The sequence below is a fragment of the Pelomonas caseinilytica genome, assembly GCF_021353235.1.
GTDB classification, from domain to species: domain Bacteria; phylum Pseudomonadota; class Gammaproteobacteria; order Burkholderiales; family Burkholderiaceae_C; genus Pelomonas; species Pelomonas caseinilytica.
Genome location: NZ_JAJTWT010000003.1, coordinates 278,063 through 729,072, shown reverse-complemented (window position 1 = coordinate 729,072; position 451,010 = coordinate 278,063). Strand labels below are relative to the sequence as shown.

The 451,010-nt window shown below is 70.4% G+C and carries 384 protein-coding genes, 3 tRNA genes, 1 other RNA gene, 2 pseudogenes, 1 CRISPR repeat array and 1 riboswitch (2 of these 392 running past the window's edge); of the genes and pseudogenes, 179 read left to right on the top strand and 211 right to left on the bottom strand.

Annotated features, from left to right (window positions below; all coding sequences use genetic code 11):
• The 7 genes from bglB to LXT12_RS10525 form a co-directional block, all read left to right on the top strand.
• Window positions 1–846 carry the 3' portion of a beta-galactosidase BglB gene (bglB, locus tag LXT12_RS10555; protein ID WP_233391761.1) on the top strand. Its footprint begins 318 nt before the window's first position, so only the last 846 of its 1,164 coding nucleotides appear in the window; the start codon falls outside the window, past its left edge; it ends in the stop codon at window positions 844–846.
• A 666-nt stretch (window positions 847–1,512) separates the two neighbouring features.
• A complete protein-coding gene (locus LXT12_RS10550) occupies window positions 1,513–3,174 on the top strand; it encodes an MFS transporter (protein WP_233391759.1) in 1,662 nt (553 codons plus the stop codon).
• Complete coding sequence (locus LXT12_RS10545) at window positions 3,171–5,912, top strand: exo-rhamnogalacturonan lyase family protein (RefSeq protein ID WP_233391758.1); 2,742 nt, start codon at window positions 3,171–3,173, stop codon at window positions 5,910–5,912. Before LXT12_RS10550 ends, LXT12_RS10545 begins: the two co-directional genes overlap by 4 nt.
• A 64-nt stretch (window positions 5,913–5,976) precedes the next feature.
• Window positions 5,977–7,200 (top strand): rhamnogalacturonan acetylesterase, encoded by a 1,224-nt coding sequence (locus LXT12_RS10540; RefSeq protein WP_233391756.1) that lies wholly within the window; start codon window positions 5,977–5,979, stop codon window positions 7,198–7,200.
• Window positions 7,201–7,204: 4 nt separating this feature from the next.
• A complete protein-coding gene (locus LXT12_RS10535; RefSeq protein WP_233391755.1) occupies window positions 7,205–8,434 on the top strand; it encodes a serine hydrolase domain-containing protein in 1,230 nt (409 codons plus the stop codon).
• A gap of 142 nt (window positions 8,435–8,576) precedes the next feature.
• Window positions 8,577–10,406: a rhamnogalacturonan lyase B N-terminal domain-containing protein gene (locus tag LXT12_RS10530; protein WP_233391753.1), complete on the top strand. Its 1,830-nt coding sequence runs from the start codon at window positions 8,577–8,579 to the stop codon at window positions 10,404–10,406.
• Between the two features lie 11 nt (window positions 10,407–10,417).
• Window positions 10,418–11,092: a PEP-CTERM sorting domain-containing protein gene (locus LXT12_RS10525; RefSeq protein ID WP_233391751.1), complete on the top strand. Its 675-nt coding sequence runs from the start codon at window positions 10,418–10,420 to the stop codon at window positions 11,090–11,092.
• Window positions 11,093–11,785: 693 nt separating this feature from the next.
• On the opposite strand, the gene LXT12_RS10520 is transcribed toward LXT12_RS10525, so the two are convergent.
• Entirely contained in the window at window positions 11,786–13,174 is a 1,389-nt protein-coding gene (locus tag LXT12_RS10520) for an FGGY-family carbohydrate kinase (protein ID WP_233391750.1), read from the bottom strand.
• On the bottom strand, window positions 13,171–14,058 hold the full coding sequence (locus LXT12_RS10515) for a DeoR/GlpR family DNA-binding transcription regulator (protein ID WP_233391749.1): 888 nt from the start codon (window positions 14,056–14,058) through the stop codon (window positions 13,171–13,173). Before LXT12_RS10515 ends, LXT12_RS10520 begins: the two co-directional genes overlap by 4 nt.
• Before the next feature lie 408 nt (window positions 14,059–14,466).
• On the opposite strand from LXT12_RS10515, the gene LXT12_RS10510 reads away from it, so the two are divergent.
• The 7 genes from LXT12_RS10510 (at window position 14,467) to LXT12_RS10480 (ending at window position 22,284) form a co-directional block, all read left to right on the top strand.
• Complete coding sequence (locus LXT12_RS10510) at window positions 14,467–16,575, top strand: bifunctional rhamnulose-1-phosphate aldolase/short-chain dehydrogenase (RefSeq protein WP_233391748.1); 2,109 nt, start codon at window positions 14,467–14,469, stop codon at window positions 16,573–16,575.
• Window positions 16,576–16,606: 31 nt separating this feature from the next.
• Complete coding sequence (rhaI, locus tag LXT12_RS10505; RefSeq protein WP_233391745.1) at window positions 16,607–17,902, top strand: L-rhamnose catabolism isomerase; 1,296 nt, start codon at window positions 16,607–16,609, stop codon at window positions 17,900–17,902.
• A gap of 151 nt (window positions 17,903–18,053) precedes the next feature.
• On the top strand, window positions 18,054–19,424 hold the full coding sequence (locus LXT12_RS10500; protein WP_233391744.1) for a glycoside hydrolase family 28 protein: 1,371 nt from the start codon (window positions 18,054–18,056) through the stop codon (window positions 19,422–19,424).
• 25 nt (window positions 19,425–19,449) lie between these two features.
• Window positions 19,450–19,773, top strand: coding sequence for an L-rhamnose mutarotase (locus LXT12_RS10495; protein WP_233391743.1), 324 nt, complete (start codon window positions 19,450–19,452; stop codon window positions 19,771–19,773).
• Entirely contained in the window at window positions 19,737–20,492 is a 756-nt protein-coding gene (locus LXT12_RS10490) for a DUF6250 domain-containing protein (protein ID WP_233391742.1), read from the top strand. The genes LXT12_RS10495 and LXT12_RS10490 overlap by 37 nt, the downstream gene beginning before the upstream one ends.
• A complete protein-coding gene (locus LXT12_RS10485) occupies window positions 20,483–21,508 on the top strand; it encodes a glycoside hydrolase family 43 protein (protein WP_233391740.1) in 1,026 nt (341 codons plus the stop codon). The genes LXT12_RS10490 and LXT12_RS10485 overlap by 10 nt, the downstream gene beginning before the upstream one ends.
• Window positions 21,505–22,284: an alpha/beta hydrolase family protein gene (locus LXT12_RS10480; RefSeq protein ID WP_233391738.1), complete on the top strand. Its 780-nt coding sequence runs from the start codon at window positions 21,505–21,507 to the stop codon at window positions 22,282–22,284. The genes LXT12_RS10485 and LXT12_RS10480 overlap by 4 nt, the downstream gene beginning before the upstream one ends.
• 8 nt (window positions 22,285–22,292) lie before the next feature.
• On the opposite strand, the gene LXT12_RS10475 is transcribed toward LXT12_RS10480, so the two are convergent.
• The 6 genes from LXT12_RS10475 to LXT12_RS10450 form a co-directional block, all read right to left on the bottom strand.
• Window positions 22,293–23,282, bottom strand: a complete 990-nt coding sequence (locus LXT12_RS10475) for a family 43 glycosylhydrolase (protein ID WP_233391737.1) — start codon at window positions 23,280–23,282, stop codon at window positions 22,293–22,295.
• Window positions 23,283–23,313: 31 nt separating this feature from the next.
• Window positions 23,314–25,716 (bottom strand): glycosyl hydrolase 115 family protein, encoded by a 2,403-nt coding sequence (locus LXT12_RS10470; RefSeq protein ID WP_233391735.1) that lies wholly within the window; start codon window positions 25,714–25,716, stop codon window positions 23,314–23,316.
• The gene (locus LXT12_RS10465; protein WP_233391733.1) at window positions 25,716–25,883 is read right to left on the bottom strand and encodes a hypothetical protein; all 168 of its coding nucleotides are present in this window, start codon (window positions 25,881–25,883) and stop codon (window positions 25,716–25,718) included. The genes LXT12_RS10470 and LXT12_RS10465 overlap by 1 nt, the downstream gene beginning before the upstream one ends.
• Window positions 25,880–27,721, bottom strand: a complete 1,842-nt coding sequence (locus tag LXT12_RS10460) for a rhamnogalacturonan lyase (protein WP_233391731.1) — start codon at window positions 27,719–27,721, stop codon at window positions 25,880–25,882. Before LXT12_RS10460 ends, LXT12_RS10465 begins: the two co-directional genes overlap by 4 nt.
• An 89-nt stretch (window positions 27,722–27,810) precedes the next feature.
• Complete coding sequence (locus LXT12_RS10455; RefSeq protein WP_233391730.1) at window positions 27,811–31,044, bottom strand: TonB-dependent receptor; 3,234 nt, start codon at window positions 31,042–31,044, stop codon at window positions 27,811–27,813.
• A gap of 378 nt (window positions 31,045–31,422) precedes the next feature.
• Window positions 31,423–32,775, bottom strand: a complete 1,353-nt coding sequence (locus LXT12_RS10450; RefSeq protein WP_233391728.1) for a TolB-like translocation protein — start codon at window positions 32,773–32,775, stop codon at window positions 31,423–31,425.
• Window positions 32,776–32,897: 122 nt separating this feature from the next.
• Here LXT12_RS10450 and LXT12_RS10445 point away from each other — a divergent pair, with 122 nt between their 5' ends.
• The 7 genes from LXT12_RS10445 (at window position 32,898) to miaB (ending at window position 37,653) form a co-directional block, all read left to right on the top strand.
• On the top strand, window positions 32,898–34,559 hold the full coding sequence (locus LXT12_RS10445) for a rhamnogalacturonan acetylesterase (RefSeq protein ID WP_233391726.1): 1,662 nt from the start codon (window positions 32,898–32,900) through the stop codon (window positions 34,557–34,559).
• Window positions 34,560–34,613: 54 nt separating this feature from the next.
• Window positions 34,614–34,690: transfer RNA gene (locus LXT12_RS10440), tRNA-Met, on the top strand.
• 332 nt (window positions 34,691–35,022) lie between these two features.
• Window positions 35,023–35,358 carry a type II toxin-antitoxin system RelE/ParE family toxin gene (locus LXT12_RS10435; protein ID WP_233391724.1) on the top strand — a complete coding sequence of 112 codons (336 nt, stop codon included), beginning with the start codon at window positions 35,023–35,025 and terminating at the stop codon, window positions 35,356–35,358.
• A gap of 9 nt (window positions 35,359–35,367) precedes the next feature.
• A complete protein-coding gene (locus LXT12_RS10430; RefSeq protein WP_233391722.1) occupies window positions 35,368–35,658 on the top strand; it encodes a helix-turn-helix domain-containing protein in 291 nt (96 codons plus the stop codon).
• Window positions 35,659–35,754: 96 nt separating this feature from the next.
• Window positions 35,755–35,825 (top strand) — tRNA-Ser (locus LXT12_RS10425).
• Window positions 35,826–35,917: 92 nt separating this feature from the next.
• Complete coding sequence (locus tag LXT12_RS10420) at window positions 35,918–36,295, top strand: hypothetical protein (RefSeq protein ID WP_233391719.1); 378 nt, start codon at window positions 35,918–35,920, stop codon at window positions 36,293–36,295.
• Window positions 36,292–37,653, top strand: a complete 1,362-nt coding sequence (gene miaB / locus LXT12_RS10415) for a tRNA (N6-isopentenyl adenosine(37)-C2)-methylthiotransferase MiaB (RefSeq protein WP_233391717.1) — start codon at window positions 36,292–36,294, stop codon at window positions 37,651–37,653. Before LXT12_RS10420 ends, miaB begins: the two co-directional genes overlap by 4 nt.
• On the opposite strand, the gene LXT12_RS10410 is transcribed toward miaB, so the two are convergent.
• Entirely contained in the window at window positions 37,643–37,918 is a 276-nt protein-coding gene (locus LXT12_RS10410) for a hypothetical protein (protein ID WP_233391715.1), read from the bottom strand. The two genes, miaB and LXT12_RS10410, sit on opposite strands and share 11 nt — an antisense overlap.
• 65 nt (window positions 37,919–37,983) lie before the next feature.
• Between LXT12_RS10410 and hemA the strand changes: the two genes are divergently transcribed.
• The 6 genes from hemA (at window position 37,984) to LXT12_RS10380 (ending at window position 43,023) form a co-directional block, all read left to right on the top strand.
• Window positions 37,984–39,246, top strand: a complete 1,263-nt coding sequence (gene hemA, locus LXT12_RS10405) for a glutamyl-tRNA reductase (protein ID WP_233391713.1) — start codon at window positions 37,984–37,986, stop codon at window positions 39,244–39,246.
• A 67-nt stretch (window positions 39,247–39,313) separates the two neighbouring features.
• Window positions 39,314–40,399, top strand: coding sequence for a peptide chain release factor 1 (gene prfA, locus LXT12_RS10400; RefSeq protein ID WP_233391712.1), 1,086 nt, complete (start codon window positions 39,314–39,316; stop codon window positions 40,397–40,399).
• A complete protein-coding gene (gene prmC / locus LXT12_RS10395) occupies window positions 40,396–41,199 on the top strand; it encodes a peptide chain release factor N(5)-glutamine methyltransferase (protein ID WP_233391711.1) in 804 nt (267 codons plus the stop codon). The genes prfA and prmC overlap by 4 nt, the downstream gene beginning before the upstream one ends.
• 134 nt (window positions 41,200–41,333) lie before the next feature.
• A complete protein-coding gene (locus LXT12_RS10390) occupies window positions 41,334–41,906 on the top strand; it encodes a hypothetical protein (RefSeq protein ID WP_233391710.1) in 573 nt (190 codons plus the stop codon).
• Window positions 41,907–42,012: 106 nt separating this feature from the next.
• A complete protein-coding gene (gene grxD / locus LXT12_RS10385) occupies window positions 42,013–42,327 on the top strand; it encodes a Grx4 family monothiol glutaredoxin (protein WP_233391708.1) in 315 nt (104 codons plus the stop codon).
• A 132-nt stretch (window positions 42,328–42,459) separates the two neighbouring features.
• Window positions 42,460–43,023 (top strand): UbiX family flavin prenyltransferase, encoded by a 564-nt coding sequence (locus LXT12_RS10380; RefSeq protein WP_233391707.1) that lies wholly within the window; start codon window positions 42,460–42,462, stop codon window positions 43,021–43,023.
• Window positions 43,024–43,036: 13 nt separating this feature from the next.
• On the opposite strand, the gene LXT12_RS10375 is transcribed toward LXT12_RS10380, so the two are convergent.
• Window positions 43,037–43,639: a lytic transglycosylase domain-containing protein gene (locus LXT12_RS10375; protein ID WP_233391706.1), complete on the bottom strand. Its 603-nt coding sequence runs from the start codon at window positions 43,637–43,639 to the stop codon at window positions 43,037–43,039.
• Window positions 43,636–45,381: a proline--tRNA ligase gene (locus LXT12_RS10370; protein WP_233391705.1), complete on the bottom strand. Its 1,746-nt coding sequence runs from the start codon at window positions 45,379–45,381 to the stop codon at window positions 43,636–43,638. The genes LXT12_RS10375 and LXT12_RS10370 overlap by 4 nt, the downstream gene beginning before the upstream one ends.
• Before the next feature lie 144 nt (window positions 45,382–45,525).
• On the opposite strand from LXT12_RS10370, the gene LXT12_RS10365 reads away from it, so the two are divergent.
• The gene (locus LXT12_RS10365; protein ID WP_233391704.1) at window positions 45,526–46,119 is read left to right on the top strand and encodes an RNA pyrophosphohydrolase; all 594 of its coding nucleotides are present in this window, start codon (window positions 45,526–45,528) and stop codon (window positions 46,117–46,119) included.
• Window positions 46,120–46,129: 10 nt separating this feature from the next.
• On the opposite strand, the gene proB is transcribed toward LXT12_RS10365, so the two are convergent.
• From proB to rplU, 4 genes are all read right to left on the bottom strand, one after another.
• The gene (gene proB / locus LXT12_RS10360; RefSeq protein WP_233391702.1) at window positions 46,130–47,245 is read right to left on the bottom strand and encodes a glutamate 5-kinase; all 1,116 of its coding nucleotides are present in this window, start codon (window positions 47,243–47,245) and stop codon (window positions 46,130–46,132) included.
• Window positions 47,242–48,306: a GTPase ObgE gene (gene obgE / locus LXT12_RS10355; RefSeq protein ID WP_233391701.1), complete on the bottom strand. Its 1,065-nt coding sequence runs from the start codon at window positions 48,304–48,306 to the stop codon at window positions 47,242–47,244. Before obgE ends, proB begins: the two co-directional genes overlap by 4 nt.
• A gap of 138 nt (window positions 48,307–48,444) precedes the next feature.
• Window positions 48,445–48,708, bottom strand: coding sequence for a 50S ribosomal protein L27 (gene rpmA / locus LXT12_RS10350; RefSeq protein ID WP_233391698.1), 264 nt, complete (start codon window positions 48,706–48,708; stop codon window positions 48,445–48,447).
• A 35-nt stretch (window positions 48,709–48,743) separates the two neighbouring features.
• Window positions 48,744–49,055 (bottom strand): 50S ribosomal protein L21, encoded by a 312-nt coding sequence (gene rplU, locus LXT12_RS10345; protein ID WP_233391814.1) that lies wholly within the window; start codon window positions 49,053–49,055, stop codon window positions 48,744–48,746.
• A gap of 343 nt (window positions 49,056–49,398) precedes the next feature.
• Here rplU and LXT12_RS10340 point away from each other — a divergent pair, with 343 nt between their 5' ends.
• From LXT12_RS10340 to LXT12_RS10305, 8 genes are all read left to right on the top strand, one after another.
• Entirely contained in the window at window positions 49,399–50,328 is a 930-nt protein-coding gene (locus tag LXT12_RS10340; RefSeq protein ID WP_233391696.1) for a polyprenyl synthetase family protein, read from the top strand.
• 34 nt (window positions 50,329–50,362) lie between these two features.
• Window positions 50,363–50,439, top strand: a tRNA-Pro gene (locus LXT12_RS10335).
• Window positions 50,440–50,673: 234 nt separating this feature from the next.
• Window positions 50,674–52,341, top strand: coding sequence for a type IV-A pilus assembly ATPase PilB (pilB, locus tag LXT12_RS10330; protein ID WP_233391813.1), 1,668 nt, complete (start codon window positions 50,674–50,676; stop codon window positions 52,339–52,341).
• Window positions 52,342–52,360: 19 nt separating this feature from the next.
• Window positions 52,361–53,584, top strand: coding sequence for a type II secretion system F family protein (locus LXT12_RS10325; RefSeq protein ID WP_233391694.1), 1,224 nt, complete (start codon window positions 52,361–52,363; stop codon window positions 53,582–53,584).
• Between the two features lie 65 nt (window positions 53,585–53,649).
• On the top strand, window positions 53,650–54,588 hold the full coding sequence (locus LXT12_RS10320) for a prepilin peptidase (protein WP_233391693.1): 939 nt from the start codon (window positions 53,650–53,652) through the stop codon (window positions 54,586–54,588).
• Between the two features lie 8 nt (window positions 54,589–54,596).
• Window positions 54,597–55,202 carry a dephospho-CoA kinase gene (gene coaE / locus LXT12_RS10315; RefSeq protein ID WP_233391691.1) on the top strand — a complete coding sequence of 202 codons (606 nt, stop codon included), beginning with the start codon at window positions 54,597–54,599 and terminating at the stop codon, window positions 55,200–55,202.
• 16 nt (window positions 55,203–55,218) lie between these two features.
• A complete protein-coding gene (zapD, locus tag LXT12_RS10310; RefSeq protein WP_233391689.1) occupies window positions 55,219–55,974 on the top strand; it encodes a cell division protein ZapD in 756 nt (251 codons plus the stop codon).
• A complete protein-coding gene (locus LXT12_RS10305; protein ID WP_233391687.1) occupies window positions 55,971–56,189 on the top strand; it encodes a DNA gyrase inhibitor YacG in 219 nt (72 codons plus the stop codon). Before zapD ends, LXT12_RS10305 begins: the two co-directional genes overlap by 4 nt.
• On the opposite strand, the gene LXT12_RS10300 is transcribed toward LXT12_RS10305, so the two are convergent.
• The 3 genes from LXT12_RS10300 to tal are packed head-to-tail and all read right to left on the bottom strand — an operon-like array spanning window position 56,179 to window position 59,362.
• Window positions 56,179–56,799, bottom strand: a complete 621-nt coding sequence (locus LXT12_RS10300; protein ID WP_233391685.1) for an HAD family hydrolase — start codon at window positions 56,797–56,799, stop codon at window positions 56,179–56,181. The genes LXT12_RS10305 and LXT12_RS10300 overlap by 11 nt on opposite strands.
• The gene (pgi, locus tag LXT12_RS10295) at window positions 56,796–58,418 is read right to left on the bottom strand and encodes a glucose-6-phosphate isomerase (protein WP_233391684.1); all 1,623 of its coding nucleotides are present in this window, start codon (window positions 58,416–58,418) and stop codon (window positions 56,796–56,798) included. Before pgi ends, LXT12_RS10300 begins: the two co-directional genes overlap by 4 nt.
• A gap of 2 nt (window positions 58,419–58,420) precedes the next feature.
• Window positions 58,421–59,362 (bottom strand): transaldolase, encoded by a 942-nt coding sequence (gene tal, locus LXT12_RS10290; RefSeq protein WP_233391683.1) that lies wholly within the window; start codon window positions 59,360–59,362, stop codon window positions 58,421–58,423.
• Between the two features lie 117 nt (window positions 59,363–59,479).
• On the opposite strand from tal, the gene zwf reads away from it, so the two are divergent.
• Window positions 59,480–60,925: a glucose-6-phosphate dehydrogenase gene (gene zwf, locus LXT12_RS10285; RefSeq protein WP_233391682.1), complete on the top strand. Its 1,446-nt coding sequence runs from the start codon at window positions 59,480–59,482 to the stop codon at window positions 60,923–60,925.
• Between the two features lie 61 nt (window positions 60,926–60,986).
• Window positions 60,987–61,847, top strand: a complete 861-nt coding sequence (locus tag LXT12_RS10280) for a MurR/RpiR family transcriptional regulator (RefSeq protein ID WP_233391811.1) — start codon at window positions 60,987–60,989, stop codon at window positions 61,845–61,847.
• Between the two features lie 6 nt (window positions 61,848–61,853).
• On the opposite strand, the gene LXT12_RS10275 is transcribed toward LXT12_RS10280, so the two are convergent.
• The 6 genes from LXT12_RS10275 to LXT12_RS10250 form a co-directional block, all read right to left on the bottom strand.
• On the bottom strand, window positions 61,854–62,159 hold the full coding sequence (locus LXT12_RS10275; protein ID WP_233391681.1) for an STAS domain-containing protein: 306 nt from the start codon (window positions 62,157–62,159) through the stop codon (window positions 61,854–61,856).
• Window positions 62,160–62,161: 2 nt separating this feature from the next.
• Complete coding sequence (locus tag LXT12_RS10270; RefSeq protein WP_233391680.1) at window positions 62,162–62,806, bottom strand: MlaC/ttg2D family ABC transporter substrate-binding protein; 645 nt, start codon at window positions 62,804–62,806, stop codon at window positions 62,162–62,164.
• Window positions 62,807–62,874: 68 nt separating this feature from the next.
• Window positions 62,875–63,702: an MlaA family lipoprotein gene (locus LXT12_RS10265; protein WP_233391679.1), complete on the bottom strand. Its 828-nt coding sequence runs from the start codon at window positions 63,700–63,702 to the stop codon at window positions 62,875–62,877.
• Window positions 63,699–64,193, bottom strand: coding sequence for an outer membrane lipid asymmetry maintenance protein MlaD (mlaD, locus tag LXT12_RS10260; RefSeq protein ID WP_233391678.1), 495 nt, complete (start codon window positions 64,191–64,193; stop codon window positions 63,699–63,701). The genes LXT12_RS10265 and mlaD overlap by 4 nt, the downstream gene beginning before the upstream one ends.
• A 19-nt stretch (window positions 64,194–64,212) precedes the next feature.
• Entirely contained in the window at window positions 64,213–64,992 is a 780-nt protein-coding gene (gene mlaE / locus LXT12_RS10255) for a lipid asymmetry maintenance ABC transporter permease subunit MlaE (RefSeq protein WP_233391677.1), read from the bottom strand.
• Window positions 64,989–65,840 carry an ABC transporter ATP-binding protein gene (locus LXT12_RS10250; RefSeq protein WP_233391675.1) on the bottom strand — a complete coding sequence of 284 codons (852 nt, stop codon included), beginning with the start codon at window positions 65,838–65,840 and terminating at the stop codon, window positions 64,989–64,991. Before LXT12_RS10250 ends, mlaE begins: the two co-directional genes overlap by 4 nt.
• Before the next feature lie 269 nt (window positions 65,841–66,109).
• On the opposite strand from LXT12_RS10250, the gene LXT12_RS10245 reads away from it, so the two are divergent.
• Genes LXT12_RS10245 through LXT12_RS10220 form a run of 6 tightly spaced genes read left to right on the top strand, consistent with a single transcriptional unit; the run spans window position 66,110 to window position 73,171 of the window.
• On the top strand, window positions 66,110–66,568 hold the full coding sequence (locus LXT12_RS10245) for a type IV pilin protein (RefSeq protein ID WP_233391673.1): 459 nt from the start codon (window positions 66,110–66,112) through the stop codon (window positions 66,566–66,568).
• Window positions 66,562–67,158, top strand: a complete 597-nt coding sequence (locus LXT12_RS10240) for a GspH/FimT family pseudopilin (RefSeq protein WP_233391671.1) — start codon at window positions 66,562–66,564, stop codon at window positions 67,156–67,158. Before LXT12_RS10245 ends, LXT12_RS10240 begins: the two co-directional genes overlap by 7 nt.
• 11 nt (window positions 67,159–67,169) lie before the next feature.
• Window positions 67,170–67,562 (top strand): type IV pilus modification PilV family protein, encoded by a 393-nt coding sequence (locus LXT12_RS10235; protein WP_233391670.1) that lies wholly within the window; start codon window positions 67,170–67,172, stop codon window positions 67,560–67,562.
• The gene (locus LXT12_RS10230) at window positions 67,562–68,725 is read left to right on the top strand and encodes a PilW family protein (protein ID WP_233391668.1); all 1,164 of its coding nucleotides are present in this window, start codon (window positions 67,562–67,564) and stop codon (window positions 68,723–68,725) included. Before LXT12_RS10235 ends, LXT12_RS10230 begins: the two co-directional genes overlap by 1 nt.
• A gap of 5 nt (window positions 68,726–68,730) precedes the next feature.
• Window positions 68,731–69,333 carry a pilus assembly PilX family protein gene (locus LXT12_RS10225; protein WP_233391666.1) on the top strand — a complete coding sequence of 201 codons (603 nt, stop codon included), beginning with the start codon at window positions 68,731–68,733 and terminating at the stop codon, window positions 69,331–69,333.
• 31 nt (window positions 69,334–69,364) lie between these two features.
• Window positions 69,365–73,171, top strand: coding sequence for a pilus assembly protein (locus LXT12_RS10220; protein WP_233391664.1), 3,807 nt, complete (start codon window positions 69,365–69,367; stop codon window positions 73,169–73,171).
• Window positions 73,172–73,235: 64 nt separating this feature from the next.
• Here the strand turns inward: LXT12_RS10220 and LXT12_RS10215 are convergent, their stop codons facing one another.
• From LXT12_RS10215 to LXT12_RS10160, 12 genes are all read right to left on the bottom strand, one after another.
• Window positions 73,236–74,711 carry a glutamate synthase subunit beta gene (locus tag LXT12_RS10215; protein ID WP_233391663.1) on the bottom strand — a complete coding sequence of 492 codons (1,476 nt, stop codon included), beginning with the start codon at window positions 74,709–74,711 and terminating at the stop codon, window positions 73,236–73,238.
• A gap of 11 nt (window positions 74,712–74,722) precedes the next feature.
• A complete protein-coding gene (locus LXT12_RS10210; RefSeq protein ID WP_233391661.1) occupies window positions 74,723–79,480 on the bottom strand; it encodes a glutamate synthase-related protein in 4,758 nt (1,585 codons plus the stop codon).
• Window positions 79,481–79,617: 137 nt separating this feature from the next.
• Complete coding sequence (locus LXT12_RS10205; protein WP_233391659.1) at window positions 79,618–80,319, bottom strand: REP-associated tyrosine transposase; 702 nt, start codon at window positions 80,317–80,319, stop codon at window positions 79,618–79,620.
• A 66-nt stretch (window positions 80,320–80,385) separates the two neighbouring features.
• Window positions 80,386–81,576, bottom strand: coding sequence for a deoxyguanosinetriphosphate triphosphohydrolase (locus LXT12_RS10200; protein WP_419964767.1), 1,191 nt, complete (start codon window positions 81,574–81,576; stop codon window positions 80,386–80,388).
• Window positions 81,521–82,615: a 3-dehydroquinate synthase gene (aroB, locus tag LXT12_RS10195; RefSeq protein ID WP_233391655.1), complete on the bottom strand. Its 1,095-nt coding sequence runs from the start codon at window positions 82,613–82,615 to the stop codon at window positions 81,521–81,523. Before aroB ends, LXT12_RS10200 begins: the two co-directional genes overlap by 56 nt.
• Window positions 82,616–82,677: 62 nt before the next feature.
• A complete protein-coding gene (locus LXT12_RS10190; RefSeq protein WP_233391653.1) occupies window positions 82,678–83,238 on the bottom strand; it encodes a shikimate kinase in 561 nt (186 codons plus the stop codon).
• Between the two features lies 1 nt (window position 83,239).
• Window positions 83,240–86,686, bottom strand: coding sequence for a beta strand repeat-containing protein (locus LXT12_RS10185; RefSeq protein WP_233391651.1), 3,447 nt, complete (start codon window positions 86,684–86,686; stop codon window positions 83,240–83,242).
• A 37-nt stretch (window positions 86,687–86,723) separates the two neighbouring features.
• The gene (locus tag LXT12_RS10180) at window positions 86,724–88,919 is read right to left on the bottom strand and encodes a type IV pilus secretin PilQ (RefSeq protein WP_419964766.1); all 2,196 of its coding nucleotides are present in this window, start codon (window positions 88,917–88,919) and stop codon (window positions 86,724–86,726) included.
• Window positions 88,916–89,437: a pilus assembly protein PilP gene (locus LXT12_RS10175; RefSeq protein WP_233391649.1), complete on the bottom strand. Its 522-nt coding sequence runs from the start codon at window positions 89,435–89,437 to the stop codon at window positions 88,916–88,918. Before LXT12_RS10175 ends, LXT12_RS10180 begins: the two co-directional genes overlap by 4 nt.
• Complete coding sequence (locus tag LXT12_RS10170; protein WP_233391648.1) at window positions 89,434–90,114, bottom strand: type IV pilus inner membrane component PilO; 681 nt, start codon at window positions 90,112–90,114, stop codon at window positions 89,434–89,436. Before LXT12_RS10170 ends, LXT12_RS10175 begins: the two co-directional genes overlap by 4 nt.
• Before the next feature lie 6 nt (window positions 90,115–90,120).
• Entirely contained in the window at window positions 90,121–90,723 is a 603-nt protein-coding gene (locus LXT12_RS10165; RefSeq protein ID WP_233391646.1) for a PilN domain-containing protein, read from the bottom strand.
• A complete protein-coding gene (locus LXT12_RS10160) occupies window positions 90,720–91,799 on the bottom strand; it encodes a pilus assembly protein PilM (protein ID WP_233391644.1) in 1,080 nt (359 codons plus the stop codon). The genes LXT12_RS10165 and LXT12_RS10160 overlap by 4 nt, the downstream gene beginning before the upstream one ends.
• Window positions 91,800–92,083: 284 nt before the next feature.
• Between LXT12_RS10160 and LXT12_RS10155 the strand changes: the two genes are divergently transcribed.
• Window positions 92,084–94,477, top strand: coding sequence for a penicillin-binding protein 1A (locus LXT12_RS10155; protein ID WP_233391642.1), 2,394 nt, complete (start codon window positions 92,084–92,086; stop codon window positions 94,475–94,477).
• A gap of 6 nt (window positions 94,478–94,483) precedes the next feature.
• On the opposite strand, the gene cyaY is transcribed toward LXT12_RS10155, so the two are convergent.
• Window positions 94,484–94,816 carry an iron donor protein CyaY gene (gene cyaY / locus LXT12_RS10150; RefSeq protein WP_233391640.1) on the bottom strand — a complete coding sequence of 111 codons (333 nt, stop codon included), beginning with the start codon at window positions 94,814–94,816 and terminating at the stop codon, window positions 94,484–94,486.
• An 11-nt stretch (window positions 94,817–94,827) separates the two neighbouring features.
• Between cyaY and lptM the strand changes: the two genes are divergently transcribed.
• Window positions 94,828–94,989, top strand: a complete 162-nt coding sequence (lptM, locus tag LXT12_RS10145; RefSeq protein WP_233391638.1) for an LPS translocon maturation chaperone LptM — start codon at window positions 94,828–94,830, stop codon at window positions 94,987–94,989.
• A gap of 3 nt (window positions 94,990–94,992) precedes the next feature.
• Here lptM and LXT12_RS10140 read toward each other — a convergent pair whose 3' ends face one another.
• The 6 genes from LXT12_RS10140 to LXT12_RS10115 form a co-directional block, all read right to left on the bottom strand.
• Entirely contained in the window at window positions 94,993–95,991 is a 999-nt protein-coding gene (locus tag LXT12_RS10140) for an ABC transporter ATP-binding protein (protein WP_233391636.1), read from the bottom strand.
• Window positions 95,988–96,968 (bottom strand): ABC transporter ATP-binding protein, encoded by a 981-nt coding sequence (locus LXT12_RS10135; protein WP_233391634.1) that lies wholly within the window; start codon window positions 96,966–96,968, stop codon window positions 95,988–95,990. The genes LXT12_RS10140 and LXT12_RS10135 overlap by 4 nt, the downstream gene beginning before the upstream one ends.
• The gene (locus tag LXT12_RS10130; protein ID WP_233391631.1) at window positions 96,965–97,909 is read right to left on the bottom strand and encodes an ABC transporter permease; all 945 of its coding nucleotides are present in this window, start codon (window positions 97,907–97,909) and stop codon (window positions 96,965–96,967) included. The genes LXT12_RS10135 and LXT12_RS10130 overlap by 4 nt, the downstream gene beginning before the upstream one ends.
• Window positions 97,910–97,919: 10 nt before the next feature.
• The gene (locus LXT12_RS10125) at window positions 97,920–98,897 is read right to left on the bottom strand and encodes an ABC transporter permease (RefSeq protein WP_233391629.1); all 978 of its coding nucleotides are present in this window, start codon (window positions 98,895–98,897) and stop codon (window positions 97,920–97,922) included.
• 177 nt (window positions 98,898–99,074) lie between these two features.
• Entirely contained in the window at window positions 99,075–100,148 is a 1,074-nt protein-coding gene (locus LXT12_RS10120) for a porin (RefSeq protein ID WP_233391627.1), read from the bottom strand.
• A 187-nt stretch (window positions 100,149–100,335) separates the two neighbouring features.
• On the bottom strand, window positions 100,336–101,361 hold the full coding sequence (locus LXT12_RS10115; protein WP_233391626.1) for a porin: 1,026 nt from the start codon (window positions 101,359–101,361) through the stop codon (window positions 100,336–100,338).
• 198 nt (window positions 101,362–101,559) lie between these two features.
• Between LXT12_RS10115 and coq7 the strand changes: the two genes are divergently transcribed.
• Complete coding sequence (gene coq7, locus LXT12_RS10110) at window positions 101,560–102,219, top strand: 2-polyprenyl-3-methyl-6-methoxy-1,4-benzoquinone monooxygenase (protein WP_255763533.1); 660 nt, start codon at window positions 101,560–101,562, stop codon at window positions 102,217–102,219.
• Here coq7 and LXT12_RS10105 read toward each other — a convergent pair whose 3' ends face one another.
• A complete protein-coding gene (locus LXT12_RS10105; RefSeq protein ID WP_233391624.1) occupies window positions 102,220–102,651 on the bottom strand; it encodes an OsmC family protein in 432 nt (143 codons plus the stop codon).
• A gap of 445 nt (window positions 102,652–103,096) precedes the next feature.
• Between LXT12_RS10105 and ilvA the strand changes: the two genes are divergently transcribed.
• Both ilvA and LXT12_RS10095 read left to right on the top strand, forming a co-directional pair.
• Window positions 103,097–104,617 (top strand): threonine ammonia-lyase, biosynthetic, encoded by a 1,521-nt coding sequence (gene ilvA, locus LXT12_RS10100; protein ID WP_233391807.1) that lies wholly within the window; start codon window positions 103,097–103,099, stop codon window positions 104,615–104,617.
• A gap of 32 nt (window positions 104,618–104,649) precedes the next feature.
• Window positions 104,650–105,723: a nicotinate-nucleotide--dimethylbenzimidazole phosphoribosyltransferase gene (locus LXT12_RS10095; RefSeq protein WP_233391623.1), complete on the top strand. Its 1,074-nt coding sequence runs from the start codon at window positions 104,650–104,652 to the stop codon at window positions 105,721–105,723.
• Here LXT12_RS10095 and LXT12_RS10090 read toward each other — a convergent pair.
• A complete protein-coding gene (locus LXT12_RS10090) occupies window positions 105,720–106,349 on the bottom strand; it encodes a type II secretion system protein N (protein WP_233391622.1) in 630 nt (209 codons plus the stop codon). The two genes, LXT12_RS10095 and LXT12_RS10090, sit on opposite strands and share 4 nt — an antisense overlap.
• A 53-nt stretch (window positions 106,350–106,402) precedes the next feature.
• On the opposite strand from LXT12_RS10090, the gene gspG reads away from it, so the two are divergent.
• From gspG to gspF, 11 genes are all read left to right on the top strand, one after another.
• Complete coding sequence (gene gspG, locus LXT12_RS10085) at window positions 106,403–106,825, top strand: type II secretion system major pseudopilin GspG (protein WP_233391621.1); 423 nt, start codon at window positions 106,403–106,405, stop codon at window positions 106,823–106,825.
• A gap of 7 nt (window positions 106,826–106,832) precedes the next feature.
• Window positions 106,833–107,294 carry a pilus assembly FimT family protein gene (locus LXT12_RS10080; protein WP_233391620.1) on the top strand — a complete coding sequence of 154 codons (462 nt, stop codon included), beginning with the start codon at window positions 106,833–106,835 and terminating at the stop codon, window positions 107,292–107,294.
• Entirely contained in the window at window positions 107,291–107,650 is a 360-nt protein-coding gene (gene gspI, locus LXT12_RS10075; RefSeq protein ID WP_233391618.1) for a type II secretion system minor pseudopilin GspI, read from the top strand. The genes LXT12_RS10080 and gspI overlap by 4 nt, the downstream gene beginning before the upstream one ends.
• Window positions 107,650–108,288, top strand: coding sequence for a PulJ/GspJ family protein (locus tag LXT12_RS10070; RefSeq protein WP_233391616.1), 639 nt, complete (start codon window positions 107,650–107,652; stop codon window positions 108,286–108,288). The genes gspI and LXT12_RS10070 overlap by 1 nt, the downstream gene beginning before the upstream one ends.
• Window positions 108,285–109,280 carry a type II secretion system minor pseudopilin GspK gene (gene gspK, locus LXT12_RS10065; RefSeq protein ID WP_233391614.1) on the top strand — a complete coding sequence of 332 codons (996 nt, stop codon included), beginning with the start codon at window positions 108,285–108,287 and terminating at the stop codon, window positions 109,278–109,280. The genes LXT12_RS10070 and gspK overlap by 4 nt, the downstream gene beginning before the upstream one ends.
• A 94-nt stretch (window positions 109,281–109,374) precedes the next feature.
• A complete protein-coding gene (gene gspL / locus LXT12_RS10060) occupies window positions 109,375–110,616 on the top strand; it encodes a type II secretion system protein GspL (RefSeq protein ID WP_233391612.1) in 1,242 nt (413 codons plus the stop codon).
• Complete coding sequence (gspM, locus tag LXT12_RS10055) at window positions 110,616–111,143, top strand: type II secretion system protein GspM (RefSeq protein ID WP_233391611.1); 528 nt, start codon at window positions 110,616–110,618, stop codon at window positions 111,141–111,143. Before gspL ends, gspM begins: the two co-directional genes overlap by 1 nt.
• A complete protein-coding gene (gspN, locus tag LXT12_RS10050; RefSeq protein WP_233391608.1) occupies window positions 111,143–112,039 on the top strand; it encodes a type II secretion system protein N in 897 nt (298 codons plus the stop codon). The genes gspM and gspN overlap by 1 nt, the downstream gene beginning before the upstream one ends.
• Window positions 112,040–112,041: 2 nt before the next feature.
• Window positions 112,042–114,261: a type II secretion system secretin GspD gene (gene gspD / locus LXT12_RS10045; RefSeq protein ID WP_233391607.1), complete on the top strand. Its 2,220-nt coding sequence runs from the start codon at window positions 112,042–112,044 to the stop codon at window positions 114,259–114,261.
• An 11-nt stretch (window positions 114,262–114,272) separates the two neighbouring features.
• On the top strand, window positions 114,273–115,697 hold the full coding sequence (gspE, locus tag LXT12_RS10040) for a type II secretion system ATPase GspE (RefSeq protein ID WP_233391604.1): 1,425 nt from the start codon (window positions 114,273–114,275) through the stop codon (window positions 115,695–115,697).
• A 134-nt stretch (window positions 115,698–115,831) separates the two neighbouring features.
• Entirely contained in the window at window positions 115,832–117,043 is a 1,212-nt protein-coding gene (gene gspF / locus LXT12_RS10035) for a type II secretion system inner membrane protein GspF (protein ID WP_233391603.1), read from the top strand.
• A gap of 130 nt (window positions 117,044–117,173) precedes the next feature.
• Here gspF and LXT12_RS10030 read toward each other — a convergent pair whose 3' ends face one another.
• On the bottom strand, window positions 117,174–118,736 hold the full coding sequence (locus LXT12_RS10030; RefSeq protein WP_233391601.1) for a methyl-accepting chemotaxis protein: 1,563 nt from the start codon (window positions 118,734–118,736) through the stop codon (window positions 117,174–117,176).
• A gap of 224 nt (window positions 118,737–118,960) precedes the next feature.
• Between LXT12_RS10030 and LXT12_RS10025 the strand changes: the two genes are divergently transcribed.
• Window positions 118,961–119,950 (top strand): AAA family ATPase, encoded by a 990-nt coding sequence (locus LXT12_RS10025; protein ID WP_233391600.1) that lies wholly within the window; start codon window positions 118,961–118,963, stop codon window positions 119,948–119,950.
• 19 nt (window positions 119,951–119,969) lie between these two features.
• Window positions 119,970–120,863: a 5'-nucleotidase gene (locus LXT12_RS10020; RefSeq protein WP_233391599.1), complete on the top strand. Its 894-nt coding sequence runs from the start codon at window positions 119,970–119,972 to the stop codon at window positions 120,861–120,863.
• Between the two features lie 14 nt (window positions 120,864–120,877).
• Here the strand turns inward: LXT12_RS10020 and LXT12_RS10015 are convergent, their stop codons facing one another.
• The gene (locus tag LXT12_RS10015; protein WP_233391598.1) at window positions 120,878–121,648 is read right to left on the bottom strand and encodes a PEP-CTERM sorting domain-containing protein; all 771 of its coding nucleotides are present in this window, start codon (window positions 121,646–121,648) and stop codon (window positions 120,878–120,880) included.
• A 252-nt stretch (window positions 121,649–121,900) separates the two neighbouring features.
• On the opposite strand from LXT12_RS10015, the gene LXT12_RS10010 reads away from it, so the two are divergent.
• On the top strand, window positions 121,901–125,257 hold the full coding sequence (locus LXT12_RS10010) for a S41 family peptidase (protein ID WP_233391596.1): 3,357 nt from the start codon (window positions 121,901–121,903) through the stop codon (window positions 125,255–125,257).
• Here the strand turns inward: LXT12_RS10010 and LXT12_RS10005 are convergent.
• The 5 genes from LXT12_RS10005 to LXT12_RS09985 form a co-directional block, all read right to left on the bottom strand.
• On the bottom strand, window positions 125,233–128,382 hold the full coding sequence (locus LXT12_RS10005) for an efflux RND transporter permease subunit (protein ID WP_233391594.1): 3,150 nt from the start codon (window positions 128,380–128,382) through the stop codon (window positions 125,233–125,235). The two genes, LXT12_RS10010 and LXT12_RS10005, sit on opposite strands and share 25 nt — an antisense overlap.
• Window positions 128,379–129,647 (bottom strand): efflux RND transporter periplasmic adaptor subunit, encoded by a 1,269-nt coding sequence (locus LXT12_RS10000; protein WP_233391592.1) that lies wholly within the window; start codon window positions 129,645–129,647, stop codon window positions 128,379–128,381. Before LXT12_RS10000 ends, LXT12_RS10005 begins: the two co-directional genes overlap by 4 nt.
• Window positions 129,644–130,879, bottom strand: a complete 1,236-nt coding sequence (locus tag LXT12_RS09995; RefSeq protein ID WP_233391590.1) for a TolC family protein — start codon at window positions 130,877–130,879, stop codon at window positions 129,644–129,646. The genes LXT12_RS10000 and LXT12_RS09995 overlap by 4 nt, the downstream gene beginning before the upstream one ends.
• A gap of 73 nt (window positions 130,880–130,952) precedes the next feature.
• Window positions 130,953–131,336, bottom strand: coding sequence for a hypothetical protein (locus LXT12_RS09990; RefSeq protein ID WP_233391816.1), 384 nt, complete (start codon window positions 131,334–131,336; stop codon window positions 130,953–130,955).
• 119 nt (window positions 131,337–131,455) lie between these two features.
• Window positions 131,456–133,990 carry an ATP-binding protein gene (locus LXT12_RS09985; RefSeq protein WP_233391588.1) on the bottom strand — a complete coding sequence of 845 codons (2,535 nt, stop codon included), beginning with the start codon at window positions 133,988–133,990 and terminating at the stop codon, window positions 131,456–131,458.
• 214 nt (window positions 133,991–134,204) lie between these two features.
• On the opposite strand from LXT12_RS09985, the gene LXT12_RS09980 reads away from it, so the two are divergent.
• From LXT12_RS09980 to LXT12_RS09970, 3 genes are read left to right on the top strand one after another with little or no spacing between them, the layout of a single operon-like run.
• Window positions 134,205–134,975, top strand: coding sequence for a hypothetical protein (locus tag LXT12_RS09980; RefSeq protein WP_233391586.1), 771 nt, complete (start codon window positions 134,205–134,207; stop codon window positions 134,973–134,975).
• A gap of 22 nt (window positions 134,976–134,997) precedes the next feature.
• Window positions 134,998–135,648 carry a hypothetical protein gene (locus LXT12_RS09975; protein WP_233391584.1) on the top strand — a complete coding sequence of 217 codons (651 nt, stop codon included), beginning with the start codon at window positions 134,998–135,000 and terminating at the stop codon, window positions 135,646–135,648.
• Window positions 135,645–136,133 carry a globin family protein gene (locus tag LXT12_RS09970; RefSeq protein ID WP_233391582.1) on the top strand — a complete coding sequence of 163 codons (489 nt, stop codon included), beginning with the start codon at window positions 135,645–135,647 and terminating at the stop codon, window positions 136,131–136,133. Before LXT12_RS09975 ends, LXT12_RS09970 begins: the two co-directional genes overlap by 4 nt.
• Here the strand turns inward: LXT12_RS09970 and LXT12_RS09965 are convergent.
• Window positions 136,090–138,447 (bottom strand): TonB-dependent receptor plug domain-containing protein, encoded by a 2,358-nt coding sequence (locus tag LXT12_RS09965; protein ID WP_233391580.1) that lies wholly within the window; start codon window positions 138,445–138,447, stop codon window positions 136,090–136,092. The genes LXT12_RS09970 and LXT12_RS09965 overlap by 44 nt on opposite strands.
• A 406-nt stretch (window positions 138,448–138,853) precedes the next feature.
• On the opposite strand from LXT12_RS09965, the gene LXT12_RS09960 reads away from it, so the two are divergent.
• Window positions 138,854–139,558 carry an N-acyl amino acid synthase FeeM domain-containing protein gene (locus LXT12_RS09960; protein WP_233391578.1) on the top strand — a complete coding sequence of 235 codons (705 nt, stop codon included), beginning with the start codon at window positions 138,854–138,856 and terminating at the stop codon, window positions 139,556–139,558.
• Between the two features lie 31 nt (window positions 139,559–139,589).
• Window positions 139,590–140,168, top strand: a complete 579-nt coding sequence (locus LXT12_RS09955; RefSeq protein ID WP_233391576.1) for a DNA-3-methyladenine glycosylase — start codon at window positions 139,590–139,592, stop codon at window positions 140,166–140,168.
• On the opposite strand, the gene tyrS is transcribed toward LXT12_RS09955, so the two are convergent.
• The gene (tyrS, locus tag LXT12_RS09950; RefSeq protein ID WP_233391574.1) at window positions 140,161–141,387 is read right to left on the bottom strand and encodes a tyrosine--tRNA ligase; all 1,227 of its coding nucleotides are present in this window, start codon (window positions 141,385–141,387) and stop codon (window positions 140,161–140,163) included. The two genes, LXT12_RS09955 and tyrS, sit on opposite strands and share 8 nt — an antisense overlap.
• Window positions 141,388–141,621: 234 nt before the next feature.
• Between tyrS and LXT12_RS27035 the strand changes: the two genes are divergently transcribed.
• Together LXT12_RS27035 and LXT12_RS09940 are read left to right on the top strand one after the other, a co-directional pair.
• Window positions 141,622–143,010, top strand: a complete 1,389-nt coding sequence (locus LXT12_RS27035) for a peptidoglycan DD-metalloendopeptidase family protein (RefSeq protein ID WP_233391572.1) — start codon at window positions 141,622–141,624, stop codon at window positions 143,008–143,010.
• A 4-nt stretch (window positions 143,011–143,014) separates the two neighbouring features.
• A complete protein-coding gene (locus LXT12_RS09940; RefSeq protein ID WP_349255014.1) occupies window positions 143,015–144,109 on the top strand; it encodes an anhydro-N-acetylmuramic acid kinase in 1,095 nt (364 codons plus the stop codon).
• Window positions 144,110–144,117: 8 nt separating this feature from the next.
• Here the strand turns inward: LXT12_RS09940 and mdtD are convergent, their stop codons facing one another.
• The 4 genes from mdtD to rplM form a co-directional block, all read right to left on the bottom strand.
• Window positions 144,118–145,563, bottom strand: a complete 1,446-nt coding sequence (gene mdtD, locus LXT12_RS09935) for a multidrug transporter subunit MdtD (RefSeq protein WP_233391570.1) — start codon at window positions 145,561–145,563, stop codon at window positions 144,118–144,120.
• A gap of 58 nt (window positions 145,564–145,621) precedes the next feature.
• Entirely contained in the window at window positions 145,622–145,984 is a 363-nt protein-coding gene (erpA, locus tag LXT12_RS09930; protein ID WP_233391569.1) for an iron-sulfur cluster insertion protein ErpA, read from the bottom strand.
• 132 nt (window positions 145,985–146,116) lie between these two features.
• The gene (gene rpsI / locus LXT12_RS09925) at window positions 146,117–146,509 is read right to left on the bottom strand and encodes a 30S ribosomal protein S9 (protein ID WP_233391568.1); all 393 of its coding nucleotides are present in this window, start codon (window positions 146,507–146,509) and stop codon (window positions 146,117–146,119) included.
• Window positions 146,510–146,518: 9 nt separating this feature from the next.
• A complete protein-coding gene (gene rplM, locus LXT12_RS09920; protein WP_233391566.1) occupies window positions 146,519–146,947 on the bottom strand; it encodes a 50S ribosomal protein L13 in 429 nt (142 codons plus the stop codon).
• A gap of 233 nt (window positions 146,948–147,180) precedes the next feature.
• Here rplM and LXT12_RS09915 point away from each other — a divergent pair, with 233 nt between their 5' ends.
• From LXT12_RS09915 to LXT12_RS09905, 3 genes are all read left to right on the top strand, one after another.
• Window positions 147,181–148,005, top strand: coding sequence for a GNAT family N-acetyltransferase (locus tag LXT12_RS09915; protein ID WP_233391565.1), 825 nt, complete (start codon window positions 147,181–147,183; stop codon window positions 148,003–148,005).
• Between the two features lie 150 nt (window positions 148,006–148,155).
• Window positions 148,156–149,019 carry a DUF2726 domain-containing protein gene (locus tag LXT12_RS09910; RefSeq protein ID WP_233391563.1) on the top strand — a complete coding sequence of 288 codons (864 nt, stop codon included), beginning with the start codon at window positions 148,156–148,158 and terminating at the stop codon, window positions 149,017–149,019.
• A gap of 33 nt (window positions 149,020–149,052) precedes the next feature.
• Entirely contained in the window at window positions 149,053–150,099 is a 1,047-nt protein-coding gene (locus LXT12_RS09905; RefSeq protein ID WP_233391561.1) for a serine/threonine protein kinase, read from the top strand.
• Window positions 150,100–150,106: 7 nt separating this feature from the next.
• On the opposite strand, the gene LXT12_RS09900 is transcribed toward LXT12_RS09905, so the two are convergent.
• Window positions 150,107–150,490: a YciI family protein gene (locus tag LXT12_RS09900; protein WP_233391559.1), complete on the bottom strand. Its 384-nt coding sequence runs from the start codon at window positions 150,488–150,490 to the stop codon at window positions 150,107–150,109.
• Window positions 150,491–150,650: 160 nt separating this feature from the next.
• On the opposite strand from LXT12_RS09900, the gene LXT12_RS09895 reads away from it, so the two are divergent.
• The 7 genes from LXT12_RS09895 to cas7c all read left to right on the top strand — a co-directional run bounded on the left by LXT12_RS09895 (window position 150,651) and on the right by cas7c (window position 161,828).
• Complete coding sequence (locus tag LXT12_RS09895) at window positions 150,651–151,535, top strand: recombinase RecA (RefSeq protein ID WP_233391558.1); 885 nt, start codon at window positions 150,651–150,653, stop codon at window positions 151,533–151,535.
• Window positions 151,504–152,799 carry a DNA polymerase Y subunit UmuC family protein gene (locus tag LXT12_RS09890; RefSeq protein WP_233391557.1) on the top strand — a complete coding sequence of 432 codons (1,296 nt, stop codon included), beginning with the start codon at window positions 151,504–151,506 and terminating at the stop codon, window positions 152,797–152,799. The genes LXT12_RS09895 and LXT12_RS09890 overlap by 32 nt, the downstream gene beginning before the upstream one ends.
• Entirely contained in the window at window positions 152,796–156,053 is a 3,258-nt protein-coding gene (locus LXT12_RS09885) for an error-prone DNA polymerase (protein WP_233391556.1), read from the top strand. Before LXT12_RS09890 ends, LXT12_RS09885 begins: the two co-directional genes overlap by 4 nt.
• 98 nt (window positions 156,054–156,151) lie before the next feature.
• Window positions 156,152–158,449, top strand: a complete 2,298-nt coding sequence (locus LXT12_RS09880) for a CRISPR-associated endonuclease Cas3'' (RefSeq protein ID WP_233391553.1) — start codon at window positions 156,152–156,154, stop codon at window positions 158,447–158,449.
• A 45-nt stretch (window positions 158,450–158,494) separates the two neighbouring features.
• Entirely contained in the window at window positions 158,495–159,145 is a 651-nt protein-coding gene (gene cas5c, locus LXT12_RS09875) for a type I-C CRISPR-associated protein Cas5c (RefSeq protein ID WP_233391551.1), read from the top strand.
• Complete coding sequence (gene cas8c / locus LXT12_RS09870; protein WP_233391549.1) at window positions 159,142–160,917, top strand: type I-C CRISPR-associated protein Cas8c/Csd1; 1,776 nt, start codon at window positions 159,142–159,144, stop codon at window positions 160,915–160,917. Before cas5c ends, cas8c begins: the two co-directional genes overlap by 4 nt.
• 2 nt (window positions 160,918–160,919) lie before the next feature.
• Complete coding sequence (gene cas7c, locus LXT12_RS09865) at window positions 160,920–161,828, top strand: type I-C CRISPR-associated protein Cas7/Csd2 (RefSeq protein WP_233391547.1); 909 nt, start codon at window positions 160,920–160,922, stop codon at window positions 161,826–161,828.
• A gap of 26 nt (window positions 161,829–161,854) precedes the next feature.
• Here the strand turns inward: cas7c and LXT12_RS09860 are convergent, their stop codons facing one another.
• Both LXT12_RS09860 and LXT12_RS09855 read right to left on the bottom strand, forming a co-directional pair.
• Window positions 161,855–162,148 (bottom strand): type II toxin-antitoxin system RelE/ParE family toxin, encoded by a 294-nt coding sequence (locus LXT12_RS09860; protein WP_233391545.1) that lies wholly within the window; start codon window positions 162,146–162,148, stop codon window positions 161,855–161,857.
• Window positions 162,149–162,156: 8 nt separating this feature from the next.
• Entirely contained in the window at window positions 162,157–162,390 is a 234-nt protein-coding gene (locus LXT12_RS09855) for an addiction module protein (RefSeq protein WP_233391543.1), read from the bottom strand.
• A gap of 67 nt (window positions 162,391–162,457) precedes the next feature.
• Between LXT12_RS09855 and cas4 the strand changes: the two genes are divergently transcribed.
• The 11 genes and pseudogenes from cas4 (at window position 162,458) to LXT12_RS09800 (ending at window position 174,417) form a co-directional block, all read left to right on the top strand.
• Window positions 162,458–163,105, top strand: a complete 648-nt coding sequence (cas4, locus tag LXT12_RS09850) for a CRISPR-associated protein Cas4 (RefSeq protein WP_233391541.1) — start codon at window positions 162,458–162,460, stop codon at window positions 163,103–163,105.
• Between the two features lie 8 nt (window positions 163,106–163,113).
• Window positions 163,114–164,163 carry a type I-C CRISPR-associated endonuclease Cas1c gene (gene cas1c / locus LXT12_RS09845; RefSeq protein WP_233391539.1) on the top strand — a complete coding sequence of 350 codons (1,050 nt, stop codon included), beginning with the start codon at window positions 163,114–163,116 and terminating at the stop codon, window positions 164,161–164,163.
• 7 nt (window positions 164,164–164,170) lie between these two features.
• Window positions 164,171–164,461 carry a CRISPR-associated endonuclease Cas2 gene (gene cas2 / locus LXT12_RS09840; RefSeq protein ID WP_233391538.1) on the top strand — a complete coding sequence of 97 codons (291 nt, stop codon included), beginning with the start codon at window positions 164,171–164,173 and terminating at the stop codon, window positions 164,459–164,461.
• A 189-nt stretch (window positions 164,462–164,650) separates the two neighbouring features.
• Window positions 164,651–167,682: a CRISPR direct-repeat array (repeat unit 37 nt; unit sequence GCACCGCCCGCCTTCATCGGCGGGCGCGGATTGAAAC).
• A 226-nt stretch (window positions 167,683–167,908) separates the two neighbouring features.
• The gene (gene msrP / locus LXT12_RS09835) at window positions 167,909–168,886 is read left to right on the top strand and encodes a protein-methionine-sulfoxide reductase catalytic subunit MsrP (protein ID WP_233391536.1); all 978 of its coding nucleotides are present in this window, start codon (window positions 167,909–167,911) and stop codon (window positions 168,884–168,886) included.
• Entirely contained in the window at window positions 168,886–169,503 is a 618-nt protein-coding gene (locus LXT12_RS09830; RefSeq protein WP_233391534.1) for a protein-methionine-sulfoxide reductase heme-binding subunit MsrQ, read from the top strand. The genes msrP and LXT12_RS09830 overlap by 1 nt, the downstream gene beginning before the upstream one ends.
• Window positions 169,504–169,537: 34 nt before the next feature.
• Window positions 169,538–170,071: pseudogene (locus LXT12_RS09825) on the top strand (NAD(P)/FAD-dependent oxidoreductase); the annotation flags it as partial.
• A 330-nt stretch (window positions 170,072–170,401) separates the two neighbouring features.
• Window positions 170,402–170,785, top strand: coding sequence for a dihydroneopterin aldolase (locus LXT12_RS09820; protein ID WP_233391803.1), 384 nt, complete (start codon window positions 170,402–170,404; stop codon window positions 170,783–170,785).
• 5 nt (window positions 170,786–170,790) lie between these two features.
• Entirely contained in the window at window positions 170,791–171,723 is a 933-nt protein-coding gene (ttcA, locus tag LXT12_RS09815) for a tRNA 2-thiocytidine(32) synthetase TtcA (RefSeq protein WP_233391533.1), read from the top strand.
• A gap of 62 nt (window positions 171,724–171,785) precedes the next feature.
• The gene (locus LXT12_RS09810; RefSeq protein ID WP_233391531.1) at window positions 171,786–172,406 is read left to right on the top strand and encodes a DUF4136 domain-containing protein; all 621 of its coding nucleotides are present in this window, start codon (window positions 171,786–171,788) and stop codon (window positions 172,404–172,406) included.
• A gap of 84 nt (window positions 172,407–172,490) precedes the next feature.
• A complete protein-coding gene (glmU, locus tag LXT12_RS09805) occupies window positions 172,491–173,873 on the top strand; it encodes a bifunctional UDP-N-acetylglucosamine diphosphorylase/glucosamine-1-phosphate N-acetyltransferase GlmU (protein ID WP_233391529.1) in 1,383 nt (460 codons plus the stop codon).
• Between the two features lie 115 nt (window positions 173,874–173,988).
• The gene (locus tag LXT12_RS09800; RefSeq protein ID WP_233391527.1) at window positions 173,989–174,417 is read left to right on the top strand and encodes a hypothetical protein; all 429 of its coding nucleotides are present in this window, start codon (window positions 173,989–173,991) and stop codon (window positions 174,415–174,417) included.
• 66 nt (window positions 174,418–174,483) lie between these two features.
• Here LXT12_RS09800 and LXT12_RS09795 read toward each other — a convergent pair whose 3' ends face one another.
• On the bottom strand, window positions 174,484–175,809 hold the full coding sequence (locus LXT12_RS09795; RefSeq protein WP_233391525.1) for a BON domain-containing protein: 1,326 nt from the start codon (window positions 175,807–175,809) through the stop codon (window positions 174,484–174,486).
• 147 nt (window positions 175,810–175,956) lie between these two features.
• Window positions 175,957–176,802, bottom strand: coding sequence for a phytanoyl-CoA dioxygenase family protein (locus LXT12_RS09790; protein ID WP_233391523.1), 846 nt, complete (start codon window positions 176,800–176,802; stop codon window positions 175,957–175,959).
• An 85-nt stretch (window positions 176,803–176,887) separates the two neighbouring features.
• Here LXT12_RS09790 and LXT12_RS09785 point away from each other — a divergent pair, with 85 nt between their 5' ends.
• Window positions 176,888–177,418, top strand: a complete 531-nt coding sequence (locus LXT12_RS09785) for an SRPBCC family protein (protein WP_233391521.1) — start codon at window positions 176,888–176,890, stop codon at window positions 177,416–177,418.
• A gap of 7 nt (window positions 177,419–177,425) precedes the next feature.
• Here the strand turns inward: LXT12_RS09785 and LXT12_RS09780 are convergent, their stop codons facing one another.
• From LXT12_RS09780 to LXT12_RS09770, 3 genes are all read right to left on the bottom strand, one after another.
• Window positions 177,426–178,097 carry a hypothetical protein gene (locus tag LXT12_RS09780; protein WP_233391519.1) on the bottom strand — a complete coding sequence of 224 codons (672 nt, stop codon included), beginning with the start codon at window positions 178,095–178,097 and terminating at the stop codon, window positions 177,426–177,428.
• 149 nt (window positions 178,098–178,246) lie between these two features.
• Window positions 178,247–178,771, bottom strand: a complete 525-nt coding sequence (locus tag LXT12_RS09775; RefSeq protein ID WP_233391517.1) for a helix-turn-helix transcriptional regulator — start codon at window positions 178,769–178,771, stop codon at window positions 178,247–178,249.
• A gap of 17 nt (window positions 178,772–178,788) precedes the next feature.
• Window positions 178,789–179,727, bottom strand: coding sequence for a hypothetical protein (locus LXT12_RS09770; RefSeq protein WP_233391516.1), 939 nt, complete (start codon window positions 179,725–179,727; stop codon window positions 178,789–178,791).
• A gap of 88 nt (window positions 179,728–179,815) precedes the next feature.
• Between LXT12_RS09770 and LXT12_RS09765 the strand changes: the two genes are divergently transcribed.
• Window positions 179,816–180,205 (top strand): VOC family protein, encoded by a 390-nt coding sequence (locus LXT12_RS09765; protein WP_233391514.1) that lies wholly within the window; start codon window positions 179,816–179,818, stop codon window positions 180,203–180,205.
• 3 nt (window positions 180,206–180,208) lie between these two features.
• Here LXT12_RS09765 and LXT12_RS09760 read toward each other — a convergent pair whose 3' ends face one another.
• Window positions 180,209–182,458, bottom strand: a complete 2,250-nt coding sequence (locus LXT12_RS09760) for a penicillin-binding protein 1A (protein ID WP_233391512.1) — start codon at window positions 182,456–182,458, stop codon at window positions 180,209–180,211.
• A gap of 188 nt (window positions 182,459–182,646) precedes the next feature.
• Between LXT12_RS09760 and LXT12_RS09755 the strand changes: the two genes are divergently transcribed.
• The 4 genes from LXT12_RS09755 to LXT12_RS09740 are packed head-to-tail and all read left to right on the top strand — an operon-like array spanning window position 182,647 to window position 185,901.
• Window positions 182,647–183,030 (top strand): hypothetical protein, encoded by a 384-nt coding sequence (locus LXT12_RS09755; RefSeq protein WP_233391510.1) that lies wholly within the window; start codon window positions 182,647–182,649, stop codon window positions 183,028–183,030.
• 11 nt (window positions 183,031–183,041) lie between these two features.
• Entirely contained in the window at window positions 183,042–184,118 is a 1,077-nt protein-coding gene (locus LXT12_RS09750) for a sensor histidine kinase (protein WP_233391508.1), read from the top strand.
• Entirely contained in the window at window positions 184,115–185,164 is a 1,050-nt protein-coding gene (locus LXT12_RS09745) for a LytS family sensor histidine kinase (protein ID WP_233391506.1), read from the top strand. The genes LXT12_RS09750 and LXT12_RS09745 overlap by 4 nt, the downstream gene beginning before the upstream one ends.
• Entirely contained in the window at window positions 185,161–185,901 is a 741-nt protein-coding gene (locus LXT12_RS09740) for a LytR/AlgR family response regulator transcription factor (protein ID WP_233391504.1), read from the top strand. Before LXT12_RS09745 ends, LXT12_RS09740 begins: the two co-directional genes overlap by 4 nt.
• Here the strand turns inward: LXT12_RS09740 and LXT12_RS09735 are convergent.
• The 4 genes from LXT12_RS09735 to LXT12_RS09720 form a co-directional block, all read right to left on the bottom strand.
• Complete coding sequence (locus tag LXT12_RS09735; RefSeq protein ID WP_233391502.1) at window positions 185,888–186,580, bottom strand: ABC transporter ATP-binding protein; 693 nt, start codon at window positions 186,578–186,580, stop codon at window positions 185,888–185,890. The two genes, LXT12_RS09740 and LXT12_RS09735, sit on opposite strands and share 14 nt — an antisense overlap.
• A gap of 201 nt (window positions 186,581–186,781) precedes the next feature.
• A complete protein-coding gene (locus LXT12_RS09730) occupies window positions 186,782–188,008 on the bottom strand; it encodes an ABC transporter permease (protein ID WP_233391500.1) in 1,227 nt (408 codons plus the stop codon).
• Complete coding sequence (locus tag LXT12_RS09725) at window positions 188,005–189,204, bottom strand: efflux RND transporter periplasmic adaptor subunit (RefSeq protein WP_233391498.1); 1,200 nt, start codon at window positions 189,202–189,204, stop codon at window positions 188,005–188,007. The genes LXT12_RS09730 and LXT12_RS09725 overlap by 4 nt, the downstream gene beginning before the upstream one ends.
• 87 nt (window positions 189,205–189,291) lie before the next feature.
• Complete coding sequence (locus LXT12_RS09720) at window positions 189,292–190,137, bottom strand: transposase (protein ID WP_233391496.1); 846 nt, start codon at window positions 190,135–190,137, stop codon at window positions 189,292–189,294.
• A gap of 45 nt (window positions 190,138–190,182) precedes the next feature.
• Between LXT12_RS09720 and LXT12_RS09715 the strand changes: the two genes are divergently transcribed.
• The 3 genes from LXT12_RS09715 to LXT12_RS09705 are packed head-to-tail and all read left to right on the top strand — an operon-like array spanning window position 190,183 to window position 191,419.
• Window positions 190,183–190,422: a hypothetical protein gene (locus LXT12_RS09715; protein ID WP_233391494.1), complete on the top strand. Its 240-nt coding sequence runs from the start codon at window positions 190,183–190,185 to the stop codon at window positions 190,420–190,422.
• A 17-nt stretch (window positions 190,423–190,439) separates the two neighbouring features.
• Window positions 190,440–191,054 (top strand): UPF0149 family protein, encoded by a 615-nt coding sequence (locus LXT12_RS09710; RefSeq protein WP_233391493.1) that lies wholly within the window; start codon window positions 190,440–190,442, stop codon window positions 191,052–191,054.
• Between the two features lie 53 nt (window positions 191,055–191,107).
• Entirely contained in the window at window positions 191,108–191,419 is a 312-nt protein-coding gene (locus tag LXT12_RS09705; RefSeq protein WP_233391492.1) for a hypothetical protein, read from the top strand.
• A 219-nt stretch (window positions 191,420–191,638) separates the two neighbouring features.
• Here the strand turns inward: LXT12_RS09705 and LXT12_RS09700 are convergent, their stop codons facing one another.
• Window positions 191,639–193,420, bottom strand: coding sequence for an ABCB family ABC transporter ATP-binding protein/permease (locus tag LXT12_RS09700; protein ID WP_233391491.1), 1,782 nt, complete (start codon window positions 193,418–193,420; stop codon window positions 191,639–191,641).
• A gap of 71 nt (window positions 193,421–193,491) precedes the next feature.
• Here LXT12_RS09700 and LXT12_RS09695 point away from each other — a divergent pair, with 71 nt between their 5' ends.
• On the top strand, window positions 193,492–193,896 hold the full coding sequence (locus tag LXT12_RS09695; RefSeq protein WP_233391489.1) for an acyl-CoA thioesterase: 405 nt from the start codon (window positions 193,492–193,494) through the stop codon (window positions 193,894–193,896).
• Here LXT12_RS09695 and LXT12_RS09690 read toward each other — a convergent pair.
• Entirely contained in the window at window positions 193,886–195,706 is a 1,821-nt protein-coding gene (locus LXT12_RS09690) for a rhamnogalacturonan lyase B N-terminal domain-containing protein (RefSeq protein ID WP_233391487.1), read from the bottom strand. The two genes, LXT12_RS09695 and LXT12_RS09690, sit on opposite strands and share 11 nt — an antisense overlap.
• A gap of 100 nt (window positions 195,707–195,806) precedes the next feature.
• Entirely contained in the window at window positions 195,807–196,541 is a 735-nt protein-coding gene (locus LXT12_RS09685; RefSeq protein ID WP_233391486.1) for an SGNH/GDSL hydrolase family protein, read from the bottom strand.
• Between the two features lie 133 nt (window positions 196,542–196,674).
• Between LXT12_RS09685 and LXT12_RS09680 the strand changes: the two genes are divergently transcribed.
• On the top strand, window positions 196,675–196,836 hold the full coding sequence (locus LXT12_RS09680) for a DUF1328 domain-containing protein (protein WP_233391484.1): 162 nt from the start codon (window positions 196,675–196,677) through the stop codon (window positions 196,834–196,836).
• Window positions 196,837–196,841: 5 nt separating this feature from the next.
• Here the strand turns inward: LXT12_RS09680 and LXT12_RS09675 are convergent, their stop codons facing one another.
• The 8 genes from LXT12_RS09675 to LXT12_RS09640 form a co-directional block, all read right to left on the bottom strand.
• Window positions 196,842–197,606 carry an enoyl-CoA hydratase gene (locus LXT12_RS09675; RefSeq protein ID WP_233391482.1) on the bottom strand — a complete coding sequence of 255 codons (765 nt, stop codon included), beginning with the start codon at window positions 197,604–197,606 and terminating at the stop codon, window positions 196,842–196,844.
• Between the two features lie 171 nt (window positions 197,607–197,777).
• Window positions 197,778–198,311, bottom strand: coding sequence for a DUF1569 domain-containing protein (locus LXT12_RS09670; protein WP_233391479.1), 534 nt, complete (start codon window positions 198,309–198,311; stop codon window positions 197,778–197,780).
• A 4-nt stretch (window positions 198,312–198,315) separates the two neighbouring features.
• The gene (locus tag LXT12_RS09665) at window positions 198,316–199,530 is read right to left on the bottom strand and encodes an acetyl-CoA C-acyltransferase (protein WP_233391477.1); all 1,215 of its coding nucleotides are present in this window, start codon (window positions 199,528–199,530) and stop codon (window positions 198,316–198,318) included.
• 38 nt (window positions 199,531–199,568) lie between these two features.
• The gene (locus LXT12_RS09660; protein ID WP_419964765.1) at window positions 199,569–200,060 is read right to left on the bottom strand and encodes a DUF4442 domain-containing protein; all 492 of its coding nucleotides are present in this window, start codon (window positions 200,058–200,060) and stop codon (window positions 199,569–199,571) included.
• 11 nt (window positions 200,061–200,071) lie between these two features.
• A complete protein-coding gene (locus LXT12_RS09655) occupies window positions 200,072–202,468 on the bottom strand; it encodes a 3-hydroxyacyl-CoA dehydrogenase NAD-binding domain-containing protein (RefSeq protein WP_233391476.1) in 2,397 nt (798 codons plus the stop codon).
• 29 nt (window positions 202,469–202,497) lie between these two features.
• The gene (locus tag LXT12_RS09650; RefSeq protein ID WP_233391473.1) at window positions 202,498–202,923 is read right to left on the bottom strand and encodes a DUF2147 domain-containing protein; all 426 of its coding nucleotides are present in this window, start codon (window positions 202,921–202,923) and stop codon (window positions 202,498–202,500) included.
• 32 nt (window positions 202,924–202,955) lie between these two features.
• A complete protein-coding gene (locus tag LXT12_RS09645; RefSeq protein WP_233391471.1) occupies window positions 202,956–204,746 on the bottom strand; it encodes an acyl-CoA dehydrogenase C-terminal domain-containing protein in 1,791 nt (596 codons plus the stop codon).
• Window positions 204,747–204,785: 39 nt separating this feature from the next.
• Window positions 204,786–205,499, bottom strand: coding sequence for a TetR/AcrR family transcriptional regulator (locus tag LXT12_RS09640; RefSeq protein WP_233391799.1), 714 nt, complete (start codon window positions 205,497–205,499; stop codon window positions 204,786–204,788).
• A 473-nt stretch (window positions 205,500–205,972) separates the two neighbouring features.
• Here LXT12_RS09640 and LXT12_RS09635 point away from each other — a divergent pair, with 473 nt between their 5' ends.
• From LXT12_RS09635 to LXT12_RS09615, 5 genes are all read left to right on the top strand, one after another.
• The gene (locus LXT12_RS09635; RefSeq protein ID WP_233391470.1) at window positions 205,973–206,530 is read left to right on the top strand and encodes an HNH endonuclease; all 558 of its coding nucleotides are present in this window, start codon (window positions 205,973–205,975) and stop codon (window positions 206,528–206,530) included.
• 84 nt (window positions 206,531–206,614) lie between these two features.
• Window positions 206,615–207,106 (top strand): outer membrane lipoprotein, encoded by a 492-nt coding sequence (locus tag LXT12_RS09630; RefSeq protein ID WP_233391467.1) that lies wholly within the window; start codon window positions 206,615–206,617, stop codon window positions 207,104–207,106.
• Between the two features lie 61 nt (window positions 207,107–207,167).
• A complete protein-coding gene (locus tag LXT12_RS09625) occupies window positions 207,168–207,656 on the top strand; it encodes a hypothetical protein (RefSeq protein ID WP_233391466.1) in 489 nt (162 codons plus the stop codon).
• A 99-nt stretch (window positions 207,657–207,755) separates the two neighbouring features.
• Entirely contained in the window at window positions 207,756–208,220 is a 465-nt protein-coding gene (locus LXT12_RS09620) for a DUF1203 domain-containing protein (protein ID WP_233391464.1), read from the top strand.
• Between the two features lie 92 nt (window positions 208,221–208,312).
• Window positions 208,313–208,894 (top strand): hypothetical protein, encoded by a 582-nt coding sequence (locus tag LXT12_RS09615; RefSeq protein ID WP_233391462.1) that lies wholly within the window; start codon window positions 208,313–208,315, stop codon window positions 208,892–208,894.
• Here the strand turns inward: LXT12_RS09615 and LXT12_RS09610 are convergent, their stop codons facing one another.
• From LXT12_RS09610 to LXT12_RS09595, 4 genes are all read right to left on the bottom strand, one after another.
• Window positions 208,895–209,671, bottom strand: coding sequence for a nitrilase-related carbon-nitrogen hydrolase (locus tag LXT12_RS09610; RefSeq protein ID WP_233391461.1), 777 nt, complete (start codon window positions 209,669–209,671; stop codon window positions 208,895–208,897).
• Window positions 209,668–210,903, bottom strand: coding sequence for a saccharopine dehydrogenase family protein (locus tag LXT12_RS09605; protein WP_233391459.1), 1,236 nt, complete (start codon window positions 210,901–210,903; stop codon window positions 209,668–209,670). Before LXT12_RS09605 ends, LXT12_RS09610 begins: the two co-directional genes overlap by 4 nt.
• The gene (locus LXT12_RS09600) at window positions 210,900–211,445 is read right to left on the bottom strand and encodes a GNAT family N-acetyltransferase (RefSeq protein WP_233391457.1); all 546 of its coding nucleotides are present in this window, start codon (window positions 211,443–211,445) and stop codon (window positions 210,900–210,902) included. Before LXT12_RS09600 ends, LXT12_RS09605 begins: the two co-directional genes overlap by 4 nt.
• Window positions 211,446–211,636: 191 nt before the next feature.
• Complete coding sequence (locus tag LXT12_RS09595; protein WP_233391455.1) at window positions 211,637–213,631, bottom strand: SDR family oxidoreductase; 1,995 nt, start codon at window positions 213,629–213,631, stop codon at window positions 211,637–211,639.
• A 183-nt stretch (window positions 213,632–213,814) separates the two neighbouring features.
• Here LXT12_RS09595 and LXT12_RS09590 point away from each other — a divergent pair, with 183 nt between their 5' ends.
• Together LXT12_RS09590 and LXT12_RS09585 are read left to right on the top strand one after the other, a co-directional pair.
• Complete coding sequence (locus LXT12_RS09590; RefSeq protein WP_233391453.1) at window positions 213,815–214,549, top strand: phasin family protein; 735 nt, start codon at window positions 213,815–213,817, stop codon at window positions 214,547–214,549.
• A gap of 77 nt (window positions 214,550–214,626) precedes the next feature.
• Window positions 214,627–215,874, top strand: a complete 1,248-nt coding sequence (locus LXT12_RS09585; RefSeq protein ID WP_233391452.1) for a patatin-like phospholipase family protein — start codon at window positions 214,627–214,629, stop codon at window positions 215,872–215,874.
• Here the strand turns inward: LXT12_RS09585 and ubiM are convergent, their stop codons facing one another.
• From ubiM to dusB, 19 genes are all read right to left on the bottom strand, one after another.
• A complete protein-coding gene (gene ubiM / locus LXT12_RS09580; RefSeq protein WP_233391451.1) occupies window positions 215,875–217,032 on the bottom strand; it encodes a 5-demethoxyubiquinol-8 5-hydroxylase UbiM in 1,158 nt (385 codons plus the stop codon).
• A gap of 48 nt (window positions 217,033–217,080) precedes the next feature.
• Window positions 217,081–218,886, bottom strand: coding sequence for an ABC transporter ATP-binding protein (locus LXT12_RS09575; protein ID WP_233391450.1), 1,806 nt, complete (start codon window positions 218,884–218,886; stop codon window positions 217,081–217,083).
• Window positions 218,883–220,670, bottom strand: coding sequence for an ABC transporter ATP-binding protein (locus LXT12_RS09570; protein WP_233391449.1), 1,788 nt, complete (start codon window positions 220,668–220,670; stop codon window positions 218,883–218,885). The genes LXT12_RS09575 and LXT12_RS09570 overlap by 4 nt, the downstream gene beginning before the upstream one ends.
• A gap of 124 nt (window positions 220,671–220,794) precedes the next feature.
• The gene (locus LXT12_RS09565) at window positions 220,795–221,013 is read right to left on the bottom strand and encodes a type II toxin-antitoxin system RelE/ParE family toxin (protein WP_233391447.1); all 219 of its coding nucleotides are present in this window, start codon (window positions 221,011–221,013) and stop codon (window positions 220,795–220,797) included.
• Complete coding sequence (locus LXT12_RS09560) at window positions 221,010–221,234, bottom strand: addiction module protein (protein ID WP_233391445.1); 225 nt, start codon at window positions 221,232–221,234, stop codon at window positions 221,010–221,012. The genes LXT12_RS09565 and LXT12_RS09560 overlap by 4 nt, the downstream gene beginning before the upstream one ends.
• A 31-nt stretch (window positions 221,235–221,265) precedes the next feature.
• On the bottom strand, window positions 221,266–222,672 hold the full coding sequence (locus LXT12_RS09555; protein ID WP_233391444.1) for a sodium:solute symporter: 1,407 nt from the start codon (window positions 222,670–222,672) through the stop codon (window positions 221,266–221,268).
• 112 nt (window positions 222,673–222,784) lie between these two features.
• Window positions 222,785–225,220, bottom strand: a complete 2,436-nt coding sequence (locus tag LXT12_RS09550; protein ID WP_233391443.1) for a CehA/McbA family metallohydrolase — start codon at window positions 225,218–225,220, stop codon at window positions 222,785–222,787.
• Window positions 225,221–225,263: 43 nt separating this feature from the next.
• On the bottom strand, window positions 225,264–225,977 hold the full coding sequence (locus LXT12_RS09545) for a PEP-CTERM sorting domain-containing protein (protein ID WP_233391442.1): 714 nt from the start codon (window positions 225,975–225,977) through the stop codon (window positions 225,264–225,266).
• Between the two features lie 317 nt (window positions 225,978–226,294).
• Window positions 226,295–226,843, bottom strand: a complete 549-nt coding sequence (gene ruvC / locus LXT12_RS09540) for a crossover junction endodeoxyribonuclease RuvC (RefSeq protein ID WP_233391439.1) — start codon at window positions 226,841–226,843, stop codon at window positions 226,295–226,297.
• Window positions 226,840–227,841: a phosphatidate cytidylyltransferase gene (locus LXT12_RS09535; RefSeq protein ID WP_233391437.1), complete on the bottom strand. Its 1,002-nt coding sequence runs from the start codon at window positions 227,839–227,841 to the stop codon at window positions 226,840–226,842. The genes ruvC and LXT12_RS09535 overlap by 4 nt, the downstream gene beginning before the upstream one ends.
• Complete coding sequence (locus tag LXT12_RS09530) at window positions 227,841–228,491, bottom strand: lysophospholipid acyltransferase family protein (protein WP_233391435.1); 651 nt, start codon at window positions 228,489–228,491, stop codon at window positions 227,841–227,843. Before LXT12_RS09530 ends, LXT12_RS09535 begins: the two co-directional genes overlap by 1 nt.
• Before the next feature lie 43 nt (window positions 228,492–228,534).
• Window positions 228,535–229,413: a tetratricopeptide repeat protein gene (locus tag LXT12_RS09525; RefSeq protein WP_233391433.1), complete on the bottom strand. Its 879-nt coding sequence runs from the start codon at window positions 229,411–229,413 to the stop codon at window positions 228,535–228,537.
• A gap of 136 nt (window positions 229,414–229,549) precedes the next feature.
• Window positions 229,550–229,873 (bottom strand): antibiotic biosynthesis monooxygenase family protein, encoded by a 324-nt coding sequence (locus tag LXT12_RS09520; protein WP_233391431.1) that lies wholly within the window; start codon window positions 229,871–229,873, stop codon window positions 229,550–229,552.
• A 2-nt stretch (window positions 229,874–229,875) separates the two neighbouring features.
• The gene (locus LXT12_RS09515) at window positions 229,876–231,486 is read right to left on the bottom strand and encodes a GMC family oxidoreductase (protein WP_233391430.1); all 1,611 of its coding nucleotides are present in this window, start codon (window positions 231,484–231,486) and stop codon (window positions 229,876–229,878) included.
• Entirely contained in the window at window positions 231,486–231,989 is a 504-nt protein-coding gene (locus LXT12_RS09510) for a hypothetical protein (RefSeq protein ID WP_233391428.1), read from the bottom strand. The genes LXT12_RS09515 and LXT12_RS09510 overlap by 1 nt, the downstream gene beginning before the upstream one ends.
• A complete protein-coding gene (locus tag LXT12_RS09505; RefSeq protein WP_233391426.1) occupies window positions 231,989–233,398 on the bottom strand; it encodes a coniferyl aldehyde dehydrogenase in 1,410 nt (469 codons plus the stop codon). Before LXT12_RS09505 ends, LXT12_RS09510 begins: the two co-directional genes overlap by 1 nt.
• 487 nt (window positions 233,399–233,885) lie before the next feature.
• Window positions 233,886–235,463 carry a bifunctional phosphoribosylaminoimidazolecarboxamide formyltransferase/IMP cyclohydrolase gene (gene purH / locus LXT12_RS09500; protein WP_233391424.1) on the bottom strand — a complete coding sequence of 526 codons (1,578 nt, stop codon included), beginning with the start codon at window positions 235,461–235,463 and terminating at the stop codon, window positions 233,886–233,888.
• A gap of 5 nt (window positions 235,464–235,468) precedes the next feature.
• Entirely contained in the window at window positions 235,469–235,723 is a 255-nt protein-coding gene (locus tag LXT12_RS09495; protein ID WP_233391421.1) for a helix-turn-helix domain-containing protein, read from the bottom strand.
• A gap of 12 nt (window positions 235,724–235,735) precedes the next feature.
• Window positions 235,736–236,788, bottom strand: coding sequence for a tRNA dihydrouridine synthase DusB (dusB, locus tag LXT12_RS09490; protein ID WP_233391420.1), 1,053 nt, complete (start codon window positions 236,786–236,788; stop codon window positions 235,736–235,738).
• A 68-nt stretch (window positions 236,789–236,856) separates the two neighbouring features.
• On the opposite strand from dusB, the gene LXT12_RS09485 reads away from it, so the two are divergent.
• Window positions 236,857–237,354, top strand: a complete 498-nt coding sequence (locus LXT12_RS09485) for a YqaA family protein (protein WP_233391419.1) — start codon at window positions 236,857–236,859, stop codon at window positions 237,352–237,354.
• On the top strand, window positions 237,351–238,841 hold the full coding sequence (locus tag LXT12_RS09480; RefSeq protein ID WP_233391418.1) for a carboxypeptidase M32: 1,491 nt from the start codon (window positions 237,351–237,353) through the stop codon (window positions 238,839–238,841). The genes LXT12_RS09485 and LXT12_RS09480 overlap by 4 nt, the downstream gene beginning before the upstream one ends.
• A 266-nt stretch (window positions 238,842–239,107) precedes the next feature.
• Here the strand turns inward: LXT12_RS09480 and LXT12_RS09475 are convergent, their stop codons facing one another.
• The 6 genes from LXT12_RS09475 to LXT12_RS09450 form a co-directional block, all read right to left on the bottom strand.
• The gene (locus tag LXT12_RS09475; RefSeq protein ID WP_233391416.1) at window positions 239,108–239,293 is read right to left on the bottom strand and encodes a hypothetical protein; all 186 of its coding nucleotides are present in this window, start codon (window positions 239,291–239,293) and stop codon (window positions 239,108–239,110) included.
• Window positions 239,293–239,535, bottom strand: coding sequence for a hypothetical protein (locus LXT12_RS09470; protein WP_233391414.1), 243 nt, complete (start codon window positions 239,533–239,535; stop codon window positions 239,293–239,295). Before LXT12_RS09470 ends, LXT12_RS09475 begins: the two co-directional genes overlap by 1 nt.
• Window positions 239,532–240,242 (bottom strand): nucleotidyltransferase family protein, encoded by a 711-nt coding sequence (locus tag LXT12_RS09465; RefSeq protein ID WP_233391413.1) that lies wholly within the window; start codon window positions 240,240–240,242, stop codon window positions 239,532–239,534. The genes LXT12_RS09470 and LXT12_RS09465 overlap by 4 nt, the downstream gene beginning before the upstream one ends.
• Before the next feature lie 6 nt (window positions 240,243–240,248).
• Window positions 240,249–241,184 carry a UDP-3-O-acyl-N-acetylglucosamine deacetylase gene (gene lpxC / locus LXT12_RS09460; protein ID WP_233391412.1) on the bottom strand — a complete coding sequence of 312 codons (936 nt, stop codon included), beginning with the start codon at window positions 241,182–241,184 and terminating at the stop codon, window positions 240,249–240,251.
• Window positions 241,185–241,202: 18 nt separating this feature from the next.
• Window positions 241,203–243,164 carry a sensor histidine kinase gene (locus tag LXT12_RS09455; RefSeq protein ID WP_233391411.1) on the bottom strand — a complete coding sequence of 654 codons (1,962 nt, stop codon included), beginning with the start codon at window positions 243,162–243,164 and terminating at the stop codon, window positions 241,203–241,205.
• Between the two features lie 86 nt (window positions 243,165–243,250).
• Entirely contained in the window at window positions 243,251–243,811 is a 561-nt protein-coding gene (locus LXT12_RS09450; RefSeq protein ID WP_233391409.1) for a TetR/AcrR family transcriptional regulator, read from the bottom strand.
• Window positions 243,812–243,986: 175 nt separating this feature from the next.
• On the opposite strand from LXT12_RS09450, the gene LXT12_RS09445 reads away from it, so the two are divergent.
• Both LXT12_RS09445 and LXT12_RS09440 read left to right on the top strand, forming a co-directional pair.
• Window positions 243,987–244,796 (top strand): alpha/beta fold hydrolase, encoded by an 810-nt coding sequence (locus LXT12_RS09445; protein ID WP_233391407.1) that lies wholly within the window; start codon window positions 243,987–243,989, stop codon window positions 244,794–244,796.
• Window positions 244,793–245,977, top strand: coding sequence for a Bcr/CflA family efflux MFS transporter (locus tag LXT12_RS09440; RefSeq protein ID WP_233391405.1), 1,185 nt, complete (start codon window positions 244,793–244,795; stop codon window positions 245,975–245,977). Before LXT12_RS09445 ends, LXT12_RS09440 begins: the two co-directional genes overlap by 4 nt.
• A gap of 66 nt (window positions 245,978–246,043) precedes the next feature.
• Here the strand turns inward: LXT12_RS09440 and ftsZ are convergent, their stop codons facing one another.
• From ftsZ to mraZ, 15 genes are all read right to left on the bottom strand, one after another.
• Window positions 246,044–247,282, bottom strand: coding sequence for a cell division protein FtsZ (gene ftsZ, locus LXT12_RS09435; RefSeq protein ID WP_233391403.1), 1,239 nt, complete (start codon window positions 247,280–247,282; stop codon window positions 246,044–246,046).
• 83 nt (window positions 247,283–247,365) lie between these two features.
• Window positions 247,366–248,595: a cell division protein FtsA gene (gene ftsA / locus LXT12_RS09430; RefSeq protein ID WP_233391401.1), complete on the bottom strand. Its 1,230-nt coding sequence runs from the start codon at window positions 248,593–248,595 to the stop codon at window positions 247,366–247,368.
• Between the two features lie 8 nt (window positions 248,596–248,603).
• Window positions 248,604–249,422 (bottom strand): cell division protein FtsQ/DivIB, encoded by an 819-nt coding sequence (locus LXT12_RS09425; RefSeq protein WP_233391398.1) that lies wholly within the window; start codon window positions 249,420–249,422, stop codon window positions 248,604–248,606.
• Window positions 249,423–249,432: 10 nt separating this feature from the next.
• The gene (locus LXT12_RS09420) at window positions 249,433–250,410 is read right to left on the bottom strand and encodes a D-alanine--D-alanine ligase (protein WP_233391396.1); all 978 of its coding nucleotides are present in this window, start codon (window positions 250,408–250,410) and stop codon (window positions 249,433–249,435) included.
• Window positions 250,407–251,798, bottom strand: a complete 1,392-nt coding sequence (murC, locus tag LXT12_RS09415; RefSeq protein WP_233391392.1) for a UDP-N-acetylmuramate--L-alanine ligase — start codon at window positions 251,796–251,798, stop codon at window positions 250,407–250,409. The genes LXT12_RS09420 and murC overlap by 4 nt, the downstream gene beginning before the upstream one ends.
• A 153-nt stretch (window positions 251,799–251,951) precedes the next feature.
• A complete protein-coding gene (gene murG, locus LXT12_RS09410) occupies window positions 251,952–253,034 on the bottom strand; it encodes an undecaprenyldiphospho-muramoylpentapeptide beta-N-acetylglucosaminyltransferase (RefSeq protein ID WP_233391390.1) in 1,083 nt (360 codons plus the stop codon).
• A 112-nt stretch (window positions 253,035–253,146) separates the two neighbouring features.
• Entirely contained in the window at window positions 253,147–254,391 is a 1,245-nt protein-coding gene (gene ftsW / locus LXT12_RS09405; protein ID WP_419964764.1) for a putative lipid II flippase FtsW, read from the bottom strand.
• Complete coding sequence (locus LXT12_RS09400) at window positions 254,388–256,118, bottom strand: Mur ligase family protein (RefSeq protein ID WP_233391388.1); 1,731 nt, start codon at window positions 256,116–256,118, stop codon at window positions 254,388–254,390. The genes ftsW and LXT12_RS09400 overlap by 4 nt, the downstream gene beginning before the upstream one ends.
• 4 nt (window positions 256,119–256,122) lie before the next feature.
• The gene (mraY, locus tag LXT12_RS09395) at window positions 256,123–257,301 is read right to left on the bottom strand and encodes a phospho-N-acetylmuramoyl-pentapeptide-transferase (protein ID WP_233391387.1); all 1,179 of its coding nucleotides are present in this window, start codon (window positions 257,299–257,301) and stop codon (window positions 256,123–256,125) included.
• Window positions 257,291–258,682: a UDP-N-acetylmuramoyl-tripeptide--D-alanyl-D-alanine ligase gene (locus tag LXT12_RS09390; RefSeq protein ID WP_233391386.1), complete on the bottom strand. Its 1,392-nt coding sequence runs from the start codon at window positions 258,680–258,682 to the stop codon at window positions 257,291–257,293. Before LXT12_RS09390 ends, mraY begins: the two co-directional genes overlap by 11 nt.
• Window positions 258,679–260,148: a UDP-N-acetylmuramoyl-L-alanyl-D-glutamate--2,6-diaminopimelate ligase gene (locus tag LXT12_RS09385; RefSeq protein ID WP_233391385.1), complete on the bottom strand. Its 1,470-nt coding sequence runs from the start codon at window positions 260,146–260,148 to the stop codon at window positions 258,679–258,681. Before LXT12_RS09385 ends, LXT12_RS09390 begins: the two co-directional genes overlap by 4 nt.
• Window positions 260,149–260,300: 152 nt before the next feature.
• Window positions 260,301–262,088 carry a peptidoglycan D,D-transpeptidase FtsI family protein gene (locus LXT12_RS09380; protein WP_233391384.1) on the bottom strand — a complete coding sequence of 596 codons (1,788 nt, stop codon included), beginning with the start codon at window positions 262,086–262,088 and terminating at the stop codon, window positions 260,301–260,303.
• Between the two features lie 73 nt (window positions 262,089–262,161).
• Window positions 262,162–262,425 carry a cell division protein FtsL gene (gene ftsL, locus LXT12_RS09375; protein ID WP_233391383.1) on the bottom strand — a complete coding sequence of 88 codons (264 nt, stop codon included), beginning with the start codon at window positions 262,423–262,425 and terminating at the stop codon, window positions 262,162–262,164.
• A 4-nt stretch (window positions 262,426–262,429) separates the two neighbouring features.
• Window positions 262,430–263,380 (bottom strand): 16S rRNA (cytosine(1402)-N(4))-methyltransferase RsmH, encoded by a 951-nt coding sequence (rsmH, locus tag LXT12_RS09370; protein WP_233391380.1) that lies wholly within the window; start codon window positions 263,378–263,380, stop codon window positions 262,430–262,432.
• 11 nt (window positions 263,381–263,391) lie between these two features.
• A complete protein-coding gene (mraZ, locus tag LXT12_RS09365) occupies window positions 263,392–263,823 on the bottom strand; it encodes a division/cell wall cluster transcriptional repressor MraZ (protein WP_233391796.1) in 432 nt (143 codons plus the stop codon).
• Window positions 263,824–264,256: 433 nt separating this feature from the next.
• Between mraZ and LXT12_RS09360 the strand changes: the two genes are divergently transcribed.
• Complete coding sequence (locus LXT12_RS09360) at window positions 264,257–266,005, top strand: DUF418 domain-containing protein (RefSeq protein ID WP_233391378.1); 1,749 nt, start codon at window positions 264,257–264,259, stop codon at window positions 266,003–266,005.
• 10 nt (window positions 266,006–266,015) lie between these two features.
• On the opposite strand, the gene LXT12_RS09355 is transcribed toward LXT12_RS09360, so the two are convergent.
• Window positions 266,016–268,484 (bottom strand): penicillin acylase family protein, encoded by a 2,469-nt coding sequence (locus LXT12_RS09355; RefSeq protein ID WP_233391377.1) that lies wholly within the window; start codon window positions 268,482–268,484, stop codon window positions 266,016–266,018.
• A gap of 210 nt (window positions 268,485–268,694) precedes the next feature.
• On the opposite strand from LXT12_RS09355, the gene LXT12_RS26915 reads away from it, so the two are divergent.
• The 3 genes from LXT12_RS26915 to LXT12_RS09335 all read left to right on the top strand — a co-directional run bounded on the left by LXT12_RS26915 (window position 268,695) and on the right by LXT12_RS09335 (window position 273,284).
• On the top strand, window positions 268,695–270,251 hold the full coding sequence (locus LXT12_RS26915) for a methyl-accepting chemotaxis protein (protein WP_304622761.1): 1,557 nt from the start codon (window positions 268,695–268,697) through the stop codon (window positions 270,249–270,251).
• A 23-nt stretch (window positions 270,252–270,274) separates the two neighbouring features.
• A complete protein-coding gene (locus tag LXT12_RS09340; RefSeq protein WP_233391376.1) occupies window positions 270,275–270,862 on the top strand; it encodes a chalcone isomerase family protein in 588 nt (195 codons plus the stop codon).
• A 94-nt stretch (window positions 270,863–270,956) separates the two neighbouring features.
• A complete protein-coding gene (locus tag LXT12_RS09335; protein ID WP_233391374.1) occupies window positions 270,957–273,284 on the top strand; it encodes a response regulator in 2,328 nt (775 codons plus the stop codon).
• 13 nt (window positions 273,285–273,297) lie between these two features.
• Here LXT12_RS09335 and LXT12_RS09330 read toward each other — a convergent pair whose 3' ends face one another.
• From LXT12_RS09330 to rnpB, 3 genes are all read right to left on the bottom strand, one after another.
• Window positions 273,298–274,230: a carbonic anhydrase gene (locus LXT12_RS09330; protein WP_233391372.1), complete on the bottom strand. Its 933-nt coding sequence runs from the start codon at window positions 274,228–274,230 to the stop codon at window positions 273,298–273,300.
• A gap of 24 nt (window positions 274,231–274,254) precedes the next feature.
• A complete protein-coding gene (locus LXT12_RS09325) occupies window positions 274,255–275,469 on the bottom strand; it encodes a multidrug effflux MFS transporter (RefSeq protein WP_233391370.1) in 1,215 nt (404 codons plus the stop codon).
• An 86-nt stretch (window positions 275,470–275,555) separates the two neighbouring features.
• Window positions 275,556–276,001, bottom strand: an RNA gene (rnpB, locus tag LXT12_RS09320) — RNase P RNA component class A.
• A gap of 71 nt (window positions 276,002–276,072) precedes the next feature.
• Here rnpB and LXT12_RS09315 point away from each other — a divergent pair.
• Both LXT12_RS09315 and cysK read left to right on the top strand, forming a co-directional pair.
• A complete protein-coding gene (locus LXT12_RS09315; protein ID WP_233391368.1) occupies window positions 276,073–277,143 on the top strand; it encodes a flavodoxin family protein in 1,071 nt (356 codons plus the stop codon).
• A 52-nt stretch (window positions 277,144–277,195) separates the two neighbouring features.
• A complete protein-coding gene (cysK, locus tag LXT12_RS09310; RefSeq protein WP_233391366.1) occupies window positions 277,196–278,113 on the top strand; it encodes a cysteine synthase A in 918 nt (305 codons plus the stop codon).
• A gap of 6 nt (window positions 278,114–278,119) precedes the next feature.
• On the opposite strand, the gene LXT12_RS09305 is transcribed toward cysK, so the two are convergent.
• From LXT12_RS09305 to pyrC, 5 genes are read right to left on the bottom strand one after another with little or no spacing between them, the layout of a single operon-like run.
• Entirely contained in the window at window positions 278,120–279,154 is a 1,035-nt protein-coding gene (locus tag LXT12_RS09305; protein ID WP_233391364.1) for an FHA domain-containing protein, read from the bottom strand.
• A complete protein-coding gene (locus LXT12_RS09300) occupies window positions 279,151–280,527 on the bottom strand; it encodes a S1 family peptidase (protein ID WP_233391362.1) in 1,377 nt (458 codons plus the stop codon). Before LXT12_RS09300 ends, LXT12_RS09305 begins: the two co-directional genes overlap by 4 nt.
• Complete coding sequence (locus LXT12_RS09295) at window positions 280,524–281,225, bottom strand: DUF3025 domain-containing protein (protein WP_233391361.1); 702 nt, start codon at window positions 281,223–281,225, stop codon at window positions 280,524–280,526. Before LXT12_RS09295 ends, LXT12_RS09300 begins: the two co-directional genes overlap by 4 nt.
• Window positions 281,222–282,244 carry an NYN domain-containing protein gene (locus LXT12_RS09290; RefSeq protein WP_233391359.1) on the bottom strand — a complete coding sequence of 341 codons (1,023 nt, stop codon included), beginning with the start codon at window positions 282,242–282,244 and terminating at the stop codon, window positions 281,222–281,224. Before LXT12_RS09290 ends, LXT12_RS09295 begins: the two co-directional genes overlap by 4 nt.
• Window positions 282,241–283,293 carry a dihydroorotase gene (gene pyrC / locus LXT12_RS09285; RefSeq protein ID WP_233391357.1) on the bottom strand — a complete coding sequence of 351 codons (1,053 nt, stop codon included), beginning with the start codon at window positions 283,291–283,293 and terminating at the stop codon, window positions 282,241–282,243. The genes LXT12_RS09290 and pyrC overlap by 4 nt, the downstream gene beginning before the upstream one ends.
• Window positions 283,294–283,376: 83 nt before the next feature.
• Between pyrC and LXT12_RS09280 the strand changes: the two genes are divergently transcribed.
• From LXT12_RS09280 to LXT12_RS09265, 4 genes are read left to right on the top strand one after another with little or no spacing between them, the layout of a single operon-like run.
• Entirely contained in the window at window positions 283,377–284,501 is a 1,125-nt protein-coding gene (locus LXT12_RS09280) for a hypothetical protein (protein WP_233391354.1), read from the top strand.
• Entirely contained in the window at window positions 284,501–286,159 is a 1,659-nt protein-coding gene (locus LXT12_RS09275; RefSeq protein ID WP_233391353.1) for a substrate-binding and vWA domain-containing protein, read from the top strand. The genes LXT12_RS09280 and LXT12_RS09275 overlap by 1 nt, the downstream gene beginning before the upstream one ends.
• The gene (locus LXT12_RS09270) at window positions 286,156–286,809 is read left to right on the top strand and encodes a hypothetical protein (protein WP_233391351.1); all 654 of its coding nucleotides are present in this window, start codon (window positions 286,156–286,158) and stop codon (window positions 286,807–286,809) included. Before LXT12_RS09275 ends, LXT12_RS09270 begins: the two co-directional genes overlap by 4 nt.
• Window positions 286,806–288,002 carry a toxic anion resistance protein gene (locus tag LXT12_RS09265; protein WP_233391349.1) on the top strand — a complete coding sequence of 399 codons (1,197 nt, stop codon included), beginning with the start codon at window positions 286,806–286,808 and terminating at the stop codon, window positions 288,000–288,002. Before LXT12_RS09270 ends, LXT12_RS09265 begins: the two co-directional genes overlap by 4 nt.
• 19 nt (window positions 288,003–288,021) lie before the next feature.
• On the opposite strand, the gene LXT12_RS09260 is transcribed toward LXT12_RS09265, so the two are convergent.
• Window positions 288,022–288,942, bottom strand: coding sequence for a LysR family transcriptional regulator (locus tag LXT12_RS09260; RefSeq protein ID WP_233391347.1), 921 nt, complete (start codon window positions 288,940–288,942; stop codon window positions 288,022–288,024).
• A gap of 93 nt (window positions 288,943–289,035) precedes the next feature.
• On the opposite strand from LXT12_RS09260, the gene LXT12_RS09255 reads away from it, so the two are divergent.
• Window positions 289,036–289,794, top strand: coding sequence for an SDR family NAD(P)-dependent oxidoreductase (locus LXT12_RS09255; RefSeq protein ID WP_233391345.1), 759 nt, complete (start codon window positions 289,036–289,038; stop codon window positions 289,792–289,794).
• 55 nt (window positions 289,795–289,849) lie between these two features.
• Here LXT12_RS09255 and LXT12_RS09250 read toward each other — a convergent pair whose 3' ends face one another.
• From LXT12_RS09250 to LXT12_RS09230, 5 genes are all read right to left on the bottom strand, one after another.
• A complete protein-coding gene (locus LXT12_RS09250; protein WP_233391344.1) occupies window positions 289,850–290,584 on the bottom strand; it encodes an amino acid ABC transporter ATP-binding protein in 735 nt (244 codons plus the stop codon).
• Window positions 290,585–290,593: 9 nt separating this feature from the next.
• Entirely contained in the window at window positions 290,594–291,259 is a 666-nt protein-coding gene (locus LXT12_RS09245; protein ID WP_233391343.1) for an amino acid ABC transporter permease, read from the bottom strand.
• Entirely contained in the window at window positions 291,259–292,002 is a 744-nt protein-coding gene (locus LXT12_RS09240; RefSeq protein ID WP_233391342.1) for an amino acid ABC transporter permease, read from the bottom strand. The genes LXT12_RS09245 and LXT12_RS09240 overlap by 1 nt, the downstream gene beginning before the upstream one ends.
• An 87-nt stretch (window positions 292,003–292,089) precedes the next feature.
• On the bottom strand, window positions 292,090–292,977 hold the full coding sequence (locus LXT12_RS09235; protein ID WP_233391341.1) for an amino acid ABC transporter substrate-binding protein: 888 nt from the start codon (window positions 292,975–292,977) through the stop codon (window positions 292,090–292,092).
• Between the two features lie 109 nt (window positions 292,978–293,086).
• Window positions 293,087–294,004: a LysR substrate-binding domain-containing protein gene (locus LXT12_RS09230; protein WP_233391340.1), complete on the bottom strand. Its 918-nt coding sequence runs from the start codon at window positions 294,002–294,004 to the stop codon at window positions 293,087–293,089.
• Window positions 294,005–294,162: 158 nt separating this feature from the next.
• On the opposite strand from LXT12_RS09230, the gene LXT12_RS09225 reads away from it, so the two are divergent.
• The 3 genes from LXT12_RS09225 (at window position 294,163) to groL (ending at window position 297,077) form a co-directional block, all read left to right on the top strand.
• On the top strand, window positions 294,163–294,840 hold the full coding sequence (locus LXT12_RS09225; protein ID WP_233391338.1) for a PEP-CTERM sorting domain-containing protein: 678 nt from the start codon (window positions 294,163–294,165) through the stop codon (window positions 294,838–294,840).
• Window positions 294,841–295,079: 239 nt separating this feature from the next.
• Window positions 295,080–295,370: a co-chaperone GroES gene (gene groES / locus LXT12_RS09220; RefSeq protein ID WP_056874394.1), complete on the top strand. Its 291-nt coding sequence runs from the start codon at window positions 295,080–295,082 to the stop codon at window positions 295,368–295,370.
• 57 nt (window positions 295,371–295,427) lie between these two features.
• A complete protein-coding gene (gene groL / locus LXT12_RS09215) occupies window positions 295,428–297,077 on the top strand; it encodes a chaperonin GroEL (protein WP_233391337.1) in 1,650 nt (549 codons plus the stop codon).
• A 104-nt stretch (window positions 297,078–297,181) separates the two neighbouring features.
• Here the strand turns inward: groL and LXT12_RS09210 are convergent, their stop codons facing one another.
• Window positions 297,182–297,976 (bottom strand): MipA/OmpV family protein, encoded by a 795-nt coding sequence (locus LXT12_RS09210; protein ID WP_233391335.1) that lies wholly within the window; start codon window positions 297,974–297,976, stop codon window positions 297,182–297,184.
• Between the two features lie 112 nt (window positions 297,977–298,088).
• Between LXT12_RS09210 and LXT12_RS27125 the strand changes: the two are divergent.
• A pseudogene (locus LXT12_RS27125) lies at window positions 298,089–298,757 on the top strand (DUF1631 family protein); the annotation flags it as partial.
• 9 nt (window positions 298,758–298,766) lie between these two features.
• Entirely contained in the window at window positions 298,767–300,227 is a 1,461-nt protein-coding gene (locus LXT12_RS09205) for a DUF1631 family protein (protein ID WP_419964769.1), read from the top strand.
• Between the two features lie 16 nt (window positions 300,228–300,243).
• On the opposite strand, the gene yihA is transcribed toward LXT12_RS09205, so the two are convergent.
• A complete protein-coding gene (gene yihA / locus LXT12_RS09200) occupies window positions 300,244–300,927 on the bottom strand; it encodes a ribosome biogenesis GTP-binding protein YihA/YsxC (RefSeq protein WP_233391330.1) in 684 nt (227 codons plus the stop codon).
• 70 nt (window positions 300,928–300,997) lie between these two features.
• On the opposite strand from yihA, the gene LXT12_RS09195 reads away from it, so the two are divergent.
• From LXT12_RS09195 to ccsB, 3 genes are all read left to right on the top strand, one after another.
• On the top strand, window positions 300,998–301,618 hold the full coding sequence (locus tag LXT12_RS09195) for a c-type cytochrome (protein WP_233391329.1): 621 nt from the start codon (window positions 300,998–301,000) through the stop codon (window positions 301,616–301,618).
• A gap of 75 nt (window positions 301,619–301,693) precedes the next feature.
• Complete coding sequence (locus tag LXT12_RS09190; protein ID WP_233391328.1) at window positions 301,694–303,763, top strand: cytochrome c biogenesis protein ResB; 2,070 nt, start codon at window positions 301,694–301,696, stop codon at window positions 303,761–303,763.
• Entirely contained in the window at window positions 303,760–305,109 is a 1,350-nt protein-coding gene (gene ccsB, locus LXT12_RS09185) for a c-type cytochrome biogenesis protein CcsB (protein WP_233391327.1), read from the top strand. Before LXT12_RS09190 ends, ccsB begins: the two co-directional genes overlap by 4 nt.
• 12 nt (window positions 305,110–305,121) lie before the next feature.
• Here ccsB and LXT12_RS09180 read toward each other — a convergent pair whose 3' ends face one another.
• Window positions 305,122–306,138, bottom strand: a complete 1,017-nt coding sequence (locus tag LXT12_RS09180; RefSeq protein ID WP_233391326.1) for a sensor domain-containing diguanylate cyclase — start codon at window positions 306,136–306,138, stop codon at window positions 305,122–305,124.
• 110 nt (window positions 306,139–306,248) lie between these two features.
• The gene (locus LXT12_RS09175) at window positions 306,249–306,725 is read right to left on the bottom strand and encodes an Lrp/AsnC family transcriptional regulator (protein WP_233391325.1); all 477 of its coding nucleotides are present in this window, start codon (window positions 306,723–306,725) and stop codon (window positions 306,249–306,251) included.
• 108 nt (window positions 306,726–306,833) lie between these two features.
• On the opposite strand from LXT12_RS09175, the gene LXT12_RS09170 reads away from it, so the two are divergent.
• A complete protein-coding gene (locus LXT12_RS09170) occupies window positions 306,834–310,376 on the top strand; it encodes an indolepyruvate ferredoxin oxidoreductase family protein (RefSeq protein ID WP_233391324.1) in 3,543 nt (1,180 codons plus the stop codon).
• 12 nt (window positions 310,377–310,388) lie between these two features.
• Here LXT12_RS09170 and LXT12_RS09165 read toward each other — a convergent pair whose 3' ends face one another.
• A complete protein-coding gene (locus LXT12_RS09165) occupies window positions 310,389–310,934 on the bottom strand; it encodes a DinB family protein (protein WP_233391323.1) in 546 nt (181 codons plus the stop codon).
• Window positions 310,935–311,092: 158 nt separating this feature from the next.
• Here LXT12_RS09165 and LXT12_RS09160 point away from each other — a divergent pair, with 158 nt between their 5' ends.
• Both LXT12_RS09160 and LXT12_RS09155 read left to right on the top strand, forming a co-directional pair.
• Window positions 311,093–313,456 carry a sensor domain-containing diguanylate cyclase gene (locus LXT12_RS09160; protein WP_233391322.1) on the top strand — a complete coding sequence of 788 codons (2,364 nt, stop codon included), beginning with the start codon at window positions 311,093–311,095 and terminating at the stop codon, window positions 313,454–313,456.
• Between the two features lie 94 nt (window positions 313,457–313,550).
• Window positions 313,551–314,678 carry an ABC transporter substrate-binding protein gene (locus LXT12_RS09155; RefSeq protein WP_233391321.1) on the top strand — a complete coding sequence of 376 codons (1,128 nt, stop codon included), beginning with the start codon at window positions 313,551–313,553 and terminating at the stop codon, window positions 314,676–314,678.
• Window positions 314,679–314,723: 45 nt separating this feature from the next.
• On the opposite strand, the gene LXT12_RS09150 is transcribed toward LXT12_RS09155, so the two are convergent.
• A complete protein-coding gene (locus LXT12_RS09150; protein WP_233391320.1) occupies window positions 314,724–315,167 on the bottom strand; it encodes an Lrp/AsnC family transcriptional regulator in 444 nt (147 codons plus the stop codon).
• 84 nt (window positions 315,168–315,251) lie between these two features.
• Here LXT12_RS09150 and LXT12_RS09145 point away from each other — a divergent pair, with 84 nt between their 5' ends.
• Together LXT12_RS09145 and LXT12_RS09140 are read left to right on the top strand one after the other, a co-directional pair.
• On the top strand, window positions 315,252–315,863 hold the full coding sequence (locus LXT12_RS09145; RefSeq protein WP_233391319.1) for a LysE family translocator: 612 nt from the start codon (window positions 315,252–315,254) through the stop codon (window positions 315,861–315,863).
• Window positions 315,864–315,977: 114 nt separating this feature from the next.
• The gene (locus LXT12_RS09140) at window positions 315,978–318,527 is read left to right on the top strand and encodes a S8 family peptidase (RefSeq protein WP_233391318.1); all 2,550 of its coding nucleotides are present in this window, start codon (window positions 315,978–315,980) and stop codon (window positions 318,525–318,527) included.
• 170 nt (window positions 318,528–318,697) lie between these two features.
• On the opposite strand, the gene LXT12_RS09135 is transcribed toward LXT12_RS09140, so the two are convergent.
• From LXT12_RS09135 to LXT12_RS09100, 8 genes are all read right to left on the bottom strand, one after another.
• A complete protein-coding gene (locus tag LXT12_RS09135; RefSeq protein ID WP_233391317.1) occupies window positions 318,698–319,501 on the bottom strand; it encodes an ABC transporter ATP-binding protein in 804 nt (267 codons plus the stop codon).
• A gap of 132 nt (window positions 319,502–319,633) precedes the next feature.
• Window positions 319,634–320,542 (bottom strand): nitrate ABC transporter permease, encoded by a 909-nt coding sequence (ntrB, locus tag LXT12_RS09130; RefSeq protein WP_233391316.1) that lies wholly within the window; start codon window positions 320,540–320,542, stop codon window positions 319,634–319,636.
• Between the two features lie 2 nt (window positions 320,543–320,544).
• On the bottom strand, window positions 320,545–321,792 hold the full coding sequence (locus LXT12_RS09125; protein WP_233391313.1) for a CmpA/NrtA family ABC transporter substrate-binding protein: 1,248 nt from the start codon (window positions 321,790–321,792) through the stop codon (window positions 320,545–320,547).
• A gap of 331 nt (window positions 321,793–322,123) precedes the next feature.
• Window positions 322,124–322,744: an ANTAR domain-containing response regulator gene (locus LXT12_RS09120; RefSeq protein ID WP_233391312.1), complete on the bottom strand. Its 621-nt coding sequence runs from the start codon at window positions 322,742–322,744 to the stop codon at window positions 322,124–322,126.
• 27 nt (window positions 322,745–322,771) lie between these two features.
• Complete coding sequence (locus LXT12_RS09115) at window positions 322,772–323,764, bottom strand: SRPBCC family protein (protein ID WP_233391310.1); 993 nt, start codon at window positions 323,762–323,764, stop codon at window positions 322,772–322,774.
• 66 nt (window positions 323,765–323,830) lie between these two features.
• The gene (locus LXT12_RS09110; protein WP_233391309.1) at window positions 323,831–325,114 is read right to left on the bottom strand and encodes a TRAP transporter large permease; all 1,284 of its coding nucleotides are present in this window, start codon (window positions 325,112–325,114) and stop codon (window positions 323,831–323,833) included.
• A complete protein-coding gene (locus LXT12_RS09105; RefSeq protein ID WP_233391308.1) occupies window positions 325,111–325,731 on the bottom strand; it encodes a TRAP transporter small permease in 621 nt (206 codons plus the stop codon). The genes LXT12_RS09110 and LXT12_RS09105 overlap by 4 nt, the downstream gene beginning before the upstream one ends.
• Window positions 325,732–325,857: 126 nt before the next feature.
• Window positions 325,858–326,874 carry a TRAP transporter substrate-binding protein gene (locus LXT12_RS09100; protein WP_233391307.1) on the bottom strand — a complete coding sequence of 339 codons (1,017 nt, stop codon included), beginning with the start codon at window positions 326,872–326,874 and terminating at the stop codon, window positions 325,858–325,860.
• Between the two features lie 110 nt (window positions 326,875–326,984).
• Between LXT12_RS09100 and LXT12_RS09095 the strand changes: the two genes are divergently transcribed.
• From LXT12_RS09095 to LXT12_RS09085, 3 genes are all read left to right on the top strand, one after another.
• Window positions 326,985–328,892 (top strand): sensor histidine kinase, encoded by a 1,908-nt coding sequence (locus tag LXT12_RS09095; protein WP_233391306.1) that lies wholly within the window; start codon window positions 326,985–326,987, stop codon window positions 328,890–328,892.
• Window positions 328,885–329,490 carry a response regulator transcription factor gene (locus tag LXT12_RS09090; protein WP_233391304.1) on the top strand — a complete coding sequence of 202 codons (606 nt, stop codon included), beginning with the start codon at window positions 328,885–328,887 and terminating at the stop codon, window positions 329,488–329,490. Before LXT12_RS09095 ends, LXT12_RS09090 begins: the two co-directional genes overlap by 8 nt.
• Before the next feature lie 108 nt (window positions 329,491–329,598).
• The gene (locus LXT12_RS09085; RefSeq protein ID WP_233391302.1) at window positions 329,599–330,195 is read left to right on the top strand and encodes a hypothetical protein; all 597 of its coding nucleotides are present in this window, start codon (window positions 329,599–329,601) and stop codon (window positions 330,193–330,195) included.
• On the opposite strand, the gene LXT12_RS09080 is transcribed toward LXT12_RS09085, so the two are convergent.
• On the bottom strand, window positions 330,192–330,809 hold the full coding sequence (locus LXT12_RS09080; protein WP_233391300.1) for a hypothetical protein: 618 nt from the start codon (window positions 330,807–330,809) through the stop codon (window positions 330,192–330,194). The genes LXT12_RS09085 and LXT12_RS09080 overlap by 4 nt on opposite strands.
• Before the next feature lie 193 nt (window positions 330,810–331,002).
• Here LXT12_RS09080 and LXT12_RS09075 point away from each other — a divergent pair, with 193 nt between their 5' ends.
• Window positions 331,003–331,350 (top strand): hypothetical protein, encoded by a 348-nt coding sequence (locus tag LXT12_RS09075; protein WP_233391298.1) that lies wholly within the window; start codon window positions 331,003–331,005, stop codon window positions 331,348–331,350.
• Between the two features lie 82 nt (window positions 331,351–331,432).
• Here the strand turns inward: LXT12_RS09075 and LXT12_RS09070 are convergent, their stop codons facing one another.
• A complete protein-coding gene (locus tag LXT12_RS09070; protein ID WP_233391297.1) occupies window positions 331,433–332,416 on the bottom strand; it encodes a serine hydrolase domain-containing protein in 984 nt (327 codons plus the stop codon).
• A 165-nt stretch (window positions 332,417–332,581) separates the two neighbouring features.
• On the opposite strand from LXT12_RS09070, the gene LXT12_RS09065 reads away from it, so the two are divergent.
• Both LXT12_RS09065 and LXT12_RS09060 read left to right on the top strand, forming a co-directional pair.
• A complete protein-coding gene (locus LXT12_RS09065) occupies window positions 332,582–333,292 on the top strand; it encodes a response regulator (protein ID WP_233391296.1) in 711 nt (236 codons plus the stop codon).
• A complete protein-coding gene (locus LXT12_RS09060) occupies window positions 333,289–334,590 on the top strand; it encodes an ATP-binding protein (protein ID WP_233391295.1) in 1,302 nt (433 codons plus the stop codon). Before LXT12_RS09065 ends, LXT12_RS09060 begins: the two co-directional genes overlap by 4 nt.
• A gap of 9 nt (window positions 334,591–334,599) precedes the next feature.
• On the opposite strand, the gene LXT12_RS26910 is transcribed toward LXT12_RS09060, so the two are convergent.
• The 11 genes from LXT12_RS26910 to LXT12_RS09005 form a co-directional block, all read right to left on the bottom strand.
• On the bottom strand, window positions 334,600–336,429 hold the full coding sequence (locus LXT12_RS26910) for a S53 family peptidase (protein ID WP_304622760.1): 1,830 nt from the start codon (window positions 336,427–336,429) through the stop codon (window positions 334,600–334,602).
• Between the two features lie 51 nt (window positions 336,430–336,480).
• Window positions 336,481–336,567, bottom strand: a riboswitch (cyclic di-GMP riboswitch).
• 107 nt (window positions 336,568–336,674) lie between these two features.
• Complete coding sequence (locus LXT12_RS09050) at window positions 336,675–338,756, bottom strand: ATP-binding protein (protein ID WP_233391294.1); 2,082 nt, start codon at window positions 338,754–338,756, stop codon at window positions 336,675–336,677.
• A complete protein-coding gene (locus LXT12_RS09045) occupies window positions 338,753–339,316 on the bottom strand; it encodes a response regulator (RefSeq protein ID WP_233391293.1) in 564 nt (187 codons plus the stop codon). Before LXT12_RS09045 ends, LXT12_RS09050 begins: the two co-directional genes overlap by 4 nt.
• Window positions 339,317–339,332: 16 nt before the next feature.
• Entirely contained in the window at window positions 339,333–340,649 is a 1,317-nt protein-coding gene (nosR, locus tag LXT12_RS09040; RefSeq protein ID WP_233391292.1) for a response regulator c-di-GMP phosphodiesterase, NosR family, read from the bottom strand.
• Window positions 340,650–340,816: 167 nt separating this feature from the next.
• Window positions 340,817–343,021, bottom strand: coding sequence for a molybdopterin-dependent oxidoreductase (locus LXT12_RS09035; protein ID WP_233391291.1), 2,205 nt, complete (start codon window positions 343,019–343,021; stop codon window positions 340,817–340,819).
• A 93-nt stretch (window positions 343,022–343,114) separates the two neighbouring features.
• Window positions 343,115–343,726: an NAD(P)H-dependent oxidoreductase gene (locus LXT12_RS09030; RefSeq protein WP_233391289.1), complete on the bottom strand. Its 612-nt coding sequence runs from the start codon at window positions 343,724–343,726 to the stop codon at window positions 343,115–343,117.
• Between the two features lie 765 nt (window positions 343,727–344,491).
• On the bottom strand, window positions 344,492–345,256 hold the full coding sequence (locus LXT12_RS09025; protein WP_233391287.1) for a LytR/AlgR family response regulator transcription factor: 765 nt from the start codon (window positions 345,254–345,256) through the stop codon (window positions 344,492–344,494).
• Window positions 345,253–346,356 (bottom strand): histidine kinase, encoded by a 1,104-nt coding sequence (locus LXT12_RS09020; RefSeq protein WP_233391284.1) that lies wholly within the window; start codon window positions 346,354–346,356, stop codon window positions 345,253–345,255. Before LXT12_RS09020 ends, LXT12_RS09025 begins: the two co-directional genes overlap by 4 nt.
• On the bottom strand, window positions 346,353–347,450 hold the full coding sequence (locus LXT12_RS09015) for a sensor histidine kinase (RefSeq protein WP_233391282.1): 1,098 nt from the start codon (window positions 347,448–347,450) through the stop codon (window positions 346,353–346,355). Before LXT12_RS09015 ends, LXT12_RS09020 begins: the two co-directional genes overlap by 4 nt.
• A gap of 55 nt (window positions 347,451–347,505) precedes the next feature.
• Complete coding sequence (locus LXT12_RS09010; protein ID WP_327572249.1) at window positions 347,506–347,892, bottom strand: PilZ domain-containing protein; 387 nt, start codon at window positions 347,890–347,892, stop codon at window positions 347,506–347,508.
• A gap of 40 nt (window positions 347,893–347,932) precedes the next feature.
• Complete coding sequence (locus LXT12_RS09005; protein ID WP_233391280.1) at window positions 347,933–348,367, bottom strand: hypothetical protein; 435 nt, start codon at window positions 348,365–348,367, stop codon at window positions 347,933–347,935.
• Window positions 348,368–348,461: 94 nt separating this feature from the next.
• Here LXT12_RS09005 and LXT12_RS09000 point away from each other — a divergent pair, with 94 nt between their 5' ends.
• Both LXT12_RS09000 and LXT12_RS08995 read left to right on the top strand, forming a co-directional pair.
• Entirely contained in the window at window positions 348,462–349,031 is a 570-nt protein-coding gene (locus LXT12_RS09000; RefSeq protein WP_233391278.1) for a DUF1134 domain-containing protein, read from the top strand.
• Window positions 349,032–349,197: 166 nt separating this feature from the next.
• On the top strand, window positions 349,198–353,217 hold the full coding sequence (locus LXT12_RS08995; protein WP_233391277.1) for an LAGLIDADG family homing endonuclease: 4,020 nt from the start codon (window positions 349,198–349,200) through the stop codon (window positions 353,215–353,217).
• Between the two features lie 76 nt (window positions 353,218–353,293).
• On the opposite strand, the gene LXT12_RS08990 is transcribed toward LXT12_RS08995, so the two are convergent.
• The 3 genes from LXT12_RS08990 to LXT12_RS08980 form a co-directional block, all read right to left on the bottom strand.
• Complete coding sequence (locus LXT12_RS08990) at window positions 353,294–354,358, bottom strand: substrate-binding domain-containing protein (RefSeq protein ID WP_233391274.1); 1,065 nt, start codon at window positions 354,356–354,358, stop codon at window positions 353,294–353,296.
• Window positions 354,359–354,621: 263 nt separating this feature from the next.
• Window positions 354,622–354,975 carry an H-NS histone family protein gene (locus LXT12_RS08985; RefSeq protein ID WP_233391272.1) on the bottom strand — a complete coding sequence of 118 codons (354 nt, stop codon included), beginning with the start codon at window positions 354,973–354,975 and terminating at the stop codon, window positions 354,622–354,624.
• A 91-nt stretch (window positions 354,976–355,066) separates the two neighbouring features.
• Window positions 355,067–356,536, bottom strand: coding sequence for a peptide MFS transporter (locus LXT12_RS08980; RefSeq protein ID WP_233391270.1), 1,470 nt, complete (start codon window positions 356,534–356,536; stop codon window positions 355,067–355,069).
• Between the two features lie 112 nt (window positions 356,537–356,648).
• Here LXT12_RS08980 and LXT12_RS08975 point away from each other — a divergent pair, with 112 nt between their 5' ends.
• On the top strand, window positions 356,649–359,840 hold the full coding sequence (locus LXT12_RS08975; RefSeq protein WP_233391269.1) for an acetyl-CoA carboxylase family protein: 3,192 nt from the start codon (window positions 356,649–356,651) through the stop codon (window positions 359,838–359,840).
• A gap of 16 nt (window positions 359,841–359,856) precedes the next feature.
• Here the strand turns inward: LXT12_RS08975 and cfa are convergent, their stop codons facing one another.
• From cfa to LXT12_RS08960, 3 genes are all read right to left on the bottom strand, one after another.
• A complete protein-coding gene (gene cfa, locus LXT12_RS08970; protein ID WP_233391267.1) occupies window positions 359,857–361,050 on the bottom strand; it encodes a cyclopropane fatty acyl phospholipid synthase in 1,194 nt (397 codons plus the stop codon).
• Between the two features lie 107 nt (window positions 361,051–361,157).
• Complete coding sequence (locus LXT12_RS08965; RefSeq protein WP_233391794.1) at window positions 361,158–362,102, bottom strand: 4-hydroxyproline epimerase; 945 nt, start codon at window positions 362,100–362,102, stop codon at window positions 361,158–361,160.
• Entirely contained in the window at window positions 362,102–363,016 is a 915-nt protein-coding gene (locus tag LXT12_RS08960; protein WP_233391264.1) for a dihydrodipicolinate synthase family protein, read from the bottom strand. The genes LXT12_RS08965 and LXT12_RS08960 overlap by 1 nt, the downstream gene beginning before the upstream one ends.
• A 239-nt stretch (window positions 363,017–363,255) precedes the next feature.
• Here LXT12_RS08960 and LXT12_RS08955 point away from each other — a divergent pair, with 239 nt between their 5' ends.
• A complete protein-coding gene (locus LXT12_RS08955) occupies window positions 363,256–363,831 on the top strand; it encodes a hypothetical protein (RefSeq protein ID WP_233391262.1) in 576 nt (191 codons plus the stop codon).
• A gap of 31 nt (window positions 363,832–363,862) precedes the next feature.
• The gene (locus LXT12_RS08950) at window positions 363,863–364,357 is read left to right on the top strand and encodes a 3'-5' exonuclease (RefSeq protein WP_233391260.1); all 495 of its coding nucleotides are present in this window, start codon (window positions 363,863–363,865) and stop codon (window positions 364,355–364,357) included.
• Between the two features lie 344 nt (window positions 364,358–364,701).
• Here the strand turns inward: LXT12_RS08950 and LXT12_RS08945 are convergent, their stop codons facing one another.
• From LXT12_RS08945 to LXT12_RS08930, 4 genes are read right to left on the bottom strand one after another with little or no spacing between them, the layout of a single operon-like run.
• On the bottom strand, window positions 364,702–366,210 hold the full coding sequence (locus LXT12_RS08945; RefSeq protein WP_233391258.1) for a malonate--CoA ligase: 1,509 nt from the start codon (window positions 366,208–366,210) through the stop codon (window positions 364,702–364,704).
• A 19-nt stretch (window positions 366,211–366,229) separates the two neighbouring features.
• The gene (locus LXT12_RS08940; protein ID WP_233391255.1) at window positions 366,230–368,221 is read right to left on the bottom strand and encodes a hybrid sensor histidine kinase/response regulator; all 1,992 of its coding nucleotides are present in this window, start codon (window positions 368,219–368,221) and stop codon (window positions 366,230–366,232) included.
• Between the two features lie 53 nt (window positions 368,222–368,274).
• Window positions 368,275–368,706, bottom strand: a complete 432-nt coding sequence (locus LXT12_RS08935; RefSeq protein WP_233391253.1) for a globin family protein — start codon at window positions 368,704–368,706, stop codon at window positions 368,275–368,277.
• Between the two features lie 55 nt (window positions 368,707–368,761).
• A complete protein-coding gene (locus LXT12_RS08930; protein ID WP_233391252.1) occupies window positions 368,762–368,959 on the bottom strand; it encodes a hypothetical protein in 198 nt (65 codons plus the stop codon).
• A 132-nt stretch (window positions 368,960–369,091) separates the two neighbouring features.
• Between LXT12_RS08930 and LXT12_RS08925 the strand changes: the two genes are divergently transcribed.
• On the top strand, window positions 369,092–369,811 hold the full coding sequence (locus LXT12_RS08925; RefSeq protein ID WP_233391251.1) for a response regulator: 720 nt from the start codon (window positions 369,092–369,094) through the stop codon (window positions 369,809–369,811).
• A 17-nt stretch (window positions 369,812–369,828) separates the two neighbouring features.
• On the opposite strand, the gene LXT12_RS08920 is transcribed toward LXT12_RS08925, so the two are convergent.
• On the bottom strand, window positions 369,829–370,338 hold the full coding sequence (locus tag LXT12_RS08920; RefSeq protein ID WP_233391250.1) for a response regulator: 510 nt from the start codon (window positions 370,336–370,338) through the stop codon (window positions 369,829–369,831).
• A 224-nt stretch (window positions 370,339–370,562) separates the two neighbouring features.
• On the opposite strand from LXT12_RS08920, the gene uvrA reads away from it, so the two are divergent.
• Window positions 370,563–376,190: an excinuclease ABC subunit UvrA gene (gene uvrA / locus LXT12_RS08915; protein WP_233391248.1), complete on the top strand. Its 5,628-nt coding sequence runs from the start codon at window positions 370,563–370,565 to the stop codon at window positions 376,188–376,190.
• Window positions 376,191–376,296: 106 nt separating this feature from the next.
• Here uvrA and LXT12_RS08910 read toward each other — a convergent pair whose 3' ends face one another.
• Together LXT12_RS08910 and pdxR are read right to left on the bottom strand one after the other, a co-directional pair.
• On the bottom strand, window positions 376,297–377,097 hold the full coding sequence (locus tag LXT12_RS08910; RefSeq protein WP_233391246.1) for an MBL fold metallo-hydrolase: 801 nt from the start codon (window positions 377,095–377,097) through the stop codon (window positions 376,297–376,299).
• Between the two features lie 73 nt (window positions 377,098–377,170).
• Entirely contained in the window at window positions 377,171–378,616 is a 1,446-nt protein-coding gene (gene pdxR / locus LXT12_RS08905) for a MocR-like pyridoxine biosynthesis transcription factor PdxR (protein ID WP_233391245.1), read from the bottom strand.
• A gap of 75 nt (window positions 378,617–378,691) precedes the next feature.
• On the opposite strand from pdxR, the gene LXT12_RS08900 reads away from it, so the two are divergent.
• A complete protein-coding gene (locus tag LXT12_RS08900) occupies window positions 378,692–379,189 on the top strand; it encodes a cupin domain-containing protein (RefSeq protein ID WP_233391243.1) in 498 nt (165 codons plus the stop codon).
• Here the strand turns inward: LXT12_RS08900 and LXT12_RS08895 are convergent.
• The 12 genes from LXT12_RS08895 to LXT12_RS08845 form a co-directional block, all read right to left on the bottom strand.
• The gene (locus LXT12_RS08895; RefSeq protein ID WP_233391241.1) at window positions 379,186–380,325 is read right to left on the bottom strand and encodes an ATP-binding protein; all 1,140 of its coding nucleotides are present in this window, start codon (window positions 380,323–380,325) and stop codon (window positions 379,186–379,188) included. The genes LXT12_RS08900 and LXT12_RS08895 overlap by 4 nt on opposite strands.
• Complete coding sequence (locus LXT12_RS08890) at window positions 380,319–381,032, bottom strand: response regulator transcription factor (RefSeq protein ID WP_327572620.1); 714 nt, start codon at window positions 381,030–381,032, stop codon at window positions 380,319–380,321. Before LXT12_RS08890 ends, LXT12_RS08895 begins: the two co-directional genes overlap by 7 nt.
• Entirely contained in the window at window positions 381,029–381,907 is an 879-nt protein-coding gene (locus LXT12_RS08885; protein WP_233391239.1) for a dioxygenase family protein, read from the bottom strand. The genes LXT12_RS08890 and LXT12_RS08885 overlap by 4 nt, the downstream gene beginning before the upstream one ends.
• Window positions 381,908–382,695: 788 nt before the next feature.
• A complete protein-coding gene (locus LXT12_RS27030; RefSeq protein WP_233391237.1) occupies window positions 382,696–383,616 on the bottom strand; it encodes a transglutaminase family protein in 921 nt (306 codons plus the stop codon).
• Window positions 383,613–386,342 carry a circularly permuted type 2 ATP-grasp protein gene (locus LXT12_RS08875; protein ID WP_233391235.1) on the bottom strand — a complete coding sequence of 910 codons (2,730 nt, stop codon included), beginning with the start codon at window positions 386,340–386,342 and terminating at the stop codon, window positions 383,613–383,615. Before LXT12_RS08875 ends, LXT12_RS27030 begins: the two co-directional genes overlap by 4 nt.
• Window positions 386,343–386,450: 108 nt before the next feature.
• Window positions 386,451–387,314 carry an alpha/beta fold hydrolase gene (locus LXT12_RS08870; RefSeq protein ID WP_233391233.1) on the bottom strand — a complete coding sequence of 288 codons (864 nt, stop codon included), beginning with the start codon at window positions 387,312–387,314 and terminating at the stop codon, window positions 386,451–386,453.
• A gap of 23 nt (window positions 387,315–387,337) precedes the next feature.
• Complete coding sequence (locus LXT12_RS08865) at window positions 387,338–390,766, bottom strand: transglutaminase family protein (protein ID WP_233391231.1); 3,429 nt, start codon at window positions 390,764–390,766, stop codon at window positions 387,338–387,340.
• 692 nt (window positions 390,767–391,458) lie between these two features.
• The gene (locus tag LXT12_RS08860) at window positions 391,459–392,403 is read right to left on the bottom strand and encodes an alpha-E domain-containing protein (RefSeq protein ID WP_233391229.1); all 945 of its coding nucleotides are present in this window, start codon (window positions 392,401–392,403) and stop codon (window positions 391,459–391,461) included.
• Window positions 392,393–392,551, bottom strand: coding sequence for an alpha-E domain-containing protein (locus tag LXT12_RS27120; protein WP_414708829.1), 159 nt, complete (start codon window positions 392,549–392,551; stop codon window positions 392,393–392,395). Before LXT12_RS27120 ends, LXT12_RS08860 begins: the two co-directional genes overlap by 11 nt.
• Before the next feature lie 13 nt (window positions 392,552–392,564).
• Window positions 392,565–393,998 (bottom strand): circularly permuted type 2 ATP-grasp protein, encoded by a 1,434-nt coding sequence (locus LXT12_RS08855; protein WP_233391228.1) that lies wholly within the window; start codon window positions 393,996–393,998, stop codon window positions 392,565–392,567.
• 147 nt (window positions 393,999–394,145) lie between these two features.
• The gene (locus tag LXT12_RS08850) at window positions 394,146–396,140 is read right to left on the bottom strand and encodes a TonB-dependent receptor (protein ID WP_233391226.1); all 1,995 of its coding nucleotides are present in this window, start codon (window positions 396,138–396,140) and stop codon (window positions 394,146–394,148) included.
• A 67-nt stretch (window positions 396,141–396,207) separates the two neighbouring features.
• Entirely contained in the window at window positions 396,208–396,477 is a 270-nt protein-coding gene (locus LXT12_RS08845) for a DUF2946 family protein (RefSeq protein ID WP_233391225.1), read from the bottom strand.
• Between the two features lie 94 nt (window positions 396,478–396,571).
• Here LXT12_RS08845 and LXT12_RS08840 point away from each other — a divergent pair, with 94 nt between their 5' ends.
• Both LXT12_RS08840 and LXT12_RS08835 read left to right on the top strand, forming a co-directional pair.
• A complete protein-coding gene (locus tag LXT12_RS08840) occupies window positions 396,572–397,762 on the top strand; it encodes a M20 aminoacylase family protein (RefSeq protein WP_233391223.1) in 1,191 nt (396 codons plus the stop codon).
• A 96-nt stretch (window positions 397,763–397,858) separates the two neighbouring features.
• The gene (locus LXT12_RS08835) at window positions 397,859–398,401 is read left to right on the top strand and encodes a DUF1415 domain-containing protein (RefSeq protein ID WP_233391221.1); all 543 of its coding nucleotides are present in this window, start codon (window positions 397,859–397,861) and stop codon (window positions 398,399–398,401) included.
• A gap of 7 nt (window positions 398,402–398,408) precedes the next feature.
• On the opposite strand, the gene LXT12_RS08830 is transcribed toward LXT12_RS08835, so the two are convergent.
• Entirely contained in the window at window positions 398,409–398,822 is a 414-nt protein-coding gene (locus tag LXT12_RS08830) for a hypothetical protein (RefSeq protein ID WP_233391220.1), read from the bottom strand.
• Between the two features lie 123 nt (window positions 398,823–398,945).
• Here LXT12_RS08830 and LXT12_RS08825 point away from each other — a divergent pair, with 123 nt between their 5' ends.
• A complete protein-coding gene (locus tag LXT12_RS08825) occupies window positions 398,946–399,635 on the top strand; it encodes a response regulator transcription factor (RefSeq protein WP_233391219.1) in 690 nt (229 codons plus the stop codon).
• Here the strand turns inward: LXT12_RS08825 and LXT12_RS08820 are convergent.
• Both LXT12_RS08820 and LXT12_RS08815 read right to left on the bottom strand, forming a co-directional pair.
• Window positions 399,632–401,326 (bottom strand): sensor domain-containing diguanylate cyclase, encoded by a 1,695-nt coding sequence (locus tag LXT12_RS08820; protein WP_233391217.1) that lies wholly within the window; start codon window positions 401,324–401,326, stop codon window positions 399,632–399,634. The two genes, LXT12_RS08825 and LXT12_RS08820, sit on opposite strands and share 4 nt — an antisense overlap.
• Window positions 401,327–401,431: 105 nt before the next feature.
• On the bottom strand, window positions 401,432–403,822 hold the full coding sequence (locus tag LXT12_RS08815; RefSeq protein WP_233391216.1) for a PAS domain S-box protein: 2,391 nt from the start codon (window positions 403,820–403,822) through the stop codon (window positions 401,432–401,434).
• Window positions 403,823–403,887: 65 nt separating this feature from the next.
• On the opposite strand from LXT12_RS08815, the gene LXT12_RS08810 reads away from it, so the two are divergent.
• Together LXT12_RS08810 and LXT12_RS08805 are read left to right on the top strand one after the other, a co-directional pair.
• Window positions 403,888–404,427: an ECF-type sigma factor gene (locus LXT12_RS08810; RefSeq protein WP_233391215.1), complete on the top strand. Its 540-nt coding sequence runs from the start codon at window positions 403,888–403,890 to the stop codon at window positions 404,425–404,427.
• A gap of 186 nt (window positions 404,428–404,613) precedes the next feature.
• On the top strand, window positions 404,614–407,478 hold the full coding sequence (locus tag LXT12_RS08805; protein ID WP_233391214.1) for a serine/threonine-protein kinase: 2,865 nt from the start codon (window positions 404,614–404,616) through the stop codon (window positions 407,476–407,478).
• Between the two features lie 724 nt (window positions 407,479–408,202).
• On the opposite strand, the gene LXT12_RS08800 is transcribed toward LXT12_RS08805, so the two are convergent.
• A complete protein-coding gene (locus LXT12_RS08800; protein ID WP_233391212.1) occupies window positions 408,203–409,459 on the bottom strand; it encodes an ANTAR domain-containing response regulator in 1,257 nt (418 codons plus the stop codon).
• A 194-nt stretch (window positions 409,460–409,653) separates the two neighbouring features.
• Between LXT12_RS08800 and LXT12_RS08795 the strand changes: the two genes are divergently transcribed.
• Window positions 409,654–410,931, top strand: a complete 1,278-nt coding sequence (locus LXT12_RS08795; RefSeq protein WP_233391209.1) for an MFS transporter — start codon at window positions 409,654–409,656, stop codon at window positions 410,929–410,931.
• Between the two features lie 178 nt (window positions 410,932–411,109).
• Here LXT12_RS08795 and LXT12_RS08790 read toward each other — a convergent pair whose 3' ends face one another.
• On the bottom strand, window positions 411,110–412,855 hold the full coding sequence (locus tag LXT12_RS08790) for a bifunctional protein-serine/threonine kinase/phosphatase (RefSeq protein ID WP_233391208.1): 1,746 nt from the start codon (window positions 412,853–412,855) through the stop codon (window positions 411,110–411,112).
• A 326-nt stretch (window positions 412,856–413,181) separates the two neighbouring features.
• Here LXT12_RS08790 and nirB point away from each other — a divergent pair, with 326 nt between their 5' ends.
• The 5 genes from nirB to cobA are packed head-to-tail and all read left to right on the top strand — an operon-like array spanning window position 413,182 to window position 420,362.
• Complete coding sequence (gene nirB, locus LXT12_RS08785; RefSeq protein WP_233391207.1) at window positions 413,182–415,632, top strand: nitrite reductase large subunit NirB; 2,451 nt, start codon at window positions 413,182–413,184, stop codon at window positions 415,630–415,632.
• A complete protein-coding gene (locus LXT12_RS08780; RefSeq protein WP_233391205.1) occupies window positions 415,632–416,423 on the top strand; it encodes a type IV pili methyl-accepting chemotaxis transducer N-terminal domain-containing protein in 792 nt (263 codons plus the stop codon). The genes nirB and LXT12_RS08780 overlap by 1 nt, the downstream gene beginning before the upstream one ends.
• Before the next feature lie 5 nt (window positions 416,424–416,428).
• Complete coding sequence (gene nirD, locus LXT12_RS08775) at window positions 416,429–416,812, top strand: nitrite reductase small subunit NirD (protein ID WP_233391792.1); 384 nt, start codon at window positions 416,429–416,431, stop codon at window positions 416,810–416,812.
• 29 nt (window positions 416,813–416,841) lie between these two features.
• A complete protein-coding gene (locus LXT12_RS08770; protein ID WP_233391203.1) occupies window positions 416,842–419,586 on the top strand; it encodes a nitrate reductase in 2,745 nt (914 codons plus the stop codon).
• Window positions 419,583–420,362, top strand: a complete 780-nt coding sequence (gene cobA, locus LXT12_RS08765) for a uroporphyrinogen-III C-methyltransferase (RefSeq protein ID WP_233391202.1) — start codon at window positions 419,583–419,585, stop codon at window positions 420,360–420,362. The genes LXT12_RS08770 and cobA overlap by 4 nt, the downstream gene beginning before the upstream one ends.
• A gap of 264 nt (window positions 420,363–420,626) precedes the next feature.
• Here the strand turns inward: cobA and LXT12_RS26905 are convergent, their stop codons facing one another.
• Window positions 420,627–422,177: a methyl-accepting chemotaxis protein gene (locus tag LXT12_RS26905; RefSeq protein ID WP_304622759.1), complete on the bottom strand. Its 1,551-nt coding sequence runs from the start codon at window positions 422,175–422,177 to the stop codon at window positions 420,627–420,629.
• A 115-nt stretch (window positions 422,178–422,292) separates the two neighbouring features.
• On the opposite strand from LXT12_RS26905, the gene LXT12_RS08750 reads away from it, so the two are divergent.
• Window positions 422,293–423,057 (top strand): type III pantothenate kinase, encoded by a 765-nt coding sequence (locus LXT12_RS08750; RefSeq protein WP_233391200.1) that lies wholly within the window; start codon window positions 422,293–422,295, stop codon window positions 423,055–423,057.
• A gap of 19 nt (window positions 423,058–423,076) precedes the next feature.
• On the opposite strand, the gene LXT12_RS08745 is transcribed toward LXT12_RS08750, so the two are convergent.
• Entirely contained in the window at window positions 423,077–423,535 is a 459-nt protein-coding gene (locus LXT12_RS08745; protein ID WP_233391198.1) for a hypothetical protein, read from the bottom strand.
• 63 nt (window positions 423,536–423,598) lie between these two features.
• On the opposite strand from LXT12_RS08745, the gene LXT12_RS08740 reads away from it, so the two are divergent.
• Together LXT12_RS08740 and LXT12_RS08735 are read left to right on the top strand one after the other, a co-directional pair.
• Window positions 423,599–424,582, top strand: a complete 984-nt coding sequence (locus LXT12_RS08740; protein ID WP_233391196.1) for an ABC transporter substrate binding protein — start codon at window positions 423,599–423,601, stop codon at window positions 424,580–424,582.
• The gene (locus LXT12_RS08735) at window positions 424,579–426,900 is read left to right on the top strand and encodes a hybrid sensor histidine kinase/response regulator (RefSeq protein WP_233391195.1); all 2,322 of its coding nucleotides are present in this window, start codon (window positions 424,579–424,581) and stop codon (window positions 426,898–426,900) included. The genes LXT12_RS08740 and LXT12_RS08735 overlap by 4 nt, the downstream gene beginning before the upstream one ends.
• On the opposite strand, the gene LXT12_RS08730 is transcribed toward LXT12_RS08735, so the two are convergent.
• Window positions 426,846–427,595 (bottom strand): response regulator, encoded by a 750-nt coding sequence (locus LXT12_RS08730; RefSeq protein ID WP_233391194.1) that lies wholly within the window; start codon window positions 427,593–427,595, stop codon window positions 426,846–426,848. The genes LXT12_RS08735 and LXT12_RS08730 overlap by 55 nt on opposite strands.
• Window positions 427,596–427,763: 168 nt before the next feature.
• On the opposite strand from LXT12_RS08730, the gene LXT12_RS08725 reads away from it, so the two are divergent.
• Window positions 427,764–428,396: a helix-turn-helix transcriptional regulator gene (locus LXT12_RS08725; RefSeq protein ID WP_233391193.1), complete on the top strand. Its 633-nt coding sequence runs from the start codon at window positions 427,764–427,766 to the stop codon at window positions 428,394–428,396.
• Window positions 428,397–428,402: 6 nt separating this feature from the next.
• Here LXT12_RS08725 and LXT12_RS08720 read toward each other — a convergent pair whose 3' ends face one another.
• From LXT12_RS08720 to LXT12_RS08695, 7 genes are all read right to left on the bottom strand, one after another.
• Window positions 428,403–429,194 (bottom strand): potassium channel family protein, encoded by a 792-nt coding sequence (locus LXT12_RS08720; RefSeq protein ID WP_233391192.1) that lies wholly within the window; start codon window positions 429,192–429,194, stop codon window positions 428,403–428,405.
• A gap of 44 nt (window positions 429,195–429,238) precedes the next feature.
• Window positions 429,239–430,564, bottom strand: coding sequence for an ATP-dependent protease ATPase subunit HslU (hslU, locus tag LXT12_RS08715; protein ID WP_233391190.1), 1,326 nt, complete (start codon window positions 430,562–430,564; stop codon window positions 429,239–429,241).
• A gap of 82 nt (window positions 430,565–430,646) precedes the next feature.
• Complete coding sequence (hslV, locus tag LXT12_RS08710; protein ID WP_233391187.1) at window positions 430,647–431,216, bottom strand: ATP-dependent protease subunit HslV; 570 nt, start codon at window positions 431,214–431,216, stop codon at window positions 430,647–430,649.
• A 38-nt stretch (window positions 431,217–431,254) separates the two neighbouring features.
• Window positions 431,255–433,006, bottom strand: coding sequence for a hypothetical protein (locus LXT12_RS08705; protein WP_233391185.1), 1,752 nt, complete (start codon window positions 433,004–433,006; stop codon window positions 431,255–431,257).
• A gap of 16 nt (window positions 433,007–433,022) precedes the next feature.
• Window positions 433,023–433,148, bottom strand: a complete 126-nt coding sequence (locus LXT12_RS26710; RefSeq protein WP_255763529.1) for a hypothetical protein — start codon at window positions 433,146–433,148, stop codon at window positions 433,023–433,025.
• A gap of 11 nt (window positions 433,149–433,159) precedes the next feature.
• Entirely contained in the window at window positions 433,160–433,828 is a 669-nt protein-coding gene (dksA, locus tag LXT12_RS08700; protein ID WP_233391183.1) for an RNA polymerase-binding protein DksA, read from the bottom strand.
• Window positions 433,829–433,984: 156 nt separating this feature from the next.
• A complete protein-coding gene (locus tag LXT12_RS08695) occupies window positions 433,985–435,052 on the bottom strand; it encodes a CobW family GTP-binding protein (protein WP_233391181.1) in 1,068 nt (355 codons plus the stop codon).
• A gap of 195 nt (window positions 435,053–435,247) precedes the next feature.
• Between LXT12_RS08695 and LXT12_RS08690 the strand changes: the two genes are divergently transcribed.
• From LXT12_RS08690 to LXT12_RS08660, 7 genes are read left to right on the top strand one after another with little or no spacing between them, the layout of a single operon-like run.
• On the top strand, window positions 435,248–436,048 hold the full coding sequence (locus LXT12_RS08690) for an HlyC/CorC family transporter (RefSeq protein ID WP_419964763.1): 801 nt from the start codon (window positions 435,248–435,250) through the stop codon (window positions 436,046–436,048).
• Window positions 436,045–437,487, top strand: a complete 1,443-nt coding sequence (gene lnt, locus LXT12_RS08685) for an apolipoprotein N-acyltransferase (RefSeq protein ID WP_233391178.1) — start codon at window positions 436,045–436,047, stop codon at window positions 437,485–437,487. The genes LXT12_RS08690 and lnt overlap by 4 nt, the downstream gene beginning before the upstream one ends.
• A gap of 29 nt (window positions 437,488–437,516) precedes the next feature.
• Window positions 437,517–438,443 (top strand): glycine--tRNA ligase subunit alpha, encoded by a 927-nt coding sequence (gene glyQ, locus LXT12_RS08680; protein WP_233391175.1) that lies wholly within the window; start codon window positions 437,517–437,519, stop codon window positions 438,441–438,443.
• A gap of 3 nt (window positions 438,444–438,446) precedes the next feature.
• On the top strand, window positions 438,447–440,594 hold the full coding sequence (gene glyS / locus LXT12_RS08675; RefSeq protein ID WP_233391173.1) for a glycine--tRNA ligase subunit beta: 2,148 nt from the start codon (window positions 438,447–438,449) through the stop codon (window positions 440,592–440,594).
• Between the two features lie 4 nt (window positions 440,595–440,598).
• On the top strand, window positions 440,599–441,249 hold the full coding sequence (gene gmhB / locus LXT12_RS08670) for a D-glycero-beta-D-manno-heptose 1,7-bisphosphate 7-phosphatase (protein ID WP_233391171.1): 651 nt from the start codon (window positions 440,599–440,601) through the stop codon (window positions 441,247–441,249).
• Complete coding sequence (locus LXT12_RS08665; RefSeq protein ID WP_233391169.1) at window positions 441,249–442,049, top strand: lysophospholipid acyltransferase family protein; 801 nt, start codon at window positions 441,249–441,251, stop codon at window positions 442,047–442,049. Before gmhB ends, LXT12_RS08665 begins: the two co-directional genes overlap by 1 nt.
• A gap of 2 nt (window positions 442,050–442,051) precedes the next feature.
• Window positions 442,052–442,861, top strand: a complete 810-nt coding sequence (locus tag LXT12_RS08660) for a M48 family metallopeptidase (protein ID WP_233391166.1) — start codon at window positions 442,052–442,054, stop codon at window positions 442,859–442,861.
• Window positions 442,862–443,089: 228 nt separating this feature from the next.
• Here the strand turns inward: LXT12_RS08660 and LXT12_RS08655 are convergent, their stop codons facing one another.
• Window positions 443,090–444,172, bottom strand: a complete 1,083-nt coding sequence (locus LXT12_RS08655; protein WP_233391164.1) for an MBL fold metallo-hydrolase — start codon at window positions 444,170–444,172, stop codon at window positions 443,090–443,092.
• 50 nt (window positions 444,173–444,222) lie between these two features.
• Here LXT12_RS08655 and LXT12_RS08650 point away from each other — a divergent pair, with 50 nt between their 5' ends.
• The 3 genes from LXT12_RS08650 to LXT12_RS08640 all read left to right on the top strand — a co-directional run bounded on the left by LXT12_RS08650 (window position 444,223) and on the right by LXT12_RS08640 (window position 446,678).
• The gene (locus LXT12_RS08650) at window positions 444,223–444,636 is read left to right on the top strand and encodes a MerR family transcriptional regulator (protein WP_233391163.1); all 414 of its coding nucleotides are present in this window, start codon (window positions 444,223–444,225) and stop codon (window positions 444,634–444,636) included.
• Window positions 444,637–444,765: 129 nt separating this feature from the next.
• Window positions 444,766–445,536, top strand: a complete 771-nt coding sequence (locus LXT12_RS26705) for a TonB family protein (protein WP_255763527.1) — start codon at window positions 444,766–444,768, stop codon at window positions 445,534–445,536.
• 131 nt (window positions 445,537–445,667) lie between these two features.
• Window positions 445,668–446,678: an SGNH/GDSL hydrolase family protein gene (locus tag LXT12_RS08640; protein ID WP_233391162.1), complete on the top strand. Its 1,011-nt coding sequence runs from the start codon at window positions 445,668–445,670 to the stop codon at window positions 446,676–446,678.
• On the opposite strand, the gene LXT12_RS08635 is transcribed toward LXT12_RS08640, so the two are convergent.
• Window positions 446,640–447,554, bottom strand: a complete 915-nt coding sequence (locus LXT12_RS08635; RefSeq protein ID WP_233391160.1) for a LysR family transcriptional regulator — start codon at window positions 447,552–447,554, stop codon at window positions 446,640–446,642. The genes LXT12_RS08640 and LXT12_RS08635 overlap by 39 nt on opposite strands.
• A 119-nt stretch (window positions 447,555–447,673) precedes the next feature.
• Between LXT12_RS08635 and LXT12_RS08630 the strand changes: the two genes are divergently transcribed.
• The 3 genes from LXT12_RS08630 to LXT12_RS08620 all read left to right on the top strand — a co-directional run bounded on the left by LXT12_RS08630 (window position 447,674) and on the right by LXT12_RS08620 (window position 450,253).
• A complete protein-coding gene (locus LXT12_RS08630) occupies window positions 447,674–448,288 on the top strand; it encodes an FMN-dependent NADH-azoreductase (RefSeq protein WP_233391157.1) in 615 nt (204 codons plus the stop codon).
• Between the two features lie 12 nt (window positions 448,289–448,300).
• Complete coding sequence (locus LXT12_RS08625; protein ID WP_233391156.1) at window positions 448,301–449,179, top strand: pirin family protein; 879 nt, start codon at window positions 448,301–448,303, stop codon at window positions 449,177–449,179.
• 174 nt (window positions 449,180–449,353) lie between these two features.
• Window positions 449,354–450,253 (top strand): LysR family transcriptional regulator, encoded by a 900-nt coding sequence (locus LXT12_RS08620; protein WP_233391154.1) that lies wholly within the window; start codon window positions 449,354–449,356, stop codon window positions 450,251–450,253.
• On the opposite strand, the gene LXT12_RS08615 is transcribed toward LXT12_RS08620, so the two are convergent.
• A protein-coding gene (locus LXT12_RS08615; RefSeq protein ID WP_233391153.1) for a pyridoxamine 5'-phosphate oxidase family protein crosses the window boundary here: on the bottom strand, window positions 450,250–451,010 show its 3' portion. It continues 169 nt past the right edge of the window; the window shows 761 of its 930 coding nt (coding positions 170–930); its start codon lies off the right edge, out of view — the gene reads right to left on this strand; its stop codon occupies window positions 450,250–450,252. The two genes, LXT12_RS08620 and LXT12_RS08615, sit on opposite strands and share 4 nt — an antisense overlap.

Sequence of the window (451,010 nt, the reverse complement as noted above, 5' to 3'; positions counted from 1 at the left end):
GCCGAAGGCATGCCCAGCCGCAACATCAACACGGTGGCGCCCTTCCTGACGCTGGCCTGCCTGTTCGAGCGCACGGGCGAGCGCCGCTACCTGCCCTACATCGACCGTTGGGCGGAATGGGTCTACCACGACCTGCCGCGCACCGAGGAAGGCGGTTTCCAGCACATCGTCTACAACAGCGTCAACCACCAGCAGCTGTGGGACGACACGCTGATGATGTCGGTGCTGCCTCTGGCCAAGTTCGGCCTGCTGCTGAACCGCCCGCATTACGTCGAGGAGGCCAAGCGCCAGTTCCTGGTGCACATCAAGTACCTGGCCGACCGCAGGACGGGCCTGTGGTTCCACGGCTGGACCTTCGAGGGGCGCCACAACTTCGCCAACGCCTTGTGGGCGCGGGGCAATTCCTGGGTCACCATCGTCATCCCCGAATTCATCGAGCTGCTGAACCTGCCCGAGGGCGATGCCTTCCGGCAGTTCCTCGTCTCGACGCTGGAAGCCCAGGTCAAGGCCCTCGCCGGCTGCCAGTCACCGTCGGGTTTGTGGCCGACGCTGCTGGACGACCCCACCTCCTACGACGAAGCCGCGGCCTCGGCCGGCTTCGCCTACGGCATCCTGAAGGCGGTCCGCAAGGGCTATCTGCCGCGCGAGTACGAAGCGGTCGGCTTGAAGGCGGCGCTGGCGGTGCGCAGCAAGATCAACGAGGCCGGCGAGCTGACGCAGGTGAGCTTCGGCACGCCGGTGTTCAACACGCTGCAGGAATACAAGGACGTCCCGCTCACCTCCATGCCCTTCGGGCAGGCGATGGCGCTGCTGGCGATGGGCGAGCTGCTGGTGCGGTTCATCTGACGCTGACGTTTCTTGCGCTATGCGTTGCGGTGTCTTGCTGGGAAGGCCCAGCCGGGAGTTCGCCCCGGCGGGCGACCTACTTTCTGGCCCGCCAGAAAGTAGGCAAAGAACGGCCCCTGCAAAACCGCCCACCCGCGATGCGGGTGGGTGCCCTGCGATGCTCGAACTCCGAGGCTCGCGCCGAACTCGCTTCATTCGCTGCGCTCACTGCGCTCAGACAACGGCGCGAAGTCAGAGCTTGAAGCGCGCTGCGCGCGCGCCTCGGAGTTCTGCGCTTCTCGGCGGTTTAGAAGGGGAGAGCCCAAACAGCCGAAACAGCCAACAGCCAAACGCCGCATCCCTTCGGTCGCGGCTGTTCCTTCACTCCCCCTTTGAGCCCGCCGAGGAGCGCAGCACCTTGAGGCCGCGTGCGCAGCACGCTTCAACATCTGACTCCGCGCAACTGTCTGAGCGGAGCGTAGCGAAGCGAGTTTTGCGCGGGGCCTCGAGGTGCGAGCACCGCAGGGAACCCCGCCGCGCAGCGGCGGGGCGGGCGGTTCGGGGGCGGTTTCTTTGCCTACTTTCTTGGGCGCCCAAGAAAGTAGGTCGCCCGCCGGGGCGAATTCCCGGCATGGGCCTCACGCGCCAAGACAAAGCCACCACAAGACAGAGACAAGCGCCCAACGCATGACCTCCAAGAACCTTCACCCGGCGGCCAAAGAGCCCACCTGGATCAACTACTGGGGCTGGGGCAGCGGCGACATGCTCGGTGCCGGCGCCCAGGCCGTCATCACCGGCTGGCTGTTCTATTTCTTCACCACCTTCTGCGGCCTCAGCGCCATCGAGGCCGGCCTCATCCTCGGCCTGCCCAGGCTGCTGGAGGCCATCACCTGCCCGCTGATCGGCTACGTGTCCGACAACCTGCGCCACACCTGGGTGGGCCGCCGCATCGGCCGGCGCAAGCTCTTCCTGCTCATCACCATCCCGCTGCTGCCCAGCTTCGCGCTGGTCTTCCGCACCGGCCACGGCTTCGCCTACTACCTGCTCGCCTTCGTCTTCTTCGAGCTGCTCTACACCATGTTCCTCATCCCCTGGGAAACACTGGCGGCCGAGATGACCAAGGACTACAAGGCCAAGGCCAGGTTCGCGGGGGCCCGCATGATCGTGGCGCAGAGCTCGGCCATCCTGGCCTCCTACCTGCCCACGCTGCTGATCAGCCGCTTCGGCGGCAAGGACTCGCCCGACACCTTCTTCTGGATGGCAGCCATCTTCGGCGTCATCTTCTCGGTCGTCGTCACCCTCGTCGTGCTCACGACCTGGGAGCGACCGTACGGCACGCGTGAACAGGCCGTCATGTCGCAGACCTACGGCGGCGTGGCGCTCAGCGCCGTGCTGATGATCCCGGTCAAGATGTTCCGCGACCTGTTCTCCACGCTGAAGATCCGCGCCTTCCGCCAGCACCTGGCCATCTACCTCGGCGGCTACCTCTCGCAGGACATCTTCAACACCGCCTTTCCGATCTTCGTGGCCACGGTGCTCATGGGCGCCACCCTCGTGATCTCGCAGCTGATGACGGTGATGTACGTGGCCCAGCTGGTCTCGGTCATGGTCGCCATCCAGATCGTCATCCGCACCGGCCCCGTGCTGGCCTACCGACTCGCCGTCGCGCTGTTCGGTGCAGCGTTGCTGCTCTACCTCGGCTTCTACCTGGTGCGGCCCCAGGGCTTCGAACAGGGCTTCAAGGCCCTCGGCCCCAACCTCTTCGCGGCACTGGACCCCACGCGCCCGGGCTTCTCCCTCGGCCTGGCCGGCTGGCTCTTCCTGCCCATCGTCCTGGCCGGCCTGGGCCGGGGCACGCTCAACTTCGTGCCCTGGTCGGTCTACAACTACCTGCCGGACATCGACGAGGCCGTCACCGGCCAGCGCCGCGAAGGCATCTTCGCCGGTGTGATGACGCTGGTGCGCAAGATGGCACAGAGCGCGGCCATCGTGGCCAGCGGCTGGATCATCGACCTGGGCGGCTACGTCTCGCCCATCGGCCGGCCCGGCGAGGCCGTCGTGCAAAGCCCCACGGCCATCCAGACCATCACCGCGCTGATGATCGGCGGCCCCCTGCTGATGATGGCGTTCGGCCTGCTGGCCTCGTGGCGCTTCCGGCTCAATGCCGGCACGCACGCGGTGCTGGTGCACGAGGTCGAGCGGCTGCGCGGCGGCGCCACCGAGGCCGAGACCGACGCCAGCCGCCGCATCGTCGAAGCGCTGACCGGCTGGCCCTACAGCCGCCTGTGGGGACGCGGCAGCTCCGCCCCCCAATCCGAACTTCCTCCCATCCAGCACGCCCGCCCATGACCGACTTCAGCCGCCGCGACTTCTTCAAGACCGCCGCGCTGCCCGTGGGCGGCCTGGGCGGCCTGGCCGGCCCCGCGAGCGCCGCCGCGCCCGCGACCTCACCTCCCGCCACGCCGGCCGAGCCGGTGCCGGCCCCGGGCGCGCTGCGCTGGCTGGACGGCGCCGCGCCCGGGCTGATGCTGGGCGCGACGCTGGGCCTGCCCTGGCCGCGCGGTGAGTTGAAGAAGGATCAGGACTTCCACGCACTGGACGCCCAGGGCCGGCCGCTGCCGCTGCAGACCTGGCCCCTGGCCTGGTGGCCCGACGGGTCGCTGAAATGGACGGCCCACGCCCTGCCCGCCGGCGTCGACGCCGGCGCCGCGCCCCGCATCCTGCCGGGCCGGGGCGAGGCCGCCACGGGCCTGCGCGTCACCGTGCGTGAGGCAAGCGAGTACGTCGAAGTCGACACCGGCGTCATCCGCGCCCGGCTGCCGCGCCGCGGCACCCAGCTCGTGAGCGGCATCGAACGCGACGGCCGCGAGATCCTGCGCGCGGCGACCCTGGTCGCCCAGGCCGACGACAAGCCCGATGCCGGCCAGTGCCCCGTCACCCAGACCCGCTTCGACAGCCGCATCGACACGCTCGTCGTCGAGCAGGCCGGGCCGGTGCGCGCCGTCGTCAAGGTCGATGGCCGGCACCGCAGCGCGGCCGGGCGCGAATGGCTGCCCTTCAGCGTGCGCTTCTACTTCTACGCCGGCGCCGAATCGCTGCGCGTGATGCACAGCTTCGTGTTCGACGGCGACGAGCAGAAGGATTTCCTGCGTGGCATCGGCCTGCGCTTCGAGGTGCCGCTGCGCGACGCCCTGCACGACCGCCACGTGCGCTTCGCCGGCGAAGCCGGCGGACTCTGGGCCGAGGGCGTGCGCAACCTCACCGGCCTGCGCCGCGACCCCGGCGCCGCGGTGCGCGAGGCCCAGCTCGCCGGCCGCGCCACGCCGCCGCTGGCGCAGTGGAGCAAGCCGGTGCGGGACCTGCACCACCGCATCCCCGCCTGGGGCGACTACACGCTGAGCCAGCTCGGCGCCGACGGCTTCGAGATCCGCAAGCGCACCCAGGCCGGCCATGGCTGGATTCCCGCCGCCTTCGGCCGGCGGGCGCCCGGCAGCGGCTACATCGGCGGCGCCAGCGGCGGCGTGGCCTTCGGCCTGCGCGACTTCTGGCAGCGCCACCCGACCCAGCTCGACATCCGCGGCGCCATCGGCGAGACGGCCGAGGTCACCGTCTGGATGCACTCGCCGCAGGCCCCGGCGATGGACTTGCGCTTCTATCACGACGGCCTGGGCATGGAGACCCACGAGCAGGAGCTCGAAGGCCTGGAGATGACCTACGAGGACTACGAGAAGGGCTGGGGCACGCCGGTCGGCATCGCGCGCAGCAGCGAGATCACGCTGTGGGCCCTGCCCGCCACGCCCAGCCGCGAACGCCTCGTGCAGATGGCGGCTGCCGTGCAGTCGCCGCCGCAGCTGGCCGCCCATCCGGCGCGTTATCTGCAGGCCGGCGTCTTCGGCCGGCTGTGGAGCCTGCCCGACCGCTCCACGCCCGCGCGCCGCAGGATCGAGGACAAGCTGGACTTCCTCTTCGACTTCTACAGGAACGAGGTCGAGCAGCGCCACTGGTACGGCTTCTGGGACTACGGCGACATCCGCCACACCTACGACGCCGACCGCCACGAATGGCGCTACGACGTCGGCGGCTTCGCCTGGGACAACTCCGAGCTCTCGCCCGACCTCTGGCTCTGGTACGCCTGGCTGCGCAGCGGCCGTGCCGACATCTTCCGCTTCGCCGAGGCCATGGTGCGCCACACCAGCGAGGTCGACATCTACCACCTCGGGCGCTTCCAGGGCCTGGGCTCGCGCCACAACGTGCAGCACTGGGGCTGCAGCGCCAAACAGGCACGCATCTCCACCTCGGCCTACCGGCGCTTCTACTACTACCTGACGGCCGACGAGCGCACCGGCGACATCATGCGCGAGGTGCTGAGCGCCGACGCCAAGATGGACGAGGTCGACCCGGTGCGCAAGATCGCCGGCCGCGTGGACAAAGGCCCCTGGCCGGCGCGCATCGGCTTCGGCACCGACTGGGGCTCCATCGTCGCCAACGTGCTGACCGAGTGGGAGCGCACCGGCGACCCGCGCTGGCGCGACAAGCTCGTGCGCGGCATGAAAGGCATCGCCGCCATGCCGCACGGCTTCTTCACCGGCAGCGGCGGCTATGAGCCCACGGGGCCGAACGAAGGCGCCTTCCACAACGTCAGCGGCGACAGGATCAGCGCCAGCCACCTGAGCGCCGTCTTCGGCCTGGTGGAGATGATGGCCGAGCTGGTGGAGCTGATCGACCTGCCTGAGTTCAAGCAGGCCTGGCTGCAGTACTGCGAGCTGTACAACGCGCCACGGGAAGAGCAGGTGCGGGTTCTCGGCAAGCCCCATGGCGGCAGCCCGGTGCTCAGCGTCGGCCACTCGCGCCTGAGCGCGTATGCCGCGAAGCACAAGCAGGACCCGGCCCTGGCCCGCCGCGCCTGGCGCGAGTTCTGGGCCGACGACCCGCGCGGCGCCAAGACGCTGAAGACCTCGCGCATCACCGGCCCGCTGGCCCTCAACCCGGTGGACGAGGCGCCGTGGATCAGCACCAACGACACGGCCCAGTGGGGCCTGGCGGCCATCCAGAACCTGGCGCTGATCGGCGATCAGCTCACCGACTGACATGCCCGCAATGAATCCAGCTACCGCGGCACCGAGGCACACAGGCATGCGGCTCCTGGCGATCATGGTTTTCTCTGCGCCTCTGTGGCTCTGTGGCTGTGTTTCGCCGCTGCAAGCCAGCCAAGCCCTGCAGTTCGACCTCGCCACCGAACCCATCTACACGCGTGAGCGGGGCCATGGCTTCGAGCCCGGCGCGCCGCGCAACGCGGCGGGCCAGCCGGCCTTCTTCTCGGTCGACCTGCCGGAGGGCAACTACCGCATCACCGCCACGCTCGGCGGCACGCAAGCCAGCGACACGACGATCAAGGCCGAGCTGCGCCGGCTGATGCTGGACGGTGTGCGCCTGCCGGCCGGTGCGAGCGAGCAGCGCAGCTTCGTCGTCAACGTGCGCACGGCGCGCATCCCGGCCGTGCCGGGCGTGGAGGGCGGCGAGGTCAGGCTCAAGTCGCCGCGCGAGACGGTCGAGGAGGCCTGGGCCTGGGACGGCCGCCTCACCCTCGAGATCGACGGCCCCCGCCCCGCCCTGCGCCGCCTCGTCATCGAGCCGGTACGCCTGCCCACCGTCTTCCTGCTGGGCGACTCGACGGTGGCCGACCAGTCGCAGGAGCCGTATGCGAGCTGGGGCCAGATGCTGACCGCCCTGTTCAAGCCGACGGTCGCCGTGGCCAACCATGCCGAATCGGGCGAGACGCTGCGCGACTCGCTCGCGCGCCGGCGGCTGGACAAGATCCTGTCGGCCCTGCAGCCGGGCGACACGGTGCTGATCCAGTTCGGCCATAACGACCAGAAGCAGCAGAAGGACGGCAGCGGCAACGCCGCCACCTACCAGGCCGAGCTGCGCACCCATGCCGAGCGCATCCTGGCGCGCGGCGGCGTGCCCGTCATCGTCTCGTCCATGGAGAGGCGCAACTTCGACGCCCAGGGGCGCCTGCTGCCCAGCCTGACCGAATACGCCGACGCCGCCCGCACGGTCGCCGCGCAGATGAAGCTCGCCTTCATCGACCTGAACGCGATGAGCCGGCAGTTCTACGCCGCCCTCGGCCCGGAGCGCTCCCAGGCCGCCCACCCCGTGAACAACGGGCGGCTGGACAACACCCACCACGACAACTACGGCGCCATGCAGTTGGCGCGCCTGGTCGCCCTCGGCCTGAGGCAAGCCGGCGTGCCCGTCGCCGCGCAACTGCGCGATGACCTCGGCGCCATCGAGCCAGGCAGCCCGCAGGCGCCGGAGCAGTCCGGCATTGCCGCCAGCCCTGGCTTCACCCACCAACGCCCGCTGGGCGACTGAGCCGATGAGAACCTTCCTTGCCGCCGTGGCGCTCGCCTGCGCCGCCCTGACCCAGGCCGCCGCCGCGCCGCCCGAACCCGCCCTCGTTGCCGGCTTCTCCACCGAACGCCTCCATCGGCTGGACGCGGCCATCGACGAGCAGATCCGGCAGCAGCAGCTCGCCGGCGCCGTCATGGTGGTGGCGCGCGACGGCCGGCCGGTCGTCTTCAAGGCCTACGGCCAGCGCGACATCGAGAACGGCAAGCCGATGCGCACCGACACCATCTTCCGCATCGCCTCCATGACCAAGGCGCTGACGACGGTGGCGGCGATGATGCTCTACGAGGAGGGCCGCTTCCTGCTGAAGGAGCCGGTGTCGCGCTACCTGCCGGCCTTCGCCAACCTGCGGGTGGCCTTGGCCGGCGGCGGCACCGAGAAACTGCGCCGGCCGCTGACCATCCACGACCTGCTGACCCACACCGCCGGCATGAGCTACGGCGCCGGGCCGGCCAGCGCCGACTACGCCAAGGCGGGGCTGATCGACTGGTACCTCGTCGGCAACGACGAGACCCTGGCGCAGTGGGCCGACCGCTTCGCCGCCCTGCCCCTGCAGGGCCAGCCGGGCGAGGCCTTCACCTACGGCTTCGCGACCGACGTGCTCGGCCGCCTCGTCGAGGTGGTCTCCGGCCAGCCCCTGGACCGCTTCATCCGGGAGCGCATCACCGGCCCGCTGCGCATGCCGGACACGAGCTTCTTCCTGCCCGCCGACAAGGTGGACCGGCTGGCCAACGTCTACGGCCTGGAGAACGGCCGCCTGAAGCTGATGGAGACGCCGTCGCGCAGCGACTTCGTCGACGGGCCGCGCAAGCTGCTGTCCGGCGGCGCCGGCATGCTGTCGACGGCCGGCGACTACACCCGCTTTCTGCAGATGCTGCTGAACAAGGGCGAGCTCGACGGCGTGCGCCTGCTGGCCCCCAAGACGGTGGAGTTGATGACGGCCGACCACCTCGGCAACAGGTCCGGCGGCGATGCCGACGGCTTCGGCCTGGGCTTCTGGGTCAACGTGCGCATGGGCGGGTTCAGGGAGCTGGGCAGCGAGGGCGCCTTCGGCTGGGGCAGCGCCTACTTCCCCCAGTACACGGTCGATCCCAAGGAACGCCTCGTCATCCTCTTCATGACGCAGCTCCGGCCCGCAGGCAACTCGACCCTGCACCTGCGCGTGCGCAACCTCGCCTACCAGGCCCTGCTGCGCTGACGCGTCCGCGCGCCCTGCGGCGCGGCCCGTGCCAAACGCTCAGCGGGTTGAGTACACGCGAGGAAGTCCTCTGCCTAGAGTCCGCCCCGGCCCCCCGGCGAACGCCGCAGGCCGTGAACAACGACACAAGACAGGAGACTTCATGACCACGAGCTTCTCGCGCCCGCCCTGGGCACGCTGGCTGGCCGCGGGCGTGCTCGCTGCCGCCGCGCCCGCCGCGATGGCCGCCTTCAGCATCACCACGGTCTTCGACGGCGGCAACGCCGCCAAGCCGCAGTACATCGTCGACACCGATGCCGGCCTGGTGTTCAAGGTGAGGGCCTACGACAACGGCTCCAGCACCACCTCCGCGGGCGACATCTCCAGCCTCGTCTACAAGGGTGTGGAATACGCCGACCCGGCACGCGGCACGCAGCTGAACTCGGGCGCCGACTGGCTCTACACCAACGTCAGCGCGGTGGCCGTCAAGGCCGAGCTCGTCGCCGCCGACGGCACGTCCACCCCGGCCGCCACCACCAACGGCGGCGTCGTCAACGGCAGCGACTACATCAAGATCACGCTGACCAGCACCAGCACCAAGGGCGGCGTGCTGACGCACTACTACCTCGTCAGGCGCGGCCAGCCCCACATCCACATGGGCACCCACTTCACGGAGGAGCCCGACGTGCACGGCCTGGTGCGCTTCATCGCCCGCGTGCCCATCGGCAAGCTGCCCAGCGGCGGCCCGGCCGGGACGGCCGGCGGCCTGGTGAGCTACAACGGCGCCAGCTACTGGGCCGAGGACCTGCGCGGCAACAGCGGTGCCATCGAGTCGGGCGACGTGTTCGGCTTCACGGCCCCCGACCCGCGTGCCGGCGAGTCGCGCTCCAAGCACTACTCCAACCGCCGCCTGAAGGACTGGCAGATCCTCGGCGGCACCGGCCCCGGCGTCGGCCTCTGGTTCTGGCGCGACAACCATGAGGGCGACTCCGGCGGCCCGTTCTACCGCAGCCTGCTGCAGCAGATCACCGACACCACCAACGAGCTGACCTACATGGTCAACTACGGAGAGGCCCAGACTGAGGCCTTCCGCCTGGGCATCCTGAACACCTACATCCTGATGTTCACCGACGGCTCGCTGCCGGCCGTCAGGCCCGACACCAGCTGGTACGGCGTCATGGGCCTGGTGGGTTATGTGCCGCCGGCGGGACGCGGCGCCGTCACCGCGGCCGGCCTCACGGGCCGTGTCGCCGGCGTGCCCTACACGGTGGGCTTCGCGAACGCCCGGGCGCAGTACTGGACCGACGCCGACCCGGTGGACGGCCACTTCACCGCCGAGGGCATGCTGCCCGGCAGCTACACCATGACCGTCTACAAGGGCGAGCTCGCGGTGCAGACCCTGCCGGTCACCGTCACGGCCAACGCGACCTATGCGCTCAACCCCGTGGCCATCACGGCCGACCCGGCCGCCACGCCGGCGATCTGGCGCATCGGCCAGTGGGACGGCACGCCCCAGGAGTTCATCAACGGCGACAAGCTGACCTTCATGCATCCGGGCGACGTGCGCATGGCGTCGTGGAACGTCGGCCCCTACGTGATCGGCACCTCCACCCCGGCCACGGGCTGGCCGGCCTACCAGTGGAAGGACGTCAACAACGGCCTGCAGGTGCGCTTCACCCTGAGGCGCGGTCAGAACACCGCGCCGCTGCGGCTGCGCGTGGGCCTGACGGCCGACTACAACGGCGCCCGCCCGCAGGTGACGGTCAACAGCTGGACCTCCGCCATCCCGGCCGCGCCGCCCAAGGTGTCGCGCAACCTGACCGTGGGCACCTACCGCGGCGTGAACCGCACCTATGCCTTCGACATCCCCGCCTCCCAGCTGGTCGTCGGCACCAACACGCTGACCATCAACACCGTCAGCGGCACCGCCGGCACCCGCTTCCTGAGCCCCGGCATGTCCTTCGACGCCATCGACCTGGTGGCCGTGCCATGAAAGCCCTCGCCATGAACAAGACTCTCCTGGCCGCCCTGCTGGGCGCCCTGCCCGCCGCGCCGGCGCTGGCCTCCATCGTGCAGACCACCGGCGCCGGCAGCGCCACGCCTGCCGCGGCCCATTTGGTCTATGCCGCCGACTTCGAGGCCAACACCGCCCTGGCCAATCCCTGGTCGGAAGGCGGCCTGGTGTTCAGCCACACCGGCATCGCCAACGACAACGGCGGCTGCGGCTACGCCGGCGAGTTCTGCGTCGACCTGGCCGCCGGCGAGAGCTACAGCCAGGCCTTCTCGGGCAACTATTTCGCCACGGCCGGCATGAACGCCTACCTATCCATCCGCACGGCGGCGCGCGACTTGAACGGCATCGAGTTCGCCGTCGATTCGGGCTATGCCAGCATCAACCTGATGTGGCAGACCTGGCTGGACGGCGCGTTGACGGGCAACGGCCGCATCTCGCTCGGCACGGGCGGCGTGGGCGACGTGCTCGGGCTGAGCGACGCCCTGGGTTTCGACGAGGTGAGGCTCTATGCCTTCGACAGCGCCAGCGACACCAGCGGCTACAGCGTGCCGGCCATCGACAGCGTCCGGGCTTTCGCGCTGCCGGAGCCGGGGTCGTTGGCCTTGGTCTCGCTGGCGGGGGTGGGGTTGGGGGTGGTGAGGAGGAGGCGGCGGATCGCTGGGTGATCGGACGAGCGGCGGTTGGTTGCTCTTGCTCGGAGCCTGCTTGACTCGGTGCACTGTGCCGGGAGTTCGCCCCGGCGGGCGACCTACTTTCTGGCCCGCCAGAAAGTAGGCAAAGAGCGGCCCCTGCAAAACCGCCCCTGCGCTGCGCTTCGGGGTTCCCTGCGATGCTCGAAGCCCGGGGCCGCGCCCAACTCGCTTCGTTCACTGCGTTCACTACGCTCAGACAAGGGGCGCGAAGTCAGTTGTTGAAGCGTGCTTCGCACGCGCCCCGGGCTTCTGCGCTTCTCGGCGGTTTAGAAGGGGAGACCCCAAACAGCCGAAACAGCCAACAGCCAAACGCCGCGTCCCTGCGGTCGCGGCTGTTCCTTCATTCCCCCTTTGAGCCCGCCGAGGAGCGCAGCACCTTGAGGCCGCGCGCGCAGCGCGCTTCAACAACTGACTCCGCGCAACTGTCTGAGCGCAGCGTAGCGAAGCGAGTTTTGCGCGGGGCCTCGAGGTGCGAGCACCGCAGGGAACCCCGCAGCGCAGCGGCGGGGCGGGCGGTTCGGGGGCGACTTTTTGCCTACTTTTTGGTCGCCCAAAAAGTAGGTCGCCCGCCGGGGCGAATTCCCGGCATGGGCCTTCGCAACAAGATGCTGCAAGCAAGAGCAAAAGCAACCCGCCCCAGCAAGCGCCCCCGCTTGCAGCCCCCGATCAGCCCGCCCCCACCCTCCCCCGCCAAGCCTCCCGATAAGCCCGCCACCCCGCCGAATCGAAGGCCGCCGCCACCTCGCCAGGCGAAGCGGTGTGCGGCTCGCCCCAGCGTGCGAGCAGCCAGCCGCCGCAGGTCGTGCCGCTGGCATCGTCGGACACGACGACGACGCGGCCCTCCCGCAACCCGGCGAGCAAGCGGCCGAACCAGGGGTTGGCCGTGAATGCGCCTTCGACGACGACCGGCGAGTCTTCGGCGCCCAGGGCCGACAGGCCGTGGTCAGCCATCAGCACGACGTAAAGCGTCGCCAGTGCCGCACGTTCGGCGGCCGTGACGGGCGGGGGCCCGTCGATGCGCCCTGCGCGGCCGGCGAAAGGGCCGCCCGTCTCGGCGAAACAGGGCAGCGCCAGCGTCTGGCGGGCGATCACCGCCTCGAGTTCGGCGGCCCCGAACGGCGCCGGCGCGGGCCCGGCGATCGCGGCGAACTCGCGCCCGCCCATGAACCGCAGGCAGGGCACCGGCTCGCCGAAGACGTTGCAGTTAGCCAGCATGTCCTGCGCCTCCACCAGCGGCAGGGTCGCCGAGCCCAGGGCCGCGGCAATGACCCAGGTGCCGGTGGACAGCACCGTGCAGGGGCCGCTGTGTTGCGGCGCCTGCAGATGGCGCAGCAGCGAGGCATTGCTGTCGTGGATGCCGCAGACGACCTCGCAATCCCGCGGCAACCCGGTGCGGTCGGCCAGTTCGGCGCGCAGCGGCCCCAGGCGCGCCCAGGCGTCGCGGCGCGGCGGGAAGAGGGCCTGCCAGCCCCGGCGTTCCACCAGCGTCGACCAGCTCCGCTGGCGCGGCCGCCACAGGTCGGTGTGGCAGCCCAGCGAGGTGATCTCGCTGGCCGCCACGCCGCTGAGCCGCCAGGCCCAGTACTGCGGGTAGGTCAGCACGTGGCGGGCGCGCGCGAACTCGGCCGGGAAGCGCGCCTGCAGCCAGTCGAGCTGGCGGCCGAGGTTGAGGCCGGCGGGCAGCTCCGGCGAGCCGGTCTCCTCGAAGGGCGGCCGCATGGCCTGGTAACGCGCCAGGTCAGTGGCATCGCCGGGCACATGCTCATAGTCGAGCACGGGCAGCACCAGGCCGGCGTCGTCGACCAGCGCCGCGGTCGCGCCGTGGGTGACCGGCACGAGGGTGCCGATGGGCGCCTGCGCGGCGAACTCGCGCAACTGCGCGAGCATCCACTCCCACAGCCGCTGCGTGTCATGGTGCGGGTAGGGTCCGTCGCGGCGCACCGTGTTGGGCGTGCGCACCTCGGCCTGCGTCCGGCCGGCGGCGTCGATCAGCGTGAGCTTGGCGTTGGTCTTGCCGATGTCCAGGACGACGGTGGCCCGCGTCCTGGCGCTCAAGAGTTCAGCCCCGCATGCGCGTGACGATGGAAGGCGCTCGCATCCAGCACGCCGGCATAGTCATGCGAGCTCAGGGCCGAGGCCTCCATCGTCCGTGGGTCCAGTGCTTCGGGCTCGACGGTGATGACGCGCACGCCGTAGTGCTCCAGCAGCTGCACGGCGCTGTCGGAGGCGCCGGTGTCGGTGATGACGGTGGAGACCCGGTTGAGCCCGCACAGCACCAGCCCGGCCTTGCGCGCGAACTTGGAGCTGTCCACCAGCACGACCAGTTCCTCGGCCTGGCCGATCAACCGCTTCTCGGCCTGGATCAGCAGCGGGTCGGCCTCCATCAGCCCGAGGATGGACAGGCCGTAGACGCCCATGAACATCTTGGCGGCGTAGTGGTGCTGGGCCACGTCGTTCTCGAAGGGGCTGAGGATGACGTTCTGCTCGCGGTAGATCTTGCCGCCCGGCAGGATGACCTCGTTGTCGCTGGTCAGCAGCAGGCGTTCGGCCATCAGGAAGGAGTTGGTCAGGATCTTCAGCTGTTTCTCGACGAGAAACTCCGCCATCATGAAGGTGGTGGTGCCGCCGTTGATGATGATGGTTTCGCCGTTATTGCACATGGAACTGGCATAACGGGCGATGGCACGTTTCTCGGCGGCGTGCTGCTGGATATTCGTCTGGAACTTCTCGCTGGACAGCGTATAGGATTTTTTCTTCTGCTCCAGCCTTTGGGCGCCGCCGCGCGTGCGCGTCAGCTGGTTTTTGGCGGCCAACCAGGAAATATCCCGGCGTACCGTGGCGGCGGAGGCCGACAACCATTCCATCAATTGCTGCACGCTGGCGTGCTCGCGCTCGTCCAGCAGTTTGAGCAGACGCTTGTGACGCTTGTGATTGATCATGAGCAATACCTTTGTCGGGCGCCGACCCGAACCCGGTGGCGACCGTTGTCTCGTCGTTATATCGCCCGGCCTTCGTTCGCGTTCGCGACGGGCGGGCGTCTCTTGGCTTGCCGGAACCGCGTCCCCTCGCGCTCAGAACCGCTCAAGACATGGGTGAAACGCTGTTCCAAGTGCAGACTACGACAATCGAATGACAGGGTCAATCACGAAACGCTCACGGACTTGAGCGTTTCGTGAGCGCCCCCGCACCGGTCCGCGCTTTCGATCATCCTTTTGATTTACTGCGCCGCTCCTGACCGTGCCGCCATGTTTCGGCCCACACTGCGCCCCGCTTACCCGCAAGGAGCGGGCTTACGGACCGCATGGCGCGGTGCCGTCGACGACGACGTACTGGACACAGGCAAGCTGATGACTGCAATTTCCCACTCCCCCGCGCAGAACGCCATCGTTTCCAAATGGGACGACACCGCGGCGGCCCATATGAGCGAACCCGAACTGCTGCTGTATCGCTCGAATCTGCTCGGCTCGGATTTGCGCGTCACCAATTTCGGCGGCGGCAATACCTCGGCCAAGGTGAAGATGAAGGATTACCTGACCGGCGAGGAGGTCGAGGTGCTGTGGGTGAAGGGCTCGGGCGGCGATCTCGGCAGCATCAAGCTGGATGGGTTTTCGACCCTCTACATGAGCAAGCTGCAGGCGCTGAAGTCGCGCTACCGCGGCCTGGCGCATGAAGACGAGATGGTCGACTACCTGCCGCACTGCACCTACAACCTCAATCCGCGCGCCGCGAGTATCGACACGCCGCTGCACGCCTATATCCCGAAGGCGCATGTCGACCACATGCACCCCGATGCCATCATCGCCATCGCCGCCTGCGCGGACAGCCGCCGCCTGACCGAGGTCATCTTCGGCGGCCAGCTCGGCTGGCTGCCCTGGCAGCGCCCGGGCTATGACCTGGGGCTGAAGCTGGAGGCCCTGGCCACGGCCCAGCCGCAGCTCAAGGGCATCATCCTGGAGGGCCACGGCCTCTTCACCTGGGGCGACACGGCCAAGTCCTGCTACGAGACGACGCTGGCGATGATCCGCCTGGCCGAGCAGTGGCTCGCCGAGAACGTCAGGCAACCGGTGTTCGGCGGCGCGCGGACGGGCGTGCTCGCGGCCGAGGCGCGCGCCGACATCGCCGCCCGCCTGATGCCCGCCCTGCGCGGCCGCATCGGCCAGGCGGAGCGCAAGCTGGGCCACTTCGACGACAGCGCCGCGGTGCTGGAGTTCGTCTGCAGCCGTGACCTGCCGGCCCTGGCCGCCCTGGGCACCTCCTGCCCCGACCACTTCCTGCGCACCAAGATCCGCCCCCTGGTGCTGGACTTCGACCCCGCCAGGCCCGACGTCGATGCCCTGCTGGCCGGCCTGGACGGCGCGCTCGAGGCCTACCGCGCCGATTACGCGGCCTACTACGAGCGCTGCAAGCGACCGAACAGCCCGGCCATGCGCGACCCCAACCCCGTCATCTACCTGATCCCGGGCGTGGGCATGCTGTCCTTCGCCAAGGACAAGGCCACGGCGCGCATCGCCGCCGAGTTCTACGTCAACGCCATCAACGTGATGCGCGGCGCCAATGGCGTGGACACCTACGTCGGCCTGCCGGAGCAGGAGGCCTTCGACATCGAGTACTGGCTGCTCGAGGAAGCCAAGCTGCAGCGCATGCCCAAGCCCAAGAGCCTGGCCGGCCGCGTGGCCCTGGTGACGGGCGGCGCCGGCGGCATCGGCCAGGCGGTGGCGCGCCAGCTGCTGGCCGAAGGCGCCTGCGTGATGCTGACCGACATCGACGGCGCAGCCCTCGAAGAGGCGCGCCAGTCGCTGCTCAAGGTGGCCGGCAAGGACAACGTGGCCGCCGCGCAGGGCGACATCACGTCCGAGGCCCAGGTCGAGGCGCTGCTGGCCGCCACGTCGCTGCGCTTCGGCGGCCTGGACATCCTCGTGTCCAACGCCGGCATCGCCTCGGCCGCGCCGCTGGAGGACACGACGCTGGAGATCTGGAACCGCAACCAGAACATCCTCGTGACCGGCTATTTCCTCGTCAGCCGCGGCGCCTTCAGGCTGATGAAGCAGCAGAAGATCGGCGGCAGCATGGTGTTCGTCGCCAGCAAGAACGGCCTCGTGGCCTCGGCCGGCGCATCGGCCTACTGCACCGCCAAGGCCGCCGAGATCCACCTGGCCCGCTGCATCGCGCTGGAGGGAGCCGCCGTCGGCGTGCGCGTCAACGTCGTCAACCCCGACGCCGTCATCCGCGGCTCCCGCATCTGGGACGGCAAGTGGAAGGAAGAGCGCGCCGCCTCCAACAAGATCGAGACCGACGACATCGAGGAGTTCTACCGCCAGCGCAGCATGCTCAAGCTCAGCGTGCTGCCCGAGGACATCGCCGAGGCGGTGTACTTCCTGGCCAGCGACAAGTCCGGCAAGAGCACGGGCAACGTGCTGAACGTCGACGCCGGCAACGCCGCCGCCTTCACCCGCTGACGTCGCAAACTAGCGGCCCCAGGAGACAAACATGGATCACATCATCGACGCCGGCCAAGTCGAACAACACAACGCCGCCCGGCGCGCCGCGCTGCAGGCCGACTACGACGCCCTCGGCGGCATGCTGTCCCGCCGCGGCGTGGACATCGAGGCCCTGACGGCCAAGGCCCAGACCTTCGCCGTGGCCGTGCCCAGCTGGGGCGTGGGCACCGGCGGCACGCGCTTCGCCCGCTTCCCCGGCCGGGGCGAGCCGCGCGACGTGACGGAGAAGCTGCAGGACTGCGCCGTCATCCACCAGCTCACGCGCGCCACGCCCACCGTGTCGCTGCACTTCCCCTGGGACCGGCCGGCCGACCCCAAGGCCCTGCGCGAGCAGGCCGACGCGCTGGGCCTGGGCTTCGACGCCGTCAACTCCAACACCTTCCAGGACCAGCCCGGCCAGGCCCACACCTACAAATTCGGCAGCCTGACCGCGCAAAGCCAGGCCGCGCGCGAGCAGGCCGTGGCGCACAACATCGACTGCATCGAGCTGGGCAAGACCCTCGGGTCCAGGGGCCTGACGGTGTGGGTGGGCGACGGCGCCAACTTCCCCGGCCAACACAACCTGCGCGGCGCGCTGGAGCGCTACATCGACAGCGCCCGGGCCATCTACGCCGCCCTGCCGGCCGACTGGCTGATGTACATCGAGCACAAGCTGTTCGAGCCGGCCTTCTACTGCTCCACCATCGCCGACTGGGGCACCAGCTTCGCCGTGGCTCAGTTGCTCGGCGACAAGGCCAAGTGCCTGGTGGACCTGGGCCACCATGCGCCCAACACCAACATCGAGATGATCGTGGCCCGGCTGGCGCAGTTCGGCAAGCTCGGCGGCTTCCATTTCAACGACAGCAAGTACGGCGACGACGACCTGGACTCGGGCTCCATCGACCCCTTCCAGCTCTTCCTCGTCTTCAACGAACTGGCCGATGCGGCCCTGCGCGATGGCGCGGCCTTCAAGCCGGCCTACATGCTCGACCAGTCGCACAACGTCACCGACCCCATCGAGAGCCTGATGAGCAGCGCCGTCGAGGTGCAGCGCGCCTTCGTGCAGGCGGCCCTCGTGGACCGCGCGGCCCTGGCCGGCCATCAGGAGGCCAACGACGCGCTGCAGGCCGCGCAGACGCTCAAGCACGCCTTCCGCACCGACGTGAGTCCCATCCTCGCGATGGCCAGGCTGCGCTCCGGCGGCGCCATCGATCCAGTCGCCGCCTACCGCGCCAGCGGCTGGCGCGAGCAGGCGGCCGTGAAGCGCCCGCCCAAGGCCGGCGCCTCCGGCAGCGGCATCGTTTGAACATGGTGCCCCTCGTCCAAGGCGTAGCTTGGCCGGTCCCCCGAGGGGACGGCAATGCGCGCGGCATGGAGCCGCAAGCGCATCGCCAAGGCGGGCCGGCTTGGGAGCGGCCCGGCGCTCGGCCCGCGGAATCACCACGCCCGGAACCACTGTGACCCTGGATGCGCGCAGCTTCGGCGCCCGGGGCGATGGCCTCACGCTGAACACGCAGGCCCTGCAGGCCGCCATCGACGCGGCAGCCCTGCAAGGCGCCGAGCTGCAACTGCCGGCCGGCACCTACCTCACCGGCGCCCTCTTCCTGAAGAGCGGCATGACGCTGCGCCTGGACGGCGGCGCCACGCTGCTCGGCTCGCGCGAGCTGGCCCACTACCCCCTGCTGCCCACCCGTGTCGCCGGCATCGAGATGCGCTGGCCGGCAGCCCTCGTGAACGTCTACGGCGAGCAGGACGTCGGCCTCGTCGGCGAAGGCTGCATCGACGGCGATGGCCAGGTCTTCTGGGACGCCTACTGGCGGCTGCGCGCCGCCTACGAGCCCCGCGGCCTGCGCTGGGCGTCCGACTACGACGCCCAGCGGCCCCGCCTCGTGCAGGTGTTCGAGTCGGCCCGCGTGCGACTCGGCGGCGGGCTGCTGCTGCGCCGCTCCGGCTTCTGGACGCTGCACGTCTGCTACAGCCAGGACGTGGCCATCGACGACCTCACCATCCGCAACAACGACGGGGCGCGCGGCCCGTCCACCGACGGCATCGACATCGATTCGTCGCGCCGCGTCAGCGTCCGGCACGCCGACATCGCCGTCAACGACGATGCCCTCGTGCTCAAGGCTGGGCGCGACGCCGACGGCCTGCGCGTGGCGCGGGCGAGCGAAGACATCGACATCCAGGACTGCGTCGTGCGCGAGGGCGCCGCGGGCATCACCTTCGGCAGCGAGACCTCCGGGGGCTTTCGCCGCGTGCGCGTGCGCGGCCTGCAGGTGCAGCGAGGCGTGCCGGTGGGGGTGCTGTTCAAGTCGGCCCCCACGCGCGGCGGCCGCATCGAGGACATCCACCTCAGCGACATCACGCTCACCGACGTGCCCACCGTCCTGCGCGTGACGATGAACTGGAACCCCGGCTACAGCCGCGCCCTGCTGCCGCCCGCCGAAGCAGCGGACGCCCCGCGCCACTGGCAGGTGCTGGCCACGCCCGTCCCGCCCGACCTCGGCCACACCGAAGTGAGCGGCGTGCGCATCGACGGGCTGCGGGCCCGCGGTGCGCACGCAGCCTTCGAGGTGGACGCGACGCCCGAGGCCCCGTTGCGCGGCTTCCGCTTCAACGGCCTCGACATCCAGGCCCGGCGCGGCGGCCATGTGCACGACGTGCAGGCCTGGCGCTTCACGCGCAGCCGGCTGCAGCTGGACGCCCCCATCGCCCTCGGCCCGGGCTGCGAACTGGCGGGGCTGGACCGCGAGCACTGGGTCGCCGACCCGGCGCTCAAGCGGCGCGACGTGTCGGCCCACAGCCTCGCCGAGCAGGACCTGCTTTGACCGACAAGACCCGGAGACAGCCCCCATGAGCGACGAGATCCTCGCCTTCAAGATGCAGCTCAAGCCCGGCGCAGTGGCCGAGTACCGGCAACGCCACGACGACCTCTGGCCGGAGCTGGCCGAAGCGCTGCGCGGCGCCGGCATCCACGACTACTCCATCTTCCTCGACGAGGACACGCTCAGCCTCTTCGCCGTGCTCAAGCGCAAGCCCGGCTACCCGTTCGACGCGCTGCCCCTGCGGCCCGTCATGCGCCGCTGGTGGGACTACATGGCCCCGCTGATGGAAGTGGAGCCCGACAACAAGCCGCGCCAATGGCCCCTGCCCTCCGTCTTCCACTTTGCGGGCTGATCGCGGCCTGGCCGCTCTGGGCCCTGGCCTGGTGCGAGCCGCCACGGCAGCTGGCCCGCATCGCCGGCGATGACTTCACCGCCGGGCTCGGCCACTGGCGGCTGGAGGCCGAAGACCCGCGCGCCGTCGCGACCGCAACGGCGGGCGTGCTCGACATCGCCACGCCGGCCGGGCTGTCGCTGTGGTGGCGCGAGCCGCTGGCCGGCGACTACGCCATCCGCTTCACGGCCGAGGCCCTGCCCGCCCCCGAGACCGCCGGCCCGCATGCCGGCCGCCTGAGCGACCTGAACATGTTCTGGAACGCCGAGGAGGCCGACGGCGGCCCGCCTCGGCCGCGGCCGGGTGGCTTCGGCAGCTACGACAGCCTGGCCACCTACTACGTCGGCTTCGGCGCCAACGCCAACACGACCACGCGGCTGCGGCTGTACGACGGGCGCGAACGGCACATCCTGGCGGGCTTCGCGGACATGCCGCTGCGCGAGCCGGGCGAGCAGCCCATGGCCCCGCTCACCCGGCTGCGGGCCGGGCAGGTGCTGGCCATCGAGATCGTGTCGCGCCGGCCCACGGCGGCCGATCCCGTCCATCTGCGCTGGCAGGCCGACGGCCGCACCGTCTTCATGCGTGCCGATGCGCAGCCGCGCCTGCAAGGCTGGTTCGCACTGCGCACCACCGCGAGCCGGCTGCAGGTCCGCGATTTCGAGATCCTCCAATGCCGATGATGCTGATGACGTTGACGCGGGGCCTGGCCGCCCTGCTGCTCGCGCTGCTGGCCGGCTCCGGCCTGGCCGAAGCCCCGTGGCCCAACCCGCTGATCCCGCAGCGGGCCGACCCGCACGTCATGCGCCACACGGATGGCTGGGTCTACCTGATGGCCACCGTGCCCGAGTACGACCGGCTGGAGCTGCGCCGCGCGCGCACCGTGGCGGGCCTGGCAGCGGCCGAGCCCCGCGTGCTGTGGCGGCGCCACGAGCAAGGGCCCATGAGCCGCCACGTCTGGGCACCCGAGCTCCACTTCATCGACGGCCGCTGGTTCATCTACTTCAGTGCCGGCGAGGCCGCCGAGCCCTGGAAGATCCGCCTCTGGGTGCTCGAGAACACCTCGCCCGATCCGATGCAGGGCGCCTGGGTGGAGCGCGGCCAGATCAGGACGGCCTGGGACAGCTTCACGCTCGACGCCACGGTGTTCGAGCACCGCGGCCAGCGCTACATGGCCTGGGCGCAGACGGACCCGGCCGCCGGCAGCCACAGCACCGACATCTACCTCTCGCGCATGGCCAGCCCGACCCGGCTCGAAGGCCCACAGGTGCGGCTCTCGCGCCCCGAGTACGCGTGGGAGCAGGTGCGCCACCGCGTCAACGAGGCGCCGGCCGTGCTCGTGCGCGGCGGGCGGGTGTTCATGAGCTATTCGGCCGCCGGCACCGGCGCGGAGTACTGCCTCGGCCTGCTCTGGGCCGAGGCAGGCGCCGACCTGATGGACCCCGCCAGCTGGCACAAGTCGCCCGGCCCCGTGTTCACGAGCAGCGCCGAGCGCGGCATCTACGGCCCCGGCCACAACAGCTTCCTCACCGAGCCCGACGGCACGGTGCTCAACGTCTACCACGCCCGCAACTACCGCGACATCGCCGGCGACCCGCTCAAGGACACCGGCCGCACCACGCGCGTGCAGCCCCTGGGCTTCACCGCCGACGGCATGCCCGACTTCGGCCGGCCGCTGCCGGAAACGACGCCGCCATGACCCTCATCCCGCTCAGCCCCGGCGCGCCCAACGTCTTCGACGGCGAGGCGCCCGACCGCATCTGCCGCCAGCCCACCCGCGCCGAACTCCACGCCCACCTCGCCCCCACCCCGGCGCGAGGCCGCGCCCTCGTCTTCGCCGGCGGCGGCTACCTGCAGCTCATGCACGACAAGGAAGGCAGCGAGGTGGCCGCGTGGCTGAACACGCTCGGCCTGGATGCCTACGTGCTGGTCCACCGCCTGCCGGGCCAGGCGGGCCAGCCCGCCGACATCGCGCTGCAGGACGGCCTCCTCGCCCTGGACCACCTCGCGGCGCTGCCGCCGCTGCCTCTGCTGCACGTCGGCCTGTCCTCGGGCGGACATCTGGCCGGCGTCATGGCCTGCCAGCGCGACTGCGCGGGCGCCGTCATCGCCTACGCGCCCCTCAACGCCAACCACCGCGACCACAAGGCCCCCGCCGGCAAGCCCGACTACCTGCCGCCCGAGAAGCAGGCCTTCTACGACGCCTGGCCCATCGGCATCGCGAGCGAGCCGCACGGCCTGCCGCGCTGCCCGGTCTTCCTGGCCTATGCCCTGCACGACCCGGTCGTGCCGGTCGACCATGCGCTCAACCTGCTCAAGGCCGCCCAGGTCCACGGCCTGGACGTCGAGGCCCATGTCTTCCCGCAGGCCGAGCACGGCTTCGCGCTGCGCGGCCTCGCTGGCACGCATGGCCAATGGCCGTCCCTGGCCGCCCGCTGGCTGGAGCGGTGCCTCGGGGGGCCGGCGGGCGGTTAGGGTGCGGACTACCTTGTCACGCCTGCCGCAGTGCCAGGTGCTGCCCGCCCCGAAAAATCGCCCACGCCCGCGTTCGTCCGCTCGATCTTGCGGATCGTTCCGTCCTCGTTGAAGTGCAGGTACTCCGCCGCCACATGCCGCTGCTTCTTCGCGCAGGCCGCGCCGGGCACGTCCAGCCAGCGGTGATAGAACAGGATCCACTGGCTCCTGTACTGCACGATGGAGTGGTGGTTGTTGCCGCCCTCGGCGTCCATGATGACGCCCTGGTACTTCCACGGCCCCTTGGGCGAGGTGGCCGTGTAGTAGGTCAGGATGCGGTTGCGCTCGGGCATCGTGAAGTAGTACAGGCCATTGCGCTTGAACACCCACGGGCCTTCCATCGGTGGCTCGTAGCCGCCCATGTCCATCTTCTGCAGCTCGCCCTTGATGGAGCGCATGTCGTCGGCCATCTCGGCCACGAGGTAGTTCACGCCCGAGGTGCGGCTGTAGAGATAGGCGCGGCCGTCGTCGTCGATGAAGAGCGCGGGATCGTTGGCATAGGGCTTGCGCCACAGCGGCGCGCCGATCATGTCCTTGAAGGGGCCGGCAGGGTTGTCGCTCTCGGCGATGCCGATGCCCATCCACTTGGTGCTGTTCCTGGGGTTCTGGCGGTCCTTCACGCCGGTGCCGGCCGGGAAGACGAGGTAGTACCTGCCGTTCTTGTAGGCCGCGTCGGGCGCCCAGGCGTAGTCGTCGGCCCACTTGAGGTCCTTCACGGCCAGCACGGCGCCGTGGCTGGTCCAGTTGACGAGGTCGGTGGACGAGAAGGCGTACCAGTCCTTCATGTGGAAGTCGGCCTGGCATTCCTCGTCGTGCGAGGTGTAGAGCCACATCTTGCCGTCGGGCCAGACGTGGCCGGAGGGGTCGGCGGTGCGCAGGTCCTTGCCCAGGTTCAGCGGGTTCTGCGCCTGGGCCGAAGTGGCAAGCAGTGCGGCAAGCATGAGGGAAACGAGCTTCATGGTTGAGGCTGGAATGGCTTGATCGGGGGTTTCAGGGGCGACAGGGTCCGGGCTGCAGGTCGGCACCGTCGAACATCAGTTCGGGCTGGCCTGCAACGAGGCGCAGCGGGCCCGCGCGGAGGGCGGGCAGCGTGAGTGTCGCCGTCAAGCGGTTGGCCAGCACGCCCTGGGCCCAGGCGGCGTCCTGGGCGCCGCGCGGCCAGGCGAGGGCATGGGCCTGTCCGTCGACGAGCAATTCGGCGCGCCAGGGCTGGCCCGCCTCGCGCGGGTAGCTGGGCAGCACGTGGACGCGCAGGCAGTGGGGATCGACGCTGGCGTCGGCGGCCAGTTCGAGCGTGGCGCCGGGCTGGGCGGCGCTCAGCACACCGTCGCCGCGGCCCAGGCCGGGAACCCGGCGCCAACCCTCGGCGGCGCCGATGCGCAGCCGCGGTGCGACGACTTCGGCGGATGCAGGCGGGGCGAGGTCGGCCGCCGCCGTGGCGAGGTCGCGCAGCGCATCCGGCGCGCTGCCGCCCAGCCCCGGCGCGGGCAGCAGCGGAGCCTGCTGCCGGTAGCTGGTCCACAGCCCATCGGCCGGCTCCTCGGCCAGGATGCCGGCCCAGCGGCCGGCGTTATAGCGCGCGGTCAGGGCCTTGAGCCGCTGGTCGGCGCGCACGGCCTGGGCGGCGATGGCACGGGCGGCAGCCGGGTCACGCTCCAGCGTCGCGGCGTAGCGCTCCAGCGCGAAGAAGCGTTCGTTGGCCAGGGCCGAGGCCCGCAGCGGGTATTCGACGAGCTGGAAGAAGCCGTCGCGCTGCGCCGGCGCCATGCGCGGCCGGACCGCGTCGAGCCGCGCGAGCAGGCCGGCGAAGCGGCCCAGGCGCTGCGCGACCTCGCCCGGCGCGAGGCCGCTGCGCTTCACGCGCTCGCCGGGCAGGTGGTACTGCAGATGCTCGGGCCGGCGCTCGAAGTTGACGCGGTAGTAGCCATCCCAGAGGTCGGCGACTTCTTCGACACCGAACAGCCGCTGCGCCAGTTCGCGCAGATAGCCGCCCTGTCCCTGCGCCCGCACGGCGGCCGGGTTCCAGGCCAGGTCGAACCAGTGGCTGAGGTTGACCTCGTGCGGCTTGATGTCACCCGCGTTGGCCATCCACAGCCGCTGCGCGCCGGCGTCGAAGGCGCGGCCCATCTCCTCGGCGACGAGGGCCGGCGGCGTCGTGCTCAGCCACAGGTAGGACAGCGGCGCGCCGAGGTAGCTCAGGTGGTAGTAGACGCCCGAGCCGCCCGAACGCTTCGCCTGAGCGGCGTCGGGGAGCTGGCGGAGATAGCCGAAGTTGTCGTCGGGCCAGACCAGGGTCACGTCGTCGGGCAGCGCCAACCCGGGCAGCAGCGGCAGCACCTCCTTGTAGGGCACGAAGACCTGCGGCGCGCTCGCCGGGTCGCCCACGTGCTGGCGGATCAGCTCGCGCTGGTCGGCCAGCAGCCGGTTCATCAGGGCCTGCTTCTCGGCCGCGGTGCCGCCGCCCTGCATGCCGCTGTCGTGGATGCCGCGCATGCCCAGGGTGTAGAGGTTCTCGTAGCGGCCATGGGTCTTCAGCCGCTCGGCCCAGTAGTCGCGCACCAGCTCCGGATGGGTGCCGTAGTTGTACTGCTCGTGCGGCGCCCTCCACTCCGACACGTTGTTGCGCAGCATGGGCTCGGCGTGGGACGACCCCATGACGATGCCGTAGCGCTGGGCGAGTTCCGCGTTGCGCGGGTCGGCGTTGAAGGCGCCGGAGACCGGGTGCATGGCCGGCCACAGCGTGTTGGCCTTCAGGCGCAGCAGCAGGCGGAAGACCTGCTCGTAGGTGCGCGGGCCGATGGTGCCCGCCTCGGGCTCGAAGGTGCGTGCGGCCCAGGGCTGCAGGCCCCAGTCCTCGTCGTTGATGAAGAGGCCGCGGTACTTCACCGCCGGTCCGTCGTGCAGCGAGCCGCTGACGTGCAGAGGGCCGCGCCTGAGCGGCGCCATGTCGGCCCACCAGACCCAGGGCGACACGCCCAGGGCCCGGCTCAGCGTGTAGACGCCGTAGGCCGTGCCGCGGTGGTCGGCGCCGACGATGACGAGGGCCTGCTTCACGCCAGGCCTGGGGTTGCGCAGCACCGCGATCTCGAAGCACTCCCAGCAGCCCTTGAGCCTGCCGAGGTCCAGGCCCGAGGCGTCGATGAGGGGATGGCGGCCGGCGGTGCCGACCCAGATCTGCACCGGTCCCTTGGCGGCGGTGCGCAAGCCCAGCCGTTTCAGGTCGGCGGCGAGATCCCTGGCGACGAAAGCCTCGAGCGGGTCGGCATCCGGCGCCGCGACGATGACGGCGCCGTCGAGCGGCAGACTGCCCGGCGCGGCCTTGACGCCGACGGTCAGCCCCGCATGCGCTGCAACGGCCAGCGCGCACAGCCAGGCGAGCAGCAGCACCCGCATCACCGCGACCTGAAGGCCGCCCGCAAATGCGGCGGCGGCAACGGCGCGCTGCGGCGGGTGGTGTCGGCCGCACCGTCAAGCACGGGATCGGGGGAGAGCGGCCGGGGCGCGGGCTCGACGCTTGCGCAGGCGGCGATCGCCGCCTGCAGCAAGGCAAGGGATTTCACGGCGCGACGATGGCCGCCGGCGTCGGCGGCTTCATGCCGTGGCCGAGATGGAAGCCGGGGTGCGGCGGCTGGTTGTAGCCGGCGTTTTGCGCGGCCACCTGCACGCGGTACTGCGGGTCGTGCATCAGCGTGACCAGGCGGTAAGGCGTCGGGTGGGGCGTGCTGAAGACGAGCAGGGCAGTGCTGTCTTGGTTGCGCCAGACGACCTCCTCGCGCCAGTCGCCGAAGAGGTCGGCCGACAGCACGGGCGTGGCCTTGGTGCCGTTGTTGGCGGCAGCGCCGAAAGGCTTGCCGTCGAGCAGCTTCTCGAACCGGAAGGCGGCCGGGTTCCATTTCTCGATGGCGGTGCCGTCCAGGGATTCACGCAGCAGGTCGCCGTCCCACCAGACCGCGAAGTTCATGCGCTCGGGATGGCGCTCGCTGATGAGCTTGCCGGATGCGCTCATCAGCCCGCCGACGGCGCCCCAGCATTCCTCGCCGGGGTAGGCCGGGTCGATGTCCATGCAGACGCCGCGGCCGACGTCGTGGTTCTGGCCCGGCAGGCTCCACAGCACCCTGCCGGTCGCCGCGTCGTGCATCTCCAGGCCGTGGGCGCCGTAGCAGCGCGGCGTCTCGTGGACCATGAAGACCTGCTGGCCCTCGCGCGAGGGGTCGAGGTGGCCGACGTGCAGGGCGTCGCCGTGGCACAGGCCGGCGCTGTAGAGCAGCCGGCCGTCGCTGCCGATGGTGGCGGCGCCGTAGACGATGTCGTCGCGGCCGTCGCCGTCCACGTCGGCCACGGAGAACCAGTGCGCGCCCTGCCCGGCCGCGGGCCGGCTGGCGGCGTCGCGGTCGCTGTCGAACACCCAGCGCTGGGTCAGCCGCCCGCCGCGCCAGTCCCAGGCCGCCAGCACGGCGCGGGTGTAGTAGCCGCGCGAGAACACGGCGCTGGGCCGCTGGCCGTCGAGGTAGGCCACGCCGGCCAGGAAGCGGTCGACGCGGTTGCCGTAGGCATCGCCCCAGGCGGCCACGTTGCCGCGGGCGGGCACGTAGGGCGCGGTCGCGAGGGCGGCGCCCGTGCGGCCGTCGAAGACGGTCAGGAACTCGGGGCCGGCCAGCACATAGCCGGCCCCGTTGCGGTGGTCGGCCCCGGCGTCGCCGATGGGCTTGCCGGTGCCGTCGACCGTGCCGTCAGCGGTCTTCATCATCACTTCGGCGCGGCCGTCGCCGTCGAAGTCGTAGGCGAGGAAGCTGGTGTAGTGGGCACCGGCGCGGATGTTGCGGCCCAGGTCGATGCGCCACAGCCGCGTGCCGTCGAGCCGGTAGGCGTCCAGCAGCGTGGGGCCGGTGTAGCCGCGCTGTGAGTTGTCGTGGGCATTGGTGGGCTGCCACTTGACGATGAGTTCGTACCGGCCGTCGCCGTCGAGGTCGGCGGCCGAGCCGTCGTTGGCCTCGTAGGTGTAGGCCACGCCGTCGGGCGTGACGCCGCCGGCGGGCTTTTGCAGCGGCAGGCGCAGATAAGGCTGGGCCCAGGGCGAGACGGCCGCCTCGGCCGGCAGCTCGCGGCCGGCAACGACGGCGCTCACGGTGTAGAGGCTGTCCGCGCGGCCCTGGCCGTCGGTGAAGCTGGTGAGTGCCTGCGGTTGGGGCGTCAGCCGCCTGCCGTCGCGGTAGACGTTGAAGCGCACGGCGGCCGGCTCGGTGCCCAGCAGCCGCCAGCTCAGGAAGACGCCCTCGCCGGCCCGCATCGCGACCAGGCCGCGGTCCAGCCTTTCCATCGCCTTGGGCTGGGCCTGGGCGGCGCCGGCCGCCATGGCGAGTGCGGCTAGGGCGCTCAGCAGAGGTCGCAGGAGGTTCATCGGCAACTCACGAAAAAAAGACGGCCCCGACGGGGCCGGCACGCGCAAGCCTGCGCAACAGGGGCGGTCGGCCCGCCCCCGGAGACAGCTCAGAACTTGTAGCCCATGGTCACGTAGTAGCGGCGGCCCGACCAGGCCAGCTCGTTGGGCCGGCTCAGGTCGCCGGCGTAGGTGAGCTCGGCCTGGTTGGTCAGGTTCTTGCCCTCCAGCGACACCGTGAAGTTGGGCGTGAAGCGCAGCTGCAGCTTGGCATCGAGGTAGGCGGTCTTGTCGCGGAAGTTGGGGTTGCCCGTCACGTCGTTGCCGCCGGTGTAGTACTTGTCGCGGAAGTGGTAGGCCAGGCGCGCGTTGACCATGCCCTGGTCGTACCACAGGCCGACGTTGTAGGCGTTCTTGGACATGCCCGGATACGGCAGGATGGAGTTGTCCAGCGGGTTGATCAACTCCTTGCCGGCGCGGTACTTGAAGTCCATGAAGGTGTAGTTCAGGTCCACGCCGAAGCCGCTCAGCCAGCCTGGCAGGAAGGTCAGCGCCTTGCGCGCGGCCAGCTCCACGCCCTGGGTGATGGCGCCCTCGCCGTTGGCCCACATGGTCACGTCGTAGAGGTGGCCGTCGCCGTAGAAGTCGATGGCGGGGAAGATGACCCGGGCCGGCAGCACATAGGACTTGATGTCGTTGCGGAACAGGCCGACGCTGAACTGGTCGCCCTTGTTGGGGTAGTACTCGACGCTCAGGTCGTACTTGGTCGCGCGGTAGGGCTTGAGGCCGGGGTTGCCGGCGGTGCAGTCGTCTACGCCGTCGCCGCCGTGCGCGGTGTCGGTGCCCTGGCCGAGGGTGCAGGTCACGTTGGGCGCGATCTGCGACAGGTTGGGCCGGGCCATGACCTTGCCCCAGCCGCCGCGCACCACGAGGTTGCCGTCCAGCGCCGTCGTCGAGATGTTGAAGCTCGGCAGCACGTCGCTGTAGGTCTTGTCCAGGGTCAGGATGTCGGTGGCGTTGCCCGACACGTCGAACTTGGACGTGCTGGGGTTCCAGACGGCGATCTTCTGGTTGTTGGTGCCGGTGGCCTTGACGTGGGTGCGGGCGTAGCGCGCGCCGAAGTTGCCCTCGATGGGGAAGCCCAGCAGTTCGGTGTCGTAGTCCAGCCGCAGGTAGCCGGCATTGACGTTCTCGCGGATGTCGAAGGCCGGCAGCTGCGGATAGGTCTTGCCGTCGGCGGCCGGCGAGTTGTAGATGTGGTCGAAGTTGAAGAGGCTGGTGTCGAAGGACTGGGTCGCGACGTCGTAGTTGGGCGAGAGCCAGCCCGACGGATAACCCGACACGCCGCCGTAGCCCGAGAAGAAGCCGCTGCCGCCGGTGGGCTGCAGCACGGCCTGGGCCAGCGAGGCCATCGTGGCCTTGCCGACGTACTTGGTGTAGTTGGAGGGGTTGGCGTAGAGGTTGGTGGTGGCCGGCGCGATGGCCGGGGCCTGGCGGTCGTAGACGATGGCGCCGTTGACGTTGCCGGCCATGGTGACGATGTCGTCCGCGGTGGACGTCGTCGCGCCGTTGCTGACGACGCGCTGGCCGCCGCCGTACTGCTTGGAGTGCTTGGTCGTCGTCTGGCCGCCGAACCACAGGCGGCTGAGCATCGGGATCTCGGTGATGGCGCGCTGGAAGTCCAGCTTGCCGGTGTTCTCCGAATCGTTGGTGATGCTGGGGCGGAACTGGATGTCGGCGCGGTAGTAGGAGCTGGGGTCCGCCGGGTCGTAGCCCGCCGGGAACGTGAAGTGGGGCAGGTGCTGGTCGTCCAGCGCGACCTTGAGCCCGGGCGCGCTCATGGCCAGCGAGATGTTGTTGGTCAGGTTCTCGTAGTCGGCCTTGGAGGCGCCGGCCATGCCTTCGATGAGCCAGAGGTCGTCGCGGTAGCGGGCGCCGGTGCGCAGGTAGCGGGAGTTGATGTCGAGCTTGAAGTCGCGCGCCGAGGTGCTGAAGGCGTTGTAGCCGCCCAGCGGGCCGGTGCTGTTGGACTCGCTGTACATGCAGTCGCCGACGGTGTAGCCGGTGACCACGTGGTTGTCGAAGGTCATTCCGGCCGGCGTCGCGCTGGTGGACACGGCGCCGCAGCTGCCCGCCGTCTTGATGGTGCCGTCGGCGTTGTAGACCGGGGCCTTGCCGCCAGCGGCCGTGGCCAGGCGCTGGTGGGCGGCGTTCAGCGACGTCGAGTTGTTGGCGTTGTTGCCGAAGCTGGTGCCGTAGTTGCGGTCGTTCAGGCGCTGGTTCTGGTTGTTGGCCTCGTAGCTGATCTCGGCGTCGAAGTGGCTCGAGAACTTGTACTGCGCCGTCAGCTCGGCGGAGGAGCGCTTGTGGTCGCGCGTCCAGATGCCCACGCGCGGCGTGTTGGGCGCGTAGTCGTACCACTGCTGCTGGCATGCCGTCTTGCTGGCGCCGGTCAGGACGTTGCAGCCGGCCTGTGTGGTGACGGCCGCGGCCGCCGGGTCCAGGCTGATGCGGGTCTTGTCGGCGGAGTTGTCCCAGTCGCGCAGATAGGTCCAGCCGGTGTTGCGGGCGAAGTCGCCGCGGGTGTAGACGCGGTCGTAGACGATGTTGGCCATCAGGCCGAGCTTGCCGTCGAGGAACTTGTCGGCGGCCAGCACCGACAGGCGCGGCTGCACGCCGCCGCGCAGCGAGGCCGACTCGCCCGCCAGGCTCAGGGCCAGCGTGGGCTTGGTGAAGTCCAGCGGCTTGCGGGTGTTGATGCGCACGGTGCCGCCGACGCCGCCTTCGGTCACGTTGGGCAGCACGCCCTTGACGACGTCGATGGAGGCGATCAGCTCCGAGGCCAGCTCGCGCAGCTCGGCACCGCGGCCGCCGGTGCCGCTGGTGTTGAGCACCGACATGCCGTTGATCTCGACGCGGTTCAGGTCGGGCTCGACGCCGCGGATGGAGACCTGCGAGCCCTCGCCGAACTCACGCGACAGCTGCACGCCGGTGATGCGGGACAGCGCCTCGCCGACGTTCTTGTCGGGGAACTGGTCGATGTCCTCGGCGACGATGCTGTCCTGCACCGTCGAGGCGTTGCGCTTGCGGTCGATGGCGCTCTGGATGGAGCGGCGGATGCCGGTGACGATCACCGTCTCCAGCTGGTTGCCGCCCTTGGCTTCGGACTTGGCGGCCTCCGCCTTGGCGGCGGGAGCCGATGCGGCTGCAGCAGGCGCGGCGGGCGCCTGCTGGGCCTGGACCTGGGCCGAGGCGGCCAGCGTGGCCAGGGCGGCCGAAACCGCCAACGCCAGCGGCGACCCACGCAGCACCGGTGCCCCAGCTTGAATACTTTTCAGCAGCATTTTATTTGTCTCCAGAATATCGACCGGGAAGAGCAGAAACGGCTCGTTTCTTATTTGCCGGGAGACAGTCTAGGGGCCTGATTCACCTCAGGTTCACAAGCCAGCAAAGAATCACGGGCTTGATCAGTTGAACTCCGCGAAAACCCTTGGACGGCTCGTGTTTCGATCAAGTGCCTGATCGAACCCTGGCCTGGAAGATATCGCCAGGGGTTGCCGATGGCGGCTTTGGCTATCGGGCCGCCACGCTGCAGCGCAGCAGGGAGCGCGCGCCAGGAAAACATCGAGCACCGGCCTGGAATCAACCTCGGCCGGCGCCGGACCGAATATCCATATTCGGCCCGGAATACCGGCACGCAAATAACGGTGGATTCAATATATTCAAGGCCGGCGGTCCAGCCAGGCCTGCGGCACCGGCACGATGCAGATATTCATCTCGCGGCCGTCGGCGGCCAGCATGGCGGATTGAATCTCGATCTTGCGGCCGTCGGGGCTGAAGGTGGGGTGCACGTGGTCGCGCGCCGTCGCCTTGTGGCCGGTGGTCAGCAACATCATCTCGTGCGTGCGGCGGTCGATCAGGTAGAGGCTGCGGCTGAAGTCGTCGCCCACCGCGAAGCGCCCGTCCGGCGAGCCATGCACATGCCACAGGCCACTGCCCGAGGGCGTCTGTCCCACGAGGCTCACCTCCCGGCTGCGCAGGTTGACGATGGCCAGGCCGGTAGGCTTCTCGCGCGTGCCGGCATCGCCCCAGGCGGCGTCCTGGCCGGGGTTGGCGCCCTCCACGCCGGTGCCGGCGGCGCGGCCGGGGTCGGCGACGCCGGGGATGGCGCGGTGGCCCATCAGCGCGAAGGCCACCTCGTCCTTGCCGATGACGGCCTCGTGCGTGACCCATTCGTAGGGCGCCTCGGGATAGAGGGGCCGCAGGCCGCTGCCGTCGCCGCGCACCGTCCAGGTCCGTTGCGGCGACTTGCCGCCCGTCTCCCAGCTGAAGACGAGCTCGCCGGGGTTCCAGAGGTTGGACTGGATGTGGCCGATCTGGAAGGGCACGGAGACGACGTGGCGGATCTCGCCCGTCTTCACGTTGATCTTGCCGATGGCGTGCGGGCCCGCCCCCATGCCGCGGGGGCCGAAGGGCGGCTCGATCTTGGTGCCGGCAGGCAGGTGCGCCGCGGCGTAGGCCTTGCCGGTGATGCGGAAGCAGAACCACTGGCCGTCGGCGTCCAGCGCGTTGTCGCCCACGGCCTCCAGTTCCGGCGGCAGCACGCCGATGACGCGCTGGTAGCTGGCGGCCGGCTTCATGCGGCCGGCCTGGCTGTCGGCGAAGACGCGGTCCAGGTCCACCTCGATGGCCTGCATGGCCTTGGGCGCCCCGCCCTTGTCCGGCCGCAGGAAGTACAGGCGATTGCCCCCGGACTGGGCGAGGTTGAGCATGCCGTCGTAGCCGCCCTCGGTGACCTGCACGATGTCGCCGCTGGCCTCGTTGACCGCCATGGCCTCGCCCTTGACGCGCGCGGAGCGGAACACCAGCCACTGGCCATCGGCCGTCCACTGCGGGTGGCTGGGGTAGATCTTGGAGTCGCCGTGCGGCTGGGTGGTCAGGAAAGTCAGCGGCGTGCCGGTGACAGGGTCGGCCACGACGCGCTTCTCCGACGGGAAGCGGCGGCCGATCTGGGCCTGGGCCGGCACCACGGCCACGATCAGGGCAAGCAGGAGGAAGGTCTGGCGAAGCAGCATGGCGGGCACCGGTAGCGGGGTGGCCGCGACTCTAGGAGACCTCGCCCGGCGCGCCCTGGCCGCCCGCCAATCGCTCAAGAACTTGCGCCGTCCCGGCCCGCCGTGCTCCTAGCATCCGCGCCATGAATCGCGCCCTCACCCGCCGCAGCGTCGCCGCCGTGCTCTCGCTGCTGGCCGTCGCCGCCGCGCAGGCCCAGCCCTTCACCGCCAGCACCGATCCCGCCCGCGCCCAGGTGACCCTGCCCGAGCCGGCCCGGCCCGAGCTGCCATCCATCATCCTCATCGGCGACTCCACGGTGCGCAACGGCCATGACGACGGCCAAGGCAAGGGCGCCGACGGGCAGTGGGGTTGGGGCCGTCCGATCGCGGACTACTTCGACGCGAACCGGGTCAACCTCGTCAACCGCGCCGTGGGCGGCCTGTCCAGCCGCACCTACCGCACCAGCGGCCACTGGGCGCGCACCCAGGCCTTCATCAAGAAGGGCGACTGGGTGCTGATGCAGTTCGGCCACAACGACGCCAGCCCCGTCAACGACGCCAGCCGCGCCCGCGGCGTGCTGCGCGGCACCGGCCCCGAGAGCGAGGAGATCGACAACCTGCTCACCGGCCAGCACGAGACGGTCTACACCTACGGCGGCTACCTGCGCGGCTACATCGCCGAGATCCGCGCGGCCGGCGCCACGCCGGTGGTGTGCTCGCCGGTGATCCGCAAGCGGTGGGAAGCCGACGGCCTGAAGGTGCAGCGAGCCGGCGCCAACTACGCCGCCTGGGCCGCTGAAGTGGCGCGTCAGGAAGGCGTGGCCTTCATCGACCTCAACGAATGGGGCGCGCGGCGCTACGAGGCGCTCGGCAAGGCGGCCGTGGACGGACTCTTCCCGCGCGGCACACCCGAGGAGACGGTGCACACCAACCTGGCCGGCGCCACCTTGAACGCCCAGCTCGTCGTCGCCGGCCTGATCCAGGCCAAGGTGCTGCCCGATGCCTTCTACACGCGCCGCTTCACGCCGGACGGCGCGGACGACCGGCCCGTAGCCGACGCCCGCAAGGTCAAGGTCGAAGCGCCGCGCGACCCTGCCCTGCCCAGCCTCGTGCTGATCGGCGACTCCACGGTGCGCAGCGGCGGCCAGAACGGCGCCTGGGGCTGGGGCGAGCGCCTGGCCGCCTTCTTCGACATCCGCCGCATCAACATCGTCAACGACGCCATCGGCGGGCGTAGCAGCCGCACCTTCTTCACCGAGGGCCGCTGGGCCGCGGTGCTGCAGCAGCTCAAGCCGGGCGACACGCTGCTGATCCAGTTCGGCCACAACGACGGCGCCCGCATCGGCGACCCCGCCGGCAAGAACCGCGGCTCGGTGCCGGGCATCGGCGACGACACGGTGGAGGACACCCGCCCTGACGGCAGCAAGGAAACGGTGCAGAGCTTCGGCTGGTACCTCAAGCGCTACATCGCCGACGCGCGCGTCAAGGGCGTCAGCGTCGTCGTGCTGTCGCCCATCCCGCACAAGGACCGCTGGCAGGCCGGCCAACCCCGCGACTTCGAGAACTACGCGGCCTGGGGCGAGCAGGCCGCGCGCGAGAACGGCGCCCAGTTCATCGACCTCACGATGTTCGTGACCGAGGCCTACCGCGCCGTCGGAGCCGCCCAGGTGGACGGTTACTTCGCCGACGCCCGCACCCACACCAACGACGCGGGGGCCGTCTTCAACGCCACCCAGGTCGTGCGGGGCCTGAAGCAGCTGCCCGGCCAGCCGCTGCAGTCCTATCTGCGCGAGCCCGCGCTGTAAAACGCGGGCAGGTCTTGCGCAGCCTCGAAAACTTCGCTTAGAATGGCCGGCTCAGGCGCTTTAGCTCAGCCGGTTAGAGCGACGGAATCATAATCCGCAGGTCCGGGGTTCGAATCCCTGAAGCGCCACCAAACAAAGTCTTTTTGCATCAAGCAATTGGACTAGAAGAGAGCCCGCCGAGTGCGGGCTCTTTCGCTTTCAGCGTCAACCAAGTGTCAACGGCGAAGCTCCAGTGTGGTCGTGCCTGCTGTGGACACGTCGACCGTCTCGAAGCCCTGCCCTTGCAGCAGCGCTTTCATTCGGGCTGATGGCTTGCGGCATCTCGCATAGATGTGTTCGGACCGCACGCCCGGTAACAGTTTGGTCACCCCGAGCTGCTCGCAGCCAACGGGCTCGATGCTGAACAAGCTCGTACCGTTCAGGTGATCTTGCGCGAACGTATCTAATTTGGTACATTCCCGGGATGGGTGAGCCGATCCTTACCGTCGCTTTCTACCGCGCAGATTCAGGCAGTGAACCTGTCCGCGACTGGCTTCGTGAACTCACGGTCGAGGATCGAAAGGCCATTGGCACCGACATCAAGACGGTCCAGTACGGATGGCCCTTGGGCATGCCGTTGGTCCGCAAGATGGAACCTGGTTTGTGGGAAGTTCGCTGTGACATCGCCGATGGCATTGCCCGCGTCCTTTTCACCGTGAGGGACGGTCAGATGGTTCTGTTGCACGGCTTTGTCAAGAAAGCCCAAAAGACCCCCGACAACGAGTTGAAGACAGCCAGGAACCGGCTCAAGAAGCTGTAGGAGAGCACCATGACCAAGCACATTGGTAGCAACTTTGACGACTTCCTCAAAGAGGAAGGCATGCACGAGGAAGTGACCGCCGCTGCCGTGAAGCGGGTAATCGCGTGGCAGTTCGCCCAAGCGATGAAGGCTCAGAAGGTCAGCAAGACCGAGATGGCAGCACGGATGCACACCAGTCGGATGGTGGTGAATCGGCTCCTGGACGAAAGCGACACCAGCGTGACCCTTGCGACGCTTGCTCGCGCCAGTGTTGCGCTGGGCACGCCTCTACGTTTCGAGCTTGGGGCCGGAGCAGCCTGAATTCAGGTTGTCAACGTAGTGTCAACGGCATCGCGGTGTACCCACCTACGGGACTGGGCGCATCGCGTCTAAGCCGTTGATATAGCGGTACAATGTGGCGCAATGCGGTGCTTCGGGACGGAATCATAATCCGCAGGTCCGGGGTTCGAATCCCTGAAGCGCCACCAAAATCCGAACGGCCCGAGCACTCCTCGGGCCGTTTGTCTTTGCGCCGGCCCGTCGTGCGCCGGTCTTCATCCGCAGCCACTGGACACATACCATGTACCGCTGTGCACTTTCGCTGGCCTTGGCGGCCAGTTGCGTCGTCGCCCAGGCGCAAACCCACCGCTTCTTCCCCGCCACCGCGCTGCGCGGCGAACTCGTCGTGACGCAGTTCCCCGACGTGCAGCTCAACGGCCAGCCGGCCCGCCTGGCGCCCGGCGCCCGCGTGAAGAACGAGGACAACCTGTGGGTGCCGCCGGCGGGCCTCACAGGGCAGAAGCTCCTCGTGCACTACACGGTCGAGAGCAGTGGGCTCATCATGGACGTCTGGGTGCTCAACGCCGCCGAGCGCGAGAACAAGCTCTGGCCGCGCACGCCGGCCGAGTCGGCGAGCTGGCAGTTCAACCCGGGCAACCAGACCTGGAGCAAGCCATGAGCGGCGCCGAGACCACGGGCAAGAAGGTCTACATCAAGACCTTCGGCTGCCAGATGAACGAGTACGACTCGGACAAGATGGCCGACGTGCTCGAGGCCGCCAAGGGCTACACGCCCACCGACGACCCCGAGCAGGCCGACCTGATCCTCTTCAACACCTGCTCGGTGCGCGAGAAGGCGCAGGAGAAGGTGTTCAGCGACCTCGGTCGCGTGAAGCACCTCAAGGCCAAGGGCGTGATGATCGGCGTGGGCGGCTGCGTGGCCAGCCAGGAGGGGGCGGCCATCATCGAGCGCGCGCCCTACGTGGACGTCGTCTTCGGCCCGCAGACCCTGCACCGCCTGCCGCAGATGCTGGAGGCCCGCCGCGAGCAGCGCCGCCCGCAGGTGGACATCTCCTTCCCCGAGATCGAGAAGTTCGACCACCTGCCGCCGGCCAAGGTCGAGGGCGCGTCGGCCTTCGTGTCCATCATGGAAGGCTGCTCCAAGTACTGCAGCTACTGCGTGGTGCCCTACACCCGCGGCGAAGAGGTCTCGCGGCCCTTCGACGACGTGCTGACCGAGATCGCCGGCCTGGCCGACCAGGGCGTCATGGAGATCAACCTGCTGGGCCAGAACGTCAATGCCTACCGCGGCAGGATGGGCGACACGACCGAGCACGCCGACCTCGCCCTGCTGCTGGAGTACGTGGCCGAGATCCCCGGCATCCGCCGGCTGCGCTTCACCACCAGCCACCCCAACGAGTTCAGCCCGCGCCTGATCGAGGCCTACGGCAAGGTGCCGCAGCTCGTGAACCACCTGCACCTGCCCGTGCAGCACGGCAGCGACCGCATCCTGATGGCCATGAAGCGCGGCTACACGGCGCTGGAGTTCAAGAGCATCGTGCGCAAGCTGCGCGCCGTCCGCCCGGACCTGCGACTGGCCAGCGACTTCATCGTCGGGTTCCCCGGCGAGACCGAGGACGACCACGCCAAGCTGATGAAGCTGGTGCACGACGTCGGCTTCGACGCCAGCTTCAGCTTCATCTTCAGCCCGCGCCCCGGCACGCCGGCCGCGGCGCTGGAGGACACGACGCCTTACGAGACCAAGGTGAAGCGCCTGCAGGAACTGCAGGGCGCCATCGAGGCGCATGCGCTGACGATCTCGCAGGGCATGGTCGGGCGGGTCGAGAAGGTGCTGGTCACCGGCACTTCCCGCAAGGACGCGACGGAGCTGATGGGGCGCACGGAATGCAACCGCATCGTGAACTTCCAGGGCGCCCCACGGCTGATGAACCAGCTCGTCGATGTGCGCATCACGACGGCGTTCGCCCACTCGCTGCGTGGCGAGGTGGTGACGGCGGAAGAGGTGCTCAGCGCCTGAAGCTGAGCAGCCACCACTGGGGCAGCGCCACGCCGGCCAGCAGCAGGGCATAGCCGGCCATCTTGCCGTCGCGCCCCAGCAGGGCCAGTGCCGCGACGAGGGCCAGGCTGCCGCCCGCGCCGCCCCAGGTCCACAGCCGCCGCCAGGCCAGCGACCTGGTTTCCCGTCGCCACAGCCCCTTGATCGCCAGCGCGAGCAGCGCCGCCAGGCCCCACGCGGGGGCGAACAGATTGGCGAGATGCCAGAAAGCGTCCAAAGGGCTCATTCGGTGGGTCGCGGATTGATCGGCGTCAGCGGCGGGAAAAGCGGCGAATCCTACAATTCGCCTCCATGTCGGTCTTCACTCTCGGCCTGAACCACCACACCGCCCCGCTGGATCTGCGCGGCCGGTTCGCGTTCACGCTGGAGCAGATCGCCCCCTCGCTCACCGGCCTGCGCCAGAAGCTGCCCGGCGCGCCGGAGGCGGCCATCCTGTCCACCTGCAACCGCACCGAGGTCTACATGGCCGCTCCGCCCGCGCAGGTGCAGCCGGCCATCGCCTGGCTGGCCCAGACGGGCGGTGTGGAAGCCGGTGCCCTGCGCGAGCACGCCTACGTCATGCAGGGCAGCGCCGCGGCGCGGCACGCCTTCCGCGTCGCCAGCGGGCTGGACTCGATGGTGCTCGGCGAGCCCCAGATCCTCGGCCAGATGAAGCAGGCCGTGCGTGAAGCCGAGGCGGCCGGGGCGCTGGGCACGACGCTGCACCAGCTCTTCCAGCGCAGCTTCTCGGTCGCCAAGGAGGTGCGCAGCTCCACCGAGATCGGCGCCCACTCCATCAGCATGGCGGCGGCGGCCGTGCGCCTGGCCGGCCAGCTCTTCGAGGACCTGGCGCGCACGCGCGTCCTCTTCGTCGGCGCTGGCGAGATGATCGAGCTGACCGCGACTCACTTCGCGGCCCGCACGCCCAGCCACATGGCCGTGGCCAACCGCACGCTGGAGCGCGGCGAAAAGCTCGCCACGCATTTCGGCGCCGAAGCCATGCGCCTGTCCGAACTGCCCGAGCGCCTGCACGAGTTCGACATCGTCGTCTCCTGCACGGCCTCCAGCCTGCCCCTGATCGGCCTGGGCGCCGTGGAACGCGCGCTGAAGAAGCGTCGTCACCGCCCGATGTTCATGGTGGACCTGGCCGTGCCGCGCGACATCGAACCCGAAGTCGCCCAGCTGGACGACGTCTACCTCTACACCGTCGACGAGCTGGCCGTGCAGGTGCAGACCGCCGGCGAGAAGCGCCAGGCCGCCGTGGCCCAGGCCGAAGCCATCGTCGAGACCGGCGTGCAGAGCTTCATGCACTGGCTGGACCAGCGCCACACGGTGCCCCTCATCCAGGCCCTGCACGCCCAGGCCGACGACTGGCGCGCCCTCGAGATCGCCCGCGCCCGCAAGCTGCTGGCCAAGGGGGCCAACGTCGACGAGGTGCTGGACGCCCTGTCCAAGGGCCTGACACAGAAGCTGCTGCACGGCACGCTGGCCGAACTGCATGCCAGCGACGGCGAGCAGCGCCTGCAGCTCGCGCAGACCGTCTCCCGGCTCTTCCTGCGCGGCAGGCAGTCTTAGCGGCGCTCTCCTGCCCGCCGCCCGGCGCGCAAGCTGCGCCGCCTCACTGCCTTCTCCCGATCTCGCCATGAAAGACTCGCTGCGCCAGCAGTTCGAACGCCTCGGCTTCCGCCTCGCCGAGCTGGACGCCCTCCTCGCCGACGGCAGCATCGCCGCCGACATGAAGCGTTATCGCGCGCTGACGAAGGAGCAGGCCGAGGTGTCGGGCCTGGTCGAGCGCTACCGCCGCTACCAGCGTCACGAGGCTGACCTGGGCGCCGCGCGCGAGATGCTGGCCGACCCCGAGATGGCCGAGATGGCGCGCGAGGAAATCGCCGCCAACGAGGCCGCCCTCGCTGCACTGGACCAGGAGCTGCAGTTGGCCCTCGTCCCCAAGGACCCCGACGACGACCGCAACGCCTTCCTCGAGATCCGGGCCGGCACGGGCGGCGACGAGTCGGCCCTGTTCGCCGGCGACCTGGCCCGCATGTACCTGCGCTACGCCGACAGCCAGGGCTGGCGCAGCGAGGTGATGAGCGAGAACGCCTCCGACCTCGGCGGCTACAAGGAGCTGGTCGTGCGCATCGAGGGCAGCGGCGCCTACGGCCGGCTCAAGTTCGAGAGCGGCGGCCACCGCGTGCAGCGCGTGCCGGCGACCGAATCGCAGGGCCGCATCCACACCAGTGCCTGCACGGTGGCCGTGCTGCCCGAGCCCGACGAGGCCGAGGAGATCACGCTCAACCCGGCCGACCTGCGCATCGACACCTTCCGCGCCAGCGGTGCCGGTGGCCAGCACATCAACAAGACCGACTCGGCCATCCGCATCACGCACATCCCCACCGGCCTGGTCGCGGAATGCCAGGACGACCGCAGCCAGCACCGCAACAAGGCCAAGGCCATGGCGGTGCTGCAGGCCAGGCTGCGCGACAAGGAGCGCGTCGAGCGCGAGGCCAAGGAGGCCGCGACGCGCAAGGGCCTGATCGGCAGCGGCGACCGCAGCGACCGCATCCGCACCTACAACTTTCCCCAGGGCCGGTTGACCGACCACCGCATCAACCTGACGCTCTACAAGCTCGGGCAGATCATGGACGGCGACCTGGGCGACGTCATCCAGGGCCTGCAGGCGGCCCAGGCCGCCGAGCAGCTCGCGCAGCTCGAGGAAGGCCGGGCGTGACGGTCGACGAGGCCCTGGCCCTGGCGCGCCGGCTCGGTGTCGAGCGCGGCGACGCCCAGGCCCTGATCGCCCACCTTGCCGGGCGGGACCGCACCTGGCTGATCACCCACGGCGACGCCCCCGTGCCGGGCGCCGAAGCGGCCCTGCAACGCCTGGCCGACGGCGAGCCCCTGGCCCACTTGACCGGCTGTCAGCCCTTCCACGGCCTGAACCTGCGGGTCACGCCGGCCACCCTCATCCCTCGGCCCGACACCGAGGTCGTGGTGGACTGGGCGCTCGAGCTGCTGGCCGGCTTGCCCGGCCGGCCGGCCGTCGCCGACCTGGGTACCGGCAGCGGCGCGATCGCGCTCGCCATCAAGGCCGCCTGCGGGCGAGCCACCGTCTGCGCCGTCGATCTCAGCGCGCCGGCGTTGGAGGTCGCCCACGCCAACGGCGAGGCCCTGGGCCTGGAGGTGGACTGGCGGCAGGGCAACTGGTTCGAGCCGCTGGCCGGCCGGCACTTCGACCTCATCGTCAGCAATCCGCCCTACATCGCGGGCGACGACCCGCACCTGCCGGCCCTGCGCCACGAGCCGCTCACCGCGCTGACGCCAGGGGGCGACGGCCTGGCCGACCTGCGCACGCTGATCGATGCGGCGCCGCAACATCTGCCGCCCGGCGGCTGGCTGCTGCTGGAGCACGGCTGGGACCAGGCCGAGGCGGTCGCGCGGCAGTTGTCCGGCCGGGGCTTCGGGGAGGTCGCGCTGCGGCGCGACCTGGGCGGGCGTGCGCGCGCCAGCGGCGGGCGCTGGCCCGGCTGAAGGCTGGATTGCCGGGCGGCGAACGTCCGCCACGTTTGCGTGATGTTTTGCCCCCAGTTCTTCATGCACGGAAACCCGCAGCCGGCGTAGTATCGAATCCCGGTGCAAGCGGTTGCACCGCGCAGGAGACGATCATGGCCCGCCTCGCCAGCGCTGCAGTACTGAGCCTCTCTGCCCTCTTCACCCTGTCGGCCTGGGCGGACGACACCGGCCATCCGCGCTGGCAGGCGCGATTGCAGCTGAGCAGCGTCGACACCGGCACCGACAGCAAGCCCCATCTCGGCGGCTCCCGCATCCTCAGCGCCAACCTGCTGGGCGACTACTACCTCACCAGTTCCGGCTTCGCCAGCCTGCGCGGCGGCCTGCGCGCCACCGGCGGCCTGATGCTCGGCCCCTTGTCGATGTCGCAGAGCAGCGGCGGCCTGGCCCTCGGCAGCGGCCCGCTGTCGGCCGGCCGGCGCAGCTTCGCGCTGAGCGGCCCCGACACCTATTCCCTGGAGCCCAGCTCCAACCTCTCCTACGTGGGCCTGGGCTATACCGGCCGCCTGCGGGGCAGCGGCCTGGCCTTCAGCGCCGACTTCGGCCTGATGTCGGGCAATGTCGGCAGCCTGCGCCTGGGCCGCAGCAGCGCGCAGGGCTTCGAGGACGCGATGCGCGACCTCCGCTTCAAGCCCCTGCTGCAGCTGGGCCTGGCCTACAGCTACTGATCTCCCGTGCCGGGCAAGGCCCGTCTCCACGCAGGGAGATGGCCGCGCCGGCCCGGGGGGGCTCCGGGATAATCACGGTTTTGACACGACAACTCCGAGATTCCCCATGAGCGACGTTCAGCAGCGCATTGACGACCTGGTCAAGTCCAACCGCGTCATGCTCTTCATGAAGGGCACGGCCCAGTTCCCGATGTGCGGCTTCTCCGGCCGCGCCATCCAGATCCTGAAGGCGGCCGGCGCCACCGACCTCAAGACCTTCAACGTGCTGGAGGACGAAGAGGTGCGCCAGGGCATCAAGGAGTACGCGAACTGGCCCACCATCCCACAGCTCTACATCAATGGCGAGTTCGTTGGCGGCTCGGACATCATGATGGAGATGTACGAATCGGGCGAACTGCAGCAGGCACTGGCTGGCGCGTAATCGCGCCCCCCTGCTCGCTTCGCGCGCGGCCCCTCAAGGGAACGCTGCCCGTGGCCCGGCAAAGCCGGTTCCACGGCAGTCACCTGGTCAGGCACTGTGCCGCCAGGTGCCGGCCTTCAAAGGTTCGATGACATGACGCAACGGTTGGTAGTGGGACTGACGGGCGCGACCGGCGCGGCCTATGCGCTGCGCCTGCTGCGCCGCGCACGGGAACTCGGCGTCGAGACGCACCTGGTGGCGACGCCAGCGGGCATCCTCAACGCCCACCACGAACTCGGCCTGGACCGATCGGCCCTGGAAGCCGAGGCCACGCAGGCGCATGCCCCGGGCGACGTGGGCGCCTGCATCGCCAGCGGCAGCTTCGCCACCGCGGCCATGGTCGTCGCGCCGTGTTCGATGAAGTCGCTCGCCGCCATCGCCCACGGCCTGGGCGACAACCTGCTGACGCGCGCGGCCGACGTGACGCTCAAGGAACGCCGTCGCCTCGTCCTGATGGTGCGGGAAACCCCGCTCAACCTCGCCCACCTGCGCAACATGGTGGCGGTGACGGAGATGGGCGGCATCTGCTTCCCGCCGCTGCCGGCCTTCTACCACCGCCCGAGCAGCATCGACGAGATGGTGGCCGAGACGGTCGAGCGCGTGCTCGAGCTGGCCGGCGTGGCCGAGGCCCGGCCCAAGGCCTGGACCGGCCTCTGAGGCACCACGCGGATCACTTCTCCCCAGGCAGCAGCCACTGCCGCCGCGCGGCGAACACGGCGTTCGGATACTCCGGCCGGCCGCGGCTTCCGTTGTAGCGCCCCAGCGCCAGGAAGAGGTCGCCCTTCTCGACATCGAGGTAGTGGCGCAGGATGACGCAGCCGAAGCGCAGGTTGCTCTGCATGTGGAAGAGGCGCGAGGCGTCGCCGTCGCCGATGGCGCGGGTCCAGAAGGGCATGACCTGCATGTAGCCGCGCGCGCCGGCGGTGCTGATGGCGTACTTGCGAAAACCGCTCTCGACCTGGATGAGCCCGAGCACGAGGCTGGGTTCGAGGCCGGCCCGCTTGGCTTCGTACCAGACCGTCTCCAGGAACTCGACGCGGATCTGCGTCTCCGTCTTGCGGTTCTTGAGCCGCTCGCTCATCGTGCCCAGCCAGCGCAGATAGGCCTCGCGCAAGGCGGGGTCGTCGAAGCGTGGGCGCGGCGGTGCCGACTGCGCGATGGAAGCGCTGAGCGCCGAACGGACGGCGTCCGCCAGCGGCTCTTCCACCTGGGCGCCGGCCCGCGCCACGAGGGGCGCGGCCAGCAGGCCGGACAGCGCGAGGCGTCGCCTCAAAGCTTGAGCAGGCCCTTCAGGTGCCCCACCACGTCGCCCACCGGCAGCTTGGCGGCGGCCTCGTCGCGGCGGCCCTGGTATTCCACCTGGCCGTCCTTGAGCCCGCGGTCGGAGAGCACGACGCGATGCGGCACGCCGATCAGCTCCCAGTCCGCGAACATGGCACCGGGACGCTCGCCGCGGTCGTCCAGCAGCACGTCCACGCCGAGCGCCTTGAGCGCGCCATACAGCGTCTCGGCAGCCACCTTGACCTCGTCGCTGCGGTCCATGCCGATGGGGCAAAGCACCACGGTGAACGGAGCGATGGCGTCCGGCCAGATGATGCCGCGGGCGTCGTGGTTCTGCTCAATGGCGGCGCCCAGGATGCGCGTGACGCCGATGCCGTAGCAGCCCATCTCCAGCAGCTTGGGCTTGCCGTTCTCGTCCAGGAAGGTGGCGTTCATCGCCGCCGAGTACCGGGTGCCGAGGTAGAACACATGGCCGACCTCGATGCCGCGCTGGATGGCGAGCAGGCCCTGGCCGTCCGGCGAAGGGTCGCCCGCGACGACGTTGCGGATGTCGGCGACGAGGTCGGGCTCGGGGAGGTCGCGGCCCCAGTTCACGCCGGTCAGGTGGAAGTCGGCCTCGTTGGCGCCGCAGACGAAGTCGCTCATCACGGCCACGGTGCGGTCGGCGACGATCTTCACCGGCTGCTTCAAGCCGATGGGCCCGAGGTAGCCGGGCTTGCAGCCGAAGTGCTCCTCAATCTCGCCGACGGTGGCGAAGCGGAAGCCGCCCTTGAGGCCGTCGACCTTGCCGGCCTTCACTTCGTTGAGTTCGTGGTCGCCGCGCACGAGCAGCAGCCAGACCTGGGTCTTGGCCACCACGCCGCGGGCATCCTGTTCGTCGGTGGCCAGCACCAGGGACTTGACCGTCTGCGACAGCGGCAGGCCCAGGAGCTGGGCCACGTCCTCACAGGTGCTCTTGCCGGGCGTCGGCGTCTTGGCCAGGGGCTGCAAGGCCTCGCCGCGCGACGGCAGCAAGGCGACGGCCTCGGCCAGCTCGATGTTGGCGGCGTAGTCGCTGGTCGGGCAGTAGACGATGGCGTCCTCGCCCGTCTCGGCGATGACCTGGAACTCGTGGGAGCGGTCGCCGCCGATGGCGCCGGTATCGGCCGCGACGGCGCGGTACTGCAGGCCCAGGCGATCGAAGATCTTGCAGTAGGCCTGGTACATGTTGTCGTAGCTGCGGCCCGCGGCCTCCACGTCACGGTCGAAGGAGTAGGCGTCCTTCATCGTGAACTCGCGCCCACGCATCACGCCGAAGCGCGGCCGGCGCTCGTCGCGGAACTTGGTCTGGATGTGATAGAAGTTCTTCGGCAGCTGACGGTAGGAACGCAGTTCCTGGCGCGCGATGTCGGTGATGACTTCCTCGCTGGTCGGCTGCACGATGAAGTCGCGGCCATGGCGGTCCTTCACCCGCAGCAGCTCCGGGCCCATCTTGTCGAAGCGGCCGGTTTCCTGCCACAGCTCGGCCGGCTGGATGACGGGCATCAGGCACTCGACGGCGCCGGCCGCGTCCATCTCCTCCCGGATGATCTTTTCGACCTTGCGGATGACGCGCAACCCCATCGGCATGTAGTTGTATATGCCGGCGCCCAGGCGCTTGATCATGCCGGCGCGCATCATCAGCTTGTGGCTGACGACCTCGGCGTCGGCGGGGGCTTCCTTCAGCGTGGAGACGAAGAACTGGGTGGCTTTCATGGGGGAGCGGATGAGAAAACGAAGGCCGGGTGAAAACCCGGCCGAATTCGCGGCAAAACCTGACAAATCTTCGGGTTAGCGAGGACCGTATCGCAATCGCGGCCCGATGCAATAATCGAACCAACTAGAGATTCGAGGTTGATTATGCTCGACCGTGAAGGCTTCCGCCCCAACGTCGGCATCATCCTGCTCAACCAGCGCAACGAGGTGTTCTGGGGCAAACGCATCCGGACACACTCCTGGCAGTTCCCGCAAGGGGGCATCAAGCACGGTGAGACGCCCGAGCAGGCGATGTACCGAGAGCTCCACGAGGAAGTGGGACTCACCCCCGAGCATGTGCGCATCATCGCCCGCACGCGCGACTGGCTGCGCTACGAGGTGCCCGAGCACTTCATCCGGCGCGATGCGCGTGGGCACTACCGCGGGCAGAAACAGATCTGGTTCCTGCTGCAGATGATGGGGCGCGACTGCGACATGAACCTGCGCGCCACCGACCATCCGGAGTTCGACGCCTGGCGCTGGAACGAGTACTGGGTGCCGCTGGATGCCGTCATCGAGTTCAAGCGCGGCGTCTACGAGATGGCGCTGACGGAGCTGGCGCGCTACCTGCCGCGCATCAACCACCACAACCGCTACCTGCGCGCCGGCATGCGCCCCGCGCACCGGGAACGGCACAGCGGGCCCATGCCGCTGGAGTCCACGGTCGCGGCGCCACCGGAAGGCGACGCCAAGGAATGACCGGCGGCTCCTAGCGGAGCACCAGGTTGTCGCGGTGGATGAGTTCCGGCTCGGCGGCATAACCGAGCAAGCCCTCGAACTCCGACGAGGGCCTGCGGGCGATCAGCCGCGCCTCCGCCCCCGAGTAGTTGGCCAGGCCGCGCGCCAGTTCGGTGCCGTCCGGCGAGAGCACGGCGATGACGTCGCCCCGGTGGAAGTCGCCCTGCACCTCGGTGACGCCGATGGGAAGAAGGCTCTTGCCCTCGCCGCGCAGCTTGAGCACCGCGCCGGCATCGACCTTGACGGCTCCGCGCATCTGCAGGTGATCGACCATCCACTGCTTGCGCGCCTGCAGCTTGGGCGTGGCTGCACGCAAGGCCGTGCCGATGGCCTCGCCGCGCGCCAGGCGAAGCAGCACGTCGGGCTCGCGGCCCCAGGCGATGACCGTGCCGGCGCCGCTGCCGGCCGCGCGCTTGGCCGCCAGGATCTTGGTGATCATGCCGCCGCGGCCGATGCTGGAACCCGCTCCGCCCGCCATGCGCTCCAGTTCCGGATCGCCGGCTTGGGCCGAGTCGATGAAGCGGGCCGCAGGGTCCTTGCGCGGATCGGCGGAATACAGGCCGCGCTGATCCGTCAGGATGACCAGGGCATCGGCTTCGACGAGGTTGGCGACGAGCGCACCGAGGGTGTCGTTGTCGCCGAACTTGATCTCGTCGTTGACGACGGTGTCGTTCTCGTTGATGACCGGCAGCACGCGATGCGCCAGCAGCGTCAGTAGCGTGGAGCGCGCGTTCAGGTAGCGTTCGCGGTCGGCCAGGTCGGCGTGCGTCAACAGCACCTGGGCGCTATGCATGCCTTGGGCACTGAGCTGACTCTCGTACATCTGCGCCAGGCCCATCTGGCCGACGGCCGCCGCCGCCTGCAATTCGTGTAGTTCCTTGGGCCGCGTCGTCCAGCCCAGGCGCTTCATGCCTTCCGCAATGGCGCCGCTGGAGACCATCACGAGTTCGCGTCCTTCGGCCGCAAGCGCGGCCAACTGCCGGCTCCAGTTGGCGATGGCCTCGGCATCGACGCCACGCCCCTCGTTGGTGACGAGGCTGGAACCGACCTTGACGACGATGCGGCGGGCGCTGGACAGCAGACTCATTCGGCGGGATCGGGCGTATCGAAGCGGATGTCGGGTTCGACGACGGCACGCTGCTCCGCGGCAACGTGGTCGTAAATGGCGTGGACCAGGGGCTGGCAGCCTTCCCGGGTCAGCGCGGAGATCTCGAAGACCGGGCCTTTCCAGCGGTAGCGCTTGATGAAGTCCTTGACGCGCGCGGCGCGCTCTTCCTCCGGCACCATGTCGAGCTTGTTCAGCACCAGCCAGCGCGGCTTGGCGTGCAACTCGGGGTCGTACTTCTTGAGCTCGGCGACGATGGCCTTGGCCTCCTTGACCGGGTCCACTTCGGGGTCGAAGGGCGCAAGATCGACGACGTGCAGCAGCAGTCGCGTACGCTGCAGATGGCGCAGGAACTGGTGGCCCAGGCCGGCCCCTTCCGCTGCACCCTCGATGAGGCCGGGGATGTCGGCCACGACGAAGCTCTTCTCCGGCCCGACACGCACGACGCCGAGGTTGGGATGCAGGGTCGTGAAGGGGTAGTCGGCGATCTTGGGCTTGGCGTTGGAGATGGCCGTGATGAGCGTCGACTTGCCGGCGTTGGGCTGGCCGAGGAGGCCGACGTCGGCGAGCACGCGCAATTCCAGGCGCAGCTTCCTGGCCTCGCCGGGCCAGCCCGGCGTCTTCTGCCGCGGCGCGCGGTTGGTGGAGGTCTTGAAGTGCAGGTTGCCGAAGCCGCCGTCGCCGCCCTTGGCCAGCAGGATGCGCTGGCCCGGCTCCAGCAGCTCGCCGATCACCGTCTCCGTCTCGAGATCGGTGATGACCGTGCCGATGGGCATGCGCAGGACGATGTCGTCAGCAGCCGCGCCGAAGCAGTCGGAGCCGCGGCCGGCCTCGCCATTGCGAGCCTCGTGGCGGCGCGCGTAGCGGTAGTCGATCAGCGTGTTGAGATTGCGATCGGCTTCGGCCCAGACGCTGCCGCCCTTGCCGCCGTCGCCGCCGTCGGGTCCGCCGAAGGGAATGAACTTTTCGCGGCGAAAGCTCGCGCAGCCGGCGCCGCCATTGCCGGCGGCGACATCGATGGTGGCTTCGTCAACGAATTTCATGGCGGGCGGGCCATCGTAATGGCTGGGTAGGGCCGGATGCGCCGTGTTGTGGCGCCTCAGGCTTCAGAAATGACAAAGCCCCGGGATGGCCGGGGCTTGGCTGGCCGGGCGATCAAATCGCCCGCAGGGGCTGGCGCCTCAGGCGGCCAGGGGCGTGACCACCACGGTCGCGCGGTTGCTCGCGCCCTTGGTGGTGAAGCTGACGTGGCCGTCCACCAGGGCGAACAGCGTGTGGTCCTTGCCCATGCCGACGTTGGTGCCGGCGTGGAAACGGGTGCCGCGCTGGCGCACGATGATCGAGCCCGCGGAGATCAGTTCGCCGCCGTAGGCCTTGACGCCCAGCATCTTGGGCTTGGAGTCACGGCCGTTCCGGGTGGAACCGCCGCCTTTTTTCTGTGCCATGAGTTAGCTCCTCGAAAGTGGCGTAAGCGGCTGGATCAGCCGTTGACCGCGCTGATTTCCAGCTCGGTGAAGTTCTGGCGATGGCCCTGGCTCTTCTTGTAGTGCTTGCGGCGACGCAGCTTGAAGATACGGACCTTGTCGTGCTTGCCGTGGCTCACGACCTTGGCGCTGACGGTGGCGCCGGCGACCAGCGGAGCGCCGATCTTCAGCTCGCTGCCGTTGCCGACGGCCAGCACCTGGTCCAGGGTGACCTCGGCGCCGACTTCCGCGTCGAGCAGCTCGACCTTGATCTTTTCACCGGCAGCAACCTTGTACTGCTTGCCGCCGGTTTTAATGACCGCGTACATACTCATCCTTCCGCACCGGGTGGGTGCATTCACCCGGCTGCGCGGCATGGCCGCCCCAGACCGGGCCTTTTTGTCGATTTTTGGTGTCTCCCGCATGCCGCCCGCCATGGACGCACGAAATGCAAAGAGCCCGCGAGTATACCCTGAGCTTTTTCTGCTTGGCAATGCCTCCAGGCCCTGGCGCCTAACGAACCAGAAGGCTGGCACCGCCCACGACGAGGGCGGCGGCGGCGCCCTGCTTCCTATAATCCTTCGATTACTAGCTTGAGAGACCAGAGTGCGCGTCGAGTCAACCTCGTCCCCATCCCAAGTTGCCGAGGCTCTCGCCGTACTGGCCGATGAAATGGCCCAGGTCGACGCCGTCATCGCCCAGCGCCTGAGCTCAGACGTCGCCCTCATCGACCAGATTGCACATTACATCGTGCGCGCGGGCGGCAAGCGCATGCGCCCCAAGCTCGTGCTGTTGTTCGCCAACGCCCTGGGCTTTGACAGCTCTGCCCGCTTCGAACTGGCGGCGGTCGTCGAGTTCATCCACACGGCCACGCTGCTGCACGACGACGTGGTCGATGAATCGTCGCTGCGCCGCGGCAAGCCCACGGCCAACGCCCTCTTCGGCAATGCCGCCAGCGTGCTGGTGGGCGACTTCCTCTACTCGCGAGCCTTCCAGATGATGGTCTCGGTGGATCGGATGCGTGTGCTGGAGGTGCTGGCCGAGGCGACCAACGTCATCGCCGAAGGCGAGGTCCTGCAACTGATGAACATGCACGATCCCGACATCAGCGTCGAGAGCTACCTGCGTGTCATCCGCTTCAAGACGGCCAAGCTCTTCGAGGCGAGCGCCCGGCTCGGCGCCGTGCTGGCCGACGCGCCGGCTGACGTCGAAGAAGCCTGCGCCGCCTATGGCCGCGCCCTCGGCACGGCCTTCCAGCTCATCGACGACGTGCTCGACTACGAAGGCGACACGCACGAACTCGGCAAGAACATCGGCGATGACCTGCGTGAAGGCAAGACCACGCTGCCGCTGCTGATCGCGATGGAACGCGCCACGCCGGAACAGCGGGCGCTGCTGCGCCACGCGATTGAGGAAGGCGAGCTGGACAAGCTGCAGGACATCGTCGCCATCGTGCGCTCGACCGGCGCGCTCGAATCCACCCGCGAAGCGGCCCGCGCCGAAGCCAGGCAGGCCAGCGAATGCCTTCAGCAGCTTCCTCGCAACAAGTGGACGGAATCTCTGCTAGAATTCGCAATTCAGTCGGTTGAGCGGCATTCCTGAATAGGCGCCGCGCAACGGGCGGTCGAAAGACAATCGGGGTGTAGCTTAGCCTGGTAGAGCGCTACGTTCGGGACGTAGAGGCCGGAGGTTCGAATCCTCTCACCCCGACCAAGTCTTTCCCTCGGGACGAGGACACGACTGCCGGCAACGACACAGTCAGGCCTAACGCCGACGCAGTTGCGGCAGAGCCGAAATCCTTCACCAAACCTCGTAGATCCGCTCGCTTCTGGCGTTGTCGGCCACTGGCACAATCGCCGAACGTCCGATCTTTGCGTCTTTGACGCCCTAGCAGTGGAAACCACGCTCGCCGAGCCGCACCAGTCTGCCCTCTCCGGGGTCGCGCGCATGCTGGTGCATGCCGGCAAGCTGCAAGCCAAGGCCGCCGAGGATCTCGTCAAACAGGCGCGCGAGAAGAAGATCAGCTTCGTCAACGCCGTGATCGCCAGCGGCCAGGTGTCGCCCTTCGATCTGGCCCACACACTGTCCAGCGCCCTCGCGCTGCCGCTGCTGGACTTGTCGGCGATGGACGTCCAGCGCATGCCGCAGAACGTCATCGACGCCAAGCTGCAGCAGCAATACCAGGTCGTCGCGCTGTCGCGCCGGGGGAACCGGCTCTTCGTCGGCGGGGCCGACCCGACCGACCTGGAGGTCATCGAGCGCATCAAGTTCGCGACCCAGCTGCAACCCGAGTGGGTCATCGTCGAACACGACAAGCTCTCGAAGATGCTGGTGAGCGCCGGCGCCAGCGCGGCCGAAACGCTCGAGTCCATCGCAGGGGGCGACTTCGACTTCGACATCGCCGAGGAAGACGCCACACCCCAGCAGGAGTCGGCCGAGCTGGCCGACGTCGAGGACGCGCCGGTCGTGCGCTTCCTGCAGAAGATGCTGGTGGACGCCATCAACCTGCGCGCCTCCGACCTGCATTTCGAGCCCTACGAATTCCACTACCGCGTGCGCTTCCGCGTGGACGGCGAACTGCGCGAGATCACCCAGCCGCCCATCGCCATCAAGGACAAGCTGTCCTCGCGCATCAAGGTCATCTCCCGGCTGGACATCGCCGAGCGCCGCGTGCCGCAGGACGGCCGCATGAAGCTGAAGTTCGGCTCCAAGTCCATCGACTTCCGCGTCAGCACCCTGCCCACGCTGTTCGGCGAAAAGATCGTCATCCGTATCCTGGACTCGTCTTCCGCCAAGCTCGGTATCGACGCCCTGGGCTACGAGAAGATCGAAAAGGAGCGCCTGCTGGCGGCCATCACCCGGCCTTACGGTATGGTGCTGGTGACCGGTCCGACCGGCTCAGGCAAGACGGTGTCGCTCTACACCTGCCTGAACATCCTCAACCAGCCTGGAGTCAACATCTCCACCGTGGAGGATCCGGCCGAAATCAACCTGCCGGGCATCAACCAGGTCAACGTCAACGACAAGGCAGGCCTGACCTTCTCCGCCGCCCTGAAATCCTTCCTCCGCCAGGATCCGGACATCATCATGGTCGGCGAGATCCGCGACCTGGAGACGGCCGACATCGCCATCAAGGCGGCCCAGACGGGCCACCTGGTCATGTCGACCCTGCACACCAACGACGCGCCCAAGACGCTGACCCGGCTGCTGAACATGGGCGTGGCGCCCTTCAACATCGCCTCCAGCGTGCTGCTGATCACGGCGCAGCGCCTGGTACGACGCCTGTGCGAGAACTGCAAGCAGCCCGCCGACTATCCCCGCGAGGCTTTGATCAAAGCGGGCTTCGCCGAGGAAGACTTCGACGGCAGCTGGAAGCCTTACCGCGCCGTCGGTTGCAGCAATTGCACGAATGGTTACCGTGGTCGCGTGGGGCTTTACCAAGTGATGCCCATCACCGAGGACATCCAGCGCATCATCCTGGCCGAGGGAACGGCGATGGACATCGCCGAGCAAGCCAAGAAGGAAGGCGTGCGCGACCTGCGCCAGTCCGGCCTGGTCAAGGTGCGCGCCGGCGTGACGACGCTGGAAGAAGTGCTGTCCGCCACCAACGAATAATCAGTCTCGAGGAGAGCGCATGGCCACTGCCGCCGCCGCAGCAAAACCCGCCAAGGACTTCGTCTTCGAATGGGAAGGCAAGGACCGTAACGGCAAGATCGTCAAGGGTGAATTGCGCGCCGGCGGCGAGGCGATGGTGAGCGCGACCCTGCGCCGCCAGGGCATTCTCGTCAACAAGGTCAAGAAACGTCGCACCAGCGGCGGCAGCTCGATCAAGCAGAAGGACATCGCGGTCTTCACACGCCAGCTGGCGACGATGATGCGCGCCGGCGTGCCGCTGCTGCAATCCTTCGATATCGTCGCGCGCGGCGCCACCAATCCCCGCCTGACCAAGCTCCTCAACGACATCCGCCAGGACGTGGAGACCGGCACCAGCCTGTCGGCAGCCTTTCGCAAGCACCCGATGTACTTCGACGCCCTCTACTGCAACCTCGTCGAGGCGGGCGAAGCGGGCGGCATCCTGGAGGCCCTGCTCGATCGCCTGGCGGTCTACCAGGAGAAGACCGTCGCGATCAAGAACAAGATCAAGTCGGCGCTGACCTATCCGATCGCCGTGATGGTCGTGGCCTTCATCGTCGTCGCGGTCATCATGATCTTCGTCATTCCGGCCTTCAAGGAGGTGTTCACCTCGTTCGGCGCCGATCTGCCGGCGCCCACGCTGATCGTCATCGCGATGTCGGAGTTCTTCGTCAAATGGTGGTGGGCCATCTTCGGCTCGCTGGGCGGCGGCATCTACTTCTTCCTGCAGAGCTGGAAGCGCTCGGAGAAGATGCAAAAGCGCATGGACCGCCTGCTGCTGAAGATCCCCGTCTTCGGCGACCTCATGTACAAGTCCGCCGTCGCGCGCTGGACGCGGACGCTGTCGACGATGTTCGCCGCCGGCGTGCCCCTCGTCGAAGCCCTCGACTCGGTGGGCGGGGCTTCGGGCAATGCCGTGTTCGCCGAGGCGACCGAGCAGATCCAGCGCGACGTCTCCACCGGCTCGGCGCTGACCACCTCCATGCAGACGACAGGCATCTTCCCCACGATGGTGCTGCAGATGGCGTCCATCGGCGAGGAGTCCGGCTCCCTGGACCACATGCTGGCCAAGGCCGCCGAGTTCTACGAGGACGAGGTGGACGAAGCGGTCAAGGCCCTGTCGAGTCTGATGGAGCCGTTCATCATCGTCATCCTGGGGAGCTTGATCGGGGGCATCGTCGTGTCGATGTACCTGCCGATCTTCAAGATTGGCGCCGTGGTCTGAGTCCGTGCAGCGTCACCAACGAATGCGGGTAGATTGCTGCCGCTCCCATTCACCTCGCCGCCACCATGCCCCTTGATTCCATCGACTGGTCCGTTTGGCTCTCGCCCTGGATCCTCGGCCTCCTCGGCCTGTGCATCGGCAGTTTCCTGAACGTCGTCATCCACCGGCTGCCGTTGATGCTGGAACGCCAGTGGCTGCATGAATCGGCCGCGCAACTGACCGACGCCGCCGCCATGGCTCGCGTCGCCGGAGTGCCGCAAGGCGACGCCGACAAGCTGGCCAAGGCCGTCGACGACTATGGGACGCGGATCGAGGCCCTGCCCCCCTTCACGCTGTCGCGCCCGCGCTCGCGCTGCCCTCACTGCGGGCATCAGTTGCGCTGGCACGAGAACCTGCCGCTGATCGGATGGCTGCGCCTGGGCGGCAAATGCGCGTCGTGCAAGGCGCCCATCTCCAAGCGCTATCCGCTCATCGAACTCGTCACGGGCCTGGCGTTCGCAGCCCTGGCCTGGCGCTTCGGGCCGCATCCGACCACCCTGCTCTGGTGCGGCTTCGTGGCCGCGCTGATCGCGCTGGCGATGATCGACTGGGACACCACGCTGCTGCCCGACGCCATCAACCAGCCGCTGCTCTGGTGCGGCCTCGTCGCCGCGCTGATGGGCTGGACCCTGCCTCTCGACAAGGCCGTCATCGGCGCGGTGGCCGGCTATCTGTCGCTGTGGTCCATCTACTGGCTGTTCAAGCTGGCCACCGGCAAGGAAGGCATGGGCTTCGGCGACTTCAAGCTCCTCGCCGCCCTCGGCGCCTGGCTCGGCTGGCAGATGATCCTGCCCATCGTCCTCGGCGCATCGGCCATCGGCGCCGTCGTCGGCATCGCGCTGAAGATGAGCGCCGGCCTGCGCGAAGGCCGCTACGTTCCCTTCGGTCCCTTCCTGGCCGGCGGTGGCCTCGTCGTCCTGTTTGCCGGCCAGCAGACCGTCCTCGGCTGGCTCGGCTGGGCCTGAAGGCGCCGATGCGCATAGGCCTCACCGGCGGCATCGGCAGCGGCAAGAGCACGGTGGCCGGCTTTCTCCGCGAGGCGGGAGCCGCCATCGTCGACACCGATGCGATCTCCCGTGGGCTGACCCTCTCCGACGGTGCCGCCATGCCGGCCATTGCCCGGGAGTTCGGTGCCGACTTCGTCGCCACCGAAGGCGCACTGGATCGCGACCGCATGCGCGCGCTTGTCTTCTCCGACGCCGCAGCCAAGCGCCGGCTCGAGGCCATCCTGCATCCCTTGATCACCGCGGAGGCCCTGAGGCAAGCGGACGCGGCGACGGCCCCCCTCGTGGTGTTCGACGTGCCGCTGCTGGTCGAGTCCGGCCGCTGGCGCGCGCGTGTCGCGCGGGTGCTGGTGGTGGATTGCTCGGCCGACACCCAATGCCAGCGCGTGCTGCAGCGCCCCGGCTGGACGCCCGAGCGGGTCCGCGGCGCCATGGCGGCGCAGGCCTCCCGCGAGGCGCGCCGCGCCGCTGCCGATGCCGTCCTCGTGAACGATGGCATCGCCCTTGTCACGCTCAGAAACGAGGTCATGAGCCTGGCCGCGCGCTGGGGCTGTGAAACAATCACGTCGCCCTGACTGAAGTCTGCCGCCCGTGGTCCTGTACGAGTACCCGTTCAACGAGAGCATCCGCACGATGCTCCGCCTCGAACACCTGTTCGACCGCCTCGGCGCCCTGATGGAGCGCGACACCGCGCTGGATCACCACTTCGCCCTGGTCACGCTGTTCGAGATCCTCGACGTGGCCTCGCGGGCCGACCTCAAGAGCGATCTGCTCAAGGAGCTCGAGAAGCACAAGGCCCAGTTCAACGCCTACCGTGGCAGCCCCGGCGTGGACGAGGCACGGCTCGACGAAGTCGTCGCCCGCATCGACGGCGCCTTCCAGCGCCTGAATGCACTCAACGGCAAGACGGGCGCGGCCCTGGCCAGCAACGAGTGGCTGATGAGCATCCGCAGCCGCATCAGCATCCCCGGCGGCACCTGCGAATTCGACCTGCCCGCCTACTACAACTGGCAGCAGTTGCTGCCGGTGCGCCGCCGCAAGGACCTCATGGGCTGGGCGCAATCGCTGATGCCCATGGCTGAAGCGCTTCAAGTCCTGCTGGGCCTGTTGCGGGATTCCGGCGCACCGCACAAGGTGGCGGCCGTGGCCGGTCAATTCCAGCAGAGCCTGCCGGCCGGCCGCGTCTACCAATTGCTGCGCATGCGCATCGACCCCAGCCTCGGGCTCATCCCCGAGATTTCCGGCCACCGCCTGATGGTGTCCATCCGGTTGATGCGTCAGGACGAGGAAGGCCGGCTCAAGCTGGCCACCGAGGACGCCAGCTTCGAACTGACCCTGTGCGCATGACGGCCGACGCCAAGCCCAAGGCGCGCATCGTCCGCTGCCCGCAGTGCGGCGGCGACAGCGTCTTCGCCCCGAGCAACAAGTGGCGCCCTTTCTGCAGCGAGCGCTGCCGCCAGATCGACCTCGGCGCCTGGGCGAGCGAAGCCTTTCGCGTGCCCGCCCAGCCGCCCCAGGACCCCGACGAGCCGGGGTCTGGCGGCGAGCACCTCATGCACTGAGCAGGCGCCTGGAGACGAACTCGCGCCGCGCACTGGCGGCATCGGTGAAGAGGAAGGCCTGCCAGTCGCGGGACAGCGCCGCGTCGACGTTTGCGGGATGGTCATCCAGGAAGAGCAGTTCCTCGGGCAGCGCACCGAAGTGCTTCTCCGCCATCTCGAAGATCTCGGCGCCAGGCTTGATCTGCTTGACCCGCCCCGAGAACAGGCCCGACTCGAACCACTCGGTCAGCGGGTAGGCGCTGCTGAGATGGTCTGCGTAAGGCTCGGGCATGTTGGACAGAAAGTGCAGGGTATGCCCGGCGGCCCGGAGGTCGCGGATCAGCACCACCGTGGCCGGGATGGCCATCAGCTCGTCGGGCACGGCCTTCACCACCGCCTCGACCTCGCCGCGCGGCCAGCCGGTGCGCGCCGAAATGCGGCGCACCACTTCGTCCGCGCCGATGAGGCCCTGGTCGAACAGGCCCCAGTCGCCGCCATAGTTCTGGAAGAACTGCGCGGCGGTCTGGGCGCCTTGCTCCAGCGTCTCGACGCGGTGCGGCCAGATGCGGGCCAGGAAGCTGGCCGGATGCCAGCGGAACACGACGCCGCCGAAGTCGAAGACGATCCTCATGCCGCCACCAGCCGATTCAGCAGGCCGGCGGTCGAACCATCCAGCCCGGCAACGTCGCCGGACTCCAGGCGCGGCAGCAGCTGGTTGCACAGCGCCTTGCCCAGCTCCACGCCCCATTGGTCGAAGCTGTTGATGCCCCATAGCGCGCCGGTGACGAAGACGCGGTGCTCGTAGAGTGCGATCAGGGCGCCGAGCGAACGCGGCGTCAGCGCGTCCAGCACCAGCGTCGTGCTCGGGCGGTTGCCGGGAAAGCTGCGATGCCGGGCCAGCACCTCGCGGTCCAGCGTCTGGGACGCCGTCGGTGCGTTCTCGGCCAGGGCCTCGGCGGAGGTCTTGCCCTGCATCAGCGCCTGGCTCTGGGCCAGGCAGTTGGCCAAGAGCTTGCGATGCTGGTCGGCCAGCTTCACGGCCAGCTCACCGCTCGCGCCGTGGTTGGGCCGCTTGACGGCGATGAACTCCACCGGGATCACATCCGTGCCCTGGTGCAGCATCTGGAAGTAGGCATGCTGGCCGTTGGTTCCGGCCTCGCCCCAGACGACGGGCGAGGTGCCGATGGACAAGGCATGCCCGTCGAGGTCCACGCCCTTGCCGTTGCTCTCCATCTCCAACTGCTGGAGGTAGGCCGGCAGTCTGCGCAGGCCCTGGTGGTAGGGCGCGACGCTGCGGCTGGTGAAGCCATGGAAGTTGCGGTACCAGACATCCAGCAGCCCCAGCAGTACGGGCAGGTTGCGCTCCAGCGGCATCGACGCGAAATGCTGGTCCATGGCATGGGCGCCGGCCAGCAGAGCCCGGAAGTGCTCCGCCCCCACGGCGATGGCGATGGGCAGGCCGATGACCGACCAGAGCGAATAGCGCCCGCCCACCCAGTCCCAGAAGCCGAAGGCGGTGTCGATGCCGAAGGCGGCTGCCGCAGCCGTGTTGCTGCTCGTCGCCACGAAATGGCGAGCGACGTCGGTCCCGCCCTGGGCCAGGAACCAGGCCTTGGCCGCCTGGGCGTTGGCCAGGGTCTCCTGCGTCGTGAAGGTCTTGGAGGCGACGACGAAGAGCGTCCGCCTCGCGTCGAGGCCGGCGAGCACGGGCGCCAGGTCGTGGCCGTCCACGTTGGAGACGAAATGCAGGCGCAGGTCGCGGCGGCCGTAGGCCTGCAAGGCCTGCACCACCATGGCCGGACCGAGGTCGCTGCCACCGATGCCGACGTGCACGACATCGCGGATCTCACCGCGGTCGCCCCGGCGCACGCCTTCCGCAAAGGCCAGCATGGCATCGAGCGAGGCCTGCACCTCGGCGTTGAAAGGCGCCCCGCTGCCGGCCGGCGCCCGCAAGGCCGTGTGGAGCACCGCCCGCCCCTCGGTCGTGTTGACCGGGTCGCCGCGCAGCAGCGCGTCGCGCTTGGCCTCGATGCCGCAGTCGCGTGCCAGCTTGAGCAGCAGGGCCAGCGTCGGCGCGTCGATGCGGTTCTTGGACAGGTCGGCAAAGACCTCCGGCGCCTCGAAGGACAGCCTGCCGAAGCGGCCGCCATCAGCCGCGAAGGCCTCGCGGACATCGAAGCCGCGACCATCCGCGGCGAAGTGGGCCTGCAGCTCGGCCCAGGCGGGGGACTGGTCGCAGCGCTTGGCCATGGTCAGCAGGCTTCGATGAGCTTGTCGAGCTTGCCGGCGTCGACGGCGAACAGGCGGATGCCCTCGGCCAGCTTCTCGGTGGCCATGGCGTCTTCGTTGAGCGCAAACCGGAAGCCCGCTTCGTCGTAGTGCACCACGGGCATGGGCTGCACGCGGGCCGGGTCCAGCACACGCGCCAGCGTCGCGTCGCTGGCCTGCAGCTGAGCCAGCAGGTCGGGGCTGATGGTCAGCAAGTCGCAACCCGACAGCGCCTGGATCTGGCCGATGTTGCGGAAGCTCGCGCCCATGACCTCGGTCTTGATGCCGTGTTGCTTGAAGTAGGCGTAGATCTGGCTCACCGACTTGACGCCCGGGTCGTTGACGCCGGCCATGGCGGTCTCGTCCCAGTTCGCACCCGCCGACTTCTTGTACCAGTCGTAGATGCGGCCCACGAACGGCGAGATCAGCTGCACCTTGGCATCGGCGCAGGCCACTGCCTGGCAGAAGGCGAACAGCAGCGTCAGGTTGCAGCGGATGCCTTCGCGCTCCAGCTCGGCCGCGGCCTGGATACCTTCCCACGTCGACGCCAGCTTGATCAGCACGCGCTCGCGCGGGACGCCGGCCGCTTCGTACAAGGCAATGATTCGTCGAGCCCGCGCCAGGCTGGCGGCCTTGTCGAAGGACAGGCGGGCGTCCACCTCCGTGGACACGCGGCCGGGCACGACCTTCAGGATCTCCAGCCCGAAGCGCACGAGGACGTGGTCGACGATCTCGTCCAACGGCTGGCCGCGATGCGCCTCGACGGTCGCCTTCAGCAGCGGCGCATAGTCCGGCGACTGAACGGCCTTGAGGATGAGCGAGGGATTGGTCGTCGCATCGCGCGGCGCGAACTGCGCAAGCTGCAGGAAGTTGCCCGTGTCGGCAACGACGGTGGTGAAGGCTTTGAGCTGGTCGAGCTGATTCATGACTGGCAAGCCGGATTGACCGGGCGAAGAAACTGCTGCATAGTATTTCACGAAACTTAGTTACACAACGGTTAGCGCCCCGCCCAGCGAGGCGGCGCTGGCCTGGAGACTCCGCAGATGTCCTTCGATCTCGTGTTCTTTGGCGGCACCGGCGACCTGACGTGGCGCAAGCTGATGCCCGCGCTCTTCCAGGCCTTCCGCCATGGCAAGCTGCCCGCCGGGGGCCGCATTCTCGCCGTCGCGCGTGACGAACAGTCCGACGAGCGCTACCGCGAATGGTTGAAGGAACGTTTCCGCGAGGTGGAGGCCGGCAAGCGACCCAGCGACGAAGAGTTCGAGCGCTTCGCCGCGCTTCTGCACTACCGCCGCATGGACCTGTCCCAGCCCGAGCATTACCAGGGCCTGAAGGACTGGCTCGACGCGCGCAATGCCGACACGGTGGTGCTCTACCTGGCCACCAGCCCGCATCTCTTCACCGGGATCTGCCAGCAGCTCGGCGCCGTCGGCCTGAACCATGACAAGGTGCGCGTCGTGCTCGAGAAGCCCCTGGGCCACGACCTGGCGAGCGCCCAGGAGATCAACCGCATGGTGCGGTCGGTCTTCCACGAGCGCCAGGCCTTCCGGATCGATCACTACCTCGGCAAGCCTTCGGTGCAGAACCTCATGGCCCTGCGCTTCGGCAACGCCCTGTTCGAGCCGCTGTGGCGGCGCGAGAGCATCGCCAACATCCAGATCACGCTGGCCGAGCAACTCGGCGTGGGCACGCGCGGCGCCTTCTACGACGGCACCGGCGCGCTGCGCGACATGATCCAGAACCACGCGCTGCAGCTGCTGACCATGATCGCCATGGAGCCGCCCGCCAGCAACGACGCCGACGCCATCCGCGACGAAAAGCTCAAGGTGCTGCGGGCGCTCAAGCCCTTCACGCCCGAATCGGTGAGCCGGGACGTCGTGCGCGGCCAGTACCGCGCTGGCATGTGCGGCGGCCACCCGGTGCCGGGGTATCTCGAAGAGGTCAAGGTGCCGGCGGACAGCAGCTGCGAAACCTTCGTCGCGCTGCGCACCGAGGTGCAGAACTGGCGCTGGGCCGGCGTGCCCTTCTACCTGCGTACCGGCAAGCGCCTCGCCGCGCGGGACGCGCAGATCGTCGTCAACTTCCGCCCCGTGCCGCACCAGATCTTCCCCGGTGCCAGCCTGCCCAACCGGCTGGTGATCAAGCTGCAGCCGGAAGACGGCCTGGAGCTTCAACTGCTGGCACAGAAGGGCACCGGCCACGGCGAGCAGTTGACGCCGGTGTCGCTGGACCTGGACTTCGACAAGGCCTTCGCGACGCAACGCGTGGGCGCCTACGAGCGCCTGTTGCTGGAAGCCATTGCCGGCCGCCTGAACCTCTTCGTGCGCAGTGACGAGCAGGAACAGGCCTGGCGCTGGGTCGAGCCCATCCTGGACGCCTGGGAGAACGACAACAACGGCCCCCGCCCCTACGCCGCCGGCTCCTGGGGCCCGGCCGCCGCGTCGGCCCTGGTCGCGCGCGACGGCTTCGCCTGGGCGGAAGAACAATGAAGGTCCTGCCGAAGGACCCGAGCCGCCTCGCGGGCGGCACTCAGGGAGACCTCTCGTGAGCATCCTCGAACGAGTCAAGGCGGCCCTGCCCGCCCTGCCGCCGGCCGAACAGCGCGTGGCCAAGCTGCTGCTGGCGGACGCACGCAGCTTCGCCAGCCTGCCGGTCAGCGAACTGGCCGACCGCTCGCACGTCAGCAAGCCCACGGTGGTGCGCTTCTGCCGCAGCGTGGGCTACGACGGCCTGGCCGACTTCAAGCTCAAGCTCGCGGGCAGTGTCAACGAGGGCGTGCCCTTCGTTCACCGTGCCGTGGATGAGGACGACAAGCCAGCCGACATCATCGTCAAGGTGGTCGACAACGCGGTCGCGGCTCTGCTGCACTACCGCAACGACGCCGCCAGCCACGCCTTCGAGCGCGCCATCGACACCCTGGCCGACTCGGCCCGCCACGGCAAGCGCATCGAGTTCTACGGCGTCGGCAACTCCGGCATCGTGGCCCAGGACGCCCAGCACAAGTTCTTCCGCCTCGGCGTGAACACGGTGGCCACGAGCGACGGCCACGTGCAGTTGATGAGCGCGACGATGCTGCAACCCGGCGACTGCGCCGTCATCATCAGCAACTCGGGCCGCAGCCGCGACCTGCTGGACGCGGCCGAGATCGCCCGCAAGAAGGGCGCGACCATCATCATCATCACGGCCAGCGCTTCACCCCTCGCGCAGATGGCGCTGGGCCCAGGCCAGATCCTGCTGGCCGTGGACCACCCCGAGGACTTCGACCGCTACAGCCCCATGGTGTCGCGGCTGCTGCACCTCATCGCGGTCGACATCCTGACGACCGGCGTGGCGCTCAAGCTGGGCCAGCAGCTGCGGCCCATGCTGCAAGAGATCAAGAAGAACCTGCGCGCCAAGCGCTACGCAGGCTGACGGCCTTCAGGCCGGCGCCGCCGGCCAGAGCAGTTCGGCCACGCCATAGACGCGGGCCAGCTCCCGCAGCTTGTCGGGCGCATCGTTGAGCTTGAGCGTCACGCCCTGCTCGGTGCACTGGCGGGCAGCCGACAGCAGCAGGCTCAGGGCCGAGGAATCGAAGTCGGTGAGCTCCGCGGCCGACAGCCGCACCTCACGGCCCGCCGCGGCCAGCACCTGGGCCGCCTCGGCGCGCAAGGCGGGCGACATTTGCGCCCAGGCGCCGCGGGCGCCGTCCATGCGCAGCCGGGAGGGCAGCTTCAGGCCGCTCAAGATCAGCCCTTGGCCGGCGCCGGGGCGCTGGCGGCCTTGGCGTTCTTGTCGGCCAGGCTCTTGATCAGGCCGTCGATGCCGTTGGCGCCGATTTCCTGGGCAAAGCTGTTGCGGTATTGGTCCGCCAGCCAGATGCCCAGGACATTGACGTCGTAGATTTTCCATTCGGCACCGGCCTTCTCGAGGCGGTAGTCCAGCTGGATAGGATCGCCCTTGCCGCGGATCTCGGTGCGCACGACGACTTCGGTGTCGGTCGGCTGGGCGCGCAAGGGCTTGAGGCCGATGGTCTGGTCCTTGACCTGCGTGAGAGCGCCGGCATAGGTGCGTACGAGCAGCGTCTTGAACTCGGACTGCAGCTTGTTCTGCTGCTCGGGCGTGGCCTGGCGCCAGAAGCGACCGACGGCAGAGGCCGTCATGCGCTGGAAGTTGACATGGGGCATCACCTTGTTGTCGACCAAGGCGATGATCTTGTTGACGTTGCCGGCCTGGATGTCCTTGTCGGCCTTCAGGGCCTCGATGGTCTCCAGCGAGAGCTGGCGGATCAACTGGTCGGGCGCGCTGGCGTCGGCCGCGTGGGCGGCATGCACCAGGCCGAGGCCCAGGGTGGCCACGGCGAGCAATCGGCGCAGGGATTTCAGCAGGGTCATGGTGTCGCTTTCTGGAAACGGGACCGCCGCTTAACGCGCCGGCCCGGGTTTTGGTTGGCCGCCCCGGTTCAACGCGCCGCAGCGGAGGCCGCCGAGGCCGGTTCGGCTGGCGCCGATGCGGCAGCCTCGGGTGCGGAGGCACCGCTGCCAGGCACCAGCAGCTCGACCTCGTCGTCATCGTCGAAGCTGCCACGCCGCTGCAGGTAGGCGTCGCGGTAGAAGGTGTACTTGTCCAGTGCAATGCCCTCCAGCATCTCGCCCGCACGCAGGAAATTGGCCCGGGTGTTGACGAGGTTCAGCGCGGTAATGGCCACCTTCTTGCGACCATCGTCGAACACGACGGCCGGAGAGGCCTGCCAGTCGACCGGCAACGCAATGGAATCGCGCACCGACGACGGCCCGAACACCGGCCAGACGACGTAGGCGCCGGTGCCCATGCCCCACTTGCCAAGCGTCTTGCCGAAGTCCTGACTGTTCTTCTCGAGCCCGGCCTCGGTGGCGACGTCCAGCAGCCCGACGAGGCCGAAGGTCGAATTGACGGCAAACCGCATGCCCTGCTCCAGGCCCGCCTTGAAGCGGCCTTGAAGCATCAGGTTCACGGCCGACCAAGCGTCGCCGATATTGCCGAAGAAATTGCCGATGCCGGTACGCACGGGCGATGGCACGACCTCCGAATAGGCCGTGGCCACCGGCTTCAACACGTTCTCGTCGAGCTTCTCGTTGAAGGCGAAGACCTTGCGGTTCCAGGACTCCCACGGATCGAGCTTCTGGCCCTTGGAGCCCATCACCTTGTCGACGGCGCCCTGCAGCTTCTGGCCCACGCCATGCATGGTCTGGCAGCCGCCCAGGCCCAGCACCAACGCCAGCAGCGCCATCCAGCGAATCAGGCGACTCACGGCTTGCCTCCCGAGGCCGGAGCGGCGCTGCTGCCCATGTCGGCCGCCTTGCTGTTGATGAACTGGCCGATGAGGTTCTCCAGCACCACAGCGCTCTGGGTCTGCTTGATGACGTCGCCGCTGGCGAGGTTCTTCTCGTCGGCGCCCGGCTCCAGGCCGATGTACTGCTCGCCAAGCAGGCCCGAAGTCAGGATCTTGGCCGAGCTGTCCTTGGGGAACTGGGTGGCCTTGTTCAGGTTGATGACCACCCTGGCCTGGAAGGTCTTGTCGTCGAAGCTGATCGACTCCACCCGCCCGATGACCACACCGGCGCTCTTGACCGCCGCATTGGGCTTCAGGCCGCCGATGTTGTCGAACCGGGCCGACACCTGGTAGGTGGCGTCGAAATTGAGGCTGAGCAGATTCCCGGCCTTCAACGCGAGGAAGAGCAGCGCCGCGCCGCCGAGCAGCACGAAGAACCCCACCCAGGCGTCATGTCGAGAGGCTTGCATGTGTACTCCCTGACTCCATTCAAATCGAAAACATCATCGCGGTCAGCATGAAGTCCAGGCCGAGCACGGCCAGGGACGACAGCACGACGGTGCGCGTGGTGGCGGCCGACACGCCCTCAGGCGTGGGGCTGCAGGTGTAGCCCTGCAGCAGGGCCACGAAGGTCACCGTCACGCCGAAGACCAGGCTCTTCACCACGCCGTTGCCGACGTCGGCGAAGACCTCCACGCCCCCCTGCATCTGCGACCAGAAGGCCCCGGAATCGATGCCGATCAACGGCACCGCCACCAGCCAGCCGCCGATGATGCCGACCGCCGAGAAGACTGCCGCAAGTAAGGGCATGGCGATGAAGCCGCCCCAGAAGCGCGGCGCCAGCACGCGCTGCACCGGGTCCACGGCCATCATTTCCATCGCCGTCAGCTGCTCGCCGGCCTTCATCAGGCCGATCTCCGCCGTGAGGGATGTACCGGCGCGGCCTGCGAAGAGCAGCGCCGTGACGACCGGACCCAGTTCACGCACCAGGCTCAAGGCCACCAGCAGGCCCACCGCCTCGGCCGAGCCGTAGCGTTGCAGCGTGTAGTAGCCCTGCAGCGCCAGGACGAAGCCGACGAACAGCCCCGACACGCCGATGATGGACAGCGAGCGGTTGCCCAGATAGAAGACCTGCTCGCGCACGAGGACGAAGCGCACCAGGGCTTGCGGCGAGCGGGCAAGCAGCGCGAGGAAGAGGCGCGCCGACGCCCCGACGTCGGTCAGGGCCAGCCTGACGCTGGCGCCGATGCGCGTGGCCAGGGCGATCATCGGGCCACCCCGAAATCCTCGGCCACCGGCCGCGCCGGCTGATGGAAATGCACCGGGCCATCCGCCTCGGCGCCGACGAACTGCCGCACCAGCGGATCGTCGCTGTGCCGCAACTCATCCGGCGTGCCCTGGGCCACCACGCGGCCGTTGGCGATCATGGCGACCTCGTCGGCGATCTCGAAAGTCTCGTGCAGGTCGTGCGAGACGATGACGCTGGTCAGGCCCAAGGCATCGTTGAGGTCGCGGATCAGCCGGGCCGCCACGCCCAGGGAGATGGGGTCGAGGCCGGCGAAAGGCTCGTCGTAAAGCACCAGGTCGGGGTCCAGCGCGATGGCCCGCGCCAACGCCACGCGGCGGGCCATGCCGCCCGAGACCTCGCTGGGCATCAGGTCTCGCGCGCCGCGCAGGCCGACGGCGTTCAGCTTCATGAGCACCAGGTCGCGGATCATCGCCTCGGGCAGGTCGGTGTGCTCGCGCAGCGGGAAGGCGACGTTCTCGAACACGGTGAGGTCGGTGAACAGTGCGCCGAACTGGAACAGCATGCCCATGCGCCGGCGCACGGCGTACAGGTCCTTGAGGTTCAGCGGGGCGATGTCCTGCCCGTCGAAGAGGACCTCGCCGGTGATGGGGCGGATCTGCCGGCCGAGCAGGCGCAACACCGTCGTCTTGCCGCCGCCGGACGTGCCGATCAGCGCCAGCACCTTGCCCCGTTCGAGCTTGAGGTTGACGCCGTCCAGGATCACGCGGTCGCCGTAGCCGCAGCTGACGTTGCGCAGTTCGATCAGGGGTACGGTGGAAGTGGGGTTCACGCAGTCAGGCGGAGCCGGGGCGGAAAAGAAGGGCGCCATGATAGGGGAAACACGGAGAGGGCCGCGCAGCCGGGGTAGTTCGCCCGTCCGACGGCCTCGGATGGCTCGCGCGCCTCGCCATGCGCCGCGTGGTTACGCCTGGTTGCGGCCACCTACGATTGGACACGCGGAGATGCCGCTTGATGTGTGCGCCAGTTCACGAATCGACACCCGCCGACGACCAGCGTTCGCGCCGTCACGACAGGCGGTTATCCGGGCCAGGCGCCCGACACCAAAATACCCGGCATCTGCTCTAGGAAAACGTCGCCATGCCCCGTCAAGCCCGACCTGTCCCCGCCCGAGGCTTCACGCTCATCGAGGTGATGATCACCGTCGCCATCATCGCCATCCTGGCTGCCGTGGCAGTCCCGCAGTACACGAGTTATGTGACGCGCAGCCGGCTTGCCGACGCGAGCACCGGCTTGGCCACCATGCGGGCGCAGATGGAGCGCTACTACCAGGACAACCGCACCTATGCCGACAGCGGCACCTTCGTGTCGCCCTGCAACAACGCCACCACGTCGGCTCGGACTTTCGGCAGCTTCCTCATCGGCTGCACCAAAGCTACAGACAAGGAATTCGTCCTCGAGGCGGTCGGCAGCGGCCCGGTCAGCGGCTTCAAGTACACGATCAACCAGCAGGACGTGCGCGCGACAACGGCGGTGCCGTCCGGCTGGGGCAGCACCTGCACCAGCAAGTGGATCATGAAGAAGGGCGAATCATGCTGAACGCCCCGGACCGCGGTTTCAGCCTCGTCGAGCTGCTGGTCGCGGTCAGCGTGCTGGCCGTGCTGATGGCCATGGCGGTCCCGAACTTCACGACCTGGATCCGCAATGCACGCGTGCGCACCGTGGCGGAGGCCCTTCAGGCCAGCATCCGGCTGGCCCAGGCCGAGGCGCAGCGGCGCAACCAGTCGGTCGTGCTGTTTCGCACCAGCAGCAAGGAATGCTTGACCACCTCGACGGCCGATGCTGCAGGCATGCAGTGGCAGATCCGCTCGGTACCCAACCCGCTGATGACGGACGACGTGCCTGAAGCCATTCAGTGCGGCGTGCTGACGGACGTCTCGACGGGCGTCAAGATTTCAACGTCGACGCAGGCGGCAGCCCTGTGTTTCGCAGGCGATGGCCGGCAGACGACGCTGACCAATCCGGCGGCCATCGGTCAGGACTGCACCGCGAATGCCATCACCTTCCGCGTCGAGCCGACGACCGGCGGCGCCGAGAACCGTCCCTTGCAACTGGACGTCTCGCTGTCGGGCGCCGTGCGCATGTGCGATCCGGGCAAGGCCAAGAGCGCGCCGGATGGCTGCAGATGAGGAGATCCGTGGTGAAGCACGCCAAGACAACGCCGGCCCGCGGCTTCTCGCTCATCGAGATGCTGGTGGGCGTCCTGATCATCTCGTTCGGGCTGCTGGGTCTGCTCACTTTGCAGGCCAGGGCCTTGCAGGCCTCCGTCACGACCGAGGATGCGCAGCGGGCAGCGTTGCTGGCCAACGAGATGGCCGCCTTGATGATCAACGCCAACACGGTGAACGTGGACGATGCGACCGTGGTGAAGCCCTGGGCCGCCCGCGCCGCCGACCCCGCCAGCGGCGGCATGCCAAGCGGCAACGGCACGGTGGTCGTCAACGGCAATACCGCGCGCATCACCCTGACCTGGAAGCCCACCGGCAGCGCCACCGACAGCTATCGTTATGCCACCGACGTGGTGATCCCGTGATGAAAGCGCCTACAGGTCACAACAGCGGCTTCTCCCTGCCCGAGCTGATGGTGGCGGTGGTCATCGGCCTCGTGCTGACGCTGACGATCTCCACCATGGTCGCCCGCCAGGAGGCCGTGCGCCGCGGCGTCACCTCCGGCAACGACCTGACCAGCAATGCGGCCTATGCGTCCTATCTGCTGGACCAAGAACTGCGCAGTGCCGGAGCAGGCTTCAGCCAGGCCGTCGGCAGCAACTACAGCTGCACGCTGCTGGTCTCTCGCGACAACGCGCAGTTGCTGCCGTCGCCCACCGCGTTTCCCGCCCCCTTCGCTGCCATTCCGCAGAATCCCGTACTGGCACCGCTGATCGTCCATGCTGGCGCCGGGGCCGGCGGATCGGACGTGATCGCCGTGGCCACCGGCAATTCGGGATTGGCCGAAACCGCGATGCAGGTGGTGCCGGGAACGGCCGCTGCCGGCCAGGTGAGGTTGCCCAACACGCTGGGCATGCGCGGGGGCGACCTGGTGCTGGTGTCGCAGCCGCAAGCCGCCCCGCCCGTCAACTGCATGCTCGAGCAAGTGGGGCCGGGGTTCGCCGGCGGAGCCGCCGAAGTGCTCACCTTCGGGGGGCGGTATGCGGCCGATGTGATCAATGGCGTCGCACTGGCGGGCTATGCCGTCGGCAACACGACCATCTCGGCGCTGGGCAATGTGACCGGCAACAATCCCCGGCTGCAGCTGCTGGGCATCGACGACAACAACCGGCTCATGGCCTATGACCTGCTGCAGTTGACGGCAGGCACCCAGGCGCTTGTCGAGGGTGTCGTCGACATGCGGGTGCGCTACGGCGTCGCGGCGCTGCCGCTGGCCCCCGTGCCAGCCAACCGGACGGTCGCCAACTGGGTGGCGCCCACGGCCAACGGCTACACAGCGGCTGCGCTCAGTGCCGGTACTGCGGCGGCGCAGACGAATCTGCAGTCCATCCTGGCGGTGCGCGTGGGCCTGGTGCTGCGCAGCGACCAGGCCGAGAAGAGCGATGTCACCACGCCGAAGCTCACGCTGTTCGGCGACCTGCCGGCGGCCTTGCAGTACACCTACACCGTCCCCGCCGGCACGACGACCCAGCGCTACCGCACCGTGGAGTTCACCGTGCCGTTGCGCAATGTCCGCTACTCCCGTTAGCCGCCATGAAACACCACTGCGCCCCATCTCCGCACCGGCGCCAGCAGCGCGGCATCGTCCTGGTCTTCGCCCTCATCACGCTGGTCATCCTCATGATCGGTGCGGTGGCCATTTCGCGCTCCGTGAGCAGCAGCCAGTTCACGCTGGGCAACATCGGCTTCAAGCGCGACCTCACCAACCAGGGCGAGCGGGCGATTCAATTGGCCATGCAGGCCGTGCGCGCTGGCGGCGCGCTGTCCACCGAAGCCGCCCGCAATGCCGATATGAAGTCGGCCAACTACAGCGCCACCCTGCTGCCCACCAATGCCCAGGGCATCCCGACCGCGTTGCTGAATGACGCCGCCTTCGCGGCCGTCGGCAGCGCACCCGACATCTCCGTGGATGTAATGCGCGTCAAGATCCGCTACGTGATCGACCGCATGGCGACGACCGCGGGGCCTTGCACGCCCAGCACCTGCACCATGGCCAACCAACAGGTCTTCGGTGGGGCATCGAACGAGGCGCCCAAGCCGTCCCCGCCCGCGCAGGCGATCTTCCGCATGACGCTGAAAGTGACCGGCCCGCGCAACACGGTGTCGTTCTTCCAGTCCACGTTCACCACCAATTGAGACACCGCCCCAAGGCGCGTCGAGGTCAATCATGAACGCAGTCCGCATTGCCAGCGCTCGCAGCGTGGTCGCAGCCCTCAGCCTGCTGTCGATCGCAGCCACGACGACAGCCCAGGTCCGCCTGGCCGACCAGCCGGTGTTTTCCGCCGTCAACGTGCCGGGCAACCTGGCGCTGGCACTGTCCGTCGAGTTCCCGACCGCCAACAGCGTCGCCCATCCGCGAGGCACCTATTCGGCCGCCAACACCTACATCGGCTACTTCGATCCACAGAAGTGCTATGCCTACCGCTACACCGACGGCATCAGCACCGACAACTACTTCTATCCGGTGGCCAAGGCGCCAAATCGCACCTGCACCGGTCAGTGGAGCGGCAACTACCTGAACTGGGCGTCGATGCAGACCATCGACCCGTTCCGCTGGGCGCTGACGGGTGGCTACCGGGTCACCGACACGACGACACTGACGGTGCTCGAGAAAGCCTGGGCCACCAATCAGGGCGGCACCAACAATTTCCCCGACAGCAGCGTCTCGGGCAACGCCACGGTGTCCGGCGCCACGCCCTTCTCGAACGCGGCCGGCATCGCCACGCGCATCGCGGCGCTGGGCAACAAGATGCGCTTCATGACGTCGGCGACGACCACGCCGGCCCCCAACTACGGCAACGCGGCCACGGCCTACAACCCCGGCGCGAACTACCAACACGACAAGCTCTACGAGATCTTCATCCGCGTCAAGGTCTGCGATACCTCGCTCGGCCTGGACGCCATGGAGAGCAACTGCACGCTCTATCCCAACGGCAACTACAAGCCGACCGGGCTGATGCAGCAGTACGCCGACAAGATCCGCTACAGCGCCTTCGGCTACCTCAACGACAGCCGCATCTCCAACAACGTCGTCACGCGCGACGGTGGCGTGTTGAGGGCCAAGCAGAAGTTCATCGGCCCCTCGATGCCTGTGCCGGGCGGCCTGCCGGTGGCGAATTCGAAGGCCGAGTGGGACGCCTCCACGGGCGTGATGCTGTCCAACCCCGACACCGCCGACGCCACCGCCTTCGGCGTGACGGTCAACAACAGCGGGGTGATGAACTATCTCAACAAGTTCGGGGAGATCAACCCCAGCGCCACCAGCACCTACAAGACCTACGACCCGGTGGGTGAGCTGTACTACGCGGCGCAGCGATATCTGCGCAACAAGGGCAATGTGGCAGCCTGGACCGCGCCAGGCAACGCCGATGCGGCCACCCTGGCGACCTGGGCCGATGGATTTCCCGTCATCACGAACTGGGACGACCCGATCCAGTATTCCTGCCAGCGCAACTTCATCCTCGGCATCGGCGACGTCAACACCCATGCCGACCGCAACCTGCCCGGCGCCACTGGCGCATCGGAGCCTGCGAAGCCCGCGGAGGTCAGCAACGACACAACCATGAATACCGTCGACTGGACCAACCGCGTCGGCGTCCTGCAGGGCCTGGGTACCTCGCTCGGTACCGTCCAGGGCTATAACGGCTGCTGCACCAACAACGGCGCGCTGATGGCCGGCCTGGCCTACTGGGCCAACATCAGCGATATCCGCCCGGACTGGCCCGGCACCCAGACCATCCAGACCTATTGGCTGGACGTGCTGGAATACGGCGCCTTCAAGGCCAACAACCAGTTCTACCTGGCAGCCAAGTTCGGCGGCTTCAAGGTGCCCGACAACTACTCGGACTCGACCGCGACCGCCGACCAGTTCAAGAAGGACGCCTCGACCAAGAGCTGGTGGTACACCACCACGGACACCGTGCCCAATGGCGATCCGAGGCCGGACAACTACTACACCGCCGCCCGTGCGGACCAGATGGTGGCGGGCCTCACCAAAACCTTCTCCAGCATCGCCTCCCAGCTGAGCGCCTATTCGACGTCCTTCGTCACTTCGGTGCCCCAGATCGCCACGCTCGGCGTTTCGTCCTATGCGGCCAAGTACGACGCCAAGACCTGGACGGGCGACGTGGTGGCCAGCCTGGCCACGATCAACACGGACACCGGCAAGCCCAACCTGGACACGCGCTGGAACTTCTCCGACAAGCTGGCTGTCCAGGCGGCCGGCACCGGCTGGGACGGCGGGCGCAACATCGTCACCTACAACACCTCGACACGCGCCGGCGTGCCGCTGCGCAGCACCAGCATCTCGTCGACACAGCTGTCGCTGCTGAACACCGACTACGTCACCGGCGACGATTCGGTGAACTATCTCAACTACCTCCGCGGCGACCGCACGAACGAACGCTCCTCGACGGCGAGCAACTCCACCCGCGCCTACCGCGACCGAGCGACCCTGGTCGGCGACATCGTCAATGCCAAGGTTCGGCCGGTCGGGCCGCCTTCGGCGCCCTACTCGGCCGTGAGCAACCCTGGCTACGACAGCTTCAAGACCACCTATGCCAGCCGCACCCCGATGGTGTATGCCGGCACGAACACCGGCATGCTGCACGCCATCGACGGCAACCTGACAGGCACCACGGCGGGCCGTGAGGTCTTCGCCTATGTGCCAGGCACGCTCTTCAACGGTCCGACGTCGACGCCCAACGTCAACGGGCTGGCCTCGGTCGGCAAGCCCGACTTCACCCACCACTTCCTGGTGGACGCGACACCGATGGCCGTGGACGTCGACCTGGGCCGCACCGCCGGCGGCAGCGGCACGGACTGGCGCACGCTGCTGGTGGGAGGGCTGGGCAAGGGGGGCAAGGCCATCTACGCACTGGACGTCACCAACCCCGCCTCCGTCACCAACGAGGCAACCGCGGCGCAGAAGGTGCTGTGGGAATTCACCGACGCGGACCTGGGCTACACCTACGCTCAACCGGTCGTGGTGCGGACACGCAAGTACGGCTGGGTCGTCGTGGCCGCTTCGGGCTACAACAACAGCAACGGCCGCGGCTACTTCTTCTTCATCAACCCGCGTACCGGGGCGCTGCTGGAGAAGGTCGCCGTCGACTGCGACACCTGCTCGGCGAGCAACCAGATGGGCCTGGCCCACCTCAATGCCTTCATCATCGACCTCAGCGAAGGCGTTGCCGATGCCATCTACGGCGGCGACCTGATGGGCAACCTGTGGCGGCTGGACGTGACCGGTTCGTCCGGCTACCCGGCACCGCTCAAGCTGGCCACGCTGACGGGCTCGGACGGCAATGCGCTGCCCATCACCAGCAAGCCACTGCCCGTGGTGCAACCTGGCACCAACCGGCGTTACATCACCGTCGGCACGGGCCGCCTGTTGGACTCCAGCGACCTGAACAGCTCCCAGGCGCAGCGCTTCTTCGCCATCCTGGATGGCACCAACGCCTTCTTCAGCACGGCGGCCGACCTGCCCTCGGGGCTCAGCTTCCCGTTCACCGTGACGAACATGCGCCAGCTGACCGACCTGAGCACCAAGATCACGCTGGATCTGCGCACCCAGGTGGGCTGGTATCTGGACCTGGGCGTCTCGGCGGGCGGGCCTGGCTGGCGCGTGCTGTCGGATCCCGTGTCCTACTACGGCATCGTGTCGTTCGCGGCCACGGCGCCCAGCTCAGGCGACGCCTGCTCGCCCAACGGCAACAGCCGTGTCTTCGCCATCGACCTGGGCTCGGGGTCCTGCGCGCTCAAGGGCGCCAGCTCGTCGTGCTACGTCAGCCCGCCCGATGGCGTCGTCGTCGACGTGCAGATCATTGCCGACCCGCCGACCGGCAGCGACCCCACCAAGGTTCGCGTCGTCTACGGCGACGACAAGGGACGGACTGGCGGCCAGGAAGTGACGCCGCCCGGAGCCATCGGCCTGCAGCGCCTGAACTGGCGCGAGATCGTCATCCGGAACTGAGGCTTCAGAGCCCCCAAAAGACGAAAGCCGCCCGAGGGCGGCTTTCGTCGTTCAGGCAGCGTGATCAGCGCGGCAGGCAGCTCGCCCCCATCAGGTATTCGTCCACCGCCTTGGCGGCCTGGCGGCCTTCGCGGATGGCCCAGACGACGAGGCTCTGGCCGCGGCGCATGTCGCCGGCCGCGAAGACCTTGTCGACGTTGGTGCGGTAGGCGTTCGCGCCCTCGGTCGAGGCCTTGCCGTTGCCACGCGCGTCCTTGTCCACGCCGAAGGCCTCGAGCACCGACGCCACCGGCGACACGAAGCCCATGGCCAGCAGGGCCAGGTCGGCCTTCAAGATCTGCTCGCTGCCTTCGATCTCGGTCATCTTGCCGCCCTGCCATTGCAGTCGCACGGTCTTGACGCCGGTGAGCTTGCCCTTCTCGCCGATGAACTCCTTGGTGGCGATGGCGAACTCGCGATCGCAGCCCTCCTCGTGGCTGGACGAGGTGCGCAGCTTGATGGGCCAGTAGGGCCAGGTCAGCGGCCGGTCTTCCACTTCGGGCGGCTGGGGCAGCAGCTCGAACTGCGTCACGCTCTTGGCGCCATGGCGGTTGCTTGTGCCCACGCAGTCGCTGCCGGTGTCGCCGCCGCCGATGACGATGACGTGCTTGCCGTCGGCGCGCAATTGGGCCTTGAGCTTGTCGCCCGCGTTCACCTTGTTCTGCTGCGGCAGGAACTCCATCGCGAAGTGCACGCCGGAGAGTTCCCGGCCCGGCACGGGCAGGTCGCGCGACTGCTCGGCGCCGCCGGTCAGCACCACGGCATCGAACTGCGCCTTCAACTCGTCGGCCGAGATGGTCTCCTTGGCCCAGTTGGTGACCTTGCTGCCCTCGGGCATCGCACCAACGAGCACGCCGGTGCGGAACTCGACACCCTCGGCCTTCATCTGCTCGACACGGCGGTCGATGTGGGACTTCTCCATCTTGAAGTCCGGGATGCCATAACGCAGCAGGCCGCCGACACGGTCGTTCTTCTCGAACACCGTGACGCTGTGGCCCGCGCGCGCCAGTTGCTGGGCGGCGGCCAGGCCCGCGGGGCCGGAGCCGACGACGGCGACGGTCTTGCCGGTCTTGGCCTTGGGCGGCTGCGGGAGCACCCAGCCTTCGGCCCAGGCGCGGTCGATGATGGCGTGCTCGATGGACTTGATGCCCACCGCGTCATCGTTGACGTTCAGCGTGCAGGCCGCCTCGCAGGGTGCGGGGCAGATGCGGCCCGTGAACTCGGGGAAGTTGTTGGTGCTGTGCAGTACCGTGATGGCCTGCTTCCAGTCCTCGGGACGGCCCTTGTAAACCAGGTCATTGAAGTCCGGGATGATGTTGTTGACCGGGCAGCCGTTGTTGCAGAACGGCGTGCCGCAGTCCATGCAGCGCGCGCCCTGCTGCTTGGCCTGCTCGACGTTCAGCCCGATGACGAATTCCTTGTAGTTCTTGACGCGAGCGGCGACGGGCTCGTAGCCCTCTTCCAGACGCTCGTACTCCATGAAGCCGGTGACTTTTCCCACGGCGATGCTCCTCAGACTTTCGCGGCCTCAGGCGCCTTGGCCTGGGCGATGGTTTGTGCGGCTTCCTTGGCGGCGTTGAGCTCGCCCAGCGCGCGGCGGTATTCGTTCGGGAACACCTTGACGAACTTGGTGCGCGACTCGGCCCAGTGGTCGAGGATGTCGCGGGCGCGCTGGCTGCCGGTCCAGCGGTGGTGGTCCTCCAGCAGCCGCTTGAGGATGGCCTCGTCGGTCTGGGGCTCGCGGTCGGTGCCGTCGACGGCCTTGGTGCGGTGCCAGATGGCCTTGTCGACGCTGGTTTCCTGCTCGTGCGCCGGCAGCAGCTTCTCCAGCGAGACCATGCTGGTGTTGCAACGCTTGGCGAAGTGGCCGTCCTCGTCATAGACGTAGGCGATGCCGCCGCTCATGCCCGCCGCGAAGTTGCGGCCGGTCTTGCCCAGCACGGCGACGGTGCCGCCGGTCATGTACTCGCAACCATGGTCGCCCGTGCCCTCGACGACGGCCGTCGCGCCCGACAGGCGCACGGCGAAGCGCTCGCCAGCCACACCGCGGAAGAAGGCCTCGCCGCGGGTCGCGCCGTAAAGCGCCGTATTGCCGACGATGATGTTCTTGGTGGCGTCGCCGCGGAAGTCGATGCTCGGGCGCACGACGACGCGTCCGCCGGACAGGCCCTTGCCGGTGTAGTCGTTCGCGTCACCGATCAGGTAGAACGTGATGCCTTGCGCCAGGAAGGCGCCGAAGCTCTGGCCGCCCGTGCCTTCCATCTGGATGAAGACGGTGTGGTCCGGCAGGCCCTCGGGCTTGCGGCGGATCAGTTCACCCGACAGGCGCGCACCGACCGAACGGCGCACGTTGGTCACCTCCTGCATGAACTGCACCTTCTCGCCCTTCTCGAAGGCCGGCAGGCACTTCTCGATGAGCTTGACGTCCAGGGCACGCTCCAGGCCGTGGTCCTGCACGTCGTTGTGGATGCGCGAGACATCGGCCGGAACGCTCGGGCGGTGGAAGATGCGGGAGAAGTCCAGGCCCTTGGCCTTCCAGTGGCTGATGGCCTTCTTGGTGTCCAGCCAGTCAGAGCGACCGATGAGTTCGTCGAACTTGCGCACGCCCAGCTGGGCCATGATCTGGCGCGCCTCTTCCGCGACGAAGAAGAAGTAGTTGACGACGTGCTCGGGGCGGCCGGTGAACTTCTTGCGCAGCACCGGGTCCTGCGTGGCCACACCCACCGGGCAGGTGTTGAGGTGGCACTTGCGCATCATGATGCAGCCCTCGGCCACCAGCGGCGCGGTCGCGAAGCCGAACTCGTCGGCGCCCAGCAGCGCGCCGATGACGACGTCGCGGCCGGTCTTCATCTGGCCGTCGGCCTGCACGCGCACGCGGCCTCGCAGGCGGTTGAGCACCAGCGTCTGCTGCGCCTCGGCCAGGCCCAGCTCCCAGGGCGTGCCGCAGTGCTTGATGGACGACCAGGGCGAGGCGCCCGTGCCGCCGTCGTGGCCGGCGATGACGATGTGGTCGGCCTTGCACTTGGCGACACCGGTGGCCACCGTGCCCACGCCCACCTCGGACACCAGCTTGACCGAGACGTCCGCCCTGGGGTTGACGTTCTTCAGGTCGTGGATGAGCTGGGCGAGGTCTTCGATGGAGTAGATGTCGTGGTGAGGCGGCGGGCTGATGAGGCCCACGCCCGGCACGGAGTGGCGCAGGAAGCCGATGTACTCGCTGACCTTGCCGCCGGGCAACTGGCCACCTTCGCCGGGCTTGGCGCCCTGGGCCATCTTGATCTGGATCTGGTCGGCGCTGACGAGGTATTCGGTGGTCACCCCGAAGCGGCCCGAAGCCACCTGCTTGATCTTGGAGCGCAGGCTGTCGCCGTCCTGCAGCTCGTAATCGGCCGCCATGATCTTGTGGCCGAGCACGTCGCCGACCTTGCTGCCGCCGGTGATCTTGATGCCCTTGAGCTCGTTGCGGTAGCGGGCCGGGTCTTCACCGCCCTCGCCCGTGTTGCTCTTGCCGCCGATGCGGTTCATGGCCACGGCCAGCGTCGCATGCGCCTCGGTGGAGATGGAACCCAGCGACATGGCGCCGGTGGCGAAGCGCTTGACGATCTCGGAGGCCGGCTCGACCTCCTCCAGCGGCACCGCCTTGGACGGGTCGAACTTGAACTCGAACAGGCCGCGCAGCGTCATGTGCCGCTTGCTCTGGTCGTTGATGATCTGGGCGTATTCCTTGTAGGTCTCGAACTTGCCGCTGCGCGAGCTGTGCTGCAGCTTGGCGATGGCGTCGGGCGTCCACATGTGCTCTTCGCCACGGCTGCGCCAGGCGTATTCGCCGCCGGCGTCCAGCATGTTCTCGAGGACGGGGTCGTCACCGAAGGCGGCCTCGTGCATGCGGATGGCTTCTTCCGCCACCTCGAACACGCCGATGCCACCGACCTGCGTGGCCGTGCCGCGGAAGTACTTCTCGACGAAGTCGGCCTTCAGGCCGATGGCTTCGAAGATTTGCGCGCCGCAGTAGGACATGTAAGTCGAGATGCCCATCTTGGACATGATCTTGGACAGGCCCTTGCCCACCGCCTTGATGTAGTTGTAGCGGGCCTGCTCGGCGGTGAGCTTGGCGGGCAGCTCATCGCTCATGGCCTCCAGCGTCTCGAGGGCCAGGTAGGGGTGGACGGCCTCGGCGCCATAACCGGCCAGCACGGCGAAGTGGTGCACCTCGCGGGCGGTGCCGGTCTCGACGACCAGGCCAGCCGTCGTGCGCAGGCCCTCGCGCACCAGGTGGTGATGCACGGCAGACAGCGCCAGCAGCGCCGGGATGGCGATGCGGTCGCGGCCGAGATGGCGGTCCGTGATGATGAGGATGTTGTGGCCGGTCTTGATCGCGTCCACGGCCGAGGCGCACAGGGAGGCCAGTTGGGCCTCGACGCCGGCACGGCCCCACTCGCGCGGGTAGGTGATGTCGAGCTCGCTGGGCTTGAACTTGCCGTTGGTGGGCGCCTCGATGCCACGCAGGCGGGCCATGTCGTCGAAGTCCAGGATGGGCTGGCTGACCTCCAGGCGCATCGGCGGGTTGACGGCGTTGATGTCCAGCAGGTTGGGCTTCGGGCCGATGAAGCTGTTCAGCGACATCACGATGTTCTCGCGGATCGGGTCGATCGGCGGGTTCGTGACCTGGGCGAAGAGCTGCTTGAAGTAGTTGTAGAGCGGCTTGTTCTTGCTGGACAGGACCGCCAGCGGCGAGTCGTTGCCCATGGAGCCGATGCCCTCCTCGGCGTTGGCCGCCATCGGGGCGAGCAGGAACTTGATGTCCTCCTGGGTCGTGCCGAAAGCCTGCTGGCGGTCGAGCAGCGAGGTGGCGAAGCCCGGCCGGGCGGCCTCGGGGACGGCAATGTCGTCCAGCTTGACGCGGACGTTCTCGATCCACTGGCGGTAGGGGCGGGCGTTGGCGAACTGGTTCTTCAGTTCTTCGTCATCGACGATGCGGCCCTGCTCCAGGTCGATGAGGAACATCTTGCCGGGCTGCAGGCGCCACTTCTTGACGATCTTGCTCTCGGGGATGGGCAGCACCCCGGACTCCGACGCCATGACGACGAGGTCGTCGTCCGTGATGCAGTAGCGGGCCGGGCGCAGGCCGTTGCGGTCGAGGGCGGCGCAGACCTGGCGGCCGTCGGTGAAAGCCATGGCGGCGGGGCCGTCCCAGGGCTCCATCATCGCAGCGTGGTACTCGTAGAAGGCGCGGCGGCGCTCGTCCATGCCCTCGTGCTGCTCCCAGGCCTCCGGGATCATCATCATGGCGGCGTGGGCGAGCGGGTAGCCGGCCATCGTCAGCAACTCGATGGCGTTGTCGAAGGTAGCCGTGTCGGACTGGTGCTCGAAGCTGATCGGGTAGAGCTTCTTCAGGTCGTCACCCAGCACCGGCGACTTCATCACGCCTTCGCGGGCGCGCATCCAGTTGAAGTTGCCCTTGACCGTGTTGATCTCGCCGTTGTGGCAGACCATGCGGTAGGGGTGGGCCAGGGGCCACTCGGGGAAAGTGTTGGTGGAGAAGCGCTGGTGCACCAGGGCGATGGCCGAGACGACCCGCGGGTCGGCCAGGTCCTTGTAGTACTTGCCGACCTGGTCGGCCAGCAGCAGGCCCTTGTAGATGACGGTGCGGCAGCTCATCGACGGCACGTAGTACTCGCGGCTGTGCGTGAGCTTGAGCGCCTGGATGGCGCTGGAGGCCGTCTTGCGGATGACGTAGAGCTTTCGCTCCAGGGCGTCGGGCACGATGATGTCCGGGCCGCGGCCGATGAAGATCTGGCGGATCACCGGCTCCTTCTCGCGCACGGTGGGCGACATGGGCATGTCGCGGTCCACCGGCACGTCGCGCCAGCCCAGCAGCACCTGGCCCTCGGCCTTGACCGCCCGCGCCAGTTCCTGCTCACAGGCCAGGCGGGAGGCATGCTCCTTCGGCAGGAAGATCATGCCGACACCGTATTCGCCGGGAGGCGGCAGGCTGATGCCCTGCTTGGCCATCTCCTCGCGGTAGTACTCGTCCGGAATCTGGATGAGGATGCCCGCGCCGTCGCCCATCAACTTGTCAGCGCCCACGGCACCGCGGTGATCCAGGTTCTCGAGGATCTTCAGGCCCTGCTCGACGATGGAGTGCGCCTTCTGGCCCTTGATGTGCGCCACGAAGCCGAGGCCGCACGCGTCCTTCTCGTTGGCCGCCCGGTAAAGGCCCTGCTCGGCCAGCTCTTGAATTTCCGACTGAATCTGCGCGGCGTGGCTCATGGCGCCCTCCTGGAACTCGACAGACCTGGAGGGTACTGCACCGCAACAAATGCGGCAACTTCATTAATATGGGGTCAGAGTCGAATTATTCCATTCAACAGACCGACTCCAAAGTAAATGGGGCCATAGTCAAACGTCTATGAAGGCGGCGATGACGGCTTGCACGGCCGCCCCCGGGGCCGCCGCACCACCACCTTGGCGTGCTCGGCGGACAAGGGCTGCAGGAAACTCTCGCTTCCCACCGGCCGCCCTCGAAGTGCCGAGTCCGTGAACTGAGCCTGTTCAGACGAGGGCACGCCCTGTGCGAGGAACTCACGGTAGGCATGCTCGCGCTCGAAGGGCGTGTTGCCGAGAGACCAATACATGGGGTGTTCGATGACGACGGGGCTGCGCGTCAGGCCGAGGTGGTGTGCGGCACTCGACCACGGCCATTCCGAGGCCTCGGCGCACAGTCCCGCTCGCACGGGATTGAGCTCGATGTAGCGCATGCAGGCCAGCAGGTGGCGCTCACCTTCGATCAGGCCCGCCCGGAAGCGCCCTTCCCACAAGGTGCCGCTGCGGCCATGGCGAGCATTGAACCAGCCGACATAGCGCCGGCCGAGCGATTGCATCATGCGGCTGAGGGCCTCAGGGGTCGGGGGCGTGGCCAGCAAATGCAGGTGGTTGTCCATGAGCACGTAGGCATGGACGGCCACGCCATACTGCGCGGCGACCTCCCTCAGCGTGGCGAGCAGGTGCTCTCGGTCGAGGTCGCTATAGAAGATGGCCTGGCGGTTGTTGCCGCGCAGGATGACGTGATGAGGCTGGTCCGGGAGGATCAACCGGGGCAAGCGGGCCATGGAGGGTACTCGTAGCAAGCGCCGGACGCGGGCGCCAGCCGAGGATAATCGACTCCGACCCCAATTTCAGAACAGGGATCGGCCCGTCAATCTTTGATGTTCCCGGATGGCGAATCGGTCAGTCATGCCGGCGATGTAGTCGGCGCAGGCCCGCTCGCGGTCCGGGCGGTCGGCGAAGTCGGCGGGCATCTGGGCGGCGTCGGCCGTGTAGGCGGCGAAGAGATCGCGCAGTACCTGTTCGGCCCGGGCACGCGTGGACTGCACCTGCGGATGCCGGTAGAGATTGGCGAACAGGAAGCGCTTCAGCGCCGTGCTCCTGGCGCGCATTTCGGGGCTGAAGCACAGCAGAGGCTTGGCCGCGTGTCGCACGGCGTCCGCATCCGCGGGGCGGGCCTCCGCCAGGGCGGCGCTCGTCGCGTCGATGATGTCGTAGACCTGGGCGGACAACATCCGGCGGATCGTCTCGAACAGCAGCCGCTTGCCGGCCAGCCCCGGGTGGGCGTCGCGGGCGGATTGCCAGTGTTCGCGCACCAGGTCCACTTCAAGCAATTGCTCCAGCTCGATGAGCCCCGAGCGGACGCCATCGTCCACGTCGTGGGCGTTGTAGGCCACCTCGTCGGCGAGGTTGCAGAGCTGGGCCTCGAGGCTGGGTTGCCCGCCGTGGATGAAGCGTGTCGCGATCCCGCCCGGCTCGATCGCCTCGATGACGACCGCGTGGCGACGCGAACAGTGCTTGAGGATGCCCTCGCGGGTTTCGAAGCAGAGGTTGAGGCCGTCAAAGTCCGGGTAGCGCTGCTCCAGGTGGTCGACGACGCGCAGGGACTGCAGGTTGTGCTCGAAGCCGCCGTGCTCATGCATGCAGTCGTCCAGCACGTCCTGGCCCGCATGGCCGAAGGGCGTGTGCCCCAGGTCGTGGGCCAAGGCGATCGCCTCGACCAGGTCCTCGTCCAGCCCGAGGCTGCGGGCGATGGAGCGGCCGAGCTGGGCCACCTCCAGAGAATGCGTGAGCCGCGTGCGGAACAGGTCGCCCTCGTGGTTGAGGAAGACCTGGGTCTTGTAGACCAGGCGGCGGAAGGCCGTGCTGTGGATGATGCGGTCGCGGTCGCGCTGGAACTCGCTGCGGGTCGGGGCCGGCGGCTCGGGCAACCGGCGCCCGCGGCTGCGCGCGGGGTCCGACGCAGGGGCCGCGCGCGCCGCCACTTCAAGCCGCCCCGTGAGCCGCGAGCGTCTCGGCGATGCGGGCGTCGGGCACGGCATGCAGGCCTGCACGACCCAGCCCCTCGATCAGCACGAAGCGGATGGCGCCCGCCTCGGCTTTCTTGTCCACGCGCATCAGCGTCAGGTACCGCTCGATGCCCAGCTTCGGCGGCGCCGTCGGCAGGCCGGCCCGTTCGACGAGCGCCCGTAGCCGCTCGACGAAGCCGTCAGGCACCAGGCCCGAGCGCCTCGACAGGTCAGCGGCCAGCACCATGCCGCAGGCCACCGCTTCGCCGTGCAGCCACTTGCCATAGCCCATCCCGGACTCGATGGCATGGCCGATGGTGTGGCCGAAATTCAGGATGGCCCTGAGGCCCTGCTCCTTTTCGTCCTGGCCGACGACCTCGGCCTTGATCTCGCAACTGCGCCGCACCGCGTAGCCCAGCACCGCCTTGTCGCGCGCGAGCAGGGCATCGAGGTTGTCCTCGATCCAGCACAGGAAGCCCGCATCGGCGATGGGCCCGTACTTGATGACCTCGGCCAGGCCGGCGCGCAGCTCGCGGTCGGGCAGGCTGTCCAGCGTGTCGAGGTCGGCGATGACGCGCTCGGGCTGGTAGAAGGCGCCGAGCATGTTCTTGCCCAGCGGGTGGTTGATGGCCGTCTTGCCACCGACCGACGAGTCGACCTGGGCCAGCAATGTGGTCGGTACCTGGACGAACGGGACGCCGCGCATGTAGACGGCCGCAGCGAAGCCGGTCATGTCGCCGATGACGCCGCCGCCCAGGGCGAACAGCACGGTCTTGCGGTCCAGCGCCTGGCCGAGCAGGTGGTCGAAGATGCGATTCAGGCTGGCCCAGTCCTTGTGCGCCTCGCCATCGGGCAGCACGACGATGTCGACGCGGGCATAGACGCTGCGCAGGCGCTCGCGCAGGCGCTCGGCGTACAGCGGCGCAACCGTCTCGTTGCTGACGATGACGGCCGCAGCCGCCTTGGGCAAGCCTTGCCAGCTGGCGGGCTCGTCCAGCAGGCCTGAGCCGATGCGGATGTCGTAGGCGCGATCGTCGGGGAGAGGGATGCGGACGGTGTCGGTGGCGGGCATGCGGCCAAGTGTAAGAGCCCGCCCCTTCGCGCACCGGCAAGCCGCCCTGCGGCGTCCGGCCTTCAGACCGGCTCGGCTCCCACGGTCGCGACCACCCGCGTCGGGTCGAGCAAGCCGGCCAGCTCCAGCTGCATCAGAGCCATGTTCACGAGGGCATGGACCGACGGTCGTGCGCTCTCGAGCACATAGTGGGCGCAGCGCCTGTAGAGCGGGTCACGCTGATGGTGGAGCTCGCGCAGCCGGGCCAGCGGATCTTTCACCTGGAGCAGCGGCCGCGTCGTGTCGTGCTTCAGCCGCCTGAAGAGGTCCTCGGGCGTGGAGCGCAGGTAGAGCACGGTGGCGTTCGAGTGCAGGAGGTCCCGATTGCGATCGCGCAGGACGGCTCCGCCGCCGGTGGCCAGCACGCAGTCGCCCGGCCGCGTCACCAGTTCGGCGATGACCTCGGTCTCCAGGTCGCGGAAGGCGTCCTCGCCATGCCGCTCGAAGAACTGCTTGATGCTGCCGCCGATTCGCGCCTCGATCTCGTGATCGGAATCGACAAAAGGCACGCCGATCTGGCGTGCCAGTTGTTTGCCGACGGTGGACTTGCCACCGCCCGGCATGCCGACAAGAGCGAGCTTCACATTAGGGGCAAGTCCTCTTCACCGTGAACGAGTAGGACGTCCCCGTCCCACGCGGAGTGGTGAACGTGACGGTGACCGTGCCGACGGTGGCCGTATCAAACGTGTAGCCGATGCCAACCAGGTTGGCCTGGCTCGTGTTCGGCACCGGCGTGCCACCCGCCATGGCCACCGAGAAACCCGTCGTTGGCGTGGTTGCCGTGACCACGGTTCCAGCCGGCATCGGATTGAGGCGCGGCAGCACGATGTAGTTGTTGGCATCGCTGTAGTCGATGGGCAAGGTCAGGCCCGACTTCAGCAGCCCGGGGTTCGAGTCCGCAGCAAGCAAGGTGAAGCTTCCGCTGCCGCCTGCATTGCAAATGGTGTCACCGCTCGCCACCTGGTAGTTGGTGACCTGGGCCGTAGTCGGCCCCGTCTGCATGGGCAGCGTACCGTTCGCGTACACGACGCGCACGTCGCCTCCCGGCCAGAGCGGCCGGGCCGTGGACCGAGACAGCACCGTCTCGACTGCTCGCCGCACATAGATCTGGCCTGACCCCGTCCACTTGCCGTCGCAGGTACCCGGCACGCTGGGCGTGTAGGCCGTCAGCCCGAAGATGGCCACCGTCGTCGGAGGCACACAGGCCGAATTGGTGTTGCCGGCCAAATTGACGCCGATGAACTCGTCGAAGGCGCTGTCGTAGCTGCCGTCGTAATTGCGGTCCTTGAAGATGTTGCCCAGGTCCTGGAACTCTTCGCCGGCGTCGTAGATGTTGTTGCCGTTCTTGTCGATGAAGGACTCTTCGCCGAGCGCATAGGCGACGACGGTGACGCGACCGTCGACGGGCTTGGGCTGCGCCGACGCGAAGTTGGAAGTCGCCTGGGAGATGCCGTTGGTCTGCGAAATCTGCTTGCTCGACTCGATCTGGCCCCCTTCGGTGACGAAGTTGATCGTCGTCCCCACCGGCACCGGGTTGCCGCTGCGGTCGGCAGCGATCAACGTATAGGTGTTGGGCACGTTGTCGATGTCGTAGCCCTCGATGTTGATCGTCTGCTGCGACATCGAGAAGTTGAGCTGGGACGGCAGGCCGATACCGACGCTCAGGTTGCTCGACACGGTGGCGATGGTGTCGCCGCTGAGCTTGGCATGGACGCGCACTGGCGTCGGCTGCGTACCGGAGTTGACGCGGACGGACACCCGGCCCAGCGCGTTCGACGTCTGCGTGAACGGGTTGGCCGACGGCGGGTCGACCGATTCGACGCTACGGCCCTCCATCGTCACGCCGCCCGCACCGGTCTGCAGGCGCAATTCGACCACCTTGTTCGGCAGCGGATTCCCAGCCGCGTCACGCACTTCGAAGGTCACGATGGACGACTCGGTAAAGCCGGAGCCCTTCAGGAAGATCTGCTCCGGTGTGGCCGAGATGAAGGCCAGGCTGACTGCAGCAGGAGCCGCGATGGGCAGGGTGAGCTGCTTGGCCGTGGACGTGCCGTCGATGACGACCTGCAGCAGGTCTGAGGGCTGGATGGCGCCACAGCCGTTGTCGCGATACTGCAGCGTCACGGTGTTGCTCGTCGCAGAGACACTGGCCGGAGAGACCGTCGCCTTGCCCGCGGCGGCACAGGAGGACGAGATGCTCAGCTTGACCGGCGAGTCGACGGCGGCGCCCGTCAGCGTCAACGTCAGGCTGTCCTGACCGTAGGCGGAGATCGAGGCCGGGCCAGTGAAGCTGACGATCGTGGCGTTGGTGGCCTGAACCTGGAAGCCCTGGCTGGCGGACAGCGTGCTGCCGGCGTACTGCACCGTGGCCGTCACCTCGTCGGCACCGGCGGAGGCCGACGTCGCCGGCGACAGCAAGGCGACGGCCTTGCCGTTCGCATCGGTCAGTGCCGTGCCGACGTTGGTCCTGCCCAGGCCGCGGACGACCGCGAAACTCACCACCTGGCCGGGGACCGGCTGGCCGCGTGCGTCGGTCAACGTCGCCGTGACGGTTGCCGGCACGGCGGCACTCACGGAAGTGGAGGACAGCCCCAGTTGCAGCACCGGCGTCCCCGGCGATGTGGCGCTGACCACCTGCACCGGCTTGCTGTCCGTCGCAGTGATCCCGGCAACGGTCACGCTGGCCTTGACGACATCGGCGCCGTTCGAAGATGAGGTGGCTTGCGTCACGTGGACGGTGGCGACACCGCTGGTGTCCGTGACTGCCGTTGCCGCATCGAATTTGACGAGGCCGAACTGCGAGCTGAACTGCACGACCTGGCTGGCCGCCGGATTGCCGCCGACATCGCGCACCAGCACGTTGACGGTCGAGGATGTGGTCGTGCTGTCGATCTTGGAAGTGCTGAGCGTCATGGTCGCCGTCGGCGACTCTCCGACGATCTGCACGATGACGTTGCTCGCGAGGAACTGGCCGGCGTAATTGGCCGTCACGCGCAGCGTGTCGGTCGACGAACTCGCGCCCGCCGAAGCACCCAAATTCAGCGTGCTGCGGACGATGCCATTGGTGTCCGTCGGGCCGCTGTCGGGCGACGGCGTCACATTGATGATGGACGACGGCGAGAAGGTCACGACCTGATTGGCGACCGGATTGCCGGAAGCGTCGCGCAACGTCGCCGTCACCTGCGGCGCCGGCTGCGACAGACGCAACGTGACCTGCGCGGGACTGACCGTCAGCGTCGGGAGCGCATTGGTCACCGTGAAGGCCTGCTGGGCGCTGACTGTCACCGCGCCGATGGTGGCGAATGCAGTCACATAGTCTGCACCCGTCACGCCGGAGGCACTTGCCTTCAGGGTTGCAGTAGCCTGGCCATTGGCGTCCGTCCGCACGGTGGCCACGGACAGATCCGCGAGGTTGCCCCGGCCCGTGGACAGGCTGACCACGACATCAGACATGGCGACCCCGGCGGCCGACTTCAGCTGCACCGTCACGTTGGCACCGACGGCCGGCGTGATCTGCGTGGTGGACAGCGCCACGGTCAGGGCCGGCCCGCTGGTCGTGCCCGTGGGCGATGGCGTGACGACCGAGATCTGGGCTGTCTTGGTGATGGAGCCGCTGGCGGCCGTCACGGTGATGGTGCGCTTGGACTGGTCCGAGCCGATGCGGACCGAGCCGGTCACGACGCCGGAGGTGTCCGTCTTGCTGGCACTGGCCGAGACCAGGGCATTGGAGTCCACCGAGATGGAGACCGGCACGTTGGCGATGGTGTTGCGATTGGCGTCGACCGCGTAGACGGTGACGAGGACGGAGCCGGTGCCATCGGTGGGCAGGGTCGAACCGCTGAGCGTCACGACCAGATCGGACGCGGTCGGCGTGGTGCCGCCACCGGTGCCACCACTGCCGCCTCCCGGAAAGACCGAATCACCGGCGCTGCCACCACCGCCGCCGCAGGCAGACAGAAAGGCGGCCATTCCCAGCCCCAGCACAGCCTGGCCAAGACGGCGCCAGCCCTGCGTGACGATGGATTGCAACATGCTCGAACTCCTGAAATCTCTGAATGCTTCTGGGCGATCAACGCACCGTGGCCCGCTCGCTGACGACCTTGGGCGTCAGGAAGATCAAGAGCTCGGTCTTTGAGGTGGTGCGCGTCTTGTTCTTGAACAGGTTGCCCAGGAAGGGTACATCGCCCAGCACAGGCACCTTGTTGACGGTCTCGCCCTCGTCCTGGGTGTAGATGCCACCGATCACGACGGTGCCACCGTTCTCGACGAGCACCTGCGTCTGGGCGTGCTTGGTGTTGATGGCATAGCCCTGGGGCGTCAGCGTGCCGCGGCTGTCCTTGTTGACGTCCACGTTCAAGATGACGCTGCCTTCGGGGGTGATCTGCGGCGTCACCTCGAGCTTGAGGTTGGCCTTGCGGAAGGCGATGGACGTCGCGCCGCTGGCCGTGGCCACCTGATAGGGCAGTTCCTCGCCCTGCTCGATGACGGCCTTGACCTGGTCGGCCGTGATGATGCGCGGGCTGGAGACCACCTTGCCCTTGCCGTCGGACTCGAGCGCCGAGAGCTCCAGGTTCAGGAAGCGGTTGGCCGTGGCGCTGAAGAGCGACAGCGCGATGGTGGTCGCCACGCCGTTGCTGAAGGCGTCGGACGAGGTGTTGGCCGGCAGGTTGACGAACTGCGTGTTGTTGTAGTTCGTGGCGACGCCCTGGTTGGTCTGGGAGCCGACGCCGTTGTAGTTGCCGCCCACGGTGACGTAGTTGCCGCCGCCGACGCTGTAGCCCGGAATGCCGCCTTGCTGGCCGCGCAGGTCGTTGGCACCGAGCTTGACGCCGAGCGACCGGCCGAACTTGTCGTTGGCTTCGACGATGCGCGCCTCGATCAGCACCTGGCGGACCGGCACGTCGATCTTGGCGATCATGGCCTGGATTTCCTCGAGCTTGCTCGGGATGTCCGACACGAAGAGCTGGTTGGTGCGCGGCTCATAGATGACGCTGCCGCGCGGCGACAGGATGCGCGTGCCACTGCTCGACCCGCTGCTGCCGCCACTGCTTCCACCGCTGCCGCTGCCGCTGCTGCCGCCGATGGCCTGGCCGGTCAGGCCCTTGGCGATGTCCTCGGCCTTGACGTAATTGAGCTGGAAGGACTGGGTGCGCACCGGCTCGAGCTGGGCGATGGCGGCCTTGGACTCGAGGTCGAGCTTTTCCTTGGCGGCAAGTTCTTCCTTGGGCGCGATCCAGAGCACGTTGCCCGACTTCTTCAAGCCCAGCCCCTTGGCCTGCATGATGATGTCCAGGGCCTGGTCCCAGGGCACGTCCTTCAGGCGCAGCGTGACATTGCCGGTCACGGTGTCGCTGGTGACGACGTTGAAGTTGGTGAAGTCGGCAATGACCTGCAACAGGGCGCGGACTTCGATGTTCTGGAAGTTCAACGACAGCTTGTCGCCCGCATAGCCGGGGCCTTGCGTCAGCTTGTTGGGATCGACCTTCTGCGGGCGCACCTCCAGCACGAACTGGTTGTCGCTCTGGTAGGCGCTGTGCTCCCAGTTGCCCTTGGGCTCGACCGTCATGCGGACGCGGTCGCCGGTTTGCGTCGTCGTGATCATCTGCACCGGCGTGCCGAAGTCGGCCACGTCGATCTTGCGGCGCAGGTTCTCGGGCAGGCTGGACCGCAGGAACTCGACCACCAGGCCCTGGCCCTGCTGCTGGATGTCCACACCGACTTGGGTGCTCGGCAGATTGACGATGATGCGGCCGGCACCATCGGCCCCGCGGCGGAAGTCGATGTCACGCAGGGGCTGGGGCGCCGTGTTGAGGCTTTGTGCGAAATGCACCGGCTCCCCCGCCGTCTGTGCAACCGGCGCTGCCGAATTCAGCACCAGCACCAGGGCGCTGCCCTCCAGCTTCGCACTGTAGGTCGAAGCCTGGCGCAGGTTGAGGACCACGCGCGCACGATCACCGGCCTGGGCCACATTGGCCGAGCGCAGATTGCCCTGGTTGATCTCCACCTGGTTGCGGCCGATGCCGTTGACCACGCCCGGGAGGTCGATGGCGATGCGCGGCGGCGTCTGGATGGTGAAGCCCGTGGGGACGGCGGGCAGCGGTTCGCTCAATTCGATGCGCACGACGTCGACCCCGGCCTGCTGGCTGGAGTTGATCGCGCGTATCTGCGTCTGTGCCCAGGCCGCTGGCGCGGCCAGCCACGCGAGTGCCATTCCCAGCAACCAGCCACGGCCCATCGGCTTGCTCTCCTGCAATGTCCTGTTCATCGTCCCTTCTCCTGTAGCTGGAGGGTACTGGTGCGTTCAATCCACTCGCCCGCAGCGTCCTGGACGACTTCTCGCAACGTGATCTCGGTCTCGCTGATCTTGGTGATGCGGCCGAAGTTCTGGCCGAGGTAGTCCCCGGCCTTGACCTGGTAGAGCAGGCTGTCGACGCGCAGCAGCGCATAGCGCCGCCCTTCGCGCGTCAGGCTGCCGACCATGTTCATGTTGTCCAGCGGGTAGGCCTCCAGCGGCTCCTTGCGGCGGTTGATCTCCGCCGTCAGCAGCGAGTTGGGCTGAGCCGCCTCCTGCTTGATGGCGACGCTGAGCTTCTGCGTGCTGAAGGGGTCGACACCGGTGCCGGCCTCGTAGGGCTGGGGCAGGAATTTCTTGGGCGGCAGCAATGGCGTGACGCTGGGCTTGGCCTCGCGCCGCTGCTGTTCCATCCACTGGCGCAGTTCGTCCATGTCGCTGCCGCAGCCGGCCAGGGCCAGGGCTGCCAGGGGGATGCACAGCCGCTTCATTTCTTGGCTCCCGCAGCCTTGTTGGCGGCCTTGCGCTGCTCGGCCACCTCGGTCGCATCGAGGTAGCGGTAGGTGCGCGCGGTCGCTTCCATGCTCAAGGGGCTGTTGGGGGCGCTCGGTGCCACCACCACGAGGTTGTGCAGGGTGACGATGCGCGAGAGGTTGGCGACGTCGGCCGCGAAGGCGCCGATGTCGTGATAGCGGCCCGAAACCTTCAACGAGATGGGCAGCTCGGCGTAGTAGTCCTTGACCAGCACCTGGCCCGGGCGGAAAAGCTCGAACTGCAGGCCGCGGCCCACGCCCGCGCTGCTGATGTCGGACAACAGCGAGTCGATCTCGGCCTTGCCAGGCAGTTGCTTCTCGAGCTGGGTCACGTACTCCTCGACCTGGCTCTTCTGCTTGCGCAGCTCGGGCAGGTTGACGGCTTGGGCGAGCTTGTTCTTGTAGTCCTGGCGCAGCTGGGGTTCGCGATTGCGCTCGGCATCCAGGCCGTCCTGCACGTCGGACAACACCAGGAAGTAGCCGGCGACGACGACGCCCAGCATCACGGCAAGCCCCGCGGCGATCTTGGGCGCCAGCGGCCACTGGCCCGGCTCCTTGGGATTGAGGCCCTGGAACTGGGCGGAGAACTCCGCGAACCAGGCGTTCAGGTCGATCTTGGGCATGGAAGTGGCCATCGTCGATCAGCCCTTCTTCGGGGCCGAGGCACCCGCTGCGGCGTCGCGGGGCGGCGCCTTGATCGATACCTTCATGGAGAACTCCAGCAGCCGGCGCTGGTCCCGCGTGTTGGTGCTGACGTTGGCGAGCTTGACCTCGATGAGGTCGGGCTTTTCCAGCCACTCCGAGGTACGCGACACGTTGCGCAGGAACTCGGACACGCGCTCGTTGGTCTGGGCGATGCCGTTGACCGTAACGACCTTGTCGGCCTGACGGATGGCGGTCAGGTAGATGCCTTCGGGGGCAAGGCGCGCAAGGTCGTTGAGCAATTGCACCGGCGTGTTGCGGTCGGTCTGCAGATCCTCGACCGCGCGCTGGCGCGACTTCAGGGACTCGATCTCCGCCTTCAGGTTGGCGATGTCCTTGATCTGACTCTCGAGGCGGGAAATCTCGGCCTGGATGTACTGGTTGTGCGCCTGCTGCTCCGTGGTCAGGAACTGCAGCAGCAGGTAGGCCGCCACGACGAGGCCGGCCCCCGCCAGGCCCGCCAGGCCCAGGCCGGCGAAGAAGGCCGCCTTGCGTCGCTTGCGCCTCTCCTCTCGGTAAGGCAGCAGGTTGATCAGGATCACTGGAAGAACCTCCGCATCGCGAGGCCGCAGGCCGTGAGGTAGGACGGCGCCTCACGGCGCAGCTTGGACTCGCGCACGGCAGCACCCATGGCCATGTTCTCGAACGGGTTGACCACCATGCAGGCGAAGCCGGTCAGGTCGGTCACGCGCTCCTTGAGCCCGGGCAGCGTGGCAGTGCCGCCCGCCAGCATCACGTAGTGCACCTTGTGGTGCGGCGTGCTCGTGAAGAAGTACTGCAGGGCGCGGCCGATTTCCTGCGACAGGCTGTCGACGAAGGGGTTCAGCACGCTGGCCTCGTAGTCCTCCGGCAGCTCGTTGGCGAGCTTCTTCTGCTCGGCCTCCTCGAAGGAAAAGCCGTACTGGCGCGAAATCAGCTGGGTCAGCTGCGAGCCGCCGAAGGACTGGTCCCGGTCGTACAGCAGTTCGTCGTCACGCAGGACCTTGAGGCTGGTGGTGTCGGCGCCGATCTCGAACAGCGCGACAAGGGCGTCCTTGCCTTCGTTGGGCAAAGCCGCCACCAGCCGGCCCATGGCCATGCGTGATGCGTGCGATTCGATGTCGAGCACCACCGGCTTGAGCCCCGCGGCTTCGGCCAGGCCCTGACGGTCCTGCACCCGGTCCTTGCGGGAAGCAGCGATCAGCACCTCGACGTCGCCCACCGACGTGGGACTCGGGCCGATGACGCAGAAGTCGAGGCTCACCTCGTCCAGCGAGAACGGGATGTACTGGTTGGCCTCGGCCTCGACCTGGAGTTCGAGCTCTTCCTCGCGCAGGCCGGCGGGCAGCATGATCTTCTTGGTGATGACGGCCGACTGCGGCATGGCGAGGGCGGCGTCGCGGGTCTTGCTGCCACTGCGGGCCACGACGCGGCGCACGGCATCGGCCACTTCGTCGAACTTCTCGATCTGGCCGTCAGCGATCCAGCCCTTCTCGAAGGGCTCGCTGGCGAAACGCTCCAGTACGAATTCGCCGGTCTTGGTCTGACTGAGTTCCACCAGCTTGACGCTGGAGGAACTGATATCCAGGCCAATCAGGGGGGGGTGCTTGCGACCCAAAAGTGCGTCAAGTATTCCCATGCCCTTTGTTCCCGACACTTGAGTTACGTGTCGGACTATTAATAAGTTACTTGAATGCTAGCAGCAAAGCCGTTGACGCCGAACGCAATTTCGGCCCGAGCTGGTAACGCCACGTTGCTAAACATACACGAATCAACGCATCTGCAAGCTCCTGAAAAACACAGGGGAAGCGGTCGTTTGGCACGATGTTTGGCAGGCCGGTTCGTATACAGGAAGGGCGGGGAAGCGCTTCCTATAATCCGCCGCCTCCTCCCCACGCGTCCCGAGGGCGCGCACGCCGGCACATGAACGACAAGCCCCGATCCGCTGCGTCCAGCCCTTCGCCCGCAGCTCCTGCCGGCCCTGCATCCCGTTCGCGCACGCTCCCGTCCCGCCTGGGTCATCTGGCGCTGTGGGCCGTGGGCCTGCTTGCCGGTGGCATCGCCGCCGCAGCCCTGCTGCTGGGCCTGGGCCTCGCCCTCGCCTATCCCCACCTGCCCGACATCAGCGGACTGACCGACTACCGTCCCAAGCTGCCGATGCGCGTGCTGTCGAGCGACGGCGTGCTGCTGGGCGAGTTCGGCGAGGAGCGCCGCAGCTACCTACCCATCCAGCAGATCCCCAAGGTCATGCAGGAGGCAGTGCTGGCCATCGAGGACGCGCGCTTCTACCAGCACGGTGGCGTGGACTACCTCGGCGTCATCCGCGCGGGCCTGGCCAACGTCAGCGAGTCGCGCAGCCAGGGGGCGTCCACCATCACGATGCAGGTGGCGCGCAACTTCTATCTCTCCACCGAGAAGACCTTCACCCGCAAGATCTACGAGATCCTGCTGGCCCTCAAGATCGAGGCGGCCCTGCCCAAGGAGAAGATCCTCGAGATCTACATGAACCAGATCTTCCTGGGGCACCGGGCGCATGGCTTCGCCGCGGCCAGCGAGGTCTACTTCGGCAAGACCCTGGACAAGATCACCGTCGCCGAGGCCGCCATGCTCGCCGGCCTGCCCAAGGCGCCGTCGGCCTACAACCCCATCAACAATCCCAAGCGGGCCACCATCCGGCAGCAGTACATCATCGAGCGGATGTACGAGACGGGCTACATCACCGAGGAGCAGCGCGACGAGGCCAAGGCCGAGAAGCTGCGCATCCGGCCGGTGAGCGAATCGGCCTCGCATGCGGAGTTCGTGGCCGAAGCGGCCCGGCAGCTCATCTTCAACCAGTACGGCGACGAGGCCTACACCCGCGGCCTGAACGTCTACCTGACGCTCAACAGCACCGAGCAGAACAGTGCCTACCGCGCCCTGCGCCGTGGCATCCTCGACTATGAGAAGCGCCAGGTCTACCGGGGTCCCGAGGCCTATGCCGACCTGCCCGGTGACGCCAAGGAGCTGGATGCCCGCATTGCCGAGGCCCTGGGCGACCATCCCGCCAACGACGAGCTGCTCGCGGCCGTCGTGCTGGAGGCGGACCCGAAGAAGGTAACGGCCGTGCTGCAAAGCGGCGAATCCATCACCATCACCGGCGACGGCCTGCGCCCGGCAACCTCCGGCCTGTCGGAAAAGGGCAACCCCAAGACGCGCATCCGGCGCGGCGCCGTCATCCGCGTGGTCAAGGGCCAGAAGCAGAAAGACGGCAACGAGTGGACCATCACCCAGTTGCCCGAGGTCGAAGGCGCCTTCGTCTCCATGGACCCGAGCAACGGCCAGGTGCACGCCATGGTGGGGGGGTTCGACTACAACAAGAACAAGTTCAACCACGTGACCCAGGCCTGGCGCCAGCCCGGCTCCAGCTTCAAGCCCTTCATCTACTCCGCCGCGCTGGAGAAGGGCTTCACGCCGGCCACCATCGTCAACGACGCGCCGCTGTTCTTCGACGCCGGCACCACCGGCAGCCAGCCCTGGGAACCGAAGAACTATGACGGCAAGTTCGAAGGCCCGATGCCGCTGCGCACCGCGCTGGCCAAGTCCAAGAACATGGTGTCCATCCGCGTGCTGCACTCCATTGGCGTGAAGTACGCGCAGGACTGGATCACGCGCTTCGGCTTCGAGGCGGAGAAGCACCCCGCCTACCTGACCATGGCCCTGGGCGCAGGCTCGGTCACGCCCATGCAGATGGCCCAGGGCTATGCCGTGTTCGCCAACGGCGGCTACCGCGTCAACCCGCACCTCATCGCCCGCATCACCGACAGCAATGGCCGGTTGCTCTACGAAGCCGCGCCTGTTGCGCTGACCGACGACGCACGCGCCATCGAGCCGCGCAACGCCTTCATGATGAGCAGCCTGCTGCAGGAGGTCACCCGCAGCGGTACCGCCGCCAAGGCCCAGGCGACGCTCAAGCGCCCCGACATCTACGGCAAGACCGGCACCACCAACGACTCCATGGACGCCTGGTTCGCCGGCTACCAGAAGGAGCTGGTCGCCATCGTCTGGATCGGTTATGACCAGCCGCGCAAGCTGGGCGACCGCGAGACCGGCGGCGGTCTGAGCCTGCCGGTGTGGATCGAGTACATGCAGTACGCGCTGAAGAACAAGCCGGTGGACGAGATCACGCCGCCGGAGGGCGTGGTCAACGTCAACGGCGAGTGGTTCTACGAGGAATACTCGAGCGGCAGCGGCGTGCGCGAACTGTCCAACGAGCCCAACGTCCCTGGAGCGGCGACCGAGGACGAGAAGAAGTCGATCCTCGACCTCTTCAAGCGCTGAAGCTCGTCAGGCGCTGAAGCTCAGCGCCTGGCCCGCCTGCTCGCTGGCACAGCGGGACAGACGCGCGCAGAACTCCTGGCCCTCGCGGTCCACCCATTGCGCGCCGTCCCACTTGAAGTGGTAGCCGCCGGCACGCGCCGCCAGCCAGATTTCCTGCAGCGGCGGCTGGGTGTTGACGACGATCTTGCTGCCGCCCGGCAGGCTGAGTTCCAGCAGGCCGCCGGTGCGGTGGCTGTCGATGTCGACCACGTCGTCCTCGAGCCAGGCGTCGATCTGGGCCTCGATGCGCGAGAGCAGCGCATGAGCCTTGGCGTGATAGTCAGCGTCGGACAGGGACATAAACTGGGCGGATGAAGAAGACTGCCGCCAGTGTAGGTGGGTGGGTAGCCACCCTGTCGATCGTCCTTACCGCCCTCGCGGGTTGTGGCCAGAAGGGGCCGCTGACGCTGCCGTCGAGCGCCACCGCGGCGTCGGCGCCGGCCTCGGCGCCCATCGTCGCACCCCGGCCCTGACGGTCAGTCCGAGCGGCCTTCCTCCACCGCGTGGCAAGCCACGCGCACGCCGCGGATCTCCAGCAGAGCCGGCCGCTCAGCCTTGCAGCGGGCATTGGCCAGCGGACAGCGCGGGTGGAAGCTGCAGCCGCTGGGCGGGTTCAGCGGATTCGGCACCTCGCCCTGCACCGGCGTGCGAGCCCGGCCCGTCATGTGGATGTCGGGAATGGCATCCAGCAGCATGCGGGTGTAGGGGTGGCTGGGCCGCGAGAACAGCGTGGCCTTGTTGGCCACTTCCACCAGCCGACCGAGGTACATGACGCCGATTTCGTCGGCCATGTGGCGCACCACGGCGAGGTTGTGGGAGATGAAGAGATAGGTCAGCCCCTGGCGGCGCTGCAGGTCCTTCATCAGGTTGAGGACCTGGGCCTGCACCGACACGTCCAGGGCCGAGGTCGGCTCGTCGCAGACCAGGAACTCCGGCTCGGTGGCCAGGGCGCGCGCGATCGAGATGCGCTGGCGCTGGCCGCCCGAGAACTGGTGGGGGAACTTCTCGGCGTCCGCGGCGTTCAAGCCAACGGACGACAGCAACTCGCCGACGCGCCTGTGGGCCTCGCCGTCTGTCTTGACGAGGCCGTGCTCGCGCAGCGGCTCGGCCACGATGTCCAGCACCTTCCAGCGCGGGTTCAACGAGGCATACGGATCCTGGAAGATCATCTGCAGGCGTCGCCGCAGCGAAGCCGCGCCCGAACCGGCCAGCGTCGTGGCGACGTCCACGCCGTCGAAGCGCACCGCGCCGCGCGAGGCGCCGTACAGCCCCACCAGCAAGCGTGCCACCGTGCTCTTGCCGCAGCCGCTCTCGCCGACGAGGGCGAGCGTGGTGCCGCGCTCGATGGCGAAGGACACGCCGTCGACTGCATGCACGAAGGCCCGCGGCTTGCGCTCGATCACGCGGTTCAGCCAGGGCGGGGACACGTCGAAGACCTTGGCAAGGTCTTGGACCTCGACGAGAGGCGAGCTCACGGCTGCACCTCCTGGCCGACGGGCCGCCAGCAGGCAGCTCGGGTCGCCCCGACCTCGGCCAGCTCGGGCCGGTCCGCGCGGCAGCGCTCGGCAACGCGCGGGCAGCGCGGGTGGAAGGCGCAGCCGCTGGGAATGGCCGTGAGCCGCGGCATCGCGCCGTCGATCTGCAGCAGGCGTTCTCGGTCCTCGTCCATGGCCGGGATGGAGCCCATCAGGCCGGCCGTGTAGGGATGGGCCGGGCGGTGTATGACCTCGCCCACCGGCCCGATCTCGGCGATGCGGCCGGCATACATCACGGCGACACGGTCGCAGGTTTCGGCGATGACGCCCATGTCGTGGGTGACCAGCATGACGGCCGCGCCCTGCTCGTGGCACACCTTCTTCAGCAGGGCGATGATCTGGGCCTGGATGGACACGTCCAGGGCCGTCGTCGGCTCATCGGCGACGATGAGCTTGGGGTCAGCAGCCAGCGCCAGGGCGATGACGACGCGCTGGCGCATGCCGCCCGAGAACTGGTGCGGATAGTGGTCGATGCGGGCCTCGGGCGCCGGGATGCCGGTGGAGGCGAGCAGTTCGATCGCGCGGACGCGCGCCTGGGCGGCGGTCAGCGGCAGGTGGGTGACGATGGTCTCGACGATTTGCTGGCCCACGGTGTAGAGCGGGTTCAACGAAGTCAGCGGGTCCTGGAAGACGGCGCCGATCTCGCGGCCGCGCACGCGGCGCATCTGCTCATAGGGCAGGTTGTCGATGCGCCGCCCGGCCAGGCGGATCTCGCCGGCCGCGATCCGCCCTGGCGGCTCCAGCAGGCCGATGATGGCGGCACCGGTCAACGACTTGCCCGCGCCCGACTCGCCGACGACACCGAGGATCTCGCCCGGCGCGATCGCGAAGGAAACGTCGTCCAGCGCCAGCAGCGTGCCGCGCCGGCCAGGGAACTCCACCCGCAGGTGATTGACTTCGAGCAACGGAGCAGTCATCGCAGTCGAGGGTTGAGCGCGTCGCGCAGCCAGTCGCCCAGCAGGTTCACGCTGAGCGTGATCAGGACCAGGGTGAGGCTGGGCCAGGCGGTGATCCACCACTCGCCCGAGAACAGGTAGTCGTTGCCATTGCGGATCAGCGTGCCCAGCGACGGGCTGGTCGCCGGCACGCCGACGCCGAGGAAGGACAGGGTCGCCTCGGTGATGATGGCCGAGGCGATCTGGATGGTGGCCAGCACCAGCACCGGCCCGAGCACGTTGGGCAGGACGTGGCGGCCCATGATGCGCAGCGGCCCGACGCCGATGACGCGTGCGGCCTGGACGTACTCCTTGTGGCGCTCGACCAGCGTCGAGCCGCGCACCGTGCGTGCGTACTGCACCCATCCGGTCAGCGCGATGGCGAGCACCAGCACGACGAAGGCCAGCGCATCGGGCGCCTGCGGAAAGAGGCTGCGGCCGATGCCGCTGATCATCAGCGCGACGAGGATGGACGGGAAGGACAGCATCACGTCGCAGACCCGCATGACGAAGGCATCGGTGCGCCCGCCGACGAAGCCTGCCAGCAGGCCCAGGCTGACGCCGATCGCCATGGACAGCAGGACCGAGGCGATGCCCACGAGCAGGGAGATGCGCGCGCCGTACATGAGCGCGGAAAGGATGTCGCGGCCCTGGCCGTCGGTACCGAGCAGATAACGCGTCTCGCCCCCCTCGACCCAGGCGGGCGGCTTGAGCGAATCCATCAGCTCCAGCGTGGCGAGATCGAAAGGGTTGTGCGGCGCGATGACCTCGGCGAACAGTGCGCAGACGAGGCAGACGACGGCGATGACGGCAGCCGCCACGGCCACCGGCGATGTGCGGAAGGAATGCCAGACGTCGCCATCGAAGAACCCGCGCAGGGCGGACGACGAGGCGGTCGGGGACGAAGGAGCGTCGGCGGCCATGGATGCGATTTCAGTGGGCCTTGCCCTCGACGCGCAACCGCGGGTCGACGGCGAAATACAGCAGGTCCACCGCGAGGTTGATGACGACGAAGATCAAAGAGATCAGGCAGAGGTAGGCCGCCATGACGGGAATGTCGGCGAACTGCACCGCCTGGATGAAGAGCAGCCCCATGCCGGGCCACTGGAACACCTGCTCGGTGATGATGGCGAAGGCGATCAACGAGCCCAGTTGCAGGCCCGTGATGGTGATGACCGGGACGAGGGTGTTCTTCAGGGCGTGGCCGAAATAGACGCTGCGGTCGGTCAGGCCCCGCGCGCGAGCGAAGCGGATGTAGTCCGCGCGCAGCACCTCCAGCATCTCGGCGCGCACCAGCCGCATGATGAGGGTGAGCTGGAAGGCCGACAGCGTGAACGCCGGCAGGATGAGGTGCAGCAGGCCGTCGCGGGTCAGCAGGCCGGTCGTCCATGCCCCGAGGCTCACCACCTCGCCTCGGCCGAAGCTCGGCAGCCATTTCAGCTCGACGGCGAAGACCCAGATCAGGACGATGCCGATGACGAAATTCGGCAGGCTGACGCCGAAGAGGGTGCCCGTCATCAGCAACTGCGCCGTGGCGCGGCCGCGCCTGAGCGCGGCGTAGACACCGAGCGGGATGCCCAGCCCGAGGGCGATCAGGCCAGCGACGACGGCCAGTTCCAGCGTCGCCGGCAGGCGCTCGACGATGAGGGTGGACACCTTGCGGCCCTGCTTGAGGCTGATGCCGAACTCCCCCTGCGCGGCGTTGGCCGCGAAACGGGCGAACTGCACGGGGAAGGGCTGGTCCAGGCCCAGATCCTTGCGCAGGGCGACGCGCTGGTCCTCGGTCGCATCCTGGCCCAGGAGGTTGTTGACCGGGTCGCCGACATACTGGAACAGCATGAAGGCGATGAAGGCCACCGACAGCATGACGACGAGGGCCTGGACCAGGCGGCGAAGGATGAAGACCAGCATGAAGGCTTGAGGACAAGCACGACCTGTTCCCGATGTCGTGCGAAGGCGCGATCATGGCCGAAGCCGCAAGCCCCGAGCCGCCAGGGAAAGCACCTAGCCTGGAGGACCAACGAAAACGGGCCGCTGACAGCGGCCCGTTCGGGTGTTGCGATCGCGAGGCTGGTGCCTCGCGCTGCATCAGAAGCGGTGACGCAGGCCCACCATGGTGCCACCGCGCTTGGTGGCGCCATTGGAGAAGGCGACGGCACCGGTGTACTTGGTGTAGTCGGCCTCGACGTAGGCATCGGTGCGCTTGGAGAAGGCGTAGTCCGCCACGACGGCGAAATGGTCAGCCTTGCTCTTGGTGTTGGCCAGGGCCACGGCGTAGTGCGTCTGCTCGGCGCGCCAGTATTCGGCACCCAGGTTCAGCTGGGGCGTCAGCTGGTAGGTCAGGCCGCCCATGATCATGTCGCGCTTCTTGACGTCGTTGGCCGCGGCGTTCAGGACGGCGATGCTGTTGTAGCCCTTGATCAGGCCACTGGTGAAGGCCGCGCCCAGTTGGCCGCCCTGGTCGAACTTGTTCTGGCCCCAGGACAGGTTCACGTAGAGCGGGCCGCTGGTGTAGGAGCCGCCGATCGTGGTCGCCTTGACCTTCTTGCCCAGCAGGTCGGTCACCTGCAGGTAGGCACCGCCCAAGCCGATGGTGCCGTCGTTGTAGCGCAGCAGGCCACCGACCGACTTGTCGGCAGCGCCGGTGCCTTCACCGGCGGAGACCTGGAGTTCGCCGTAGAAATTGCCGACCTGACCGAGGTACTTGACCATGTTGCTCTGGCGGGCACCGGCGGACAGACCGATTTCGGGCTTGAACGCCTCGATGTAGGGCGAGTAGCGGAAGGAGGCGTAGGTCGACGTATAGACGTCGAACAGGATGTTGTACTGGCGACCCAGGCGGATCTGGCCGAAATCATTGGATTGCAGGCCCACCCAGGCCTGGCGCCAGAACTCGGCTGCGGCGATCGTGCCGGTGTCTGAATTCAGGCGGTGCTCCAGATTGGCCAGGGCCTTGAGGCCGCCGCCCATGTCTTCGGTGATGTTGACGCCCAGGCGGCTCTCAGACATGCCACCAGGGACCAGTTGCTTCTGCGCTCCATTGTTGTTGGAAACGTAGCGCACCGCGGCGTCCACGATGCCGTACAGGGTCACGCTGGACTGGGCCCAGGCGGAAGAAGTGCAAGCGGCCAGTGCGGCCATGGCCAGAACTGCTTTTTTCATCGACTTTGTCTCCTGCTTAGAAATGTGAACCGGTTCATTCTCAGCGAAGGGGCATGCCATAACGCGAGCGCTGTTGTGGAATTTCCACAGCAATTCCCCTGTCCCGGATGAGACAAATCAAGCGCCCAAAGAAAAAGCCGCCCGAAGGCGGCTTGGCTGATTCGCAGCGGCCCACGGCCGCAGGAGATCAGAAGCTGTGACGGATGCCGACGTCGAAGCCGCTGGACTTCTGGCCGCCGGCCGTCGCGGCAGGAGCGCCGGAGACCGTGTACTTGGCGCCGCCCTTGTTGTCGATCTGGGCGAAGGTCGTGTACAGCGCGGTGCGCTTGGACAGGCTGTAGATGTAGCCGATCGCGAAGAGCTTGGCATCGCCCACGCCGGCCGTGGCTTCAGCCGCGGTGTTGGCCTTGGCATCGGTGTAGGACGTCTGCAGGGCGCCGGGGCCAAGGTTCCAGGTCAGGGCCGCGGTGATGGCCTTGATTTCCTTGTCGCCAGCCTTGGTGACCGTGTACATCAGGGCGGGCTTGATGCCGCTGAAATCATACGAACCAGCGATGCTCTGGACCTTGTACTTGGTGCCCACGCCGGTGCTGGAGAAAGCGCCGGACACGTGGATCGGGCCGTTCTTGTAGCCCAGGCGCACGTCCTGCATCTTGTTGGCGTTGTTGCCCTCGCCAGCAGCGACGTCGGCGGCGCCATAGAAACCGCCCAGGTTCTTGGGGGTCTCGTAGCTCACCATGTTGTCGGCGCGCGAGAAGGTGCCGGCACCCGTGCCCAGCGCGTTGCTGAAGACCTTGGTGATGTCGCCCAGGCCGGTGGCCGAGTACGGGTCGAAGTCTTCGATGTGCAGCTTGGTCGCGGTCTTGTAGCGACCCAGGCGGACTTCACCGAAATCGCCCATCAGGCTGACGGTCGAGCGGCGCTGCCAGAAGGCGGTGCTGCCGGTAGAGGTGCCGCCGGCACCGGTATCGGTACCGACTTCGGACTCGAGCCAGAAGCCAGCCTTCAGGCCACCGCCGAGGTCTTCCACGCCACGAACGCCGAAACGGCTGGTGTTCAGGCCGCTGGAATCCAGCTTCTTCTGCTTGAGGTCGCCGGTTTTGACGTACTTCATGTCGGCATCGATGATGCCGAACAGGGTGACCGAGGATTGCGCGACGGCGGCGCCGCCAGTCAGGCTGAGGACGGCCAGGGCAATCAGAGCTTTCTTCATTCGATACTCCTAGGTATTCATCCGAGCCGCCGACCGAACTGGGCACCGCGGCTCACCTCCTTCTTCGGAAGTGGGCGTATTCCACTACAGGTTGGGACCCCTGGGGAATTCACGGATATGAAATTATGTGTTGCCGTTGCTGAACCACAACGACATGCCGAATGTCACGGTTTCTTCACGGCAATACAGCTTAACTGAATGCATCAAACAGAAACCTCAGCGCATCTTCTCCAGCTCGATTTCCGCGACCGCTGCCTGGCTGCGCTCGACCAGGGGCTTAGGACCGTGTTTGCTCCCGCCCGAGCCGGACGCCCCTCGCCGGCAGCCGGCACCGCGGGCGAACTCGACCCCGCCCAGGCCCGGGAAGCCGGCGCGCTGATGCGGGTGAACCACGTCGGCGAGATCTGCGCGCAGGCCCTTTACCAGTCGCAGGCCCTCTTCAGCCGCAGCGGCAGCCTGCGCCGGCACTTCGAGGAGGCGGCCAGCGAGGAACTCGACCACCTCGCCTGGACGGCGGAGCGCGTGGCGCAATTGGGCACCCACACCAGCCATCTGGCACCGTTGTGGTGGGCGGGCGCCTTCGCGTGGGGCAGCCTGGCCGGACTGGCGGGCGACGACTGGAGCCTGGGATTCGTCGTCGAGACCGAACGGCAGGTCGAGGCCCATCTGGCCTCCCACCTCGACCGCCTGCCGGCCGACGACGCCGCGTCCCGCGCCATCGTCGACCAGATGAAGCGCGAGGAGGCGGCTCACGCCGACGCGGCGCTGGCGGCCGGCGCGCGACCACTCCCGGCGCCGGTCCAGGGCCTGATGCGCCTGGCGGCCAAGGTCATGACGACCGTGGCCCACCACGTCTGATCAGGCCTCGACGACCTCGAAGGAGGTGCTGATGGCCGAGGTCTTGGCCAGCATGGCCGTCGCCGAACAATACTTTTCGTGCGACAGGGCGACGGCTCGCTCGACGATCTCGGGCTTGAGCCCCTTGCCGCTGACGACGAAATGGAAATGGATGGCGGTGAAGACCTTGGGGTCGCTGGAAGCGCGCTCCGCCTTCAACGAGACCTTGCAACCGCGCACGTCGTGGCGGCCGCGCTTGAGGATGAGCACGACGTCGTAAGCGGTGCAGCCGCCGGTGCCCGCCAGCACGGTCTCCATCGGCCGCGGCGCCAGGTTGCGGCCACCACCGTCGGGTGCACCGTCCATGGACAGCACGTGACCGCTGCCCGTCTCGGCGACGAAGCTCATGCCGCTCGGGCCCTCCGGGCCCAGCCAACTGACAGTGCATTCCATGTTTTTTCTAGAGCGCAAGCTCCAATTCGTTCACGAAAAATATTGCAGCGCAGCATAACTCGGCGCTACACTGACACCCAAGCGAAAACGTTTTCGCACCGATTGTCTCCTCCACCGCCTCCATGGTGGATTCAACCCGAGCTTGAAAGAGCTCGGGTTTTTTTTGTCGTTCGTTTTGGCGACGCCTCGCTGCGCGAGACGTTGCGGCGCTGAAGCGCCGCAGGCCTGCGGCCCATTGCCAAAACGCCCGTCCGCGCCGCGAGCGGCGCGAGGCCTGTCCTTCAGCTGCTCTGAACGCCTCGTTGCGCGACGCCAGTCCGCTTCCATCCAATGAGCGTGAAGCCGTCTCTTATCATGCGGCGCCGCAACAAGATCCCATGGAGACTCGATGAGCGCCCCCTCGCGCCGCCGTGCGCCAGCCGCTTCCAAGGCGCCCACCCCGGCCATGCTGCCGCCCGGCAGCAGCTATCTGCAGCGCATCCTGAACGCCCGGGTCTACGAGGTGGCGCGCGAGACCGACCTGACCCACGCCGCCAAGCTGTCGCGGCGCCTCGGCAACAAGGTCTGGCTCAAGCGCGAGGATGAGCAGGACGTCTTCAGCTTCAAGCTGCGCGGGGCCTACAACAAGATGGCCCACCTCAGCCCCGAGCAGCGCGCGGCGGGCGTCATCTGCGCCTCGGCGGGCAACCATGCCCAGGGCGTCGCGTTGTCGGCCAAGAAGCTGGGCTGCCGCGCCGTCATCGTCATGCCGCTCACGACGCCCCAGGTCAAGGTGGATGCGGTGCGCAGCCTCGGCGGCGAGGTCGTCCTGTTCGGCGAGAGCTTCACCGATGCCTACGGCCACGCGCTGGAACTCGAGAAGGCCCAGGGCCTGACCTTCGTCCATCCCTTCGACGACCCCGACGTCATCGCCGGCCAGGGCACCATTGCCATGGAACTGCTGCGTCAGCATCCCGGCCCCATCGACGCCATCTTCGTCGCCATCGGCGGCGGTGGCCTCATCTCGGGCGTTGCGGCCTACGTCAAGGCGCTGCGGCCTGAGATCAAGATCATCGGCGTGCAGACGACCGACTCCGACGCCATGCTGCGCTCCGTCAAGGCGGGCAAGCGGGTCACACTCAGTGACGTCGGGCTGTTCGCGGATGGCACCGCGGTCAAGCTCGTGGGCGAGGAGACCTTCCGAATCGCCCGCGAACTGGTGGACGACTTCGTCGTCGTCGACACCGATGCCGTCTGCGCGGCGATCAAGGACGTGTTCGAGGACACGCGCTCCATCCTCGAGCCCTCCGGCGCGATGAGCGTCGCTGCCGTCAAGCAGTACGCCGCCAGCACGGGCGCCAAGGGCCAGACCCTGGTGGCCATCACCTGCGGCGCCAACATGAACTTCGACCGCCTGCGCTTCGTCGCCGAGCGCGCCGAGGTCGGCGAGCACCGCGAGGCGCTCTTCGCCGTCACCATCCCCGAGGCGCGCGGCAGCTTCAAGCGCTTCTGCGAATTGCTGGGCCCGCGCAGCGTCACCGAGTTCAACTACCGCATCGCCGACGCCAACGTCGCCCACATCTTCGTCGGCGTCGCCACGACCAAGCCCGACGACGCCGCCAGGCTCGCCCGCACCTTCACCAAGGCCGGCTTCGAGACCCTGGACCTGACCGACAACGAGATGGCCAAGCAGCACATCCGCCACATGGTCGGCGGGCGCAGCGAACTGGCGCGCGACGAGCGGCTGTACCGCTTCGTCTTCCCCGAGCGGCCGGGGGCGTTGATGAAATTCCTGTCCAGCATGCACCCGGACTGGAACATCAGCCTCTTCCACTACCGCAACCAGGGCGCCGACTACGGCCGCATCCTCGTGGGCATCCAGGTGCCTCGTGGCGCCGCGGCGGCGCTGCGCGAGTTCCTCGGCAGCCTGAACTATCCCTTCGAGGACGAAACCGCCAACCCGGCCTATCGCTTGTTCCTCGGTTGAGTTGAAATCGGGGTCCGCACGCCGCCTGAGCCATGACCGTTGCCCAACAGTCGCTGATCTCCCCCACCGCCAACCCGGAGCTGGAAAAGGCCCTGCGTGACCGCGTGGACCGGCGCTCGGCCATTGCCGGCGGCCTCGGCGAGCTGGAACCCCTGGCCGTGCGCCTGGGCCTGGTGCAGAACAGCCTGACGCCGCGCTTCCGCGACCCCGTCCTCGCCCTGTTCGCGGCCGACCATGGTCTGGTCGTCGACGGCGTCGGCGCCCAATGGGGTCGGGCCACCAAGGATCAGGTGCAGATGGCCCTGCACGCCCAACTGCCGGTGTCCGTCTTCGCCCGGCTGCAGGGGCTGCACCTCACCGTGGTGGACTGCGGCGTGGCCGAAAACCTGCCGCCGCACGCACGGCTGCTGGCTCGCAAGGTCGCCCACGGCACCCGCAACGCCCGCACCGCCCAGGCCATGAGCCTGGAACAGGCCCACGCCGGCGTGCGCGTGGGGATGGAGATCGCCGACAACCTGCCCGGCAACGTGCTGGCCTGCGCCGGCATGGGCCAGGGCTCGGCCGAATGCGCGTCCCTCATCCTGTCGCGCCTGGCCGAGCAGTCGGTGCGCGACTTCGTCGTCTCCGGCCCCACCATGCGCCAGGACGACCTCGTCCACCTGCTGGACGTGTTGCACGGCGCCCTGGCCCGCCACCGCGACGCCAAGGAGCCCATGGACCTGCTGGCGGCCTTCGGCGGGCATGAGATCGCCGTCATGGTCGGCGCCATGCTGGTGGCCGCCAGCAAGCGCAGCCTCATCATCGTGGACGGCATCGCCGCCTGCGCGGCCCTGAAGCTCGCCTCGCTGATCTGCGCGCCCGTCACCGACTACGCGGTCTTTTGCCGCAGCCACGTGCACCGGGGCCTGGACGAAGCCCTCGCCCTCTTCCACGCCTCCGCGCTGCTGGAACTGGGCATGGACAGCGCCGACGGCACCGGTGCGGCCCTGGCCTGGCCCATGATCCGCGCCGCCGCGGCCCTGCTGACCGACCTCCACGAGGTCGCCGAGGCGCGGCTGTCGATGCGGCCCGGCGCGGGTGTCTCTCCGCCGACCGCAGACTCCTAACGCTCCTGCGGCGCGCCGCCGGGGGCCGACGCGGCCAGCGGCACGCCGTAAGGCACGCCATGGGCCGGCGGCGGTGCCACCTGGTCCGCCGACGGCGGCGGGACGGCGGCGGACATCGTGGTGACCGTGCCCGGCGGGTTGCCACCCAGCACCACGGGCGAAGGCGAGGCCGCCGGCAGCGAGCCGGTCGCCGGCGCGGCCGGCGGGCTGATCTGCAGGACCTGGCTGGGCGCCTGGCCGGCGCGGCCGAGGCTGGCCGTGCGGGCTTCCACGCGCAGCAGCCGCAGTTCGCCGTCGACGACGGCGCCCACGCGCACCGTGCGCGCCACCCCGTCCACCTCGATCAGCGCGACCCCCTCGCCGGCCTGCGCCGCGCGCGGGTTCTTGGGCGCCACGACGCCCAGCAGGCGCAGCCGCGTCGAAGGCGCCGCCTCCGGCTCAGCCGCCGCCTGCGGCGGCGTGACACCCAGCAGCCGGCCCAGGTCGACCTGGGCCGCACGTGCCTCGCCCACGGGCAGCACCGAGGCCGGCATGGGCAGCGGCCGGGCCAGCAGTTGCAGGCCCCAGTAGGCCACCGAGCCGCCCAACAGCAGCCACACCGTCAATGCCATCAATCGCGCAAGCATGGCCCATTATGATGGCCCGCTCACCGCAGCTACCGCGCCTCCCCGCTCCCGCCATGCGCCGTTCCTCCATCGCCCGCGGCTTCACGCTGATCGAACTGCTGGTCGTGCTCGTCATCATCGGCGTGCTCGCCGCCCTGGTCGTGCCCAATGTGCTCGACCGCGCCGAGGACGCCCGCGTCACCGCCGCCCGCACCGACGTCAACAACCTGATGCAGGCGCTCAAGATCTACAAGCTCGACAACCAGCGCTTCCCCAGCGCCGAGCAGGGGCTGGATGCCCTCGTGCACAAGCCCACGGTCGGCACGCCGCCGCCCAACTGGAAGCCCTACCTCGACAAGCTGCCCAACGATCCCTGGGGCCACCCCTACCAATACGCCAACCCGGGCGTGAAGGGCGAGGTCGATGTCTACAGCTTCGGTGCCGATGGCCGCCCCGGTGGCGAGGGCCGTGACGCCGACGTCGGTTCCTGGCAGTAAGCCCGCCGTGCCCCGCGGGCGCAGCGGCCGTCACCTCGGCTTCACGCTGATCGAGCTGCTCGTCGTGGTGGCCCTCATCGCCATCACCAGCGCCACCATCTCGCTGGCGCTGCGCGATCCCACCGAGGTGCAGCTGCAGCGCGAGGCCCAGCGCCTGGCCGCCCTGCTGGAGACGGCACGTGCCGAGAGCCGCGCCTCGGGCCTGGCCGTGCACTGGATTCCCAAGGGCCTCAAGAGCGAGGACGACTTCCGCTTCGAGGGCCTGCCCCCCAGCCTGCGCCTGCCCACGCGCTGGCTGGGCGACCCGGTGGCCGTGCAGATCGAGAACGCCAGCGCGGCCAACCCCGGGCTGGTGCTCGGGCCCGAACCCATCATCCCGGCCCAGCGCCTGGTCCTGCAATTGGGCAGCCAGCGCCTGGTGCTGGGCACCGACGGCCTGGGTGCTTTCGACGTCGTGACCGCGCCATGAAGCGGCAGCGGGGCTTCACGCTCATCGAGGTGCTGGTCGCCCTCGTCATCGTCGCCATCGCGCTGGGCGCCGGCATCAAGGCGGCGGGCGCCCTGACCAACAACGCCGAGCGCCTGGCCGAGGTCAGCGCCGCCCAGTGGTGTGCCGAGAACCTGCTGACCGAGCTGCGCCTGACCCAGCAGTTCCCCGACATCGGCGAATCGCCCTTCTCCTGCGAGCAGCTCGGCCGCAGCTACGCCGGCAAGCTCAGGGTCGGCCCCACGCCCAACCCGCTGTTCCGCCGGGTCGACGCCGACATCGCCAACGAGCAAGGCCAGCCGGTGCTGACCCTGTCGACCATCATGGGCAAGTTTTGATGCGCGCCGCCGCTCGACGCCCGTCCGGCTTCACCCTCGTCGAGGTCCTCGTCGCCCTGGTCATCATGGCGACGATGGCGGCCATGGCCTGGAAGGGCATCGACGCCCTCACCCGCAGCCGCGAGATCGCCCAGCAGCGGCTGGCCCAGACGGCACGGCTGCAGACCGTGCTGGCGCAGTGGGAAGTGGACCTGCGCGCCGTGCAGGACAGCCACAGCACCGTGGCGCCGGTGGCCTTCGACGGCGGCAACCTCGTGCTGACGCGCCAAGCCACCGGTGGCCTGCAGGTCGTCGTCTGGAGCCTGCGCGAGGGCAGCCTCTGGCGATGGGAGAGCCCGGCCCAGCGCACGGTGCAGGACCTGTCCGACCAGCGCCAGCGCGGCCTGCAGCAGCTCGCCGAGCGCAACCCGGCCCTGCGCACCTTCGACGGGCTGGCCGGCTGGCAGCTCTACTGCTTCTGGGGCAATGCATGGAGCAACTGCCAGTCCACCGGCGGCTCGGGCCAGTCCGACGCAGGGCCGGTCAACCCCAAGGGCAGCCTGCAGCCGCCGTCGGGCCTGCGCATCGCGCTGCAGTTCGCTGAAGGCAGCGGCCTGGCCGGCACCCTCACCCGCGAGCTCGAGGTGACCGTCCGATGAGCCCGCGCCGCACGCAACGGGGCGCCGCGCTGCTGACGGCGATGATCATCGTCACGCTGATCGCGAGCCTGGCCGCCGGCATGGTCTGGCAGCAGTACCGCGCCGTGCAGATCGAGGCCGCCGACCGCGCCCGCGCGCAGAGCGCCTGGATCCTGCAAGGCGCGCTGGACTGGGCCCGCCTCATCCTGCAGGAAGACGCCAGGCAGAACCGCAGCAAGGCCGTCGACCACCTCGGCGAACCCTGGGCGGTGCCCCTGGCCGAGGCGCGGCTGTCCACCTTCCTCGCCACCGACCGCACCGCCGCCACCGACGACGAGGGGCCCGACGCCTTCCTCTCGGGCACCATCGAGGACGCCCAGGCCCGCTACAACCTGCGCGCCCTCGTCGGCGGCACGCAGGTGCCGGCGCTGGAGCAGCGCGTGCTGGAGCGGCTGTGCAGCCAGGTCAACGCCCCGCCGGGCACGGCCGCGGTCATCATCACCGGGCTGCGGGCCGCCTTCCCGGCACCGGCCAGCGGCGCGAGCGCCCCGGCCAGCGCCCCCGCCACCCTCAGCGAAAGCGGCCCGCTGCAGCCCGCCGGGCTGGACCAGCTCGCCTGGCTCGGGCTCGACGCCGACACGCTCAAGCGGCTGGAACCCTATGTCGTGCTGCTGCCCAAGGCCACGCCGGTCAACCTCAACACCGCGCCGCGCGAGGTCATCGCCGCCCTCTTCGACGGCGTCGACCTCGCCTCGGCCGAACGCCTGGTCCAGTCGCGCAAGGCCAAGCCCCTGCAGAACACCGGCGACGCCGCGCCCTTCCTGCCGCCCAATACCGAGATCGGCACCGGCCGGGCCTCGGTGGACTCCTCCTTCTTCATCGTCACCGGGCGGCTGCGCCTGGACGAGCGCCAGCTGCAGCAGCGCTCGCTGATCGAGCGCCAGGGCCTGAACATGGTCGTGCTGGCCCGCGAGCGCATCAACCAGCTGCTGGACCGTGGGGCCACGCCCTGATGTCCATCCGGCAACACAACTTCACCGCCCGCCGCGGGCCGCCGCCGAGAGCACCGCGGCCCCCTCCTAGAATGCGCCGCGCCCAAACCACCTCATGAGTACGCTGCTGCTCTTCCTCCCGCCACGGACGCGCCTGCGCGCGCCGGGCCACGCCGCGCCGGCTCCCGAGCCGCGCGCCGGCGCCGCACGCGAGTACGACTTCGCCTTGACGCCCGACGGGCGCCAGATCGTCCGCGAGGGGCGCGAGCCCGCCAGCCGGCTGCCGCAGGCCGATGCCGTCGTCGCCGTCGTGGCCGAATCCGACGTCAGCTGGCGCCGCGTCGAGCTGCCGCGCGCCGGCCGCCAGATGCGCGCCGCCCTGGCCGGCAAGCTGGAGGAATCGCTGCTCGACGAGCCCGAGGCCCTGCACTTCGCGCTGGAACCCGACGCCGCCGGCGGCGAGACGGCCTGGGTCGCCATCACCTCCCGGCCCTGGTTGGCCGAGCATCTCGCCGAGCTCGATGCCGCGCACGTCTTCGTCGACCGCGTGGCCCCGCTGGCCTGGCCCGACGAAACGCCGCGCGGCCATTTCTTCGAGTCCGGCAACGACGGCATCGCCCTGCGCTGGAGCCACGCGGACGGCGTGGCCACCCTGCCGCTGGACGGCGGGCTGGCGCGCCAGTTCTTCGCCCCCGGCCTCGTCCATGCGGCGCAATGGACGGCCACCCCGCCCGTCGCCACCAGCGCCGAACGCTGGCTGGGCGCGGCCGTCACCGTCCAGACACCGGCCCAGCGCGCCCTGGCCGTCGTCGACAACGCCTGGAACCTGCGCCAGTTCGAGCTCGCCCCGCGGGCCCGCGGCGTGCGCGCCCTGCGCCTGGTCAGCCGTGCGCTGATGCGCAAGGCCTGGCAGCCCGTGCGCATCGGCCTGGCCGCCCTGCTGGCGGTGCAACTGATCGGCATGAACCTCTGGGCCTGGCATCAGAACCGCGAGGTCGCGGCCCGCCGCGAGGCCATCACCGCGACGCTCACCGGCGCCTTCCCGCAGGTGCGCGCCATCCTCGACGCGCCAGTCCAGATGCAAAAGCAGCTCGACCTGCTGCGCGCCAGCGCCGGCGCCGTCGGCGAGCAGGACCTGGAAGCCCTGCTCGGCGCCGCGGCCAGCGCCTGGCCCGCCGACCGGCCGCCGACCGACGCCCTGGCCTTCGAGCCCGGCCGGTTGACGCTGCCGTCCCAGGGCTGGAGCCCGCCGCAGATCGACAACTTCCGCTCCCAGCTGCAAAGCGACGGCTGGCAGCTCGACGCCAGCGAAGGCAAGCTGACCATCAGCCGCGCCAACGGACGAGGACGCAGCTGATGGCCCTGATCGACACCCGCCCCGCCGGCAACGGCATCGCGGCGCAAGTCGCCCGTGCGCGCGCCCAGGCCGCCGCCCGGTGGCAGGCCCTCGGCGAGCGCGAGCGCCTGGCTGCGGCCTCGGTCGGCATCGCCCTCGGCCTGTTGCTGGCCTGGAGCCTGCTGGTGGCGCCCGCCTGGCGCACGCTGCACACGGCACCGGCCGAACTGGAGCGGCTGGACGTGCAACTGCAGCAGATGCAGGCCCAGGCCCAGGAAGCCCGGCTGCTGAGCGCCGCGCCGGCCGTGCCGCCCGCCCAGGCCCAGGCGGCCCTGACCGCCTCCATCCAGCATCTCGGCCCCGCCGCGCGACTGAACCTGGCCGGCGACCGCGCCACTGTCACCCTCGACGGCATCGCGCCGGAGCAACTGCAGGCCTGGCTCGGCGAAGTGCGCTCCGCCGCCCGCGCCCGCCCCGTCGAGGCCCAGCTGACGCGCGGCCCCAAGGGCTATTCGGGCAGCCTCGTGCTCGCCCTGGGAGGCGCGTGATGGCCTGGCCTCGCAAGCGCATCGCCGCCGCGCCGCAGACGACGGTGCAGGAGTCGGTTTTCGGTGGCGCGCCGGGCGCCCGGCCGGTGCGCCACGGCGTGACGCGCCGCTGGAGCGTGGCCGGCGCCGTGCTCGGCGTGCTCGTCGCCCTGGTGGCCTTCGCACCCGCGAGCTGGCTGGCACGGGCACTGGCCTCGGCCACCGGCGAGCACCTGCTCATCGTCGACAGCCGCGGCAGCATCTGGAACGGTTCCGGCGTGCTCGTGCTCACCGGCGGCCCGGGCGCCCGCGACGCCGCCTCCCTGCCCGGCCGCCTGCACTGGCGGATGAGCCCGAAGTTCCAGGGCTGGGGCCTGGGCCTGCAGCTCGCCGCGCGCCAGGACTGCTGCATCAACGGCGAACTGCTGATCGGCATCCGGCCGGGCTTCGGGCGGATGCAGCTCAGCGTCGACAACCACGCCGACTGGCTGGCGCGGCTGCCTGCCGCCGTGCTGTCCGGCCTGGGCACGCCCTGGAACACCCTTCAGCTCGGCGGCTCGCTGCGCATGTCGGCGCGCGAACTGCAGTTCGAATCGGTGCAGGGCCGCTGGCGCCAATCCGGCCAGCTCGACCTGGACCTGGTCAACCTGTCCTCGCGCGTGTCCACGGTCGCGCCGCTGGGAAGCTACCGGCTCAGCGTCGCGGCCGATGCCGGCAATCCTGGCGTCAGCACCGTGCGCCTGACCACGCTGGAGGGCGCCCTGCAGCTGTCCGGCGCGGGCACGCTCGTGCCCGGTGGCAAGAGCCGCTTCGTCGGCGAGGCCGGCGCCGCGCCGGGTCGCGAAGACGCGCTGAGCAACCTGCTGAGCATCATCGGGCGCCGCCAAGGGGCGCGCTCCATCCTGACGATCGGATGATCATGAATCTCCCACGCACCGCCATCGCCCTTGCCGCCGCCGCGCTGCTGGCCGCGGGCACCACGCAGGCCCAGCCGGACAACGCCACCGTGCAGCGCGGACGCCCGCATTCCGGGGCGGGGCCGGCCGTGCGGGCCAGCTCGCCCGTCACGCTGAACTTCGTCAACGCCGACATCGAGGCCGTCACCCGCGCCATCGGCGTGATGCTCAACCGCCAGATCATCATCGACCCGCGCGTCAAGGGTACGGTCACCGTCTACAGCGAACAGCCGGTGTCGGTGGCCGAGGCCTACCGCAACTACCTGGCGGCGCTGCGCGGCCTGGGCTTCACGGTGGTCGAGTCCTCGGGCTTCCTGAAGGTGCTGCCCGAGCCCGATGCCAAGCTGCAGGCCGGCTCGGTGGCGGTGGAGACCAGCAGTGCGCGCGGCGACCAGATCCTCACGCAGATATTCCGCATCCAGCACGAGAACGCGAACAACCTCGTGGCCGTGCTGCGCCCGTTGATCAGCCCCAACAACACCATCAACGCCAACCCGGGCAACAACAGCCTGGTCATCACCGACTACGCCGACAACCTGCAGCGCATCGCCAAGATCATCGCGGCCATGGACACGCCGGGCACGAGCGACATCGAGATCGTGCCGCTCAAGCATGCCGTCGCCGCCGACCTCGCGCCGCTGGTGCAGCGCCTGGCCGATGGCGGGCAGGCGGCCGGTGCCGCCGTGCCGGGCCAGAACAGCAGCGCCGTCAACGTGCTGGTCGACCCGCGCTCCAACGGCCTCATCCTGCGCGCCAGCAACCCCACGCGCCTGGCCGCCGTGCGCTCCATGGTCGACAAGCTCGACCAGCCCAGCCCCGACGGCGGCAACAACATCCACGTCGTCTACCTGAAGAACGCCGACGCCGCCAAGCTCGCCACCGTGCTGCGCGCGGCCTTCGGCGCGGGCTCGTCGTCCAGCGCCGGCGGCAGCAGCTCCACCTCGGGCACCGGCAGCCTCTCGGGCGCCACCGGCGGCAGCAGCTTCGGCGGCGCGGGCACGACCCTGGGCAACACTGGCGGCGGCACCGGCACGACGACCGGCACCGGCTCGACCGCCGCCACCTCGCCGTTGAGCGCCTCCGCGGGGCCGTCCACGGGCGGCTTCGTGCAGGCCGACCCGTCGACCAACTCCCTCATCATCACCGCCGCCGAGCCCCTGTACCGCCAGGTGCGCGCCATCATCGAGCAGCTCGACGCGCGCCGGGCCCAGGTCTACGTCGAGTCCCTCATCGTCAAGATCGACAACACCAAGGCCGGCCAGTTCGGCGTGCAGTGGCAGAACCTGTTCGGCAACAAGGGCGACTCGACCATCACCGGCGCCGGCACCAACTTCGGCACCGGCCTGGCCAACATCATCAACGCCACCGGCGCGGTGGCCGGCGGCACCTCGGGCGTGCAAAGCGCGCTGAGCAGCAGCTCGGCCCCGACCGGCCTGAACGTCGGCCTGCTGAAGAAGTTCGGCAGCATCTACACGCTGGGCGCCGTGGCCAACTTCTTCGAGAGCCAGAGCGGCGCCAACGTGCTCTCCACGCCCAACCTCGTGTCGCTGGACAACGAGGAGGCGCGCATCGTCATCGGCCAGAACGTGCCCTTCGTGACCGGCTCCTATGCCAACACCGGATCCAGCACCGGCGGCACGGTCAACCCCTTCCAGACCGTCGACCGCAAGGACGTCGGCCTGACGCTCAAGATCAAGAGCCAGATCGGCGAGGGCGGCACCATCCGCATGCAGGTCTACCAGGAGAACTCCAACGTCGTGCCCGGCAGCAACGGCACCCAGGGCCCGACGCTGGACAAGAGCGCGGTGGAGACCAGCGTCGTCGTCGACGACGGGGACATCATCGTGCTCGGCGGCCTCATGAAGGACGAGTACACCGACGGCGACGACGGCGTGCCCGGCCTGTCCAAGATCCCGGTCCTCGGCAACCTCTTCAGCAGCAAGAACCGCAAGCGCGTGAAGACCAATCTGATGGTCTTCCTGCGGCCCGTGGTGCTGCGCACGGCCGAAGGTGCCAGCCAGTTGACGCTGGACCGCTACGAAAGCATCCGCGCCGTGCAGCAGGGCAGCCAGCCGCAGCAGAACCTGCTGCTGCCCGACACGGGTGCGCCGGTGCTGCCCGAGCCCAAGACGGCGCCGCCGAACAAGGCGCTGCCGCAACCCTCGCTGCAGCAGACGCAGTAATCGAACCGCCCATGGCCGCCAACCGCCACCCCCTGCCCTACGCCTTCGCCAAGGCGAACTGCGTGCTGCTCGAAGACGACGGCAGCACGCTGACGCTGTGGGCCTCGCCCGAGGTGGGCTGGGCCACGCTGTCGGAGGTGCAGCGCCAGTACGTCGTCGACCGCCTGGAGGCCGAACCCGCCGCCGCCCTGACGGAGCGCATCAATGCGGCCTACGCAGGCAGCGAGAGCAGCGCGGCCGTCGTCGTCGGCGAGGTCGAAAGCGCCGTGGACCTGTCGCGCATGATGCAGGACCTTCCCGCCGTGGAAGACCTGCTCGAGGCCGCCAACGACGCGCCCATCATCCGCATGCTCAACGCCCTGCTGACGCAGGCCGCCAAGGACGGTGCGAGCGACATCCACATCGAGCCCTACGAGCGCGCCTCGTCGGTGCGCTTTCGCGTCGACGGCACGCTGCGCGAGGTGGTGCAGCCCAACCGCGCCCTGCATGCCGCGCTGATCTCGCGGCTGAAGATCATGGCCGAGCTCGACATCGCCGAGAAGCGCCTGCCCCAGGACGGCCGCATCTCGCTGCGCATCGGCGGCCGCGCCATCGACGTGCGCGTGTCCACCCTGCCCAGCGCCCACGGCGAGCGCGCCGTGCTGCGCCTGCTCGACAAGACCGAATCCAAGTTCACCCTCGAGGGCCTGGGCATGGCCGGCGACGTGCTTGCCGCCTTCAAGCGCCTGGTCAACCAGCCGCACGGCATCGTCCTCGTCACCGGCCCGACCGGCTCGGGCAAGACGACCTCGCTCTACGCCTCGCTGCAGACCATCGACACCGGCACCACCAACGTGCTGACCGTCGAGGACCCCATCGAGTACGAGCTGCCCGGCATCGGCCAGACCCAGGTCAACGGCAAGATCGACCTGACCTTCGCCAAGGCCCTGCGCGCCATCCTGCGCCAGGACCCCGACGTCATCATGATCGGCGAGATCCGCGACTACGAGACCGCGCAGATCGCCATCCAGGCCTCCCTCACCGGCCACCTCGTGCTCGCCACGCTGCACACCAACGACGCGCCCAGCGCCGTCACGCGGCTGACCGACATGGGCGTGGAGCCTTTCCTGCTGTCGAGCTCGCTGCTCGGCGTGCTCGCCCAGCGCCTGGTGCGCCGCTTGTGCCCCGTGTGCAAACGCGCCGACGAACACGGCCGCTGGCACCCGGTCGGCTGCGACGCCTGCGGCCACACCGGCTACAAGGGCCGCACCGGCGTCTACGAACTGATGGTGGCCGACGACGCCGTGCGCAGCCTCATCCACAACCGCGCGCCCGAGAGCCAGCTCCAGGCCGCCGCCGTGGCCAATGGCCTGCGCTCCATGCGCGAGGACGGCGAGCGGCTGATCACCGCCGGTGTGACCTCGCTCGAAGAAGTCCTCCGCGTGACTCGCGAATGAAGCCCCTCGCCCAAGGAGTACCTTGGCCGGTCCCCCGAGGGGACGGCGATGCTTGCGGCGTTGAGCCGCAAGCACATCGCCGGAGCGGGCCGGCTTGGGAGCGGCCCGGCGCTCGGCCCGCGGAGTGCCTCTGAATGCCCGCCTACAAGTACGAAGCCCTCAGCGCCTCCGGCCGCCAGAGCAGCGGCCTGATCGAGGCCGACAACCCGCGTGCCGCCCGCGCGGCCGTGCGGGCCCTGGGCCTGACGCCGCTGTCCATCGCCACCGTGCAGCAGCACGGCGCACAGGAGGGCAGCCGCTTCACGCGCCGCGTCTTCGGCACCACGGCCCTGGCGGTGTGGACGCGCCAGCTCGCCGGCCTCGTCGGCTCCGGCCTGCCCATCGAACGGGCCCTCACCGCCTTGGCCGACGAGAGCGAGGACCACCGCCAGCGCGAGCTCATCAGCCAGCTCAAGGCCGAAGTCAACGCCGGCTCGGCCTTCGCTCGCGCCCTGGCCACGGCGCCCCGCGAATTCGACGAGGTCTACCGTGGGGTGGTGGCCGCAGGCGAGCAGAGCGGCGCCCTGGGCCAGGTGCTGGAGAAGCTCGCCGACGACCTGGAGGAACGCCAGGACCTCAAGGCCAAGCTCGTTGGCGCCATGGCCTATCCGGCCATCGTCTCCGTCATCTCGGTGTTCATCGTCATCTTCCTGGTCACCTACGTGGTGCCGCAGATCGCCACCGTCTTCACCAGCTCCAAGCGCGCCCTGCCCGGCCTGACCGTGGCGATGCTCGCGGTGAGCGACTTCGTCCGCCACTGGGGCTGGGCCCTGCTCGCGGCCCTCGTGGCCGGCGGCGTGGCGCTGCGCTACGCGCTGAAGGCGCCGGCCTTCCGGCTGCGCTTCGACGCCGGCATCCTCGCCCTGCCCCTGCTCGGTCGCCTGGCCCGCGGCTACAACGCGGCCCGCTTCGCCGGCACCCTGGCCATGCTGGCCGGCGCGGGCGTGCCCATCCTCAAGGCCTTGCAGGCGGCGGCCGAGACCCTGTCCAACCGCGCCATGCAGGCCGACGCGCTGGACGCCCTCGTCCAGGTGCGCGAAGGCGCGCCGCTGGGCTCGGCCCTGGCCGGCAAGAAGCGCTTCCCCGGCATCCTGGCCATGTTCGCGCGCCTGGGCGAGCAGACCGGCCAGCTGCCCGAGATGCTGGGCCGCGCGGCGCGCCAGCTCGGCGTGGAGGTGACCCGCCGCTCCATGGCCGCGGCGTCGCTGCTGGAGCCGCTGCTCATCGTCGCCATGGGCGCCGTGGTGCTGGTGATCGTGCTGGCGGTGTTGCTGCCCATCATCCAGCTCAATACCTGGGTGAAATAGACCACCCCCTACCGCAGCGAAGCTGCGGCCCCCTCAAGGGGGCACCGCCGATGGACCGGCAGAGCCGGATCCATGGCGGTCGCTGGAGGGGGTGCGGCGCTGCGCGCGCACCGGGTGCGTGGGCTGCCGCTCAGTTCAACCGGAACGTCGCCACGACGCTGCTGAGCCGGGCGGCCTGTTCCTTCAGGCTTTCGGCGGCGGCGGTGGATTCCTCGACGAGGGCGGCGTTCTGCTGGGTCATGCGATCGAGGTCGGCGACGGCCTGATTGATCTGGCCGATGCCCTGGCTCTGCTCGTGCGAGGCCGTGCTGATCTCGCCGACGATGTCGGTCACGCGCTGCACGCTGGCAACGATTTCCGTCATGGTGCTGCCGGCGTCGCCGACGAGGCGGGCGCCGGCCTCGACGCGGTCCACGCTCGCGCCGATCAGGGTCTTGATCTCCCGGGCCGCCTCGGCGCTGCGCTGCGCCAGCGTGCGCACCTCGCCGGCCACCACCGCGAAGCCCCGGCCCTGCTCGCCCGCACGCGCCGCCTCGACGGCCGCGTTCAGGGCCAGGATGTTGGTCTGGAAGGCGATGCCGTCGATGGTGCCGATGATGTCGCTGATCTTCTGGCTGGAGGCGTGGATCTCGTTCATGGTGCTGACGACCTGCGCCACGACGTCGCCGCCCCGGCGTGCCACGTGGGCGGCGGAGCTGGTGAGCTGGTTGGCCTGGGCCGCCGAGTCGGCGCTGTGGCGCACGGTGCTGGTCAGCTCCTCCATGGCGCTGGCCGTCTCCTCCAGGTTGGAGGCCGTCTGCTCGGTGCGGGCGCTCAGGTCGACGTTGCCGGTGGCGATCTCCGTGCTGGCCGTGGAGATGTTGTCGACGACGCCACGCACCTCCTGCAGCGCACGCCGCAGCGCCTCGCGCATGGCGTCGATGGCTCGCAGCAGGTGGCCGGTCTCGTCGTCGCGGTAGTGGCGCTGCGCCTCGCCGGTCAGGTCCATGTCGGCGATGGCGCGGGCGGCATGCTCCGCCTCGCGCAGCGGGCCGGTGATGCTGCGGGTCAGCAGCAGGCTGAGCACGGCGCCCGTGCCCACGGCCAGCAGCGTGCAGCCGACCAGCAGCCAGATGGTGCGCGAGCGCAGCGCCTCGACCTTCTGGGCCGACGCGTCCAGCTGCTGGCGCTGGCGCTGCACGAGGTTGCCGACGCCGTCGAGGTAGACCTTGGAGGCCGGCTCGAAGCGCTCGGAGAACAGCCGGGCCGCGCCCTCGACATCGCCCGCCTTCTTGGCCTTGCTGACCTCCTCGCGCGCCGAGAGGTAGGCCTTGCGCATCTCGCCGATGCGCGCGAGCAGCTCGCGCTCCTCCGGCGTGTCCAGGGCCGACTCGATGAGCTTCTGCAGCTCGTTGGTCTCCTTGATGGAGGCGGCCGTGAAGGGCGCGAAATACTCGATCAGCGAGGCGTCGCTGCTCTTGGCGATGGCCGCGGCACGCTGCACGCCGGAGGTGGTGTGGCGCATCCAGTCCGACGCGGCGCGCTCCACCTTGAGGCTGCGCTGCTGCATGGCGTCCATCTCGTCGCCGAGGGCGCGCAGCTGCCACACGCCGACGACGCTGCTGAACAGCGACAGGCCCAGGATGCAGGACAGCACCAGCGCGAGCCGGCGGCCGATGGAGCCCTGGCGGGCGATGCTGGAGTTGGATGACATGCGGGCCCCCTTCGCGCCGCCGGCGCCTACCGCCTGCGGCAAAGCCGCGCATATTCCCCGCGCTGCCTGGGGGAAGCCAGCGCGGTCATCGGGTGTGGGCCGGCCGCGCGAACTGCTTCACGAAAAGCCTGTCGCGGCCACGCACCGCTGCCGCATGCGTGGTTTCTCCAGGTCCACGGCGGGCGAGGTTTTTGCTTGAATAGGCACTCGCAAGGAGCCGCGGCATGAGCAGTAACGCCATTACCTGTGTCACCCCACGCATCCCCGTCGCGCGCATGCGCAACATCTACCACGTCGAGGAAGTCACGCGGCGGCTGGACAAGCTCCCGCCCAAGGAGCACGAGTCGCTGCGTGCCACCTACGAGCGCATGATCGAGAAGGGCGAGGAGCGCTTCCAGGTCAAGCCCTCCGGGCTGCCGGCCATGAAGGCCCTCTACGACGAGCTGCCCAACTTCCACGAAGTGCTCGACGACGTGCGCCGCCAGATCGCCCTGTGCAACGACAGCAGCGACGCCCTGGAGATCACGCCGCTGCTGCTGCTCGGCCCGCCCGGCGTCGGCAAGACCCACTTCGCCCGCCAGCTCGCCGATCTGCTGGGCACCGGCATGGGCTTCGTGTCCATGAGCTCGCTCACGGCGGGCTGGGTGCTGTCTGGGGCGTCCAGCCAATGGAAGGGCGCGCGGGCCGGCAAGGTCTTCGAGGCCCTGGTCGAGGGCGACTACGCCAACCCCGTCATGGTCGTCGACGAGATCGACAAGGCGGGCGGCGAGGCCGCCTACGACCCCCTCGGCTCGCTGTACAGCCTGCTCGAGCACGATACGGCCAGTGCCTTCATCGACGAATTCGCCGAGGTGGCGGTCGACGCCAGCCAGGTGATCTGGGTGGCCACGGCCAACGATGCCCGCACCATCCCCGACCCCATCCTGAACCGCGTCAACGTCTACGAGGTCCAGGCCCCCGACTTCGAGGCCGCGCGCGCCATCGCGCTGCGGCTGTACCAGAAGTTGCGCGCCTCGCACGACTGGGGGCGGCGCTTCGACGAGCAGCCCGGCGACGCCGTGCTCGACCGCATGGCCGAGCTGGCGCCGCGCGAGATGCGCCGGGCGTGGATGACCGCCTTCGGCAATGCCCGCCTCGCCCAACGCGAGGCCCTGCTCTGCGAGGACCTGCCCAGCGGCGGCTCCAGGAAGGGCCGCATGGGCTTCGTGCAGTGACAGGGTTCAGAATGCGGGCATGCCCGCCACCCTGAACGGCCAGCTCGTCGTCGCCATCTCGTCGCGTGCCCTCTTCGATTTCGAGGCCGAGAACGAGGTCTTCGAAGCCGGCGATGACCGCGCCTACATGGCGCTGCAGCAGCGCCTGGTCGACGAACCGGCACGGCCGGGCGTCGCCTTTTCCCTCGTCCAGAAGCTGCTCGCCTTCAATGCCGGCGGGCCGCCCCAGGTCGAGGTTGTCGTGCTCTCGCGCAACGACCCGATCTCGGGCATGCGGGTCTTCCGCTCGGCGCGGCATTACGGGCTGGCCATCGAGCGCGGCGTGTTCACCCGCGGCGCTTCACCGTGGCGTTATCTGCGGCCCTTGTCGGCCCAGCTCTTCCTCTCGGCCAACGAGGCCGACGTGCGCCAGGCGCTGGCGGCCGGCGTGGCCGCGGCCCGCGTGATGCCCCAGGCGGCCCGGGCCTCGGCAGCCCACCCGCGCGAGCTGCGCATCGCCTTCGACGGCGACGCGGTGCTGTTCTCCGACGAAGCCGAGCAGGTCTACCAGCGCGACGGCCTGGCCGCCTTTCGCGAGCACGAAAGCAGCCGCGCCCACCTGCCGCTGCCGGCCGGCCCCTTCAAACCGGTGCTCGCGGCCCTGCACCGCCTGCAGCAGTCGCCCGGCGGCGGCATGCGGGTGCGCACGGCCCTCGTCACGGCCCGCAGCGCGCCCGCGCACGAGCGCGCCATCCGCACGCTGATGGACTGGCAGGTCGACGTCGACGAGGCCATGTTCCTCGGTGGCCTCGCCAAGGGTGAGTTCCTGCGCGAGTTCGAGCCGGACTTCTTCTTCGACGACCAAGCGGGTCATGTCGAAAGCGCGGCCGCCCACGTGCCCGCGGGGCAGGTGGCGGCCGGCGTGGCGGCCTGAGGCGGTCGCCCGGCTCAGCCGCGGCGGCGCCGCGCGACGAAGCTCACCACGCCCAGGCCTGCCAGCAGCAGGGCGTAGGACTCGGGCTCCGGCACCGCGGCCGTCACGCTGAGGCTGACGTTGTCGATGGCCAGGCCATGGTCGGCGCCGGCGTCGTTGACGTCGTTCCAGCGCACCCACAGCGTCGAGCCCGCGGCCCAGTCGGTGGCGATGGTGCCGCCGAGGCCGGCGGACTTGCCCGCCACGTTGCCGTTCACGGCTGCGGCGGTCGCGGCGTTGACGAGGGAGTTCACGTCGAAGGCCGAGCCGGCCGACTGCCACGTGCCGACACTGGCGAAGCTGGTGCCGAAGCCGTACTGCACCGTCAGCTTCTGCGTGGTGGTGTTGCCGCCATTGCGCCACTGTTCGCCGTCGAAGTTCAGCGTGAAGCTGCTCAGCGCGTGGCCGCTGTCGTTGGTGAAGGCCACCGCCAGCGTCGGATTGGCCACCGTGCCGCTGGCAACGCTGCCGAGCGCGCGCTCGCCGCCGGCCAGGCCGAAGCTGTAGACGCCGCCGGCGTTGTCGGTGCCGGTGCCGGCACGGTAGGTGGTCAGTGCGGTCGTGCCGTTGAAGAGGCTCCAGCCAGCCAGGGTCGAGTCGTTCGCCCAGGCATTGGCCGTGCCGCTGCCGGCGAGGCTGTCGAAGCTCTGGCTGTAGGTGAAGGCGGTGCTGGTGACCGACACGGTAGCCTGTGCGGACATTGCCGAAAGCAGGGCGGCCGAGGCGATCAGGAGCTTGGTGGTCATGCGCGTATCTCCGGGGTCACGTTGGGGGTCGGGGCCGACTTTCACTAACCCGTCAACTTTGGTCAACGCGGGCAACCCACCCTCCCCCGCGAACCCGGGGGCCGCCTCACCATTCAGGGCCGCAGCTGCACCGGCATGCGGCGCTTCGCGCACCACGGCAGCGCCGGCACCGCCGCGGCGCCGCGCGATGTGACGAATCGGCCGACATCCCCCTCAGCTCCACAATCGCGCCTCCTGCGAGGAGAGCCCTTCATGTCCCGATTCCGTTTCGCCGCGCTCGCGGCCATCCTCGGTGCCACGAGCGCCTGGGCCGGCACCAGCGGCTTCTACCGCCAGCCGGCCCTGCACGGCGACCAGGTCTATCTCGTCGCCGAAGGCGACCTGTGGCGGGTCGGCTCGCAAGGCGGCGAGGCCCAGCGGCTGACCACCCACGCCGGCCAGGAGACCCAGCCCGCCGTCTCACCCGATGGCCGCTGGCTGGCCTTCACCGCCCAGTACGACGGCGGCACCGAGCTCTACCTGATGCCGGCCGCCGGCGGCGTGCCGCGGCGCCTGACCTGGGAAGGTGGCGGCATGCGGGTCTGGGGCTTCGCCGCCACGGGCGAGATCCTCTACACCGGCCTCGACGCCCGCCCCGGCGTCCAGCTCTTCGCCCTGGACCCGGCCACCGGCGCGCGCCGCCAGCTGCCCGTCGGCCAGGCCAGCGATGCCGCCCTGAGCGCCGACGGCAAGACCCTGTACTTCACCCGCAGCGGCCTGCGCAGCGACAACGCCCGCCAGTACCGCGGCGGCGCCATCGCGCGGCTGTGGTCGCTGGACCTGGGCAGCCAGGCCGAAGCCCGGCCCTTCGTGGCCGAGGGCGCCAACGACCGCCGTCCCCTGCCCTACCGCGTGGGCGGCGAGGAGCGCATCGCCTTCCTGTCGGACCGCGACGGCAGCGTCAACCTCTGGTCGGTCAACGCCCGCGGCATGGACCTGCGCCAGCACACCCGCCACGCCGGGTGGGACATCCGCCATGCCTCCATCGACGGCACGCGCGTCGTCTACGCCCTCGGCGCCGACCTCTACCTCATCGACCTGGCGGAGACCGGCGCGGCGCCGCGCAAGCTCGACATCAGCCTGGGCGGCGACTTCGACCAGCAACGCCAGCGCTGGATCAAGAAGCCGCAGGACTTCCTGACCGACACGGCCTTCGCCCCCAACGGCGAGCGGGCCCTCATCGCCGCGCGCGGCCATCTCGCCACGCAGGGCGTCGCCGCCCTGCGCCGTGCGGAGCTGCCCCAGCCGGCCGACGGCCGCTGCCGCAAGGGTGCATTCAGCGCCGACAGCAAGAGCGTCTTCGCCGTCTGCGACTTCAGCGGCGAGACCGAGGTCTGGCGCTTCGCGGCCAATGGCGGCGGCCTGCCGGAACGCGTCACGAGCGGCGCCGACACCCAGCGCCGCGACCTGCTGCCCTCGCCCGACGGCCGCTGGCTGGCCCACACCGACAAGGAAGGCCGCATCTGGCTGACCGACCTCAAGGCTCCCGCGGGCCGCAACACCCGCCAGGTCGCCCAGGGCCACGCCGAGGACCCGCCCCGCCTGGAGGCCTGGAGCCCCGACGGCCAGGCCCTGGCCTGGACGCTGGCGCTGCGCCAGCCCGACCGCAGCCAGCTGCAGCTCTACAGCCTGGCCGACGGCCGCACCCACACCCTCACCACCGACCGCTACGACAGCGAGGGCGCGGCCTTCAGCCCCGACGGGCACTGGCTCTACTACGCCTCCAAGCGCAACTTCGCGACGACCGGCGGCGGCAGCCCCTGGGGCGACCGCAACACCGGCCCCTTCTTCGCCTTCCGCAGCAAGCTCTACGCCCTGGCCCTGCAGCCGGGCCTACGCTCGCCTTTCGCGCCCAAGGACGAACTGGAGACCGCCTCCGACAAGAAGGCCGACGAACAGCGCGCCGAGGACCGCAAGGCCACCGACAAGCATCCCGAAGAACGCAAGCCCGACGACAAGGACAAGAAACCCCCGGCCGACAAGAAGGCCAGGCCTGCCATCGCCTGGGAGGGACTGACCCAGCGCTTGATCGAACTGCCGGTGCCGGGCGGCAATTACCGTGCGCTGCGGGTGGACGGCAAGCGGCTGTGGTTCCTCGACGAAGACCTGGAGCGCAAGACCCACCTCAAGTCCATCGCCATTGACAACCAGGGCGGCCCGGCCGAGATCCTGTCCGGCGACGTGCGCAGCTACGACCTCAGCGCCGACGGCAAGAAGCTCATGGTGGTGCGCAACCAGGGCCAGGGCGCGCCGGAGGTGCTCATCGTCGAGACGGCGCCCAAGCTCCCGAACGACCTGTCCAAGCTGACCGTGCGCTGGAGCGACTGGCAGATCGCCACCCAGCCGCGCGCCGAGTGGCGGCAGATGTTCGCCGATGCCTGGCGCATGCACCGCGACCACTTCTACGACGCCGCCATGCACGGCGTCGACTGGACGGCCGTGCGCGCCAAGTACGAGCCGCTGGTCGACCGCGTGACCGACCGCTACGAGCTGGCCGAGCTGATGGCCCAGATGGTGGCCGAGCTCGGTGCCCTGCACAGCCAGGTCGGCCCCGGCGACCCCCGCCCCGCCCCCGACGAGCCGGGCCTCGCCGGCCTGGGTGGGCGCTTCTCGCGCGTCACCACGCCGGTGGCCGGCTGGCGCGTCGACGCCATCTACGCCGCCGACCCCGAGCTGCCGTCCGAAGCCTCGCCGCTGGCCGCGCCCTCGGTGGCCCTGCAGGTGGGCGACGTCATCACCGCCGTCAACGGCCGGCCCACCGCCGACGCGCCCCACCTGCTGGAGATGCTGCGCGGCCAGGCCGGGCGCCAGGTGCTGCTCGACGTGCGCCAGGCGGCCGGCGGCCGCACGGTGCAGCGCATCGTGACGCCGGTGGCGCAGGTACGCGAGAACCAGCTGCGCTACAACGACTGGCGCTTCAGCCGCGCCCGCGCCGTCGAGACGGCCGGGCAGGGCCGCATCGGCTACGTGCACCTGCGCGCCATGGGCCCCAACGACATCGCCGACTTCGTGCGCGAGTTCTACGCCGCCAGCGACCGCGAGGGCCTCATCATCGACGTGCGCTACAACAACGGCGGCAGCATCGACAGCTGGATCCTGGAGAAGCTGCTGCGCCGCGCCTGGGCCTTCTGGCAGCCTCGCTCGCCAGCGGGTTCGCCGGTCTACGCCAACATGCAGAACGTCTACCGCGGCCATACCGTGGTGCTGATGAACGAGGACACCTACAGCGACGGCGAGACCTTCGCCGAAGGCTTCAAGCGCCTCAAGCTCGGCCCCGTCATCGGCAAGCGCAGCTCGGGCGCCGGCGTGTGGCTGTCCGACCAGAACCGCCTCATCGACAACGGCATCATGCGCGCCGCCGAGACCGGCCAGATCGACGCCGAGGGCCGCTTCCTCATCGAGGGCGTGGGCGTGACGCCCGACATCGAGGTCGACAACCCGCCGCGCGCGACCTTCCTGGGCCAGGACGCCCAGCTGGACGCGGCGATCGCGACGCTGAAGCAGCGCATCGCCGAGCAGCCGGTGCCGGCCGTGAAGCCGGGCAGCTACCCGCGGCCGGTCAGGCCCTGAGGCGGGGCCGGCCGCCTGCGGTGCCGCAGGTACCAGGCGGCCGGCACCACCAGCAGCGACAGCAGCGGCGCCGACACCATGCCGCCCACCATGGGGGCGGCGATGCGGGCCATGACCTCCGAGCCGGTGCCGTGGCCCCACATCATCGGCACCAGGCCGGCCAGCACGATGGCCACCGTCATGGCCTTGGGCCGCACGCGCAGGACGGCGCCTTCGCGCACGGCCGCCCTGAGCGTCGCCTCGTCGTCGGGCTCGCCGGCGGCCAGCCGCCGCCGCCAGGCGTTCTCCAGGTAGACCAGCATCACCACGCCGAACTCCGCCGCCACGCCGGCCAGGGCAATGAAGCCCACGGCCGTCGCCACCGACACCGCATGGCCGAGCAGCCACACCAGCCACAGCCCGCCCACCAGCGAAAAGGGCACGGCCGCCATCACGAGCGCCGCGTCGCCGGCGTCGCGGAACAGCAGGTAGAGCAGCACGAAGATGACGGCCAGCGTCGCCGGCACGACCAGGGCGAGGCGCTGCGTCGCGCGTTCGAGGTATTCGAACTGCCCTGACCACGACACCGCGTAGCCGGCCGGCAGGGCGACCTCGCGGGCCACGGCCGCCTGCATGTCGCGCACCGCGGAGCGCAGGTCGCGGCCCCGCACGTCGACGTAGATCCAGCCCGACAGCCTCGCGTTCTCGCTGCGCAGCATCGGCGGCCCCTCGGCGAGCTCGACCCGCGCCACGTCGCGCAGCAGCAGCTGGGCGCCGCGCTCGGTCACGAACGGCAGGTCGCGCAGCCCCTCCAGCGAGTCGCGCAGTTCGCGCGGGTAGCGCAGGCTGATGGGGAAGCGCTCGCGGCCGCTGACCACCTCGCCGACGTTCTCGCCGCCGATGGCCGTCGCGACCAGGGCCTGCACGTCGGCCACCGACAGGCCGTGGCGGGCCGCGGCGGCACGGTCGACGTCCACGTCCACGTAGCGGCCACCGGTCAGGCGCTCGGCCAGCGCCGAGGACACGCCCGGCACCGTCCGCACCACCGCCTCGATGCGCGTGGCCAGCCGGTCCAGCGTCGCCAGGTCGGCCCCCGCCACCTTGATGCCCACCGGGCTCTTGATGCCGGTGGCCAGCATGTCGATGCGGTTGCGTATCGGCGGCACCCAGAGGTTGGACAGCCCCGGCACCTGCACCGCGCGGTCGAGTTCCTCGACCAGCCGCTGCGGCGTCATGCCTGGCCGCCACTGGTCGCGCGGCTTGAACTGCACGGTGGTCTCGAACATCTCCAGCGGCGCCGGATCGGTGGCGCTGTCGGCCCGGCCGGCCTTGCCGAAGACGCGCGCCACCTCGGGCACGGTGCGGATGAGGCGGTCGGTCTGCTGCAGCAGCTCGGTGGCCTTGGACACCGACAGCCCCGGCAGGGCCGTCGGCATGTAGAGCAGGTCCCCCTCGTCCAGCGGCGGCATGAACTCGCCGCCCAGGCGCAGCAGCGGCCAGGCGCTCAGGGCCAGCACGAGGGCGGCCACGGCCAGCGTCGCCTTCGGGAAGCGCAGCACCGCCTCCAGCGCGGGCCGGTACAGCCGCATCAACAGGCGGTTGACGGGGTTGGCGTCCTCGCGGGGAATCCGGCCCCTGACCAGCAGGCCCATCAGCACGGGCACCAGGGTCACCGAGAGGACCGCGGCCGCGGCCATGGTGTAGGTCTTGGTGAAGGCCAGCGGCGCGAACAGCCGCCCCTCCTGGGCTTCGAGCGTGAAGACGGGCAGGAAGGACAGCGTGATGACCAGCAGCGAGAAGAAGAGCGCCGGCCCCACCTCCACCGCGGCGTCGCTGACGAGGCGCCAGCGCTGCGCCGGCGCCGGAGCCGCGCCCTGCTCGCGCTCGAAGGCCTCGATGTGCTTGTGCGCCGCCTCCAGCAGCACGACCACGCCGTCCAGCGCGGCGCCGCAGGCCAGGGCGATGCCGGCCAGGCTGAGCACGTTGGCATTGAGCCCCTGGCTGCGCATCAGCACGAAGGCGCCGCCCACCGCCACGGGCAGCACCACCACCGCCACCAGGGCCGAGCGCAGGTGCATCAGGAACAGCGCACAGACGACGGCCACCGCGACGAACTCTTCGGCCAGCTTGAGCTTGAGGTTGTCGATGGCCCGGTCGATGAGCTGCGAGCGGTCGTAGGTCTCCACCACCTCCACGCCGGGCGGCAGGCTGGGCTTGAGCCGCTCCAGCTTCGCCTTCACACCCTCGATGGTGTCGCGCGCGTTCTTGCCCGAGCGCATCACCACCACGCCGCCGGCGACCTCGCCCTCGCCGTCCAGCTCGGCGATGCCGCGGCGCATCTCCGGCCCCAGCTGCACGAAGGCGACGTCGCGCAGCAGCACCGGCGTCGCCCCCGAGACCGAGACCGGGATGCCGCGGAAGTCGTCGAGCGACTGCAGGAAGCCGCGTGACCGCACCATGACCTCCGCCTCGGCGATCTCCACCACCGAGCCCCCGGACGACTGGTTGGCCCGGCGCAAGGCCTCCACCACCATGCCCTGCGTGACGCCCAGGGCCCACATGCGCGCGGGGTCGAGCACCACCTGGTACTGGCGCACCATGCCGCCGATGCTGGCGACCTCGGCGACATCCGTCACCGTCTTGAGTTCGAACTTCAGGAACCAGTCGTTCAAGGCGCGCAGCTGGGCGATGTCGGTCCGGCCGCTGCGGTCGACCAGGGCGTACTCGTAGACCCAGCCCACGCCGCTGGCGTCCGGGCCCAGCACGGCGGTGGCCCCCGCGGGCAGGCGGCTCTGCACCTGGCTCAGGGCCTCCACGACCCGCGAGCGCGCCCAGTAGGGATCGGTCCTGTCGTCGAAGAGCACGTAGACGAAGGAGTCGCCGAAGAAGGAGTAGCCGCGCACCGTCCGCGCGCCGGGCACGCCGAGCAGGCTGGTCGTCAGCGGATAGGTGACGAGATCCTCGACGACCTGCGGCGGCTTGCCCGCATAGCTCGTGCGGACGATGACCTGGGTGTCCGACAGGTCGGGCAGGGCATCGACGGGCGTGCCGGCCACGGCGAACAGCGCCGCCGCGGCGAGACCGGCCGCGGCCAGCAGCACGAGGAAGCGGTTGGCGACCGACCAGCGGATGAGGGCGGCGATCACCGCGCACCTCCCGTCGCCGTGGGCGCGGAGGCCGGCGGCCCGGCCAGGCCGCCGAGCGCCGAGCGCAGCCGGGCCTCGGAGTCGACCAGGAACTGGCCGCTGGCGACGACTTCCTCGCCCTCGGCCAGGCCGGCGCGCACCTCCAGCCGGTCGCCGAGGTCGGCCCCGAGCTCCAGCTCGCGCGGCTCGAAGCGCCCGCCGTCGCGGCGCACGAGGGCCACGGCACGGGTGCCCGTGCGCATCACGGCCTCGGCCGGCACCACCAGGCGCGACGCCGCCGGGCCGTCGAAGCGCAGGCGCAGCAGCATGCCCGGGACGAGGCGGCCCTGGCGGTTGTCGATCTCGAAGCGGGCCTGCAGCGTGCGGGTCGCGGCATTCACCTGGGGCAGGATCTCCTGCAGCCGGCCGGTGAAGACCTGGCCGGGGTCGGCCTGCGCGACGGCCTGCACCTTCTGCCCGCGCGCGAGGTGGGCGAGCTGGGACTCGGGCACCTCGGCGACCGCCCAGACCCGGTCCAGGCCGGCGATGCGGAACAGCGTCATGCCCGGCGACACGGCCACGCCTTCGCGAACACCCAGTTCCACCACCACACCGCCGGCGGGCGCCAGCAGCGTCTGGCGCGCCTCGGGGGTGCGGCCTTCCTCGGCCTGACGCACCAGCTCTGCGGGGATGGACAGGGCGCGCGTGCGCTCCGTGGCCGCGGCCAGCAACTCCGCCGAGGCACCCGCTCGCCGCAGCGCGACGATCTCGTTGAGCGGCCCCAGCCACTCGGGGACGAAGACCGTGGCCAGCACCTGGCCGCGCGCCACGCGCTCCATCGGCGAGCGCACCGCCAGCCGCTCCACATAGCCCGGCGCTCGCGTCTGCACCGCGACGCTGACCCTTTCGTCGAACTGCACGGTGCCGACGGCGTCGAAGGCGGTGGCCACCTCGGCCCGCTTCACGGCCACGGTGCGGATGCCGAGGTTCTGCTGCACCCGCGCGTCGATGCGCACGCCAGCGTCGCCGCCCGCGGCGGCGTCGTCGGCATAGACGGGCTGCAGCTGCATGTCCATGAAGGGGGACTTGCCCGGCTTGTCGAACCTGGCGCCAGGCACCATGGGGTCCTGCCAGTACAGCGGCTTGCGTTCACCGGCGGCGGCCGAGGCCGGGGCAGCGGCAGGCGACGGGCCGGAGCCCGCGGCGCTGTGGCGGCCCAGCAGGAAGGCGGCGCCGGAGACCGCGAGGCCGGCGGCGACGAGGGCGACGATCTGCAGGCGGCTCATGAGGCATCTCCACGGGACAGGGGCTTGAAGGCGAGCTGTGCGACGGCGCGGGCCAGGTCGCGCCTCAGCTCGAGGAGGCGGCGGCGCGCCTGGAGTTCGGCATGCCGGGCCTCGAAGAGGGCCGTCAGGCCCGCCTGGTTGGAGCGGTAGGCCGCCAGGGCCGCGACGGTGCGCTGGCGCAGCGGCTCCAGCACGCGCGCTTCGTAGCGCTCGATGCGCTCACCCAGCCTGGCGGCGTCGCTCGAGAGGGCGGCGTACTCCCCGGCAGCGCCGCGCCGCGCTTCGGCCAACTCGGCCTCGGCCTTGTCGAGCAGGGCGAGGCGGGCAGCGCTCTCGCGGTCCTGCCGCGCCGCAGGTGCGATCGGCAGCGGGATGCTGATGCCGAAGGACAGCAGGTCCGGCCGCCCGGACCGCTGGCCGTAGGACAACTCGTAGCTCCAGTTCGGGCGGCGGTTCAGGCGCGTGGCCTGGGCCTCCTGGCGGGCGACTTCCACCTCGCCCGCCCGCGCCACCACGGCGGGGTGGCGCGCGACGAAGGCGTCGGCATCGGCCGGCGTGGGCAGCGCGGGCAAGCCGAGGGCGTCGGGCAGCAGGCCGGTCCAGCGTTGCAGGGCGGCGGCCGCGGCGGCGTGCTGCTGCCGCAGTTCGGCGGCGTCGTCCTCGGCCATGCCCAGGGCGCCGTCCAGGGCCAGCGCCTCGGCGCTGCCGGCGGCAGCTGCGGCCACGCGGGCGCGGCCGGCCTCGCGTTCCTCTCGGGCATGGCCTTCGTTGAGGGCCGCCAGCGCCTCGGCCTGCCCGGCGTAGAAGGCGTCGACATAGGCCAGGGCGGCCTGCAGGCGCGCGTCGGCGGCGGCCACGCCTTCCAGCAGCGATTCGCGCCGCGCCGCGGCGGCGGCCACCGCCTCGCGGGCGGCGCGCTTGTCGGCCGGCACCCACTCCTGGGCGATGCCGATGCGCTTCATGGTCATGTCCTCGGCGGCGGCGTTGAAACGGCTCGCGCCGGTCGCCGGCAGGTTGTCGACGCCGAGATTGAGCACTGGGTCGGGCAGCTGGCCGGCGGCGCTGGCCATCTCGGCGGCACCGGCAGCACCGGCCCGCGCCGAGCGCGCCAGCTGCGAGCGCTGCACGGCGAGGTCCAGCGCCTCGTCGAGGGAGAGGGGGGCCGACACGGCCCAGGGCGCGGTCAGCAGGGCGGCCGCCAGGGCGGCGACACGCAAGGCAGAGGGGGACATTCAAGACTCCGGGAACGAACGGGAAAGCGCCGCGGCCTGCGCCGCGGCGGCACCGATCCATCGACGGAGCGGGTCAGACCCTGAGTCTGAGCGTGCTGAGGAAAAGCGGGTCGGGCGGTGGCCGCGTGCCGGACCACGGCGCCGGCGGCACGGGCGGCGCCTCGTCGCCGGCCAGCCGCAGCGGCAGCTCCACCACCTGCAGCAGGGCCGGCAGGCCGGCCACCGGCAGCTTCACGGCCTCGAAGGCCTTGGCCGGCGCGCTGGCGTGCGCATGGCACAAGGCCGGCTGCTGCGTGTCCATGCCATCGCAGGGCTGGCCCGCGGCCATGCGCTCCGCCATCGAGGCGCCGCCGGACTCGCCGGGGCAGGCATAGGCCGCCAGCGCCAGCTGCGAGAACAGCAGCGATGCCACCACCAGGAGGGCGGTGATCAGTCGATGCAGGCGGCGGCGAGGCATGGTCGGCGCGAGTCTAACGTCGCGGCCGGCCGGCGTGGGGCGGCGACCCGCCGGCGTTTGACCTGGGACAAGCCGGCCCACGCCGGCCAGCGGTGAAGCCGGCCGACAGCCGCGACCGATCAGGCCCCGAAGGCCAGGGCCGCCGCCGCCGCGTCACCCAGCTCGGCCCCGCCCCCGCCCGGCGGCGGGGCGCCCACCGGCATGCCGGCGACGTCGGCGAAGGCCTGGCGCAGCCGGCTGAAGAGGGGGCCGCGGGTCTCGCCGCGCCGGCTCACCTGGGCATCCGCCCAGGCCTGCAGGCGGCGCGCGTCGTCGTGGCGGCCCTGGCCCCAGGCCGCCCACGGCAGGGCGTCGGCCATCCACCAGAGCATGCCTTCGGCGCGCAGCAGGGCGGCGGCCTCGCGGCCGGCCTGAATCGCCTCGGCCCCGGCGCCGCGGAACAGCTGCACGCAGGCATGAATGGCCAGCAGCGGCACCTGCTCGCGCTGCATGCCGCGGGCCCAGACCTGGGCCGCGGCGGCGCCCAGCACGCGGCAGGCTTCGTCGAGCCGGCCCAGTTGCACCAGGGCCTGGCCGAGGGCATTGGCGACCGGCCAGCATTCGAACTCGGCGCCTTCGGCCTTGCAGGCCTCCAGCAGGGCCGCGCAGGCCTGGCGATAGCCCTCCAGGTCGCCGCGGTCGCGCAGCGCATAGGCCTGCAGGTGCAGCAGGTGGCGGCGGGCGACGATGTTCCAGCCCGGCTGGACCTGGCTGGCCATGTCGGCCAGCAGCTCGCTCACGTCCTCCTGCGATGCCAGGCGCATCAGCAGATAGCGCTCGGCATTGCGCGACTGGTACAGGCGCCGGTGGTCGCCGCGCTCGCGCAGCAGGGGCCGGGCCTGCCGCAGCAGCTCCAGCGCCTGCTGGGGCGAGCCGAGCTGGCTGCGCGCAGCGAACATGCCGCGCGCATGAGCCAGCAGCAGCGCCAGCTCGCCCTCGGGTGGCGCGACGGCCTGGGCCTCGTCGAACCAGCGCAGGCCCTCGACGCGCAGGCCGCCCACGGCCCAGAAGGCAGCGCTCGCGCACAGCAGGCGCAGGGCGTCGTCGCGCAGGGGTGGCTCGGCGCCGAGGCCGAATCGCAGCGCCGCCCGCAGGTTGTCGAGTTCGCGGCGCAGGGGCGGCAGCCAGCGGTGCATGGGTGTCTGAAACTCATCGGCGTCGGCACAGCCGAAGCGCGCCACGAGCCTGCGCAGATGGGCCGCGCGGGCGGCAGCCTCCTCGCCCGCCTCGGCCAGCCGCTCCAGGGCATAACGCCGCACGCTGTTGAAGAAGCACAGGCGCGGCCCCTCGGGCGTCGCCTCGGGCACCAGCAGCGAGCGTTCGAGCAGTGCAGCCACGAGGTCAAGAGGCTCGGCCCCTTCGCCCAGGCCCGCGAGCTGCGCCTCGGCCGCGTCCGGCGTCACGCTGCCGGCGAACACGCTCAGCCATTGCAGCGCCCGCTGCTCCTGCGGTGACAGCAGGCCATAGGTCCAGTCGAGGGCCGCGGTCAGCGAGCGCTGGCGCGCCGCCGCGTCCCGGGCCCCGCGGGTCAGCAGGGCGAAGCGCTGGCTCAGGCGCGTGCGCACGCCGGCCGTGCCCAGCAAGGGCACGCGGGCCGCTGCGAGCTCGAGGGCGAGGGGCACGCCGTCCAGGCTGCGGCAGATGGCGGCGATCGCCGCATGCTCGTCCGGCGTGGGCGCGTACCCCGGCTGCCATTGGCGCACGCGGGCACAGAACAGGCGGGCCGCGGCATAGCCCTCGGGCGGCGGCGCGGGGTCGGCCACGTCCTGCGGCAGCGCGAGGGGCGCCAACGGCATCACCTGCTCGCCGCCCACGCGCAGGGGCACCTGGCTGGTGACCAGCAGGGTCACGCGGGGCGCCGCCTCCAGCAGGCTGGCCACCAGCGCCGCGACCGCCTCCACCATGTGCTCGGCGTTGTCCAGCACCAGCAGCAGATGCAAGGGTGCCAGGGCCTGCGCCAGGGCCGCCGTCCCGCCGCCGGCCCGCGCCCCCAGCTGCAAGGCCTGAGCGATGCTGGAAGGCAGCAGGACCGGGTCGGACAGGGACTCCAGCCGGACGACCCAGACGCCGTCGGGCCAGGCGCCCTGCCGGTCCTGCACCGCGGCGGCGGCCAGGGCCAGCCGCGTCTTGCCGACGCCGCCCAGGCCGCACAAGGTCACGAGGCGGCTGGACGCCAGCAGCGCCGCGAGGTGGTCGAGGTCGCGCTCGCGGCCGATCAGCGCCGGCGCCGCCGGCTCGGCGGCGCCGGACGGCCGGGCCGGGGCCGCCACCACGGGCCGCACCTCGGCGACGAAGCGATAGCCGCGCCGCGGCACCGTCTCCACATAACGTGGCGCCTTGGCGTCATCACCGAGGGCGGCGCGCAGGGCGTTGACCGCGACCTTGAGCACCGACTCGGTCACGTGCCGGTGGCCCCAAACCTCGTCCAGCACGGTGTCCTTGTCGACCAGTTGGCCCGCGCGCGCGGCCAGCAGCGCCAGCACCTCCAGCGGACGGCCGGACAGGGCTACCGCCTCGCCGTCACGCGACAGGCGAGCCTGGCGGTGGTCGAGCACGAAGGGTCCGAACGCCACGGGGCCGGCAAGGGCGGAGGAGATGCGGTCTGGCGCGTTCACGGCGCCGGATTCTGCCGGGGCGGTGGCCAGGGACCGGCCCAGGCGCAGCCCCCGCGATCGCGGGGTCGGCCGGCACCCGCGGGCCACCAGCTTTAACCGAAGCCTAACCACGCCTTGACGACTTCCCGGGCGCCGCCACCGAGACTGCCTCGCGTTGCTGCAACAGCCCATCCACCCACGGCGGCCTGGCCGCTCTCTTCGAACCAACCCGCTCATGAAACACCCCCTCGCCCTCCTCGCCGCCCTGCTGACGGCGGCCCCGGCTTTCGCCCAGATCACCATCGACCAGAACAAGGCCCTCGCGGGCAACGTCACGCCCGGCGACGGGCCCGGCTTTCCCGTCACCCTCAGCCAGCCCGGCAGCTACAAGCTGACGGGCAACCTGAGCGTGCCGGCCAACACCAAGGGCATCGTCATCGCGGCCGAAGGCGTGACCCTCGACCTGAACGGCTACACCATCGCCGCGCCGGGTCTGTGCAGCCAACCCTTCAACTACACCGCCCAGCCGGTGACCTGCACGCAGCCGACCTACGGCACCTATCACGGCATCGAGGTCGCCGTCGACGCCCCCGGCACCGTGATCCGCAACGGCACGGTGCGCGGCTTCAGCGGCACGGGCATCCAGACGACCGAAGGCGAGACCATCGAGCACATGCACGTCGCGCACAACGGCAACGGCGGTATCGGCGGCTCGACCGGGTCCATGGTCGGCACGCGCATCATCGACTCCACCGTCGCCCTGAACTACCGGTTCGGCATCGCCGAGTCGAGCGGTGTGGTCGAGCGCTGCAACGTGGCCTCCAACGGCGGCGACGGTGTGAACGGCGGCGGCTTCCTGATCGTGCGCAACAGCAACGTGCGAGCCAACTACGGCAACAGCCTCTCCGGCGTCACGGTGGTGGGCACGATGTCGGCCAACAACCGCTACGGCCGCCTGAACGTGAAGTCGCTGGGCGGCAACGTCGAGCAGGCCGTCGTCTACTGACCGTTTGCCCAGGGACTCGACGATGCCAACCATTCGATCCTTGCGCGGCCTGCTGGCCGCCGGTGGCTGCGCACTCGGCCTGGCCGCCTCCGCCGCGCCGGTCAGCTACGCCTTCTCCGGCACGGTGCTGGACGACGAAGCGGGCCGCGGCTACCAGGCCTTCGCCGGCCGCTTCAGCTTCGACACCGCAGCACCCGAGCTGACCGGCGACCCCACTGGCCACACCGGCGCCTACACCGGCCCCGGCTGGGCGCTGACGCTGTCCTTCGACGGCGGCGCTGAACTGCTGTTCGGCGACAGCCTCTTCGTCACGGTCACCGACGACCTCGGCGGCCAGGACCAGTGGGGCCTGCTCGCCACCGGCGCACCTGGGACGATCAGCGCGGCGCTGTTCGACGCGAACATGGCGGCGCTGTCCGGCAACGGCCTGCCGCTGCGCGATGGCGGCTACACGCTGGCCGACTTCGGGGCGTCGCAGCTCCGGTGGGACTCCGACCTCGGCGCCCTGCAGGGCCAGTTCAGCGCACTCGCCTGCACGGCGGGCTGCCAGGGCGGGGGCGGCGGGCCGGTGACGCCGCCCAACGAACTGCCGGAGCCGGGCAGCCTGTTGCTGGTGCTGATCGCCATCGGCCTCATGCCCTGGAAGCGCCGGACGCCGGGGCGACGCCCATGACCCCCCGCCAGATCCAGCTGCTGCGCGACAGCTTCGCGCTGGTGGCGCCGCGGGCGACGCTGGCCGGCGCCTTGTTCTACGACAAGCTGTTCGAGCGCGACCCTTCGGTCAGTGCCCTGTTCGACACGGACATGGCGGCGCAGAGCCGCCGGCTGTTCGAGATGGTGGGCGACGCCCTCGCGCTGCTCGACCACCCCGACGAGCTGGACGCCGTGCTGCAGGTGCTGGGCGCCCGGCATGCGGCCTACGGCGTGCGCGACGACCACTACGACACCGTCGGCGCCGCGCTGCTGGACACGCTGGAGGCCTCGCTCGGCGAGGCGTTCACGCCGCAGGCACGCGATGCCTGGGCCGGCCTCTACGTCCACATCAGCCGGCTCATGCGCCAGGGGGCGTCGCGCGCCGATCTCGCGATCCACCGGCGGCACGGCCCGCCGGGACTCACCAGCGATACCCCAGCTTCGCGAAGTACTGCCGCCCGTTGAAGCCGAACGGCGAGAAGCTGCTGTAGGTGAGGATGCCGCCGACCGCATTGGCGGGGAGGACCCGGTCGGGGTAGCGGTTGGTGATGTTGTCGACCCCGGCATCGATGCTCCACGGCCCGGGGTGCCAGCCGACCGACACGTCCGCCAGCCAGGCGGGCGAGAAGCGCTGGTCGTTGGCCGCGTTGGCCTGCCTCACTTCGTAGCTGCCGTAGCGCGTGGCGGCGATGCGGCCGCTCCAGGCGCCCCGGCGGTGCTCGGCACTCAGCAGGAGCTTGGCGTCCGGCGCGCTGACGGTGGCGCGGGCGAGCGTCACGCGGTCGATGAGGAGCAGGTTGTTGGCGGTCAGCACGGCCGGGTTGTCGGCCAGGCGGCGCACGGTGTTGTGGTTGTAGCTGTAGGCCAGCGTGAAGTCGCTGCGGCCGGCCGCGCCCCAGTCCTGGTGCAGGGTGCTGACGAGGTCGGCACCGCGCGTGCGGGTGTCCAGCGCGTTGGTGAAGTAGCGGCCCGTGCTGACGAGCAGTCCCTGCGCAGCCAGTTGCGCGCGCAGCGCCGCCGGCAGCGCGAGGTTGCCCGACAGCAGGATGCGGTGGTCGATGTCGATCTGGTACAGGTCGAGCGTGGTCTGCCAGTTGCGCGTCGGCGTGAGCTGCAGGCCCAGGCTGAGGTTGCGCGACTTCTCCGCACGCAGCGGCGTGGCGCCCAGCGCCTGGGCCGCCGCCGACGGCACGGTGAAGGTGCCGGCCTCCACCAGGTTGCCGTTGACGAGGTTGGTGGAGGTGGTCGCGAAGTACTGCTGCGCCAGCGACGGCGCGCGAAACCCGGTCGACAGCGTGCCTCGTAGGGCCACGGCGGGGCTCACCACGTAGCGGCCGGACAGCTTGGCCGCCGTGGCCCGGCCGAAGTCGCTGTAGTCCTCGGCGCGCAGCGCGGCGGTGGCGCTCAGGTCGGCGGTCAGCTGGCTTTCGAGGTCGGCGTACACGGCGACGTCGTGCCGGCTGTGGCGGCCGGCGTCACCGGGCCGGAAGCCCGGAAAGCCCGATGAACCGCCGCCGCCGTAGGAGCTGGGCTCGCCCGCGACGACCTCGTAGCGCTCCTGGCGCAGCTCGGCGCCGGTCGTCAGCACGACGGGGTGGGCCAGGCCCCAGTCCAGCTCGCGCGAGGCATCGGCATTCAGCAGCGTCTGCTGGTTGCGCAGCCCCCCGGCCTGGAAGCGCGTCGGGCTGGCCGCGCCGAGCGAATAGTTGGCGGTGTTGGCCACGTCAATGTCGAAGCGGTTTTCACCGTGGTTGAGGCTGAGGTCCCACTGCCAGCCGCCCCCCTGGCCGCGCAGGCCGAGCACGAGGCCGAGGTCGCGGGTACGGGTCTCTTCCAGCGGCAGGAAGCCTTCGGGGTGGATCGTCCCCACGCCGTTGGCCACCGCCGTCGCCTGGGTGCGCCAGAAGGCGGCGCTGGTGGTGTCGCGCTGGTTGACGCTGACGTTGCCATAGGCCTGCAGACTGCCGCCGAGGTCGAGCTGGCCGTTGAGCAGCAAGGACTTCTTCGTGCTGTCCGGGTCGCCCAGGCGGTTGTTGACCTGGCCCTTGTGCGGCTCGGTCGCCGCATCGCGCGTGTCGACGCCGGCGCGGTTGGTGCGCTGCTGGTGGCCGGCTTCGGCCGCGAGGCGCAGCCAACCGCCATCACCCAGCGCAAAGCCGAGGCTGGCGCCCACCTGGCCACGCTGGCCGTCTCCGCGGTCGGTGCCGCCGGCCTCGGCGCCGAGGCTGCCGCCCTTCGCGCCCTTCCTGAGGACGATGTTGATGACGCCGGCAATCGCGTCCGACCCGTACTGGGCCGCGGCGCCGTCGCGCAGCACCTCCACCCGCTCGATGGCGGAGATGGGGATGGCGTTGAGGTCGGTGGGCGCCGAGCCCCGCCCCTGGGTGCCGTTGATGTTGACGACCGCGCCGGTGTGGCGGCGCTTGCCGTCGACGAGCACCAGGGCCTGGTCGGGCGACAGGCCGCGCAGCTGGGCAGGGCGCACGGCGTCGGACGCGTCGGTGAGCGAGGGCCGAGGGAAGTTCAGTGACGGCAGCAGCTGCGCGAGGGCCGCGGCCAGTTCGGTGCTGCCGGAGCGTTGGAGGTCGGCGGCGCTGATGACGTCGACGGGCGACTCGGATTGCGCCAGTGTGCGGTCGGCGCGCCGCGTGCCGGTGACGACGACCTGCTGCAGGGCGACCGGGTCGGCGGATTGCGCCGCGGCCGGCAGTGCGGCGGCGGCGGCGAGGGCCAGCAGTGACAGGGAGAAGGGATGGGAACGAAGCGGGGCCAGGGTCATGGAAGCTTGGTCGGGACACGAGTGGAACCCGTCAGCTTGCGTTCGATCATCGCGCCCATCAACGAAGCAAATCGACCCTGCTCATTCGGATTTCAGATTTGACGGCGTGCGCCGGCCCTGCGGTTCGGCGGCGGGCCTGCGCCCAGGCGCCGGCGATCTGGTCGGGGCGGTCCACGCGCAGCCCCCGCAGGCCGAGCAGGCTGGCGAACTGGGGAAGGCGGGCCGGTCCGGGGAGGCGCTGAGCTTGCGGTTGCCCTCGCTGACGCGCTGTTCCCACGTCACCATGTTGAGGTCGCCGGCCGGCAAGCCGCGCTCCCGCCGCCGCAACAAACGCAACACGGCCAGGCCCGCGTTGAAGCCGCACTGAAACGCGCCGGCCCGACAGTGCGACTCCAGAGACCCCGAAATGAACGCCCGCTTCCCTCCCTTGCCCGACCTGCACGCCTGCGGCGCCCTGCCGCTGGAGCTGAACAGCGGCTTCGGCCCGCTGCAGGGCGACGCGCTGGGTCTGCTGGAACGCCGTTATGTCGACCGCGGCCTGGCCCTGGGCCGCGAGCGCTTCGGCAGCCGGCCCGACGACGGCGCCGTCGTCTGCACGGCGCTGGAGGGCGACCGCACCGTGGGCACCCTGAGCGTGCGGCTGGACGGCGCGGCAGGCCTGCGCGCCGATCTGCTGTTCGCCGCCGAGCTGGGCGCCTGGCGGGCCGCCGGCACGCGGCTGTGCGAATTCGGCAGCCTGGCAGTGGACGAGCACTCCCGCGATCGCAAGCGCTTGCTCGCCCAGCTCTTCCACCTCGCCTACCTGCATGCCCATCGGCGCGCGCGCTGCCAGCGCGGCGTCATCGAGGTCCACCCGCGCCACGTGGCCTTCTATCGGCGCTGGCTGGGCTGGCTGCCGCACTCGACGGCCCGGCACAACCCGCGCGTCGACGCGCCGGCCGTGCTGATGAGCATCGAGCTGGCCACCGTGCGGGCGCAGATCGCACGCTGGGGCGGCCGGCCCGAGCTGTTGGCCCAGGCGCGCTGCCTCTACCCGCTGGCCTGGGACGTGACCACCGAAGCGGCGGTGCTGGCCCGCCTCGGCGTAGAGGGGCAGCACTGGCTGGCCTGAGGAGGCACCGTGGCCTCCTAACATCCGGCCGATGACCCCGGACTTCCGCGACGGCCCCGTCCACCTCGCCCGCCAGTTGATCGGCTGGACCCTGCTCGTCGACGGCGTCGGCGGCGTCATCGTCGAGACCGAGGCCTACGACGCCGACGACCCGGCCTCGCACAGCTTTCGCGGCGCCACCGCGCGCAATGCCGCGATGTTCGGGCCGCCGGGCCATGCTTACGTCTACCTGAGCTACGGCATGCACTGGTGCCTGAACGTGGTCTGCCGAGAGGCCGGCCATGGCGCGGCCGTGCTGATCCGCGCGCTCGAGCCGACCGAGGGGCTGGCGCAGATGGGCGAACGGCGCAACACGGCTGACCGGCGCCTGCTGGCGTCGGGCCCCGGCCGGGTCGGCCAGGCGCTGGGCATCGACCGCTCCTTCGACGGCCTGCCGCTGGACCGGCCGCCGTTCGAGTGGCGAGCGCCGGCCGTCGCGGTGGAGGTGGCGGCGGACGTGCGAATCGGCATCACGCGCGGTGCCGAGCTGCCGTGGCGCTTCGGCCTGGCGGGGTCGCGCTTCCTGAGCCGGCCGATCGGGCGCGACCCGCGCGAGGCGCCGCTCAGCTGAGGGTCACGCGCGCGAACTTGCGCTTGCCGACCTGCAGCACGTGCTCGCCGGCGTCGAGCTTGAGGCCCTTGTCCGACAGCACTTCGCCCGAGCGGCGCACGCCGCCCTGCTCGATCATGCGCAGGCCTTCGCTGGTAGACGGCACCAGCCCCGCGGCCTTGAGCACCTGGGCCAGGCCCATCGGAGCCCCGCTGAGCTGGACCTCGGGGATCTCGTCGGGGATGCCGCCCTTGGCGCGGTTGTTGAAGTCCTGCTCGGCGCCCTCGGCCGCGGCGGCGCTGTGGAAGCGCGCCGTGATCTCCTTGGCGAGCATGACCTTGGCGTCCTTGGGGTTGCGCCCGGCAGCGACCTCGGCCTTGAGCCTGGCGATCTCGTCCATGGACTTGAAGGACAGCAGCTCGTACCACTTCCACATCTGCACGTCGCTGATGGACAGCACCTTGGCGAACATGGTGTTGGCCGGCTCGGTGATGCCGATGTAGTTGTTCTTGGACTTGGACATCTTCTCGACGCCGTCCAGGCCCTCGAGCAGGGGCATGGTCAGGATGCACTGCGGCTCCTGGCCGTATTCCTGCTGCAGGTGGCGGCCCATCAGCAGGTTGAACTTCTGGTCGGTGCCGCCGAGCTCCAGGTCGCTCTTCAGGGCCACCGAGTCATAACCCTGCATCAGCGGGTAGAGGAACTCGTGCACCGAGATCGGCGTGTGCGCGGCGAAGCGCTTGGTGAAGTCGTCGCGCTCCAGCATGCGGGCCACGGTGTAGCGGGCGGCGAGCTGGATCATGCCGGCCGCCCCCAGGGGCTCGCTCCATTCGGAGTTGTAGCGGATCTCGGTGCGCGCCGGGTCCAGCACCAGCTTGGCCTGGGCGTAGTAGGTCTCGGCGTTGGCCTTGATCTGCTCCGCCGTCAGCGGCGGCCGGGTGGCGTTGCGGCCGGAGGGGTCGCCGATGAGGGAGGTGAAGTCACCGATCAGGAAGATGACTTGGTGGCCGAGGTCCTGCAGCTGGCGCATCTTGTTGAGCACCACGGTGTGGCCGACGTGGATGTCGGGCGCCGTCGGGTCCAGGCCCAGCTTGATGCGCAGCGGCACGCCGGTGGCGGCCGAACGGGCCAGCTTCTTCGTCCATTCGGCCTCGGGCAGCAGCTCGTCCACCCCGCGGCGGGTGATGGCGAGCGCCTCGAGGACGGCATCGGTGACGGGAAACTGGGGAGCGTCGGACATGGCACAGCTACGCCCGGAGCTGACCGGACGAAAGTGTTAAGTTGTTGATCTATCGGGGTAAACCGGCATGCCGGGTAGGACAATGCCGTTAGAATTCACCCTTCGAATCGGGGGTGTTGCTTCAACACAACCGACATGGATTTTAGGGCCGCGTCGTTTCATCCCGCCGCCGCCCCTTCGCCTGGAACCGGCCTGAGCCGGGATTGCCCCAGCGACAACCCCGGGATGCCGAGCGTGACCGTAGTCCAGAAACGACTCCATCAGCTACGAACAGCGGTCAAGACCGCCGAAGCCTTCGCCGCCAAGCATCCGCGCTCGCTGACCGTCGCCGTCGTCGGGGCACTGAGTTGCTTCGCCGTGACGGCCTTCGGCATCGCCCCGCTGGCCCCTGACGCCGCCGAGCTGCCGCGCCGCACCGTGGTCGAGACCTTGCCGGCCCCCGACATCGCCGCCCAGCTCGACGAGCTCGCCAACCAGGCCATCGGACTGACACGCGCCGAGGCGACCCGCTCCAGCGACACGCCCGACAGCCTGCTGCGCCGCGCTGGCGCCTTCGACCCCGCGGCCGCGGCCTTCCTGCGCACCGACCCGCTCGGCCGCCGCGTCCTGCAGGGCCGGGCCGGCAAGATGGTCCACGTCACGGCAGACGCCTCCGGCCAGGTGCAGAAGATGGTCGTGCGCTTCCCTGCCGAGAAGGCCGAGCAGCAGCAGAGTCACTTCACGCGGCTGACCATCGAGCGCAGCGGCGAGCGCTTCGCGGCCCGCACCGAGGCGGTGCCGTTCCAGACCCAGGTGCGCCTGGGCTCCGGCAGCATCCGCACCTCGCTCTTCGCCGCCACCGACGACGCCAACATCCCCGACGCCATCGCCTCGCAGATGGCCGACATGTTCTCCGGCGACATCGACTTCCACCGCGAGCTGCGCAAGGGCGACCGCTTCAGCATCGTCTACGAGGCCCTCACGGCCGACGGCGAGCCCGTCACCTGGGACGGCGGCACCGGCCGGCTGCTGGCCGGCGAGTTCACCAACAACGGCCGCACCTACAGCGCCGTGTGGTTCAAGGACGCCACCTCGGGCAAGGGCAGCTTCTACGGCTTCGACGGCCAGAGCAAGCGCCGCGCCTTCCTGGCCAGCCCGATGGAGTTCTCGCGCATCACCAGCGGCTTCGCGATGCGCTTCCACCCCATCCTCAACACCTGGCGCCAGCACAACGGCGTGGACTACGGCGCGCCGACCGGCACGGCCGTGCGCTCGGTGGGCGACGGCGTCGTCGAGGTGGCCGGCTGGCAGAACGGCTTCGGCAACGTCGTGCAAGTGCGCCACAGCGGCGACCGCAGCACGGTCTACGCCCACCTGAGCAAGATCGACGTCAAGAAGGGCCAGCGCATCGAGCAGGGCCAGCGCGTCGGTGCCGTCGGCATGACGGGCTGGGCCACCGGCCCGCACCTGCACTTCGAGTTCCGGGTCGGCGGACGTCACATGGACCCGCGCGTCATCGCCCGCGCCTCCGAGGCCATCACCCTGCCCGCCACCGCCAAGGCGCAGTTCCAGCAGGTGGTCGCCAGCGTCAAGACCCAGCTGGCCGTGGCCGAGACCATGGACGGCGTCTCCGCCGCCGAATGAGGCGGTGACCGCCGGGCTCTACATCGGGCTGATGTCGGGCACCTCGCTCGACGGCATCGACGGCGTGCTCTTCGATGCGGACCGGCTGGCCGTGGCCGGCCATGTCTACCGCCCCTTCGCCCCGGCGCTGCGCGAGGAACTGCTCGCGCTGAACGCCCCGGGCGCCAACGAACTGCACCGCGCCGCCCTGGCCGCCAATGCCGTCTCCCGCGGCTATGCCGACGTGGTGGCCCAGTTGCTGGAGGCCACGGGCGTCGCCCGCGATCGCATCCGCGCCCTCGGCGCCCACGGCCAGACGGTGCGCCACCAGCCGGGCGGCTTCGACGGCTACACCACGCAGTTGCTGAACGGCGCGCTGCTGGCCGAGCAAACGGGGATCGACGTCGTCTGCGACCTGCGCAGCCGCGACGTGGCGGCCGGTGGCCAGGGGGCACCGCTGGTGCCGGCCTTCCACCGCGCGCTGTTCGGCCGCGGCGGCGAGGACGTCGCCGTGCTCAACCTCGGCGGCATCGCCAACCTCAGCCTGCTGCATGGCGACGGGCGCACGGGCGGCTTCGACTGCGGGCCGGCCAATTGCCTGATGGACGGCTGGATCGCCCGCCATCGCGGCCAAGCCTTCGATGCCGACGGCGCCTGGGCGGCCAGCGGCCGGGTGCTGCCCGAGCTGCTGGCCATCCTGCTGGCCGAGCCTTTCTTCGCCCTGCCGCCGCCCAAGAGCACGGGACGCGACCTCTTCCACCTCGCCTGGCTGGAGGCGCGGCTCACGGCGGGGCAGGCGCCCGAGGACGTGCAGGCCACCTTGCTGGAACTGACCGCCCGCAGCACCGCCGACGCGCTGAAGGCCGCGATGCCGCAGGCGCGGGTGCTGATCGCCTGCGGCGGCGGTGCCCTCAACGGCGCGCTGATGCGCCGGCTCGCCGCCCTGCTGCCCGGCGTGGCCCTGCAGTCCAGCGCCGAACACGGCCTGCCGGTCGACCAGGTCGAGGCCGCCGCCTTCGCCTGGCTGGCGCAGCGCTTCGTGCAGCGGCTGCCGGGCAACCTGCCGGCCGTCACGGGCGCCGCGGGGCCGCGGCTGCTGGGCGCCCTCTACCCGGCCTGACCGTCCGTTCAACCGGACTCGGGGACGTCGGGCTCCGATGCTGCCGGCGCGGTGCGGCTGTCGGCGGGCGCGAGCTGCCAGAAGATGCCGGCCGAGGCGAGGGTCATCAGGGCCATGCAGCCGAAGGTGGCGCGAAAGGCCTGCAGCGTCTGCACGCCGCCGCCTCCGAACACCTCGGTGAAGGCGGCCAGCACGGCGCCGGCGGCGGCCACGCCCATGCTCATCGCCAGCATCTGCACCATGGACAGCAGGCTGTTGCCGCTGCTGGCGGTGCCCGGCCCGAGATCCTTGAGCGTGAGCGTGTTCATCGCCGTGAACTGCATGGAATTGACCGCGCCAAAGGCCGCCAGCTGCACGATGCTCAGCGCGAGCGGCTGCGTCGGCGTCGTGAAGGCGAAGCTGGCCATGGTGAGGCCGACCAGGCCGGTGTTGACGACGAGCACGCGGCGGTAGCCGTGGCGCGTGATCAGCGGCGTGGTCACGCGCTTCACCGACATGCTGGCGATGGCCACCGGCAGCATCATCATGCCGGCCTGGGCGGGCGAGTAGCCCAGCGTCACCTGCAGCAGCAGCGGGATCAGGAAGGGCATGCAGGAGCTGCCCAGGCGCGAGAACAGGTTCCCGAGCAGGCCGATGCGCAGCGACCCGACGCGAAAGAGCTGCGGTGAGAAAAGCGGGTAGGGCTTGCGCAGCGCATGCAGCCAATAGGCCGTCAGGCTTGCCAGCCCGAAGACCATGAGCACGAGGACCGAGGCCTGGCGCAGGCCCAGGCCCGACAAGCCGTCCAGGCCGAGGGACAGCGACACCATGCCGAGGGCCAGCAGCAGGTAGCCGCCGGTGTCGAAGCGCACCCGCTCCATCGGCGCCGGGGCCGGCATGAAGCGCAGCGTGGCCAGGGCGCCGAGCACGCCCACCGGCAGGTTGATGAGGAAGATCCAGTGCCAGGACGCCGCCTCCACCAGCCAGCCGCCCAGCGTCGGGCCGACCAGCGGGCCGACGAGGCCGGGGATGGCGACGAAGCTCATCGCCTGCAGGAAGCGCTCGCGCGGGAAGGTGCGCAGCACCACCAGCCGCCCGACGGGCAGCAGCAGTGCGCCGCCCAGGCCCTGCACGACGCGCGCCGCCACCAGCATCGCCAGGCTGGACGACAGCGCGCACAGCAGCGAGCCGAGCACGAAGAGGGCGATGGCACCGACGTAGACCCGCCGCGTGCCGAAGCGGTCGGCCATCCACCCCGTGGCGGGGATGAGCATGGCCATGGTCAGCGAGTAGGCCACGACCACCGACTGCATGCGCAGCGGGCTCTCGCCGAGGCTCGCCGCCATGGCGGGCAGGGCCGTGTTGACGATGGTCGCGTCCAGCGTCTGCATGAAGAAGCCGACGGCGACCAGCCACAGTAGCCGGCGCAGCGCGCGCTCCTGCGCGGGATCGGGCGGAGGCAAGGCCGATGCCATGGCTCAGACGCGGGAAAGCCGCCCGCAGGCGGCTTTCCTGGTGAGGATCACGGCCGGCTCAGACCGAGAAGCTCGAGCCGCAACCGCAGGTGGTCGTGGCATTGGGGTTCTTGATGACGAACTGGGCGCCCTGCAGGTCTTCCTTGTAGTCGATCTCGGCGCCCATCAGGTATTGCAGGCTCATGGAGTCGATCAGCAGGGTCACGCCGTTCTTGACCATCTGGGTGTCGTCGTCGTTGACGGCCTCGTCGAAGGTGAAGCCGTACTGGAAGCCCGAGCAGCCGCCGCCCTGCACGAAGACGCGCAGCTTCAGGTCCGGGTTGCCCTCTTCGGCGACGAGGTCGCGCACCTTGTCGGCGGCGCTGTCGGTGAAGACCAGGGGCGCGGGGATGTCGGTGGGGGTGTCAAGCACGGCGCTCATGGCGGGCTCCTCTGGGATACGGGGTCAGGAAACGGATATGGGGATTGTCGGCGCAAAAGCAAAAGGCCGCATCGAGCGGCCTTTTGACTTGCAGGCCGATTCGATCGGCCTTTCGAAGGACAAGCGCAGGAATTAACGCTTGCTGAACTGCTTGCGGCGGCGGGCGCCGTGCAGACCGACCTTCTTGCGCTCGACTTCGCGGGCGTCGCGCGTGACGAAGCCGGCGCGGCTCAGTTCGGGCTTGAGGGTGGCGTCGTAGTCGATCAGCGCGCGGGTGATGCCCAGGCGCAGCGCGCCGGCCTGGCCGGACTCGCCGCCGCCGTGCACGTTGACCTTGATGTCGAAGGCCTCACCGTTGTTCGTCAGCAGCAGGGGCTGCTTGGCGATCATGATGGAGGTCTGACGGCCAAAGTAGGTCTCGATGGACTTGCCGTTGACGACGATCTGGCCCGTGCCCTTCTTGATGAAGACGCGGGCGACCGACGACTTGCGGCGGCCGGTACCGTAATTCCAGTTTCCGATCATGGCCGTTCCTTAGATCTCGAGAGCCTTGGGCTGCTGGGCGGTGTGCGGGTGCGAGGGACCTGCGTAGACCTTCAGCTTCTTGACCATGGCGTAACCCAGCGGGCCCTTGGGCAGCATGCCCTTGACGGCCTTCTCCAGCGCGCGGCCGGGGTGCTTGGCTTGCATGTCCTTGAACTTCGTGGCGTAGATGCCGCCGGGGAAGCCGCTGTGGCGGTAGTACACCTTGTCGGTGGCCTTGTTGCCGGTGACGCGGAGCTTGTCGGCGTTGACGACGACGATGAAATCACCGGTATCGACGTGAGGCGTGTAGATGGCCTTGTGCTTGCCGCGCAAACGGAGTGCCACTTCGCTGGCAACACGTCCGAGCACCTTGTCGGTGGCGTCAATCACAAACCACTCGTGCGTCACCTCGGCCGGCTTGGCGCTGAAGGTCTTCATGAGTTGCTTTCTGTGGGCCGGGCTTCTATCAATGAAAAGCCCGGCGATGGATGGCTGAAATGCTGGCGTTGCGCTTCGGTGCTGCTTCTTGAGTGCAACCTCTCGGCCCTAGCCGCCCGTGTTTTGCACAGGCCTTTTCCGCAGCCAATGCCGGAAAAGCCGGCGAGTGTAGCAGGCCAGCCATTGGTTTGGAAAGCCGCGAAGCGTTAACCTTGCTGTCCTGCAGGCCCGCCATGCCCACCGCCCCTCTCCCCACCCCCGCCGTCGCGCCCAGCGACCCGGCGGCGCAATGGGACGAGGTGCTGGCGGCGTTCGGGCCCGACCCCAACCCACCGCCCCCGGCGCCCGAACCCGAGGTTCCCGCGGCCGTCGAGGAGGCCGGCGGCCCGCTGGCCGGCGCCCGTGCCGCGCTGGAGCGCCTGTCCACCTGGGTGCCCATCCGCGCCCTGGCCCGGCGCCATCGCCACCGCGTCGTCGACCACCTCCTCGCCCTCGACCCGCGCGACCGCTACCTGCGCTTCGGCTACGCGCCGTCGGACGAGCAGATCCGCAACTACGTCCTGGGCATCGACTTCAGCCGCGACGAGGTGCTGGGCGTCTTCAACCGCCGCCTGCAGCTTGTGGCGCTGGCCCACCTGGCCTACGGCCTGCCCATGCCCGGGGAGCCGGCCCGGCGCATGGCCGAGTTCGGCGTCTCGGTGCTGCCGCAGTCACGCGGCCGGGGGCTGGGCCGGCGCCTTTTCGACGCGGCAGCCCTGCACGCCCGCAACCGCGGCATCGACACCCTCTTCATCCACGCCCTGAGCGAGAACCGGCCCATGCTGCGCATCGCCACCGCCGCGGGCGCCACCGTGGAGCGCGACGGCAGCGAGTCGGCCGCCTGGCTGCGCCTGCCGCCCGACACCGTCGGCTCCCAGGTCGAGCAGGCCCTGGAGCGCCATCTCGGCGAGCTGGACTTCCAGTTCAAGCGCCAGGCCCGGGTATTGGGCGACTTCGTCGACAGCGTGGCCGAGGTCAAGGCGCATTTCGACGCCTCGGGGCGCGCCGCCAAGGAGTGAGCCGGCTGCCAGCTGCGTGAAAGCGCTTCCCCCCCAGGCCCGGGGGAATCGGGACTAGCGAGTAATCTCTTTTAGGGACGTTGCGCTACATTGCCCCTCCATCGCGCCGCAGGACAAGTCGGCGACGCCGCCGAACTCTCCTCGAGGGACATGCCGTACATGCCGTACGCCATCTACTGGATCGCTGCGCTGGCTGTTTGCGTGCTGGGCCTGGCCATCAGCCTGGTGTGGGCACTGCGGCGTCCGGCCTATGCCAACCGCGGGCTGCCCGCGGAGTGGTCACTCACGGCGCGACCGGTCTTCACCACCGACGAGCGGCGCGTCTTCCGCCTGCTGCGCGAGGCCCTGCCCCATCACGTCGTGCTGTCCAAGCTGCCGCTGGTGCGCTTCTGCCAGCCCACCGAGGCCAAGGAAGTGCGCTACTGGTTCGACCTGCTCGGAGCCTCTCACGTCACGTTCGCCGTCTGCAGCCCCAACGGCCGTGTGCTGGCCGCCATCGACCTCGAAGGCGAACGCGGCGTGACGCCGCGAAGCCTGCAGATCAAGCATGCCGTGCTGTCAGCCTGCCGGGTGCGTTATCTGCGCTGCGCCGTGGACCAGTTGCCCAGCGTCGCCGAGCTGCAGCTGCTCGTGCCCCAGGGCAGCAACCCGCGCGGCCCGCTGCCGGCGCCGCCGGCCGCGGCCAGCCTGTCGCGGCGCCGCAGCGCCGCCATGGGCGACGAGGAGTTCGGCAGCGACTGGGGCCAGTTCTCCCAACCCCTGCCGCTGTGGCAGGACGCCGGCGGCTTCGGCGACGGCTTCGGCGAACGCCACCATCCCCGCATGCCGACCCACACCATGGCGGCGCCCGCCCAACGGCGGCAGCCTCCGCAGCGCAGCCTGGACACCAGTCGCTACAACCCCCGCACCCTGCCCGTGCTGGACGATGCCGACGAAGACGCCATGATGGACGACATCGTCGGCGTGGTCGTCGACGCGCCCCGCTACGCCGCCCCGCGTCCCCGCCGGGGCTGAGACACCCGCCCCCATCCCGGCGACACTCGCCGGATGCACCCCGCGACCCCTGACCTCAGCTTCGGCGACCTGACGCCGGAGTTCATGCTCGACGCCCTCGACGCCGCCGGCCTGCGCGCCGACGGCCGGCTGCTGCAGCTCAACTCCTTCGAGAACCGCGTGCTGCAGGTCCACCTGGAGGACGGCCGGGTGGCCGTGGCCAAGTTCTACCGCCCGGCGCGCTGGAGCGACGCGCAGATCCTCGAGGAACACGCCTTCGCGGCCGAACTCGCCGCCGCGGAAGTGCCCGTGGCCGCACCGTGGACGCTGGCGGACGGCACCACCCTCTTCCACTTCCAGGGCCAGCGCATGGCCGTCACGCCGCGCCAGGGCGGGCGGGGCCCGGAGCTGGAAGACCCCGAAGTGCTGCGCTGGATCGGCCGCCTGCTGGCCCGGCTGCACGTCGTCGGCCGCGAGCGCCCTTTCGCCGAGCGCCTGCACTGGACCAGCGCCGCCCCCGCCCGCACGGCCCGCGACTGGCTGATGGCCAACGACGCCATCCCGCCCGAGATCGCCCCCGGCTGGGACGATGCCGCCCAGCGCTGCCTCGACGCCATCCAGGCCGCCTTCGACGGCCTGCCCGACTTGCGCCTCACCCGCCTGCACGGCGACTGCCATCCCGGCAACATCCTCTGGACGCCCGACCGTGGCCCGCACTTCGTGGACCTGGACGACGCCGTCATGGGCCCGGTCGTGCAGGACCTGTGGATGCTGCTGCCCGGCGAACCCGACGCCGCCCGGCTGCAGCTCCATGCCCTGCTCGACGGCTACGAGCAGGTCGCCGAGTTCGACGACCGCGAACTGCGCCTCATCGAGCCGCTGCGCACCCTGCGCATGATCCACCACAGCGCCTGGCTGGCCCGGCGCTGGGGCGACCCGGCCTTCCCGGTGGCCTTCCCCTGGTTCGGCACGCCCAACTACTGGCTGGACCAGACGGCCAAGCTCAGGGAACAGCTCGAAGCCATGAAGCCCAAGGACGCGCCGCCGGCACTCGCACGGGACGAGGACTTCGTCGACTTCGACGGCGACGGCTTCGCCTGACGCCAGCCTAACGCCAGCTCGCGGGGGTCTCGTTGGTGGCCACCGTCACGTGGGCCCGGGTGGCCTCCAGCGGGCGGATCTCCAGGCTGAGGCCGAAGCGCAGGCAGGGGTTCTCGGCGGCGATCGCCGCGGCCTGCTCCAGCGTCTCGGCGACGATGAACCAAAAGCCGCCCACCCACTCCTTGGTCTCCGCGAAGGGGCCGTCGGTCACCAGCCCGTCGGCGACGAAGCGGACCTCGGGCTGCAGCCGGCTGCCGGGCTTGAGGCGGCCCGCGGCGAGGCCCTGCTCGTACCAGACGTAGAACGCGTCGATGGCCTGCTGCACCGCCTCCGGCTGGGCGTCGTTGCGCCACTGGCCGCGCGACAGCACCAGGTAGTCGTTCATCGGCATGGGAAATCTCCTTGGCTTGAAGTGAGGGCGTCGGTGGGCGGCGAATGCTAGCGCCCGCCCGGGTCGATCACGAAAATTTACTGGATATTCATACAGTATTGTGATCTGATCCAGGCTCCGCTTCCTTCCCCCGCTGTCATCGTCGTCGTCCCGTTTGGCCATGTCGTCCGCCTCCGCCCTGCCGCCTCCCATCGCCTGCCCGCCCCTGCGGCCGACGCCGCCCGGCCGGCCCGGGCGGCTGCCGCTGGACGACGGCCACCTGCAGGGCCGGCTCTGGCGAGGCAGCAGCCTGAGCCGGGCCGCCGCCCCGGTCCTGCCCAGCGGCTTCGCCGCGCTGGATGCCGAACTGCCTGGCGGCGGCTGGCCCCTGCAGGCCGCCACCGAAGTGCTGACGCCGCAATCCGGCGTGCTGGAGTGGCGGCTGCTGGCCCCTGGCCTGCGCCTGTGGTGGGACGGCCAGCGCCTGCCCGCCGCCCTCCCGGGCCGGCGCACCCGGCAGGCCATGGCCCCGGCCCTGCGCCCGCTGCTGCTCGTCAACCCGCCACGCACGCCCCACCTGCCGGGCCTGCAGGCTCTCGGCCTCCCACCCTCGGCCCTGATCTGGGTGGCCACCACCACACCGGCCGAAGCTCTCTGGGCGGCCGAGCAGGCCATCAAGGCGCGCGTGGCCGTGCTGGCCTGGCTGCCCGAGGCGCGGCCGGAACAGGTCCGCCGCCTGCAGGTCGGCGCCCTCGGTTCGGATGCGCCGGCCTTCCTGGTGCGGCCCGACAGCGCACGGCACCAGTCCTCGGCCGCGCCGCTGCGCCTCGTCGTGCAGCCGGGCGAGGGTTGGGACCTCGACGTGCACCTGCTCAAGCGCCGCGGACCGGCCCATGAAGGCACCCTCAAGTTGGCCGCCGTGCCCGGCGCCGTCGAGCCGCTGCTGACGGCGGCCAAGCGCAAGCCCCTGCCCGCCCCGGTGCCGGCGCCCGCGCCCGCGCCCGAGCCGGCCAGCCCCCCGACGGAGCGCCCCCATGCGCTGGCTCGCCCTGTGCTGCCCGCCTGATGCGCCGGCCAGCGACACCGACGCCCTGGCCTGGCTGGCGCTGAGCTTCACGCCGCGCGTCGCCCGGCTGGAGGAGGCGGTGGTGGCCGAGGTGTCGGCCAGCCTGAGGCTGTTCGGCGGCGCCCGCGCCCTGCGGCAGCAGCTGCAGCAGCGGGCCGAAGCGGCAGGGCTGGCCATCGCGGCCCAGGCCTGGGCGCCGACGGCCCTGGCCGCGCTGGCCCTGGCGCGCAGCCCCGACGCGCCCCGCCAGGGCCGCCTGGCCGAGCGCCTCGACGCCCTGCCCCTGTCGGCCCTGAGCGCCGCCCAGGCCCACCACGCCATGCTGGCCCGCCTCGGCTGCCGCCAGCTCGGCCTGCTTCGCCGCCTGCCTCGCCCGGCCCTGGCCAAGCGCTTCAGCCCCGCCCTGCTGGCGGCGCTCGACCAGGCCTATGGCGAGCAGCCCGAGGCCCACGAGTGGCTGACGCTGCCCGAGCGCTTCGAGGCCCGGCTGGAACTGCCCTGGCGCGTGGAGCATGCGCCGGTGCTGCTGAACTTCGCCGAGACGCTGCTGCGCCAGCTCTGCGCCTTCCTGGCGGCCCGCCACGCCGGCGTGCGCGCGCTGCGCCTGGCCTGGCAGTACGACGCCATGCGCCCGCGCGATGTGGCGGGCAACGGCGAGCTGAGCGTTGCCACGGCAGACACGACCCGCGACCTGCGCCGCCTGTCGCGCCTGCTGGGCGAGCACCTGGCCCGCACCACGCTGGCCGCGCCGGCCGGCGAGATCCGCCTCGTCGCAGACCACCTGCTGCCCCTCGCGGACGGCAGCGCCAGCCTGCTGCCCGGGCCGGCCGACCCGGCCGAACGCACGACGACGAATGCGCTGCTGGAGCGCCTGTCCGTGCGCCTGGGCGCCGACCGGGTGCGCGAAGGCCGGCTGCACGAAGACCACCGCCTGGACCGCATGCAGAGCTGGCACCCCTGGCCCGCCCCGCCCGCTGCGGCCGTGCGCCGGCCGCCGGGCCCCCAGCCGACCTGGCGGGTCGAACCGCCCCAGCCGCTGCGCTGCGATGCCCAGGAGCAGCCCCTCTTCGCCGGCCCGCTGGCGCGCATCAGCGGCCCACACCGCATCGAGGCGGGCTGGTGGGAGGGCCCCGGCAGCCTGCAGGCCCGCGACTACTACGTCTACCGCAGCGCCACGCGGGGCCTGCTGTGGGTCTATCACGAACGACTGTCGTCGACCACGGCCGCCGCGTCGGGCTGGTTCCTGCACGGGGTGTTTGCATGACCGCCGCGCCAATGACCGCCGCGCCAGGCCGCCCCGGCGAACTGCCGCGTTATGCCGAGCTGCACTGCCTGACGGCATTCAGCTTCCTGCGCGGCGCCTCCGAACCCCAGGAACTGGTGGAGCGTGCCGTCACCCAGGGCTACGAGGCCCTGGCCATCACCGACGAATGTTCGCTGGCCGGCGTCGTGCGCGCCCACAAGCAACTGCGCGAGATGCGCGAGGCGGTCCACCACGCCTTGAAGGAGAGCGCGAAGGAAGCCGGCGAGCCCGACGCCGACATCGAGCCGCCGCGGCTGCTGAAGCTGCTGATCGGCAGCGAATTCCTCGTCCGCGACGACGCGGGCCAGCCGCGCTTCAAGCTCGTGCTGATCGCCCAGAACCTCAACGGCTACGGCAACCTCAGCCAGTTCATCACCCGGCTGCGCCGCGCCAGCCCCGTGAAGGGCGAGTACACGCTGCACTGGCGCGCCATCGCCCCCGAAAACCTCACCGACTGCCTGGCCCTGCTGGTGCTGCCGCGCGAGGCCAGCGATGCCGAGCTGCTGGCGCCGGCGCAATGGGCCCTGCAGCACTTCACCGGCCGCGCCTGGATCGCCGTGGAGCTGCTGCGCGAGGCTGGCGACGCGCTGTGGCTGCAGCGCCTGGAGCAGCTCTCCGAAGACACCGCCCTGCCCCTGGTCGCCGCCGGCGACGTGCACTTCCACGTGCGCTCGCGCAAGGCCCTGCAGGACGTGATGACCGCCACCCGCCTCTCCCGCCCCGTGGCCGAGTGCGGCTTCGACCTGCAGCCCAATGCCGAGCGGCACCTGCGCAGCCGCTACCGCCTCTCGCGCCTCTACCCCGAGGCGCTGATGCAGGAGACCCTGCAGGTGGCGGCGCGCTGCAGCTTCAGCCTGGACGAGATCAGCTACCGGTACCCGAGCGAGGTCGTGCCCGTCGGCACGACACCTCGCAAGCACCTGCGCGAACTCACCTACGAGGGCGCGGAAAAGCGCTGGCCGTGGTCCACGGGCGGCGTGCCCGACAAATGGAAATTCCGCATCGAGCACGAACTCGAACTCATCGAGGAGCTGGGCTACGAGCACTACTTCCTGACGGTCGCAGACACCGTGCGTTTCGCGCGCAGCATCGGCATCCTCTGCCAGGGCCGCGGCTCGGCGGCCAACAGCATCGTCTGCTACTGCCTGCACGTCACCTCGGTCGACCCGGACCGCAGCACCCTGCTGTTCGAGCGCTTCATCAGCCGCGAACGCAACGAGCCGCCGGACATCGACGTCGACTTCGAGCATGAGCGCCGCGAGGAGGTCATCCAATACCTCTACGACAAATACGGCCGGGAGCGGGCGGCGCTGACCGCCGTCGTCATCTGCTACCGGCCCAAGAGCGCCATCCGCGACGTGGGCAAGGCGCTTGGCTTCAGCGAGGAGCAGCTCGACGTGATGAGCAAGGACCACAGCGGCTGGTCCACCCAGGTGCTGCCCGAGGAGCACCGCGAGGCGCTCCTGCAGCAGATGGGCCTGCCCGCCGACGACCCGCGCCTGCAGCAGCTCATCACCCTCGGCCGGCAGCTCAACGGCCTGCCGCGCCACCTGTCCCAGCACGTGGGCGGCTTCGTGCTGACCGAGGGCCCGCTGGAGCGCCTCGTGCCCATCGAGAACGCGACGATGGAGAAGCGCAGCGTCATCGAGTGGGACAAGGACGACATCGACGAGCTGCGGATGATGAAGGTCGACGTGCTGGCCCTGGGCATGCTGACGGCGATCAAGAAGTGCTTCGACCTCGTCAACCCGATGCGGGGCACGTCCATCGACCTGACCATTCCCGACCACGACACCGCCACCTACGACATGATCTGCAAGGCCGACACCATCGGCGTCTTCCAGATCGAGAGCCGCGCGCAGATGTCCATGCTGCCGCGGCTGAAGCCTCGCGACTACTACGACCTCGTCATCGAGGTCGCCATCGTGCGCCCCGGGCCCATCGAAGGCGGCATGGTCCACCCCTACCTGAAGAACCGCGCGCTGCCGCCCGACCAGGTCGTCTATCCCAGCGAGGCCCTGAAAGAAGCCCTGTGGCGCACCCGCGGCGTGCCCATCTTCCAGGAGCAGGTCATGCAGGTGGCCATCATCGCGGCCGGCTTCACGCCCGGCGAGGCCGACCAGCTGCGCCGCGCCATGGCCTCGTGGAAGCGGCCGGGCGTGCTCGAGGCCTACTACGACAAGGTCGTCAAGGGCATGCGCGAACGCGGCTACACCGACGACTTCGCCGAGCGCATCTTCAGCCAGATCAAGGGCTTCTCGTCCTACGGCTTCCCGGAGTCCCACGCCGCCAGCTTCGCCCTGCTCACCTACGTCAGCTCCTGGCTCAAATGCCACGAGCCCGCGGCCTTCGTGTGCGCCCTGCTCAACTCACAGCCCCTGGGCTTCTACACGCCCAGCCAGCTCGTGCAGGACGCGCGGCGGCACGACGTCGAGGTGCGCGCCATCGACGTCAACCACAGCCGCAAGGACAGCACGCTGGAGCCTCGCCCCGGCCAGCACCATCCGGCCGTGCGCCTCGGCCTGCGCCTGGTCAGCGGCCTGGGCGACGAAGCGGCCATGCGCATCGAGCAGGCGCGCGACCGCGACGGCCTCTTCGCCCACCCGCAGGACCTCGCCCTGCGCGCCCGGCTCAGCCAGCAGGACATGCAGCAACTCGCCGCCGCCGACGCCCTCACCAGCCTGGCCGGCCACCGCCGCCAGCAGGTCTGGCAGGCCTCGGCCCTGCACGCCATGCCCGAACTGCTGCAGGGGAGCCTGCTCCCCGAGGACGACCTCGCCCTGCCCGCCGCCGCCGAAGGCGAGGAAGTGCTGTGGGACTACGCCGCCACCGGCCTTACGCTGCGCCGCCACCCCCTGGCCCTGCTACGCCCGCGCCTGGCCAGCCGGGGCCTGCTGAGCGCCCGCCAGCTCGAAGGCGTGAAGAGCGGCCGGCGCGCCAAGGCCTGCGGCATCGTCACCGGCCGGCAGAAGCCCCAGACGGCCAAGGGCACCCTCTTCGTCACGCTGGAAGACGAGACCGGCAACGTCCAGGTCATCGTCTGGCCCAAGGTCTACGAGCAACACCGCAGCACCATCCTCGGCGCGCGGCTGCTGGCGGTGGAAGGCGTCTGGCAACGCGGCGACGGCGACGTGCGCCACCTGCTGGCCAAGGGGTTCGAGAACCTCAACCCGATGCTGGGGAGGTTGCCGACGGAGAGTCGGGATTTCCGCTAACTGGAGGAGAACACTGACGATCGTCAAGCGCATGGCTCATCCAGTGAGCTACCCTGGGCTCAAGCTGGCACACCAACAGACACAGCTCAGGGAGAACCATGCTGATTGCGCACAGCCGGAACGACGCTGGCGACTGGCACCTGCTGGAAGAGCACCTCGACAAGGTCGGACGCCTTGCAGCCGAGTTCTCTGCCACTTGGGGTGACACGCTCTGGGCCGGGCTGGCCGGCGCCTGGCACGACCTGGGCAAGGCCCGGGCCGGCTTTCAGCAGCACATCAGCCACGATCCCGACGGTCACATCGAAGGTCGCGTCCCCGGCGCCGAGAAGACCCACTCGGCCGCAGGCGCCCTGCACGCAAGCGCCGAGTTCGCCCGCCTGCTCGACGCCCGCAGTGCCGACGGTCTGGCGCGCGTCCTGCAATACCTGATCGCCGGCCATCACGCCGGCCTGGCCAACTGGCAGCCGAAGGACGGCCACGGCGGCCTGGCCCCCCGCCTGGCCAGCGCTGCCGCCCAAACCGAGTACGACGAGGCACTGCGCGGCCTGGCCGAAGCCGGTGAAACGCTGCGCGCCGCGCCGGACGCCACCACCCTCGCAGCCGCCGCACGCGCACTGCTGGGGCAGCGCGAACCCCTCGCCCGCTCGCTGGCCCTGCGCATGCTCTTCTCGGCCCTGGTGGACGCCGACTTCCTAGACACCGAGACTCACTTCAGCGCCGACAAGGCCGCCCGCCGAGCCAGCTTCCCGCCCATCGCCCGCTATGCCGAGCAGTTGCAAGCCCACCTCGCCGAGCTGGCCGCCCGCGTGCAAGCCAGCGGCCAGGCCGACACGGCCGTGATGCGAGCCCGCGCCGTGGTGCAACAGGCCTGCATTGCACAGGCTGCCCAGCCGCCCGGTGTCTTCACCCTCACCGTGCCCACCGGCGGCGGCAAGACCTTGTCGTCCCTGGCCTTCGCGCTGGAGCACGCGCGCCGGCACGGCCTGCGCCGCGTCATCTACGCCATCCCCTACACCAGCATCATCGAGCAGACGGCCAGCGTCTTCGCCGGCATCTTCGGGGCCGCGCAGGTCATCGAGCACCACAGCCAGGCCGACAGCGCGCCCAGCAGCGACACCACCGCCTCGCGCCTGGCCTGCGAGAACTGGGACGCGCCCCTCATCGTCACCACCAATGTGCAGCTCTTCGAGTCGCTCTTCGCCGCCAGTACCTCGCGCTGCCGCAAGCTCCACCGGCTGGCCGGCAGCGTCATCGTGCTGGACGAGGCGCAGATGCTGCCGCCCGAGTTCCTGCAGCCCATCCTCGATACGCTGAATGTCCTCCTGGCCCGCTACCGCATCAGCCTCGTGCTGTGTACCGCCACCCAGCCGGTGCTGACCAGCCGCAGCGCCTTCGACCCCCGCCAAGCCCTGCGCGGCCTGCCCGATCCCCGCCCCATCGTCGCGCCCGGCCCACTGTTCAGCGCCCTGCGCCGCACCGAGATCCACTGGCCGGCAGACCTGCACACCGTCACCGAACTGCCCGCTCTGGCCGAGCGCCTGCTGCGAGAGCCCTGCGCACTGGCCATCCTCAACACCCGCGCCGATGCCATGGCACTGGCCAAGCTGCTGCCACGCGACAGCACCCGCCACCTCAGCGCAGCCATGTGCGGCGCGCACCGTGCCCAGGTCATCGCCGAGATCCGTGACCTGCTCAAGGCCGGCGTGCCCCTGCACGTCGTCAGCACCCAACTGATCGAAGCCGGCGTGGACGTGGACTTCCCCGTGGTGTGGCGCGCGCTGGCCGGGCTGGACTCCATCGCCCAGGCCGCCGGCCGCTGCAACCGCGAGGGGCGCCGGGCGCAGGGCGACGTGCATGTGATCGTTCGCCCCATCCCCAAGCCGCTGGCACTGCTGCGCACGGCGGCCGACACCACGGTCAGCCTGCATGCCGAAGGTCTGCCGGACACCCTCACGCCAGCCGCCTTCGAGCGCTACTTTCGGGCCTTCTATGCCAAACAGAACCTCGACCAGCACCAGATCGTCGACCTGCTCAGCGAGCGCAGCGGCCCCATGGAATTCAACTTCCACAGCGCCGCCGACAAGTTCCGTCTCATCGACGACGAGGGCCAGTCCTCGCTGCTCATTCCCCTGCACCGCGTGATGGACGGGCACGACCAGCTCGCGCCCCTCATCGCCAAGCTCGAAGCCGGCGAGGCCGACCGCTGGCTGCTGCGCAGCGTTCAGCGCTATGTGCTCAACATCCGCCAGCGGCAGTTGGACGAGCTGCTGCGCACCGGCGCCGCCAAGGCGCTGGCCTGCGGCATCTACTTGCTGGAAGACGACACCCGCTACGACCGTCGGTTTGGGCTGCTGCCGCGCGATAACCCGCTGGATGCAATGACCATGGTGCAGTAGCGTTTCAGCCAGACGACCCAGATCGTTCCAACCAGGGAGCACCACATGCCACAGAGCTTTTGCCTGCACGTCACAGGCGAATTCGCCTGCTTCACCCGCCCCGAGATGAAGGTCGAGCGGGTCAGCTACGACGTCATCACGCCCTCGGCCGCACGTTCCATCTTCGAAGCCATCCTGTGGAAGCCCGCCATCCGATGGCGGGTGACGCGCATCGAGGTGCTGGCGCCCATTCGCTGGATGAACCTGCGCCGCAACGAGGTCGGCGCGGTCATCTCAAGCAGCAATGTGCAGCAGGCCATGAACGCCGGCCAAGGCGATTTGGCGCTGTACGTCGAGGACGAACGCCAGCAGCGCGCCGGCCTCTTCCTGCGCGACGTGGCCTACCGCCTGCATGCCGAACTGGACGTGCGCAGCGGCGAGCCGCGCCAGAAGTACGAAGAGATGTTCCTGCGCCGCGCCGCCAAGGGCCAATGGGTCAACCAGCCCTACCTCGGCTGCCGCGAGTTCGCCGCCGACGTGTGCCTGGTCGAGCCCGGCTCCGAGCAGCCCGCACCCATCGCCGAGACGCGGGACCTCGGCTGGATGCTGCACGACCTGGACTTCACCGACCTCGCCTCGCCGCAGCCGCGCTTCTTCCGCGCGCAGATGCACGCCGGCGCCATCGCGGTGCCTGCGTTCGAGGAGGCCGCCGCATGATCCTGCAAGCCCTCGCCCAGCTCTACGAGCGCCGTGCCGCCGACCCCGACCCCGCACGACGCCTGCCCTCGCCAGGTCTGGAAGACAAGGACATCCCCTTCATCGTCGAGCTGCGCCCGGACGGCAGCCCCGTGCTGTTGCGCGACACCCGCCGGCTGGACGGCAAGAAGCTGCGCGCGCAGACCTTCCTCGTGCCCCAGGGTGTCAAGAAGACCTCTGGCGTGGCAGCCAATCTGCTGTGGGACACGGCGGAATACACCCTCGGTGTCAGCGCCAAGGCCGAAGCGCCTCGCCTGCCCGAGCAGACTGCCGCCTTCTTAGCGCGGGTACAGGCGCTGGAACCTTATTCAGAAGGCGACCCTGGCCTGCAAGCCCTGCTCGCCTTCCTGCGGGCACCTCAGCTCGATCTGCTACGCGCGGCGCCCCATTGGGACGAGTTGCTGCAGAGCAATGCGCTGGTGAGCTTCGAGCTGCAAGGAGACGCGGGTGTGCTGATCTGCCAACGCCCAGCCGTGCAGGCCGCCATTCGCGCGCTGGCTGCAAGCCAGGCGCCGGGCACGCTGGCGCACTGCCTGGTGGACGGCGCACCGCGCCCGGTGGCGCGCCTGCATGGCGCCATCAAGGGCGTGTGGGGTGCGCAGACTTCGGGCGCCAACATCGTTTCCTTCAACCTGGGCGCCTACAACTCCTACGGCAAGGAGCAAGGCCTCAATGCGCCGGTGGGCGAGGCCGCCGTGTTTGCCTACACGACGGCACTGAACGCGCTGCTGGACCGCGACTCGCCCAACCGCATCCAGGTGGGCGATGCGTCCACCGTCTTCTGGGCCGATGCGCCCCATCCCTTTGATGGCACAGGGGACGGCGAGTTCACGCTGGCCGACCTCTTCGCCGAGGCCGACAACCCCGACAAGCACCGCGACGCGGTGCCCGCCCTGTTCAACGCCGTGCGCTCAGGCCAGATGCCAAAGGCCGTGGCCGACACACGCTTCTTCGTGCTCGGCCTCTCGCCCAATGCCGCACGCATCAGCATCCGCTTCTGGCTGCCGTCCGTGCCCTTCGCTGAACTGGCGCCGCGTCTGGTGCAGCACTTCGAAGACATCCGCGTAGCACGGCGTTACGACGGCGATCCCGAAACACCCTCGCTGTTCCGGCTGCTGACCAGCCTGGCCCTGCAAGGCAAGGCCGACAACATCCCGCCGCGGCTGGCAGGCGAATGGATGAGGGCCATTCTTGAAGGCCTTCCCCTGCCGGCCGGCCTGCTGAATGCCGCCGTGCAGCGCTGCCGCGCCGAACGCGACGTTCCCTACCTGCGCGCCTGTGTGCTCAAAGCCTGGCTCAATCGCAACGGCCGGCGCGCACCGACTTCATCCACCATGCCATTCAAGGAGGCTCTGGACATGGACAACCCCGCACCGGCCTATCGCCTGGGCCGGCTCTTTGCCACGCTGGAGCGCATCCAGGAGCTGGCGCAGCCCGGCATCAACGCCACCATCCGCGACCGCTACTACGGTGCCGCGTCCACCACGCCGGTGGCCGTGTTCACGACGCTGCTGCGCCTGAAGAACGCCCACCTCAAGAAGTTCACAGGCGGGCAGGAGACCTTCTACGAAAAGCTGATCGGCGAGATCCTCGCGCCGATGACGGGTTTTCCAAGCCGGCTGACGCTGCCGCAGCAAGGCGAATTCGCCCTCGGCTACTACCACCAGCGCCAGGCCTTCTTCACCAAGAAGGCGGAGGGCGACAACAGCACCGACCAACCCCAGGGAGATTGAACATGACCACCCCCATCACCGGCCGCCTCGACTTCGTCCTGCTCTTCGACGTGAAGGACGGCAACCCCAACGGCGACCCCGACGCAGGCAACATGCCCCGCATCGACGCCGAGACTGGCCACGGGCTAATGACCGACGTGGCGCTCAAGCGCAAGCTGCGCAACTTCGTGCAGCTCGTCAAAGGTGCGCAGCCGCCCTACGACATCTACATCAAGGAAAAGGCGGTGCTGGAGCAGACGCACCGCAAGGCCTATGAGGCCATCGGCGCGACCGACGAACTGGCCGACGATGCCGATGCCAAAGGCAAAAAGAAGCGCAAGGGCAGCGCCGACAGCGTGGACAAGGCCCGCGCCTGGATCTGCCAGAACTTCTTCGACGTGCGCACCTTCGGCGCCGTCATGTCCACCGGCGTCAACTGCGGCCAGGTGCGCGGCCCCGTGCAGATGACCTTCGCCCGCTCTGCCGACCCCATCATCGCCAGCGAGCACGCCATCACCCGCATGGCCGTTGCCACCGAAGCCGAGGCCGAGAAGCAGCAGGGCGACAACCGCACCATGGGCCGCAAGCACACCGTGCCCTATGCGCTTTACCGCTCGCACGGCTTCGTGTCCGCCTTCCTGGCCAAGCAGACCGGCTTCACCGCCGAAGATCTGGAGCTGCTGATGCAAGGCCTGGAGCAGATGTTCGAGCACGACCGCTCCGCCGCCCGCGGCGAAATGGCCACGCGCGGGCTGTTCGTCTTCCAGCATGAGAGTGAGCTTGGCAATGCCCACGCACACAGCCTGTTCGACCGCGTCAGCGTCAAGCTGAAGGACGGCGTCACCGCGCCGCGAAGCTTTGCCGACTACGAAGTCAGCGTCGACGAGACCGGCATGCCCGCCGGCGTGAAGCTGCTGCGCCGCATCGGCTGAGGTTTGGCGGCCGAGCCAGTCGCCAGCTACCCCCGCTCCGCCCAATACCCCGCTGCCCGCCGCTGATGCGCCACCGCGATCACCACCACTTCCATGGCTTCGACCCGGTAGACGAGGGTGTAGGGAAAGCGGCGCAATGGCCATGTCCGCAAGCCGGCCGGGGCGGGGCTGCCCAGTTCAGGCATCTGCAGAAGCCGCGTCAAGGCGTGCCGCACGCTGTCGTCAAAGTGCTCCGCGACGGGAACACCGGCTTCGTCACGGTAGCGCTGCAGCGCCGCCAGCAGTTCACGCGCGGCTGCAGCGGTGAAGCGGGTGTTCACGGCGCCGGTCAGCGCGCATTGATGATCTGGCGCATCTCGGCAAACACCTGCTCGGCCGGGATGAGTTCGGCGTCCCCGGCATCCAGCTCGGCGACGCGACGCGCCAGCTCCGGCCCCCAGCTCGGGTGCAGCAAGGGCTGCGCGGGACGCACGGTGTCGGCTAGGCGCTCGATCAGCTCGGCCCTCTCTTCGGGGGTGAGTTTCAGGGCCTGCTCGGTCACATCGTCCAGGGTCGTGCTCATGACAATCTCCGCGCGCTGCAGCCTGTGCAAGCCTTCAGTGTAGTCACTCGACCCATCGGACGGCGTCATGGACGACCCCTTTGCGATCCCCCTCTCCGCGCTGCAGCACTGGGCCTACTGCCCGCGGCAGTGCGGGCTGATCCACATCGAGCAGGCGTTCGACGCCAACGTGCACACGCTCCGCGGCGACGCGCTGCATGCACGCGTGGACGAGCCTGGCCTGCAGACCGAACGCGGGAGGCGCGTCGAACGCGCGCTGCCGTTATGGCATGACGGGCTCGGGCTGATCGGCAAGGCGGACGTCGTCGAGTTCCTGCCCGACGACACGCCCTATCCGGTCGAGTACAAGCAAGGCGCACGCCACAAGGCCGCCGGCATCGCTGCCTGCGACGAGCTGCAGCTCGCCGCCCAGGCCCTTTGTCTGGAGGCGATGACCGGCCGGGCCGTCGCGGAAGGCGCCATCTTCTACGCCACCAGCAAGCGCCGCCGCGTGGTGCCCATCACGCCCGTCTTGCGAGCGCAGGTGGCCCAGACGCGCGCCGCCGTCGCAGCCCAGCTCGCCTCGGGCCGCCTGCCGCCGCCCTTGACCGGCGAACTGGCGGCGCAGCGATGCAAGTCGTGCTCGCTGCTGGACCGCTGCCAGCCCGAGGCTGGCCAGTCGCACGAACTGACACGGGTGCGCGATCACCTCTTCGAGCCCGACGCCGACATCTGAGGCTGACCATGCAACTGCTGAACACCCTCTACCTGACCACACCCGAGAGCTACCTGCGCCTGGACAACCAGACGCTGGCCATCGAGCAGGACGGCGCGCTCAAACTGCGCGTGCCACTGCACCACCTGAACGCCGTCGTCTGCTTCGGCCATATCCAGCTGTCCACGCCCCTGATGCATCACCTGGCGCAGCAGGGCATCGCCCTCGTCCTGCTCGACGCCAACGGGCGCTTCCAGGCTCGGCTGGAAGGGCCCACGGCCGGCAACGTGCTGCTGCGCCAGGCCCAGCATCGGGCCAGCGCCGACGCGGCCTTGACCTTGTCGCTGGCGCGCAGCTTCGTGGCCGGCAAGATCCGCAACGCCCGCAGCCTGCTGTTGCGCGGCGCGCGCGAGGCGCGCAATGAGGCCGATGCCAGAGCCCTCACCCGCCAGGCACTGAACCTGGCCGCCGGCCTGCGCGCCCTGCCCGGCTGCGGCACGTTGGACGCACTGCGCGGCGTCGAGGGCGAAGCGGCAAGGGAGCACTTCGTCGGCCTGAGCCTGCTCGTCCGCCCGGACGCCCGCGACGCCTTCAGCATGCGCGACGGCCGCAGCCGCCGCCCGCCGCGTGACCGGCTCAACGCACTGCTCTCCTTTCTTTACAGCCTGTGGATGAACGACTGCCGCAGTGCGCTCGAAGCCGTGGGCCTGGATCCCCAGGTCGGCTTCCTGCACGCCCTCCGGCCAGGGCGTGCGGCCTTGGCGCTGGACCTGATGGAAGAGTTCCGCCCGCAGGCCGACCGGCTGGCGCTGACCCTCATCAACCGGCAGCAGCTGCGCAGCGGCGATTTCGTCGAGCGCGAGGGTGGCGCAGTCAGCCTGCATGCCGACGCCCGCAAGGCCGTGCTGGTGGCCTACCAGGAGCGCAAGCAGGATGTCCTCCAGCACCCTTTGCTGAGCCAGCCCGTCGCGTTGGGCCTGGCGCCTCTCATCCAGGCTCGCCTGCTGGCGCGGGCCGTGCGGGGCGAGCTCGACGCCGACGGCCAACCCGCCGGCTACCTGCCCTTCTTGATCAAGTGAGGCGCCAGTGCTCGTCATCGTCTGCTACGACGTCAACACGGAAACCAAGGAAGGTCGTCGCCGCCTGCGCCGCGTCGCCAAGCTTTGCGAAGCGACGGGTCAGCGCGTGCAGAAATCCGTCTTCGAGTGCCAGATCGATCTGGCCAAGATGGAGGAACTGGAACGCAAGCTGCTGGCGCAGATCGATGAGAAGCAGGACTGTCTGCGCATCTATCGACTGCCCGAAACCCGGGGTGCCGAAGTCCGCGAATATGGTCAGTTCAAGGCGACCGACTTCGAAGCACCGCTGGTACTGTGAGCAGGGGCGCCGCGCGAACCCCAAGCGCCGCCCGCTGCCGGGAGGCATTCGCGCGCTCGAAAAAGCCTGGTGCATCAGGCGTTTGCTCGTCTCCCAGGCCGAAGCTGCCGCCAGCAAGCTCAACCGCGCCGCCGGGTTCGCGCCACCATGGAGAATGTCGTCGCGCATTCAAGCACTTGCGGTGAAAGCGCACCGCCCGCCTTCATCGGCGGGCGCGGATTGAAACCCGAGCGTGACGATGATCCCGCCAGCAATTGGGGGCACCGCCCGCCTTCATCGGCGGGCGCGGATTGAAACCTGCTGAACTCGAACCAGCTCATCATGGAGGAGAGCACCGCCCGCCTTCATCGGCGGGCGCGGATTGAAACATCGCCAAGCGCGTGTCCGAGATGACCGCCATCGCACCGCCCGCCTTCATCGGCGGGCGCGGATTGAAACTCGCTGCGGGCGCCGGAACCCGCCGCCCAGGGGTGCACCGCCCGCCTTCATCGGCGGGCGCGGATTGAAACAACGCCATGCTGCCCGCTGTTCAAGCCCCCGCGCCGCACCGCCCGCCTTCATCGGCGGGCGCGGATTGAAACATCGTCATCACCCTGCCGTGGTCCGCCATCACGCGCACCGCCCGCCTTCATCGGCGGGCGCGGATTGAAACCACGACCTCCGGCGCGCTTGACGTGGCCGCCGGGCACCGCCCGCCTTCATCGGCGGGCGCGGATTGAAACAAGCGCATCCAAGAATTTGGAATCAAGCTGCGCGGCACCGCCCGCCTTCATCGGCGGGCGCGGATTGAAACCACACCACCTTCACCACGTAAACAACACCGCCGAGCACCGCCCGCCTTCATCGGCGGGCGCGGATTGAAACTCGAAACCTTACGCCAGCAGCGACAAGATGGCCCCGCACCGCCCGCCTTCATCGGCGGGCGCGGATTGAAACCTGCTCTACTCAAACAACAAGATCGCGCACAACTGCACCGCCCGCCTTCATCGGCGGGCGCGGATTGAAACTCGCCGCTACTGCCTGGCGGCTCGGTCCTCAAGATGCACCGCCCGCCTTCATCGGCGGGCGCGGATTGAAACCTCAAGTTCGTCGGCTCCAACTCGCCTGACTCAGTGCACCGCCCGCCTTCATCGGCGGGCGCGGATTGAAACTCCAGCGGGGCGCCAGAGTTGAGCAGAGCCACCAGCACCGCCCGCCTTCATCGGCGGGCGCGGATTGAAACCGCTGCCTGTGCTTCTTCAACGCCACGAACACCGGCACCGCCCGCCTTCATCGGCGGGCGCGGATTGAAACACGCTCTGGCTGCGCGCGCTGCCGGCGCCCAAGGTGCACCGCCCGCCTTCATCGGCGGGCGCGGATTGAAACGTCGATGACCGGGCCCTTGAAACCGGTCGAAGGCGGCACCGCCCGCCTTCATCGGCGGGCGCGGATTGAAACTTCGCGGGTGGCGTCCGGGTAGTTCCGGCGCAGCGCACCGCCCGCCTTCATCGGCGGGCGCGGATTGAAACAACGTCGGCGCCGGCAAGTCGATCTACTGGCCTGCACCGCCCGCCTTCATCGGCGGGCGCGGATTGAAACCGTTTCTACTACTTCGCCCAGCACAGCGTCGGCGCGCACCGCCCGCCTTCATCGGCGGGCGCGGATTGAAACCCCTGCATCTATGGCGCATCGGTGAACAGCCGCGGCACCGCCCGCCTTCATCGGCGGGCGCGGATTGAAACAGCTCGACAAGCTACAGCAACGAAAGGGCAGAACGCACCGCCCGCCTTCATCGGCGGGCGCGGATTGAAACACCTTGAACTGCGGGCCGGCACCGGGGATGTCCTTGCACCGCCCGCCTTCATCGGCGGGCGCGGATTGAAACCCTTGAGCCATGCCATGACGGCCGGGATGCCGCCGCACCGCCCGCCTTCATCGGCGGGCGCGGATTGAAACCACGGCGCGGTCATCACCCAGCCATTGCTGTCCAGCACCGCCCGCCTTCATCGGCGGGCGCGGATTGAAACAGCCAGGTGGCCGGCTACTTCGGAGGCGGCATGACGCACCGCCCGCCTTCATCGGCGGGCGCGGATTGAAACCGCCAGGGCCTTGTTGCCCGTATTGGCCTGCCGGCGCACCGCCCGCCTTCATCGGCGGGCGCGGATTGAAACACGGTGCCGGTGGAAAAAGACCCGCCGCGCGGCGCACCGCCCGCCTTCATCGGCGGGCGCGGATTGAAACTTCGTGTATGTGAAGCCACCCGAAGTGACCGCAGGCACCGCCCGCCTTCATCGGCGGGCGCGGATTGAAACCCGCGGTCAGCGCTGAATTCGCGGCGTTGGTCTCGCACCGCCCGCCTTCATCGGCGGGCGCGGATTGAAACCTCGTTCACGAGGTGCGGAACCTTGCAGCAACGAGGCACCGCCCGCCTTCATCGGCGGGCGCGGATTGAAACAAGTCCTGGCGGGAGCACCAGTCACGCCCGCGCGAGCACCGCCCGCCTTCATCGGCGGGCGCGGATTGAAACAGCACCCGCCAGAGGGCACGGACATCACCAGGATGCACCGCCCGCCTTCATCGGCGGGCGCGGATTGAAACTTCGCGGCATAGAAGGTCGCGAAGTCGCGCACACGCACCGCCCGCCTTCATCGGCGGGCGCGGATTGAAACCGGCGGAGGCTGCGCCGGACCCCATGCGTCCGCGCGCACCGCCCGCCTTCATCGGCGGGCGCGGATTGAAACTTCGGTTCGGTGCTCATGGGGTAATTGCACCACGGCACCGCCCGTCTTCATCGGCGGGCGCGGATTGAAACATCTTCGCGGTGCGCAGCGCGCTGAGGTCCACGCGCACCGCCCGCCTTCATCGGCGGGCGCGGATTGAAACTGCATCTCCTCGTGCTGGGCCCACTTGCGTAGCAGGCACCGCCCGCCTTCATCGGCGGGCGCGGATTGAAACGCCTTCGATGGGTGAGAGGGTGCCGCGGTCGACCTGCACCGCCCGCCTTCATCGGCGGGCGCGGATTGAAACAGTTTGGCCCGCTCACCTCAAACGCGTGGGCCAGGCACCGCCCGCCTTCATCGGCGGGCGCGGATTGAAACCGCTCAAGCTGCAGCCGGTCGACCACCAGCTGGCGGCACCGCCCGCCTTCATCGGCGGGCGCGGATTGAAACACGCCCGGTCCGACGCACTGGATCATCGGAACGCCGCACCGCCCGCCTTCATCGGCGGGCGCGGATTGAAACATCACGCTGCAGGAGCCGGCATGCGGCGCCCGGTGGCGCCGGCTGCCTTCATCTGAACCAGCCGCCTCGCCCAGCGTCTCCCGTCGCCCGCCGATGCCTCCTCGCGAACACCGATTGCCGACTGAGCGTCGGGACTTTCGGCAGGCTCCGAGACGCCAGCTCGCGCTCTCGGTGTAAGTTGCGGCCAGGTCCGCGCGACCCAACGCCACCGCGAGCGAGAAAGCCCATGCTGATCCGAATCCCCGCCCCCCACCAGCCCCTGCCCAGCGAGATCACCCCTCGCGACGCCTACCTCAACCGTCGCACGGCCCTGGCCGCCGGGCTGGGTCTCGGCCTGGCTGCCGCCTCGCCGCTGGCCCAGGCCCAGGCCGCGCCGGGCGGCGGCAAGCTGCCCAAGCTGGCGGGCGTGCGTTCGGCCGTGGCCGGCGCCGTCGTCATGGACAAGCCCACGAGCTATGCCGACGCCACCTCGTACAACAACTTCTACGAGTTCGGTACCGACAAGTCCGCCCCCGCCGAGCACGCGCACACGCTCAAGACGCGGCCGTGGACGGTGGCCATCGAGGGCGAGTGCGCCAAGCCCGGCCGCTTCGACATCGAGGCCCTGCTCAAGCTCGCGCCCATGGAGGAACGCATCTACCGGCTGCGCTGCGTCGAGGGCTGGAGCATGGTCATCCCCTGGATGGGCTATTCGCTCGCCGAACTGCTCAAGCAGGCGCAGCCGACGTCCAAGGCGAAGTACGTGGAGTTCACCAGCCTGGCGGACAAGGCCCAGATGCCCGGCGTGCGCTCGGGCGTGCTGGACTGGCCCTATGTCGAGGGCCTGCGCATCGACGAGGCCATGCATCCGCTGGCGATGCTGGTGTTCGGCATGTACGGCGAGGTGCTGCCCAACCAGAACGGCGCGCCGCTGCGCCTGGCGCTGCCCTGGAAGTACGGTTTCAAGTCGGCCAAGAGCATCGTCAGGATCCGCTTCGTCGAGAAGGAGCCCGTCTCCAGCTGGACCAAGGCCGCGCAGCAGGAATACGGCTTCTATTCCAACGTCAACCCCAACGTGCCCCATCCGCGCTGGAGCCAGGCCACCGAGCGCCGCATCGGCGAGGACGGCCTCTTCGCCAAGAAGCGCCCGACGCTGATGTTCAACGGCTACGAGGCCCAGGTGGGCCAGCTCTACGCCGGCATGGACCTGAAGAAGAACTATTGATGCGGGCCGGGCTGACTCGCGCGCTGCTGCACCCCGTCGCCAAACCCGCGCTCTTCCTGCTCTGCCTGGCACCCCTGGCCTGGCTGTTCTACGGCGCGGCGGCCAACCAGCTCGGCGCCAACCCGGCCGAGGCCCTGATCCGCCGCCTGGGCGACTGGACGCTGCGCGGCCTGTGGTTGACGCTGGCCGTCACGCCGCTGCGCGAGCTGACGGGCCTGGCGGCGCTGGCGCGCTTTCGCCGCATGCTGGGCGTCTTCAGCTTCACCTACGCCAGCCTGCACCTGCTGGCCTACGGCTGGCTGGACATGGGGTTGGACTTCGGCGAGATCGCCCGCGACATCGCCAAGCGCCCTTTCATCCTGATGGGTTTCACGGCCTGGACGCTGATGCTGCCGCTGGCCGCCACGAGCTTCAACCGCGCCATCAAGGCCCTGGGTGCGCCGCGCTGGCGGGCCCTGCACCGGGCCGTCTACGCCATCGCCGTGATCGCGTTGATGCACTTCATCTGGATGCGCGCGGGCAAGCACAACTTCGCCGAGCCGGCCGTCTACGGCGTGATCCTTGCCGCGCTGCTGGGGTGGCGGCTCTGGAAGCGGCCGAGCGCAAAACGGGGCTGACGGGGATAATTCGCGGCTTTGCCCCGGCCGCTCCATGCACAGCCCTCTCTCCATCGACGTAGCCATCCTCGGCGGCGGCCCCGCCGGCTGCAGCGCCGCGTCGTGGCTCGGTCAGCTGGGGCTGTCGACCTTGCTGGTCGAGCGCGAGCCGCAGCTGTGCGCCGCCCTGGCCGGCCTTCACTTTCCGCAGGACTGGGTGCTGGGCGCACCGACCACGCCGTTGTCCGCCTTGGGTGAGCGTTATGCCGCCCAGGCCGCCGCCACGCCGCAGCTGACGCTGCGCCTGGGCACGCAGGCGGAGTCGGCCCGGCATGCCGCGGACGGCTGGACCCTGCAGCTGTCCTCCGGCGAGCACGTGCAGGCGCGGGCCCTGCTGGTGGCGACCGGCCTGCGCCTGCTGCGCCCGGCGCGCTATTTCGCCGTGCCGCATGCCCGGGTGATGGACGCCGCCGCCCTGACCGCCCGGCGCGAGGCTCTGCCGCCCGGCCGCGTGCTGGTGCTGGGCGCGGGCGACAACGCGGCCGAGAACGCCCTCTTCCTCGCCGACCGCGGCCATGCCGTGACCGTCTGGGCGCGCGGCGGCTGGCGCGCGCAGAGCCACCTCGTGCGGCGCATCGAGGCGCACCCGGGCATCGTGCTGCGCCTGTCCACGCCCCTGCCCGACGGCCTGATGCCGGACGCCGACGCCGTGAGCGTCGGCGCCGAGCGCTTCGACCACGTGGCCGCCCTGCTGGGCTTCGAGCCGGAGCCCTCGGCCTTCGCCGTGATGGACGAGGCCTCGCGCCAGCGCGCCTTCGTCGCCGGCGACGCCAGCGGACGCTGGCATCCTTGCGTGCAGACCGCCCTGGCCGACGGCGTGCAGGCGGCCAAGCAGATCGAGCAGGCGCTGCGCCCGGAGATCCACAGCGCGCCGCAGCGCTACAACAACCGCCAGGTCATCCACCTGCAGGGCCTGCGCTTTCGCGCCAACCTGGGCGTGCTCGACTTCGAGCGCACCGGGCCGCAGCCCATCCAGGTGGACGCCCAGGTCAACCTCGGCGCCATGCCGGTGGTGGCCCGCGACGCCGACATCGGCCACGTGCTCGACTACCGCCGCGTGCGCGCCGCCATCCTCGACGAATGCACCGCCGAGCACACCGACCTCGTCGAGGCCCTGCTCGGCAAGCTCAGCAACCGCCTGATGAGCCTGCCCGGCGTCGTCGGCGTGCGGCTCAAGCTGACCAAGCTCGAAATCTTTCCCGACTGTGAAGTCTCCATCAGCACCGAACTGGGTGCCTGGTAAAGCCCATGACCGAAGTCCTAGCACCCACCACCGCCGAGCCGAGCGCCGCCGACCTCGCGGCCAAGAAGGCCGCCCACGAGATCAACAAGCTCTCCAAGCGGCTGCGCCGCCAGGTCGGCCAGGCCATCGCCGACTTCAACATGATCGAGGACGGCGACAAGGTCATGGTCTGCCTGTCGGGCGGCAAGGACAGCTACTCGATGCTGGACATCCTGCTCAACCTGCAGCAGCGCGCGCCGATCAGGTTCGAGCTGGTGGCCGTCAACCTCGACCAGAAGCAGCCCGGCTTCCCCGAGGACGTACTGCCCAACTACCTGAAGAGCCGCGGCGTGCCCTTCCACATCGAGGAGCAGGACACCTACTCCGTCGTCAAGCGCGTGGTGCCCGAGGGCAAGACCACCTGCGGGCTGTGCTCGCGCCTGCGCCGCGGCATCCTCTACCGCGTGGCCGGCGAGCTGGGCTGCACCAAGATCGCCCTGGGCCACCACCGCGACGACATCGTCACGACCCTGTTCCTGAACATGTTCTTCGGCAGCCGCATGAAGGGCATGCCGCCCAAGCTGGTCAGCGACGACGGCCGTAACGTCGTCATCCGGCCGCTGGCCTACGTGAAGGAGCCCGACCTCGTGCGCTGGGCCGAGCACCGCGAGTTCCCCATCATCCCGTGCAACCTCTGCGGCAGCCAGGAGAACCTGCAGCGCGTGCAGGTCAAGGCCATGATCAACGAGTGGGAGAAGCGCTACCCGGGCCGCATCGACAACATCTTCACGGCCATGACCAACATCGTGCCCTCGCACATGATGGACAAGAAGCTCTTTCCCTTCGAGACCATCAAGGCCACCGGGGTGGCGGACGCGGGCGGCGACATCGCCTTCGACGACGATGAGTCTTGCGCCACGCCGTCGCCGGCCGCCTCGGTGATCACGCTGCAACGCTGATTTACACGCCGGCAACCCGGGCGGGTCAGAATGGGCGCATCTCGTCCAACGGAGGTGTCGCCATGAACCGTCGCCTTGTCCTCTCGTCGCTTGCCGCCGCATCCATCGTGGCCCTCGCCGGCTGCAGCGGCCCCTACACCGTCTCCGCCGACGTTTCCAGTTATGGCAGCTGGCCGGCGGACCGCAAGCCCGGCACCTATGCCTTCGAGCGCCTGCCTTCGCAGCAGCAGAGCGAGGAGGCCACCAAGCGCCAGACGGCCCTCGAGGACGCTGCCCGCGGCGCGCTGGAGAAGGCCGGCTTCAAGCCCGCCGCCGACGCCAAGAGCGCCGACGTGCTGGTGACCCTGGGCGCGCGCATCACCGCCTACGACCCCGTGCCCTGGGACGACCCGCTGTGGTGGCGCTGGCGCGGTCGCCTGTTCTCGCCGCGCTACGGCTATGGCGGCTGGGGCGGCTGGGGTTGGCGCCAGGACCCCTTCTTCGACCGCCGCTACGACCGCGCCGTGGCCGTGCTGATGCGTGACCGCACCACCGGCGAGGCGCTGTTCGAGACCCACGCCAGCAACGAGGGCATCACCGCCGGCAACGACGCCACCCTGGGCATCCTCTTCGACGCCGCGCTGGCCGAGTTCCCCAAGGTCGAGCCCAAGTCCCACCGCGTGAGCGTGCAGGCGATGCGTTAGGACCCCGTTCGGACGGGCAGCAGGCCGGCGCCGCCGCCCGGCCTGCCCATAATCGCGCCTTCGCTGTAGCTATCAGGGCTGGGAATGGCGCTCAACATCGTGATCATGGCCGCGGGCAAGGGCACCCGCATGAAGTCGGCAACGCCCAAGGTGTTGCACAAGCTCGCCGGGCGCTCGCTGCTGTCCCACGTGCTCAAGAGCTGCGAGCCCCTGGCCGCCGCGGCCCGTATCGTCATCACCGGCCACGGGGCCGAAGCGGTCGAGGCCGCCGTCGCCGCAGACGGCATCGCCTTCGTGCGCCAGATGCCCCAGCTCGGCACGGGCCACGCCATCCAGCAGGCCGTGCCGGCCCTGGTGGGAGAAGGCACCACCCTCATCCTCAACGGCGACGTGCCGCTGATCGAGACCGCCACCGCCAAGGCCCTGATCGACGCCTGCGCGGGCCACGCCCTGGTGCTGCTGACGGTCGACCTCTTCGACCCCACTGGCTATGGCCGCATCATCCGCGACCCCGACGACGGCGGCGTGCTCGCCATCGTCGAGCACAAGGACGCCACGCCCGAGCAGCGCCTCATCCACGAGGGCTACAGCGGCATGATGGCCGCGCCCACCGCGGCGCTGAAGCGCTGGGTCGGCCAGCTGAAGAACGACAACGCCCAGGGCGAGTACTACCTGACCGACATCGTCGCCATGGCCGTGGCCGAGGGCCTGCCGGTGCTGGGCATCAAGGCCGGCAGCGAGACCGAGGTGCTGGGCGTCAACGACCCGGTGCAGCTGGCCCAGCTGGAGCGCGCCTTCCAGGCCCAGCAGGCCGAGGCGCTGATGCGCGCCGGCGTGCGCCTGGCCGACCCGGCCCGCTTTGACCTGCGCGGCACGCTGACCCACGGCCAGGACGTCGAGATCGACGTCAACTGCGTCTTCGAGGGCGAGGTGGAACTGGGCGACGGCGTGCGCATCGGCGCGAACTGCGTCATCCGCAATGCCCGCATCGGCGCCGGCGCGCGCATCCACGAGTTCACCCACATTGACGGCGAAAAGCCGGGCGGCGCGGTGGTGGGCGAAGGCGCCCTCATCGGCCCCTTCGCGCGGCTGCGGCCCGGCGCCCAGCTGGGCGCGGAGGTGCACATCGGCAACTTCGTCGAGGTCAAGAACTCCACCCTGGCCAAGGGCGCCAAGGCCAACCACCTCGCCTACCTCGGCGATGCCACGGTGGGCGAGCGCGTGAACTACGGCGCCGGCAGCATCACCGCCAACTACGACGGCGCCAACAAGCACCGCACCACCATCGGCGACGACGTGCACGTGGGCTCCAACTGCGTGCTCGTCGCCCCGGTCACCCTCGGCGCCGGCGCCACCATCGGCGGCGGCTCCACGATCACCAAGGACGTCAACCCCGGCGACCTCGCCGTCGCGCGCGGCAAACAGGTCGCCCTCACGGGCTGGACCCGGCCCGCCAAGAAGCGTTGAATAGAGCCCGTCCCGTGACTTTGTTCCGCCGATTGCGTCACGACGCCCGGGGCGCGGGGGCGGCGATGCAGCCACTCCCCCGTTAGGATCATCCCGTCCAACGACTCGATTGCCCATGGCCCACGAACTCGACTTCGCCGCGCTCTCGCTCGATGACGCCGTCCCGGCCGACCTGGGCGCTTACGAGGCCCTCCAGGCCCGCCGCGAAGGCGAGGAAGCCGAGGCACGCAACCGCGCCCTCGAGCTCAAGGCCCAGGCCTGCGACAACGCCGCCGAAGCCTGCTGGTACCTGGCCCGCAGCCTGGGTGCCGCCCGCGACCTGCCGCAGGACGGCGAAGCCAGCCTCGAACTGCTCTTCCAGCTGATCGGCGCCCTGGCCGACCTGCCCACCGACATCGCCGCCGCCCCGCTGCCCGAGGTGGTGGGTGGCCGCGACGACGGCATCACCGAACTCTGCCTGCAGCTGGAGGCCGCCCGCGAGACGGCCGAGGAAGCGCTGATCGACGCCGAGCTGGCGCCGGCCCCCCACCAGCATTGCCACTGAGGCAGCCCGCGGCTGAAGAAGAAAAGGCGCCCGAGGGCGCCTTTGTCGTTTCCGGACTCGGCCGGGTCAGAGGCCGTCGGCAGCGCCGGTGGGCGCCTGGCTGACAACCGGCGAAGGCGGCAGCGTCAGCCGGTTGTCGACGGCCTTCACGCCCGAGGTCGAGGCGGCCACGACGGTGGCGCGGGCGCGCGCCTGGGCATCGGGGGCCTGGCCCTCCAGCTTGACGACACCATGGTCGGTGCTGACCGCGATGGGCACGCCGGCCAGCGTCGCCTCGGAAGCGAGGGCCACGCGCACCTGCTGGGTGATGCCGGCGTCCTCGGGCGCGGCCGATGGCGGCTGGACCTGGGCCTGCTGCGGCGTTGCCTGGGCCAGCGGCGGGGCGCCCGGGGACGTGGCGCTCGCGGTGGCGTCAGACGTCACGGCGGCCACCGGCGGGGTCGCCTGCTGGGGCATGGCCTGGGCCGTGGCGGCAGGTGTCGTCAGCGCGGTCGCCGGGCCGGCCGCCGTGGGCGCCATCACGATGGGCGCATTGCCCTGGGCCACGCCCTGGGGCTGCAGATCGGGCGCCGGCGCGGCGGCGACAGGGGCCGACGGCTGCAGGGCGGCCGAGGGACGCGGCTGCAGGGCCGGCGAGGGGGCCGGCTCCGGCTCGGCGCGCGGGTTGGCACGCACCACGAGGTCAGGGCGCGGCGCCGGTGCCGTCGCCTGGGCCAGGGGGCGCGACTCCGGTGCCGGCTTGACGGTCGTCACGGGCTTGCCCAGCGTGGCTGCCGGCGTGTCGGCCCGCGAGTTGTCGGCGGCGGCCGTGGTCGTCGTCGCGCTGCCGGTCGTGGCATCGGCCGCGGCGGTCGAGCCCGTGTCGGCGGGCTGCGAGGCCGCGGTGTCGGCGGCGGGCGTGGCGGCTGCAACGTCGGTGGCGGGCTGGGCCGGCTGCGGCTCGGCGCTGCCGGTGACGGTGGCCGGCGCGGTGGCGGTGTCGTGGGCCGGGCGGTTCACGGCCCAGACGGCCAGGGCGGCGATCACGGCGGCGCCGGCACCGGCGGCCACCATCCAGTTGCGCTGGCCCTCCTGGCGCGGCGGCATCGCGGCGGCGTGGGTGGCCTGGGCGCGCGGCACGTCGCGCCGCACTTCCGGGCGAGGCTGAGGGTCGATGCGCGGCGTCGACGCGGCCGAGGCCGCCTGGCTCGCAGACACCGGCGGGATCGTCGACATCTCCGGCGTCACCCGTTGTTGCGGCGCCTTCATGCGCATCGCACCGCCCGCAGGCGCCTTGGCCGCATGCAGCGGGGCATGGACGCCGTCCTTCAGCGCATCGGGAAGGTGCTCAGGCTTGGTCGTTTCCAGGTGACTGGCCCAACCTTCGGCGTGCACGGATTTCGGGAATTTCATGTCGGCCTCCTGTCGTCGTTGTCGACGTTTGCGGTAGGAACGACTTTGAAGTGACCCAGGCCCGTGACTTGCCGGCCGCGGCAGCCTCGCCCTGTAGGACAAGGGGCCGGGATCGTGAGCAGTTGTGACGTTGGTGAAGAGACCGGCTCAGAACCCGCGCACCGGCAACGTCTGGTCACGCTGCAGCCAGTTGCGGGGCGAATAGCGGCTCGCTGCGTCGGTCACGTGCAGGGTGTAGGCGTGGCGCGAGCGGTCCGAGCGGTTGGCGGCCGAGTAATGCGGCAGCAGGCCATGGAAGACGACGAGCGAGCCGGCCTCGACCTCCAGCGGCACGGCCTGGGCGGCATCGGCGGCCGGCCACGGAGAGGGGTCGACCTGCTCCATCCAGGCCCTGCGGCCCTCGCGCACGAAGCGTTCGCGCAGTACGCCCCGCGGCCCGCGATGGCCGCCCGGCTCGGCCCAGAGGCAGCCGTTGTGCAGCGTCGCATCCTCCAGGGCGAACCAGAAGGTGGTCACGGTGATGGGGTCGGTCTCGAAGAAGCTGGCGTCCTGGTGCCAGCGCACCTCGCCGCCGATGCCGGGCTGCTTGAAGATGAACATGCTCTGCCAGACCTGCGGCCGGGCCAGGCCCAGCGCCGCAGCCACGCCGCGCAGGGCCTCGCCCTTGCTGAAGGCGCTGAAGACGGGATCGAGGTCGTGCATCGCATGGCCGATCTTGTTGATGGCCAGCGCCTTGTCCACCCGCAGGCGGCCGGCGTCGTCGAAGGCCTCCTCCTCGAAGAAGCAGCGGACCTGGTCGCCGCTGTCGAGGAAGTAGTCATCCACGTGGCGCTGCTGCTCCTCCGTCGTGAACACGGGGCGCTGCTCGCCCGGGTCGAACTCATCGACGATGCGCAGCGCCCGCTCGCGCAGCGCGGCGATGTCGGCGGCGGACTTGAAGCCCGGCAGGACCAGATAGCCCTGTTCTTGGTAGCGGTCGGCGTCTAGGGTCATGACTGTGCGCAAGGGAGTTGTGCGGATTGTGTGCCCGCCACGCAGGCCTCACAGTGTGCGCACCGCAACGCCAGGGAGAGTCCTCATGAAAGCGCTGAAGAGGCTGTTGGCCGCCGTCGTCCTGCTGCTCGCCGTGCTGCTCGGCGGCGGCCTGCTGCTGTCGCCCCGGTTCGCCGTGTCGCGCACGGTAACGGTCAACGCGCCGCCCGAGAAGGTCTACGCCCTCGTCGCCGACCCGCGCGGCTGGAAGCAGTGGAGCGCCTGGAACCGGCGCGACCCGGCCATGGCCATCGAGTACAGCGGCGCAGCCTCGGGCGTCGGCGCCGTCTGGGCCTGGAAGAGCAAGAGCCAGGGCGACGGCCGCATGAGCTTCACGTCCGCCGAGCCGCCCAAGCGCCTGGGCTACGAACTCTTCTTCCCGGACTTCGGCACCACCTCCAGCGGCGAGTTCCGTCTCGACCCCAATGGCGGCGCCACCCAGGTCACCTGGACCATGGACGGCGACATGGGCGCCAACCCCGTCTACCGCTGGATGGGCCTGTTCATGGACCGCATGGTCGGCCCCGACTTCGACGCCGGCCTCGCCAACCTCAAGGCTCTCGCCGAAAAGCCCTGAACGCGCGTCAGGCGGGCTCCCACACCAGCGCCAGCGCCAGGGCCGCCTCGGTGGCGGCGCGGCCGAGCGGCGTGGCGGGGTCGGGCCGGCGCAGGCGCGGCAGGCCGCTGGCGAGGTCCAGGCTGGCGACGACCTGGCCCTCGTGCAGCATCTCGTAGCCCACCGCCGATGGCTGCACCAGGGAGCTCCCCTCCAGCAGGTGCACCGAGCGCAGGCCCAGGGTCAGCTCGCCGCGGCGGTAGCTGCCTTCGCGGGTCGACTGCCCGCGCCGGACCTGGCCTTCGCCGATCTGCAGCACGGCGTCGGAGGCGCCGCTCCAGCGGCAGTTCAGCGTCCAGGGCCGCACGGTGGCGGTGATGCCGCGGGCCGTGGCCTCGGCCTGGCGGGCCGTGCAGTCGGCCGTGGCGTCGCCCGCCGGGCCGGACCAGGTGTAGCGCAGCGTCGAGCGGCCCGAGGCCAGGGTGTCGAACAGCGAAAGCCGGTCCGCACTGCGCTCGTAGCGCACGCGCTGGCCGCTCAGCATGAACTCCCCGCGCCGGCCCCAGCCCGGCTTGCCGAAAGGCTCCTCCGCCACGCCCGCCACCGAAGCCGCCTGCGCCATATGGGCCTCACGCACGGTGGCGCAGCCGGCGGCCAGCAAGGCGATGAGCGTCAGGGCAATGGCGGGGGTGTGGGGCATGGCGCACCTCGGAGCGGCAACCGCCCGAACTCTAGTGGCTCTGGCGGCCGGCCGCCTCGGCAATTGCAAGCGATTCCGAACGGCGCTGTGCCCGTCAACAGACTGTTACGCGGCGGGCCCTGCCGGCTCGATCGCGTACGGCGGGAAGGCTATTCGACGCTGCGTTTGCCGAGCACGGCGGCGATGGCCGCCTCGGCAACCGGCCCGGAGAGCGCGTCGCCGAGCTTGAGCATCAACTGACGCTGCAGCTGCGAGACGGTGTGCTGGCTCAGCCCCAGGCGCACGGCGATGTCCCTCAAGCTGCCCCCCTGGGCGAGGGCGCGCAGCACCTCGGCCTCGCGCACCGACAGCTCGGCCCGCGTGAACAGGTCGACGGCCCTCGGCGCCGGTGCGCCGTAGACCGGCCGGCCCTCGGCGTCGACCACCACCTCGCCCGACAGGCGAAGGCCCGCGCAGGGCAAGGCCTTGTAGACCGCATCCTTGCCGAAGACGTCGACGGCGGCCTGGACGCCCTGCGTCGACGCGTCCTTCTCGAGGCGCCGGACGACGCTGAGGCGCCGGGACTCGCTGTCCCATCCGGGCTTTTCGCGGTCGAGTTCGGCCACCGAGCGGGCGAGGTCCGCTTCGGCACTGATCCATGCGCCCGATGGGGCGAAACGGACTCCGCGTCTCATGGCGGCCAGTCTACTCCTCACACCACCGGGACGGTGAACCCCCTGCCCTGTGCGAAATCCCGAAGCCGCGCGCCGCCGAGCCCCTGCAGGTCGAGGTGCCCGCGCCAATGCCCCCCGACGAGAAGAAGGCCGGACAGCGGGTGCTGGAGTCCGAGGGCATGCCTGACCCGGGAGTCGTCATCGAGGCTCACCACTTCGAAGATCGCCGCGGGATCGTCGTCCGCCAGGATGGCCTGGATCGCACTGCCGAGCGACCGGCCGTGCAGCAGGGCGAACGAAGGCTCCACGGCGGGCGGCAGTTTCAGGTAGTTGGCCTGGATGACCTTCCGAAGGGCGGACCACGCCTGCACGTTGGATGGGCAAAAGCCCAGGCGAGGCCAGATCGCGCTCCCGCCGGAGAGGCCCGCGGCCAGCTCGACGCGGTGGATGCCGATCGCGGGGTAGACGACCGAGGCATTCACCATCGCCCGGTCGGCGAGGCCCTTGCCCTCGCCGCTGCGCTTCGGATTGCGCACCATGTACTCGTGTTGGACCACGCCAGCGGCGAAGTCGGCACTGCGCTCGAGATAGGCCAGCGGCCCCTTCGAATCCGCTAGGAAAAGCCAGAACTTTCCTTTGTCGCGCCGCCGCAGGTGAAGCCTGACCGCCACGGGCGTCGGGAACTCGTAGCCGAGCGCCTCCCAGGTGGCCGGCAACCGCGCCTTGGCATGGGCAAGACGGTCGAGGCGGCGCTTCTGGCGCGCCAGCTCCGCCTTGCCGGCGCTTTTGGAGGAGTCCCTGGGGCTGTGCGAGAACCCGGCGGGCAGCCGCACCGGGCGGGACCGCAGTCTCGTATTCAGGCTCTGCAATGCCGCTCGCCAGGCGCCGGGGACGTAGCGGTGCTTGGTGAAAGCCACCGTCCACATCCATGCAGGCAACTCGACGGGCTTGCTGCCCGCACCCGGCTTCGTCCTCATCGCCTCTCCCTGAATCTTCTTCGGGACATTGTGCCGGCCCCCAGGGCTCCGCAGCCGTGCTGAAATCGGCTCGGCAACGGGAGAGTCCATGAAACGCGTGACCGGTTTTGGCGGCATCTTCTTCAAGTCCCGCGACCCTCAGGCCCTGGCCGAGTGGTATCGCGTGCACCTGGGCCTGGACGTGCAGCCCTGGGGCGGCGCCGAGCTGCCCTGGGCTTCGCCGGACAACCCGGGCGGCACCGGCAGCTCGATGTGGACGCCCTTCAAGGCCGACACCGGCTACTTCGCGCCGAGCCAGGCGGCCTTCATGGTGAACTTCCGCGTGGCCGACCTGCATGGCCTGGTGGCCGCGCTGCGCGCCGAAGGCTGCGAGGTGGTCGGCGAGCCGCAAGATTCCGAGTACGGCAAGTTCGGCTGGGTGCTCGACCCCGAGGGCAACAAGGTCGAGCTCTGGGAGCCGCCCGCCGCCACGGGCTGACGCTCAGTTGTTGCGTACGGGCGCGTCCTGGCCCGGCAGCACCACCTCGCCCTCGGGCGCCGAGGCCGGCGGCTCGGGCTCCCTGACGCCGATGCGCGCAATGGCCAGGTCGCCGGCGAACTCGCTGTAGAACCAGTCGTCGCCCACGCGCGTGAGGCCTTCGCTCGGCGGGGTCAGTTGCATGTTGGGCTGGCCGCGCAGCGCCACGGCCATCGTCGAGGCCCACACCGGCAGGGCCAGGCCGCCGCCGGTCTCGCGCTCGCCGAGGGACCGGGGCTGGGGATAGCCGATCCACACCGCGCCCACGCGCGAGGCCTGGAAGCCGCAGAACCAGGCGTCCACGGCGTCGTTGGTGGTGCCCGTCTTGCCGTAGAGGTCCCAGCGGCCGAGCAGCGAGCTGGCCTTGGCGGCCGTGCCCTCGCGGGCGACGGCGGCCAGCAGTTGGGCCGTCATGAAGGCATTGCGGGCGCTGATGGCCTGCTGGGGCTTGGGCGGCTCCGCCTTCCAGATGACGGTGCCCTGGGCGTCCTGCACGCGGTCGATGAGCCAGGCGGTCGGGCGCAGGCCGGCGTTGTCGAAGGCCGCGTAGGCTTGGGCCATCTGCAGCGGCGTGACCGAGCCGGTGCCCAGGGCCAGGGTCAGGTTCAGCGGCTGCTTGTCCTCCTCCAGCCCGAAGCGCGCCGCCCAGGCGCGGGCCCGCTGCGGCCCCAGGGCCTGGGTGATGCGGATGGTGACCATGTTCTTGGAGCGCGCCAGGGCCTGGCGCAGCGTGAGGGCCTCCTCGTACTGGCCGTCGTAGTTGCGCGGCGCCCAGTCGCCCTGGACGAAGGGCTCGTCGCTCACCAGCGTGCCGGCCCAGCCGCCCTGCTCGATCAGGGCCGAGTAGATGAAGGGCTTGAAGGCCGAGCCGGGCTGGCGGTAGGCCTGGGTGGCCGAGTTGAACTGGTTACGCGCGAAGTCGAAGCCGCCCACGAGGGCACGGATGGCGCCCGTCGCCGGATCCAGCGTGACGACCGCGCCTTCGGCCTGGGGCGTCTGGCTCAGCAGCCACTGCTTGTTGGACTCCAGCAGCCTCAGCACGGCGCCGGGCTTGAGGTTCTGCAGCGGACGCAGCGACGCGCCCTTCAAGGTGACCTCGTCGCCGTCGGACAGCACCAGCACGGCGGCGTTCTTCTCCATCTTCAGCAAGACGGCTGCGCGCAGCTCGCCGAGGTCGGGATGGGCCTCGAAGGCGGCGTCCAGCGCCTCGTCGAGCTGTTCGCTGTCTTCCGGCAGCTCGATGGTGGCCTCGGGGCCGCGGAAGGGCTGGCGCCGCTCCAGCTCGAAGAGGGCGTGGCGCAGGGCCTCCTGGGCCGCGCTCTGCTCGGCGTAGAGCAGCGTCGTCGTCACCGTCAGGCCGCGCGTGTAGGACTCCTCGCCATAACGGGCCACCATCTCGGCGCGCACCTGCTCGGCGGCATGGTCGGCCACGCCTGACAGGCGCTTGGGCCGGCGCACCTCCAACGGCTTCTCGCGCGCGGCCTGGGCCTCCTCGGCGGTGATGAGGCCCACCGCCGCCAGCCGTCCGAGCACGACGGCCTGGCGGCGCCGGGCGCGCTCGGGGTAGAGCACCGGGTTGAGCTTGTTGGGGTCCTTGGGCAGGCCGACGAGGATGGCGATCTCGCCCGTGGTGAGCTTGTCCAGCGGCTTGCCGAAGTAGCGCTCCGCCGCCGCGCCGAAGCCATAGGCCTTGTTGCCCAGCGAGATCTGGTTCATGTAGATCTCGAGGATCTGCTCCTTGGTCAGGTTGTGCTCGATCTTGATGGCGAGCAGCCCTTCCTGCATCTTGCGCGACAGCGTCTGGCGGTTGCTCAGGAACATGTTGCGCGCGAGCTGCTGGGTGATGGTGGATGCGCCCTGCAGCCGGCGCGGATGCAGGATGTTGTGCAGCATCGCCCGGGCGATGCCGCCGTAGTCGATGCCGGAGTGGGTGTAGAAGTCGCTGTCCTCCACGGCCAGCAGGGCGTCCTGCAAGGGCTTGGGGATGTCTTTCAGCGGCACGAAGCGGCGGCGCTCGGCGCCGAACTCGCCCAGCAGCTGGCCGTCGGCGCTCATCACGCGCAGCGGCTGGTGGGGCTGGTAGTCGGTCAGCGCATCGAGCGCGGGCAACTGCGCCCAGATGATGGTGGCCAGGATGAGGCCGACCAGCAGGATGAGCAGCGGGACGGCCAGCGTCGCGGCGACCCACGGGCGCCGGGCAAGGAAATTCAGCATGGGCCGCATCGTAGGCCGACTCGCCGCCGGTGCCGGCGCGCCCCGCCTGCCGGAAGTCACCCCGGCCCGTCCGCCATCCGCCGGCCAAAGCGGTTCGTCGGCCCGATCGCGCGGTTCGTCCGGCGGCAGCTGACTCGCGGCATGCCGATCCGTAACTTTGCGCCATCGACCACTCACCCCCGCCTGCCATGAAGACCCTCCTGCCCCTGCTGGTGCTCGCCACCGCCCCCGCCTTCGCCGCGCCGGCTCCCTCCGAGGCGCCCGCCGGCTGCCCGGACCTGACCGGTCAGCTGAGCGAATACCTGGCCAGCGCCAAGCAGCGCATCGGCCGTGAAGGCGACGTGCGCGTGGAGTTCGACGTCGACGCCGCCGGCCACACCCGGCTCGTCGCCATGCAAGGCACGCGGTCCTACCGCGCGCCGGTGCGCATCGCGATGGAGTCGCTGGACTGCCGGGCCGGCGCGCCGCAGCGCTACGTCCTTAACATCCGCTTCGCCGACCCCCTGCCCCGGGTCGTCGCGACGGCGGCGTCCGCCACCGTGGCACAAGCCCTGCCGACCGAATCGCGCTGACGCTCCCTTCGATGCCCGACACCGCCGTCCACCGCTTCGCCCTGCTGCACCGGCGCAGCCTGCTGGCGGCCGGCGGCCTGAGCCTCGCGCTGGGCATGGCGCTGACGCTGCCGGCGGGCATGCGCTGCGTGCTCGCCACGGTGCGCCATGCCGAGCTGAGCTGCCATTCGGGAGAGATCGTCGGCAGCGGCCTCGCCCTCGCCGCCCTGCTGTGGGGCCTGTGGCTGGGCGCGGCGCTCACCGAGCCCTGGCTGCCGCGGCACCGGCCGGCGCGCACCTGGGGCCTGGCCGTGCAGATCGGCGGCCTGGCGCTGCTCTTCGCCGGGCTCAACCGAAGCGCCCATTTCCTGGGCGGGGATGGCGAGCTCGGCCCGTATTCGCTGCAGGTGCTGCTGACCGTCACCACCTGCGTCTGCCTGGGGCTGGAATACCGCCAGCGCGCCCAGCGCGGCGAGGCCAGCGCCGAAGACCTGCGCCGCGGCGAGCAGCACCTGGCCCGCCAGCTCGACGCCGCCCGCGCCGCCCTGCTGCAGGCCCAGGTGGAGCCGCATTTCCTCTTCAACACCCTGGCCCACCTGCGCCGCTTGGCACGCACCGACGCGCGCGCAGCTCACGCCATGCTCGGCGAGCTGCGCCGCTACCTGGCCGCCGCCCTGCCCGAGCTGCGCCAGGCCGAGACGCCGCTGGCGCGCGAGCTGGAGCTCGTCGAGGCCTTCCTGGCCCTGCACCAGCGCCGCATCGGCCCCGAGCGCCTCACGCTGCGCTTCGAGGTCGCGCCCGGCCTGGGCGAGGTCATCGTGCCCTCCACCTGCCTGCTGACGCTGGCGGAGAACGCCATCAAGCACGGCATCGGTCCGCAGGTGGCCGGCGGCGAGATCTGCGTGCGCGCCGGACCGGACCCCGACGAGCCCGGCCTGCTGCGCCTGGAGGTGGCCGACACCGGCGCCGGCATGGGCGCCAGCAGCGGCAGCGGCACGGGCCTGGCCACGCTGCGCGCGCGGCTGGCCGCCTATGGCCCAGCCGCCCGGCTGAGCCTGCACCTCAACCAGCCGCGCGGCCTCATCGCCCGCGTGCAGTTGCCGCGATGAGGTGGCCGGGCGCCGTCCCCTCCTTCAAGCCCGGCGACCTGGGCTGGATGCTGCTCGTCGGCGCGGCCACGCTGGTGGCCAACGGCACGCCGCTGAACAACGGCATGTCGCCCGGCGCCACGCTCGACGCGCTGGCCTACAACGTCCTCCAGTTCGGCGTGCCGGCGGTGCTGCTGCTGCGACTGGCCGATGCGCTGGTCGACGCCGGCCGGCTGCCGGTCTGGCTGGCCTATGCCGGCGTGGTGGCGCTGACGGTGGTGGGCGGCGTCTGGCTGATCGCGCCGCGCCTCTACCCGCTGCTCGGCAAGGTCGGCTGGTGGACCTGGGAGAACGACTTCGCCCTGGCCAGCACGACGCTGATCTGGCACGGCCTGGGCGTGGCCGTCTACGTGCAGCTGCGCTTCTCGCGCCGTGCCCAGGCGCGGCTGGCGACCCTGCAGGACACCGCGGCCCGGCGCGAGCGCCAGCTGGCTGCGACCCAGCTGCTTGCGCTGCAGGCGCGGGTGGACCCGGCCCTGCTGTCCGAGCGCCTGGCCGCCATCGACGACGAACTGCTGCACCAGCCCCAGCGCGCCCAGGCCCGGCTGGCCGCGCTGATCGACTGGCTGCGCGCCCTGCAGCCCCACGTGGAGGCCGAGGTGTCGACGCTGGCCCGCGAGGTGGCCGCCCTGCGCGCCTACGCCCGGCTCGTGGGCACCGACGCCCAGCACACCGAGCGCCTGCACCTGGCCGGCCTGGGCGAGCCGCCCGAGTGGCCGCTGGCGCCCATGGTGCTGCTGCCGCTGGTGCGCCCGCTGCTGGACGACGGCACCACGCTGTGGAGCCTGTCCCTGCACGCCACCCCGGCGACGGCCGAGCTGCGCCTGCGCGCCCTCGGCCCCGACCTCAGCCTCACCCGCCTGGCCGCCGGGCGCGTGCCCCTGGCCGAGCTGGCACAGCGGCTGCGCGCCGTGCACGGCCAGGCCGCCAGCCTCACGCTGACCGTCGAAGATATGCCCCTGTTCAAGCTGATCTGGCCCCTGCCCGCCGCCGCGCCGCCGACATGACCCGCATCCTCATCGCCGAAGACGAAGCCCTGCTCGCCGTCGAGATCCGCGAGGAGCTGCTGCGCCAGTGGCCCGAGGCCCAGGTCGTGGGCATGGCCCGCGACGGCCACGAGGCCCTGCGCCTGGTGGAGCAGCTGGCGCCCGAGGTCTGCTTCCTGGACGTGCAGATGCCGGGCCTGTCCGGCCTGCAGGTGGCCCAGCTCATCGGCGGGCGGGCCCACGTCGTCTTCATCACCGCCCACGAGCGCTATGCCGTGCAGGCCTTCGACGAAGGCGCCGTGGGCTACCTGCTCAAGCCCCTGGACCCCGCGCGCATGGCCAGGACGCTGCTGCGCCTGAAGGAGCGCCTCACGCAGCCGCCCGCCGACCTCGGCGGCCTGGCGGCGCGCACGGCACCCGCCGCCGCCGTCGAGCCGCTGCGCTGGATCACCGTGCAGCGCGGGCGCGAGCTGCAGCTCATCACGGTGGAAGACGTGGCCTACTTCCGGGCCGACCACAAATACGTCGCCGTCGTCACGGCCGACAGCGAGGCCCTCATCTCCGTGCCCCTCAAGGAGCTGGTGCAGCGCCTGGACGGCGAGCATTTCTGGCAGGTGCACCGCTCCACCATCGTCAACGCCCACGCCATCAAGTCGGTCAGCCGCTCCCTCAGCGGCAAGCTGCACATCACGCTGAAGGACCGTCCCGAGACGCTGGAGGTCAGCCCGACCTACGCCCACCGCTTCAAGCAGCTGTAGCGGCGATGCGCCCGTCGATCACCTCGATGAGGCGGTCGCAGCGCTGGGCGAAGGCTGGGTTGTGGGTCACGAAGAGCACCGCCGTGCCGGCCTCGGTGCTGAAGCGGCGCAGCAGGGCGAACACGGCCTCGGCGCTCTTGGTGTCGAGGTTGCCGGTGGGTTCGTCGGCCAGCAGCAGCGGGGGCTGCAGGGCCAGGGCCCGGGCGACGGCCACGCGCTGCTGCTGGCCGCCCGAGAGCCGGTCGGCAGGGCGGTCGGCGAAATCGGCCAGGCCCACCGCCGCCAGCAGCTCGGCGGCGCGCACGCGCATGGCCGCGTCGGGAAAGCCGCGCTGGCCCAGCAGCGGCAGCATGACGTTCTCCAGCGCACTGAAGGCGGCGATCAGGTGGTGGTACTGGAAGACGAAGCCGATGCTACGCCCGCGCAGCCGCGTGAGGCCGGCGTCGTCCAGCGTGGCGGTATCCAGGCCCTGGATGAAGAGCTGGCCGGACGAGGGGCGGTCGAGCAGGCCGACGATGTTGAGCAGGGTGCTCTTGCCCGAGCCCGAGGGGCCCATGACGGCGCAGAACTCGCCGGGCTGCAGGGCCAGGTCGATGCCGTGCAGCACCTCGGTCTCGATGGGCGTGCCGACGTTGAAGGCCTTCTTCACGCCGACGAGCTGGACGACGGGCTGGGTCATGCTCAGTTGTCCCTTCCGCGTTCGCGGCCCCCGCGACGCATGAAACGGGGAGTTGCGGGCCGAGCGCTGGGCCGCTCCCGAGCCGGCCCGCGCTGGCGATGTGCTTGCGGCTCGATGCCGCAAGCATCGCCGCCCCCCCGGGGGGCGGACCAGACCCGCGCCGCGTTCAGCGCGCGGGGTTGGGCCGGGGGCTGCTTCATTTCAGCCCCGGATCGCCACGACAGGGTCGAGCCGGGCTGCTCGCAGCGCGGGCGCAAAGGCGGCTGCCAGCCCCGTCAGGGCCGCCAGCGCGACGGCCGAGGCGAACAGCGCCGGATGCAGCTCCAGCAGCCACAGCGGCGTGCCGTCGGGATTGCGCTGGAGCTTTTGCCACAGCACCAGCGCGCCCGCGCCCAGGCCACAGCCGATCAGCGCCCCGCCCATGCCCAGCAGGCTGCCCTGCACCAGGAAGACGCGCAGGATGCGCCCGCGCGTGACGCCCATGGCGCGCAGGATGCCGATCTCGCGCGAGCGCTGCACCACCGACACCACCAGCACGCTGGCGATGCCGAAAGCCACCGACAGCCCCACGAAGAAGCGGATGGAGGTGTTGGCCGTCGACTGCGCGTTGATGGACGAGAAGAACTGCGCGTTGTTGCGGATCCAGCTGTCGGCCTCGACGCCCGTCAGCGCGGTGATGCGCTGGGCGACGGTCTCGGCGGCCCAGACGTCGTGCACCGTCACCTCCAGGCTGGTCGCGCCGCCGGGCAGGCCCATGAGGCTCTGCGCCGTGTGCAGGGCGGCGAAGGTGGTGCGCATGTTGGCGCCACGGTTGCCGAGGTCGAAGATGCCGGCCACGGTCAGCGTGGCCTGGGCGCCAGAGGCGGCGGTCAGCACCAGCTTGTCGCCGACGGACACGCCGAGGTCGCTGCCCAGGTCGCTGCCGATGAGCAGGTCCCCTGGCCCGAGCCGCGGCTCGCCGCGGACGATCTTGTCGGGCAGGGGCACGATGCGGAAGTAGTCGGCCGCGTCCACGCCGACGATGGAGATGGAGCGGCTGGCGCCACCGCGCGCGACGAGGGCCGAGCCGCTCACCGTGGGCGCCACCACCGCCACGTCGGCCAGCGCCCGGAGCTGGTCGCGCACGGCGGGCCACTGGTCGATGGAGCGCATGCGCTGCAGCGGCGGCTGCACCGTGGCCGCGCCGATCTCGCCGGGCGCCGAAGCCAGCACGCGGGCGGCCTCCTTGGGCGGCAGCAGCTGGATGTGGGCCTGGCCCGTCAGCACGCGGCGGATGAAGTTGCCCTGCAGGCCGAGCAGCAGTTCCGACATGAAGACGATGACGGCCACGCCGATGGCCACGCCGCCGACGATGAAGGCCGTCTGCATGCGACCCTCGCGCAGGAAGCGCAGGGCGACGATCCATTCGAAGGGCTGCCAGGACCTCATGCGGGGGCCGCCAAGCGCACGTGCTCGCCATCGCGCACGACGACGCTGGCCGGCAGCACGCGGTCACCGGCCTGCAGGCCGCCGGCGATCTCGGTCCGCCCACCGGCGCTGGCGCCCAGCTTGACCTCGGCGCGACGGGCGCGGCCGCCCTCGACGCGCACCACCCAGGGCCGCGGGCCGGCCGCGTCGTGGATGGCGTCGCTGGACAGCACCAGGGCGTCGGCGTGGCGCGCCACCTCGACGTTGACCGACACCGTCATGTCCTGCTGCAGGCCCGGCGGGGGATGCGGCACGTCGAGCTTGACGGTGACCGCGCCCGTCTGGGGGTTGACGCCGGGGTTCACGAAGGCCAGCTCCGCCGAGAAGCGCCGTTCGGGATAGGCCTCGCTGCTGGCCCAGGCCGGCGCGCCGAGGGCGAGGTGGCGCAGGTGCTTCTCGTCGATCTGCACGACGAGCTGGGTCGCGCCGTCGGGCGAGAGCGTCATCAGCACGTGGCCGGGGGAGACCTGCTCGCCCGCCTCGACCGAACGGGCGATCAGCACGCCGGCCGCCGGTGCGACGATGCGCGCATAGCCCTGGCGCACCCGCGCTGCGTCGAGGGCCGCGCGGGCCGCATCGGCATTGGCGCGGGCCAGGGCGAAGTCGCTGCCGCTGGGCATCTCGCTCTCGGCCTGCTTGACGGCCGAGCGCCATTGCGCCTCGGCCAGCTCGCGCGCCTTGACGGACTCGTCCAACGCCGCCTGGCCGATGAAACCTTGCTGGAACAGGTCGGCCTGGCGCTGGGCCTGGGCGCGGGCGTTGTCCAGGCTGATGCGCGTCTGGCGCACCGCCAGGGCCGACACCGGAGCCTGCACCTCCACGAGCTGGCGCAGCTTCGCCTCGGCCTGGGCCACCTGGGCCTGCGCGGCCTGCACGGCGACGGCGAGTTCGCGGTCATCGAGCTGCACCAGCAGCTGGCCACGAGACACGCGCTGCCCCTCGGCCACCGGCACGGCGGCCACGGGCGCCGTGATCTGGGCGCCGATGTCAATGCGGTGGGGCGTCTCGACACGGCCGCTGGCCACGATGGCCTGCACGAACTCGCCCCGCTGGACCGTGTAGCTGGGCAGTTCGCGTCCGCGCCACCAGCCCCAGGCCGCTGCGGCCGTCAGCGCCAGACCCACGCCGGCCGCGGCCATCCACTGCTTCGCACTCATCGCCACCCCGTCGTCGCCATGCCGCCATTGGAGGGCCGGCACGGGCCCGCGGCGTTGACGGTGCTCAAGAAACGGGCCGGGCCCGGCTCAGACCGCCCGCTCGGCCGCCGCGATGAGGCGGCTGACCCGCGACACCGACAGCCCGAGCTGCGCGGCCAGCTCCGTCATGGCAACGCCGCCCTGGGTGTGGGCCAGCCACAGCGCCTGCTCGCGGATGCCGCAGGCGCGCTTGAGCCACTCGGCCCAGCCCGTGCGCGCCACGCGCCTTGGCGCCCCCGCCGTGGCGCGCATGCGGCGGGCGAAGTCGGCATCGCCGAGGAAGATCTGCTCGCGCAGCCGCCCCGGCCACAGCTGCAGGCCGGGCTCCGCGGCGACGAGCCGGGCATAACGCTCCCCCGCCTGGCGGCGCTGGGCGGCGGTCTGCGGCGGCCGGCCGAGCAGGTGGCCGTGCAGGCCATCCACGTCCAGCCACTCGGGCGCGGCCTCCAGGCCCGCCAGGGCGCGAAAGCTCGAACCCGGCCAGTCCGCGGCGCTGCGGGCCAGGCCCAGGCGCACGGGATTGAGGTCGATGTAGCGGCAGGCGTCCAGCAGGTGGCGCTCGCGGTCGACCAGCACCGCCCGGAAGCGCCCCTGGAAGAGCGGCCCGCTGAAGGCCCGGCGTTGCTGCTGGTGCTGGGTGTAGACGCCGTTGACGTGGCGCATCAGCTGCGAGAGGTTGGCCCGCCGCGTGAACAGCAGCAGGTGGTAGTGGTCGGGCAGCAGCACGTAGGCCAGGGCCTGGGCATCGAAACGGTGCAGGGCCTGGGCCAGCACGGCGCGCATCTCGGCACGGTCGGCCTCGTCGGCGAAGGCGGGGCGGCGGCTGTCGAACGGGCAATGGGCGCCGATCAGATAGACCGCGCCGGCGATCTCGAGTCGAGCGGGCCGCGCCATGCGCCGACATTACGGCGCTGGCGGGGGAATGGCAAGATAGGCCCGATGAAGACGCACCAGATCGAAATCCAGAAGTTCAAGGCCGCCGCCAACAACCTGCAGGGCCAGATCGTGTTCAAGCTCGATGCCCTGGTGTCGAGCCGGACGCCGGTCGAGGGCGTCGAGCCGAGCAGCCTGCTGCTCATGACCGAGCAGAACGCCCGCGTGCTGATGGCCTTGCTGAAGACCCAGATCGCCGAATTCGACAGCAAGAAGCCCAAGAGCCGCCACGGCCGCCACGGCTGAATTCGCGAAGCCCACCCATGCAATATCCCAACTACAACCCCGCCTCAGACAACCGCCCGCTGTCCGACGAGGAACTGGACGATCTCGACGAACTCCTCGCCGCCCTGCCCACCGACGGCGCGATGAACGTCGAGGCCCTGGACGGCTATCTCGCCGGGCTGCTGCTGACGCCGGGCCGGGCGCTCGCCGACCTGCCCGGCTCCGACTGGCTGCCGGTGATCTGGGGCGGCGACGGCTCGGAGGGCGACGCCGCGCCCTTCGCCAGCGGCAAGCAGCGCAAGAAGGTCGTCATGCTGGTGCTGCGCCACCTGCATTCCATCGCCACGGCCTGGGTGCAAAGGCCGCAGGCCTGGGAGCCCATCTTCAGCTTCGCCGACGGCGAGGACGAGGACACCGAATACGCCGACGCCGAAGACTGGGCCGCCGGCTTCCTGATGGCGGTGGACCTGGCGCCCGACGCCTGGGCGCCCTGGTTCGAAGACGCGGCGACCGCGCCCCTGCTGGCGCCCGTGGCCGCCCTGGGCGGCGAGGACGGGGCCCTGGCCGAAGCGACGGCCGCCGAGCGGGACGCCGCCAGCCGCCAGATTCCTGACGCCGTGCTGGCGCTGTGGGCCCAGCGCAAGAAATCGTAAGCATCCCCTCAACGCAGGTGGTAGCTGGCCCGGCTTTGGTTCACACTCAGGCCATGCTTCACACCGTGCTCGCTGCTCTCGGCCTGGCCGTCTGCCTCGCGCTGGCCGTGCACATGGCCCTGCCCTACCGCTTTCGGGCCCGGGTGGACGCCGCCGCCGCCCGGCTGGCCGCCTGGCTGCGCAGCCGCATCGACCAGGCGGTGGGCTGGCGCCGCCGCCAGCGCCAGACGCGTGCCGCGGCCATGGAGGCCGAGCGCGTCATCCGCCGCGCCCGCGAGTCCGCGCAGCACGGCCGCGTGGACGGCGAATGGGACGGCAACGTCTACCGCCCCAAGAGCTTCGAGAAGCCCAAGAAGCCGCACTGAAGGCCCTCCCCCTACCGGCTGCGCCGGCCCCCTCAAGGGGGCTGAGCCCGGACAGATTCAATCCGGTGGATTGAATCTGCCTGGCGAAGGGCCGGGCCACTGGCCCGGCGCGGCCTGCAAGGCCTGCCAGTGGGGCAGAGCCGGATCAGCGCATGCCGTAGGAAGGGGCGCCGGCCTGCGGCGGCGCCAGGGGCCGATCAAGGGCGCAACACGCGCTGATCATTCACCCGACTGTTGCAGTCGCCACATCTCGGCGTAGCGGCCGTTGCGGGCGAGCAGCTCGTCGTGCCGGCCGCGTTCGATGATGCGGCCCTGCTCCAGCACGAGGATCTCGTGGGCGTCGACGACGGTGGAGAGGCGGTGGGCGATGACGAGCACGGTTTTCTCGCGACCGACCGATTCCAGCTCCGCCTGGATGGCGCGTTCGTTGGTCGAGTCCAGGGCCGAGGTCGCCTCGTCGAAGATGAGCAGGGGCGGATTCTTCAGCAGCGTGCGGGCGATGGCCACGCGCTGCTTCTCGCCGCCCGAGAGCTTGAGGCCGCGCTCGCCGACCATGGTGTCGTAACCGAGCGGCGTGGCGGCGATGAAGGCGTGGATGTGGGCCGCCCGCGCGGCGGCCTCCACCTCGGCCTGGCTCGCCCCCGGCCGGCCGTAGGCGATGTTGTAGGCCACCGTGTCGTTGAAGAGCACGGTGTCCTGCGGCACGATGCCGATGGCCTTGCGCAGGCTGGACTGCGTGACCGTGCGGATGTCCTGGCCGTCGATGCGGATGGCGCCCGCGTCGATGTCGTAGAAGCGGTAGAGCAGGCGCGCCAGCGTGCTCTTGCCAGAGCCGCTGGGGCCGACGACGGCCACCTTCTTGCCCGCCGGGATCTCGAAGCTGACGCCGTGCAGGATGGGCCGCACGGGGTCGTAGGCGAAGCGCACGTCCTCGAACACGACGCTGCCGCCGCGAACGGCGAGTTCGGCTGCATCCGGCGCGTCGGCCACTTCGCGCTCGCGGTCGAGCAGGCGGAACATCTTCTCGATGTCGGTCAGGCTCTGCTTGATTTCGCGGTAGATCACGCCGAGGAAGTTCAGCGGGATGTAGAGCTGGATCATGAAGGCGTTGACCATGACGAGGTCGCCCAGGCTCAGGCGGCCGTCCACGACACCCTGCGTGGCGCGCCACAGCATCAGCACGAGGGCCGTCGCGATGATGAGCTGCTGCCCGGTGTTGAGCAGGGACAGCGTCGTCTGGCTCTTGAGCTGGGCGCGGCGCAGCTTCTCCAGGCTCTCGTCGTAGCGCCGGGCCTCGAAGTCCTCGTTGTTGAAGTACTTGACCGTTTCGTAGTTCAGCAGCGAGTCGATGGCCTTGCTGTGGGCGACGGAGTCGAGCTCGTTGAGCGTGCGCCGGAACTTGGTGCGCCATTCGGTCACGACGACGGTGAAGCCGATGTAGACGACCAGGGCCGCGACGGTGATGCCGGCGAACCAGGCGTCGAACTTGACGCCCAGCAGGGTCAGCACCAGCACCACCTCGATGAGGGTGGGCACGATGCTGTAGAGCGAGTAGCTGATCAGCGAATGCACCGCACGGGTGCCGCGCTCGATGTCGCGCGTCATGCCGCCGGTCTGGCGCTCCAGGTGGAAACGCAGGCTCAGGTCATGCAGGTGGCGGAAGACCTGCAGCGAGATGCTGCGCGCCGTGCCTTCGGTGGCCTTGGCGAAGATCAGCTCACGCAGCTCCGTGAACAGCGACGTGGACAGCCGCAGGCCGCCGTAGGCCAGCAGCACACCGAGCGGCACGACCAGCAACGCCTGGGGCTGGCCGGGCTTGATGTCCAGGGCGTCGATGAGGTGCTTGAGCAGGATGGGCACGCCGACGTTGCTGACCTTGGCGCCCACCATGAAGCCCAGGGCGAGGGCCACGCGCCAGCGGTAGCGCCAGAGATAGGGCAGCAGGCGGCCGACGGTGCCCCAGTCGCCCCGCGGTGCGGGAGCCGCGGCGGGTGGTGGCACGGATGATGCTGAGGTGAGTGTTCGCAAGCGCAGGACCGAGAATGAAGGACGAATTGTTGCAAGTGAACGCGATGACCCAGGATTCAAGCCCCGTTCAACCCCTTGCCGGCCAGCGTGAGCTGGTGCTGAGGGTGATGCCCATGCCCGCCGACGCCAATGCCAACGGCGACATCTTCGGCGGCTGGATCATGGCGCAGGTGGACATTGCCGGCTCCATCCTGCCGGCGCGGCTGTCACGGGGCCGCGTGACCACCGTGGCCGTCAACGAGTTCGTCTTCAAGCAGCCGGTCTCCATCGGCGACCTGCTGAGCTTCTACGCCACCGTCACGCGCGTGGGCCGCACGTCGGTCACGGTGCATGTGGAGGTGTTCGCCGAGCGCGACCCGGAGAACCTGCACGTGGTCAAGGTGACCGAGGCCAACCTGACCTACGTGGCGATCGACCGCGAGGGCAAGCCGCGGCTGGTCACGGCGTAGCGATCAAGTCGACGGCGTCATAGGAGAAGCCCGGGCTCAGGTAGGCCGTGCCGCTCGTGCCGCTGACGACATTGATCGTCAGCGTGTTGGTGCCGGCCACCAGCGCCGACGCCGGGATGGCGTAGCTGTAGAGCCGGTTCACGCCGCGGTAGGTGCCGACGGTCATGTTGCGGGAGCCCTTGGCCGGCGCCGTGGGAACGGCCGAAGTCCAGCCGTTGACCGTGACCTGCGGGCGGGCGCCGTTGAAGTCTTCCGTCGTGCCGATGCGCAGCGTCAGGTTCTTCACCTGGGCACTGGTCAGCGTGAACGTGATGACGCGGGCGTTGTTGACGTCCTTCCACTGGTAGGCGGGAAAGCCGGCCGCCGCGGTGGACGTGCCGACAACGAAGGTGGACGGCACCCAGTTGCTCATGCGGCTGTCGGTCGGGTGCATGGTCGTCAAGCGGCCGCCGTTCAGGAACTCGGTCGGCGTGCCGTCCCAGTTGCCGATGCGCCAGAGTGCGGCCGTGCTGGCCGGGTCGGCGTTGACGGCGATCGTGTTGAGCAGCGTCGTGCCGCCGGCCGTGACGTTGACGCTGCCGGTGTAGACGGCCAGCTCGTTCTTGTAGACGGTCAGCGTGTAGGTGCCGGGCCGCATGCCGGTGGCCTTGAAGTAGCCGCTGTTGGCCAGGTTGGCGGTGGTCCAGTACTGGGCCGTCGCGTTGGAGAAACCCACCGTGTACGTGAAGTTCCCATCGGTGCCCGACAGGCCCACGCCGGCGACGGCGCCGCGGCCGGCGGGCGCCACGTACCCGTCCAGCCCCATCACGGAGAACCAGCTGGTGTCCGGCGCCGGCGGCGCACTGCCGCCCGTGAACATCAACGTGTAGCTGTTCAGCACGCCCAGGCGGAAGGCCTCGGTCTGGCCTTCGCCGTAGTTGACGATGTAGGTCAGCTCGTTGTTGGTGGCCGTGATCTGGTTGAGCAGGCTGCGGTAGAACGGGCCGCCCGAGTTGCCCTCGTTGTTGTCACGGTAGAACCACAAACCCACCGTGCCCGCGCTGTTGCGGCCACCGAAGTACTGCCAGTCCTTCAGGCGCATGTTGGAGTAGTGCTTGGAGCGCGTCTGGCCCGTGCCGGAGATGCCGAACACGTCGCTGGCCTCGACCGTCGTGTCGGTGCTGCGCAGGTCCTGCGGCCAGTTGCCGCTGCTGTCCACGCCCCCCGGCGTGCCGGCCGGCCCGCCCTGCGACAGCGCCGCGATGGGCACCCGCACGATGAAGCGCACGAGGTTCAGCGTGTCGGGCTCCTCCGTGAAATAGGTGCCCATGTAGATGCGTGGCTCGCCGCTCCTGGCCATGTAGTAGTGCTTGAGCACGCCGCCGTTGGCGCTGAAGACCGTCACCGTGATCTTCACGTAGGCGCCGCCGCTGACGACGCCGCCGTTGGCCGTGGACGCCAGCGTGGCGACGCCGGTGCTGCTGATCATCTGCGCCTGCACGTCGACGGCCGACACGTTGCTGTAGAGGAAATCGAAGCCCGAGTTCAGCTGCGAGCCGCGGCTGGCGTCGGCGTATTGCACGCCGTTGTAGAGGATGCTGGAGAGGTCGCCCTTGGACTGCGTGCTGGAGCCGTTGTCGTAGGCCATCACCTTGAACACGAGGCCGCCGCCGGTGTCCACCTGGTACTGCACCTTGGACGCGCTGCCGCTGTCGTAGACGGTGGTCAGGCTGAAGGCCGCCAGCGCCGGCGACGCGAGGACGATGAAGAAGAGCGCGCAGGCTGCCGCGCCCAGCCGGCGCAAGTGCCGGCGGAGGTCGTTGATCCGCATTGATTCGTCTCCGTAGGTGCCCGGCCGTCTACAGCTGCGGCCAGTGCTGCCGCGTGATTGCGGCCGGTCCAGTCTAGGAAGCCGCCCGCCGCCGCAGCGCTCAAGTTGTTGAGCGGTTCGCCAGCTGCGGCCACGCCGCAACGATGTGCCCGGCCAGCGCCTCGGCCCACAGCGCATAGCCGCGCGGGCCGGGGTGGAAGCCGTCGGCCGCCATCAGCGCGGCGGCATCGCGCTGCATCACCTCGGGCAGATGCGCGACGTGGCGCGAAGCGTGGCCGCGCACCTGCGCCGCCAGCGCTGCATTGAAGCGCGCCGCCTGCTGGCCGAAGAACCAGCGCAGCGGCTGCGGCAGCACCGGGAAGGCCTGCATGGGCGGGGCGGCGCAGTGCAGCGTCAGGCGCACGCCGGCACGCTCGCGCGCCAGGGCGTCGATGGCGTCGAGCGCCGCCAGCGCCTCGCCCGGCGCGACCTGGTCGACGACGTCGTTCACCCCGAGGGCGGTGACGAGCACGTCGGCTGCCGCCAGCTCGCTAGCCCGCAGCTGGGCCAGGGCCTGGGCGCTGCGGTGGCCGCTGGTCGCCACCAGCTGCCATCCTACCGGCCGGCCGAGGCGGGCCGCGAGCAGGTGGCCCAGGCAGCCCGCGAGCGCTTCGTCCTGGTGCGCGGCGCCGACGCCCGCGGCCGAGGAGTCGCCCACGATGAGCAGGCGCAGGCCGTCACCCGGGCGCATGCGTTCGCCGGCCGCCTCGGGCAGGCGCAGGGCCGTGGCCCGGACGCGGCGGCCCTGCCATAGCAGCAGCGGGCCGAGCAGCAGCTTGGCGAGGGTGGGTGTCATCGAGGTGGCCGCTTTGTAACGGCGTCAGCCATGTCCGACTCCACCCGACTGCGCCGTCCGGCATGGCGGCCAAGGCGCCGGCCCTAGGCTGACGTCGTCCGCCATCACGGCGTCAACCGAGAGGAGTCCCGCCATGTTGCGTTACGCCATCATCTTCTTCGTCATCGCGCTGATCGCGGCCGTGTTCGGCTTCACGGGCATCGCCGCCAGCGCGGCGGGCTTCGCCCAGCTGCTGTTCTACGGCTTCCTGATCCTGGCCGTCATCGGCCTGGTGGTCGGCCTGATCCGACGATAGGGCCGTCAGTCGAATTTGGAGAAGTCGGGGGCCCGCTTCTGGAAGAAGGCCTGGAAGGCCTCCATGGCCTCCGGGCTGCGCAGCCGGGCCCCGAAGATCTGCGCCTCGCGCGTGATGGCCGCCTTGACGGCTTCACGCTGAGGCTCGCGGATCAGCCGCTTGCTGTCGCGCACCGCGCCAGGGGCCAGGGTGTTGAAGCGTTCGGCAATGCGGCGCGCATGGTTCACCACCTCGCCAGCCGGCAGCACGCGGTTGGCGATACCGCACTCCACGGCCTGCTCGGCGGTGAAGGGATCGCCGAGCAGCAGCTTCTCGGCCGCGCGCCGGTTGCCCATCAATTGCGGCACCAGCACGCTGGAGGCGAACTCCGGCACCAGGCCGAGGCCGACGAAGGGCATGGCCAGGCGCGCATCGTCCGCCACGAAGACGAGGTCGCAGTGCAGCAGCATCGTCGTGCCGATGCCGATGGCCGCTCCGGTCACGGCGGCAACCACGGGCTTGCCGCAGTCCGTCAGGGCGTGCATGAACTGGAAGGTCGGGGCCTCCTCGCCGCGTACCGGCCCGGCCATGAAGTCCTCGAGGTCGTTGCCCGAGGTGAAGATGCCGGGCTGTCCCGTGATGAGCACGGCGCGTGCGGCCTTGTCGGCATCCGCCGCCCGCAGCGCGTCCGCCATGGCCTGGTACATCGCCTGGGTGATGGCGTTCTTCTTCTCGGGCCGGGCGATCTCGATCGTCGCGACGCCGTTGACGGTGTAGGTCTTGATGGTCACGTCAGGCTCCTATCGGGGTTCAGCTGCATTGTCTTCGGGCCGAGCGCCGGGCCGCTCCCAAGCCGGCCCGTCTGGCGATGTGCTTGCCGGTCGAACCGGCAAGCATCGCCGTCCCCTCGGGGGAGCGAACAGGCTGGCCCGCGTTCAGCGGGGCAAGACTGGGCGAGGGGCTCACGCAGTCGCTGTCTTGGCGTGGAACTGGGTCCAGTGATTGGCCAGGTGCATCAGGTGGGCGCGTTCGTACTGCGGCTTGGTCAGCTCGCCGTAGGCGAAATGAGGCCGCAGCGTACCGCTGAACTGAGCGAAGGCCTCCATGGCCGCCAACAGGCGGTTGACCGACAGCTTCAGCGCCTGGGCCGCGTCGAGAGCCGGCGCGCCGGGGATGGGCTCCGACAGGTCGTGGTTCATGGCGCCTCGCGCATTGAAGACGGCAAAGGCCGCGGACCCGACCGTCGAGCGGAACCAGGCACCCTTGAGCGCCGGGAAGCCCTGCATCGAGAACTCGATGCTCTGGGCGAGGTGCTGCAGGACCTGGCTGAGGTTCCAGGGGTTGCCCTGCACCAGCTTCTCGCCGAAGAGCAGGTCGAGCACGGCCTGCTGCGCCTGCTGCCAGGTGGCGAAGGTCTGCAGCCGGCCGGTGCAGGCGGCCAATGGCGTCACCGTGAGCAGTGCCGAGGTGGTCTTGAGCGCGCGGCGACGGTCCATGCGCTTACAGCCGCTCGAAGATGCCGGCAGCGCCCTGGCCGGCGCCCACGCACATCGTGACCATGCCGTACTTGCCGCCGGTGCGGCGCAGGCCGTGGATGACCGAGGCAGAGCGGATGGCGCCGGTGGCGCCCAGCGGGTGGCCCAGGGCGATGGCGCCGCCGTTGGGGTTGACCTTGGCGCGGTCGAGCTCGAAGCCCTTGCTGTCGAGGTCGTTGAGCACGGCCAGGCTCTGGGCGGCGAAGGCTTCGTTGAGCTCGACCCAGTCCAGGTCCTTGGCCGCCAGGCCCGCGGCCTTGAGGGCAGCCGGGATGGCCTCGATGGGGCCGATGCCCATGATCTCGGGCGGCACGCCGCGCACGGCGAAGGACACGAAGCGGGCCAGCGGCGTCAGGTTGTAGCGCTTGAGCGCGGCTTCGCTGACGAGGATGAGGCCGCCCGAGCCGTCGGAGGTCTGGGAGCTGTTGCCGGCGGTGACGCTGCCCTTGGCGGCGAACACGGGCTTGAGCTTGGCCAGGCCTTCCAGCGAGGTGTCGGGGCGGGCGCCCTCGTCGAGCTTGACGGTGCGGGTCTTGACGTTGACGGAGCCGTCCGCGAGGTTGGGCGTGCGCTCGACCACGTCGAAGGGCGTGATCTCGGCGTCGAAGTAGCCGGCCTGCATGGCGGCCACGGCGCGCTGGTGGGACTGCAGCGAGAAGGCGTCCTGCGCCTCGCGGCTGATCTTCCACTGGGCGGCGACCTTCTCGGCCGTCAGGCCCATGCCGTAGGCGATGCCGATGTTCTCGTCCTTCTCGAAGATCAGCGGCGACAGGCTGGGCTTGTTGCCGCCCATGGGGATCATGGACATGGACTCGACGCCGCCGGCGAACATCACGTCGGCCTCGCCGACGCGGATGCGGTCGGCCGCCATCTGCACGGCGGTGATGCCGGAGGCGCAGTAGCGGTTGACCGTCACGCCGCCGACCGTCGGGCCGAAGCCGGCCAGCACCGAGGCCACGCGGGCGATGTTCATGCCCTGCTCGCCCTCCGGGAAGGAGCAGCCGACGATGGCGTCCTCGATGGCCTTGGCTTCCAGGCCCGGAGCCTGGGCGAGGGCCGCCTGCATGACCTTGACGAGCATCTCATCGGGCCGAGTGTTCTTGAAGTAGCCACGGCCGCTCTTGCCGATGGGCAGACGGGTGGCGGCGACGACGTAGGCGTCTTGGACTTGCTTGCTCATGGTCTTTCCTTTCAAGGCCCTCGCGGGCCTTTCGGTGTTCAAGCCTGGGGCTTCTCTTTGGGCACCCAGGCCCAGACAAATTCACACTGGATCGGCTCGATGCCGGCTTCGTCGGTGACCGTGACGGCCACCTTCACTTCACCCTTGGTCTCGCGGGCCAGCAGCGCACGCTGCTCGGCGGTGAGATGGGCCTGGGCACGCAGGGCCCCGCTCGCGCGCTTCTTGAACGCGACGTTGAGGCTCTTGCACAACGGCAGGCAGTCGTCCCGCACGTTCATGCCGACGACCATGCCCGTGGCGGTTTCGGCCACCAGGGTCATGGCCGCGGCATGCACGCCGCGGATGTGGTTCTGCACCGGCCGCCGGTTGGCGATGCGGATCTCGCTGCGCTCGGGCGTGAGGGCGACGAAGTCCAGCCCCGCCGTGCCGGTGAGCGGCACGGCGCGCCGCAACGCGAAGTTGCGCGCGGCGCTGCGCAGCGGGCCGGGCAGGCCGTCCAGCTTGGCGAGGGTGCGTTGAAGCCGGTTCACCGTTGACTCGCTCAGTTGCGCACCGGCTTGCCCGTCTGGAGCATGCCCATGATGCGTTCCTGGGTCTTGGGGTTGTCCAGCAGCGCGCAGAAGTGCTTGCGCTCCAGGGCCATCAGGTACTCCTCGGTCACCAGCGAACCCGCCTCGACCTCACCGCCGCAGACCACGTCGGCGATCGCCGCGGCCAGGTGGTAGTCGTGGGCGCTGACGAAGCCGCCGTCGCGCATGTTGGCGACCTGGCCCTTGATCGTCGCGATACCGCTGCGGCCGGCGACCGGGAACATCACCTTGTGCGGCGGGCGGTAGCCGGCCTCGCTCATGCCCTTGACTGTGGCGGTAGCCACGTGCAGCAGCTCGTCCTTGTGCGGGACGATGATGTCGCTGTCCAGCAGGAAGCCGTTCTTCCTCGCCTCGTGGGCCGAGGTGGCGACCTTGGCGGTGGCAGCGGTCAGGAAGCCGTCCTTCAGGAAGGCGAGGATGTCGGCGCCCGCATTGCCGGCGGCGGCCATCTCGGCGGCGCGGCGGGCGATATAGGTCAGGCCGCCGCCGCCCGGGATGAGGCCCACGCCCACTTCGACGAGACCCACATAACTTTCGACGTGAGCGACACGGCGCGCGCAGTGCACGGCCAGCTCGGCGCCACCGCCCAGGGCCAGGCCGCGCATGGCCGCGACGACCGGCACGTTGGCGTAGCGCAGGCGCAGCATCATGTCCTGCAGCTTCTTCTCTTCCGGCGCGATGCCCTTGCTGCCCATCTTCATGAAGACGGGCATCAGGCTCTCGAGGTTGGCGCCGGCCGAGAACACGTCGTCCGGCGACCAGATCACCAGGCCCTTGTAGGCGTCTTCAGCGATCTCGACGGCCTTGAGCAGGCCCTCGGTGACGGCCGGGCTGATGAGATGCAGCTTGGCGGTGATGGAGGCGATGACGACCTCGCCGTCCAGCGTCCAGACGCGCACTTCGTCGTTCTTGAACAGCTCGGTGCCGCTCTTGAGCGGGTCGGCCGCGCCGCTGCCCAGCAGCGACTCGCGGAAGGCCTGGCGCTGGTAGACCGGCAGCTCGCTGCGCGGCTTGAACCTGCCCTCGGCGGCGCTCCACGAGCCCTGCGGTGTGTGCACGCCACCGGCCTCGGCCACCGGGCCTTCGGTCACCCAGGCGGGCAGAGGCGCGCTGGAGAGGGTCTTGCCGTCGGCGATGTCGGCGGCGATCCACTGCGCCACCTGCGTCCAGCCGGCGGCCTGCCAGAGCTCGAACGGGCCCTGCTGGGAGCCGAAGCCCCAGCGCATCGCGAAGTCGATCTCGCGGGCCGTGTCGGCCACGGTGGCCAGGTGCACGGCGCAGTAGTGGAAGCTGTCGCGCAGGATGGCCCACAGGAACTGGGCTTGCGGGTTGGTGGATTCGCGCAAGAGCTTGAGGCGGTCGGCCGGGGCCTTCTTGAGCATGCGCGCGACGATCTCGTCAGCCTTCTTGCCACCGGCCACGTACTCGCCCGTGGCGAAGTCCAGCCGCTGGATGTCCTTGCCGACCTTCTTGTAGAAGCCGGCGCCGGTCTTCTGGCCGAGGGCGCCCTTCTGGATCAGCTCGCCCAGGACCTTGGGCGTGGCGTAGGTGGCGTAGAAGGGGTCGTCCTTCAGGTTGTCCTGCATGGTCTTGACGACGTGAGCCATGGTGTCCAGGCCCACCACATCCGCCGTGCGGAAGGTGCCGGAGCTGGCGCGGCCGAGCTTCTTGCCGGTCAGGTCGTCCACCACGTCCACGGTGAGGCCGAACTTCTCGGCCTCGATCATCGTGGCCATCATGCCGGCGATGCCGACGCGGTTGGCGACGAAGTTGGGCGTGTCGTGGGCGCGCACGACGCTCTTGCCGAGCGAGGTGGTCACGAAGGCCTCGAGCTGGTCGAGGATCTCGGGACGGGTCGTCGGCGTGTTGATCAGCTCGACCAGCGCCATGTAGCGCGGCGGGTTGAAGAAGTGGATGCCGCAGAAGCGCGGCTTGATGCCCTCGGGCAGGACTTCGCTCAGCTTGGTGATCGACAGGCCCGAGGTGTTGGACGCGACGATGGCGTGGTCGGCGACGAAGGGCGCGATCTTGGTGTAGAGGTCCAGCTTCCAGTCCATGCGCTCGGCGATGGCCTCGATGACGAGGTCGCAGCCACGCAGCACTTCCAGGTGCTCTTCGTAGTTGGCCTGCTGGATCAGCGCCGCCTCTTCGGGCACGCCCAGGGGCGCCGGCTTGAGCTTCTTCAGGCCGTCGACGGCCTTTTGCACGATGCCGTTCTTGGGGCCTTCCTTGGCGGGCAGGTCGAACAGCACGACGGGCACCTTGCAGTTGACGAGGTGGGCCGCGATCTGCGCACCCATCACGCCGGCGCCGAGCACGGCGACCTTGCGGACTTGGAATCGACTCATGGGTTCTTGCTCCTAAAGAATTCGTTGGTTCACTCCACGCGGATCCACGTCTGCGTGCGATAGAAAGGGCCGATGTAGCCGCGCATTTCCAGCTTCTTGCCGCCGTCCACGGGCTTGAGGCGGGTGCGATAGGTCTTGCCGTTATTCGGGTCAAGGATCTCGCCGCCGCCCCAGACGCCGTCGCCATCGGCCTTGACACCGCGAATGATCTGCAGGCCGACGATGGGCTGGTCCTTGCGGTCGTCCCTGCACTTGTCGCATTTCGCGTTGGGCTCGGCGGACGGGTCCAGCACCTTGTCGATGCTGCCCACGAGGGTGCCCCCCTGTTCGCTGATGCGGACCAGCGACTTCGCGGTTTTGCCGTCGTCGTCGATGGTCCTCCACAGGCCCACGGGTGTCGTCTGCGCGAAGGCAAACGCGGGCAGCAGCAAGGCAGCAGCGAACAGGACTTTCATCGGGGGCATCCTTCGGTCAGTGTGCGTTGGGGTCAGAAGAGGGCTTCTTCCATTTCCATCAGCGGCGCCAGGCCCGCACGGCAGGTGCGGATGAGGCTGGCCGTCTCGGGCAGCAGCTTGGCGAAGTAGAAGCGCGCCGTGGCGAGCTTGGCGGTGTAGAACGGGTCGCCGCCGTCCTTCTTGGCCAGAGCGATCTTGGCGGCCTGGGCGAAGAAGTAGGCGAAGCACATGTGGCCCACCACGCGCAGGTAGTCCACCGCCGCGGCGCCGACTTCGTCGGGGTTGCCGAAGGCCTTCATGCCGATTTCCTGGGTCAGCTTGTTGACCTTGTCGCCCAGGTCGGCGAGCGGGTTCACGAACTCCTGCATGGCTTCGTTGACGCCCTCTTCCTCGATGAAGGCGGCGATCTTCTTGCCGAACTTCTTCAGCGTGGCGCCGTTGTTGCCCAGCACCTTGCGGCCCAGCAGGTCCAGCGACTGGATGGTGTTGGTGCCCTCGTAGATCATGTTGATGCGCGCGTCGCGCACGAACTGCTCCATGCCCCACTCGTGGATGAAGCCGTGGCCACCGAAGACCTGCATGCAGTGCGAGGTGGCCAGCCAGCCGTTGTCGGTGATGAAGGCCTTGATGATGGGCGTGAGCAGGGCGACCTCGGCCTCGGCGTCCTTGCGCTCGTCCTCGTCGTCGCTCTTGAGGGCCTTGTCCAGCTGCAGCACGGTGTAGCCCTGCAGCATGCGGCCGCCCTCGGCGAAGGCGCGGGCCGTCAGCAGCATCTTGCGCACGTCGGGGTGCACGATGATGGGGTCGGCCGGCTTGTCGGGGGCCTTGGGGCCGGAGAGGGCGCGCATCTGGATGCGGTCCTTGGCATAGGCCACGGCGTTCTGGTAGGCCACCTCGGTCAGGCCCAGGGACTGGTTGCCCACGCCCAGCCGGGCGGCGTTCATCATGACGAACATCGCGGCCAGGCCCTTGTTGGGCTCGCCGACCAGTGTGCCCACGGCGCCTTCCAGCACGATCTGCGCGGTGGCATTGCCGTGGATGCCCATCTTGTGCTCGAGGCCGGCGCAGAAGATGCCGTTGCGCGAACCCAGCGAGCCGTCGGCATTGACGTTGAACTTGGGCACGATGAAGAGCGAGATGCCCTTGCTGCCCTGCGGCGCGTCCGGCAGGCGGGCCAGCACGAGGTGGACGATGTTCTCGGCCATGTCGTGTTCGCCGGCGGAGATGAAGATCTTCTGGCCGGTGATGCGGTAGGTGCCGTCGGGCTGAGGCTCGGCCTTGGTGCGCAGCAGGCCGAGGTCGGTGCCGCAGTGAGGCTCGGTCAGGCACATGGTGCCCGTCCATTCGCCGCTGGTGAGCTTGGGCAGGTACAGGGCCTGCTGCTCGGGCGTGCCGTGGGCGTGCAGGGCCTCGTAGGCACCGTGGCTCAGGCCGGGGTACATCGTCCAGGCCTGGTTGGCCGAGTTCAGCATCTCGTAGAAGAACTGATTCACGAGGTGGGGCAGGCCCTGGCCGCCGAACTGCGGGTCGCAGCTGAGCGCCGGCCAGCCGCCTTCGACGTACTGCTTGTAGGCTTCCTTGAAGCCCTTGGGCGCGGTCACCTCGTGGGTGGCCTTGTCGAGGGTGCAGCCCTCGGCGTCGCCGCTGAGGTTGATGGGGGCGATGACTTCGGCAGCGAACTTGCCGCCTTCCTCGAGCACCGCGTTGATCGTGTCGGCGTCGATGTCGGCGTGGGCCGGCAGCATCTTCAGCTCGTCGACGACGTTCAGCAGCTCGTGCATGACGAACTGCATGTCACGCATGGGCGGTTGGTACTGGGGCATCGGGTACTCCTGGAGCGGTCTGTAGAAGGGTGAAAGGGATCAGCGCCGTGTGGCGCCGTTGCGGGATGTCTTGGGGCTGCGCTCGATCTCGAGGCCAGCCGGCGTGGCGTAGAACTGGATGGTCCGGTCGAAGCCGATGCCGGCTCGCGCCAGCGCGCCCGGAATGCGCATGAAGCGGGCGTCGTGGTGCAGCGACAGGATGAGGCCGTGCAACTCGAAGACGATCTGGTCGACATCGGCATCGGCACGGAGGTGGCCCTCCTGCACCGACAGCTCGATGGCTTTGTGCAGCGCCGCATGCCAGGCCTTGACCATGCCCACGAGGGCGTCGCGCACCGGACCGGGCCGGTCGTCGAACTCCACGGCACCGCTGATGTAGATGCAGCCGGAGTCGACCTCGACGGAGACGCGGCGCACCCAGCGCTCGAACATGGCCCGCAGCCGCGGCAGGCCGCGCGGCTCGCGGATGGCGGTGAAGAAGACCTCTTCCTCGAACTTGGCGTGGTATTCCGTGACGACGGCGATCTGCAGTTCCTCGCGCGAGCCGAAGTGGGCGAAGACGCCCGACTTGCTCATGCCGGTCACGTCGGCCAGGGCGCCGATGGACAGGCCCTCCAGGCCCATGTGCGAGGCCAGGCCCAGGGCGGCCTCGAGAATGGCGGCGCGAGTCTGCTGGCCCTTTTGCAGCGAGCGCGCCACGCGCACCGGCTTGGCGGCACGCAGGGGAGCGGCTTTCTTGGCAGGAGCGGGCAAGGTGGACACGGCGCAAGAATAAAACGAACGATCGTTCTATTTTGCAGGTCGCTTCCGTGACAGCGCCACCTTGTCCCGCGGATTTCTAGGGTGATGTGCCTAATACTGCGCCCAACCTAGGGATGACCCGGAGGCGTCGGCCTGTCATGGGCCCGCGCTTGAGCGCTGGCCCGGTTCTCGCTAGGCTCTCGGTTGGAGGTCAGGGCCTCTTCACGCTACGGGGATCGGATGCGTTGCCACTCAAAAGCCCGCGAGCAAGGCGCGAAGTCGAAGCAGGGGACCTCCCCAGCGAGGCTTCGCAACGCCGCGCGCGGGCTTTTGAGTAGCAACCCTTTGGGAGAGGGTCTGCGCGGGCGCATGGCGTCGTTGCGCGCTTTGCCCGGGCAATCAGCCCGGGCTTCGGCGCGGCGCCTAGCCCCACACCCGCGCAGACCCTCTCGCACCGATTCCCGTAGCGTGAAGAGGCCCTAGCAGTGGATGTGCTCCAGCTCGATGTCTCCGGCCGGCCCCAGGCCTGGATCACGACCCGCGAAGCGGCCGTGATCTACGCCAGCGACGGCGTCGCCTGGACGCTGGGCGATCCTTGCCAGGTGCTGCGCGGCGGCTGGCAGCGCATCACCGGACGCCAGTCCCGCATCGAGGTGCACTCCATCATCGCGGTGCGCGGGGCCGTGCCGAGCCGCGCCTGGCGCCAGGCCCCGGCGCTGACCAACGCCAAGCTCTTCGTGCGCGACCGCTTCATCTGCGCCTACTGCGGCCACCGCTGCCTGCCCGAAGACCTCACCCGCGAGCACATCCACCCCACCTCGCGCGGCGGGCAGGACACGTGGATGAACTGCATCACCGCCTGCCGGCCCTGCAACGGCCGCAAGGGCAGCCGCCTGCCCGAGGAGGCGCGCATGAGCCTGCTCTACCTGCCCTACGTGCCCAGCCTGCACGAGGACATGATCCTGCGCGGGCGCCGCATCCTGGCCGACCAGATGGAATTCCTCCTCGCCAGCGTGCCCCGGTCGAGCCGCCTGCACGGGTAAAGAGTTGTAGTCCGGTGCGTCCGGGCGTCAACGGCGGGACAATCGGCAGCGTTTGGGCTGTCGTTGTGCCCGAGGAGTAATCGAATGTCCAAGCTCATCATTTCACTGGGGGTGGCTTCGGCCCTGGCGCTGAGCGCCTGCGCCACGTCCAACCCCGACGTCATCCAGCGCGGCGACGCCCAGCGCATGTCCCAGGTGCAGGACGCCACCGTGCTGTCCAGCCGGCCCGTCACCGTCGACGGCTCGCAGAGCGGCATCGGCGGCGCTGCAGGCGGCGTCACCGGCGCCATCGCCGGCAGCTCGGTCGGTGGCCGTCGCGAAGGCGCGGTCGTCGGCGTGATCGGCGCGGTGGCGGGTGCCGTCATCGGCAACGCCATCGAGCGCTCGGCCACCCGGGAGGAGGCTCTGGAAATCATCGTCCAGCTGCGCAACGGCGAACGCCGCGCCATCGTCCAGGCCAAGGGCGCCGAGACATTCAACAGCGGTGACCCTGTCGTCCTCGTGACGACTGGCGGCAAGACCCGCGTGATGCGCGCACCGGCCGTCGTGCCGGCGGCTCCGGCCAGCAACGGCTGAAGCCGGCACCCCAGGCCGGCGCCAACCGACAATGGCGGGCTGTTCAAGCCCGCCATTTTTCATGCCTGCCGATTTCGACGACGCCCCCCTGTACGAGCCGCGCCTGTGGCGTGACAACGGCTGGACCGCCCAGGTCATCAAGAACGAGGACGACGAAGGCTGGGCCGTCGCCATGTACAAGGCCGGCGAAAGCGAGCCCGCCCTCGTCGGCCCCTGGACCATGGGCCGCGACAAGAAGAACCCCAAGCCGCTGGACGTCAACGCCTTCAACACGCTGGTGAAGACGGCCTCCGAGGTCATCCGCCGCCACGAGCAGCAGCTGCACGCCCAGCTCAACAAGACGCTCTACGTCGCCCGCGACGGCGCCTGGCTGAAGGTGACGCTGGAGATCGTGCCGGCCGAGGACGACCCCTACGCCTGGCTGCGCGCGCACGATGCGGCGGGCGCCCAGCTCGCGCAGGTCAAGGTCGGCGCCGGTTTCCGGTTCAGCCAGTCCGCCGCCGAGGCCTGGGTCGACGCCGGCTTCGAGCGCCCGTCCACACGCGACTGACCGGGCCGGCCGACGGGCTCAACTCCAGGTCCGATTGCGGCCAGACGCGCGCAGCCCGCGTCCGAAGAATGGCGTGCATCCCATCCACTGGAGCACGCCATGTCCTTCCGCGTCACCGGGCTGTCCGCCCAACCCTTTGCCCACCTGTTCGGCCTCAGCGACGACGAACTCGCCCGCCACGGCGCGGTGCGCCTGATGACCGCGGAAGGCGACCGCCATCCCGACCGCGTCGAGCTGCGCCTGGCCCGCCCGGGCGAGGCCGTGCTCCTGGTCAACCACGAGCACCAGAGCGCCGACACGCCCTACCGCTCCCGCCACGCCATCTTCGTGCGCGAGCATGCCGAGGCGAGCTTCGACGCGGTCGACCAACTGCCGCCGATGCTGCGCAGCCTGATGTCGCTGCGCGCCTTCGACGCGGACGGCATGATGGTCGACGCCGACATCGCCGAAGGCGACGCGGTCGAGGGCTTGATCGAGCGCCTGCTCGCGCAGCCCGAGGTGGCCTATGTGCATGCCCACTACGCCCGGCGCGGCTGCTACGCCGCCCTCATCCGCCGGGCCTGAGCCCCCGCAGCCCGGGGGCTACCCCCAAGTTCGAAGTGAGCAGTTCTGAGCGGCGCCGGATAGATTTCACCGGTCTGTCCATGGAGCCCCTCATGACGCTTCAGCCCCGCCTGTCGCTGCTGGCCGCCGCCAGCCTGCTCGCCGCCGCTCCCACCTGGGGTGCGACGCTCTTCACGCTGCCGGCACCCACCGCGGCCCTGGAGACCAACACCTCGGTGCCGGCCAGCTTCTCGGCCGGCGCGGGCGCGGGCGTGGTCAGCTTCACCCTGGCCGGCTACGCGACGCTGGACGGCGACAACTTCTTTATCGACATCCTGCACGTGAGACTGAACGGCACCGAGATTCTCAGCGGCACCTGGGATCTCGGGGGCGGCGGCGTCAATCGCGTGCTGGTCGACCCCAACGGCGCCACCATCAACAGCGTCGGCAGCCAGCAGCTCGGCATCAGCATTCCGGTCAACCTCGTCGCCGGCAGCAACCAGCTCGTCTTCAGCTACGAGAGCCCCAACAGCTTCGAAGGCACGGACCGTGCCGGCTTGCAGGGCCTGGGCGACGAAGGCTGGGGCCTGAACGCGGTCAACGTGAGCGGCGTGGCGCCGGTGCCCGAACCCGCGCCTGGCGCGCTGCTGCTGGCCGGCCTCGCCGTACAGGGCTGGCGGGCCCGCCGCCGCTGATCAGCCAGCGTCCAGCGCGACGACGCTCAGCGCCGCCGCGTCGCGCGGCAGCGTCGCCAGCCGCGACCCGTCGGGCGCGATGACGACGCTGGCCCCGAAACCGAGCTGACCCGGCGCATTCAGCGATACCGGCCAGTTGCTCTGCAGCACCCAGGCCCCGAGGCCGCGCGCGAGCGCCGCCGCACCGGCCCGGTAGGCCTCGCACAGGGCGGTCTGCCCGGCGTCCGTCTCGCCGACGTAGCTCGGCCAGAAGATGACCCGCGGCCGTGCGGCGTCGGGGCCGGCCGGCAGTGCGGCCTGCAATTCGGGAAGGAGCTCGGCGCCGTCCAGCATCTCCCGGCACAGCACCGAGGTCGCCAGCAGGCTGCCGATGCGCATCCAGCCCCGCGGCCCGCCCGGCGCGAAGAAGGACGCCTCGCTCGGCGTGAGTCCGCGCTTGTGCACGCGGCCGAGCTCCCGCCCAGCGGCATCGACATAGAGATGGCTGTTGAACACCGCCCCGCCCTCGCCCACCGTCGGCAGGCCGACCACCGCCGCGAGGCCAAGGCGGGCGCAGGCGGCGCGCAGGCGGTCCTGCGCATCGCCCAGGGCCAGGGCGTCCAGCTGCGCGGGCATGCGGCGATGAAAGCCGGTCAGCGCCAGCTCCGTGCAGACGCAGCCCTCGGCGCCGGCCGCCGCCGCCTCCTCCAGGGCCCCCAGCGTCTCGGCGAGGTTGCCCGCCAGCGTCCAGTGCATGCGCGGCTGAACGACCGCCCAGCGCGGCGCGCCGCCGCTCACGCCGCGATCTCGAAGCTCAGGCCCGCGCGCTGCTGCAGGCGCCGCACCAGGGCCAGGCCCATGGCGCTGCCGGGCGTCCAGACGCCGCCGGGCGTGGCGTCGCGGCCCACGTCCTGCACGAGGCACAGCGCCGCTTCACTGATCAGTTTGCAGGTCGAGCCGTAACCCGGGTCGCGGTCGCCCTTGACGACGGCGCGCAGCATGCGGCCATCGGCCGCACGGCCGGTGAACCAGACCTCGTAGCGGCCCGCCTCGCGCGCCGCCGCGTCGGGCCCGTCGCCGGGCTGGGTCAGCACGAAGCGGCGCAGCAGCGCGCGCGTCGGGCCAAAGCCCAGCAGCAGGTTCTGCAGCCGGGTGAAGCGCGCCAACGCCCGGGCCTTGCGGCGGCCCTTGTCGCCCTGCCCCGGCCTGCCAGTCAGCATCTTCTCGCTGTAGACGAAGCCCTCGCCCCAGGGATGGCCGCGCAGCGCATTGCTGCGGTGGACGTTCTTGGTGTTGATGGTGGCCATGACGAAGGGGCCAGTCCAGGCGTCAGCCCAGTCGTCGAAGTCCGCCCCCTGGTCGGCCGGCTGCCGGGGTCCCTTGAAGCCACCCGCCAGCGCGAAGGGGTTGCCCATCAGCTTGAGCAGGCCCGGTTCGCGGCGCACGGCCTCGATGGTTTCCATCATGCTGGCGAAGGTGCCGCCGGAGAAGGTGCCCTTGAGCTTCGCGACGCGCCCGCGCACCTCGGGCAACGGCGCGCCGAAGCGGCCCTGGGCCTCGGCCTGGAGGTAGACGACGCCGAGGTCGAAGGGAATGGAGTCGAAGCCGCAGGAGAAGACGATGCGAGCGCCGCTTCGCTCGGCCAGCGGCGTCAGCCTGTCGATCATCCGGGCCATCCACAGGGGCTCGCCGCAGAGGTCGACGTAGTCGGTGCCGGACTCGGCACAGGCCGTCGCCAGCGGCTCGCCGTGCCGCTGGTAGGGCCCGACGGTCGTGATGACGCAGCGGGTGCGCGCGACCAGGGCCTTGAGCGACGCCGCATCGCCCGCGTCGGCCTTGAGCAGGGCCACGGCCGGCGGCAGGTGGAGTTCGTCTCGCACGGCCGCGAGCTTGTCCAGGCTGCGGCCGGCGATGGCCCAGCGGGCACCCGCCGCGCCGCTCAGGTGGAGGTATTCGGCCACGAGGCGGCCGGTGAAGCCGGTCGCGCCGAAGACGATGAGGTCGAATTCCTTGTCGTTGCCGTCGTTCACGAGGCCTTGCCCTTCATCGCGAGCCAGTCGCTGCGCAGCAGGGACAACGAATGGCAGTCCACGTACTCGCCGGCCACGAAGACGATGCCGCGCTGGATGCCCTCGTGCTTGAAGCCGCATTTCTCAGCCACGCGGCGCGAGGCATGGTTGTGCACCGACATGCCGCAGGACAGCCGGTTCACCGGCCAGTTGTCGAACAGGTAGTCCACCAGCAGCGCGGCGGCCTCCGTGGCCAGCCCCTGGCCGCGCAGGGCGACGTCGGCGAGGGTCCAGCCGATCTCGCGAGCCGTCGTGTAGCGGGCCGCGGCGAAGTGCACCACGTCGCCGATGACGCTGCCGTCGATGAGATGGCAGATCAGCAGGCGCTCGGCGTCCTCGCCCGAAAAGCCGTTGTCCTTCCAGCGCTGCTCGATGGTGTGCGGCGGCATCATGCGCGAGCCGAGAAACTGGCCGCGGATCTGCGGGTCGCCCGTCGTGCGCTTGAGCCAGGGCAGGTCTTCCTCGGTCACGTGGCGCAGGCCGACGCGTTGTCCTCTGAGCATGTCTTCAGTCCCTTGAATGAAAAAGCCCGGCCGGAGCCGGGCCTAAGCCTGTAGTTTCGGGCCGAGCGCCGGGCCGCCCCAAGCCGGCCCGTCTGGCGATGTTGACCGGGCCCAATGCCCGGTCAATCGCCGTCTCCATGGGGGACCGACCAGGGGCGCCCGCCTTCAGCGCGGCGCGCCTGGGCGAGGGGTCAAAAATGAATCCCGCGCATCATCTGCTGCAGCGCAATCGCCTCAGGCGACAGGCCGCCGCCCTTGCCCTTCTCGCCCTTGGCGGCATCGCTGTCCGGGAACATGCGGAAGCTGGTGTTCATGACGATCTGCGCAATGCGCGGCGCCGCGGCATGCAGCAGTTCGCCGGAGATGCCCAGGCGCGTCGCGATGCGCACCGGCTTGCTGATGCAGGCCTGGGCGATCATGTCGGCGGCCTCTTCGGGCGACAAGGTCGGCACGTTGTTGTAGATCTTGGTGGGCGCGATCATCGGCGTGCGCACCAGCGGCATGTTGATGGTGGTGAAGGTCACGCCGGTGTCGGCGAATTCGCTGGAGGCGCAGCGAGTCCAGGCGTCCAGCGCCGCCTTGCTGGCCACGTAGGCGCTGAAGCGCGGCGCATTGGTCAGCACGCCGATGGAGCTGATGTTGACGACATGGCCACGGCGCTTGGCCACCATGCCGGGCAGCAGGCCCATGGTCACGCGCAGGCAGCCGAAGTAGTTCAGGTCCATGGTCCGCTGGAAGTCGTGGAAGCGGTCGTAGCTGGACTCGATGGCGCGGCGGATGGAGCGGCCGGCGTTGTTGATCAGGAAGTCGACGCCACCGAAGTTGGTGTTGCACCACTCGATCAGGTTGGCGCTGCCCTCGGCGTCGGCGATGTCGCAGGCGAAGGCGTGCACCTGCGCGTCCTTGCCGGCCTTGGCCTTGATCTCGGTCACGGCATCCTTCAGCTTGGCCTCGTCGCGCGCGCAGATCAGCGTGATGGCGCCGGCCTCGGCGAACTTGACGGCCGCGGCCAGGCCGATGCCCGACGAACCGCCGGTGACCAGCACCACCTTGCCCCCGGTCGCCCCCTTGAGCGAGCGGTCGATGAAGAGATCGGGATCGAGATGACGCTCCCAGTAGTCCCACAACCGCCAGGCGTAGTCGTTCAGGTCGGGGCAGGCGATGCCCGAGCCCTTCAGCGCCGCCTCGGTGTCGCGACAGTCGAAGCGCGTGGGGTAGTTGATGAAGGTGAACATGTCCTCGGGCAGGCCGAGATCTCTCATGACGGCATTGCGGATGCGGCGCACCGGCGCCAGCGCCATCAGCCCCTTCTTGACGCTCTTCGGGATGAAGCCCATCAACGCGGCGTTGATGAACAGGTTCATCTTGGGCGCGTGGGCAGCCTTGCTGAAGATGTCCAGCACGTCGCCGACGCGGTAGCCCTTGGGATCGACCAGGTGGTAGCAGCCGTGGCCCTTGCTGACCTTGTGGGAGATGTGGTCCAGCGCGTCGACGACGAAGTCCACCGGCACGATGTTCATGCGGCCGCCTTCCAGCCCCACGCTGGGCATCCACGGCGGCAGGATCTGGCGCATGCGCTGGATCAGCTTGAACACGTAGTAAGGCCCGTCGATCTTGTCCATCTCGCCGGTGCGCGAGTCGCCGACGACCATGGCGGGGCGGTAGACCGTCCAGGGGCGCTTGCACTCCTTGCGCACGAGCTTCTCGCTCTCGTGCTTGGTCATGAAGTAGGGATGATCGAGGTTCTCGGCCTCGTCGAACATGTCCTCGCGGAACACACCCTCGTACAGGCCGGCGGCGGCGATGGAGCTGACGTGGTGGACGTGGCCCGCGTCGATGGCCTGCGCGAACTCGACCATGCTGCGCGTGCCCTCGATGTTCACGGCCACCTGCGATTCCTCGTCGGCGCTGAGGTCGTACACCGCGGCGAGGTGGTAGAGGTGGTCGATCTGACCCTTGAGGCCCTTGACGACGTCGGAGGCCACGCCGAGCTTCCTGGCCGTGAGGTCGCCGTAGACGGGAATCGCGCGGTTCTTGCCCACGCCCCAGTAGGCGAGCAGGTCGGGCAGCTTGGCGGCGCTTTCCTCGCGCATCAGGAAGTAGACCGTGCTGCCGCGGCGGCCCAGCAGCTTCTTGACGAGCCGCTTGCCGATGAAGCCTGTGGCGCCGGTGACGAAATACTGCATGCGGGTCTCCTGATTCTTGGGTTTGATGACAGTCGCGCCAGATTCTTCACCATCGCCGAAAGCAGCCCGCTGGGCACTTTCCCGAGGAGCACCGTAGAGGCCCGCCACTAGGAATCCCCGTGCCGATGCGGGATGTGGCCGCTAAAGTGCCAGCGGCAACTCGCACACTCGAAAGGACACTCCATGGTCAAGAAGCTCCAGAAGATGGCTGACAAGAAGAAGGCTGCCGCGGCCACAGGCTTCCCGGCCGGCCTGCTCGACAGCGCGATGGCCCAGAACGTCAAGGACAGCGCCCAGCAGATCTGGGCCGCCGGTCTCGCCTCCTTCGCCAAGGCCCAGGGCGAAGGGCAGAAGGTCTTCGAGGCCCTTGTCTCGGAAGGACTGAAATTGCAGAAGAAGACCCAATCCGCCGCCGAGGAGAAGCTCACCCAGGTCGCCAGCAAGGTCAGCGGCATGGCCGGCGACGTCGGCGCCAAGGCCGGCCAGCACTGGGACAAGCTCGAGACCATCTTCGAGCAGCGCGTGGCCAAGGCCCTCAAGAGCCTGGGCGTGCCCTCTGCCGGCGACATCGAGAGCCTGATCCAGCGCATCGATGGCCTGGCCGTCGCCGCCGGCATCAAGAAGGCCGCCGCTCCCGCCAAGAAGGCTGCCGCCCGCAAGGCCGCGCCCGCCAAGAAAGCCCCGGCTGCACGCAAGGCCGCCGCGGCCCCCGCCAAGAAGGCTGCCCCGGTGAAGGCCGACGCTGCACCTGCCAAGAAGACCGCCGCCAAGGCGCCGGCCAAGAAGGCCGCTGCACCGGCCGCGAAGAAGGCGGCGGCCCCCGCCAAGAAGGCCGCTCCGGCCCGCAAGGCGCCCGCGGCCAAGAAGGCTGCAGCCCCCGCCCCCGCGGCGTCGACCGAGCAGGCCGCCCAGGCCTGAGCCGCCGGCACTGAGGCCGCCGACCGATGAGCCCACGCGGGACACCCCAGGGTCGCACCCGCAAGGGCGCGTCGCCCGTGCGGCCCCGCATCGGGCTGGCCCTGGCCGGCGGTGGCCCGCTGGGGGCCATCTATGAGGTCGGCGCGCTTTGCGCGCTCGAAGAAGCGGTCGAGGGCCTGGACTTCAGCGCCTGCGACGGCTACATCGGCGTCAGCGCGGGCGGCTTCATCGCCGCGGCCCTGGCCAACGGCATGCGGCCGCGCGAGCTGTGCGCGGCCTTCATCGAGAACACGGCCGAGCCGCCGGACCGCTTCGACCCCGGCGAGCTGCTGCAGCCCGCCTGGCAGGAGTTCGGCGAGCGCCTGCGGCAGCTGCCTGGCGTGCTGGCAGGCGCCGCCCGCGAAGTGCTGCTCGAAGGCCGCTCGACCCTCGGCACCATGGAGCGCCTGGGCCGCGTGCTGCCGACCGGCCTGCTGTCCAGTGACCGCTTCGGCGAGGCCCTGACCCGCGTCTTCGCCGCGCCCGGCCGCAGCAACGACTTCCGCACGCTGGGCCGCCGCCTCGTGCTGGTGGCGACCGACCTGGACAGCGGCGAGGCCGTCGCCTTCGGCACCGAAGGCTGGGACCATGTCCCCATCTCGCGCGCCGTGCAGGCCAGCGCCGCCCTGCCCGGCCTGTTCCCGCCGGTGGAGATCGATGGCCGCTACTTCGTCGACGGCGCCCTCAAGAAGACCCTGCATGCCTCGGTGCTGCTGGATCGCGGCCTGGACCTGCTGATCTGCCTCAACCCCCTCGTGCCTTACGCGAGCGACCGCCGCTCCACGGCGCGCGACGAGCGCTCGCGCCGCGCCCGCGAGCTGGCCCGCAAGCTGGGCCGCCCCGCCGTTCGCGCCGAGCGCCCGCGCATCCACCGCCTGGTCGATGGCGGCCTGCCGCTGGTGCTGGCGCAGACCTTCCGCTCCCTCATCCACTCGCGCCTGGCCCTCGGCCTGAAGGGCTACGAACTCACCCATCCGCAGACCGCCATCGTGCTCTTCGAGCCCGACCCGCACGATGCGGAGTTCTTCATGGCCAACACCTTCAGCTACCGCGAACGCCGCCATCTGGCGGAGCACGCCTACCAGGTGACCCGCGAGCGGCTGCGCAGCCATGCGGCCACGCTCGGGCCGCAGTTCGCCCGCGCGGGCCTGGCCCTGCGTGAGGACGTGCTGGCCAACCGCGAGGCCCGGCTGCTGCCGCTGCCGGGCGAGACGCGCATCGAGCAGGCCCTGCGTTCGCTGCGCGGCGTCCTGGCCGTGCTGGAGGCGCGCGCCGACGACGCCTGATCAGGCCGCGTCCACCAGCCGGCGCGTGATGGCCGCGCGCAGCGGCGGCAGGTAGCGGGCGACGTCGATGACGGCCCGCCGCAACGCCAGCACCGGCGCCCGGTCGTCGGTGAAGAAGCGCACCAGGGCATTCGTGCCGGCATACAGCGGCCCCGCCTCGCGGCGGTGCTCGGCCTCGTAGGCCAGCAGCGGTGCCAGTTCGCCGGGGTCGCGCCCCGGCGCAAGCCGCCGCGACAGCGCCTCGATGCCGTAGAGGCCGAGGTTGTAGCCATGGGCCGTGACGGGGTGCATGCCCACCGCGGCGTCGCCGATCAGCGCGATGCGCGGGCCGGCGAAGCGCTCGGCCCAGACGGCGACGAGGGGATAGACATGGCGGGCCCCCGCCACCTGCATGGCGCCGAGGCGGCCCTCGGCCGCGGCCTCGATGGCGGCGGCCAGTTCGCGGTCGTCCATGGCCAGGATGCGTGGCAACTCGGCGTTCGCAATGGTCCACACCGCCGAACTGCAGCGGCCGGTCTTGGGCAGCAGGGCCAGCGTGTGGCCTTGCAGGAAGCACTCCTGCGCCAAGCCGTCGTGCTCACGCTCGTGGGCCAGCGGCACCAGCAGGGCGCTGCGGCCGAAATCGCGGTGGCGGGCGCCGATGCCGGCCAGGCGCCGCAGCGCCGAAAAGCGGCTGTCGGCGGCGACCACCAGGGGCGCGGCATGCACCTCGCCGCAGCGCGTCGTCAGCCTCGCCTCGTCGGCCGTGCGCTCGAAGCCGGTCACGGTGCGCCCGCACAGCACCGGCACCCCGCGCTCCTGGGCACCGGCCCAGGCCGCGGCGCGCAGATGGCAGTTGCCCACCAGCCAGCCGAGGTCCTGGCCGCCGGCCTCGAAAGGCAGCGGCGTGCGCGTGCCGCTGGAGCGCACGCTGGCGCGCCGCAGCGGCGCCACGTCGGGCAGGCGGGCCCACAGGCCCAGGCCCTCGAGCAGCCGCCGCGAGCGGTGGGTCAGGGCGATCTCGCGGCCATCGTCGGCGGGCTCGGCCAGGGCCCGGGACTCGGACTGTTCGAGAACAGTCACCGCGAGGCCGCGGTCGTGCAGGGCGCAGGCCAGGGCGAGACCGGCGGGACCGGCGCCGCTGATCAGCACCTGGGGAGGGGTGGTGGGAGGATTCATGGCAACTCGCAGCCTAGGCCGCCGCGGCCATCGCCGCCTTGACCCAGGTCAGGCCGCCTCGTCCGCCGCGTCGGCCTCCGCCAGGGTCTGCAATTCCACGAGACGGCGGTAGAGCCCGCCGTCCAGGCCCATCAGCACTTCGTGCGTACCCCGCTCCTGCAGCCGGCCGTGGTTGAGCACCAGGATCTGGTCGGCCGCCCGGATGGTGGAGAGGCGATGGGCGATCGCGACCACCGTCACGCGGCCGTGCAGCGTGGCCAGGGCGTCGCTGACGCGGCGCTCGGTGGCGCTGTCGATGTTGCTGGTGGCCTCGTCGAGGAAGAGGATGCGCGGCGTTCCCGCCAGGGCACGCGCCATCGCGAGCAGTTGCTTCTGGCCGGTGGAGACGCGGGCACCGCCTTCGCCGAGCAGGGTGTCGTAGCCCTGGGGCAGCGCGGCGATGAAGTCGTGGGCACGGGCCGCCTGCGCCGCCGCCTCCACCTCGGCGGCACCGATGCCGGGGCGGCCCATGGCGATGTTGTCGCGCACGCTGGCGGCCATGAGGTAGGGCTCCTGCGGCACCAGGCCCACGGCGTCGCGGAAGGCCGCGTCGGGCACGGCGGCCAGCGGCTGGCCGTCGACGCTGATGCGGCCCTGCTGGGCGTCATAGAAGCGCAGCAGCAGGGACAGCAGCGTGCTCTTGCCGCTGCCCGTGTGGCCGACGATGCCGACGAAGCTGCCGGCCGGGATGTCCACGTCGATGCCATGGAGCACGGGCCGCGCCGGGTCGTAGCCGAAGCTGACGCCCTCGATGCGCAGCGCCCCGGCCGAGATCACCCGCCCGTCCTGCGGCGGGCCGCTCTGCTCGGCCTCGGCGAGCAGAGCCTTGACACGCGACGCGGCCACCATGGCCTGCTGCAGCTGGCCGAACTGCATGGTGATCTGGATGAGGGGCTCCACCACCCGGGCGATGTAGCTCAGGAAGGCGTAGAGCAGGCCCACCTCCAGCCCTGACAGCTCGCGCCGCCCGAAGCTGTAGATGACCGTGACCAGCAGCAGCACGTTGAGCAGGTCCAGCGCGGGGCGCAACAGCCAGGCGTTGGCGCGCAGCTCGGCGATGCGCGACAGGCGGTGCTCCGCGTTCGTCGCCCCGAAGCGCTCGGCGAAGCGCCCCGCCGCGCCGCTGGCCTGCAGCACCGCCATGCCGGCCATGCTCTCGGCCATCTGCGCGTTGATGTCGCTGCGCAGCTGGCGGGTGCGCTGCACGGCCGGTGCCGACAGGCGCTGGTAGCCCAGGACGATGAGCACCATGGCTGGCACCAGCGTCGCCACGATGAGCATCAGCCGCCAGTCCAGCCAGGCCATGGCGACGAGCGAGCCGAGGACGACGATGGTCGAGTCCAGCATCACGTACAGCACCTGGCGGTAGAGCTGGTTGACGGCCTCGGTGTCGTTGGTGACGCGGCTGACGAGCTGGCCGGTGATGGCCTTGTCGAAGAAGGCCATGGGCAGGGCCAGCACGTGGGCGTAGACGCGCTCGCGCAGCCGCAGCACCGAGCGCCTCGCCACGCCGGCCATGCGCGACAGCTGGGCATAACGCAGCCAGCTGGCGGCCCAGCCCGTCGCCAGCATCAGCGCCAGCAACGCGCCCATCTCGGCGATGTCGTAGCGGCCGGGCAGCAGGTGGTGGTCGATGTAGCGCTTGCCCAGGATGGGGCCGAGCACGTCCAGCGCCGCGGCGGTGAGCAGCCACAGGCCGCCGCGCAGCAGCTGAGGCCGTTCGGGCCGCGCGGCATCCAGCAGCAGGCCGACGCTTTGCCAGGGGCGTTCAGGCGTCTTGCCGGTCACGGGCGGGTCTGCGCTGGCGTCCTTCATGCCGCCTCCAGGCTGGCTTCGATCTGCTGGTAGCGCCACTGCGCCGCATACCAGCCGCCCAGGGCCAGCAGCTCGGCATGCGTGCCGCGCTCGACCGCGAGGCCCTGCTTCAGCACCAGAATCTCGTCGGCGTCCATCACCGCCGAGAGCCGGTGGGCGATGACGATGACGCTGCGGTCGGGCCTCGCCGCACGCAGCTCGCGCAGGTGATCGAGGATGGCCGTCTCGGTGCCGGTGTCCACGGCCGACAGCGCGTCGTCCAGCACCAGCAACGGTGCGTCGGACAACAAGGCCCGCGCGATGGCCACGCGCTGGCGCTGGCCGCCGGACAGCGTCACGCCGCGCTCGCCGACCTCGGTCGCGTAGCCCTGGGGCAGGCGGGCGATGTCGTCGTGCACGGCCGCGAGCCGCGCCGCGGCCTCGACCTCGGCCTGCGTGGCCTGAGGGCGGGCCAGGGCGATGTTCTCGGCCACGGTGGCGGAGAACAGGAAGGGCTCCTGCGGCACCCAGGCGATGTGGGCGCGCAGGGTGGCCAGCGGCAGTTCGGGCAGGGGGACGCCTCCCAGCGCCAGCCCGCCGGCCTGGGGCTCGGCCTGGCGCAACAGCAGGCGCACGAGGGTGGACTTGCCGCTGCCGGTGGCGCCGACGATGCCCAGGGTGCGGCCCGGCGGCAGCGTGAAGTCCACGCCCTCCACCGCGGGCCGGCGCGCGCCGGGGAAGCCGTAGGTCAGCCCTCGGGCCTGCAGCGGCGCGGGCGACGGCAGGGCCGCCCTGCCCTCGTCGGCCAGCGTGAGGGGCGCATCCAGCACCGGAGCCAGCCGCCCCCAGGCGGCGCGGCCACGCTCCAGCAGCGCCAGCACCCAGCCCGCCGCGAACATGGGCCAGATCAGCTGGCCGAGGTACATGGTGAAGGCCGTCAGCTGGCCGATGCTGATCTCGCGCCGCGCGACCAGCCAGCCGCCCACGGCCAGGGCAATGGCGAAGGCCGCCGACAGCGTCATGCCCACGGCCGGCTCATAGGCTGCCTCCCAGCGCTGCGAGCGAAAGCTCGCCTCGGCCGCGCGGTCGGCGAGCTCGCCGAAGCGGGCGCGGCTGCGGTCCACGAGGCCGAGGGCGCGCAGCGTGCGCACGCCCGCCAGGCTTTCCTGCACCTGCTGGTTGAGGTCGCCGAAGCGCGTCAGCGAGTCCTGCGCGGCCTGGTGCAGATGCTGGGAGATCCACCAGAAGGCCAGGCCCATCAGCGGAAACGGCAGCAGCGCCGCCAGGCCCAGGCGCCAGTCGATGCCGACGGTCATCATCGCCAGCACCAGCACCAGGGTCTGGGTGCCGTCGAAGCCGGCGAGCATGGCCTCGCCGGCGGCCTGCTCGACGGTGTCGATGTCATTGGTGGCCAGGGCCATCAGGTCGCCGGTGCGCTGGGCCTGGAAATAGGCCGGCCCCTGCAGCGCCAGCCGCGCGAAGAGCCGCGTGCGCAGCCGGGCGCCGAGCTGGTAGGCCGCCTTGAAGAGGGTCAGCCGCCAGCCGGCGCGCAGCAGGTAGATGACGAGGCCCGCCGCCACCAGCAGGCCGAGCTGGCGCAGCAGCCCGGGTCCGTGCAATTGGCCGGCCACGAGGGCGTCGACGACGTGGCCCACCTGGCGCGGGATCCACACCGTCAACAGCGCGATGCAGCTCAGCATGGCGCCGGCAGCCGCGTAGGCGCGCCAGTGCTCGCGCACGAAGGCGGCGAGCATGCGGGAGAGGCCGGAAGAGGCGGACGGGGCGGACGGCGGGGACACGGGCATGGAACGCCGCAGTGTCGCCGGAGTTCGAAGGCCCGCGCCGCCGACCGGTTGACTCAGCGCCGGGTGCCGACGTCGGGATGACGGCGATGGGGGCGGACCACCAACACCGTGATGCCGTCCGGCGTCAGCTCGTAGACGACGCTGTACGGAAACACCCGCAGCCGAAGGATCGGCGTCCGCGGCTGCGCGGCGCACCGATGCCGGGCTGCTCGAGCAGGAGGCCGGCCGCATGCCAGAACTCCTTGATGAAGCGGGCCGCCAGCGCCGGTGAGCCCTGCCGCTCGTAAAAGGCGGCGGCCGCTTCGAGGTCGAGCTCGGCGGCGGGGTGGAGAACGACCTTCAACCGGGGAAGCGGGCTTGCAGGCGGGCCAGGGCCTCGTCGAGGAGCACCGGCTTGACCCGGCCCGACTTCAGCTCTTCCTGCCGCGCCTGGGCCACCGCCTCCCAGGCCGACTCCACTTCCGGGTCCCGTTCCAACCCTTCGACCAGGTGTTCCAGCAGACGCGACCGGTCCGCGGGTGAGAGCTTCTCCACCTCGGCTTGCAGCGCTTCAAGCGTACTCATCCGGATCCCCCAGGCACGACGGCAACGGTGGCTAGCTTGCCACATTGCGGCGGGCCACGAGCCACAAGCCGCACCAGGTCAGCAAGCCGTTGAGCAGCAGCAGCTCCAGCCCGATCTGGTAGCCGCCCCAGGGCTGGCCGAAGTCGAGCACCGCGCACAGCAGCGGCGCGGCCAGGCAGACCCCCACGAGGGCCGCGGCCGACACCCTGCGCGGCGTGAACAGTGCGAAGGCGAAGAGGCCCAGCAGCGGCCCGTAGGTGTAGCCGGCCAGCTTGAGGATGAGGTAGATCATGCTGGCGCTGTCCAGCGCCTTGAAGCCCAGCACCAGGGCCAGGAAGAGGACGGCGAAGCCGACGTGCACGCGGCGCCGGGTGCGGGTGTCCTCGGTGCCGACCTGCAGCAGGTCCAGGCAGGTGCTGGCGGTCAGCGCCGTGAGGGCGCCGTCGGCGCTGGGCAGCAGGGCCGACACCAGGGCGAGCACGAAGACGGCCTGCACCCAGGCGGGCAGGTGCTGCATGACGACGGCCGGAAAAAGGGCATCGCCCCGGACCTCGAGCCCATGCTGGCGGGCGAAGAGGGTCAACAGGCCGCCGAGCAGCAGGAAGGCCGTGATGACGAGCAGCAGCAACCCGGCGAGCAGCAGCAGGTTCTTCTGCGCGTCGCGCAGCCGGGCCACCGACAGGCTCTTCTGCATCATCTCCTGGTCCAGGCCCGTCATGGCGATGGTGATGAAGACGCCTGCCAGCACCGCCTTCACGGAGAAGTCGCGGCTCAGCGGGTCGCCGACCCAGACGCGCGACAGGCCGGCCGCGTCGAGCTGGGCGAGCGTGCCGGGCTGCCACAGCAGCACCGTGCACACCACCAGGCCGGTCAGCATGCCGGCGGTCTGCAGCGTGTCGGTCCACACCAGGGCCTTGACGCCGCCCTCGACGGTGTAGAGCAGGATCATCGCCAGCACGACCGCCGCGCCCACCGCGAAGGGCAGGCCCAGCGGCCCGAGGATGAGGGTGTGCAGCACCTGCACGACCAGGTAGAGCCGGGCCGTGGCGCCGACCGTGCGCGAGAGCACAAAGTAGGCCGAGCCCAGGCGCTGCGCGACCGGCCCCAGCCGCGCGCCGAGGAACTCGTAGATCGACGCCAGCCCCAGCCGGTGGTAGGCCGGCAGCAGCACGTAGGCGATGACGACGTAGCCCACCAGGTAGCCCAGCGTCACCTGCAGGTAGGTGAAGCCGCTGGCGGCGACGGAGCCGGGCACGCTGATGAAGGTGACGCCCGACAGCGAGGTGCCCACCATGCCGAAGGCGACCACGGGCCAGGGGCTGCTCCGCCCGCCGACGTAGAAGCCGGCGGCCCCGGCACGGCGGCTCGCCCGGTGGGCGACGTGGAAGAGAAGGGCGAAATAGGCGAGGACGCCCAGCAGCAGCAGACCCGGTGGCATGGAGGGGATGATGCCCGATGACGCCGCCGTGGCCCGGGCATGAAAAAGGGGCCCGAGGGCCCCTGGGGTCGAACCGGCCGCGATGCGCGGCCGGGCCCGGCGTCAACTGAACTCAGGGGTAGCTGATGTTCAGCGTGTAGCCCGAGCTGGTGCTGAAGCCGCTGTAGCTCTGCACCTTGATGTAGACGGTGCGGGCCGAGGTGCCGTTGGTGAAGGTCAGCGACTCGGAGGCCGTCGTGCCCTCGGACGAGGCCAGGCCGGCGCCGGAGGAGCTGACGAGGTAGAGGTCGTAGTCCACACCGCTGGGACCGGTCATGTCGACGCGGATCTTCTTGCTGGCCGGCAGGTCGATGCGGAAGTAGTCCTTGTCGGTGGTGCTGGAGATGAAGCCGGTGACCGTGGTCGCGGTGCCGAGGACGTTGGCGGTGGCGATGGTGTTGTTGGACTCCTTTTCGCTGGCCGAGGCACCGGCGTTGCTGACGTTGAAGCTCACCGGCGTCGATGAGGCGCTGTTGGCCGCCGCGTCGAAGGCCTTGGCCACCAGCGTGTGTGAGCCGTTGGGCAGGCCGCGCGAGTCCAGCGTCATCGAGTAAGGCGCCGTGGTGTCGGTGCCCTTGAGGGCGCCGTCGATCCAGAACTCGACCTTGGTCACGCCGACGTTGTCGCTCGCCGTGGCCGACAGCGTGATGGTGCCGCTGTTGCCCGTCTCGCTGGCGCTGACCGTGGGCGGCGTGGTGTCGCCGTTGTTGGCCGCGCCCTGGTTCACCCAGATGGGGGCGGACCAGAGGATCTTGCCGTCGCTCTGGGTGAGCTTGGCGTAGTAGACGTGCAGGCCGTCCGTCGGCGTGTGCGTGTAGCTGGCGCTGTTGGTGAGCAGGGTCATCGTGCCGTTGCGGCCCGGCACGCCTTCCCAGACCTCCACCAGCGACACCGTCTTGCCGGTGGTGTTGGCGAAGCCGATGTCCAGGTTGAGCGGTCCCTGGTTGTTGATGCGCGAACCCATGATGGCGCCGTTGGCGCTGAACACGACCTGGGAGTACTTGTCATGCGTGGCGAACACGCGGCGGGCGCGCACGGCCTCGAGGAAGCTGTCGCGCGTCAGCGGCGTGCCATTGGGAATGAGCACGGCCGTGCGGTTGGTATAGGAAGCTCCCCAGTTGGCGCAGTGGTTGTCCTGGTTGGTGGCGGGCGCGACGTGGAAGCCGCGCTCCAGGATCTTGCGGAAGGCTGCCTCGTAGCCCGAGCCGGGCTGCTGGGTCTCGTCGTCCTTGTTGGAGAAGGCGCTGGTGTTGGAGATCTCGGCCAGCACCATGACCTCGTCGCCGTCGGCGGTGTAGCCGAAGTCGGTGCCGTTGACGATGAACTGGCCGCTGGTGTCGGGGTGGTTGAACTGGCCGACCTGGCCGGCCGCGCGCATCACCGAGTACAGCGTGGCGTAGTCGTTCTTGGCGACGAAGCGGTGGCCGTAGAGCTGGTTGCTCGGGTCGTACTCCCAGGAGTAGAGCTCGTCGCTGTTGAAGATGTTGAGGTGGCCGCCGCCGCTGATGACGCCCCACTCCATGCCGTACATGGCCAGGAACCCGGGGTTCGCGGCGGTGTAGTTGCTGGCGGTGGTCAGGCCGTTGGTGTAGCGCGTCTTCGCCGTGGCGGCGGGGATGGTGCCCAGGCCCGAGCTGCCGTCGAAGTAGTGGTTGTGGTCGGTGTTGCCGAAGAAGTCCAGGCCCTTGCCCTTGGCGTACGGGAAGGCGGTGTCCGGGCCGAACTGGCCGGTCTGCGCGGCTTGCGACGAGTTGCAGGTGGCGAGGTCGCCGCCGCCGTCGGAGTCGTTGGTCTGGCCGTGCAGCGAGCCGTAGTAGACCGTGTAGGGCCAGCTGGCGATGGCGCCGGCGGCCATGGCCTTGGCGCGCGGCGCCTCGCCGCCGCTCAACTGGCTGCCCAGGGCCATGGCGCGGTAGGCCGGCATCCTGGCCGTGGGCGCGGCACCCATGACGAACTTGAAGGACTCGACGTGAGGCTCGTGAGCCACGCCCTCGGTGGCGAGCAGGGCCTCGGCACGCGCCGCGTCGGTGGCGCCGTCGGCGGCGACGTCGGGGTCCACGGCCAGGGCGGTCAGGCGGGCCTCGTAGACGCCATCGGCCAGGCTGGCCTGGCCGGTGCGGCCGGCCCAGTCGAAGCCCAGGGTCAGCGGCTTGCCCTTGAAGCGCTCCACGCCGGCAAAGGTCTGCACGACGGCGCCGGTAGGCGAGAGCAGCTCGAGCCGGTAGGCGAACTGTTCGCCCTCGGGGGCGCCCAGGTAGTTCATCGTCACGCCGAAGCGGCGTGCGCCGCTGGCCACGCCGCTGGTGAAGGGCACGGCCAGCTCGACCTCGAACTCATGGTGGTCCGGGTACTTGACGCTGGGATGGACGGCCGCGATCTGGGCCATGCCGTCGGTGGCGGCGGGCGTGGCGGTGGCGGTGCTGGGCGGGTTGGCGCCGCCGCAGGCCGCCAGCAACAGGGGCAGCAGGCAGGCCGCGAGCGGGCGCAGGGGGAAGTGGGGTGTGTTCACGAGTTCCTCGACGAAAGAAGAGTCCAGGGGCCGGGGGGAGAGATCAGTTCGCGCGGCGGCGGCGGGCCATCAGGCCGACGGTGGCCAGGCCGGCCAGCATCAGGGCGTAGGTGTGGGGCTCGGGCACGGGCAGCGGGGCATCGGGGATGGCGTTGCCGGTGAAGAGCACGTTGTCGTAGCGGATGGTGCCGCCCGTGCCGTAGCTGGCGCCGGTGCCGGTGGCCAGGTAGGACGAGGTGCCGGGCGCGAAGCTGGTGAGCAGCTGGATGCCGAAGTTGTCGTTGTCGTTGGCGCCGACGATGCTCGAGAAGTCGTAGGTGATGCCGTTGACGAAGGTCGTCGACTGGGCGGCCGGCATCAGGAAGCTGGTGGCCGTCTGCCAGGTGCTGCCGTCCAGCGTGTAGCGCAGCGTCGTCCAGGCCGAGGCGGTGTTGCTGTTGCGCTGGGCGAAGGACAGCACGATGTCGGTATAGCCCAGGGTGCTGACCGTGAACTGCACGCCGCGGGTCAGGTTGCCCGTGCCCTGGGCGGGGTAGCTGGTGGTGTTGAGCGCGCTGCCGGTGCCCGACCCGCCCGCGGACGAGAAGGTGACGGCGCCCACGGCGCTGAGCACGCCGCCGTTGGCCGTCTGCGTCGCCTTCGGCGCGGTGCAGTTGCTGGTGCAGTTGAAGCTGTTGAAGTTCCAGAGCGCGATGTCGTCGGCATGGGCAGCGCCGGAGACGGCCAGGGCGGCAAGAGCGAGGAGGCGGAATTTCATGGCGGGTACGACGGAGGAGTGGAGGATGCGAGGGCCGCCGTGAAACGCCGTTAGGCCAGCGGACCGCCGCAGCGTAGTGAGGCTTTTTTTACGGAGTAGGAAGACAATCCCGGGGGTATCCCGCGGGCGGTTCGTCACCAAACCTTCACATCCCGTCGCAAGCGCTTGTTTTTGCTGCAAAAAACAGGGCGCGGACGCAGCGGCCGGAGCGGCCGGCCAGGCCCCGGACTCCCCGCATCCAAGGGGTCAGGCGCCCCCAAGGCGTTGCAACCAACACACGTCCGGCGGATCGGCGCAAACCCGCAGTTCAGCCGGAGTCAGTAGGTCCGGCCGCCCTTGAAGATGGCGTGCTGGCGGCGCTGCAGCGTGGTGCTGCGGCCCATGGCCTCGAAGCTCACCCGTGCGTGGGCGTGCATGATGGCCAGCCCCAGGGCGTCGGACGCATCCTTGCCGGGCACGCCGGGCAGGGCGAGCAGGCGCTGCACCATGGCCTGGATCTGCTCCTTCTTGGCGTGTCCATGGCCGACGATGGCCTTCTTCATCTGCAGGGCGGTGTATTCGCTGACGGCGAGGTCGGCGGACACCAGGGCCGTGACGGCGGCGCCGCGCGCCTGGCCGAGCAGCAGCGTCGACTGCGGGTTGACGTTGACGAAGACGATCTCGACCGCCGCGCACTGCGGCTGGTAGCGGGCCGTCACCTCGCGGATGCCGTCGAACAGGATCTTCAGCCGCCCGGGCAGGTCACCGGTGGCCGCGCCGCTGGTCTTGATCGTGCCGCTGGCCACATAGGCCAGCCGCGGGCCGTCGGCGTCGATGACGCCGAATCCCGTCGTCTGCAAGCCGGGGTCGATGCCGAGGATCCTCATCGGTACCCCAGCGGCAGCTGGAAATACCAGCGGGCCGAGTGGAAGAACACCGGCGCGGCGAAACACAGCACCGCCACGCGGTCCAGCAGGCCGACGGCGCCGGTGATGGAGCTGCGATTGCCCCAGTAGAGGACGCCGGCGTCCTTCTTGAGGGCCTTCATCACCAGGCCGCCGAAGCCGGCCGCGCCGGCGGTGAGGAAGGCCATGGCCAGGGCCTGGCCGGCCTTGAAAGGCGTGATCCAGAACAGCAGCAGGCCCGCGACGGTGCCGGTCGACGTGCCTATCCACCAGGCCCGCATGGAGAAGCTGCGGCTGATGTGGCGCGCGACGGGGCGGCGGCGCAGGGTGCGCGTGGCGATCTCCTGCGCGATCTGGGAGGCCGCCACCACCATGACGAGGAAGAACAGCAGGAAGGCGCCGCGGCCGGTGTAGCCGGGGAAGTCCAGCAGCAGCAGGGCCGGAGCATGCGACAGGCCGTAGACGCAGACCATGACGCCCCATTGGATCTTGGCGTTGCGCTCCAGGAACTGGCGCGGGTCGTCGGCCAGGGCGCTGACGACGGGCAGCACCAGGAAACCGTAGACGGGCAGGAAGACCGTGAAGAGGTCGAAGAAGCGCGTGCCGCAGATCATGTACTGCACCGGCAGCAGCACGAAGAAGGCGACGATGAGGGTGCGATGGTCGCTGCGCTGGGTGTGCACGAGGGTGATGAACTCGCGCAGCGCCAGGAAGGAGAAGAGCGCGAACAGCAGGGTCGCGCCCAGCGGCCCGGAAATCCACGCGACCCAGAACATGCAGCCGCCGATCCAGGCCGCGCGCAGGTCGCGGCGCACCCGCTCCCAGGCGAGTTCGGAGGCGCGCCGGGCCTCCTCGTCCGGGCGCTCGCGCAGCGAGTTCAGGAAGAGCCCGACCGTCAGCAGCATCAGCAGGCCGAAGAGCACGACGAAGAGCAGGGCCACCTGCTCGCTGGCGCTGAGTTGCTTGAGCCAGGCGACCATCAGTCGGCCTCCGCCATGCGCGCGACCGACTCGGGATGCGGGCGCTGCTCCATGACGGCCTCGCGCGCGCGGCAGAGGAAGTCGGCCTTGCTCTCGCCGGGCCGCAGGTGGATGGGGGCGCCGAAGGTCACCGTGCACAGGATGGGCACGGGCACGACCTCGCCCTTGGGCATGACACGCTGGACGTTGTCGATCCAGGTGGGGATGAGGGGCACGTCGGGGAACTGCTCGGCCAGGTGGTAGATGCCGGACTTGAACGGCATGGGGCGCCCCTTGCTCGAGCGCGTGCCCTCGGGAAAGATGACGAGCGAATCGCCCTTGGCCAGGGCCTCGGCCAGCGGCTCCAGCGGGTCTTCGTCGGGGTTGCTGCGCGTGCGGCTGACGTAGATGGCGTTGAAGACCGAGGTCGTCAGCCAGCGCTTGAAGGCGCTCGTCGTCCAGTAGTCGCGCGCCGCGATGGCCCGGGTCGTGGCCCGCAGTTCATGCGGAAAGGCGGCCCAGATCAGGACGAGGTCGAAATGGCTCTGGTGGTTGGCGATGTAGATGCGCTGCTCGGCCAGTGGCGGGCAGCCCTTCCAGTGGCCCTGGGCGCCGGTGATGAGCCGGGCGATGAAGGCGAGCAACTGGCCGGTGAAGGCGGCTAGCGTCATGGGACCGGATTATCGCGGCCCCATGGAGGCTTGCCGGGAGGGCTTACCAGTCGTCGCTGCCGCCGCCACCGCCACCGAAATCGCCACCGCCGGCATCGCCACCGCCCCAGCCGTCGCCGCTGCCGAAGTCGATGTCGCGCCGGGTCAGCTCGTCGGCCGCGCCGTTGTCGCCGCCGCCGAAGCTGCCGGGGATGAGGCCGCTGCCGCCGCCGTCCTGGTCGCGCGGGATGCTGCGGCCTTCATGGTCGCCGTGCAGCATCTTCTCGGCCAGCATGCCGGCCGCGAAGCCGCCGGCCGCGCCCAGGCCCACGCCGAGCATGCCCGGGCCACCCGAGGTCGGCTGCTGCGGCATGCCGCCGCCATAACCCCCCGGTTGGTAGCCGCCATAGCCGCCCGCCATGGCAGGCTGGTTCTGCACCGCCGTGCGGCTGCGCATCCAGCGCATGGCGACCCAGATGAAGAGGATGGCGCCGCCGATCAGCAGCCACACGGGTACGCCGCCACCGTTGTCGACGCGCTCGACGGGCGCGGCTCGCGTCGGCGGCGGAGCGTTGACAGTCGCCGGCACGGCGGTGGACTTGGCCGCGCCCGCCTGCTCACGCTGCAGCAACTGCTCGAAGGCGGTGAACTTGGCCGGGTCGGCGAACTTGATGGCCGGGTCCAGCGCACGGGCGCGGCGGGCGTGCTCGGCGGCTTCGTCGAACTGGCGCTGATGGGCCAGGATCTCGGCCAGCACGTATTGGGCGCGGGCGCTGTCGGGCCTGGCGGCCACGACCTCGCGCATCATCTTCTCGGCGGCGGGGTAGTCGCCGCGCTTGGCGGCGGCCTGAACCTCGTCCACCGTGGGCAGCGCATGGGCCGTGCCCAGCCACAGGCCGGACAGCAGGGCCATGCACAACAACAGGAATCGTGGGAACTTCATCGCAACACTCCTCGAACCACGCCGGCGGGCGGACGCTCTCCGGCAGATGGCAGTTTGCGCCCCTGATCTGACGGCGGCCCGTCGGGTTTCAAGACTTGGGGCGTAGGACAAGGCGCCGTGCGCCGGCCCTGCCTGCTCAGCGGCCCGCCGGGGCAGGCGCGAGGCCCGGGCCGGCGGCAGCCTCGTAGTGCAGCACCGTCGGGAAGGGATCGTAGAAGTGGTGCAGCAGCGCCCGCCACTGCTGGTACTCGGCCGAGGTGCGGAAGCCCACCTCGTGGTCCTGCACCGAGCGCCAGCGCACCAGCAGCATGTAATGGTCGTCGCGCTCCAGGCAGCGCTGCAGCTCGTGGCCGAGGTAGCCCGGCATGGACGCGATGATGGCCTGGGCCTGCAGGAAGGCAGCCTCGAAGGCCGCCGCCTGGCCGGGGCGCACCTGCAGCGAAGCGATTTCCAGGATCATGCTCAGGCGAGCTGCACGGGCCGGGCGCCCAGGCGCTGGATGAGGCCGCTGCTCAGGCGCGTGGCCAGGCCGTAGACCGTGAGCTGCGGGTTGGCGCCCAGGCTGGTCGGGAAGACGGAGCCGTCGTGCACCGACAGGTTGGCGATCTGCCAATGCTGGCCGTCGGGCCGCACGACGCCGCGGCCGGCATCGGCCGCCATGGTGCAGCCGCCCATCACGTGGGCGCTGCCGACGGTGGCGATGAAGGGCTTCATTGCCAGGCCGGCGATGCCCTGCTTCGCCTCGGCGAGGCTGGTATAACCGCGCGCCTGCTCGTGCACCGGGCGCACGACCTGGGCGCCGGCGGCGAACTGGATCTCGGCCATGGTCAGGTAGGCGCGGCGCACGCCGTCGAGCAGATAGTCCGTCAGCACGTAGTCCAGCACCGGCGTGCCGTCGCTGCGCAGCTTGACGGCACCGCCCGCCGCCTCGGCATGGAAGCCGTCGCGCAGCAGGGCGATCATCAGCTGGGTGCGCGGCATGTCGCGGGCGCGCTCGACGAGGTCGGCACCGATGCCGCCGCCATTGGTCAGCGCGAAGGCGGGGTGGACAGGCGCCACCTCCAGCTTGTAGCCGATGAGGCCGTCGATGGGGCCGGTGTGCAGGAAGTGGTCGCAGAACACCGACAGCGGCGCACCGGCCCAGCCGGCCACCTCGTGGTCGAACAGCGCGACGCCGCCGGCCGTGGGATGCAGGAAGGTGCGCTTGCCGAGCAGGCCGTGGGGATCGGGTGCGCTCGAACGCAGCAGCAGGGCCGGCGAATTGATGGCACCGCCCGCGACGACGTAGTGCCGGGCCGTGATGCGCAGCGGCGTGCCGGTGACGGTGCCGTCCAGGGCGACCGGCTCGGCGACGAGGGCCGCGACCTTGCCGTCCTGCAGTTCCAGCCGCGCCGCGCGCGTCTGCACGAGCAGCGTCGCACCGAGGTCCAGGGCCGCGGGCAACGTGCTGACGAGCATGGACTGCTTGGCGTTGGTCGGGCAGCCCATGCCGCAGGAGCCGAGGTTCCAGCAGCCCTTGACGTTCCGGCGCACGACCTTGGTGGGCACGCCGAGCTTGGCGGCGCCGCGGCGCAGCACGTCGTTGTTCTCGTTGGGCGCGGTCTGCCAGTCGCCGATGTTCAGCCGCCGCTCGGCCTGCTCGAACCAGGGCGCCATGGCGGCCTCGTTGAAGTCCGTCAGGCCGAACTTCTCGCCCCAATAGGCCAGCGCGTCGGGCGGCGTGCGGAAGCTGCCGGTCCAGTTGACCGTCGTCGACCCGCCGACGCAGCGGCCCTGCAGGATGTTCATGGCCTGGTCGGCCGTCTTGCGGCCGGCGGCTTCCTGGTAGAGCTGGGGGTAGGCGTCGGCCTCGCGCTGGCGGAACTGGCTGCTGGAGCGCAGCGGGCCCTCCTCGACGATGACGATCTTCAAGCCGGCGCGGGCCAGCATCTCAGCCGTGATGCCGGCGCCGGCGCCGCTGCCGATGATGGCGACGTCGCAGTCCAGGGCCGCGGGCAGGGCCGCATGGGGGCCGCCGTGGACCTTCCAGCCCCGCTGCAGGCCGTCGACGATGGGGTCGGGCAAGGAACTCATCAGATGTCTCTCGGGCCGGGGTAGCCGGCGGCCTGCCAGTTCACCGGCTCGGTGAAGAAGGCGATGGCGTTGAGGTCGCGCAGTGCGTGGTAGATCTGCTGGCGGGTGTTGGAGCTCGACAGTCGCATGGCGTCGAGGGCCTGGCGGATGTCGGCGGGGCCGGCTTCGCCCCAGGGCCGGGACAGGCCCACGAGGGTATAGCGCCCCGCGGCCGTGGCGAGCAGGCCGAGGGCGTCGGACAGCTCCTTGCGCGTGGCCGCCGGCAGGGAGGCGACGGCCTGGTCGAGCCGCGCGAGCTGGGCGTCCAGCGCCGATTCGCGGGCCGCGCCCGCGGGCAGCAGGTCGCCGAGCACGGCCACGGCGACGGCGCGCATCAGCTCGCGCGAGCCGGGGCTGAGCTTGCCGTCGACCAGGCCCGGCTTGATCAGCGCGATGCCGGCCCCGGCCACGCCGATGACGACGGCGGCCCCGAGGCCCAGCTTCAACAGTCGGCGGCGCTGCATCACACCACCTTCTTCAGCAGGCCGAGCAGGCGCTCGAATGTGGCGCCGTAGGGCGGCTGGAAGAGCTTGGTGCCGGCGAAGCGCGACTGGATGAACAGGGGCTTTTCCTTGCTGAAGGTGCGGAAGCCCCATTCGCCGTGATAGGCCCCCATGCCGCTGGCGCCCACGCCGCCGAAGGGCTGCTCCTCCTGGCCCAGGTGCCAGAGGCAGTCGTTGACGGTGACGCCGCCGGCCAGGGTCTCGCGCATGACGCGGTCGCGCGCGGCGGTGTCGCTGCCAAACCAGTACAGGGCCAGCGGCCGGTCGCCGGCGTTGACGTGGGCCAGGGCGTCGTCGAGGCGGTCGTAGCCGACGACGGGCAGCAGCGGGCCGAAGATCTCTTCCTGCATGACGCTCATCTGCGCCGTCACGTCCAGCAGCAGGGTCGGTACGAGGCGGCGGTCGTCGGGTTGTTCGTCGTGGCTGCGCAGCACGCGGGCGCCGCGCGCGGCGGCGTCGGCGATCAGGCCTTGCAACCGCGCGAGGTGGCGGGGCGTGGCGATGCTGGTGTAGTCGGCATTGCCGGCGATGCGCGGGTACATGCGGCGCATCTCGCCGAGGATGGCCTGGCTCAGGGGCTCGACCATCTCGCGCGGCACCAGCAGGTAGTCGGGCGCGACGCAGGTCTGGCCGGCGTTGAAGAGCTTGCCGAAGGCCAGGCGGGAGGCGGTCAGGCCCAGGTCGCAGCTGCGGTCGACGATGGCGGGCGACTTGCCGCCCAGTTCCAGCGTCACGGGCGTGAGGTTGCGGGCCGCCGCCTGGGCCACATGGCGGCCGATGGCGGTGGAGCCGGTGAAGAAGAGGTGGTCCAGCGGCAGCTCGGTGAAGGCCTTGCCGACCTCGGCGTCGCCGGTGATGACCTGCATCTCCTCGGGCTTGAAGTGCTCGGCGACGAGGCGCGCCATCAGTTCGGAGGTGGCGGGCGTCAGCTCGGAGGGCTTGATGAGCACGCGGTTGCCGGCCGCCAGCGCCGCGACGGCCGGCTCCATGGCCAGGTAATAGGGGTAGTTCCAGGGCGAGACGATGCCGACGACGCCCAGGGGCTGGCGCATCAGCACGTTGCGGCCGGGCAGGAAGTGCAGCGGCGTCTCGACGCGGCGCGGCTTCATCCAGCGGCGCAGGCGCTTGAGGGCATGGCGGGCGCCGGCCTCGACGGTGAAGATGTCGGCCAGCAGCGACTCCTGGCGGGCGCGGTGGCCGAAGTCCTGGGCCATGGCGACGGCGAGGGCCTCGCCGTGCTCGCGCGTCATGCGCAGCACGCGCTCGAGGCGGTCGCGCCTCACCTCGTAGGACGGCATGCGCTCGGCCTCGAAGGCGCGGCGCTGGGCGGTCAATGCCAGGTGCAGCCGTTCCTGCAGCGCGGTGTCCATGGGCTCGTCTCCGGTTCTTGCTCGAATCCACCGAGGCTAACCGCAAGCCGCCCCCTCACCATCGGGGCCGGCCCTGGACTAGAGGGCTGCACCTAGTCGCGCCAGCGACACCCACACTGTTCGGCTGCTCGGCTGCTCGGCTGCTCGGCTGCTCGGCTGCTCGGCTGCTCGGCTGCTCGGCTGCTCGGCTGCTCGGCTGCTCGGCTGCTCGGCTGCTCGGCTGCTCGGCTGCTCGGCTGCTCGGCTGTTCGGCTGTTCGGCTGTTCGGGCCGAGCGCCGGGCCGCTCCCAAGCCGGCCCGCCATGGCGATGTGCTTGCGGCTCGATGCCGCAAGCATCGCCGTCCCCTCGGGGGCTGAGGCGGGACACGGCAAGTCCAGTGGACTTGCCGTGCCTGCCGAAGGGCTGCGGCATTAGCCGCAGCGCGGTCTGCAAGACCGGCGGGGCGGCCCCACGTTCAGCGGCAGCCGCCCCGGCGAGGGGCACGTCTAGTGCCGGAAATGCCGCACGCCCGTGAGGACCATGGCGATGCCACGCTCGTTGGCCGCGGCGATGACTTCGTCGTCGCGCACCGAGCCGCCCGGCTGGATGACGCAGGTCGCGCCGGCATCGGCCAGCACATCCAGGCCATCGCGGAAGGGGAAGAAGGCGTCGCTCGCCACCGCGGAGCCTTGCAACGTGAGGCCGGCATGCTGGGCCTTGATCGAGGCGATGCGGGCCGAGTCCAGCCGGCTCATCTGGCCGGCGCCCACGCCCAGGGTCATGCCGCCGCCGCAGAAGACGATGGCATTGCTCTTGACGTACTGGGCCACGGTCCAGGCGAACATCAGGTCGTCGAGCTGCTGGGCGCTGGGCTGCAGCGTCGTGACGACCTTGAGGTCCTCGCGCTTGAGGAAGTGGTTGTCGGCGCTCTGCAGCAGCAGGCCCGAGCCGACGCGCTTGCTGTCGCCGGCGTTGCGACCCTGGTCCCACGGCCGCGGGCCGCCGGGCGGAAGGGCGATCTGCAGCAGCCGCACGTTGACCTTGCCCTTGAAGATCTCCAGCGCCTCGGCGCTGAACGAGGGCGCCATCAGCACCTCGACGAACTGCTTGGACACCAACTGCGCGGCGGCGCCGTCCACCTCGCGGTTGAAGGCGATGATGCCGCCGAAGGCGCTGGTCGGGTCGGTCTTGAAGGCCTTGGCGTAGGCCTCGGCGGCGTTCGCGGCCACGGCCACGCCGCAGGGGTTGGCGTGCTTGACGATGACGCAGGCCGGCACCTCGAAGCTCTTCACGCACTCCCAGGCCGCATCCGCATCGGCGATGTTGTTGTAGCTCAGCTCCTTGCCCTGCAGCTGCTTGCCCGTCACGAGCGAGCCCGGGGCCGGGTAGAGGTCGCGGTACAGGGCCGCAGTCTGGTGGGAGTTCTCGCCGTAGCGCAGGTCCTGCACCTTGACGAAGGTGGCGTTCATCTGCGCGGGGTACTCGGCCTTGGAGCCGTCTTCCTGCAGCGCGGAGAGGTAGTTGCTGATGGCCGCGTCGTACTGGGCGATGCGGTTGAAGGCGGCCACGCTGCAGGCGAAGCGGGTCTTGTCGCTGGTCCGGCCGTTGGACTTCAGTTCCTCCAGCACCGTGGCGTACTGGGCGGCGTCGGTCAGCACCGTCACGTCCTTCCAGTTCTTGGCCGCGCTGCGCACCATGGCCGGGCCGCCGATGTCGATGTTCTCGATGGCGTCTTCCAGCGTGCAGCCTTCCTTGGCCACCGTGGCTTCGAAGGGGTAGAGGTTGACGGCCAGGATGTCGATGCGGGTGATGCCGTGCTGCTGCATCGCGGCCACGTGCTCGGGCAGGTCGCTGCGCGCCAGCAGGCCGCCGTGGATCTTGGGGTGCAGGGTCTTGACGCGGCCGTCCATCATCTCCGGGAAGCCGGTGTGCTCGGCCACTTCGGTGACGGGCAGGCCGTTGTCGGCCAGCAGCTTGGCGGTGCCGCCGGTGGACAGCAGCTTGGCGCCGAGGCCGTGCAGCGCCTGGGCGAATTCGAGGATGCCGGTCTTGTCCGAGACCGAGAGAAGTGCGGTGAGTGCCATGTGGGTCAGCCCAAGTTGTGATCGTTGAGTTTGCGGCGCAGCGTGTTGCGGTTGATGCCCAGCCACTGCGCAGCCTTGCTCTGGTTGCCGCCGGCCTCGCGCATGACGATCTCGAACAGCGGCTTCTCCACGAGCTTGATCAGCATCTCGTGCATGGAGTGCGGTTCCTGCCCGTCGAGGTCGCGGAAGAAGGCTTCGAGGTTGTCGCGCACGCAGGCGTCGATGGGGTTGGGCGGGTTGGTGTTCTTCTGGGCACTCATGGCAGGGATGCGTCAGGCCGCGCAGGCCTCGTCGGCCGGGGCGTCTACTTCGTCGTTGGCGGCCACGGTGGGTGGCAGCCGGTCGTGGGTCTGGCCGAGTTCGTCGAACCAGTCGCGCAGAGCCTGCAACTGCTGATCGCAATGCTCCAGGGTGTTCATGTGCTGGCGGAAGGCTTCGCCGCCGGGCAGGCCGCGCACGGCCCAGCCGATGTGCTTGCGCGCGCTGCGCACGCCGCTGAGTTCGCCGTACAGGCCGTAGTGGTCGTGCAGGTGGGCGGTCAGCAGGTCACGCGCTTCGGCCACCGTCGGGGCAGGCAGGTGTTCGCCCGTCGCCAGAAAATGGGCCACCTCGCGGAAGATCCAGGGCCGTCCCTGGGCGGCGCGGCCGATCATCAGGGCGTCGGCGCCGGTGTGGGCGAGCACGTCGCGGGCCTTCTCGGGCGAGTCGACGTCGCCGTTGGCGACGACGGGGACGCCCACCGCCGCCTTTACCGCGGCGATGGTGTCGTACTCGGCCAGGCCCTTGTAGCCCTGCTCCCGCGTGCGGCCATGGATGGTCAGCATGGCGATGCCGGCGGCCTCGAAGAGGCGGGCCAGCCGCAGCGCGTTGCGCTCGTCGGCACTCCAGCCGGTGCGCATCTTCAACGTGACCGGCACGCCGCGCGGAGCACACACGGCCACCACGGCCTGGACGATCTCCAACGCCAGCGCCTCGTTGCGCATCAGCGCCGAGCCGGCCCACTTGTTGCACACCTTCTTGGCCGGGCAGCCCATGTTGATGTCGATGATCTGGGCGCCCCGGTCGATGTTGTAGGCGGCGGCCTCGGCCATCATGGCGGCGTCGGTCCCGGCGATCTGCACGGCGATGGGGCCTGGCTCGCCGGCGTGGTCGGCGCGGCGCGAGGTCTTGAGGCTCGTCCACAGCTCGCGGCGCGAGGTCACCATTTCGCTGACCGCATAGCCCGCCCCCAGGCGCCGGCACAGCTGGCGGAAGGGCCGGTCCGTCACCCCCGCCATCGGCGCCACGAAGAGGGCGTTGGGCAAGGTGTAGGGACCGATGTGCACGAGGTTCTGCTCAAAAATGAGGCGAGATTGTAGCCAGCGCGCACACCGGCTCCCCCCACAATGCCGGCATGGAAGCCTGGCTCGGCCAAATCGTCCACGACCTGCTCGCCGCGCTGGCGCTGCCCCAGGTCGGCCTGGTGGCGGTCTTCGTCATCGCCTTCATCTCGGCCACGCTGCTGCCGCTGGGATCGGAGCCGGCCGTCTACCTCGTCGTCAAGGCGGACCCGGGCATGTTCTGGCCCGTCGTCCTGGTCGCCACCGTGGGCAACACGCTGGGCGGCATGACGAGCTGGTGGGTGGGCTATGGTGCCGAGAAGGCCGTGGAGGCCGTCCAGCACCACGAGCCCTCGCACTCGCGGGCGATGCGCTGGCTGCAGCGCTTCGGCCCCAAGGCCTGCCTGCTGAGCTGGCTGCCGGTCGTCGGCGACCCGCTGTGCGCCGTGGCCGGCTGGCTCAGGCTGCCCTTTTGGCCCTGCGTGGGCTGGATGGCCCTGGGCAAGTTCCTGCGCTTCATCTTCTACACCGCCGCGTTGTTGTGGCTCATTCCGGATACTTGGCTGTCATGAACACACCCGCCTACACGGACCTCACCGCCCGCCAGCTGCGCCTGCACCGGCTCGGCCACCTGCAAGCCATCGCCCAGTGGGACCAGGCGGCCAACATGCCTGCCGGCGGCAACGAGGCCCGCAGCCTGGCCCTGGCCGAGATGGACGGCCTGCTGCACCAGCTCGCCACCGACCCCGCCCTGCCCGGCCTGCTGGACGCCGCGGCGGCCGAGCCGCTGGACGACACCCGGCGCGCCAACCTGCGCGAGATCCGCCGCGTCTGGCGGGCCGCCAACGCCCTGCCCCAGGCCCTCGTCGAGGCCAAGAGCCTGGCCAACAACCGCTGCGAGCACGCCTGGCGCAGCCAGCGCCCCGCCAACGACTGGACCGGCTTCGTTCCCAACCTGCGTGAGGTGCTGGCCATCGCCCGCCAGGAGGCGGAGTGCCTGTCGCAAAGCACCGGCCTGTCGAAGTACGACGCCCTGCTCGACCAGTACGAGCCGGGCATGCGCAGCGCCGAAGTCGACCGCGCCTTCGCGCCGCTGCGGCAGTGGCTGCCGGGCCTCATCCGCGACGTCATCGCGCGCCAGGCCACGGAGACCGTCATCGCGCCTGTCGGCCCCTTCCCCGCCGCCGCCCAGAAGGCCCTCGGCCTGGACGCGATGAAGCTGGTGGGCTTCGACTTCGCCGCCGGCCGGCTGGACGAGAGCACTCACCCCTTCTGCGGCGGCGTGCCCGAGGACGTGCGCATGACGACGCGCTACCGCGAGGACGACTTCCTGCCGGCGCTGATGGGCGTCATCCACGAGACCGGCCACGGCCGCTACGAGCAGAACCTGCCGCGCGAGCTGCTCGGCCAGCCCATCGCCCGCGCCCGCTCCATGGGCATCCACGAAAGCCAGAGCCTGTCCTTCGAGATGCAGCTCGGCAGCCACCCCGCCTTCGCCGGCCTGCTCGCGCCGCTGCTGGCCAGGCACTTCGGCCCGCAGCCGGCCTTCGAGCCGGGCAACCTGAACAAGCTGCTGACGCGGGTGCAGCCCGGCCTCATCCGCGTCGATGCCGACGAGGTCACCTACCCCGCCCACATCCTGCTGCGCTTCGACATCGAGCGCGCCCTCATCGAAGGCGAGGCCGAGGTCGACGACATCCCGGCGCTGTGGGACGCCAGGATGGCCGAGCTGCTCGGGCTGGACACCCGTGGCAACTTCAAGGACGGGCCGATGCAGGACGTGCACTGGCCAGCGGGCCTGTTCGGCTACTTCCCCTGCTACACCCTCGGTGCCATGTACGCGGCCCAATGGTTCGCCGCGATGCGCGCGGCGCAGCCGCAGCTCGACGAGCAGATCGCCCGCGGCGAGCTGGGCGGCGTCTTCGACTGGCTGCGCAGCCGCATCTGGCAGGCCGCCAGCCGCTACGAGACGCCGGAGCTGGTGCAACGCGCCAGCGGCGAGGCGCTGAACCCGGCGCACTTCGAGGCCCACCTGCGTCGGCGCTACCTCGGCACCTGAGCGGCGCCGACAGCTTGCCGACAGGCTGGCCCAGCCAAAAAAAGGGCCGCGTCCTCGCGGAAGCGGCCCTTGTCCAAGGATTCTCGATCCAACCCACGGCGCTTCCCCGGCCCCCCGGCCATCTCCGCGCGTGGTGCCCGGCTCTTGGTGTTCTCGGGCTCGGCCGCCTCAACTCGGATCGGCGACCGTGAGGAGATTCTGGGCGCCGCGCCCGGCCCTGCCATCCCCGCAAGCCGAGGGGGCGGGGCGGCGCGGCGTGAACGGCGTCACAGCAGCAGCGCCAACCTTTCCAGGATGAGCACCGCGAAGAAGGCCAGGCCGGCGAGCAGCGTCCACTTCATGATGATGAGGCCCATGCGCCGCCAGCGCTTCTGGCCGGTGGCGATGGAGAAGGCGAAGCAGACGACGGCCGCAAAGAGCAGCAGGCCGATGAGGAGGCGGGCGATGAGCATCAGCCGTGGGTCGCCTGGGCCAGCAACTCTTCGAGCGACTTGAAGTACCGGCCATGCGTCCGGCGAAGGCCCGCCTCGTCCAGCGCCTCAAGCAGCACGACTTCCCGATCCCGGCTTTCCTTGAGCAGGCGGACCTCGAGGGCCCGGCGCGCCGCTTCGGCTTGCGTCCGCAACCCGTCATCGAAGGCCTGCATGCTGACCAGGCGCTCGGCTCTCCAGTCGTAATCGATCAGGTAAATCATTCGTTCTTCAAGACGAGGTCGATGGATGGCCCGAGGGATTCGAGAAGCGATCGCAGGCCCTGTCGATTCAACGCGATCAACGACGAGGATAGCTGCGGCGCGAGGGATGTATTTTGCGCGTCGATGGCGCTTGGATCCTCTTCTCGCCGCTCGATGACGTCGACCGCACCGGAGAGCCCGTCGAGCAACTGCCGCAGCTTCGGGCTGCCGCCGCCGTACTTGATGTCAGCACCCAGTCGATCCGCCATCTGTTCGCACAGCTGCGCCCACAGGTGCTGCAGTTCGGTGCGAAGCTGAATCTCCACCCAGCGCCCATCCAGTTTCACGACCAGATGAAGAGCCCGGTAGCCGTGGCTTGGCCTTGCCAGCCGATCGATCAGCCGATGCTCCGGGAAGCAGTCCATCAAGGCCCGGGCATGCGCCCATTGAAGCCGGCGGTCTTGCACGACGACACGGCATCCGGCCACGTCCTGCATGGTCGACAGCCGCGTTCCCTCGCGATCCAGTTTGGCGAGGATGGCGCGCGTGGACTTGGCCGGCCGCGCCGTCGGCTCCAGTTGGAAGTCCCTGCGCAGTACCGTCAGGACGTGGGAACTCGCCTCGGCGAATGAATTCCGGTAGTCATCCAGCAGGAGGAGGTCAGCCTCGGTGACGGCGTTGCGAAGCCGGTCGCCGAGCCGATCGATCTGGCTGGCACTCCAGGCCATCGCGCCTCACCAGGCCGGCGCAAGTTCGGCGAGGCCCTTGGGCGCCTCGCGCTCGTCGCCGAAGGTGACGACCTCGTAGGCCTCGGGGTCGGCCAGCAGGGCGCGCAGCAGCTTGTTGTTGAGCGCGTGGCCGCCCTTGAAGGACGTGTAGGCGGCCAGCAGCGGCATGCCGGCGACCTGCATGTCGCCGATGGCGTCGAGGATCTTGTGCTTGACGAACTCGTCGTCGTAGCGCAGCCCCTCGGCATTGAGCACCTTGTAGTCGTCCACGACGATGGCGTTATCCATGGAGCCGCCCAGGGTGAGCCCGCGCGAGCGCATCAGGTCGATGTCCGACGTCATGCCGAAGGTGCGGGCGCGGGCGATCTCCTTCTTGTACTTGCCCGAACCCATGTCGAAGACGAAGCGGCTGCCGGTGGCCGCCACGGCGGGGTTGTCGAACTCGATCTCGAAGCTGAGCGTGTAGCCGTGGTGGGGCTCCAGCCGCGCCCACATGAGCTTCTTGCCCTCGCCCTGCCTCACCTCGACGGGCTTGTTCACCTTCAGGAAGCGCTTGGGCGCGTCCTGCAGGGCGATGCCGGCCGACTGCAGCAGGAAGACGAAGCTCGCGGCCGAGCCGTCGAGCACGGGCACTTCGTCGGCGTTGATGTCCACGACGAGGTTGTCCAGGCCGAGGCCCGCGCAGGCGGACAGCAGGTGCTCGATGGTCTGCACGCGCGGGGCGCCGGGGTCGCCACCGGGGCTGATGGTGGTGGCCATGCGGGTGTCGCTGACCGAGGTGACCCCGACCGGAATGTCCACCGGCGGACAGAGGTCGACGCGGCGGAAGACGATGCCGGTGTCGGGCGGCGCGGGCCGTAGCGTCATCTCGACCTTCTGGCCGCTGTGGATGCCCACGCCGACGGCGCGCGTGATCGACTTCAGGGTGCGTTGCTTGACCATGGCCGGGATTGTCCCGGATCAGGCCTGGCCGCGCCTCTCCACGGGCAAGCGCAGCGACAGCCGCGTGCCCATGCCCGGGGAGGAATCGATGCGCAGCTTGCCGCCCAGGCGCTGGGCGCGCTTGATCTGGCTCTTCAAGCCGCGGCCGTGCTGGATGGTCTGCAGGTCAAAGCCGGCGCCATCGTCCTCGACGCGGATCTCGACGTAGCTGCCATGGTGGCGCGTGACCAGGCGCACGCGGCTGGCGCCGGCATGCTTGAGCACGTTGTTCAGCGCCTCCTGCATCAGCCGCAGCACGTGCAGGGCGTCGGGCGGCTCCAGCCACGCCAGGGGCGGCAGGTCCTGCACGTCCCATTCGAGCTTGAGGCCGCCGGTCTGCAGCCGCTTGCCCAGGCGGTAGCGCATGGTCGCCAGCAGCGAGACGAGGTCGTGCCCGACGGGCTCGAGCGAGTCGATGACCAGGCGCAGGTCGTCCACGCACTCGCGCAGCACCTCGACGACCTTCTCGTGGGACATGTTGCCCTGCTCCACGGCCACCAGGGCCGACAGCAGCGAGGAGCCCAGGCCGTCGTGCATGTCGGCCATGATGCGCTGGCGCTCCAGCAGCAGGGCCTGCTGGCGCTCGGCCTCGCGCAGCTGCGCGTTCTGCACCTGCAGCACGGAGATCTGTTCGTCCAGGTCCTCCTGGAGCTGGCTGTTCTGGGCCTGCACCTGCTCGACCGTCCCGACATAACGGCGCTGTATGGCATGCAGGAAGCTCAGCATGACGACCAGCGTCGCGACGGGCATCAGGAAGAAATGCTCGGGCCAGGCCCAGCCGGCCAGCACCGCCAGGTCGTGGGCGCCCAGGACCACCCCGATCGCCAGGGCCAGCGCCATGATGCGCATCTCGGTGCAGCGGCTTTTCCAGGCCAGCCAGCCGACCCACGCGGTGCCCAGGCCGGCGATGGCCGCCGTCACGCCGTACTGCAGGACGACCATGTCGAGCTGCCGAAGCCACATCGGCATGCTGACCACGCTGACCAGCAGCACGCTGCCGATGAGCGAGCGCTCCAGCCACACCACGCGCTTTTCGGTAAAGCGCAGCACGAAGAGCAGCGCCGTCAGCATGACCCAGCCCATGGAGGCGTGGGTGGCCCACCAGAACCAGTCCTGCCCGGCCTGCGAGGCTGGCAGGCTGACGTAATAGTGCAGGTTGCGCACCAGCCAGGCCGCGGCGCCGAGGGCGAAGAGGCCGTAGATGGCCTCGTCGGGCCGGCGCACCCACAGCATCACCGCGAAGACGCCCAGCACCACGAGGGTGAGGCTGACGGCCTGCGGCAGCCCGGTCTGCGCCCGCACCCGCCACAGCCAGCGCTTTTCCAGCGAGTCGCGCGGGCCGACCCAGATGCGCGAGACGGCGTGGTAGCTGCCCGCCGGCACCGGCAGGGCGACGACGAGTTCCAGCCCCGTGGCATTGCCCGGCAGTGGCAGCCACAGGGGCTGCACCCATTGCTCGCGCTCGGCGTTCTGGTTGTCCAGCAGCACCTGCCAGCCCTGCTCGGTGCGCACGAGCACGGCGGCAGACAGGGTCACCAGACGCGGCAGGTAGAGGGCCTGGGGTTCGTCGCTGCCGGGCGGCACGTAGACGCGGTACCAGCGCATCTCGTAGCCGCGCGTGTCGGTGACCATGGCGGCGCCGGGACGGGCCCGCACGTCCGGCATGGCGACGGGCCGCCATGCGGTGGCGTCCTCGGGTGGCACCAGCCCGGGCGGCAGCGGCAGGTGGTCGCCGCCGGTGATGCCGTGCTGGCGCAGTGCCGCCCACCAGGATTCCAGGTCGGCCCGCGACCAGGCGCTGACGGCGAGGTCGACACGGGCGGAGTCATCGCCAGGCGCGCGCGTGCTCGGCTGCGGCAGCCGTTGCGCGAACGCGGGCAGCGCCGCCGCGATCCACAGCAGCAGCAGCCAGCCACGCAGCCTGGGGCCTAACTCAAGCATCCCTATGATTCTTTCTAGGTGTCGACATGGGGCGCGAGCATGCCACAGGGGTTGGCGCCGGCCCATGCTGCCGGGCCGAGGATCGCTCAGCCGCCAGCGGGCAGGTTCTTGCGGGCGGCGTCCAGCAGTTCGCGCGACAGCCCCCCATCGCCCACCGCGCGGGCCAGCACCAAGGCGCCCACCATGGTCGACAGCATGGCCAGCGCCTGCTCGCGGCGCTCGGGCGGCGTGGCCGCGGGCATCTGTTCCTGCAGCACCGCGACGAGGTTGCCCACGCCCTCGCCGAAAACCTCGCGCAGCGCAGGCCCGCCGCGCGCGGCGTCGCCGGCCAGCGCCGCCAGCCCGCAGCCAGCGCCCGGCCGGTCACGGTGCGTCTCGGACAGATAGGCCTTGACCCAGGCGGCGAGGCTGCGGTCGGGCTGCCGCTTCCACTGCTCACGGCCGTCCCGCATCGCCCGCCGGCAGGCCTGGGCGGCCAGGTCGTCCTTGGATTCGAAATGCCCGTAGAAGCCGCCGCGCGTCAGGCCGGCGGCCTGCATGAGTTCGTTCAGGCCGATGCCGTCGAAGCCCCGCTCCCGGAACAGCTGGGCGGCGCTGTCGAGGATGCGCTCGCGATTGGCTTCGGCTTGGGCACGGCTCACCTTCACGGCGGTCTCCTTCAGGGATGGGAAGGCCCTGCGTCGGCATCGACCCGGGGCTTGACGGATCTTATATGTTGGCCGACATTTAAGCTATTCATGTCAAACGACATGAATAAGTCGAGTGAAGGACGGTCATGAAGCTCCAGAACACCGTCGTTTTCGCCCCCACGAGGAGATCGCCATGACCGACGCCGCCACCCTGCCCGCCCTCGCCGATGGCCACCTGGCCGCCGCCCGCCACGCCTTCGCGACCCCCGAGCGCGTGCCGCTGAGCCCGCAGGAGAAGGCGCTGCTGGCCGATGCGGCCGAGCCGCCGCTGCGCCACGAGGGCCTCAAGCTCGCCCGCTGGACGCTGGGCCAGGGGCCGCGCGTCGTCCTCGTGCACGGCTGGAACAGCCGCGGCGCCCATCTGCTGGGTTTCGCCAGCCCGCTGGTGGAGGCCGGCTTCTCGGTGACGCTGTTCGACCTGCCGGGCCATGGCGACTCCAGCGGACACGCGGCCAGCGTCGTCCACGCCGGCCGGGCGCTGCGTGCGGTGATGGCCGCGGCCGGCCCGGTGCATGCCGTCATCGGCCACTCCATGGGCTCGGCGGCGGCGCTGCTGGCCTTCGCCCACGGGCTGCAGGTGCGGCGCAGCGTGCACCTGGCCGGACCGTCGTCGCTGACGCCCATGGTCAAGGGCCTGGCTGCCGCCCACGGGCTCGGCCCGGCGGACGCCGCCGCCTTCGCGGGCTGGGTCGAGGGCTTCATCGGCACGCGCATCGCCCACGTCGATCTGGACCGGCTGCAGCACGGCCTGCGCCATGCGGGCCTCATCGTGCATGACGCCGAGGACCGCACCGTTCCCTTCGCCGCCTCGGAGGCTCTGCACGCGGCCTGGCCCGGCTCCCGCCTCGAACGCGTCAGCGGCCTCGGCCATCGCCGCGTGCTGAGCGATGCCGGCGTCATCGCGCGCAGCGTCGCCTTCATCACCGAGAGCGACGCGCCGTGAGCGCCCCGCCGCGGCCCTGGCTGCTGACGCTGGCGGCCCTGTCCGCCCTGGCCACGCTGTCCACCAACATCCTGCTGCCCGCCCTGCCGGCCATGGCACGCGCCATGGGCGCGACCGAAACCGCCATGACAGCCGTGCTCAGCCTCTTCCTGGCGGTGTTCGCGTTGGCGCAGCTCGTCGTCGGGCCGCTGTCGGACCGCCTGGGGCGCCGGCCCGTGGTGCTCGGCGGCCTGCTGGTGTTCATCGCGGGCAGCCTGGTCTGCGCCGTCGCCGGCGACCTGCGGCTGCTGCTGGCCGGACGCGGGCTGCAGGCGGCCGGCGTCGCCGCTGCCTCCGTGCTGGCGCGTGCTGCGGCGCGCGACCGCTTCGAAGGCGCACCGCTTGCCGCCCTGCTCGGCCGCATCATGGTGGTCATGGCTGCGGCGCCCGGCCTTTCGCCGCTGCTTGGCGGCCTCGTGCAGGCGGCCTGGGGCTGGCGCGCCCTGTTCGCCGTGCTGGTGCTCTCCGGGCTGGCGGTGGCCGCGGCCTATGCGGGCATCGTCGGCGAGACGCTGCCCGCCGAGCGCCGGCGCCATCAGCCGCCGCGCGACCTCGCCCTGGGCTATGGCCGCCTGCTGGCGGACGCGCGCTTCCTGCGGCCCGCGCTGGCGACGGCGGCCATCCTGGGCGCCTTGTTCGCCTTCTTCGGCACGGCGCCTCTCGTGCTGACGCGAGGCTTCGGCTTCTCCGCGCTGCAGGTCGGGCTGTTCTTCGCCACCTCGGTCTTCGTCGTCTTCGCCGCCGGCCATGCCGCGCCGCGCGCCTCGGCGCGCTGGGGCGGCCCCGCCGTGCTGCGGGCCGGTGCGGCCCTGGCCCTGGCCGGCGGCGTGGCGATGCTGACGGGCAACGCCGCCGGGCTCTATGGCTTCATCGCCGCGGCCTGCGTCTTCCTGTTCGGCATGGGCCTGGTGTCGCCCACGGGCGCAGCCCTGGCGCTGACGCCGTTCGCGGCCCAGGCCGGCCAGGCTTCCGCCCTGCTGGGTTTCCTGCAGATGGCCGCTGCCGCGGCGATGACGACGGTGGCTGCCACGCTGCCCACCGAGCGCATGGCCGCGCTGGCGCTGGTGCTGGCCGGCGGCGGCCTGCTGGCCTGGGTGGCCGCGCCGCCGCCCGTGTCGGCGCGTCGTGCGCACTCGGCCTGAAACCCGGGCCTCGAAAGCAAAAGGGCGAGCCCGAGGCTCGCCCTTTGTCTTGTCAGCCGGCGACGTTCAGTCGGCCTGCTTGCGCAGGAAGGCCGGGATCTCGATCTCATCCATGCCGTTGGAAGACAGCGCCTCCACCTTGGCGGCGGCGCTGCCCGAGCGGCCATGGCGCCAGACACTGGGCACGTTGGCGTTGGCGAAGTCGCCCAGGCCGAGGCCGACGTTGGCTTGCGGCGCGGCGGCCGGGGCGGCCATGGCCACCGCCTGGGTCAGCACGGGCATGCCGTCGGTGCCGTTGCGCACCACCTGCTGGGTCTGCACCACCTGCAGCGGTGCCTGCTGGCGGGCGCGGCCGGCAGTCAGGCCCGTGGCGATGACGGTCACACGCAGGGCGTCGCCCAGGCTTTCGTCGTAGGCCGTGCCGTAGATGATGTGGGCATCTTCGGAGGCATAGCGCTTGATGGCGTTCATCGCGTTGCGCGACTCGCTGAGCTTGAAGTTGGCGCGGCTCGCGGCGATCAGCACCAGCACGCCGCGGGCGCCGGAGAGGTCGATGCCCTCCAGCAGCGGGCAGGCGACCGCCGCCTCGGCGGCCTTGGTGGCGCGGTCAGGACCGGTGGCCTGGGCCGTGCCCATCATGGCCTTGCCCGGCTCGCTCATCACGGTCTTCACGTCCTCGAAGTCGACGTTGACGAGGCCGGGGATGTGGATGATGTCGGAAATGCCGCCAACGGCGTTCTTCAGCACGTCATTGGCATGCGCGAAGGCCTGATCCTGCGTGACGTCGTCGCCCAGCACGTCGAGCAGCTTGTCGTTCAGCACGACGATGAGGGAGTCGACATTGGCCTCGAGTTCGGCCAGGCCGGCATCGGCCGCCTTGGCGCGCCGGCCGCCTTCGAACTCGAAGGGCTTGGTGACGACGCCGACCGTGAGGATGCCCATGTCCTTGGCGACGCGCGCGATCACCGGCGCCGCACCCGTGCCGGTGCCACCGCCCATGCCGGCGGTGATGAACAGCATATTGGCGCCGGCGATGGATTCGCGGATGCGGGATTCGGCTTCCTCGGCGGCGGCGCGGCCCATTTCGGGTTTGGCACCGGCGCCGAGACCCGTGGAGCCGAGTTGCAGCAATTGGTCGGCCTTGGAGCGGTTCAGCGCCTGCGCGTCGGTATTCGCGCAGATGAATTCAACGCCTTGAACGCCCTGGGCGATCATGTGGTCAACGGCGTTGCCGCCGCCACCACCGACCCCGATCACCTTGATTTGGGTGCCTTGGTCAAACTCTTCGATCATCTCGATGGGCATATCAAACCTCCTACTGCAATTGTGCCTCGGGCACACAATGATTGACTAGTTGCTGAAACACTTTTTCCTGAATTTTTTAGGGGTCAGAAATTCCCCATGAACCAATCCTTGACCCGCCCGACGAGGGTTTGCACCGAGCCGGCCTGCTGCGCCGCCTTGAAACCCCGGGTGCGCGACAGCCGGGCCTCCTCCAGCAGGCCCATGACGGTGGCGGACCGCGGGTTGGCGACCATGTCGTAAAGGGCGCCGGAATAGGTCGGCAGGCCGCGGCGGACCGGTTTCAGGAAAATATCCTCGGCCAGTTCCACCATCCCTGGCATGACCGCCGAACCGCCGGTCAGGACGATGCCTGACGACAGCAATTCCTCATATCCGCTTTCGCGGATGACCTGGTGCACCAGGGAAAAGATTTCCTCGACCCGCGGCTCGATGACGCCGGCCAGCGCCTGCTTGGACAGCATGCGGGGACTGCGGTCGCCCAGCCCGGGCACCTCCACCTGGTCGGACGGGTCGGCCAGCAGTTGCTTGGCCACGCCGTGCTCGACCTTGATTTCCTCGGCGTCCTTGGTCGGCGTGCGCAGCGCCATGGCGATGTCGCTGGTGATCAGGTCGCCGGCGATGGGAATCACGGCGGTATGCCGGATGGACCCGCCGGTGAATATCGCCACGTCGGTCGTCCCCGCGCCGATATCCACGAGGGCAACCCCCAGGTCGCGCTCGTCGGCGGTGAGGGCGGCATGGCTGGAGGCGCTCGGGTTCAAAACCAGCTGGTCGACCTCCAGGCCGCAGCGGCGCACGCATTTGACGATGTTTTCAGCGGCACTTTGCGCGCCGGTCACGATATGGACCTTGACCTCCAGCCGGCCGCCGCTCATGCCGATGGGCTCCTTGACCTCATGGCCGTCGATGACGAATTCCTGCGGCTCGACCAGCAGCAGGCGCTGGTCGTTGGGGATATTGATGGCCTTGGCAGTTTCGACGACACGGGTCACGTCGACCGGCGTGACCTCCTTGTCGCGCACGATGACCATGCCCGTGGAGTTCTGGCCGCGGATATGGCTGCCGGTGATCCCCGTATAAACCCGGGAAATCTTGCAGTCGGCCATCATTTCGGCCTCCTTAAGGGCCTGCTGGATGGACTGCACCGTGGCGTCGATATTGACCACCACCCCGCGCTTGAGACCGTGCGACGGCGCCACACCGAGGCCGGCGATGCGCAATTCCCCCCCCGCCAAAACCTCCGCCACGACGGCCATGATCTTGGCAGTTCCGATATCCAAGCCGACGACCAGATCCTTGTATTCCTTGGCCATGTCCGTCCTCAACGTTTTCTATTTGCGGGTTTACCCGGAGTTTGCGTCGTCACGCCGCGCAGCTTGACGGCATAGCCATCGACATGGCGCAGGTCGGCCGTGAGCAGCGGGCTGTGGTATTGCGACGTCACCTGGGTGATGGAGCGGGTGAACTGGATGAAACGCTCGACGACCTCGCCCTGGGTGCCGCGGCCCAGTTCGACGACGGCGCCGCTGCCGAAGGTGGCGCGCCAGGAGCCGCGGCCGGAGAGGTCCAGCCGCTCGATGCTTTCGCCCAGCTTCTCGGCAGCCGGCGACAGCGCCCGCCACATCTGCAGCATGGGCGCGGCGGCGTTGGCCGGCCCGGCCAGCACCGGCAGGTCCTCGTCCTCGACGTCGCCGAGGTTGGCCTGGAAGACTTCGCCGAAGCTGTTCACCAGGGCCCGCTCGGCGCTGGCCTCGGTGGCCGCGTCGGCGCCGTCGACCCGCGCCTCCCAGTAGGCCGCCGCCTGGTGCTCCTCGAGGTTGACCCGCAGTTTCATGGGCCAGACGCGCTGCAGCTGGGCATGCCTCACCCAGGGCACGGCCTCGAAGGCGGCGCGGCCGTCCCGCAGGTTCATGCTCAGGAAGGAGCCGTGCAGCCGCGGCAGGGCATTGGCGCGCAGCGAGGCGACGCTGTTGCGGCTGACGTCGCCTTCCACCTGGATGGCGCGGAAGTTGAACACCGGCAGCCTCACCGCCCAGCGCAGCGCGGCCCACGCCGCCGTCGCCAGCAGCGCGGTCACGAGCAGCGCCGACACCGCATTCATCAGGCGGACGTCGGGGGGCAGCGCGGCGCTTGGATTCATCACTCGTCGGTCAGCGGCGATCCAGCCGGGCCTGGGCCAGCAGCCACAGGCACAGGTGCGGGTAGTCGATGCCTACGGCCTGCGCGGCCTTGGGCACCAGGGAGTGCGAGGTCATGCCCGGGCTGGTGTTCATCTCCAGCAGGAAGGGCTTCATGTCGGCCTTGCGCAGCATCAGGTCGGCGCGACCCCAGCCGCGGCAGCCGAGCAGGTGGTAGGCGCGCAGCACCAGTTGCCGGACCTCGGCCTCCAGCGCCGCGGGCAACGTGCCGAACAGGTATTGCGTGGTGTCGGTGTGGTACTTGTTCTCGAAGTCGTAGTTGCCCGCCTCGGCGCGGATCTCCACCACCGGCAGCGCGACGGCGGCCTCGCCTTCGCCCAGCACGGCGCAGGTGAGTTCGGGCCCCTCGATGCATTGCTCGAACAGCAGCTCGTCGTCGAACCCCAGGGCCAGCTCCACCGCGCCCTGCATGTCCGAATAGCCCATCGCCTTGGTGATGCCGATGCTGCTGCCCTCGTGCGGCGGCTTGACGACGACGGGCAGGCCCAGCTCGTCGGGGATGGCGCGAATGCGCTCACGCGTCAGCTCCGCGCGGGACAGCGCACGGTAGGCCGGCGTCGGCAGGCCCTCGGCGGCCCAGACCCGTTTGGTCATGGTCTTGTCCATGGCCACGCCCGAGGCCGTCACGCCCGAACCGGTGTAGGGAATGCCCAGCCATTCGAGCGCACCTTGCAGCGTGCCGTCTTCGCCGCCGCGGCCGTGCAGGGCGATGAAGGCGCGGTCGAAGCCCTCGTCCTTGAGCGCCTGCAGCGGGCGCTCCGCGGGGTCGAAGCCATGGGCATCGACGCCGAAGGCGCGCAGCGCCTCGAGCACACCGGCGCCGCTCATCAGCGAGACCGGCCGCTCGGCGCTGTGCCCTCCGAACAGCACGGCCACCTTGCCCAGCGCGCGGGCGTCGATGTCCAGATCGATCGGCGTCGTCGTGGTCATGCCGATCCTCCTTGCGAAAAATGCTGGGCGACGAGCCGCGGCAAGGCGCTCATCGAGCCGGCACCCATGCCGATGACGACGTCGCCGTCGCGGGTCAGGGCCGCGAGCGCGGCCGGCATGTCGGCCACCTGGGCGACGAAATGCGGCGTGCCGACCGCCCGCGCGAGCGCCGCACCCGTCGCACCGTCGATGGGCGACTCGCCGGCCGAATAGACCTCGGTCAGCAGCGCCACGTCGGCACTGCCGATGACGCGGACGAAGTCGGCGAAGCAATCCCGCGTGCGCGTGTAGCGGTGCGGCTGGAAGGCCAGCACGAGCCGGCGTCCGGGATAGGCGCCGCGCGCCGCGGCGAGCACGGCGGCCATCTCGACCGGGTGGTGGCCGTAGTCGTCGATCAAGGCGAAGCGCCCGCCGTCGGCGGCTGGCCATTCGCCATGTTTCTCGAAGCGCCGGCCCACGCCGGAGAAGCCGGCCAGCGCCCGCAGGATGGCGTCGTCCGCGCAGTCCAGCTCCATCGCGACCGCGATGGCCGCCAGCGCATTGCGAACGTTGTGTTCACCGGCCAGGTTGAGCAGCACGTCGAGGTCGGGCGCGCCCTCGCGCCGGCAGGTGAAGCGCATCTGTGCGCCGGGCAGGGCCTTCACGTCGACGGCCTGCACGCTCACTCCAGCCGACAGGCCGTAGCTCACCACCGGCCGCTCGATGCGGCCGAGGATGGCGCGCACGCCGGGATCGTCGGCGCAGACGACCGCCGCGCCGTAGAAAGGCATGCGGTGCAGGAACTCGACGAAGGCCTCGTGCAGCTTCTCGACCGAATGGCCATAGGTGTCCATGTGGTCCTCGTCGATGTTGGTGACGACGGACAACACGGGGCTGAGCTTCAGGAAGGAGGCGTCGCTCTCGTCGGCCTCGACGACGATGAACTCGCCGCGGCCCAGGCGCGAGTTGGCGCCCGCCGCGTTGAGCTTGCCGCCGATGACGAAGGTCGGGTCCAGGCCCGCCTCGACGAGGATGGCGGTGACGAGGGAGGTGGTCGTCGTCTTGCCGTGCGTGCCGGCGATGGCGATGCCGCGACGCAGCCGCATCAGCTCGGCGAGCATCACGGCGCGCGGCACGACGGGGATCTGCCGTCCGCGTGCGGCCTGCACCTCGGGGTTGTCCGCGGCGACGGCCGTGCTGGTGACCAGGGCCTGGGCATCGCCGATGTTGGGCGCTGCATGACCGATCTCCACGCGCAGGCCGAGCGAGCGCAGCCGCTCGGTCGTGGCGCTCTCGACGGCGTCCGAGCCGCTGACCGTGAAGCCGAGGTTGTGCAGGATCTCGGCGATGCCGCTCATGCCGGCGCCGCCGATGCCGACGAAGTGGAGTCGCTGAACCGCGTGCTTCACGTCAGTTCCCCATCCCGCGCTCGCAGCGCCTGTTACGCGTGAAACGCCATGCGACTTGCTGCAATGGAACACAGCCACAGAGGCACGGAGACACAGAGAGACCGTCATCCCGCTGCCTCTGTGCCTCTGTGCCTCCGTGGCTTTGTTTGGTTTTCACTTCAACATTCCTTCGATCTCGTCGGCCACGCGTGCGGCGGCGCGGGGGCGAGCCAGAGAGCGGGCCTTTTCGGCCATGGCGAGCAGGGCGGCGCGGTCCAGTCCGCCGAGCACCTCGTGCAGCTTCTGCGCCGTCAGCTCCGCCTGCGGCAGGTGGATGGCCGCGCCGTGCTGGGCCATGAAGACGGCGTTGTCGCGCTGGTGCGAGGTGGTGCTCACCACCAGCGGCACCAACACCGCCGCGCAGCCCGCCGCACACAGTTCGCTGACCGTGATGGCACCCGCCCGGCAGACGACGACGTCGGCCCAGGCCAGGGCGGCGGCCATGTCGTCGATGAAGGGCCGCACCTCGGCGTTCAGGCCGGCGTCCGTGTAGGCCTGCCAGACGGCGCCGAGATGGTCCTGCCCCGACTGGTGCAGCACCTGGGGCCGCTGCTCCTGCGGCCACAGGGCCAGGGCCTGGGGCAGCACGGTGTTGAGCGCGCGCGCACCGAGCGAGCCCCCCAGCACCAGCAGGCGCAGGGGACCCTGGGCACGGGCGGGGTCGGCCATGCGCTCGGCCGGCGCCGGCAGCGCCTCGATCTCGGCGCGCACCGGGTTGCCGCTGACGACGGCGCCGCGCGTGGAGGCCGCCGCCGCACCGTCGAAGCCGAAGGCGATGCGCCGGGCGAAGGGCTTGAGCGCCGCGTTGCTCTTGAGCATGGCAGCGTCGGCATTCACCAGCATCAGCGGCCGGCCGGATAGCGCCGCCGACAGGCCTGCCGGCACGCAGACATAACCGCCCATGCCGAGGACCGCCGTCGCCTGCCGCCGCTCGTAGACGCGGCGGGCGGCGCCCAGCGACTTGAAGAAGCCGACGATGCCTCGCAGCGCATGACCCAGGCCCTTGCCGCGCAGGCCGGCGAAAGGCAGCGCATCGATCTCGATGCCTCGCGCCGGCACCAGCCGGTTTTCCATGCCCTGCGGGGTGCCGATCCACGACACCGTCCAGCCGCGGCGCTGCATCTCCTCGGCAACCGCCAGGCCGGGAATGACGTGGCCGCCGGTGCCGGCCGCCATGACGACGAGGTGGCGAGTCATGGCTTGCACCTTCCATCAAGAACACAGCCACAGAGGCACAGAGGCACAGAGGAAGCGGGATGACGCGCTCTCTGTGTCTCTGTGCCTCTGTGGCTGTGTTTGAAATTGGGCGTCACGAGCGCCCTCCTCTCATCATTTGCCGGTTCTCAAGGTCGATCCGCAACACCACTGCCAAAGCAACGCAGTTCATCAGGATGGCCGAGCCGCCGAAGCTCATCAGCGGCAGCGTCAGGCCCTTGGTGGGCAGGGCCCCGAGGTTGACGCCCATGTTGATGAAGGCCTGGCCGCCCATCCAGATGCCCATGCCCTGGGCATAGAGGCCGGCGAACACGCGGTCCAGGGCGATGGCCTGGCGGCCGATCAGGAAGCAGCGGCGCGTCAGCCAGAAGAAGGCGAGGATCACGACGGCCACGCCGGCGAAGCCCAGCTCCTCGCCGATGACGGCCAGCAGGAAGTCGGTGTGGGCCTCGGGCAGGTAGTGCAGCTTCTCGACGCTGCCGCCCAGGCCCTGGCCGAACCACTCGCCGCGGCCGAAGGCGATGAGGCTGTGCGTGAGCTGGTAGGCCTTGCCCTGGGCGTACTTCTCGTCCCAGGGGTTGAGGTAGGCGAAGATGCGCTCGCGGCGGAAGTCGCTGAGCGTGATCATGAGCACGAAGGCGCCCATCAGCACGGCGACGATCAGGAAGAACATCCTGCCGTTGACGCCGCCGAGGAAAAGGATGCCCATGGCGATGGCCGCGATCACCATGAAGGCGCCCATGTCGGGCTCGGCCAGCAGCAGCAGGCCCACGAAGGCCAGCGAGATGGCCATGGGCGTGACGGCCTGGAAGAAGTTCTCCCGGGCGTCCATCTTGCGCATCATGTAGTTGGCCGCGTAGAGGGCGATGCCGAACTTGGCCAGCTCCGAGGGCTGGAAGTTCATGACGCCCAGCGGGATCCAGCGCCGCGCGCCATAGACCACCTTGCCGATGCCGGGAATGAGCACCGCCACCAGCAGCACCAGGGCCGCGACGAAGACCCAGGGTGCCCAGCGCTCCCACACCGACACGGGGATCTGCACGGTGATTAGGCCGGCGATCAGCCCGAAGCCGATGGCCACCATGTGTCGCGTCAGGAAGTGGGTCGGCAGGTATTTGGCGAAGCGCGGGTTGTCCGGCAGGGCGATGGAGGCCGAATAGACCATCAGCAGCCCGAAGGCCATCAGCGCGAGCACGACCCAGACCAGGGTGATGTCGAAGCCCTGCAGCTGCGTCGGCCGGCCGGCGGAGGTCGAGACCCAGTCGCGCACGGGCACGCTGGCGTCCTCGCCGTCGCCCTTCCCGAAGAAGCGCTGCCGGAGCGTGGCCGCGAAGCTCACAACGCCACCCCCCGCTCGTCCGCCAGCCGCTGCACCGTGGCGACGAAGACCTCGGCGCGGTGGGCGTAGTTGCGGAACATGTCGAGACTCGCGCAGGCCGGGGACAGCAGCACGCTGTCGCCGGCTTGCGCCTGCTGCAGGCACCAGGCCGTGGCGGCCTCCAGCGTCGCGTGGCGCTGCATGGGCACGCCGGTGGCGGCGAGCGCCGCCTCGATCTGCGGCCCGTCGCGGCCGATCAGCGCGACGGCGCGGGCATGGCGGGCCACGCCCTCGGCCAGGGGCGAGAAGTCCTGGCCCTTGCCGTCGCCGCCGAGGATGAGCACGAGCCGGGCCGGGGCACGGTCGGCGCCCAGGCCCGAGATGGCGGCGACGGTGGCGCCGACGTTGGTGCCCTTGGAGTCGTCGTAGAACTCGACGCCGTCGATGCTGCCGACGGGCTCGACGCGGTGCGGCTCGCCGCGGTACTCGCGCAGGCCGTGCAGCATGGGCGCCAGCTCGCAGCCGGCCGCCGTGGCCAGGGCCAGCGCGGCCAGTGCATTGGCGGCGTTATGCCGGCCGCGCACGCGCAGCGCGTCGGCGGGCATGAGGCGCTGCACGACGAGCGGTTCGTCTTCGTTGCCCTTGCGCTTCTTGATCGTCGGGTCCAGCTCGCGGGCGCGCACCAGCCAGGCCAGGCCGCCCTCTTCCACCAGGCCGAAGTCGCCCGGCGCGGTCGGCGGGTTCAGGCCGAAGCGCACCACGCGGCGCGACACCGTGCGGCCGGGCTTGCCGCGGCTGCCCTTGACGAAGACGGGAGCGGGCACCAGGGCCTCGACCGCCGGGTCGTCGCGGTTGACGACGATGACGGCCTGGCTGGTTGAACTCGGGCCGAAGATGCGCGTCTTGGCGCGGCCGTAGGCGGCCATGTCGCCATGCCAGTCGAGGTGGTCCTGCGTCAGGTTGAGCACGGCGCCGGCCGTGGGCTCGAAGGCGGCGACGCCGTCGAGCTGGAAGCTGGACAACTCCAGCACCCAGACCTCGGGCAAGGTCTCGAAGACCGGGCCGCGCGGCGGTGGCGGGGCTATGGGCAGGGGCGCCTCTTCGTCCGGCAGCACGGCAGCCCCGTCGACGGCGGGTTCGGCAGCCTCTTTTGCAGACTCTTCGGCGGGCGGCTCCGACGGCGCGTCTTCGATGGCGTCCGCAAGGGCTTCGGCGGCCGTCTCTTCGGCCGGCGCCGGGTCGGGTTCCTTCGCCAGCGCCTCGGTCAGCGTGTCCAGCAGCGTCGGGCCGATGTTGCCGGCGATGGCCACGCGCCTGCCGGCGCGTTCCGCCAGCAGGCCGGTCATGCAGGTGGTCGTCGTCTTGCCGTTGGTACCGGTGATGGCGAGCACGGCGGGCGCATAGCCGTGCTGGGCCTTCAGTGCCGCGAGCGCATCGGCGAAGAGGTCGAGTTCGCCGCGCACGGCGGCGCCATGGGCGTAGACGGCAGCCAGCCGCGCGTCCAGCGGCGACAGGCCCGGGCTCTTCAGGATGGCGTTGAAGCCGGCCACCGACTCGGCGGCCAGCTCGCCGGTGATGAAGGCCGCCGTGTCGCCCAGGGCCGCCCGCTGCGGCGGCTGCTCGCGCGAGTCCCACACGGTCACCTGCGCCCCGAAGCGCGCGCACCAGCGGGCCATCGCGAGACCGGAGTCCCCGAGGCCCAGCACCAGCACGCGCTGGCCTTGGAAGTGCGGCAGGTCGAGCTTCATCGCTTCACCGGAGCTTGAGGCTGGCCAGACCGATGAGGCACAGCAGCATGGTGATGATCCAGAAGCGGATGACGACCTGGGTCTCGTTCCAGCCGCTCTTCTCGAAATGGTGGTGCAGCGGCGCCATCTTGAAGATGCGCCGGCCCTCGCCGAATTTCTTCTTCGTGAACTTGAACCAGCTGACCTGGAGCATCACCGACAGCACCTCGGCCACGAAGATGCCGCCCATGATGCCGAGCACGATTTCCTGGCGCGTGATGACGGCCAGCGTGCCGAGGCCCCCGCCCAGGGCCAGCGCGCCGACGTCGCCCATGAAGACCTGGGCCGGGTGGGCGTTGAACCACAGGAAGGCCAGGCCCGCCCCGGCCATGGCGGCACAGAAGATGAGCAGCTCGCCGGCGCCCGGGATGTAGGGCAGCAGCAGGTACTTGGAGAACACCGACGAGCCGGTCAGGTAGGCGAACAGGCCCAGGGCCGAGCCCACCATCACGACGGGCATGATGGCCAGGCCGTCGAGGCCGTCGGTGAAGTTCACCGCGTTGCTGGTGCCGACGATGACGAAATAGCTCAGCGCGACGAAGCCCCACACCCCCAGCGGCATGCTGATGGTCTTGAAGAAGGGGATGAGCAGGTCGGCCTTGGGCGGCAGCTCGGTGGAGAAGCCGCTGGACACCCAGCGGATGAAGAGCTGCACGACGCCCAGGAAGGAGGTCTCGGACACACTGAAGGCCAGGTAGATGGCGGCGAACAGCCCGATGAGGGACTGCCACAGGAACTTCTCGCGGCTGGCCATGCCCTCGGGGTTCTTGTCGACGACCTTGCGCCAGTCGTCCACCCAGCCGATGGCGCCGAAGCCCATGGTCACCAGCATCACCACCCAGACGAAGCGGTTGCTCCAGTCGAACCACAGCAGGGTCGAGACGCCGATGCCGATCAGCACCAGCACGCCGCCCATCGTCGGCGTGCCGCTCTTGGCCAGGTGCTGCTGCACGCCATAAGCGCGGATGGGCTGGCCGATCTTCATCTCGGTCAGGCGGCGGATCACCCAGGGCCCGAAGGCCAGGCCGATGAGCAGCGCCGTCATGGCCGCCATCACGGCGCGGAAGGTGATGTACTGGAAGATGCGCAGGAAGCCCAGGTCGGGGTAGAGGCCCTGCAGCCACTGGGCCAGGCTAAGCAGCATGCGGCGCTCCGGTTCGGGGTTGTTCTTGGAGTGCGGCGACCACTTGTTCCATCTTCATGAAGCGCGAGCCCTTGACCAGGACCTGGGCTGCGCTGGGTTGTTCCGTCAGGGCCGCGATCAGCGCGGCCGTCGTGTCGAAGGCGCGGGCGCGCGGGCCGTAGGCCGCGGCGGCGTCGCGGGCGGCCGGGCCGGCCGTCCAGAAGTGGGCGATGCCGCGCTCGGCGGCATAGGCCCCGACCTCGCGGTGGAAGGCCGGGCCCTGGTCACCCACCTCGCCCATGTCGCCGAGGATGAGCCAGCCCTCGCCCGGCAGGCCGGCCAGCACGTCGATGGCGGCGCGCACGCTGTCGGGGTTGGCGTTGTAGCTGTCGTCGATGAGGGCGCGGCCGCGGGCATCGGCCTTGAGTTCGGAGCGGCCCTTGACCGCGCGGAAGGCCTCCAGGCCATCGGCGATGGCGGTCAGCGGCGCTCCGGCCGCGAGGGCGCAGGCGGCGGCGGCGAGGGCGTTGCGGACGTTGTGCTCGCCGGCCACGCGCAGTGCGACGGGCGCGCTGCCCGCCGGGGTGTGCAGCTCCAGCGCCCAGTGCGTCCCCTGCCATTGCGCGGCGCCGGTCACATCGGCCTCGCCACGCAGGGCGAAGGTCAGGTGCGGGCGGCTGCCGGCCAGCTCGAACCAGATCGGCGCGCAGGCGTCCTCGGCGGGGAAGACGGCGCATCCGCTCGGCCCCAGGGCCTCGATGACGGCGCCGTTCTCGCGGGCGACCGCCTCCACCGTCGCCATGAACTCCTGGTGCTCGCGCTGGGCGTTGTTGACCAGGGCCACGGTCGGCTGGGCCATGGCGGCCAGGGGCGCGATCTCGCCGGGGTGGTTCATGCCCAGCTCGACGACGGCGGCGCGGTGGCTGCGCTCGTCGTCATGGCGCAGGCGCAGCAGCGTCAGCGGCACGCCGATGTCGTTGTTGTAGTTGCCTTCGGTGGCCAGCGCGTCGTCGCCGACCCAGGCGCGCAGGATGGCGGCGATCATCTGCGTGGTCGTCGTCTTGCCATTGCTGCCGGTGACGGCGATGACGGGCAGGCGCTGCTGGCGCCGCCAGGCCGCGGCCAGTTGGCCGAGCGCCGCCTTGGCGTCCGGCACCAGCAGCCCGGGCAGGCCGGCCTCCGCCAAGCCGCGTTCGGCCAGGGCCGCCACGGCGCCCGAGGCCTTGGCCTGGGCGATGAAGTCGTTGGCGTCGAAGCGCTCGCCGCGCAGGGCGACGAAGAGATCGCCGGCCTTGAGCGTGCGGCTGTCGCTGTGCACGCGGGCGAAGGCCGTGGCGCCGTCACCGACCAGGGTCGAACCAGGCAGCAGGGCCTGGGCTTGCGCCAGATCGAGAAAGTTCACAGCCCTGCCCTTTCCAGCAGCGAGGCACGCGCCTCGGCCACGTCGGAGAAGGGCCGGCGCACGCCGTTCACCTCCTGGTAGTCCTCGTGGCCCTTGCCGGCGATGAGGACGATGTCGCGCGCGCCGGCCTCGGCGATGGCGGCGCGGATGGCCTCCTCGCGGGCCTCGATGACCGTGGCGCCCGGCGCAGCCGCGGCGATGTCGGCCAGGATGCGGGCCGGCTCCTCGGTCCGCGGGTTGTCGGTGGTGACGACCACGCGGCCCGACAGCCGCGCGGCGATGGCGCCCATCTGCGGGCGCTTGCCCCGGTCGCGGTCACCGCCGCAGCCGAAGACGCAGACCAGCTCGCCGCCGCGCGCGCGGGCCAGGCCCTGCAGCGCCGACAAGGCCTTGTCCAGCGCGTCCGGCGTGTGCGCGTAGTCGACGACGACTTGGGGCAGCTCGCGGCCGTTGCCCACGCGCTGCATGCGGCCCGGCACGGGCGTCACGGCCGCCAGGGCGCGGGCAATGTCGGCCAGTGCGGCGCCTTGAGCGCGCAGGGCGCCGGCCACGCCGAGGAGGTTGGCGGCGTTGTAGTCGCCGATGAGGCCGGTCTGCACCTCGATGGCGTCGCCGCCCTCGTGCAGCGTGAAGGCCAGGCCGTCGCCGGTGTAGCGCAGGCCGCGGGCCGTGAGGCGGGCGTCGTCGCGCTCGATGCCGGTGGTCCAGACGTCCAGCCCGGTGAGTTCGGCGGCCAGGGCCGGCGCCTTGGGATCGTCCAGGTTGACGACGGCGGCGCGCAGGCCCGGGAAGTCGAACAGCGCGCGCTTGGCCGCCCAGTAGGCGTCCATGCTGCCGTGGTAGTCGAGGTGATCCTGGGTGAAGTTGGTGAACACCGCGACGCGGATGGCGGTGCCGGCCAGGCGCCCCTCGACGATGCCGATGCTGCTGGCCTCGATGGCGCAGGCGGCGAAGCCCTGGTCACGCATGGCGGCGAAGGCGGCCTGCAGCAGCACGGGGTCGGGCGTGGTCAGGCCGTTGTAGTCGAGCCGGGGCGGCTCGCCCACGCCGAGCGTGCCGACCACGCCGCAGCGCCGGCCGAGCCGGGCCGAGGCCTGGGCGATCCACCAGGCGGAGGAGGTCTTGCCGTTGGTGCCGGTGACGGCGATGACGTCCAGCGTGTCGGTCGGCTTGCCGAAGAAGGCCGCGGCGATCTCGCCGGTGCGGGCCTTGAGGCCGGGCAGCGAGGCCACGCGGGCGTCGACGAAGCCGAAGCGCTCGACGTCGCCGTCCTCCACCAGGCAGGTGGACGCGCCCGCGGCCAGGGCCGCCGCGACGTACTCGCGACCGTCGCGCGCGTAGCCTGGCCAGGCGATGAAGGCGTCGCCCGGACGGACCTGGCGGCTGTCGGTGCGCAGCGTGCCCGTGCACCATTCGGACAGCCAGCGGGCCGCGGCGTCGGGGGATTTGAGGCGGGTCAGCATCATCGACCGCCGGGCCGCCCCAAGGGCGATAGCGCCCCCTCGGGGGGCAGTGAGCGAAGTGAACGTGGGGGCATCATTGACGCGCCGGGCCGCCCCAAGGGCGATGACGCCCCCTCGGGGGGCAGTGAGCGAAGCGAACGTGGGGGCGTCATGTTCTAGAAGCTTTCTTCGGTGGACGTGGCGCCCTTGTTCGCGAAGATCTGGCTCTTCACGTCGAGGTCGGGCTGCACACCCAGCAGCCGCAGCGTCTGCGCGGCGACCTGGCTGAACACCGGGCCGGCGACCTGGCCGCCGTAGTGGGCCCCGGCGCTCGGTTCGTCGACCATGACGGCCACGACGATGCGCGGCTTGCTGATGGGCGTGATGCCGACGAACCACGAGCGGTATTTGTGGGTGGCATAGCCGCGGCCCTCCTGCTTGTAGGCCGTGCCGCTCTTGCCGCCGACGCTGTAGCCAGGCACCTGGGCCTCGGGCGCCGTGCCGCCGGGGCCGGCCGCGGCCTGCAGCATCAGGCGCAGGTCCTGCGTGACCTTGGGGCTGAAGACGCGGATGCCCGCCACCGGATGGTCGTGCGGCTGGCGCAGCATGCTCACGGGGATGATCTCGCCATCCCGCGCGAACACCGTGTAGGCGCGCGCCAGCTGGAAGAGCGAGGCCGACAGGCCGTAGCCATAACTCATCGTCGCCTGCTCGATGGGGCGCCAGGTCTTCCAGGGCCGCAGCTTGCCGGTGACCGCGCCGGGGAAGCTGATCTGCGGGCGCTGGCCCAGGCCGATGGCGGTGAACAGCTCGTGCATCTCGCGCGGCTGCATCTGCATGGCGAGCTTGGTGGCGCCGATGTTGCTGGAGAACTTGATGACGTCGCGCACCGGGATGACGCCATGGGCGTGGGTGTCGCTGATGACGGCGCCCTGGAAGGCGTATTTGCCGTTGCCCGTGTCCACCAGGGTGTCGGGCGTGGCGCGGCCGGTCTCCATCGCCAGGCCGGCGATGAAGGGCTTCATCGTCGAGCCGGGCTCGAAGACGTCGGTGAGCGCGCGGTTGCGCAGCTGCTCGCCGGAGAGGTGCTGGCGGTTGCCGGGGTCGTAGCTCGGGAAGTTGGCCAGGGCCAGCACCTCGCCGCTGAGGGCATCGAGGACGACCACCGAACCCGCCTTGGCCTTGTTCTCGGCGACCGCGTCGCGGATGCGCTGGTAGGCGAAGAACTGCACCTTGGAATCGACGGACAGGTCGACGTCGTGGCCGTTGGCGGCCGGCACCAGTTCGCCGATGTCCTCGACGACGCGGCCGAGGCGGTCGCGCACGACGGAGCGCGAACCGTCGCGGCCCTGCAGCTCGTTCTGGAAGGCCAGCTCGATGCCCTCCTGGCCCTTGTCCTCGACGTTGGTGAAGCCGACCACGTGTGCCGCCGCCTCGCCCTCGGGATACTTGCGGCGGTATTCGCGGTCCTGGAAGACGCCCTTGATCCCGATGGCCTTCACGCGCGCGGCGGTCTCGTCGTCGGCCAGGCGCTTGAGCCAGACGAAGCGCGTCTCGGGGTTGAGCTTGGCCTCCAGTTCCTTGGGCGCCATGCCCAGCGCCTTGGCCAGCTCGCGGCGCTTGTCGGCGTCGGTGTCGACCTCCTTGGGAATGGCCCAGATCGACGGCACGGCCACGCTGGCCGCCAGCACCTGGCCGGTGCGGTCGTTGATGCGGCCACGGCTGGCCGGCAGTTCCAGCGTGTGGGCGTAGCGGGCCTCGCCCTGCTTCTGGAAGAAGTCAGTGGCCAGCACCTGCACGTAGACCGCTCGCGCCAGCAGGCCGAGGAAGGCCAGGCCCACCAGGGCGACGAGGAAACGCGAGCGCCAGGGCGGCGTCTTGGAGGCGAGCAGCGGGCTCGTGGAATAGCTGACGCCACGGCCCGAGCCAAGAGAGCGGGCGCCGGGCTTGGCCGGGCGGCTCATGGGTGCACCCTTCGGCCTGCGGCCTGTCCCGCCAAGCGGGAGCGAGCTTGCTTGGGGCGGCCCTGCGCTGCGCTCACGGGTTCACCCCCGAGGCGACGACGGACGGCGTGATGACGCGCATGCCCAGGCGCTCGCGCGCCACCTGCTCGACGCGCAGGTTGGTGGCCTGGGCATGGCGCTCGGCGGCCAGGCGCTCGGCGTCGGCGGCCAGGCGCTGGCCGTCGGCCTTGGCGCGGTCCAGCTCGGCGAAGAGCCGGCGCGACTCGTAGGCGCTGTGCACGAGGACGACGCCGCTGGCCAGCACGGCAAGGATGAGGACGAGGTTGAGCTTGGCCATGCGGTCAGCTCAGCGAGGCCGGCAGCGGCGCGTCGGTGCGCTCGGCGATGCGCAGCACGGCCGAACGCGCCCGGGGGTTGGCGGCCACCTCGGCGGCACCGGGCATCACGCGGCCCAGGGACCTCAAGGCCAGGGCCGGCGGCGGCGCGAAGGGCGCCCGGCGGTCGACCTCGGCCTTGCTGTGCGCGGCGATGAACTGCTTGACGCGGCGGTCCTCCAGCGAATGGAAGCTGATGACGGCGAGCCGGCCTCCGGGAGCGAGCAGCCGCAAGGCCGCGATCAGCCCCTGCTCGAGTTGCTCAAGCTCTCGATTGACATGAATCCGAAGGGCTTGAAAGGTGCGCGTGGCGGGGTCTTGCCCGGGTTCGCGGGTCTTGACCGTGCGAGCCACGAGTTCGCGCAACTCGTCGGTGCGCGTGAGCGGCGCACCGGCTTCCCGGCGAGCAACAAGCGCCTTTGCAATCTGGCCAGCAAACCGTTCTTCGCCATAGTCCCGAATCACCTGTGCGATCTCGCGCTCGTCGGCGCGCGCGAGGAAGTCCGCCGCGCTCTCGCCACGCGTGGTGTCCATGCGCATGTCGAGCGGGCCGTCGAAGCGGAAGCTGAAGCCGCGCTCCGGGTTGTCGATCTGGGGGCTGGACACGCCCAGGTCCAGCAGCACGCCGTCCACCTGGTGCACGCCCAGCGCGCCGAGCCGCTCGGCCATCTCGGCGAAGCCGGCGTGGACGATGGAGAAACGCGGGTCGGCGATGGCCATGGCCGCGGCGACGGCCTCGGGATCGCGGTCGATGCCGATGAGGCGCCCCTGCGGCGCCAGCCGGGCCAGCAGGGCCCGCGAATGGCCGCCCCGCCCGAACGTGCCGTCCACATAGACGCCATCGGGGCGGGCAAGCACGCCGTCCACCGCCTCGTTCAGCAGCACGGTGGTGTGGCGGAACTCGGCGCTCTCGTTCATGCCGGCGCCCATCAGAAACTGAAGTCCTTGAGCGCGTCGGGCAGCGGGCCGGCCATCACCTCGGCCTCGTGGGCGGCATGGGTTTCGGCGTCCCAGAGCTCGAAGTGGCTGCCCATGCCCAGCAGCATCACGTCGTTCTTGAGCCCGGCGCTCCTGCGCAGCTCGGGCGAGATCAGCACGCGCGACGCCGAGTCGATCTCGACGTCCATCGCATTGCCGAGAAAGACGCGCTTCCAGCCGGACGCCGACATCGGCAGCGCCGCGACCTTGTCGCGGAACACCTCCCACGTCGGCCGCGGGAAGAGCATCAGACACCCATCCGGATGCTTGGTGACCGTCAGCCGCCCCTGGCAGAGCAGTTGCAGCACCTCACGGTGACGCGTGGGAACGCTCAGGCGCCCCTTGGCGTCCAGCGCCAAGTTGGAGGCTCCTTGAAAGACGATTTCCGACACTTTTCACCACGAAACGACACTTCTCCCCACTTTAAGCGCGGCCATCGCCCCGGTCAAGTTCGTGCACAAGTTTTTTCAATGAAATCAAGCACTTAGCACTGACTGTTGAAATTCACAGTACACGCAGAAAATATCGTTCAGGAATAAGGACTTGCTTCGTATTTGCGAAGTGGCGGTTGAAGTATGGGCCGGCGGGAGTCGGGATTAGTCCCCGGATCGATGCGGACGCCGGCGAAAGATGAACCGCGCGGCCCCGACCCGTCCGGTCAGTGGAGGGCGCCGCCCAGCCGCCGCTTCCCGCGTTCCGTCGCACCGGACTGTTACGTCACCGTCCGAGGCCTGAGGATGCGCGGATCGCCGGCCGCCAGGCGGTGCACACTCGCACCGTCGCGAGCCGGCGGCCCGTCACCCAGGAGGCTTCGTCATGAATGCAGATCCCGCGGCCGAGGATCGGCCTGCTGCGCCACCCGCTCCCGCGTCCTTCGCGCCTGTCGCCGACCGGCAGCGCATCGTGGCGCTCGACGTCGTCCGCGGCTTTGCGCTGCTGGGCATCTTCCTGATGAACATCGAGTGGTTCAACCGGCCCATCGCCACCATGGGCGAGGGGCTGCCGCGCGATGCCACGGGGCTGGACTGGCTGGCGGGCTGGTTCATCGCCTACTTCGTGGCGGGCAAGTTCTGGACGATCTTCTCGCTGCTCTTCGGCATGGGCTTCGCCGTCATGCTGGTGCGTGCCGAGCAGGCGGGGCGGCCCTTCGTGCGCGTCTACCTGCGCCGCATCCTGGCGCTGGCGGTGTTCGGCGCCGCGCATTTCATCTTCCTGTGGGACGGCGACATCCTGTTCAGTTATGCCGTCGGCGCGCTGGGCCTGCTGATCGTGCTGTGGGGCCGGCCACGATGGATCCTGCTGGGCGTGGCGGTCCTGGTGGGCCTGGGCTTCATCCCCGGTGCCTCCGACTTCTTCGGCGTCGCCGCGGGCCTCGCCATCATGGGCCTGTTGGGCCTGTATCTGCGCGGCCAGGGCCTGCTGCGCTGGAAGGGCCTGGACATGCCCTGGTTCAGCGTCATCGTGATGGGCGTGGGGCTGGCGCTGTCGGTCGCCGCCGCCGTGCTGTGGCTGCTGCCCGACGGCCCGACCGAGCCGCGTGGACCGCTGAGCGTCTTCGGGCCGCTGCTGCTGGTGGTGGGCTGGCTGTCCTGGAAGTACCACCAGCCCGAGTCGCTGCGCAGCCTGCGCATGGCCGTGGCCATCTACATCTTCGGCGGCCTGGGCATGACGTTGGGCGGCGTGCTGCAGTTCCTCACGCCCGACCCGCTGGCCGTCGCCGAAGCCGCGGCGGCCGCCGCCCCGGCGGCGTCGGCGCCGGCCGTGGCACCGTCCGCGGCGGCATCGTCCGCCCAGGTGGCCAAGAAGACGCCGCAGCAGCGCGTCGAGGAGATCCGCGCCGACCGCAAGAAGCGCGACGAGGAGCGCCAGCGGGACAAGGCCGAGCAGGTCAAGACGTTCTCCAGCGGCCCCTATCTCGACGCCGTCGAGCTGCGGGCCCGCCACTTCCCGGAAAAGGCGGCCGGGGACGCGGGCTTCGCGGTCGTGCTGGTCGGCATGTTCCTGCTGGGCAGCTGGTTCGTGCGGTCTGGCGTCATGCAGGACACCGAAAAGCATCTGGCGTTCTTCCGCAAGCTCGCCTGGGTGGCCTTGCCGGCAGGCATCGGCATGGGCCTGGTGGCGGCCTGCATCGCCGTGTCCCACACGCCGGGGGACCGGCATGACGGCTGGAACATCGCCCACGGCCTGCTGATGCTGGGCAACCTGCCGGCCTGCCTCGGCTATGTGGGCCTGGTCGTGACGCTGCTGCACAGCCGGGGCTTCCTGTCGCGCATCCGCGTGCTGGCGCCGCTGGGCCGCATGGCCTTGACCAACTACCTCATGCAGTCGCTCATCTGCAGCCTCTTCTTCTACGGCTACGGCCTCGGCCACTGGGGCATGCCGCGCAGCCAGCAGGTGCTGTTCGTCGCCGTCGTCTACGCGGCGCAGGTGGCCTTCAGCCACTGGTGGCTGGCGCGCTTCAACTACGGCCCGATGGAGTGGCTGTGGCGCGGCTTCACCTACCGCCAGGTGCCGCAGATGCGCATCGACAAGGCGGCCGGCCCCGCGGCGGCCCAGGCGGTGTGAGGCCGGCGGCTCAGCGGGCGGGCTTGGGCGGCAGCAGCTCGATGCGCCGCTCCGTGGCCGCCTCGACCTTGGGCCGCGAGTACAGCAGCGGGAAGTACTCGCCCTTGAGCCACAGCGGCGCCAGGTCGCGGTAGTGGGGGCTGGCCGGGTCGCCCGACTGCCCGGGGGTGTTGACGGCGCGGGAGTTGTCCCACTGCCCCACGTCCAGCACGATGCGCAAGGACGGCCCGCCGATCTCGCGCAGCGTGGCGGGGTCGTAGGCCGACACGTTGACCGTGTCGCTGCCGCCCTGCTTGGGGAAGGGCCCCACGTTCAGCCGGGCCCGGGTCGCCTCGTCGAAGGCGTTGGCCAGCGGGTGCATGAACTGCACACTGTGCAGGCGGTCCCAACGCCAGGCGGTGGTGTCGGGGCCGGCCAGGCGGCCGAGTTCGTCCCAGGCCGCCGCGAGGCTGGCCTCCAGCAGCCGGTCGCGGCGTGCCGTCGCGCCGACGCCCAAGGCCGAGGCAGGCTGCTCCAGCGTCTGCAGCAGCAGCCCGGCGTCGGCCGTGCGGATCAGCGCGGCGGCATTGCGGGGAGCCAGGGCGTCTTTCACGGCCGGGCCGAGGTGGCGTGACCACCACAGCTCGAACAGCGCCGCAGCGGCCGAGTCGCCGCGCTCGACGGCATCCCAGCCCAGCAGCAGCCGGGCCGCCGACGCCGCGCGCGGGTCGGCCCAGGTGGTGCCGCGCAGCACGGCCTGCACGCGGCGCGCCGAGACCGAGAGCAGGTCGTTCTGCAGCCGCATCGAGTCCTCCAGCGAGACCTTGGGCAGGGCCTGCAGCGACTCCGCGATGCGCTGCCAGCGCGCCTTCGGCGGCCACTCGAAGCCGAGCTTGCGCTCGCGCGCCGGATAGCCCTCGGGCAGGTTCATCTCGTTGGCGGAGGCGATCCAGCCGGCCGCGGGGTTGAGGGCCGACGGCAGTTGCTCGCCCGTCCAGAAGCCGGCCCACTCGTAGCGGCCATCGCCCGGCACGGGCAGCAGCCCGTCCCAGTTGCGCCTCACCGGCATCCGGCCGCCGGCCACCCAGCCGATGTTGCCGGCCACGTCGGCATAGAGCTGGTTCTCGCTCGGCGCCCCCCAGGTCGCCATCGCGCGCTTGAACTCCGTGAAGTTGCGCGCCTTCATGTAGCCGATGCTGCCGAAATAGGGCGCCGTGCCGGGCTCCGACCAGGCCGACCTCAGGGCGTACACGCGCCGCTGCGCGCGGTCGACGAGGAGCACCGGCCCGTGGCGGGTGAACTGCAGCTCCGCCTCCTCCGCCGCCCCACCCCGCACCGGAATGGACTCGCGGACCGTGCGCAGCCGCTCCCAGCGCCCGCCGTGGCGCACCTCGTCGGGCCGCTCGGGGTTGAGTTCGTAGACGTAGAGGTCTTCCTGGTCGCTGCTGAAGATGGTCAGGCCGAAGGCGACGCTGCCGTTGTGTCCGATGGACACGCCCGGCAGCGCGGGCTCGCCGCCGCCGATCACGTCCAGCCCCGGGGCGCGGAGGTGGACGATGTAGCGCAACGACGGCACCGCGTGGCTGCGGTGCGGGTCGCTCGCGAGGATGGGCCGGCCGGTGGCCGACCTGGCCGGGGCGACGACCCAGGCGTTGCTGCCTTCCAGCGGCTCCTCCCACGGCGGCCCGGCGGGCGCTGCGGCCAACGCCGTGGCCGACGGCACGGCCTCGCCGACCAGGCCGCCGCGCGCGGCCACCGTCACCGGCTGCGTGCCCAGCAGGTAGGCGCGCAGCAGCTGCGGCGGCACGCAGGGATCCAGCCCCGCCGGCAGGACCGTCTCCCACGGCGGCGTGAGGCGCTGACGCACCTCGTCGGCCTTGAGGCTGCTGCGGCAGGCCACGAGGGCCCGCGTCACCTCGGACACGAGGTTGCGCGCCAGGCCGTGGCTGCGGATGCGCACCACGTCCTCGGGCTGCCACTTCTCGGGCAGGTAGCTCAGCCGGGCGAACTCCATGGGCAGGCGCGAGCGGTCGCGGCCGACGAGGTCGATGTAGGCATTGATGCCTGCGACGAAGCGGGTGGCGATGCGCTCGGCGTCGGGCCCGTAGCTGCGCCACTCGCGCGCCATGTCGCCGCGGTACAGGAAGAGCCGCGCGGCGCGGTCCTGCTCGACGAACTGCGGCCCCAGCACCGCCGCGAGGCGGCCCAGGCCCCGGCGGCGCCACAGGTCGATCTGGAAGAGGCGGTCGCGCGCGGCGTTGAAGCCCTGGGCGAAGAACAGGTCATCGGTGCTGGCCGCATAGATGTGCGGCACGCCCCAGCGGTCGACGAGGATCTCGGCCGGGGCGGCAAGGCCTGGCACGACGGCCTGCTCGCCAGGCAGCGCGGGGGCCGCCACCGCCCAGGCGGTGCAGGCCACGAAACCCGCGCCGGCCAGGCCGCGGAGCAGGCGGCCCGGGCGCCGTGGGGCGGGTGGCTGGCCGACAGGGCTGAATTCCATGCGGTCTCCTCGAAGGCGGCCATTCTTGACCATGGCCGCCTCGCCGATCCAGCCGGGGCGGACTCGGCCGAGACGCCCCGGATTGGGGCTTTTGCCGCACAAATCACGGCATCAGGCCTCTCACGGGCGATCAGATCGCATGGGCGGTGGCGATTTCTGCTGAAATTTCATGAGGTTTCCTTCACCTCAACACTCCGCCAGGCCGCGCCCATGAATCTCCTGTCCCGCATGCGCATCGGACAACGCCTCACCGCCGGTTTCGCGGTCGTGACCGCCTGCCTGATGGCCATGGCGGGCCTCGGCTATTTCGGCATCCACACGCTCAACGGCGAAATCAGCCAGCTCATCGGCACCGACTACAAGACCGTCGCCCTCGCCAACCGGGCCAAGGCCGAGCTGGGCGATGCCTCGCGCAGCATGATGACGACGCTGATCATGACGGGCGACGAGCAGATCAAGAAGGAGCTGGACACCGTCGCCAGCCTGATGGCCGCCCATGAAAAGACCATGGCGGAGCTGGAACCGCTGCTGACCGACGAGGCCAGCCGCGAGGAGCTCAAAGCCGTCAAGGAAGCCAAGGCCAAGTTCATGCCCGCCCAGGCCTCCTTCGTGAAGACGGTGGCCTCGGGCGACACCGAAGGCGCGCCGCTCAAGTTCCAGTTCTCGGTGCGCGCGGCCCAGGGCAAGTACATGGCGGCGCTGGACAAGCTGGTCGAGTCGCGCAACGCCGCGATGGAGGAGGCCGGCCAGAAGTCCAACCGCGTCGCCGGCAAGACAGCCGTGCTGCTGCTCGCGCTGGCCGCCGCCGCCATCGGCGCGAGCGTGCTCACCGGGGTGCTGATCACGCGCGGCATCGTCAAGCCCTTGAGCGGCGCCGTCGGCGTGGCCCGCAAGGTGGCCTCGGGCAACCTGACGAGCCAGATCGAGGTGCGCAGCCGCGACGAGACCGGCCAGTTGCTGCAGGCCCTGTCGGACATGAACGAAAGCCTCAAGGGCATCGTCGGCCGCGTGCGCGAGGGCACGGAGTCCATTGCCTCGGCCTCCAGCGAGATCGCCAGCGGCAACCTCGACCTGTCGGTGCGCACCGAGGCCCAGGCCGCCTCGCTGGAGCAGACGCTGTCGGCCATGAAGACGCTGACCGACGCCGTGCAACAGAACGCCCAGAACGCGCGCCAGGCCAACCAGCTGGCCCAGGCCGCCTCCCAGGTGGCCGCCGAGGGCGGCGAGGTGGTCGAGCGCGTGGTCAGCACCATGGGCAGCATCGACGCCTCGTCCAAGAAGATCGTCGACATCATCGGCGTCATCGACGGCATCGCCTTCCAGACCAACATCCTGGCCCTGAACGCGGCCGTCGAGGCGGCCCGCGCCGGCGAGCAGGGCCGCGGCTTCGCGGTGGTGGCCGGCGAAGTGCGCTCGCTGGCCCAGCGCAGCGCCGAGGCCGCCAAGGAGATCAAGAGCCTCATCGGCGACTCCGTCGAGAAAGTGGCCCAGGGCAGCCAGCTCGTCGCCCAGGCGGGCAGCACCATGCAGGGCGTGGTGGCCAGCGTGCAGCGCATGACGGACATCATGGGCGAGATCACCCACGCCAGCGTCGAGCAGAGCTCCGGCATCGAGCGCGTCACGCATACCATCCACGACATGGACAAGAGCACGCAGCAGAACGCCGCCCTGGTGGAGCAGGCGGCGGCGGCTGCCGACTCGCTGCGCGCCCAGGCCCAGGGCCTGGAAGAAGTCGTCAGCCTGTTCAAGCTCGAAGCGGCGCACTGACAAACCACTGCAGGAGACCCCCGATGAAGACCCCCACTACCCTCCGTTGGATCAGCGGCCTGGCCCTGGCGCTCAGTCTGAGCGGCGCGGCCATGGCCATCGAGGTCGGCGGCCTCAAGTTCGACGACACCGTCAAGGTGGGCGGCAAGGAGCTCAAGCTCAACGGCGCCGGCATCCGCACCCGCATCGTCATCAAGGTCTACGCCCTGGCCCTCTACCTCCCCGAGAAGAAGGACACGACCGTCGGCGTGCTCGAGAGCGCGGGCCCACGCCGCTTCACCCTCGGCCTGCTGCGCGAAGTGACGGGCGACGAGCTGGGCCAGGCCTTCATGGCCGGCATCACGGCCAACACCGACAAGGCCGAGCGCTCGCGCTTCGTCAACCAGCTCGCCCAGTTCGGCGAGGCCTTCGTCAACATCCCGCAGGCCAAGAAGGGCGACATGATCACGGTCGACTGGATCCCCGACACCGGCACCGTGATGCACCTCAACGGCAAGCCCATCGGCGAGCCGCTCAAGGACGTGGGCTTCTACAACGCCGTGCTCAAGATCTGGCTGGGCGACAAGCCGGTCGACTCGTCCCTCAAGCCGCAGCTCCTCGGCAAGGGCTGACCCGTGCCATGGGCCACGAAGCGCGCAGCGGCGTCGCCGTGGCGTGGTGCGGTTCGCCCGCGGCGGACTTCATCCATGGCAGCATGAGGGCATCGTGAGCCGCAAGCCCTCGTCGTCGCTCTTCGCCGCCCTGGCCCTGGGCGCCAGCATCGGCCTGCTGCTGCCTGCCCTCATCGTCGGCGGCCTCTTCATCGGCCTGCGCGAATCCCGGGTGGCCGAGCAGGCCCTGCAGCGCGACCTCGACGCCAAGCTCGACGTGCTGGCCAGCAGCCTGCCCGAGCTGTTGTGGAACCTGGACGCCGTCGCCGCGCGCGAAGTGGTCTCGGCCATCGTCAAGTCGCCCGAGGTGGTGCGCGTCAGCGTCAGCGACGCGTCCCAGGGCCTGCCCTTCATCGAGAGCCACCTGCCGGAGCGGCGGCTGGGCCACACGCTGACCGGCGAGCGCGACATCCTGCGTGGCGCCACCCGCATCGGCCACATCCAGATCGAGATCGACGACCACCTCAGCACCGCCGCCGTGCTGCGCCAGCGCTGGCTCTACGGCGCCACCGTCGGCGGCCAGCTCCTCGTCTCCCTCGCGCTGGTCCTGTGGCTGCTGAATTCGCGGCTGTTCCGGCCGCTGCGCGAGCTCGGCGGCTTCGCCAACGACCTGGCCGAAGGCCGCTTCAACGCCAAGCTGCAGCACCGGCGCGACGACGAGATCGGCCTGCTCGGCGGCCACCTGGAGCACATGCGCGACGCGCTGCAGCAGCAGTTCGACGCCCAGCGCGCGCTGATCGAGCGCCTGCGCGGCATGGCCGAGACGGCGCCCGGCGTCGTCTTCCAGCTGCGGCTGGCAGTCAATGGCGAATTCAGCTTCGCCTACGTCAGCGAGGCCGTGCGGGAGTTCTTCCTGCTCGGCAGCGCCGAGCTCGGCCGCAGCGCTGCCCCCTGGTTCGAGCGCATCCACGCCGACGACCGCGCCCACGTGCGCGAGAGCCTGCTCGCCTCGGCGCGCAACCTCAGCCCCTGGCAGCAGGAGTTCCGCACGCTCAAGGCCGACGGCGCCGAGCGCTGGATCTACGGCAATGCCATCGCCCAGCGCGAGGCCGATGGCAGCGTGCTGTGGCACGGCTTCCTGACCGACATCTCGCGCCAGCGCCGCGACGCGCTGGAGCTGGAACGCTACCGCCACCACCTGGAGGAACTGGTGGAGGCGCGCACCGCCGAGCTGGCCGAGGCCACGCAGGCCGCCCAGGCCGCGAGCCTGGCCAAGAGCGCCTTCCTCGCCAACATGAGCCACGAGATCCGCACGCCGATGAACGCCATCATCGGCCTGACCTACCTGGCCCAGAGCGACACCGTCGAGCCCGAGCAGCAGCAGCGGCTGCAGAAGGTGGCCAACGCGGCGGAGCACCTGCTCAGCGTCATCAACAACGTGCTGGACTTCTCCAAGATCGAGGCCGGCAAGGTGCACCTGGAGCGGCGCCCCTTCACGGTCGAGGAGGTGCTCGACAACATCGCCAACATGACGGCCCAGTCGGCCGCAGCCAAGCGGCTGCGCGTCGAGACCGACATCGCGCCGGCCCTGCGCGGCCTGCATCTGGTGGGCGACCCCCAGCGCATCTCCGAGCTGCTGCTGAACTTCGCCGGCAACGCGGTCAAGTTCACCGAGCAGGGCTTCGTGCGCCTGGCCGTGCGCCTGGACGGGCCGGCCTCGGGGGACCGCCTGCCCGTGCGCTTCGAGGTGCACGACAGCGGCATCGGCATCGCGGCCGAGGCGCAGGGGCGGCTGTTCCGCGACTTCGAGCAGGCCGACAGCTCCACCACCCGCCGCTACGGCGGCACGGGCCTGGGCCTGGCCATCTGCAGGCGCCTGGCCGAGCTGATGGGCGGGCAGGTGGGCGTAGACAGCACCCTGGGCCAGGGCAGCTGCTTCTGGTTCTCGCTCGCCCTGGAGGCCACCACCGCGCCCGTGCCGGCCCAGGCGCCTTCGCCGCGCCCGCACTCCGCCCGCGAGCGCCTGGCGGAGCTGGCCCAGCAGCAGCCGCGCAAGATCCTGCTGGCCGAGGACAACCCGGTCAACCAGGAGGTGGCGGTCGCGCTGATCGGCAGCGCCGGCCTGCAGGTGGACGTGGCCGCCGACGGCCAGCAGGCCGTCGACATGGTCCAGGGCGACGACTACGCCCTGGTGCTGATGGACGTCCAGATGCCGGTCATGGACGGCCTGGACGCGACGCGCGCCATCCGCCGGCTGCCGCAAGGCGCCGCCCTGCCCATCCTCGCGATGACGGCCAACGCCTTCGACGAGGAGCGCCAGCGCTGCCTGGACGCCGGCATGGACGACCACGTCGCCAAGCCGGTCGTGGCCGAGCAATTGTTCGCCACGCTCCACCAGTGGCTGTCAGGCGAGCGCACGACCGGCCGCGGCGCCGCCGCCTGAGCCGGGCCGGCTTTCAGGGCGGGCTGCCCGCCGACTCCTTGATGAGGCGCCCGGAGCCGGCCTGCAGCGGCCGCGCATTCATGGGGTAGAGCCGGGCGAAGACGTCGAGCTGCTGGGCCGTCAGGGCCACCGGCTGGCGCATCACCATCCACAGCACGCCCTCGGTGCAGGGCGGCGTCGTCAGCGAACCCATGTAGGTGTAGTAGCCGCGATCGGCCGGCAGCAGCTGGCTCAGGTCGATGCGCGACTGGGCCGGCAGGGCCTCGCCCTTCTCGAGCGGCAGCGCGGCCCAGACGGCCTGCACCACGGGCTGGGGCCGGTCGTCGCGGCCACGTTCCAGCAGCACGGCCAGCACGGCCAGCCGCCCCTCGGCATCCTTGTGCACGAGGTGGGCCACCATGTCGAACTGGCGGCCGTTGACGCGCTCCTCGCTCGGCCGATGGAAGTGGAACTGCACCAGCTCGTAGCGCCGCCCCATCACCGTCAGCCCGTTGCCCGGCTCGACGTTGACCTGCACGGTGTGGCCGTTGTCCAGCACCGAGAAGGCGCTGGCGTGGTAGTCGAAGGCGATGGGCTCGAGGTCGACGGCCAGGCCCTCGCGGATGTCGATGGGGCTCTGGCGGGTGCCCACGGCGCAGAGCTTGTTCTCCGGCGCCAGCTCGGCCCAGTGCTCGGGGCCGACGTCGCCGGCATAACCCCAGTGCGCGTGGTGGACCGGCTCGGGCCGGACAGGCTTGGGTGCCGGCTTGGGCGCAGGCCGGGGCGCCGTCCGCGCGCGGGGCGCCGAGGCGGCCTCCTCCCGTGTGGCCAGGCGCTCGGCCAGGCGCTGGCGCAACGCCTCGACCGGCTCCGCGGTGCTGGGGGTGGACTTGGTGTTCTTGGCGTCCTGCGCATGGGCGGCGAGCGCGAGCAGGCAGGCGGCAGCGACGCAGATGCGCTTGTTCATCCCGTCATTTTCGGCCGCCCGGGCTCAGGCTTGAGCCACGACCGAGCGCCGCACACCGTACCAAGCGGCCAGGCCCACCAGCATCAGCCCGGCCGACGCGGCGGCCAGGGCGATGGTGGAGTGCATCACCAGCGGCACGAGCAGGCCCGCGACCAGGCCGTTGGCCGCCGAGCCGATGCAGGCCTGCAGCGACGAGGCCATGCCGCGGCGCTCAGGCACCTGGTCCAGCACCAGCAGGGTCACGACCGGCACCATCAGCGCCCAGCCGAAGGAAAACAGGCCGATGAGCGGCAGGGCCCAGAAGGCGCTGAGCGGCGCCAGCAGGTTCAGCGCGATGTTGACCACGGAGACCGCCAGCATGATGCGAAAGCCCCGCATGATCTGGCGCTGCGGCGACATCCTGCCGGCCAGCCGCCCGCTGACCGCCGCGCCGGCCATGATGCCGCCGATGGTGCACAGGAAGAACCAGAAGAACTGCGTCGGCGCGAAGTGCAGGTGCTCGCCGAGGAAGACGGGCGTGGCCAGCACGTAGAGGAACATGCCGTTGAAGGGCACGCCGCTGGCGAGCACCAGCATCATGAAGCGCGGGCTGCTGCACAGCCGCCAGTACTCGCGCAGCAGCGCGCGGACGTGGAAGGGCTGCACCAGGGTCGGATGCAGGGTCTCGGGCAGCAGCCGCCAGTTGGACACCAGCAGCGCCGTGCCGACGAAGGTCAGGAACCAGAAGATCGAGTGCCAGTCGGCGTGCACGAAGAGGAAGCCGCCCACCATGGGCGCGATGGCCGGCGCCACGCCGAAGAAGAGGGTCACCTGGGACATCACCCGCTGCGCATCGGCCGGCGGGAACATGTCGCGGATGATGGCCCGCGACACGACGATGCCGGCCCCTGCCGACATGCCCTGCACGGTGCGCCAGAACACCAACTGGCCGATGGAGCCGGCCAGCGCGCAGCCCACGCTGGCCGCCGTGAAGATGGCCAGGCCCACCAGCACCACGGGCCGCCGGCCGAAGCAGTCGGACAGCGCGCCGTGGAAGAGGTTCATGAAGGCGAAGCCGAGCAGATACGCCGACAGGGTCTGCTGCATCTGCACGGGCGTCGCGTCCAGCGCCGCGGCGATTCCCGAGAAGGCCGGCAGGTAGGTGTCGATCGAGAAGGGCCCCACCATGGCCAGGCAGGCCAGCAGCACGGACAGGGCCCAGCGAGGCGCTCGCCACAGGCGGCTGGCGTCAGGATTCATCGGGGGAGGTGCGAGGCAAAGCGCCGAGTCTATCGACGCACCGGGCGCCCTGCCGAAAGCTCAGGCAAAGCACCCCGGCGGTAAAAGTGTGAAGCAAGCCGATAGGCCGGATTCTGTGCATCGACCGCCCCTGACGGGTCGATCGATGTGACCGCCATTCCTCTGGGCCGGACATCGCTGCCCGGCTCGGTGCCACCTACCCGCCAGCTCTGCGAGCCGCATCGGCGCTGGCCTACTTGGTGTTGCTGCACGTAGAGATTGCCGCGTTTCACCTCTGTCGGGCAGAGCCCGACAGAGGTGCTATTCGGTTCAGGCTATCGCCTGCGGTGCGGAGCTTTCGCTCCGCCCCACGCCGGCTTGCGCCGGCGCCTCATAGACCACCCATCGGGGTGTCCCAACAGAACTCGTCTCTGTGGCTCTGATCCGCACCTTGCGGTGGACGGGCGTTACCCGCTACGTTGCTCTGCGCAGTCCGGACCTTCCTCCAGGGCCTCGTTTCCGAGATCGCCCCAGCGGCGGTCTGGCTTGCTTCACGGCCGCCATTATCGCCGGGGCGGCGGGAATGCGGCTTGCCGGTGGGAGCGGTCATTTCGTGGAGGCCCCATGACCACACCCGTGCGGACCGGCCAGGCGCAGTCCATGTCGCGCCAGCAGTTCGGCGAGCGCTTTCGCCGGCGCTTCGTCGACCCGGCCTTCGACGCCGAGCGCGAGGCCATCGCGCGGCTCGAGGAGATCGCCTGGCAGGCCTTCCACGAGGGCCGCAAGGCGCCCGTCACCGTCAAGGCCGGCCCCGGTTTCGCCGACCCGGGCTACGACCTGTCGCGCGAGTGGCGCGACACCCAGCTGCGCCTGCAGGCGGCCCAGCGCGAATGGGCCGAAGCGGCGACGCCCTCGCGCGTCCTCGTCGTCAACGCCTCGCCGCGCAACGACGGCTCCTGCCCCGGCGAGATGTCCAAGACCTGGCGGCTGACGAAGATCGCCCGCTCCGCCTGCGAAGCCGAGGGCATGGCGGTCGACGTGCTCGACCTCAGCCGGCTGACGTCCGACTACGACCGCCACATCCATCCCTGCAAGGGTTGCGTCTCGACCGCCATGCCGCTGTGCCACTGGCCCTGCAGCTGCTACCCCAACCATGCGGCGGGCCAGACCAACGACTGGGTGGCCGAGATCTACGAGCAGTGGGTGCGCGCCCACGGCGTGCTGCTGCTGACGCCGGTGCACTGGTACCAGGCGAGCAGCCCCCTCAAGCTGATGATGGACCGCCTCGTCTGTGCCGACGGCGGCAACCCCGACCCGACCCGCACCCAGGGCAAGAAAGCCGAACTCGCCCGCGAGATCGAGCTGCAGGGCTGGGACTATCCCAAGCACCTGGCCGGCCGGGTCTACGGCGTCGTCGTGCACGGCGACGTGGCGGGTGTCGACGGCACCCGGCGCGCCCTGTCGGACTGGCTGGACTGGATGGGCCTGCTCGATGCCGGCTTCGGCGCCCGGCTGGAGCGCTACATCGGCTATTACGAGCCCTACGCCACCAGCCACGAAGCCCTGGACGCGGACGCCTGCGTGCAGGAGGAGGTGCGGGTCGCCGCGCGGGCGGTGGCGCGCGGCGTGGGGCAGATGCGCACCGGCCGCATGCACGCGGGCGATGAAAACCTCCCCCGGCCTCGATCGAAATGAGCACTGCTGGCACACTGCTTGGTCACCACGACTGCACTCCTCGGGAGCCTCGATGAAAGCCGCCAGCATCCTCGACACCATCGGCAACACGCCCCACATCCGCCTGCAGCGCCTCTTCGCGGGGGCCGAGGTCTGGGTCAAGTCCGAGCGCAGCAACCCCGGAGGCTCGATCAAGGACCGCATCGCGCTGTCCATGGTCGAGGATGCCGAGGCCCGCGGCCTGCTCAAGCCGGGCGGCACCATCATCGAGCCCACCTCGGGCAACACGGGCGTGGGCCTGGCCATGGTGGCCGCGGTCAAGGGCTACAAGCTCATCCTCGTCATGCCCGACAGCATGAGCATCGAGCGCCGCCGGCTGATGCTGGCCTACGGCGCCAGCTTCGACCTGACGCCGCGCGAGAAGGGCATGAAGGGCGCCATCGCCCGGGCCAAGGAGCTGCTGGAGCAGCACCCCGGCTCGTGGATGCCGCAGCAGTTCGAGAACGCCGCCAACCCCGCGGTGCACGTGAAGACGACGGCGCAGGAGATCCTGCGCGACTTCCCCGAAGGCCTGGACGCCCTCATCACCGGCGTGGGCACCGGCGGCCACATCACCGGCTGCGCCCAGGTACTCAAGGCGGCCTGGCCGCAACTCAAGGTCTTTGCCGTGGAGCCGACGGCCTCGCCCGTCATCAGCGGCGGCCAGCCCAGCCCCCACCCCATCCAGGGCATCGGCGCGGGCTTCATCCCGGCGGTGCTGGACACGGCGCTGCTGGACGGCGTCATCCAGGTCGAGGCCGAAGCCGCGCGCGAGTACGCGCGCCGCTGCGCCCGCGAGGAGGGCCTGCTCGTCGGCATCTCCAGCGGCGCGACGCTGGCGGCCATCGCCCAGAAGCTGCCCGAGCTGCCGGCCGGCAGCCGGGTGCTGGGCTTCAACTACGACACCGGCGAGCGCTACCTGTCGGTCGAGGGCTTCCTGCCGCAGGCCTGAAGCCGCTCATTCACCGACGTCGTCGGCCTCGAAGCCCTCGTTGTCCTTGCGCGCCTGCCGGGCCAGTTCGGCCTTGAGCGGCTTGAGGGACTCGATCAGCGCCTCGGGCGGCTTGGGCGAGGCGAGGCGCAAGGCCGGCGGCGGCAGGCTGGCCATGTAGGGCGGGCCGAAGACGTATTGCTGCTCCTGCCGGCCACCCACCTGCAGCCCCAGCCCCAGCAGCAGCAGGGCCGCAATGCCGACACCGACGGTGCGGCGCGCGCCAGGCCACACCAGGCGGGCGTGCCAGGCCACGAGGAAGGCGAATCCCAGAGGCAGCATCAGGCTTTGCAAGGCCAGCAGCCGCGGCCACGACAGCGAGTAGGCGATGCCCGGCAGCAGCCAGTCCAGCAGGTCGTAGGCGCAGGCCACGACCAGGGCGCGGCGCAGGTGGGCCGTGAACGGGAAGCGATGCTGGAAGAGCTGGCTGGCCAGCGACCACAGGCCCGCCCAGCCGAACATGAAGGCCAGCGGCGCGAGCAGCGGCGCCGCGTAGTCGACCCAGCGCGCGTCGGGATCGACGGCGCTCCAGCGGTCCACCCACTGGAAGAACAGCATGGCCAGCAGCAGCGCCGGCAGCAGCGCCCAGTGGCGGGTGGGCTGCACGATGAGGAGCTGCTCCGGCGCCAGCACGTCGCGGCTCGTGCGCAGGCGCAGCGAGCAGCCGGCGAGCTGGAAATGGCCGCCTTCGGGCAGCATGGCTTCGTCGCCCGCGCCGAGCCGGCGGCCGGCGATGGCGCCGCCGTTGCGGCTGTCGAGCAGCCGCAGGCGCACGCCGCCGCCGGGCGCGAGCTGGAGCTCGGCATGCTCGGCGGCGAGGTGGGTGTCGTCGAGGACGATGTCGCAGGCCGGCGAGCGGCCGATGCGCACGGGCCAGCCGGCCACGCGCTGCACCAGGCTGGCACGGCCGTCACGTCCCAGCAGTTCGACGACGGCGGCGGGAGGGGCGGCGGGCGGGACGGCCGGCACAGAGGCCGGCGCCGAGGGCGTCTCGGGCGTCATTTCTGGCCCTTGCTGTTCGTCCACGCGAAGCCCTCCAGGTAGTGCGCCGCGAGCTTGAGCGCGTTGTCGAAGCTGACGCCGCGGGCGTCGAAGCGGCCCAGGGCGCCCTGGGTGGACGCGTCCACCGTCGTCACGAGGACGCTGAGGTCGTGCAGGCCTTCGAGCTTGCGGTAGGCCCGCAGGCAGACGACGGCGCGCAGGGGCAGGCCGTCGCGGTCGACGAACTGCTCCTTGCAGTAGGGCGCGGTGCGCGACTTGTCGGCGTTGCCCAGGCGCTCGTTGCGGAAGCTGCCCGAGTACTGCCGCGCAAAGCGCAGCGCGCCGAGCTTGCTGCCGTCGTAGGCCTCGTGGGACATGTCCAGCCAGCCGGTCTGCAGGTTGCCGCTGACGAAGAGGGCATGGTCCATGCGGCACTGCGAGCGCTCGAAGTCCAGGCCCTTGGTGTCGGCCGAGGTGCTGTTGCCCCAGCAGCGCATGAACTCCTGCCGGGGAACCGGCAGCCGGTAGCGCTTGTTGTTGGCGCTCTCCCAGGGCTGGGCGACGAAGCGGGTGACGAGTTCGTCCTGATAGGCCGTCAGCTGGTCGCGCAGCCGCGCCCAGGCGGCCGTGCGGATGGGCTTGGCCCCCATGCTGCGCTTGACCAGGCTTTCCGCGAACTCGCCCGGCACCAGGAAGCTGACCTGCTGGGCGAACAGCAGCGTCGAGACGTTGACGCCCACGACCAGGCCGTCCTCGTCCAGCACCGGGCCGCCGCTCATGCCGGGGTTGATGCCGCCGGCGTAGTAGATGAGGGGGTCGAAGCTGCGCTCGACCAGTCCGTTGTAGTTGCCCTCGACGACGGCGAAGGCGACGTCGTGCGGGTTGCCCATCGAGTAGATGCGCTCGCCCTTGGCCAGGGGCTGACTCTGCGGGCGGAACTGGAGCGCGCCGCGGCCTCGCAGGCCGCCGCCCTTGCCGTCGTCAACCGCGCGCAGCAGGGCGAGGTCGCGGCGGGCATCGAAGTCCAGCAGCTCCAGCGCCCCGCCCTGGCCATCGGTGGTGGCATAGCGCAGCCTGTAGCTGTCGGGCTCCAGCGCGAACTGGCTGACGACGTGGTAGTTGGTGAGGATGTGGCCCTCGTTGCTGACGAGGAAACCCGAGCCGACCGAGGCCTGGCTGTCCTGGGTCTTGAGCAGGGTGCGGATCTGCAGCAACTGGCCCTTGCTGCGCTCGTAGAGCCGCCGCGCGCTGGCCGAGACGGTGGGCGGCGGCTGCGGGACATGGGCCTGCGGCGGCACGGCCGACGCGGGCGGGGGCGGCGCCGGCTGGGCGGCGGCCACGCAGGCCAGGCCGGCAAGGGCCCAGGCCGACAGCTTCTTCAGACAGGATTTCAACAAACCACACCTCCCGTGGAGGGCGCCGATGCTAGCTGCTTTGGCCGAAAGACCCGGTCGTCAGCGTAGAACTCGCGTGACGCATTCGCCGGCCACCAGCCCGGGATGCCGAGCACCGGCAGGGGCGGCAGCGCGGCCGGCGTGAGGCCCTCCGGCAGGCGCGGCGCCTCGACGTCGTCGACGAACAGCACGCGGGCGCACAGCGGCTTGCGCGGTGCGAGCAGCTTCTCCAGCAGAGCGTGGCCCACGACCCGCATCCGCGCCTCGCGCCACAGGCCGCGGTGGGCGAGGAAGAGGGCCGGCCAGTCCTGCGCGAGAAGGGCCTCGCGCAAAAGCCTGGGAGCAGCGAGCAACAGGCCGCTTTCGTCCAGCAGGGTCAGTGCGTCGCGCAGCGGCCCGCGCCGGCCGGGTGGCGCGGGCGGCGCCTGGACGTGGGCACGGTTCAGCGCGACCTTGAAGGCAGGGCTGCGCAGCCAGACCAGGCCGTTGAACAGGTCATGGGCGTTGTGGCGCGTCGGCACGCGGCCCGTGGCGGCCACGTGCTGCTCGTAGCCGGTGGCCAAGGGGCCGGCCGGCTCGAAGCGCTCATGGCCGAGGGCCTCGTGCACCAGCGCCCCCGCCGCCAGCCGCGCCAGCACCGGCTGGGCCACGTCGCGGTAGGGCGCGAACCAGGGCATGCCCCAGTCCGGCGCGATCATCCGTGGCCGAAGCGCACCTGGTTGGGCTGCTTCTCGGGTTGCAGCTGGAAGGCGTGCGGATGCTTGCGGAAGAGCTTGGCCGCGGGTGCCGACTTGGGCAGCAGCCCGGCCTCCTTCAGCACCTTGGCGGCGGCGCCCAGGTCGTGCCACTGGCCGTCGGCCAGCTTGGGGCAGGCGGCGAGCATGGCGTTGATCTCCCGCGCAGCCGCGACGTTCTTGTCCTCGGCCGGCGCCGCCTTGGACTTGGCCGTCGGCGCGGCGGCCTTCGCACCGGACTTCACCTCGGCTTTGGCGTCGGCTTTGGCGTCAGCTTTCACGTTGGACTTGCCGGCCGACTTGGCCGCAGCGCGGCGTGGCGCCGCCCTGGGCTCACGCGGCGCGGCAGGCACGACGGGCGGGAGGGCTGCCGCGGCGGTCTCCACTTCGGGTGACGGTGGCGCCACCGGCGCGGCGGGCAAGGCCGCCTCGGGAGCGGGCGCCGGCACGGCGCGCGCAGGCTCGGGCCGGCCGGCCGCCGCGCGCCCCGCCTGGCCGCGCCGGCCGCCCCGCCCGGCCGGCCTGGCGGAGCCGGCGTCGCGCGCCGCGCGGCCCACGCCGTGGGCGAGCTCGTTGAACTGGTCGTAGATCTGGATGACGCCCTCGCCCGTCTTGCCGTACTGGCCGAAGCCGCGCAGCCAGGCGCCCTTCTCGCGCAGGCGCAGCACCAGCGGCGCGAAATCGCTGTCCGACGAGACCAGCACGATGACGTCGGGCCTCTCGGTGATGGCCAGGTCCATGGCGTCGACGGCCAGCGCGATGTCGGTGGAGTTCTTGCCGATGGCGAGGTTGACGATGGCACGCAGCCCCAGGCGCTTGAGGAAGGCCTGCTGGTGCTGGGCCTGCTCCGCATTGCAGTAGGCCCGGCGGATGTGGGCGGCGCCGTAGTCCTTGAACACGGCGTTCAGGGCCTGCTCGATGACGTCCGTCGCGACGTTGTCGAAGTCGACGAGGAAGGCGACCTTTTTTGCGCTTGTTGTCATGCGAGCAGTTTCCAGTTCAGGGTCTCGCCGCCGCGCAGCGGCTTGAGCTGCGCCTCGCCGAAGGGAACGGCGCTGGGCAGGGTCCAGGGTTCGCGCTTGAGGGTGACGGTGCCGGTGTTGCGCGGCAGACCGTAGAAGGCCGGCCCGTGGTGGCCGGCGAAGGCGTCGAGCTTGTCCAGGGCGCCGATGGCCTCGAAGGCCTCGGCATAGAGCTCCAGCGCCGAGATGGCCGTGAAGCAGCCGGCACCGCAGACCGAGTTCTCCTTGAGCTGGGCGGCGTGGGGGGCGCTGTCCGTGCCGAGGAAGAACTTCGGGCTTCCCGAACCGGCGGCCTTGAGCAGGGCCTGGCGGTGCTCCTCCCGCTTGAGCACGGGCAGGCAGTAGTAGTGCGGGCGCAGGCCGCCGGTGAAGATGGCGTTGCGGTTGTAGAGCAGGTGCTGGGGCGTGATGGTGGCGGCCGTGAAGCGGTCGCTGTCGGTCACGTACTGCGCCGCCTCCTTGGTCGTGATGTGCTCGAAGACCACCTTGAGCTCGGGCATGGCCGCGCGCAGCGGCTTCATGACGCGCTCGACGAAGACGGCCTCGCGGTCGAAGACGTCGACGTCGCCGTCGGTCACCTCGCCGTGCACCAGCAGCAGCAGGCCTTCGCGCTGCATGGCTTCGAGCGTGGCGTAAGTCTTGCGCAGGTCGGTGACGCCGGCATCGCTGTTGGTGGTGGCACCGGCCGGGTAGAGCTTGAGGGCGACGACGCCGGCCTCCTTGGCCCGCCGGATCTCGTCGACCGGCGTGTTGTCGGTGAGATAGAGGGTCATGAGGGGCTGGAAGTCGCTGCCCGGGCCTTCTTCGGGCAGGGCCGCCAGGATGCGCTCGCGATAGGCCTGGGCCTGGGCGGCCGTCGTCACCGGCGGGCGCAGGTTGGGCATGACGATGGCGCGGGCGAACTGGCGCGCGGTGTAGGGCAGGACGCTGGCAAGCGCCGCCTCGTCGCGCAGGTGCAAGTGCCAGTCGTCAGGCCGGGTGAGAGTGAGCTGTAAGGGCGCTTGGGTCATAAAACCGGATTGTCGTCTGCGCGCCCGGTCCAGCTTCGGTCACACTCCCCACCTGATCGAAAAGGAGACCGCTTCCCGCCATCATGAACAACGCGAAACGCCTGCTCGGCACCCTGGTCCTGTTGGCGCTCTTCGGCGGCGCCCTCTTCTTTGCGCTGCGCAGCAACGAGGAGCACAAGCAGATCGCGCAGGAACAGGCCGCGATCGCGAGCGCCGAGCCGCTCAAGGGGCTGATCGCCGTCGACGTGGAGGCCTTCTTCAAGGACGATCGCGTCGCCAAGGTGCTGGGCGCCGCCAGGCTGCCCGTGCAGGTGGCCCGCGTCGGCAGCCGCGACATGGCCGCCAAGATCGGCACGGCCGACCAGCCCGACTTCTTCATCGCCAGCGGCGTCGTCGCCGCCAACATGATTGCCGACGCCGCCCGCAAGGCGGGCAGGAACGCGACCCAGACCTCGCCCTTCCACACGCCGCTGGTCGTGGCCTCCTGGGAGCCTGTCGCCAAGATCCTGGCCGCCAACGGCATGGCCAAGGCCCAGGCGCCCAAGGTCTACAGCCTGGACATGGAGAAGCTGACCCAGGCCATGCTGGCCAAGCAGCGCTGGCGCGACCTGAAGGCCAGCGGCGACTACGCGGTGTCGCGCAGCGTGCTGGTCAGCACCACCGACATCCGCCGCAGCAACTCCGCGGCCATGTATCTGGCCCTCACCTCGGCCGCGCTCAACGGCGACGTCGTGGCCGACCGCACGGCGGCCCAGAAGTACGCGACCCAGCTCGCCGAGCTGTTCAAGCGCCAGGGCTTCCAGGAGAACTATGTCAACGGCGCCTTCGACGACTACCTGTCCATCGGCATGGGCAAGACGCCGCTGACCTTCATCTACGAGGCCCAGATGGTGGCCCAGGCGCTCAAGGGCGGCGTTCGGCCCGAGATGGTGCTGATGTATCCCCAACCCACCATCGTCAACAAATGGGTGCTGGTGGCGCTGAACGAGCGCGGCAGGCAGCTTGCCGAGCTGCTGTCGACGAACAAGACCCTGCAGGCCGTCGCGCTCGAGCAGGGGTTTCGCACCGGCGACACCGCCGCCTTCGCCGAGGCCGCCAAGACCGCGGGCCTGGCCGTGGATGTGAAGCTGAACCAGGTCATCGACCCGCCGGGCTTCGACCTGATGTTTGAAATGATCGACATCGTCAGCCGGGAGATGAACCAGTGATGCGCCGCGCCCTTTTGCTGTTGAGCTTTGCGCTGCTGGCCGCCTGCGGCAAGAAGCCCGAGCCTGTCGTTCAACCCGCTCCCGAAGCGCCCCGAAGCGCCGGCCCCGCGCTGCGTGTGCTGGCCACCAGCGACCTCAAGGACATCGAGCCCCTGGCCGCACAGATCCGCCAGGCCACCGGCGTGGACGTGCAGTTCCGCTTCGGCGGCACGATGGAGAGCACGCAGGAGGTCCTCGGCGGGGACAGCGGCGACAAACCCCGGCCCGACGTGGCCTGGTTCGCCAATGCGAAATACCTGCTCAGCGACGCGGCCGGACAGGGCAAGGTCAAGCTGCAGGAAAAGATCATGCTGTCGCCCATGGCCGTCGGCGTCAGCAAGAGCGACGCCGCCAGGAACGGCTGGGACAAGCCCGACGCCAAGCTGACCTGGGCCGACATCACCCGTGCCGCCAAGGCCGGCAAGCTGCAGTACGCCCTGTCCAACCCGGCCACCAGCAACCAGGGCTTCATGGCGCTGCTGGGCGTGGTGGCCGCAGCCGGCGGCAAGGGCGAGGCACTCTCCGCGGCCGACGTGGACCGCGGCGCGATTGCCGACTTCCTGAAGGGCTACAAGATCGTCGGCGACAACTCGACCTACCTCGCCGAGCAGTTCATCAAGCAACAGGGCACGCGGGCCAATGCCTTCATCAATTACGAGAGCTGGCTGCTCTCGCTCAACGCCAGCGGCAAGCTGCGCGAGCCCCTGCACCTGATCTACCCCTTCGAGGGTGTGACGACGGCCGACTACCCCTTCATGCTGCTGAACGACGCGCGCCGCGCCGACTACCTGAAAGTGGTCGAGTACCTCAAGGGCGATGCCGCCCAGCTGTGGCTGGCCAGGCAGACCCTGCGCCGCCCGATGCGCGCCGAGGTGGCGGCGCAGGTCGCCGACATCCTGCCGGCCCGCGGTTTCCAGGTGGAGCTGCCCTTCTCGCCCGACCGCCAGCTGGCCGACGGCCTCATCGACGCCTACCTCAACGAGTTCCGCAAGCCCATCGCCAGCACCTTCGTGCTGGACACCAGCGGCAGCATGCAGGGCAAGCGCCGAGAGCAGCTCGTGGAAGCCATCCACTACCTGGCCGGCGCCGACGCCTCGCTGACCGGCCGCGTCGCCAAGCTGACCAGCCGCGAGCGCCTGTGGTTCCTGCCCTTCAGCGACCGGGTGCGCGAGCCCATCGCCTTCGAGATCCCGGCCGGCAGCAAGGTGGCCAAGGGCGTGCGACCGCAGACCGACACCGACGCCAAGCTGGCCGAGCTCAAGCGGGTGCGCGACGCGGCCGACGAGCTGCAGATGACTGGTGGCACGGCCCTCTACGATGCCGTGCTGGCCGGCCTGCAGAACATGCTGGAGGAGCGCAAGCGCAACCCCGACTACCAGTACTCGGTCGTCGCCTTCACCGACGGCAAGAGCAATACGGGCCGGCGCCTGGAGGACTTCCGCCGCGCCTACGAACAGTTGCCGGAGGACGTGCGCGGCATCCCCGTCTTCATGGTGCTGTTCGGCGAGGCCGACGCAGGCGACCTGAAGGCCCTGGTGGAGATCACCGGCGGCAAGGTCTTCGACGCGCGCAAGACGCCGCTGTACGCGGTATTCAAGGACATCCGGGCCTATCAATGAGTGGTCTGCTGCGATGGCTGAATGCACCGGCCAACTGGTGCGGCCTGCTGGCGGCCACCGGCGTGCTGGTGCTCAAGGGCTTGGGCTTCCTGGGCAGCTGGGGCCTGGGTGTCGCCGCGCTCGGTTATGCGGCGGGCCTGGCCGGCGGCGCGCTGTGGTGGGGCTGGCCCAGCACCCGGGAGGACGCCTGGGAGGCTCTGCAGTTCGATGACGCTGGCGATGCCCGCGAGGCCATGGGCCGGGCCCTGGCCGGCGTGCGTGGACTGACCGAGCACAACCCCGGCGGACGCATCCCCGCGCCGCTGGCCCAGCGCATCATGCATCTGTGCAAGCGCCTGGAAGGCCTGCTCGACCAGTGGGAGCGCAGCAAGGGCAGCTTGAGCCTGCAGGAAACCTTCCATGCCCGCCACATCGCCATCAGCTACCTGCCGCAGGCGCTGAACACCTATCTCAGCATCCCGCCGCAATTCGCCACCACCAAGCTGCTGGCCAATGGCAAGACGGCCCAGACCACCTTCGAGGGCGTGCTGGCCGAGCTGGAGACCAAGGTCGAACAGCTCGGCGACGACCTCGCCTCGCAGGACGCCCAAGCCTTCCTGCGCCACAGTGAATTCCTGAACCAGAAGTTCGGCAACAAGGACATCGCATGAGCACGACGACGACCGCTGCCCCCACGTTCACGCTGACCCCGCCGGAGGTCATCACGCCGGTGCAGCCGGTCCAGGCCGTCGAGGCGGTGCCGCTCAAGGCGGAGGTGGCCGACAAGGTGGACGAGCAGGTGCAACGCTTCATCGAGGCGCTGGAGAAGGAGGATCTGCACAGCGAGCCCTTCAAGGCCAAGCTCGACAGCGCCTTCCAGCTCGGCCGCCAGGAGATCGGCGTGGCCGCCGGCCTGATGCAGGGCAGCCTGATGCAGCGCAACTTCGTCGGCGCCACGGACACGCCGGCCTACAAGGCCATCGCCGCCATTCGCGGCCAGCTCGACGAACTCAACCCCGGAAAGGACGGCGACCTGCTGCAGCCGCGCAAGCTGTTGGGGCTGATCCCCTTCGGCAACAAGCTGGAGGCCTACTTCCGCCGCTTCCAGTCCGCCAGCTCGCAGCTGCAGACGGCCATGACCCAGCTCTATGCGGCCAAGGACGACATCCAGCGCGACGTCGTCGACATCGAGGCCACGCGCGCCAAGCTCTGGGACGCGATGCAGAAGCTCGCCGCCGCCGCGCGCTTCGCCCGCGTGCTGGACGAGCGCCTGGCCGGCCGTGTGCAGCAGCTGCAGGCCACCGACCCGATGAAGGCCAAGGCGCTGGAGCAGGAGGTGCTGTTCTACGCCCGCCAGAACCTGGCCGACATCCAGACCCAGCAGGCCGTCTGCGTGAACGGCTATCTGGCGCTGGATGTGCTGAAGAAGACCGGCCGAGAAATGATGATCGGCTGCGACCGCGTCGCCACCACCGGCATGAGCGCCCTGGCCGTGGCCCAGACCGTGGCCCGCGCCACCGGCAACCAGATCGAGGTCATGCAGATGCTGCAGGGCGTCAACAAGACCATCGGCGACCTCATCAACCAGACCGGCACGGCCCTGAACCAGCATGTGGACGCGACGGCCGAGTTCTCATCCAACCCCATGCTGGGCATCCAGCAGATCCAGTCCATGTTCGACCAGACCTTCCAGGCCATGGACGCGATGGACAGCTTCCGCAGCAAGGCCATCGAGACCATGGGCACCAACAACAAGCTCATCCAGGAGCAGTTGCAGCGCTCCGAGGGCTATCTCGACCGGGTGCGCCAGCAGCAGGCCAAGGCGGCGGTGGCGACGAGCATCGACGGGCCGGTGAAGCTCTAGCCCGGCAGGACGCTCGGCCTTAGGCGTCGTCCAGATGCCCGGCCAGCAGCGCTGCCAGCCAGTCCATGAAGACGCGGGCCCGCCGCGGGGTGTGGCGGCGCTGACTCATGACAAGGTTGACGGGCAGCGGCGCGGGCTCGTAGCCGGGCAGGATGCGCACGAGCCGCCCGTCCGCCACCGCGGCCCGCAGGCCCACGCACGGCGCCTGCACGATGCCCATGCCGCCCAGGGCGGCGACCTCGTAGGCATCGGTGTGGTTGACGCTCACCCGGGCCGGCAGGTGCAGGCTGTGCGGCCGGCCATCGCCGTCGACCCAGTCGAAGCGCGGACGGCGGTCGGCCCAGGTCTGGCTGTAGTGCACCAGTTCGTGGCCCTGGGCCAGCAGATCGGCGGGCGTGGCCGGCGTGCCGTGGTGCGCGAGGTAGGCCGGGCTGGCGACGTTCATCATGCGCAGCTGTCCCAGCGGCCGGGCGACCAGCATGGCATCGTGCACGGCGCCGACGCGCAGCACGCAGTCGAAGCCCTCCTCGACGAGGTCGACACGCCGGTCCGTGCAACTGATCTCGACCTGCAGGCCGGGATGGGCGTCGAGAAAGCCAGGGAGAGCCGGCAGCACCACGTCCAAGGCCAGGCGCACCGGCAGGTCGGCGCGCAGGCGGCCCGAGAGCTGGCGATCCTGCTGGAACAAGGCTTCGATCTCGCCGGCATCGGCCAACAGGCCGCGGGCGCGCTCGGCCAGCAGCTCGCCGTCGGGCGTGAGGCTGACGCGCCGGGTCGTGCGCTGAAACAGGCGTGTGCCCAGCCGGGCCTCCAGCTCGCGCACCACCTGGCTGACACGCCCCTTGGGCAGGCCGAGCTCGTCGGCCGCGCGGCTGAAATGGGCCAGCTCCGCCACCTGGAGGAAGACACGCAAGGCGCTCAGGTCGAGATTGGTCGACATTGCAAGCACAGTCATTTCAGTGCGAACGACTTTATCCGCGGCAAGGCGAACAATAAATTCCTTTCCATCGATTCACTTCGCTCTGGAGCTGCAATGACTTCCACTCCCATCACCCTGATCACCGGCGGCAGCCGCGGCTTGGGCGCCGCGATGGCTCTGGCCTTGGCCCGGGACGGCCACGACATCGTGCTGACCTACCGGGAGGCCGCGCCAGCGGCGCAAGCCGTGGTCGCGCAGGTCCAGGCCCTGGGCCGGCGTGCGCTCGCCCTGCCGCTGGACATCGCCGACGCCTCGAGCTTCCCGACCTTCGTCGAGCGGCTGCGTGCCGGCCTCGCCGCCTGGGGCGCGAGCCGGCTCGATGGCCTCGTCAACAACGCCGGCGCCGGCGCCCACGCCAGCTTCGAGGAGACGACGCCGGCGCAGTTCGACGCCATGCTGGCCGTCCACCTGAAGGGGCCCTTCTTCCTCACGCAGGCCCTGCTGCCCTTGCTGGCCGACGGGGCCCGCATCCTCAACATCTCCAGCGGCCTGGCCCGCTTCACGGTGCCGGGCTACGGCGCCTACGCGGCGATGAAGGGCGCGGTGGAGGTGCTGAGCCGCTACCAGGCCAAGGAGCTCAGCAACCGCGGCATCCGCGTCAATACGCTGGCGCCCGGTGCCATCGCCACCGATTTCGGCGGCGGGGCGGTGCGCGACAACGCGGAGCTGAACCGCTTCGTCACCTCGGTCACGGCGCTGGGCCGGGTGGGCCAGGCGGAGGACATCGGCGGCGCCGTGGCGGCGCTGATGCGGCCGGGCGCGGGCTGGATCACCGGTCAGCGCATCGAGGCGTCGGGCGGCATGTTCCTCTGACGAAGAAAAACGGCGGCCTCGCGGGCCGCCGTAGGTTGCAGCGCCGGGCGCTTCTTCAGTGCTGCAGGATCTTCGCGAGGAAGTCCTTGGCGCGCGCCGAGCGCTCCTCGGGCTTGCCGAAGAAGTCGGTGCTGGAGCAGTCCTCGATGATCTTGCCGGCGTCCATGAAGATGACACGGTTGCTGACGCGCTTGGCGAAGCCCATCTCGTGCGTCACGCACATCATGGTCATGCCTTCCTGGGCGAGCTTCACCATCACGTCGAGCACCTCGCCGACCATCTCGGGGTCCAGGGCCGAGGTGGGCTCGTCGAAGAGCATGACGATGGGGTCCATGGACAGGGCCCGCGCGATGGCCACGCGCTGCTGCTGGCCGCCGGAGAGCTGGCCGGGGAACTTGTCCTTGTGGGCCGAGAGGCCGACGCGGTCCAGCATCTTCAGGCCGCGGGCCTTGGCATCGTCCGTCGAGCGGCCCAGCACCTTGACCTGGGCGATGGTCAGGTTCTCGGTCACCGACAGGTGAGGGAAGAGCTCGAAGTGCTGGAAGACCATGCCGACGCGCGAGCGCAGCTTGGGCAGGTTGGTCTTGGGATCGGCGATGGAGATGCCGTCGACGACGATGTCGCCCTTCTGGAAGGGCTCCAGCGCGTTGACGGTCTTGATCAGCGTGGACTTGCCCGAGCCCGAGGGCCCGCAGACGACGACGACCTCGCCCTTCTTGATGGACGTTGTGCAATCGGTCAGCACCTGGAAGGCGCCGTACCACTTGGAAACGTTCTTGATGTCGATCACAGCGGGACCTCAGCGAATGATGGCGATCTTCTTCTGCAGGTTGCGCACGAGGTGCGACAGCGTGAAGCAGATGACGAAATAGACGACGGCGGCGACCAGGTAGGTCTCGACCGGGCGGTTGAAGTTCTTGCCGGCGACCTCGAAACCCTTGAGCAGGTCATATTCGCCGACCGCGTAGACCAGAGAGGTGTCCTGGAACAGGATGATGGTCTGGGTCAGCAGCACCGGCAGCATGTTGCGGAAGGCCTGGGGCAGCACCACGAGCTTCATGGTCTGGCCGTAGCTCATGCCGAGGGCGTAGCCCGCGTTGACCTGGCCCCTGGACACCGACTGGATGCCCGCCCGCATGATCTCGGAGTAATAGGTGGCCTCGAACAGCGTGAAGGTGATGAAGGCCGACATCTGTCCGCCCAGCGGCCCGAGCAGCTTGGGAATGAGCAGGAAGAACCACAGGATCACCATCACCAGCGGGATGGAGCGCAGGGTGTCGACGTAGAAGGCCGCCGGCGCCGACAGCCAGCGGTGGCTGGACAGCCGCATCATTGCCAGCAGCGTGCCGAGGATGATGCCGCCGATCATGGCCACCAAGGTCAGCTGGATCGAGAACCAGAAGCCCTTGGCGACGAAGCTCTGGACGACCGCCCAGTTCAGGAAGGAGTAGTCGAGGTTGAGCATCACTTGCCTCCCACCGTGCCGGGGATGCGCACGCGCGCCTCGATGAACTTGGCGAGCCGGTTGATCACGAAGGCCGAGATGAAATAGAGGGCCGTGACGGGGATGAAGATCTCCTCGAAGTGCGAGGTCTCCTCCGAGGCCTGCTGCGCGAACTGCGCCAGCTCGGGGATGCTGACCGCGAAGGCCACCGCCGAGTTCTTGACGATGTTCATGCTCTCGCTCGTCAGCGGCGGGATGACGATGCGAAAGGCCATGGGCAGCAGCACGAAGCGATAGGTCTGCGGCAGCGTCATGCCCAGGGCCTGGCCGGCGTAGCGCTGGCCGCGCGGCAGCGTCAGGATGCCGGCCTTGACCTGTTCGCCGATGCGGGCGCTGGTGAAGAAGCCGAGGGCGAAGACGATGAGCACCGACGGCGGCAGCGCCTCGCGCAGGGTCGGGAACAGTGCAGGCAGCACGTGGTACCAGAGGAAGACCTGGACCAGCAGCGGGATGTTGCGGAACAACTCCGTCCAGGCCTCGCCGAAGCGGGCCAGCCATTTGTTCGGCGTCGTGCGCGCGATGCCGATCAGCGAGCCCACCACCAGGGCGAGCACCAGGGCCAGCAGCGAGACGCTCAGCGTCCAGCCCCAGGCGTTGAGCATCCATTGCAGATAGGTCTGCTCCTTGCCGCCCGGACCGAAGCAGCCGGCGACGGCCTCCCCGGTGGCGGTGTCATTGCAGTAGAACTGCCAGTCCCAACTCATCGTTCCTCCTCGAGCCCTTGCGGGAGCCTCTTAGAACAAAGCGGGTGCCAGGCACCCGCTTTGCGGTCGTTCAGATGGACGCGCGAATCACTTCTTCGCGTAGTCTTCCATCGGCTTGTCGTTGGGGTTGGCCCAGGCGTCCTTCGTCGCGGCGGACAGCGGCAGGCCGATCTTGGTGTTGGTCGGCGGGATGGGCTGCAGGAACCACTTGTCGTAGATCTTGGCCAGTTCGCCCGACTTCATCATGCCCTTGATGCTGTCGTCCACGGCCTTCTTGAAGGCGGGGTCGTCCTTGCGCATCATGATGGCGATGGGCTCGACGCTCAGCACCTCGCCGACGATCTTGAAGTCGGCCGGGTTCTTGGAGGTGGCGATGTTCTTGGCCAGGATGGAGCCGTCCATCACGAAGGCGTCGGCACGGCCGGAGTCGAGCAGCAGGAAGCTGTCGGCGTGGTCCTTGCCGAAGACTTCCTTGAAGTCGATGCCGGTGGCGCGCTCGTGCTTGCGCAGCGTCTGCACCGAGGTCGTGCCGGTGGTCGTCGCGATGGTCTTGCCGTTGAGCTGGTTGATGGAGGTGATGCCGGAGTTGGCCTTGACGGCGATGCGCACTTCCTCGACGTAGGTGGTCACGGCGAAGGCGACGTCCTTCTGGCGGGCGACGTTGTTGGTGGTGGAGCCGCACTCCAGGTCCACGGTGCCGTTGACCGTCAGCGGGATGCGGTTGGCCGAGGTGACGGGCTGGTACTTGGTTTCGAGCTTGCGGCCCACCACCTTCTCCAGGTCGGAGATGACGCGATGGCAGACGTCGATGTGGTAGCCGACGTACTTGCCGTCACCGATGGTGTAGGACAGGCCCGAAGACTCGCGCACGCCCATGGTGATGACGCCGCTGTCCTTGATCTTCTTCAGCGTGTCTTCGGCGTGCACGGCGGCCGTGCCGGCCACCAGGGCCACGGCGAGCAGAATTTTCTTCATGGAGACTCCAGCAACAGGGAAGTAGGTATCGATAACAGGCGTGAGCAGACCACGCCGCGCCTTCAGGTCGAATACGGGTTTATACGCGGCATGCGCAAGCGCGATGACTTCATGCCGCCGACGCAAGATAGTCCCACAGCGCCAGGGCCGCGGGCTTCTGGCGGCGGGCGATCTCGGGACGCTCGCGATAGATGCGCAGCTCCATGCTGAGGCTGAAGGTGCCGGGCGCGGCGGCCGGCACGAGACGGCCGCCGGCCAGTTCCTTCTGCACCGAGCTGGCGGGCAGGAAGGCCAGGCCATGGCCCTCCAGCGCCATCGCCTTCAGGCCCTCGGCCATGTCGGTCTCGTAGATGGCGTCGAGGTTGAGGGCGCAGTCGGCCTCCTTGACGATCAGCTCGACGAGCCGGCCGAGATAGGCGCCGGCGGCGTAGCTGAGAAAGGGAATCTTCTGGCCCGGTCGGCCGGGCAGCCGGAACAGCGGCTCGCCCTGGGCATCGGCCTTGGCGTAGGGCGAGAGGGTCTCATGGCCGAGCGACACCATCTGATAGCGCTCGGGGTCGAGCTGCAGCGGCTGGCTGGCGTGGTGGTAGACCAGCAGCAGGTCGCAATTGCCTTCGCTGAGCTGCAGCATGGCGTCGTGCACGTTGGCGGCATTGAGCCGGCACTTGATGGCCCCGAAGCCGCGCCGCAGGCCCATCAGCCAGTGCGGGAAGAAGGAGAAGGCGAGCGAGTGCGGGACGGCGAACTCGATCATGTCCTGGTCGGCCGCCTGGTGGCTGCGCAGCATGTTGCGCGTGGCTTGGAGGTTGCCGAGCAACTCCACCGCCTGGGCCAGCAGCGTCGCCCCGGCGGCGGTCAGCCGGGTCGGGTAGGACGAGCGGTCCACGAGGTCGACGCCGGCCCAGGCCTCCAGCGCCTGGATGCGGCGCGAGAAGGCCGGCTGGGTCACGTGGCGGAGCTGGGCCGAGCGGGAGAAGCTGCGCGTCTCGGCCAGGCTGACGAAGTCTTCAAGCCATTTGGTTTCCACCCAAGGCAGTGTAGCCAAGCGCCCGCCCCACCCCTCAAGCGCGGCATGCCGTCGGCCCGGCCCCCTCAACTGAAGGGGCTGCTCGCCCGCCCAGAACGAGGGGCCTTGTTTACAGTCCAAGCGCACCCCCAACTCGAACACACAGGACGGAGAACGCCATGCGCGCGAAGAGCAAACTTCTGGCCCTTGCCTTGACGGCGGCCCTGCAACCGGCGCTGGCCGGCGTGGTCTCCCTGAACTTCGAAGACATCAACGCCAACGTCAGCCCCGACGGCACGGGCATGGTGCAGCTGCTTGACCGCTACCAGGGCCTGGGCGTGCAATTCCTGGGCGACGCCTGGGGCGTGACCTCCCTGCGCTGCGACGGCCTGTCGGGGTTCGTGCCCCACGACAATGGCTGCGCCGCCCTGCAGCTGGCCGGCGATCCGCGCGACAACACCGTCGAGGCAGGCAAGACGTTCACCCTCAATTTCGCCAGCGGCTTCGTCGCCGGCTCGTCCTTCTTCTTCTCGGCGCTCGGGGGCTCCAACGTCTCCATCACCCTCTACGACGAGGTCGACGGCAAGGGCCGCTCCATTCCGCTCGGCGGCCTCCCGACGGCGGACTGCACCATCCCCGGCGCGCGCTTCTGCGTCTGGAACCAGCTGAACTTCGACTTCGGTGGCATCGCCCGCTCCATGGTCGTGACCGGCAATGACGAGACCCTGATGCTGGACGACATCCGCCTCGTCCAGGCCGCCTCCGCTCCGGGCAATCTGCCCGAGCCGGGCAGCATCGCCCTGGCCGTCGGCGCCCTCGGCGCCCTGGGCTGGGTGCGCCGCCGCGCCGCGCGCTGAGCCGGCCCCGCCACCTCTCCCGAACGACCGCCCCGGCGGTCGTTTTTTTTGGCGCGCCACCGCCCTCCTCCTGGCTGGAGCGCTTGAATCGACACGGTCCGTCCCTATAATGCCGGACTGCTAGCACTCGACACACCCGAGTGCTAACGAAATCGGGCCGGCTTCTCCGGCCCCGTTTTTGTCGGTGTGCCGCAGCCATCGCCTGCGGCCGCTTCAAGTCCAACGTTCAAGGAGATTCCATGAAGCTGCGCCCCCTGCACGATCGCGTGATCGTTCGCCGCCTGGAGCAAGAAACCAAGACCGCCTCCGGCATCGTCATCCCCGACAACGCCGCCGAGAAGCCCGACCAGGGTGAAGTGCTGGCCGTCGGCCCGGGCAAGCGCAACGACAAGGGTGAGTTCGTGGCGCTGAACGTCGCCGTCGGCGACCGCGTGCTGTTCGGCAAGTACTCGGGCCAGACCGTCAAGGTCGATGGCGAGGAACTGCTGGTCATGCGCGAAGAGGACCTGTTCGCCGTCGTCCAGAAGTGATCTGGCACGTCGCGAATAAATCGACTCTGACCCCAATTTAGATATTCGGAGAATCAAATGGCAGCAAAAGACGTGATCTTTGGTGGCGACGCCCGTGCCCGCATGGTCGACGGCGTGAACATCCTGGCCAACGCGGTCAAGGTGACCCTGGGCCCCAAGGGCCGCAACGTGGTGCTCGAGCGCTCCTTCGGCGCCCCCACCGTCACCAAGGACGGTGTCTCGGTCGCCAAGGAGATCGAGCTCAAGGACAAGCTCCAGAACATGGGCGCCCAGATGGTCAAGGAAGTCGCTTCCAAGACCAGCGACAACGCCGGTGACGGCACCACCACCGCCACCGTGCTGGCCCAGGCCATCGTGCGCGAAGGCATGAAGTACGTGGCCGCCGGCATGAACCCGATGGACCTCAAGCGCGGCATCGACAAGGCCGTCGCCGCCCTGGTCGAGCAGCTGAAGAAGGCCTCCAAGGCCACGACGACCTCCAAGGAGATCGCCCAGGTCGGCACCATCTCGGCCAACTCCGACGACTCCATCGGCCAGATCATCGCGGAAGCGATGGACAAGGTCGGCAAGGAAGGCGTCATCACCGTCGAAGACGGCAAGAGCCTGCAGAACGAGCTCGACGTCGTCGAAGGCATGCAGTTCGACCGCGGCTACCTGTCACCCTACTTCATCAACAACCCGGAAAAGCAGGCCGCGATCCTGGACAACCCGTTTGTCCTGCTGTTCGACAAGAAGATCAGCAACATCCGCGACCTGCTGCCCACGCTGGAAGCCGTGGCCAAGGCCGGCCGTCCGCTGCTGATCATTGCCGAGGAAGTCGAGGGCGAGGCCCTGGCGACCCTGGTGGTCAACACCATCCGCGGCATCCTGAAGGTCGTCGCCGTCAAGGCCCCGGGCTTCGGCGACCGCCGCAAGGCCATGCTGGAAGACATCGCCATCCTGACCGGCGGCAAGGTCATCGCCGAGGAAGTGGGCCTGTCGCTCGAGAAGGTCACGCTGGCTGACCTCGGCCAGGCCAAGCGCGTCGAAGTGGGCAAGGAAAACACCACCATCATCGACGGCAACGGCGCCGCGGCCGACATCGAGGCCCGCGTCAAGCAAGTGCGCATCCAGATCGAGGAAGCCACCAGCGACTACGACCGCGAGAAGCTGCAAGAGCGCGTGGCCAAGCTGGCTGGCGGCGTGGCCGTCATCAAGGTCGGTGCCGCCACCGAAGTCGAGATGAAGGAGAAGAAGGCCCGCGTGGAAGACGCGCTGCACGCCACCCGTGCCGCCGTCGAGGAAGGCATCGTCGCCGGTGGCGGCGTGGCCCTGCTGCGCGCCCGCCAATCCGCTGGCGACATCAAGGGCGACAATGCCGACCAGGACGCCGGCATCAAGCTGATCCTCAAGGCCATCGAAGCCCCGCTGCGCGAGATCGTCTACAACGCCGGCGGCGAGCCGAGCGTGGTCATCAACGCGGTGCTGGCCGGCAAGGGCAACTACGGCTTCAATGCCGCCAACGACACCTACGGCGACATGATCGAGATGGGCATCCTGGACCCGACCAAGGTGACCCGCACCGCGCTGCAGAACGCCGCCTCCGTGGCGTCGCTGATGCTGACGACCGAGTGCATGGTCGCCGAGGCCCCCAAGGAAGACGCCCCGGCCGGCGGCATGCCCGGCGGCATGGGCGGCATGGGTGGCATGGGCGGCATGGACATGTAAGTCCTCGCCTGGCGATCCATTCGCTGGAGTGACGAAGGGGCTGCGCGAGCAGCCCCTTTTTTCGTTTCTTGCCGACCGCGGCGCACGCCCCGTCGCCGGACGCTTCAGTCGTTCGCGCCCGCCTGCGAACGCTTCAGCGTGTAGGCCAGGCCGATGCCGACGCTCACGCCCGTGGTCCGCCGCACCAGCGGGCTGTCGCGGTTGGCGGCACCCGCCACGCTGTCGAGCCGGCCGAAGCCGAAGAGGCGCAGGTCCGGCGTCAGGTGGCGGGCCAGGGTGCCGCTCAGCCGCCAGGCGATGAGGCCGCCGTGGGCGGCATAGGCGGGCCGGTCCGGCAGGGCCTCGCCGGGCGCCACGGCGTAATAGGTCGAGCCCAGGCGCCGGTCGCCGAACAACGCCGCCACGCGCACGGCGTAGCCGAGCTCGCCGGCGCCGCTGCGCCTCTCGAAGCCCAGCTCGGGCTCCAGGCTCATGCCGCGGTGATGGTCCGGGCGGCTGGCCTCGAACACGCCCCGCAGCGGCAGCTCCGCGACGAGCCGGTCACGCGCGCCGCGGCCGTTGAGGAACCAGCGCGCCGCCGGCCCGAACTCCACCAGCGTGCCCAGCCGGGCCATGCCCTCGCGCGCTCGCAGCGAGCGCGAACCCGTGCTCAGCGAGCCGGCGAACGACACGTCCAGCTCGAAGCCGTCGGTGCGCACCGCGCGCAGGCCGGCGCCGCCATCGTCGGCGCGCAGCACCTTGCCGCGATAGACGACATAGGGCAGCACCAGGCCGCGCCGCGCCTGCTCGTCCGCCCCAGGGTAGGCCTGCTGCGAGACGCCGCCCGCGGCCACGCCGAGCTCCCATAGCGGCAGCTCGTGGGCGGCCTTCGCCGCCTCCTCGGCGCGCGCCTGCGACATGACGCAGGTCATCGCCGTTAGCACAAGCGGGACGCCGCGCAACGCCCTGGCCGAGGGGCTGCTGCAGGCGGCTGAAAAAAGCGTGAAAAGGTCTTGAAGTGTTGCGTTTGCCATGCGGATCAGGGGGCTTGGGCGGCGGCTTTCCGTCAGGACGCACCAGGGTGGCGCCCCGATAATCGCATCAAGCTGCCCCCGTCCTTCCATGCCCGCCAGCCTGAATCCCCATCAACTGCTCGACCACGCGCTGACCGAGGCAGGCCCGCTGGCCCGGGAACTGCTGAACCTGGTGCAGGACGAGCTCGACGCGCAGCCCCAGCACTTCCCGCTGCGCGAGGCCTGGCGCAAGGTCCGCGGCAACTTCGCCAGCGACTTCGAAGGCAAGCTCATCGAGCTGCTGCAGGCCGGCCGCCGCGGCGACGACCCCCTACATCGCTCGTCAGTGCAATTGGGAGGTTTGGAAAGCCTCAGCCTGGTCGACGAGCACCAGGCCCTGCAGGACGTGGCCATCGCCCACGCCGCCCACGCGGCCGAAGAGCTGAGCCGTGCGGAGCTGCACCAGATCGGCAACTTCTTCGCGGCCCTGCGCGGCATCGCCCGAGCACGCGAACGCGACAACCCGCTGCGGCCGGCCCTGTACGCCCACGCCCTGCACCATGCACTGGCATGCAGCCCGCTGAGCGCCCAGGCGCAGTACGAGCTGATGCGCGTGGCCGCTGCGCCGCTGGCGCGGGCGCTCAACCGCCAATACACCCAGGCCTGCGCCGCCTTGCGCGCTGCCGACATCAGCGACATGGTGGCCTCGCATGGCCGCGAGCAGGTCGATCCGCTGGCCCACCAGCGGCTGGCAGCCGCCCGCGGCATCGGCGCCCGCCCCACCAACCTGGGCACGCTCGACACCCTCTCCCGCCGCGTCGATGCCGTCAATTCGCGGCCCCAGGGCCTGGCCGCCGCGGCGCCCCGCGCCCCCGGCGCGCCGGCGCCCTTCGTGCGCACCACGGGGCCGGACATGCTCAGCCGGCTCTACGACCAGATCCTGGCCGACCCGCGGCTGCTGCCGCCGGTCAAGGCCCTGCTCGCCCGGCTGCAGATCGCCGTCGTGCGCATGGCCCGCGCCGACGCCAGCCTGTTGCGCCGGCAGGACCATCCCACCTGGACGCTGCTCAACCGCGTCGCCGCCCATGGCATGGGCTTCGAGCGCGTCGACGACCCGCGCCTCGTCGACTTCCTGCGCTTCATGGAAGCCGAGGCGCAGTTGCTCGTCGACGCGCCCACGCCCACCGCCGCCCTGTTCCAGCAGGTGCTCGCCCGCGTGGACGCCCACATCGACCGCCAGGCGCGCCAGAGCAGCGAACGCAACGCCGTCGCGCTCGCCGCCCTGGAGCGCGAGCACCTGCGCCACGAATGGAGCCAGCTGGTGCGCGAGCAGATCGACCACCAGCTCATCGGCGCCCCGCTCGGGCCCCGCATGCTGCGCTTCCTCCAGACCGCCTGGGTGGAGGTCATCGTCGCGACCATGGTCCGCCACGGCCGCGATTCGCGCGAGGCCCAGGCCGCGATGGAGCTGGTGGATGCCGTCCTCGACAGCCTGGTCACGCCGCGCGACATGGCCGACCGCGAGGCACTGCGCATGCGGCTGCCGGTGCTGATCGAGCGCATCGTCGCGGGCTGCGAGAGCATCCAGCTGCCGGTGGCCAAGCGCGAGGCGGCGCTGGGCGAGCTGATGGACCAGCACGCCCGCCTCCTGCGCGGCCTGCCCGCGCTCGACCCGGCGCAGCGCCGCCCGCCCGCAGCCCAGCCCGGCGCCACCTCGGGCAGCGCCGCGCCGGCCTCGGCCGACGAGATCGTGCGCCGCCTCATGGAAGAGCGCGATTCGCAGGTGCCGTCCCACTGGCTCAGCGCCGACGTCGACCGCGGCGAGCTGCCCACCGTGCCGGTGCAGCTCTACAACGAACAGGACTCGCCCGACGCACGGGCCGCGCTGCAGCGCTGGATCGACAACCTGCAGATCGGCCGCTGGTACCACCTCTTCATCCAGGGCGACTGGCATACCGCCCAGATCGCCTGGATCAGCGAAGGACGCCAGTTCATGCTCTTCGTCGGTCGCGAGCCCGACGAGCGCCTGTCGGTCACGCGCCGCGCCGTCGAGGCCCTGCTGTCCAACGGCCTGATCACGGCGCTGGAGGAGGACAGCCTCGTGCAGCGCGCCGTCGACACGCTGATGAACGATCTGGACTCCCCACCGGCGGCCTGACGGCCGCCGCGCCTGGCTAGGCGTGGACCCAGTCGTGCAAGGCCAGCGCCACGTCGCCCACGCCGCTCTTCTTCAGCGCCGAGAACAGCGTGACCGACACGTCGGAGGTTTCCGTCGTCATGCCGGCCAGGAAGTCCGTGGTCGCGCGCAGGGCGGCATCGGCCTCCTTGCGGTTGAGCTTGTCGGCCTTGGTCAGCAGCACCAGCAGCTTGATCTCGCCGGTGGCCACGCGGGCGGCGACGAACTCCAGCAGCTGCTTGTCCAGGTCGGTCAGGCCCAGGCGAGAGTCGACCATCAGCACCACGCCCGACAGGCTGCGGCGGATCTCCAGGTAATCAGCCATCACCTTCTGCCAGCGCTGCTTGGCCGACTTGTTGACGGCGGCGTAGCCATAACCTGGCAAGTCAGCGAACAGCGCATCCGGGGCGTCCCGCGGCCCCAGCTCGAAGAGGTTGATGTGCTGGGTGCGGCCCGGCGTCTTGGAGGCGAAGGCCAGGCGCTTTTGCTGGGCCAGCGTGTTGATGGCGGTGGACTTGCCGGCGTTGGAGCGACCGACGAAGGCGATCTCAGGCAGCTCGGTGGCGGGCAGGTGGACGAGCTGGCTGGCGGTGGTCAGGAAGCGCGCGGTGTGCGTCCAGGCCAGGGCCAGCTTCTCGGTAACGGGCTCGGGCGGCTGGGCCTCGGGAAATTCGTGGGTCATGGGCGGTTCGGACGCTTCGGTCCGGCATTGTAAAATTCGAAGGTTGCGCCCAACGAAACCCAACAAATCCATGAAGACTGTCGCCTTCCTCCTGTCGAGTCTGTTGCTGGCCGCCTCGGCCCAAGCCAATGAGCCCGCCGCCGTGCCGGCCAAGCCCGACCTCGCCAAGGGTGGCGCCATCTCCACCCAGGTCTGCGCCGCCTGCCACACAGCGGACGGCAGCCGCGGCAGCCCCGCCAACCCCATCATCGCCGGCCAGCACGCCGAATACCTCGTCAAGCAGCTGACCGAGTTCAAGGCCGGCAAGCGCAAGAGCGCCGTCATGAACGCCATGGCCGCCCCGCTGTCGGAGGAGGACATCCGCAACGTCGCCGCCTTCTACGCCGGCAAGAGCGCCAAGCCGGGCTTCGCCAAGAGCAAGGACACCGTCGCCCTGGGCGAGAAGATCTACCGCGGCGGCATCGCGGAGCGCAACGTGCCCGCCTGCGCCGGCTGCCACAGCCCGACGGGCGCCGGCATCCCGGCCCAGTACCCGCGCCTGAGCGGCCAGCACAGCGACTACGTCGAGCTCCAGATGAACAACTTCCGCGGCGGCGCGCGCGCCAATTCGCCGCAGATGGCCGCCATCGCCGCCAAGATGAACGACAAGGAAATCAAGGCCGTGGCCGATTACGTCGCCGGCCTGCGCTGAACCTCACGCAAGCCTCGAGCAGCGAAGGCCGGTGCAGCTCACCGGCCTTTTTTTTGGCCCACACTTTCGCGTCTGATGTCTTCCGCCGCCCCCCGCCCTTCGCTCGCCCGCGAGCTGCTGGACCTGTTCTCGTCCATGCGCTTCGCGATCGCGTTGCTCAGCGTGATCTGCATCGCCTCGGTCATCGGCACCGTGGTGCGCCAGCGCGAGCCCATGGGCAACTACGTCAACCAGTTCGGGCCGTTCTGGGCCGACCTGTTCGGGCGGCTGGACCTCTACACCGTCTACAGCGCGCCGTGGTTCCTGCTCATCCTGGCCTTTCTCGTCGTCTCGACCAGCCTGTGCATCGCCCGCAACACGCCCAAGATCCTGGCTGACCTGCGCAGCTACAAGGAGGGCGTGCGCGAGCAGTCCCTGCAGGCCCACCACCACAAGGCCATCGCCTCGCTGCCCAGCAACCCGCAGATGGCCCTGGCCGAGATCGGCGCCACGCTGACCGCCCTGGGCTGGAAGGCCCGTGTCCAGCAGCGCGAGCACGGCACCATGATCGCCGCGCGGCGGGGCGCGGCCAACAAGATCGGCTACCTCGCCGCCCACTCGGCCATCGTGCTCATCTGCCTGGGCGGCCTCTTCGACGGCGACATCATGGTCAAGCTCATGATGTGGGCCCAGGGCAAGCAGCTCTACACCGGCTCGGGCCTGGCCAGCGACGTGAGGCCCGAGCACCGGCTCTCCAGCGGCAACCCGAGCTTCCGCGGCAACCTCTTCGTGCCCGAGGGCAGCCGTGCCGGCACCGCCGTGCTGACCCTGCCGGGCGGCGTCGTGCTGCAGGACCTGCCCTTCGACGTGGAGCTGAAGAAGTTCAGCGTCGACTACTACCCCACCGGCATGCCCAAGAGCTTCGCCAGCGACGTCGTCATCCACGACGGCAAGTCGGTGCACGCGGCGACGGTCAAGGTCAACGAGCCCGTCATCTACAACGGCATCGCCATCTACCAGAGCAGCTTCGAGGACGGCGGCTCCAAGCTGCAGCTCAAGGCCCTGCCACTGGCGGGCGGCCAGCCGCTCAAGCTCGAAGGCCGTGTCGGCAGCAAGCTGCCCTTCGGCGGCCAGACCCTGGAGCTCGACGGCCTGCGCGTCATCAACGTCGAGAACTTCTCCGGCGAGGCCAATGCCAGCGGCGCCGACGTGCGCAAGGTCGACCTCGGCGACACCCTGGGCAAGCACCTGGGCAGCGGCGCCAAGACGAGCAGCGCCAAGACGCTGCGCAACGTCGGCCCGAGCTTCAGCTACAAGCTGCGCGATGCGGCGGGCCAGGCGCGCGAATACAACAACTACATGCAACCGGTGGAACTCGAAGGCCGCCGCGTCTTCCTCGCCGGCGTGCGCGAGAGTGCCGGCGACGGCTTCCGCTACCTGCGCATGCCGGCCGACGAGAACGACTCGCTCGACGGCTGGCTGCGCCTGCGCCAGGCCCTGGCCGACCCCGCCCTGCGCGACGCCGCCGCCCATGCCTACGCGGCTTCGGCCACGCCGCCCAACCTGCCGCAGATGCAGCCGCAGCTGCAGCTCACGGCCCAGCGGGCCCTGAGCCTGTTCTCCGGAGCCGCGGCCAAGCCGGGCGACGAGGTCCGTGGCGGGCTGCCGGCACTGTCGCAGTTTGTCGAACGCGACGTGCCCCAAACCGACCGCCAGCGCGTCTCCGAGGTGCTGCTGCGCATCCTCAACGGCAGCCTTTTCGAGCTCAACCAGCTGGCGCGCGAACGCGCCGGCCTCAAACCCGCCGCCCTCGACGCCGCCAGCCAGGCCTTCATGACGCAGGCGGTGCTGTCGTTGTCGGACAGCATCTACTACCCGGCGCCCATGCTGCTGCAGCTCGACGGCTTCGAGCAGGTGCAGGCCAGCGTCTTCCAGGTCGCGCGTGCCCCTGGTCAGAAGCTGGTCTATCTGGGCGCCCTCTTGCTCATCGTCGGTGTCTTCGCCATGCTCTACATCAAGGAGCGTCGGCTGTGGATCTGGATCGCGCCCGAGGCCGACCCGGCCGGCTCCCAGGTGCGCATGGCCATGTCGAGCACACGGGAGTCACCCGACAACGCCGTTCTCTTCGCCCAACTCAAGGCGGCCCTCCTCAAGGAGCCCACATGAACACGACCACCTTCGACCTGCCGCGCCGGCACGCGCTGCAGCGCCGTGACGCGCTGGACTGGGCTTTTGCCGCCCTGGTGCTGCTGGGCGGCGGCTATGCCTTCAGCCGCTACCACGCCAGCATGAACGTCTACGAGCAGGGCATCCTGCTGTGCGCCATGCCGGCGATGATCGCCCTGGGCTGGTTCTGGAAGCCCCTGCGCTGGCTCAGCCTGGCGGCCGGCGCGGCCACCCTCGTGGCCATCGGCCTGTACGGCCAGCACACCGACAGTTATGGCGCCGACCTCGCCGCCGGCGAACAGGTGTTCTGGCTGAAGTACCTGCTGTCCAGCCAGAGCGCCATCCTCTGGATGAGCCTGCTCTTCTACATGAGCACTCTCTTCTACTGGGGCGGCCTCTTCACCGGCGCCGGGCGCAACAGTGCCGCCGAGGTGGTGGGCTCCAAGCTGGCCTGGGGCGGCGTCTTCATGGCCCTGGTGGGCACGCTCGTGCGCTGGTACGAGAGCCACCAGATCGGCCCGGACATCGGCCACATCCCCGTCAGCAACCTCTACGAAGTCTTCGTGCTGTTCTGCTGGCTGACCACCCTCTTCCACCTCTACTACGAGCAGCGCTTCGCGACGCGGTCGCTGGGCGCCTACGTGATGCTGGTGGTCAGCGGCGCCGTCAGCTTCCTGCTCTGGTACACGCTGGCGCGCGAAGCCCAGGAGATCCAGCCGCTCGTGCCCGCCCTGCAGAGCTGGTGGATGAAGATCCACGTGCCGGCCAACTTCGTCGGCTACGGCAGCTTCTCGCTGGCCGCGATGGTGGCCCTGGCCTACCTGCTCAAGACGGCGCAATCGCGCGCGCTCTGGATCGGCCTGGTCGCCATGCCGCTGGGCATCGTCGCCCTCATCCTCGCCGTGCGCTTCGTCGCCAACGTCGACGCCGCCACCATCGCCGGCCTCGACGGCTGGGCGCTCAAGATCGCGGGCGTCGCCGCCTTCCTGGCGGTGGCCGTCGCGCTGCGCGGCCGCCTGACCCGGCGCCTGCCCGACCTCGTCCAGCTCGACGACCTCATGTACAAGGCCATCGCCCTGGGCTTCGCCTTCTTCACCATCGCCACCATCCTCGGCGCCTTCTGGGCCGCCGAAGCCTGGGGCGGCTACTGGAGCTGGGACCCCAAGGAGACCTGGGCCCTCATCGTCTGGCTCAACTACGCGGCCTGGCTGCACATGCGCCTGATGAAGGGCCTGCGCGGCATGGCCTCGGCCTGGTGGGCCCTCGTCGGCCTGCTGGTGACGACCTTCGCCTTCCTCGGCGTCAACATGTTCCTGTCAGGCCTGCACAGCTACGGCACGCTGTGAGCCCCGCGCCGCTCAATGCGTGGCGCCGCGGCGGCGCTCCTGCTTGACGCGGTACATCGCCGCATCCGATTCCCGCAGCGCCGTCTCCATGCCGGCGCCCTGCGGGTCCAGGCAGGCCACGCCGACGCTGGCGCCGGCGTAGTCCAGCGCGACGGCGCCGGCCGCGTACCGGCCCCGGGTGGCCTCGGCCAGGCGCTGACGCATCATCTGGGCGGCACCCGGCCCGTCGTCGCCCAGTTTGGGGCCCAGACCGACGACGACGAACTCGTCCCCGCCGATGCGCGCGAGCACGTCGCCGGTGCGCAGAGAGGCCTGCAGGCTGGCGGCCACACCGCGCAACAGGTCGTCCCCGGCCTCGTGGCCATGCTGGTCGTTGACCCGCTTGAAGCCGTCCAGGTCCACCGCGCCTACCAGCAGCCAGCTGGCGGTGCGCTGCGCCAGCGAGGTCAGCCGCGCCAGCTCCTGCATCAGCGCGCGCCGGTTCAGCAGGCCGGTCAGGGCATCGGTCAGCGCCTGCGTCTTCAGCTCCGTGTTGGCCCGCTGCAGCCCGTCCACCAGGCGCTCGCGAGCCACCTGCTGCTCGATGAGGCCGGCGAACAGCCGCAGCGCGTGCCCGGCTTCCGGCGCCATCGGCTTGCGCTCCGAACTGGCCGCGCACAGGGTGCCGTAGAGCGCGCCGTCCTCGTCGCGCACGGGCGTGCTCAGGTAGGTCTGGATGCCGAGCTCGCGCGCGGCCCCGGAGTCGCCCCAGACGCCGCACACGTCGTCGGTGTAGGGCCGCCCCTCGTCCAGCGCGCGCCGGCACAGCGTGTCGCCCCAGGGCACGGACAGGCCTTCGGGAATCTGCAGCTCGCGCGAATTGCGCGCATAGACGACATGCTGCAGGCCCCCGGCCAGGTCCACCGTCGTCAGATAGGTCGACTCCAGGCCGGTCACGGTCTCCAGCAACTCAAGCAGCGGGCGGGTCAGGTCTTCCAGCGTGCGGGCGGAGGCGACGGAATCGGAGAGCTGGGCAAAGAAGGAATCCATGGCAGGCGGGTCGTGGCTAATCAGCCAACTGTAGGCACGCCACCCTGTGGCTGCCAAGCCAGGAGAGCTCTGGTTTCAGGGGGCCGGGTCTTGCGGCAGGCTGTTCGGCGTCAGCCCGGGCCGACCGGCAGCGCCGTCTCGTACTTCACCTCGCGCAACACCACGTTGCTGCGCACGCTGCTCACGCCGGGCAGCTTGAAGATGTGCTGTTGCAGGAACAGGTCGTAGGCCTTCATGTCGGCGGCCACCACCTTGATGACGTAGTCGGCCTCGCCGGTGATGGCATGGCATTCGATGATCTCGCGGCGCGTGGCCACCAGGCGCTCGAACTGCTCGACGGCGCCCTCGCTGTGCCGCACCAGGCTCACGTGGGCCAGCACGAGGATGGACAGGCCGATCTTCTCGCGGTCCACCAGCGCCACCTGGCGGCGGATGACGCCGCGCTCCTCCAGCTCGCGCACGCGCCGCCACACCGGCGTCGCCGACAGCCCGATCTTTTCGGCCAGCGCCTGGGTGGAGAGCCGGGCGTCGGCCTGCAAGGCCTCGAGGATCTGCAGGCTGGCGCGGTCGAGTTCGTTTTTTTCCATGAACCGTCCTTTTCGAGATGAATCATCTCATCCACCATCTTGTTGATCCAGATTCAGACAAGTTCTTCCGGGCCACCGGCGGAAGAATTTCCGACCCCAGGAGACACCATGCCGGACACCGCCTCGCCCGCCCTGCGCCCCTACCAGCTCAGCGACAACCTCGCGGCCGACAGCGGCGCGGTCTTCCTGACCGGTACCCAGGCCCTGGTGCGACTGCTGCTCGCGCAGAAGAAGCTGGACGAGCGCGCCGGGTTGAACACGGCCGGATTCGTCTCCGGCTACCGCGGCTCGCCACTGGGCATGGTCGACCAGCAACTCTGGAAGGCGAAGAAGTTCCTCGACGCCGCCCACGTCGAATTCCTGCCCGCCATCAACGAGGATCTCGCCGCCACCGCCTGCCTGGGCGTCCAGCGCGTGGCACTGGACCCGCAGCGCACCGTCGATGGCGTCTTCGCCATGTGGTACGGCAAGGGCCCGGGGGTGGACCGCTCGGGCGACGCCCTCAAGCACGGCAACGTCTACGGCAGCAGCGCCCGGGGCGGCGTGCTCGTCGTCTGCGGTGACGACCACGGCTGCGTCTCCAGCAGCACTCCGCACCAGAGCGACCAGGCCCTGCAGGCCTGGAGCATGCCCCTGGTCCATCCGGCCAACGTCGCCGAATACCTGGAGTTCGGCCTCTACGGCTGGGCGCTGAGCCGCTTCTCGGGCGCCTGGGTCGGCTTCAAGGCCATCTCCGAGGTGGTGGAAAGCGGCATGACCGTCGACCTCGACGCCGTGCCGCTGGACTTCGGCCATTCCGTCGACCACGCCGCGCCGACCGACCTGCACATCCGCGCCGTCGACCTGCCCTCGCTGGAGCTGGAGTCGCGCCTGGCGCACAAGCTCGACGCGGTGCGCGCCTTCGCGAAGGTCAACAGCATCGACAAGCACATCGTCACGAGCCCGGCCGCCACGCTGGGCATCGTGACCGTGGGCAAGGCGCACTACGACTTCATGGAGGTGCTGCGGCGCCTGGACCTCGACCCCAACGCCCTCGCCGCCGCCGGCGTGCGGGTCTACAAGGTCGGCCTGGTCTTCCCGCTCGAGCCGACCCGCATCGTCGAGTTCTGCAGCAACCTCACCGACGTGCTCGTCATCGAAGAGAAGGGGCCGGTCGTGGAGCGGCAGATCAAGGAACTGCTTTACCACCTGCCGGATTTCCAGCGCCCGCGCGTCGTCGGCAAGACCGACGAGCACGGCGCCCCCGTGCTGAGCGCCCTGGGTGAACTGCGCCCCAGCCGCATCATGGGCACGGTGGCCGACTGGCTGGCACGCCTGAACCCGGCGCTGGACCGCCGCCACCTGGTGGTCGACTTCCTGACGCCGCAACTGCTGTCCAACGCCGCCGACGCGGTGCGCCGCCAACCCTATTTCTGCTCCGGCTGCCCGCACAACACCTCGACGAAGCTGCCCGAGGGCTCGCGGGCACTCGCCGGTATCGGCTGCCACTTCATGGCCAGCTGGATGGAGCGCGGCACCTCCGGCCTCATCCAGATGGGCGCCGAGGGCGTGGACTGGGCCGCGCACAGCCGCTTCACCAAGGAGAAGCACGTCTTCCAGAACCTCGGCGACGGCACCTACTACCACTCCGGCTACCTCGCCATCCGCCAGGCCATCGCGGCCAAGGCCAACATCACCTACAAAATCCTCTATAACGACGCGGTCGCCATGACCGGCGGCCAGCCGGTGGACGGCACCACCAGCGTGCCCCAGATCGCCCGCCAGGTGGAGGCCGAGGGCGTGAAGCGCCTCGTCGTCGTGTCCGACGAGATCGACAAGTACGACGGCCACCACGGCCTCTTCCCGGCCGGCACCACCTTCCACGACCGCAGCGAGATGGACGCCGTGCAGCGCGAGCTGCGCGAGATCGAAGGCGTGACGGTGCTGATCTACGACCAGACCTGCGCCGCCGAGAAGCGCCGCCGCCGCAAGAAGAAGGAGTTCCCCGACCCGCCGCGCCGCATCTTCATCAACGAGGCCGTGTGCGAAGGCTGCGGCGACTGCGGCGTCGCCAGCAACTGCCTCTCCGTCGTGCCCGTCGAGACCGACTGGGGCCGCAAGCGCGCCATCGAGCAGAGCAGCTGCAACAAGGACTTCTCCTGCGTGGATGGTTTCTGCCCGAGCTTCGTCTCCGTGCACGACCCGGTGCTGAGGAAGAAGGCCGGCGCCGCCTACTCGCCGCAGGATCTGGCGCGAGAGCTCGCCGCCATCCCAGCTCCTGCGCCCTGGCACTGGACGGGGCCGTTCGACCTGCTGGTCACCGGCGTCGGCGGCACGGGCGTGGTCACCGTCGGCGCCCTGGTCACCATGGCGGCCCACCTCGAAGGCAAGCAGGCCTCGGTGCTGGACTTCATGGGCTTCGCGCAGAAGGGCGGCGCCGTGCTGAGCTTCGTGCGCGTGGCGCCCACGCTGGACCTGCTCAACCAGGTGCGCATCGACACCCAGCAGGCCGACGTGCTGCTGGCCTGCGACATGGTCGTCGGCGCCTCGCCCGACGCCCTGGGCACCGTCAAAGCGGGCCGCACCGTCATCCTCGCGAACACCCACGAGCTGCCCACGGCCGGCTTCGTGCGCAACCCCGACGCCTCGCTGCAGGGCGAGTCGCTGCTGGCCAAGATGCGCTTCGCCGTCGGCGAGCAGGGCTCGCTGGACACCATCGACGCCCAGGACATCTCGCAGCGCCTCATGGGCGACACCCTGCCCAGCAACATCGTCATGCTGGGCGCCTGCTGGCAGCGCGGGCTCGTTCCCGTCAGCGAGGCCGCGCTGATGCGAGCCATCGAACTCAACGGCGTCGCCGTCGAGGCCAACAAGACCGCCTTCGCCCTCGGCCGGCTGGCCATCGCCGCGCCGGACGCCATCGAGCGCCTGGCCGGCGAGGTCAACGTGGTGAAGTTCTTCAACTTCGACCAGCTCGACGGCCCTGACGGCCTGATCGAGCGCCGCGTGAAGTTCCTGACCGACTACCAGGACGCCGCCTACGCCCAGCGCTACCGCACGCTGGTCGAGCGCGTTCGCGCGGCCGAGTCGCCCCTGGGCAAGGGCCAGCGCCTGACCCAGGCCGTCGCCCGATACCACGCCAAGCTGCTGGCCATCAAGGACGAGTACGAGGTCGCCCGCCTCTACACCGACGGCCGCTTCATGGCGGCACTGAAGGACCAGTTCGAGGACTGGAAGCGCCTGTCCTTCCACCTCGCGCCCCCCCTGCTCGCCAGGCCCAGGCCTGACGGCCGGGTGAAGAAGATCGAGCTGGGCTCGTGGACCTTCTCCGCCTTCAAGTGGCTGGCGAAGTTCAGGCGCCTGCGCGGCACGGCGCTGGACGTCTTCGGCCGGACGGAGGAGCGCCGCATGGAGCGCCAGCTGGTCATCGACTACGAGCGGCTGATCGACGACATCCTCGCCTCGCTGACGCCCGACAACCTCAACACCGCCGTCGAGCTGGCCCGCCTGCCCGAGAAGATCCGCGGCTACGGCCACGTCAAGCAGGCCAACGTCGCGGCGGTGAGGAAGCAATGGCAGGCTCTGCTGGACCGCTTCCACGGCCGCGCGGCGCAAGCCGCCCCTCAGCCCGTGGCGATGCCCGTTCGCGTCAAGGGCGTGGCGGAGCTTTGAGCGGCGCCATCCTCAGACTGGCTCCTGCCAGCCCAGCGCCGCCATGTCGGCCTCGCGGTGGACCTTGTCGCCCAGCAGGATGAAGTCGTCCAGCTGCGGCGGCTTGACCGTCGTGCCGGCGAGCATGGCATGGGCCTGGCCGCGGTGGTGGATCTGGTGCATGAAGAGGTGGGCCAGCACGCGGCCCACGGGTTCGCGCGGCCCCTGCTCGATGCCCGCGCCGCGGTCGAAGGCCACGATGCGCGCCTCGTCGCCCGGCTGCAGGCTCTCGCAGAAGGCGACCAGCCGGGCGTCGCTCTCGTCCTGCCGCGTGGCCAGCTCCGCCGCCGTCCTCGCGGGCTCGTAACTCGCCCAGATGCTGCGCATGGCCGCGTCACCGTGCAGGGCGGCGAGGTAGTAGTGATCGACGTTGAGGATGTGGTTGAGCGTCAGCGCGAGGCTGGGGAAGAAACTGGTGCGCTGGGCATGGAAGTCGGCCTCGGACAGCTGCGCCACGGCGCCGAGCAGGCGGCGGTTGGCCAGGCGATTGGCCCGGGCCTGGATGAGGAAAAGGTTCATGCCGGCATCCTCGGCGCAGGGCCTGGAGCGGCGCCAGCGGGCAAACGCCTAGCGCCCCTTAACGGACCCCTAACGCTCTGACACCACGGGGCTGACGTCGGCGGCAGGACATGCTTCAATTCCCCGGCAGACTTGCTGCGAAGACCGCGAGAGACAGCTTGCGCATCGGAGACGGCTACACCGGCCCGGAGATGATCGGCACCACGGCCTGGGTGGCCGCGGCCATCGTGCTGTCCATCGGCCTGGCACTCACCGGCGGCGCCGTCATCTGGAAGCAGCAGCGCGCCCGCGCCGAGGCCCAGGCCTTGCAGGAGCGCCAGGTGGAGCGGCTGCAGGACGACCTCGTCAAGCGGCTGACCATGCCGGTCTACGGCCTCAAGGGCGCACGCGGCACGCTGGCGGCCATGGGAGGTCGCGTCACGCGCTCGGCCTTCCGCGCCTACGTGGAGTCGCGCGACCTGCCGAGGGAGTTCCCCGGCGCGCGGGGCTTCGGCTTCATCGAGCGCGTCGAGCAGGCCGACCTCGCGGCCTTCGTGGCCGCCCGCCGCCGCGACGGCGCACCGGACTTCGACGTGCACGGCCTGGGGCAGGAGTCCACGCACTACATCGTCTCGGAGATCGAACCGCTGGCGCGCAACGCCGCGGCCTGGGGACTCGACTCCGGCGCCAACCCGGTGCGCCGCCAGGCCATCGAGCAGGCCGTGGACAGCGGCGAGGCGACGCTGTCCAGCCCCACGCCCCTGGTGCAGGACCGGCAGCAGGGCCCGGGCTTCCTGCTGCTGGTGCCGGTGTACAAGCAGGGGCGCGACCCCGGCACGCCGGCCGAGCGCCGCGCCGCGCTGCTGGGCCTGCTGTACGCCCCGTTGGTGGCCAGCGAGCTGCTGCAGGGCGCCACCGACCAGGCCGCGTCGCTGCTCGACCTCAACCTCTCCGCCCGCACCCTCGACGGCCAGTTCGCACCGCTGCTGGCCACCCGCAACGGGCGGCCATTGCCGCCGGCCGAGGCCGCGGACGCCTCGATCACCGAGGAGCCCACGGCCCAGAGCCTGCGCTTCACCGTCGCCGGCCGCGAATTCCTGCTGGAAGCGGCACTGACCCGCGAGGCCGCCATGGGGCTGCTCGGCCTGTCGGGCGTCGGTCTGGAGCTGGGCGGGGCCCTGCTCAGCCTCATGTTCGCCGTGACGGTCTATCTGCTGGCCGTCGGGCGGGCCCGGGCCGAGCAGTTGGCGCAGGACATGACGGCCGATCTCGCGCGGCTGGCGCGGGTGGCCGACGAGGCGCGGCAGAGCCTGCAGGACCTCTACGACAACGCCCCCTGCGCCTACTACGCCCTCGACGCCGACGGCCGCTTCCTGCAGATCAACGCGCTGGGGCTGAAGTGGCTGGGCAGCACGGCCGAAGAGCTGGTCGGCCGGATGAGCCCACGCGACTTCTTCGACGAGGCCGGCCGCGCCCAGTTCGACGCCGCCTTTCCACGCTTCAAGGCCGAGGGGCGGATCTCCGGCCTGGAGTTCGACCTGACCGGCCGCCAGGGCCAGGCGCGGCGCGTCAGCCTGTCGGCCACCGCCGTCTACGGGCCCGGCGGCGAGTACCTGCGCAGCCGCTCGGTGATGTTCGACATCAGCGAGACCCATCGCATCCGCCAGCAGCTGCACCAGCTGACGCTCGACCAGGAGGCCATGCTGGAGAGCGACCTGGTGGGCATCGTCAAGCTGCGCGACCGCCGGTCCATCTGGCATAACCGCGCCCTGGAGCGCATGTTCGGCTATGCCGAAGGCGAGCTCGCCGGCGCCGCGGCCCGTCAGCTCTACGCCGACGACACTGCCTTCCATGCCCTGGGCGCCCTCGCCTATCCGCAGTTGCGGGCCGGCGGGCGCTTCCGCACCCAGCAGCAGATGCGCCGCAAGGACGGGGCGCTGATCTGGGTCGACCTGGCCGGCGTGGAATTGCCGGGCAGCGATGGCTCCACCCTGTGGATGCTGGTGGACATCACACAGAGCAAGGCCCACGAGGCCCGCATGGAAAGGGCCGCCCTGCACGACGCGCTGACCGGTGTGCCCAACCGGGTGCTGCTGGCGGACCGCCTGCGGCAGGCCATCCGTGCCGCCGAGCGCAACGGCCATGTCTTCGCCCTGGCCTACCTCGACCTGAACGGCTTCAAGCAGATCAACGACACCCACGGCCACGACGCGGGCGACGTGGTGCTCAAGGCCGTGGCAGCGCGGCTGCTGGCCAGCCTACGCGCCAGCGACACGGTGGCGCGCCTGGGCGGCGACGAGTTCGTGGTGCTGCTCACGCCCGCGCAGGCGCCGGCCGACGTGGAGCCGGTGCTCAGCCGCCTGCTCGATGCGCTGAGCCAGCCCGTCACGCTGAACTCGGGCGAACTCGTGGCCGTCGGCGCCAGCCTCGGCCTGGCCCACTACCCCACCGACGGCCGCACGCCCGAGGCACTGATGCGCCGCGCCGACGAGGCGATGTTCGCCAACAAGCGGGCCGGCCGCGCCCGCGCTTCCACCCGTTAACGGACGTATCAGACGGGGCGTATTCACGCTCCGTGCAATCTGAACGCCAGGCGGTCACCCGACGCCCCGCCGGCTTGCGGCATCATCGCCCCCCATGCTGACCCGTCGACACGTCCATTTCGCCCTGGCCAGCCTTGCGCTGCCCGGCGCCATCGCCCGTGCCCAGGAACGCCGCGCCATCGTGCTCGGCCAGTCCGTGCCGCTGACCGGCCCCGCCGCCCAGCTCGGCCTGCAGATGCAGCTCGGCGCCAAGGCCTACTTCGACGCCGTCAACTCGGCCGGCGGCGTAGGTGGCCTGCCCATCGTGCTCAAGACGCTGGACGACGGCTACGACCCGGCCCGCTGCAAGGCCAACACCGAGAGATTCATCCAGGAGGACGTGCTGGCCCTGTTCGGCTACGTCGGCACGCCGACCTCGCTGGCCGCGTTGCCGCTGGCCACGGCCGCCAAGCTGCCCTTCATCGCTCCCTTCACCGGCGCCGAGGCCCTGCGCGACCCCTTCAACCGCCTGGTCTTCCATATCCGGGCTTCCTATTTCGACGAGACCGAACTCATCGTCAAGCAGCTGACCCAGCTCGACCTGAAGAAGATCGCCGTCTTCCACCAGAACGATGCCTACGGGCAGGCCGGCCTCAAGGGCGTGCAGCGCGCGCTGGAAAAGCGCGGCCTGCAGACCGTGGCCGTGGCGACGGTCGAGCGCAACAGCGTCGACGTGGCCGCCGCGGTCAAGACCATCGTGCCCGCCCAGCCCGAGGTCATCGTGCAGATCAGCGCCTACAAGAGCTGCGCTGCCTTCATCCGCGAGGCCCGCAAGGCCGGCTTCGGCGGCCAGTTCTATAACGTCTCCTTCGTGGGCACCCAGGCCCTGGCCGACGAACTCGGCAAGGACGCGGCCGGCGTGGTCATCTCGCAGGTCATGCCCTCGCCCTTCGGCACGGCGGTCGGCCTCGTCAACGACTACCAGCAGGCCCTGCACCGCCTCGATCCCAAGGCGGAGCCCAACTACACCAGCATCGAGGGCTACACCGCGGCCCGCGTCATCGTCGACGGCCTGCGCCGCCTGGGCGGCAAGCCCACGCGCGAAGGCCTGATCTCGGCGCTCGAATCCCTGTCCGGCTACGAGTCGCGCGGCTACCAGCTGCGCTTCGGGCCCAACAAGCACGTGGGCTCGTCCTTCGTCGAACTGTCGATGCTGACCGCCGACGGCAAGGTCAGGCGTTGATGACGCACTCCCTGCTGCGCCGCGTCGGCTGACGAACCCGGCCCCTCAGCCCCTCTCGTCCTTGGGCGAGTCCATGACGATGTAGCTCGTGATCATGCTGACCTGCGGCAGCCCGCCCAGCACGTCGGCATGGAAGCGCTTGTAGGCGGCCAGGTCGGCCACCTCCACGCGCAGCAGGTACTCGAACGCCCCCGTCACGTTGTGGCATTCGCGCACGACCGGGCAGTCCGCCATGGCCTGCTCGAAGCCCTGCTGCTCGGCCAGGGTGTGGCGCGACAGGCCGATGGCCACGTAGGCGACGAAGCCCAGGCCCAGCCGCCCCGGGTCCAGCACCGCGCGATAGCCCTTGATCACGCCCAGCCGCTCCAGCTCCTGCACGCGGCGCAGGCAGGCCGAGGGGCTCAACGCGATGCGCTGGGCCAGCTCGGCATTGGTGACGCGGCCGTCCTTCACCAGCTCGCGCAAGATCTTCTCGTCGATGGCGTCCATGGCCGCAGATGATTGCACGACTGAGCGGCATCGCACCGCAGCATGCAAGCCTATTCGAGCGCAACCTCCCTAGAGTTGCGTTCCATGGACACTGCCACCGCCCTCAGCGCTCCGAGCACCCTCGCCGCCCTCACGAGCTTCGCCTTCGTCACCTCGATCACCCCCGGCCCCAACAACCTGATGCTGCTGGCCTCGGGCACCCATTTCGGCTGGCGGCGCAGCCTGCCCCATCTGGCGGGCATCTCCTTCGGCTTCGCCGTCATGCTGGCGGCTGTGGGCCTGGGGTTGGGAGAGGTGTTCCAGCGTTGGCCGGCCCTGCACGATGGCCTCAAATGGGCCAGCCTCGCCTACCTGCTCTACCTGGCCTTCAAGATCGCCACCGCGGCGCCGCCCTCGGCCCATGGCCTGGTCGCCGGCCAGGGTCGGCCGATGGGCTTCGGCGCCGCCGCTCTCTTCCAGGTCGTCAACCCCAAGGCCTGGGCCATGGCCCTGACGGCCGTGACGGCCTACAGCGACCTCGGCACCCCGGCGCTGACCGCCGTCTTCGTGGCCGTCAACCTGCCCTGCTGCGGCTCCTGGGCGCTGCTGGGCGAGCAGATGCGCCGCTGGCTGCACCGGCCGCGCGCGCTGCGCGCCTTCAACTGGGCCGCGGCGGCGCTGATGGTGGTGTCGGTGCTGCCGGTGCTGCAGAGCTGAGCCGGCCGCGAGCCAGTCCCAAGGCGGTTTGTGTCGGCGCCGACACAAACCGGCAGCACGGCAGACACGGCCCGGCGCGAGGATGCGACGGTCCTCACCTGCGCCCGCCTTCGCATGCACGCCCCTGCCTTCACCCGCGCCTTAGGGCTCGCCTTCGTGCTGGCCCTGGCCAGCCTGCTGCCCGCCGGGCCGGCCAAGGCCGACGACACGACCGACGGCGCCCGCGTCATCGTCAAGTTCAAGGCCCTCGGGCCGCTGATGCGCGCCGCCCGCGAGCGCGGCGACCGCGGGCCCCAGCAGGCTGCGGAACTCGCCGCCCGCCACGGCCTGGGCCTGCGCGACGGCCGCATGATCGACGCGCGCAGCCAGGTGGTCTGGGGCGACAGGACGCTGACCTCCGCCGCCCTGGCCGCCCGGCTCGCCCGCGATACCGACGTCGAATACGCCATGCCCGACGAGCGCCGCCACGCCCTGGCCCTGCCCAACGACCCATTGCTGCCGGCCAGTTCGAGCGCCGCCCTGGCGGCGGGCCAGTGGTATCTGCGCGCGGCCGACGCGACCCTGGTGTCGGCCATCAACGCCGTGGGCGCCTGGTCGGTGACGACAGGCTCGAGCAGCCTCGTCGTCGCCGACGTTGACACCGGCGTGCTCTTCAACCACCCCGACCTCACCGCCAAGCTGCTGGCCGGCTACGACTTCGTCAGCTCGACGACGACGGCAGGCGACGGCGGTGGCCGCGACGCCGACGCCACGGACCCGGGCGACTGGACGACGGCCAGCCAGTGCGGCAGCGGCCAGGCCGCCACCAACAGCAGCTGGCACGGCACGCAGACGGCCAGCATCATCGGCGCCCAGACCAACAACGGCGTGGGCATGGCCTCGGTCGGCTACGACGTGAAGATCCTGCCCGTTCGGGTGCTGGGCAAATGCGGCGGCACGGACTCGGACATCATCGCCGGCATGCTCTGGGCCGCCGGGCTGAGCAGCGTACCCACGGCCAACCCCAATCCGGCCAAGGTCATCAACCTGTCCCTCGGCGGCAGTGGCAGCTGCGGCGCGGCCTACCAGGACGCCATCAACCAGCTGGTCGCCGCGGGCGTGACCATCGTCGTCGCGGCCGGCAACGAGGAGGGCCTGGCCGTGGGCGTGCCCGCCAACTGCGCCGGCGTCATCGCCGTGGCCGGGCTGAGGCACACCGGCACCAAGGTCGGCTTCTCCAGCATCGGCCCGGAGGTCGCCATCGCCGCGCCCGGCGGCAACTGCGTCAACACGACGGGCAGCTGCCTCTACCCCATCCTCACCGCGACCAACAGCGGCACCACCACCGCCAGCAGCACCGGCTACACCTACAGCAACAGCAGCAACTACTCGGTGGGCACGAGCTTCGCCACGCCCATGGTGGCGGGGGCGGCGGCCCTGATGCTGTCGGTCAACCCGTCGCTCAAGCCGGCCCAGATCAAGTCGCTGCTGCAGACGACGGCGCGGGCCTTCCCGACCCAGCCCGCGGGCAGCAGCCTGCCCGTCTGCCATGCGCCCACCACCAGCGTGCAGGACGAGTGCTACTGCACGACCTCCACCTGCGGCGCCGGCATGCTGGACGTGGGCGCCGCCGTGAGCGCCGCCACCAATGCCGCGACGCCGACGGCCAGCATCGCGGCCAGCGCCACGGCGGTAGCCGCCGGCAGCAGCGTGACGCTGGACGGCAGCGGCTCCACCGCGCCCGGCACGCGCACCATCACCGGCTGGCAATGGACGATCACGAGCGGCACGGCCATCGCCGGCTTCACCGGCTCGACGAATGCGGCTACGGCCGTGCTGAAGACGAGCGGCGTGGGCAGCGTCACCGTGCAGCTGACGGTGACCGACAGTGCCGGCCAGCAGGCGACCCAGTCCCAGGCCATCACCGTCACGGCGCCTGCCGCGCCGACCGCCGCCATCGTCGCCTCGGCCACGGCCGTCGCGGCGGGCACGCCGGTGAGTTTCGACGGCAGCGGCTCCAAGGCGGCCAGCGGCCTGGGCATCGCCAGCTACCAATGGAGCGTCGCCCCGGCGGCAGGCAGCCCCAGCGGCCTGGCCAGTTTCACCAGCGCCACCAACGCAGCCACGGCGACCGTGGCCACACTGGGCAGCGGCAGCGGCAGCTTCGTCGTCACGCTGACGGTGACCGACAGCCTGGGCCAGGCCAGCAGCACGAACGCCACGGTCACGGTGACCGCCCTGGGCCCGACGGTGAGCATCGGCGCCGCCACCACGACCATCGCCGCCGGCAACGACGTGGCGTTGAACAGCACGGGCTCGAGCGCCCCGGCGGGGCGCACGCTGACGGGCTACCAGTGGAGCCTGGTCAGCGGCAGCGGCATCGCCGCCTTCAGCGGTCCGACGACGGGTGCGACGGCGACGGTGACGACCAGTTCGGCCGGCAGCTTCACCGTGCAGCTCACGCTGACCGACAGCGCGGGCGCGCAGGCGAGCCAGACGCAGACCTTCACGGTCACGGCAGCGGCGACTGCGGCGGGGGGCTCCGGCGGCGGATCGGGCGGCGGAGGTGGAGGCGCGATGTCGGGGTGGTGGCTCGTGGCGCTGGCGGTGGCGGCGTGGTGCGTGGGTGGGCGACGGAAGGGGTCGTCACGGTCGCAGGTCGCGGGTCGGGGTGCTTGGCATTGAGCCTCTGCGACTCGGTGCGGTGTGTTGGTCGGGGTGCTTTTGCTGAAAGCCTTTCGACTCGTTGCACCGCCGCGGGAATCCGCCCCGCGGCGGTGCAGAGAGTTGCAAAGGCTCCAGGCAAAAGCGACCAAACACCAAAACGGCGCCCAGCAAACGCTAGCCAACAAACCTCACGCCGCCTGCTCCACATGCGCATGCCGCGTGTAGAGGAAGTCGATGACCTCCTTCCTCGCCGCCAGATAGCGCGCATCCTCGGACAACTCCACGCGCACCCGCGGCCGCGGGATGCCGACGTCCAGGATCTCGCCGATGGTCGCCGCCGGGCCGTTGGTCATCATGACGATGCGGTCCGACAGCAGCACCGCCTCGTCCACGTCGTGCGTCACCATCACCACCGTGCTCTGCGTGCGCGCGACGATCTTCAGCAGTTCGTCCTGCAGCCGCGCCCGCGTCAGCGCGTCCAGCGCACCGAAGGGTTCGTCCATCAACAGCACCTTGGGCTCCATGGCCAGGGCCCGGGCGATGCCCACGCGCTGCTTCATGCCGCCCGAGATCTCGTGTGGCCGCTTCTGCAGCGCATGGCTCATGCCCACGAGTTCGAGCGCAGCGCGGGCACGCAGGTGCAGTCGCACGCCGGGCTCCTTGCCGCCGAAGACCGACTCCACGGCCAGCAGCACGTTCTCCATGCAGGTCAGCCACGGCAGCAGCGAGTGGTTCTGGAAGACGACCGCCCGCTCGGGGCCGGGCGCGGCGATCTCGCGGCCGTCGCAGATCAGCGCACCCTCGGTAGGCCGCAACAGGCCGGCGATCAGGTTGAGCAGCGTGGACTTGCCGCAACCCGAGTGGCCGATCAGCGAGATGAACTCGCCGCGCCGGATGTCGAGGTTGATGCCCTGCAGCGCATGGAAGCGCCCCTTGCGGGTGTTGAACACCATCTCGGCGTCCTGCACTTGAATGAAAGGACGTGTGGTCATGACAACTCCTGATGAATCGATGTCAAGGCGAAGGCGACGTGGTGCCTTCCCCAGCGGACGCCGCAGAACTGGCTTTGCCAGGCTGCTGGCGTCGCCCCCTTGAGGGGGCCGGCAAAGCCGGCAGGGGGTGGGCTAATCCTCGAAGGTGAAGTGGCGGGCCAGGGTCATCAGCGCCCACTCGAGCAGCAGCCCGACCGTGCCGATGACGAAGATGGCGATGAGGATGTGGGCGACGTTGAGGTTGTTCCACTCGTCCCAGACCCAGAAGCCGATGCCCACGCCGCCGGTCAGCATCTCGGCCGCGACGATGACGAGCCAGGCGGTGCCGACGCTCAGGCGCACGCCGGTCAGCACGTAGGGCAGCACGGCCGGCAGCAGGATGCGCGTGATGACGCGCCACTCGCTGAGCTTGAGCACGCGGGCGACGTTGAGGTAGTCCTCCGGCACGCGCTGCACGCCGACTGCCGTGTTCACGACCATGGGCCAGATGGAGCAGATGAAGATGGTCCAGATGGCCGCGGGGTTGGCGCTCTTGAACACCAGCAGCCCGATGGGCAGCCAGGCCAGCGGCGACACCGGCTTGAGCAGGGCGATCAGCGGCGACACCATGCGGCTGGCGAACTCGAAGCGTCCGACGATGAAGCCCAGGGGGATGCCCACCAGCGCCGCCAGGCCGAAGCCCATGCCCACGCGCGACAGCGAGTTCAGGATGTTCCAGCCTATGCCCTGGTCATTGGGACCGTTGCGGTAGAAGGGATCGGAGAACAGCTGGACGGCGGCGTCCCAGGTCTGGGCCGGCGTGGGAAAGCTGCCGCCCTTCTGCGTGGCCAGGGCCCACAGGCCGACCAGGAGGGCCAGGCTCAGCACGGGCGGCAGCACCCGCAGCGCGATGGCGCGGCCGTCGAAGATGCGGGGAGCCCGCCTGGCCGCGGGCCGGGGGGCGGCCGGCGTGTCGGCCGGGGCCGGGGGATGGCTGACGCTGAGCGGTGCAGCAGGGGTCGCGACGGTGTCGCGGGGCGAATGGAAGACGGCGGACACCATGGTTAGGCCTTGATCTTGAAGCTGTCGGCGTACTTGGCCGGGTCCTTGCCGTCCCAGACGACGCCATCGATGAGCTTGCTGGTGCGCAGGTCGCTCTTGGGGACGCTGATGCCCATGGCGCCGGCCACCTGCTTGTAGAGCGCCGTCTGGTTGACCTGTTTGGCGACGGCCAGGTAGTCGGGGTGGCTCTTGAGCAGACCCCAGCGCTTGTGCTGGGTGAGGAACCACATGCCGTCGGACAGGTAGGGGTAGTTCACGGCCCCGTCGTTGAAGAACTTCATGTGGTTGGGGTCGTCCCAGGTCTTGCCCAGGCCGTTCTGGTAGCGGCCGAGGATGCGCTGGTTGATGGCGTCGACGCCGGTGTTGATGTAGGACTTCTGCGCCACCGTCTCGGCCATCTTGAGCTTGTTGGACAGGCTGGCGTCGATCCAGCGGCTGGCCTCCAGCACGGCCATCATCACGGCGCGTGTGGTGTTGGGGTACTTCTTGACGAACTCGGCCGTCGTGCCGAGCACCTTCTCGGGATGGTCCTTCCAGATGTCCTGCGTGGTGTTCGCGGTGATGCCGATGCCGTCCATGATGGCGCGGTGGTTCCAGGGCTCGCCGACGCAGAAGCCGTCCATGTTGCCCACCCGCATGTTGGCCACCATCTGCGGCGGCGGCACGGTGATGAGCTTGGCGCCCGACAGCGGGTTGATGCCCGCGGCCGCCAGCCAGTAGTGCATCCACATCGCGTGGGTGCCGGTTGGGAAGGTGCCGGCGAAGGTGTATTCGCGCGGGTTGGCGGCCATGACCTTGGCCAGCGAGGGGCCGTCCACCGCGCCCTTGTCGGCCAGGGCCTTGGACAGGGTGATGGCCTGGCCGTTGTTGTTCAGGGCCATCAGCACGGCCATGTCCTTCTTGGGGCCGCCGATGCCGAGGTGCACGCCGTAGACCAGGCCGTAGAGCACGTGGGACATGTCCAGCTCGCCGTTGACGAGCTTGTCGCGCACGCCGGCCCAGGAGGCTTCCTTGCTGGGCACGATGCGCACGCCGTACTTCTTGTCGAAGCCCAGCACCGAGGCCATCACGACCGAGGCGCAATCGGTCAGCGGGATGAAGCCGATGCGCACTTCTTCCTTCTCGGGCTTGTCCGAGCCCTGGGCCCAGGCGCCGCCGGCGAGGGCCGAGAAGGGCAGCGCGGCGGCTGCGGCGAGCAGGCTGCGGCGCTGCGGGTGGGGCTTGACGTTCGAGTTGTCGCTGGCAGTCATCACGGGCTCCTGTGTCGTGCAGGGCGCAACGGCTTCGCAGCCACGCTCCGCCCGCGCTTCGCTTTGGAAGCGGGACGCAAAAGGAGAGGTCGGACGCCGTTGTCCCGAAGTGCCGGCCGATTCATCAGCCGGCCGGCCCGAGAGGCCTGCGCCATTGCAGGCCTCATCCCGTTTGAGCAGGTTGCGTGCCAGCTTTTTCCTGCGCCTGGCGAACCGGCTTCGCACGCGCTTGGCGCAGCGCTGCCGCTCGCCCGGGCGGTTTGCGCCGCGCCGGTGCGCTCGATCGCGGGCATCGTGGGCGTCTCCTGTGCAGGGCGCCCCAGTTCGGCGTTCAGCGCGGACGCAGCAGCTGGTCGGCGTCGATCAGGCGGGCCGCCACCGCCGCGAGCGTCTGGCCACCGTCCATGGCGAGCTGGCGCAGGCGCTGGAAGGCGGCCTCCTCGTCCAGGCCCTGCTCGCGCATCAGGATGCCGCGGGCCCGCTCCACGAGCTTGCGCTCGGCGAGCTGGGTCTGGGCCTGGCGCAGCTCGCGCTGCAGGGTCTGGTCATGCTCGAAACGGGCCAGGGCCAGCTGCAGCAGGGCGCCCAGGCGCTGGGGTGGCAGGCCGGCCAGCTGCAGGGTGCTGACGCCGGACTGCAGGGCCGCGCGCATCTGCTGCGGCGCCATCTGTTCGGCCACGAGAAGCACGGGCCTGGGCTGGCGCTCCAGGGCCTCGCCGAGCTGGGCCAGCATCCCGGGGGCAGGCTGGTCGCAGTCGATCAGCAGCAGCTCGGGCGCCAGGCGATCCAGCGCGGGGCCGAGGGCATCCGGCTGCGCGACGAGGTCGATGACGTCGACCAGCTGGCAGCGCAGGCGGATCAGCTCCAGGCGGATGACGGGGCTGCGGCGCTGGCCGGCGTCGGCCAGCAGCACGCGCAGGCCGGGAAGGGAGAGCGGCTGGGACGTGTTCATGCCCCAGGCCAGTGCAAGTCCCGTGCCTCAGGCCGGCTTGAGGGGCAGCAGCAGCTCGACCGGGCCGGCTCGCCCGGGCGCGGGGTCGGCCAGGTAGCGGGCGAAGGGCGGGCGCTGCGGGTGGGGCTCGCGCTGCTCCACGCGCAACCGCTGCATGGCCTGGTACCAGGCCAGCTCCAGGGCCTCGGGCGGGCCGTCGAAACGCAGCAGGTAGGCGGACTGGGCGGGCTGCTCATGGACGGCGAAGCCCTCGGGCAGGGCTGGCGCCGGCGCGCCGGCGGGCAGCTCGACGCCGACCCGTCCGTCCACCGTGCGCCGCTTGAGCTGCGTCCTGAGGTAGTGGACGACGGCCGGGCCATCGGCCGCCAGGCCGGCGGCCCGCAGCCGCTCGCGCATGCCGGCGATCTGGGCAGGCAGCTCGGTGGCCAGGGCATCCAGGCCGGCGCGCAGGGGCTGCTGGACGCACAGGCCGGCCGGCAGGGCCTGCACGCCCGCGTAGTCGAGGCGGTAGGCTGGCGGCGTGGCCTCCAGGACGGCGGCCAGGCGGTCCAGGCCGAAGCGCAGGTCCAGGGCCGTGGCGCCCTGCACCGTGGCCGCGAAGGCGCGCAGCGTGAAGGCCACGCGCCCCTTGAAGCGCCAGCTCACCCGCGTGCCGCCGGGGACCGGCTCGAACCGCCAGTCTGAGCGGCCCTTGAAGGCGAAGGGCAGCGCGAAGGCCATGCGCTGGCGCAGGGCCCCGGGCGCCGGCGGCTTCAGCGCCGTGACCCGTGCGCGGCCGACCTGCGGCACGTCCCAGGCGAGCTGGTCGCCATCGGCGGTGGCCGCACGGGGGTCACGGGCATGTTCCAGCCAGGGGTTCCAGGCCTGCCAGCGCGCCAGGTCGGCCACCTCGGCCCGTACCGCCTCGGGCGGCGCGGCGATGAAGCGCTCGGCCTCGGCCGCGACCCGGCCGCTGTAGCGGCCCAGGTAGACGAAGAGGGCCACGAGCATGAAGGCCAGCAGGAAGAACAGCGAACTCATGGCATCGGGCGGTGCGGATGGAAGAAAGCCCGGCCGGGGCCGGGCTTGGCTGCAGAGGCGCGGGCCTCAGAGCATATGCATCATCTGCGGCAGCACCAGCGTCAGCCACGGCCAGTAGGTGACGATGATGAGGAAGACGATCATCGTCAGCAGCCAGGGCATGACGGCCTTGGTGAGCTCGGTGATGCCGAGCTTGGAGATGCCCGAGGCCACGTAGAGGTTCAGGCCCACCGGCGGATGGCACAGGCCCACTTCCATGTTCACGTCGATCAGGATGCCGAAGTGCACCGGGTTCACGCCCAGCTGCATGGCGGCCGGGAAGAAGATGGGCGCCATGATCAGGATGATGGACGAGGGGTCCATGAAGTTGCCGGCGCCCAGCAGCACGAGGTTGACGACGAACAGGAAGCCGTGCTGGCCCAGGTTCATCGACAGCAGCCAGTCGGCCAGCTGGTGGGGCAGGTTCTCGTTGGTCAGCACGAAGGAGAACAGCACCGCGTTCGTGATGATGTAGAGCAGCATCGCGGACATGTTGGCCGAGTCCTTCAGCACCTTGGGCACGTCCGACAGCTTCAGGTCCTTGTAGACGAAGATGGCCACGAAGAAGGAGTACACCGCCGCCATGGCCGCCGCCTCGGTCGCCGTGAAGGCGCCCGACCAGATGCCGCCGACGATGATGACGACGAGCAGCAGGCCCCAGAAGCTCTTGCGGAAGGCCTGGAAGCGCGCGCCCCAGCCGGCGCGGGCCAGGCGCGGGTAGTTGTTCTTGCGGGCGATCCACCAGGTGACCGCCGCCAGCATCAGCGCCAGCAGGATGCCGGGCAGCAGGCCGGCGACGAACAGGGCGCCGATGGAGGTGTTGGTCGAGATGGCGTAGATGACCTTCGGGATCGACGGCAGCATCAGGATGCCGAGCGAGCCGGCGGTGATGATGACGCCCGCGCCGAAGCGCATCGGATAGCCGTGGGCCACCATGGCCGGCAGCACGATGGAGCCGATGGCGACCACGGTCGCGACCGAGGAGCCGCACACCAGGGCGAACATCGAGCAGGCCAGGATGGACGCCAGCGCCAGGCCGCCGTGGAAGTGGCCCACCATGCTGGTGGCGAAGTTGATCATCCGCCGCGCCACGCCGCCGTGCGTGAGGAAGTTGCCGGCCAGGATGAAGAAGGGCACGGCCATGATCTCCCACTTCTCGATGCCGGTGAACAGCTTGAGGGCGACCGATTCGATGGGCACCTGGGTCATCGTGACGATGAAGGCCATGACGGTGAGGCCCAGCGAGATGCTGATCGGCATGCCGGTCAGCATGAGGGCCAGCAGCAGGCTGAAGATGATGAGGGCGTTCATGGCTTGGCCTCCTCGACCTGCAGCGGGGCTTGTTCTTCGATGCCCTCGACGTGGGACTCGTCATGCTTGGGCAGTTCGCCCGTCTTCCAGAAAGAGACGCACACCTGGAGGAATCGGTAGCACATCAGGGCCGAGCCAAGCGGGATGGCGGAGTAGACCATCCATGTCGGCCACTCCAGGTCGGGCGTGGTCGGGCCTTCGAAGACGTCGTCGCGCGTCTGCCCGATCAGCTGCAGGAAGGCGTAGTGCGCGCCGTTGTCCCACACGAAGGTGCCGCCCATCACGGCGATGGTGCCGGTGAAGAAGGCGCCGGCCAGCAGGCCGAAGATGACGAAGCGGGCGCGGTTCTTGTCCGTCATGCGGTTGATGACGACGTCCACCCCGACGTGGATGCCCGTGCGCACCCCGTAGGCCGCGCCGAACTTGCACATCCACACGAAGAGGATGATGCACAGCTCCTGCGCCCAGCTCATGTGGACCTTGAGGGCGATGTCCTGGATGTAGGGCACGCCGGCCAGATAGCGATGCACGACGGCGACGAAGATCACCAGCGTCGCCGCGGCCATCAGGAAGGAGATCAGCCACTCCTCCAGATGGTTCAGCATTTTGTTGAACATGGGTTCCTCCGACCCGCGCCGGCGCCAGCCGGCGGGGAGTGATCAAGCGACTGCCGCGGAACTGGCTCCGCCAGGCCGCTGGCAGTGCCCCTCCAGGGGGCGCGCGAAGCGCGTACCGGGTGGTCTTTACTTCGGGGCGACGAAGCCGGCGGCCTTGTAGGCGGCCTCGATGGTGGCCTTGCCGACGCGGCCTTCCATTTCCTTGTGGACGGGCATCAGGGCCTTCTTCCACTCGTTGGTTTCGGCGGCAGTCGGCGTGTGGATGGTCACGCGGCCACTGGCCTTGATGCCTTCCAGCGCACGGCCGTTCTCGGTGCTGGCGATGGCGTTGGCGTAGACCGTCGCGTCCTTGATGGCGCCTTCCAGCTGGGTGCGGATGTCCGCCGGCAGGCCGTCCCAGAACTTCTTGTTGACGATGACCGCGTAGGCCAGGTGGCCGTGGTTGGACAGCGTCATGTGCTTCTGCACCTCGAAGATCTTCTGCGTGTAGAAGTTGCTCGGCACGCCTTCGGTGCCGTCCACCACGCCGGTCTGCAGTGCCTGGTAGAGCTCCGAGAAGGCCATGACCTGCGGGATGGCGCCGAGTGCGCGCATCTGGGCGTCCAGCACCTTGCTGGACTGGATGCGCATCTTCATGCCCTTGAAGTCCGCCACGTTGTGCAGCGGCTTGTTGGCGCTCATGATGTGGAAGCCGTTGTCCCAGTAGGCCAGGCCCTTGATGCCCTTGGGTTCCAGCTTCTTGAACAGATCCTGGCCGAGCTGCCCGTCGGTCACGGCGCGGAAGGCGTCGGTGTCCTTGAACAGGTAGGGCAGGTCGAAGACCTCGAATTCCTTGACGCCCAGCGGGCCGAACTTGGCCAGGGACGGGGCCAGCATCTGGACGGAGCCCAGCTGCAGGGCCTCCATCTCTTCCTTGTCCTTGTAGAGCTGGCTGTTCGGGTAGACCTCAACCTTGACGCGGCCGTTGGTGCGCTGCTCGGCCAGCTCCTTGAAACGCTGGGCGCCCTTGCCCTTGGGCGTGTCGGGCGCCACGACGTGGCTGAACTTGATGACGATGGGCGCTTGCGCCTGAGCGGCGAAAGGCAGGGCGGCCAGGGTGGCCACGGCGGCGGCGGATGCGAGGACGAGACGGCGCAGGGCCATGGTTTGTCTCCGAATGATTGGAATGGCCGCATTCTTCCGACCCGCCCCGTGCGGGGGTAGTTGTGGAGTTCCACATTTCGCGCAGCCCCGGGTCTTCTTAGACTGCCGGCATGACGAAGCTGCGCGAGCTGATCCTGAGAAGCCTCTGGCTGGCGCCCCTGGGGTTATCCCTGGTTTTCGTGCTGGGTGTGCTGGCCTGGGTGCGTGCCAACGAGGCCGACGAGCAGGACCAGCAGCGCCAGACCCTCATCTCCGACGCCCTCAGCACCGAGGCCCAGCTGCGCGACCGCATCGACGAGGAGCAGGCCCACCTGCGCCAGCTGGCCGACGGCCTGGCCGGCCAGGCGCCCAGCATCGCCACGCTGGCCGCCCACCCCGAGGTCAACGCCGGCCTGCGGCGGCTGTGGCAGTCCGTCACCTGGCTGGACGCCCGCAACCGCGTGCTGGCCGAGGTGCCGGAGGACGCCGAGTCGGCCCACTCCGACGACGGCCTGTCCCTGCACCTGACGGCGCGCGTCGCGCCGGACGGCGTCCTCGTCGTGCGCTATGCGCCGGCCCTGATGCTCAAGCGCGGCGTGCCCTGGTGGCTGGCGCGCAAGTACGACGTGCAGCTCGTGGACAGCGCCGACCAGGTCATCGCCTCCACCACCGAGTCGCCGCTGCGCGCCGCCCAGGGGCCGCGGCCCAGCTACCGCGTGTCGCTGACGGGCCCGTTGCGCGCCAGCCCGCTGGCCCAGGCGACGCTGACGGACGCCGCCGTCGAGCTGACGCTGCGCGACCCGGCCACCAACGGCACCCGGCCGCTGACCTGGGTGCTGGTGGCCGGCTTCCTGCCGCTCATCGCGGTGGCGAGCTGGCTGATCCGCCGGCAGATGCGCCAGGTACAGCGGGCCGAGGTGGCTGGGCGCACCGAGGCCGCCTGGCGCCGCGCGATGGAGGACTCGGCCCTCGTCGCACTGCGTGCGCGCGACTTCGACGGTCGGCTGCTCTACGTCAACCGCACCTTCTGCGACATGGTCGGCCTGCCCGCCGAGCAGCTCGTCGGCCTGCTGCCGCCCATGCCCTACTGGCCGCCCGACGCCCTGGCCGAGGTGGCCGAGCGCAACCGTCGCAACCTCGCCGGCCAGGCGCCCCGAGAAGGCTACGAGGCGCGCTGGCGGCACAGCTCCGGCCGCATGCTCGACGTGATGGTGTTCGAGTCGCCCCTCGTGGATGCCGGCGGGCGCCAGATCGGCTGGATGGGCAGCATCATCGACATCACAGAGCGCCGGCGGCTGGAAGAGCGCGAGCGCCGCCAGGTCGAGACCCTGGCCCACAACGCACGGCTGACCATGCTCGGCGAGGTGGCCTCGACGCTGGCCCACGAACTCAACCAGCCGTTGACCGCCATCGCCAGCTACGGCGCCGGCATCACCAACTCCCTGGCCAAGCTCGGCGTGCAGGACGAACTCGTCTGCGGCGCCCTGCAGCGGCTGGGCCAGCAGGCCGCGCACGCGGGCCGCATCGTCGCGCGCATCCGCGAGTTCCTGACGCGCCGCGAACCCCGCCACGAGCCCTGCGACCTCAACGAGGTCATCAGCGCCGCCCTGGACCTGCTGCGCCGCGACTGCCAGCGCCGCGGCGTGGCGCTGGAGCTCTCGCTCGCGCCCGGCGTGCCGTCGGTGCTGGCCGACGCCGTGCTCATCGAGCAGGTCGTCATCAACCTCGTGCGCAACGCGGCCGACGCCCTGCAGGCCCGCGACGGCACGCGCCGCATCGCCGTCAGCAGCCGGGTCGTCGGCGACTTCGTCCGCATCGACGCGCAGGACAACGGCCCCGGCCTCGGCGGGCGCCGCGTCGAGCAGCTGTGCGCGCCCTTCTATTCCACCAAGGCCGACGGCATGGGCATGGGCCTGGCCATCTGCCGCTCCATCGTCGAGGCCCACCAGGGCGTGCTCGATGCCAGCGAGGCGCCGGGCGGCGGCGCGCTGTTCTCCTTCAGCCTGCCCCTCAGCCGGGAGGAGGCCACCCATGCCTGATGGCACCGTACACCTCGTCGACGACGACACCGGCGTGCGCGACGCCCTCGCCTTCCTGCTGCGCTCGCGCGGCCTGGCCGTGCGCGCCTTCGACGGCGGCCCGGCCCTGCTCGCGGCCCTCGACGCCGAGCCGCCGCCGCGCGGCGTCTTCCTGCTCGACGTGCGCATGGAGCCCATGACCGGCACGCGGCTGCACGACGAGCTGCTGGCCCGGCAGCTGAAGAACCCGGTGCTCTTCCTCACCGGGCATGGCGACATCCCCATGGTCGTGGAAGCACTGAAGAAGGGCGCCTTCGACTTCCTCGAGAAGCCCTACAGCGACAACGCCCTGGCCGACCGCATCGAGCAGGCCATGGCGGTGGACGCGGCCATGCAGGCCGAGGGCGCCCAGGCCGCCGAGCGCGCGGCCCGGCTGGCCAGCCTCACGGAGCGCGAGCACGAGGTCATGACCCGCGTGGCCGCAGGCAAGCTCAACAAGGTCATCGCCGACGAACTGCACGTCTCGGTGCGCACGGTCGAGGTCCACCGCGCCCGCGTCTTCGCCAAGCTCGGCGTGCGCTCGGCCGCCGAGGTGGCGACGCTGATCGCCGGCCGCTGAAGCCCCCCACGAATCGCAGCCCCGCAAACATGGGGTGGGTGGGCGGTTGTCCTCGCACCGCACTGGCAGCATGCAGCTGCGTACAAGAACAACCACCCGGGAGACACCATGCGCCCCTTTGCCCTTGCCGCGCTGCTGCTGGCCGCCGCCCTCGGGCCGGCCTCGGCCGCCGTCGTGACCTTCGACAGCTACCAGCCGCGCTACGACTACTCGGCCGTGACCATCGAGACCGAGGGCTTCGCGTTCTCGGCCCCCTGCCAGCAATGCATGGGCGTGGAGGACCGGGTGCCGGAAGACCTTGGCGGCAACCCGCTGCCGGGCGCCTTCAACGGCACGCCCTACCTGCTTTACAGCGTCGATCCCCTGGGCATCACGGCGGTGGGCGGCACGGCCTTCTACCTCGACCGGCTCGACCTCGGCCAGAGCTGGTACGTCCCGGACGCCGAGGTCGGCTCGCCGGTCACCGTGTCCTACGTGCTCGCCGGCGGCGGCAGCGGCAGCCGCCAGGCCGTGCTGGGCCGCAGCTTCACCACCGTCGTCGTCGGCGAGGAGGTGCTGAGCGTCAGCATCAGCGGCGGGCGCGGCTTCGGCTACGTCGCGCTGGACAACCTCGTCGTCAACGACCTGCCCGAGCCGGCCTCGGCGCCCCTGGCCCTGGGCGCGCTGCTCTGCGCCGGCCTGGCCACGTGCCGCCGCCGGTCCTAACGGGGCAGATACAGGCGGTCCGAGTAGGTCGCCAGCCAGCCGGGCCGGAAGGCGACGAACACCGCCGTGAGCATGCCCGTGATGATGGCGTCGCCCCAGGCCGTCAGCCAGCGACCCAGCAACAGCGCGTCGCTGCCCAACCCCACCGGCCCGCCGTTGACGGCCAGCGCCAGGGCACCGGCGAGGCTGTCCGCGGCCAGCGTGGCGAAGAAGCCCCGAACCAGGATGTAGACCATCAGGTGGCCCGGCAGCCAGCGTCGCGCCGCGGCGCCGAAGCCCACCGTCAGCGTGGCCGGCGCCAGGCCCAGCCACAGCGCGCGCTGCGCGGCCTCGTCCCAGCCGAGCAGCCCCAGCGCCGCCGCCCCGATGGCCGCCGCGGCCATGCCCAGCACGGCCAGCGGCCAGCCGGCCATCAGCACCAGCAGGCAGGCGCCGGGCAGCGGCTGCACCAGGGCCGAATGCGCCAGTCGGTCGGCGCTCCACAGCAGCGGCAGCATCGCGCACCAGGCCAGCCAGGGCCAGGGCGGCCCCTCGGGCGGCAGCATCCGCCAGGGCCGCAGCCACAGCGCCACGCCCAGCGCGGCGCCCAGCAGGGCATCGACCATCCAGTCCATGGCCGCCATTGTCGCCAGGGTCGTCAGGCGCCACGACGAGGCATGCGGCCCAAAAGCGGCGCGCGGTACGCGCGGTTACGGCCCGCTCCTGGGGCAGGATGCCGCTCGATGACAGCGTTGGAAGCTGGCATGGGGTTTGCACTAGGGATGCTGCCGAGGCGACTGGCCTCGGGGAACCCAAGGAGTACCCACGATGAATACCTTCAACACCATGCGCCCGCTCACGCTGCTGGCCGCATTGCTGGCTTCGATGACGCTGGTGACCCCGGCGATCGCGCTCGAGCCCACCGTGCCCAACCACGACCGGTCCCTGATGAGGGAGGCCCAGGGCGAATACCTGCTCGACGACGGCCGCTCCGTCAAGGTCAGCGTGGGCTCGCGCCGCCTGGCCGTCAGCGTGGACGAGTCCCCCGCCGAGCAGTGGCGCGCCCAGAACACCGAGCTGTTGATCAGCCCTGACGGCATGCGCCGCCTGCGCCTGATCCGCAACGTGGACGGCAGCGTCGACCGCATCGCCTTCGAGACCGACCGCGTGCGGTGACCTCCGCTGACCGCGTGATCGAGCGGGCCGCCGCGCAGGCAGCGACGGCGCCCAAGGGTTCGGCGAGCGCCGGCCGCCGCGTTCAGCGGCGCGGCTCGCCGTCCATCCAGGCCGCGCGGATCTCGCGCCCGCAGTCCACCGACGCGACGGCCGGCTTCTCCTGCCCGTCGCCGCCGAGCACGCCGTTGCGCTGCTCGCGCGCGACGATGCCGTACAGCCGCCGGTCCGCGCTGATCCACGGGTAGAAGCCGAAGGCGCCGGGGCTGCTGAAGGCACCGTCGCCCACCTGCGGGTCGTCCTCGACCCAGTGGCCCAGGCTGTAGTGCCAGCTCTCGTTGCCGGGGATGGGCGTCTTCACCGCCTCGTTGGGGCAGACCTGCGGATTCGTGCAGACGGCCTGCGAGCCCAGCAGCCGGCCCAGCTGCAGCCGGCCGTCCAGCAGCCCGCGCAGGAAGCGGCTGTACTCCGCGGCGCTCGTCACGCCGCCGCCGGCCGGCATGGCCTGGCTGTAGCTCAGCCGCCAGTCGTCGCCCAGGGCCGGCGCCAGCGCCTGCTTGACCGCCAATGCCAGGCCGTCGGGGCCGAGCGAGCCCAGGCCCATCAGCACGGCGTGCTGCTGCATGTGGCCGCCGTTGTAGTCGAAGCGGTTCTCCGTGGCGGGGTTCTTGCGGCCGCGGCCGTTGATGAGGCTGTCCTGGCAGGCGGCGACGGACTGGTCGCGCCGGCAGACGTGGTAGTAGGTGTAGCCCGACTGGAAGTGCAGGAACTTCACGTCCTCGGCCGTCAGCTGGCCCTGCCGGCGCTCGGCGACGAAGGCCCCGTACAGCCACTTGGATGCGGACGCGATGGCCATCTCGGTGCGGCGCTCGGGCCCGCCTTCGCCGGCCTTGCCGCCGGCCAGCGGCTGGGTGGCATTGCCGATCTCCCAGTAGAAGGGTTGGGCGGCCACGCAGGCGGCCGACTTCTCGGCCGTCAGCCGCGCGGCGGTGGCGCGCTGCAGCGGCGAGGGGTCGGCCTGGGCCAGCAGCGGCAAGGCGGTCAGCAGGGCAAGGGTCGGGCGGCGCATGCGGGGCTCCGGAGTGAAGGTGCCGGCCATGCTGCCCGCGCGGGCCGGCACAAAGGTTGCCGGCGGCGTTGCATGGCTTGCACGGCCTGACGGCCGCCGCGTCTTGCAACGGTTTGTCATCGTTTTCCGGCGCGGCGCCGCGGCGCACCGTCCCTAACATCGCGCATGGCCCGCATCCTGATCGCCGACGACGAAGCCGAGCTGCGCGGCCTGCTGCAGCGCTACCTGACCGAACAGGGGCATGGCGTGCGCGCCGTACCGGATGCCGCCGCCGCCGCCCAGCTGCTGGCCCGCGAGCGCTTCGACGTGCTGGTGCTCGACCTGATGATGCCCGGCGAGGACGGCCTGTCCCTGTGCCGGCGACTGCGGGGTCAGGGCGAGACCATCCCCATCCTGATGCTGACGGCGCGCGGCGATCTCGTCGATCGTGTGCTCGGCCTGGAGATGGGGGCCGACGACTACCTCGCCAAGCCCTTCGCGCCGCGCGAGCTGCTCGCGCGCATCCAGGCCATGGTGCGCCGCCAGCAGCAGCTCGGTGCCCACCTTGGGCCGGCCGGCGAGGCGGCGGTCAGCTTCGGCCCCTTCACCCTGTATCCCAGCCAGCGCCGGCTGGAGCGCCATGGCGTGGAGGTGGAGATCAGCACCGTCGAGTTCCAGCTGCTGCGCGCGCTGGCCAGCCAGCCCAACCGGCCGCTGGGCCGCGAGAAGCTGCTGGCCCTGGCGCATGGCGACGAGCACGGCGTCAGCGACCGCAGTCTGGACGTGCAGGTCATGCGGCTGCGCCGCCTCATCGAGGCCGACCCGGGCGCCCCGCGCCACATCCAGACCGTGTGGGGCCTCGGCTACGTGTTCATTCCCGAGCCCGACGCGCGATGAAGGCCTCGCTCTTCCCTGGCACGCTGTTCAGCCGCAACCTGTGGCTCATCGTGGCCCTGATCGTCGTCGGCCAGGTCATCAACGCCCTCGCCTACGGGCAGTTCATCGCCAAGCCGCGGCTGCGGCAGTCGGCGGAAGCCACGGCGCGCAGCCTGCAGGCCGTCGCCGAAGGCGTGAGCCTGCTGCCCGAAGCCCAACGCGCGGGCTTCGTCGCCCGCTTCAATGCCCGCGCGTCGTCGGGGCCGGATGACAGGCGGCGCGAGCGCACGACGTTGCTGGAGCGCGGCTTCCTCGCCGAACTGGCGGCCGAGCTCGGCCTGCCGGCCGAGCAGCTGGCCTGGCGCCGCGAGCCCAACGGCCTGCTCGCCGTGCGCCTGCCGGAGCTGCAGTTCTGGCTGGTCGTGCCCTCGGTGCAGCCGGCGCACCGCTTCGCGCGCACCTGGATCATCGCCAGCGCCGTCAGCGGCGCGCTCGCGCTGCTGGGCGCCTGGCTCATCCAGCGCCGCATCAACCGGCCGTTGGCCCGCCTCGTCGAGGCGACCCGCGCCCTCGGCCAGGGCCGGCGCCGCGTCGTGCTGCCGACCGACGGCCCGGCGGAGACGGCCGAGCTGGCGCGCGCCTTCAACGACATGGCCGAGACCCTGGCCCGCGACGAGGAGGAACGCCTGCTGATGCTGGCCGGCCTGTCGCACGACCTGCGCACGCCGCTGGCCAAGATCCGCCTGGCCAGCGAGCTGCTGCGCGACGCCGGCCAGGGCGACACCGAGCTGCTCGACACCCTGGACCGCAGCCTGCACGGGCTGGACGGGCTGCTGACCCAGTTCCTCGACTACGCCCGCGCCTCGCACCCGGCCGAGCAGGCCCAGCCGGCCGTCGACATCGAGCTGCGCGCCTTCCTGGCGGAAACGCTGGCGCTGGCGCCCGGGCTGCCGCAGCCGGTGCTGGCCGACGGCCCGGCTGTGCATCTGCGCGTCCGCCGCGAGGCCTTGCGCCGGCTCGTCCTCAACCTGGTGGGCAATGCCCAGCACCACGGCGCCCCGCCCATCGAGGTGGCCTGCGGCGAGGCTGGCGGCCAGGCCTGGCTGGAAGTGCGCGACCGCGGCCCCGGCATCCCCACCGAGCGCGTGGAGGCGCTCAAGCGCCCCTTCCAGCGCGGCGACGCGGCGCGCGGCGGCGCCCCGGGCTCGGGCCTGGGCTTGGCCATCGTCGAGCGCATCGCACGGGCCGAGGGCGCGACGCTGGCGCTGTTGCCGCGCGAAGGCGGCGGCTTGGTGGCGCGCGTCAGCTGGGGTGGCTGAAGACCTGGATCAGGGCGTGGCGATGTTCACGACGACATTGCCCGTCGACGTCTGGCCGAGGTTGTCCTTCAAGGTGACGACGAGGGTGGTCTTGCCCGCCACCGGCTTGGGCCAGCTGAGGGCGATGCCGCCGCCGACGGCCGAGAAGCCCATGCCGCTGGCCGCGCCGCTGATGGTGATGGACAGCGAGCTGGCGCCCGGCGCCTTGTAGCCGATGGTGGCGCTCAGGGCCTTGCCGGCGGTGCCGCTGAGGCTGGAGGTCGTCAGCTGCGGCCCGCTGGTGGCCGTGACGGTGGTCGTGCCGCTGGGGGCGGCCGCGGTGGCGCCGCCGAGCGTGGTCAGCAGCGTCATGGCGTTGGGCGTGCCCCAGCCAGTGGGGGTGTCGTAGCCGGTCTTGGCGATGCAGGTGGCGCAACTGCCGTTGCTGCCGCTGGCCACGTCCTTGAAGGCGGTGGCGTACTGCGTGGGCACCGCGCCGACCTGCTGGTAGAGCACCGTGTTGGGCTGGCCCAGCGCGGCCTTGCCGCCGGCCGCGCGCATGGCGTTGGCAACGGCGATCAGGCCGGCCCACTGCGGCGTGGCCAGGCTGGTGCCGCCGGCGCTGACCCAGCGTGTCGCCGTCGTGCCCGGGGCCAGCAGGGCCACGTACTGGCCGGTGTTGGGGTCGGCGTTGAAGGCCACGTCGGCCACGGCGCGGCGTGCATAGCCGCCGATGCTGCCGCCCTGGTAGCTCGGCAGGGCGGTGTAGGCGCTGACGCCGCCGCCGGTGCCGCTCCAGGTCGTCTCGCTGCGCGCGCCGCTGCCGCCGTAGCTCAGCGTCGTGCCGCCCACGGCCAGCACCTTGCTGGAAACCGAGGGCCAGGACACCGCCGCGCCGTTGTCGCCGGTGGCGGCCACATAGCTCATGCCGGCGGCGCCGAACATGCCGTCATAACTCGACGTCCAGCTGCCCTCGGCCGCACCGAAGCTCATGGACACGACGCCCGCACCCATGCGGTTGGCCAGGGCGACGGCGTTGGACAGGCTGGACACGCCGGCGTCCGGCGCCTCGATCAGCACCAGGCGGGCCAGCGGCGCGGTGGCGTGGGCCCATTGCACGTCGAGGGCGATCTCGGTGGCCCAGCCGCTGTCATAGGCGGGCGCCGTCGAAGTCAGGTTGGCGCCGCTGCTGTAGGCCACGACCAGTTCGCAGGACGTGGCCGAGGCGGCGGCCAACGGCAGCGCCGTGCCGGCCGCGAGGGTGCGCGAGCTGCAGCCGGGCAGGCCGAACTTGGCGTTGAAGGTGGCCAGCTCGGCGGCGACGTTGGGGTCGTGCCGGGCGTTGACGAGGTAGATGGTCTGGCCCGCGCCGAGCTGGGCGGCCTGGGCGGCGGTGAGGCCGGTGGTGCTGGCCGGCAGGGTGGGCATCGCGTAGGCGGCGCGAATCTGGGCCGGCGTGTAGGTGGTGACGGTGGTCGTCGTCGCCAGCGGCGAGGCCTCGCCGGCGGTGCCGGACAGGGCACGCGGGCGCAGGACCTCGTCCAGGCCGTCGAGCGTCAGGCCGCGGGTGGCCACGCCGGCGGCGGCGATGGCGCGGTGGGGTGCGGCGCCACCGTCGGGCTCGCCGAGGTCGGCGGCGGCCATGTGGAAGCTGGGCTGGGCCTCGATGCCGGCGGCGGGGTCGTCGGCCGCCAGGTCCACGCTCAGCGAGACGGTGGTGGGCGTATCGGCGGCCTGGGCCGGAGCCGGGCCTTCGCTGCCGCCGCCGCTGCTGCCGCCACCACCGCAGGCACTCAGCGCCGCGGCCGTGAGGAGTTGGAGGGTCCAGATCAGGCTGGGGCTGAGGCGGTGATTGCGCATGGCCGGCGACTTGCGATGAAGCGAGGGCCACGCGTGACGGAACCGTCAGGTTCCGGCGGCCCCGCTGCCATGGCACCGCGGTGCGACAGGCCGGAAGCTTTGCGTCCCCGCCTTTCGACGGGTTTGCCCTCAGGTTGAACGACGGCGCCAGTCTAGGCACGCGGCCGATGGGCGGTGCGGCGGCACCGGCCGGCGGGCGTGACTTGTGCCGCGGGTCGGCCCGCGACGTGGCCCGCCGCTGCGGGTCAAGGCGGCGGCTGCACCAGCACCCAGACGCGGAAACGCGTGCCGATGCCCGGCTGGGACTCCACCTCGATCCGGCCACCATGCTTCTGCACGATCGAGAAGGACAGGGACAGACCCAGGCCCGTGCCCTTGCCGACCGGCTTGGTCGTGAAGAAGGGCTCGAAGATGCGCCGCCTCACCTCTTCCGTCATGCCGGTGCCCGTGTCGGCCACTTCGATGCAGACCCAGTCGCCCTCGGCGCGGCTGGCCAGGGTGATGGTGCCGCGCTCCGGGATGGCGTGGGCGGCGTTGACGATGAGGTTCATGAACACCTGGTTCAACTGCGCGGCGATGCAGCGCACCGGCGGCAGGACGCCATAGTCCTTGCGCACCTCCGCCTTGTACTTGACCTCGTTCATGACGACGTTGAGCGTGGAGTCCAGGCCGGCATTGAGGTCGGCGTCCTGCCAGTCGGCATGGTCCACGCGGGAGAAGTCCTTGAGGTCCTGCACGATCTTCTTCACGCGCGACAGGCCCTCCTCGCTCTCGTCGAGCAGCTGGGGCAGGTCTTCCTCGACGTAGCCGAGGTCGACGGCGGCGTCCACTCGCGCCAGCTCGGCCGCGAGCGCGGCGGGCAGTTGCTGAGGCGGCGTCTTCCTGAGCAGGGCCAGCAGCCCGAAGACGGGCTCGACATAGCCCCGCAGCGAGCCGAGGTTGGAGCTGACGAAGCCGATGGGGTTGTTGATCTCGTGGGCGACCCCAGCCGCGAGCTGGCCGATGGAGGCCATCTTCTCGGCCTGCAGGAGCTGGTTCTGGGCCTCCTCCAGCCGCGTGTTGGTGTGCTTGATGCGCTCGTAGTTGAGCTCGAGTTCCCGCTGCACGCGGCGCACCTCGGTGCGGTCCTGCAGCAGCCACCAGGTGCCCGCCGTGGGCTCCGCCGGGTTGGCCACGTAGGCGATGATCTGCACCCACAGCGTGTTGCCGGCGAGGGTGCACACCTCCATCTCGTGCAGCAGCGAGCCGCCCTCCGACAGCACAGGATAGGCGACGCGCCCCAGGGCGTCGAAGTCCTCGTCGCTCTTGAAGAGCGAGCGCGTCGGCAGGCCATGGGGCGAGACGCCGCCGAGCTCGAACATCTCCGCGAACTTCTTGTTGCCGCGCATCACGCGGTTGTTGGCCGTCGCGATGATGCCCACCGAGGCGTTCTCCAGGAAGGCCTCGAGCTCGTGGTGGGTGCTCAGCAGCTCGGCCGTGCGGTCGGCGACCAGGTTCTCGAGTTCGCCGCGGTGGCGGCGCAGTTCGTCCTCGGCCTGGCGCCTGCGGGTGACGTCCTGCAGGGTCTCGATGGCGCCGACGACCTCGCCGTGCGCGTCGACCAGCGGTGCCGCCGTGAAGAACAGCCAGCGCCCCTCGCGGCCGAAATTGGGGAAGTAGGCCTCGACTTCGTAGGCATTGGCGACGTGCTGCGACGGGTTGCAGCGCTTGCCATAGAGGCGCTCTCGCTCCTGCTCGATGGTGCCCTCGAGGATGAGGTCGGCCAGCAGCGGCCGGGCCTCGGAATAGAAGGCGCGCCAAGTGTCGTTCCGGCCGAGCATGTCCGAAGCCTCCCGGCCGGTGAGCTGCGTACAGGCGGCGTTCCAGTGCGTGACCCGGTGGGCCTTGTCGATGACGAGGGTCGCGACCGGACTGTTCTCCAGGATCTGGTAGAGCACCCGGCCGACGTTGATCAGGCTGGTCTGGACGTGCCGGATGTCGCTGAGGTCCTGGCCGGTGAGCACGGCCCGCGCCTGCCCCTCGTGCACGACGCGCTGGGCCTTGATCTCCAGCACGCGCCGCGCGCCGCTGCCGGTCAGCGCCTCGATCTCGATGGCCGGCAGCTCGCCCTCCTCGGCGAGGCAGCGCTCGCCGTAGCGCCGCAGCACGTCGGCGAAGTCCTCGGCCGCCCAGCCATGGGGCGGCATTGCGCCGAGCGCGGCCTCGTCGTAGCCGAGCAGCCGCTGCATCGCGGCGTTCGCGAACAGGATGCGGGCCGCGTCGTGGACCAGCGTCGGCGCGCTGACCGCCTCCAGCGCCGAGCGGAACGACTCGGCCAGCTCGCTCACAGCTTCACCTCGCCGGGGTCTTCGAGGATGAAGGAGCCGTCGCTGCCCCACTTGACGTGGGTGATGCCGGGCTCCAGCCGCTCCAGCCGGCGCAGCTCGGCCTCCTGCGCGCTGAGCACGCCCATCTGCTGGCGCACCTGGTCGGCCAGCCGCTGGTTCTCCAGCGTCAGTTCGCGGATGCGCAGCACCTGGCGGACGGTGCTGAGCAGGTCGAAGTCGGTCCAGGGCTTGGAGATGAAGCGGCTGATCTCTGCCTCGTTGATCGCGCTGACCAGGGCGTTGATGTCGGCATAGCCGGACAGGATGATGCGTCCGCACTCGGGCTGGATGCGGCGCAGCTCGCTGAGGAATTCCACGCCGGTCATGCCCGGCATGCGATGGTCCGAGATGGCGAGCGCGAAGCTGCATTCGCGCGCCATGGCCAGGGCCGGCGCCGCTTCGTTGAAGCACTCGACCGCGTAGCGCTGCCCGGCCGCGTCCTTGAGACCGTTGCGCAGCACGCGCTGCAGGGCGCTGAGGATGTGGGGTTCGTCGTCGACGATCAGGATGCGCTCGCTCATGGCAGGTCCTCCGCACTCAGGGTTGGCCGCCTTCGGGCAGCTTCACGAAGATGTCGAGCTTGACGCCCTCGCGGTTGCCGAAGTCGCGCAGTTGCTTCACGACCCGGGCGTCGAAGACGAAGCCGGCGGCCAGCAGCAAGGTGCCCTGGGGCGACAGCAGGTCGCGCGACAGCACCATGCCCGGCATGACCTCATGGGCGGCGAGCGGCCGGTCGTGCGGCTTCTCGGTGGGCTCGTCCCCGAGGGCCAGCTCGAAGGCCTCGACGACGCTGGCCTCGTAGCGCGTGCCGGCGCCGCCGCGGATCAGCGACTGGGCCTCGGCCGGCGCGTAGCGCTTGAGCGAGAGCCGGCCCGACTGCGCCGCGTAGAAGTCGCTGGCCACGCTGAGGATCTGCGCGCCCAGCGGCACCTCCTCGCCGGAGAGCCCGTCGGGAAAGCCCTTGCCGTCGATGCGTTCGTGGTGGGAGCGCACGTAGCGGGCGACGCGCTGCAGCTGGGCCAGGGGTAGCAGGGCCGCCTCGCCGTTGAGGGTGTGGCGGCGGTACAGCGCCAGCTCGTCGCTGGCCATGGCGGACAGCGGTTTGCGCAGCATGGCGTCGGGGAAGCCGATCTTGCCGACCTCGTGCAGCAGGCCGGCGATGTAGACGTCCTGCTCGAGCATCGCGCCGCCGTCGAGCCGGCGCGCGATGCGCCGCGCCAGGTCGGCCACGACGCGCGAATAGCCGGCCAGGCCACTGGAGCGCAGCTCCACCAGGCCCGAGAAGACGTCGATGGACAGCAGGAAGTTCTGCTGCAGCTGGGCGAATGAGGTCTGCAGCATCGCGTTGACCTGCTCCAGCTCGCTGGTGCGCGCCTTGACGCGCGCAGCGAGGTCCGCATTGAGGGCCTGGAGCTCGTCGTTCTGCTGGCGCGTGAGCTGCAGCAGGGCACGGTTCTCCTGCTCCAGCCGGCGGCGTTCCAGGCCGTCCTGAACGCACATCAGCAGCTCGCGGTCCTCCCAGGGCTTGGCGATGTAGCGGTGGATCTGGCCGCGGTTGATGGCCGCGACGGTGGAGCCGATGTCGGCATAACCCGTCAACAGCACGCGCCCCACGGTGGGCCAGCGTTCGCACACCTGTTCCAGCAGCGCCGCGCCGTCCATCTCGGGCATGCGCATGTCGGACACCACCAGGTCGACGGGCTCGGTCTCGAGGATCGCCAGCGCCGACCGGCCGCTCTCCGCCAGCAGCACGCGGTAGCCCTGGGGACGGAACAGCCGCCGCAGCGCACTGAGGATGGAAGGTTCGTCGTCGACGAACAGGACGACCGCAGGCTCGCTCGCGTCAGGATGCATCGCATCGCTCCCTTCGGCGGGCGCTCGCGGCACCCGCCCTGGCGCGGTGGCGACAACGGGCGCCTACCGCTCGATGGAGAGTTTAGGCAGGACGCGCGCCGCCGGGGTGTCGAGTTTTTGGCGAATGTCCGCAGCTTCGCCGGCACCGACGGGTGCCGGCGGCCGGATCAGGCGGGAGAGATCTCCACCGCCACGCCGCTGAGCACGGCGTTGCCGCTGAGCGGATCGCGCTCGGCATCGTCCAGCAGCGCGTTCAGGTTGACGCCGGGCCGCTCGCGTGCCACGCCGAGCTGCACGCCGTCCAGGTCGTGCCCCCAGCCGTGGGGCAGGCTGACGACGCCTGGGCTCATGTCGGCGCTGCGCTCCACGCGCGCGACCAGCTCGCCCACGGCGCTGCGGATGCGGGCGTACTCCGCCAGACCGAGGCGTTCGGCATCGCCGGGATTGACCAGCAGGGTGCAGCGCTCCGGCCCCTTGGCCAGCACCGGCAGGTTGTGCATCCAGCTGTTGCCCGAGCGGGTGTCGCGCCGGCCGATGAGGCTGAAGGCCGGCGCGGGCTGGGCCTTCACCTCGGCCAGGTCGGCCAGGATGGACGACGGCGCGAGCTCGACCCTGCCGCTGGGCGTGCGCAGCACTTCGGGGATGCGGGGCGTGAGCGCGCCGAGGTCGATGCCGCCGTCTTCCACCGTGCTGGCCGCCTTGACCTTGGCGAGGGTGAGGCCGTCGGGCTTGCGGCCGAACTGGTCGCCATAGGGCCCGACTCGCAATTGCAGGTCGATGAGGCGCTCCGGTCCGCGCCAGGGTTCGAGGGCCGCCAGCACCGCGGGAGTGGCGTCGCCTGCGAAGCGCCGCACGTCGGCCTCGATGGCTTCGTCGTCCAGCCTCTGCACGTCCACGCCCAGGCCCCGGCCTTCGAGCAGGGCGCACAGCCGCAGGATGGTCTGCCATTCCTGCGGCGTGCCGGGCGCCGCGTCGAAGACCGGCCCCGAGAAGCGGGCATGGTTGCGATGGCTGAGCTGGGGGAAGGCCACGTCGAAGTGCAGGTCCTCCAGCGGCGACAGGCCCGGCAGGATGACGTCGGCATGTCGTGTCGTCTCGTTGACGTAGATGTCCAGGCTCAGCATGAAGTCCAGGCCTTCGAGGGCGCGGGCGATGCGCGGGCCGCCGGGCGCCGACAGCACCGGATTGCTGGCCACCGTGATCAGCGCCTTGACCTGGCCCGGTCCCGGCGTGTCCATTTCCTCGGCCATGACGGTGATGGGCAGCTCGCCGAAGACCTCGGGCGCGCCGGAGACGCGGCTGCGACGCCGGCCGGTGGTGACGCCCTTGCCGCTGCCCGGCCGGCCCTGGGTGTTGGCGGCGAAGGCCGCGGCCTTGGCGAACATCGCGCCGCCTTCGCGGTCGAGGTTGCCGGTCAGCACGTTGATGAGGTCGACGAGCCAGGAATTGACGGTGCCGAAGCGGGTCGTGCAGGTGCCGATGCGGCCGTAGACGGCGGCATGCGGCGCGGCGGCCAGCTCGCGGGCGATGCGGCGCTGCGTCTCGGCCGCGATGCCGCAGCCGGCGGCGGTGGCTTCGGGCGCGAAGCGGGCGACGGCGGCGCGGGCGTCGTCCAGGCCGTTGACATGCTCGGCCAGGCGCCCGAGCTTCACGAGGCCCTCGTCGAACAGCGTGTGCGCGATGCCGGCCAGCAGCAGGGCGTCACCGCCGGGGCGGATGGCCAGGTGCTCGTCGGCCGCCGCGGCCGTCTCGCTGCGTCGCGGGTCGACGACGACGATGCGCCCGCCGCGGGCGCGCATGGCCTTGGCCTTGCCGCGGTAGTCCGGCACCGTCCACAGGCTGCCGTTGCTGACCATGGGGTTGCCGCCGAGGATGAGGAGGTAGTCGCAGCGCTCGATGTCGGGCAGCGGGATGCTCAGCCAGTGGCCGAACATCAGGCCGGCGCTGAGCTGCTTGGGCATCTGGTCGAGCGTGGAGGCGCTGAACACGTTGGGGGTGTTCAGGGCGCGCACGAGGCGCGGCGTGTAGGCCAGCAGGCTGACCTTGTGGGCGGCGGGGTTGCCGATGCTCAGGGCCACGGCCTCGGGCCCGTGCTCGCGCCGCAGCGGCAGCAGGCGCCGCTCGATCTCGGCGAAGGCCTCGTCCCAGGTGGCAGGCACAAAGCGGCCGTCGCGCTTGATCAGGGGCGTGCGCAGGCGGTCGGGGTCTTCGTGCAGGTCCTTCAGGGACACGCCCTTGGGGCAGAGGTAGCCGTGGCTGAAGACGTCGTTGTCGGCGCCGCGGATGGCGATCACCCGGCCGCCGTCGGTCTTGACCTCCAGCCCGCAACAGGCTTCGCACAAGGGGCAGATGCGGTAATGGCTTTCGGGCACGGCGGTCTCCTGGCGCTCTTCGGGAGAGCCAGCTTAGCGTCGCCACCCGGGGCGGGCCCGTCGCCGAGGCGACGGCACCGCCCGACCGGCCCGTCAGCCGTCGCCGCCGCCGAGTTCGGCCATGGCCTGTTTCCAGCGGGCCACGCCGGCTTCGCCCAGGCCGTCCACGCCGCCGATCAGCGTCTCGTGGATGGGCCCGATGCCGACGAAGCCGAGCACGTTGCGCTCCAGCGAGCGCACCGAATGGGCGCGGAAGATCCAGCGGTAGACCAGGGCGGGCATGCCCATGGTGACGACGACGTGGGCGGAGCGCCCGCCCAGCAACTTGCGGCCCAGCGGGTTGCCTTCGACGTACTCGAAGGCGAAGCCGGGTCGCGCCACCTGCTCCAGGAAGCCCTTGAGCAGGGCCGGCATGTCGCCCAGCCACAGCGGGAAGAAGAAGACGAGGTGGTCGGCCCAGCGGATGGTGTCCTGCGCCGGCCGCAGCGAGGGCGGCACCTCGCCTTCATGCCAGTCCTTGGGCGAGCGCAACAGCGGGAAGTCGAGCCGGGCCACGTCGACGACGCGGACCTCGCGACCCGCCTTGATCGCGCCCTCGGTGTAGGCGTCGGCCAGGGCATGGCAGAGATGGCCGCCGGCGGGGTCGGGATGGGCCTGGATGATGGCGATGCGGTCGGGCATGGCGTGCTCCTCGAACTTGTCCATGCTCGGCGCGGCAGCCGGCGGGGGCCTTGATGTCGGTCAACGGAATGGTGCGTCAGGCCGGGGTCTTTTGATTCGGTGTTCGGTTGCTTTTGCATCGAGCCTTTACAGCTTGGTGCGTTTGTTGTGGGGTGCTTTTGCCTCGAGCCTTTCGACTCGGCGCTTTGTGTTGTTGGTTGCTTTTGCTTCGAGCCTTTCGACTCGGTGCACCGCCGCGGGAATCCGCCCCGCGAGGGCGGGTAACTTTCTTCTGTCGCGCCAGAAGAAAGTCACCAAAGAAGAGGCGCTCTAAACCCAGCGCCCTAGTGCGTTGAACGCCAAGAAGCGCCTCGAGGCGACCCGCTTCGCTCTCGCTGCTGTCCCTATCCCGAGCACCACAAATCGGACCTTCACGCCGGTTAACGCCGGCTGCACGCCGGGCTCACCAATGAAGGCACCACATGCGCCGACGCGCCGCCCGAGCGGCGCTTGCATTCAACTCGTGAGTTCGGCGTGCAGCCGACGTTAGGCGCACGGACGGTGGAGGCGTCGGGCTCGTCACAAGGACAGCAGCGAGAGCGAAGCGGGTCGCTTGTAGGCCGGGCTGAGACTCAAACGCGCCAGAGTGCTCGCTTTAAAGCGCCTCTTCTTTGGTGACTTTCTTCTGGCGCCGACAGAAGAAAGTTACCCGCCCTCGCGGGGCGGATTCCCGCGGCGGTGCAACGAGTCGCAAAGGCTCTCAGCAAAAGCACCCCGACCAACACACCCGCATCGTCGAGTCGAAAGGCCTCACATCTGCCGAAACAGATGCGCACAACTCTCCGCCACCAGCAAGGTCTCAGTCCCGTGCTTGAGCTTGATCTGCATGCGCCCGCGGAAGTCGCGGCTCACGCTGTCGATGGCGTTGACGTTGACCAGCGTCGAGCGGTGGATCTGCCAGAACTGCTGCGGGTCCAGCTCGTCGATGAGCTCCTTCAGCGGCTTGCGGATCAGCGCCTCGCCGTCCTTCAAGGCCAGCCGGGTGTACTTGTTGTCGCTCTGGAAGAACATTACTTCGTCGACCGTGATGAGGCGCAGCGTCTGGCCCACTGACGCATTGATCCAGCGCAGCGGCGCGCGGGCCGCCGACGGGGCCGGGCGGGCGCCGAGCTGGTCGAGCACGCTGCCGAGCTGGGCCGGCGCCTGGCCCAGGCGGGCCTTCAGCCGCGTCACCGCGGTGAACAGCCGCGCGCCGTTGAGCGGCTTGAGCAGATAGTCCACGGCACCCTGGTCGAAGGCGGCGATGGCGTACTGGTCGTAGGCCGTGACGAAGACGACGTGGCTGCGGCCGGCGACCTGGCGAGCCACGTCGATGCCGGTGGCGCCCGGCATCTCGATGTCGAGGAAGAGGATGTCCGGGCGGTGCTGGTCCAGCAGGCGCAGGGCCTCCAGGCCGTCGGCCGCCTCGCCGACGATGCTGAGCTCGGGCCAGAGCCGGTCGAGCTGCTCGACGAGCTCGCCGCGCAGGGCCGCCTCGTCTTCGGCCACGACGGCGGTGGGGGAGATCAGGTTCACGGGGTCAGCTCCAGCTTGAATTCGGTGCGGCCAGGGGCGGCCGTGCATTCCAGTGTGGCGCCCAGCACGGCCAGGCGCTCGCGCAGCGAGGCGAGGTCGGCGTCCTCGCTGCACAGCCCTTCCTCGTCGAAGCCCAGGACGACACGGCGGCCCTCGGCCGCGAGCCAGCAACGCCCGGGGTGGCCGAGGCGCAGCGCGCGTTGCACGAGGGGCAGCAGCAGCATGGGCGGCAGCGCCGTGGCGCCCCGCGAGCCGAGCTGGCATTCGAAGGCCGGCGGCCGGCCGTCCAGGTCGCCCAGCAGGCCGAGGTAGCTGGCGATCAGCTCGGCCTCGCTGCCGAGGGTGGCGCCGGCATCGCGCAGCCGCGGCAGTGCGATGCGCAGGTGGCGGATGAGCCGCTCGAGCCGGGCGCTGGCATCGGGGTCGTGGCGGTCGTAGGCCTGCTCGATGGCGACCAGGGCGTCGAAGAGCAGCGCGGGGTCGACCTGGGCCTGAAGGGCCGCCAGCCGCGCGGCCAGGGCGTGGCGGCGCAGCTGGCTGTGTTCGCGCAGCAGGTCCTGGGCGGCCTGGTCCTGGCGGCGGCGCACGGTGCGGAACTCGAGCACGCCGACGATCATCAGCGCCGGCATGAAGACCCAGAGGGTGTCGCCAATGACCTCGGCGAGGCGGAAGTCGTTGCAGCGGGGCTTGCCGTGGGTCATCGCATAGATGTCGCACACCGACGGCCAGGGCAGGGCCGCGGCCAGCGGATAGATGACGGCGATGGTCAGCGCCGAGCCCAGCAGCGTGGCGGCGACGAGGCGCCAGCGCCGGGCCGGATGGATGGGGCTGCTTCGCGCGGCCGGCAGCCAGCACAGCAGCAGCACGCTGCAGCTGAGCACGGGCACGATGAGGTGGCGGGCCAGCACCTGGGGCAGCTGGTCGCCGACACGCAGCTCCAGCAGCGAGGCCAGGTCGATGGCGCCGAAGAGCAGGGCCGCGGTGACGAAGGCGAACGCCTCGATCCAGTGCAGCGAGCGCCAGGACCGCAGCAGGTGGCCCATCATGCCGAGCGATGCCTGGGCGACGGCGGGCCGGGGCTGGACGAGGGCGGGCCTCATGCCAGCGCCTCGGCGGGCAGCCGCACGCGCGCGACGACGCCGCGCGGCTGGGCGGCCTCAAGCTCGAGGGAGGCGCCATCGCCGAAACGCGCGGCCAGCCGTGCCCGCGTGTTGGCCAGGCCCACGCCGGCTCCGCCGCTGGCGGCACCGAAGCCCTGGCCGTTGTCGGCCACCTCGATGCTGACGCCACCGTCGCCGGCATGGCCGGCGCGGATCTCGATGCGGCCGCCTTCGGGCAGCGGCGACAGGCCGTGCTTGATGGCGTTCTCCACCAGCGTCGGCAGCACCAGCGTGGGCAGGTGGGCCGACAGCAGCTCGGGCGCCGCGGCGATGTCGAAGGACAGGCGCTCGCCCATGCGCATCTGCAGGATGGCGAGGTAGTGGCGCACCAGCTCCAGCTCGTCGGCCAGCGTGGATTCGTGCCGGCGCATGCCAGGCAGCGCGGCGCGCAGATAGGCGATCAGCGCCACGAGCATGTCGCGCCCCCGCTCGGGCTGGGTCTCGTACAGGCGCTTGACGTTGGCCAGGGTGTTGAACAGGAAATGCGGCTCGATCTGGGCGTTCAGCGCCGACAGCTGGGCCTCGGTCTGCTGGGTCTTGAGGGCCTCGCGCTCGCGGAACAGGCGGGTCAGTTCGTCGCGGCCGCGGCGCTGGGCGCGGCTGACCAGCAGCAAGGCATAGGCCATGCCCCCGAGCAGCACCCAGATGGCGATGGTGGAGATGATCCAGGGCGCATTGATCGACATCCCCGGCTCCTCGAGCGTCGCCACGGCGTAGCGCAGGTAGGTGCCCAGCGCCGCGCCCAGGCCGACGGCCAGGGCCTGGACGGCCAGCGCCGCGGGAAGCCGCCAGCGGCGCCCGGCCAGCAGGGCCTCGGCCAGGGCCACCATCAGCATCAGCGACAGGCCCGTCAGCAGCGACTGGCGGCTGAAGCGCACCAGTTGGAACAGCGCCGCGGCGACATCGGTGTCACTCTCGTCGAACCAGCTCAGCGAGCGCGAGACGGCATGCAGCAGGCAGAAGTAGTAGACGACCGCCAGCATGCGCAGGTTGCAGATGCGGCGGAAGGCTTGCAGCGGGCTCAGGTCCTCCATTGCCGCCATTCTGGGGCGCTCCCGGCCGGCCGGGGTGGCATGCGACGAATCCGGCTCAGCGCGCGCTGGCAGCGGCAATCAGGGCCTTGAGTTCGCGCTCGGAGGCCGCCGGGTCGCCGAGGTTGACCTCGATGAGCCGGCGCAGATGGGTGATGGACTCCAGGTCGATGCTACGGCACAGCACCCCGGCGTGGCCCCCCTCGACATGGGCCAGCTCGCCGGCCATGGCGATGGCGGTGTCTCCGTCGGGGTGGGCGCCGCCCAGCGGCAGCTTGACGAGGCAGGGCATGCCAGCCTGCACGGCGGCGCCCGCCGGCAACTGCAGCAGCACACCCTTGAGCGAGATGTCGATCACCTGGCAGCGCAACTGGGCCTGGGTGGTGATCAGTTCGGCGCCCGCGGCGAAGGCGACGCGGGCGAATTGGCGGCGTTCGGTGCTGATGATGATCTCCCTGAAAGGGGTGTGCAGGGGCCGGGCCGTCCTAGACGAAGGGCTCCAGCTCGGCGCCGCTGCCGAAGACGGTGCTGTGGTCCACGGCCTTCTGCAGCCCCTCGGGCGCCAGCGTGGCCAGGCCCATGGCTTCGAGCATGAACCAGGAGGCGCGCAGGAAGGCGATGGTCTCCTCGCGCGTGCCGTCGGGGCTGGTGGGCGGGGCGTCCCAATCGTGCTCGGCGGGCTGGCGCGGCGCGACGACGGCCGGGCGGTGGGCGCGGGCCACGCGGGCCAGCAGCTCGCGCGCGTCGACCGAGGCGCTCGGCGCGTCGATGAGGCGCACCAGATCGCCCAGCAGCTGCTCGGCCGCGGCCGCCAGCAGCCGCGCCGCGTGGTCGGCGCCGCCGGCAAGGTGCAGGCCCGCCGCGAGGTCGACGTATTCGAGCGCGGCCGACAGCCGCTGGAGGTCGGGGTTGGACGACATGGAGCGAGTCTAGGGGGAGCGATTCGCCCGCGGGCGGCCAAACTTCACATTGTTTATGCTGGCCGACCCCGAGGGGCAAGCAACAGGAGCCGCCATGATCGACCGCCGCCAAACTCTCCAACACCTGGCCGCCGTGGCCGCCGCTTCCACGCTGCCCGCCTTCGCGGCGGACGACAAGGACAGCACCTACGACGAGGATTCCATCCTCAAGGCCGCCACCGACTTCTTCGGCCAGACCACCGAGGGCCTGGCCAAGGTCATCGAGAAGGCCTTCAAGGAGCAGGGGCGCCCCAACGCCTACGTGAAGGGCGAGGAGGCCTCGGCCGCCATCACCGTCGGCCTGCGCTACGGCGACGGCGAGCTGCTGATGAAGGGCGGCGGCGCCGCCAAGGTCTACTGGGCCGGGCCGTCCATCGGCTTCGACCTCGGGGCCAACGCCTCCAAGGTGTTCACCCTCGTCTACCACCTGCCCAAGCCGAGCGCCATCTACCAGCGCTTCCCCGGCGTGGACGGCAGCCTCTACTACGTCGGTGGCGCGGGCATCAACTACCAGCGCCTGAACGGCATCACGCTGGCACCCATCCGCCTGGGTGTCGGGCTGCGCGCCGGCGCGAGCGTCGGTTACATCCATTACCGCCGAGAGAAGAGCATCAATCCGTTCTGAGGCCGCCCGGATAAGTCGCACACCTCTGCTTGCCGTCAAGGCGGTGCGACATGGCGGCTGGCAACCTGCGCCCTTTTCGACAATGTTTCGCCTGCTCAAAACCTCGGTTAGCGCTTACCGGGACGAGGGCGTAGACTGTAATTAAATCCAGTAATCGAGGCCTATCGTGAGCAGCATCACCGACCTGCCGGTGCAGGACATCTCCAGCGAAGTACTGATCGAGAAATACGCCAAGGGCGGCGAGCAGACGCCCGACGAGCTGCGCGAACGCGTCGCCCGGGCCCTCGCCCAGGCCGAGAAGCCGGCCGACCGCGCCCGCTGGACGGCGGCCTTCCTCGAAGCGCAGAAACGCGGCTTCGTGCCGGCCGGCCGCATCATGTCGGCGGCGGGCACCGAACTGTCGGCCACGCTGATCAACTGTTTCGTGCAGCCGGTGGGCGACGCCATCGCGGCGGCCGAGGACGGCGTGCCCGGCATCTACACCGCGCTGACCGAAGCCGCCGAGACCATGCGCCGCGGCGGCGGCGTGGGCTATGACTTCAGCCGCATCCGCCCGGCCGGCGCCTGGGTGGGCTCCACCCGCAGCCACGCCTCCGGCCCCATCAGCTACATGCGCGTCTTCGACCGCAGCTGCGAGACGGTGGAGAGCGCCGGCAGCCGCCGCGGCGCCCAGATGGGCGTGCTGCGCTGCGACCACCCCGACATCGAGGCCTTCATCCACGCCAAGGACCAGGGCGACCTGCGCAACTTCAACATCTCCATCGGCGTGACCGACGCCTTCATGGAGGCCGTGCAATCGGACGGGCAGGTCGAGCTCGCGCACAAGGCGCGGCCGAGCGAAGAGCAGATCGAGGCCGGCGCCTACCAGCGCGGCGACGGCCTGTGGGTCTACCGCAAGGTCAGGGCCCGCGCCCTGTGGGACCAGGTCATGCGTTCCACCTACGACCACGCAGAGCCCGGCGTGCTCTTCCTGGACCGCATCAACGCCGACAACAACCTGCACTACTGCGAGACGATCGCGGCGACCAACCCGTGCGTGACGGGCGATACGCGGCTGGCCACCCAACATGGGCTGGTGCCCATTGCATGGCTGCAGGCCGCTGGCGCGGCGCTGGAGTGCACGGTGGACCGGCGGGCACTGGGCGGCCCGGAGCGTGGCACTGTGGTGCGGCCGGCCGTGCCGGCGTTCATGACGTCGGCCCAGGCGGAGGTCTTCAGGGTCACGACGGCCGAGGGCTACGAGATCAAGGCTACGGCCTGGCACGACTTCTACACGGCGCGCGGCAAGATCAAGCTGTCCGAACTCAAGGTGGGCGATGAACTCTGGGTGCAGTCCGGCAAGGGGCAGTTTGGCCGTCAGGGAAGCGAGGCCCTGGGCATGCTGTTGGGACTGATTACCGGGGATGGGCATTTCACGAACCGCGGCAAGGGCATGCAAGCCGCGGTGGTGAACCTGTGGAACGAAGAGCGGCAACTAGCCGATGGCGTGGCGACCTTCATCAATTCGCTGATTGCCGGCCTTGCGCAATCTCCGCGGGAGTATGTGGTCAAACCTGTCGCTGTGGCCGAGCGGAACCTTGTGATGATCCGCTCGACCATGCTGGCGCGTGTGCTGGCAGGCTTCGGGTTCAATGCCCAGACCAAGGTTTCCGTGCCCGAAGTGGTCTGGCAGGGGAGCGAGGACTGTGTGCGCGGCTATTTGCGCGCACTTTTCCAGACCGATGGAACGGTCAACGTGTCCTCGCTCAGCCAAAGCTGTTCCGTGCGCCTGTCATCCATTCATCGGCAATTGCTGAAGGACGTGCAGGTGCTACTGGCGAATTTCGGGGTTTTCTCCCGCATTCATGAGCGCCGCCAAGGTGGTCCGCGCAGTCTGCCGGATGGGCACGGCGGCCACCGGGAATACACGTGCCAGACCCTGCATGAACTCATCATCGACGGTGAATCGCGCGAGGCCTTCATGCAGGAGATCGGCTTCTTGCTGCCGGCCAAGCGCGAGAAGTACGAGGCGTGGGTCGAGGGCAAGGCGCTGAAGAAGACCCAGCGCTTCGCGGCGACCGTCGCGAGCATCCAATCCGTCGGCACGGAGCCGGTCTACGACACGACTCAGGCAGACGGCAATACCGTCATATTCAACGGTCTGGTGACCGGGCAATGCGCCGAGCAACCTCTTCCGCCCTACGGCTGCTGCTGCCTCGGCTCCATCGACCTGACCCGCTTCGTGCGCGACCCCTTCTCGCCCAAGCCGGTGTTCGACGAGGCCGGCTTCACCGAGGTCGTGGCCGTGGCCACGCGCATGCTCGACAACGTCCTCGACGTGACGCCCTGGCCCCTGCCCGCGCAAGCCCAGGAGGCCGCCAACAAGCGCCGCGTCGGCCTCGGGTTCACGGGCCTGGGCGACGCCCTGGTCATGCTCAACCTGCGCTACGACACGCAGGAAGCGCGTGACATGGCCAGCCGCATCAGCGAGATCATGCGCGACGCGGCCTATGCCGCCTCCAGCGAGCTGGCCGCCGAACGCGGCAGCTTCCCGCTCTTCAACGCCGACCTCTATCTCTCCGGCGGCAGCTTCGCCTCGCGCCTGCCGCAGGGCCTGAAGGACAAGATCCGCGCCCAGGGCCTGCGCAACTCCCACCTGCTGTCCATCGCCCCCACCGGCACCATCAGCCTGGCCTTCGCCGACAACGCCAGCAACGGCATCGAGCCGGCCTTCTCCTGGGCCTACACGCGCAAGAAGCGCCTGCCGCAGAGCGAGGGCGGCGGCTTCAAGGAGTACCAGGTCGAAGACCATGCCTGGCGCCTGTACCGCCACCTCTTCGGTGCCGACGCGCCGCTGAGCGAAGCCTTCGTCACGGCGCTCGAGCTGAGCGCCGCCGACCATGCCGCCATGGTGGCGGCCGTCGCGCCCTACATCGACACGTCCATCAGCAAGACGGTCAACGTGCCGGCTGACTATCCCTACGAGGACTTCCAGGACCTCTACGTCCAGGCCTGGCAGTCCAAGCTCAAGGGTCTGGCCACCTACCGGCCCAACAGCGTGCTGGGCTCGGTGCTGTCGGTCACGCCCGAGGTCAAGCAGCCCGAGCCGCTGCGAGCGGAAGTGGACGGCACCAACCAGCGCCTCAAGGTCGAGCGCCTGCCCCAGGCCGTGGTCGCCTCGCTGCGCTGGCCCAGCCGCCCCGAGATGCCCGGCGGCAATCCGGCCTGGAGCTACCTCATCCAGCATCCGCACGGCGACTTCGCCCTCTTCATCGGCGAGCTGCCGCTGGACGGCCCCGACGGCGGCCTGTTCGGGCGCAACCTGCCCTTCGAGGTGTGGGTGAACGGCGCCGAGCAGCCGCGCGGCCTGTCGGCCCTGGCCAAGACGCTGTCGACCGACCTGCGCACCAACGACGCGGCCTGGCTGCGCCTCAAGCTCGACGCCCTGGCCACGGTGGCCGAGGAGCGCGCGTTCGAGATGCCCATGCCGCCCAACGGCGAGCCGCGGCTCTTCCCCGGCGTCGTCGCGGCCACGGCGGCCGTCATCCGCTGGCGCTGCGAGCAGCTCGGCGCCCTGGGCGAAGGCGGCCCCACGCCGGTGGTGGACGCCATGTTCAGCCGCAACGAGCCGCGCACCGGCGTCTCGGGCACGCTGGCCTGGGCCGTCGACGTGGACAACCCCGCCACGAACGAGCAGTTCACGCTGACGCTGAAGGAGGTCGTGCTGCCCACGCCCGAGGGCGGCAGCGTCACCCGCCCCTGCGCGATGGGCTTCTCGGGCAACTATCCCAAGGCGCTGGACGGGCTGGCGCGGCTGCTGTCGCTGGACATGCGCGTCATGGACCCCGGCTGGATCGCGATGAAGCTGCGCAAGCTGCTCAACGTGGGCGAGCCGCTGGGCCACTTCATGGCGCCCGTGCCCTCGCTCAACGGCGAGCGCCGCCAGCAGGTCTGGCCCTCGACGGTGGCCTATGTGGCCCGCCTCATCATCCACCGCTACGCCATGCTGGGCATCCTCGACGAGGAAGGCCAGCCACTGACCGACATGGGCCTGCTGCAGTCGCCCACGCCCAAGCTCGGCGCGGCGCCGGGCACGCTGCAGGTGCAGGCCGGCAAGCCCTGCCCGGAATGCGGCAACGCCACCATGATCCACAAGGACGGCTGCGATTTCTGCACCGCCTGTGGCTACGTGGGGCAGTGCGGCTGAGGCTTCACGTCGGACCAGGCCAGCCACGTCACCTGCGCTCGCTACGCGGTGACGGGCGGCGCCGCTCCTGTAGCCTCTATTTCGGCGTCTCGCCCGCCTTGGCCCGGCCCTGCTGACTGGTCGACCACTGCTGGCGGTATTCGGCCCGGTACGGCAGCAGGTCGTCGATCTCGAGCGGGCCGAGCTGGCGCAGCAGCTCCGTCGTGACGGCGATGGGCTGGGCGACGCGGCCGCTGGGTGGCTGCTTCGCGAAGGCCCGCCGCAGTTCATCGGCCAGCTGCCAGCCCTGCAGGCCTGTGGGCTCGGCGATGGTGGCCAGCTGCTGCGAGCGTCCGGAGCGGATGCGGCTCAGCGCCATGCGCGAGCCGTCGCCGGCGGCGATGCCGACGATGTCGCCGCGGCCCAGGGCCTGCAGCGGAAAGTGCATGGAATCCATGTAGATGTCGTTGATGGCCAGCACATGGGTCCAGCGCTTGCCGAAACGCTGCTGCAGCTTCTCCAGCGCGGCCGGCACATCCTTGGCGGCGCTGGCGATGGGCAGGTCTTCGACGGCCAGCAGCTCGCAACGGGCGCAGCGCGACAGCGCGTCGCGCATCCGCAGGGTCTTGACGTTGGCGATGTCGAAGCGGCTGTCGTTGAAGATGACGACGCCGGCCTGGCCGCCGCTCGGCGGCGTGACCAGGGCAACGGCCATGTCGGCGACGACATGCGGGTCGGTGCTGACGTTGGCGAACAGATAGGGCGTCGGCCCGTGGGCTGCCGACGCATGCCAGCCCACCAGCGCCGGCGGGGGCCGTGACGTCGCGGCCAGCCGGTCCGCGATGTCGGCCTCGTCGAAGCCGCCCAGCACGATGCCGTCCACGCCCGCCGCCAGGGCTTCGTCGAACAGGCGGCGGATGACCGCCTTGTCGCCCTTGCCGTTGACGACGCTCAGCGTCCAGCCGAGTTCCTGGCAGGCCTGCTCGAAGCTGCGATAGACGGTGGTGATGCCGCCGTTGCGGAAATCCTGGGCAAGGAAGACGACTCGCCGCGGCCCGGCCTGCGCGACGGCGCCGCCGGCGATGCAAGCAACGAGCAGGCCAAGCACGGCGTGGCGGCACCACCGAGAGATGGCGTTATGGATCGCGCGGGCGAGCGGCATGCGCACAGCCTAACGCCGCGCTGAGTTTTGGGTAAGTGCGCAGCCCCCCGACAACGGAGACGACGGTCCCGTAGGCGCGCACCTACGCCTTCGATCGGCCCCGGGGAGGTGGCGTGGCGGCGGGCGGCGGCCTAAGCTTGGATCGTCGCCAGCCCGAGTCGTTGTCCGAAGACCGCTCCAGAGGCAGACGACAGAAGGCCCGGTGCGAATGCACCGGGCCTTCTTCTTCGGCCGGCGCCGACGGGCGCCGACGAGGATGCGACTCAGCCCTTGTGGATCAGCAGGTCGGCCTCGGTCTTGCCGGCGGCCAGGGCGTCCTTGAACCAGTTGGGCCGTTTGCCCACGCCCGTCCAGGTGCGGCCCGTGCCGTCGCCGTACTTGGCGACGCCGGCGGGCCGCGCCTTCCTGGCCGTGGTCTTGCGGGGGGCTGCCTTGGCGCCCTTGCGCTTGCCCCGAGCCCGCGTGGCCGGGCCGAACAGTTCCTCGGGCTCCAGCGAATAGTGGGCGATGGCTTCGCGGATGCGCTTGATGACGCCGGCCTTCTCGGCCTGCAGGGACTCCGCCTGCTTCTGCAGTTCGGCGATCTGCTTGAGCAGTTGCGGCAGCGATTTCGACATTCAGTTCTCCGGTGATTCGACGGCCCGGGTGGGCGAGTGATTGTGGTTGAAGCCACGGGCTGCCGAATGCAAGACTCCCTTCAATCGGACTTCATTCTGGCCGGCGCGCCGCGCCGTCGATCAGCCGCCTCAGCCAGGGCCGCAGCGCGAACAGCACCGCGCCGGTCACCAGGCTGCCCACCGCCAGCTGCGTGAACAGGGTGGCATAGGCGGGGTTGGTCGTGAGCGGCGAGCCGTCGGCCGGCTGGGCGACCATGCCGGAAAAGTCTCCGGCGAAGAGCGAGGCCAGGCCGGTGACCAGCATCCAGCTGCCCATCATCACGCCCTGGTGCTGCCTGGGTGCGAGCCGGCCGATCATGGCGTAGCCCACCGGCGAGATCAACAGCTCGCCCACGCTCTGCAGCACATAGCTCAGGAAGAGCCAGAAGAAGTCGGCCCGCCCGCTGGCGTCGGCGAACTGGATGCCCACCGGCAGGGCCAGGAAGCCCAGGCCCATCAGCACCAGCGAGGCGGCGAACTGCAGCGGGATGTCCACCGGCCAGCCGCGCGCGCGCCAGCGCGCGAACACCGCGGCCAGCCACGGCCCGCCGACGACGATGACCACGGTGTTGATGTTCTGCACCCATTGCGGCGCCACCGGCACGCCCCAGACGTTCATCAGCACATTGCCCACGGCGTAGAGCTGCAGGCCGCTGGGCGCCATCTGGTAGAGAGACCAGAACACCAGCGAACCCAGCGTCAGCACCAGGTAGGCCTGCATGCGCAGCTGCTCGGCCCGCACCGGATGCCTGGCCGTCATCACGCACAGCGCCACGCCGACGGCCGCGCACAGGGCCTTCATGCCGACGGCGGTGTCGCTGGGATGCTGCAGCAGCCAGGCCAGCAAGGGCACGAGGCCGCCGAGCACCGCCACGCCGATGCCGAAGCGGCCCCAGAAGTCGGCGCCACGCCGCAGCGACAACGGCGTGTCGCGGTCTGCGACGGTGCGCCAGAACACCAGGGCCAGCACGATGGCCATGGCGTTGCCGAGCGAGGCGAACCAGAAGAGCGAGCGGTAGTCCTCGCCGAGCTGGAAGGCGCCCGAGACGGTGAAGCCGACGAAGAAGCCGATGTTCATGCCGGCGTAGTTCCAGAGGAAGGCGCCTTCGCGGCGGTCGTCCTCGGGCGCGAAGCGCTGCGTCAGCATCATGTTCAGGCAGGTCACGTTCAGCCCGCTGCCGGTGAGGAAGAAGGCCATGCCCCAGTACAGGCCCGCCAGGCTGCCCCCCGCGATGGCGGCACAGCCCACCACCTGCAGCAGCATGCCGCCAACGAAGAGGTTGCGGTTGCTCAGGAAGCGCCCGCCGAGATAACCGCCGAACAGGTGCAGGCCGTAGTTGAAGGCGCCGAACAGGCCCGTCATCAACGCCGCCTGCTCGTTGCTGAAGCCGTGGCGCCGCGTCGTATACAGGGCCAGCGTGAACTGCAGCACCGCGAAGCCCAGCGTCGCGAAGACCTGGATGAGGAAGAGCACGGTCGATCCCTCGGGGATGCGTGCCCATAGTCGTTCGATTCGGTTCATGGGGCGCGGATTGTCCAGGTGTCATGCGGGCAGGCGCCTGGGTGTCATCCCGCGGACAGGGGCGGGTCGGGCTGGCGACTAGCATCGCCCGCCCACCGCTCCGCCCTCCTCCATGGACGCCTCGCCTCCCGCCGCCTTCAAGAAAGTCTTCGTCGCCAACCGCGGGGAAGTGGCCCTGCGCGTGCTGCGCGCCCTGCGCGACCTCGGCATCGCCGGCGTGGCGGCCCGCACGGCCGACGACGGCGGCTCGGCCCACGCCGACGCGGCCGACGAGGTGGCCGAGCTGCCCGGTGACGGGCCCGCCGCCTTCCTCGACGCCGCGGGTCTCGTCGCCGCCGCCCGGCGCCATGGCTGCGACGCCGTCCACCCCGGCTACGGCTTCCTCAGCGAGAGTGCCGCCTTCGCCCGCGCCTGCGCGGCGGCCGACCTCGCCTTCATCGGCGCGACACCCGAACAGCTCGAACTCTTCGGCGACAAGGCCCGCGCCCGCGAGCTGGCCCGCCAATGCGGCCTGCCGGTGCTGGCCGGCAGCGCCGGCGCGCTGACGCTGGACGAGGCCCGCGCCTTCTTCGCCGCCCACGGCGGCCTCATGCTCAAGGCCGTGGCCGGCGGCGGCGGGCGCGGCATGCGGGCGGTGACGCGGCTGGACGACCTGCCCGCGGCCCTGGAGCGCTGCCGCAGCGAGGCCCGCGCCGCCTTCGGCGTGGACGGCGTCTATGCCGAACGCCTGATGCGCGGCGCCCGCCACGTGGAGGTGCAACTGCTGGGCGACGGCCGCACGGCGCTGGCCCTGGGCGAGCGCGACTGCACCCTGCAGCGCCGCTTCCAGAAACTCGTCGAGATGGCGCCGAGCCCGGCCCTGACGCCCGCACTGCGCACCACCCTCGCCGAGGCCGCGCTCGCCCTGGCAGCGGCCGTGCGGCTGCGCGGCCTGGCCACCGTGGAGTTCCTCGTCGACGTGGCCAGCGGCGACGTGGCCTTCATCGAGGTCAACCCGCGGCTGCAGGTGGAGCACACGGTCACCGAGGAGGTGACCGGGCTGGACCTCGTCCAGCTGCAGGTCCAGCTTGCGGACGGCCGCAGCCTGGCGGACCTCGGCCTGCATGCGGCACCCCCGGTCCAGGGCGTGGCCCTCCAGTGGCGGCTCAACGCCGAGCAACTGGACGGCCAGGCGCGGCTGGAGCGGCTGGAGCTGCCGGCCGGGCCCGGCGTCCGCGTGGACACGCATGCGCGCCAGGGCGCCGTGCCCTCGCCGCACTACGACGGCCTGCTGGCCAAGCTGGTCGTGCGCGGCGCCCATCTCGACGAGGCCCTGCGACGCTCGCGCCGCGCCCTGGCCGAATGCCGCTGCGACGGCCTGGCCACCAACCTCGGCCTGTTGCGGGCCCTGGCCGCGCGGCCCGAGCTGGCGCAGCCCGCCCTACACACCGGCTGGCTGGAAGAACATCTGGCCGAGCTGATGCCCGCCGCCCCGGTGGCCGGCAGCGCCGCCGGCGAAGTGCGCGCGCCCATGGCCGGCCGGCTGCTGCAGTTCAGCGTCGCGGCGGGCGACCTCGTCGCCGCCGGGGCCGAGCTGGCCGTGCTGGAGGCGATGAAGATGGAGCATGCGCTGGCGGCGCCGCATGCAGGCCGGGTGGTGGCCCTGGACGTCCAGCCCGGCGCTTTCGTCGAAAGCGGTCGCCTGCTGCTGACGCTGCAAGCCGTGGACAGCGAGGCGGCAGACACCCCAGCCGCAGCGTCGACCGACCCTGACCGCGTCCGCCCGGACCTGCAGCGCCTGGTGCACCGCGCGGCCTTCACCCTCGACGCCGCGCGGCCCGAGGCCGTCGCCCGGCGCCACGCCCAGGGCTTGCGCACCGCGCGCGAGAACATCGCCGACCTCTGCGACGACGGCAGCTTCATCGAGTACGGCGCCCTGGCCGTCGCGGCCCAGTCGCGGCGGCGCTCGGCCGAGGACCTGATCGCCAACACGCCGGCCGACGGCCTGGTCAGCGGCATCGGCGCGGTCAACGGTGCGGACTTCGGCCCCGAGCGCTCCCGCACCGTCGTCATGGCCTACGACGCCACCGTGCTGGCGGGCACCCAGGGTGTGCGCAACCACGCCAAGACCGATCGCATGCTCGGCATCGCCGCCGAGCAGTGGCTGCCCGTCGTGCTCTTCGCCGAGGGCGGCGGCGGCCGGCCCGGCGACACCGACATGCCCGTCGTCGCCGGCCTGCACGTGTCCACCTTCGCCAGCCACGCGGCCCTGTCCGGCCGGGTGCCCGTCATCGGCATCGCCGCCGGGCGCTGCTTCGCCGGCAATGCGGCGCTGCTCGGCTGCAGCGACGTCATCATCGCCACGCGCGGCAGCAACATCGGCATGGGCGGGCCGGCCATGGTGGAAGGCGGCGGCCTGGGCGTGTTCCGGCCGGAACAGATCGGCCCGGCCGCCGTGCAGCATGCCAATGGCGTCATCGACGTGCTGGTCGACGATGAGGCCGCGGCCGTCGCGGCGGCGCGGCACTACCTGTCGTTCTTCCAGGGGCGCGTCGGGCACTGGACGGCGCCGGACGCGCGCCGGCTGCGCGAGGTGGTGCCGGAGAACCGCCTGCGCGCCTACGACAGCCGCGCCGCCCTGACGGCCTTGTTCGACGAAGGCAGCGTGCTGCCGTTGCGCACCGGCTTCGGCCTGGCCGTGCACACGGCGCTGGCCCGCCTCGAGGGCCGGCCGGTCGGCGTGCTGGCGAGCAACCCCGGCCATCTCGGCGGCGCCATCGACGCCGACGCGGCCGACAAGGCGGCCCGCTTCATGCAGCTGTGCAATGCCCACGGCCTGCCCCTGGTCAGCCTCGTCGACACGCCAGGCTTCATGGTCGGGCCTGAGACCGAGGCGCGGGGCCAGGTCAGGCATGCGAGCCGCCTGTTCATCACGGCGGCAGCGCTGCGCGTGCCCTTCTTCGCCGTGGTGCTGCGCAAGGCCTACGGCCTGGGCGCCATGGCGCTGGCGGCCGGCGGCCTGCACCGGCCGGTGTTCAGCATCGCCTGGCCGACCGGCGAATTCGGCGCCATGGGGCTGGAAGGCGCCGTGCGGCTGGGCTTTCGCAAGGAGCTCGAGGCCCTGCCCCACGGGCTGGAGCGCGAGGGCCTCTTCGCGCGTCTCGTCGCCCAGCAGTACGCCAACGGCGAGGCCCTCAACCTGGCGGCGACGCTGGAGATCGACGCCGTCGTCGACCCCGCCGAGACGCGGGCCTGGCTGGCGCGCGGCCTGGCGTCGGCAACGGTGCGGCCGGCGGACGGCCACCGCTTCGTCGACACCTGGTGAGCCCGGTCGGCGGTGCTCAGGCGGCCGCCGGCCCCGGCCGAACGGAACGGTAGACGCCGCGCCGGTCGGGCCGCGTCAGCACCAGCTGCCACAGCTGGCCCTGGCGGGAGCGGAAGAAGCCCGCGCAGCTGAGCAGGTAGTAGCGGAACATGCGCCGAAAGCCCTCGTCGTACTGCGGCGCCAGCCGCGGCCAGGCGGCCTCGAAGCGCTCGGCCCAGGCCATCAGGGTGCGGTCGTAGTCGGTGCCGAAGTTGTGCCAGTCCTCGACGATGAAGCGGCCTTCCAGCGCACCGGCGAGTTCGCGCGGCGAAGGCAGCTTGCCGTTGGGGAAGATGTAGCGCTCGATCCAGGGGTCGGTGTGGGGGGCGCTGCGGTCCACGCCGATGGTGTGCAGCAGGAACAGGCCTTCGGGCGCGAGCAGGCGGCGGGCGGTGTCGAAGTAGACGCCGTAGTTCTTGAGCCCCACGTGCTCGAACATGCCGACCGACACGATCTTGTCGAAGCGGCCTTCCAGCGAGCGGTAGTCCTGCAGCAGCAGCGTGACCGGCAGGCCTGCGCAGCGCTGCTGCGCCAGCGCGAGCTGCTCCTTGCTGATGGTGACGCCGGTGACGCGCACGCCGTGGCGCTCGGCGGCGAAACGTGCCAGGCCGCCCCAGCCGCAGCCGATGTCCAGCAGCGTCTCGCCCGGGCGCAATTCCAGCTTGCGGCAGATCATCTCGAGCTTGTGCTCCTGGGCCTGCTCCAGGTCGCGGGCCTGCTCCCAGTAGGCGCAGGAATAGATCATGCGCGAGTCCAGCATGGCCTCGAAGACGTCGTTGCCGGCATCGTAGTGGCGCTCGCCCACCTGGTGGGCGCGCTCCACCGTCTGCAGGTTGAACAGGCGCTGGCGCAGGCTTTCGGCCAGCAGCTTCAGGCGCGCGAGGCCGGGCGCGGTGCGGTCGAGCTCGGCGCGCAGCAGGCGCTCGAACATCATGTCCAGCCGCTCGCAGTCCCAGTCGCCGTCCATGTAGGACTCGCCGGCGCCGAGCGACCATTGCGTCAGGATGCGGCGGAAGGCCCGCCCGTCGTTCACCCGCATGTCCCACGGGCGGCTGCCGCCGATCTGCACGTCGGCCCGCGCCAGGAGTTCGCGCAGCACCGCGGGCGGATCGACCGCCGGTTGCGGCTGGGGCCCTTGAGGGCGGGACAGCGTGGCTTGCTCGGAATGCATGCTCGGCGGCTCCTTGCAACGACACCGCCAGTTTGCCGCCACCGCGCCCGCGATGCAGCCCCAAATTTCAATCCCCTCGATCGTGGCGATGAATGGGGCGGGTCAGTTCAGGGCAGGCCCCAGCCGAAAGGGTCGCCTGGGTCGATGAGCAGGGTCGCCTCGGCGCTGATGAAGGCCTGGCCGCGGATGGTGGGCACGATGCTTGCCTCGCCGGCCGATGGCCGGTCGTACCAGGCCTCGAAGACGCTGCCGATGACGCTGGCCTGGCGCCAGACTTCGCCCGGCGCGAGCTGGCCGCGTGCCGCCAGGCAGGCCAGCTTGGCGCTCGTGCCGGTGCCGCAGGGCGAACGGTCGTACTGCCGGCCGGGACAGAGCACGAAGCTGCGGCTGTCGGCCAGCGCCGGCTCGGCGTCGGCGAAGAGTTCGATGTGGTCGATGGGCGCGCCACCGTCGCCGAAGTGGCCCTGGGCCTGCAGGGCTTCGGCCAGGACTGCGGCGTAGTCGGTCAGTGCTGACACGCGGTCAGGCCCAATGGCCTGCCCATGGTCAGCGCAGAGGAAGAACCAGTTGCCGCCCCAGGCGATGTCGCCCGTGACGACCTGGCCGCCCGGCAGCGCCACGGCCACGTCGGCCGCCAGCCGGCGGGCCGGCACGTTGCGCACGCTGACGCGGCCGTCGGCCTGCAGCGTGGCCCGCACGTCGCCCACCGGCGTCTCGATGACGTGCTCGCCGGGGCCGATGCGGCCCAGGTGGGCCAGCGTCGCCACCAGGCCGATGGTGCCGTGGCCGCACATGCCGAGGTAGCCGGCGTTGTTGAAGAAGATGACGCCGGCCGTGTGCGCAGGGTCCTGCGGTTCGCACAGCAGGGCGCCGACGAGGACTTCGCTGCCCCGCGGCTCCAGCAGCGTGGCGCGGCGGTAGCGGTCATGCTCGCGGGCGAGCTTGTCGCGGCGCTCGGCCATGGAGCCCGTGCCCAGGTCGGGAAAGCCGTCGACGACGAGGCGCGTCGGCTCGCCGCCGGTGTGGGAGTCGACGATGCGGATGCGCTGCATCACGGCTGCGAGCGGCAGTGTTCCGGCCGGGTGGCGAGGGCCTTGGCGACCAGGGCCTCGACACGCTCGCGCTCGGCGCCCACGAGCGGCAGGCGGGGGCGGCGCATGTGTTCGGTGCCCACGCCCACGAGGGCGTCGATGAGCTTGAGGTTCTGCACCAGTTTGGTGGAGACGTCCAGGTGCAGCAGCGGCGTCATCCAGCGGTAGATGGCGCGGGCCTCGTCCCAGCGGCCGGCCTGCATCAGCTCGAAGAGGGCGACGGTCTCGCGCGGGAAGGCGCAGCCCACGCCGGCCAGCAGGCCGTCGCAGCCCAGGGCCAGGCCCTCGAAGGCGAGGTCGTCCACGCCCATGAAGAGGCGGTAGCGGTCGCCCAGCAGGTTGCGCAGGTCGGTGATGCGGGTCACGTCGCCGCTGCTCTCCTTGATGGCGGCGATGTGCTCGCAGTCAGCGAGTTCGGCGAAGTGCTCGGGCCGCAGGTCGACACGGTAGGCGACGGGGTTGTTGTAGACCATCAGCGGGCGCTGCGCCGCCTGGGCATAGGCGCGCACGTTGGCCATGGCCTCGCGGGCATCGGCGACGTAGATGACCGAGGGCATGACCATGTAGCCGGCCACGCCCAGGGCGTTGGCGCCTTCGATGAAGCGCAGAGCCTCGCGCGTGCTGGTCTCGGAGACGGTGGCCAGCACCGGCACGCGGCCGCCGGCAGCGTCCAGGGCGCAGCGGGCCACGGCCAGCTTCTCGTCCAGTGTCAGCGTGCTGGCTTCGCCCAGGGAGCCGCAGCAGACGACGCCGTGGATGCCGTTGCGGATCTGGAAGTCGATGTGCCGGGCCGTGCCGGCGAAGTCCAGGCTCTCGTCGGCATGGAATTTGGTGGTGACGGCGGGAAAGACGCCGCGCCAGGAAAGGGTCTGCATCGTCGGGGCTCCTGCGCTCAGGGGCCCCGATGTTCGCTCAGAACGCGCCGGCCCCCGCCGTGCCGTGCTTGAAGGTGGTCACCGCCTGGGCGAGGCCGGTCCGGTCGGCTTGGCCGGATGGCGGCCCGGGCGCAAACTCCGGTTTCATTCCTGGAAACTTCCAGACCACACGGAGCCGACCTGCGCAAAGGCGGTCCGCGCACAAATACGCAGGGCGGCATCGCATCGGAGCGACTGAAATGGGTGAGAAAGACAGTCTCGGCACGCGGGTGCTGGCCCTGGTGACGGAGCCTCCTGCGCCTGAACTGGGCGTCAGCAGCACGCCGCGCGTGGAGGCCGACCGCGCCATCGAAGCAGCGGCCGGCAAGGCCGCCCTGGCCGCCGGCGCCCTGGCCCTGCCGCCGGGGCCGCTCGGCTGGGCCACCATCGCGCCGGAGATGCTCGCCGTCTGGCAGATCCAGCGCCAGCTCGTGGCCGACATCGCCGGCCTGTACGGCCGCAGCGCCCAGCTCGGGCCCGCGCAGATGTTGTGGTGCCTGTTCCGCCACACGGCGGCCCAGGCGCTGCGGGACCTGGGCGTGCGCGTCGGCGAACGCGTCATCGTGCGGCCGGCCACCCAGGTGCTGATGCAGAGGCTGGCGGCCTCGGTGGGCGTGCACCTGGGCAAGCAGGCGGCCGGGCGGGCCCTGTCGCGCTGGGTGCCGCTGGTCGGCGCAGCCGGCGTGGGCGCCTATGCCTGGTGGGACACGCGCCAGGTCGGCCGGGCGGCCCTGCAGCTCTTCGAGCAGGAGCAGGTCATCGACAACCCTGCATAGTCCACTGCGCGGCAGCTGCCACACTTTGGGCATGCAAGCGCCCGCCATCCTCGACATCGAAGCCTCCGGCTTCGGCCGCGGCAGCTATCCCATCGAGGTGGGGCTGGTCACCGGCGACGGCGAGCTGTTCTGCGGCCTGGTGCGGCCCGAGCCCGACTGGCTGCACTGGGACGAGGCGGCCGAGGCCCTGCACGGCATCAGCCGCGAGCTGCTGCTCGAGAAGGGCCGCCCGCCGCGCTGGATGGCCGAGCAGATCAACCAGCGCCTGCGCGGCCAGACGGTCTACTGCGACGGCTGGGGCCAGGACTATCCCTGGCTCGCCCGCCTCTACGACGCCGCCGGCCTGCTGCCGAGCTTCCGCCTCGACGACCTCCGCCGCCTGCTCAGCGAGGCCGAGAGCCAGCGCTGGCGCGCGGTGACCGATGCGGTGCGCTGGCGCCTGCAGCTGAGCCGCCACCGGGCCAGCAGCGATGCGCGCGTGCTGCAGCTGGCGCTGGCGGAGGTCAAGGGCGGCGTCACCGCTTGAAGTGAAACAAGCCCCTCGCCCGGTCTTGCTCCGGCTGAACGCCGGCAAGCCCAGTCGGTCTTGCAGACCGCGCAGCCGACGGAGCGGCTGCTCTTCGGCAGGCACGACAAGTCCACAGGACTTGTCGTGTCCGGCCTCAGCCCCCGAGGGGACGGCGATGCTTGCGGCATCGAGCCGCAAGCACATCGCCAGCGCGGGCCGGCTCGGGAACTGGAGTCGGACACAAGCAGTCCCTGCGGACTGCTTGTGCCTACGACAGGCCAAGGGCCTCTGGCCCTTGGCAGCCCAGCGCTCGGCCCGCAATACATCCGTTTCACAGGCACAGAGGCAAAGCCTGAGATGGCTCAGCCCGCCGGCGCGAACAACCCGGCGTGCTGCTCGCGCAGCAGCTTCTTCTGCACCTTGCCCATGGCATTGCGCGGCAGCTCGGGCGCGACGAGGATGCGCTTGGGCACCTTGAAGCCGGCGATGCGGGCCTTGAGCGCGGCGATGAGGGCCTCGGGCTCGGGCTGGCCGCGCGGCGTGACGACGGCGACCACGGCCTCGCCGAGGTCCGGGTGGGGCACGCCGATCACGGCCGATTCGCCGACGCCGGGCAGCTCGTTCAGGAAGCCCTCGACCTCGGCCGGGTAGACGTTGAAGCCGCCGCTGATGATGAGGTCCTTGCTGCGGCCGATCAGCGTCAGGTAGCCGCGCTCGTCGAGGCGGCCGACGTCGCCGGTGCGGAACCAGCCGTCGGCGGTGAACTCCTCGGCCGTCTTCTCGGGCATCTGCCAGTAGCCGCCGAAGACGCTCGGCCCGCGCACCTGTACGTGGCCGATCTCGCCCGCGCCGCAGGGCGAGCCGTCGTCGCCGACGATGCGCAGCCCGACGCCGGGCAGGGCCGGGCCCACGGTGCCGCCGATGCGCTCGCCGTCCTCGGGGCGGCAGGGGTTGGAGGTCAGCATCAGCGTCTCGCTCATGCCATAACGCTCCAGGATGAGGTGGCCGGTGCGGGCCTGCCATTCGCGCCAGGTCTCGATGAGCAGGGGCGCGGAGCCGCTGATGAACAGCCGCATGCGGCGACAGTCCAGCATCGGCTCCTGCAGCAGCCGCACGTAGAGGGTGGGCACGCCCATGAAGACGGTGGCCTCCGGCAGGCGGCGCGCCACGGAGGCGGCGTCGAAGCGGTTGAACCACAGCATGGGGCTGCCGTTGAGCAGCGCGCCGTGCGAGGCGACGAAGAGGCCGTGCACGTGGAAGATGGGCAGGGCGTGCAGCAGCACGTCGTCAGGCCGCCAGTCCCAGAAGGTCTTCAGCGTCTGCGCGTTGGCGAGCAGGTTGCCGTGGCTGAGCATGGCGCCCTTGCTTCGCCCCGTGGTGCCGCTGGTGTAGAGGATGGCGGCGAGGTCGCCGGCCGCGCGGGGCGCGGGCTGGTGCTGGTCGCCCATCTGCGCGGCACGCTGCAGCAGGGTGCCGCTGCGGTCGTCGTCGAGGGTGAAGACCCAGCGCACGCCGCGCTGGAAGGCCAGCTTGCTGACCCAGCCGAAGTTGCGGCTGGCGCAGACGACGACGGCCGGCGCCGCATCGCCGATGAAATGCTCCAGTTCGGCCGCGTGGTAGGCCGGGTTCAGCGGCAGGTAGACGAAGCCGGCGCGGAGCACGGCCAGGTAGAGGATGAGGTTCTCGACGCTCTTGTCGACGTGGACGGCGACGCGGCTGCCGGCCGGCAGGTCCAGCCGGTCGAGCCAGTTGGCCAGCATGGCGCTGCCGCGTTCGAGGTCGCGCCAGCTGTAGAGGGCGCCGTCGGCATCGATGGCGGTGCGGTCCAGGTCGGCGGGGAAGCCCGCGCGAAGGGCGGTGTAGAGGTTCATGGCCCCCGGATTCTGGCAGTCAGCGGTCGAGCAGCTCATTCACGCGGGCCAGCAGCTCGGCCTTGGGGAAAGGCTTGTTCAGGCTGCCGCAGCGGGCCTCGTCGAGGAACTGCCGGGCCGTGGGCGAAAGGGTGTCGCCGGTGACGAAGAGCATGCGCCGGGCCAGCGCCGGCTGGCGCCGCCTGACCTCGCGCCACAGCGCGGCGCCGTCCACGTCGGGCATGTGCAGGTCGCTGACGATGGCGTCGAAGCGGGCCTCCTCCAGCATGGCCAGGGCCACGGCGCCCGACTCCGCCGTCATGACCTCGTAGCCGGCGCCGGCCAGCATCTCGCCGATCAGGTCGGCGATCTCAGCTTCGTCGTCGACGACGAGGACGCGGGCGTCGGCCTCGCCGGCCTCGGCCAGCGGCAGGGGCTCGGTCTCGCCGCCCTCGGGCTGGCCGCTGACGGGCAGTTGCAGCGCAAAGCAGGCGCCTTCGCCGTCGTCCAGCAGCGTCAGCTCGCCGCCGTGGTCGCGGGCGATGGAGCGCGATACCGCCAGCCCGAGGCCCGTGCCCACGCCTTCGCCCTTGGTCGTGAAGAAGGGCTCGAAGATGCGGCGGCGCAGCTCCGGCGCGATGCCCGGGCCGTTGTCGCGCACGTGCAGCCACACGCGCGGCACGCGCCGGCGATCGCCGTCCGTCATGGGGGCCAGGCCGGTGGCCACGACGAGGCGGCGGCCGTGGTCGCGCGCGCCCAGGGCCTGCTGGGCGTTGACGATGAGGTTGAGCACGATCTGGCCGATCTGGTCGGCATCGGCGTTGACGGCGGGCAGGCCCGGCAGCAGCTCCAGCGTGACCTGGATGCCGTGGCTGCGCAGCACGTAGGCCAGCATGTCGATGGCCGCGGTGGCGAGGTCGTTGATGGACACCGCGCTGCGGTTGGCCGGCCGGCTGCGCGCCATGTTCAGGAAGGTGCGGACGATGCGGCCGCAGCGTTCGGCGGCGTCGTGGATGCGCTGGGCGTCGCCGGCCAGGGGGTGTTCGCCCAGTTTCTCGGCCAGCAGCGAGGCGCGGCCCATGACGATGGACAGCGGGTTGTTCAGTTCGTGGGCGACCCCCGCGAGCAGGCTGCCCATGGCGGTGAGCTTCTCGCTCTGGCGCAGGGCCTCGCGCTGCCGCTCGATCTCGCTGCGAGCGGACTGGCGCTCCGACAGGTCGAAGATGGAGGCCGTGTAGAAGATCTGGCCGGCCACGTCGGTGCGCCACAGCACCATCTCGATGGGGAACTCGCTGCCATCGGCCCGCAGCGCCGGCATCTCCATGCGCTGGCCCATGACGCGGCGCTCGCCGCCGGCCGAGACCCGGGCCATGCCGGCCTCGTGGGCGGCGCGCAGGCGCGGCGGGATCATGACCTCGGCGACCGAGCGGCCCAGGGCCGCGGCCCTGGGGATGCCGAACATGGCCACCGCCGCCGGGTTGAACTCGACGATGTGGCCGGTCTCGTCGGTCGAGACCAGGGCGGCCATGGCGTGGTCGAAGATGGAAGATTTGAGCGCCTCGCTCGCCTCCAGTTCGGCCACCTTGGCCGACAGCTCGGCATCGCGGCGCTTGAGCTCGGTGAGGTCCAGGCTCATGACGACGGTGGACTGGGGCACGCCGTCGCGCACGTCCACCGGCACCAGGTGCTCGCGCATGTAGCGCCGGCCCGCGCCGGCCAGTTCCGTCCAGCCCTCCCAGGCCACGGTCTGGCCGCTGCCCAGGCGCTCGCGAACGGCGTCATAGCCCGCATAGGCGGCGTCGCCGATGATGCGGCCGATGGGCTGGCCCAGCACCTGCTTGGGGTGCAGGCCGGTGAACTTGAAGAACTCGTGGTTGCCCCAGGCGAAGCGTTCCTCCACGTCGATGACGACGACGCGCGCCGGCACCGCCTCCAGCAGTTGCGACAGCAGCGGCAGCGTCGCCTGCAGCACGCTGCCCAGGTCGCCCACGCCGGCATCCGGCGCAGGGTGGAAGTGGAAGGTCTCGGTCATGCGGCACGCTCCCCGGCAAGCCCCTCGGCGGGGGCGGCCGATGATAAGGAGGCTCAGGCCGCCATCGGCTCGGGCTGGCTGGCGGAACCCCGCTGCATGGTGCGGGCGACGTGGCCGTACATGGCCGTCCAGGCCTCGCGGACCTCGGGCGTGAAGCCATGGCCCAGGCCGGCCGCCAGGGTGTCCAGCAAGGCGGCGCCGACGCTGGCGTAGTGGGCCTCGGCGACGCCGTAGCCGGCATGGCGCTGGCCGAGTTTGAGCAGCACGAGCTCGAGCGAGGCGGGCCGGTCCAGCAGCTCGATGGCGGCGGCCAGCATCTGCATCAGGCGCTCGCCCTGGGCGGCCATGTCGTCGCCGCGGAAGAGGGCACGCAGCGCCGGGTCGCGGTTGAAGAGCTGGGCGTAGAAAGCCTCGGCGACGGTGGCGGCCAGGGGCTTGAGGGGCTCGAAGCTGCTGCGGATCAGCTGGATTTGTTGCGGGGTCATGCGGATGGCTCTCCCAAAAGGGCGGGACCGGCGGCCGATGCGGCCGGCGGCGTCGTTAGCGAAGGTAGGCGTCGGCCACGGGAGCCAGCACGCACAGCAGCGGCAGGGATGCGACCAGGCGCTCCAGCGGGTGCCAGCCGGGCCCGGGCTCGGCGGGCGCTTCCTCGAGGTCCTCGGCGAAGGCCTCGCTGCGGTAGATGACGGCCATGGTCTCGGGCCAGTCGGTCAGGGGGTTGTCGCTGCGGTAGTGCATGGCGGTGCTCCGGTGTCGATGCCTGCACTGTCGGCGCGCCGCGTTTCAGGCCGGCTTCAGGGGGCCGGCCTGTGTGTTGCGTTTGTTTCAGCCTCCACCCGGCGCCGTGGCGCCTGCCTATCATTCGCCGCCATGCCCGACACCCCGCCCTCCCTGCTGCTCGTCGACGATGAGCCCGAACTGCGCGCGCTGCTGGCCGAGTACTTCGGCCGCAACGGGTTTTCGGTCGTGCAGGCCCAGGACGCCGCCACGGCCCGCGCCCGCGTGGCCGAGCGGGTGCCCGACGTCGCCGTGCTGGACATCAACATGCCCGGCGAGAACGGCCTGTCCCTGGCCCGCGCCCTGCGCGAGGCGCATCCGCGCCTGGGGCTGCTGATGCTGACCACGGCCGGCGAAGCCATCGACCGCGTCGTCGGCCTGGAGGTGGGCGCGGACGACTACGTGCCCAAGCCCTTCGAGCTGCGCGAACTGCTGGCGCGGGTGCGCGCCGTGCTACGCCGCCTGCAGGTGACGGCGCCGGCCCCGGCGCCCGCGCTCGCGCCCGAGCAGATCGCCTTCGGCCCCTGCCGGCTGGACCTGGGCCAGCGCAAGCTCTTCGGCCCGGACGGCGGCGAGATCGACATCACCGCGGCCGAATTCGACCTGCTGGCCCTGTTCGCCCGCCATCCCAACCGGCCGCTGAACCGCGACCAGATCATGGAGCAGGCCCACAACCGCGGCTGGGACGTCTTCGACCGCAGCATCGACCTGCGCGTCATGCGCCTGCGCCGCAAGGTCGAGCGCAACCCCGACAAGCCCGAAGTCATCAAGACCGTGAGGAACGTGGGGTACGTCTACGTGCCGACGAGCTGAGGCCTGCGGGAGGGCCGCTAGTTCAGCTTCGGAATGTTCAACCACCGCTGCAGCCGCGTGCGCAGCGCGACGAAATCCAGCGGCTTGGTCAGGTGCTCGTCCATGCCGGCGTCCATGCTGGCGGCGACGTCGGCGTCCAGGGCGTGGGCCGTCAGCGCCAGGATGGGAAAGGGCGGCAGTTGGCCGTCGCGCTGCTGGGCGCGCAGCCGCCGGGCGCATTCGAGGCCATCCATGCCGGGCATCTGGATGTCCATCAGCACGAGGTCGGGGGCCGCTTCGGCACAGGCGACCAGGGCTTCCAGGCCGTTCCTGGCCAGCCGGGCCTCCACGCCCATCAAGGCCAGGAACTCCAGGGCGACGACCTGGTTGATGTGGTTGTCTTCGACCAGCAGCACCTGCGGCTGGCGAGCGGCCGGCGCGGCCTGCTCTTCGCCCGGCTGCGGTGCCTCGGCGTCCGTGCCGCCCTCGGCGGCGCTCAACCAGATCGGATGCGTCGGCACTTCTCTTGCCAGCCTAGCGTTGTCCATCCCCATGTCCTCGAATCCTTGTTGTTATGGCCCGTGCGGGGCATGCAGGCCATGTTGCCGCAGCGGATGCCTCCGCGCAACCGCAAGCCCCAAGATTGTGGTGAGCCCAGCCGTTTGGCGGAGGCGAAATGACCGCCCATCGCCAGGGGCCGGCTGCGAGTGCTGACAGTTTCCGTCAACCCGCGTCCCTACACTGCTCGCCTTCTTCTTTTTCGACCCCATCCATGTCGTCCGAAGGTCTGATCCGAATCCGGGGCGCCCGGCAGCACAACCTCAAGAATCTCGACCTGGACCTGCGCACGGCCGAGCTGACCGTCGTGACCGGCCCGAGCGGCTCGGGCAAGTCCAGCCTGGTCTTCGACACCCTCTACGCCGAGGGCCAGCGGCGTTACGTGGAGACCTTCTCGGCCTACGCCCGCCAGTTCCTGGACCGCATGGACCGCCCGGCGGTGGACAAGGTCGACGGGGTGCCCCCCGCCATCGCCATCGACCAGACCAACCCGGTGCGCACCAGCCGCTCCACGGTCGGCACCATGACGGAGCTCAACGACCACCTTAAGCTGCTCTACGCCCGGGCAGCCGAGTTGTTCGACCGCAAGACGGCCCTGCCGGTGCGGCACGACACCGCGCAGAGCATCCATGCCGAGCTGCTGGCCCGTGCTGAGGCGGCAGGCGACCCCCGGATGGTGCTGACCTTCCCGGTCGAGCTGCCGGCCAACACCACGGCCGAGCAGGTCGAGCAATGGCTGTCGGCCAGCGGCTTCACCCGGGTGCAGGCCGAGCGCGAGTCCGAAGGTAGGAAGTTGCTGGACGTGGTGGCCGACCGCTTCCGCATCCTCGGCGCGGACCGGCAGCGCGCCATGGAGGCCATCGAGCTGTCCCTCAAGCGCGGGGCCGGGCGGCTGAATGTCTACGTCGGGGATGACGCCGCCACGTTGTGGCGCTTTTCCACCGGCCTGCACTGTCCCGAAAGCGACATCCGCTACGCCGATCCCCAGCCGGCGCTGTTCTCCTTCAACTCCGCCTTCGGCGCCTGCGAGGCCTGCCGGGGTTTCGGCCGCGTCATCGGCGTGGACCTGGGCCTGGTCATCCCCGACGAGCGCAAGACCCTGCGCAACGGCGCCATCAAGCCCATGCAGACCCCCGCCTGGAAGGACTGCCAGGACGACCTGCTGAAGTACGCCGGCGAGGCCGGCATCCCGCGCGACACGCCCTGGAAGGACCTCTCGCCCGGCCACCGCGAATGGGTCATCAACGGCACGCCGAACTGGAACGGCAACTGGAACAAGCAGTGGTACGGGGTCAAGCGCTTCTTCGACTACCTGGAGAGCAAGGCCTACAAGATGCACATCCGCGTGCTCTTGTCCAAGTACCGCAGCTACACGGAGTGCCCGGCCTGCCGCGGTGCCCGCCTCAAGCTGGAGGCCCTGCTCTGGCGTGTGGGCAGCAAGGCCCTGGCCGATGCCGCCCTGCCGCCCGGCCAGCGCTTCATGCCCGTCGGCGTGGACTGGACGCGTGAGCAGCTGGAGGCCCTGCCGGGCCTGTCCCTGCACGACCTGATGCAATTGCCCATCGGCCGGTTGCGCGACTTCATGGACGGCCTGCAGCTGCCCAGCACCATGCTCGACGAGGCGCTCAAGCTGCTGCTCGACGAGATCCGCCACCGCAGCCGCTACCTCTGCGACGTGGGCCTGGGCTACCTGACGCTGGACCGCCAGAGCCGCACCTTGTCGGGCGGCGAGGTGCAGCGCATCAACCTGACGACAGCCCTGGGCACCTCGCTCGTCAACACGCTGTTCGTGCTGGACGAGCCCAGCATCGGCCTGCATCCGCGCGACATGGGCCGCATCGTGCAGGCCATGCAGCGGCTGCGCGACGCGGGCAACACCCTGGTCGTGGTCGAGCACGATCCGGCGGTGATGCTGGCGGCGGACCGCCTCATCGACATGGGCCCCGGGCCGGGCGAGCGCGGCGGGCAGATCGTCTTCGACGGCACGCCCGACACCATTCGTGCCGCCGACACGCTGACCGGCGCCTACCTCGGCGGGCGCAAGCACGTCGGCATGGGGCTCAAGCGCCTGGTGGACGAGTCCACGCCCCGGCTCATCCTCGAAGGCGCGCGCGAGCACAACCTGCGCGACGTGACGGTGGAGTTCCCGTTGCAGCGCCTGGTGGTGGTGACGGGCGTGTCCGGCTCCGGCAAGAGCACGCTGATGCAGGACGTGCTCTACCCGGCCCTGGCCCGCCAGTTCGGCAAGGCCACCGAGACCCCCGGCGCCCACGAGCAGTTGCTCGGCGCCGACCACCTGGCCGACGCCGTCTTCGTCGACCAGTCGCCCATCGGCAAGACGGCCCGCTCCAACCCGGCCAGCTACGTCGGCGCCTTCGACGAGATCCGCAAGCTCTTCGCCGACGCGCCGCTGGCCGTGGAGCGCAGCTACGGCGCCGGCATGTTCAGCTTCAACGCCGGCGACGGCCGCTGCCCCACCTGCGGCGGCTCGGGCTTCGAGCATGTCGAGATGCAGTTCCTCAGCGACGTCTACCTGCGCTGCCCGGACTGCGACGGCAAGCGCTTCCGCGCCGAGATGCTGGACGTGAAGCTCTCGCTCAAGGACCGCGACCTCAACGTCTCGGAGGTGCTGGAGCTGACCGTCGCCGAGGCCGTCCACCTCTTCAGCGAGCACCGCGCGGTGGTGGCCAAGCTGCAGCCCATCGTCGACGTGGGCCTGGAGTACGTGCGCCTGGGCCAGCCCGTGCCGACGCTGTCGGGCGGCGAGGCCCAACGCCTGAAGCTGGCGGGCTTCCTGGCCGAGGCCGCCAGCAACCCGCGCTTCGGCGTGGCCAAGAAGGGCACCCTCTTCCTGTTCGACGAGCCCACCACCGGCCTGCACTTCGACGACATCGCCAAGCTGATGCGGGCCATGCGCAAGCTGCTGGCGGCGGGCCACTCCCTCATCCTCATCGAGCACAACCTCGACGTCATCCGCGCGGCCGACTGGCTCGTCGACCTCGGCCCCGAGGGCGGCGAGGGCGGCGGCGAGGTCGTCTGCGTCGGCACGCCCGAGGCCGTGGCCCAGCACCCCAGCTCGCACACCGCCGCGGCCCTGCGCGACTACGCCCTGCACATGGACCGCCCCGCCGTCGCCGTGGAAGAAGGCCGGCCGCTGCAGCAGCTCGTCCGCGCCCGCCGCGCCACCGACGAGGCCATCCGCATCGTCAACGCCCGCGAGCACAACCTCAAGGGCCTCAACGTCGAGATCCCGCGCGGCAAGTTCAACGTCGTGACGGGCGTCAGCGGCTCGGGCAAGAGCACGCTGGCCTTCGACATCCTCTTCAACGAGGGTCAGCGCCGCTACCTCGAATCGCTCAACGCCTATGCCCGCAGCATCGTGCAGCCGGCCGGCCGGCCGGAGGTGGACGCCGTCTGGGGCATCCCGCCTACCGTCGCCATCGAGCAGCGCCTGTCGCGCGGGGGGCGCAAGAGCACGGTCGCGACGACGACCGAGGTCTGGCACTTCCTGCGCCTGCTGTACGTCAAGCTGGGCGTGCAGCACTGCGTCAACGACGGTGCGCCCGTCCGGCCGCAGAGCGTCGAGTCCATCGCAGCCCAGCTGATGCGCGACTACCGCGGCCGGCACGTCGGCCTGCTGGCGCCGCTCGTGGTCAACCGCAAGGGCGTCTACACCGACCTCGCCAAATGGGCCAAGGGCCGCGGCCACACCCACCTGCGCGTGGACGGCGAGTTCCTGCCCACCTCGCCCTGGCCGCGGCTGGACCGCTTCAAGGAGCACACCCTGGAGCTGCCCGTGGGCGACCTCGTCGTCGAGCCCGAGCGCGAGGCCGAGCTGCGCGAGCTGCTGGCCAAGGCGCTGGACGCCGGCAAGGGCGTGCTGCACCTGCTCAACCCCCTGGACGGGCTCGGTGAAGCCCTGGCGGACGGCGAGACCGGCCGCGGCATCGGCCAGGTGCGGGTGTTCTCCACCAAGCGCGCCTGCCCCGTCTGTGGCACCAGCTACCCCGAACTGGACCCGCGCCTGTTCTCCTACAACTCCAAGCACGGCTGGTGCACCAGCTGCGTCGGCACCGGCCTGGCACTGTCGCGCGAACAGCGCCGTGCGCTGGACGACAGCGTGCAGGCCGACGACAACCGTGGCCGCGAACAAAGTTTCCCCGCCGAGGAGGCCGAGGTCGAGGGCCTGACCGACGCCCCCTGCCCGGACTGCCACGGCACGCGGCTGAACCCGACGGCCCGCTCCGTGGAGTTCGAGGACAAGGGCATCGGGGACGTGGCCTCGTGGAGCGTGGGCCAGGCGCGCGAATGGGTGCAAGGCTTGCACCTCGAGGGCCGCGACGCTGACATCGCCCGCGACGTGGTCAGCGAGATCCTCGGCCGCCTGGAGTTCCTGGAGGAAGTGGGCCTGGGCTACCTCACGCTGGACCGCGCCGCACCGACGCTGTCGGGCGGCGAAGCCCAGCGCATCCGGCTGGCGGCCCAGCTCGGCAGCAACCTGCAGGGCGTGTGCTATGTGCTGGACGAGCCCACCATCGGCCTGCATCCGCGCGACAACCAGATCCTGCTCAAGGCCCTGTCCACGCTGGGAGACAAGGGCAACACCCTGGTCGTCGTCGAGCACGACGAGGACACCATCCGCCGTGCCGATCACATCATCGACATCGGCCCGGGCGCCGGCAAGCGCGGTGGCCGCGTGGTGGCCGAAGGCACGGCGGCCGACCTCGCCGCGGTGGCCGAGTCGACGACCGGCCGCATGCTGGCCCGGCCCCTCATCCACCCGCTGCAGCCGCGCCGCGCCGTCGATGCCGACACGCCCAGGCTGACCGTGCTCAATGCGGCTCTGCACAACCTCAAGGCCGTGACGGTGGACGTGCCGCTCAAGCGCCTGGTTGGCGTGACGGGCGTGTCGGGCTCGGGCAAGTCCACGCTGGCGCGCGACGTGCTGCTGGCCAACATGGCCGTGGCCGTGCCGCTGCGCAAGGCGCCGTCGAAATGGGTAGGCTGCGACGGCATCGAGGGCCACCCACAGGTGGACCGGGTGCTGGAAGTCGACCAGACCCCGATCGGCAAGACGCCGCGTTCCTGCCCGGCCACCTACATCGGCTTCTGGGACGCCATCCGCAGGCTCTTCGCCGAGACGCTGGAGGCCAAGGCGCGCGGCTACGGGCCGGGCCGCTTCAGCTTCAACACCGGCGAGGGCCGTTGCCCGGGCTGCGAGGGCCAGGGCATGAAGACCATCGAGATGAGCTTCCTGCCCGACGTGAAGGTGCCCTGCGACCAGTGCCACGGCCAGCGCTTCAACCCCGAGACGCTGGGCGTGACCTGGCGCGGCAAGAGCATCGGCGACGTGCTGCAGATGGAGGTGGACGAGGCGGTCGAGTTCTTCGCCTCCATGCCCGGCATCGCGCATCCGCTGCAGTTGCTCAAGGACGTGGGCCTGGGCTACCTGACCCTGGGCCAGCCGTCACCGACGCTGTCGGGCGGCGAGGCGCAGCGCATCAAGCTGGTGTCGGAGCTGGTCAAGGTGCGCGACGACGTGACCCGCCGCGGGCAGAAGGCGCCGCACACGCTCTACGTGCTGGACGAGCCGACGGTGGGCCTGCACATGGCGGACGTCGAGAAGCTCATCCGCGTGCTGCACCGGCTGGTGGCGGGCGGGCATTCGGTGGTCGTCATCGAGCACGACCTGGACGTGATCGCCGAGGCCGACTGGGTGCTGGACCTGGGACCGGAAGGCGGAGACGCCGGAGGGGGGGTGGTGGTGGCGGGGACGCCGGAGGAGGTGGTGGCGTCGGGCAGCCACACGGGGGTGGCGTTGGGGCCGGTGCTGGCGCGTTGAGTGCGGTTGGCTGGGTTTGGGTCGGGGCGCTTTTGCGTCGGGCCTTTCGGGGTGCACCGAGTCATCGGGCTCTCAAGCAAAAGCACTCGAACCCGCGCACCTCGAATCACCCCCCAAACCCCACCATCTCGAAGTAACGATCGAACGACGCGTCCACCGCCTCGCGTCCGCCGCCGATGATGTTCAGCCCCCAGGTGAAGCCGTAGACGTCGTCGAAGGCGAGCCCGCGCAGCCGCGCCTGGGTCTCGCGCACGAGCGCCGGCCGCGCCGGCACGTGGTTGGGCACGCTGTACATGAAGCTCACGTGCCGGCGGTCCTGGGCGACGTGAAGGGCGTCGCCGGCCAGCAACAGCGAGCGCCCGCCGCCCGACCAATGCAGCACCGTGCTGCCGGGAAAGTGGCCGGGGCAGCGCAGCAGCGTCGCGCCGCGCCCCAGGTCCAGGGTGTCGCCGCGCCAGAACTCCAGCCAGCGCGACGAACGGCTCACCCACTGCCGGTCGTTCTCGTGCACGAAGATGGGCACGCCGCCCAGCGCCTCGCTCCAGCGCACCATGGCCGAATAGAAGTGCGGATGCGACAGGCAGATGCGCTGCACGCCGCCACGCCTGGCGAGCTCGGCCACGGCCTCTTCGGTGACGAGGGCCACGCTCTCCCACAGCACCCCCGCCTCGGGCAGGTGCAGGGCCCGCTGCGGGATGGCAAAGCCCGGGGCGATGCCGATGCCGAACAGCCCCTGGTCCATCTCCAGCCGGTTGCGGTGGGCGGTGGCGAGTTCGTCATGCGTGGTCCAGGCCTGGCCCTGCCATCCCACGTACTGCCGCTCGTCGCTGCAGATGGCGCAGAGCGATGGCGGCTGCGCGCGATCGTCGTGTTCGGTGCCGCAGGTGCGGCAGATGAAGTGGGGCATGGCGGGTCCTCCGGCTGCGAGGCCACCAGCCTAGGCCGGCCGGCCTTGTCGCCCAAGGGCCAAGTCCGCCGTTTCAAAGGGTGCCAAGGACCCCGGCCAGTCGACGCACGGCCTCGGGGATGCGGGCCGCGGCGATGCTGCCGTAGCCCAGCACCAGCCCTGGCTCGTCCGCGCCGGCCGCCAGCCGGTAGCGGCTCAGCGGCTCGACGGCCACGCCGGCCGCCCAGGCGCGCCGCGCCAGCTCGGCGCAGTCGACGTCGAGGGCCACGGCCAGGTGCAGGCCCGCGATGGCCGGATGGCACTCGGCGCGCCTGCCCAGGTGCTGGGTGATCGCCTGCATCAGCACCCGTCGCCGCTCGGCGTACTCGGCGCGCATGCGGCGCACGTGGCGCAGCAGGTGGCCTTCGGCGATGAAGCCGGCCACGGCGGCCTGCATCAACGCTGGCGCGCCCATGTCGGCGGCCTGGCGCGCCGCCACCAGGGCGTCGCGCGCCCAGGCCGGCGCGACGATGTAGCCGATGCGCAGCGCCGGCAGCATGCTCTTGGACAAGGTGCCCACGTAGAAGACACGGCCGTCGCGGTCCAGCGTCTTCAGCGCATCCAGAGGCCGCGACGTGAAGCGGAATTCGCCGTCGTAGTCATCCTCGACGATGACGGCCTGGCGCTCGGCCGCCCAGCGCAGCAGGTCGCGCCGGCGCGGCAGGGACATCGCCACACCGAGAGGGAACTGGTGCGACGGCGTGACGCAGACGATCTGCGCCTGGCCCGGCAGCGCCTGCACGACCAGGCCTTCGCGGTCCACCGGCACGGCCTGCAGCCGGGCGCCCGCGCCGGCCAGCGCGGCACGCAGCGGCGGATAGCCCGGGTCCTCGACGGCAGCCAGTGTGCGCCCCGGCGCCACGAGCACGCGCCCGATCAGGTCGAAGGCCTGCTGGGCGCCGGCCGTGACGATGACGTCGTCCGCCGTGCAGGCCACGGCCCGCGCGGCCGAGACGTGGCCGGCGATGGCCTCCCGCAGCGCGGGCAGCCCCTGCGGATGCGCGTAGCTGGCCGGTTCGCGCGCAGCGGCCTGCAGGGCGCGGGTCTGCAGGCGACGCAGCACGTCGAAGGGAAAGGCGGAGACGTCGGGCATGCCGGTCGTGAAGGCCAGCGCGGGGACGGGTCCTGGCGCGACCGGCTCGGGCAGCACCGCCAGCCCGCCGCGCAGCCAGCGGCTGTCGGCCCAGGGCGCCACGCTGGCGCGGTCCGACACCTGAACCGCCGCCCGCGGCAGCTCCGCGACGAAAGTGCCGGCGCTGCCGCGCGACTCCAGCCAGCCCTCCGAGGCCAGCCGTTCATAGGCCGCGACGGCCGTGTTGCGCGACACGCCGAGCCGCGCCGCCAGCTCGCGCGAGGGCGGCAGGCGCACGCCGGGCGCCAGCCGGCCGCTGGCGATGGCTTCGCGCAAGGCAGCGTGCAGCCCCGCCAGGCGGGCGCCGCGGCCGGGGATCTGCAGGTCGAGTTCCAGGCTTGGCTCCATGCATCGAAGGTGTCTTGGCCCTTTCACGGAGCCATGCGAAGCGGCACTCTAAGCGCCTTTCACACCGGAGCCCGCATGAACCCCGACTCCCCTCTCGAAGGCCTCACGCCCGAGGCCGCCGTACACGTCAGCGCCGCGCTGCGGCGCGCCGGCCTCGATGCCTGGATGCCCGAGGGCGAGGGCAAGTGGTCGCTGCCGCTGCAGTTCCTGCCCGACGAGGGGCGCGGCCGGGGCTGGGTCGAGCTGATGCGCCTGGCGCCGGGCACCCGGCTGACCCTGCACCGCCATCACGGCGAGGTGCACGGCCTGAACCTGCAGGGCCGCCGGCGCCTGGACGACGGCCGCATCATCGGCCCGGGTGATTACGTCTACGAACCCAGCGGCAACGTCGACAGCTGGGAGGCCGTCGGCGACGAGGTCCTGGTGCTGCACGTCGTCGTGCGTGGCGACGTGGACTACCTCGGCCCGCGCGGCGTGGTCGAGCGCCGCATCACCGCGGCAGACCGCGAGGCGGCCTACCGCGACTTCTGCGCGCAGCGGGGCCTGGCGCCGAGGCTGGGCAACGCCGGCTAGAACACCACCTCGGCCCGCAGGCCGCCTTCGGGCCGGTTGGCCAGCACCAGGGCCGCGCCCTGGCGCCGCACCAGCTGCTGGGCGATGTACAGGCCCAGGCCCGCGCCGCCCGTCTCGCGGTTGCGCGAGCCCTCCAGGCGGCGGAAGGGCTGGCGCACGCGTTCCAGCTCGGCCTCGGGGATGCCGGGCCCGTCGTCCTCGACGACCAGCCGGGTCACGCCGGCCGCGAGCTGCACGCTGACACGGGCGTTGCCGGCATAACGCAGCGCGTTGCCGACGAGGTTGTCGATGACGCGGCGCAACGCCACGGGATCGGCGCTGACCACGGCCGGCGGCCCGTCGAAGCTGACCGCAGCGCCAGCCTCGGCGAGGTCGTCCACGGCCGACTGCGCCAGGGCGGAGAGGTCGACGCGCTGGGCCGGCGAGGCTTGCGCGGGGCGGAAGACCTCGATGACGCTCTCCACCAGGCGGTTCATCTCGCGCAGGTCCTCGATGCAGCGCTCGCGCACCCTGGCCTCGACCTCGCCCGTCTCCAGCCGCAGCCGCATGCGCGTCAGCGGCGTGCGCAGGTCGTGGGAGATGGCGGCCATCATCAGCCCGCGCTCCTCGAACTGGCTGCTGAGCTCGGCCGCCATGCGGTTGAAGACGGCGGCGGCCTCGCGCACCTCGCGGGTGCCCTCCTCCTCGCTCAGCGTGGGCACCGCCCGCCCCTGGGCCAGGGCCGGCGTGAGCCCCTGCGCCGCGCCGACGAGCCGCCGCACCGGACGGGCGAGCCAGCGCGAGCCCCACCAGGCCGCCAGCGCGATGAGGGCGAGGCGAACGCCGTAGTCGATGAGGCTGGAGCGCCAGGGCAGCGCGGGCGGCAGAGACGGGAAGGTGGGCACATGCAGCTCGTCGGGCCCGTGCCTGCGGTGCGGCGGTCCCTCGCCGTCGAAGCCGGGTGGTTCGCCCCCAAGCCGCGGCGGCGGGCCGCCGTCGGCATGCTGCGGCGGCAGCTCCGGGGGCAGGCCGGCCAGGCCATGCCAGGTCTGCGAGACCAGCAGCCAGGCGGCCAGGTGGCTCAGCGCCAGGGCGGCCCACATCAGCAGGAACAGCCGCAGGCCGAGCCGGTCCCAGTCCTTCCATGGTCTCAGCATGCGCTCACCTCGGCGTCGAAAAGATAGCCCTCGCCGCGCACCGTGCGGATGAGGCTGGGCTCGCGCGCCGTGTCGCCCAGCTTGGCGCGCAGGCGCGAGACGGCCAAGTCGATGCTGCGGTCGTTGACCTCGACGCCGGGCGCGCGGGTCAGCTCGATGAGCTGGTCACGGCTGAGCACCCGTCCGGGCCGCTGCACGAAGGCCGCCAGCAGCCGGAACTCGGCGCTGGACAGGGCGATGCCGACCTCGTCGGCGCGGATCAGCTGGCGCGTCATGCGGTCGAAGCGCCAGCGCCCGAAGCGCAGCAGCCGCGTATCCTCGGTCGCAGCCTGGCCGCCCTTGCTGGCGCGCCTGACGAGAGCCTGCAGCCGGGCGACGAGTTCGCGCGGCTCGAAGGGCTTGGCGAGGTAGTCGTCCGCGCCGAGTTCCAGGCCGACGACCCGGCTCATGGTGTCGCCGCGTGCCGTCAGCATGAGGACCGGGGGTGCATCGGGCTGGGTGGCCAGCCAGCGCAGCAGCGCGAGGCCGTCCTCGCCGGGCAGCATCAGGTCGAGCACGATGACGTCCATCCGCGCCGCCGCGAGCGCCTGGCGCATGCCCTGGCCGTCCGCCGCCGCGCTGACCTGCCAGCCGAAGCCCTCCAGATAGGCCGTCAGGCTGGTGCGGATCTCGGCGTCGTCGTCGACGACCAGGCAGCGTCCCATCATGCGGCGATGCCCACTTTCAAACGGGCCACGTAGCCGGCGCTGGCAGAGCCGGTCACCGTGGCGATCTGGGTGGCGTAGCCGTCGCTGAAGATGCCGTCGGTGGCGAGGCCGATGGCCGCGTTGTTGGCCGCGCTGCTGCCGTAGCCGCTGGTGGCGTAGACGGCGCTGCTCACGTCGGCGGGGAAGCACATCTGCGAGGTGCGCAGCTTGTTGTTCCAGTTCGTCGCCGTGGTGGTGCTGCGGTAGATCTCGAAGTGGATGTGGGGCACGCGGCCAGCGTAGCAGCCCGGATAGATGGTCTGGAACACGGCGGTGCCGTCGCTGCCGGTGGCCTGCACGCCGCGCAGGTAGTTCTCGGCGGTGGCGCCGCTGGAGTACATGGAGTAGCGGCCCTCGGCATCGCAATGCCAGAGGTAGACGGCGTAGCCGGAGAGGTCGGCGCAGGACGCGTTGGTGTTCACGAGTTCGATGATGACCTGCAGCGGCACGCCGGTGGCGACCCCGGTAGCGCCGGCGATGCTGGCGCGGATGTCGCTGCGCACGATGCCGCTGAGGGCCAGGGCGTTGGCGACGCTGCCGCTGGCGCCGTTGTTGGAGCCGTCGCCCGGATAGGGGCCTTCGGTCTCGCTCGGGATGAGGGAGCAACTGCTGCTGCTCGTCGAGGTGGAGCCGGTGGTGTCCGAACTGCTCGAAGAGCCGGAGGACGAGGTCGTGGAGGCGGCCGCCGAGCCGCCTCCGCCGCAGCCGCTCATCCCCATCGCGCCGGCACCGGCGCCGAGGAGCCAGCGCAGGGCGGTGCGGCGCTCGAAGGCCTGTTGGTGCAGGCGGCTGAGGTCATGGGACAGGCCGAGATGGGAGTCGTGGTCTTGGGGCATGGCGGTGGTGCGGTGAGGGGGACGACGGGATTGCACCGGGGGGATGTATCGCCAGGGTTTGCAGATTGTGTCGGGGGTGACATATGGGGCGCTGCGCTGTTTGGTTGGGTTGCTTTTGCGTCGAGCTTTTGCGGCTCGGTGCGCCGTGTTGTGGGTTGCTTTTGCTGAAAGCCTTTGCAACTCGGTGCACCGCCGCGGGAATCCGCCCCGCGAGGGCGGGTAACTTTCTTCTGTCGCGCCAGAAGAAAGTCACCAAAGAAGAGGCGCCCTCAATCGAGGGCCTTGATGCGCTGAACGCCAAGAAGCACCTCGAGGCGAGCCGCTTCGCTCTCGCCGCTGTCCTTATCACCAGAACCATCCATCCACCGCCAGCCCGCCTAACGCGCGGCTGCACGCCGTGCTCACGAGTGGAAATTCAAGCAATGCAAGCGTCGCTCGGGCGACGCGTCGTGGCGGGTGGTGCCTTCACTGGTGAGCCCGGCGTGCAGCCGGCGTTAACCGGCGTGAAGGTCCGATACGTGGTGCTCGGCATAGGGACAGCGGCGAGAGCGCAGCGGGTCGCTTCTGGGCGGTAGCCGGGCGGTCGTTTTCGCGCGCGGGCCTTGGCAGGCTGCTGCCAGCTTGCGGTTCAGCGCCTCTCTTTTGGTGACTTTTCTCTGGCGCGACAGAGAAAAGTCACCCGCCCGCCGGGGCGGACTCCCGGCGCGGTGTAACGAACGCCAAAGGCTCCCCGCAAAAGCTACCCGACACACAAGCGCATCGAACGGGAAGGCCGCAGGCAACAGCCATCAAACCGGCTCCACCGTCACCCCCACCCGCAACGTCGCCACCCCTCCCCCCCGCAGCACCCCCCTCAACGGCGCCACGTCCGCATAGTCCCGCCCCCACGCCAGCGTGACATGGTCCAGGCCCGCGGCGACGTCGTTGGTCGGGTCCAGCGCCAGCCAGCCCTGCTCCGGGCACCACAGCTCGACCCAGGCATGCGAAGCGTCGGCGCCGACGAGCTTGGGCGCTCCCTCGGGCGGACGGGTCAGCAGATAGCCGCTGACATAACGCGCCGCCAGGCCCAGGCCGCGGCAGGCCGCGATGAAGATGTGGGCGAAGTCCTGGCACACGCCGCTGCGCTGGGCCAGGGCGTCGGCGGCGCGGGTGGCGACCGTCGTGCTCTGTGGAAGGTAGTGCAGGGTCTCGTGGATCTGGTGCATCAGCGCCAGGCCGCCGGCCGCCAGCGTGCGCCCCGGCAAGAAGGCGCGGCGCGCGAAGGCGGCGAGCGTGCCGTCCGGCGCGGCATAGGGCGAGGCCAGGGCGAACTCGTCGGCCTCTTGCAGCGCGCGGCCCGCCCGGTAGCGCAGGCCGGCTGCCACCGCCTCCCAGGCCGGCCCGCGGCCGGGATCGGGGTCGGGGCGGTCTCGCAGCAAAGCGACGAACCGGCTGTCCACGACCAGCTTCTCGTGGACGCGGGCGTGGCCGAAGCTCAGGTGCCGGTTGCCCCAGGGGTCGCGGCGCAGATGACGGGCCAGTTCGGCGGCATCGAGCTCCAGGCCCTCGATGCCCCAGCCGTCGGGCAGGGGGTCGATGCTGAGGCGCCAGCCGCTGACCGTCTGCCAGGGCGTGTCCCGCGGCGCGAGGCAGGCCGCGTGATGGGCCCATTCCACCGAGGCCTCGTAGGTGTACTCGGTGACGTGGTGGACCGCGAGGCGAGCCGTCACTGCCACACCCTCTGCTCGGCGCCCAGCACGTGGGCGAAATAGCGCTGGCTGATCAGGCTGGACAGCTCGCCGGCCTGGGCGGCGGCGCGCTGGAGGTGCTCCACCAGAGCCGGCCCGGGCGCGGCCAGCTCGGCCAGCGGCCAGGCCTCGGGCACGGGCAGGTCGGCGGCGATGTCGGTCGCCCAGGCGGGGTCGTGGCGGGCGAGCTTGGCGAAGCGGTCGCGCAGGGTGCGCGCCACCCAGGCCAACGAGCGCGGGTTCTCGGTGTCGTGCACCAGCAGGTGCAGCAGCGGCGGCGCCTCGCGGCGCGCCTGGAACTGGGCGCGGTAGGTGATGGTGGAGTCGAACACGCCGAGCAGCAGGGCGAAGCCGTCCTCGGTGAGGGCCAGGGAGTTCGTATGCCCCCAGGTCAGCGCTTCGCCCTGCCCGCCCCCCGAGGGGGTCACGGAATCTTGGGGCGGCCCGGCGCTTTCGTGCGCGAAGGTCTCGGCCAGCACGTCCGCATGGAAGGACAGCCGCTCGATCTGGCGGCCGATGGACAGCAGCCGCCAGCCGTCGTCGCGGGTCATGCGGTCGGTCTGGGCGCCGGTGATGGCGGCCAGGTGGGTGTCGGCGCGCGCCAGCACGTTGAGCACGTCGGTGACCGGCACGCCCGGGCCGGGGCGGTCGAGCACGGCGCGCAGGTGCTGCTCGAACTGGGCCGTGGTCTCGTGGATGAGGCGCCAGGCCTCGGGCGAGAGGCGCTCGCGCAGGGCCTGGGCGCAGGCCTGCAGGGCGCGCAGGTTCCAGCCGACGCTGTTGACGCCCGAGCCGGGCAGCAGGGCCGCGAGCAGGGCGCGCTCGAAGCCGCGCGGATCGTCGTCGGCGGGTGGCGCGCGCCGGTCGACGAGGCCGTGGTGGCGGGCCAGCGCATCGAGCAGCGGCAGCATGGCCGGCGGCATGGCCCCGCGCTGCACCATGACGCTGGCCTCGATGACGTGGCGGGCCAGCCGCGCGCTGTTCTCGGCGCGCTCGGTGTAGCGGCCGAGCCAGAAGAGGTTCTCGGCGGCCCGGCTGGTCACGGTCCAGTGCACGTCGCGCAGGTCGGCCGGCTGCAGCGGCTGGGACAGCAGCGTGGTCGGGTCGACTTCGCCGTCGGTCATGACCCAGGTGTCGGCGCTCAGCGAGCCGCGCTGGATGGACAGCCAGGCATCGGCCAGGGGGTCGCGGCGCGGCGCGACCCGGGTCAGGCCGCCGGGCAGCACCTTCCAGCCGCCGCGGCCGTCGGTCATCGCGAAGACGCGCAGCACCGCCACGCGCGGCTCCAGCGCACCGCGCGTCCAGACCGGCTGCTTGGTCGGCTTGACGCGGGCCTGCAGGGTGTAGGCCGTCGGGTCGGCATCGATGCGGTCGGCCAGTTCCAGCAAGGCCTCCTCGCTGAGCTCGGCCGCCACGATGGGGCTGAAGCTGCTCGTCGTGCTGCTGGCCGAGAAGGTGGGCACGACGATGAACTCGGCCAGCCGCGGGCGCAGGGCCTGCCAGGCGCTCTCCTCGCCGCACCACCAGCTCTGGATGGCCGGCAGCTTCAGCGGTTCGCCCAGCAGGCTCTCGGCCACGGCGGGCCAGAAGGCGGTGAGGCCCGGGCTTTCCAGCCAGCCCGCGCCGGGCGCGTTGGCGATGACGACTTCGCCAGCGCGTGCGGCCTGTAGCAGGCCGGGCACGCCGAGGATGGAGTCGGGCCGCAGTTCCAGCGGGTCGAGCCAGGTGTCGTCCACGCGGCGCAGCAGCACGTGCACGCGCTCCAGCCCGGCCAGGGTCTTGAGGTAGACCTTGTCGGCGCGCACCGTCAGGTCGGCGCCTTCCACCAGGGTGATGCCGAGGTAGCGGGCCAGGAAGGCCTGTTCGAAATAGGTCTCGTTGCGCGGCCCCGGCGTGAGCAGGGCCACACGGCTGCGCTCGCCCGCGGGCGACAGCCGCGTCAGCGCCTGGATGAAGTCGCGGTAGCTGGCGGCCAGGCGCTGCACCGCCATCTGGCGGAAGGCCTCCGGGAACTGCTGGGCGATGACGAGACGGTTCTCCAGCACGTAGCCCAGGCCGGAGGCGGCCTGGGTGCGCTGGCCGACCACCCACCAGTGCCCGTCCGAACAGCGCGTCAGGTCGAAGGCCAGCACCTGCAGGTGCACGCCGCCCGGCGGCGTGGCGCCGTGCATGGCGCGCAGGTATTGCGGGTGGGCCAGCACCAGCGAGGCCGGCAGCAGCCCTTGCTGCAGCAGGCGGCGCTCGCCGTAGATGTCGGCCATGACGGCGTCCAGCAGGCGCGCCCGCTGGGCGATGCCGGCCTCGATGCCGCGCCACTCGTCCGGCTCGATGAGCATGGGCAGCAGTTCCAGCGGCCAGTGCCGGGCCAGCGGCAGGCCCTCGTGGCCGTCCAGGCCCGGCAGGGGCGGACCGTCACTGTGCACGTTGTAGCTGGCGCCGTCCTCCAGCACGCGGCGCTGCACGCGCAGGGCCTTGGCGCTGAGTTCCTGCCAGCCCGCCGCGCCGCCGGCCGCGAAGAAGCGCTTCCAGCGCTCGGCCAGGCCCGCCTGCGGTTCGCCGGGGTGGTTGACCTGCCCGGTCAGCTCGTAGAAGTGGCCGTCGCGGCTGCGCAGGGCGGCCGACGCGGCCTGCACCAGCGGATCGGGCGCCTGGGGCGCTTCCGGCTCGTCGGGGAGCAGGCTCCACTGGCTGGGGGTGAGCTCGGGCATGGCTGGGGGTTGGGGTGGAAAGGCATTGTCAAGCAATGTCTGCGCCGCCCCGGGCGGCGCACCGCCACCCGCCGCGGCCGACCGTGAAAGAGCGCTCAGGGGAGCCGCTCAGGTGGCCGCCGGCTGCGACGGGGCCAGGAAGGCGCGCAGCACGCGCTCGGCCGCCTGCGGGTCGTCCCGCCAGGCGCCATGGCCCACGCCGGCAAAGCGCTCGAACTGCACGCACCGCGCCGGCAGGGCCGCGACGATCTCCTCGGCATCCTGCGGCGGCGTGACGGGGTCGTCCTCGCCGGCCATCACCAGCACCGGGCATTGCACGCCGGCGAGGCCGGGCCGCAGGTCCATGCCGCGCAGCTCGCCGCGGGTGTGGGCGAACAGGATCTCGGGCTTGAAGATCATCCAGCCGGCGGCGTCAGGATTCTTCGGCCGGGTGTTGTAGAGGTGGCGGCAATGCTGCTCGTAGGCGGCCCAGGTCTGCGGGCCGGGGTGCTCCCAGAACTCGCGCGCCGCCTGCGCCGCCACCGGGCCGCCCAGGGCGCCGAAACGCTCGACCTTGCGCTCCAGGCCGAAATGGTGGGAGGTGCTGGACAGCACCACCTTGGCCGGATGCGCCGGATGCCGCGCCAGGTAGCGCTGGGCGACGAAGCCGCCGAAGCTCTGGCCCAGCACGATGGGCTTGGCGATGCCCAGCGCGTCGCACAGGCGCACGACGTCGTCGGCGAAGACGTCCAGCACCCACTCCTCGGCCGGCCGCGGGTCGCTGCGGCCATGGCCGCGCAGGTCGAAATAGACGACCTGGCAGAGATCGGCGAAGCGGCTGAAGAAGGGCCGAAAGCCCGTATGGTCGAAGCCCGGGCCGCCGTGGATGAGGACGAGGGTGGGCTTGTGCCGCAGCACGGGGCCATCGGGCACGTGGCCCAGGCCTTCGATGTCGACGAAGAGGCGGATGCCGGGCTGGATTTCGATGCGCATGGGCGGGTCAGTCTCGTGCGCGATCAGCCCGCCTTGCGCAGATCCAGCGTGAACGGGAACTCCAGGCTGCGCCGCGGTTCGCCCACCTCGACCTGGCCCGGCGTGTGGCCGTGGGCGGTGAAGCGCGCCAGGCGGCGGCTCTCGGCCTCGTAGGCGTTGACGGGCAGCGTCGCATAGTTGCGCCCGCCCGGGTGGGCGACGAAGTAGCGGCAGCCGCCGAGGGACTTCTGCTGCCAGGTGTCGACAAGGTCCACCGTCAGCGGGGCATGGACACCGATGGTGGGGTGCAGGGCCGAGGGCGGCAGCCAGGCGCGGTAGCGCACGCCGCAGACAAACTCGCCGACGCGGCCGGTCGGCTGCAGCGGCAGCGGCTGGCCGTTGACGGTGATGCGGTGGCGCGGGTCGACGAGGCCGCTCACGTGCACCTCCAGCCGCTCCAGCGAGGCATCCACATAACGCACCGTCCCACCGGCCGAGCCTTCCTCGCCCATCACGTGCCAGGGCTCCAGGGCGCCACGCAGGGTCACGTGCACGCCGCGCGAGGCGAACTCGCCGTACTTGGGGAAGCGGAACTCGAAGTGCGGCGCGAACCAGGCGGGGTCGAGCGGATAGCCGGCCGCGGCCATGTCCTCCAGCACGTCGGCGAAGTCCTCCCGCACGAAGTGGGGCAGCAGCCAGCGGTCGTGCAGCTCGGTGCCCCAGCGCACGAGATGGCTGCGGTAGGGCGTCTTCCAGAAGCGGGCCACCAGGGCGCGCAGCAGCAGCTGCTGCACGATGCTCATGCGCGCGTGCGGCGGCATTTCGAAGGCGCGCAGTTCCAGCAGGCCGAGCCGGCCGGTCGTGGAGTCGGGCGAGTAGAGCTTGTCGATGCAGAACTCGCTGCGGTGGGTGTTGCCCGTCACGTCGACGAGGACGTTGCGCAGCGTGCGGTCCACCAGCCACGGCGGCATCGCCGCGCCGAGGCTGGCCTCGGCCTTGTGGATCTCGCCGAGCGCGATCTCCAGCTCGCGCAGCTGGTCGTTGCGGGCTTCGTCCACGCGCGGCGCCTGGCTGGTCGGGCCGATGAAGAGGCCGCTGAACAGGTAGCTGAGGCTGGGATGGTTGTGCCAGTAGGCCAGCAGCGAGGCCAGCAGCGAGGGGCGGCGCAGGAAGGGCGAGTCGGCCGGCGTGGCGCCGCCCAGCACGAAGTGGTTGCCGCCGCCGGTGCCGCTGTGGCGCCCGTCGATCATGAACTTCTCGCTCGACAGCCGCGTCTGCCGTGCCGCCTCGTAGAGGAACTCCGTGTGCTGGACAAGTTCGCCCCAGTCGTGCGCCGGGTGGATGTTGACCTCGATGACGCCCGGGTCGGGAGTCACCTGCAGCAGCTTCAGGCGCGAGTCGCGCGGCGGCGGGTAGCCCTCCAGCACGATCTTGAAGCCGGTATCCTCGCAGGCCGCCTCGACGGCGACCAGCAGCTCCAGGTAGTGGTCGAGCTTCTCGAGCGGCGGCATGAAGACGTAGAGCACGCCGCTGGCCCGGCCCACGGCCTCGGCCTTGGGGCCGTTGGCCCGCCGGGGGTCGCGCGCCTCCACGCACAGCGCCGTGCGCGTGACCCAGTGGGCGCTCTCGAAGCGCGCCGGGCGCTGGGCCGCATCGGCATCGCCGCCAGCCGCACCGCCTGAGGCGGCCGGCCCGGATGGCCCGGACGGACGCAGCCCGGCCGTCGACCCGGCGGAGGCCAGGCCCCGGGTTTGCGCCCGCAACGCAGCGGCAGCCGGCAACTGGCCGCGCGGCGCGAAGGGGTCCTGCTCCACCAGATAGGGGTAGTCGCCCTGGCTCACCCAGGGCAGGGCATCCAGCGGCAGCCGCCAGCCCATGGGCGAGTCGCCGGGGATGAGGTAGAGCCGCTCGTCGCGGAAGAACCAGGGCCCCGTCTCCCAGCGCGCGCCGGCCAGCGAGGGCTCGCCGGCGTGGCGGATGGGCAGCACATAGCCGACGACGCGCGACAGGCCCTGGTCGAAGACGCGGCGCAGGCGCGTGCGCTCGAGCTCGTCGTCCAGGCGCGAGTCGAAGGGGTCGACGTTGACCGGCAGGCGCCGCTCGCGCCAGAGGTAGTACCAGGTGTCCTCATAGGCGGGCTGCACGTGCTGGTCGGGCAGGCCCAGGCGGCGCGTCAGCGCGCCCATGAAGGTGCGGGCATGCTCGTCGGTGTAGGCATGCTGCTCGCGCTCGTCGGCGAACCACTCGGGGTTGCGCCAGCAGGGCTGGCCGTCGGTGCGCCAGTGGATGGACAGCGCCCAGCGCGGCAGCTGCTCGCCCGGATACCACTTGCCCTGGCCGAAGTGCAGGAAGCCACCCTGGCCGTATTCGTCGCGCAACCGGTGCGTCAGCTGTTGGGCGTAGACACGCTTGGTCGGCCCGAGGGCCTCGGTGTTCCACTCCGGAGCGTCGCGGTCGTCCAGGGCGACGAAGGTGGGCTCGCCACCCATGGTCAGGCGCACGTCGCCGTCGGCGAGGTCGCGGTCCACCTGCTCGCCGAGCTTGAGCACCTCGGCCCATTGCGCCTCGGTGTAGGGGCGGGTGACGCGCGGCGACTCGTAGATGCGCGTGACGCTCATCTCGTGGCCGAACTCGACCTCGGACTCGTCCACCGCGCCGCTGATGGGCGCGGCGCTGCCCGGCGTGGGCGTGGCGGCCAGCGGGATGTGGCCTTCGCCGGCGAGCAGGCCGGAGGTCGGGTCCAGGCCGATCCAGCCGGCGCCGGGCAGGTAGACCTCGCACCAGGCGTGCAGGTCGGTGAAGTCGACCTCGGTGCCGCTCGGGCCGTCGAGGGCCTTCTCGTCGGGGCTGAGCTGGATGAGGTAGCCGGAGACGAAGCGCGCCGCCAGGCCGAGATGGCGCAGCAGTTCCACCAGCAGCCACCCGGAATCGCGGCAGGAGCCCGAGGCCTTGGCCAGGGTCTCCTCGGGTGTCTGCACGCCGGGCTCCAGGCGAATGAGGTAGGAGACGCTGTTCTGCACGCGTTGGTTCAGCTCGACCAGGAAGTCGATCGTCGGCCGCTCGGCGCGCGGGATGCCGGCGAGATAGGCCGCCAGCAGCGGCGTGGGCGGCTCGGCCTGCAGGTAGGGCGCCAGCTCGATCTTCTGGGCCTCGTCGTACTCGAAGGGAAAGGTCTGGGCGTGGGGCTCGAGGAAGAAGTCGAAGGGGTTGTAGACCGCCATCTCGGCGACGAGATCGACGGTGACGGTGAATTCGGTCGTCTTCTCGGGGAAGACCAGCCGCGCCAGGTAGTTGGCGAAGGGGTCCTGCTGCCAGTTGATGAAGTGCTTGGCGGGCTCGATGCGCAGGGAGTAGCTCAGCACGGGGGTGCGGCAGTGCGGCGCGGGGCGCAGGCGCACGACCTGGGGGCCGAGGCTGACCGGGCGGTCGTACTTGTAGCGGGTGACGTGCTTGAGGGCGACGTGGATGCTCATGTGCGTTGCTCCGCCGCGCGGGCTGCGGGCTGTTTGGTCGTTGGTGGGTGTTCGTAGCGAGGCCCGTGCCGGGAGTTCGCCCCGGCGGGCGACCTACTTTTTGGGCGACCAAAAAGTAGGCAAAAAGTCGCCCCTGCAAAACCGCCCCTGCGCTTCGCTTCGGGGTTCCCTGCGATGCTCGAAGCCCGGGGGCGCGCCCAACTCGCTTCGTTCGCTTCGCTCACTACGCTCAGACAAAGGGGCGCGAAGTCAGATGTTGAAGCGCGCTGCGCGCGCCCCCCGGGCTTCTGCGCTTCTCGGCGGTTTAGAAGGGGAGAGCCGCGAACAGCCGAACCCCAACAGCCGAACAGCCGGGTTGCCAATCGCGGAGGCCGGGCGTTTGACGTATCTCGTCTTCCCCCCTTGAGCACCGCCGAGCAGCGCAAGGCCTTGAGGGCGTGCGCGAAGCGCACTTCAACTTCTGACTCCGCGCAATTGTTTGACCGGAGCGTAGCGAAGGGAGTTTTGCGCGGGCCCTCAAGGTCTGAGCAGCGCAGGGGACCCGCAGCGAAGCGGAGGGCGGTGCGGCCGGGGGTCGTTTTTTGCCTACTTTTTGTCGACACAAAAAGTAGGTCGCCCGCCGGGGCGAACTCCCGGCACGGTGCACCGAACACAAAGGCTCGCAGCAAAAGCATCCCCACACCCCAGTGCCGTCAAGCCGACGGCACCAGAAAGTCTTCGCTGATCCTCACCCCCAGCTCCGCGACCTCCGCCAGGAACCCGTCCAGGAAGGGATGCAGCCCGTCCGCCAGGATCTCGTCGATGCGTCCGAAGGCGAGCTCCGCCTCCAGCCGCCCCACGCGCCGCAGCGTTTCGCCCGACTGCGCATTGGCCACGCGCTTGAGGTTGGCCTGCATGCGCGTCACGCAATGCGAGAGGGACCGCGGCATGTCGGGCCGCAGGATCAGCAGCTCGGCCACCTTGTCGGGCTGGATGACGTTGCTGTAGACCTTGCGATAGATCTCGAACCCCGAGACCGAGCGCAGCACCGCCGACCAGTAGTAGAAGTCGCGGGCCGCGTCGTGCTCGCCCTGGGACTGCTCCTGGCGATAGAACTTCACATCCAGCAGCCGCGCGGTGTTGTCGGCGCGCTCCAGGAAGGAGCCGATGCGGATGAAGTGGAAGGCCTCGTCCTGCAGCATGGTGCCCACCGTCACGCCGCGGGACAGATGGCTGCGGTACTTGACCCACTCGAAGAGCTGCGACGGGTCGCGCGTCAGCGCGCCTTCGCGCAGCAGGCGACGGAACTCCAGCCAGGTCTGGTTCATCGTCTCCCAGACTTCGGTGGTCAGCGCGCCGCGCACGGCCCGCGCGTTCTCGCGGGCCGCCCGCAGGCAGTTGAAGATGGACGAGAGGTTGCCCTCGTCGGCCACCATGAACTCCATGACGTTGCGGCCGTTGATCGCCGAATACTTGCCGCCGTACAGGCCGTTGAGTTCGGAGATGGAGACGAGGCTGCGCCAGGTCTGCTCGGACTGGTCGGCGGACTGCGGCTGCAGCGAGGTCTGGTAGGCGATGTCCAGCATCCGGGCGGTGTTTTCGGCCCGCTCGATGTAGCGGCTCAGCCAAAACAGATGGTCAGCAGTCCTAGACAGCATGCTTCGACTCCCGTTCGTTGGCCGAAAACCCCGTGCGCGCTGACGCGCGCCGCTGTGTTTTGGCTTCGCCACAAGCGCTTCGCGCTTGACCCGCCCGCTCGATATAGCGGCTCAGCCCAAAGAGATGGTCTGCGGTCCTTGAAAGCATCTTGTCGTCTCCCTCAATCTTCCAGAACCCAGGTGTCCTTGGTCCCGCCGCCCTGGCTGCTGTTCACCACGAGCGAGCCCTCCTTCAAGGCCACCCGCGTCAGCCCGCCGGGCACCATGCGCACGCTCGACCCGCTCAACACGAAGGGTCGCAGATCGATGTGACGGGGCGCCACGCCGCTCTCAACGAAGGTCGGGCAGGTGGACAGCGACAGCGTGGGCTGCGCGATGTAGTTGCCGGGGTGGGCGATCAGCCGGGCGCGGAAGGCCTCGATCTCCTCGCGGCTGGCGGCGGGGCCCACCAGCATGCCGTAGCCGCCCGCGCCGTGCACTTCCTTGACGACCAGCTCGGGCAGGTGGGCCAGCGTGTAGGCCAGGTCGTCCTTCTCGCGGCAGACGTAGGTGGGCACGTTCTGCAGGATGGGCTTTTCGCCGAGGTAGAACTCCACCATCTTGGGCACGTAGGGGTAGATGGACTTGTCGTCCGCAATGCCCGTGCCGATGGCGTTGCACAAGGTCACCTTGCCGGCCTTGTAGGCGTTGACGAGGCCGGCGCAGCCGAGCTGGGAGTCGGCGCGGAAGACCTGGGGGTCGAGGAAGTCGTCGTCGATGCGGCGGTAGATGACGTCCACGCGCCGCGGGCCCCGCGTGGTGCGCATGTAGACGAAGCCGCCGTCGACGAAGAGGTCCTGGCCCTCGACCAGCTCCACGCCCATCTGCTGGGCGAGGAAGGCATGCTCGAAGTAGGCGGAGTTGTACATGCCCGGCGTCATCACCACCACGGTGGGGTCGGACACGCCCGAGGGCGCGACGCTGCGCAGCGTGTCCAGCAGCAGGTCGGGGTAGTGGGCCACCGGCGCGATGCGGTGGCTGACGAAGAGCTCGGGGAAGAGCCGCATCATCATCTTGCGGTTCTCGAGCATGTAGCTCACGCCCGAGGGCACGCGCAGGTTGTCCTCCAGCACGTAGTAGTCGCCCGAGCCATCGGCATTGCCGGCGCGCACGATGTCGACGCCGGCGATATGGCTGTAGACGTTGCCCGGCACGTCCACGCCCATCATCTCCTTGCGGAACTGCGCGTTGTTGAGGATCTCGTCGGCGGGCACGATGCCGGCCCGCAGGATCTCCTGGCCGTGGTAGACGTCGTGGATGAAGCGGTTGAGCGCCGTCACGCGCTGGGCCAGGCCCGCCTGCATCGTCGTCCACTCGCCGGCGGGGATGACGCGCGGGATGAGGTCGAAGGGGATGAGGCGCTCCGTGCCCTCGCCCGAGTCCTTGTCGCCGTAGACGGCGAAGGTGATGCCCACGCGGCGGAAGATCAGTTCCGCCTGCTCGCGCCGCTCGCGCATCAGCGACTCGGGCTGGTCGGCCAGCCAGCGGGCGTAGGCCTCGTAGTGGGCGCGGGTGGCGGCACCCGCGGCGTTCATTTCGTCAAAGGCGGTCTGCATCGATGCTCCTCCTGCCTCGACGACGCAAATTCCGCGCCCGGATGGACGCGGCGGCTTCTGGTGCACCGCGCACAGCCGGCGTGCGCGATGCCCCTGCCGCGGGCGCCGTGGCACCAGAGTTATACCCGGCGCCCCGCCGCGCGGAGGTCAGAAGCGCAGCTGCACGCCGGTCTGAATGGAGCGCCCCGGCTGGGGTGCCAGGCCGCGGATGGTGGCCACGGCGGTGGCGTTGTAGGCCAGCTTGTTCGCGAGGTTGTCGAGCTTGAGGTACCAGAGGGCGTCCGACGTGCCCCAGTGCAGCTGGCGGGCGAGCGACATCCGCACGGTGCCGTAGCCGGCGGTCGGCGTGTCGAATTGCGCCACCCGCGTCTGGCGGGCGGCGCCGCGCCATTCCAGCCGGCCCGACCAGTCGCCGCGGCGGGCCTCCAGCCCCAGCATCGCGCGCAGGGGCGCAAGGCGCGGCAGCGGCTCCCCGGTGGCGCGGTTGTTGCCGCGCACCGCGTCGAGCTGGCTCAGCAGCGCCACCGCGGGATGGACCTGCCAGCGGCCCTCCACCTCCACGCCGCGCAACCGCGCCGGCACGGCGGTGAAGGCATAGACCGGCACCGCCTGCCCGCCGTTGTCCACCGTCTCGCCGGTAGCCTCCAGGGCGATGTAGTTGGTGAAGCGCGTTTCGTACAGGTTGACGTGCACGTGGCTGCCCTCGCCTTCCCACTTCAGGCCGAGGTCCAGGCCGCGCGAGCGCTCCAGGCCCAGCGCCGCGTCGCCCCGCTCGAATGCGGCGCTGGCCACGTGCAGGCCGTTGGCGTAAAGCTCGTAATAGGCGGGTGCGCGCTCGGTGCGGTTGAGGTTGGCGCTCAGGCTCCAGGCCTCGGAAAGCGGGTAGACGCCGCTGAGGGCCAGGCTCACCGGGCTGAAGCGCCGCGAGGCCGGCGCGCCGAAGCGGTCGCCGCCATCGGAGTCCACCGTCACGCGCTCGGTGCGCGCGCCGGCCGACCAGTCCACGCCGCCCAGGCGCGCCTGCTCCAGCACGAAGACGCCGGTGTTGCGGGTGCGCGTGCTCGGCACGAAGGCTTCCTCCCCGAGTGCCGAGAAGTCCAGGGCCTCGGTCTGCAGGCCCACCAGGCCCTTCACGGGGCCGAAAGCTGCGTGCTCGACTTCCAGGCGGCCGTCGGTGCCGGTGCTCTTGAAGGTCGTGCCGATGGCGCCGCTGCCCTCCACCTCTTGGTGCTCGTAGCGGTTGCGGCTGAGCTGCCAGCTCACGCGGTGCACCGGGCCCTGCGCCGTCGCCCACTCGCCTGCGGTCGCCAGGCGCTGGCGCTGCATGCGGATGGTCACGTCGGCCTCGGCCGTGGTGCCGTAGTTGGTGCGGTAGTCGTCCACCGAGACGCCGGCGAAGCCGCCGTCGAAAAAGACCGAGCCGCCCACCGCGCCGCCATGGCTGCGGGCGGCCGAGTTGCGCACGCTGGTGCGGCTTTCGCTGCCGTCGTCGGTGGGGCTGTCGAAGCGCGGCGCGACCTGGTTGCCGGCGTCGCGGCCGGCCAGGTCGACGTGCCAGCCGAAGCCGCCGTGCGGCTGGCCGCTGCCGCCGTCCAGCACGACGGCACCGCTCTTGTCGTGGCTCGGGCCGCCCAGGCGCAATTCGGCCGCTCCGCTCAGGCCGGGTGTCAGCGCGCGCGGGATGCGGTTGTCCAGCGTGTTGACGACGCCACCCACCGCATTGCCGCCATAGAGCAGCGCCGCGGCGCCGCGCAGCACCTCGACCTTGTCGATGACCAGGGGGTCGATGGCCACGCCGTGGTCGAAGCTCAGGTTGGAGGCGTCCACCGAGGCGCCCGAGTTGCTCAGGATGCGCACGCGGTCGCCATCCAGCCCGCGGATGCTGGGCCGGCTGGCATTGGGGCCGAAGTTGGTGGCCGCCACGCCGGCCAGGCCTTGCAGGGTGTCGCCGAGGTTGGCGGCGCGGGTCAGCACGAGCTGGTCGCCGCCCAGGGAATCGCTGGGCTGGGCCAGGACCTGGCTTTTCAGGGGGTTGCCGGTGACGACGACCTTGTCGAGGGATTCCGCCGGGTCGGCGTGGGCGAGGTGGGCGGTGACGGACAGGCAGGCGGCGGCGAGCGGCGCCAGGGCAAAGGAACGCATGGGAGAAGACTTCCGCAAGAAAGACAAGGGCCCGCGCTCCGGGGCCGGGCGCGGGAAGGCTTGGGTTTCAGGCGGAAGCGGGGGGCGCGCGAGCCTGCGGGCGCCAGGCGCCCTCGCGCGCGGCGGCCACGGCCAGCGGCGCGGCGGCCAGCACCTCGACCGCGGCGCTGCGCGGCAGGGGAGAGGGTTGGGTCGTCGGCGCCGAGCCGGACAGGTCGGCAGCGGCCAGGCAGAGGTCGCAGTGAACCAGGTGGGCGACGCCCGCGTCCCGGCGTTCGCCGGTGGCGTGCGACAGCGCGTGCACCCCCGCCATCGCCTGCGCGACGGGAAGCAGCAACGCCAGCCATAACAGCCAGTTTCTCGACCAACGACGGATACCCACGACCGCAATCCTAAACTCGACCCTTCACCGAGCCTGAAGTCACGCTGTCATGAAGCTCATCGACGCCATCCTGGCGGACGCGCCGGCCATCACCGCCATCCGCCGCGACCTGCACAAGCATCCCGAACTCTGCTTCCACGAGGAGCGCACCGCCGACCTCATCGCCCAGGCCCTGACCGACTGGGGCATCCCCGTGCACCGGGGCCTCGGCAAGACGGGCGTCGTCGGCATCGTCAAGAACGGCAGCTCCAACCGCGCCGTGGGCCTGCGGGCCGACATCGACGCCCTGCCCATCACCGAGCGCAACGAGTTCCCGCACGCCAGCACCATCCGCGGCCGCATGCACGCCTGCGGCCACGACGGCCACACCGCCATGCTGCTGGCGGCGGCCAAGCACCTGGCGACCCACCGCAACTTCGACGGCACCGTCTACCTCGTCTTCCAGCCGGCCGAGGAGGGCGGCGGCGGCGCCCGCGAGATGATCAAGGACGGCCTGTTCGACAAATTCCCCATGGAAGCCATGTTCGGTGCCCACAACTGGCCCGGCATGAAGGCCGGGCAGTTCGCCGTCAAGACCGGCCCGGTGTTCGCGAGCAGCAACGAGTTCAAGATCACGCTGCGCGGCAAGGGCTCGCACGCCGCCATGCCGCACCTGGGCATCGACCCCGTGCCCGCAGCCTGCCAGCTCGTCACGGCCTTCCAGACCATCGTCAGCCGCAACAAGCGGCCCATCGACCCGGGCGTCATCTCCGTCACCATGATCCACGCCGGCGAGGCCACCAACGTGGTGCCGGACTCGGTGGTGCTCGAAGGCACGGTGCGCACCTTCACGCTGGAACTGCTGGACCTGCTGGAGCGCCGCATGAAGGACATGACCGAGCAACTGGCCGGAGCCTTCGAGCTGACGGCCGAGTTCGAGTTCCACCGCAACTACCCGCCCACCATCAACCATCCCGCCGAAACCGACTTCGTGCGCGGCGTGCTGGCCGACATGGTGGGGGCGGAGAACGTGCAGGAGTTCGAGCCGACGATGGGCGCCGAGGACTTCAGCTACTACCTGCTCGAAAAGCCCGGCTGCTACTTCCTCATCGGCAACGGCGACGGCGAACACCGCCTGGGCGGCCACGGCCTGGGCCCGTGCATGCTGCACAACCCGAGCTACGACTTCAACGACGAGCTGATCCCGCTGGGGGGCTCGATGTGGGTGCGCCTCGCGGAAGCCTGGTTGAACCGCAACTGAAACTGCAAAGGCAACCACAGAGGCACAGAGCCACGGAGGAAAACAGCCCATGAATTTCTCTGTGGCTCCGTGCCTCTGTGGTTGCATTTTTTCCTCATGAACCACGAACAAATCATCAGCGACACCCGCGACTGGGTCGTCAAGGCCGTCATCGGCCTGAACCTCTGCCCCTTCGCCAAGTCGGTCCACGTCAACGACCGCATCCGTTACGTCGTCAGCGACGCGACCGAGCCCGAGCAACTGCTCAAGGACCTGGCCCGCGAGCTGCTGGCGCTCAACCGCGCCGATCCCGAGGAGGTGGATACGACGCTTCTCATCCATCCCGGCGTGCTGACCGACTTCCTCGACTTCAACGACTTCCTCGATGCCGCCGACGCGCTGGTGGAGGAACTCAAGCTCGACGGCGTCCTGCAGATCGCCGACTTCCACCCCGACTACCAGTTCGAAGGCAGCGCCGCCGACGACATCGGCAACTACAGCAACCGCTCGCCCTACCCGACGCTGCACCTGCTGCGCGAGGACAGCATCGCCCTCGCCGTCGAGTCCATGCCGGACACCGCCTCCATCTACGAGACCAACCTCGACACCCTGGCCCGGCTGGGCGCCGACGGCTGGGCGGCGCTGGGCCTCAAGCGCTGAGCCGGCCCTACTCCTTGACCCAGGACAGGCCGCCGGCGCCGCGCCTGGGCGCGCCGGCACGCGTGCGCAGCACGGCGTCGAAGCCGCTCTTGCCGCCGTTCCAGACGGCCGTCAGCAGGCCGACGACGTCTTCGCGGGTATAGCTGTCCAGATCCGGGCGGAACTGCTTGATGGCCGCGGCCAGCACCTCGCGCGGCAGTTCCTGGTGGGTGGCCAGGACGACGAACATCGCCGCGTAGAGATCCGGCCAGGCGGCGCACAGGCCGTGGATGCGGCGCAGCGCCTCGGCCGGCGTGGCTCGGTGACCCGGCACCAGCCAGTCCGGCGCCTCGGGACCTTCCTCCTGCATGGCATCGCCCATGGCGTTCTCCTCGCCGCCGCCTTGCCAACGGCCTGACTCCCCGCAGCGAGTGTCAGTCATTTATGAGTGGCAGGCGAGGCCCCGGCACATCCTTCGGCAATCCGTGCAAACCGTGCAGCCTAGCGGTTCCTGACGCCGCGTTCATGCGGCAAACTCCGCGGTTGCTCCCGCGCGAACGCAGCCATGCAACCGAAATCCCTCGCCCTGATCGACGACGACGCCGACTACTCCGAATTCCTGACGCAATTCCTCCAGGAGCAGGGCATCGCGGTCAGCCGTTTCGACGACAGCAACGCGCTGCTGGCCGCGCCCGATGCCTTCTCCTTCGACTTCTACCTGGTCGACCTGATGCTGCCCGGGGTCAACGGCGTGGAGCTGATCAAGATCCTGCGCCGCCGCACGGACGCCGGCGTGGTGGTGGTGTCCGGCCGCCTGGGGCCCGAGGTGTTCCGTGAGGTCATCACGGCCGGTGCCGACATGTACCTCGTCAAGCCGGTGCAGTTCGAGCAGGTGTCCCTGGCCATCGCGGCCGTGCAGCGGCGCGTGGCCAAGCCGTCGTCGGCCGACGCCGTCTGGAAGCTCGACCGCGCCAGCGGCGAGCTGGTGGTGCCCGACGGCACCCGCATCCAGCTCAGCGAGGCCGACCGCCAGTTGCTCGAATGCTTCGCTCAGGCCGGCGGCGAGCCGGTGACGCGTGAGGCCCTGCTGAACAAGCTCGGCCGCGAGCTGCCCGAGGGCGAGGCCGACGACGGCCTCTCGGCCACCATCTACCGCCTGCGCCGGCGCATCGAGCGCGCCACCCCCACCCTCGTGCCGCTGCAGAGCAAGTCGCGCGTGGGCTACGTCTTCCGCGCGCCGCTGCAGCTCATCTAGAGCGTTCGCAGTACCACGGCATTGCGCCCGCCGCGCTTGGCCTCGTAGAGGGCGGCGTCGGCGCGGTCGATCAGCGGGCGCACGTCCGCGTCCTCGGGCGACGCCAGGCTGACGCCGATGCTCACGGTGATGCTCCCGACTTCCGGGAAGCTCGCCTGCTCGACCGCGGTGCGGACCTTCTCCGCCGCCATCACGGCCTCCGGCGCACCGGCCAGTTCGGGCAGCAGCACCGCGAACTCCTCGCCACCGAAGCGGGCCGCGGTGTCCGTCACCCGCACGGAGCCCTGCAGCAGCTGGGCGAGCTGGCGCAGCACGGCGTCGCCGGCCGGGTGGCCGAAGTGGTCGTTGATGCGCTTGAAGTGGTCCACGTCGATCAATATCAGGCCGTGTACCCGGCCGCTCTGCCGGCCGTAGCGGTGGGCCAGGGCCTGCGCCTCGGCCAGGCGTGCGTCCAGGCTGCGGCGGTTGTGCAAGCCGGTCAGCGGGTCGCGCGTGGCCAGGTGTTCCAGCGCCGCGTTGGCCGCCTGCAGCTCGGCGGTGCGCTGCTGCACCTGTGACTCCAGCGTGGTGTTGGCCTGCTGCAGCTCCTGCTCGGTGCTCAACAGGGAGCGCGCCATCGAGCGCATGGCGTCGCTGAGCCGGCCCAGCTCCTGCGCGGCCGGCTTGGCGGGGAAGTCCGGAATGCGCCGCTCGGCCTCGACGCGTTCGGCGATGCGGGCGAGATGCTCCACCGGCCGGCTGATGCGGCGCGCCAGCAGCAGGGCCGCCAGGGTCAGCGCCGCCGCCGCCAGGGCGCCGAGCAGCACCAGCTCGCGGCGCAGGTCGCGCACCGGTCGCAGCGCCTCGTCCAGCGGCTGGCGGGCGACGATGCGCCAGCCCAGCTCGGCGCTGGTGCGGGCCTGCAGCGCCGCTTCGGCAGCCAGGTAGGTGCGGCCGTCGAACACCAGCTCGCCCTCGAAGCGGCCGTTGGCCAGCCGGGGCAGCACGGCGGCGCCGGCGACCTGCTCGGCCTTCAGCGCCTTGGGGTAGAGCACGCGGCCCTGGCGATCGAGGATGAGGGCGTCGATGCCGCTGTCCGGATGCTGGCGGCGGGTCACGCCTTCGACCAGGCCGGTGATCCAGCGCCAGTGCGCATGCGCGCCGACGACGCCGCGCAGCCGCCCTTCGGCGTCGCGCACCGGCGCGGCGAAGTCGATGAAGCGCGTGGGCTCGCCGTTGGGCTGGGCCGGCAGCAGGGTGGCCAGCAGCTTGGCCTCGTGGACGTCGCCGACGTAGGTGCGCTCGCGCCCGGCGACGAACCATTCGCGCTGCGCCACCGAGCGTCCGACCAGCATGCCCGAGGTCGCCTGCACGACCTGGCCCCCGGCGTCGGCGATGCCCAGCCAGGCGAACTCGCCGTGCAGCTCGGCGCGCCGGTCCAGCGAGCCGCGCACTCGCGCCGAGTCGAGCGGTCCGTCGACGAGATGAGGCGCCAGGCTGAGCAGCTCGATCTCGCGCTCGCGGTCACGCAGCTCGGTGGCCAGCAGCTCGGCGGCGGACTGGGCCGTCGCCCGCACGGCGGCCTTCTGGGCCGCGTAGAGCTCGTCGGTCGCCAGCGTGCCGAGATAACCCCCCACCAACGCCAGGATGGCCAGGGCGAGGGTGCCGAGCACCAGGCTGAGCTGGCCGCGCAGGCTCAGGGGCAGCCTCATGCGGCGGGCGCGGGCCGGCATGCGGCGAAGCGGGTCATCTGCATCGGGTCGGGTGCGGAGGGCCGGAGTCGCCGCAGTCTAGCGGCCCCGTCGAGCGCAACAAGGCTATCCCGCCTGTGGCAGCGTCAAGCGCATCACGGTGCCGAGCGGTCCGGTGCGCGCCAGCTCCGCGCTGCCGCCGTGCAGGTCCATGACACGGCGCACGATGTACAGCCCCAGGCCGTGCGTCGCCTCCGCGCCCACGCCGCCGCGGGCGCCGCGCGTGAACAGCCGCGGCAGCAGCTCCCGCGGAATGCCCGGCCCGGCGTCGGCCACCTCGAACTGCAGGGCCGCGGGCTCGTCGAAGTCCATCACGTGCAGGGTGACGGGGCTGGCGCCGGGCGCGTACTTCAGGGCGTTGGACAGCAGGTTGCGCAGGGCCAGGCGCAGCAGGCTCATGTCCATCAACGCCGTGCGGGTGGCGGTATGGCGGTGCACGACCACGCGGTCGCGCTGCTCGCGCGGCAGGTCGGCGATGGTCACGGCGATCAGCGTGTCGATGTCGGTGTCGAGCCGGGCGATGCGCCCGCCGGCCGCCAGCAGGCTGGCCGCGGCCAGGGTGTTGTCCACGCCGGCCAGCACCTGGCCGAGCACGGCCTGGGCGCGCATCAGCCTGTCCTGGGCCTGCTGCTCGCCGTGCCCGGCGAGGCTGGCGACGGCGCTCTGCAGCGCGGCGCTGGCGTTGTTCAGCGGCTGGCGCACCTCGTGGGCCAGCACGTCCAGCATTTCGGAACGTTCGCGCAGCAGTTGATCCAGCTCCTGCACGTGGCGTTCGGTCTGGCGGCGGATGTGCTGCTCCTGCGCCAGCTCGGCGCGGCGCTGCAGTTCGTCGGTGATGTCGTCCACCAGGCACAGCGCGCGCAGCGGCCGGCCTTCGGCGTCGTATTCGGCCACGGCCGAGATGAGGGCGTCGCGCAGCCGGCCGTCAGCGCAGATCAGCCTGACGGGACAGTCGTCCGCATGACCGTCGCGCCACAGCACGGGGCGGTGCACGTCGCGCACCTGCTGCGCGGCCTCGGGCGTCAGGAAGTCGTCGACCGGCCGCCCCAGCACCTGCTCGCGCCGGTAGCCCAGGCGCTCCAGCCAGCGGTCGGACACGCTCAGCACCCGCCCGGTCGGGTCCACCGAATGCATCAGCGCCGGCGTCGACTCGTACAGCACCCGCAGCCGCTGGCGGCTGTGCTCCAGCTCGACGGCCGCGCGGTGGTGCTCCGTCACGTCCTGGCAGGCGCCGACGAGGCGCACGGGCACGCCGTCCTGCCAGTCGACCTGGCCTTGGGACAGTACCCACACCGCGCGGCCCGAGGCGGTGACCAGGGGCAGCTCCAGGCTCCAGGGCTCGCCGTGGCGGATGGCGCGCTGCACGGCGGCCTCGATGACGGGCCTGGCTTCGGGCTTGTAGTAGCTGATGGCTTCTTCGAGCGTCGGATGGTGGCCGGGCGCGAGGTCGTGGATGCGGCAGGTCTGGTCGCTCCACACCAGCCGCAGGTCGTGCAGGTCCAGGCTCCAGCCGCCGACGCCGGCCACGCGGCCGGTGCGGTCCAGCAGGGCCTGGCTTTCGCGCAGCTCGCGTTCGGTGCTGAGCTTGTCGGTCACGTCCTCGGCGATGCCGACGAAGCCGTCGATCTCGCCGCCGGGCCCCGGCAAGGGCCGGGCGCGCACCCAGACCTGGCGCCGCCCGCTGCCGCCGCCGGGGCGGCGCACCCGGTAGCGCATCTCGAAGGGCTCGCGGCGCTCCACGCCTTGCCACCATTGCCCCCGCGCCGAGGCGGCGTCCTCGGGGGCCAGGGCAGCGATCCAGCCCTCGCCGAGGGCGGCCCTCGCCTTCATGCCGTAGATGCGCTGCCAGGCCGGATTGGTGTAGATGACCTGCCCCTGCGCGTCGCTGCGGAAGACGCCCAGCGGCGCCGCCTCGGCCAGCACGCGGAAGGGCTGCTCGGCCTGGGCCGTGTCGTGGGTGCGCGCCAGTGCCCGCTCGCGCATCATCAGCGCCTCGGCCGCCGCATCGGCCAGCCGGGTGAGGGCCTCGCGCTGCATCTCGCTCAACTCGCGCGGCCGGTAGTCGACGACGCAAAGCGTCCCCGGGTGGCTGCCATCGTCCAGGCGGATGGGCACGCCGGCGTAGAAGCGCAGCGCCGGGTCGGCCTGCACGTCGGGATGGCTGGCGAAGCGCTCGTCCAGCCGTGTGTCGTTGACCTCGAAGAGGCCGTCCGCCACCAGCGTATGCGCGCACAGGGTCAGGGCCCGCGGCGTCTCGTTGCGGCCGAAGCCGACGGCCGCCTTGAACCACTGGCGCCTGTCGTCCATCAGGCCGAGCAGGGCCACCGGCGTGCCGCAGAGTTGGGCGGCCAGGGCGGCGAGTTGGTCGAACAGCGGCTCGGGCGCGGTGTCCATGACGGACAGCGCCGCCAGGCGGGCCAGGCGGCGGTCTTCGTCGGGCAGGTCGGGCGTCACCATGAGTGCAAGCTTAGGGCCTGTTTTCCCTGGGGCGCCGAGGGGCCGACTTGCGGCAAGATGCCGGCATGCAAGAGGATGAGGTCGACACGCTGATCCACCGCGTCAACGCCGGCGAGCCCGGTGCGCGCGACGCCCTGTTCGCCGCCGCCTACCCGGCTCTCCGGGAGCTGGCGCGGGCCCGCCTGCGCGACGGCGGCGGCAACGCCGGCGGGCTGCACACGACGCTGCTCGTGCACGAGAGCTATCTGCGCCTGGCCCGGGGCGACCGGCTCAGGCCGGAAAGCCGGGGCGAGTTCTTCGCCTACGCGGCCCGGGTGATGCGCGAGTACATCGTCGACACCCTGCGGCGGGCCGGCTCGGAGTCCATGACGCTGGACACCCGCATCGAGGGCCAGGCGCCGGAAAGCCACGACGTCGTGCTGCGCCTGCACGAAGCCCTGGCCGACCTGCAGGCCGCCGAGCCGCGCCTGGCCCAGGTCGTGGAGATGCGCTACTTCGGCGGCTACACCGAGGCCGAGATCGGGGCGGCCCTGGGGCTGACCGAACGCACCGTGCGCCGCGACTGGGACAAGGCCCGTCTCATGCTGCTGTCCCTCTTGCGCTGAAATGAGTCTGCCCCCGGCCCAACCCCGCGCGCTGAACGCGGCGCGTGTCTGGTCCGCCCCCCGAGGGAGCGGCGATGCTCGCGGCATGGAGCCGCGAGCACATCGCCCGCGGGCCGCCTTGGGAGCGGCCCGGCGCCGGCCCACGTTTCATCGTCAGCGGATGTGGCCAGGCGCCATGGAGAACGCATGTCCTCCCTGACCCCCGCCGACCTCCTCGCCCTCAGCCGCCTGCTGGACGAGGCCCTGGACCTGCCGGCACCGCAGCGCGCCGCCTGGCTGGCCGCCGTGGACAACCCGCGCTGGCGCGAGGAGCTGGCCCGCATGCTGGCCGACCACGAGCACCTCGACGACAGCGGCAGCGCCTTCGCCACGCTGCCCAGGCTGGCGGCGCGCGAGGAGGCGCCGGCCGCGCCCGGCGACCACGTCGGCCCCTGGCGGCTCATCGAGGAGATCGGCCGCGGCGGCATGGGCAGCGTCTGGCGGGCCGAACGGGCCGACGGCGTCTACGAGCGCGAAGTGGCGCTCAAGCTGCCGCGCCGCAGCCGCCGCGGCGACCCCACCCTGGCCGAGCGCCTGGCCGGCGAGTTGCGCATCGCGGCGCGGCTGGAGCACCCCCACATCGCGCGCCTCTACGACGCTGGCCTGGACGACCAGGGCCGCCCCTATCTGGCCATGGAACTCGTGGCCGGCCAGCCGCTGAACGTCCACGCCCGCCACCTCGACCTGCCGGCCCAGCTCGGCCTGCTGGCCCAGGTGGCCCGTGCCGTGGCGCATGCCCACGCCCAGGGCGTGATCCACCGCGACCTCAAGCCCGGCAACGTCCTCATCGCCGCCGACGGCACGCCGCGGCTGCTCGACTTCGGCATCGCCACGGTGCGCCAGCGCGGTGCGTCGCCGGCCGCCTCGTCTTCGCAGGCCTCTTCGGCCTCGCCCTCTTCGGCCGGCCTGACGCCGGCCCACGCGGCCCCCGAGCAACTGGCCGGCGGCCAGGCCACCGAGGCCAGCGACGTCTACTCGCTGGGCGTGATGGCCTACGAGCTGCTGTGCGGCGAGCTGCCCCACGGGCGCGCCGGCGCCGCCGACGCGACGCCGCCGCGCCCGCCCAGCGAGCGCTGCAGCGACCCGGCGCGCCGGCGCGCGCTGCGCGGCCCGCTGGACGCCCTGCTGCTGCAGGCGCTCTCACCCGACCCCGCCCGCCGCCCACCCGACGCCGCCGCCTTCGCCGCCGCGCTCGAGCGCGAGCAGCAGCGGCTCGGTCCCGCCGGCCGCCGCCACCGTCGCGCCGTCGCGGCGGCCGGCGGCGTGCTGCTGGTGCTGGCCGTGGGCGCCGGTGTCGTCGTCGTCCAGGGCCAGCGGGCTGCCGCGGCCAGCGAGCGAGAGCAGGCCGCCCGGGCCTTCGTCGCCGAGGTCTTCAAGCTGCAGACGGCGGCCTCGGCGGCGGGGCAGACGTCCTCCGCCCTGCTGGCCCGCAGCACCGCCCTCATCGAACCGCGCTTCGAGCCCGCCGCGCGCGCCGAGATGTACGCCGGCCTCAGCCAGTTGCTCGCCGACATGGGCGCGCCGCGGCTGGCGGCCGAGATCGGCGTGCGCCGCCTGGCCGCGCTGCAGGACGCGCCGGCCTCGGCCGCCGAGCGCGCCAAGGCCTGGCGCCAGCAGGCCTCCGCCCAGCTCGACGCCCGCGATCCCGACGGTGCCGAGGCCAGCGCCCGGCATGCGCTCGAACAGCAGCCCAGCGACATCGACGCCGAGCTGCTGCTGCTGCGCAGCCTCGTCGCCCGCCACCGCTTCACCGAGGCGGCCCCGCGCCTGGAGGCCCTGGAGCGCCGGGTGCGCAGCGGCAGCCTGCCCGCGGCCTGGACGCAGTCACTGCGCGGCCGACTGCTGCTGGCCGAGAACCGCCGCGACGAGGCCTTGCCGATGCTGCAGCGGGCCGTGTCCACCGCGCTCGCCGCGGCCGGCCCGAACTCGCTGGACCTGGTCGCCCTGCGCCTGGCCACCGCCGAGGCCCTGCTGCCCGCATCGCAGGGCCCGGCGCTGCAGGCCCAGCTCGATGCCGCCCTGGCCACACTGGACCGGCTGGGCGGCGCCCATGCCGTGCGCTCCGCCCTCGTGGCGGCGCGGATGGCGACGGCCCGCTACACCGGCTATTTCCAGATCGGCGCCGACGAGGCCCTGGCCACCATCCGCGCCAGCCGCGAACGCCTGGCGGCGCGGGGCCAGGCCCTGCCCGACGAGATCACCGCGCCCCTGGACCTGTACGAGGCCACGGTGCTGGCCCGCAAGGGCGACATCGCCGACGCCCTGCCCCTCATCGAACGCAGCCGCGGCGCGTTGGAAGCCGATGCGCGCACGCCGCCGGAGCGGCTGCGCCTGGGCCATACCCTGGGCGAGATCTACGAGGCCGTGGGCCGGCACGACGACGCGGACCGCTTCTACCGGATGGCGCTGCAGGCCCGCATCGACGGCGGCTATGCCCGGAACCCGGTGACGGCCTTCCAGTACATGTCGGCGGCGCTGAACCTCTCCGCCGCCGGCCGCACCTCCGAGGCGCTGGCCCTGCTGGACGGGGCGCCCGCCTTCCCGCCCGTGCGCGGCGAGGGCAGCGCCAACCCGAACCGTTATGCCGACATGGTGACCGCCGCCCGGGCCCGGGTGCTGCTGGACGCGGGGCGTCCGGCCGAGGCGCTGGCGACGCTGCCTGCCGCGATGCTCAAGCCGGGGGAGGATCGCGTCAGCCGTTACGACGCCCAGGTGGCCCTGGCCCTGCGCGGCGAAGCGCGCTGCGCCCTCAAGCCCTCGCCCGAGGGCCTGGCCGACCTCCAGCAGAGCCTGGCCTTGGCGGCACGCACCCGCGACGACCCGCTGGACACAGACCTCGCCCGCGTGCACGGCGTGACGGGGCTGTGCGCCCTGTCCCTCGGCGACGCGGACACCGCACGACAACAGGCCGAACTGGCACGCCGCGCCTTCGCGGCGCAGCCGAGGAGCAGCGACTACCGGCAGGGGCCGCTGCGGCGGTTGGAGGGGGCGTTGGCGAGGCGGCGGGGGTGAGGGGCTGAGGGGCTGCGGCGTGCGGCTGGCGACGCCGATGAGCAGGGTGTTGGCTTTTGCCCGTGCCTTTCGACTCGGTGCTGTTGTTGGCCGCTTTTGCTGAGAGCCTTTGCGACTCTCTGCACTGCCGCGGGAATCCGCCCCGCGAGGGCGGGTAACTTTCTTCTGTCGGCGCCAGAAGAAAGTCACCAAAGAAGAGGCGCCTTAAAGCGAGCACCCCGGCGCGCTTGAAGCTCAGCCCGGGCTACAAGCGACCCGCTTCGCTCTCGCCGCTGTCCCTATCCCGGGCGCCATCCATCGCGCCGCATGGCCGCCTAACGCGCGGCTGCACGCCGTGCTCACGAGTCGAAATCCAAGCAAGCCAAGCGCCGCTCGGGCGGCGCGTCGTGGCGAGTGGTGCCTTCATTGGTGAGCCCGGCGTGCAGCCGGCGTTAACCGGCGTGAAGGTTCGATTTGTGGTGCTCGGCACAGGGACAGCGGCGAGAGCGCAGCGGGTCGCCTCGAGGCGCTTCTCGTCGTTCAACGCATCAGGGCGCCGGATTTAGAGCGCCTCTTCTTTGGTGACTTTCTTCTGGCGCCGACAGAAGAAAGTTACCCGCCCTCGCGGGGCGGATTCCCGCGGCGGTGCACCGAGTTGCAAAGGCTCTCAGCAAAAGCCCTCCCACAACCAACGCACCGAGCCGCAAAAGCTTGACGCAAAAGCACGCCCACCGGGCACCCAACCTCACCCCAAGATCAACTGCAACGACCCCTGCAACGCCCGGATCAAGTCCTCCAGCGCCTGCAGCAACCGCTCGCTCCCCTGGTGCATCCGTTGCACGGCATCCCCCTGCTCCACCCGCAGCCCGCGCAGCAGCACCAGCCAGGCCTCGTCCACCGCCGCGAAGGCCGGTTGCAGGGCCGGGCCGGCCAGGGGGGCGGCGCGGACCTCGTCGTAGGCCTTGATGAATTCGTCCAGCCCCGCGGCCAGGCCGCTGACGTCATGCCCGGGCAACACCTGGGCGAGCAGGCCCTCCTTGGCCAGGCGCTGGCTCAACAGCCGCAGCCGCGTCACCTGCGCCAGCAGGCCGACCGGCCGCTGGCCGGCGCGTTCGGACAACCGGGCCACCAGGACCTCGCTCGTCTCCAGCAGGCGCTGGGCCGCGCGGTCGCTGCGGGCCAGGTCGGGCTGGCGGGTGGAAAGCGCCGCCTCGAGCTGAGCCCAGGCGCCGGAAACCGCTGCCTGCTCCTGCGCGAACTCCTGGCGCAGGAGCTCGGCCAGCCGCGCCAGGTTGGCGTTGACCCGCTCGATCGAGCCGTCCAGCAGCGCCTGCGCCTCGCGGCGCTCGGGCGGCGTCAGCCGCGGCCACTGGCGCAGGGCCTGCAGCTTGACCATGCGCTGGCTCAGCATGCGCTGGGCACCGGCCCGCTCCAGGGCCTCGCCGAGCTCGCTGGTGTGCACGACACCGCGGGCCACGTCGGGCAGCTTGGCCTGGGTCTGCATGGCCGTGTTGCGCAGCAGGGCGAAGGCCGCCGCCTCGTCGATGCCGCGCGCCTGCATCAGCAGGCCCTTGGCCCGCTCCGTCCACTTGCGCTCTTCCAGCTTGGCCTGCACGGCGCTGTCGCGTGCCCGCAGTTGGGCAGCCAGGTCCAGCACCCACGACAGGGTGGCGGCGAGCTGCGCGGCGTCGACGTCGGCCGGCAGCCAGGCCAGCGCGCCCCGCGCCAGCAGGGCCTGGCGCTCGGCCGGCTCGGGTGCCGGCGACAGCAGCACGGCCGGCAAGGCCCAGGCCCGGTCGGGGTGCAGCCACTGCGCCAAGGCGGTGCGGCCAGGGCACCAGAGCAGGCCCAGGCCCGAATCGGGTGCGGCCTGAGCGAGATCGGGAATGGTGCACAGCGACCAGCCAAGGGCACGCAGATCGGCGCCCTGCGGGGGCTCGGCGGGAGAGCAGAACAGCGTTGGCTTCTCGGGAAGCTCGGGTGAGACGGAGGTGTCGGACATGGCAATTGGGTACGCGCCCCAAAACGGCGCAAGAAACACGCCAACCAACGCGTTAGCGCGGGCACGGGCCTTGCAAGTATCGAGCGTGGGCCCGCAATGGTGCGGGCCGCCCTTCCACCGCGAAGTCCGCGCCGCCCTGGCACGCGACCGGTGGGTCGGCGCGGGCGCGCGGCTGCCAGCCCAGCGAGCCTCCGATGTCTGCCCTGCAAAACTTCAAACGCGCCGGCCACAGCCCCACGCTGTTCGCCGCCTTCCTGTATTTCGCGTTCTCCTGCTGCATCTGGGTGCTCAACGGCGCGTTGGCGCCCTTCATCAGCGAATCCTTCCAGCTGAGCCCGGCGCAGAAGGGGCTGATGCTGTCCATCCCCATCATGGCCGGCGCGCTGATGCGCTTCCCGCTGGGCGTGCTGTCGCAGTACATCGGCCGCAAGAACGCCACCCTCGTCGAGATGAGCCTGATCGCCGTGGCCATGCTCTACGGCTTCTTCATGGTGAAACGCTACGACGACCTGCTCGCGATGGGCGTGCTGCTGGGCATCGCCGGTGCGAGCTTCGGCGTGGCCCTGAGCCTGGGCGCGGGCTGGTTCCCGCCGCAGTACAAGGGCCTGGCCATGGGCCTGGTGGGCGCGGGCAACGTCGGCACGGCGGTGTCGGTGCTCGTGGCCCCGCCGCTGGCCCAGGCCTTCGGCTGGCAGACGGTCTATGCCTTCGCGGCGGCGGCCATCCTCGTGCCCATGGTGGTGATGGTGCTGTTCGCCAAGGAGCCGCCGGACGTGGATGCCCACGCCTCGCTGCGCGAGCACGTGGCCTGCCTGTTCGAGAAGGACGGCTGGGCCTTCAGCCTCATCTACGGCGTGACCTTCGGCGGCTTCATCGGCCTCACCACCTTCCTGCCCACCTACTACCACGACCAGTTCGGCGTCTCCAAGGTGCAGGCCGGCCAGCTGACCATGCTGGCGGCCTTCATGGGCGCGGCGGTGCGGGTGGCCGGCGGCTGGATGTCGGACCGCTGGGGCGGCGTCAACATGCTGACCCTCGTGCTCGTCGTCGTGGCCGTGAGCCTGGCGGCGGTCGGGCTGGCGGGCAGTTCGCTGGCGCTGACGACGCTGCTGCTCATCGTCTGCTTCGCGGCCCTGGGCGCAGGCAACGGCGCCCTCTTCCAACTGGTGCCGCTGCGCTGGCCGGCGGCGACGGCCGTGGCCGGTTCGATGATCGGCGAGATCGGCGCCCTTGGCGGCGGCCTGGTGCCCAACCTGATGGGCCTGTCCAAGCAGTACGCCGGCACCTACCTCTGGGGCTTCGTCGTCTTCGCGGTGCTCGCGGTGCTGATGCTGGGCGTGATGCGGGTGATGCAGATCCGCTGGACCCGCACCTGGGCCGAAAAGGGAGGCAGGGCCAGAGGCCATGCCTCCCTTTCGGCGAAGGCTAACTTGGCTTCAGCCAAGTTAAACCCGCTTCGCGGGCGGCCGTAGCCAAAAAGGCGGCCGCGCCCGACGCCCCCAAGCCGAGACCGAGCCCGTGCACTACCGGCGCGCCTGAGCGCATCGGCCCAGGAACACGGCCACAGAGGCACAGAGATGCCCGGCCTGCGCGGACATCGGGTCTCTCTGTGTCTCTGTGCCTCTGTGGCTGTGTTTCGGCTGGCTTCGGTCACCTCGGCAGGAAGAGCAGCCAGGCGACCAGCAGCAAGTTGAGCAGCACCGAAAGCGCCAGTGCGATCTGCCAGCCCGTCAGGACCTCGCGCTGTGCCCGGACAGGCCGGGCCGGCGTGGCCTGGTCGCGCGCCGCGCAGCGCTCCAGCGCCAGCAGCAGTTCCTCGGCCGTCTCGAAGCGCTGCTTCGCCTCCCGGGCGATGGCGCGCATGACGACCCGGTCCAGCGGCATGGGCACGCTGGGCTGCAGCCGGCTGACCGAAGCCGGCTCCCGGCGGTAGCGGGCCAGCTGGTAGGGTTCGATCTCGCCATAGGGCAGGCGCCCGGTCAGCGCCTGGTAGAGCGTCACGCCGAGGGCGAAGAGGTCGGAGCCGGCATCGGGCAGCGCGGGCGGGTCCTGCCACTGCTCGGGGTTGATGTAGCTGGGCGTGCCGGCGTGCAGTTCGCGCGCTGCGGCAGGCGATCGCCGGCTCAGCGCGACGCCGAAATCCAGCACCCGCCACTGGCCATCGTCGCCGAGGTGGAGGTTGGCCGGCTTGATGTCGCGGTGGACGACACCGGCCGCGTGCAGCAGGCCCAGCGACCGCGCCACGGACTGGCCCAGCGCCATGGCCTGGGCCGCGTCGAGGGGGCCGCGGGCCAGGAGCTGTTCCAGCGTCTGGCCGCCATGCCAGTCGAAGACGGCATAGAAGTGGGTCGCACCCTCGGCCGGCGGATGCACGCGCACGAAGCCGCTGGCGCCGTCGCTGCCGCGCCGGCTGCGCGGAGCCTCGGCCAGGCGCAGGCCGAGCCAGATCTCGTGCGCCAGCATGGCGCGCTCCTCGGGGTCGCCGGCGCGGCCGGCACGCAGCATCTTCAGTGCCACGAGGCGGCCCGTGGCCAGCTCGCGGGCCTGGAGCAGGCGATGGGCGCCGTGGTCGGCGACGAGGGCGGTCACCTGATAGCCGTCCAGCACCGCGCCCACGCCGAGCGCCCCGGGCGTGGGCAGGTCGCGGCCGAGGGCGGCCAGGTCGCCCAGGCCGGGACCGGCGAGATCCTTGACGTCGAGCACGAGGGCCGTCGCGTTGTCGTGGCTGCCCGCAGCCAGCGCGGCGGCGGTCAGTGCGTCGGCCGCCGCCTGGGCCCCGAGCGTGGCGCGCAGCAGATCGGCGATCTCGCGCGGGCGCAGGGCGCCGTGCACGCCGTCGCTGGTCAGCAGCAGGCGGTCGCCGACGCGCAGTTCGCCCTGGGCGTGATCCAGGCGCAAGGCGTCGTCCAGCCCGAGGGCGCGGGTGAGGCCGGCGAAATCGCGCCGCTCCAGGCGGTGGTCCTGGGTGAGCAGCAGGCATTCGCCGTCGCGCAGCAGCCAGGCGCGGCTGTCGCCCACGTGGGCCAGGGCGTAGCGGCGGCCCCTCAGGGCCACGGCGGTCAGTGTCGTCAGCGCTTCGCGCGGGCTGCCGTCGGCGCCGGGGCGGCGGTTGTGCGCCGCCAGCCACGCGTTCTGGTGGCCGAGCAGGCGGTCCAGCGCCACGCTGGCGTCCCAGTCGAGCGGCACGGCGTGGAAGTCGCGCAGCAGGCTCATCACCGAGGTCTGGGCCGCCATCAGGCCATCGCCCTGGCCGCTGCCGCTCACGCCGTCGGCCAGCGCAGCCACCCATCCGCGTTCGGCCTCGTGCGGCGCAGGCGCCTGCACGCCGGCGAAGTCCTCGTTGCGGGGACGCTTGCCCTGCAGGCTGGACAGGCCGGTGTCGAGTTCGAAGCGCATGGGCGAGGTCGTGGGCAAGGGATCCAGAAATGCAACCACAGAGGCACGGAGACACGGAGACACGGAGGAAGACAGTCCTCCCTTGGCTCCATAACTCTGTGCCTCTGTGCCTCTGTGGTTGCATTTTGAGAGCGCCCCCCGGACAGGCCGGCGCTCGTTCTTGGTGCAATTCAGGGATGAGTGCACCCGCACCGGGCTGCTGAGCGCTTCGGCGTGGGGCGCCGCGGGTCGTGCTTGCACGCTGCGGCCGATCTGGAGGCCAGCTTCATCGCTGGCACATGCCTTGCAAAGCAAAGGGCAGACCAGCTTGTAGTACGGGGTGTGGCATGAGGAAGATGAAGCTCGTGATGGTGGGCAACGGCATGGCCGGCGTGCGCACGCTGGAGGAGCTGATCAAGATCGCGCCCGATCTCTACGACATCACCGTCTTCGGCGCCGAGCCGCATCCCAACTACAACCGCATCCTGCTCTCGCCGGTGCTGGCCGGCGAGCAGACCCTCGACGAGATCATCCTCAACCCGCTGTCCTGGTACGCGGAGCACGGCATCACCCTGCACCTCGGCCGCAAGGTGACGCAGATCGACCGCGTGCGCCGCCGCGTCGTGGCCGAGGACGGCACGACCGCCGACTACGACCGCCTGCTCATCGCCACCGGCTCCAGCCCCTTCATCCTGCCGGTGCCGGGCAAGGAGCTGGACGGCGTCATCGCCTACCGCGACATCGCCGATACCCAGGCCATGATCGACGCCGCGGCCAAGTACCGCCACGCCGTCGTCATCGGCGGCGGCCTTCTGGGGCTGGAGGCGGCCAACGGACTGATGCGGCGCGGCATGCAGGTGACCGTGGTGCACCTCGTCGACACGCTGATGGAGCGCCAGCTCGACACCGTCGCGGGCGACCTGCTGCGCAGGTCCCTGGTGGACCGCGGCCTGGACTTCAGGCTGGGCGCACAGACGCAGGCCCTGCTCGGCGACGAGGCCGGGCGGGTCCGGGCCATCCAGCTCAAGGACAAGGACGGCCGGACGCTGGAGCTGCCGGCGGAACTCGTCGTCATGGCCGCGGGCATCCGCCCGAACACGGCGCTCGCGGAAAGCGCCGGCCTGCATTGCAGCCGCGGCATCGTCGTCACCGACACCATGCAGACGGTGACCGACCCGCGCGTCTATTCCGTCGGCGAATGCGCCGCGCACCGCGGCATCGCCTACGGCCTGGTCGCGCCGCTGTTCGAGCAGGGCAAGGTCTGCGCCACCCACCTGGCCCAGTTCGGCATCGGCCGCTACACCGGCTCGCAGGTCAGCACCAAGCTCAAGGTGACGGGCATCGATCTCTTCAGCGCCGGCAACTTCAGCGGCGGCGCGGGCACGGAGGAGATCGTCATGAGCGACCCCTTCGCCGGCGTCTACAAGAAGCTCGTCATCCAGGACGACCGCCTGGTGGGCGCCTGCCTGTACGGTGACACGGTGGACGGTGGCTGGTACTTCAAGCTGCTGCGCGAGGGCCGCCGCATCGCCGACATCCGCGACAAGCTCATGTTCGGCGAGGCCGGCGCCAACATCGGCGACGTGGGCCACCAGGGCGTCAACCGCGCCGCGGCGATGGCCGATGCCGACGAGGTCTGCGGCTGCAACGGCGTCACCAAGGGCACCATCTGCAAGGCCATCCGCGACAAGGGCCTGTTCACCCTCGACGAGGTGCGCAAGCACACCAAGGCCAGCGCCAGCTGCGGCAGCTGCACCGGCCTGGTCGAGCAGCTGCTGATGGCGACGGCCGGCGGCGACTACTCCGCCGCTCCGCGCAAGAAGGCCATCTGCGCCTGCACCGACGCCAGCCACCAGGACGTGCGCGACGCCATCCGCGACGGCCACCTGACGACCCTGGCCGACACCTTCAAGGCCCTGGACTGGCGCACGCCCGACGGCTGCGCCACCTGCCGGCCGGCCCTCAACTACTACCTCATCTCGACCTGGCCCAAGGAGGCCGTCGACGACCCGCAGAGCCGCTTCATCAACGAGCGCAGCCACGCCAACATCCAGAAGGACGGCCACTACTCCGTCGTGCCGCGCATGTGGGGCGGCGAGACCTCGGCCGCCGAGCTGCGCCGCATCGCCGACGTGGTGGACAAGTACAAGATCCCAACGGTCAAGGTCACCGGCGGCCAGCGCATCGACCTGCTGGGCGTGAAGAAGGAGGACCTCGTCCACGTCTGGCGCGACATCGGCATGCCCTCGGGCCATGCCTATGCCAAGGCCCTGCGCACGGTGAAGACCTGCGTGGGCAGCGAATGGTGCCGCTTCGGCACCCAGGACAGCACCGAGATGGGCAAGGACCTGGAGCGCGCGCTGTGGCGCATGTACGCGCCACACAAGGTCAAGATCGCCGTGTCGGGCTGCCCGCGCAATTGCGCGGAGGCGGGCATCAAGGACGTGGGCGTCATCGGCGTCGACTCGGGCTGGGAGATCTACGTCGCCGGCAACGGCGGCATCAAGACCGAGGTGGCGGAGTTCTTCTGCAAGGTGAAGACGCCCGAGGAGGTGCTGGAGCACGCCGGCGCCTTCCTGCAGCTCTACCGGCTCGAGGGCTGGTACCTGGAGCGCACGGTGCACTACGTCGCCCGCGTGGGGCTGGACCACGTCAGGAAGAAGATCCTCGACGACGCGGCCCAGCGCCAGGCGCTGTGGGCCCAGCTGCAGTTCGCCCTCGACGGCGAGCCCGACCCCTGGTTCGAGTTCGGCCAGGCCCGCGTGGACCTGCGCCAGTTCGAGAAGCTGGAGGCGTGATGCAGAGCCGACGCACCCTCCTCTTCGCCGGCATCGCATCCCTGGCCGGTGCCTGCCTGCCCGCCCGCGCCCAGAACGGCCGCATCGAAGGCCTGGGCGAGGCCATCGACATGGCCGGCGCCCAGCGCATGCTGAGCCAGCGCATGGGCAAGGCCTGGCTGGGCCAGCTGCGCCCCGAGCTGGCCGGCCGCGCCCGCCATGTGCTCAGAGACAGCGAGGCCCGCTTCGAACGCCAGCTCGGCGAGCTGCTGGCCTATGCGCCCACGCCCGCCATCGCCGGCAGCTACCGGGCGCTCAAGCACCGCTTCGGCGACTACCGCGCCCTGCTGCAGTGCGCGCCCTGCCGCGAGCGCGTCGACGAGCTGCTGCAGTGCTCGGGCGAGATGCTCAACATCGCCCAGATCGCCACCGGCCAGTTGCAGGAACGCTCGCGCGAGAACTCGGCCCGGCTGGTCAACCTGTCGGGCCGTCAGCGCATGCTGTCGCAGCGCCTGGCGCTGTACTACCTGGCCGGCCAGCAGGGCGCACGGCCCGAGCTCGTGCGCCAGGAGACGGCGCGCGCGCGCTTCGAATTTGAAGCCGCGCTCCAAGCCCTCGCCGCGTCGGCCGAGGCCACGCCGGCCATCCGCGCCAACCTGGAGCTGGCCCGCAACCAATGGGTCTTCCTGCAGTCGGCCCTCACCGGCGAGAGCCAGGGCCCGCAGGCGGCGGACGACGTGTTCGTGGCCAGCGAGAACCTGCTGACCGTGATGGAAACCGTGACCGGGCAGTTCGCCCGTCAACTGGGATGACGACGATGGACGACTGGACCCGTGTCTGCGCGCTGCAGGACATTCCCGTGCTCGGCTCGCGCCGGGTGAGCCGCCCGCAGGGCCTGGACGTGGCGGTGTTCCGCAATGCCGCGGACGAGGTCTTCGCGCTGCTGGACCGCTGCCCCCACAAGGGCGGCCCGCTGAGCCAGGGCATCGTCTTCGGCCGCAGCGTGGCCTGTCCGCTGCACAACTGGACCATCGGACTGGCCGACGGCCAGGTCAAGGCGCCGGACGAGGGCTGCGCGACGGCTTTTCAGGTGAAGGTGGACGGCGGCGAGGTCTTCCTCTCCCGCACCGAGCTGGACACGCTGGCACTGGACCTGGCCGCGCCCATGGCCGGCCCCGCGCGGCCGGCCGCCATCGCCTGACGGGCCACCAAGCCCTCGAAAAGAACGACATGGAAGAGACAAGATCCACCTGCCCCTACTGCGGCGTCGGCTGTGGCGTCGTCATCGAGCATGACGGCGTGCAGATCACCGGCGTGCGGGGCGACCCGGAGCATCCCGCCAACTTCGGCCGCCTGTGCACCAAGGGCAGCAAGCTGCACCTGACCGCCACGCCCGTGGTGATCCAGCACCAGCGCCTGCGCGAGCCCATGAAGCGCTCGGTCCGCGGCGAGGCGGCTGCGGCCATCGGCTGGGACCAGGCCAACCGCGAGATCGCCGAGCGGCTGCTGGCCATCCGCGCCGCCCATGGCCCCGAGGCGATCGGTGTCTACATCTCCGGCCAGCTGCTGACCGAGGACTACCACGCCTTCAACAAGCTGGCCCGCGCCGTCATCGGCACACCCCACATCGACTCCAACTCGCGGCTGTGCATGAGCTCGGCCGTGGTCGGCTACAAGCAGGCCCTCGGCGCCGACGCGCCCCCCTGCAGCTACGAGGACGTCGAGCTGGCCGACTGCGTGCTCGTCAGCGGCGCCAATCCGGCCTGGGCCCACCCCATCCTGTTCCGCCGCCTCGAGGCGGCGCGCGCCGGCCGCCCCGGCCACCGGCTCATCGTCGTGGACCCGCGCCGCACCGAGACGGCCGAGCTGGCCGACCTGCACCTGCAGATCCGCCCCGGCACCGACGTGGCCCTGTGCCACGGCCTGCTGCATGCCGCCATCTGGCAGGGCTGGACGGCGGGCGACTTCATCGCCTCCTCCACCCAGGGCTTCGAGGCCCTCAAGGCCCTGGTGCGCGAATGGACGCCGGCCCGCGCCGCCCAGGTCTGCGGCATCGAGGAAGCCGACCTCTGGCAGGCCGCCGAATGGTTCTCGACCGCGCCGGCTTCGCTCAGCCTCTACTGCCAGGGCCTGAACCAGAGCAGCGCCGGCACGGCCAAGAACACCGCCCTGATCAACCTGCACCTGGCCACCGGCCAGATCGGCCGGCCGGGCGCCGGGCCCTTCTCGCTGACGGGCCAACCCAATGCCATGGGCGGCCGCGAGAGCGGCGGCATGGCCACCCTGCTGCCCGGCCACCGCGACCCGTCCAAGGCGCAGGACTGGGCGGACATCGGCCGGCTCTGGGGCGTGGCCGATCTTCCGGGCCGGCCGGGCCACACCGCCGTCGAGATGTTCGAGGCCGCCGCCCGCGGCGAGATCAAGGCGCTGTGGATCGCCTGCACCAACCCGGCCCAGTCCATGCCCGACCAGGCCCTGGTGCGCCAGGCCCTGCAGCGCTGCGAGCTGGTCATCGTGCAGGAGGCCTTCGCCCACACGGCCACGGCGCGCTACGCCGACTACCTGCTGCCCGCCGCCACCTGGGGCGAGAAGGAAGGCACCGTCACCAACAGCGAGCGCCGCATCAGCCGCGTGCGCCCCGCCGTGCCGGCGCCCGGCCAGGCCCGGGCGGACTGGCGCATCGCACGCGACATCGCCGCCCTCATCGACGCCGGCCTGGGCCGCGCGCCGCGCCTGGCCGCCCAAGGCGCCGAAGAGCTCTGGCTCGAGCACCGCGAGGCCACGCGCGGGCGCGACCTCGACATCACCGGCCTGGACTGGGCCACCCTCGACACCGAAGGGCCGCAGCAGTGGCCCTACGTCAAGGGCCCGACGCCGCGCCTGTACACCGACGGCCGCTTCGCCCACGCCGACGGCCGTGCCCGCTTCACCGCCAAGCCCTACCAGGCGACCGCCGAGGCGGCCAGCGCCCAGCGGCCTTTCGCGCTGACCACCGGCCGCCTGCGCGACCAGTGGCACGGCATGAGCCGCAGCGGCAGCGTGCCCGGGCTGTTCGCCCACGAGGGCCAGCCGGTCGTGCGCGTGCACCCCGGGGACGCCGCCCGCCGCCGCCTCGCCGAGGGCGAACTCGTGCACGTGCGCTCGCGCCGCGGCGAGCTGGTGCTGCCGCTGCGCCTGGACGGCAACGTGCCGCCCGGCGGGGCCGACATCGCCATGCACTGGGGCGAGGAGTTCATCGGCGCCCAGGCCGGCGTCAATGCGCTGACCCAGGGCGCCTTCTGCCCCGACTCGCGGCAACCGGAGCTCAAGTTCAGCGCGGTGGCCATCGAGCCGGCCGCCCTGCCCTGGCGGCTGAGCGCCTGCGCCTGGGTCGCGCCCGAGGCCGGCGCCGCCCTGCGCGAGCGGCTGCGCGCGCTGATGCCCCGCTTCGGCTACGCGCAATGCCTGCCCGAGCCGGCGGCGGCGGGCGGCCTCGTCGGCTGGGCCTTCGAGGCGGCCTGCGCCGAGGCGCCCGCGCCCGGGCTGGTCGAGGAACTCGCGGCCGTGCTCGGTCTGGCCGGCACCGAAGTGCTGCGTTATGCCGACGCCCAGCGCGGCCGGCTGCGCCTGCTGCAGCTCGACGGCGACGACCTGCAAGCCGCGCCGCTGCGGGCGCTGCTGCGCGTGGGCCAGCACGACGAGGGCGCCTGGCTGGTCGAGCTGTGGCGCCGCCGCGCCGCCGCGGCCAGCGTCGGCCGCTGGCTGCTGTCCCCCGGTGCGCCGCCCACCCACCTGGCGGCCTCCAGCCCCCAGGTCTGCAACTGCTTCGACGTCCGCGAGGACGTCATCCGCCTGACGCTGCAACGCTGCGGCGGCAGCCCGGCCGAGCGCCTGTCGCAGCTGCAGGCCGAGAAGCGCTGCGGCACGCAGTGCGGCTCCTGCCTGCCCGCGCTGCGCCGCCTGGTCGCCACCACGCCCGAAGAGGTGCCCGCATGACCGCCAACCACGCTCCCGTCGTCTCCCTCGTCGGCGCCGGCCCCGGCGACCCCGAACTGCTGACCGTGCGCGCGCTCCGGCGCATCGAGGCCGCCGATGTCGTGCTGGCCGACGACCTCGTCGACCCGCGCGTGCTCGCCCTCGTCAAGGGGCGGCTGCTGCGCGTCGGCAAGCGCGGCGGCTGCATCAGCACGGACCAGCGCTTCATCCACGAACTGATGATCCGCGAGGCCCGCGCCGGCCATCGCGTGGTGCGGCTCAAGGGCGGCGACCCCTTCGTCTTCGGCCGCGGCGGCGAGGAGGTCGACGCGCTGCGCGAGGCGGGGCTGGAGGTCGAGGTCGTCAGCGGCCTGACGAGCGGCATCGCCGGCCCGGCAGCGGTGGGCATCCCGGTGACGGACCGCCGCGCCTCGCCCGGCGTCATCCTCGTCACCGGCCATCCCGGCGAAGGCCGCGCCGAGCCGGACTGGGCGGCCCTGGCGCGCACCGGCCTGACCCTCGTGATCTACATGGGCGTGGCCCGCGCCGCCGACATCACCGCCAGACTGCTCGCCGCCGGCCTGCGGGCCGAGCTGCCCGCCGCCGTCGTCAGCGCCGCTCACACGACCCGGCAGCGCCACGCGGTGACGACGCTGGCCGGCCTGCCCGACTGCATCGCCCGCGAGGGCCTGGCGAGCCCCGCCCTGCTGGTCGTCGGCGAGGTGGCCGCCCACGCCGCGGCGCTGCAGCAATGGCCCGAAGTTATGGGTGACGGCAGGGAAGTGATGGCCGGCTGAAGCGCACCGTCCCTCGCGCGGGACGCCTGCGCAAAACCGGACATCGCCTCATCCCCCACCCGAGGATGGCGCCGCCGCGCGCCGCGACGCACACTGCCGGCCCCATCCACAAGGAAGCCTGCAATGAAGTTGCCTCCGCCTGCCGCCGCCCTCCGGGCCGGCACCGCCCAGGCCCCCGGTCTCGAATCGCCCGCGCCGATGTCGTCCGCGCCGGGCCTGTCCACCCTCGTCCCGCCGCGGCGCATGGAGCGCCCGCGATGAGCCTCAACTGAGCTTGAAGCTGCTCACCAGCCCCGCCAGGCGCACCGCCTGCTCCTTGAGCGACTGAGCCGCCGCCGCGGACTCCTCCACCAGCGCAGCGTTCTGCTGGGTCATCTGGTCCAGCTCCGTCACGGTGCCATTGACCTGGGCGATGCCCTGGCTCTGCTCCGCGGCCGCGGCGCTGATCTCGCCGATGATGTCCGCCACCCGCTGCACCGAGCCGACGATGTCGGTCATGGTCGCGCCGGCATCGTTGACGAGGCCGGTGCCGGCCTCGACCCGTTCGACGCTGGCGTTGATGAGGGCCTTGATCTCGCGCGCCGCCTCGGCGCTGCGCTGCGCGAGCGAGCGCACCTCGCCGGCCACGACGGCGAAGCCGCGGCCCTGCTCGCCGGCCCGCGCGGCCTCGACGGCGGCGTTCAGCGCCAGGATATTGGTCTGGAAGGCGATGCCGTCGATGACGCCGATGATGTCGGCGATCTTGCGGCTGGCGCCATTGATCTCGCCCATGGTGCTCACCACGCGCGACACCACCTCGCCGCCGCGGCCGGCTGTCTCGGCGGCGGTGCCGGCGAGCTGCTTGGCCGTCATGGCCGCGTCGGCGCTCTGGTGGACGGTGCCGGTCAGCTCGGCCACGGCGCTCGCGGCCTGCTGCAGGTTGGACGCCGTCTGCTCGGTGCGCTGGGACAGGTCCATGTTGCCGCTGGCGACCTCGCTGGAGGCGACCTGGATGCTCTCGGCCGACTCGCGCACCTGCCCGACGATGCCCGACAACGAGCGCTGCATGGCCGCCAGGGCCTGCATCATCTCGGCCGATTCGTCGCTGCCGCGCACCTCGGGCGCGCGCGACAGGTCGCCATCGGCCATGCGCTCGGCAAAGCGCTTGGCCTCCGTCAGCGGGCCGATGATGGAGCGCGAGATCCGCACCGCCAGCGCGCTGCCGATGGCAACGCAGACGACGAAGGCAACGAGGAAGCCGACGAAGACGCGGCTGACGAGGCTGTCCACCTTGGCGAAGACCTCGTCGCCGCGCTTCCTCAGGTCGCCCTCGATGTTGGTGAGCATGGCCAGGGCCGGGTCGTAGGCGGCGTCGGCGGACTTCATGTCCTCGAAGGCGGCCTGGGCGTCGGCGAAGCCATCGGCGGCGATCTTGTCGGCCACCGGCTTGACGGCCTTGCGGTAGTCGGCCATCAGGCCGCGGAACTTGGCCAGGGCCTCGCGGCCCTTGTCGTCGCTGGTGATGGCGCCGAAGTCGTCCATGGCCTTGTCCAGGCCCGCCTGGGCGGTGTCCCACTCCTTGCGGGCCCGCGCCATGCCGTCCTTGTTGAAGATGGACGCCACGAGGGTGGAGGTGGCCGCCTTGCTCTGCAGCAGGTGGCTGCGGGCCGCGACGGTGATGTTGGAGGCCGGGATGAGCTTCTGGGTAATGCCCTGGATGGCCTTTTGCGACACGTCCAGGCCGAAGCCGCCCACGGCCACCAGCAGAGCCGTCATGCCGAGGATGAGACCGAAGGCCAGCCAGAGACGGGCTTGGATGCGCAGACGACGCAGCATGGGGTTCTCCTGTGGGTGCAGGGCGGGGGGTGATCGCCGATTGAAGCAGAAACCCCCAGGCAAACGCCGAGGGGCTGCTGGTAGGCTCGCGGCATCGTTCACGCCCCGGCGCCCCATGAGCTTCCTGGCCATCGACATCGGCAACACCCGGCTGAAGTGGGCCGTCTATCCCGACGGCGCCACGCCGGGCAGCGCGCCGCTGCGGCACGGCGCGGTGTTCCTGGAAAACATCGACCGCCTGGCCGACGAGGACTGGCAAAACCTGGAGCCGCCGACGCGCATGCTGGGCAGCAACGTCGCCGGCGACGCCGTGCGCCGGCGCGTCGAAGAGCAGATGGAGCACTGGGACCTGGTGCCCCGCTGGGTCGTGCCCTCGCCCGAGACGGCCGGCGTGCGCAACGGCTACGACCACCCGACGCGGCTGGGCGCCGACCGCTGGGTGGCCGTCATCGGGGCCCATGCCCACGCACGCCGACGCGGCTTCGTGGGGCCGGTGCTGACGGTGATGGTGGGCACCGCCGTCACGGTGGACGCGCTGTCCAGCGACGGCCAGTTCCTCGGCGGCCTCATCCTGCCGGGCCACGGCATCATGCTGCGCGCGCTGGAGGGCGGCACCGCCGGCCTGCGCGTGCCCACCGGCGAGGTGCGCGACTTCCCCACCAACACCAGCGACGCGCTGACCACCGGCGGCACCTTCGCCATCACCGGCGCCATCGAGCGCATGGCGCGCCTGCTGCAGGCCCGCGAGGGCCGCGCTCCGCTGCTGCTGATGACGGGCGGCGCCGGCTGGAAGGTCGCCCCCGCGCTGGACGTGCCGCACGAGCTCGTCGAAGGGCTGATCTTCGACGGGCTGCTGGCGATCGACGCGGCGCGGGCCTGAGCCGCAGCGCGCGCCGCTGTCAGCTGAAGCAGGACAGCAGTACCACGCCCCTGGCGCCGCAGCTCCAGGCCTCGCCTTCGGGGCTGCTCAGCCAGTCCAGCGCATCCTGCCGGTTGCCCGCCACCGGCCGGCAGGCGAAGACCAACTCGGGCGACAGCCCGTCCTGCGCCGGCTGGCTGGGACCTTCCACCTGCCAACCCTGCGCGACCACGGCTCCGCTGGCCAGCACCGCGGGCAGCGGCGGTGGCGTGATGCCGCTGAAGGCCTCGCCGAAGCCATTGGGCGGTGCCGGGCACTTGGGGCAGTTGGACAGGACGCCGACGTCGTCCGCCGCGTGGGACGTCGCCGGAGCCACGGTCGGCGCAGGCGGGGCGGCCATCGCCGTGAGGCCGCCGTCGGCCGGCCAGAGCGCGAAGGCGCGTTCATCCAGTCCACGGTTCACGGCGACGGCCTTGAGCCAGCAATATCGAACTTCCATGGAGCCTCCTGAGCTTTGCTTGAAAACGCTACGGGACGTAACGCTTCGTCAGAATAGTGACCCATGGCGGCGACCGACATTGTCCGTTTGGCTCATGCGCTGGCGCTGGCCGCGGCGTCGCTGTGCCTTGCCGCGCTGCGCAGCGACCAGGCGGGTGGCGACCCGCGTCCCAGCGTCGTATTCCTGGCCCAGGGTCCGGCCGACCCCTATTTCGACCGCTTCGCAACGGCCTTGCGCGAGCGCCATCCGCAACTCTTCGCGGGGATGCGCCTGCAGGCACTGGCGGTGCCCGACGACGAGGCCGGGTTCGCGCAAGCCCTCAGGGCGGCAGCGGCGACAGGACCGCGCTTGTTCGTGGCACAGAACGGCTACCAGGCGCAGTTCCTGCGGACGGTGCTGCGAGCCCCTGCACTGGTGTTCTCCAGCCAGTCCGATCCCCGCAAGCTGGGCGTGGTGTCGGGGCTGGCGGAGCACCCGGAACCCAGCACCGGCATCTGGATCAATGACGAGCTGGACGTGAAGCGCCTCGAATTGCTGCTGGACGCCTTTCCGTCGCTGAAGGTGGCGGCGGTATTGGGCGACACCGATTGGTTTGCCGGCCTCGGGCCGGCGTTGGACGGCATGCAGAAGGTTGCCCGCGAGCACGGCGTGACGTTGCGGCTCTTCCATGCCGACTCGGTGGCAGAGGCGCTGCAGCTGCTGGAGGAGCCCCGAGCCGCCCAGGCCGAGGGCTGGTGCCTGCCGAGGACGCAGCTGAGCCTGGACGCACGCATCGCCCGCCGCCTGGTGGACATGGGCAAGCCGGTGGTCGCCGGGCATACGCCGGATGTCTACGAGGCAGCGCAGCTGTCCTATGCCCAGGACCGGAACTTCGTGGCGCCCGCCCTGGCCGATCTCGTCGCACGCATCCTCCAGGGCGAACCGCCAGCCTCCATCCCGATCCAGATTCCGCAACGTTTCCAACTGGCCGTGCGGGTGTCTGACGATCCCCGCCTGCCGCGCATCAGCAGCGAGGTGGTGCGCCGCGCCGACCTCGTCATCCGATGAAGGCGCCTTCGCCACGGGTGCATCGGCTGTCGCCCCTGGAGCGGCGCTATGCGCTCAGGCTGTGCGGGCTGACGCTGCTGCTCCTGCTGGTGTCCGGCGTCGTGCAGATGCTCTTCAGCTATCGCGAGTCGCTGGCGCAGGTGGAGGAGCTGCAGGCGGTGCAGGCAGAGTCCGCGGCCAGGGAGATCGGCGGCTACATCGCCGGCATCGAGGCCGGGCTGCACGACATCGCCAAGTTGCCCTGGGGCCAGCCAGGCTTCGGCCTGGAGCAAAGGCGCGAGGAGTTCTATCGCCTGTTGCGACTGGCGCCAGCCATCATCGAACTGCAGGCACTCGACGCCTCGGGTCGCGAGCAGATGATGGTCTCGCGCAGCGACCCCGTGCGCCTGGGCTCGCGCCGCAGCGCGGACGAACCGGCGTTGCTGCGCGTGTCGAAGGAGGCTCCGCTGCAGCGCGGCGCCACCTACTTCCGCCAGGCCCAGATGCCCACGATGCGCATCGCGGCCTATGACGGGCAGGGCAGCATCGTCGCCACCGTGGACTTGCGGCTGCTCGGCGAGGTGGTGTCGCGGCTGCGCATCGGCGCCGGCGGCCTGGCCTACGTGGTCGACGGCGCCGGCACCCTCATCGCCCACTCCAGTGCGACCGAAGCGCTGGGGCGGCTCGACCTGTCGGACCTCGAGCCGGTCAGGAAGGCGCGACAAGCCAAGGCCTCGCCGGTCCGGCTTGCGGGCCTGGCCGCTCTGGACCGCTTCCATCGTCCCGTCATCGTGACGGCCGGCGAAATCCCGGGCAGCGACTGGCTGCTCTTCATCGAGCAGCCGCGCAGCGAGGCGCTCAAGCCGGCACTGGCCACGCTCAGCGGCACGCTGGTGCTGATGCTGGCAGGCGGCACGGCTGCGTTGGTGCTGGGCGTGGCCTTCGCGCGCCGCATGGCCGCGCCCATCGTGGCGCTGCGCGACACGACCGCACGCATTGCGACCGGGCAGTTCGACGCCGGCCAGCCCGGGCCGATGCCCAAGCTGCGTCACGACGAGATCGAAGGCCTCGCCGAGGACTTCAACCAGATGGCCTCGCACCTGCGCGAGCTCTACGCCAGCCTCGAAGCCAAGGTCGCCGAACGCACGGCGCAGCTGTCGGAGGCGCGCGACGTGCTGACCGCGCGGGCCGACGAGCTGTCGCGCCTGAAGGACGAGGCCGAGCGCGCCAATGCCGCCAAGACGCGCTTCCTCGCCGCCGCCAGCCACGACCTGCGCCAGCCCATGCACTCGATCAGCCTGCTGCTCGGCGTGCTGCAAAGCCGCCTCGACCGGCCCGAGCATCTGGCGCTGGCAGCCAAGATCCAGTCCTCGGTCGCGACGATGGAGAACCTCTTCGGCAACCTGCTGGACATCTCCAAGCTGGACGCCGGCGCCGTGCAGGCCCACGTGGAGGACGTCGACCTGGGCTGGCTGCTGCACCGCCTGGAGGAGACCTGGGCGCCGCAGGCGGCCGAGAAGGGCCTGCGGCTGCGCGTGCGGCCCTGCGACGCGGTGGTGAAGGGCGATGCGGCCCTGCTGGAGCGCATCGCCGGCAACCTGGTGGCCAATGCCATCCGCTACACGCGCCGCGGCGGGGTGTTGGTGGGCTGCCGGCGCCGCGACGCCAGTGTCGAGCTGCAGGTCTGGGACACCGGCCCCGGCATCGAGCCGCGCTACCGCGAGGCCATCTTCGAAGAGTTCTTCCGCATCGAGGCGCCGGGCGCCGGGCCGGAAAAGGGCCTGGGGCTGGGGCTGTCCATCGTGCAGCGCTGCGCCCACATCCTCGGCCACGGCCTGGCGGTGGACAGCCGCGTCGGACGGGGCTCGGTGTTCCGGCTGGCGATGCCGCTGTCCGGCACGGCCACGCGCACGCCACGCCTGGCGCCGCTGGCGCCGGCCGGTTCACCTGCCCTGCTGGGGCGCTTCATCGTCGTCGTGGACGACGAGGCGACGAATGCCCAGGCCCTGGTCGATGCCCTGCGCGCCAGCCACTGCCATGTCGTCGCCGCCGCCTCGTGCGACGAGGTGCTTGCCGAGCTGGAGCAGCATCTGCGCGTGCCCGACCTCATCGTCACCGACTACCAGCTCGGCGCCGGCCGCGACGGCTTCGAGGTGATACGCCGGCTGCGCCACCACTACGACGACGAGATCGCGGCCCTGGTCGTCACCGCCAATACCGACGCCGCGCTGCAGGCCCTGGCCGCCGCCCACGGCGCGCGCCTGCTGCACAAGCCCATCGGGCTTCAGCGCTTGCTGGAGGCGATGCAGGAGTCGCTGGCCTCCGCCGCCGCCTCCTGAGCCGGCGCCGGCACGTCGAAGCGCAGCCCCAGCCGCCCGGCGGCGAGCACCGCCTGCGTGCGTGTCGTGACGTTGAGGGCGCGCAGCACGGCCGAGGTGTGGGCCTTGACGGTGCTGAGCGACAGGTTGAGCTGGCGGCCGATGAGCTTGGCGGGCTTGCCCTGCAGCAGCAGGTGCAGGACGTCGGCCTGGCGTGGCGTCAGGCCGAGGTCGGCGGGCCGGCGCTCGACGGGCGCGGGCGACGCTGCGGCGGGGACGGGCGCGGCGGGGACGGGGGATGGGGGCGGCGGCGCCCGTCCCCCCAGGAAGGCCGACGGCGGCAGGTAGATGCCGCGGGCGAGGATGAGCCGCAGGGCGCCCAGCATGACCTGCGAGGTCGAACTCTTGGGGATGAAGCCCATGGCGCCGGCATCGAGGGCGGCGAGCACGGTGTCCTTGTCGTCGGCCGAGGACATGACGACGACCGGCACCTCGGGATGGTCGCGGCGCAGCCGCGCCAGGCCCTCCAGGCCCGACAGGCCGGGCAGGCCGAGGTCGATGAGCACGAGGTCGGCGCCGCCGCGCCGCGCGAGCAGCTCGAAGGCCTCCTCGCAGCTGCCGGCCTCCAAGGTCTGCAGGTCGGGCACCAGGGGCTTGAGCAGCAGGGCCACGCCTTCGCGGAACAGGGGATGGTCGTCGATCAACAGAATCTTCATGGGCGATCTCGCTGCGGCCATGGTATCGGCCGGCCCCGTCGCGGGCGAGGCTGGAGCCTCGTCCTTTTGGCCCATACCTCTCGGCAATGGCAGCGCCGGCCCATGCTCACCAGACTTGAGGGCACGAGACGGCGCCATCGCGCCGCGACATGCTCAGGGGGTCTTTCCATGCTGCAAGCCGTCCATGCCGCCGCGTTCATTCCCGCCAGCGGAGCGCCCACGCCGCACCGCCAGGTGCTGGGCGCCCTGCCCCAGCCGCTGCTGGTGCTGCAGCCCGACCGCCGGCTGCTGTTCGCCAACGCCAGCGCCGAGCAGCTGCTCGCCCAGGGGCTGGGCCTGCACCGCCACGGCCAGCTCGAGGCCCTCGGCCAGCTCGACACGCGCCGCCTCGCCGAGCTGCTCGCCCAGGCCTCGGCCGGCAGCCCGTCGCGCACCGGCGTGTGGTTCACGCCCTCGCTGGACACCGGCTGGCTGCACGCCGCGCCGCTGGCGGCCGACGTCGCCCGCGCCTGCGGCTGGCCGGCGGGCAGCGTGCTGCTGGCCCTGCACCTGGACCAGCCGGCCCTGAGCCAGGCCGCCCGCATCGAGGCGCTGACCCGCCAATGCCGCCTCAGCGATGCCGAACGCCAGGTGCTGCTGCTGCTGGCCGACGGGGAGCCCGTGGACGCGACCTCGCGCCACCTGGGCTTGTGCGTCAGCACGGTGCGCAGCCACGTGCGCAACCTGCTCGGCAAAACGCAGGCGCCGTCGCTGATGCAGCTGCTGCGCTGGACGGGCAGCGGCCAGGCCCTGCCGCACTGAGGCGGCTCAGCGCCCGGGGCCGCCCTCGCGGCGGTCGCTGCGCAGCGCGGTCACCTCGGCGCGCAGGGCGCTGACCTCGGCATGCAGCTCGCGCAGGATGTCGTGCTCGATGCGCCTCTCGGTGCTCTCCACCCAGATGGCGGCGATCGCCGCCGTCACGAGGGAGAGCACGGCATAACCGAGCAGCACGACGAACACCGAGAAGATCTTGGCCGCCGGCGTGCTCGGCACGATGTCGCCATAACCCACCGTCGCGGCGGTGGTGAAGGCCAGCCACAGGCCGTCGCCGACGCTCTGCACGCGCGGCTCCAGCGCCCAGAAGCCGACGCCGCAGAAGCACAGCACCGCGAAGGCCAGCAGCAGCAGATAGGCCAGGCCGCCCCGCGTCAGCCAGGGCCTGAGCGTCCAGACCATGCGCACGAGGCTGAGCATGGCCACGCCCAGCCGCACGGCCAGGCTCAGCGGCGAGTCGGTGCTGGCCGGCAGCAGGGCCGACAGCACGAAGCCGCCGATGAGGGCGAGGTCCAGCACGTTGCGGCGCAGGTACTGGCGGGGATGGTCGAGGTGGCGGGCCACCCGCCACAGCGCCACGCCCAGCAGGCCGGCGGCCAGCAGGTAGATGGCCGTGGCCAGCGGCGTGGGCAGTTGCTCCAGCAGCTCGATGTAGAAGGCCGGGATGGTGCACACCAAGGCGGCCAGCACCGGCCAGCGCCAGCGCAGCATCTCGCGGCTGGCGCCTGCGTTCATGCCGGTGGGCCGGGCCAGGCCCCAGGCGCGCGACGGTGCTTGGCGGGTCATCCGCCGAGCCTAAGCGAGCCGGCCGCGGCTCGGTTTGCTGCAGCTCAAAGGATGAAGCGCGACAGGTCCTCGTTGGCGGCCAGGGCGGCAAGCTTGGCGTCCACGGCGGCGGCGTCCAGGGAGACGGTCTCGCTGCCGCGGTTGGGCGCGTCGAAGCTGATCTCGTCGAGCAGCCTCTCCATCACCGTCGCCAACCGGCGCGCGCCGATGTTCTCGGTGCGCTCGTTGACCTCGAAGGCAATCTCGGCGATGCGCCGGATGGCCTCGGGCTGCAGCTCCAGCATGACGCCTTCGGTCGCCAGCAGGGCCTGGTATTGCTTGACGAGGCTGGCATGGGTGCTGGTGAGGATGGCCTCGAAATCGGCCACCGACAGTGAGTCGAGCTCGACGCGGATCGGCAGCCGCCCCTGCAGCTCGGGGATGAGGTCGCTGGGCTTGGAGAGGTGGAAGGCGCCGCTGGCGATGAAGAGGACGTGGTCGGTCTTCACGAGGCCGTACTTGGTGGACACCGTGGTGCCCTCCACCAGAGGCAACAGGTCGCGCTGCACGCCCTGGCGCGAGACCTCGGCGCCGCCATGCTCGCTGCGGGAGGCGACCTTGTCGATCTCGTCGATGAAGACGATGCCCATCTCCTGGGCGGCGGCCAGGGCCGTGGCGCGGATCTCCTCCTCGTTGACGAGCTTGGCGGCCTCCTCGTCGACGAGCAGCTTCATGGCCTCATGGATCTTGAGCTTGCGCGTCGTCTTCTGGGTGCCGCCGAACTGGCTGAACATGCCCTTGAGTTGCTCGGCCATGTCTTCCATGCCGGCGGAGTTGCCAAAGGGGCCGAGCAGCTCGACGCTGGGCTTGGGTGCGGCGAGGTCGAGCTCGATGTCCTTGTCGTCGAGCTGGCCCTCGCGCAGCCGCTTGCGCAGGGTCTGGCGGGCGGTGTTGTCGCTGTCGGCGCCGGCATGGCTGCCGGGCACGAGCACGTCGAGGATGCGCTCCTCGGCGGCGTCCTCGGCGCGCGTCTGGCAGCGGCGCATGGCAGCCTCGCGCTCCTGCTTGACGGCCACCTCGACGAGGTCGCGGATGATGGAGTCCACGTCCTTGCCGACGTAGCCGACCTCGGTGAACTTGGTCGCCTCGACCTTGATGAAGGGTGCACCGGCCAGCCGGGCCAGGCGGCGCGCGATCTCGGTCTTGCCCACGCCGGTCGGGCCGATCATCAGGATGTTCTTGGGCGTGATCTCGGTGCGGAGCTTCTCGTCCACGCGCTGGCGCCGCCAGCGGTTGCGCATGGCGATGGCGACGGCGCGCTTGGCGGCCTGCTGGCCGACGATGTGGCGGTCCAGCTCGGAGACGATTTCCTGGGGGGTCATGCTGCTCATTGGAGCCCCTCGTTCGATGGATACATCGACCGATCCACCGCGGGGATGGTCGCTTGCTTGGGGCGGCCCGGCGCTGCGCGACTCACTCCAGCACCTCGAGCGTGTGGTTCTGGTTGGTGTAGATGCAGATCTCGCCGGCGATCTCCAGCGACTTCTTGACGATCTCAGCCGCGCCCAGCTCGGTGTTGGCGAGCAGGGCCTTGGCGGCGGCCTGGGCATAGGGGCCGCCGGAGCCGATGGCCACGATGCCCTGCTCGGGCTCGAGCACGTCGCCATTGCCGGTGATGATGAGGGAGGCGCTGCGGTCGGCCACGGCGAGCATGGCCTCCAGGCGGCGCAGCACGCGGTCGGTGCGCCAGTCACGGGTCAGCTCGACAGCGGCACGCACGAGGTGGCCCTGGTGCTTCTCGAGCTTGGCCTCGAAGCGCTCGAACAGCGTGAAGGCGTCGGCCGTGGCGCCCGCGAAGCCGGCGAGCACCTGCTCGCGGTACAGCTTGCGCACCTTGCGCGCGCTGGCCTTGACGACGGTGTTGCCCAGCGTGACCTGGCCGTCGCCGCCGATGGCGACCTGCCAGCCGGCGGGCGTCTGGCGCCGCACCGAGACGATGGTCGTGCCGTGATAGACGGCGGTGGAAGAGGATTCGGAAGACATAGAGGCTCCAGATAAGGCCCAGGAGCCGCAGCGCAAGATCAGTTGATCCGCACTTTTACTTTCGCGTGCTCGTTGATGCCCATGGCGCCGAAGAACAGCGCGACGAGGCGGTGGGCGTCGTTGAAGACCACCGAGCGGTTCTCGCTGCGGCGCTGCAGCACCCAGTTCAGCAGGTCGCCGGCGGCCATGAAATCCAGGCGGATCAGCTTGGTGCAGGAGATGTTGATGAGGCTGGCGTCGCCGACCTCGCCGGCCATGGCGCGCAGGTTCTCGGAGATGTCGCCGCTCAACTGGCCCATCAGCTCCAGCTGGGCCACATGGGGCTCGGAGACGCCGGTGTCCAGGAAGGTCGACTGGGCCTCGCTCTGCATGGTGCTGGGCACCGGGCCGTTGGTCGAGACGCCTTCGCCGCCGACGCGCACGCGGCACTTGGCCCGCTCCCAGGACGGGGGCGAGACCTCGTAGGTGACGCAGTAGTCGATGGCCGCCTCGTCGAACTGGTCGGGGCGATTGGCCAGGCGCAGAGCCTCAAGGCGCAGCATCCACAGCGCCGGGTCGGTGTCGCGCTCGCCGACGGGGGCGATTTCCTTGAGCTGGTTCAGGAAGCGGTCGCCGCCGATCCAGCGCTGGTCGATGAGCTGGTTGGCCCACTGGCGGAACACCTGGCGCAACTGGATGGCGGCATCGATCTCGACCTCGTCCACCGCGCCCCAGTCGAAGACCCAGGGCATGGGCAGGGTCTCGCTGCGCTTTTGCAGCAGCGCGACGTCGTCGGCCGTCAGCGTGGACGGCGCCGTCCAGCTGACCTGGCCGGCCTTGCCCATGGGCGTGCGGCTGGTCTGGCGGGTCGATTCGGCCACCAGCTTGGGCATGGAGAACCACTGCGGCGCCGACAGGCCGAACTGCTGGGCGTATTCCACCGCCAGCACCTCGAACTTGCCCTGGGCACCGGTGGCGCGGTAGTGGTCGAACAGCACCAGCCAGGTCTCGCCGTGCAGGTTGCGGCTGCCGCCAGGGCGCACCAGCTCGGTCAGCGCGCGCTCGCTGGTCTCGTAGTCGGCATTGGCGAAGGCGATGACGGCTTCGTCCAGCTCGGGATCGTGCACCACCTCCTGCACCTCGACGGGCGCCGACGAGTCGGCCAGGGCGAAGGACAGGGGCGTGTCCAGCGGCGGGAGGTCGGGCAGGCGGCTGGCGGGCGAGTCGGACAGCGGCGGGATGGCCGCGCCCATGGTGACGGCCGCCGGCGGCGTCGGGGCCGACAGGCGCTGGACTTCCTTGGGGCTGGAGAACTCGCTGACGCGCCCGCCCGCCGTCTCGGCAGGCGCCGCCACGGTGGAGGCGAAGGCCACGGGCCGGGTGCTGGTCTCGAAGAAACCGGGCTGCTGCTTGGGCACGGCCTGGGTCGTGGCGAAGCTCTCGCCAACCATCTGCTGCTCGATCTCGTCGATCTTGGCCTTCACGCCGAGGTCGATCTTGGAGCTCGGCTCGCTGATGCGCTCGTCGTCGCCGAGCTTGGACGGCGAAGAGGCCAGGGCAGCGAGCTGTTCCGGCGTCAGGCCTTCGCGGCGGATGCGGCGCAGCATGTCCAGCTCGCGCTTGCGCACGAAGTCGTTGCGGCGCTTGCGCTCCACCATGGCGCGCAGTTCGGCCTTGGCGAGGTCACCCTCGGGGTCGTCCTGCCGCGAATTGATCTCCGCCCAGTCCGTGGTCGGGTTGGCGACGAAGCGCGCCACCTTGCGGAAGAAGCTGTCGCCTTCCTTGGGGTCCCCGGGCTTGGAATCGGCCATGGATCGGTGCCCTAGGTTAGACGACCGGCAAAAAGCCGTGCAGGAAGCGTCGCGAGCGGACACAAGGGGGGTCGAGCAGCGCAGCCGTACACCCGTACGGCGAGCAGCGCAGGCCCGCCTTGTGTTCGCGCAGCAGCTTCATGCATGGCTTTTTCAGTCGCCGAACATCTTTTGCTTGAGCTCGCGGCGCTGCTGCGCCTCGAGCGACAGCGTGGCCGTCGGCCGGGCGATGAGACGGCCCAGGCCGATGGGCTCGCCGGTCTCGTCGCAGTAGCCGTAGTCGCCGCTGTCCAGCCGCGCGATGGACTGCATGATCTTCTTGAGCAGCTTGCGCTCGCGGTCGCGGGTGCGCAGCTCCAGGGCGTGCTCTTCCTCGATGGTCGCGCGGTCGGCCGGGTCAGGGACGATGGTGGTGTCCTCGCGCAGGTGCTCCGTCGTCTCGCCGGCGTTGGACAGCACGCCGTCCTTCAGCGCGGTCAGCTTGGCGCGGAAGAACTCGATCTGCTTGGCGTTCATGTACTCCGAGTCCGGCATGGCCAGGACTTCGGCGTCGGTCAGTTCGGCGCCCGACTTCGTCTTCCAGGCGTTGGCGAGCTTGGGGTCGGCCTTGGCGGCGACGCGGGGCGTCTCGGACTCGGCGTGGGACTCGCCGCGCGTCGGCGGCTTGGGCGGCGCGAAGCGGTCGGCGAAGCGGCTGCCCGAGGTCGGCGGCGCGGCTTCGAGCGTGGCCACCGCTGCGCCCTCGAGGGCGTCGGACTTGGCCGCGGACTTGCCACCCTTGGCGGGTGCGGCGGCGGTTTTGGGGGCCGGGGTCTTGCTCACTGTCTTCTCCTCGCTCAGGGCTTGCATCGGCGCGGTGTCAGACGTTGATCGCACTGCTTTTCAGCCGGGGTGCCCGATTTTGAGCGCGGCGGATTGTAGCCATGCCCGATCCGTTGCCCGCATCCCCCTGAAAGCAGGCTTCCAGGGCCAAAAACATCACGCCAAACAGCCTTCCAGACCTTGCATCAACACGTCCTTCGGCAGATCGATGCCGATGAACACCATCTTGCTCTGTTTCTTCTCTCCCGGCATCCACCGCGGGCCGAGATCGGAGCCCATCATCTGGTGCACGCCCTGGAAGATGACCTTCTTGTCCGTGCCTTTCATGTGTAGGACACCCTTGTATCTGAGCATCTTGGGGCCGTAGACCTGCACGATGGCGCCGAGGAAGTCTTCCAGCTTGGCGGGGTTGAAGGGCTTCTCGGAGCGGAAGACGAAGCTCTTCACGTCGTCGTCGTGATGGTGGTGGTGCGGATGGTCGCAGTGTTCGCCATGTTCGTGGTCATGGTCGTGGTCGTGGTCGTGGTGGTGATGGCCGTGGTCGTGCTCGTCGGCCTTCAGGAAATCGGGGTCGATCTCCAGCTTGGCGTTGAGGTTGAAGCCGCGCAGGTCGAAGACCTTGGACAGGGCCACTTCGCCGAAATGGGCGGTCTGGATAGGCGCCCGGGGGTTCATGTGCTTGATGCGGTGGATCAGGGCCTCGACCGCCGCCGGCTCGACCAGGTCGGTCTTGCTGACGAAGATCTGGTCGGCGAAGCCCACCTGCATGCGCGCCTCCTGGCGGGTGTCCAGGGTCTCGTCGGCGTGCTTGGCGTCCACCAGGGTCAGCACCGAGTCCAGCAGGTAGGCCTCGGCGATCTCGTCGTCCATGAAGAAAGTCTGGGCCACCGGGCCGGGGTCGGCCAGGCCGGTCGTCTCGATGACGACGCGCTCGAAGTCCAGTTCGCCCCGGCGGCGCTTGGCGGCCAGGTCGGACAGCGTCGTGCGCAGGTCCTCGCGGATGGTGCAGCAGACGCAGCCGTTGCTCATCTGGATGATCTGCTCGTTGGTGTCGGCCACGAGGATGTCGGTGTCGATGTTCTCCTCGCCGAACTCGTTCTCGATGACGGCGATCTTCTGGCCGTGGGCCTCGGTCAGCACGCGCTTGAGCAGGGTCGTCTTTCCTGAGCCGAGGAAGCCCGTGAGGATGGTGGCGGGAATGAGGCCTTGGGCGGGGGTGGGCATGGCGGGAGACCGTTTCGAAAGAAGGCAGCGGATGTAGGGACGAAGCCGCGAAACACAAGGCTTTGTCAAACCAATCGGCTATTCTGTCCCTTCCGCAATACCCTGACAGCTCCCTTGAGCGAACCGCAATCAGGCAGGCCCCCTTTCCGCGGGGCCGCCAAACATCCGCCCGAGGCGCGTGGCCTTCTGGAACGCATGCTCGAGTTCCTGCACCCCGGGCCTGACTCCAAGACCGAGCTGATCGAGACCCTGGCCGACGCCGAGCAGCGCGAGCTGATCGAGCCCGAGTCGCGCCAGATGCTGGAAGGCGTGTTGCGCATGGCCGAACTGTCGGCCGGCGACGCCATGGTGGCAGCGCCGCGCATGGACCTGCTGGACATCGACGCCCCCTACGACGAGCTGCTGGGCCTCGTCATCGACACCGGGCACTCGCGCTTCCCGGTCTACGAGGGTGGCCGCGACAACATCATCGGCATCCTGCTCGCCAAGGACCTGCTGAAGATGCAGCGCGCGCCGGAGCTCAACGTCCGCGCCCTGCTGCGCCCCACCGTCTTCGTGCCCGAAAGCAAGGGCCTGAACGAGCTGCTGCGCGACTTCCGCTCCAACCGCAACCACCTCGCCATCGTCATCGACGAGTTCGGCAACACGGCCGGCCTCATCACCATCGAGGACGTACTCGAGGAGATCGTCGGCGAGATCGAGGACGAGTTCGACGACAAGGACGGCGAGTCCGGCATCTACACCCTGGCCGACGGCAGCCAGCGGGTGGCGGGCGACACCACCATCGCCGCCGTCAACGGCGCCTTCGGCCTGGCGCTGCCGGACAATGATTTCGACACCATCGGCGGCCTCGTCGCCCATGAGCACGGCCGCGTCCCCCGCCGCGGCGAGACCGTGCGCATCGCCGACCTGAACTTCGCCGTCATGCTCACGCGCGGCGGCGCCGTGCGCTGGTTCAAGGTCACGCGCGCGCCCGAAGGCGAGTCCGAGGCGTGAGGGCCGGCCGCGCCCTGGCGCTGGCGGCCGCGGCCGGACTGGCGCATACCGGCTCGTTCGCGCCCACCGGCCTGTGGTGGCTGCAGATCGCCGCGCTGGCCCTGCTGTTCGCCGTCGTCCGGCGGGCCACGCCCCGGGTCGCGGCCCTGGCCGGCGCCCTCTTCGGCTTCGGCTGGCTGGCCTCGGGCCTGTGGTGGCTGCACATCAGCATGCACCAGTTCGGCGGCATCCCGTGGCTGGCCGCGGCCCTGGCCGTGGCCCTGCTGGCGGCCTTCCTGAGCGGCTACTACGCCCTGGCCCTGGGCCTCACGGCGCGCTGGATCGTTCCCGGGCGGCTGCGCCTGCTCGCCCTGGTGCCGGCCTGGCTGCTGGCCGAGCTGGCGCGGGCCAGCTGGTTCAGCGGCTTCCCCTGGATCGCATCCGGCTATGCCCATACGGTCGGCCCGCTGGCCGGCTGGGCGCCTTGGATCGGTGTCTACGGCATCTCGGCCCTGGCGGCGCTGTCCGCCGCCGGCCTCGTGCTGCTGCGCGAGCGTGCCTGGGCCTGGGCCGCGCCGGCCCTGCTGCTGCCGCTGGCCGGCCTGCTGCTGCCGCAGGGGTTCACAGCTTCGAGCGGCCGGCTGGCGGTGTCGCTGGTGCAGCCCAGCATCCCGCAGGACCAGAAGTTCGACGCCGAGCGCTTCGCCACCAACCTCGAGACGCTGGCGCGCCTCATCGAGTCGTCGCGCGGCCAGGTGGTCATCACCCCCGAGTCCGTGGTGCCGCTGCCGCTGGCCGAGCTGGACCGCGACACCCTCGCCCGCCTGTCGCGCCCCGATCGGCCGGCCCTGCTCGGCACCTTCCTCGGCAATGTGGACGACGGATTCGTCAACTCGGTCGTCGCCCTCGGCAACGACTACCACTACGGCAAGCGCCACCTGCTGCCCTTCGGCGAGTTCATCCCACCCGGCTTCGGCTGGTTCGTGCATGCCATGAACATCCCGCTGGACGACCAGGCCCGCGGCGACCACCAGCGGCCCTGGGTCGTCGCCGGCCAGCGCCTGCGGCCCCTGATCTGCTACGAGGATCTCTTCGGCGAGGACATGGTGGCCAGCGCCACCGGCCCCGAGGCGGCCACCGTCTTCGTCAACGTCAGCAACCTGGCCTGGTTCGGCACCGTCATGGTCCAGGACCAGCACCTGCAGTTCTCGCAGATGCGCGCCCTCGAGTTCCAGCGGCCTGTGGTGCGCTCCACCAACACCGGCGCCACCGCCGTCGTCGACCACCACGGCCGGGTGACGGCACGGCTGGCGCCGCTCGAACGCGGCGTTCTGGAAGCCGAAGTGGAAGGCCGCACCGGCGCGACGCCCTATGCCCGCTGGCTGGCCGCCCTCGGCCTGTGGCCGCTGTGGGCGCTGTCCCTGGTGGCGTTGGCCGCGCTGCGCAGGGCCGCCCAATAGAATCGGCCACCCCCTCTCCCCCGAGTCCCATGCTGACCTTCCAGCAAATCATCCTGACGCTTCAGGACTACTGGTCCAAACAAGGCTGCGCCCTGCTGCAGCCCTACGACATGGAGGTCGGCGCCGGCACCAGCCACACGGCCACCTTCCTGCGCGCCCTCGGCCCCGAGCCCTGGAAGGCCGGCTACGTGCAGCCCAGCCGCCGCCCCAAGGACGGCCGCTACGGCGACAACCCCAACCGCCTGCAGCACTACTACCAGTACCAGGTGGTGCTCAAGCCCGCGCCGGCCAACATCCTGGAGCTGTACCTCGGCTCGCTGGAAGCCCTGGGCTTCGACCTGAAGAAGAACGACGTGCGCTTCGTCGAGGACGACTGGGAGAACCCCACCCTCGGCTGCTGGGGCCTGGGCTGGGAGGTCTGGCTCAACGGCATGGAGGTGACGCAGTTCACCTACTTCCAGCAAGTCGGCGGCATCGACTGCAAGCCCATCACCGGCGAGATCACCTACGGCCTGGAGCGCCTGGCCATGTATCTGCAGGGCAAGGCCTCGGTCTACGACCTCGTCTACACCGATGGGCTCACCTATGGCGACGTCTTCCACCAGAACGAGGTGGAGCAGAGCACCTACAACTTCGAGCACAGCGACGTGGACTTCCTGCTCGGCGCCTTCGCCGCGCATGAGAAGCAGTCCAAGCACCTGATGGAGCAGCGGCTGGCCCTGCCGGCCTACGAACAGCTGCTCAAGGCCGCCCACAGCTTCAACCTGCTCGACGCCCGCGGCGCCATCAGCGTGACCGAGCGGGCTGCCTACATCGGCCGCATCCGCAACCTGGCCCGCGCCGTGGCCCAGAGTTATGTCGACAGCCGCGCGCGCCTGGGCTTCCCGATGGCGCCCAAGGCCTGGGCCGACGAAGTCGTCGCCCAGATCGAACTGAAGAACAAGAAGGCGGCCTGAGTGATGAGTGCGAACCTCCTCGTTGAACTGTTCGTCGAAGAACTGCCGCCCAAGGCGCTGAAGAAGCTGGGCGAGTCCTTTGCCGCCGTGCTGGCCGACAGCCTCAAGGCCCAGGGCCTGGCCGCGGCCGACGCGGCCGTCACCTCGTTCGCCTCGCCACGCCGCCTGGGCGTGCACGTCGAAGGCGTTGCCCCAAAGGCCGCCGACAAGGCCGTGCAGCAAAAGCTCATGCCCGTCGCCGTGGCCCTCACGGCCGACGGCCAGGCCACGCCGGCCCTGCTGAAGAAGCTGGCCGCCCTCGGCGCCGGCCCCGAGGTCGTGCCCCAGCTCAAGCGCGCCCCCGACGGCAAGGCCGAGGCGCTGTTCTGGGACAGCGTCCAGCCCGGCGCCAGCCTGGCCCAGGGCCTGCAGAAGGCCCTCGACGAAGCCCTGCATCGGCTGCCCATCCCCAAGGTCATGACCTACCAGCTCGCCGACGGCTGGACCGACGTCAAGTTCGTGCGCCCGGCTCACGGCCTCGTGGCCCTGCATGGCACGGAGGTCGTGCCCGTGCAGGCCCTGGGTCTGAACGCCGGCCGCGCCACCACGGGCCACCGTTTCGAGGCGGCCCAGCCCACGGTCGAGATCGAATCCGCCGACAGCTATGCCACGCAGTTGCGCGAGCAGGGCGCCGTCATCGCCGGCTTCGCCGAGCGCCGCGCCGAGATCTCGCGCCAGCTCAAGGGCGCCGCCGATGCCCTCAGCCTCACGCCCATCGACGACGAAGCCCTGCTGGACGAAGTGACCGCCCTGGTCGAGCGCCCCAACGTGCTGACCTGCGCGTTCGAGCCCGAGTTCCTGGCCGTGCCGCAGGAATGCCTCATCCTGACGATGAAGGCCAACCAGAAGTACTTCCCGCTGCTGGACGCGCAAGGCAAGCTGACGCGCCATTTCCTCGTCATCAGCAACATCGCGCCGGCCGACGCCAGCGCCGTGGTGCAGGGCAACGAGCGCGTCGTGCGCCCGCGCCTGGCCGACGCCAAGTTCTTCTTCGACCAGGACCGCAAGAAGACCCTGGAAAGCCGCCTGCCCGGCCTGGCCAAGGTCGTCTACCACGGCAAGCTGGGCAGCCAGGGCGAGCGCACCGAGCGCGTGCGTGCCATCGCCCACGCCATCGTGCAGCAGCTGAGCATGGCCACCCTGCCCTACACGGTCGAGGCCGACGACGAATTCAAGGTGCTGGACAGCAAGGTACGCCAGGCGGCCCTGCTGGCCAAGTGCGACCTGCTGACCGACATGGTGGGCGAATTCCCCGAGCTGCAGGGCATCATGGGCGGCTACTACGCCCGCCACGAAGGCCTGCGCGACGGCGTCGCCATCGCCATCGAGGACCACTACAAGCCCCGCTTCGCCGGCGACGCCCTGCCGCGCAACCACACCGGCACCGTCGTGGCGCTGGCCGACAAGCTCGAGACCCTCGTCGGCCTTTTCGGCATCGGCCAACTGCCCACCGGCGACAAGGACCCCTTCGCCCTGCGCCGCCATGCGCTGGGCGTCATCCGCATCCTGGTCGAGAAGAACCTGCCGCTGGAGCTGCCCGCCCTCATCGACGCCGCCCTGCCAGTCTTCGGCGAGCTGGTGGAGGACGCGCCGGCCACGCGCGACGCCCTGCTCGGCTTCTTCGCCGACCGCCTGGCCGTGTCGCTGCGCGATCAGGGCTACAGCGCCCAGGAGGTCGACGCCGTGCTGGCCCTGCAGCCGGCGCGCCTGGGCGACGTGCCCAAGCGCCTGGAGGCCGTCCGCGCCTTCGCCGCCCTGCCGGAGGCCGCCTCGCTGGCCGCCGCCAACAAGCGCGTGGCCAACATCTTGAAGAAGGTCGAGGGCGAACGGCCCACCGACGTGCAGGCCGGACTGCTCAAGGAGGCCGCCGAACAGGCCCTGGCCGCCGCCATCGCCGAGGTGCAGCCCGCTGCTGACCGCCTGTTCGAGCAGCACGACTACACCGGCTCGCTCAAGGCGCTGGCCGCGCTCAAGGGCCCGGTCGACGCCTTCTTCGACGACGTCATGGTCAATGCCGAAGACCCGCAGCTGCGCGCCAACCGGCTGGCGCTGCTGGGCCGCCTGCACGCCGCCATGAACCGCGTGGCCGACCTGTCCCGGCTGGCCAGCTGACGCCATGCCCCGCACCGCCGACCACGCCCACGGCATGAAGCTCGTCATCCTCGGACGGGACGGCACGCTCAACCGCTACCGCGACGACCACGTCAAGGCGCCGGAAGAGCTCGACCCCCTGCCCGGCGCGATGGAGGCCGTGGCGCGGCTCAACCATGCCGGCTGGCACACGGTGCTCGCCACCAACCAGGCCGGCATCGGCCGCGGCCTGCTCGACATGGCCTCGCTGAACGCCGTGCACCTGCGGCTCAACCAGCTGCTGGCCGAGAAGGGCGGGCGGCTGGACGCCGCCTTCTTCTGCCCGCACACGCCCGAGGAGGGCTGCGACTGCCGCAAGCCCCTGCCCGGGCTGATCCAGCAGATCGGCGAGCGCTTCGACGTGGAGCTGTCGGACGTGCACATGGTGGGCGCCTCGCTGACCGACCTGCTGACGGCGCAGAACGCCGGCTGCGTCCCCCACCTCGTGCTGACCGGGCCCTTCGGCAGCCTCGGTACCGAGGAGCTCGCCAACCTGCTGGCGCAGGTGCCCGGCGCCCGCGTGCACGACGACCTGATGAGCTTTGCCGAGACCATCATCCAGGAAGAGCGCCGCCGCGTCGCCGAGGAGCGCGGCCAGGCCCTCATCCCCGACACCCAGGCCGGAGACCTGAACTGATGTCCACCTTGCTGAGCGCCATCCGCTCGCTGATCTTCGTCCTCGTCCTCGTCGTGACGGTCATCCCCTGGGCCCTGGCCGTGCTGGTGCTGTCCATCTTCCGCCGCGGCGACCCGGTCTACTGGGCCTGTGCCGGCTGGCTCAAGGTCGCCATCTGGAGCGCCCGCTGGATCTGCGGCGTGCGCTGGCGCATCCACGGCATGGAGAACCTGCCGCCGGCCGCGGACCGGCGCGCCGGCGTCGTGCTGCTGTCCAAGCACCAGAGCACCTGGGAGACCTTCGCCTACCCGGCCCTGCTCTCGCACCCCCTGGCCTACGTGTTCAAGCGCGAGCTGCTCTACGTGCCCTTCTTCGGCTGGGCCATGGCGCGCATGGACATGATCCACATCGACCGCAGCCGCCGCACCGAGGCCTGGAACAAGGTGCTGGCCCAGGGCAAGCGCCTCGGCGCCATGGGCAACTGGGTCATCATGTTCCCCGAGGGCACGCGCATCGCCCGCGGCCAGGTGGGCGACTACAAGACCGGCGGCACCCGCCTGGCCATCGAGGCCGGCCTGCCCGTCGTGCCCATCGCCGCCACCTCGGCGCGCTGCTGGCCGCGCAAGAGCTTCCTGCTGCGCCCGGGCGTCGTCGACCTCTCCATCGGCCGGCAGATCCGCCCCGAGGGCCGCGAGCCGGCCGAAATGATGCGCGAGGTCAAGGACTGGATCGAGGCCGAGATGCGCCGCCTCGACCCGGAGGCCTACGCCGACCCTCCGCCCGCCGGCGCGGCCGGCGCCCCGGTCCGCACGCCCCGCTGAGCATGGCCTCCAAGCGTCCGGCCCCCCTCCTGCAGGACAGCCAGCTGTCCCTGTTCGACGTGGAGCCGGAGATCACGCCGGCCGAGCCGGGCGCGCCGCGCTCGCGCCGCGAGCTGTGGCTGGGCCAGCACCGCATCGGCTACGAACTCAAGCGCGCCCGCCGCCGCAGCATCGGCTTCGTCGTGGGCCCGCAGGGCCTGCGGGTCAGCGCGCCGCGCTGGGTGCCTATCGGCGAGATCGAGCGGGCCCTGCACCACAAGGGCGACTGGATCCTGCGCAAGCTCGTCGAGCAGCGCGAGCGCCAGCAGCGCATCCAGGCCTCGCGCATCGAATGGCTGGATGGCGGCCGCCTGCCCTACCTCGGCGAACCGCTGACCCTGGTGCTGGCGCCGGCCGAGCGCGAGATCGTCTGGGACGCCGCCACCCGCCAGCTGCGCCTGCCCTTGCCCGCCGGCGCCTCGGCCGAGCAGATCCGCGACCTGAGCCAGTCCTGGCTGCAGGCGCGCGCGAAGGAGGACTTCCTGCCGCGCTGCCGCCTCTTCGCCGAGAAGCTGGGCGTCTCCATGACCTCGCTGCGCCTGTCTTCGGCCCAGACCCGCTGGGGCAGCGCCAGCGCCGATGGCAGCATCCGGCTGAACTGGCGCCTCATCCACTTCGCGCCGGCCATCATCGACTACGTCGTCGCCCACGAGCTGGCCCATCTGCGCGAGATGAACCACAGCCCGGCCTTCTGGGACACCGTGCGCTCGGTGCTGCCGGACTTCGAACGCTCGCGCGAGGCCCTGCGCGAAGAGTCCATCGTCGTGCAGTGAATTGGGCCGTCAGGCCTCATTCACCGGCCAGCCTGTGAATATTCCCTGACCTATGTCACGGCGGCGGCTTCACGTTCAGCAACACTCCTGACGACGCTGTCATCACAGGTACCGCCACCGGCCGCAGGGCCGGCAGGGAGATCGAGGGAGATCATGGAGAAGGTACCGGACCCGTGACGCCGCCCCGGAAGAACCTGGGGCGGCGCTTTTTTTTGGCCGGCCCGGGACTCAGGCCGCCGAGAAGCGGTACACGCCGTCGGCGCCCAGCTCGCGCCGCAGCGCGCCGCGCAGCCACAGCGCATTGAGGTGGGCGATGGACTCGCCCATGGCGAAGGTGGTCTGGTGCAGGTCGAGCTTGCGCTTGAACAGCACCGGCAGCAGCCCGGCGGCATGCGTGGGCGCGGCGCGGCAGGCGGCCACCACTTCGGCCAGGCGCTCGTCATGGTGCTCGCGCAGCTGGTCGATGCGCTCGTGCAGGCCCGTGAAGGGCTTGCCGTGCGACGGCAGCACCAGGGTGTCGGCCGGCAGCGCCAGGTAGCGCGAAAGCGAGTCGAGGTAGAGGTTGAGCGGGTCGGCCTCGGGTTCGACGTCGACCACCGACACGTTGGTGGAGATGCGCGGCAGCACCATGTCGCCCGAGATCAGCAGCCGCCCCTCCGCACAGAAGAGGCTGATGTGCTCGGGCGCATGCCCGTAGCCGGCGATGCAGCGCCACACGCGCCCGCCGATCGCCACCTCGTTGCCATCCATCAGGCGCCGGAAGCTCGCCGGCACCACGGGCACCATCCTGGGGTAGTAGTCGGCGCGGGCGCGGATCTTGTCGAGCGACTCGGGGTCGGTGAGGCCGTGGCTGCCGAAGAAGGCGGCCGCCGAGGCGCCGCCCATGCCGACGGTGGAGCTGCTGGCCAGGCGCGCGAGGTTGAAGTCCGTAGCGCTCATCCACAGCCGGCATTCGGGGTGGGCCCCCACGCGTCCGCTCCAACGCTCAGTCAGCCAGTGGGCCAGCCCGAGATGGTCCGGGTGGAAGTGCGTGGCCATCACCCGCAGCACGGGCAAACCGTCCAGATGAGCGGCAAACACCTGCTCCCAGTTGGCGCGGGTCTCGTCGCTGGCGATGCCGCAGTCGACGATGGTCCAGCCCTCGCGGCCGTCCAGCCGGTCGCGCAGCAGCCACAGGTTGATGTGGTCCAGCGCAAAGGGCAGTCCCATGCGCACCCAGCGCACGCCGGGCGCCAGGTCCAGGGCCTCGCCGGGGCGGGGCAGGGTTTCGCCCAGGGGGTAATGGAGTTCGGATTCGCGTGCGTTGGCCATGGTGGGGTCGGCTCGACTTAGACTGACGTTTACGTCAATCGAGTGTAGCCATGCCCCCTCGCAAGTCTGTCCCGCCCGCGACCGAGACCCCTCAGCCGACCTTCACCATCACCGAGCTGGCAGCGGAATTCGACATCACGCCGCGCGCCATCCGCTTCTACGAGGACATGGGCCTGCTGGAGCCCGGGCGCAAGGGCCGCAACCGCGTCTACACCCCGCGCGACCGCACCCGGCTCAAGCTGACGCTGCGCGGCAAGCGCCTGGGCCTGGCGCTGCAGGAGATCAAGCAGCTCGTCGACATGTACGACAGCCAGGCCAGCGCCGCGCCCCAGTTGCGTGCCTTCCTCGCCATCCTGGCGCAGCACCGCGAGCAATTGGAGCAGCAGCGCCACGACATCGAGGTGACGCTCGCGGAAATCCAGCAGCACGAGAAACGCTGCCGGGCGCTGCTGAGCGCGGCCTGAAGACCGCGCCGAAGTGCTGCAAATTCCACGGCCGGCGGGGCAAACCCCGCTTCAGCCGGCTGCCGGCTTGACTAGAGTTCCGCCGCCGGAACCCCGCCCCCCGCCGGCTTCGTCTTCCGTGGAGCAGTCATGACACTCGGACCGCGCCCCATGCTGGCGCCCAAGCTCTCCGCCATCGCCTATGCCCTGGCGCTGCTGGCCTCTTCAGCCACGGCCCAGCAGGCCGAGGCCCCCGCCTCCGCGGCCGGCATGGAGCGCGCCCAGAAGGCCGCTGACGCCGTGTTCCACTGGATCAAGATCAACGCCGACAAGGGCGGGGCTCGCCCGACGGCCGCGCCCGCCGCGGCACCCGCCCCCGCGCCGCGCAAGCCCGCCGCGGTCGCTGCCGCGCCACGGCCCGCCGTCGCGCCGGCCCCCGCGCCTACACCGACGACCGAGCGGGTCCAGGCGCTGGCTCCGGCTCCGGCAGCCGCCTCCGCTCCCGTCGCCGCCGCCGCGGCATCGGAGCCCGAGCCCGATCTGGAGCGCAGGCCCGTGCTGCTCGCCTCCGCCGCCCCCACGCCGGCTCCCGCGCCGGCCGCGCCTCAGGCCGTGGCCGTCAAGGCCGCCGAGGCCCCGCCCCCGCCGGCCGAGGAAGAGGAGCTGCCGCTCAGGCTGCTGTACAAGGTCGACCCCGCCATCCCGCGCCAGTTGCAGGCCCAGAACTTCCGCACCGGCTTCGCCCAGGTCCAGTTCACCGTCGGCGCCGACGGCACCGTCATCCAGGCCCAGGCCGTCAAGTCCAGCCACGCCCGCCTGGCCACGGCCGCCGTCGAGGCCGTCAAGCAGTGGCGCTTCGCGCCCATCGGCAAGCCGCGCGATGCGGCGGTCGAAGTGGCCTTCCGCAACGACGTCGAGTAAGCCCTCGCGCCACCGAGCCCGGCGGCTGAGCCTGATTTCGTTCTCAGGACGACACGGGTAGACGCCCTCCGGGCGAGCAGGGATGCTCCCCGCCGCCGCCAGAAGTCCGCGGCCATCACAGGGAGTCTCCAATGCCATTCCGTCTGCTTGCCCGCGCCGCCGCGGGCCTGGCCATTTGCGCGGCCACGCTGCCCGCCAGCGCCTACTCCGGCCTCGTCGTCTTCGGCGACAGCCTCTCCGACAGCGGCAACAACGCCCTGCTGCTCGCACCCTTGTTCGGCGGCACGCTGCCGTCCGTCCAGGTCAGCGGCGACGGCTTCTACAGCTGGCTGCCGTCCGCAGCATCGACCTATTCCAACGGGCCGGTCTGGACGCAATACCTGGCCCAGTCCCTCGGCCTGCCGCTGGCGCCGTCGCTGGCGGGCGGCACCAACTACGCCTACGGCGGCGCGCAGACGGGCATCGACGGCCATGACGTGCCCGGGCTGCCAGGCTTCCCCTACAGCCTGCGCCACCAGCTCGACGGCTACCTCGGCGCCACCCACCACGTGGCCGACCCCGATGCGCTCTACATCGTGGCCGGCGGCGGCAACAACGTCCGCTTCGCGCTGGAGGCCATCGCCGCCGGCGCGGACGCAGCGACCACCGGCGCCGCCACCGTGGCCAGCTACGCCAGCGACGTCGCCGGCCTCGTCGGCGACCTGAAGCTGGCCGGCGCCCGGCACGTGCTGGTGATGAACACGCCCAACTTCGGCCTGACGCCCCTGGCCAGCGCCATGGGCGTGAGCACCGAGGCCACGGCCCTGAGCTGGGCCATGGACACGGCGCTGGCCACCGCGCTGGCGGGCAGCGACGTCCGGACCTTCGACATGTTCGGCTTCCTGACGGCCACGGTCGCCGCCGGCCCGGCCTCGGGTTTCAGCGACTGGACGCATGCCTGCGCCGCGGCCGTCAACGCCTGCGACGTCACCACCTCGCTGTTCTGGGACGGCATCCACCCCACCACCGCCGCCCACCAGCAGCTGGCCGCCGCCGTGCTCGCCACGGCCGTGCCCGAGCCCGACGTCGCCACGATGCTGGCCGTCGGCCTGCTGGTGATGGCGTTAGGGCGCCGGCGTCGGGCAGGTGTCCAGCAGGGCTGACATCGCCTCCAGGAACACCCGCGTGCGCAGCGGCATCAGGCGCCGCTCCGGGAACACGGCCCAGCAGCTGGAGCCGGGCAGCTCCCAGTCCGGCAGCAGGCGCTGCAGGCGGCCCAGGCGCAGGGCTTCGGTCACCATCAGGCGGTCGATGCCGGCGATGCCCACGCCGGCCTCGGCCAGCTGCGCGAGCACGCTGGGCGCGTTGGCCAGCGTGCGCTGCGCCGGCCGGGCCAGATAGGGCTCCGCCCCTTCGCGCTGCAGCCGCCAGGGTACGGGCTCGCCCGAGCGGCTCATCAGCATCAGCCCATGCATGCTGTCCAGGGCCTGGGGCAGCAGCGGCTCGCCCGCGCGGGCCACGTAGGCCGGCGAGGCGTACAGCCCCCAGTGCGTGGTGGCCAGCTTGCGGGCGGCGAGCTGGCTCTCCTCGCCCAGCGTGCCCATGCGGATGGCGAGGTCGAACCCCTCGCCGATGAGGTCCACGCGTCGCGGCGTCAGGTCCAGCTCCAGCGAGACCTCCGGGTAGCTCAGCGCGAACGCCGCCAGCATGCCGGCCGCCACGGTCTGCGCGAAGTCCGCCGGCATGCTCACACGCAGCCGGCCGCTGGGCTTGCGCTGGCGATGCAGGGCCAGCGCCAGGGCGCCGTCCACCTCCGCCGCCACAGCCCGCGCATGCTCCAGCACGCCGGCACCAAAGTCGGTCAGCGCCAGCTTGCGGGTCGTGCGCTGCAGCAGCTTCTCGCCCAGGCGCCTCTCCAGGGCGGCGATGCGGCGCGACACCGTGCTCTTGGGCCAGTGCACCCGTTCGGCCGCGCGGCTGAAGCTGCCGGCCTCCATCACGCGCGCGAACAGCAACAGGTCATCGGCATCGGATTCCAAGGCGTTGCCCCTTCGATTGGTGCATTGGTGGAACGATCTTATGCCTTTGATGATCTTCTGATGCTGAGGCAGCAATCCTAGAGTTCATGCCATCGCAACGCCCTTTCCAGGAACCTCGCATGAACATCCTGCAGATCAACTCCAGCGCCCGTCGCCTGCAAGACGACCAGGGCTCGGTCTCCACCCGCCTGGCCAATGAACTGACCTCCGGACTGCAGTCCGCCCACCCCGGGGCGACGGTCACCGTCCGCGACTTCGCCGTCAGCCCCCTGCCCGTGCTCGACGAAGCCACGCTCGGCGCCCTCTTCACCGCCGCCGAGGCGCGCAATGCCGAGCAGGCCGCCCGTGTGGCGCTGAACGACCAGTTGATCGCCGAGCTCTTCGCCGCCGACGTCGTCGTCATCGGCGTGCCGATGATCAACTTCAACGTCAGCGCCCAGCTGAAGAACTGGATCGACGCCATCGCCCGTGCCGGCGTCACCTTCCAGTACGGGCCGACCGGCCCCGTCGGTCTCGTCACGGGCAAGAAGGTCTACGTCGTCACCAGCCGCGGCGGCATCCACCGCGACCAGCCCACCGACCAGGTCGTGCCCTATCTGCGCACCGTGCTGGCCTTCCTCGGCATGACCGACGTGGACTTCATCTACGCCGAAGGCCTGAACATGGGGCCCGAGATGGCCGACCGGGGCCTGGCTGCCGCGCGCGGCCAGATCGCCGAGCTGCTGGTGGCCTGATCGGGACTCGCCATGAGCACCGCCGCCATTTCCCTTCTCACCCGCCCGCGCCAGGTCGAGCGCCTGGTAGCCGGGCAGCCCACGCGCGACGGTGCCGGCGTCAAGCTCGACCGCGTGCTCACCCAGGACCTGCAGCGCCGGCTCGACCCCTTCCTGATGCTCGATGCCTTCGGCACGGACAACGCCGACGACTACATCGCCGGCTTCCCCGACCACCCCCACCGCGGCTTCGAGACCATCACCTACATGCTCGCCGGCCGCATGCGCCATCGCGACTCGGCCGGCCATGAGGGCCTCATCAGCGACGGCGGCGTGCAGTGGATGACGGCCGGTCGCGGCGTCATCCACAGCGAGACGCCCGAGCAAACCGAGGGCCGCATGGCCGGCTTCCAGCTCTGGCTCAACCTCCCGGCGCGCGACAAGATGCGCGAGCCCTGGTACCGCGACATCGCCAGCGGCGAGGTGCCCGAGTTCGAGCGCGAGGGCGTCACGGTGCGCGTCATCGCCGGCCAGAGCCATGGCGTCGCGGGCGCCGTGCAGCGCGAAGGCACCGAGCCCCTCTACCTCGACGTCCACCTGCCGCCGGGCGCCCGTTTCGAGCAGGCGCTGCCGGCCGCGCACAACGCCTTCGTCCATGTCTACGAGGGCGCCCTCGTCCATGACAGCGGCTGCCGCCAGACCGCCGGCCGCATGGCCATCCTGGCCAACACGCCCGGCAGCGACGGTGTGCGGCTGCAGGCGGCCCAAGACCTCGACGGGCCCACCCGCGCCCTGCTGATCGCCGGCCAGCCGCTGGGCGAACCCATCGCCCAGTACGGCCCTTTCGTGATGAACACGCAGGCCGAGCTGGTGCAGGCGGTGCGCGACTTCCAGGCCGGCCGCCTCGCTTAGCCGCGCCCCTCGCCCAGCCTCGCATCGCTGAGCGCGAGCGAGTCCGGTCGGTCCCCCGTGGTGACGGCGATGCTTGCGGCATCGAGCCGCAAGCACATCGCCAACCGGGCCGGCTCGGGAACGGCCCGTCGCTCGGCCCGAATACTCCAATTCGTGGGGCATAGTTCGCCCGCAATGGATCGCCTGCAGGCCATGGAAATCTTCGTCGCCGTCGTCGAGCACGGCGGCTTCGCCAGCGCGGCGCGCAAGCTCGATCTCTCGGCCCCGGTCGTCACGCGTGCGGTGGCCGAGCTGGAGGCGCGGCTGGGCGTGGGGCTGCTGACGCGCACCACGCGCAAGGTCCGCGTCACCGAGGCCGGCGCCCGCTATGCCGAGGACTGCCGCCGCATCCTGGCCGACGTGGGCGAGGCCGAGAGCGCCACCAGCGGCAGCCGCAGTCTCGTGCAAGGCACGCTGAGCGTGACGGCGCCGGTGCTGTTCGGCAACCTGCACGTGACGCCCATCGTCACCGACTACCTGCAGCGCTACCCGGACGTCGACGCGCATTGCGTCTTCGTCGACCGCGTCGTCAGCCTCATCGACGAAGGGCTGGACGTGGCGGTGCGCATCGGCGAGCTGCCCGACTCCACGCTGCGCGCCGTCGCGGTGGGCCGCGTGCGGCGCATGCTGGTGGCGTCGCCGGCCTACCTGGCCCGGCAGGGCCGCCCGCAGCGCCCCGAGGATCTCGCCGAGCATGTCCTCATCCAACCCACCCAGGTGGTGCCCTATCCCGAGTGGCGCTTCGCCGAGGGCGGCCGTCCGCTGGTGCAGCGCATCCGGCCGCGGCTGCGCACGACGACCAACGACGCGGCGCGCTCGGCCGCCGTCTCGGGCCTGGGCATCGCGCGGCTGCTGAGCTACCAGGTCGCCGACGCGCTGGACGGCGGCGAGCTGCTGCCGCTGCTGGAGGACTTCGAGACCGCGCCGCTGCCCGTCAATGTCGTGCACCACCAGGGCCGGCACATGACGCAGAAGGTGCGCGCCTTCGTCGACCTGGCGGTGGACGGGCTGCGCGCCAACCCGGCGCTGCGTTAGTCCACTGCGTCGGGCCGGACGTTCTGCGGCGCCCAGTCGCGCCAGCGCCAGCGCAGCGGCAGGGAGTCGCGCAGCCACCAGCCCTCGTCGAGGTGGAATCGCCAGGCCCTTTCGGCACCCGCCAGGGCCTGCACCTCGGGGCCGTCCCAGACGATCTCGGCCCGGCCCGTCAGCGTCAGCAGGTCGCCGCGCTCGAAGTCGATGAAGAGCAGGCCGGCCCGGCCGTCGAGCTGCAGGTTGCCGAGGGTCATGAACATGCGGTTGCCCGAGTAGTCGGGCACCAGCAGCTCGCCGCCGCCATGGCGTCGCACGAAGCCGGCCGGCCCGCCGCGGTGCGACACGTCGGCCCCAGCCGACCCCGCGTGGGTCGCGACGAACAAGGTGTCGGCCCGATCGACCAGCGCCATGGCGTCGCCGTCCAGCTCGTGCAGGTGCGCAACGGCGCGCGGTCGCGTGTCGGCGGCATCGCGCACCCATTCGACCTCGCGGCCCTGGATGTACTGCGGGCAGTTGCCCACGGTCTGGTCGACCTGCAGCCGCAGCCCTACGGGCCCGGCCGCGAGCAGGCGGCCGTTGACGCGGTTGCGCCGCCGCGTGTGCAGCTCGATGCCGAGCAGCCCGAGCGGCGCACCCACGCGAAACCCCGCGGCGGCCGGATCGCCGGGGATGGGCGCCGTGGCGAAGGTCAGATGGCCGGGGTCCGGGGCCTGCACGAAGCCCGGCGGGCCCACCAGCAGCGTGGCCCAGGGCCGGCCCG

Excerpts from the sequence above, each read along its gene's own strand:
- LXT12_RS08620 (WP_233391154.1), top strand. The coding sequence starts at position 449,354 with ATGGATCGCCTGCAGGCCATGGAAATCTTCGTCGCCGTCGTCGAGCAC.
- murG (WP_233391390.1), bottom strand. The coding sequence starts at position 253,034 with ATGACTCGCCACCTCGTCGTCATGGCGGCCGGCACCGGCGGCCACGTC.
- LXT12_RS08910 (WP_233391246.1), bottom strand. The coding sequence starts at position 377,097 with ATGCCCCACTTCATCTGCCGCACCTGCGGCACCGAACACGACGATCGC.
- mlaE (WP_233391677.1), bottom strand. The coding sequence starts at position 64,992 with ATGATCGCCCTGGCCACGCGCATCGGCGCCAGCGTCAGGCTGGCCCTG.
- LXT12_RS09890 (WP_233391557.1), top strand. The coding sequence starts at position 151,504 with ATGCGCTGGCTCGCCCTGTGCTGCCCGCCTGATGCGCCGGCCAGCGAC.
- LXT12_RS09470 (WP_233391414.1), bottom strand. The coding sequence starts at position 239,535 with ATGATTTACCTGATCGATTACGACTGGAGAGCCGAGCGCCTGGTCAGC.
- cyaY (WP_233391640.1), bottom strand. The coding sequence starts at position 94,816 with ATGTCCCTGTCCGACGCTGACTATCACGCCAAGGCTCATGCGCTGCTC.
- LXT12_RS10305 (WP_233391687.1), top strand. The coding sequence starts at position 55,971 with ATGACGGCCGACGCCAAGCCCAAGGCGCGCATCGTCCGCTGCCCGCAG.
- pgi (WP_233391684.1), bottom strand. The coding sequence starts at position 58,418 with ATGGCCAAGCGCTGCGACCAGTCCCCCGCCTGGGCCGAGCTGCAGGCC.
- LXT12_RS09750 (WP_233391508.1), top strand. The coding sequence starts at position 183,042 with ATGCCCGACACCGCCGTCCACCGCTTCGCCCTGCTGCACCGGCGCAGC.
- LXT12_RS08780 (WP_233391205.1), top strand. The coding sequence starts at position 415,632 with ATGCAGAGCCGACGCACCCTCCTCTTCGCCGGCATCGCATCCCTGGCC.
- cobA (WP_233391202.1), top strand. The coding sequence starts at position 419,583 with ATGACCGCCAACCACGCTCCCGTCGTCTCCCTCGTCGGCGCCGGCCCC.
- LXT12_RS09495 (WP_233391421.1), bottom strand. The coding sequence starts at position 235,723 with ATGAGTGCCCAGAAGAACACCAACCCGCCCAACCCCATCGACGCCTGC.
- LXT12_RS09745 (WP_233391506.1), top strand. The coding sequence starts at position 184,115 with ATGAGGTGGCCGGGCGCCGTCCCCTCCTTCAAGCCCGGCGACCTGGGC.
- LXT12_RS08745 (WP_233391198.1), bottom strand. The coding sequence starts at position 423,535 with ATGGAAGTTCGATATTGCTGGCTCAAGGCCGTCGCCGTGAACCGTGGA.
- nirB (WP_233391207.1), top strand. The coding sequence starts at position 413,182 with ATGAGGAAGATGAAGCTCGTGATGGTGGGCAACGGCATGGCCGGCGTG.
- LXT12_RS09095 (WP_233391306.1), top strand. The coding sequence starts at position 326,985 with ATGACGAAGCTGCGCGAGCTGATCCTGAGAAGCCTCTGGCTGGCGCCC.
- LXT12_RS09455 (WP_233391411.1), bottom strand. The coding sequence starts at position 243,164 with ATGCTTGAGTTAGGCCCCAGGCTGCGTGGCTGGCTGCTGCTGCTGTGG.
- LXT12_RS08960 (WP_233391264.1), bottom strand. The coding sequence starts at position 363,016 with ATGCAGACCCTTTCCTGGCGCGGCGTCTTTCCCGCCGTCACCACCAAA.
- LXT12_RS09080 (WP_233391300.1), bottom strand. The coding sequence starts at position 330,809 with ATGGACTGGATGGTCGATGCCCTGCTGGGCGCCGCGCTGGGCGTGGCG.
- LXT12_RS09775 (WP_233391517.1), bottom strand. The coding sequence starts at position 178,771 with ATGAGACGCGGAGTCCGTTTCGCCCCATCGGGCGCATGGATCAGTGCC.
- cas5c (WP_233391551.1), top strand. The coding sequence starts at position 158,495 with ATGCCACAGAGCTTTTGCCTGCACGTCACAGGCGAATTCGCCTGCTTC.
- LXT12_RS09165 (WP_233391323.1), bottom strand. The coding sequence starts at position 310,934 with ATGAACCTTTTCCTCATCCAGGCCCGGGCCAATCGCCTGGCCAACCGC.
- mraY (WP_233391387.1), bottom strand. The coding sequence starts at position 257,301 with ATGCTGCTTAGCCTGGCCCAGTGGCTGCAGGGCCTCTACCCCGACCTG.
- LXT12_RS10245 (WP_233391673.1), top strand. The coding sequence starts at position 66,110 with ATGCCCCGTCAAGCCCGACCTGTCCCCGCCCGAGGCTTCACGCTCATC.
- LXT12_RS09685 (WP_233391486.1), bottom strand. The coding sequence starts at position 196,541 with ATGACACCCACCCTCGCCAAGCTGCTGCTCGGCCCGCTGCTGCTATGG.
- LXT12_RS09910 (WP_233391563.1), top strand. The coding sequence starts at position 148,156 with ATGCCGTACATGCCGTACGCCATCTACTGGATCGCTGCGCTGGCTGTT.
- LXT12_RS09400 (WP_233391388.1), bottom strand. The coding sequence starts at position 256,118 with ATGAAGCTCGACCTGCCGCACTTCCAAGGCCAGCGCGTGCTGGTGCTG.
- LXT12_RS09535 (WP_233391437.1), bottom strand. The coding sequence starts at position 227,841 with ATGGTCGCCTGGCTCAAGCAACTCAGCGCCAGCGAGCAGGTGGCCCTG.
- LXT12_RS09045 (WP_233391293.1), bottom strand. The coding sequence starts at position 339,316 with ATGAGCGAGCGCATCCTGATCGTCGACGACGAACCCCACATCCTCAGC.
- LXT12_RS10135 (WP_233391634.1), bottom strand. The coding sequence starts at position 96,968 with ATGACTGCTCCGTTGCTCGAAGTCAATCACCTGCGGGTGGAGTTCCCT.
- ttcA (WP_233391533.1), top strand. The coding sequence starts at position 170,791 with ATGACCGAAGTCCTAGCACCCACCACCGCCGAGCCGAGCGCCGCCGAC.
- LXT12_RS26915 (WP_304622761.1), top strand. The coding sequence starts at position 268,695 with ATGAATCTCCTGTCCCGCATGCGCATCGGACAACGCCTCACCGCCGGT.
- grxD (WP_233391708.1), top strand. The coding sequence starts at position 42,013 with ATGAGCGACGTTCAGCAGCGCATTGACGACCTGGTCAAGTCCAACCGC.
- ccsB (WP_233391327.1), top strand. The coding sequence starts at position 303,760 with ATGAACACGACCACCTTCGACCTGCCGCGCCGGCACGCGCTGCAGCGC.
- LXT12_RS10480 (WP_233391738.1), top strand. The coding sequence starts at position 21,505 with ATGACCCTCATCCCGCTCAGCCCCGGCGCGCCCAACGTCTTCGACGGC.
- LXT12_RS08900 (WP_233391243.1), top strand. The coding sequence starts at position 378,692 with ATGAACCCCGACTCCCCTCTCGAAGGCCTCACGCCCGAGGCCGCCGTA.
- LXT12_RS08865 (WP_233391231.1), bottom strand. The coding sequence starts at position 390,766 with ATGAGCATCCACGTCGCCCTCAAGCACGTCACCCGCTACAAGTACGAC.
- LXT12_RS09670 (WP_233391479.1), bottom strand. The coding sequence starts at position 198,311 with ATGGACCGTCGCCGCGCGCTCAAGACCACCTCGGCACTGCTCACGGTG.
- LXT12_RS08660 (WP_233391166.1), top strand. The coding sequence starts at position 442,052 with ATGGCCTCCAAGCGTCCGGCCCCCCTCCTGCAGGACAGCCAGCTGTCC.
- LXT12_RS08980 (WP_233391270.1), bottom strand. The coding sequence starts at position 356,536 with ATGAACCGAATCGAACGACTATGGGCACGCATCCCCGAGGGATCGACC.
- lpxC (WP_233391412.1), bottom strand. The coding sequence starts at position 241,184 with ATGGTCAAGCAACGCACCCTGAAGTCGATCACGCGCGCCGTCGGCGTG.
- LXT12_RS09340 (WP_233391376.1), top strand. The coding sequence starts at position 270,275 with ATGAAGACCCCCACTACCCTCCGTTGGATCAGCGGCCTGGCCCTGGCG.
- LXT12_RS09955 (WP_233391576.1), top strand. The coding sequence starts at position 139,590 with ATGACCCCGGACTTCCGCGACGGCCCCGTCCACCTCGCCCGCCAGTTG.
- LXT12_RS10365 (WP_233391704.1), top strand. The coding sequence starts at position 45,526 with ATGCTCGACCGTGAAGGCTTCCGCCCCAACGTCGGCATCATCCTGCTC.
- LXT12_RS10155 (WP_233391642.1), top strand. The coding sequence starts at position 92,084 with ATGAACGACAAGCCCCGATCCGCTGCGTCCAGCCCTTCGCCCGCAGCT.
- LXT12_RS09705 (WP_233391492.1), top strand. The coding sequence starts at position 191,108 with ATGCTTCACACCGTGCTCGCTGCTCTCGGCCTGGCCGTCTGCCTCGCG.
- LXT12_RS09145 (WP_233391319.1), top strand. The coding sequence starts at position 315,252 with ATGGACACTGCCACCGCCCTCAGCGCTCCGAGCACCCTCGCCGCCCTC.
- LXT12_RS09505 (WP_233391426.1), bottom strand. The coding sequence starts at position 233,398 with ATGGACACCGCGCTGCAGGAACGGCTGCACCTGGCATTGACCGCCCAG.
- LXT12_RS26710 (WP_255763529.1), bottom strand. The coding sequence starts at position 433,148 with ATGAAGCTGCTGCGCGAACACAAGGCGGGCCTGCGCTGCTCGCCGTAC.
- LXT12_RS09655 (WP_233391476.1), bottom strand. The coding sequence starts at position 202,468 with ATGAGTCGATTCCAAGTCCGCAAGGTCGCCGTGCTCGGCGCCGGCGTG.
- cas8c (WP_233391549.1), top strand. The coding sequence starts at position 159,142 with ATGATCCTGCAAGCCCTCGCCCAGCTCTACGAGCGCCGTGCCGCCGAC.
- hslV (WP_233391187.1), bottom strand. The coding sequence starts at position 431,216 with ATGTCTTCCGAATCCTCTTCCACCGCCGTCTATCACGGCACGACCATC.
- LXT12_RS09645 (WP_233391471.1), bottom strand. The coding sequence starts at position 204,746 with ATGCCCCAGTACCAACCGCCCATGCGTGACATGCAGTTCGTCATGCAC.
- LXT12_RS10390 (WP_233391710.1), top strand. The coding sequence starts at position 41,334 with ATGGCCCGCCTCGCCAGCGCTGCAGTACTGAGCCTCTCTGCCCTCTTC.
- rhaI (WP_233391745.1), top strand. The coding sequence starts at position 16,607 with ATGGATCACATCATCGACGCCGGCCAAGTCGAACAACACAACGCCGCC.
- LXT12_RS08920 (WP_233391250.1), bottom strand. The coding sequence starts at position 370,338 with ATGGACAACGCTAGGCTGGCAAGAGAAGTGCCGACGCATCCGATCTGG.
- LXT12_RS09205 (WP_419964769.1), top strand. The coding sequence starts at position 298,767 with ATGGTGGCCTCGCATGGCCGCGAGCAGGTCGATCCGCTGGCCCACCAG.
- LXT12_RS09420 (WP_233391396.1), bottom strand. The coding sequence starts at position 250,410 with ATGACCACGACGACGCCGATCGATCTGGACATCGACGCCCGCGCGCTG.
- LXT12_RS09225 (WP_233391338.1), top strand. The coding sequence starts at position 294,163 with ATGCGCGCGAAGAGCAAACTTCTGGCCCTTGCCTTGACGGCGGCCCTG.
- LXT12_RS08720 (WP_233391192.1), bottom strand. The coding sequence starts at position 429,194 with ATGACCCGCCAAGCACCGTCGCGCGCCTGGGGCCTGGCCCGGCCCACC.
- LXT12_RS10220 (WP_233391664.1), top strand. The coding sequence starts at position 69,365 with ATGAACGCAGTCCGCATTGCCAGCGCTCGCAGCGTGGTCGCAGCCCTC.
- proB (WP_233391702.1), bottom strand. The coding sequence starts at position 47,245 with ATGAGTCTGCTGTCCAGCGCCCGCCGCATCGTCGTCAAGGTCGGTTCC.
- LXT12_RS09290 (WP_233391359.1), bottom strand. The coding sequence starts at position 282,244 with ATGACAACAAGCGCAAAAAAGGTCGCCTTCCTCGTCGACTTCGACAAC.
- LXT12_RS09270 (WP_233391351.1), top strand. The coding sequence starts at position 286,156 with ATGAGTGGTCTGCTGCGATGGCTGAATGCACCGGCCAACTGGTGCGGC.
- LXT12_RS09795 (WP_233391525.1), bottom strand. The coding sequence starts at position 175,809 with ATGAAATTCCCGAAATCCGTGCACGCCGAAGGTTGGGCCAGTCACCTG.
- LXT12_RS09030 (WP_233391289.1), bottom strand. The coding sequence starts at position 343,726 with ATGGACAAGTTCGAGGAGCACGCCATGCCCGACCGCATCGCCATCATC.
- LXT12_RS26705 (WP_255763527.1), top strand. The coding sequence starts at position 444,766 with ATGACACTCGGACCGCGCCCCATGCTGGCGCCCAAGCTCTCCGCCATC.
- LXT12_RS09725 (WP_233391498.1), bottom strand. The coding sequence starts at position 189,204 with ATGAGTGCGAAGCAGTGGATGGCCGCGGCCGGCGTGGGTCTGGCGCTG.
- LXT12_RS08990 (WP_233391274.1), bottom strand. The coding sequence starts at position 354,358 with ATGCCGCTCGCCCGCGCGATCCATAACGCCATCTCTCGGTGGTGCCGC.
- LXT12_RS09570 (WP_233391449.1), bottom strand. The coding sequence starts at position 220,670 with ATGCCCGTGTCCCCGCCGTCCGCCCCGTCCGCCTCTTCCGGCCTCTCC.
- LXT12_RS09000 (WP_233391278.1), top strand. The coding sequence starts at position 348,462 with ATGATCGACCGCCGCCAAACTCTCCAACACCTGGCCGCCGTGGCCGCC.
- LXT12_RS09515 (WP_233391430.1), bottom strand. The coding sequence starts at position 231,486 with ATGAGTTCCTTGCCCGACCCCATCGTCGACGGCCTGCAGCGGGGCTGG.
- LXT12_RS09600 (WP_233391457.1), bottom strand. The coding sequence starts at position 211,445 with ATGCTCAGAGGACAACGCGTCGGCCTGCGCCACGTGACCGAGGAAGAC.
- nirD (WP_233391792.1), top strand. The coding sequence starts at position 416,429 with ATGGACGACTGGACCCGTGTCTGCGCGCTGCAGGACATTCCCGTGCTC.
- LXT12_RS10515 (WP_233391749.1), bottom strand. The coding sequence starts at position 14,058 with ATGATCAATCACAAGCGTCACAAGCGTCTGCTCAAACTGCTGGACGAG.
- LXT12_RS10030 (WP_233391601.1), bottom strand. The coding sequence starts at position 118,736 with ATGTCATCCAACTCCAGCATCGCCCGCCAGGGCTCCATCGGCCGCCGG.
- LXT12_RS09175 (WP_233391325.1), bottom strand. The coding sequence starts at position 306,725 with ATGGAAAAAAACGAACTCGACCGCGCCAGCCTGCAGATCCTCGAGGCC.
- LXT12_RS09125 (WP_233391313.1), bottom strand. The coding sequence starts at position 321,792 with ATGACTGCCAGCGACAACTCGAACGTCAAGCCCCACCCGCAGCGCCGC.
- LXT12_RS08810 (WP_233391215.1), top strand. The coding sequence starts at position 403,888 with ATGCAAGAGGATGAGGTCGACACGCTGATCCACCGCGTCAACGCCGGC.
- LXT12_RS09210 (WP_233391335.1), bottom strand. The coding sequence starts at position 297,976 with ATGTCGCAGGCGCGCGCCGAGGAGGCGGCGAAGGCCGCCCACGAGCTG.
- LXT12_RS09280 (WP_233391354.1), top strand. The coding sequence starts at position 283,377 with ATGAACAACGCGAAACGCCTGCTCGGCACCCTGGTCCTGTTGGCGCTC.
- LXT12_RS09245 (WP_233391343.1), bottom strand. The coding sequence starts at position 291,259 with ATGCTCAACCTCGACTACTCCTTCCTGAACTGGGCGGTCGTCCAGAGC.
- LXT12_RS09305 (WP_233391364.1), bottom strand. The coding sequence starts at position 279,154 with ATGACGCCCGAGACGCCCTCGGCGCCGGCCTCTGTGCCGGCCGTCCCG.
- LXT12_RS09690 (WP_233391487.1), bottom strand. The coding sequence starts at position 195,706 with ATGCGGATCAACGACCTCCGCCGGCACTTGCGCCGGCTGGGCGCGGCA.
- LXT12_RS09965 (WP_233391580.1), bottom strand. The coding sequence starts at position 138,447 with ATGACCCTGGCCCCGCTTCGTTCCCATCCCTTCTCCCTGTCACTGCTG.
- LXT12_RS09110 (WP_233391309.1), bottom strand. The coding sequence starts at position 325,114 with ATGAACGCCCTCATCATCTTCAGCCTGCTGCTGGCCCTCATGCTGACC.
- LXT12_RS09960 (WP_233391578.1), top strand. The coding sequence starts at position 138,854 with ATGAACGCCCGCTTCCCTCCCTTGCCCGACCTGCACGCCTGCGGCGCC.
- ftsL (WP_233391383.1), bottom strand. The coding sequence starts at position 262,425 with ATGGCCAAGCTCAACCTCGTCCTCATCCTTGCCGTGCTGGCCAGCGGC.
- LXT12_RS10300 (WP_233391685.1), bottom strand. The coding sequence starts at position 56,799 with ATGAGGATCGTCTTCGACTTCGGCGGCGTCGTGTTCCGCTGGCATCCG.
- LXT12_RS08705 (WP_233391185.1), bottom strand. The coding sequence starts at position 433,006 with ATGGCCGATTCCAAGCCCGGGGACCCCAAGGAAGGCGACAGCTTCTTC.
- LXT12_RS10025 (WP_233391600.1), top strand. The coding sequence starts at position 118,961 with ATGAGCAGTAACGCCATTACCTGTGTCACCCCACGCATCCCCGTCGCG.
- LXT12_RS08630 (WP_233391157.1), top strand. The coding sequence starts at position 447,674 with ATGAACATCCTGCAGATCAACTCCAGCGCCCGTCGCCTGCAAGACGAC.
- LXT12_RS09885 (WP_233391556.1), top strand. The coding sequence starts at position 152,796 with ATGACCGCCGCGCCAATGACCGCCGCGCCAGGCCGCCCCGGCGAACTG.
- LXT12_RS08825 (WP_233391219.1), top strand. The coding sequence starts at position 398,946 with ATGCAACCGAAATCCCTCGCCCTGATCGACGACGACGCCGACTACTCC.
- LXT12_RS10455 (WP_233391730.1), bottom strand. The coding sequence starts at position 31,044 with ATGCTGCTGAAAAGTATTCAAGCTGGGGCACCGGTGCTGCGTGGGTCG.
- LXT12_RS10160 (WP_233391644.1), bottom strand. The coding sequence starts at position 91,799 with ATGGGAATACTTGACGCACTTTTGGGTCGCAAGCACCCCCCCCTGATT.
- LXT12_RS09525 (WP_233391433.1), bottom strand. The coding sequence starts at position 229,413 with ATGAAGTTCCCACGATTCCTGTTGTTGTGCATGGCCCTGCTGTCCGGC.
- LXT12_RS09520 (WP_233391431.1), bottom strand. The coding sequence starts at position 229,873 with ATGATCCTGGAAATCGCTTCGCTGCAGGTGCGCCCCGGCCAGGCGGCG.
- LXT12_RS10340 (WP_233391696.1), top strand. The coding sequence starts at position 49,399 with ATGGCCCAGGTCGACGCCGTCATCGCCCAGCGCCTGAGCTCAGACGTC.
- LXT12_RS09475 (WP_233391416.1), bottom strand. The coding sequence starts at position 239,293 with ATGCTCATCGCCCGCCTCCTCATCGGCCTGCTGCTCTTTGCGGCCGTC.
- mdtD (WP_233391570.1), bottom strand. The coding sequence starts at position 145,563 with ATGGCATCGGCCTTGCCTCCGCCCGATCCCGCGCAGGAGCGCGCGCTG.
- tyrS (WP_233391574.1), bottom strand. The coding sequence starts at position 141,387 with ATGTCCGACGCTCCCCAGTTTCCCGTCACCGATGCCGTCCTCGAGGCG.
- LXT12_RS09260 (WP_233391347.1), bottom strand. The coding sequence starts at position 288,942 with ATGTCGACCAATCTCGACCTGAGCGCCTTGCGTGTCTTCCTCCAGGTG.
- purH (WP_233391424.1), bottom strand. The coding sequence starts at position 235,463 with ATGGCACTCACCGCACTTCTCTCGGTCTCGGACAAGACCGGCATCCTC.
- rsmH (WP_233391380.1), bottom strand. The coding sequence starts at position 263,380 with ATGAACGAGAGCGCCGAGTTCCGCCACACCACCGTGCTGCTGAACGAG.
- LXT12_RS10325 (WP_233391694.1), top strand. The coding sequence starts at position 52,361 with ATGGCCACTGCCGCCGCCGCAGCAAAACCCGCCAAGGACTTCGTCTTC.
- LXT12_RS10225 (WP_233391666.1), top strand. The coding sequence starts at position 68,731 with ATGAAACACCACTGCGCCCCATCTCCGCACCGGCGCCAGCAGCGCGGC.
- LXT12_RS09235 (WP_233391341.1), bottom strand. The coding sequence starts at position 292,977 with ATGAAGAAAATTCTGCTCGCCGTGGCCCTGGTGGCCGGCACGGCCGCC.
- LXT12_RS09105 (WP_233391308.1), bottom strand. The coding sequence starts at position 325,731 with ATGTTCAACAAAATGCTGAACCATCTGGAGGAGTGGCTGATCTCCTTC.
- LXT12_RS09595 (WP_233391455.1), bottom strand. The coding sequence starts at position 213,631 with ATGCAGTATTTCGTCACCGGCGCCACAGGCTTCATCGGCAAGCGGCTC.
- LXT12_RS10270 (WP_233391680.1), bottom strand. The coding sequence starts at position 62,806 with ATGACCCTGCTGAAATCCCTGCGCCGATTGCTCGCCGTGGCCACCCTG.
- LXT12_RS09880 (WP_233391553.1), top strand. The coding sequence starts at position 156,152 with ATGCTGATTGCGCACAGCCGGAACGACGCTGGCGACTGGCACCTGCTG.
- LXT12_RS10530 (WP_233391753.1), top strand. The coding sequence starts at position 8,577 with ATGACCACGAGCTTCTCGCGCCCGCCCTGGGCACGCTGGCTGGCCGCG.
- LXT12_RS09015 (WP_233391282.1), bottom strand. The coding sequence starts at position 347,450 with ATGGAGGACCTGAGCCCGCTGCAAGCCTTCCGCCGCATCTGCAACCTG.
- gspF (WP_233391603.1), top strand. The coding sequence starts at position 115,832 with ATGCCCGCCTACAAGTACGAAGCCCTCAGCGCCTCCGGCCGCCAGAGC.
- LXT12_RS10175 (WP_233391649.1), bottom strand. The coding sequence starts at position 89,437 with ATGAAGCGGCTGTGCATCCCCCTGGCAGCCCTGGCCCTGGCCGGCTGC.
- LXT12_RS09360 (WP_233391378.1), top strand. The coding sequence starts at position 264,257 with ATGAATGCAGATCCCGCGGCCGAGGATCGGCCTGCTGCGCCACCCGCT.
- LXT12_RS08625 (WP_233391156.1), top strand. The coding sequence starts at position 448,301 with ATGAGCACCGCCGCCATTTCCCTTCTCACCCGCCCGCGCCAGGTCGAG.
- erpA (WP_233391569.1), bottom strand. The coding sequence starts at position 145,984 with ATGAGCGCCGTGCTTGACACCCCCACCGACATCCCCGCGCCCCTGGTC.
- LXT12_RS08950 (WP_233391260.1), top strand. The coding sequence starts at position 363,863 with ATGCAAGCGCCCGCCATCCTCGACATCGAAGCCTCCGGCTTCGGCCGC.
- cas7c (WP_233391547.1), top strand. The coding sequence starts at position 160,920 with ATGACCACCCCCATCACCGGCCGCCTCGACTTCGTCCTGCTCTTCGAC.
- LXT12_RS08975 (WP_233391269.1), top strand. The coding sequence starts at position 356,649 with ATGGACGCCTCGCCTCCCGCCGCCTTCAAGAAAGTCTTCGTCGCCAAC.
- pyrC (WP_233391357.1), bottom strand. The coding sequence starts at position 283,293 with ATGACCCAAGCGCCCTTACAGCTCACTCTCACCCGGCCTGACGACTGG.
- rplM (WP_233391566.1), bottom strand. The coding sequence starts at position 146,947 with ATGAAGACCTTCAGCGCCAAGCCGGCCGAGGTGACGCACGAGTGGTTT.
- LXT12_RS08885 (WP_233391239.1), bottom strand. The coding sequence starts at position 381,907 with ATGCCCCAAGACCACGACTCCCATCTCGGCCTGTCCCATGACCTCAGC.
- LXT12_RS10105 (WP_233391624.1), bottom strand. The coding sequence starts at position 102,651 with ATGGAATGCACTGTCAGTTGGCTGGGCCCGGAGGGCCCGAGCGGCATG.
- LXT12_RS27120 (WP_414708829.1), bottom strand. The coding sequence starts at position 392,551 with ATGCTTTCAAGGACCGCAGACCATCTCTTTGGGCTGAGCCGCTATATC.
- LXT12_RS08840 (WP_233391223.1), top strand. The coding sequence starts at position 396,572 with ATGAAGCTCATCGACGCCATCCTGGCGGACGCGCCGGCCATCACCGCC.
- LXT12_RS08965 (WP_233391794.1), bottom strand. The coding sequence starts at position 362,102 with ATGCAGCGCATCCGCATCGTCGACTCCCACACCGGCGGCGAGCCGACG.
- cas4 (WP_233391541.1), top strand. The coding sequence starts at position 162,458 with ATGGACGACCCCTTTGCGATCCCCCTCTCCGCGCTGCAGCACTGGGCC.
- miaB (WP_233391717.1), top strand. The coding sequence starts at position 36,292 with ATGAGCGGCGCCGAGACCACGGGCAAGAAGGTCTACATCAAGACCTTC.
- LXT12_RS09100 (WP_233391307.1), bottom strand. The coding sequence starts at position 326,874 with ATGGCCCTGCGCCGTCTCGTCCTCGCATCCGCCGCCGCCGTGGCCACC.
- LXT12_RS09695 (WP_233391489.1), top strand. The coding sequence starts at position 193,492 with ATGACCCAGGATTCAAGCCCCGTTCAACCCCTTGCCGGCCAGCGTGAG.
- LXT12_RS10120 (WP_233391627.1), bottom strand. The coding sequence starts at position 100,148 with ATGAAAAAAGCAGTTCTGGCCATGGCCGCACTGGCCGCTTGCACTTCT.
- LXT12_RS08650 (WP_233391163.1), top strand. The coding sequence starts at position 444,223 with ATGCCCCCTCGCAAGTCTGTCCCGCCCGCGACCGAGACCCCTCAGCCG.
- LXT12_RS08860 (WP_233391229.1), bottom strand. The coding sequence starts at position 392,403 with ATGCTGTCTAGGACTGCTGACCATCTGTTTTGGCTGAGCCGCTACATC.
- lptM (WP_233391638.1), top strand. The coding sequence starts at position 94,828 with ATGAAGAAGACTGCCGCCAGTGTAGGTGGGTGGGTAGCCACCCTGTCG.
- gspG (WP_233391621.1), top strand. The coding sequence starts at position 106,403 with ATGCGCCGTTCCTCCATCGCCCGCGGCTTCACGCTGATCGAACTGCTG.
- LXT12_RS09240 (WP_233391342.1), bottom strand. The coding sequence starts at position 292,002 with ATGAGTTGGGACTGGCAGTTCTACTGCAATGACACCGCCACCGGGGAG.
- LXT12_RS09005 (WP_233391280.1), bottom strand. The coding sequence starts at position 348,367 with ATGTCGTCCAACCCCGACCTCCAGCGGCTGTCGGCCGCGCTCGAATAC.
- LXT12_RS09830 (WP_233391534.1), top strand. The coding sequence starts at position 168,886 with ATGCGGGCCGGGCTGACTCGCGCGCTGCTGCACCCCGTCGCCAAACCC.
- LXT12_RS09855 (WP_233391543.1), bottom strand. The coding sequence starts at position 162,390 with ATGAGCACGACCCTGGACGATGTGACCGAGCAGGCCCTGAAACTCACC.
- LXT12_RS10485 (WP_233391740.1), top strand. The coding sequence starts at position 20,483 with ATGCCGATGATGCTGATGACGTTGACGCGGGGCCTGGCCGCCCTGCTG.
- LXT12_RS09065 (WP_233391296.1), top strand. The coding sequence starts at position 332,582 with ATGGCCCGCATCCTGATCGCCGACGACGAAGCCGAGCTGCGCGGCCTG.
- LXT12_RS08835 (WP_233391221.1), top strand. The coding sequence starts at position 397,859 with ATGAACCACGAACAAATCATCAGCGACACCCGCGACTGGGTCGTCAAG.
- LXT12_RS08640 (WP_233391162.1), top strand. The coding sequence starts at position 445,668 with ATGCCATTCCGTCTGCTTGCCCGCGCCGCCGCGGGCCTGGCCATTTGC.
- LXT12_RS10460 (WP_233391731.1), bottom strand. The coding sequence starts at position 27,721 with ATGAACCTCCTGCGACCTCTGCTGAGCGCCCTAGCCGCACTCGCCATG.
- glyS (WP_233391173.1), top strand. The coding sequence starts at position 438,447 with ATGAGTGCGAACCTCCTCGTTGAACTGTTCGTCGAAGAACTGCCGCCC.
- LXT12_RS08820 (WP_233391217.1), bottom strand. The coding sequence starts at position 401,326 with ATGAGGCTGCCCCTGAGCCTGCGCGGCCAGCTCAGCCTGGTGCTCGGC.
- LXT12_RS08725 (WP_233391193.1), top strand. The coding sequence starts at position 427,764 with ATGCTGCAAGCCGTCCATGCCGCCGCGTTCATTCCCGCCAGCGGAGCG.
- LXT12_RS09180 (WP_233391326.1), bottom strand. The coding sequence starts at position 306,138 with ATGGATTCCTTCTTTGCCCAGCTCTCCGATTCCGTCGCCTCCGCCCGC.
- LXT12_RS09995 (WP_233391590.1), bottom strand. The coding sequence starts at position 130,879 with ATGTCCCCCTCTGCCTTGCGTGTCGCCGCCCTGGCGGCCGCCCTGCTG.
- LXT12_RS08955 (WP_233391262.1), top strand. The coding sequence starts at position 363,256 with ATGGGTGAGAAAGACAGTCTCGGCACGCGGGTGCTGGCCCTGGTGACG.
- LXT12_RS09140 (WP_233391318.1), top strand. The coding sequence starts at position 315,978 with ATGCACGCCCCTGCCTTCACCCGCGCCTTAGGGCTCGCCTTCGTGCTG.
- LXT12_RS09680 (WP_233391484.1), top strand. The coding sequence starts at position 196,675 with ATGTTGCGTTACGCCATCATCTTCTTCGTCATCGCGCTGATCGCGGCC.
- rpmA (WP_233391698.1), bottom strand. The coding sequence starts at position 48,708 with ATGGCACAGAAAAAAGGCGGCGGTTCCACCCGGAACGGCCGTGACTCC.
- LXT12_RS10115 (WP_233391626.1), bottom strand. The coding sequence starts at position 101,361 with ATGAAGAAAGCTCTGATTGCCCTGGCCGTCCTCAGCCTGACTGGCGGC.
- LXT12_RS09665 (WP_233391477.1), bottom strand. The coding sequence starts at position 199,530 with ATGAGCAAGCAAGTCCAAGACGCCTACGTCGTCGCCGCCACCCGTCTG.
- LXT12_RS09485 (WP_233391419.1), top strand. The coding sequence starts at position 236,857 with ATGGAAGCCTGGCTCGGCCAAATCGTCCACGACCTGCTCGCCGCGCTG.
- LXT12_RS10420 (WP_233391719.1), top strand. The coding sequence starts at position 35,918 with ATGTACCGCTGTGCACTTTCGCTGGCCTTGGCGGCCAGTTGCGTCGTC.
- LXT12_RS08805 (WP_233391214.1), top strand. The coding sequence starts at position 404,614 with ATGTCCTCCCTGACCCCCGCCGACCTCCTCGCCCTCAGCCGCCTGCTG.
- LXT12_RS08925 (WP_233391251.1), top strand. The coding sequence starts at position 369,092 with ATGCCCGACACCCCGCCCTCCCTGCTGCTCGTCGACGATGAGCCCGAA.
- gspL (WP_233391612.1), top strand. The coding sequence starts at position 109,375 with ATGAGTACGCTGCTGCTCTTCCTCCCGCCACGGACGCGCCTGCGCGCG.
- gspD (WP_233391607.1), top strand. The coding sequence starts at position 112,042 with ATGAATCTCCCACGCACCGCCATCGCCCTTGCCGCCGCCGCGCTGCTG.
- rpsI (WP_233391568.1), bottom strand. The coding sequence starts at position 146,509 with ATGATCGGAAACTGGAATTACGGTACCGGCCGCCGCAAGTCGTCGGTC.
- LXT12_RS08895 (WP_233391241.1), bottom strand. The coding sequence starts at position 380,325 with ATGCTGAGACCATGGAAGGACTGGGACCGGCTCGGCCTGCGGCTGTTC.
- LXT12_RS10510 (WP_233391748.1), top strand. The coding sequence starts at position 14,467 with ATGACTGCAATTTCCCACTCCCCCGCGCAGAACGCCATCGTTTCCAAA.
- LXT12_RS09765 (WP_233391514.1), top strand. The coding sequence starts at position 179,816 with ATGAAACGCGTGACCGGTTTTGGCGGCATCTTCTTCAAGTCCCGCGAC.
- LXT12_RS09710 (WP_233391493.1), top strand. The coding sequence starts at position 190,440 with ATGCAATATCCCAACTACAACCCCGCCTCAGACAACCGCCCGCTGTCC.
- LXT12_RS08790 (WP_233391208.1), bottom strand. The coding sequence starts at position 412,855 with ATGCGCTTCGAACTCGACACCGGCCTGTCCAGCCTGCAGGGCAAGCGT.
- LXT12_RS08830 (WP_233391220.1), bottom strand. The coding sequence starts at position 398,822 with ATGACTGACACTCGCTGCGGGGAGTCAGGCCGTTGGCAAGGCGGCGGC.
- uvrA (WP_233391248.1), top strand. The coding sequence starts at position 370,563 with ATGTCGTCCGAAGGTCTGATCCGAATCCGGGGCGCCCGGCAGCACAAC.
- LXT12_RS08890 (WP_327572620.1), bottom strand. The coding sequence starts at position 381,032 with ATGATGGGACGCTGCCTGGTCGTCGACGACGACGCCGAGATCCGCACC.
- LXT12_RS09915 (WP_233391565.1), top strand. The coding sequence starts at position 147,181 with ATGCCCACCGCCCCTCTCCCCACCCCCGCCGTCGCGCCCAGCGACCCG.
- LXT12_RS10090 (WP_233391622.1), bottom strand. The coding sequence starts at position 106,349 with ATGCTTGCGCGATTGATGGCATTGACGGTGTGGCTGCTGTTGGGCGGC.
- LXT12_RS10450 (WP_233391728.1), bottom strand. The coding sequence starts at position 32,775 with ATGCTGCTTCGCCAGACCTTCCTCCTGCTTGCCCTGATCGTGGCCGTG.
- ftsA (WP_233391401.1), bottom strand. The coding sequence starts at position 248,595 with ATGGCCAAGGAATACAAGGATCTGGTCGTCGGCTTGGATATCGGAACT.
- rplU (WP_233391814.1), bottom strand. The coding sequence starts at position 49,055 with ATGTACGCGGTCATTAAAACCGGCGGCAAGCAGTACAAGGTTGCTGCC.
- LXT12_RS09385 (WP_233391385.1), bottom strand. The coding sequence starts at position 260,148 with ATGATGCTGACCCGCCTCAAATCCCCCGACGCCGCGGCCCGCTGGCTG.
- LXT12_RS09590 (WP_233391453.1), top strand. The coding sequence starts at position 213,815 with ATGGTCAAGAAGCTCCAGAAGATGGCTGACAAGAAGAAGGCTGCCGCG.
- zwf (WP_233391682.1), top strand. The coding sequence starts at position 59,480 with ATGTCCTTCGATCTCGTGTTCTTTGGCGGCACCGGCGACCTGACGTGG.
- hemA (WP_233391713.1), top strand. The coding sequence starts at position 37,984 with ATGTCGGTCTTCACTCTCGGCCTGAACCACCACACCGCCCCGCTGGAT.
- LXT12_RS10010 (WP_233391596.1), top strand. The coding sequence starts at position 121,901 with ATGTCCCGATTCCGTTTCGCCGCGCTCGCGGCCATCCTCGGTGCCACG.
- LXT12_RS09155 (WP_233391321.1), top strand. The coding sequence starts at position 313,551 with ATGCTGACCCGTCGACACGTCCATTTCGCCCTGGCCAGCCTTGCGCTG.
- glmU (WP_233391529.1), top strand. The coding sequence starts at position 172,491 with ATGGCGCTCAACATCGTGATCATGGCCGCGGGCAAGGGCACCCGCATG.
- LXT12_RS09785 (WP_233391521.1), top strand. The coding sequence starts at position 176,888 with ATGAAAGCGCTGAAGAGGCTGTTGGCCGCCGTCGTCCTGCTGCTCGCC.
- LXT12_RS09465 (WP_233391413.1), bottom strand. The coding sequence starts at position 240,242 with ATGGCCTGGAGTGCCAGCCAGATCGATCGGCTCGGCGACCGGCTTCGC.
- LXT12_RS09735 (WP_233391502.1), bottom strand. The coding sequence starts at position 186,580 with ATGACCCAGCCCGTCGTCCAGCTCGTCGGCGTGAAGAAGGCCTTCAAC.
- LXT12_RS09620 (WP_233391464.1), top strand. The coding sequence starts at position 207,756 with ATGTCCTTCCGCGTCACCGGGCTGTCCGCCCAACCCTTTGCCCACCTG.
- LXT12_RS08750 (WP_233391200.1), top strand. The coding sequence starts at position 422,293 with ATGAGCTTCCTGGCCATCGACATCGGCAACACCCGGCTGAAGTGGGCC.
- msrP (WP_233391536.1), top strand. The coding sequence starts at position 167,909 with ATGCTGATCCGAATCCCCGCCCCCCACCAGCCCCTGCCCAGCGAGATC.
- LXT12_RS09755 (WP_233391510.1), top strand. The coding sequence starts at position 182,647 with ATGAAGACCCTCCTGCCCCTGCTGGTGCTCGCCACCGCCCCCGCCTTC.
- LXT12_RS10210 (WP_233391661.1), bottom strand. The coding sequence starts at position 79,480 with ATGAGCCACGCCGCGCAGATTCAGTCGGAAATTCAAGAGCTGGCCGAG.
- LXT12_RS08655 (WP_233391164.1), bottom strand. The coding sequence starts at position 444,172 with ATGGCCAACGCACGCGAATCCGAACTCCATTACCCCCTGGGCGAAACC.
- LXT12_RS10205 (WP_233391659.1), bottom strand. The coding sequence starts at position 80,319 with ATGGCCCGCTTGCCCCGGTTGATCCTCCCGGACCAGCCTCATCACGTC.
- LXT12_RS09575 (WP_233391450.1), bottom strand. The coding sequence starts at position 218,886 with ATGAAGGACGCCAGCGCAGACCCGCCCGTGACCGGCAAGACGCCTGAA.
- LXT12_RS09740 (WP_233391504.1), top strand. The coding sequence starts at position 185,161 with ATGACCCGCATCCTCATCGCCGAAGACGAAGCCCTGCTCGCCGTCGAG.
- LXT12_RS10170 (WP_233391648.1), bottom strand. The coding sequence starts at position 90,114 with ATGGCCACTTCCATGCCCAAGATCGACCTGAACGCCTGGTTCGCGGAG.
- LXT12_RS09330 (WP_233391372.1), bottom strand. The coding sequence starts at position 274,230 with ATGAACAAGCGCATCTGCGTCGCTGCCGCCTGCCTGCTCGCGCTCGCC.
- cas1c (WP_233391539.1), top strand. The coding sequence starts at position 163,114 with ATGCAACTGCTGAACACCCTCTACCTGACCACACCCGAGAGCTACCTG.
- LXT12_RS10185 (WP_233391651.1), bottom strand. The coding sequence starts at position 86,686 with ATGTTGCAATCCATCGTCACGCAGGGCTGGCGCCGTCTTGGCCAGGCT.
- LXT12_RS10540 (WP_233391756.1), top strand. The coding sequence starts at position 5,977 with ATGGTTTTCTCTGCGCCTCTGTGGCTCTGTGGCTGTGTTTCGCCGCTG.
- LXT12_RS09800 (WP_233391527.1), top strand. The coding sequence starts at position 173,989 with ATGGCCCACGAACTCGACTTCGCCGCGCTCTCGCTCGATGACGCCGTC.
- LXT12_RS09900 (WP_233391559.1), bottom strand. The coding sequence starts at position 150,490 with ATGCCGATGAACGACTACCTGGTGCTGTCGCGCGGCCAGTGGCGCAAC.
- LXT12_RS10000 (WP_233391592.1), bottom strand. The coding sequence starts at position 129,647 with ATGAGCCGCCTGCAGATCGTCGCCCTCGTCGCCGCCGGCCTCGCGGTC.
- LXT12_RS09115 (WP_233391310.1), bottom strand. The coding sequence starts at position 323,764 with ATGAGTTCGCTGTTCTTCCTGCTGGCCTTCATGCTCGTGGCCCTCTTC.
- LXT12_RS09195 (WP_233391329.1), top strand. The coding sequence starts at position 300,998 with ATGAAGACTGTCGCCTTCCTCCTGTCGAGTCTGTTGCTGGCCGCCTCG.
- LXT12_RS09425 (WP_233391398.1), bottom strand. The coding sequence starts at position 249,422 with ATGAATCCAAGCGCCGCGCTGCCCCCCGACGTCCGCCTGATGAATGCG.
- LXT12_RS08815 (WP_233391216.1), bottom strand. The coding sequence starts at position 403,822 with ATGGTGACGCCCGACCTGCCCGACGAAGACCGCCGCCTGGCCCGCCTG.
- LXT12_RS09630 (WP_233391467.1), top strand. The coding sequence starts at position 206,615 with ATGTCCAAGCTCATCATTTCACTGGGGGTGGCTTCGGCCCTGGCGCTG.
- LXT12_RS26910 (WP_304622760.1), bottom strand. The coding sequence starts at position 336,429 with ATGCGCAATCACCGCCTCAGCCCCAGCCTGATCTGGACCCTCCAACTC.
- LXT12_RS10130 (WP_233391631.1), bottom strand. The coding sequence starts at position 97,909 with ATGGCCGCCGACGCTCCTTCGTCCCCGACCGCCTCGTCGTCCGCCCTG.
- LXT12_RS09760 (WP_233391512.1), bottom strand. The coding sequence starts at position 182,458 with ATGCTGAATTTCCTTGCCCGGCGCCCGTGGGTCGCCGCGACGCTGGCC.
- LXT12_RS08945 (WP_233391258.1), bottom strand. The coding sequence starts at position 366,210 with ATGAACCTCTACACCGCCCTTCGCGCGGGCTTCCCCGCCGACCTGGAC.
- LXT12_RS09975 (WP_233391584.1), top strand. The coding sequence starts at position 134,998 with ATGCCAACCATTCGATCCTTGCGCGGCCTGCTGGCCGCCGGTGGCTGC.
- LXT12_RS09895 (WP_233391558.1), top strand. The coding sequence starts at position 150,651 with ATGTCGTCCGCCTCCGCCCTGCCGCCTCCCATCGCCTGCCCGCCCCTG.
- LXT12_RS09905 (WP_233391561.1), top strand. The coding sequence starts at position 149,053 with ATGCACCCCGCGACCCCTGACCTCAGCTTCGGCGACCTGACGCCGGAG.
- LXT12_RS10070 (WP_233391616.1), top strand. The coding sequence starts at position 107,650 with ATGCGCGCCGCCGCTCGACGCCCGTCCGGCTTCACCCTCGTCGAGGTC.
- gmhB (WP_233391171.1), top strand. The coding sequence starts at position 440,599 with ATGCCCCGCACCGCCGACCACGCCCACGGCATGAAGCTCGTCATCCTC.
- LXT12_RS09120 (WP_233391312.1), bottom strand. The coding sequence starts at position 322,744 with ATGAACACGTCCCAGCCGCTCTCCCTTCCCGGCCTGCGCGTGCTGCTG.
- LXT12_RS09090 (WP_233391304.1), top strand. The coding sequence starts at position 328,885 with ATGCCTGATGGCACCGTACACCTCGTCGACGACGACACCGGCGTGCGC.
- LXT12_RS10180 (WP_419964766.1), bottom strand. The coding sequence starts at position 88,919 with ATGAACAGGACATTGCAGGAGAGCAAGCCGATGGGCCGTGGCTGGTTG.
- LXT12_RS08740 (WP_233391196.1), top strand. The coding sequence starts at position 423,599 with ATGGCGGCGACCGACATTGTCCGTTTGGCTCATGCGCTGGCGCTGGCC.
- hslU (WP_233391190.1), bottom strand. The coding sequence starts at position 430,564 with ATGAGCAGCATGACCCCCCAGGAAATCGTCTCCGAGCTGGACCGCCAC.
- LXT12_RS09170 (WP_233391324.1), top strand. The coding sequence starts at position 306,834 with ATGCCGGACACCGCCTCGCCCGCCCTGCGCCCCTACCAGCTCAGCGAC.
- gspI (WP_233391618.1), top strand. The coding sequence starts at position 107,291 with ATGAAGCGGCAGCGGGGCTTCACGCTCATCGAGGTGCTGGTCGCCCTC.
- LXT12_RS09085 (WP_233391302.1), top strand. The coding sequence starts at position 329,599 with ATGCGCCCCTTTGCCCTTGCCGCGCTGCTGCTGGCCGCCGCCCTCGGG.
- LXT12_RS09780 (WP_233391519.1), bottom strand. The coding sequence starts at position 178,097 with ATGCCCCACACCCCCGCCATTGCCCTGACGCTCATCGCCTTGCTGGCC.
- LXT12_RS09060 (WP_233391295.1), top strand. The coding sequence starts at position 333,289 with ATGAAGGCCTCGCTCTTCCCTGGCACGCTGTTCAGCCGCAACCTGTGG.
- LXT12_RS09530 (WP_233391435.1), bottom strand. The coding sequence starts at position 228,491 with ATGACGCTAGCCGCCTTCACCGGCCAGTTGCTCGCCTTCATCGCCCGG.
- tal (WP_233391683.1), bottom strand. The coding sequence starts at position 59,362 with ATGAATCAGCTCGACCAGCTCAAAGCCTTCACCACCGTCGTTGCCGAC.
- ntrB (WP_233391316.1), bottom strand. The coding sequence starts at position 320,542 with ATGGTGTCCGCCGTCTTCCATTCGCCCCGCGACACCGTCGCGACCCCT.
- glyQ (WP_233391175.1), top strand. The coding sequence starts at position 437,517 with ATGCTGACCTTCCAGCAAATCATCCTGACGCTTCAGGACTACTGGTCC.
- LXT12_RS09730 (WP_233391500.1), bottom strand. The coding sequence starts at position 188,008 with ATGAGGTCCTGGCAGCCCTTCGAATGGATCGTCGCCCTGCGCTTCCTG.
- LXT12_RS09990 (WP_233391816.1), bottom strand. The coding sequence starts at position 131,336 with ATGCCTCGCCGCCGCCTGCATCGACTGATCACCGCCCTCCTGGTGGTG.
- LXT12_RS10525 (WP_233391751.1), top strand. The coding sequence starts at position 10,418 with ATGAACAAGACTCTCCTGGCCGCCCTGCTGGGCGCCCTGCCCGCCGCG.
- pdxR (WP_233391245.1), bottom strand. The coding sequence starts at position 378,616 with ATGGAGCCAAGCCTGGAACTCGACCTGCAGATCCCCGGCCGCGGCGCC.
- LXT12_RS09295 (WP_233391361.1), bottom strand. The coding sequence starts at position 281,225 with ATGATCGCGCCGGACTGGGGCATGCCCTGGTTCGCGCCCTACCGCGAC.
- LXT12_RS10380 (WP_233391707.1), top strand. The coding sequence starts at position 42,460 with ATGACGCAACGGTTGGTAGTGGGACTGACGGGCGCGACCGGCGCGGCC.
- LXT12_RS09615 (WP_233391462.1), top strand. The coding sequence starts at position 208,313 with ATGACGCTTCAGCCCCGCCTGTCGCTGCTGGCCGCCGCCAGCCTGCTC.
- LXT12_RS08850 (WP_233391226.1), bottom strand. The coding sequence starts at position 396,140 with ATGCGTTCCTTTGCCCTGGCGCCGCTCGCCGCCGCCTGCCTGTCCGTC.
- LXT12_RS10095 (WP_233391623.1), top strand. The coding sequence starts at position 104,650 with ATGACCGTTGCCCAACAGTCGCTGATCTCCCCCACCGCCAACCCGGAG.
- LXT12_RS08695 (WP_233391181.1), bottom strand. The coding sequence starts at position 435,052 with ATGCCCACCCCCGCCCAAGGCCTCATTCCCGCCACCATCCTCACGGGC.
- LXT12_RS09625 (WP_233391466.1), top strand. The coding sequence starts at position 207,168 with ATGCCTGCCGATTTCGACGACGCCCCCCTGTACGAGCCGCGCCTGTGG.
- LXT12_RS08940 (WP_233391255.1), bottom strand. The coding sequence starts at position 368,221 with ATGACCGAGACCTTCCACTTCCACCCTGCGCCGGATGCCGGCGTGGGC.
- LXT12_RS09265 (WP_233391349.1), top strand. The coding sequence starts at position 286,806 with ATGAGCACGACGACGACCGCTGCCCCCACGTTCACGCTGACCCCGCCG.
- LXT12_RS08875 (WP_233391235.1), bottom strand. The coding sequence starts at position 386,342 with ATGCCCGAGCTCACCCCCAGCCAGTGGAGCCTGCTCCCCGACGAGCCG.
- groL (WP_233391337.1), top strand. The coding sequence starts at position 295,428 with ATGGCAGCAAAAGACGTGATCTTTGGTGGCGACGCCCGTGCCCGCATG.
- coaE (WP_233391691.1), top strand. The coding sequence starts at position 54,597 with ATGCGCATAGGCCTCACCGGCGGCATCGGCAGCGGCAAGAGCACGGTG.
- LXT12_RS09810 (WP_233391531.1), top strand. The coding sequence starts at position 171,786 with ATGAACCGTCGCCTTGTCCTCTCGTCGCTTGCCGCCGCATCCATCGTG.
- prfA (WP_233391712.1), top strand. The coding sequence starts at position 39,314 with ATGAAAGACTCGCTGCGCCAGCAGTTCGAACGCCTCGGCTTCCGCCTC.
- LXT12_RS09720 (WP_233391496.1), bottom strand. The coding sequence starts at position 190,137 with ATGGCGCGGCCCGCTCGACTCGAGATCGCCGGCGCGGTCTATCTGATC.
- LXT12_RS10410 (WP_233391715.1), bottom strand. The coding sequence starts at position 37,918 with ATGAGCCCTTTGGACGCTTTCTGGCATCTCGCCAATCTGTTCGCCCCC.
- yihA (WP_233391330.1), bottom strand. The coding sequence starts at position 300,927 with ATGACCCACGAATTTCCCGAGGCCCAGCCGCCCGAGCCCGTTACCGAG.
- LXT12_RS08770 (WP_233391203.1), top strand. The coding sequence starts at position 416,842 with ATGGAAGAGACAAGATCCACCTGCCCCTACTGCGGCGTCGGCTGTGGC.
- LXT12_RS08795 (WP_233391209.1), top strand. The coding sequence starts at position 409,654 with ATGTCTGCCCTGCAAAACTTCAAACGCGCCGGCCACAGCCCCACGCTG.
- LXT12_RS10200 (WP_419964767.1), bottom strand. The coding sequence starts at position 81,576 with ATGCCGTGCCCGACGCCCGCATCGCCGAGACGCTCGCGGCTCACGGGG.
- LXT12_RS10445 (WP_233391726.1), top strand. The coding sequence starts at position 32,898 with ATGAATCGCGCCCTCACCCGCCGCAGCGTCGCCGCCGTGCTCTCGCTG.
- gspN (WP_233391608.1), top strand. The coding sequence starts at position 111,143 with ATGGCCTGGCCTCGCAAGCGCATCGCCGCCGCGCCGCAGACGACGGTG.
- LXT12_RS09480 (WP_233391418.1), top strand. The coding sequence starts at position 237,351 with ATGAACACACCCGCCTACACGGACCTCACCGCCCGCCAGCTGCGCCTG.
- mlaD (WP_233391678.1), bottom strand. The coding sequence starts at position 64,193 with ATGCAAGCCTCTCGACATGACGCCTGGGTGGGGTTCTTCGTGCTGCTC.
- nosR (WP_233391292.1), bottom strand. The coding sequence starts at position 340,649 with ATGCATCCTGACGCGAGCGAGCCTGCGGTCGTCCTGTTCGTCGACGAC.
- LXT12_RS09560 (WP_233391445.1), bottom strand. The coding sequence starts at position 221,234 with ATGAGTACGCTTGAAGCGCTGCAAGCCGAGGTGGAGAAGCTCTCACCC.
- LXT12_RS09510 (WP_233391428.1), bottom strand. The coding sequence starts at position 231,989 with ATGCAGCGCCGCCGACTGTTGAAGCTGGGCCTCGGGGCCGCCGTCGTC.
- obgE (WP_233391701.1), bottom strand. The coding sequence starts at position 48,306 with ATGAAATTCGTTGACGAAGCCACCATCGATGTCGCCGCCGGCAATGGC.
- LXT12_RS10490 (WP_233391742.1), top strand. The coding sequence starts at position 19,737 with ATGGCCCCTGCCCTCCGTCTTCCACTTTGCGGGCTGATCGCGGCCTGG.
- gspK (WP_233391614.1), top strand. The coding sequence starts at position 108,285 with ATGAGCCCGCGCCGCACGCAACGGGGCGCCGCGCTGCTGACGGCGATG.
- LXT12_RS09255 (WP_233391345.1), top strand. The coding sequence starts at position 289,036 with ATGACTTCCACTCCCATCACCCTGATCACCGGCGGCAGCCGCGGCTTG.
- LXT12_RS08870 (WP_233391233.1), bottom strand. The coding sequence starts at position 387,314 with ATGCGCATCGAAATCCAGCCCGGCATCCGCCTCTTCGTCGACATCGAA.
- LXT12_RS09715 (WP_233391494.1), top strand. The coding sequence starts at position 190,183 with ATGAAGACGCACCAGATCGAAATCCAGAAGTTCAAGGCCGCCGCCAAC.
- LXT12_RS26905 (WP_304622759.1), bottom strand. The coding sequence starts at position 422,177 with ATGCTGCGTCGTCTGCGCATCCAAGCCCGTCTCTGGCTGGCCTTCGGT.
- LXT12_RS09650 (WP_233391473.1), bottom strand. The coding sequence starts at position 202,923 with ATGAAAGTCCTGTTCGCTGCTGCCTTGCTGCTGCCCGCGTTTGCCTTC.
- LXT12_RS10495 (WP_233391743.1), top strand. The coding sequence starts at position 19,450 with ATGAGCGACGAGATCCTCGCCTTCAAGATGCAGCTCAAGCCCGGCGCA.
- gspM (WP_233391611.1), top strand. The coding sequence starts at position 110,616 with ATGGCCCTGATCGACACCCGCCCCGCCGGCAACGGCATCGCGGCGCAA.
- LXT12_RS09380 (WP_233391384.1), bottom strand. The coding sequence starts at position 262,088 with ATGAGCCGCCCGGCCAAGCCCGGCGCCCGCTCTCTTGGCTCGGGCCGT.
- LXT12_RS09020 (WP_233391284.1), bottom strand. The coding sequence starts at position 346,356 with ATGAGGCCCGCCCTCGTCCAGCCCCGGCCCGCCGTCGCCCAGGCATCG.
- LXT12_RS09275 (WP_233391353.1), top strand. The coding sequence starts at position 284,501 with ATGCGCCGCGCCCTTTTGCTGTTGAGCTTTGCGCTGCTGGCCGCCTGC.
- ftsZ (WP_233391403.1), bottom strand. The coding sequence starts at position 247,282 with ATGCCCATCGAGATGATCGAAGAGTTTGACCAAGGCACCCAAATCAAG.
- LXT12_RS09135 (WP_233391317.1), bottom strand. The coding sequence starts at position 319,501 with ATGACCACACGTCCTTTCATTCAAGTGCAGGACGCCGAGATGGTGTTC.
- LXT12_RS08930 (WP_233391252.1), bottom strand. The coding sequence starts at position 368,959 with ATGCACTACCGCAGCGACAACCCCCTGACCGACTGGCCCGAGACCATG.
- coq7 (WP_255763533.1), top strand. The coding sequence starts at position 101,560 with ATGCATCAAACAGAAACCTCAGCGCATCTTCTCCAGCTCGATTTCCGC.
- LXT12_RS09315 (WP_233391368.1), top strand. The coding sequence starts at position 276,073 with ATGACCACACCCGTGCGGACCGGCCAGGCGCAGTCCATGTCGCGCCAG.
- LXT12_RS08665 (WP_233391169.1), top strand. The coding sequence starts at position 441,249 with ATGTCCACCTTGCTGAGCGCCATCCGCTCGCTGATCTTCGTCCTCGTC.
- LXT12_RS09070 (WP_233391297.1), bottom strand. The coding sequence starts at position 332,416 with ATGCGCCGCCCGACCCTTGCCCTGCTGACCGCCTTGCCGCTGCTGGCC.
- LXT12_RS10230 (WP_233391668.1), top strand. The coding sequence starts at position 67,562 with ATGAAAGCGCCTACAGGTCACAACAGCGGCTTCTCCCTGCCCGAGCTG.
- LXT12_RS08690 (WP_419964763.1), top strand. The coding sequence starts at position 435,248 with ATGCTCGAGTTCCTGCACCCCGGGCCTGACTCCAAGACCGAGCTGATC.
- LXT12_RS08800 (WP_233391212.1), bottom strand. The coding sequence starts at position 409,459 with ATGTCCGACACCTCCGTCTCACCCGAGCTTCCCGAGAAGCCAACGCTG.
- LXT12_RS10550 (WP_233391759.1), top strand. The coding sequence starts at position 1,513 with ATGACCTCCAAGAACCTTCACCCGGCGGCCAAAGAGCCCACCTGGATC.
- LXT12_RS09190 (WP_233391328.1), top strand. The coding sequence starts at position 301,694 with ATGTCTTCCGCCGCCCCCCGCCCTTCGCTCGCCCGCGAGCTGCTGGAC.
- LXT12_RS10435 (WP_233391724.1), top strand. The coding sequence starts at position 35,023 with ATGGGTGAGCCGATCCTTACCGTCGCTTTCTACCGCGCAGATTCAGGC.
- LXT12_RS10250 (WP_233391675.1), bottom strand. The coding sequence starts at position 65,840 with ATGGCGCCCTTCTTTTCCGCCCCGGCTCCGCCTGACTGCGTGAACCCC.
- LXT12_RS09545 (WP_233391442.1), bottom strand. The coding sequence starts at position 225,977 with ATGAAATTCCGCCTCCTCGCTCTTGCCGCCCTGGCCGTCTCCGGCGCT.
- cfa (WP_233391267.1), bottom strand. The coding sequence starts at position 361,050 with ATGCATTCCGAGCAAGCCACGCTGTCCCGCCCTCAAGGGCCCCAGCCG.
- LXT12_RS10535 (WP_233391755.1), top strand. The coding sequence starts at position 7,205 with ATGAGAACCTTCCTTGCCGCCGTGGCGCTCGCCTGCGCCGCCCTGACC.
- LXT12_RS09770 (WP_233391516.1), bottom strand. The coding sequence starts at position 179,727 with ATGAGGACGAAGCCGGGTGCGGGCAGCAAGCCCGTCGAGTTGCCTGCA.
- pilB (WP_233391813.1), top strand. The coding sequence starts at position 50,674 with ATGCTGGTGCATGCCGGCAAGCTGCAAGCCAAGGCCGCCGAGGATCTC.
- LXT12_RS08935 (WP_233391253.1), bottom strand. The coding sequence starts at position 368,706 with ATGACCCCGCAACAAATCCAGCTGATCCGCAGCAGCTTCGAGCCCCTC.
- LXT12_RS08985 (WP_233391272.1), bottom strand. The coding sequence starts at position 354,975 with ATGTCGAAATCGCTGCCGCAACTGCTCAAGCAGATCGCCGAACTGCAG.
- aroB (WP_233391655.1), bottom strand. The coding sequence starts at position 82,615 with ATGCCCGCCACCGACACCGTCCGCATCCCTCTCCCCGACGATCGCGCC.
- LXT12_RS09790 (WP_233391523.1), bottom strand. The coding sequence starts at position 176,802 with ATGACCCTAGACGCCGACCGCTACCAAGAACAGGGCTATCTGGTCCTG.
- LXT12_RS10125 (WP_233391629.1), bottom strand. The coding sequence starts at position 98,897 with ATGCTGGTCTTCATCCTTCGCCGCCTGGTCCAGGCCCTCGTCGTCATG.
- LXT12_RS08735 (WP_233391195.1), top strand. The coding sequence starts at position 424,579 with ATGAAGGCGCCTTCGCCACGGGTGCATCGGCTGTCGCCCCTGGAGCGG.
- groES (WP_056874394.1), top strand. The coding sequence starts at position 295,080 with ATGAAGCTGCGCCCCCTGCACGATCGCGTGATCGTTCGCCGCCTGGAG.
- LXT12_RS09970 (WP_233391582.1), top strand. The coding sequence starts at position 135,645 with ATGACCCCCCGCCAGATCCAGCTGCTGCGCGACAGCTTCGCGCTGGTG.
- LXT12_RS10020 (WP_233391599.1), top strand. The coding sequence starts at position 119,970 with ATGCCCGCCACCCTGAACGGCCAGCTCGTCGTCGCCATCTCGTCGCGT.
- LXT12_RS09150 (WP_233391320.1), bottom strand. The coding sequence starts at position 315,167 with ATGGACGCCATCGACGAGAAGATCTTGCGCGAGCTGGTGAAGGACGGC.
- LXT12_RS09555 (WP_233391444.1), bottom strand. The coding sequence starts at position 222,672 with ATGCCACCGGGTCTGCTGCTGCTGGGCGTCCTCGCCTATTTCGCCCTT.
- LXT12_RS10240 (WP_233391671.1), top strand. The coding sequence starts at position 66,562 with ATGCTGAACGCCCCGGACCGCGGTTTCAGCCTCGTCGAGCTGCTGGTC.
- LXT12_RS09445 (WP_233391407.1), top strand. The coding sequence starts at position 243,987 with ATGACCGACGCCGCCACCCTGCCCGCCCTCGCCGATGGCCACCTGGCC.
- ubiM (WP_233391451.1), bottom strand. The coding sequence starts at position 217,032 with ATGAATCCTCCCACCACCCCTCCCCAGGTGCTGATCAGCGGCGCCGGT.
- gspE (WP_233391604.1), top strand. The coding sequence starts at position 114,273 with ATGGCCGCCAACCGCCACCCCCTGCCCTACGCCTTCGCCAAGGCGAAC.
- LXT12_RS09980 (WP_233391586.1), top strand. The coding sequence starts at position 134,205 with ATGAAACACCCCCTCGCCCTCCTCGCCGCCCTGCTGACGGCGGCCCCG.
- LXT12_RS10430 (WP_233391722.1), top strand. The coding sequence starts at position 35,368 with ATGACCAAGCACATTGGTAGCAACTTTGACGACTTCCTCAAAGAGGAA.
- ruvC (WP_233391439.1), bottom strand. The coding sequence starts at position 226,843 with ATGAGGATCCTCGGCATCGACCCCGGCTTGCAGACGACGGGATTCGGC.
- LXT12_RS10320 (WP_233391693.1), top strand. The coding sequence starts at position 53,650 with ATGCCCCTTGATTCCATCGACTGGTCCGTTTGGCTCTCGCCCTGGATC.
- LXT12_RS10470 (WP_233391735.1), bottom strand. The coding sequence starts at position 25,716 with ATGCGGGTGCTGCTGCTCGCCTGGCTGTGCGCGCTGGCCGTTGCAGCG.
- LXT12_RS09325 (WP_233391370.1), bottom strand. The coding sequence starts at position 275,469 with ATGAATCCTGACGCCAGCCGCCTGTGGCGAGCGCCTCGCTGGGCCCTG.
- ilvA (WP_233391807.1), top strand. The coding sequence starts at position 103,097 with ATGCTGCCGCCCGGCAGCAGCTATCTGCAGCGCATCCTGAACGCCCGG.
- LXT12_RS10475 (WP_233391737.1), bottom strand. The coding sequence starts at position 23,282 with ATGAAGCTCGTTTCCCTCATGCTTGCCGCACTGCTTGCCACTTCGGCC.
- LXT12_RS10545 (WP_233391758.1), top strand. The coding sequence starts at position 3,171 with ATGACCGACTTCAGCCGCCGCGACTTCTTCAAGACCGCCGCGCTGCCC.
- LXT12_RS10370 (WP_233391705.1), bottom strand. The coding sequence starts at position 45,381 with ATGAAAGCCACCCAGTTCTTCGTCTCCACGCTGAAGGAAGCCCCCGCC.
- LXT12_RS09075 (WP_233391298.1), top strand. The coding sequence starts at position 331,003 with ATGAATACCTTCAACACCATGCGCCCGCTCACGCTGCTGGCCGCATTG.
- LXT12_RS10015 (WP_233391598.1), bottom strand. The coding sequence starts at position 121,648 with ATGACCACCAAGCTCCTGATCGCCTCGGCCGCCCTGCTTTCGGCAATG.
- LXT12_RS09355 (WP_233391377.1), bottom strand. The coding sequence starts at position 268,484 with ATGGAATTCAGCCCTGTCGGCCAGCCACCCGCCCCACGGCGCCCGGGC.
- LXT12_RS08855 (WP_233391228.1), bottom strand. The coding sequence starts at position 393,998 with ATGCAGACCGCCTTTGACGAAATGAACGCCGCGGGTGCCGCCACCCGC.
- LXT12_RS08730 (WP_233391194.1), bottom strand. The coding sequence starts at position 427,595 with ATGAAGATTCTGTTGATCGACGACCATCCCCTGTTCCGCGAAGGCGTG.
- cysK (WP_233391366.1), top strand. The coding sequence starts at position 277,196 with ATGAAAGCCGCCAGCATCCTCGACACCATCGGCAACACGCCCCACATC.